This window comes from Chitinophaga sp., from assembly GCF_039596455.1.
Lineage (GTDB): Bacteria > Bacteroidota > Bacteroidia > Chitinophagales > Chitinophagaceae > Chitinophaga.
Map to the genome: position 1 here is coordinate 461,373 of NZ_JBCNJR010000002.1, position 350,120 is coordinate 811,492.

266 protein-coding genes and 4 tRNA genes (1 of these 270 only partly in view) are annotated in these 350,120 nt (G+C 53.7%); 166 read left to right on the forward strand and 104 right to left on the reverse strand.

Annotated features, from left to right (window positions below):
* Positions 1–744 carry the 3' portion of a PhoPQ-activated protein PqaA family protein gene (locus ABDW36_RS11630; protein WP_343702070.1) on the forward strand. The gene continues 612 nt to the left of window position 1, outside the view, so 744 of the gene's 1,356 nt are visible here — the last part of the coding sequence; its start codon lies off the left edge, out of view; it ends in the stop codon at positions 742–744.
* 41 nt (positions 745–785) lie between these two features.
* Here the strand turns inward: ABDW36_RS11630 and ABDW36_RS11635 are convergent, their stop codons facing one another.
* Together ABDW36_RS11635 and ABDW36_RS11640 are read right to left on the reverse strand one after the other, a co-directional pair.
* Positions 786–1,670 (reverse strand): LysR substrate-binding domain-containing protein, encoded by an 885-nt coding sequence (locus ABDW36_RS11635; RefSeq protein ID WP_343702071.1) that lies wholly within the window; start codon positions 1,668–1,670, stop codon positions 786–788.
* 62 nt (positions 1,671–1,732) lie between these two features.
* On the reverse strand, positions 1,733–4,237 hold the full coding sequence (locus ABDW36_RS11640) for a phospholipase C, phosphocholine-specific (protein WP_343702072.1): 2,505 nt from the start codon (positions 4,235–4,237) through the stop codon (positions 1,733–1,735).
* A 174-nt stretch (positions 4,238–4,411) separates the two neighbouring features.
* On the opposite strand from ABDW36_RS11640, the gene ABDW36_RS11645 reads away from it, so the two are divergent.
* From ABDW36_RS11645 to ABDW36_RS11670, 6 genes are all read left to right on the forward strand, one after another.
* Positions 4,412–6,787, forward strand: a complete 2,376-nt coding sequence (locus ABDW36_RS11645) for a BNR-4 repeat-containing protein (protein WP_343702073.1) — start codon at positions 4,412–4,414, stop codon at positions 6,785–6,787.
* A gap of 66 nt (positions 6,788–6,853) precedes the next feature.
* The gene (locus ABDW36_RS11650; protein ID WP_343702074.1) at positions 6,854–8,050 is read left to right on the forward strand and encodes a FecR domain-containing protein; all 1,197 of its coding nucleotides are present in this window, start codon (positions 6,854–6,856) and stop codon (positions 8,048–8,050) included.
* Between the two features lie 102 nt (positions 8,051–8,152).
* Positions 8,153–11,533 carry a TonB-dependent receptor gene (locus ABDW36_RS11655; RefSeq protein ID WP_343702075.1) on the forward strand — a complete coding sequence of 1,127 codons (3,381 nt, stop codon included), beginning with the start codon at positions 8,153–8,155 and terminating at the stop codon, positions 11,531–11,533.
* Between the two features lie 25 nt (positions 11,534–11,558).
* Complete coding sequence (locus ABDW36_RS11660) at positions 11,559–13,121, forward strand: RagB/SusD family nutrient uptake outer membrane protein (protein WP_343702076.1); 1,563 nt, start codon at positions 11,559–11,561, stop codon at positions 13,119–13,121.
* Positions 13,122–13,132: 11 nt separating this feature from the next.
* Complete coding sequence (locus ABDW36_RS11665) at positions 13,133–14,053, forward strand: DUF5017 domain-containing protein (protein ID WP_343702077.1); 921 nt, start codon at positions 13,133–13,135, stop codon at positions 14,051–14,053.
* Positions 14,054–14,150: 97 nt separating this feature from the next.
* Positions 14,151–14,651 carry an RNA polymerase sigma-70 factor gene (locus ABDW36_RS11670; RefSeq protein ID WP_343702078.1) on the forward strand — a complete coding sequence of 167 codons (501 nt, stop codon included), beginning with the start codon at positions 14,151–14,153 and terminating at the stop codon, positions 14,649–14,651.
* A gap of 550 nt (positions 14,652–15,201) precedes the next feature.
* Here the strand turns inward: ABDW36_RS11670 and ABDW36_RS11675 are convergent.
* The 5 genes from ABDW36_RS11675 to ABDW36_RS11695 form a co-directional block, all read right to left on the reverse strand.
* Complete coding sequence (locus ABDW36_RS11675; protein WP_343702079.1) at positions 15,202–17,580, reverse strand: TonB-dependent receptor; 2,379 nt, start codon at positions 17,578–17,580, stop codon at positions 15,202–15,204.
* A gap of 105 nt (positions 17,581–17,685) precedes the next feature.
* Complete coding sequence (locus ABDW36_RS11680; protein ID WP_343702080.1) at positions 17,686–18,618, reverse strand: nucleotidyl transferase AbiEii/AbiGii toxin family protein; 933 nt, start codon at positions 18,616–18,618, stop codon at positions 17,686–17,688.
* On the reverse strand, positions 18,599–19,015 hold the full coding sequence (locus ABDW36_RS11685) for a DUF6088 family protein (protein ID WP_343702081.1): 417 nt from the start codon (positions 19,013–19,015) through the stop codon (positions 18,599–18,601). The genes ABDW36_RS11680 and ABDW36_RS11685 overlap by 20 nt, the downstream gene beginning before the upstream one ends.
* 189 nt (positions 19,016–19,204) lie before the next feature.
* A complete protein-coding gene (locus ABDW36_RS11690) occupies positions 19,205–20,233 on the reverse strand; it encodes an adenylate/guanylate cyclase domain-containing protein (protein WP_343702082.1) in 1,029 nt (342 codons plus the stop codon).
* Positions 20,234–20,347: 114 nt separating this feature from the next.
* The gene (locus tag ABDW36_RS11695; RefSeq protein ID WP_343702083.1) at positions 20,348–20,959 is read right to left on the reverse strand and encodes a sterol desaturase family protein; all 612 of its coding nucleotides are present in this window, start codon (positions 20,957–20,959) and stop codon (positions 20,348–20,350) included.
* Between the two features lie 151 nt (positions 20,960–21,110).
* Here ABDW36_RS11695 and ABDW36_RS11700 point away from each other — a divergent pair, with 151 nt between their 5' ends.
* The 9 genes from ABDW36_RS11700 (at position 21,111) to ABDW36_RS11740 (ending at position 37,578) form a co-directional block, all read left to right on the forward strand.
* Positions 21,111–22,823, forward strand: coding sequence for an IlvD/Edd family dehydratase (locus ABDW36_RS11700; protein ID WP_343702084.1), 1,713 nt, complete (start codon positions 21,111–21,113; stop codon positions 22,821–22,823).
* Positions 22,824–22,838: 15 nt separating this feature from the next.
* Positions 22,839–23,606, forward strand: a complete 768-nt coding sequence (locus tag ABDW36_RS11705; protein WP_343702085.1) for an SDR family oxidoreductase — start codon at positions 22,839–22,841, stop codon at positions 23,604–23,606.
* Between the two features lie 117 nt (positions 23,607–23,723).
* Positions 23,724–26,555 (forward strand): FAD-binding and (Fe-S)-binding domain-containing protein, encoded by a 2,832-nt coding sequence (locus ABDW36_RS11710; RefSeq protein WP_343702086.1) that lies wholly within the window; start codon positions 23,724–23,726, stop codon positions 26,553–26,555.
* Positions 26,556–26,589: 34 nt separating this feature from the next.
* Positions 26,590–27,156, forward strand: coding sequence for an RNA polymerase sigma-70 factor (locus ABDW36_RS11715; protein ID WP_343702087.1), 567 nt, complete (start codon positions 26,590–26,592; stop codon positions 27,154–27,156).
* A 65-nt stretch (positions 27,157–27,221) separates the two neighbouring features.
* Positions 27,222–28,376: a FecR domain-containing protein gene (locus tag ABDW36_RS11720; protein ID WP_343702088.1), complete on the forward strand. Its 1,155-nt coding sequence runs from the start codon at positions 27,222–27,224 to the stop codon at positions 28,374–28,376.
* Between the two features lie 186 nt (positions 28,377–28,562).
* Positions 28,563–31,802 carry a TonB-dependent receptor gene (locus ABDW36_RS11725; RefSeq protein WP_343702089.1) on the forward strand — a complete coding sequence of 1,080 codons (3,240 nt, stop codon included), beginning with the start codon at positions 28,563–28,565 and terminating at the stop codon, positions 31,800–31,802.
* Positions 31,803–31,827: 25 nt separating this feature from the next.
* Positions 31,828–33,285 (forward strand): RagB/SusD family nutrient uptake outer membrane protein, encoded by a 1,458-nt coding sequence (locus tag ABDW36_RS11730; RefSeq protein ID WP_343702090.1) that lies wholly within the window; start codon positions 31,828–31,830, stop codon positions 33,283–33,285.
* 11 nt (positions 33,286–33,296) lie between these two features.
* A complete protein-coding gene (locus ABDW36_RS11735) occupies positions 33,297–35,336 on the forward strand; it encodes a beta-galactosidase (protein ID WP_343702091.1) in 2,040 nt (679 codons plus the stop codon).
* Positions 35,337–35,355: 19 nt separating this feature from the next.
* Positions 35,356–37,578, forward strand: coding sequence for a DUF6259 domain-containing protein (locus ABDW36_RS11740; RefSeq protein WP_343702092.1), 2,223 nt, complete (start codon positions 35,356–35,358; stop codon positions 37,576–37,578).
* A gap of 63 nt (positions 37,579–37,641) precedes the next feature.
* Here ABDW36_RS11740 and ABDW36_RS11745 read toward each other — a convergent pair whose 3' ends face one another.
* Positions 37,642–38,001, reverse strand: coding sequence for a GreA/GreB family elongation factor (locus ABDW36_RS11745; RefSeq protein WP_343702093.1), 360 nt, complete (start codon positions 37,999–38,001; stop codon positions 37,642–37,644).
* Positions 38,002–38,434: 433 nt separating this feature from the next.
* Between ABDW36_RS11745 and ABDW36_RS11750 the strand changes: the two genes are divergently transcribed.
* From ABDW36_RS11750 to ABDW36_RS11765, 4 genes are all read left to right on the forward strand, one after another.
* Positions 38,435–39,646, forward strand: coding sequence for a Gfo/Idh/MocA family oxidoreductase (locus ABDW36_RS11750; RefSeq protein WP_343702094.1), 1,212 nt, complete (start codon positions 38,435–38,437; stop codon positions 39,644–39,646).
* An 833-nt stretch (positions 39,647–40,479) separates the two neighbouring features.
* Entirely contained in the window at positions 40,480–43,734 is a 3,255-nt protein-coding gene (locus ABDW36_RS11755) for a SusC/RagA family TonB-linked outer membrane protein (RefSeq protein ID WP_343702095.1), read from the forward strand.
* A gap of 11 nt (positions 43,735–43,745) precedes the next feature.
* Positions 43,746–45,260 carry a SusD/RagB family nutrient-binding outer membrane lipoprotein gene (locus ABDW36_RS11760; RefSeq protein ID WP_343702096.1) on the forward strand — a complete coding sequence of 505 codons (1,515 nt, stop codon included), beginning with the start codon at positions 43,746–43,748 and terminating at the stop codon, positions 45,258–45,260.
* A 29-nt stretch (positions 45,261–45,289) separates the two neighbouring features.
* Positions 45,290–46,828: a DUF5689 domain-containing protein gene (locus ABDW36_RS11765; RefSeq protein ID WP_343702097.1), complete on the forward strand. Its 1,539-nt coding sequence runs from the start codon at positions 45,290–45,292 to the stop codon at positions 46,826–46,828.
* A 58-nt stretch (positions 46,829–46,886) separates the two neighbouring features.
* Here ABDW36_RS11765 and ABDW36_RS11770 read toward each other — a convergent pair whose 3' ends face one another.
* Positions 46,887–47,786: a LysR family transcriptional regulator gene (locus tag ABDW36_RS11770; RefSeq protein WP_343702098.1), complete on the reverse strand. Its 900-nt coding sequence runs from the start codon at positions 47,784–47,786 to the stop codon at positions 46,887–46,889.
* A gap of 113 nt (positions 47,787–47,899) precedes the next feature.
* Here ABDW36_RS11770 and ABDW36_RS11775 point away from each other — a divergent pair, with 113 nt between their 5' ends.
* The 10 genes from ABDW36_RS11775 (at position 47,900) to ABDW36_RS11820 (ending at position 60,496) form a co-directional block, all read left to right on the forward strand.
* Positions 47,900–48,988: an alkene reductase gene (locus tag ABDW36_RS11775; protein ID WP_343702099.1), complete on the forward strand. Its 1,089-nt coding sequence runs from the start codon at positions 47,900–47,902 to the stop codon at positions 48,986–48,988.
* Positions 48,989–49,130: 142 nt separating this feature from the next.
* Positions 49,131–50,558: a Gfo/Idh/MocA family oxidoreductase gene (locus ABDW36_RS11780; protein WP_343702100.1), complete on the forward strand. Its 1,428-nt coding sequence runs from the start codon at positions 49,131–49,133 to the stop codon at positions 50,556–50,558.
* 144 nt (positions 50,559–50,702) lie between these two features.
* Entirely contained in the window at positions 50,703–51,317 is a 615-nt protein-coding gene (locus ABDW36_RS11785) for a sigma-70 family RNA polymerase sigma factor (protein WP_343702101.1), read from the forward strand.
* A gap of 15 nt (positions 51,318–51,332) precedes the next feature.
* Complete coding sequence (locus ABDW36_RS11790) at positions 51,333–52,589, forward strand: FecR domain-containing protein (protein WP_343702102.1); 1,257 nt, start codon at positions 51,333–51,335, stop codon at positions 52,587–52,589.
* Positions 52,590–52,798: 209 nt separating this feature from the next.
* Positions 52,799–56,179 carry a TonB-dependent receptor gene (locus ABDW36_RS11795; protein WP_343702103.1) on the forward strand — a complete coding sequence of 1,127 codons (3,381 nt, stop codon included), beginning with the start codon at positions 52,799–52,801 and terminating at the stop codon, positions 56,177–56,179.
* A 10-nt stretch (positions 56,180–56,189) separates the two neighbouring features.
* Complete coding sequence (locus tag ABDW36_RS11800) at positions 56,190–57,914, forward strand: RagB/SusD family nutrient uptake outer membrane protein (protein WP_343702104.1); 1,725 nt, start codon at positions 56,190–56,192, stop codon at positions 57,912–57,914.
* A gap of 4 nt (positions 57,915–57,918) precedes the next feature.
* A complete protein-coding gene (locus ABDW36_RS11805; protein WP_343702105.1) occupies positions 57,919–58,608 on the forward strand; it encodes a carbohydrate-binding family 9-like protein in 690 nt (229 codons plus the stop codon).
* Between the two features lie 31 nt (positions 58,609–58,639).
* Positions 58,640–59,752 (forward strand): DUF4838 domain-containing protein, encoded by a 1,113-nt coding sequence (locus ABDW36_RS11810; RefSeq protein ID WP_343702106.1) that lies wholly within the window; start codon positions 58,640–58,642, stop codon positions 59,750–59,752.
* A gap of 76 nt (positions 59,753–59,828) precedes the next feature.
* Positions 59,829–60,080 carry a DUF6364 family protein gene (locus ABDW36_RS11815; RefSeq protein ID WP_343702107.1) on the forward strand — a complete coding sequence of 84 codons (252 nt, stop codon included), beginning with the start codon at positions 59,829–59,831 and terminating at the stop codon, positions 60,078–60,080.
* Positions 60,077–60,496, forward strand: coding sequence for a PIN domain-containing protein (locus tag ABDW36_RS11820; protein WP_343702108.1), 420 nt, complete (start codon positions 60,077–60,079; stop codon positions 60,494–60,496). The genes ABDW36_RS11815 and ABDW36_RS11820 overlap by 4 nt, the downstream gene beginning before the upstream one ends.
* Before the next feature lie 105 nt (positions 60,497–60,601).
* On the opposite strand, the gene ABDW36_RS11825 is transcribed toward ABDW36_RS11820, so the two are convergent.
* Positions 60,602–61,501, reverse strand: a complete 900-nt coding sequence (locus ABDW36_RS11825) for a DMT family transporter (protein ID WP_343702109.1) — start codon at positions 61,499–61,501, stop codon at positions 60,602–60,604.
* Between the two features lie 77 nt (positions 61,502–61,578).
* On the opposite strand from ABDW36_RS11825, the gene ABDW36_RS11830 reads away from it, so the two are divergent.
* From ABDW36_RS11830 to ABDW36_RS11885, 12 genes are all read left to right on the forward strand, one after another.
* Complete coding sequence (locus tag ABDW36_RS11830) at positions 61,579–62,433, forward strand: NAD(P)-dependent oxidoreductase (RefSeq protein WP_343702110.1); 855 nt, start codon at positions 61,579–61,581, stop codon at positions 62,431–62,433.
* Between the two features lie 160 nt (positions 62,434–62,593).
* Positions 62,594–64,300: an HAD hydrolase family protein gene (locus tag ABDW36_RS11835; RefSeq protein ID WP_343702111.1), complete on the forward strand. Its 1,707-nt coding sequence runs from the start codon at positions 62,594–62,596 to the stop codon at positions 64,298–64,300.
* A 65-nt stretch (positions 64,301–64,365) separates the two neighbouring features.
* Complete coding sequence (locus tag ABDW36_RS11840; protein ID WP_343702112.1) at positions 64,366–64,962, forward strand: sigma-70 family RNA polymerase sigma factor; 597 nt, start codon at positions 64,366–64,368, stop codon at positions 64,960–64,962.
* Between the two features lie 86 nt (positions 64,963–65,048).
* Positions 65,049–66,203: a FecR domain-containing protein gene (locus tag ABDW36_RS11845; RefSeq protein ID WP_343702113.1), complete on the forward strand. Its 1,155-nt coding sequence runs from the start codon at positions 65,049–65,051 to the stop codon at positions 66,201–66,203.
* 252 nt (positions 66,204–66,455) lie between these two features.
* Positions 66,456–69,713 carry a TonB-dependent receptor gene (locus tag ABDW36_RS11850; RefSeq protein ID WP_343702114.1) on the forward strand — a complete coding sequence of 1,086 codons (3,258 nt, stop codon included), beginning with the start codon at positions 66,456–66,458 and terminating at the stop codon, positions 69,711–69,713.
* 29 nt (positions 69,714–69,742) lie between these two features.
* Positions 69,743–71,191 (forward strand): RagB/SusD family nutrient uptake outer membrane protein, encoded by a 1,449-nt coding sequence (locus ABDW36_RS11855; RefSeq protein WP_343702115.1) that lies wholly within the window; start codon positions 69,743–69,745, stop codon positions 71,189–71,191.
* Positions 71,192–71,203: 12 nt separating this feature from the next.
* Positions 71,204–73,180, forward strand: coding sequence for an FAD-dependent oxidoreductase (locus tag ABDW36_RS11860; protein ID WP_343702116.1), 1,977 nt, complete (start codon positions 71,204–71,206; stop codon positions 73,178–73,180).
* 233 nt (positions 73,181–73,413) lie between these two features.
* Positions 73,414–73,662, forward strand: a complete 249-nt coding sequence (locus ABDW36_RS11865; protein ID WP_343702117.1) for a cysteine-rich CWC family protein — start codon at positions 73,414–73,416, stop codon at positions 73,660–73,662.
* A 45-nt stretch (positions 73,663–73,707) separates the two neighbouring features.
* The gene (locus ABDW36_RS11870; protein WP_343702118.1) at positions 73,708–74,550 is read left to right on the forward strand and encodes a phosphatase PAP2 family protein; all 843 of its coding nucleotides are present in this window, start codon (positions 73,708–73,710) and stop codon (positions 74,548–74,550) included.
* Between the two features lie 150 nt (positions 74,551–74,700).
* Entirely contained in the window at positions 74,701–77,670 is a 2,970-nt protein-coding gene (locus tag ABDW36_RS11875; protein ID WP_343702119.1) for a PVC-type heme-binding CxxCH protein, read from the forward strand.
* 108 nt (positions 77,671–77,778) lie between these two features.
* On the forward strand, positions 77,779–78,843 hold the full coding sequence (locus tag ABDW36_RS11880) for a ThuA domain-containing protein (protein ID WP_343702120.1): 1,065 nt from the start codon (positions 77,779–77,781) through the stop codon (positions 78,841–78,843).
* Between the two features lies 1 nt (position 78,844).
* Entirely contained in the window at positions 78,845–79,699 is an 855-nt protein-coding gene (locus tag ABDW36_RS11885; RefSeq protein ID WP_343702121.1) for a sugar phosphate isomerase/epimerase family protein, read from the forward strand.
* A 123-nt stretch (positions 79,700–79,822) separates the two neighbouring features.
* Here ABDW36_RS11885 and ABDW36_RS11890 read toward each other — a convergent pair whose 3' ends face one another.
* The gene (locus tag ABDW36_RS11890; protein ID WP_343702122.1) at positions 79,823–81,058 is read right to left on the reverse strand and encodes an MFS transporter; all 1,236 of its coding nucleotides are present in this window, start codon (positions 81,056–81,058) and stop codon (positions 79,823–79,825) included.
* A 183-nt stretch (positions 81,059–81,241) separates the two neighbouring features.
* Between ABDW36_RS11890 and ABDW36_RS11895 the strand changes: the two genes are divergently transcribed.
* The gene (locus tag ABDW36_RS11895) at positions 81,242–81,694 is read left to right on the forward strand and encodes a hypothetical protein (RefSeq protein ID WP_343702123.1); all 453 of its coding nucleotides are present in this window, start codon (positions 81,242–81,244) and stop codon (positions 81,692–81,694) included.
* A gap of 16 nt (positions 81,695–81,710) precedes the next feature.
* Here the strand turns inward: ABDW36_RS11895 and ABDW36_RS11900 are convergent, their stop codons facing one another.
* Both ABDW36_RS11900 and ABDW36_RS11905 read right to left on the reverse strand, forming a co-directional pair.
* Entirely contained in the window at positions 81,711–81,902 is a 192-nt protein-coding gene (locus tag ABDW36_RS11900; RefSeq protein WP_343702124.1) for a hypothetical protein, read from the reverse strand.
* The gene (locus tag ABDW36_RS11905) at positions 81,892–83,037 is read right to left on the reverse strand and encodes a PepSY-associated TM helix domain-containing protein (protein WP_343702125.1); all 1,146 of its coding nucleotides are present in this window, start codon (positions 83,035–83,037) and stop codon (positions 81,892–81,894) included. The genes ABDW36_RS11900 and ABDW36_RS11905 overlap by 11 nt, the downstream gene beginning before the upstream one ends.
* Positions 83,038–83,215: 178 nt before the next feature.
* Here ABDW36_RS11905 and ABDW36_RS11910 point away from each other — a divergent pair, with 178 nt between their 5' ends.
* The 4 genes from ABDW36_RS11910 to ABDW36_RS11925 all read left to right on the forward strand — a co-directional run bounded on the left by ABDW36_RS11910 (position 83,216) and on the right by ABDW36_RS11925 (position 90,621).
* On the forward strand, positions 83,216–84,604 hold the full coding sequence (locus ABDW36_RS11910; protein ID WP_343702126.1) for a glycoside hydrolase family 140 protein: 1,389 nt from the start codon (positions 83,216–83,218) through the stop codon (positions 84,602–84,604).
* A 150-nt stretch (positions 84,605–84,754) separates the two neighbouring features.
* Complete coding sequence (locus tag ABDW36_RS11915; RefSeq protein ID WP_343702127.1) at positions 84,755–85,438, forward strand: hypothetical protein; 684 nt, start codon at positions 84,755–84,757, stop codon at positions 85,436–85,438.
* A 565-nt stretch (positions 85,439–86,003) separates the two neighbouring features.
* A complete protein-coding gene (locus ABDW36_RS11920; RefSeq protein WP_343702128.1) occupies positions 86,004–89,090 on the forward strand; it encodes a TonB-dependent receptor in 3,087 nt (1,028 codons plus the stop codon).
* Positions 89,091–89,118: 28 nt separating this feature from the next.
* Positions 89,119–90,621 (forward strand): RagB/SusD family nutrient uptake outer membrane protein, encoded by a 1,503-nt coding sequence (locus ABDW36_RS11925; RefSeq protein ID WP_343702129.1) that lies wholly within the window; start codon positions 89,119–89,121, stop codon positions 90,619–90,621.
* 50 nt (positions 90,622–90,671) lie between these two features.
* Here the strand turns inward: ABDW36_RS11925 and ABDW36_RS11930 are convergent, their stop codons facing one another.
* Positions 90,672–91,544 (reverse strand): AraC family transcriptional regulator, encoded by an 873-nt coding sequence (locus ABDW36_RS11930; protein ID WP_343702130.1) that lies wholly within the window; start codon positions 91,542–91,544, stop codon positions 90,672–90,674.
* A gap of 322 nt (positions 91,545–91,866) precedes the next feature.
* Here ABDW36_RS11930 and ABDW36_RS11935 point away from each other — a divergent pair, with 322 nt between their 5' ends.
* From ABDW36_RS11935 to ABDW36_RS11995, 13 genes are read left to right on the forward strand one after another with little or no spacing between them, the layout of a single operon-like run.
* On the forward strand, positions 91,867–94,905 hold the full coding sequence (locus tag ABDW36_RS11935; RefSeq protein WP_343702330.1) for a TonB-dependent receptor: 3,039 nt from the start codon (positions 91,867–91,869) through the stop codon (positions 94,903–94,905).
* 19 nt (positions 94,906–94,924) lie between these two features.
* A complete protein-coding gene (locus tag ABDW36_RS11940) occupies positions 94,925–96,421 on the forward strand; it encodes a RagB/SusD family nutrient uptake outer membrane protein (RefSeq protein ID WP_343702131.1) in 1,497 nt (498 codons plus the stop codon).
* 30 nt (positions 96,422–96,451) lie between these two features.
* A complete protein-coding gene (locus ABDW36_RS11945) occupies positions 96,452–98,926 on the forward strand; it encodes a glycoside hydrolase N-terminal domain-containing protein (RefSeq protein ID WP_343702132.1) in 2,475 nt (824 codons plus the stop codon).
* A 32-nt stretch (positions 98,927–98,958) separates the two neighbouring features.
* Positions 98,959–100,095 carry a CaiB/BaiF CoA-transferase family protein gene (locus ABDW36_RS11950; protein ID WP_343702133.1) on the forward strand — a complete coding sequence of 379 codons (1,137 nt, stop codon included), beginning with the start codon at positions 98,959–98,961 and terminating at the stop codon, positions 100,093–100,095.
* A gap of 6 nt (positions 100,096–100,101) precedes the next feature.
* Entirely contained in the window at positions 100,102–101,247 is a 1,146-nt protein-coding gene (locus ABDW36_RS11955) for a CoA transferase (RefSeq protein ID WP_343702134.1), read from the forward strand.
* A gap of 17 nt (positions 101,248–101,264) precedes the next feature.
* Complete coding sequence (locus ABDW36_RS11960) at positions 101,265–103,499, forward strand: DUF5703 domain-containing protein (RefSeq protein ID WP_343702135.1); 2,235 nt, start codon at positions 101,265–101,267, stop codon at positions 103,497–103,499.
* Between the two features lie 6 nt (positions 103,500–103,505).
* Positions 103,506–104,015, forward strand: coding sequence for a MaoC family dehydratase (locus ABDW36_RS11965; RefSeq protein ID WP_343702136.1), 510 nt, complete (start codon positions 103,506–103,508; stop codon positions 104,013–104,015).
* 3 nt (positions 104,016–104,018) lie between these two features.
* Positions 104,019–104,459: a MaoC/PaaZ C-terminal domain-containing protein gene (locus tag ABDW36_RS11970; RefSeq protein ID WP_343702137.1), complete on the forward strand. Its 441-nt coding sequence runs from the start codon at positions 104,019–104,021 to the stop codon at positions 104,457–104,459.
* 3 nt (positions 104,460–104,462) lie between these two features.
* Positions 104,463–105,608, forward strand: a complete 1,146-nt coding sequence (locus tag ABDW36_RS11975; protein WP_343702138.1) for an extracellular solute-binding protein — start codon at positions 104,463–104,465, stop codon at positions 105,606–105,608.
* A gap of 21 nt (positions 105,609–105,629) precedes the next feature.
* Complete coding sequence (locus tag ABDW36_RS11980; RefSeq protein ID WP_343702139.1) at positions 105,630–106,505, forward strand: amidohydrolase family protein; 876 nt, start codon at positions 105,630–105,632, stop codon at positions 106,503–106,505.
* Between the two features lie 11 nt (positions 106,506–106,516).
* Entirely contained in the window at positions 106,517–107,557 is a 1,041-nt protein-coding gene (locus tag ABDW36_RS11985) for an L-rhamnose/proton symporter RhaT (RefSeq protein WP_343702140.1), read from the forward strand.
* A 6-nt stretch (positions 107,558–107,563) separates the two neighbouring features.
* Positions 107,564–108,610, forward strand: coding sequence for a Gfo/Idh/MocA family oxidoreductase (locus tag ABDW36_RS11990; protein ID WP_343702141.1), 1,047 nt, complete (start codon positions 107,564–107,566; stop codon positions 108,608–108,610).
* Positions 108,611–108,653: 43 nt separating this feature from the next.
* Complete coding sequence (locus ABDW36_RS11995) at positions 108,654–110,072, forward strand: sulfatase (RefSeq protein WP_343702142.1); 1,419 nt, start codon at positions 108,654–108,656, stop codon at positions 110,070–110,072.
* A gap of 871 nt (positions 110,073–110,943) precedes the next feature.
* Here the strand turns inward: ABDW36_RS11995 and ABDW36_RS12000 are convergent.
* Positions 110,944–112,116 carry an FN3 domain-containing metallophosphoesterase family protein gene (locus tag ABDW36_RS12000; RefSeq protein ID WP_343702143.1) on the reverse strand — a complete coding sequence of 391 codons (1,173 nt, stop codon included), beginning with the start codon at positions 112,114–112,116 and terminating at the stop codon, positions 110,944–110,946.
* 170 nt (positions 112,117–112,286) lie between these two features.
* On the opposite strand from ABDW36_RS12000, the gene ABDW36_RS12005 reads away from it, so the two are divergent.
* Genes ABDW36_RS12005 through ABDW36_RS12040 form a run of 8 tightly spaced genes read left to right on the forward strand, consistent with a single transcriptional unit; the run spans position 112,287 to position 125,003 of the window.
* Entirely contained in the window at positions 112,287–115,304 is a 3,018-nt protein-coding gene (locus ABDW36_RS12005; RefSeq protein WP_343702144.1) for a TonB-dependent receptor, read from the forward strand.
* A 27-nt stretch (positions 115,305–115,331) separates the two neighbouring features.
* Positions 115,332–116,780 carry a RagB/SusD family nutrient uptake outer membrane protein gene (locus ABDW36_RS12010; protein ID WP_343702145.1) on the forward strand — a complete coding sequence of 483 codons (1,449 nt, stop codon included), beginning with the start codon at positions 115,332–115,334 and terminating at the stop codon, positions 116,778–116,780.
* A gap of 1 nt (position 116,781) precedes the next feature.
* Complete coding sequence (locus tag ABDW36_RS12015) at positions 116,782–118,101, forward strand: endo-1,4-beta-xylanase (protein WP_343702146.1); 1,320 nt, start codon at positions 116,782–116,784, stop codon at positions 118,099–118,101.
* Between the two features lie 15 nt (positions 118,102–118,116).
* Complete coding sequence (locus ABDW36_RS12020) at positions 118,117–119,307, forward strand: enolase C-terminal domain-like protein (protein WP_343702147.1); 1,191 nt, start codon at positions 118,117–118,119, stop codon at positions 119,305–119,307.
* Between the two features lie 12 nt (positions 119,308–119,319).
* A complete protein-coding gene (locus ABDW36_RS12025) occupies positions 119,320–120,120 on the forward strand; it encodes an SDR family oxidoreductase (protein WP_343702148.1) in 801 nt (266 codons plus the stop codon).
* The gene (locus tag ABDW36_RS12030) at positions 120,117–122,960 is read left to right on the forward strand and encodes a sugar-binding domain-containing protein (protein WP_343702149.1); all 2,844 of its coding nucleotides are present in this window, start codon (positions 120,117–120,119) and stop codon (positions 122,958–122,960) included. The genes ABDW36_RS12025 and ABDW36_RS12030 overlap by 4 nt, the downstream gene beginning before the upstream one ends.
* A gap of 3 nt (positions 122,961–122,963) precedes the next feature.
* Complete coding sequence (locus ABDW36_RS12035; protein WP_343702150.1) at positions 122,964–124,247, forward strand: MFS transporter; 1,284 nt, start codon at positions 122,964–122,966, stop codon at positions 124,245–124,247.
* A gap of 12 nt (positions 124,248–124,259) precedes the next feature.
* Positions 124,260–125,003, forward strand: coding sequence for an RraA family protein (locus ABDW36_RS12040; protein ID WP_343702151.1), 744 nt, complete (start codon positions 124,260–124,262; stop codon positions 125,001–125,003).
* Positions 125,004–125,151: 148 nt separating this feature from the next.
* On the opposite strand, the gene ABDW36_RS12045 is transcribed toward ABDW36_RS12040, so the two are convergent.
* The 5 genes from ABDW36_RS12045 to ABDW36_RS12065 are packed head-to-tail and all read right to left on the reverse strand — an operon-like array spanning position 125,152 to position 133,672.
* A complete protein-coding gene (locus ABDW36_RS12045; RefSeq protein WP_343702152.1) occupies positions 125,152–128,550 on the reverse strand; it encodes a hypothetical protein in 3,399 nt (1,132 codons plus the stop codon).
* A 33-nt stretch (positions 128,551–128,583) separates the two neighbouring features.
* On the reverse strand, positions 128,584–129,780 hold the full coding sequence (locus ABDW36_RS12050; protein WP_343702153.1) for a hypothetical protein: 1,197 nt from the start codon (positions 129,778–129,780) through the stop codon (positions 128,584–128,586).
* Between the two features lie 19 nt (positions 129,781–129,799).
* Complete coding sequence (locus ABDW36_RS12055) at positions 129,800–130,003, reverse strand: hypothetical protein (protein ID WP_343702154.1); 204 nt, start codon at positions 130,001–130,003, stop codon at positions 129,800–129,802.
* A gap of 20 nt (positions 130,004–130,023) precedes the next feature.
* Positions 130,024–131,286 carry a hypothetical protein gene (locus ABDW36_RS12060; protein WP_343702155.1) on the reverse strand — a complete coding sequence of 421 codons (1,263 nt, stop codon included), beginning with the start codon at positions 131,284–131,286 and terminating at the stop codon, positions 130,024–130,026.
* Entirely contained in the window at positions 131,261–133,672 is a 2,412-nt protein-coding gene (locus ABDW36_RS12065) for a hypothetical protein (RefSeq protein ID WP_343702156.1), read from the reverse strand. The genes ABDW36_RS12060 and ABDW36_RS12065 overlap by 26 nt, the downstream gene beginning before the upstream one ends.
* Positions 133,673–134,015: 343 nt before the next feature.
* Between ABDW36_RS12065 and ABDW36_RS12070 the strand changes: the two genes are divergently transcribed.
* Positions 134,016–137,108 (forward strand): histidine kinase, encoded by a 3,093-nt coding sequence (locus ABDW36_RS12070; RefSeq protein WP_343702157.1) that lies wholly within the window; start codon positions 134,016–134,018, stop codon positions 137,106–137,108.
* Positions 137,105–137,866 (forward strand): LytTR family DNA-binding domain-containing protein, encoded by a 762-nt coding sequence (locus tag ABDW36_RS12075; RefSeq protein ID WP_343702158.1) that lies wholly within the window; start codon positions 137,105–137,107, stop codon positions 137,864–137,866. Before ABDW36_RS12070 ends, ABDW36_RS12075 begins: the two co-directional genes overlap by 4 nt.
* Positions 137,867–137,881: 15 nt before the next feature.
* On the opposite strand, the gene ABDW36_RS12080 is transcribed toward ABDW36_RS12075, so the two are convergent.
* Positions 137,882–138,259: a DoxX family membrane protein gene (locus ABDW36_RS12080; protein ID WP_343702159.1), complete on the reverse strand. Its 378-nt coding sequence runs from the start codon at positions 138,257–138,259 to the stop codon at positions 137,882–137,884.
* Between the two features lie 116 nt (positions 138,260–138,375).
* On the opposite strand from ABDW36_RS12080, the gene ABDW36_RS12085 reads away from it, so the two are divergent.
* Positions 138,376–139,002 (forward strand): RNA polymerase sigma factor, encoded by a 627-nt coding sequence (locus ABDW36_RS12085; protein ID WP_343702160.1) that lies wholly within the window; start codon positions 138,376–138,378, stop codon positions 139,000–139,002.
* Between the two features lie 10 nt (positions 139,003–139,012).
* On the opposite strand, the gene ABDW36_RS12090 is transcribed toward ABDW36_RS12085, so the two are convergent.
* Complete coding sequence (locus tag ABDW36_RS12090; RefSeq protein ID WP_343702161.1) at positions 139,013–139,669, reverse strand: hypothetical protein; 657 nt, start codon at positions 139,667–139,669, stop codon at positions 139,013–139,015.
* A 236-nt stretch (positions 139,670–139,905) separates the two neighbouring features.
* On the opposite strand from ABDW36_RS12090, the gene ABDW36_RS12095 reads away from it, so the two are divergent.
* The 13 genes from ABDW36_RS12095 (at position 139,906) to ABDW36_RS12155 (ending at position 162,039) form a co-directional block, all read left to right on the forward strand.
* Positions 139,906–140,472, forward strand: a complete 567-nt coding sequence (locus ABDW36_RS12095; RefSeq protein ID WP_343702162.1) for a hypothetical protein — start codon at positions 139,906–139,908, stop codon at positions 140,470–140,472.
* Positions 140,473–140,478: 6 nt separating this feature from the next.
* Entirely contained in the window at positions 140,479–142,599 is a 2,121-nt protein-coding gene (locus tag ABDW36_RS12100; protein WP_343702163.1) for a cation:proton antiporter, read from the forward strand.
* Positions 142,600–142,733: 134 nt separating this feature from the next.
* Positions 142,734–143,309 carry a sigma-70 family RNA polymerase sigma factor gene (locus tag ABDW36_RS12105; RefSeq protein ID WP_343702164.1) on the forward strand — a complete coding sequence of 192 codons (576 nt, stop codon included), beginning with the start codon at positions 142,734–142,736 and terminating at the stop codon, positions 143,307–143,309.
* A gap of 61 nt (positions 143,310–143,370) precedes the next feature.
* Positions 143,371–144,549 (forward strand): FecR domain-containing protein, encoded by a 1,179-nt coding sequence (locus ABDW36_RS12110; protein ID WP_343702165.1) that lies wholly within the window; start codon positions 143,371–143,373, stop codon positions 144,547–144,549.
* A 142-nt stretch (positions 144,550–144,691) separates the two neighbouring features.
* Complete coding sequence (locus ABDW36_RS12115; RefSeq protein WP_343702166.1) at positions 144,692–148,057, forward strand: TonB-dependent receptor; 3,366 nt, start codon at positions 144,692–144,694, stop codon at positions 148,055–148,057.
* 12 nt (positions 148,058–148,069) lie between these two features.
* Positions 148,070–149,611 (forward strand): RagB/SusD family nutrient uptake outer membrane protein, encoded by a 1,542-nt coding sequence (locus tag ABDW36_RS12120; RefSeq protein WP_343702167.1) that lies wholly within the window; start codon positions 148,070–148,072, stop codon positions 149,609–149,611.
* Between the two features lie 40 nt (positions 149,612–149,651).
* Positions 149,652–151,568 carry a sulfatase-like hydrolase/transferase gene (locus tag ABDW36_RS12125; RefSeq protein ID WP_343702168.1) on the forward strand — a complete coding sequence of 639 codons (1,917 nt, stop codon included), beginning with the start codon at positions 149,652–149,654 and terminating at the stop codon, positions 151,566–151,568.
* Positions 151,569–151,611: 43 nt separating this feature from the next.
* Positions 151,612–155,418: a carboxylesterase family protein gene (locus ABDW36_RS12130; RefSeq protein ID WP_343702169.1), complete on the forward strand. Its 3,807-nt coding sequence runs from the start codon at positions 151,612–151,614 to the stop codon at positions 155,416–155,418.
* Positions 155,419–155,497: 79 nt separating this feature from the next.
* Positions 155,498–156,307 (forward strand): helix-turn-helix transcriptional regulator, encoded by an 810-nt coding sequence (locus ABDW36_RS12135; protein ID WP_343702170.1) that lies wholly within the window; start codon positions 155,498–155,500, stop codon positions 156,305–156,307.
* A gap of 79 nt (positions 156,308–156,386) precedes the next feature.
* Positions 156,387–158,852 (forward strand): TonB-dependent receptor, encoded by a 2,466-nt coding sequence (locus tag ABDW36_RS12140; protein ID WP_343702171.1) that lies wholly within the window; start codon positions 156,387–156,389, stop codon positions 158,850–158,852.
* Positions 158,853–158,982: 130 nt separating this feature from the next.
* Complete coding sequence (locus tag ABDW36_RS12145) at positions 158,983–159,828, forward strand: alpha/beta hydrolase (protein ID WP_343702172.1); 846 nt, start codon at positions 158,983–158,985, stop codon at positions 159,826–159,828.
* Positions 159,829–159,836: 8 nt separating this feature from the next.
* Complete coding sequence (locus ABDW36_RS12150) at positions 159,837–160,475, forward strand: hypothetical protein (protein WP_343702173.1); 639 nt, start codon at positions 159,837–159,839, stop codon at positions 160,473–160,475.
* 4 nt (positions 160,476–160,479) lie between these two features.
* Positions 160,480–162,039, forward strand: a complete 1,560-nt coding sequence (locus ABDW36_RS12155) for a right-handed parallel beta-helix repeat-containing protein (protein ID WP_343702174.1) — start codon at positions 160,480–160,482, stop codon at positions 162,037–162,039.
* A 15-nt stretch (positions 162,040–162,054) separates the two neighbouring features.
* Here ABDW36_RS12155 and ABDW36_RS12160 read toward each other — a convergent pair whose 3' ends face one another.
* On the reverse strand, positions 162,055–163,455 hold the full coding sequence (locus ABDW36_RS12160) for a sialate O-acetylesterase (RefSeq protein WP_343702175.1): 1,401 nt from the start codon (positions 163,453–163,455) through the stop codon (positions 162,055–162,057).
* Positions 163,456–163,599: 144 nt separating this feature from the next.
* Between ABDW36_RS12160 and ABDW36_RS12165 the strand changes: the two genes are divergently transcribed.
* The 4 genes from ABDW36_RS12165 to ABDW36_RS12180 all read left to right on the forward strand — a co-directional run bounded on the left by ABDW36_RS12165 (position 163,600) and on the right by ABDW36_RS12180 (position 167,526).
* Positions 163,600–165,069 carry a sulfatase gene (locus ABDW36_RS12165; protein WP_343702176.1) on the forward strand — a complete coding sequence of 490 codons (1,470 nt, stop codon included), beginning with the start codon at positions 163,600–163,602 and terminating at the stop codon, positions 165,067–165,069.
* A 34-nt stretch (positions 165,070–165,103) separates the two neighbouring features.
* A complete protein-coding gene (locus tag ABDW36_RS12170; RefSeq protein ID WP_343702177.1) occupies positions 165,104–166,219 on the forward strand; it encodes an acyltransferase in 1,116 nt (371 codons plus the stop codon).
* Between the two features lie 29 nt (positions 166,220–166,248).
* Positions 166,249–167,058 carry a helix-turn-helix domain-containing protein gene (locus ABDW36_RS12175; RefSeq protein WP_343702178.1) on the forward strand — a complete coding sequence of 270 codons (810 nt, stop codon included), beginning with the start codon at positions 166,249–166,251 and terminating at the stop codon, positions 167,056–167,058.
* Positions 167,059–167,121: 63 nt separating this feature from the next.
* Positions 167,122–167,526 carry a DUF6223 family protein gene (locus tag ABDW36_RS12180; protein WP_343702179.1) on the forward strand — a complete coding sequence of 135 codons (405 nt, stop codon included), beginning with the start codon at positions 167,122–167,124 and terminating at the stop codon, positions 167,524–167,526.
* A gap of 76 nt (positions 167,527–167,602) precedes the next feature.
* On the opposite strand, the gene ABDW36_RS12185 is transcribed toward ABDW36_RS12180, so the two are convergent.
* A complete protein-coding gene (locus tag ABDW36_RS12185; RefSeq protein ID WP_343702180.1) occupies positions 167,603–168,010 on the reverse strand; it encodes a DoxX family membrane protein in 408 nt (135 codons plus the stop codon).
* A gap of 130 nt (positions 168,011–168,140) precedes the next feature.
* On the opposite strand from ABDW36_RS12185, the gene ABDW36_RS12190 reads away from it, so the two are divergent.
* Positions 168,141–168,716, forward strand: a complete 576-nt coding sequence (locus ABDW36_RS12190) for a Crp/Fnr family transcriptional regulator (RefSeq protein WP_343702181.1) — start codon at positions 168,141–168,143, stop codon at positions 168,714–168,716.
* A 60-nt stretch (positions 168,717–168,776) separates the two neighbouring features.
* The gene (locus ABDW36_RS12195) at positions 168,777–169,226 is read left to right on the forward strand and encodes a carboxymuconolactone decarboxylase family protein (protein ID WP_343702182.1); all 450 of its coding nucleotides are present in this window, start codon (positions 168,777–168,779) and stop codon (positions 169,224–169,226) included.
* Positions 169,227–169,252: 26 nt separating this feature from the next.
* On the opposite strand, the gene ABDW36_RS12200 is transcribed toward ABDW36_RS12195, so the two are convergent.
* The gene (locus ABDW36_RS12200; RefSeq protein WP_343702183.1) at positions 169,253–170,452 is read right to left on the reverse strand and encodes a cytochrome-c peroxidase; all 1,200 of its coding nucleotides are present in this window, start codon (positions 170,450–170,452) and stop codon (positions 169,253–169,255) included.
* Between the two features lie 422 nt (positions 170,453–170,874).
* Between ABDW36_RS12200 and ABDW36_RS12205 the strand changes: the two genes are divergently transcribed.
* Positions 170,875–171,105: a helix-turn-helix transcriptional regulator gene (locus ABDW36_RS12205; RefSeq protein WP_343702184.1), complete on the forward strand. Its 231-nt coding sequence runs from the start codon at positions 170,875–170,877 to the stop codon at positions 171,103–171,105.
* A 151-nt stretch (positions 171,106–171,256) separates the two neighbouring features.
* Positions 171,257–172,186: a hypothetical protein gene (locus ABDW36_RS12210; RefSeq protein ID WP_343702185.1), complete on the forward strand. Its 930-nt coding sequence runs from the start codon at positions 171,257–171,259 to the stop codon at positions 172,184–172,186.
* Between the two features lie 7 nt (positions 172,187–172,193).
* On the opposite strand, the gene ABDW36_RS12215 is transcribed toward ABDW36_RS12210, so the two are convergent.
* Entirely contained in the window at positions 172,194–173,210 is a 1,017-nt protein-coding gene (locus ABDW36_RS12215; protein ID WP_343702186.1) for an endo-1,4-beta-xylanase, read from the reverse strand.
* A gap of 308 nt (positions 173,211–173,518) precedes the next feature.
* On the opposite strand from ABDW36_RS12215, the gene ABDW36_RS12220 reads away from it, so the two are divergent.
* The gene (locus tag ABDW36_RS12220) at positions 173,519–173,953 is read left to right on the forward strand and encodes a VOC family protein (RefSeq protein ID WP_343702187.1); all 435 of its coding nucleotides are present in this window, start codon (positions 173,519–173,521) and stop codon (positions 173,951–173,953) included.
* A 156-nt stretch (positions 173,954–174,109) separates the two neighbouring features.
* On the opposite strand, the gene ABDW36_RS12225 is transcribed toward ABDW36_RS12220, so the two are convergent.
* The 3 genes from ABDW36_RS12225 to ABDW36_RS12235 all read right to left on the reverse strand — a co-directional run bounded on the left by ABDW36_RS12225 (position 174,110) and on the right by ABDW36_RS12235 (position 175,268).
* Positions 174,110–174,195, reverse strand: a tRNA-Leu gene (locus tag ABDW36_RS12225).
* Positions 174,196–174,280: 85 nt separating this feature from the next.
* A tRNA-Gly gene (locus tag ABDW36_RS12230) sits at positions 174,281–174,356 on the reverse strand.
* A 75-nt stretch (positions 174,357–174,431) separates the two neighbouring features.
* Positions 174,432–175,268 (reverse strand): hypothetical protein, encoded by an 837-nt coding sequence (locus ABDW36_RS12235; RefSeq protein WP_343702188.1) that lies wholly within the window; start codon positions 175,266–175,268, stop codon positions 174,432–174,434.
* Positions 175,269–175,372: 104 nt separating this feature from the next.
* Between ABDW36_RS12235 and ABDW36_RS12240 the strand changes: the two genes are divergently transcribed.
* From ABDW36_RS12240 to ABDW36_RS12255, 4 genes are read left to right on the forward strand one after another with little or no spacing between them, the layout of a single operon-like run.
* A complete protein-coding gene (locus ABDW36_RS12240; RefSeq protein ID WP_343702189.1) occupies positions 175,373–176,401 on the forward strand; it encodes a DUF3667 domain-containing protein in 1,029 nt (342 codons plus the stop codon).
* A gap of 9 nt (positions 176,402–176,410) precedes the next feature.
* On the forward strand, positions 176,411–177,190 hold the full coding sequence (locus ABDW36_RS12245; RefSeq protein ID WP_343702190.1) for an enoyl-CoA hydratase-related protein: 780 nt from the start codon (positions 176,411–176,413) through the stop codon (positions 177,188–177,190).
* A gap of 9 nt (positions 177,191–177,199) precedes the next feature.
* The gene (locus ABDW36_RS12250; protein WP_343702191.1) at positions 177,200–177,835 is read left to right on the forward strand and encodes a carbonic anhydrase; all 636 of its coding nucleotides are present in this window, start codon (positions 177,200–177,202) and stop codon (positions 177,833–177,835) included.
* A complete protein-coding gene (locus ABDW36_RS12255; RefSeq protein WP_343702192.1) occupies positions 177,832–178,350 on the forward strand; it encodes a hypothetical protein in 519 nt (172 codons plus the stop codon). Before ABDW36_RS12250 ends, ABDW36_RS12255 begins: the two co-directional genes overlap by 4 nt.
* Before the next feature lie 85 nt (positions 178,351–178,435).
* Here the strand turns inward: ABDW36_RS12255 and ABDW36_RS12260 are convergent, their stop codons facing one another.
* Both ABDW36_RS12260 and ABDW36_RS12265 read right to left on the reverse strand, forming a co-directional pair.
* A complete protein-coding gene (locus tag ABDW36_RS12260) occupies positions 178,436–179,086 on the reverse strand; it encodes a dihydrofolate reductase family protein (RefSeq protein ID WP_343702193.1) in 651 nt (216 codons plus the stop codon).
* Positions 179,087–179,317: 231 nt separating this feature from the next.
* A complete protein-coding gene (locus ABDW36_RS12265) occupies positions 179,318–181,561 on the reverse strand; it encodes a Tex family protein (RefSeq protein WP_343702194.1) in 2,244 nt (747 codons plus the stop codon).
* Between the two features lie 166 nt (positions 181,562–181,727).
* Between ABDW36_RS12265 and mazG the strand changes: the two genes are divergently transcribed.
* A complete protein-coding gene (gene mazG, locus ABDW36_RS12270) occupies positions 181,728–182,495 on the forward strand; it encodes a nucleoside triphosphate pyrophosphohydrolase (protein ID WP_343702195.1) in 768 nt (255 codons plus the stop codon).
* A gap of 4 nt (positions 182,496–182,499) precedes the next feature.
* Positions 182,500–186,252: a HAMP domain-containing sensor histidine kinase gene (locus ABDW36_RS12275; RefSeq protein ID WP_343702196.1), complete on the forward strand. Its 3,753-nt coding sequence runs from the start codon at positions 182,500–182,502 to the stop codon at positions 186,250–186,252.
* Positions 186,253–186,641: 389 nt separating this feature from the next.
* Here the strand turns inward: ABDW36_RS12275 and plsX are convergent, their stop codons facing one another.
* Genes plsX through ABDW36_RS12290 form a run of 3 tightly spaced genes read right to left on the reverse strand, consistent with a single transcriptional unit; the run spans position 186,642 to position 188,408 of the window.
* The gene (gene plsX, locus ABDW36_RS12280) at positions 186,642–187,598 is read right to left on the reverse strand and encodes a phosphate acyltransferase PlsX (RefSeq protein ID WP_343702197.1); all 957 of its coding nucleotides are present in this window, start codon (positions 187,596–187,598) and stop codon (positions 186,642–186,644) included.
* A gap of 46 nt (positions 187,599–187,644) precedes the next feature.
* Positions 187,645–187,839: a 50S ribosomal protein L32 gene (gene rpmF, locus ABDW36_RS12285; RefSeq protein WP_119079258.1), complete on the reverse strand. Its 195-nt coding sequence runs from the start codon at positions 187,837–187,839 to the stop codon at positions 187,645–187,647.
* A 32-nt stretch (positions 187,840–187,871) separates the two neighbouring features.
* A complete protein-coding gene (locus tag ABDW36_RS12290) occupies positions 187,872–188,408 on the reverse strand; it encodes a DUF177 domain-containing protein (RefSeq protein WP_343702198.1) in 537 nt (178 codons plus the stop codon).
* Between the two features lie 230 nt (positions 188,409–188,638).
* Here ABDW36_RS12290 and ABDW36_RS12295 point away from each other — a divergent pair, with 230 nt between their 5' ends.
* On the forward strand, positions 188,639–191,074 hold the full coding sequence (locus ABDW36_RS12295; RefSeq protein ID WP_343702199.1) for a PAS domain S-box protein: 2,436 nt from the start codon (positions 188,639–188,641) through the stop codon (positions 191,072–191,074).
* A gap of 11 nt (positions 191,075–191,085) precedes the next feature.
* On the opposite strand, the gene ABDW36_RS12300 is transcribed toward ABDW36_RS12295, so the two are convergent.
* Entirely contained in the window at positions 191,086–191,967 is an 882-nt protein-coding gene (locus tag ABDW36_RS12300) for a fructosamine kinase family protein (protein ID WP_343702200.1), read from the reverse strand.
* Positions 191,968–191,983: 16 nt separating this feature from the next.
* Between ABDW36_RS12300 and ABDW36_RS12305 the strand changes: the two genes are divergently transcribed.
* Complete coding sequence (locus ABDW36_RS12305) at positions 191,984–193,051, forward strand: DUF3810 domain-containing protein (protein WP_343702331.1); 1,068 nt, start codon at positions 191,984–191,986, stop codon at positions 193,049–193,051.
* Here the strand turns inward: ABDW36_RS12305 and ABDW36_RS12310 are convergent.
* Positions 193,048–193,995: an arginase gene (locus ABDW36_RS12310; protein ID WP_343702201.1), complete on the reverse strand. Its 948-nt coding sequence runs from the start codon at positions 193,993–193,995 to the stop codon at positions 193,048–193,050. The genes ABDW36_RS12305 and ABDW36_RS12310 overlap by 4 nt on opposite strands.
* Positions 193,996–194,052: 57 nt before the next feature.
* Positions 194,053–195,195: an acyl-CoA dehydrogenase gene (locus ABDW36_RS12315; RefSeq protein ID WP_343702202.1), complete on the reverse strand. Its 1,143-nt coding sequence runs from the start codon at positions 195,193–195,195 to the stop codon at positions 194,053–194,055.
* Positions 195,196–195,390: 195 nt separating this feature from the next.
* On the opposite strand from ABDW36_RS12315, the gene ABDW36_RS12320 reads away from it, so the two are divergent.
* The 3 genes from ABDW36_RS12320 to ABDW36_RS12330 all read left to right on the forward strand — a co-directional run bounded on the left by ABDW36_RS12320 (position 195,391) and on the right by ABDW36_RS12330 (position 199,117).
* Positions 195,391–196,062: a YggS family pyridoxal phosphate-dependent enzyme gene (locus ABDW36_RS12320; protein WP_343702203.1), complete on the forward strand. Its 672-nt coding sequence runs from the start codon at positions 195,391–195,393 to the stop codon at positions 196,060–196,062.
* A 1-nt stretch (position 196,063) separates the two neighbouring features.
* A complete protein-coding gene (locus ABDW36_RS12325) occupies positions 196,064–197,296 on the forward strand; it encodes a TlpA disulfide reductase family protein (RefSeq protein ID WP_343702204.1) in 1,233 nt (410 codons plus the stop codon).
* A gap of 579 nt (positions 197,297–197,875) precedes the next feature.
* The gene (locus tag ABDW36_RS12330) at positions 197,876–199,117 is read left to right on the forward strand and encodes a serine hydrolase domain-containing protein (RefSeq protein ID WP_343702205.1); all 1,242 of its coding nucleotides are present in this window, start codon (positions 197,876–197,878) and stop codon (positions 199,115–199,117) included.
* A 102-nt stretch (positions 199,118–199,219) separates the two neighbouring features.
* On the opposite strand, the gene dcd is transcribed toward ABDW36_RS12330, so the two are convergent.
* Positions 199,220–199,756 (reverse strand): dCTP deaminase, encoded by a 537-nt coding sequence (gene dcd, locus ABDW36_RS12335; protein ID WP_343702206.1) that lies wholly within the window; start codon positions 199,754–199,756, stop codon positions 199,220–199,222.
* Between the two features lie 67 nt (positions 199,757–199,823).
* On the opposite strand from dcd, the gene ABDW36_RS12340 reads away from it, so the two are divergent.
* The 9 genes from ABDW36_RS12340 to ABDW36_RS12380 all read left to right on the forward strand — a co-directional run bounded on the left by ABDW36_RS12340 (position 199,824) and on the right by ABDW36_RS12380 (position 209,437).
* A complete protein-coding gene (locus ABDW36_RS12340; RefSeq protein ID WP_343702207.1) occupies positions 199,824–200,453 on the forward strand; it encodes a 4'-phosphopantetheinyl transferase superfamily protein in 630 nt (209 codons plus the stop codon).
* Positions 200,454–200,497: 44 nt separating this feature from the next.
* Positions 200,498–200,728 (forward strand): hypothetical protein, encoded by a 231-nt coding sequence (locus ABDW36_RS12345; protein ID WP_343702208.1) that lies wholly within the window; start codon positions 200,498–200,500, stop codon positions 200,726–200,728.
* A complete protein-coding gene (locus ABDW36_RS12350; RefSeq protein WP_343702209.1) occupies positions 200,722–201,027 on the forward strand; it encodes a type II toxin-antitoxin system RelE/ParE family toxin in 306 nt (101 codons plus the stop codon). The genes ABDW36_RS12345 and ABDW36_RS12350 overlap by 7 nt, the downstream gene beginning before the upstream one ends.
* 71 nt (positions 201,028–201,098) lie before the next feature.
* Complete coding sequence (locus ABDW36_RS12355; RefSeq protein WP_343702210.1) at positions 201,099–201,605, forward strand: shikimate kinase; 507 nt, start codon at positions 201,099–201,101, stop codon at positions 201,603–201,605.
* A complete protein-coding gene (locus ABDW36_RS12360; RefSeq protein WP_343702211.1) occupies positions 201,598–201,984 on the forward strand; it encodes a DUF423 domain-containing protein in 387 nt (128 codons plus the stop codon). The genes ABDW36_RS12355 and ABDW36_RS12360 overlap by 8 nt, the downstream gene beginning before the upstream one ends.
* A gap of 87 nt (positions 201,985–202,071) precedes the next feature.
* A complete protein-coding gene (locus tag ABDW36_RS12365; RefSeq protein ID WP_343702212.1) occupies positions 202,072–204,669 on the forward strand; it encodes a DNA translocase FtsK 4TM domain-containing protein in 2,598 nt (865 codons plus the stop codon).
* A gap of 131 nt (positions 204,670–204,800) precedes the next feature.
* The gene (locus tag ABDW36_RS12370; RefSeq protein ID WP_343702213.1) at positions 204,801–205,475 is read left to right on the forward strand and encodes an outer membrane lipoprotein carrier protein LolA; all 675 of its coding nucleotides are present in this window, start codon (positions 204,801–204,803) and stop codon (positions 205,473–205,475) included.
* Positions 205,476–205,642: 167 nt separating this feature from the next.
* Complete coding sequence (gene lpdA / locus ABDW36_RS12375) at positions 205,643–207,049, forward strand: dihydrolipoyl dehydrogenase (protein WP_343702214.1); 1,407 nt, start codon at positions 205,643–205,645, stop codon at positions 207,047–207,049.
* Between the two features lie 207 nt (positions 207,050–207,256).
* Positions 207,257–209,437, forward strand: a complete 2,181-nt coding sequence (locus ABDW36_RS12380; protein WP_343702215.1) for a S46 family peptidase — start codon at positions 207,257–207,259, stop codon at positions 209,435–209,437.
* 53 nt (positions 209,438–209,490) lie between these two features.
* Here the strand turns inward: ABDW36_RS12380 and ABDW36_RS12385 are convergent, their stop codons facing one another.
* Positions 209,491–210,387, reverse strand: coding sequence for a class I SAM-dependent methyltransferase (locus ABDW36_RS12385; protein WP_343702216.1), 897 nt, complete (start codon positions 210,385–210,387; stop codon positions 209,491–209,493).
* Between the two features lie 36 nt (positions 210,388–210,423).
* Complete coding sequence (locus tag ABDW36_RS12390; protein ID WP_343702217.1) at positions 210,424–211,977, reverse strand: methylmalonyl-CoA mutase family protein; 1,554 nt, start codon at positions 211,975–211,977, stop codon at positions 210,424–210,426.
* 54 nt (positions 211,978–212,031) lie between these two features.
* On the opposite strand from ABDW36_RS12390, the gene ABDW36_RS12395 reads away from it, so the two are divergent.
* A complete protein-coding gene (locus ABDW36_RS12395; RefSeq protein ID WP_343702218.1) occupies positions 212,032–212,934 on the forward strand; it encodes a M23 family metallopeptidase in 903 nt (300 codons plus the stop codon).
* On the opposite strand, the gene ABDW36_RS12400 is transcribed toward ABDW36_RS12395, so the two are convergent.
* The 11 genes from ABDW36_RS12400 to ABDW36_RS12450 all read right to left on the reverse strand — a co-directional run bounded on the left by ABDW36_RS12400 (position 212,931) and on the right by ABDW36_RS12450 (position 225,550).
* Complete coding sequence (locus tag ABDW36_RS12400; protein ID WP_343702219.1) at positions 212,931–213,479, reverse strand: hypothetical protein; 549 nt, start codon at positions 213,477–213,479, stop codon at positions 212,931–212,933. The genes ABDW36_RS12395 and ABDW36_RS12400 overlap by 4 nt on opposite strands.
* A 263-nt stretch (positions 213,480–213,742) precedes the next feature.
* A complete protein-coding gene (locus ABDW36_RS12405) occupies positions 213,743–213,940 on the reverse strand; it encodes a hypothetical protein (RefSeq protein WP_343702220.1) in 198 nt (65 codons plus the stop codon).
* A gap of 82 nt (positions 213,941–214,022) precedes the next feature.
* The gene (locus tag ABDW36_RS12410) at positions 214,023–215,450 is read right to left on the reverse strand and encodes an L-serine ammonia-lyase (protein ID WP_343702221.1); all 1,428 of its coding nucleotides are present in this window, start codon (positions 215,448–215,450) and stop codon (positions 214,023–214,025) included.
* 118 nt (positions 215,451–215,568) lie between these two features.
* Complete coding sequence (locus ABDW36_RS12415; RefSeq protein WP_343702222.1) at positions 215,569–216,963, reverse strand: SusD/RagB family nutrient-binding outer membrane lipoprotein; 1,395 nt, start codon at positions 216,961–216,963, stop codon at positions 215,569–215,571.
* 10 nt (positions 216,964–216,973) lie between these two features.
* Entirely contained in the window at positions 216,974–220,498 is a 3,525-nt protein-coding gene (locus ABDW36_RS12420; protein WP_343702223.1) for a SusC/RagA family TonB-linked outer membrane protein, read from the reverse strand.
* Between the two features lie 223 nt (positions 220,499–220,721).
* Entirely contained in the window at positions 220,722–221,648 is a 927-nt protein-coding gene (locus tag ABDW36_RS12425; protein WP_343702224.1) for a FecR domain-containing protein, read from the reverse strand.
* Positions 221,649–221,729: 81 nt separating this feature from the next.
* Positions 221,730–222,314, reverse strand: coding sequence for an RNA polymerase sigma-70 factor (locus tag ABDW36_RS12430; protein WP_343702225.1), 585 nt, complete (start codon positions 222,312–222,314; stop codon positions 221,730–221,732).
* A gap of 125 nt (positions 222,315–222,439) precedes the next feature.
* Positions 222,440–222,934, reverse strand: a complete 495-nt coding sequence (locus tag ABDW36_RS12435; RefSeq protein ID WP_343702226.1) for an FKBP-type peptidyl-prolyl cis-trans isomerase — start codon at positions 222,932–222,934, stop codon at positions 222,440–222,442.
* Between the two features lie 12 nt (positions 222,935–222,946).
* Positions 222,947–223,459: an FKBP-type peptidyl-prolyl cis-trans isomerase gene (locus ABDW36_RS12440; RefSeq protein ID WP_343702227.1), complete on the reverse strand. Its 513-nt coding sequence runs from the start codon at positions 223,457–223,459 to the stop codon at positions 222,947–222,949.
* A gap of 128 nt (positions 223,460–223,587) precedes the next feature.
* The gene (gene groL, locus ABDW36_RS12445; RefSeq protein WP_343702228.1) at positions 223,588–225,222 is read right to left on the reverse strand and encodes a chaperonin GroEL; all 1,635 of its coding nucleotides are present in this window, start codon (positions 225,220–225,222) and stop codon (positions 223,588–223,590) included.
* Between the two features lie 46 nt (positions 225,223–225,268).
* Entirely contained in the window at positions 225,269–225,550 is a 282-nt protein-coding gene (locus tag ABDW36_RS12450) for a co-chaperone GroES (RefSeq protein ID WP_119079287.1), read from the reverse strand.
* A 307-nt stretch (positions 225,551–225,857) separates the two neighbouring features.
* Between ABDW36_RS12450 and nusB the strand changes: the two genes are divergently transcribed.
* From nusB to coaE, 4 genes are all read left to right on the forward strand, one after another.
* Positions 225,858–226,754, forward strand: coding sequence for a transcription antitermination factor NusB (gene nusB, locus ABDW36_RS12455; protein ID WP_343702229.1), 897 nt, complete (start codon positions 225,858–225,860; stop codon positions 226,752–226,754).
* A gap of 12 nt (positions 226,755–226,766) precedes the next feature.
* On the forward strand, positions 226,767–227,204 hold the full coding sequence (locus ABDW36_RS12460; RefSeq protein WP_343702230.1) for a DUF1573 domain-containing protein: 438 nt from the start codon (positions 226,767–226,769) through the stop codon (positions 227,202–227,204).
* Between the two features lie 36 nt (positions 227,205–227,240).
* Positions 227,241–227,591, forward strand: coding sequence for a preprotein translocase subunit YajC (yajC, locus tag ABDW36_RS12465; protein ID WP_343702231.1), 351 nt, complete (start codon positions 227,241–227,243; stop codon positions 227,589–227,591).
* Between the two features lie 191 nt (positions 227,592–227,782).
* On the forward strand, positions 227,783–228,388 hold the full coding sequence (coaE, locus tag ABDW36_RS12470; RefSeq protein WP_343702232.1) for a dephospho-CoA kinase: 606 nt from the start codon (positions 227,783–227,785) through the stop codon (positions 228,386–228,388).
* A gap of 7 nt (positions 228,389–228,395) precedes the next feature.
* On the opposite strand, the gene ABDW36_RS12475 is transcribed toward coaE, so the two are convergent.
* From ABDW36_RS12475 to ABDW36_RS12485, 3 genes are all read right to left on the reverse strand, one after another.
* On the reverse strand, positions 228,396–229,586 hold the full coding sequence (locus ABDW36_RS12475) for a pyridoxal phosphate-dependent aminotransferase (protein ID WP_343702233.1): 1,191 nt from the start codon (positions 229,584–229,586) through the stop codon (positions 228,396–228,398).
* Between the two features lie 277 nt (positions 229,587–229,863).
* The gene (locus tag ABDW36_RS12480) at positions 229,864–230,571 is read right to left on the reverse strand and encodes a hypothetical protein (RefSeq protein ID WP_343702234.1); all 708 of its coding nucleotides are present in this window, start codon (positions 230,569–230,571) and stop codon (positions 229,864–229,866) included.
* Positions 230,572–230,602: 31 nt separating this feature from the next.
* Positions 230,603–231,799, reverse strand: a complete 1,197-nt coding sequence (locus ABDW36_RS12485; RefSeq protein ID WP_343702235.1) for a serine hydrolase — start codon at positions 231,797–231,799, stop codon at positions 230,603–230,605.
* Between the two features lie 228 nt (positions 231,800–232,027).
* Here ABDW36_RS12485 and secDF point away from each other — a divergent pair, with 228 nt between their 5' ends.
* Positions 232,028–235,183 carry a protein translocase subunit SecDF gene (secDF, locus tag ABDW36_RS12490; protein WP_343702236.1) on the forward strand — a complete coding sequence of 1,052 codons (3,156 nt, stop codon included), beginning with the start codon at positions 232,028–232,030 and terminating at the stop codon, positions 235,181–235,183.
* Between the two features lie 160 nt (positions 235,184–235,343).
* On the opposite strand, the gene ABDW36_RS12495 is transcribed toward secDF, so the two are convergent.
* Positions 235,344–235,688: an iron-sulfur cluster assembly accessory protein gene (locus ABDW36_RS12495; protein WP_343702237.1), complete on the reverse strand. Its 345-nt coding sequence runs from the start codon at positions 235,686–235,688 to the stop codon at positions 235,344–235,346.
* A 129-nt stretch (positions 235,689–235,817) separates the two neighbouring features.
* On the opposite strand from ABDW36_RS12495, the gene ABDW36_RS12500 reads away from it, so the two are divergent.
* Entirely contained in the window at positions 235,818–238,607 is a 2,790-nt protein-coding gene (locus ABDW36_RS12500; protein WP_343702238.1) for a hypothetical protein, read from the forward strand.
* 10 nt (positions 238,608–238,617) lie between these two features.
* Positions 238,618–239,670, forward strand: a complete 1,053-nt coding sequence (locus ABDW36_RS12505; protein ID WP_343702239.1) for an AI-2E family transporter — start codon at positions 238,618–238,620, stop codon at positions 239,668–239,670.
* On the opposite strand, the gene ABDW36_RS12510 is transcribed toward ABDW36_RS12505, so the two are convergent.
* A complete protein-coding gene (locus ABDW36_RS12510; protein WP_343702240.1) occupies positions 239,671–240,153 on the reverse strand; it encodes a hypothetical protein in 483 nt (160 codons plus the stop codon).
* Positions 240,154–240,203: 50 nt separating this feature from the next.
* The gene (locus ABDW36_RS12515; RefSeq protein WP_343702241.1) at positions 240,204–242,840 is read right to left on the reverse strand and encodes a valine--tRNA ligase; all 2,637 of its coding nucleotides are present in this window, start codon (positions 242,838–242,840) and stop codon (positions 240,204–240,206) included.
* A 408-nt stretch (positions 242,841–243,248) separates the two neighbouring features.
* Here ABDW36_RS12515 and ABDW36_RS12520 point away from each other — a divergent pair, with 408 nt between their 5' ends.
* Both ABDW36_RS12520 and ABDW36_RS12525 read left to right on the forward strand, forming a co-directional pair.
* Complete coding sequence (locus ABDW36_RS12520; RefSeq protein ID WP_343702242.1) at positions 243,249–243,803, forward strand: hypothetical protein; 555 nt, start codon at positions 243,249–243,251, stop codon at positions 243,801–243,803.
* A 265-nt stretch (positions 243,804–244,068) separates the two neighbouring features.
* Positions 244,069–244,701: a hypothetical protein gene (locus ABDW36_RS12525; RefSeq protein ID WP_343702243.1), complete on the forward strand. Its 633-nt coding sequence runs from the start codon at positions 244,069–244,071 to the stop codon at positions 244,699–244,701.
* A gap of 149 nt (positions 244,702–244,850) precedes the next feature.
* Here ABDW36_RS12525 and ABDW36_RS12530 read toward each other — a convergent pair whose 3' ends face one another.
* Positions 244,851–245,867, reverse strand: coding sequence for a GntG family PLP-dependent aldolase (locus ABDW36_RS12530; RefSeq protein WP_343702244.1), 1,017 nt, complete (start codon positions 245,865–245,867; stop codon positions 244,851–244,853).
* Positions 245,868–246,259: 392 nt separating this feature from the next.
* Here ABDW36_RS12530 and ABDW36_RS12535 point away from each other — a divergent pair, with 392 nt between their 5' ends.
* The 5 genes from ABDW36_RS12535 to ABDW36_RS12555 all read left to right on the forward strand — a co-directional run bounded on the left by ABDW36_RS12535 (position 246,260) and on the right by ABDW36_RS12555 (position 250,373).
* Positions 246,260–247,117: an RNA polymerase sigma factor RpoD/SigA gene (locus ABDW36_RS12535; protein WP_109698810.1), complete on the forward strand. Its 858-nt coding sequence runs from the start codon at positions 246,260–246,262 to the stop codon at positions 247,115–247,117.
* Positions 247,118–247,282: 165 nt separating this feature from the next.
* Positions 247,283–248,167: a DUF4249 domain-containing protein gene (locus ABDW36_RS12540; protein WP_343702245.1), complete on the forward strand. Its 885-nt coding sequence runs from the start codon at positions 247,283–247,285 to the stop codon at positions 248,165–248,167.
* A 35-nt stretch (positions 248,168–248,202) separates the two neighbouring features.
* Positions 248,203–249,150 (forward strand): thioredoxin-disulfide reductase, encoded by a 948-nt coding sequence (gene trxB, locus ABDW36_RS12545; RefSeq protein ID WP_343702246.1) that lies wholly within the window; start codon positions 248,203–248,205, stop codon positions 249,148–249,150.
* A gap of 68 nt (positions 249,151–249,218) precedes the next feature.
* Positions 249,219–249,575, forward strand: a complete 357-nt coding sequence (locus ABDW36_RS12550; protein ID WP_343702247.1) for a dihydroneopterin aldolase — start codon at positions 249,219–249,221, stop codon at positions 249,573–249,575.
* 42 nt (positions 249,576–249,617) lie between these two features.
* Positions 249,618–250,373 (forward strand): hypothetical protein, encoded by a 756-nt coding sequence (locus ABDW36_RS12555; protein WP_343702248.1) that lies wholly within the window; start codon positions 249,618–249,620, stop codon positions 250,371–250,373.
* 90 nt (positions 250,374–250,463) lie between these two features.
* On the opposite strand, the gene ABDW36_RS12560 is transcribed toward ABDW36_RS12555, so the two are convergent.
* Positions 250,464–251,798 (reverse strand): MATE family efflux transporter, encoded by a 1,335-nt coding sequence (locus ABDW36_RS12560; protein WP_343702249.1) that lies wholly within the window; start codon positions 251,796–251,798, stop codon positions 250,464–250,466.
* A 100-nt stretch (positions 251,799–251,898) separates the two neighbouring features.
* On the opposite strand from ABDW36_RS12560, the gene ABDW36_RS12565 reads away from it, so the two are divergent.
* Genes ABDW36_RS12565 through ABDW36_RS12580 form a run of 4 tightly spaced genes read left to right on the forward strand, consistent with a single transcriptional unit; the run spans position 251,899 to position 254,276 of the window.
* Positions 251,899–252,777, forward strand: coding sequence for a DUF3822 family protein (locus tag ABDW36_RS12565; protein WP_343702250.1), 879 nt, complete (start codon positions 251,899–251,901; stop codon positions 252,775–252,777).
* Complete coding sequence (locus ABDW36_RS12570; protein WP_343702251.1) at positions 252,765–253,331, forward strand: RsmD family RNA methyltransferase; 567 nt, start codon at positions 252,765–252,767, stop codon at positions 253,329–253,331. Before ABDW36_RS12565 ends, ABDW36_RS12570 begins: the two co-directional genes overlap by 13 nt.
* Positions 253,332–253,344: 13 nt before the next feature.
* Positions 253,345–253,827: a pantetheine-phosphate adenylyltransferase gene (gene coaD, locus ABDW36_RS12575; protein ID WP_343702252.1), complete on the forward strand. Its 483-nt coding sequence runs from the start codon at positions 253,345–253,347 to the stop codon at positions 253,825–253,827.
* Positions 253,828–253,838: 11 nt separating this feature from the next.
* Positions 253,839–254,276 carry a hotdog fold thioesterase gene (locus tag ABDW36_RS12580; RefSeq protein WP_343702253.1) on the forward strand — a complete coding sequence of 146 codons (438 nt, stop codon included), beginning with the start codon at positions 253,839–253,841 and terminating at the stop codon, positions 254,274–254,276.
* On the opposite strand, the gene ABDW36_RS12585 is transcribed toward ABDW36_RS12580, so the two are convergent.
* Positions 254,260–254,988, reverse strand: coding sequence for a class I SAM-dependent methyltransferase (locus ABDW36_RS12585; RefSeq protein WP_343702254.1), 729 nt, complete (start codon positions 254,986–254,988; stop codon positions 254,260–254,262). The two genes, ABDW36_RS12580 and ABDW36_RS12585, sit on opposite strands and share 17 nt — an antisense overlap.
* A 3-nt stretch (positions 254,989–254,991) precedes the next feature.
* A complete protein-coding gene (locus ABDW36_RS12590) occupies positions 254,992–255,576 on the reverse strand; it encodes an NUDIX domain-containing protein (protein ID WP_343702255.1) in 585 nt (194 codons plus the stop codon).
* A gap of 89 nt (positions 255,577–255,665) precedes the next feature.
* On the opposite strand from ABDW36_RS12590, the gene pyrE reads away from it, so the two are divergent.
* Complete coding sequence (gene pyrE / locus ABDW36_RS12595; protein WP_343702256.1) at positions 255,666–256,301, forward strand: orotate phosphoribosyltransferase; 636 nt, start codon at positions 255,666–255,668, stop codon at positions 256,299–256,301.
* 54 nt (positions 256,302–256,355) lie between these two features.
* A complete protein-coding gene (locus ABDW36_RS12600) occupies positions 256,356–256,733 on the forward strand; it encodes a cation transporter (RefSeq protein ID WP_343702257.1) in 378 nt (125 codons plus the stop codon).
* 162 nt (positions 256,734–256,895) lie between these two features.
* On the opposite strand, the gene ABDW36_RS12605 is transcribed toward ABDW36_RS12600, so the two are convergent.
* Positions 256,896–257,351, reverse strand: coding sequence for an LEA type 2 family protein (locus ABDW36_RS12605; RefSeq protein ID WP_343702258.1), 456 nt, complete (start codon positions 257,349–257,351; stop codon positions 256,896–256,898).
* Positions 257,352–257,693: 342 nt separating this feature from the next.
* Between ABDW36_RS12605 and ABDW36_RS12610 the strand changes: the two genes are divergently transcribed.
* The 3 genes from ABDW36_RS12610 to ABDW36_RS12620 all read left to right on the forward strand — a co-directional run bounded on the left by ABDW36_RS12610 (position 257,694) and on the right by ABDW36_RS12620 (position 260,918).
* A complete protein-coding gene (locus ABDW36_RS12610) occupies positions 257,694–258,326 on the forward strand; it encodes a WbqC family protein (RefSeq protein ID WP_343702259.1) in 633 nt (210 codons plus the stop codon).
* A gap of 303 nt (positions 258,327–258,629) precedes the next feature.
* Entirely contained in the window at positions 258,630–260,027 is a 1,398-nt protein-coding gene (locus ABDW36_RS12615; protein ID WP_343702260.1) for an arginine decarboxylase, read from the forward strand.
* Positions 260,028–260,456: 429 nt separating this feature from the next.
* Positions 260,457–260,918: a nuclear transport factor 2 family protein gene (locus ABDW36_RS12620; protein ID WP_343702261.1), complete on the forward strand. Its 462-nt coding sequence runs from the start codon at positions 260,457–260,459 to the stop codon at positions 260,916–260,918.
* Between the two features lie 2 nt (positions 260,919–260,920).
* Here ABDW36_RS12620 and ABDW36_RS12625 read toward each other — a convergent pair whose 3' ends face one another.
* Complete coding sequence (locus tag ABDW36_RS12625; RefSeq protein ID WP_343702262.1) at positions 260,921–261,763, reverse strand: hypothetical protein; 843 nt, start codon at positions 261,761–261,763, stop codon at positions 260,921–260,923.
* A gap of 126 nt (positions 261,764–261,889) precedes the next feature.
* Positions 261,890–262,327 (reverse strand): Hsp20/alpha crystallin family protein, encoded by a 438-nt coding sequence (locus ABDW36_RS12630; protein ID WP_343702263.1) that lies wholly within the window; start codon positions 262,325–262,327, stop codon positions 261,890–261,892.
* Between the two features lie 220 nt (positions 262,328–262,547).
* On the opposite strand from ABDW36_RS12630, the gene ABDW36_RS12635 reads away from it, so the two are divergent.
* The 10 genes from ABDW36_RS12635 to ABDW36_RS12680 all read left to right on the forward strand — a co-directional run bounded on the left by ABDW36_RS12635 (position 262,548) and on the right by ABDW36_RS12680 (position 274,457).
* Entirely contained in the window at positions 262,548–262,961 is a 414-nt protein-coding gene (locus tag ABDW36_RS12635) for a BrxA/BrxB family bacilliredoxin (protein WP_343702264.1), read from the forward strand.
* A gap of 201 nt (positions 262,962–263,162) precedes the next feature.
* The gene (locus tag ABDW36_RS12640) at positions 263,163–264,392 is read left to right on the forward strand and encodes a prolipoprotein diacylglyceryl transferase family protein (RefSeq protein WP_343702265.1); all 1,230 of its coding nucleotides are present in this window, start codon (positions 263,163–263,165) and stop codon (positions 264,390–264,392) included.
* Positions 264,392–264,817, forward strand: a complete 426-nt coding sequence (locus tag ABDW36_RS12645; protein WP_343702266.1) for a hemerythrin domain-containing protein — start codon at positions 264,392–264,394, stop codon at positions 264,815–264,817. The genes ABDW36_RS12640 and ABDW36_RS12645 overlap by 1 nt, the downstream gene beginning before the upstream one ends.
* A 385-nt stretch (positions 264,818–265,202) precedes the next feature.
* The gene (locus tag ABDW36_RS12650) at positions 265,203–267,671 is read left to right on the forward strand and encodes a TonB-dependent receptor (RefSeq protein WP_343702267.1); all 2,469 of its coding nucleotides are present in this window, start codon (positions 265,203–265,205) and stop codon (positions 267,669–267,671) included.
* Between the two features lie 186 nt (positions 267,672–267,857).
* Positions 267,858–268,394: an RNA polymerase sigma factor gene (locus ABDW36_RS12655; RefSeq protein ID WP_343702268.1), complete on the forward strand. Its 537-nt coding sequence runs from the start codon at positions 267,858–267,860 to the stop codon at positions 268,392–268,394.
* Between the two features lie 4 nt (positions 268,395–268,398).
* Entirely contained in the window at positions 268,399–268,929 is a 531-nt protein-coding gene (locus ABDW36_RS12660; RefSeq protein ID WP_343702269.1) for a hypothetical protein, read from the forward strand.
* 10 nt (positions 268,930–268,939) lie between these two features.
* Positions 268,940–269,992, forward strand: a complete 1,053-nt coding sequence (locus tag ABDW36_RS12665) for a hypothetical protein (protein WP_343702270.1) — start codon at positions 268,940–268,942, stop codon at positions 269,990–269,992.
* Between the two features lie 24 nt (positions 269,993–270,016).
* Entirely contained in the window at positions 270,017–270,763 is a 747-nt protein-coding gene (locus ABDW36_RS12670; protein ID WP_343702271.1) for a head GIN domain-containing protein, read from the forward strand.
* A gap of 33 nt (positions 270,764–270,796) precedes the next feature.
* On the forward strand, positions 270,797–271,945 hold the full coding sequence (locus ABDW36_RS12675; protein ID WP_343702272.1) for a C1 family peptidase: 1,149 nt from the start codon (positions 270,797–270,799) through the stop codon (positions 271,943–271,945).
* 151 nt (positions 271,946–272,096) lie between these two features.
* Entirely contained in the window at positions 272,097–274,457 is a 2,361-nt protein-coding gene (locus tag ABDW36_RS12680) for an ABC transporter permease (protein WP_343702273.1), read from the forward strand.
* 19 nt (positions 274,458–274,476) lie between these two features.
* On the opposite strand, the gene ABDW36_RS12685 is transcribed toward ABDW36_RS12680, so the two are convergent.
* The 14 genes from ABDW36_RS12685 to ABDW36_RS12750 form a co-directional block, all read right to left on the reverse strand.
* Positions 274,477–274,749 (reverse strand): acylphosphatase, encoded by a 273-nt coding sequence (locus ABDW36_RS12685; RefSeq protein ID WP_343702274.1) that lies wholly within the window; start codon positions 274,747–274,749, stop codon positions 274,477–274,479.
* 55 nt (positions 274,750–274,804) lie between these two features.
* Positions 274,805–275,185: a hypothetical protein gene (locus ABDW36_RS12690; RefSeq protein WP_343702275.1), complete on the reverse strand. Its 381-nt coding sequence runs from the start codon at positions 275,183–275,185 to the stop codon at positions 274,805–274,807.
* Between the two features lie 225 nt (positions 275,186–275,410).
* Positions 275,411–275,989 (reverse strand): 2'-5' RNA ligase family protein, encoded by a 579-nt coding sequence (locus ABDW36_RS12695; protein ID WP_343702276.1) that lies wholly within the window; start codon positions 275,987–275,989, stop codon positions 275,411–275,413.
* Positions 275,990–276,178: 189 nt separating this feature from the next.
* Positions 276,179–276,937, reverse strand: coding sequence for a triose-phosphate isomerase (gene tpiA / locus ABDW36_RS12700; protein ID WP_343702277.1), 759 nt, complete (start codon positions 276,935–276,937; stop codon positions 276,179–276,181).
* 43 nt (positions 276,938–276,980) lie between these two features.
* Entirely contained in the window at positions 276,981–278,153 is a 1,173-nt protein-coding gene (locus ABDW36_RS12705) for a putative sugar nucleotidyl transferase (RefSeq protein ID WP_343702278.1), read from the reverse strand.
* A gap of 66 nt (positions 278,154–278,219) precedes the next feature.
* On the reverse strand, positions 278,220–278,474 hold the full coding sequence (locus ABDW36_RS12710; RefSeq protein WP_209143709.1) for a type B 50S ribosomal protein L31: 255 nt from the start codon (positions 278,472–278,474) through the stop codon (positions 278,220–278,222).
* Between the two features lie 64 nt (positions 278,475–278,538).
* Positions 278,539–279,030, reverse strand: coding sequence for a YajQ family cyclic di-GMP-binding protein (locus tag ABDW36_RS12715; protein ID WP_343702279.1), 492 nt, complete (start codon positions 279,028–279,030; stop codon positions 278,539–278,541).
* A gap of 98 nt (positions 279,031–279,128) precedes the next feature.
* A complete protein-coding gene (locus ABDW36_RS12720; protein WP_343702280.1) occupies positions 279,129–281,594 on the reverse strand; it encodes a M56 family metallopeptidase in 2,466 nt (821 codons plus the stop codon).
* Positions 281,595–281,604: 10 nt separating this feature from the next.
* On the reverse strand, positions 281,605–281,988 hold the full coding sequence (locus tag ABDW36_RS12725) for a BlaI/MecI/CopY family transcriptional regulator (protein WP_343702281.1): 384 nt from the start codon (positions 281,986–281,988) through the stop codon (positions 281,605–281,607).
* A gap of 163 nt (positions 281,989–282,151) precedes the next feature.
* Entirely contained in the window at positions 282,152–283,039 is an 888-nt protein-coding gene (locus ABDW36_RS12730; RefSeq protein ID WP_343702282.1) for a sterol desaturase family protein, read from the reverse strand.
* Positions 283,040–283,138: 99 nt separating this feature from the next.
* On the reverse strand, positions 283,139–283,762 hold the full coding sequence (locus ABDW36_RS12735; protein ID WP_343702283.1) for a hypothetical protein: 624 nt from the start codon (positions 283,760–283,762) through the stop codon (positions 283,139–283,141).
* 21 nt (positions 283,763–283,783) lie between these two features.
* A complete protein-coding gene (locus ABDW36_RS12740; protein ID WP_343702284.1) occupies positions 283,784–284,653 on the reverse strand; it encodes a DUF4249 domain-containing protein in 870 nt (289 codons plus the stop codon).
* Positions 284,654–284,659: 6 nt separating this feature from the next.
* Positions 284,660–287,032 (reverse strand): TonB-dependent receptor, encoded by a 2,373-nt coding sequence (locus ABDW36_RS12745; RefSeq protein ID WP_343702285.1) that lies wholly within the window; start codon positions 287,030–287,032, stop codon positions 284,660–284,662.
* A 178-nt stretch (positions 287,033–287,210) separates the two neighbouring features.
* Positions 287,211–287,420: a hypothetical protein gene (locus ABDW36_RS12750; protein WP_343702286.1), complete on the reverse strand. Its 210-nt coding sequence runs from the start codon at positions 287,418–287,420 to the stop codon at positions 287,211–287,213.
* Positions 287,421–287,513: 93 nt separating this feature from the next.
* On the opposite strand from ABDW36_RS12750, the gene ABDW36_RS12755 reads away from it, so the two are divergent.
* The gene (locus ABDW36_RS12755; RefSeq protein ID WP_343702287.1) at positions 287,514–288,512 is read left to right on the forward strand and encodes an AraC family transcriptional regulator; all 999 of its coding nucleotides are present in this window, start codon (positions 287,514–287,516) and stop codon (positions 288,510–288,512) included.
* Between the two features lie 484 nt (positions 288,513–288,996).
* Here the strand turns inward: ABDW36_RS12755 and ABDW36_RS12760 are convergent, their stop codons facing one another.
* From ABDW36_RS12760 to ABDW36_RS12795, 8 genes are all read right to left on the reverse strand, one after another.
* Positions 288,997–291,213 (reverse strand): sodium-translocating pyrophosphatase, encoded by a 2,217-nt coding sequence (locus ABDW36_RS12760; protein WP_343702288.1) that lies wholly within the window; start codon positions 291,211–291,213, stop codon positions 288,997–288,999.
* 85 nt (positions 291,214–291,298) lie between these two features.
* Positions 291,299–292,813 carry an NAD(P)H-hydrate dehydratase gene (locus tag ABDW36_RS12765; RefSeq protein WP_343702289.1) on the reverse strand — a complete coding sequence of 505 codons (1,515 nt, stop codon included), beginning with the start codon at positions 292,811–292,813 and terminating at the stop codon, positions 291,299–291,301.
* A 141-nt stretch (positions 292,814–292,954) separates the two neighbouring features.
* Positions 292,955–293,488 (reverse strand): hypothetical protein, encoded by a 534-nt coding sequence (locus tag ABDW36_RS12770; protein ID WP_343702290.1) that lies wholly within the window; start codon positions 293,486–293,488, stop codon positions 292,955–292,957.
* Between the two features lie 35 nt (positions 293,489–293,523).
* The gene (locus ABDW36_RS12775; protein ID WP_343702291.1) at positions 293,524–293,991 is read right to left on the reverse strand and encodes a hypothetical protein; all 468 of its coding nucleotides are present in this window, start codon (positions 293,989–293,991) and stop codon (positions 293,524–293,526) included.
* 78 nt (positions 293,992–294,069) lie between these two features.
* A complete protein-coding gene (gene nhaA / locus ABDW36_RS12780; protein ID WP_343702292.1) occupies positions 294,070–295,263 on the reverse strand; it encodes a Na+/H+ antiporter NhaA in 1,194 nt (397 codons plus the stop codon).
* 24 nt (positions 295,264–295,287) lie between these two features.
* Positions 295,288–297,159 carry an OstA-like protein gene (locus ABDW36_RS12785; RefSeq protein ID WP_343702293.1) on the reverse strand — a complete coding sequence of 624 codons (1,872 nt, stop codon included), beginning with the start codon at positions 297,157–297,159 and terminating at the stop codon, positions 295,288–295,290.
* Between the two features lie 5 nt (positions 297,160–297,164).
* Positions 297,165–298,157 carry an MlaD family protein gene (locus tag ABDW36_RS12790; RefSeq protein ID WP_343702294.1) on the reverse strand — a complete coding sequence of 331 codons (993 nt, stop codon included), beginning with the start codon at positions 298,155–298,157 and terminating at the stop codon, positions 297,165–297,167.
* A gap of 95 nt (positions 298,158–298,252) precedes the next feature.
* Positions 298,253–299,494, reverse strand: a complete 1,242-nt coding sequence (locus tag ABDW36_RS12795) for an N-acetylmuramoyl-L-alanine amidase (RefSeq protein ID WP_343702295.1) — start codon at positions 299,492–299,494, stop codon at positions 298,253–298,255.
* Positions 299,495–299,756: 262 nt separating this feature from the next.
* Here ABDW36_RS12795 and ABDW36_RS12800 point away from each other — a divergent pair, with 262 nt between their 5' ends.
* The 3 genes from ABDW36_RS12800 to ABDW36_RS12810 all read left to right on the forward strand — a co-directional run bounded on the left by ABDW36_RS12800 (position 299,757) and on the right by ABDW36_RS12810 (position 304,586).
* A complete protein-coding gene (locus ABDW36_RS12800; protein ID WP_343702296.1) occupies positions 299,757–302,504 on the forward strand; it encodes a putative LPS assembly protein LptD in 2,748 nt (915 codons plus the stop codon).
* Positions 302,505–302,654: 150 nt separating this feature from the next.
* On the forward strand, positions 302,655–303,074 hold the full coding sequence (locus ABDW36_RS12805; RefSeq protein ID WP_343702297.1) for a phage holin family protein: 420 nt from the start codon (positions 302,655–302,657) through the stop codon (positions 303,072–303,074).
* 63 nt (positions 303,075–303,137) lie between these two features.
* A complete protein-coding gene (locus ABDW36_RS12810) occupies positions 303,138–304,586 on the forward strand; it encodes a hypothetical protein (RefSeq protein WP_343702298.1) in 1,449 nt (482 codons plus the stop codon).
* Here ABDW36_RS12810 and ABDW36_RS12815 read toward each other — a convergent pair.
* Complete coding sequence (locus tag ABDW36_RS12815; protein ID WP_343702299.1) at positions 304,555–305,535, reverse strand: hypothetical protein; 981 nt, start codon at positions 305,533–305,535, stop codon at positions 304,555–304,557. The two genes, ABDW36_RS12810 and ABDW36_RS12815, sit on opposite strands and share 32 nt — an antisense overlap.
* Before the next feature lie 36 nt (positions 305,536–305,571).
* Positions 305,572–305,946: a YccF domain-containing protein gene (locus tag ABDW36_RS12820; RefSeq protein WP_343702300.1), complete on the reverse strand. Its 375-nt coding sequence runs from the start codon at positions 305,944–305,946 to the stop codon at positions 305,572–305,574.
* A 90-nt stretch (positions 305,947–306,036) separates the two neighbouring features.
* Between ABDW36_RS12820 and ABDW36_RS12825 the strand changes: the two genes are divergently transcribed.
* Positions 306,037–308,382: an ATP-binding protein gene (locus ABDW36_RS12825; protein ID WP_343702301.1), complete on the forward strand. Its 2,346-nt coding sequence runs from the start codon at positions 306,037–306,039 to the stop codon at positions 308,380–308,382.
* A 21-nt stretch (positions 308,383–308,403) separates the two neighbouring features.
* Here the strand turns inward: ABDW36_RS12825 and ABDW36_RS12830 are convergent, their stop codons facing one another.
* Complete coding sequence (locus ABDW36_RS12830; RefSeq protein ID WP_343702302.1) at positions 308,404–312,174, reverse strand: glycosyltransferase; 3,771 nt, start codon at positions 312,172–312,174, stop codon at positions 308,404–308,406.
* A complete protein-coding gene (locus tag ABDW36_RS12835) occupies positions 312,171–313,487 on the reverse strand; it encodes a glycoside hydrolase family 2 TIM barrel-domain containing protein (protein ID WP_343702303.1) in 1,317 nt (438 codons plus the stop codon). Before ABDW36_RS12835 ends, ABDW36_RS12830 begins: the two co-directional genes overlap by 4 nt.
* A 214-nt stretch (positions 313,488–313,701) precedes the next feature.
* Here ABDW36_RS12835 and ABDW36_RS12840 point away from each other — a divergent pair, with 214 nt between their 5' ends.
* The gene (locus ABDW36_RS12840; protein ID WP_343702304.1) at positions 313,702–315,687 is read left to right on the forward strand and encodes a tetratricopeptide repeat-containing sensor histidine kinase; all 1,986 of its coding nucleotides are present in this window, start codon (positions 313,702–313,704) and stop codon (positions 315,685–315,687) included.
* Between the two features lie 8 nt (positions 315,688–315,695).
* Here ABDW36_RS12840 and ABDW36_RS12845 read toward each other — a convergent pair whose 3' ends face one another.
* The 4 genes from ABDW36_RS12845 to ABDW36_RS12860 form a co-directional block, all read right to left on the reverse strand.
* A complete protein-coding gene (locus ABDW36_RS12845; protein WP_343702305.1) occupies positions 315,696–317,117 on the reverse strand; it encodes a hypothetical protein in 1,422 nt (473 codons plus the stop codon).
* Positions 317,118–317,178: 61 nt separating this feature from the next.
* Positions 317,179–317,955 carry an alpha/beta hydrolase gene (locus tag ABDW36_RS12850; RefSeq protein ID WP_343702306.1) on the reverse strand — a complete coding sequence of 259 codons (777 nt, stop codon included), beginning with the start codon at positions 317,953–317,955 and terminating at the stop codon, positions 317,179–317,181.
* A gap of 12 nt (positions 317,956–317,967) precedes the next feature.
* Complete coding sequence (locus ABDW36_RS12855) at positions 317,968–318,783, reverse strand: LuxR C-terminal-related transcriptional regulator (protein ID WP_343702307.1); 816 nt, start codon at positions 318,781–318,783, stop codon at positions 317,968–317,970.
* Positions 318,784–318,861: 78 nt separating this feature from the next.
* Positions 318,862–319,614 (reverse strand): helix-turn-helix transcriptional regulator, encoded by a 753-nt coding sequence (locus tag ABDW36_RS12860; protein WP_343702308.1) that lies wholly within the window; start codon positions 319,612–319,614, stop codon positions 318,862–318,864.
* Between the two features lie 196 nt (positions 319,615–319,810).
* On the opposite strand from ABDW36_RS12860, the gene ABDW36_RS12865 reads away from it, so the two are divergent.
* Positions 319,811–321,556 carry a fasciclin domain-containing protein gene (locus tag ABDW36_RS12865; protein WP_343702309.1) on the forward strand — a complete coding sequence of 582 codons (1,746 nt, stop codon included), beginning with the start codon at positions 319,811–319,813 and terminating at the stop codon, positions 321,554–321,556.
* Positions 321,557–321,616: 60 nt separating this feature from the next.
* On the opposite strand, the gene ABDW36_RS12870 is transcribed toward ABDW36_RS12865, so the two are convergent.
* On the reverse strand, positions 321,617–322,507 hold the full coding sequence (locus tag ABDW36_RS12870) for an alkaline phosphatase (protein ID WP_343702310.1): 891 nt from the start codon (positions 322,505–322,507) through the stop codon (positions 321,617–321,619).
* 67 nt (positions 322,508–322,574) lie between these two features.
* The gene (locus ABDW36_RS12875) at positions 322,575–323,192 is read right to left on the reverse strand and encodes an XRE family transcriptional regulator (RefSeq protein WP_343702311.1); all 618 of its coding nucleotides are present in this window, start codon (positions 323,190–323,192) and stop codon (positions 322,575–322,577) included.
* Between the two features lie 122 nt (positions 323,193–323,314).
* On the opposite strand from ABDW36_RS12875, the gene ABDW36_RS12880 reads away from it, so the two are divergent.
* Positions 323,315–324,133, forward strand: a complete 819-nt coding sequence (locus ABDW36_RS12880) for a hypothetical protein (protein WP_343702312.1) — start codon at positions 323,315–323,317, stop codon at positions 324,131–324,133.
* Positions 324,134–324,194: 61 nt separating this feature from the next.
* Here the strand turns inward: ABDW36_RS12880 and ABDW36_RS12885 are convergent.
* A tRNA-Arg gene (locus ABDW36_RS12885) sits at positions 324,195–324,268 on the reverse strand.
* A 92-nt stretch (positions 324,269–324,360) separates the two neighbouring features.
* Between ABDW36_RS12885 and ung the strand changes: the two genes are divergently transcribed.
* Positions 324,361–325,032: a uracil-DNA glycosylase gene (gene ung, locus ABDW36_RS12890; RefSeq protein ID WP_343702313.1), complete on the forward strand. Its 672-nt coding sequence runs from the start codon at positions 324,361–324,363 to the stop codon at positions 325,030–325,032.
* A 30-nt stretch (positions 325,033–325,062) separates the two neighbouring features.
* The gene (locus ABDW36_RS12895) at positions 325,063–325,833 is read left to right on the forward strand and encodes a lysophospholipid acyltransferase family protein (RefSeq protein ID WP_343702314.1); all 771 of its coding nucleotides are present in this window, start codon (positions 325,063–325,065) and stop codon (positions 325,831–325,833) included.
* 4 nt (positions 325,834–325,837) lie between these two features.
* Here the strand turns inward: ABDW36_RS12895 and ABDW36_RS12900 are convergent, their stop codons facing one another.
* Together ABDW36_RS12900 and ABDW36_RS12905 are read right to left on the reverse strand one after the other, a co-directional pair.
* The gene (locus ABDW36_RS12900; protein WP_343702315.1) at positions 325,838–326,215 is read right to left on the reverse strand and encodes a VOC family protein; all 378 of its coding nucleotides are present in this window, start codon (positions 326,213–326,215) and stop codon (positions 325,838–325,840) included.
* An 84-nt stretch (positions 326,216–326,299) separates the two neighbouring features.
* On the reverse strand, positions 326,300–327,094 hold the full coding sequence (locus ABDW36_RS12905; protein WP_343702316.1) for a helix-turn-helix transcriptional regulator: 795 nt from the start codon (positions 327,092–327,094) through the stop codon (positions 326,300–326,302).
* Between the two features lie 206 nt (positions 327,095–327,300).
* Here ABDW36_RS12905 and ABDW36_RS12910 point away from each other — a divergent pair, with 206 nt between their 5' ends.
* Positions 327,301–328,581, forward strand: coding sequence for a Gfo/Idh/MocA family oxidoreductase (locus ABDW36_RS12910; RefSeq protein ID WP_343702317.1), 1,281 nt, complete (start codon positions 327,301–327,303; stop codon positions 328,579–328,581).
* A 13-nt stretch (positions 328,582–328,594) separates the two neighbouring features.
* Entirely contained in the window at positions 328,595–331,975 is a 3,381-nt protein-coding gene (locus tag ABDW36_RS12915; protein WP_343702318.1) for a DUF1080 domain-containing protein, read from the forward strand.
* Between the two features lie 86 nt (positions 331,976–332,061).
* Here the strand turns inward: ABDW36_RS12915 and ABDW36_RS12920 are convergent, their stop codons facing one another.
* From ABDW36_RS12920 to ABDW36_RS12935, 4 genes are all read right to left on the reverse strand, one after another.
* A complete protein-coding gene (locus tag ABDW36_RS12920) occupies positions 332,062–333,720 on the reverse strand; it encodes a RagB/SusD family nutrient uptake outer membrane protein (RefSeq protein WP_343702319.1) in 1,659 nt (552 codons plus the stop codon).
* Between the two features lie 24 nt (positions 333,721–333,744).
* On the reverse strand, positions 333,745–336,948 hold the full coding sequence (locus ABDW36_RS12925; RefSeq protein ID WP_343702320.1) for a SusC/RagA family TonB-linked outer membrane protein: 3,204 nt from the start codon (positions 336,946–336,948) through the stop codon (positions 333,745–333,747).
* 338 nt (positions 336,949–337,286) lie between these two features.
* Positions 337,287–338,327 (reverse strand): FecR domain-containing protein, encoded by a 1,041-nt coding sequence (locus ABDW36_RS12930; protein WP_343702321.1) that lies wholly within the window; start codon positions 338,325–338,327, stop codon positions 337,287–337,289.
* A gap of 79 nt (positions 338,328–338,406) precedes the next feature.
* Positions 338,407–338,949 carry a sigma-70 family RNA polymerase sigma factor gene (locus ABDW36_RS12935; RefSeq protein ID WP_343702322.1) on the reverse strand — a complete coding sequence of 181 codons (543 nt, stop codon included), beginning with the start codon at positions 338,947–338,949 and terminating at the stop codon, positions 338,407–338,409.
* Positions 338,950–339,105: 156 nt separating this feature from the next.
* Here ABDW36_RS12935 and ABDW36_RS12940 point away from each other — a divergent pair, with 156 nt between their 5' ends.
* Positions 339,106–339,306, forward strand: coding sequence for a hypothetical protein (locus ABDW36_RS12940; protein ID WP_343702323.1), 201 nt, complete (start codon positions 339,106–339,108; stop codon positions 339,304–339,306).
* A gap of 74 nt (positions 339,307–339,380) precedes the next feature.
* Here the strand turns inward: ABDW36_RS12940 and msrA are convergent, their stop codons facing one another.
* The gene (gene msrA / locus ABDW36_RS12945; RefSeq protein WP_343702332.1) at positions 339,381–339,935 is read right to left on the reverse strand and encodes a peptide-methionine (S)-S-oxide reductase MsrA; all 555 of its coding nucleotides are present in this window, start codon (positions 339,933–339,935) and stop codon (positions 339,381–339,383) included.
* A 317-nt stretch (positions 339,936–340,252) separates the two neighbouring features.
* Between msrA and ABDW36_RS12950 the strand changes: the two genes are divergently transcribed.
* The 6 genes from ABDW36_RS12950 (at position 340,253) to ABDW36_RS12975 (ending at position 349,918) form a co-directional block, all read left to right on the forward strand.
* Positions 340,253–342,358 carry a MutS2/Smr-associated SH3 domain-containing protein gene (locus ABDW36_RS12950; RefSeq protein ID WP_343702324.1) on the forward strand — a complete coding sequence of 702 codons (2,106 nt, stop codon included), beginning with the start codon at positions 340,253–340,255 and terminating at the stop codon, positions 342,356–342,358.
* A gap of 66 nt (positions 342,359–342,424) precedes the next feature.
* Positions 342,425–343,312 (forward strand): helix-turn-helix domain-containing protein, encoded by an 888-nt coding sequence (locus ABDW36_RS12955; protein ID WP_343702325.1) that lies wholly within the window; start codon positions 342,425–342,427, stop codon positions 343,310–343,312.
* Between the two features lie 488 nt (positions 343,313–343,800).
* On the forward strand, positions 343,801–344,841 hold the full coding sequence (locus tag ABDW36_RS12960) for an efflux RND transporter periplasmic adaptor subunit (RefSeq protein ID WP_343702326.1): 1,041 nt from the start codon (positions 343,801–343,803) through the stop codon (positions 344,839–344,841).
* 77 nt (positions 344,842–344,918) lie between these two features.
* Positions 344,919–348,092: an efflux RND transporter permease subunit gene (locus tag ABDW36_RS12965; protein ID WP_343702327.1), complete on the forward strand. Its 3,174-nt coding sequence runs from the start codon at positions 344,919–344,921 to the stop codon at positions 348,090–348,092.
* Between the two features lie 16 nt (positions 348,093–348,108).
* Complete coding sequence (locus tag ABDW36_RS12970) at positions 348,109–349,518, forward strand: efflux transporter outer membrane subunit (protein ID WP_343702328.1); 1,410 nt, start codon at positions 348,109–348,111, stop codon at positions 349,516–349,518.
* 315 nt (positions 349,519–349,833) lie between these two features.
* Positions 349,834–349,918, forward strand: a tRNA-Ser gene (locus tag ABDW36_RS12975).
* Positions 349,919–350,120 lie beyond the last annotated feature (202 nt).

Here is a 350,120-nt window from a genome sequence, read left to right on the forward strand (position 1 = left end):
AAACGCGGCTGGACTACCTGGCTCACCGGCGCTAATGACAACCGCGTGGCAGGCATTGCGCCCATGGTGATAGATATCCTCAACATGCCCGTGAGCCTCGATTACCAGATACAAACCTGGAAAGAGTACAGCATCCAGATAGAAGACTACGTAAAGCTGGGCATTCCGCAGGCCGCCCATACGCCCAGCGGGGAGGCCATCAATACCATGGTAGACCCTTATTCTTACCGGAAGAGCCTCACCATGCCCAAGATGCTGTTTATGGGCACCAATGATGAGTATTGGGTGGTAGACAATGTGAAGAATTACATCAATGACATCCCTGGTAAATATCTCCTGAACTATGTGCCCAATGAAGGCCACAGCATGGGAGACGGCCAGCAGGTGTTCAACGGCCTCAGTTCCTTCTTCGGGATGACCATCAACGGCGGCAACTACCCGCAGTGCAGCTATACCACCAAAACCGGTAAAAAAGGCGTGAACGTTACGGCCAGGGCGTCTGCAGACCGCCTGCAGGATGTGATCGTATGGACGGCCACTTCTTCAGACCTGGATTTCCGGAATGACAAATGGTCTTCCAAAAGCCTGGGCATTGCGCAAAAGTCAAAGGTGAAAGTAACGCAGCCTTTCCCCGCCAGCGGGTACGGCGCTTTTTATGTAGACTTCAAATACCGGGATGAGAACGGGGGCAGCTACACGGTGAGCACCCGCGTATTTCTGACAGATACTAAAAAGGTTTTGTAAAAACGGACAGTGGCCGGCTTTAGAAACCGGCCACTGCTTTTTTATGCATACTGTTTGGCAAACTTCATGAACAATTGCGCCAGCTTGTCTTGCTGGCCCTGCGGGTACACAAACTGGTATTTCCGCAGCAGCCTGAAATCTTTCACCGGTATGATCCTGAAATCTCCTGACTCCAGCTCGTGCTGCACGGCCTGCAGGGAAATGAAAGCCGCGCAGGGCGCATGGTGCAGGTAAGATTTGATGCTTTCCGTGCTGCCCATGTACATAAGCACGTTCAGGTCAGACAGTTTCAGTTTTATTTTCTTCAGCTCGTCCGTGATCACTTCCAGCGTACCGGAGCCATGCTCCCGCACCAGCAGGGGGATCTTTTTCAGCTCTTCCGGGGAGATGCCCTGTTTGTATTGTTTAAAAGCCGCGTTGCTGATCAGCGCAATTTCATCTTTCGCAAATTCCACGTACTTCAGCATGGGGTCTTTGGAGTGGCCCTCCGTAATGCCCAGCTGTATGCTTTTGTTCAGCAGCGCCTGCTGTATCTGCTCGGTATTGCCATAGGTGAGTGAGGTGCGGATGTCTGTGTACTGCTGGTTGAAGCGGGCCAGCAGGGGAGGAATGAAGTATTGCGCCACCGTGGTGCTGGCGCCAATATTGAGCACGCCGCCCTGCTCATGTTTCAGCTGGTTGATGTCAAATTCCAGGTTGCGGTAGCTGGCAAAGATGTTGCCGGTATGGTGCAGCAGTATTTTGCCCGCCTGCGTAACCTGTATCTTGTTGCCGATGCGTTCAAATAGCGCAATGCCCAATTGCTGCTCCAGCTCATGGATGTGTTTGGTAACCGCGGGTTGCGAAATGAAGAGCTCTTCTGCCGCCCGCGTAAAGCTGAGGCGCTTTGCAACCGTATAAAAAACTTTCAGCCTGAAATCGAACATGCGCTAAAGGTACAATTTAAAGAGAATAAGGCCGGCATTTGTGTGCCGGCCTTATCTTATCCTCAACTGCCTATAGCAGGGTCACTCATGCCTTCCCGCCCGTTCTCCGCGCGGCCGGCGTAGCGTTGCTCAAAGCCGGCGTCGCCTTGTACGGTCACGCTGAAGTCGTACCAGTGGTGGCTTTTCTGCAAGGGTAAATGCACTGTTTCCGTGCCGCCCTTTGCCAGCTGGCGGGTGATCTCTTTGTTGCCATACGCATTGTCCCGTATCACTACCGTAATGGGTGCTGCCTGTGTGTTTTCCAGCTTCAGCTCCAGGGAGCCGGAAGGTTTTTTGCTCCTGGCGTCCAGCTGGTCATGGCAGCTTACCTGTAATGCGGGCTGTTTGCCTTTGAACTCCCGGAAGAAACCGTTAGGGCCATGCAGGCGCAGGTGGTACTGCCCGTTGCTGAAGGCGTCGGCCGGCCAGCTATAGCTGAGCCTGTCCCCGCGCTTCACGGCAAAATGCCAGTTACGGCAAACCTCTTCGCCGGTTTTGTCTTTATAGGCCACCGGTGCGTATACGGTGAACGGTGAGCCGGCGCCTTCTTCTCCCAGGTGCAGGGCGGCGCTCATTTCAATGTCAAAGCTTTTGGTGGCCGCGTTCCATTTCCCGTCTGCCGCCAGCTCGTAAGGCAGCGCGGTGGACGGCCGCTGGCCCGGCTCCTGGTGGGTGACCGGTTTCAGCGTGAGCCTGGCCGCTTCTTCGCGGGAGAGTTTTTTATAGCCGGAAGGCGCTTGTTTGAATTTGGCGTTGTAGATGTCTTTCACCATCTGGTCACGGTCAAGGAAGGGAATAGGCGGCGGTTTGGTGCCGTCAAACGGCGTGAAGGCCGCCGTAAGGTCTCCGCAGATGGTGCGGCGCCATTCGCTGATGTTGGCGGAGCGGATGTTCTTGTTGAATTTCCGGTTCACGAACGTTTCCAGGAACTGCAGGGTAGAGGTGTGGTCAAATACCTGGGAGCATACCTTGCCGCCGCGGCTCCAGGGAGAGGCTATCAGCAGCGGCACCCTGAAGCCAAGGCCTACCGCGCCTTCGCGCGCGGCCTTTTTAGGCACGCCCTGTTTCAGCTCGTTCTCCAGCCGCACATGTTCTATCTCCGTGTCTATACCCGCAGACACCTTTCCGGTACCGGGTTTGGACAGGTCAGGGATGGAGAAGGGAGGCACGTGGTCAAAGTAACCGTCGTTCTCATCGTACGTAACAATAAAGATGGTCTTTTTCCATACCTCCGGGTTTTTGGTGAGAATGTCCAGCACTTCAGACACGTACCAGGCGCCATACCAGGGAGCGCTGGGGTGGTCTGAAAAGTTTTGCGGGCTGGCCAGCCAGGATACAGTGGGCAATTTGCCTTCGTTCACGTCTTTCCTGAACTGGTAAAACAGATCGCCGGCGGGTACGGTCACTTCACGGGCTGCCTGGCCGTCTTCATATTTCAGCTGGGTAACGGTGCGGAAATCCGGATCACCTGAATTCACTACAAAAGCGCGCTCGTGCAGGCTCTTTTCTTTCCCGCTCAGTTTTTCAAAGTTCGCCTTGTTCCATTTGGCCAGCTCGGCACGCGCATTGTCAAGCGCTTCCTGTTTTTTGCTGATGTCTGTTTTGATCTTTTTAGCCGCCGCTTCATCAGAAGGCGTGGCTTCCTCCAGCTTGTTGATCTCGCCGGGCAGCGTGTCCACCAGTATTTGCAGGTTCTTCACATAGCGGTCTGTAAACTTCACCTGGTAAGGCTCGAAGAATTCCAGCAGGTTGCAGCCGAAGTTGGCCAGCCAGGATCTTTCTTCGCCTTTGAACCCGCCGCCGCAGCTTACGTCGTTCTGGTAAAACTTCCAGGCCACGCCGCTTTCTTCCAGCAGTTCCGGGAAAGAGCCCCAGTTCAGCTTGCCGTAGCTGTAATCGTTATTACGGATGTGCGCTTTGGGCAGGCCGTTCTCATCATGCATGATCTTGCCCGTCCAGAAAAAGGAGCGGTTGGGCGTGGTGCTGGTCATGGCGGAGCAGAAGTTCTGGTCGCACACCGTGAAAGCGTCTGCCATGGCGTAGTTGAAAGGCAGGTCTTCCCGCGTGTAATACCCCATGGTCAGCGGCATGTCTGCATATTGTTTGTTGCCCGGTTTTTTGGCGGGCAGCCATTTATCATACTTGCCCAGGTTGTTGGCGTCTACCTGGCTGGCGCGGGAGTGGGGCAGGTCTCCCATCCAGGTTACCTTGGTGTCTTTAATATCCAGCCGGAAAGGCCCGTAGGTTTCTCCTTTCTCATTGGTCTGCAGGTACACGGAATTTTTGTTGGGCAAGGTGATAGCCCGTGGGTCGTTCCAGCCGCGCACGCCGCGCAGCGTGCCGAAGCAGTGGTCAAAAGAGCGGTTCTCCTGCATGAGGATCACTATATGCTCCGCGTCCAGGAAGGTGCTGCCGGGCTGCGGGTCAATGGCCAGCGCGCGCTGAATGGAGGCTGGCAGCATGGTTGAAACGCCGGCGGCGCCGGAGAGCAGGATCGATTTCCTGAGAAATTCCCGTCTGGTATCCATATATTTTAAATGGTTTTAAATGTTATGAAACATTTTGAAGGCCAGACAAAATAATAAAATAACCAAGTGTAAGTAAAAAAAAGTGATTAACGGTATGTTACGTTTTGTCACCCCATTCCGGCACGCGCGTGTCTTAGCTGCAGGTTAATGTTCAGACCATTAGCCGGAATGCCTATGGTAACAAATATACTATGCAGGGCAGCTGCAGTACTGCTCATCCTGTCATTTGCAACATCCCGCTCCTTTTCCCAGGAGCTGCTGTTCATGCATAACAAAACCCTGGACGCTGAAGCGCTGGTTTACGCTACGAACGCCTATGGCTACTACCCGGGCATTCAAAGCTTCAGCCAGAGCCACGTTATCACCAGCAACAACTATCAGTATGCGGTGTATTACAACAAAGACCGCCGTGTTTGCCTGGGCAGGCGGGCGTTGCCTTCCGGGGCCTGGGAAAGCCTGGTGTTCACGGATTACCTTTTCACCACGGTAGATTGCCATAATGTGCCGGTACTGGGAATATCGGCGGATGGAAAGATACATCTGTCGTTCGATCATCACGTATCACCGCTCAAGTACCGGGTTTCTATTGCGGGTGTGGCCAACAGCCCGTCCAGCTACACCTGGGATGAATCCCTGTTTGGCGCCATCACTGATACGCTGCCGGGTACCGGCGTTCCCCAGAGCGCTGTTACCTATCCTGCTTTTATGGCCACGCCGTCCGGGAATCTTCAACTCGTGCTAAGATTGGGAAATAGTGGCAATGGCAAGGAGAGGCTGTTTGAATATGATACGGCCACCGGCAACTGGACTGACCTGGGGTTCTTTACCTCATCGGCCGGCACTTACACGGGGCCGGTTACGGATGGTGCGCACCGCAATGCTTACCGGGACGGTATGGGGTATTTTGGCGGCAGCAGGCTTCACTTCCTGTTCACTTGGCGGGAAACGGGAGACGTACAATCTGAGCACGATATTATGTATGCCTATAGCGACGATGAGGGCAGGACCTGGAAGAATAATGCGGGTACTGCTTTTGCCAGTACAGGTACTGATCTGATAGGGCTGGCGGACACCGCGGCCGTCATCTATCCGCTGGGCCAGCAGCACGGGCTCCTGAACCAGGAGTATATGGATGTAGACCGGCAGGGCAGGGTGCACGCGTTCAAAAAACATATGCTTGCCTCCGAGGCCAATGCCGCCAGCTGGACGGATGCCAGCAGCAAATCGAAGACCTATCATCATATGCGGAATACAAGCGGCGTATGGTCTACCCAACTGCTGCCTTTCAACTCCTATCGTGTCAACATGGTGGCAGACAGCAGCGGAACATTGTACGCGGTAACGGGTAATAACCTGGATGTATGGACAGCAACGGCCGCCAGCGGGTATACCGATTGGGCATTGGCGTATCGTCATAACCAGTCCGGGATATATGCGGGAGAAACCATTGCGATAGACCGGGAACGGATGAGAACATCCAATGTACTCTCTGTGCAGGTACAGGAGAAATATACGGCCAGCGGCCAGCCTTCCGCCATCCGCACCATAGAGTTCGGCCTCTCGCCGGAACCTGCCATTACACTGGACAATACCACTGCGGAAATAACAGGCGCCTGGAACGCTTCCGCAGCGGTGCCGGACTATTACGGCGCCAACTATCATGTGAGGGCTTCCGGCGGTTCCGGGGCCAACTATGTGAAGTGGCGGGCCACCATACCGGTGGCCGGCAACTATTCGGTGTACGTCTGGTTGCCGGACGGTCTTCCCAGCCGGGCCACCAACGCAAAATATGTGGTGTATCACAGCGGCCTGAATACAACTTATTATGTAGACCAGACGCAGCCCGGCGGCGGCTGGATATTGCTCGGAACGCATGCCATGACAACCCTTTCAACCGGTAACGGGGTGGTGATGCTGACAGATGAAGGAGACAGCCAATACGTTATTGCAGATGCCGTCCGCTTTGTAAGGCAGCCGGATTCCGCCGGTTTCCGCCAGGCCCAGGCGCCGCCTGCTCCGCTGTTATTGTCCGGCAAAAGACAATTGCAGGGGATCCGGCTGCTGTGGCAGGCGCCACCGGCAGCAGGCAATTCCACTTACCAGCTGTTACGCTCCGGGGATGGAAAGAATTTTGAAGTGATCGGCCACATCCAGGGCACGCCTTCCTCCCTGCCGCAAAATTATACTTACGTGGACGAAAGGCCGTTGCCCGCTGTTAACCACTATCGGCTGCGGCAGACAAACGGAGGGGTGATCATGAAGGAATCCTCCGTGTTATCCCTGGACGGCGCCGGCATTATCCGGTCACTGCAATTGTGGGCAACCAGGAATGGCGAAGTGCATGCCATGTTTGAGGCCCCGGCAGCATCCCAGGCGCATATGAGGATTGTTGACCTGCTGGGCCGGGTGCTGGTAAACAGGGTATTTACGGTCCAGAAAGGCTATAATACTTACGTGCTGCCTTCGGCAGGGCTGCCTGAAGGAGTGCTGGTAGCGGAGCTGCGTATAGGAGCTGAAAGCAGAACGCTCAAGTTCGTCAAATTCCAGTAGCCGGAAAAAAATGCGCGCTTGTCACCCGCTTTTTGCGCTGAGGTGTCTTACGATAAGTTATTCAATATGGAAAATTTAAACCCTTTTGAGAGAGCAGATATGATTTTCAGGTATCTGCAGGATGAGCTGAACGATGAAGAACGTGCCATGGTAGAAGAATGGATGGCGCTGGATGAAGATAACCGGGAGCTGGTGGAGGGGTTCCGGAACAGCGAAGCGGTGGAAGAGGAGCTTGCCTTGCTTTCTTCCGCTGAAAAGGGCAGGGCCTGGGAGCGGATCGCTGATCTGACCGGGAATGAATCCAGGGTGGTCCGTTTGCGGAGAAGGAGGCGCCTTTCATTATCCGTTGCAGCGCTGGCGTTGGTCTGCCTGGCTGGTGGAACATTGTTCTGGCTGGCATCCGGGAACAAGGCTGGAAAAGAGACGGTGCAGGCAGAAAAGAGGGACAGCATATCCCCGGCAGGCACGGGGAAAACAACGCTTACCCTGTCTGACGGCTCCGTTATTGCGCTGAATGAAGTGAGCGACGGTGCGTTGTTTGAAGACAGCACGGCCAGGCTGGTGAAATCAGGCGGGCAGCTGGTGTACCAGGACAAGGCCGCCAACAGCGGTCAGCTTGCCGCTTATAACACCATCAGCACTGCTGTAGGGGGCATGTACCGGGTGGTGCTGCCTGATAAAAGCAAGGTATGGCTGAATGCCGCTTCCTCCCTGCGTTACCCTACCGCTTTTCATGACTCCATCCGGCTGGTGGAGCTGAACGGCGAAGCCTATTTCGAGGTAGCGAAGAACAGCAGCATGCCGTTTGTGGTCAGCGCCGGCGGAACAAAAGTGGAAGTAGTAGGCACACATTTCAATGTCATGGCTTACCGGGATGAAAAAGAAACCAGGACAACCTTGCTGGAAGGTGCAGTGATAGTGAGCGACCATACCGGTAAAAAGCTGATGAAACCCGGTCAGCAGGCCATTGCAAACAATGGTGTCCGGCTTGTGGAAACGGACACAGAGGCGGTTGTAGCATGGAGACAGGGTTTGTTCCATTTCGAGAATGCGGGCATAGAACTGGTGATGCGGCAACTGGCGCGCTGGTACGATATAGAAGTAGTATATGAGAAGGAAGGAACGCCGGAGATCCATTTTACCGGTATTATTTCAAGGCATACATCTTTACCGGAAGCCATCGAAATGGTCAATGTGTCGGGAGATTTGCAACTGGAAATACAAGGAAGAAAAGTCATTGTAAAGGCGGCAAACAAAAAATAACAGCGCCATTTCGCGTTTTTAATATTCCATGTTATGAAATCAATGCTATTATTCTGGAAGGATAGCACTATCAACCAATTATCATTTAAATTATCGCTGCCGATGAAGATGGTGTTTGTACTGCTCACAGTGGTTTGCCTGCTGGCAAGCGGAAAAGTGTCTGCGCAGGATGTAACCATTTCAGGGCAGCAGCTGCCATTGAAAACTGTCTTTAAGGAGATCAACCGGCAGAACGGCTACCTGTTCATATTCAGTGAGGAAATGCTGAAGGGTGCAAAACCCGTGAACATACATGTTGTAAAAGGTTCACTGGAGGAGGTGCTGCGGATCTGCTTTGACGGCCAGCCGCTCACTTACCAGCTGATCGGCAAAACCATCGTTGTAAAACGGGCGGCTGTTGCGCAGGCAGCTCCGCCGGCCGTTGTGAAAGGGAAGATCTTGAATGAAAAAGGCGAGCCTTTGCCGGGCGTCAGCGTCAGGCTCAAGGGCGCCGGTGCCGGAAGTGTCAGTGATGCGGGCGGGAACTACGAAATAAGCCTTCCTGCCGGTCAGGCTACATTGATCTTTGCCAGCCTGGGGTACAAAAGCAGGGAGGTTGTTGTCAGGGCGCCCGGTACCCACCACATCACCCTGGAAGCGGACATAAAGCAGCTGGAAGGAGCCATCGTGATCGGCTATGGGACCGTGCAAAAGAAAGACCTCACCGGCTCCGTCAGCCGCGTGAACGTGGCCGATTTGCAGAAAGCCCCTGTTATTTCATTTACGGAAGCGCTGGCGGGCAGAGTGGCGGGCGTGGTGGTCTCTTCTAACGACGGTCAGCCGGGCAACAGCCAGCAGATCGTGATCCGCGGGGCGGGTTCTTTAACGCAGAGCACAGCTCCCTTGTATGTGATAGATGGATTTCCCGTAGAAGATTTTGACGCGCGTTCATTGAACAACGATGACATTGCAACCATCAACGTGCTCAAAGACGCTTCCGCTACGGCCATTTACGGAGCCAGGGCCGCCAACGGCGTAGTGATCATCGAAACAAAAAAGGGGAAGACGGGCAAACCGGTGATCACATTCAACGGCCTCTACGGGTTCAATGAAACAAGAAAGCAGATGGAGCTGATGAACCCATACGAGTTTGTGCAGCTGCAATATGAAAGAAGCCCGCTCGGCACGGCAGCGCGGTATTTCACAGATGGCAGGACGCTGGAATCTTACCGGGACGTGCAGGGAATTGACTGGGCGGATGAGGTGTTTGGTCCCAGTCCGTACAGCATGTATAACTTTGCGGTCAGGGGCGGATCGGAACAAACAAAGTACTCCATTTCAGGCGCTCTCAACAAAAGCCAGGGCATTATTTCCAATACCGGCACGCGGCGCTACCAGGGGCGTATTGTTGTAGACCAGACCATCAACGCCAAATTGAAGGCCGGCGTGAATGCGAACTACAGCGATAATTCCAATTCGGGCATTGTGGCTGCTTCTTACGCAGGGAGCAATACCACATCCTACCTGTTCTCCAACATCTGGGGATATCGCCCCGTTAACAGCGATCCCAATAAAGACCTGCTGGAAGCGGACTACGACGATCTTGTGGTGAATGCGGACAACGCCCGTTTCAACCCCGTGGTGGTGGTGCAGAACACCAATCGTGAAAGCATCGCCAAGGAGCTGTTGGTCAACGGTTATTTGCACTATGCCATCAACAGGAATTTCGATCTGCGCATCACCGGTACGGTCAATAACCGTTCTTCAGAAAATAAGAATTTCTACAACTCCAAAACCATCCAGGGCTCTCCTTTCAACCCCTTGAACGTGAGAGGCGTGAACGGCAATGTAATGTATGCCGAAACCAACAGCTGGTCTAACGAGAACACCCTCAGCTACCAGAAGACCATTCACGGGAAACACCGCTTCAACGCAGTAGCGGGTTTTTCATTGCAAAGCAGCACCAGCAAACTGCACGGCGTATTTGTTCAGAACATCCCCAACGAAGAGCTGGGCTATTCCGGGTTTGACGAAGGGATCGCTTATTCCAGTCCCGCTACCAGCAGCAAGTTCACGCTGGCTTCCCTGTACGCCCGGCTGAACTACAACTACCGGTCTAAATACCTTTTCACCCTTACCATGCGGGGAGACGGCTCTTCGAAATTTGCCCGCGGCAACAAATGGGGGTATTTCCCTTCCGCCGCAGTGGCATGGAATATGGCGCAGGAACCTTTTTTCAAAAAGCTGCCTTTTGTATCGGAATCAAAGCTCAGGACCAGCTTCGGTTATACCGGCAATAACCGCGTCACTGATTTCGCCTACTTCGCCAGCCTGGGCATGCCGAATACCGCCGCCTACTCCTGGAACAACGCCACGCCGCTAAAAGGGATCGTGCCGCTGGACCTCGGCAATCCCGGCCTGAAGTGGGAGGTGGCGGAGCAGCTGGATATAGGGTATGACCTCGGTTTGTTCAACGGCAGGGTGGAGCTGACCGCCGAAGTGTACCGGAAAACAACGAATGATCTTTTGCTGAATGCGCAACTGCCCGGCACCACCGGGTTTCAGACCGTATTTAAGAATGTCGGCAAGCTCAGGAATGAAGGGCTGGAATTGAGCCTTAGTACCGTGAACATCGATCATGAACATCTGAAATGGAGCAGCAGCTTTAATATCAGCTTTAACCGCAATAAAGTGCTGGCCCTAACAAAAGGGCAGGACAAGCTTTTTTCATTCGTCGGTTTTGAATCCCAGTACAATACCACGCCTTTGTACATTGCGCAGACGGGCCTCCCCGCCGCAATGTTCTATGGCTATATTTTCGATGGCATTTACCAGTACGAAGATTTTGATAATCCCCAACCCGGGGTGTACAAGCTGAAAAGCGGCATACCAACAAACGGCAACGCCAGGGATGTGATTCAGCCCGGTGATATCCGGTACCGCGATCTCAATAACGACGGTACTATTGACAGCTATGACCAGACCGTTATCGGCACCGTGTTCCCGGTGCATACCGGAGGGTTTGGCAATAACGTCAGCTATAAAGGATTTGACCTGCATGTGTTCCTGCAATGGTCTTACGGCAATAACGTCTACAACGCCAACCGGATCTTGTTTGAAGGCAATGCCACCGTGCGGCCGGAGATGAACCAGTTTGCCAGCTATAACAAACGGTGGACGCCCGATAACCCCAGCAACACCCTTTTCAGGGTAGGCGGGCAGGGGCCGCTGGGCCGTTATTCAGACCGGGTGCTGGAAGATGCTTCCTATCTGCGTTTAAAAACAGTTTCGTTAGGGTACAACATTCCGGCTGCTATCCTGCAGAGATGGCGTATGAAAGGGTTGAGATTGACCGCGTCCGCGCAGAACCTGCTTACATGGACGAGCTATTCAGGCATGGACCCGGAAGTATCGTCCCGCCAGTCAACGCTCACCCCCGGATTTGATTTTTCCGCATATCCACATGCGCGTACACTGGTTTTCGGTTTAAATGCCACATTCTAAAACATAATAAACAAGGTGATCAGATATGAAGCGGATTTCTTTGATGTTGCTTGTTCCAATGCTCCTGGCAGGAGGGTCCTGCACCCGTTTCCTGGATACGGTACCTACCGATCAGCTGTCTCCCTCCACGTATTATAAAACCAAAGATCAGCTGACCTCCTCCCTGATAGGTGTGTATGACATGCTGGGCGCCAGGAACCTGTATGCCCGCCATTATACCTGCCGGTTGGGCATGGAGGCCGATGAAGGGTTCTACAATACGGACGCGGTAGTGACCGGCCCGCAGGTCTACAATTTTTCTCCCTCCGATTCTTATGTAGGCGGGTTATGGAACGACCTGTACATCGGCATCAACCGGGCCAATAACCTGCTGGCCAACGTGAACAATAACCCCCAGATAGACGCCTCGTTCAGGGAGCAGGTAAGGGGAGAAGCGCTGTTCCTGCGCGCGTATTTTTATTTTCTCCTGGTGCAGCATTTCGGAGGCGTACCATTGATCCTGACGCCAACAACCGGGAGCGGGGAAATAGAAGTACCCAGGGCATCTGCAAAGGAAGTCTATGAAAAGATCATCCAGGACATGGAGGAGGCGGAAACGCTCGTGGCGCCGCTTCATACACTGGGTTTCGGAGGGAGGGTCAGCAAGTCTGCCGCAAGGGGCATATTGGCGCGTGTATGCCTCTACATGGCCGGGTATCCGCTGAAAGACGCTTCCAAATATGAAAAGGCTGTTTACTGGGCTAAGAAGGTGATAGACGATGCGGAGGAAGGGCATATGCTGAACGCGGACTATGCACAGGTTTTCATCAACTACGCGCAAGACAAGTATGATATCAAGGAGAGCATCTGGGAAGTGGAGTTCTGGGGAAATGTTTCCGGCTCCTATGATGAAACAGGGCAGATCGGTGCGTGGATAGGCATTGCATCTACCAATACCAACCTTATCGGTTATGCTTACGGGTTCATCAATGCAACGGCTAATCTGTACAAGTCTTACGAACCGCAGGACGTGAGGAGAGACCTCGCCATTGCCCCCTATAAATACACCGCCGCCGGGGGGAAAACAAACTACACGTCAACAAAAGACGCTGACCTGTATACCCGCTATGTAGGGAAGTACCGGCGGGAATGGGAGCTGGTGAAACCCGGCTCCGCCAATTCAACGCCCACCAATTTTCCGCTGCTGCGTTTTTCTGATGTGCTTTTGATGTACGCCGAAGCTGAAAATGAGCTTCATGGAGGCCCTACGCCAGATGCGCTGCAGGCGCTGAACCTTGTCAGGGGAAGGGCAAAAGCCTCTTTGTACACCGGCGCCAATACGATCACCGACAAGAATGAGTTTTTTGACAGGATCGTGGATGAACGGTCAAGGGAATTATGTTTCGAAGCATTGAGAAAGCCAGACCTGTTACGTTGGGGTATTTTCATTCCCGTCATGAAAGGCGTGGCCACCGCCATGTCACAGCACGGGGCAACCGGGTTTTATTCCCTGGCATACCGGAACGTGAACGAAAGGCATTTGCTTTTCCCCATCCCTTCTAAAGACCTGAGCCTGAATGCGGCGCTGGAGCAGAATCCTAACTGGTGATTAAAAACGATATGATGAAGCATCTGTATATAATAGCCGCCGGTCTTTTTTTGTTTGCCGGCTGCATGAAGAAACTGGAAGTAAATGAGCCGGTTTTCGATGTGAAGGTGGAAAAGCCCACCTGGCGGGCCGGGGAGGAAGTGAAGTTCCGCCTGGCGGGCAACCCTGACCTTATTTCATTTTATTCCGGAGAACCGCTGCATGACTATGCTTTTGCCGCCGGCAGGATCGTTGAAACGGCGGGCCTCGATCTGTCTTTTAATACCAGTGTGGAGTTTGGAAAACAGGCAGACCAGCTAAGTGTGATGGCTTCTGTAGATTTTAACGGGGGCACGCGGTTTGAAGATATTACAGCCGCTACCTGGACGGATATTACAAGCCGCTTCAAGCTGGCAGGCAGCGCCACGTATACACCTTCCGGGAAGGCAGATATAACGGATCTGAAAACGGCGGGAAAACCGCTTTATCTTGCCTTCCGGTACAGGGTGAAAAATCCGTCCGTGTACGGTACAGGCAATGTATGGAGGGTCCAGAACTTCCTGCTCACCGCTCAAACTTCCATAGGGGCCATTCAACTTGGAAGCATGCTGAATGGCGGGTTCAGGATTTTTGATCAGATGCCGGACATTGCGCCATCCCGGTCTACCATTTCCGCCACCACCCTTCAGCTGATAGCCCCGGCACTGGCAGATTCTACCAGAACGGTAGACACCGAATGCTGGATTGTCACCAAAGGTATGGAAACAGGCGACCTGGATTACGGCCCGGACAGGCCGGCATCTGTTAAAGGGTACGCTGACCCGGCAGTGACGGAGACCGTTTATGTATATCCACGGCCGGGCAAGTACAGGGCCGTGTTCACCGCCTTCAACGCAAATATTGCCGGCAGTAAGGAAATGGTGCGGGAAGTGGAAATTGAGATCGTTCCCTGATGGCACGGGAGGTTGTGAAGAAGTTGATTATATTTATATACGCCATATACGGGCATTGAGCATACAAACATGAATTCCAGTTATAAAAACGTTTGACATGCAGAGAGTTCCATTAGAAGCAATTTTTAATGAATATTACGACCGGCTTGTCTATTTTTCTTTCAAAATAGTGAATGATAAACAAGACGCCGAAGATGCGGTGCAGGAAGCATTTGTCAAATACTGGAACAATAAGGAACGTATCTCCGGCGAGCAGGGCATGATCAAAAGTTACCTCTATACCTCTGTCAGAAATATCAGCCTGAACATTGTACGCCACCGCCGCGTAGTAAAAGACTTTGAACAGCAGCCCGTTTCCCCCACGGAAAAAGAAGAAGAAGGTGTGATCAACAAGATCATCCAGACGGAAGTATTAACAAAGATATGCGCAGTGATGGCTTCTATGCCCGACGGGTGCCGCAAGATATCCTGGATGGGATATATTGACGGAATGAAGAACAGGGAAATTGCCGACGAGCTTGGTGTTTCCATGAATACAGTTAAAACGCAGAAACAACGGGGCGCTAAAATATTGAGGACAAAGCTCATTCCGGAATAAAGCTTTTTTGACATCCGGTGGAAGCATGCCTGATAGGTGCCCTCAATAGGGACAGTCCCGATTTTTGAAAACTTACACAGTTACTGAGATAGTCCCTAATTTACCGGAAAAATGCCGGTCGTACATCGGTCGCCTTTCGGTGTTTCATCGTATATAAGCTGTGTATATACCGTCTATATCTTGTGTTCCAGTTGTGTATATCTTGTCCCTATATAGACACGGCTCATTCATGGCTGAAGAACCATTTTCGTGTAATTCTCCTGCAACAGGAATAGGTTGTTCATTGCTGTTTGGGGGCATGAATGATAAATATGCTCCCACAACTCACAACATGCATCCCGTATTTTAATGTTCAGGAACGATAAACAGGGATTCATGCGCCGAAAAGCACGTTTCACCGCACTTGTGCGGAACGCGTTAGTTCCTGTTCTACATTTGTTGCATGCCAGGCTGGATGCACATATCAATCTTCATTTTGCTCCTCATACTGCAAACAAAAAGCCCGCTCCTCTACAGCAGCGGGCCCTTCTATAAACCTTGCATTAAAACACTAAAACTTATACCCCACACTCACCCGCAAATTCCTCCCCGGTTCCGCCTGCCAGTAATAAAACGTGGCATAAGCCGCGCCGCTGTACAGGTAAGCATCCAGCAGATTGAGCACGTTGGCGTTGATGCTCAGCCGCTCCCGCTCCCAGAAAAGGCCGCCGTCCAGCCGGAAGTAATCCGGGAGGTCTTTCTGGTTTACGGCGCCCCAGGTCCAGGTGCTTCTGTCTCCCATGAAGGAGAAGCCGGCGGAAATGCCGATGCCTTTCAGCGCGCCTTGTTGCAGCCGGTAGTTGAGCCAGGCGTTGGCGGTATGTTTGGCAAAGCCCGGTACGGCGGCGCCTTTTGCCATGCCTTTGGTGGCTTTGGTGATTTTGGAATCGGTAAAAGCGTAGTTGGCAATCACTCCAAGGCCGGGCACTATCTGTCCGCGCAAGTCAAATTCAACGCCTTCCGTTTTGGTTTGGCCCAGCTGCAGGGAAAAGTTTTCGCCGGCCTGGTTGTCGGGGTCGTTGGAGAGCTGGTTGTTTTTCAGGATGCGGTATACGGAGGCGGTGGTGTTCCAGCGGCCACCCAGCCAGTCACGTTTTACGCCTAACTCAATGTTGTTGCCGGTGATGGGCTTCACTTTTTCCCCGCTTCTCAGCAGGCCCGTCTGCGGCACAAAACTCTGGTCATACAAAGCATATACGGACGTGTTGGGGTCAATGGAAGCGCTGATGCCGGCGCGGGGCGTGAATTTCTTTTCAGACACTTTGGTACCGTAAGAAGATTCTTCCACATAGGTGAAGCGGCCGGCCAGGGTGAGGCGGATCCTGTTCTGCCAGACGCCCAGCTCGTCCTGCAGGTATACGCCGGTGTAAGACTGGTTGATGATGTTGCTGCCGGCGCGCTCGCGCAGGCTTTTGCTGCGGTCAAAAGCGGGCAGGCCGTTGGCGGGTTTGCCATACACCGGTTGGTAGATGTTGAAATATGCGCCCGCAGAATCCAGGTTGTGGCCCTGGTTCCAGTCTGCCATATACTCTTTATTGCCCAGGTCAAGCCCGCCCAGTATGCGGTGGCGGATGGCGCCGGTGGTTACGTCTCCGTTTACGAACAGCTGGCCGTATTTGGCTTCGTTGGAGGCGTCCCAGATGCTGACGCGGCGTATCATGGTGCCATCGGCATTCACGGCGCCCGGCCACATGGAGCTGCCGGTTTGCTGGTAGTTGAAATAGGCGGCCTGTGCGGTCAGTTTCCATTGGTCTGAAAAGTTATGCTGCATGTTGACCATCACGCTGTGGTCATTTATCACCGTGGGGTCCAGGTTGGGCTCTGCGGTGGTGAAATCACGGGGGCGTACGGCATAGTCATTGGCGGCAAATACGTAGTAGGTGCCTACGTTAGACATTTTGGCGTGCTGCAGCGCATACTCCAGCGTGAGCGTGGTTTTATCATCTACCTTATAGCTCAGTACGGGCGCAATGCTGTAGCGGTTGGTGTACTCATAGTCACGGAAGGAGTTTTTGGTTTGTCCCATGAGGTTAAAACGGTAGAGTAGGCGGCCGGTTCTTTCCAGCTTGCTGTCCAGGTCAAGCGTGGCGCGGTAGAAATCGTAGCTGCCAAGGGTAATGCCCGCTTCGCCGTGGGTAACGCCGGTGGGCTTTTTGGTCACCACGTTATAGATGCCGCTGGGCTCGCCGTTAGACATCATGAAGCCTGCCGGGCCTTTTACAAATTCTACGCGCTCTACAAAGCTCATGTCTTCCGTCAGCGGCCCCCAGGAAGAGGTAACGTTCATGCCGTTGCGGAAGGCGGAGGCGCGGGAGCCGCGCATGTTCACGCGGGCGTACATATCTCCCCAGTGCTCCAGCCTGGTGGCGCCGCTCACGTTGCGGATGAGGCCGTCGCTCATGCTGGTTACCTGCTGGTCTGCCAGCACTTTGCTGGTCACCACCTGTATGTTTTGCGGCGTTTCTATCAGGGGCGCGGCCAGGCGCAGGGTGGGGGAGTTCAGCAGGTCTTTGTAGGAGCCGCGGTGTTTGGTAATGGTAAACTCCTGCAGGGTGACGCTGGAAATATTCAGTACCAGGTTTACCCGCACCGTTTTATTGGCTGCTACGGTAACGGGTTGTGCGGCGTTTTCCTGCCCCAGGTAAGACACGGCAATTTCATAGTTGCCGGGCTTGATCTCACGGAGCAGGAAACTGCCGTCTTCCTGAGTAACGGCCATTTTGGACGTTCCTTTCAGTATGATGGAAACGGCGGGGGCGGCGTGCCCGTCTGCCGTGGTCACTTTGCCCCGTATATGGCCGTTGCCTTTTTCTTCAGTGGCGTAAAGCGGGTGGCAAAGCACCATGGCTGCCAGCAGGCAGTATAAATAGTGTAGCGATGTGCGGAACATGTTATAGAGGGTTTATTCGCAGCGCAAATTACATGCGCAGGAAGCCCTGCTATTTATCCATTCCGTAAATTGATTTACGAGATCGGGAAAAAGTTCCGGGAATCACTATGTGTCCAGCACATGTTTGACCAATGACTCAAAATCGGAAAGTGCGGAAGCGAAATCAGGCATGTCTTCTAATCCGGCATATGACATGCTTTCAACGAATCTTGTATATTCCTTTGCATACTCCGGGTCTATTTTGAGTGCATTAATTGCATGGGAAAATTTTTGTCGCGGCGTCATGCCCGTCAATTTTTCAGTGCGTCCATCGTCTTGCTGAAGGGTAGTGAGTACTATTTCGCTAAACTTCGGATGAGCCTTTGCAAGGGGGGAAAGCGGGCTTAGATCATGCAAGTGCCGCACAATGGAGGGATCATCGTTTTCGCTACCTCGTACCCTGTCCATCGTTCGCCATACGAAAGCACTAACCTTATCGGCTGCATTTTCAACAGGGTTTACGCAGGTGATGGCCGCTACTTCGGGAGGAGCGCCTGCCACTTCGGAAATCAAGGAGGAAACCGGCAGAACGATGCCTGGCATCATCAGGCTGGCCAAAGTAAATTCAACGAGCAGATGGGGCCTTAATGCATCCGCGTGCCCAAAACGTGTGGGATATTCAAGACTTACTGCAAAAAAACGATTGCCGTTTCGTGCTGTTATGTTTTTTTCCTGCAGATCAGGGAACGCGGTCCTGAGGTGGGCAAATACAGCTCTTTTCAGTTCTGACAACTTTGTTCTTTGCTTATTGGCGTTTAGCTGCTCTAAGCTGGGGCAGATAACCCTAAAATCGATATCTTCGGAAAAACGTTTAAGAATATGATGTGCCTTTGAAAGAGATGTTCCCCCGGTGAATATCATTTGAAAATCTTCAAATGCGAGTTCTGTGATGAGTTTTATAACCTGAGTAACATACCAATCTTTTTCAACAAACGCCGGAACAATTTCAAGTTCGGAGGCAGTATCCTCCATCACTGCTTTAGAAGGTAGTCCGTTCATAATAAATGCGTGCATCGTTGTAGCCGATCTTTCGCGTTATTCGATTTTTTACGCCGATCATCCGTCCTGTAGGTACTTGCGTAGACCGTCCATTTGCGTAGTCTCTTTCGGCTTTGGTTGGGACTGTCTTGATGCCAAGGCGTGTCAATGCCCTTTTTGCCAAAATGGGTAAAGGCTCGGCAGGTAGTATTTTGCCATTGACCTTGGACACCTTGGTCTTTGCATACAAACCATATCCAATCCGCACCAACTTTCCCTTGCAGACCAAATTCATCAGTGCACGCCCTACCTGGTCATATCCGCCAAGGTCGGCAAAGTCCTTGCGCATTACAACCGGCGCTTTCTTTTTAGCGATCCGGGCTGCCATCCGGCCTTCTATGGTTTTACTGTATGTCATCAATAGTCAAATAACACGCTGCTAATTGGAGATTAATATATAATGCAAAAATACGACATTTTGAGTGAAAAATCAGGTGCTGTTGAATAACAGTGATTTCGGTCTAAAATATTGATAATAAAATTTGAATGAATTGTAAATATACACAATATATACAATATAAAAAGTGCCGCTATGCACTTAACTGTTTTAGACCGGCCTGAGCGCAATCAGCTGCATCTCCTTCTCCTTGCCCCGCAGCCTGATAACGCCCAGCGCTTCCGTGCTGTAGCTGCTGTTGAGGCGTAGGCTGGCGGCCAGGTCTGCAGACATGATCACCTCTTCGTTAAATTCCTTGCAAAGGCTTTGTATGCGGGAGGTGGTGTTCAGCACGTCTCCGGAATAGGTAATGTCACGCTTGATCACGCCAATTTCCCCGGCAATAACATGGCCGCAGTGAATGCCCGCCTTGAAGGAGGGCAGCACGCCGTATTGCTGCAGGTATTTTTCTTCTTTCTTTTTCAGGTAGTGTTTGATGTCGAAAAAGCACTGCACGCACTGGCTGTTCTCTATGCCGTTCTCATACCGCCAGGCTATCACCACTTCATCCCCCACGTATTGATAGATCTCGCCTTTACTGTCCAGCACCGGGTTGGTGATGTCCATAAAAAAGTCTTTCAGCAGCGCGTGGTATTTTTTATCGCCCAGCCGTTCGGCAATGGAGGTAGAGGAGTTGATGTCAAGGAACATGAAGATGCGGCGCTCCTGCCGGGGCGTATTGTATTTGCCGCTGATGATGTTCCAGAACGTGCCGGGGCCGAATTTGCTGTTGATCTGCAACAGCAGTTGCGTGGTAGCTACCACCACTGCCCATACCAGCCCGTTCTTGGCCATGCGCATGCTGTCTGGCAGGGAAATAGCACGCAGTATGAGGTTGATGGTGATAATGATGAGGATGAAAGAAACGGTCACTACCAGGATGGTTTGGCCGTAGGGTTTATCGTGATACTTTACGTTGACGAAAAAGATGAGCGTGCCGCCGCCTACCAGCGCGCCGAACAAGCCAATAGCCATGTTAAGCACAATGGATGCGGCCAGCGTATATTGCGGAGCAGGGCCGGCGGAGTTATGGGTATGCAATACAAAATGATCATAAATGGCTATCAGCAGGCCAATGATCAGCCAGGTGACGGTTACTACACCAAGCTGCCGGAGTTTGAACTGTGTTGTACCGTTCATGGGGTGCAATTTTAAGGCTCCAATTACCCTCCGAAAGTAACCAGATAAATCCATTTGCCCAATGAAGGCGCTGATCTTTTTTCACTTTGAAGAAGCTGGCTGCAACAAGTATTGCTACAGTTTGAAAAAAGTGCCGAACACCCTGTCCCACAAAGAAGTGCTCACGCCAAAGCCCTTTTCATCACTTTTGTAGTGATGCAGGTGATGGTTGCGCCACAGCGGCTTCATGAATTTGAACGGCGGGTTCCAGGCATGGATGGCGTAATGCAGGCTGCCGTAAATGAGGTAGCCCAGCAAAAAGCCGGGGAAGAAAATAAAGGCCGCCTCCCCTAGCAGCAGGTACATGGCGCCAAAGAGGAGGGAGGCAATGAGCAGGCTGGGAACGGGCGGCATAAACAGGCGCTGCCTGTCTCGCGGGTACTCGTGATGATTGCCGTGCAGCATATAGGTGAGCCTTCGCAGCCGCGGGTTTTCTGATACCATGTGAAATACGAAACGGTGCATGATGTATTCGAAGAAAGACCAGAACAGCAGCGCACCGGTGAAAATAAGCGTGATGGCCCCGTAAGAGAACTGCAGGGCGGTATGGCTGTGGTACAGCATGCAGCCGATCACCGGCAGGTACATGCCCCATATCACCAGGGGATGGGTTTTGGTCAGCATTTCCAGGTAGCGGTTCTCGAACAGCCGGGCCTGGCCTTTGTTCCTGATCTTTTCAAATTGCATAAGGCAAAAATGCACCTGCGGCCGCTCCGGGCAAACGTTTTTACCATGAGCCGGGGAATTTTACCCTTGAACCGTGGTATGGCCTGGTTGTGCTGTTACCAGATACTTGTATAAAATTGTATTTTGTAAGCACACGTAAACAGCACATCACATGCAAGAATCACTCAGAAGCCGGCAGTGGTTTGGAAGAAAGGGGAAAGACGGGTTTATTTACCGCGCCTGGATGAAGAACCAGGGCATTCCGCCAGACGAGTTCACCAACAAGCCGGTGATCGGCATCTGCAACACCTGGTCTGAGCTGACGCCCTGCAATGCGCATTTCAGGGAGCTGGCGGAGTCCGTAAAGCGGGGCATACTGGAGGCCGGCGGTTTCCCGGTAGAGTTCCCGGTCATGTCTCTCGGAGAAACCTTAATGAAACCAACGGCCATGCTGTACCGCAACCTGGCGAGCATGGACGTGGAAGAGTCCGTGCGCGCCAACCCGGTAGACGGGGTGGTATTGCTCTGCGGGTGCGACAAAACCACGCCATCCCTGGTGATGGGCGCCTGCAGCGTAAACCTGCCGGCCATTGTAGTATCTGGCGGCGCCATGCTCACCGGCAAGTATAACGGGCGGGATATTGGCACCAGCGACATCTGGCGGTTCACGGACGATGTGCGTTCCGGCATCATGTCTGAAGAAGCGCTGAACCTGGCGGAAGCCGGCATGTGCCGCAGCCGCGGCCACTGCGCTGTAATGGGCACGGCTTCTTCCATGGCATGCATGGTGGAAGCCCTGGGCCTGTCCCTGCCGGGCAATGCGGCCATACCCGCTGCGGATGCCAGCCGCAAGGTACTGGCGCAGCTTTCCGGCCGCCGCATTGTAGATATGGTGCGCAGTAACATGAAGCTGTCTGACATACTCACGCGCGAAGCGTTTGAAAATGCCATCCGGGTCAATGCGGCCATCGGCGGCTCCACCAATTTTGTGATCCACCTGCTGGCCATAGCCGGCAGAATCGGGGTGGAGCTGAATATGGACGATTTTGACCGCCTTTCCGCCAACATCCCGCTCATTGTAAACCTGCAGCCTTCCGGCAAATATTTTATGGAAGACCTCTATTACGCCGGCGGGCTGCCTGCTGTAATGAAGGAGCTGCTGCCCTGGCTGCATGCGGATACGGTAACGGCCAACGGCAAAACGGTGCGGCAAAATGTGGAGAAGGCCGTTTCCCTCAACCCGGATGTAATAGCCCCTGTTGACGCGCCTTTCAACCCGCTCTCCGGTGTGGTGGTATTGCGCGGCAACCTTTGCGAAGCAGGCGCGGTATTAAAACCTTCCGCCGCCAGCCCGCAGCTGCTGCAGCATACAGGCAAGGCGGTGGTGTTCGAGAACATTGAAGATTATAAAGCCCGTATAGATGACCCTGACCTGGCGGTAGACGAAAACAGCATCCTGGTGCTCAAGAACGTAGGCCCAAAAGGTTATCCCGGCATGCCGGAGGTAGGCAACATGAGTTTGCCCAAAAAGCTGCTGGCAAAAGGGATTACGGACATGGTGCGTATTTCAGACGGCAGGATGAGCGGCACCGGCTTTGGTACCGTTGTGCTGCATGTATCTCCTGAAGCCGCTGCCGGCGGCACCCTGGCCCTGGTGGAGAACGGTGACCTCATTGCGCTGGACGTGGCCGGCCGCTCCCTCAACCTGCTGGTGGCGGAAGATATACTGGCCCAAAGGAGGACGGCCTGGCAGGCGGCGGAAAGCCCGTTCCGCCGGGGTTACGTGCAATTGTACGTGCAGCACGTGGAGCAGGCGCACCTGGGCGCAGATTTTGATTTTCTAAAAGGAAGCTCCGGCAGCGAAGTGCTGCGGGATTCGCATTAAACCATCAGCACTAAAATGGATACACCATCTTTCAAAGGAAAAGTAGCAATAGTAACGGGAGCAGGGCAGGGCATAGGTTTTGAAATAGCACGGCAATTGGCCGCTGAAGGCGCTGCCGTTATACTGAACGATATTGATGCCGCGCTGGCGGAAAAAGCCGCGCAGCGGATCACCAACGCGGGCGGCGCCTGCATGCCGGTGCCGGGCAATACGGCGGAGCTGCCGGTGATACGCAACATGGTAGCCACCGCGGTCAGCAGCTTTGGCCGGCTGGATATTGCAGTGGCCAATGCGGGCATCACCCTCTTCGGCAACTTCCTCACTTACCCGCCGGAATCCCTGCAGCAGGTGCTGCAGGTGAACCTGGGTGGTACGTTCTTCCTGGCGCAGGAAGCGGCCAAACAGATGATCAGCCAGGGCGGGGGCGGCTCGCTGCTGTTCATGTCTTCCGTTACGGGGCACCAGGCGCATAAAGATCTGGCCGCTTACGGCATGACGAAGGCGGCCCTTGAAATGCTGGCCAAAAACCTGGTGATAGAGCTGTCCGGCCACGGCATCACGGTCAACACCGTGGCCCCCGGCGCCACGCTCACGGAAAGGACGCTGAATGATCCCGGCTATGAAAAGGTGTGGTCTGATATTACGCCCATGGGCCGCCCCGCCACCACTACGGATATTGCCAACGCGGTACTGTTCCTCGTGTCTGGCAAGGCGCGGCATATTACGGGGCAATGTGTGGTGATAGACGGGGGCTGGACCTCCGTGAGCCCGTCTCCCTTCTGATAATGTGGTGCCGTGAGATGATAATTTAGTGCTAAAAACCCGCTGATTTTTTATGATCTTTGGTGCTTGCCGGCAGCGCCCCCTCTAACGGGCTTACAGGCACAAAATGCAATACATATGAATCCAGGGGAAGGGTTAAAACAGATATTACCGGAAGCACGCATTAAAACAAGATTGATAGACAGGGTGGCATACGCGGCAGACGCGGGTTTTTACCACCTTGTGCCGCAGGCCATTGTACAGCCGGTGAGTGAAGAGGAAATAGCCGCATTGTTCCGCTTTTCGCATACGCATGCCATACCCATGGTGTTCCGCACGGGCGGCACCAGTCTTTCAGGCCAGTCTATCACCAACGGTATCCTCGTAGACCTCAGCCAGTACTGGAACCGCATGAACATTGCGGAAGAAGGCCGCCTGGTACGCGTGCAGCCGGGCATTACCGGCGCCATGGTGAATGCTTACCTGAAAAAATACAAACGTAAAATAGGCCCTGATCCCTCCAGCATCAGCGCCGCCATGATGGGAGGCATTCTCTCCAACAACGCCAGCGGCATGTGTTGCGGCGTGCAATACAACTCTTATCACACCACGCGGTATATCCGTTTTATGCTGGCAGACGGGCAGGTGTTTTCTACGGAAGCGCCGGCAGACTATGACCGCTTTCTGCAGGCTTGTCCCGCGCTGGCAGAGGAACTGACCGCTCTGCGCCGGGACGTGTTGCAGAATGATGTGCTGCACCACACCATCCGCCGCAAGTATGAAACCAAAAACACCGTAGGCTATTCCCTCAACGCGCTGATAGACTACGAGCATCCGCTCGATATTTTTGCGCACCTGCTGATTGGCGCGGAAGGCACGTTGGCCTTCATTGCGGAAGCGGTGATGGAAACCATTCCTGACGAGCCTTGCAAAAGCACGGCCCTGCTGTACTTCCCGGATATTTACGCCGCCTGCCAGGCCATTCAGCCGCTCAAAGATGCGGGCGCGCTGATGGTAGAGCTGATGGACAGGGCTTCCCTGCGCGCGGTAGAGCATCTGCCCGGCATGGACCCCTTCGTGAAAACCTTGCCCCCGGCCGCCGCCGCGCTGCTGATAGAGTTCCAGGAATCTACGGTGGAAGAGCTGGAGCTGCGCGTAAACGGCTTCCTGGCGCAAGTGGGCAGCCTTTCCCTGCTCAACGCCCCCGTGTTTACCATAGACCCTGACGAAAGGGAGTTTCTCTGGAAAGTGCGCAAAGGCCTCTTTCCCGCCGTAGGCGCGGTAAGGGCCAGCGGCACCACGGTGATCCTGGAAGACGTGGCTTTCCCGCTTCATACCATGGGAGACGCCATCCTGGAGCTGCAGGACCTCTTTAAAAGATACAGCTACGACAATGCCATCATCTTCGGCCACGCCCGTGACGGCAACATACATTTTGTGGTAACGCAGTCTTTCAACAATGCCACCGAAATAGACCGCTACGACCGTTTTCTGCGCGAAGTGGTGGAGCTGGTGGTAAAGAAATATGACGGCACTCTCAAGGCGGAGCACGGCACCGGCCGCAATATGGCGCCTTTTGTAGAAACGGAATGGGGCGGGGATGCCTACCGCATCATGCAGCGCATCAAAGCCGCGGCAGACAGCCGCAACCTGCTGAACCCCGGCGTTATCATCAACGAAGACAAGGAGGTGCATATCAAAGACCTGAAGCAGCTGCCGGCTGTGGAAGCGGAAGTAGACCGCTGCATAGAATGCGGTTACTGCGAGCCGGTATGTCCCAGCCGCAACCTCACCACCACGCCGCGCCGCCGTATTGTAGTGCGTCGTACGCTGGAAGCCATGAGGCTGGCGCATGCGGAAGCAGACCGCCAGGTGCTGCTGGACCAATACCAGTATGACGTGCTGGACACCTGCGCGGTAGACGGCCTTTGCGCCGGCGCATGCCCGGTAGATATCAATACGGGCGATTTGGTGAAGCGCCTCCGCCGTGAAAATCATTCCCCCTCCGCCAATAAAACGGCGCTGTGGGTAGCCAGGCATTTCAAGGCTACGGAAATAGCCGCCCGCATTGGCCTGAAAGTGGCCACAGGCTTTAGTGCCGTGCTGGGGCATAAAACCATCACCGGCATCACCAAACTGCTGCGCAAAGCCATACCCGCCGTACCGCTGTGGTCAGACCAGTTTGTCAGCCCGCCTTCCCTCAAAGCGCTGAAAGCGGCGCCCACGGAAGGGCCCAACGGTACGGTGGTATACTTCCCGGCTTGTATCTCAAGGCTGCTGGGCGCTTCTCACGGCGGCAAAAAGAATATTATGGAAACCTTCCTCGAAGTGTCTGCCAAGGCGGGCATTGGTGTGAAGGTGATGGAAAATGCGGCAGGCAGCTGCTGCGGGCAGATCTTCCACTCCAAAGGTTTTGGCGATGCTTACCGCCATACGGCCAACCACATCATTGAACAATTGTGGGAAAGCTCGGCCCATGGCCGTTACCCGGTGGTGATAGACGTCAGCTCCTGTGCGTACACGCTGCATGGCCATCGTCCCCATCTTACCCCGGAAAACCAGGCCCGGTTTGACCAGCTGCGTATCATAGACAGCGTGGATTATTTGCATGACATGGTGATAGACGCCTGCCAGCCCGCTGTGAAAAAAGATAATGTAGTGCTGCATCCCGTTTGCTCCCTGAAAAAGATGGGCACGGAAAACAAGTTCCGGAAAATAGCAGAACGTTTTGCGGAGCGTGTAACCATACCTGTACAGGCGGGCTGCTGCGGCATGGCGGGAGACCGCGGTTTTCTCTTCCCGGAGCTGACCGCTTCCGCCACATTCCATGAAGCAAACGAAGTAAAAGCCGGTGAATACAGTGGTTACTACTCCTCCACCAAAACCTGTGAAATGGCCATGACAGAGGCTGTGAACAAAAATTATGAGTCCATTTTGTACATGGTGAACGAATGCACGGTTGGCAGGTAAAAAAAATACTGTTATCTTCAATTACTCCAACGTTATGCACAGGCTCAACCAATATACGGACAATGAGCTGCTTGACCTGCTGGCAAAAGGCAGTGACGCGGCTTTTACCGAAATATACAACCGGTATTGGAAGAAGCTGTTTGCCGTGGCCGCCGCAAAGGTCCAGGACATGGAAGAGGCGGAAGAGATCGTGCAGGAAATATTTGTTTCCCTCTGGAAAAGGCGTGAAAGCCTGCAGATAACCACTGCGCTGGACAGGTACCTGGTGGTTTCCGTCAAATATCGCGTTATCAAAGTATTGGCCCGCCGGCATCACAGCCGCCGGTACCTCGGCAGCCTGCAGGCGCCCGGCCTGGAAGATGACTCCACCCAACAATGGCTGGCCTTTGAAGAGCTGCAGGAGCGCCTGGAAGCCCTGGTAAGCGGCCTCCCCGAAAAATGCCAGCTGGTATACCGGCTGAGCCGCGAAAAAGGGTATTCCCAGCAGCAGATAGCCGAAGCCCTGCAGATATCCGAAAAAACGGTGGAAGCCCACCTGGGTAAGGCACTCAAAACCCTGCGCCACGGGCTCAACCAGTTTTTACTGTCCATTCTCCTGTAAATTTTTTTTGACCCCGCTAAGGGATTCCCTCCGCTCAGGGCACTTGTTAGTAAAGGCCCTGCAAAATGCAATCCTCCCATCAGGAACAACGCTATGAAGAGCTGGCGGCCAAATGGCTGAACGGTACCATTACGCCCGAAGAAGAAAAAGAGTTTGCCGGCTGGTTTAATGCCGGCAACAGCGGTCCCATGCTGGTACCGGAGGAGTTGGGGGCCAGCGAGGAGGAGCACCGGCGGCGTTTGCTGGGCAAGGTGAGGCAGGCTGCGGGCCTGCAGCGCGGCAAAACCGTACGCCTCCGCCGTTGGGCGGTAGCGGCCTCTCTGGCGCTGGTAGCAGGCGCGGCGGCATTCTACCTGAGGAAACCTGCCGCCATTGCTCCGCAGCAGATGGCCGTACAACAGCCCGCCGCTGTGGAAGACGCGGCGCCCGGCGGCAACAAGGCCGTGCTCACGCTGGCCAACGGCTCACAGATAGTGCTGGACAGCGCGGGACAAGGTGTTCTGGCCACACAGGGCGGCACGGCCGTCATCAAATCGCAGCAGGGCCAGCTGGTATACAAGGAAGAAGAACATGCGGAAAATACGGCCGCAGTGGCCATGAACACGCTGCGCACGCCAAGGGGCGGACAATATTCCATTGTGCTGCCGGACGGCACCAGGGTATGGCTCAACTCACAATCGTCCCTGCAGTTCCCCGCCGTGTTCAACGGGAAAGAACGGGTAGTGCAGCTTACGGGAGAAGCCTATTTTGAAGTGGCGCATAACAAACAGAAACCGTTCCGCGTAGAATCTGCCGGGGCGCATATAGAAGTGCTGGGCACTCACTTTAACGTAATGGCCTACGCCAACGAGCCGCAGATGGAAACCACGCTGCTGGAGGGCGCTGTAAGAGTGAGCAAAGGCAACCGCAGCGAAGTGATCAAACCGGGCCGGCAGGTGCGGCTGGCCGGCAGCGAAATGACGGTGCGGAGCGTGGATACTGAAGATGCCATTGCATGGAAAACGGGCCTCTTCCGTTTCAACAACCATTCGCTGAAAAGCATTATGCGGCAGATAGAACGTTGGTACGATGTGCAGATAGACTATGCTTCCATGCCTGACAAGGAGTACAGCGGCATGATGCGCAGAACGTCCAATCTTTCGGAAGTATTAAAAATGCTGGAGGTAGCAGGCCGGGTGAAATTTACCATAGAAGGCCGCACAGTAAAGGCAATTCAATAAAACCAATTATAACGGGCATGAGATGATCACGCGGGCCGCTGGCCGGTGCGGGGAAGCTATGCCTTATTCAACCAAAACTTTAACTTGACATCAGCTATGAATGTTACGGCTATCTGTAAATGGCTCCTCACGCAACGCCATAAGGTAAGGGAGCATTGTACTGTTCACCAAAAACTGTTCCGTGCCATGAAAATGATCACTGTTCTAATGACTGTTATCTGCCTGCAGGTAAGCGCCTCCGCGTTTTCGCAGCAGTACACGCTCACAGAAAAAAACGCTTCCCTGGAAGCTGTGCTGAAAAAGATCAGTGCGCAGAGCGGCTATCTTTTTTTGTTTGATTCCAGGGAAATGAGAATGAGCAAGCCGGTAACGGTGAGCGTGAAAAATGCTTCGCTGGAAACGGCATTGCAGCAATGCCTGGAAGGTCAGCCCTTTACTTACGAGCTGATGAACAAAACCATTGTGATCAAGCTGAAGCCTGCGCCCGCACCCAAACCGGCGCCGGCAGCAGTGGCAGATACCATACGCGGCCTGGTGACCAGCACGGCCGGAGAGCCGCTGCCTGGCGCTTCCGTGGGCATAAAGGGTACCACAAAGGGCACGGTAACGGACGTGCAGGGCCGTTATACGCTGCATGATGTTCCGCCGGGCGCCGTACTGGTGTTCCGCATGATAGGCTTTCAGCCGCTGGAGGTGCCCGCTGTTGCCGGTAAACCGATGAACATTACTTTGCAGGTAGAGCAGTCAAAGCTGGATGAAGTGGTGGTAATAGGTTACGGCACGCAGAAACGCAGTGACCTCACCGGCGCCATTTCTTCCGTTAAAGGCGAGCAGCTGGGCTCACAGGCCATCCGCAACCCTATACAGGCGCTCACGGGCCTGGCGCCGGGCATTCAGGTGCTGCAAAACTCCGGTGAGCCGGGCAGCGCGCTGAGCGTGCGCGTGCGCGGGGGCAACTCGTTGATTGGCGGGAACGAGCCTATGTACGTGATAGATGGTTTCCCGGTAACCGGCTCGCTGGATAATCTCAACCCCAGTGACATTGTGAGCATTGAACTGCTGAAAGATGCCTCCGCCACCGCCGTCTACGGCTCAAGAGGCGCCAACGGCGTAGTGCTGGTAACTACCAAAAAGGGGAAGGCGGGCCGCACGCAGGTGAATTACGACGGCTACTACGGCTTTCAGCAGGTCACCAAAAAAATAGATATGCTGAACGCACAGGAATTTGCCACGCTTGCCAACACCCGCGCCAAAAACGATAATGAAACGCCTTTCTTTACGGATGCGCAGATAGCCGCCTTCGGCAAAGGAACGGACTGGCAGGACGAGATCTTCCAGACGGCGCCCATCCAGAACCATGCCCTGTCTGTTTCCGGCGGGAGTGATAAAACACGCTTCAATCTCTCTGCCAGCTATTTCGACCAGGATGGCGTGATCATCAACTCCTACTACAACCGCGCACAGCTGCGGGCCAACCTGGAACACAATATCAGCGATAACTGGAAGGTATCTTTCAACAACATTCTCAGCAGAACAAAAAACAACTTTCTTTTCAGCAACAATACGGAACGTGGTGCGGGCGTGCTGAGCGGTGCGCTCATAGTGCCGCCCACCTTGCCCGTGTACAATGCAGACGGCAGCTACAGCAATGTGAGGCCGTACGCCTTCAGTCCTGATATTGCAGAAAACCCCGTTGCCATGGCTTTGGAGCGCAAGAACATTACCGCCCGCAACGAGCTGCTGTCTAACCTCTTCCTGGAAGGCACGCTGCTGCCGGGCCTGGTGTTCCGCACTTCCGTTGGCGTGCAATATGCCAACGCCCGTACGGATTTTTATTCTCCCACCATTTTCCAGCCTTCCGCCACCGGCAGTGCCTCCATTACCTACGCGGAGTCTATGAATATTGTGAACGAGAATACGCTGACCTATCACAAAACCTTCAACAAAGATCACGAGCTGACGGTGCTGGGCGGTTTAATGGCGGAGAAGAACAAAAGCCAGAACCTTGCGGCCAGCGCTACCGGGTTTTTGACGAATACGCTGGAAAACAACAGCCTGCAGTCTGGTTCCACGCCAGGCATACCCAACTCAAGCAGCAACGAGTATGCGATACTCTCCGGCCTGGGCCGTGTAAACTATGGTTATAAAGGCAAGTACCTCGTTACGGCCAGCCTCAGGGCAGACGGCTCTTCGCGCTTCGGCAAGGCCAATCGCTGGGGTTATTTCCCTTCCGCGGCACTGGCATGGCGCGTAAGCGAAGAACCTTTCTGGCAGGGTGTGAAAAACGTGGTGAATGATCTGAAGCTGCGCGGCAGCTGGGGTTTGACCGGCAACACGGCCGTATCTCCCTACCAGTCTCTCGCTATTCTGTCAAGCGTGCAAACCGTGCTGAATGAAAGCCTTTACATCGGCTTTGCGCCTGGTACCATCAAACCCAATCCCGAGCTGAAGTGGGAAACCACCCGCCAGGTAGATGCCGGTTTTGATGCAAGCTTCTTCGCCAGCCGCCTGCAGCTCAGTGTAGACCTGTACGCCAAACGTACCAATGACTTGTTGAGCTCTGTACCCGTACATGCTTCCAGCGGCTATTCTACCACCATCCGCAACCTGGGCACGGTGCAGAACAAGGGCATAGACATTTCCCTGCAGTCTGCCATATTCAGCGGCGGGCCTTTCTTCTGGGACCTTGGCCTCAACTTTTCCATGAACCGCAACAAGGTGATCACCCTCAGCGGGGGAACGGACATTTTCGGGGAAACGCTTGGCAATACCTTGCCTGCTATGAGCCTGGTAAGGGAAGGCTACCCCATCGGCGTATTTTACGGCTACCTGGAGAACGGGCTGAATGATAACGGCCAGATCGTTTACCAGGACCTTGACAAAAACGGTTCCATCAACAGTCTTGACCGCACCATCATCGGAGACCCTAATCCCGGTTACATCATAGGCCTCAACTCCCGCATGCGCTACAAACAGTTTGACCTGAACATACTGGTTACGAGTGTGCAGGACGTAGACATCCTGAACTATAATTTGTCTAACGTGGCAGACGGTTTCAGCTTCGGCATCAACCAGATGCGGGACGTGCTGGGGAATTACTGGACGGCGGAAAATCCCGATCCCAATGCCAAATACCCGAAGATCAGCAAAAGCACGCGCTACCTGGGCTCCAACCGGCACATTGAAGACGGGTCTTATGTACGGGTGAAAAACATCCAGCTGTCTTACACGCTGGCTGATGACCACAAGTTCATCCGTTCCGGCTCGCAGGTGTACCTGGCGGTGCAGAACCCTTTCACCTTCACCCGCTATACGTTTTACACACCGGAGATCAACACCCGTGGCGCGGGCATTTCAAAGGGTATAGACCAGTTCGGTTACCCTGATGCACGCTCCCTGATGCTGGGCTTGAAAATCAGGTTATAGTTCACCGCTTCAAATTGTACACATCATGATGAAACCAAACATTCTTTTTATACTGAGCTTTTGTTTCCTTTTTACCGCCTGCAGCAAGTTCCTGGACGAAGTGCCGGAAGACAGGCTGGCCGAAGAGAACTTTTATAAAAATGCGGAAGACGCGCGCTCTGCCGTTAACGCCATATACAATCCGCTGCGGTCAGGCGTTTTCAGGGGGCCATATTTCCTGCAAACGGAGATCATGGCTGATTATGCGGAGGGCAGGGGCTCCACTTCCATCATTGGCGAATACCACGGGCTGGACGTAGTGAATATTACGCGTGTGGCTACGCTCTGGGACGGGCTGTACCGCACCGTCCGTAATGCCAATATTGCGATAGAGAAAATTCCCGGCGTACCCACGATGAGTGACGGGGATAAAAATGCCCTGATAGCCGAAGCCCGTTTCCTGCGCGCCTTCAGCTACTACCACCTGGTAAGGTATTGGGGAAATGTGCCGCTGTACCTCAGCACAGAAACCGCCAGCTCTCCCCGTACACCGGCGGAAGAAGTATATGCCGCTATTGTGGCAGACCTACAGTTTGCGGAAACCAGCCTGCCGCCCAAAGGCGCGCAATACGGCCGCCCCGGCGCCGGCGCTGCCAAAGCGCTGCTGGCGGAGGTATACCTCACCACCGGCAAGTACGAGCAGGCGAGAGACAAGGCGGATGAAGTGATTGGTTCCGGCAGCTTTTCACTCGTGAACATCAGCAAGGCTGAAGATTGGGACAATGTGTTCGGCGCTACGGTAAACGGATCGCCGGAGGAAGTCTTCTATCTCAAGTTCAGCCACCAGGACGGCTGGGAGTGGCCGCACAACCTGCTTTACAGCGAAACCAGCTTTTCCCCTTTCGGCAATTACGTGATCTATTCCACGCTTGACAACAAGTTCCTCAACGCCTGGGACGCGCAGGACACGCGCAAACAATGGGGCGTATTTACCGAATATATCAACCGCAAAAACGGTCAGCTGGAAAAGCTGCCCGTATCTACACCCGTACAGTTCAGCAAATGGAGAGACCCGGCGGCGCCCACTACCACCGGGCATGGTAACGATTATCCCTTCCTCCGTTATGCAGACGTATTGCTCATTTACGCCGAAGCCGCCAATATGGCGGAAGGCGCTCCTTCCGCCAAAGCCCTGGAGCAGCTGAACAAGATACACAGAAGAGCTTACGGGTACCCGTACAATGCGCCTTCTCCCGTAGATTTCCCCGCTGCCGGCTGGACGCAGGAAAGTTTCCGCGATGCGGTATTGCAGGAGCGGGCGTATGAATTGTTCATGGAAGGGAAACGATGGCTTGACCTGAAACGCACCGGCAAGATAAAGGCCGTGATCAAGGCAAACAAGGGCAGGGACGTGCAGGATGTTCACCTGAACTGGCCCATTCCCCAGCAGGAAATTGATACCAATCCAGATATTACCCAGGCAGATCAGAATACCGGGTACTAATGAAGGGCGCTATGATGAAACAGGTAATATTGTTAGCGGTGGTGGTTTTGCAGGGAGGATTTGCTGCTTTGAAGGCGCAATCTTCGGCAGGCGGGAGAACTACCGCGCAGCAGACGGAAATTTCGGGCAAGGCTGCTGATGCATTGCGGCCACAACCCGCCCGCGCGGAAGTGAAAATGCATGCCGGCGTGCCCGCGCTGTATGTGAACGGCCGGCTAACGCCACCGTTCGCGTACATGTCTTACTTCGGGAAACCGCGTTATTACCGGGAGGCGGCAGGCGCAGGTATTCACCTGTACAATGTTCCCGCTTACCTTGGAGACCAGGGCATCAATTCCGCCTCCGGCATCAAACCCTTCAGGGAAGCCATCTGGCAGGGCCCCGGCAAGTTCGGCCTCACGGCGCTGGAAAAAGAAATGGCGGAGCTGCTGGAGGCAGACCCTGCCGCCAAAATCATCATCCGTATTTACCTGGACCCGCCGGTGTGGTGGGAGCGGCAACATCCGGACGGGGTGGCCCTGCAGCCAGACGGTACCAGCTTCCGGCTGAGCTTTTCTTCCGCAAAATGGCGGCAGGATGCGGGAGATGCCCTGCGCACGCTGGTGCAAAAACTGCTGCAGTCGCCCTACGGCCACAGCCTCATTGGCATACACGTAGCAGGCGGTTCTACGGAAGAATGGTTTTATCATTTCAAGTCTTTCTTTCATGATGAAAGTGAGGTACGCAAAGCCGCTTTCCGGCAATGGCTGCGCCAGCGTTACCATCACAACGCGGATGCGCTGAGAAAGGCATGGGGCAATACCACGGCAGATTTTGACAATGCCCTGCCCGCAGACATCAGCGGCGCGGACAAAGGAAAGGAATGGAGCAACGATACGCGGTTCATCAACACGATGGAGTTTCATGGAGAAACCATCACAGACCTGATCGGGTATTTCTGCTGCATCGTAAAAGAGGCCAGCAACGGAACGCTGCTCACCGGCGCGTTTTACGGCTACCATCTTTTTGTGAACGACCCGCGCCGCGGCCACAGCGCCCTGCCGAAGCTGCTGCAATGCAAGGAGCTGGACTACCTTTCCAGTCCCAATGACTACAAACGCGTGGCGGGAGAAGACTGGATGCCCATGGCGGCCATCAAATCACTGCAGCTGCACGGCAAGCTATGGCTGGCGGAAAACGATACCCGTACTTTCAAAACCACCTTGCTGCGCGAGCGCAGGCCCGATGTGGAGCCGCCGGGAGGGGACTGGTATGCCAAAGGCGTTTGGATAGGCCCGGAAAGTCCTGAACTGTCTGCTTCCCTGCTGAAGAAGAACCTGGCGCGCATGCTCGCTTACGGGTATGGCGGCTGGTGGTTCGATATGTGGGGCGGCTGGTTCAGTGATGCGCGGCTGCTGGCCGTGCTGCGGCAGGGGCAAACCTGGTTTACAAAATACCCCGCGGCAGAAAGCCCGCAGATGCGGCCGCAGGTAGCTGTAGTAGCTGATGCGGCCCTGCAGAACAGGGATGCCTCGTTTGGCGCCCTCACCGGGGAAATTACCGGCAACCGCTATGCGCTGGGCAAAGCAGGCGCGCCGTTTGACATTTATCTCCGTAATGACATGGACAGCATTGCTTCCCCTTACAAGCTGGTATGGCTCATGGGCATCATGGATGTAAGTGAGCACGAAAACGGGCTTGTAAAAGCATGGCTGGCCAAAGGTATTGCCGTATTGCATACAGACGGGCGCAACAGTACCTTCTATTTGCCCGGCGGCGGTACGCCGGCGGCTTACCCCGGCAAGGTGAAATGGGACGCCGCGGAACTGGCCGCCTTGTACAACAAGGCAGGCGTACATTGTTACCTGCCGCCCGGAGACGTAGTATATGCCGGCCGCGGATGGCTGGCCGTGCATAGCGGCAGCGGCGGAAAGAAAACAGTGCGGCTGCCGGCCCCGGCCACGGTAACAGATCCTGAAACGAAGCAAGTGCTGGCCCGCAACACCCGTACGTTCACCATCAGCCAGCCGCCCGGCGGCACCGGTTTATTCAGAATAGATTTTATCCGTTAAAACATTAAAGCATAAAAGCATGAGGGCATTCATTTGCGCAGCCGCGTTCATATTGCTGGCCGTTCCGGCATGGTGCGGCAATATCAGGCTGGAAAATAAAAAAGTACGTTTCATATTTGAATCGCGCCATGGCGGCCTTGTCAGCATGGAAGACCTGGGGCAGCGGCGCACCATCAGCAGCGCCGGCGGCGCGCCGGTTTGGGAGATCACCATCGGCGGGCGGAAAGTGACCGGCAACGCCTTCAGCAGCTTCACCCACCGGCAAACTGCGCCGGGCAGGCTGGTGATGACCTGGAAAGGATGGCCTGAAGCAAAGAACAAAGATATTACCGTTACGGTGACCGTGCGCCTGCGGGAGCAGGAGGCCCTGTCTGACTGGCACCTGGCGGTAGAAGGTACAAACGGCGACCAGGTGCCTGGTATTGTATTCCCGCAAATAGGAGGGCTGCAGCATACAACCGGCACCAACCTCGCCGTACCCAACTGGATGGGAGAGCTGCTGGCCAACCCTGGTGAGCAGCTTAAAAAGCCCGGTGCAAAGTTCGAGTGGTTTTACCCCGGCCACTTGTCTATGCAGCTGGTGGCATTGTATGACCAGCGCGGCGGCCTGTATGCCGCAGCAGATGATACCGCCGCCTACCGTAAAAACCTGGGCGTGCAATTGGGGGCAGATAAAAAGCTGGTATACTACATGGTGAACTACCCTGATCAAACGCCTGGCCGGCAAGGGTACAGCATGCCCTACAATGCGGTGGTGGGCGCTTTTACCGGTGACTGGATCAGCGCCGCGGAACTCTACCGCCAATGGGGAGAAAAACAAAGCTGGTGCCGTCAAAGCCGCCTGCACGGCAACAAGGTGGCCGGCTGGCTGAAAAGCACCGCGCTCTGGGTATGGAACAGGGGCACTTCCGCTGAAGTGCTGGAGCCTGCCACAGACCTGCAGCAGCGCCTGGGCCTGCCGGTAAATGTGCTGTGGCACTGGTGGCACGGCTGCTCTTATGACGACGGGTTTCCTGAGTATGTGCCCCCGCGCGAAGGCCGGGAGCCGTTCATGGCGGCAGTGAAAAAAGCGCAGGCGCAGGGCGTGCGTTCTCTCGTGTACATGAACCAGATACAATGGGGCAACTCTACCGCCAGCTGGAAAACACAACACGCGGAGCGCTACAGCGTGAAGAATGCAGACGGCCAGCCCGCCTCGCATGTGTACAATATTTTTACGGGCAAGGCGCTCACCAATATGTGCATCGTCACAGACTTCTGGAAAAATACCTACGCCGGCCTCAGTGATACGGTGCTCAACACCTATGGCGTAGACGGTGTGTATATGGACCAGACCTGTCTTACCCGCATGTGTTACGATCCTTCACATGGCCACCCGCTTGGCGGCGGCAATTACTGGGTGCCCAACTCCGGCCGGTTGTCTGACCAGATACGCGCCAGGGTGCGCAACGGCAAAGAGATCACATTGTCAGGAGAAGGCGTGGGCGAGGCCTGGATGCCCTATGTAGACGCTTTCCTGGCCTTGCAGGTGAGCCGGGAGAGGTATGCCGGCGTACACGGCTGGCAGGCCATTCCGTTCTTCCAGGTGGTGTACCACCCGTATGCGCTGGCTTACGGCAACTATTCTTCCTTGCTGACACCGCCCTATGATGCATTATGGCCCGCGGAGCACCGCCCGGCCAATATGCTGCAGCCGCTGGATACCGCATTCAACCGCCAGTTCCTGCTGGAGCAGGCGCGTTCTTTTGCCTGGGGCATGCAGCCTATGATAGCCAATTACAAACCCCTGCTGGCCACGGAAAGAAAAGAAGAAATAGACTACCTGCTGCAGCTGGCCCGCGTCAGGAACAACAGCCTCAAATACCTGCTCTACGGCACGTACCGCCGGGCCCCGCGCATGGCGGTGCCGGAAGAACGTTTCCCCATGTCGCGCCTCTCCATTTACGCAGGGCAGAAAGACAAGGTGACCGCCTTTGAGCAAACATATCCAACCATCTACCATTCCGCCTGGTCTGCGGCAGACGGTACGCTGGGCATAGCGCTGGCCAGTGTGCAGCAGCGGCCTTATGCGGTTGATATGCAGCTGAAGGCGGCAGATTATGGTTTAGGCAACAGCGGGAAAATTTACCTGGTACATGCTGCCGGGCGGCGGGAGCTGGGCAGCTATGCCGGCGGCACGGTGAAAGTGCGGTTTGAGCTGGCGCCCAGGGAAGTATGCCTGGTAGAAGTTACGCCGGAATAAAAGCAGCGGGCGCCCGGTTGAGGGCGCCCGCTGTAATTTGAAATAAACAACGATCTGCTTCGTTTAGCTGGTAGGGTTAGACACCTCCATTACAATGTAATACTTCTTTCCGTTCCGCTCCTGCAGGCGCACTTCTTCTCCTTTCTGCAAACCCAGTATGGCCATGCCGATGGGCGCTACTACAGACTGGTTGCTGCCCGGCAACGCCATGTGGTAAGTGAAGTTCATACGGGCCATCTTGTCTCTTACCACTACCCTTGAATGCAGGCGCACCACGTCCCGCGGGAACTCGTCTTGCGGTACGATTTTAGCCTGCTCCAGCTTGGTTTTCAGCGGGTCGGTAGCTTCTGTGCCGAGATAAGTGAGAATAATAGCATGATCGTCTTGATGTATGATAGGTTGTGATTTTTGTGTGATGTTCATTACTGAAAATTTTTACGGTGAAAACATGGCAAGGCCTGCCCGGCGCAACGCCTTCAGGAGACGGCGGCGGGAAAAAACGCGCGTGCGGTAAGCGGTACCGCGGCTACAGGCTGCTGCCTGTTAGATCAGTCTTGATGAATAGTATTTCCCCCGGCTGCTGCAGGTACTAACAGGCGGGGGCTAAGCGATAGAAGTCTTTGAAGTTGGAATAGAAGTACGCTTTGCCAGGCAGTAGAAAAACACTGGCAAAGGTCCCCGGGTAATTGGCAAACGAGGCTGCTGTTTGTATGTAGTGAATGTCCAGCATCAAATGCAAATATACGCCTTTTAAAGTTAGGGCTGAAATGCCGGCGCAGCGCTTCCCTGCTAAAATATTATGCTGAATCAAAGAAATTGCCTAATTTTCGGTAACGTACCCGGAAAATACAAAAACATGGAAAAACACACCGCTTTTTCCCGCCGGAAATTTATTGCATCCGGCGGTATACTCTTGACTGGCGCGGCTTTGGGGCTTCCTTCCCTGGCCCGTGCCGCCGCTCCTTCCGCTAAAATAAAACTGGGCCTTATCGGCGCCGGTTCAAGGGGCACCGGGCTGGCAGCTTTACTGAAGGAAATACCTGAAGTGGAGCTGGCCGCCTGTTGCGACCCCATCCCTTCCCACCTGGCCCAGGGCATGAAGCTGGCTGCGCCCGGCGCAAAGTCTTATAACAACTACAAGGCGTTACTGGACAATAAGGAAGTAGACGCGGTGATCATTGCCACGCCTTTGTACACGCATTATGAAATTGCCGTTGCTGCGCTGGATGCCGGCAAGCATGTATACCTGGAGAAGTCCATGACGTACGACATCAGGCAGTCCCTCGCATTGGTGAAAAAGGTAAAGGCCAGCGGAAAGGTGTTCCAGGTGGGTTTCCAGTACCGCTACTACGACCTGTATAAACGTGTAAAACAGGCCATAGATGAGCAATGGCTGGGCACCATCACAGGTTTTGAATGCCAGTACCATCAAAACTCCAACTGGCGCCGGCCCAACAATGACCCTGCGCTGGAAAGGGCCATTAACTGGAGAATGTACCGGGAGTATTGCGGCGGCCCGCTTTCCGAACTTTGCGCGCACCAGATAGACATGGTGCATTACATACTGGGCACGCACCCTGTGAGTGTGGTGGGCGCCGGCAGCATCAATTTCTGGAAAGACGGTCGGGACACCTATGACACCATCCGCACGGTGTACGAATATCCCGGCGGCATCCAGAGCAGCGTGTCTTCCACGTTGTCCAATGCCTACCGGGACTATAACATCCGCATCCTGGGCACCCGCGCCACCATAGATATTTCCCGCAACAAGGCCTTGCTGTACCCCGAGCCGCGGGCCATCAAAAGAGCTATGGTAGACGGTGTAACCAATGCCACGGTGAAAGCGCCGGTAGCGGGAGAGGAGCTGACCTACAGGGCGCCCGGTGAGCCGAATCCCGAGCCTACCATTTATGCGCTGAAAGATTTTGCGGCCTGCATACGTGACGGTAAAAAGCCCGCCTCTAATGAAGAAACGGCCCACATGGCCTCTGTAGCTATTATTATGGGCAATGCGGCAGCAGACGAGCATGTGCAGCAGGTATGGAAAAAAGAATATGACATTGTCTGACAATAGCAAATCAGTTTGCAAAAGCCGGCCCTCCTCAGGCCGGTTTTTTTATGTCCTGCTTCCTGCAGCCCTGCCGCAGGCCCGGGTTTTATATGGAAAAAATGCTATTTCTTTAATGAAACCTTTGAAAGGCCGCTACAGTAAAGGCATTTGAACGGCAGTTTTCCCGAAACTCCTTACCACATTGAATTATAACTGCGTATAGCCGTTTGTATACGGGCCGGATGGAATAGTTTCGGTATATTTCAGTTAGGTTACGATTGTTTACCTTTAATTAAATTTTGTTAAATTTCTTTTTTTCTCTACTTTAGCATTGTTCCATAGGATGATGAGAAACAGATGATACGTTCCACGGTACCCCGGCGCAGGCCAGGTATATCAACCAGCGAGGATTTTCAGGAATAGGGCTATCGGTGTGAGTGCCGGACATCCTTCAATTTTTCAGCCTAAAATAAACAGACCGCCTGGCCAGTGAGGCCGGCCCTCCGTTGCATGCTGCTACGCAACGGGAAGGGCACTGCTTTTTCAAAAAAAACCAAAATCAATAGCTGTTAGCAATAATTAATAACAAAAAGCAACAGAATTTTTCCACGCTTAACATTGAGTTTATATAGCGCGTATACCTTGCGGCCGTTAAAAATCGTCAAGTACAATATTGATGCGCGCCGTAGAACCAGGATCATTATCGTCGCTGAGATTTGTTTTACTAAATGTTACTGAGGTTGCCGTTACCTTAAAAATTGTTGAATGACACCGAGCCTGATACATTTTATCGCACAAGGCCATAACAGTGCGATGTACCATCTGGCCTGTAAAAAATCAAATATTAACAGATGAAACATTTTTTCCTACTTATCACCGGCCTGCATCTGTGTATTGTCGGCATTGCATCCGGCAAGCCTGCAGAAAGGCATCCGCTCATTTCACAACCTGGGAACACCGGCATTGAAGAAGCCGCCCGCTTTGATTCTTCCGTGGTAGTGCGCGGAAAGATAACAGACGAAAAAGGAGAACCGTTGATCGGGGTTACCATCAGGCTAAAGGGTGGTAACCGCGGTACCGCCAGTGACAAAAACGGCAGCTTCCTTATTACGCTGCCCGCGCCGGGCTCTGTGCTTACATTTTCTTTCCTCGGCTATGTAACCCAGGAATTTACCATTCAGAACACACAGATGCTGAACGTAAAGCTGCTGCCAGACCCGAGGATGCTGAATGAGGTGCAGATCACCACTGCGCTGGGCATCAAGCGGGATGAGAAGGCCCTGGGTTATTCCGCTCCCGTAGTGAACGGCGAGCAGTTAACGGAGGCGCTTCCCTCTAACTGGACAGACGCGCTCTCCGGCAAGGTGGCGGGCGTAAACCTGGTGCGCTCCGGCAGCGGCCCTACTGCTTCCAACAAGATCATTCTCCGCGGAGAAAACAACCTCACAGACGATAATGAAGCACTCATAGTGGTAGACGGCGTGGTGATCAACCAGGGCAGCGGCCGCCGTACCGCCGTTGAAGGAGAAACGGCTTACGGCACAGGCAGTGATAACATGCCGGCAGACTATGGCAGTGGCCTGAACGATATCAACCCGGAAGACATTGAAAGCCTCACTATCCTGAAAGGGCCGGGCGCAGCCGCACTATACGGTCAGCGCGGCGCCAACGGGGCCATCATCATCACCACCAAATCAGGCAGCAGCAAAAAGAAGGGCCTGGGCGTCTCCATCAATTCCAACGCTTCTATGGAGCACGTGAACCGCTGGCCGGACCTCCAGTTTGAATATGGCCAGGGGCTTGACGGCGCTGACTATTATTCCTACGGCGCCTCTGTAGACGGCGGCAGCACCAGCGGCACCAGCTCTGCCTACGGCCCGCGTTTTGAAGGCCAGCAGTTTTTCCAATACGACCCCGTTACCCAGAAACAAGGCGCGGAAAGAACGCCCTGGGTGCCTTATAAAAACAAGGTGAATGATTTTTTTGGCAATGGGGAAACCTATACCAACACCATCAGCGTAGATGGCGGTACAGACAAAACCACCGCCCGCTTTTCACTCACCAATGTGAACAACAGCTGGATCATCCCCAACACCGGCTACCAGCGGAATACGGTGTCTATGGCTGTCAACTCTAAGGTGAACGACAAGCTGAGCATTTCATCAAAGATCAACTATACCAACAAAAAGAGTGACAACCTGCCCGGCGCGGGTTACGGCAACCAGTCTATCATGTACTGGTACATCTTCTGGCAGCCCAGTGCCGACCTCGACTGGTTGCGTAATTACTGGGTCAACGGCCAGGAAGACCTGAAAATATCTTTCCCCTACAGCACCTTCCCTGAAAACCCTTATGCCGTGGCTTATGAGTTCATTAACCGTACCAACCGCCACGGGGTAACAGGTAACGTACAAGCCACCTATAATTTTACCAAAGAGCTGAGCCTGCAGGTACGTACTTCTGTAGACTTCGGGTATGAGCAACGCGGGCAGGAGCGGCCCTACGATGCAGGCGCCAAGTTCCAGAAAGGCAGCTACCGTACGCAGAACATCTTTTCACAGGAAGCCAGCTCAGACTTTTTGCTGCGCTATAACAAAAAAGTGAACAACGACTTTGACTTCTCCGTTACCGCGGGCGGCAGCATGTTGCGCAATACCTATAACCGTGACGAAGTGCGGGCAGACTCCCTCACTTACCCCGGCATCTACTCCATGTCTAATGCCGCCGGCCCGCTGGTAACCATGCCCTGGCGCAGCAAATACGCTATTAACAGCTTCTACGGGCTGATTTCAGGCGCATATAAAGGTTACCTGTATATGGACCTCACCGCGCGGCAAGACTGGAACAGCGTGCTGGCCACGCCGGAACGTACTGCCAACTCCGGTTTCTTTTATCCTTCAGTGAGCATGAGCTTTATTCCTTCAGACGCTTTCAGGCTGCCGCAATCCATCAACTTTGCCAAGCTGCGGTTTTCTGTGGCCGGCGTAGGCAGCGGCGGTACGGTACCCTACCGCACCGCTTATAACTATGCTACTGCGGGCAGCTTGTACAGCGGCGGCCTGAGGTTGCCTTCTTCACTGGCTAATCCAGACCTGCGGCCGCTGCGTACCATCACCTACGAGCTGGGCGGCGCTATCAAGATGTTCAAGAACCGCGTGGGAGCGGACATAACCGTATACACGGCCAACACCAAAGACCAGATACTCCAGCGTATCGTAGACCGTGCATCCGGCTATACCAGGGCCTTCATCAACGCAGGCATGGTAAATAACAAAGGCATCGAGATCACCCTGAACGGCTCTCCGCTGAAGAACAAGGAAGGCTTTACCTGGAATACCAACATCGTGTTCTCTGCCAACAAAAACACTATCAAAGAGCTGGCAGACAGCTTTGTAGTGCTGCAAACAGGCCCCGTGGGCGGCGGCCAGATAGTAGCTACGGTAGGCGGCAGCATGGGAGACCTCTACGGAAGGGGCTATGTACGCTCTCCTGACGGCCAGGTGGTGTATGACGAAAGAACAGGCTGGGCCAAAATTTCCGAGGACGTAAAATACCTGGGTAATACTATTCCCAAATGGCGGCTGGGTTTCAGCAACGAGTTCATCTACAAACAATGGCGCCTGAACGTGCTGTTTGACGGCCAGTACGGCGCGGTAGGCCACTCGCTTACCCACTATAAACTGGCTGAACAGGGCAAAACCAAAAACACGCTGCCGGGCCGCTATAACGGCATCATTGGTAACGGTGTAATCATGGACGCAGACGGCAAATACAGGAAGAATGATGTAGTAGCCAGGGATATTGACGAGTACTACCGTTCCCATTTCGGTATAGACAATGCTGAAGGCAGCACCTTCCGTACAGACTTCATCAAGTTCAGGGAAGCGCGGCTGGACTATACGCTGAACCCGAAAGTTGCCGGCCGTTTGGGCATGCAACGCCTCACGGTAGGTGTGTACGGCCGTAACCTGTTCATCTGGTCAGACTGGCCGGCGTTTGATCCCGAATTTGGCACGCTCAGCGGTACTGACATTGTACAGGGTTTCGAGATCGGGCAGTTCCCTTCCACCCGTACATTGGGCGTTAACTTAGTTGTAGGCTTTTAATCCGAATAATCATGAAGAAGATCATATATACCGTCACAAGTGCTGTACTGATGCTGGGCATCGGGCTGTCATCGTGTACAAAGAACTTTACAGACATCAATACAGATCCCAACAATGCGGCAAAGGCCACGCCTGCGCAATTGATGGCGCCGGCGCTGGTAAACACCCTCTCCGCCAACTTGCTGCGCAACCGTAACTTCAACAACGAGCTGATGCAGGTAACCGTAGACGCAACGGATGCGGAAGGCAAGGTGTTCCGGTACGATTTCCGCGCCAACTGGGCGGATAACCTCTACAATAACTGGTACTCGGAGCTGACCAACTTCAAGGAAATGTACAAGATTGCCAGCGAAGAGCTGACCATCAATAACTCGTACAAGGCCATTTCGCTCATCTGCCAGTCATGGATCTATTCCATGCTCACGGATACATACGGAGACGTGCCGTATTTCTATTCCAATATGGCCAAAGACAGCCTGCTGTTTGAGCCGCCCTTTGACGCGCAGAAGGACATTTACCTGGATATTTTCAGCAAGCTGGAACAGGCTAACACCTGGCTGGCCAGCTCACCCGCCATTGTGGCCAACGGTGACCCGGTGTTCTCCGGAGACCTTGCCAAATGGCGCCGCTTCGGCAACTCCCTTTACCTGCGGCTGCTGATGAGAGTATCTGGAAAGGCGGAGGTATCGCAACAGTGCATAGACAAGATCAAACAGATTGTCACTTCTGCTTCCACCTATCCCATTTTTACCAAGAATGAGGAGTCTGCCGTATTGCGGTGGACGGGCAACGGGCCTTATGTATCCCCCCTGCTGGCCGTACGCGAGCAAGACTATCGTGCGCCGGGCATTGCCAGCTTCTTTATAGACAACCTCACCTCCTGGAACGATCCGCGCATAGACATTCCCACGCACGGCTTTGACGGTTTTAACAGGTGGCGCATAGCGCCTTCTTCCGGCGCCTACGTGGGCATTCCCAGCGGGTATGCACCGGGCGCAAACCCTGTGAAACGTTCCTACTTCTATTCTACCAGCTCCAAATACACCATGATGTCTGACCCCATGACAGGCATCCTGATGAACTACGCGGAAGTGCAGTTCATACTGGCGGAAGCAACGGTAAAGGGATGGATCAACACCTTACCTGCGGATACGCTTTATAGCCGTGGTGTTGACGCCAGCATCCGTTACTGGCTGCCAGACTGGAAAGGTAATGTGAAAGATTACCTGGCCGCCGCGGATATGGAATGGGACGAAGCGGCCACGCTGGAGCAGAAGATGCAGCGCATTCATTTGCAGAAGTACTACGCCTTGTTGTTCGTAGACCTGCAGCAGTGGTTCGAGTACCGCCGTACCGGCTATCCCGTGCTGCCCAAAGGGGAAGGCCTGCGGAACAACGGCGTAATGCCCGCCCGCATGACCTACCCGGTATACGTACAGTCTACCAACCCCACCAACTACAAAAAGGCGGTGGCGGCGCAGGGGCCTGACGTGATCTCTACACAGGTTTGGTGGCAGAAGCCGTAACCAATGGTTATACCTATAAAAAAAGAACGATGAAAAATAAAATTATATACCTGCTTTTTTTGCCCGCGGCGCTGTTGCTCTGGGGCTGTGAAAAGACGAATTACCCCGGTGGCGTGATCAGTCCCTACTTCTCCATTTTCGATATCCACAACCTGCATAACCTTGCCAAAGGAGGAGAGGTGACGCTGAACACCACCAATATGTTCGGTTCCAGCCAGATTGCCGGCGTGGTAGTGTCTGACCATACAGAAGGCAACATGCTTCCCGGCATCCTGGTCATACAGGATGCCCGCCGCCTGGGCAAGCTGCGCGGCATTGCCATCCCCCTGGGAGACGCTGCAGCCAATTACGTAGCAGGAGATTCGCTGCATATCAAAGTGGAAGGCAAAGTGGTGAAGAGGGTGAACGGGCAGCTGCAGCTCACCGGCGTTACCACGGAAGACATCACCAAAGTGGCTTCCAACGTTCCCATTCCGCTTAACCGCGTTGCGGCCAACCTGATACTCACTAAGCCGGAAATTTATGAGAATACGCTGGTGGCCATTGTAAAGGGTGGCTTTGACCCGCTGCCCAAGCCGGGAGATGTAATGTCCGGCAACTGGCTGGTGGGAGACGGCTTCGGGGATATGCCCATGTTCACAGAGCCTTCCGCCGCATTTGCGCAGAAACCGCTTACCGTACTGGCCAACTATTTCGGCATCGTAAACGTGTCCAGCGGCCCTGAAGGGCAGCTGATGCCGCAGCTCCGCCTCCGCAAAGCGGAAGATGTGCAGGAGCTCAGCGCTGTGGTGGAGATCACGCCTATTATCATCACCGGTTTTATGAGTGACGTAAAGGGAGGTGATGGCAACTATGAATACATCCAGCTGATGGCTACTCGGGACATTGATTTTGCCCAGACGCCTTTTTCTGTTGTCGTAACCAATAATGCCAACGCGTCTACGCCCACCGGTTACCCCACCAATGGCTGGGGTACCGGTGACATGCGCACCTACAAGTTCAACCTCACTTCCGGTAAAGCCAGTAAAGGCACCTTCTTTTATGTGGGCGGTACCGGTAAAAGGATCAATGGCGCCAACTCAACCAGCATATCAACGTCCAACTGGATCAGGTCTTTCAATTATACCACAACTAACGGGGATGGCTTCGGCACCAAAACCGGCGGCCTCTTTGCCAACAGCGGCAATGCTTCCGGCCTGGCCGTGTTTGAAGGCACTACGGTGAACGCCAATACCAAACCCATAGACGTGATCTTTGTAGCCACCGGCGGCAGTCTCTACACAGCAGGCCCGCCCGCGCTGGGTTACCGCATTACCAATACAGACTGGTACGATGTGAAAAATCCCATTACCGTTGAAGATCAGCCTTTCTACCGCGCCGGCTCCAATACCATGAGCATGGTGTACAACACGGCCGACCTTGGCTACTGGCTCATGCTGGGTGGAGAGTACAACCCCGCCATTGGCCGGTGGACGAAAGCCAGGGTGCAGAACAATGTGCTGCTCACCAAAGAATCCCTGCTGGAAGAAATTGAAGGCGAAGGGTCTACCAAACTCAAGCAACCATAAAACGATCACACTGTTAAAGAACGCCGGGCCGCACCGAAAGGAGTGGCCCGGTTTGTTTTTACAGCATGTGCTGCTCAAAAATATCCTTCACCCGCCCGATCTCTTTTTCGTACATCGTTTTTTTCCTGGTGCCGAAGTACAGCGTGTTCTCCAGCACATGATTGCCCTCCCATGCCAGCAGCAGCCTGCCGGACGCTATTTCTTCCCGGCAAAGAAAGTCAGGCACTACAGAAAAACCTTGGCTGCCGCTGAGGCAGCGTACAATGGAGCTGATGTTGGGCACTATGTAATTCGGCTTGAAATCTATATGGTGCCGGAAGTTGACCTGCCAGAACTTGCGCAGGTGCTCCATGTCTGCAGCGGTGCTGTACCACAGCTGCTGCTTCAGCCAGCTGGCCGCTTCTTCCGTTTTTCCGTTCTTCAGCAGGGTTTTCAACGGTTTGATATTGCTTTTGGAACCGCATACCAGCACAATGCGCTCCTGTGAAAAGGCCTTGTACTCCAGGTTCTTGTCATCGCTGCGCTGCGGTGTAATGATGAGGTCAAGCAAACCTTTATCGAGGTCATGTATCATTTGCGGGTATTCCCCGAATTTGATGATGGCGTTGAAAGGCAGGCTGGAAATATGTTTCTCCAGCGTGAACTGGAACGTTTCAAAACACATCCCTATGCTGATAGTGGCCCTGTCTGCCACCGTGCTGCGGTGAAACAGCTGCTCGGCAGATTCCAGCTTGCTGATGGGTTCCAGCACAAAATTATACAGCACCTTCCCCCTTTCCGTAGGCACCATCTTTTTGGCGGAACGGTCAAAGAGCTTGTAGCCCGTAAAGGCTTCCAGCGAGTTGAGATGCAGGCTCACGCCGGGTTGCGATATATACAGGGCCTGCGCCGCGCCGGTGAGGGTACCATGCTCATAAATGGCTTTGAAGGTGCGGAGCCACTCCAGGTTCAGTAACATGACTATTAGTTTTATGATGCAAATGTAAAACTTAAGTTATTATTATAATAAGGCGCTTTTAGTGAATTTTGTACCTGTTATCAAAAAACAGATCAACTTTTAAAGCGGATACCATGCTTTTCACACCTTACAAAATGGGCATCCATACCTTGCAGAACAGGATAGTAATGCCCCCAATGACCCGCTCAAGGGCCGCGGCCGGAGATGTGGCCACAGACCTGATGGCGGAATATTACGGCCAGCGCGCCGGCGCCGGCCTCATTATCAGCGAAGGCACGCAGATCAGCCGGCAAGGCCAGGGTTACGCCTGCACGCCCGGCATATACACGCCGGAGCAGGTGAAGGCCTGGCAAAAAGTGACGGATGCGGTACATGCCAGGGGCGGAAAAATATTCGCGCAGCTGTGGCACGTAGGCCGCGTGTCCCACACCAGCCTGCAGCCGGACGGTGAAGCGCCCGTAGCCCCTTCCGCCATACAGGCAGAAGGCGTGAAGGTATTTGTGAACGGGCAAATGGTACAGCATTCCATGCCGCGGGAGCTGACCATTCCTGAAATACACCAGATCACCCGAGATTATGCCAAAGCTGCACAAAACGCCATAGCAGCAGGTTTTGACGGAGTGGAGCTGCACGGCGCCAACGGCTACCTCATAGAGCAGTTCATAGACTCACAAACCAACCTCCGCACAGATGAGTATGGCGGCACCCTGCAAAAGCGCCTCCGCTTCCTGGATGAAACAGTGCGCGCCGTGGCTGATGCTATTGGCCCGGAAAGGGTAGGTGTGCGCCAGGCGCCGCTCACCACGCTGATGGGTGCGGTAGACGACCATCCTGAAGAAACGTACATTGCCGCGGCCCGCGTGCTCAACAACATCGGCATTGCCTACATTCATATTGCAGAGGCAGACTGGGACCATGCGCCCGTAATGTCTCCGGCGTTCAAAGAGGCATACCGGCAAGCCTTTTCCGGCTCGCTCATCTACGCCGGCAAATACACCAAAGAAAGGGCGGCCGAAGCGCTGGAGAAAGGATGGGCAGACCTGGTAGGCTTTGGCAGGCCGTTCATAGCCAACCCGGACCTGCCGCACCGGCTGCAGCATAACCTGGCGCTGAACGAGCCTGACAGGAGCAGTTTTTTCGGCGGCCATAGCGCGGGGTATACAGACTACCCGTTTTACAACACGGCCGCTATAGCGGGCTGAAAGACGTGCTGATACGTACACCATCTGAAGGGGCCAGTGAAGCCCCTTTTTCCGTTTTGATCTACCGCTTGTGGAAATCGATTGCAATTCTGGATATAATTTATGTATTTTGGCTGTCCATGTTTTAAATCATTGTACTGTTATGAATAACGAATACTCCAGGAGATCGTTCCTGAAACAAGCTATGCTGGCCTCTGCCGCTGCTGCCACACCAGGCATTCTGATGGCGAAGGGCATGCCGCTGCCCCGCAGGATAGGGGCTAACGAAAAAGTGAACCTGGCCTGCATAGGCATTGGCAACCGCGGAGGGGAAATTACGGCCGAGCTGTATAAAACCGGCCTCGCCAACATTGTAGCGCTGTGTGATGTAGACATGGGCGCGCCGCATACCCAGAAAATACTGAAGATGTTCCCGAACGTGCCGCGCTTCCAGGATTTCCGGCAGATGTTCGACAAGATGGGCAACCAGATAGACGCCGTGTCTGTAGGCGTGCCTGACTTCTCCCACTTCCCCATTACCATGATGGCCATGGGCCTTGGCAAGCACGTATATGTGGAAAAACCGATGGCCCGTACCTTCAATGAAGTGGAGCTGATGATGAAGGCGGCGAAGAAATACCCGAAAGTGGTGACCCAGATGGGCAACCAGGGGCACTCTGAAGCCAACTATTTCCAGTTCAAGGCCTGGGTGGAAGCGGGCATTATTAAAGATGTGACCTCCATTACCGCGCATATGAACTCTCCCCGCCGCTGGCACGGCTGGGATACGCATATCAAGTCTTTCCCGCCGGCAGAAACGGCGCCGTCTACGCTTGACTGGAACGTATGGCAGATGGCTACACAGGGCCACAGCTATAACAAGGATTTTGTGAACGGCCAGTGGCGCTGCTGGTTTGACTTTGGTATGGGCGCGCTGGGAGATTGGGGAGCGCACATTCTTGACACGGCTCACCAGTTCCTCGACATGGGCCTGCCGTCCGAAGTGAGCGCCGTGAAGCTCTCCGGCCATAATAATTTCTTCTATCCCATGTCTTCCACGCTCTCTTTCAAATTCCCGAAGCGCGGCAGCATGCCCCCGGTAGAGGTGATGTGGTACGACGGGGTAGACAACCTGCCGCCTATCCCGAAAGGGTACGGCGTGTCTGGCCTGGACCCGAACATTCCGCCGCCCAGCACCGGCGCCATCAAGCCCGCCAAGCTCAACCCGGGCAAGATCATTTACAGCAAAGACCTCACGTTCAAGGGCGGCTCTCACGGCAGCACCCTGTCTATCATTCCTGAAGAAAAAGCGAAGGAAATGGCTTCCAGGCTGCCTGAAGTGCCCAAGAGCCCGTCCAACCACTACGCCAACTTCCTGAAAGCCTGCAAGGGCGAAGAAGAGACCCGCTCTCCCTTTGCCATTGCCGGGCCGTTGAGCCAGGTGTTCTGCCTGGGGGTACTGGCACAGTGGCTGGATACCAAGCTGGAATTTGACCGTGATAAGAAAGTGATCACCAATAATAAAAAGGCCAATGAGCTGCTGGTGGGCCCGCCGCCGCGCAAAGGCTGGGAACAATATTACAAGGTGTAAGTCTGGTATTCCGGATGCAAGTGAAGAGGCTGCCACAGAGGCGGCCTCTTTTTTATGGTTTGTTCCCGCACTTCTTTATATATTGTACCCAATTGCTGCAGGCGCATCAACCCGCCGTTTTTCTGATTTTTTATTTGTTGCATCTTGTCTGCCATAGGGATAAATAATGAAAGGGAATTGCTGAAGCAGGTAGCGGGGGGCAGTGAAAAGGCTTTCCGGGAGCTGATGGCTGTTTACCAACCTCTGTTGCTTACTTTCGTATTCAGGCTGACGCGTTCAGCCGGTACTGCGGAAGAAATTGTGCAGGACGTATTCCTCAAAATATGGATGGGACGTGAGGCGCTGGCAGATGTACAGCGTTTCAAAAGCTATTTGTTCACCGTATGCCGCAACTATGCGCTGGACCAGCTGCGCAAGCTGATCAGGGAACAGCGGCAGAACGCGGAGTGGGAACAATCGCAAGCCGCAGTGCCCGTAGCAGAAACGCCAGCAGAGGCAGATGCGGCAGCTTATTTCTTTACGCTGCTGGATGAAGCGGTGGCCCACCTGCCGCCGCAGCAGCAGAAAGTGTACATCCTCAGCCGCCGCAACGGCCTCACCCACGCCCAGATCTCGAAACAGACCAGCCTGTCTGTGCTCACCGTAAAAAAATATATGAAGCTGGCCATTGCGGCCGTTACGGCCTTTATCCGCGCCAGGCTGGGCAATGCGCCCCTTGCGCTGGTATGGCTGGCCGTCTCCGCCGGAAATTTTTTCTAAAAAAGTTTGCCACCCATGGCCCCCTGCCGGGTACCTGCTGCGTCTTATATGCAGGGGCACCTGATACGCCCGGCCATTATGCATGAGAATACCATACAGGAACTATTCCACCGTTATCTGCAAGGCACTGCCACGCCGGAAGAAGAGCAGTTGCTCATAAACATGCTCCGTGAGAACCGGGATGATGAGCAGCTTACCGCCCTGTTAAAAGAGGAGTGGGAACAGCTCAGTGAAGCAAACCCGCGTTTTGCCAATTATGACGTAGCGGCATCGTGGCGTGCAATTGTTGACCCGGAAAGCCGTAAACCCGCCAGAATACGCACATTGCGCCGCTGGGGCTGGGCCGCCGCCGCCGCAGTGCTGCTGGCGCTGGCCGGCAGCGCTTATCTTCTCCGGCAATCACCTGACCAGCCGCCTCCCGTCATCACCGCTCACAAGAACGATGTGCCGCCCGGCAGCAGCAAAGCCACGCTGGTGCTGGGAGATGGCTCTGTAGTAAGCCTTGACAGCGCGGGCAACCGCCTCATCAGCCAGGGCCATACCGCCATCCGCCAAACGGGCGGCCAGCTGCAGTACGAGGGGGAGGGCAATGCGGCTGAAGTAACTTATAATACACTGACTACGCCCAACGGCGGACAATTTAAAGTGACGTTGCCGGATGGTACGCAGGTGTGGCTGAACGCCGCCTCATCCATCCGGTACCCCACTGTATTTACCGGGGAAAAACGTGTAGTGGAAATTACCGGTGAGGTATACATGGAGGTAGCCCGGCGCCTGCAAAAAGGAGGGCGCAGCGCCGGGCCCTTTGTTGTAAAGGTGCGCACTGCTTCCGGCAACAGCAGCGAAATAGAAGTGCTCGGCACCCATTTCAACATCAACGCCTATAACGATGAGCCGGCCGTGAACACCACGCTGCTGGAAGGCAGCGTGAAGGTTACTTCCGGCAGCGGCCGCACGTCGGTGCTGAAGCCCGGCCAGCAGTCGCAGGTAAACAGCGGCGGCGCCATTCACATCGTAGAGCAGGTGAATACCGGTGCGGTGATAGCCTGGAAGCAGGGTTATTTCTCTTTTGCGCAAACAGACCTGCGCACGGTAATGCGGCAAATAGGCCGCTGGTACGATGTAGAGATATTGTATGAAGGCAACGTGCCGCAAAAGAAATTCGGAGGGGCCATACCACGTGATAATAATGCATCTGAAGTATTGAAAATACTGGAACTGAGCGGGGTGCATTTCAGGATAGAAGGGAAGAGGATCATTGTAACACCTTAACAGCCATCTTTTTTTAATAGCTGGATAACCAAAATGAAACCGCTCCGGTGTGAGAGTCGGAGCGGCCCCGCTTGCAGCGGCATTCCGGGTTATTCAACAATCTTGTCTGGTACTGTTTTTTCACCCAAAACGTCATCAAAAGTATGCAAATTTTTTATTGCAGGCCCCGGTATTTTATCCGCAGGGCATCAACCAAAATGCTGTTGTGTATGAAGTTAACAGCCCTTTTTTCATTTGTTTTATGCCTCCAGGTCAACGCCTCGGTAAAGGCGCAGAAGGTCACTATTTCGGAGAAAGACGTGTCTATGCAAAAGGTCTTCTCCCTGATCACTGAACAAACGGGCTTTTCTTTTTTCTTTGACGAAACCTGGCTGCAACAGGCCCGTAAAGTGACCGTAGACGTGAGGAACGCGCCGCTGGAAAAGGCGCTGGACATCTGTTTCCTCAACCAGCCGTTCACCTATTCCATCATCCGCCGAACGGTGGTGATCAGGCCCCGCAAAACACTTCCACTGCCGGAAACGGCGCCTGTACAGCAAAGCCGGGAAGTGACGGGCATTGTGGCGGATGAAAAGAACGTGCCGCTCTCCGGCGTGAGCGTAACGGTGAAAGGCACTACGCTGGGCACCGCCACCGGCACGGACGGCCGCTTTACGCTGAAGCTGCCGGGGGAGACGGCTACGCTGGTGTTCTCGTCGGTGGGCTTTGAGCCGCGTGAAGTGCCCACGGGCAAAAGCAGCAACCTGGGCGTGATCATGCTGCTGCGCGCCAACGTTTCATTGAATGACGTGGTGGTAACCGGCTACGCCACGCAAAAGAAAGCGAACCTCACCGGCGCGGTGGAAAGCATCAGCAGCAAAGTAATAGAGTCCCGCCCGCAGGGTAACGTAGGACAGCTGCTGCAAGGCGTTTCTCCGGGCCTCAATATCACCACCAATAATACAGGCGGTGAGCCGGACGCCAGCATGAACTTCAATATCCGCGGCATGGGCTCGCCCTTCTTGCTGGTAGACGGTATGCCCATGAACATCAACCAGCTCAACCCTGGTGACATCGAATCTATCTCCGTGCTGAAAGACGCTTCTTCCGCCGCCATCTACGGCGCCTACGCGCCTTATGGTGTAATACTCGTCACCACTAAAAAAGGCGGCTCCGGAGACGGCAAGCCGCGCCTTACATATAACACCAGCCTGCAATGGGCAACGCCCATCCGCCTGCCCAAACCGGCCAACGGCCTGGAGTTGGCCAACTCCTGGAACGATGCCACCAAAAACTCCGGCATTGCGCCTTTCTTCTCCAACGATGTGATAGAAAAGATCAAACAATATATGAATGACCCTGTTAACACGCCCGGTACCGCGCCAGACCCGCTGGACCCGGGCAAATGGGGGAAACATGAATACGCCAACGCCAGCACCAACTGGTATGATGAGCTGGTGGAAAAATGGAGCTTCCGGCAAAGGCATAACCTCACGGTAGATGGTGGAAAGGAAGGGCTCACCTATTACCTTTCCACCGGCCTGTATGACCATGGCGGGCAAATGCGGTACGGCAACGAAAGTTACAAGCGTTATAACATAGACGCCAAGCTGAATACGAAGATCACGAAATGGGCGCAGGTGAACTTCCTCACCAAATACGCCCGCGCAGTGTCTGACTACCCGAATGACGGTTACGGCCTGGTACGGAGCGTGATGTGGCACGATCTTACGCGCCGCTACGCTACAGACCCGGTGAAGTATCCCAACGGGGAGTACAGCGAAATGTCAAGGATCAATGTGTATGAGAACGGCGGGCGGGACATTTACGTGAACAACGAATTGTGGCTCCGGCTGGAAGGCGCGCTGGAGCCGGTAAAGAACTGGTTCATCAAGGGAGACTATTCCTGGAAGAACGCCAGCATGACTAACACGGCCCATCACTCCCTGGTATATGCTACCGGCCCTACGGGAGACAAGTACGTTGCCTTCGATACCAGAACGCCCAATGACTATGCGCAAACCAGTGATGCGGACAACTACTGGACGTACAACCTCTCCACGTCTTATGAAAGAAAGCTGGGCCATCATAACATGAAAGCGCTGCTGGGCTTCCAGCGGGAATACCAGTATTTCAACAGCCTGTACGGCCTGCGCAACCGCCTCATTACAGACAACGTTCCTTCTATCACCACCGCCACCGGAGATATGAACGTGCGTGACAATATTTACCACTGGGCCACGCAGGGCACTTTCTTCCGCATCAACTATGATTACAAGGAAAAATACCTGCTGGAGCTGAACGCGCGCCGCAATGGTACGTCACGGTTTGAGGAAGGCAAACGCTCCGGCTTTTTTCCTTCCGTTTCCGCCGGTTACCGTATTTCCAGCGAGCCCTTCTGGTCATCGCTCTCGTCTTTCGTAGACTACCTGAAGCTGCGCGGCTCTTACGGTTCACTGGGCAACCAGAACGTAGCCAACTACCTCTACCTGCCCATTATGCCGGTTACGCAGCAGGCCAACTGGGTAATAGGGGAAACACGGCCCATTGGCATAGGCGCACCGGGGCTGGTAAGCGCCGGCCTAACCTGGGAAACGGTGCGCACCATGGACGTGGGCTTTGACGCCAACCTGCTGAAAAGCCGGCTGGAGGTGAACTTCGACTACTTCAGAAGAAGGGTGTACAACATGCTGGGCACTTCTTATCCGCTGCCGGGCGTATTGGGCACCACTGTTCCATTGGAAAACAACGCCGAAAGGCTGAACACCGGCTGGGAAACCTCCCTGGCCTGGAATGACCGGATAGGCGCCGTGAAATACAACCTGCGCGTAACGCTGTCTGACTACCGGGTGAAGATCACGAAGTGGAACAACCCGAATAAAACACTCTCCAGCAACTACGAAGGGCAGTACGAAGGCGATATCTGGGGCCTCCAGTCCAACGGGCTTTTCCAGTCGCAGGACGAAGTGGACAAACACGCCAAACAATCCCTGTTCTACGCCAACTGGCACCCCGGTGATGTGAAGTATGAAGACCTGAACGGAGACGGGGTGATCAATTACGGCAACCGTACCCTGAGTGACCATGGAGACCTCAAGATCATCGGCAACTCCACGCCGCGGTATTCTTACGCCGTATTCATGGGCGCCACCTGGAAAGACCTGGACGTGTCGTTGTTCTGGATGGGCGTAGGCAAGAGGGATGTATGGTTCAACGGCAATGTGTTCTGGGGGCAGCTGGGAGACGTATGGCAGAACAGCACTTTTAAAGAGCACCTGGATTACTGGAGCGAGAGCAACCGCAACGGGTATTATCCGCGCCCGTATTTCAGCGCGGAAGGCGCCAAGAACAGGGAAGTGTCTTCACTCTACCTGCAGAACGCCGCGTACTTAAGGCTGAAATCAGTGCAGGTGGGATACAACCTGCCGGAACACTGGCTGCGCGCCGTTGCCATGAAACGTGCGCGGGTATATTTCACGGGAGAGAACCTGCTGACCTTCTCGAAGATCAAAGGCATGTTTGACCCGGAAGGTATTTTCGGCACCTATGGCCAGGGCAAGATCTATCCGCTGTCCGCCATCCTCTCCTTCGGCCTAACCGTTCAACTTTAAAACTATTATCATGAAGCTGTTTTATCATATTGGTGTAATCATGATGCTGCTGGTTTGTTCCTGTAACGATAATTTCCTGGACAAACGCCCGCTGAACCAGATCTCCCAGCCGGAGTTCTGGAAAACCACGGGAGACCTGGAGGTGTACCTCAACAACCTGTACGGCTCGCTGCCGCAATGGGGCAGTCATGACGCCGGCCCATACTGGGCAGACAATAATAGTGACAACATGGTGCCCGGCCTGTACAATCTGCGCCTGGCGGGTTTATCCGTACTGCCTGTAACAGGCGGCGGCTGGAACTGGGGCAACATCCGCGCGGTGAACCTCTTCCTGGAGCAGGCGCCCGCAGTGCCCGGCGGGGCAGATAAAGACCACTTCCTGGGCGAGGGGTATTTTTTCCGCGCCTGGTTCTATTTTGAATTGCTGCAGCAGTTTGGGGACCTGCCGTGGATAGACAAGCCGCTGGCCACCAATTCACCGGAGCTGTACAACGAACGGCAACCGCGGAACATCATTGCAGATAATATTCTCAAAGACCTTGACCAGGCCATTGCCCTGCTGAAAGACAAGGAGACCGCGCCGCTCTTCCGCGTAAACCGCTCTGTGGTGCTGGCCTTCAAATCGCGCGTGGCCTTGTATGAAGGCACCTGGGAAAAATATCACCAGGGCACGCCTTACGGCGCGCAGGGCGCCAACCCCGCCAAATACCTGGAGCAGGCCGCCGCCGCCGCCAAAACCATGATAGATGAAAAGAAGTTTGCCGTATACAACCAGGGGCATCCTGAAAAAGACTATTCGTTGCTGTTCAACCAGTCAGACCTTTCCGGCAACAGCGAAGTGATTTTCTGGAGAAAGTACAAACTGGGCGTCACCTCTCACAACGGGCAGCGCTACCTTTCCATCCTGGCCGGCAACACCGGTATTTCCGCTTCACTGGTGCAGAGCTATCTCTGTACAGATGGAAAACCCATCAGCCTGAGCCAGCAATACCAGGGAGACAACGGCCTGGCCAACGTAGTGAAAAACCGCGATCCCCGCCTGCATCAGCTGATCTTTGTACCCGGAGACCCCATCACCATCGACTATAGCGGCGGTGGGGACACGCTTTCAAAATTCCAGCGTGCAGCCGTTAACCTCGGTGGAGATTCAAGAGACGTTACCGGCTACCAGATCAAAAAAGGCGCATACCCGGATAAAACGCTGCAGCAGGGAGACTTTATGTCTACCACCGCGCCCATTATTTTCCGGCTGGGAGAAGTGCTGCTCAACTATGCCGAAGCCAAAGCGGAGCTGGGCACGCTCACGCAGGCAGACGTTGATGCAAGCATCAACCAGCTGAGAAGCAGGGCCGGCATGCCGCCGCTGGTGATAGCAGCCATAGAGGCAGACCCCGCCTGGGATTTTCCCGGCCTCAGCGGCATCATCAACGAAGTGAGGCGGGAGAGAAGGGTGGAGCTGGCCTGCGAAGGTTTCCGGCTGCAAGACCTCCTGCGCTGGCGCGCGCATGAATTGCTGGTGAACAAACGCCCTAAAGGTGCTAAATTCATCAGCGCCGACTATCCGCCCGGTACAGACGTACCGCTGGATGCCGCGGGTTACATAGATCCGTACAAGCTGTCTCTCGTTAACGGCTACCAGTTCAAACCAGAGCGGGATTACCTGCTGCCGCTGCCGGCCTACGAATTGTCACTAAACGAAAAGCTGGCCCAGAACCCGGGCTGGCCGAGAAAATAAACATATGGTCAACTGGTTGATTTTACACTGCTGCCTGTGGCTGATGCCCGGCAAAACGGACACCCTGCCGCAATACACCGTCAATTCCCTGCAAGGCAGGCAGATAGATTTTAAACGTCCCGGCCACAAAGCGTGGGACTACTGCCGCGAAATAAAACCGCTGCACGCCCCCTGGGAGCAGCGGAAGGAAGGGGATACCCGTTTCCGCGCAGGGTATGACAGCCAGTATTTTTATTTCAGGTTCCTGGTGAAAGACAAGCTGCTGGTAACGGTAGACAACAGCACCGAAATAGCCGTGGCGAAGGGAGACCGGGTGGAAATGTTCTTTGCCGCAGACACCACCCTGCGGGAATACTTCTGCCTGGAACTGTCTCCCTACGGCAAGGTGCTGGATTACAAGGCCGCTTTTTACCGGAAGTTTGACGACACCTGGGACCTGGAGGGGCTGGAAGTGGCCGCCGCGCCGCACGCCAAAGGATATTATGTGTCCGGCCGCATTCCCCTGCGTTTCTTTAAAACACTGGCCGGCAGGGAAGGGGATATGAAAGGCGCCAGTGTATATGCCGGTGTGTTCAGGGCAGAGAAAAACAGCGAGCAGGCAACGGCCGGGTTCACGTGGTTCTCATGGGTAATGCCCAAGGCGGCCGACCCTGATTTCCACATTCCTTCCGCGTTCGGCATCTTCCGGTTCTGACGCGCATTTTTTAACATCAAACAACATCAACATGGAGTTATATAACAACAAAAAGATCAACAGAAGAACGTTCCTCAACCGTACCGCTCCCGCCATGGGCGCCCTGCTGCTGCCCTCGCTGATCAGCAGGGCCATGGCCGGGCCTGCCGCGTACGAAGGCCTGAAAACAAGAGGCGTGGTATTGGCCACGGAAGACCTGGAAACCCTGAACTGGCCTTTGCTGGCGCGAGATGCCGGCCTTACCACCATTGGCACCCACATCACCCCCTCACAGGTATCCGCCTTTATTCAATCTCCCAAAGGGCAGCAATTCCTGGCAGATTGCAAAAAATACAATATTGAAGTAGAGCATGAACTGCATTCCATGCATGACCTGCTGCCGCGTGACCTGTTCGCTAAAAACCCGGAGATGTTCCGCATGAACGAGCAGGGTACAAGGGTGCCTGACTACAATTGCTGCGTAAGCTCCACCCCCGCGCTGAACGTTATTGCAGAGAACGCCGTGAAATACGCCGCCGTGCTCACGCCTACCACGGGCCGTTATTTTTACTGGATAGATGATGCGGTGCCCATGTGCAAATGCCCGCAGTGCAAAGGCTACTCCGATACAGACCAGGCCCTCATTATTGAGAACGCCATGCTCAGGGCCTTGCGGAAAAAAGACCCGCGGGCTACGCTGGCGCACCTGGCGTATGTCAACACCATGCCGCCGCCGAAGAACGTGAAGCCGGAAGAAGGCATCTTCCTGGAGTTTGCGCCCATTTACCGGCAATGGAACAGGCCGCTGTCTGACGCCGCCGCCGGTGTGGATGCGCCCAAACAGGGCCATGGCGGCCGCCTTACGCATGGGGAAACTATGCAGCTGCTCCATGACAACCTCGCTGTTTTCCCCGTGGCCACCGCACAGGTGCTGGAGTATTGGCTGGACGTATCGCTGCAGAGCAAATGGAAAAAACCGGCCAGGCAGGTAGACTGGCACCCTGCGGTTTGCAGTGCAGACGTGAAGACGTATGCAGATGCCGGCATCCGTCATATCACCACTTTTGCGGTGTACATAGACGGTCAATACAAGGAAACGTACAAAGACCTGGCGTTTGTAAAGGAGTATGGGAAGATATTGAAAGAGTATGGTGTGAGGCAATAGGAGTAAAAGCCAGAAAATGCCGTTTTGCCGGTATGGATTTTACACGTATCTTTACAATAAGAAAAGCACGTGTATTATGACGACAAAACTCACTTTAACTATAGAGGATGAAGTAATCCATCTGGCTAAAAGTTATGCAAATGCTCATAACCAGAGCTTATCCAGTATAGTGGAGAGTTATTTACGGGCGCTTACTGCTTCAGCACAAAGAGGGCCCAAAAAACATGCTCCCCAGGTTGCCAGGTTGAAAGGGGCTGTTCAATTGCCGGAAGATTTCAACGATAAAAAGGCTATGGCAGAGGCGTTGGCAAAAAAATACGGCAAGTGAAACATATTTTTCTGGACACTAACGTTGTTATTGATTTCCTGGCCGGCAGGGAACCTTTTGCTACAGATGCAGCCTACCTGTTTGATGCCGCAGTTGCCGGTACCTGCAAAGTATATATTTGCGCCTTGTCTTTCAACAATATATGGTATGTGTTGAGCCAAACACTGAAAGATACGCGTACTATCGGATTGCTGAAGGAGTTGGAGAAAATGACCTTCATTGCTCCTGTAACGCAAGAAATAATCCGGCAGGCGTTGGAGGGAAAGTTTAAAGATTTTGAGGACGCGATTCAGTACTTCTGCGCATTGGAGTTGGGTATCATTGATGCCCTGGTAACACGTAATGCCAAGGATTTCAAAAGCAGCGAGTTGCCGGTTATGTCCCCTGCCGAGGCTGTGGCCTTTTTGCAGACATGAAAATCAGGCTTGATTAAAGCACGGTTGATATCGTTTGGCGGCCAGTATGACTTTAATTTTTCCAGTAATAAGCCCCTGTGTGTTTCACTACACGCAGGGGCTTCGTCATTCCGCCTGTTCCCGCCGCTGCCGGCTGCTCAGTATAATGCCCGCCAGCACCAGCACCCCGCCCGCCAGCTGCAGCGCGGTCAGTTTATCTTTCAGGAAAATAAAAGCGATCAGCGCTCCTATCACCGGGTTCAGGTTCAGGAAATTGCCCACTTGCGCAGCGGGCAGGCTTTCCAGTGCCTTGTTGTATAAAAAGTAGGCGAGGGCGGAGGCAAATACGCCCAGGTATACAATGCCCGCCCAGGCCTTCGGCGGTATGGGCGGCATGCCGTGCTGGTATACTTCATAAAGCGGAACTGGCAGCGAGAGTGCGGTGCCAATGAAGGTGCTGACCGTGGTGATGAGCACAGTGTCTGTATCTTTCAGGCTGCGTGCCAGCAGCGTGTACACGCTCCACAGGCAAACGGCGCCTATGATCAGGAAACTGCCCAGCAGGGCGTTGGAAGATTTTTCCGGGTTGCCTACAAAACCCACCAGTATAACGCCCGCAACAGACAGCAGAATACCTGCAATGGTGGTTTTGGCCAGGTGCTCTTTGAGTATCAGTGCGGCAGGCACGGCAATGGCTACCGGTACCAGCCCTTCTATCAGTGCGCCGGTAGAGGCGGCCACGTATTTCATGCCCGTGTTGAAGCAGAAGTAATAAAAGGTAGTGCCGGCCAGTCCCATCCACACCAGCTGTTTATACGGAAGAGGCTGTTTCACCTTCCGCCGCCGCGCCAGGTAAAAGGGCAGCAACGCCAGGCAGGCTACCACGTTGCGGATGCCGGCAGACAGTATGGGCGGCACTTCCGTCACCACTATTTTGGTAACGGTAAAGGAGCTGCCCCAGATGAGCATCACGAAAATAATGCTGAGAAGGCCGCCGATGCGGCCGGCGCGGGAGTGTTTTTCCATATGGTAATATGTAATATAACAAATCCCCGCTGCATGCAAATAATCCGATTCATTAACTTTAAAGAAAAAATACAGCCATGATAAAAGCATTTTTGGGTACGGGCCTGCTGGGCGCAAACTTTGTAAAGGCTATGCTGGACAGGGGAGAGCAGGTACAGGTATGGAACCGTAGCGCGGCAAAGGCCGCGGCGCTGGAGGCCTTGGGGGCGCGTGTGTTCAGCGCTGCGGCAGACGCGGTGAAGGGAGCGGACTATGTGCATCTCACCCTGCGGGACGATGACAGTGTGAATGAAGTGCTGGCGGCCGCAGCGCCTGGCCTGCAGCCGGGCGCGGTGATCATTGACCATACCACCACTTCCGCCGCGGGCGCCATACAACGCACCAGAGACTGGAAAGAACGCGGCTTCACCTACCTGCATGCGCCTGTATTCATGGGCCCGGCCAACGCCAGGGAAGGCAGCGGTTTTATGCTGGTATCCGGCAACCAGGAGGTGATCACAGCAGTACAGCCGTTGCTGGACAAAATGACCGGCAAGGTGCTCAACTTCGGCCCGGAAGAAGGTAAGGCGGCGGGCATGAAGCTCATCGGCAACTGCTTCCTCGTGGCCTTCACCGCCGGCCTCTCGGATACTCTTAGCCTGGGCAAGGCGCTCCACATTCCCGTGCAGGACATCAACGCCCTCTTTGAAGCATGGAATCCCGCCAACATGATAGCCGCCCGCCTGCAGCGCATGACCAGCGGAGACTACAGCAAACCCTCCTGGGAGCTGGCCATGGCCCGGAAAGACACACAGCTGTTTATGAACACCGTGCAGGGCAACGGCGCACTCACGGTGATACCGGCCATTGCCGCTGAAATGGACCGCTGGATAGAGAAAGGGTTTGGCAACAGTGACTGGACGGTGATTGCGAAAGATGCAGCAGACAGGTAAAACGGTTTGCGGGGAAGCGCCCCGGGAATTGTAAAGCTTACTATGCGGTTGTTCCGCGGAAGGCTTTGCAGGTAATTGAGGGATGATGGCCTGTGCAATGGCGGCGCCGCCGGCCGCATTTTCCTGATGTTGTTGGTACAATTCGTGCGATACAGCTGGCATGAGATACCGTGTATTAGCCACCGATTATGACGGCACCATCGCCCATCACGGCCTTGTGCCCGATGAAGTGGTGGCCTCCCTGGAAGCGCTCAAGGCCAGCGGCCGTGTGCTGCTGCTGGTTACCGGCCGCGAGCTGGACGAGCTGAAAGCCCTTTTTCCCCAACATATCCTTTTTGACCTGGTGGTTGCGGAGAATGGGGCTTTGTTATATGCCCCCGACACGCTCGAAGAAACCAGGCTGGGAGACCCGCCGCCGCCGGAATTTGTAGAAGAGCTGGCCAGGCGCGGTGTAACCCCGCTCTCCGCCGGGCGGGTGATAGTGGCCACCTGGGAGCCGCACCAGGCAACGGTGCTGGAAGTGATCAGGGAATCAGGCATGGAGCGGCAGATCATTTTTAACAAAGGCGCGGTGATGATATTGCCGCCGGGCATCAATAAATCCAAAGGGCTGGCAACGGCCCTGGACGCGCTGGGCTATTCCGCCCACAACGTGGTGGCGGTGGGAGACGCAGAAAACGATACCGCCCTGCTGCAATCTGCGGAATGCGCGGTCAGTGTGGCCAACGCGCTGCCGGCCTTGCAGGCGATCAGCGACTGGGTGACGCCCGCAGACCATGGCGCGGGCGTTATACAGCTGATAGAGCGCATCCGGGAAGACGATCTGCTGTCGTTAGACGAGCAGCTGCGTCGCCATCATCTCAACCTGGGAGACCGCTTTGACGGTGAGCCCTTTGAGCTGAGCCCTTACGGCAACGGCATTGTGCTGGCAGGCAGCAGCGGGGGCGGAAAAACCACACTTACCGCCGCTTTTATGGAAGTTTTGCTACAACATGGCTACCAGTTCTGCATGGTAGACCCCGAAGGAGATTACCTGGAGCTGGAAGGCGCCGTGGTGATCGGTGATACGCAGCAGCCGCCGGCTATTGAAGCCGTCATGCAATTGCTGGAACAGCCCAGGCAAAGTGTGATAGCCTGTACGCTGGCTTTGTCCATGGCGGAGAAACCAAAGTTCCTGCAGCAACTGTTGGTGAACATCCACGCATTGCAGCAGCGCAAAAGCCGGCCGCACTGGCTGCTGCTGGACGAAGCGCATCATCTGGCGCCGGAAACGGCCAACCCGAATACCTTTGCCACGCTCACCGCGCTCTGCAACTTTGTGGCCATTACCACCCAGCCCAAGCTGCTCCACAAATCGCTGCTTGAACAGACCAGCACCGTTATTGCCGTGGGAGAAGACCCGAAAGAGACGCTGAACAGCTTTGCGGCCATTACCGGTGATGCGCAGCCGTTGATCCCGGACGCAGGCCTGCAGAAAGGAGAAGTGATGGTATGGCCGCGTTCTTTGGGAGAAGCGCCTTTCCTCGTAAGAACACCCGTTCCCAAACAGGTATTGCAGCGGCATAAAAGAAAATACGCCACCGGGGATATGGGGCCGGACAGCTTTATTTTTACCGGCCCGGAAAAAAAGCTGCGGCTGAAGGCGGCCAACCTGCAAAGTTTTATGGAGCTGGCGGAAGGGGTGGACGATGATACCTGGACGTACCACCTGCAAAGAAAGGATTATTCCCGCTGGATGAGGGAGAGCGTAAACGATGAAGCGCTGGCCGAAAGGATAGAGAAGGTGGAAACATCCGAGCAGGACCCCTTGCGGTCACGCTCCGAAATAACCCGGCTGATACAGTTATATTATACCGGGCCCGCGTGATTATTTTTTTTAGTACTTTTAACCTGACAGCGTCACCAAAATCGAAAAAATTCCGTTCTACAGGTATGCAAAAAGTTCCACATAGCGAAAGCGAACTGCTGCGTATGATTGCTTCCGGAGACGAGCAGGCATACCAGGCAGTATTTGAACGCTATTGGGACGCTGTTTATTCCACCGCCCTGCTGCTGACCAAATCACCCACCCTGGCGGAAGACGTAGCGCAAGACGTGTTTACCGTGCTGTGGGAAAAAAAGGCATCGCTGCCTACCGTAGAAAAGCTGGAAGGTTTCCTCTTCATCACCGCCCGTAATATGATCTACACCCGTTTCCGCAAACTGGCCTCCGGCGATGCCTACAAACGGTACATACTGGACTGCTTCAGGGAAGAGGGCGGCCGCCGGGCAGATGAAATAACGGAGGTGAGGGAGCTGGAACAAACTATTCTCCGCGCCATACAGCAATTGCCGCCCCAGCAGCAGAAAGCTTTCAGGCTCAGCCGCTTCGAAGGCATGCGCCATGAAGAAATTGCCGTTACCATGGGCCTTTCCCGCGTTACCATCAAGAGCTACATTGTACAGGCCATTGCCACCCTCCGCAAAACGCTGGCCAATAACCCTTCAGGCGCCCTCATCACTCTCTGGGGCCTGCTTTTGCTGCAATAAAAAATTTTTTTCCAGGCAGCACCTCCTGTTGCCGCGGTTGTACGTCTTTATACTGTTACCGGCATCCCGGCCATTATAAGCACGTTATGGACCAGAAAACATTCTCCGCATTACTGGAAAAATATCTCAGTGAAGATCTGAGCCGGGAAGAGGCTGCCCGCCTGCTGGACTCCCTGGAAAACGAAGGAATGCGGCAGCAATGGGAAGAGGCCGTAGCCTCCCTGCTGGCCAACAGGTCTTTACACGGGCTGTCAGACCCCGCCCGCATGCAGGCCATCCGCCGTTCCATCACCACCTCCAGGGTTTCACGCATCAGGAAAATATTGTCTTACGCCGCCGCTGCCGCAGTGGCCGCACTGGCTATTGCAGGGCTGGCCCACCTGTTCAGGCCCGCCCGCATGAACGCGCCGGTGGCGAAATATACCGTTCCCATACAGGTAGCGCCCGGCGGCAATAAAGCCGTGCTCACACTGGCAGACGGCAGCCAGATAACGCTGGACAGTGCGGGAAACGGCGCTATTGCCAGCCAGGGGAATGTACAGGTACTAAAAACGGGCAGTGGGCAGCTGGCTTACAGCGCCGGCAGCGGCAACGCCGGCGGCGAAGTGAGCTACAATGTGCTCTCCACGCCCAGGGGCGGCCAGTACAAGGTTATTCTGCCGGACGGCACGGAGGTATGGCTGAACGCGGCTTCCACCCTGCGTTTCCCTACGGCATTCACCGGAAAGGAAAGGGTGGTGGAGCTGAACGGCGAAGCCTATTTTGAAGTGGCTAAAAACCGCCAGCTGCCTTTCAGCGTGAAAGTGAAAGACATGGCCGTGCAGGTACTCGGCACCCATTTCAACGTAATGGCCTACCAGGATGAGCGCAGCATTCAGACCACGCTGCTGGAAGGCGCGGTGAACATACAGCACGGCGGGGAGCAGGTGCGGCTGACACCGGGCCAGCAGGCGCAATTGGGCACAGGTGGGAAGGTAACGGTGAGTGACGATGTGGACGTGGAAGAAGTGGTGGCCTGGAAAAACGGGTACTTCCATTTTAACCGGGAATCCCTGGAGGGCGTCATGCGCCAGGTAAGCCGCTGGTACGATGCAGAGGTGACCTATGAGGGCCACGGCCCCCCGCGCGAGTTCGGCGGCAAGATCAGCAGGAGCAGCAGCATTACAGAAGTATTGAAAGTACTGGAATACAGCAAGGTACACTACAGGATAGAAGGCAAAAAAATTATTATCACACAATAGCACTCCGTTATGAAACAAAACAAGCGATTATGAAAAAAACACCTTGCCCTTAAATAGGACCGGACCCGAATAGCAGTCGGGCCCGGCAAATTGGTAAGGGCATTCCATGATGAATTTCGATACACGGTACTCCACGTTCCTGGCCGAAGGCCAGGTGGGATTTTATTACCCTAACAAACCAAATTTATGCTTTTTCGTTCTATTTGTACGCGGTATTTAAAACGGCGATTACTTGCCAAAACGCTGCTGGTTATGAAGCTCTCCGCAATTATCCTACTGGTTACCTGCCTGCAGGTCAGCGCCAGAAGTTACGCACAGAGCGTAACCCTTTCTGAAAAGAACATCTCCCTGGAACAACTGTTCCGATTTATTGAAAAACAGACCGGGTATGTTTTTTTCTTTGATCATAAACTGATAGACAAAGCGCCGAAAGTGTCGGTGAACTTTAGAAAAATGCCGCTGGAGAAGGCGCTTGACGAAAGCCTGAAAAACCAGTCCCTTACCTATTCCCTGGTGGGCAAAAACATTGTCATTAAACAGAAGGAAGTATACCAGCCCATGTCTTTCCTGAGGGGCCTGGTGCAGGATACCATGCTGAACGTCAACGGCCGGGTAACGGATGCCGCGGGCGCGGGGCTGCCCGGCGCTACGGTGGTGATCAAAGGCACTTCCACCGGCGCAGCTACGGACGCCAACGGTTATTTCAAGCTGCGCGCACCCAGGGGCGCCACGCTGGTGGTAACCTACATCGGTTTCAAAAGCGAGGAAGCCGTGGCGCAGAACGAGCAACCACTGAACTTTTCACTGGAAGAGCAGGTGAGCAGCACGGAAGAAATAGTGGTGATCGGCTATGGTTCTATTAAAAAGAGTGACCTCACCGGCTCGCTGAGCCAGGTGAAATCCAAAGATATTACCTCATACCCCTCTACCAACATCATGCAGGCGCTCAACGGCCGCGCGGCCGGCGTACGCGTGATCCAGAATAACGGATCGCCCGGCGGCGGCATCAGCGTGCGCATCAGGGGCACCAACTCCATCAAGGGCGGTAACGAACCGCTGTACGTGATCGATGGGTTCCCTTACAACGGTAATCCTACTTTCCTGCAGAACTCAGACATTGCTTCTATCGAAATATTGAAAGACGCGTCTTCTACCGCCATATACGGCTCCCGCGGCGGTAGCGGCGTGGTGATGATCACTACCAAAAGCGGCCGCAAGCAAAGCTATACTACGGTAGATGTGGATGCCGGTTACACCACGCAAATGGTGTCTAAAAAAATGCCGCTCATGAATGCGCAGCAATACGCGCTCCTGTATAATGAGCAGGCCAAGAATGACGGGCTGGCGCCGTATTTCACCCAGCAGCAGATAGACAGCCTGGGCCAGAACGCCGGTACGGACTGGCAAGACCTGGTGCTGCGCAATGCGCCTATTTACAATATCAGCGCTACGGTGAACGGCGGTTCGGAAAAAACAAAGTTCTCGCTCTCAGGCTCGGCCTTCCTGCAAGACGGTATTGTAAAGGCCAGCGATTATAAACGTTACAATATCCGGGGCAATATTGAGCATGATATCAGCAAGGTGTTCACCGTATCTGTCAACACCATCCTCACCCGCCTCAACAGCGCGCGGCAAAACTCCAGCCTTGGCAACCGTGGCAGTGACCTGATTTCCGCCATGCTGATGGCCCCGCCCTCCCTCACGCCCTACCTGCCGGATGGTACATACAGGAGGTTGAATACCGCCTATCCCTTTATCTCCAACGTAATTATCAACCCGCTGGTGCCTATCAACAACCAGACAGACCTCATCAAGGGAGACCGTGTGCTGACCAATGCAGCTGTTACCATCAAACCGCTGGATGGGCTCAGCATTAAAATATCAGGAGGTATAGATAACCTGAACGACAGGGTAGACAGGTATACTAAAAGGGAGCCCACTACCAACTCCGTGGGCAGCGCAGGTATAGAGACCACACAACAAACCGGCTTGCTGAGCGAGAATGTGATCACCTATATGAAAGAGGTCAACAAACATTCTTTCACGTTGATGGGCGGGTTTACTTACCAGGATAATGTGACCACCACCCTCAACGGTTCCGGCACCGGTTTTCTCTCCGATGTTACCGGCACCGGCGATCTGAACAGTGCCAATACGCCCGGCATTCCCGGCAGCGGGTACTCAAAATGGGTACTGCTCTCTTATCTGGGCAGGCTGAATTATTCTTTTGACGATAAGTACCTCTTTACCGCCAGCATCCGCAGAGACGGGTCATCTCGCTATTCAAAGAAAAATCAGTGGGAGAATTTCCCTTCCGCCGCCTTTGCCTGGAAAGCGTCTAACGAAAACTTCCTGAAGCAGTCCCGCGTAATTTCCGACCTGAAGCTGCGCACCAGCTACGGTCTTTCAGGCAACACCTCTATTGCGCCATTCCAAACGCTGAACCAGCTGGGCTCTTTCAATACTATATTTGGAGATCAGTTGTACGTGGCGTTTGCTCCCGGTACTACGCTGCCTGGTGACCTGAAATGGGAAGTTACCCGCCAGCTGGACGTTGGAGCAGATATCGGTTTCCTGCGGAACGGGCTGCGCCTTACATTGGACTACTACCGGAAAAAGACTGTTAACCTGCTGAATGACGTGCCGTTGCCTGCCTCCCAGGGTTATAACATTACCGTGCAGAACGTGGGAGAAGTAGAAAATAGAGGCTTTGAAATAGGGCTGGATGCAGATATACTGAAACGTGAAGTGAACTGGACGGTGAATGCCAACATTGCCTTCAACCGCAACAAGGTGCTGAAGCTGTACAACGGGCAGGATATAGTGGGTACCGCATTTTACACCGGCTCACTGAACGACTATGTGAACCTGCTGCGCGAAGGCCAGCCGATGGGCATCTTTTACGGGTATAAAGAGACAGGCTATACTGCCACGGGTACCCTGCAGTATGAAGACGTGAATAAGGACGGCATGATCAACGCGGCAGACAAAACTTTCATCGGCAATCCCAATCCTGATTTTATCTATGGCCTCAACTCTGTAGCCAGCTGGAAAGGGCTGGAGCTGACGGTGTTCATACAGGGTTCTCAAGGCAATGACATCTTCAACCTGAACAATGCGGCCGCGCTTGACCTTGGCATGGGCCTCAACCTGCCGCGCGCAGTGTATGAAAGCCACTGGACGCCGGAGAACCCTAACGCCAGGTACCCGAAAATAACACGTACGCTGAACGGCAACATGTCTACCCGCTTTGTGGAAGACGGCTCTTACCTCCGTTTCAAGAACATACAGCTGGCCTATAACCTGCCGGTGCAGCGGTTGAACTGGAAGTGGATCAAATCCGCCCAGGTATATGGTAGCGCCCAGAACATGATCACGTTCACCAAATACTCCTGGTACGATCCGGAAGTGAACGCATATGGCGGTGCCAATTCCATCAACCAGGGCATAGACTATGCCATCTATCCCACCAGCAAATCCGTAACGTTCGGTATCAGGTGCGGTTTCTGATCAAATTTTATTACACTAAGACATTACATATGAAACAGTCTTTTTTGCTCATATTCACTATACTGCTCTTGGCGTCCTGCTCGGATATGCTGGAGGAAAAACCAAAGTCCATTGCAGCAGAAGTTTTTTACAATACGCCCACGGAGGTGGAAGCCGGCCTCAACGCCATTTACGGCCCCATCCGGGAGGGCGGCTTCCTGGGCGCGCTATATCCCTGCCAGCAGGAAATTTATGCAGAATACCTGATCGGCCGTGGCAGCCACGCGCCGCTGAATGACTACAACGGCCTGGACAACACCAACATTACCCGCATTGACGGGATGTGGACGCTGCTCTACCGTTCCATCCGCAATGCCAACATCGTGATAGAGAAAGCGCCGCAAGGTTCTTCCCTGACGCCTGACCAGCTGGACCGTTACCTGGCCGAAGCCCGGTTTATGCGCGGCCTCTGCTATTTTTTCCTGGTACGCAACTGGGCCGGCGTTCCGTTGCGTACGGAAAACAACGCTGATTCTTCCAATGTACGCCGTGCCTCAAAGGATGAGACGTATAACTTCCTGCTGGCAGACCTGGAGTGGGCAGAGCAACACCTCCCGGATGCAGCCCGCCTTAGCGGAGCGCCTTCCAAACTGGCCGCCAAGGCTGTGCTGGTAGATGTGTACATGAACCTGCACCAGTATGACAAGGCACGTGACAAGGCGCTGGAAGTGATCAACTCCGGCAAATTTTCACTGGTGAACGTAACGGTGGCGGAAGATTTTGAAAAGCTGTTCGGGGCGGATATCACCAGCTCACCGGAAGAGATCTTCTACCTGAAATATGCCCGTACGCCCAGCGGGCAAGGGTTTTCATATCCCCACTACTGCCACTATCCCAACTCCGGCTACTACCCGCCGGGCGGCTATTACACGTTCTACAGCGATACCGAGCAGAACAGTTTTGTCAAGAACTGGGATAAGAACGACCTGCGCTATACTTTCAACTGGTACGGGCAAACCTTCGGCCTGGGGCCCAATACCGTTCTCATTAAAAAGTTCAAAGACAGGGCAGCGGTAACGGCAGGCGGTAATGATTACCCCATGTACCGTTATGCAGACATCCTGCTGTTCTACGCGGAAGCGGTAGCACAGGCCGGCGGCGCGCCCACGGCAGATGCTATGGAGAAGCTGAACATGGTACACCGCCGCGCCTATGGCAAAAACCCGCTCACGGCCGACGCTTCGGTAGATTTTTCGCTGGCGGCTTATGGCAGCAAACAGGCTTTCATAGACCTGGTGGTGAAGGAGCGCGGTTATGAAAACTGCGCGGAGGGGAAACGCTGGCTTGACCTGAAGCGCCTGGGCATTGCGGAACAGACCATACTGGCCGTAAAAGGCAAAGCCATGACGCAGCGCCACCTGCTCTGGCCTATTCCCACTATTGAATACAATTACAACACTGCTATAGACCCGGCAAAAGACCAGAATCCCGGCTATTAAAACAACAGCGTAATGATGAGACCTATGTTACTGGTTTGCCTGCTGCTGCTGTCTGCCGCCACCATGGCGCAGACAGTGCGGCAGGTAGACATCTGCGTATATGGCGGGTCTTCCGCGGGCGTAATAGCCGCGTACACCGCCAAAAAAATGAACAAGTCCGTGCTGGTGATAGAGCCCGGCAAAAGACTGGGCGGCCTTACTTCCGGCGGCCTGGGTTATACGGACATTGGTAATAAATATGCCATCAGCGGCCTCTCGCGGGATTTTTACCGCCGCGTGGGCAAACACTACGGCAAATTTGAACAGTGGATATTTGAGCCCGGCGTGGCGGAACGCACCTTTCACCAATACATCCGCGAAGGCGGGGTAGAGGTGTTGTACCAGCACCGCATTACCGCTGCCACAAAAGAGAACGGCCGCGTAACGGAAATACAGCTGGAGCACTCCGCCGGCGGCAGCGCCAAACACACCGCCGTACGCGCCAAAATGTTCATTGACTGTTCTTATGAAGGAGACCTGATGGCCCGTGCCGGTATTTCGTATACGGTAGGCCGTGAGGCCAACGCCCAATACGGGGAAACCTACAACGGCGTGCAGCTGCGTGATAAACACCAGTTCCCTGACGGTATAGACCCGTACAAAATACCCGGCAAGCCGGAGAGCGGGCTGGTATGGGGCATCAGCCCCGCGCCGCTGGAGCCGCAGGGCACGGGAGACAAGAAAGTGCAGGCCTACAATTTCAGGATATGCCTCAGCAACCAGCCCGGCAATATAGTACCCATCACCAAACCGGAAGGTTATGACCCTGCCCGCTATGAATTGCTGGCACGCGTGGTGGAAAAACTGAAGCCGGACAATTTCAAAGGTATCCTGAAGTTTGACAGGATGCCTAACAATAAAACAGACATCAACAACAACGGCCCTATTTCAACAGACATGATCGGGATGAACTATGATTACCCGGAGGCAGACTACGCCACCCGCGAGAAAATAACCCGTGAGCATGAGCTGTACAACAAGGGCCTGCTGTATTTCATTGGTCATGACCCGCGCATGCCGGAAAGCCTGCGCACGGAAATGCTGAAATGGGGATACGCTAAAGATGAATACCCGGAATCAGGCCACTGGTCGCCGCAGATGTACGTACGCGAAGCCCGCAGAATGGTGGGCGCCTACGTAATGACGCAGGCCCACTGCGAAGGCAGGGAAGTAGTGCAGGACGGCGTAGGCATGGCCGCCTATAACATGGACTCTCATAACTGCCAGCGTATAGTGGTAAACGGCATGGTGAAAAATGAGGGGGATGTGCAGATAGGCGGCATCAGCCCGTACCCGATTGCTTACCGCTCCATTATCCCGAAGGCGGAAGACTGCCAGAACGTGCTGGTGCCCGTTTGTTTGTCTGCCACCCATATCGCGTACGGCTCCATCCGCATGGAGCCCGTGTTTATGGTGCTGGGCCAGTCTGCCGCTACCGCCGCCGCCATGGCTATTGACAACAACCAGTCTGTGCAGGAGGTGAACGTGGCCGCGCTGCAGCAGCTGCTGCGCCAGAAACCGCTGGCCACCAACGCCACGGCGGAAATATTGGTAGATAATGATGATGCAGCGCAGGTGACCGTAAAAGGCAGCTGGAAAAAAGAGGCCCGCGGCGCGTACGGCCCTTCGGCATATTTGTCTGACAATGGCGGCAGCGTACGGTTCACGCCGGCCGTGGTGAAAACAGGCAGCTACAGGGTATATACCTATGTGCCCAAACATGCCGGCCTTTCCGCTACTACCCGCATACGGCTCTCCGAAAACGGGCAGTCCGTGAAGGAAACAAGCTATACCGCCGCCTCCGTGCGTGTGGAAGGGCAAACTTCCGGTGAATGGGTAGACCTGGGCGTGATGAAGCTCACCAAAGGAGGCAAAGCCTTTGTGGAAATAACGGCAGAAGGGGCAGACGGCCTGGTGGTGGCGGATGCCGTGCTGTTCATGCCGCAATAAGGCAGATTTTTCCTCCCGGTTTGCCTGTTCAATAAAGAAAATACGTAACTTCAGTATATGCCGGCCCAAAAGTAAGTTTTACGCTTGGGCCGGCATTGTTGTAATAATACTATATTAACAGTTGCCTCAACCGACCCTCAAGCGAACGTGAAGCGAAGGAGAAGCGAAGGAGAAGCCTCGGAAGGAGGTGTTAAAATAGTATCGATTTTGGTCAAAAATGGCCCGTTTTACGCATGTGCGAGCATGAACAGAAATATTGCCCCCGCTGCAGGAATGCATTTGAATGCAAGGTAGGCTCCATCCTGCTTTGCCAGTGCAGCACCGTAGCCCTCAGCCAGGAGCAGCGGGATTATGTGGCGGCGCGTTATGCGGATTGCCTGTGTGCCGCCTGTCTCATCGAAATGAAAGCGGAGCATCACCGGCAATTGTTCAAAGAGAAACTGAACAGCATTTCCACCCTGCATTTCCGGAAGCCGGAGTAAACCGGATAAATCACTTATATTTACCCGCAGAATAACGTTCCGCCTATGTTGTGGCCCAGATGCCTGCAAAAAAACTATATCCTGTTCTTCCTTTTCCTCTGCGCCGGCAAGGCCGCTTGCGCCCAGTCAGATACCGGCAAAATATACAGCGTCAACTGGAAGTATGAGCTGCCCATACCCGTGGCCGCGCTCACGGCATCTTACTTCGGCTTTCAGGCGTTAGACCGTACGTCCGCCTACAAGCCGGAAGACCTCAACGGCCTCAACCCTGACAGGATCAACCGCTTTGACAGGCCCGTGGCCTTCAACAACCCCGCGCTGTTCAAAAGCGCGCAAAAAAGCTCAGACCTGTTCCTCAATATCTCCATTCTCAGTCCCGTGGCGCTGATGCTGGACCGGCGCATCCGGAAAGACTGGCTTGACCTGCTGTCTATGTACCTCGTGTCTCACGCGGTAGACAATGCCATCTATTTTGGCGCTGCTTTCCCCATACGCCGCACCCGCCCGTACGTATACAACCCGCAGGTAGCGGAAGAAGAGAAAGTAGGCATCGCCAAAAGCAATTCCTTTTTCAGCGGCCATGTATCTTTTGCCGCTACGTCTACCTTCTTCCTCGCCAAAGTATACACAGACTATCACCAGATCAAAGGCCTCAAAAGAGTGGCCATCTATTCTGCCGCTGCCGTGCCCCCCGCGCTGGTGGGCTTTTACCGCGTGCGTGCCGGCAAACATTTTAGAACAGACGTGATACTGGGTTTCCTCATCGGCGCCAGCACAGGCATTGTCGTGCCGGAGCTGCACAGGCGCATCAGGAAAAATGAACGTCTTAGCATTTCACCATTTTACGGGCAGGAAGGAAGCGGCCTTTCATTGCATGTGAAAATATAACAAGGTTCAGTTAATTTTCTACATACAGGATGCAACAGGATAGTATTTCGCAAATTTAGCCCTACATTGGTTTGCGAGCTGATGAAGAGCATGGGACGGACATGCTCCCGGTTTGTATGATATCTACCACGTTATATAATGAAACCATTGATGAAACTTATCCACCTGAAATTAAGAAGACGCCTGCTTTGGGGCCTTTGCGCGCCCGTTATGGCCATGTTTGCAGCCTGTTCTCCCTCCGGGAAGTTCGACTTCAAGAAAGGAGACAGAATTGCGCTCATCGGTAACGGCCTGGCAGAGCGCATGCAGTACCACGGTTTCCTGGAAACCTATCTGCAGGCGGCGCAGCCCGGCAAGGAGCTGGTGTTCCGCAACCTGGGTTTTACCGGAGACAAGGTGATGCACCGCCCGCGGGCGCATAAAGCCTATGGTGATGCCAACACGCATCTCACCCGCGTGCAGGCCAACGTGATATTCGCTTTCTTCGGCTACAACGAGTCTTATGACAACAAGCCGGAAAAGTTCGGAGAAGAGCTGACCGCATGGATCGATTCTACCCGGCTGCAAAAGTATGACGGCAAGAACGCACCCCGCATTGTGCTCTTTTCTCCTATTGCCCATGAAAACCTGGAAAGCCCCAACCTGCCGGATGGCAAAGACAATAACAAACGGCTGGAAGCATACACGCGCGCCATGGAAGAAGTGGCCAAGGCGAAAGATGTAGTGTTCGTAGACCTCTTTGCCGCCACGCAAAAAATGTATGCAGCAGAAAAAGAGCCGCTCACCATCAACGGCATACATCTCAATGAAGAAGGCAACCGGCTGGTGGCCCGCTTCATTACCGAGCAGCTGGTTGGCGCCATGCCGCGCACCGGTGAGGAGGAGCTGACCAGGCTGCGGCAGGCCGTGCTCAACAAGAACGGCAACTGGTTCAACCGCTACCGCGCCACTGACGGCAACGATGTATGGGGCGGCAGAAGCGAGCTGCACGGCAACTATGAAACGCTGCAGCGCGAGCTGCAAATGCTGGATACCATCACGGCTAATTGCGACAAACGCATCTGGGCCATTGCCGGCGGCGACAAGAACATTCAACCTGTTACAGATAAAGAAGAACCTTTCTGGGGCGCCTGGGAAGCCTGGTCTGTAGACACAGGCATGGATAACAGCAACGTGCCCGCACCGGTGAAAGTGGAATCGAACTTTAAGCAGGAGGTGGTATATCTCGGCGGGGAAGAAGCCATCAGCAAAATGCATGTGGCTACTGGCCTGGAAGTGAAGCTGTTCGCCTCTGAAGAGAAGTTCCCTGAAATAGCCAACCCCGTTACGGTCAAGAGAGATACCAAAGGCCGGTTGTGGGTGGCCGCCTGGGAAAGCTATCCCAAACGCGAGCCGCTGAAAGAAATGAAAGACCAGCTGGTGATATTGTCAGATACGGATAAGGACGGCGTGGCAGACAAGTCCGTCACCTTTGCAAGAGTGCACAATCCCACCGGCTTCGAGTTCTGGAACAACGGCGTGATCGTGATCTCCGCGCCCAACATCCTGTACCTGAAAGATACTGACGGAGATGACAAGGCAGACGTGCGCATGGTGCTGCTGGGCGGCATAGACGCTGCGGATACGCACCACGCCGCCAATAACCTCTTTTTCGGGCCGGATGGTTATATCTATTACCAGCGCGGCGTGTTTATGCTCTGCAACGTGGAAACGCCCTGGGGCCCTAACCAGGAAAACAAACAGCCCGGCCTCTTCCGCTTCAACCCGCGCACGTACCAGTTCGATTTTGTAGTGGAGAACAGTCCCAACGCCCACGGCATCAGCTTTGACAAATGGGGTAACCAGTTTGTAACAGACGGTACCACCGGCCGCGCTTACCAGGTGTACCTGGACAATGACGGCACCCGCGCGCCCGAGGCCACAGACTTCAAAACCCGCCGCCTGCTGAAACAAACCGTTCGCCCGGTGCCTGCGCACCAGGTGCTCTCCAGCCAGCACTTCCCGCCGGAATATGAAAACAACTTCCTGATCTATAACGTAATCGGTTTCCAGGGCATCAAACGCTACAAGCTGGCGTATGACAGCGGCAAGGTTTGGGGCGAAGAAATAGGGGACATGCTCTATTCAGACGATCCCAATTTCAGGCCCACCTCCGGTGTGGTGGGCGAAGACGGCGCGCTGTACATCAGCGACTGGCAGAACCCGCTCATCGGCCATATGCAGCACAACATCCGCGATCCCAAGCGTGACCATGTTCACGGAAGGGTATACCGCGTGACCGCCAAAGGCCGCCCGCTGTCAGAGCCCGTGGCCATTGCCGGCCAGCCGGTGGAAAAACTGCTGGACCTGCTGAAGCACCCGGTGAACGAAGTGCGCCACCAGGTGCAGATAGAGCTGAGCGGCCGCGAAACAAAAGAAGTAATTGCCAAAGCCAAAGAATGGGCCGCCAAGTATAACGCAGATACAGAAGACGGCGCGCATGCCCTGCTGGAAATACTCTGGCTGCACCAGCGCCACAACGTGGCCAACAAGGAGCTGCTGCAGCAGCTGCAAGGCTCTCCCGTAGAGCATGCGGTGCGCGCGGCAAACCGCGTGGCCTGGTTCTGGAAATACCAGGGTAAAGACATAGGCGGGCCTGCTGCGGGGCATGCCGGGCATGGGCATGGAGCAGACTCCGGCTCCGCTGCCGTAGCCGCCGTGCATAACCCCGGGCCTTCCGGCAAGCGGGTAGACCTCAGCAGCAAAAGTGAAGCGGCGGTAGTGATAGGCACCATCCCCGAAAGGATGCTGTTCGATACCAAAGAGATCATTGTGAAAGCCGGCCAGCCGGTGAAGATGACCTTGAAGAACGTAGACTTCATGCCGCATAACCTGGTAGTGGTAATGCCCGGCACGGCAGATGCCGTGGCCCAGGCTGCCATTGACCTCGGCGCAGAAGGTTTCAAAAAGAAATTTCTGCCAGACAGTAAAAGCATCCTCCATGCCACCGGCCTGCTCAACAATAATGAAACACAGACGCTGGCATTCAAGGCGCCCGCGCAGCCGGGAGACTATCCCTTTTTATGTACCTTCCCCGGCCATGGCCAGCTGATGCGGGGAACATTGAAAGTAGTGAAGTGATTGAATAACCGCGCCCGGCGAGACGGGGCGTTAATACCGGTTGAGAAACGATGTAATACAGGCGGCGCCATGCAACGCGCCAGCCGCAAATGATAAACGATACAAAGCATGAAGAAAAATATCACAAGACTGCTGCTGCTCTGTACACTGGTGCTTACCCAGGTGGCATGCGGCCAGCCCAATGATCCATACGCCGACTACCGCATTGTGTATAAAGGAGACAGCGGGCCGGGTAAAGGTAAGAACATTGTGTTCATTGCCTCAGACCATGAGTACCGCTCGGAAGAAACCCTGCCCGCGCTGGCCCGCATACTGGCCAAACGGTACGGGTTTAACTGCACCGTGGTGTTCGGGCTGGATTCCCAGAAGAACATCCTCCCCGGCAGCTCAGACCTCCGCGGCCTCGACGCGCTGAACAACGCAGACCTCATGGTGATCTTCACCCGCTTTGCAGATTTCCCGGATGAGGAAATGCAGCATATCAATGATTATCTCGAAAAAGGCAAACCCGTGGTGGGCCTGAGAACGGCTACGCATGCGTTCAATAACGCCAAAAACCCGAAATGGGGCCATTACAGCTACCAGTACAACGGCCCCAACACTACCTGGCGAGACGGCTTTGGCGAAACCATCCTGGGAGAGACCTGGGTGGGCCACTACGGCAAAAATCACGCGCAGGCTTCCCGGCTGCTGCTGGAGAAAGGGCAGGAGGGCCACCCCGTGCTGGCCGGCGTGAAAGACGTGTTTGTACAATGCGGCGGCTATAATGCAGAACCGGAACACACTGGTTCTACCGTGCTGGCCCGCGGCCAGGTGCTGAACGGCATGACGCCCGATTCACCCGCAGACACATCCAAAAAAGAGCTGCCCGTAGCCTGGGTACGTAATTACAAGCTGGATAACGGCGCCAGCGGCCGCGTGTTCACCACTACGCACGGCGCTTCCGAAGACCTGCTGAACGAAGGTTTCCGCCGCATGCTGGTGAACGCCTGCTTCTGGACAATGGGCATGGAAAAAGACATCAACCCGCAGGGCAACGTGGAGTTTGTAGGGCCCTATCAACCCACCACGTTCAACTTCGACGGCTACAAGGCCAATGTTAAACCGGCAGACCTGGCCGGCTTTGAGTCACTCATCATGCCGGGGGAAATAGTGAAACCGAAAAAGAAATAAGATGAACAAAATAGGATTTAATGTACTGGCCTGGTCGGCCATTGTGTCTGACCAGCTGAGGCCGGTAATTGAACGGCTGGGCAAAACAGGGTACGATGGCGTGGAATTCCTGATAGGCGCGCCGGATGACAAGGCGTACAAACAGGTAGGGGACTACACCGCTTCCCTGGGCCTGGCAACCACCGCGGTGTTTGTATTGGGGCCTGATGAAAACCCGGTAGACCCGTCTGCCGCTGTAAGGAACAAGGCCCTGGAAAAAATAAAATGGACAATAGACCGTGCGCATGACCTGCGGGCCACCGTGCTCTGCGGCCCCTTCCATTCCGCGTTCACCACTTTCACCAAACGCGCCCCCACGGCAGATGAATACGCCTGGAGCGCGGAGGTGCTGCACCAGGCCGGAGACCACGCCGCGCAGGCAGGCATCCTGCTCACGCCGGAAGCGGTGAACCGTTTTGAATGTTACCTCTGCAATACCATGGAGCAGCTGGCCCGCCTGGTACAGCAAACCGCGCATCCCAATGTGAAGGCCATGTTTGACACGCATCACGCCAACATTGAAGAGAAAAAGCTGGGAGACGCCATTACACAGATAGCGTCTTTGCTGGGCCACGTGCACATCAGTGAAAACGACCGCGGTACGCCCGGCAGCGGCCATGTACCCTGGGATGAAGTGTTTTCCACGCTGGCCCGCGTGAACTACAAAGGCTGGCTGACAATAGAAGGTTTTACCCGTAATGATCCTGACTTTGCCAACTCCATCGGCGTGTGGCGGGAGTTCTCAGAACCCTGGAACATGGCGGAGAACGGGTTGAAGCTGATCAAAGACATGTGCGTGAAGCACGGGCTGGTGTAACCCGGTGGCTTTGCCGCGCGGAAGACAGGCCGTGTGGCAGGCATCATCCGTTACTATAAAAAAAAGTGAGGGAGTATCTGCATGGATACTCCCTCACTTTTTTATGTCAAGCCGGTGCGCTGTTTAATGCGCGGCCGCCACCTGGCCTTGCGCGGCCGGTGTTCTTTTTTGCCAGAAGAAGAAAATGATGAACAGCACAATGAGGATGGCGGGGAACGAAGCCATTTTGGCCAGCGTATCCTGCCCTGCCGCCAGTTCCAGCTGCGCGCCGCTGAGGCCGCTCTGTGCGCTTTCCGCGCGGGCGGAATCTATCCAGCGGCCAATGATGGGCTGGAAGATGGAGCTGGAGAACATCCCTACACCACCGATGATAGACATGCCCAACGCGCCGCTAAGCGGTACCCGCTGTGCTACGGCGCCCACCATGGTAGGCCAGAAGTAACAAACGCCGATGGCGAAGCATACGGCGGCTACGTAAGCCATGGGGCCGGTTACCACGCTGAACAGGTAAATACCGATGGCCGCAAAAATAGCGGAGATCAGCAATACGCCCGTTTGGCCCAGCGCCTGTATAACGGGGCCGGCAAAGAACCTGCCCACGGCCATCAGGCCTGTTACCAGCGCCAGTATCAGCATGGGGCTTGCGCCGCTGCTGCTCATTACCAGGCCTACCCACTGCTGCGGGCCAAATTCACTGATGGCGGTAAGGGCCATGCAGATGAACAGGAAGATATAAGTGGGAGATACCATGGCCTTGAGGTTTTCCGCCAGCGAAGTAGCGCCCTCTACCTTGGGCTCCGGGAATTTTTTGCCGTAGAACAGCACCGCATAAATGATGGTGGGGATCATGATCACCCACATCTGCAGCTGCCAGCTCAGGCCGGCGTCTGTCATGAATTTGGAAATGAGGCTGCCTATTACGATGCCGCCGGGGAACCACATGTGGAAGCGGTTGAGCATCTTGTTCATTTTCACCCCGGAGTAGCTGTCTGCGATCATGGGGTTGCAGGCCGCTTCCGTACACCCGTTGCCGAAGCCGATGAAGAGGGTGGAGATCAGCAGCAGCGTATAGCCGCCGGCGTAAATGGTGAGTATGATACCCAGCGCGTGGGCCACAAAAGCCACCCGCATAATGTTCCGCGGGCCGAAGCTGTGGTACACCAGCCCGCCGATGATCATGGAAATGGGAAAGCCCAGGAACCACATGGAATTGATGAACCCAAGCTGCTCGGCGGTCAGGTTGAACTGTGCGCCCAGCTGGGTCAGGATACCGGCCCTGATGGCAAAGGTGAAAGCGGTGGTAATGAGAGCGAAACAACTACCGTTAAATAATGCGGTCTTGTTAACGTCGGCAGTCATAGACGTGAAATTTTAGAAATTATTGCAATAGTGCTGTCAAGGATAAGGTTTTGAAAACTCATCTGTACAATATAGAAAATATATCTAAAGGATTCACTTCCCGGGCAATTTTTTTTACAAAAAAACAGCCTTGCGGGAGGCATCATTTTTGTGCCATCCACCCCGGAACAAATACGGAATGCCATGTCTTTATCAAAACCCGCCTGCCTGCTGGCAGTGCTGTTTGCAGCCGCCGTAGCCTGCAACAAGAACGACCCCCCGCCGCCCAACGGCGGTTACCGCTTTTTTCAAGTGGCCAAAAAGGTACCGCCGGAAGACTGGCGTGACAGTGCTTTTGTAGTGGCCACCAGGGATTCCGCATTGCTGCGGCAAATAGATACACAGCTGACACTGCCGGTAGCGCAGCGTAAAATTGTGAACGGCGCGCTGGTGGAAGGCGGCGCTACCTACAACAAAAATGCTTCGCATACGTTCAAGTGGCACTTCAAGGAAGATGACTGGGCGCTGGCCGATGTGAGCGCGGAGATATTTGACGGCCGGCCGTATACGGACGTAGACGTAAACCTCCGGTACTGGATAGATACGGTGAAGCGGTTTGCGCCCTGGGGTTTTTACATCCGGCAGGAAGTGAAATAAAAGAACGGGAGGCAGCTTATTGCTCCTCCCGTTGTTCTTTCCGGAAATAATAATGTTTGATGATCAGGTAGAGGGGAATGCTCAGCCCTATCCAGGAAAAAATATCCCAGATGCCGTCTCCCGCCAGCGCCACAATGAGGCCGGCGAGGGAGAGCACGGCCAGCATCAGCGGCATGCCCCAGAGTTTCATGAACGGATTATGCTTCATCGTATTCCTCAATTTTTTCGTTTAACCGGCTCCACTGCATTTTGGCCGCCTTTCTGCGGGCTACCCACAGGTAAAGGCCTGTGATCAGCACTGCAATGGTGGCCAGGTCAAACAGCGCCCATATTATTTTTAACGGCCAGCCGCCATAGTCCCCAAAGTGGAGGGGCTGGGAAACGAACAGCGTGATCACGTACCAGGGCATTCTGCGCGCGTCTGTCAGCGTGCCGTTCTGCGCATCTACCAGTACGGGCATCAGCAGGCGGGAGGTCAGCTCCGTTTTGCCTTTCATAAAAATGCCGTAGTGGTGTTTGCTGGTAAACATGGTGCCGGGGTAGGTGATGATGCTGGCTTTCATGTCTGGCGCGGCTCTTTCCGCTACCAGCAGCGCACTGTCAAGCGAGGCGTATTGGCCTTCAATAGGCGGCTTGCTGGCATACGGCGCCACCATTTCCTTGAGCTGCCCCTGCTGCCAGGCAAACAGCATCACATCATGCAATGCGTTGATGATGCCGGTAATGCCTACTACGGTGGCCCAGGCCAGGGTTACAATGCCAATGAGGTTATGCGTGTCCAGCCAGTGCAGGCGGCGGGATTTGTATTTGCGTACCATCCCGAAATCGAACTTCTTCATGATACGCCCGTACAGCACAACGCCGGTGATGATGGCAATCACGAACACAATGCCCATCAGCCCCAGGAACAGCATGCCCCCGATGCCGAGGAACATGTCACGGTGAAGCCGCAGGATGAAGTTCATCACGCCGTCTGTGGCGGGCTTGTCCAGCACGGCAGCGGTGTAGTCGTTCAGCACCACGTACTTGCTGCTGTCATACGGCGCTTCCGGGCGGGGCGCCACGTCAAACAGCGTTTTGTTAGGCTCTTCTTCGTCCCAGTACACGAACCGCACGCGCTCGCCGGGGTAGAGGGCCTCAGCGGCCGCAGCCAATTCATCAAGGCTCTTTTTTCGCGCGCCCTCAGGCACTTCGGCTATTTTTTCTTCTTCCAGCACGTGCTCCAGCTCGTGATGAAAAATTAATGGCAGCCCCGTGATGCAGAGCATCAATAGAAAAATGGTGCAGATGAGGCTGGTCCACTTATGCCATAAAAACCAGCGTTTGGCCGTTTCAATTTTCATGATATCAGAGATTCAGTTTGATGAAACCGGACACACATTTCTCTTTGATCAAACTTTCTGCAAAGTAGGAGGCTTTCTATACCGCGGGTTTTCAAATCAGGAATATTGTTTACGCAATCGGGAAAAAATTGTCTAAATTAAACAGTGTCCCTTGCAGGGGAGCCCTAAAAAGCAGCTTATGCAACTGTTTATCATTGTTCTATCCGCCATTCTCCTTTCCATCACCGCCACCGCCCAACCCGGCCGCCTCAGGGTAAGCCCGGACGGTCATTACCTGCTGCAGCCCAATGGCCAGGTCTTTTTCTGGCTGGGAGACACGGGCTGGGAGCTGTTTCACCGCCTGAAAGGAGAGGAGGTCCGCTACTACCTGGATAACCGCGCCGCCAAAGGTTTTTCCGTAATACAGGCCGTATTGCTGGCAGAGTTTGACGGCTTGCGGAAGCCTAACCGCTACGGGCATACGCCGTTGCATAACAATAACCCCGCTACGCCTAATGAGGCTTATTTCCAGCTGGTAGACAGCACAGTAGCCTGGGCCGGGCAGCGAGGCCTTTACATGGCGCTGCTGCCTGCCTGGGGAGACAAGGTGGCCGCCTTGTGGGGTGTTGGGCCGGTGGTGTTTGACAGCACCAACGCCTACACGTATGGCAAATGGCTGGGCCGGCGTTACCGCGCTAATAGCAACATTGTATGGATACTCGGGGGAGACCGCCCGGCCGCAAAAGACAGTCTTGACTGGCGCCCCGTCTGGCGGCAAATGGCCCGCGGTATCAGGGAAGGTACGGAAGGGAAAGCGCTGATAGCTTATCATCCCTCCGGCGGCAGTTCCAGCACGCAGTGGCTGCACCGGGAGCCCTGGCTGGATATGAATATGTTCCAGAGCGGCCATGGCAACGGCCACGATGCGCCCAACTGGGAAATGGTAACGCGTGACTGGGCACTGCAACCCGCCAAACCCGTGCTGGACGCGGAACCGAATTATGAAGACCACCCCGTGGACCCCTGGCCCAAATGGGACCCTGACAAGGGTTACTACCGTGCCTATGATGTACGCAAACAATTGTACCGTTCCGTATTTGCCGGCGCATGCGGCGTTACTTACGGCCATCATGCCGTATGGCAGTTCATGAGCGAAAGGGAGGAAGCCATCAATTACCCTGACCGCGGCTGGGTGAACGCGCTTGACAGGCCCGGCGCTTTTCAGGCAGGCCTGCTGGCAGGGCTGATGCAAAAGCAAGGCGCATTCATCAGGATACCTGACAATAGCCTCATTGCCAATAACGGCACTACAAAAGCCACGCATATGGAAGCATGCCGCAACGAAGCGGGCAACACGGCATTGATCTACATGCCGGTGGGAGGAGAGCTGATAGTGAATGCGGCATCATTAAAAGGCAATACTTTTCAATGCCAGTGGTTTGATCCGAAGAACGGGAAATATATTCCTGCGCAGATAGTAAAAACAGCGGAAGGTTTTAAAGCAACGCCGCCTTCAACAGGGGTGGGGAATGATTGGGTGCTGGTAGTAAAAACCGGTGATGAAAAATCAGCTGATCGCAGGCGGTAGATATTTATTTATATTTGAAAAGTCCGGGCGAAACATGTAAAAACAAAAAACCCGGAAGTTTGACGAAAGTCAGGGACAACCGGGAACTATAACACAAATATAAGCATTTCCCGGATTTCATCAAAATTGTTCATGTTAACCAAAACCTGCATGAGGTATTCTGATTTCGAGACCGTTATGTCGCCTCACAGAATGGCGAGATATTTAAACGCAACAGGGGGCGATACAAAAAAAGCAATGACACTTTACAGGCTGAACCTGCGTGCTTCCCAGGAATTATTTACCATTATTTCGTGTTTTGAAGTTGCATTGAGAAATGCAATAGACAGCCATTATCTTCCGATCTGGGGAAACAATTGGCTAAGAGATGCTGCCCGAACGGGCGGAGTGCTGACTAATCCTAAATGCGGCAAAACGCCTGATATCGTCAATAACGCAGTGGAGAAATTAAAACGGAACTACAGCCATCCCGCATTGATTGCCGAAATGGATTTCGGTTTCTGGCGTTATATGTTCGCGCGGCATCAATTCAGTGCATTCCGGAAAACGTTGCTGGCTATTTTTCCCGCTAAGCCAGTAAGCTCACCGGCTGTCAGTTATGACAGCAACTTTGTGTTTACAGGGCTGGAGAAAATTAACGGGATACGCAACAGGATAGCCCACCATGAACCGATATGCTTCCAGAACGGAGCTGCAGCATGCAACACTGCATATGCCCGGCAGCACTATCAATTAATTCTTAACCTGTTTACCTGGCTGGGGATTGATGAATGTGCTTTGTTATATGGCCTGGATCATATCACTGATATACTTGAAAGGATCGATCACATCTGATCCCGCTACCAGCATGTACAAGCATTTTTGGGGTAACAGAAGTTACCCCAATTTTTTCATGAACTTAGTATCAGTTATATAGTTCTTCCAGCAAATTACAACATCGTTCCCATCTAACTGTCCTGTACCTCCCTGCCCGCTACTGGCGGGTATTTGACCGAAAAAATAATCCGGTAATATCATATCAATATTTGATAAAAAGCAGGTAACAGCGGAGCGTTTGCATGTGTATCTTTATCGTCATTGAAATAGTGTATTGCAACCCGTGCATCTGACGTTAATCCGGTAAATCGAGATTCCAGTAAATATTCTTTGTTATGAAAAAACCTAACGATCCACATGACCCGATTCTCGCAACTACATCAGCAAAGGCCAGGTTTTATCTGATACAGTGACAGGCATGAAATAGTTGTTGCATCCATCCGCAGGCGGTACATGCGCAGTGCTGCCCGTTTATGGCTTCTTATTGTTGAAACTTTCCGTTCCTCCGCAAATCTGCATGCCGGGGGTGACCGGCTATGCTATTTCTTAACTCAGGCGGCCTGGCCGCCAACAAATCAGTCATATGCGAACAAAAAAGCTGCATGGGATCATACATGGTGTTGTGTATGCCGTCCTGCTGGTGCTCCCCCTGCTGGTGCGGGCCCAGTCCGTAACTATCAAAGGCACCGTTACCGATGAGCAGGGCGCTCCTGCCATTGGCGCCACCGTAGCCGTAAAAGGAAGTACAACAGGTGCTGTGGCGGACGCGGAAGGCAAATTTACGCTCAAGGTAAACCGGGGCGCCGTGCTGGTGTTTTCAGGCCTGAACTTTGAAAGCCAGGAAGTGACGGTAGATGGCCGCACGGATTACAAGATCATGTTAAAAGCCAAAGCGTCCAGCCTGAATGAAACGGTGATAGTAGGTTACGGCACCCGTAAAAAATCAGACCTCACCGGCGCTGTAGGCACGGTGAGAAGCGAAGCGCTGGCGGAACGCCCGGCTTCTTCCCTCAACCAGGAGCTGTCTGGCAGGGTAACGGGCGTAAACGTATCTTCCAACTCAGGGCGCCCCGGCGGCAGGGCCAACATCCGCATCCGCGGCTTCAGCTCCATCAACATCCAGAACGATCCGCTGTACGTGATAGACGGCGTGATCCTGAACGTGGCGGGGCTGCAGAACGGCAGCTCGCCCATTGACTACCTGAACCCGAATGATATTGCCTCCATAGAAGTGCTGAAAGACGCTTCCTCTACCGCCATTTACGGCGCGCGCGGCGCCAACGGCGTAATACTGGTCACCACCAAACGCGGCACCTCCGGCGGCGGCAGGGTTACTTACGATACGGATTTCAGCGTGGGCGTGCTGCCGAAAAAACTGGGCGTGCTCAATTCAAAAGAGTTCCTGGAGGTGGAGGAAATTGCTTACCAGAACGCGCAGAAGTATGACCCTGTTGGCTGGGCCGGCGGCAAGTATGTAGACCCGAAAACGAAACGCACAGACCCGCGCCTGTTTGACGCGCAGGGCAACCCGCTGTACGATACGGACTGGCAGGATGAGTCTACGCAGAAAGCGCTCACGCAAAACCACCAGCTGGCCTTCACCAATGGTAATGACAAAGGCAGCTACGGCGCGTTCCTCAATTACCGTAACGAGAACGGCATTATCAAAGGCTCCTGGCAGAAAAGGTACGCCGCCCGTTTTGTGTTTGACAGCCAGATCAAAGACTGGCTGAAGGTAGGCGGCACGCTGGGCTATACAGACCAGAACGAGAAGCAGATAGACCAGCTGGGCGGCGGCGGTATTGTTACCATGCGCCAGGTGTTGGAAGCGCTGCCCATCATCCCGGTCAAATTCCCTGACGGTACCTGGGCGGGCAATGATGACTACCCTGGCATGGAGGGCGGCGGCAACCCCGTGCAGGTGCTGGAAGAGCGCCTGTATTACCTGCGTACCCAAACCCTGCTGGGCAACATCTTCGCCAACATCCAGCTGGCCAAAGGCCTGGAGCTGCGCACCACTGTGGGCAGCAACATCATCAACCAGCGGCTGGACTATTACGCCGGCCGTGACCTGAACTATATTTCCCGCTCGCAGAAAGGCGTGGCGCAGGTGACCAACAACCGCTACAACTCCTGGCAGTTCGAGAACTATCTCACCTACAACAAGGAGTTCAACAACATACATTCGCTCAACGCCCTGCTGGGCCTTTCCTGGCAGCATATAGACCAGTTCAGCGCCAACGCGTCTACCCAGGGTTTCAGTGATGACTATTTCAAGTTCTACAACCTGGGCGCCGGCGCCAACCCGCAGGCCCCCAGCTCCAGCGGCACAGCCTACGGCCTCAACTCTTATTTTACGCGGCTGAACTATGGCCTGATGGATAAATACCTGCTCACCTTCACCGGCCGTATGGACGGCTCTTCCAAATTCGGCAGCAACAACCGGTTTGCTTTCTTCCCCTCTGCCGCCGTGGCATGGAGGGTTTCGCAGGAAGACTTTATGAAGGCCGTGCCCGCCATCTCCAACCTGAAGCTGCGCGCCAGCTACGGCGCCACGGGCAACTCGGAGATATCCGCCTACCAGGCCATGGCTGGCATGGGCAACTATGATGTAGTGTTTGACGGCGTGCGCAATCCCGGTACGGGCATCAGCCGCATGGCCAATGACGACCTCAGATGGGAGAAGACCCTGCAAATGGATGCCGGTATTGAACTGGGATTGCTGGACAACCGCATTTCCATGGAATTTGACGTGTACCGCCGTAAAACGGTAGACATGCTGCTGGCCGCCCCGCTGCCCACCACCAGCGGCTACTCCAGCATTACCCGCAACATTGGCAGTATGGAAAATAAGGGGATAGAGTTTTCCGTCAACACCACCAACTTTCAGCGGGAAAACTTTACCTGGACCACGCAGTTCAATATTTCCGTGAACAGGAACAAGGTGCTGGCGCTCACCGGCGGCAGCGACATTTACTCCGGGGCTACCGTGATACGCGTGGGAGAGCCTGTGGGCGTTTTCTTCGGCAGGGTGAACCTGGGCACCTGGAGCACGGCGGAGAAAGATCAGGCTGCCGTATACAACGCGCTGCCGGGAGACATCAAATATCTTGACCTGAACAACGACAAGCAGATCAATGATAAAGACCGCACCATCATCGGCAAGGGCATCCCCGATGGTTTCGGCACCCTGCTGAACACGTTCCGGTACAAAAACTGGTCGCTCACCGTAGACCTGCAGTACATGTACGGCAATGATGTACATGACAGGAGCATCCACTCGCTGGAAGACCGCCAGGGCATCGCCAACAGCTACAAAACCGTGCTCAACGCCTGGACAGAGACCAACCAGCACACGCCCATTGCGCAGCTGCGCCCTGTGCCCGCCGGTTATGATACCAATAACGACAGCCACAAGGTAACAGACGCCTCCTTCATCCGCGGCCGCAACCTGCTGCTGGCGTACGTATTCCCCGCCTCCGCCACTTCCGCCATGAAGCTGAGCCGCCTGCGGGTGTACGCGGCTGTGCAGAACTTTTTTGTAGCCACCAAATACAGCGGTTATGATCCGGAAGTATCCAACTCCGGTTCTCCATTTGACCAGGGGTACGCGTTGTACGACTATCCCCGGCCGCGCACGTTCATGCTGGGCCTGAACGTGGCCCTGTAATTATTATAAACCTTAAACCGGAAGTATCATGAGATCATACATATTAAAATATCAGCTGCTGCTATGGATGGCCGGCGCCGTTATGCTGGCCGGCTGCTCCAAGTTCCTGGATGAAACAGACCCCAGCAACTTCACCGTAGACCAGTATTATAAAACCGCGGAGCATGCGCGCAGCGGCGTGAACAGTATTTACGCCTCCATGCGGGAGCCCATCTCCAGCGGCTTCGGCGGCGGCGCCTGGATGATGACGGAGTTTGCCACCGGCCTGGCCGCTACAGACCTGGGGCAGGCGGTGAACAGCTACTTTGTGAAAGACCTCATCAACACGCCAGACAACGGCTATGGCCGCACCTACTGGGTGAGCTATTACAGGGGCATTGCCAACGCCAACCTGGCCATACAAAAGATACCAGACATCAATATGGACGAAGCGGAGAAGAAGAAGCTGCTGGGCGAAGCGCGTTTTCTGCGGGCATGGTATTACTTCAGCCTGGTGCGCATGTTCGGCAACGTGCCCCTCATCCTGGAACCGGTTACCCTCACTTCTCCTGAGCTGAAGCCCATGCAGGCGCCTGTGGAAGAGGTGTACGCCGCCATTGAGGCAGACCTGAAAGAGGCGGAAGCCGCCGGCCTGGCCTGGACGGACCCCTCCGGCAAAGTGAACATGGGCGCCGTAAAAGCGCTCATGGCGCAGGTGTACATCACCATGGCCGGTTACCCGCTGCAGAAAGGCGCGGCGTACTATGAGCTGGCCGCCAGGAAGGCGGAAGAAGTGATCGACTCCAAACAATATGCGCTGTTTCCCACGTACGCAGACCTGCACAACCCCGGCAAAAAGAACACGGGAGAAAACATTTTCATGATGCAGTTCCGCACGCAGATCATTCCCTCCAGCTGGCAGGTGGCCATTCTGCCGTACAACAAGAATATTTCCGCGTATTCTGATGAAACGGGCGGCATTTATGCCAACGTTGATTTCATCAAGGCGTTTGACGCGGCAGACCTGCGCATCAGGGAGAAGCAGTTCTTCTACACCAAATTCACCTCGGAGTCAGACCGCAGCAAAACGGTAGACCTGGGCGGGTATTACATCTACAAATATTTTGATGAAACCGCCCACGTCTCCACCGCCAACGGTGACCTCAACTGGCCGGTGATCAGGTATGCAGACGTGTTGCTCACTTATGCCGAAGCGGCCAATGAAACAGGCGGCCCCGCCGTCAAAGCTTACAGCGCCGTGAACGAGATCAGGAAACGCGCCGAGCTGCCGGAGCTGGCCGGTCTCAGCCAGGCGCAGTTCAGGGAGGCCGTATGGCGGGAGCGCTGGTTTGAGCTGTGTTACGAGAATACCACCTGGTTTGACATGGTGAGGCTGCGCAAGGCCATGAACTTAACTACCCGGCAGTTTGAGGAATACGTAGGCCACAAGTTCTCCTACGGGCCGGTGGTGTCTGAAAAGGAGTTGCTCTTTCCCATTCCTTCACAGGAAATATTGGACAATTCCAACCTGAAACAGAATAAAGGTTATTGAGAGCAATGGTTGATTTGTTGAGAAGGAGGGTTGCCCTTTGGAGGGCAGCCCTATCTTTTTAATACATTGTCCCGGAACTCCTTCGGCGTTTGTTTGACGATCTGTTTGAAGAAGTTGAAGAAATGCACCGGGTTGTTGTAGCCGCATTCATACCCGATGTCTTTGATGCGGTAGTTCTCGTTCTGCAACAACTTTTTGGCATGCCCCACGCGCAGCTCGTTCAGGAAGTAGGTGAAGGTTTTCTGCGTTTTCTGCTTGAAGAAGCGGCAGAAAGAGCTGGAGGTCATGTTGCAGATGCCGGCTACTTCTTCCAGCATAATATCCCGGTGAAAGTTCTTCAGCAAAAACTGGTACACTTCATTGAACCGCTCAATGTCATTGATATTTAAAGATCTTTTATAACCCACGCTGGCCAGCACCTCATATTCTTCAGACCTGGAGAGGATGTCTATGATCTGCAGGAAAATGCCCAGCTGCTGCAGGCCGTTGGTAGCCACCACCTCTTTCAGTTTGCCGGTTACCACGGCTTTTGTTTTGCCGTAGAACCGCAGGCCTCTTTCCGCTTTCTGCATCAGGTTGTTGTAACGGTGAACGCCCGTGGCATCGTCAGATACCATGCCTGCCAGTTCTGCGGGGAAGTACATGCCATAGGCTTTGGTGAAAAAATTCTTTTTATGCTCGTAGTAGATGGCGTCACACTTCCAGAGGTGCGGCAGTTCAGGGCCGGCCAGGATGATCTCCCCGTCTGCAAAGCCGCCCACATAATCTCCCAGTATCAGCTGGCCGTGGCCTTTGAGTACCCAGGTAAGCTCACATAGTTTATGAAAATGGAAAGGGTGATCGAAATGCGGTTTGTAAACTTTTTTCACCCAAATCTTTTTTTCGCCCAGTATAGGGGCGTCTATGATCAATTCTGGCTTCATGACCCGTGGTATTTTCAATGGCGTGGAATACAGGAATGTCTAATGATGATAACGTGTTGCTGAAGGTACTAAAATTTTAGCTATTTATCTGCCGCATCCGCTCATGTCAGCCTGGTATGCCGGCTTATGGCAAAATACTTTATAAACTCAGCAAAATCCACAACTCCCTCCGGCAGCGCTTTGGTTAAGTTTGTTCAACGGTTTTTTACACGTATCTGATCACCTTAAAATAAATGATATGCTTGCAACCAAAGCGCATCGCAGCAGAAGGGGGCCGCTATGGCTATCTTCTGCAGGAACACTATCCCGCCCCGCCGTATGTATGTTTTTACTCTTTATTGCAACTCTTTTTTCACAGCATGTTTTAGCAAAAGGGGCTTTCTCTGTTAGCCAGGCAAAACGCATTTCCGGTACCGTGCATGATCAGGAAGGACAACCGGTTTTCGGGGCCACTGTAAGGGTGGCCGGCAAAACGGGCGGCACGCAGACCAATGAGGCCGGCCACTTCTCCATCAACGCAGCGGAGAATGACGTGATAGAGATCAGCGCCATCGGTTATGTGACCGGCAAAATAACGGTAGGCGCGCCAACGGAGTACCGGTTGGTGCTGGAGAAAGACATTGCCGAAATGAAACAGGTAGTAGTAGTGGGTTACGGCACCCAGAAAAAAGTGAACCTCACCGGTTCCGTGGCCCACATCGGCGGCGCGGAGCTGATCAAACGGCCCGCCACCAATGTGCAGAACCTGCTGCAGGGCAAGGTGCCCGGCCTGCAGGTAACGCAAGGCTCCGGCAAGCCGGGGGCAGACAATGCAGAGATCCGCATCCGCGGCGTAGGCACTTTCAGCGGCGCCGGCAGTGACCCGCTGGTGCTGATAGACGGCGTACGCGGAGACATGACCAGCCTCAACCCGGATGACATCGAGTCTGTTTCCGTGCTGAAAGACGCGGCCTCCGCCGCTATTTACGGCGCCCGGGCCGCCAATGGCGTTATACTCGTTACCACCAAAAGAGGGAAGGCCAAAGAGCTGACCATCCAGTACCATGGCAACGTGCAGGCCCAGAAGGCCACGCGCCTGCCCAAGCTGCTCACCAATTCGGCAGACTACATGATGTACTGGAACCAGGCCAACCAGCGCAGCGGCATCACGCCCTACTTCAGCCAGGAAACCATAGACGCGTTCAGGAATGGCAACGACCCTATCAAGTACCCCAACTTTGACTGGGTAGACCACATTTTCCGTACCGGCTTTGCGCACAATCACCACCTGAGCGTGAGCGGCGGCAACGAAAAGACCAGCTTCAACCTGGGCCTGGGCTACCTTGACCAGGACGGCATCATGAGCATTTACGGGTTTAAAAAATACAACCTGCTGATGGCGGTAGACACCCGCGTGCGCGACTGGATCACCATTGGCGGCAACATCCAGCTCAGCAAGCGGGACGTTGTGCAGGAAAACTTCGGGGACAATGATTTTGTGATGAGCGCTTATTCAGGCCCCAACTTCCGGCCCACCATGACCTTGCCTGACGGCACCACCGGCTACGTGGCCCGTTACAGCAACAGCATCGGGGAGTGGACGGTGAGAAACCCTGACGCCATTACCGCCAGCGGCTCCCGCAAGATCAACATGTACAGCGTAAGGCCGCAGCTGTATGCAGACGTAAGCCTTGCCAAAGACCTCAAGTGGTACACCAAAGGCGCCATTGGCTTCAACAGCGATTTCAACAAGCGCCACGAAAGCCCCGTGAACAACTACTATTATGACAACGGGGAATTTGCGCACAACAACGCCGTGTGGCAACAGGGCGTGCGTGACCTGATGACGCAGGTGCTCGAAACCACGTTCTACTCCACGCTCAACTATAAAAAGAAACTGGGCGGGCATGAGCTGGACGTACTGGCCGGCTACAACCAGGAGTCTAACTACTACCGGGAACTGAGCGGCTCCCGGCTCACCTTTCCTACCGCCACTATTTCCGAACTGAACGCCGGCGCGGCGCTGGGGCAATCTACCGGCGGCACCGCCAACGAGTGGGCCATCCGTTCCTTCTTCGGGCGTTTGATGTACAACTACAAAGACAAGTATTTGCTGGAGGCCAATGCCCGGTACGATGGTACCTCCCGCATTGCGCCGGAAACACGCTGGGGCTTTTTCCCCTCTGTATCTGCCGCCTGGCGCGTTTCCCAGGAAAGTTTCCTGCAATCCGTTACCTGGATGGACAACCTGAAAGTGAGGGCCTCCTGGGGGCGGCTGGGTAACCAGAACATTGGCCTGTACCCTTACCAGGACATGTTGTCTACCACCTCATATCCTTTTGATGAGCTGAAGCCCGGCGTGTTGCTGACGGCGTTGAGAGACCGCTCCCTCCGCTGGGAAACCACCACCGTTACAGACTTCGGCATAGACTTCAGCATGAAGAACGGTTTGCTGTCCCTCACGGCAGACTGGTTTGACAAGGTGACGGACGATATCCTTTACCAGATACCCGTGCCCGCCAGCGTAGGGCTCTCCGCGCCCACCGTGAACTACGGCAAAATGCGCAACCGCGGCTGGGAGCTGGAGGTAGGGCATCAGAACAAGATAGGGGAGGTCAGCTACAGCGTGAACCTCAACTTCTCCACGTTCAAAAACAAGGTGCTGAACGTAGTGAGTCCCACTTACGGAGACCGCATCATCAAGGAAGGCCTGCCTTTCAACTCCTACTACCTCATACCCTGGGACGGCATTTTCCAGAGCCAGGATGAGATTGACAAATCTGCCGAGCACCAGTACAACCCGCAGCCGGGAGACCTGAAGTACAAAGACGTGAACGGTGACGGGGTGATCAATTCTGATGACCGCGTGGTGGTAGACGGGGCATATGCCAAATTCTACTACGGCGGCAGCCTCAACCTGGCCTGGAAAGGTTTTGACCTCACCGCCTTTTTCCAGGGCGTGGAAGGCACCAAACACTACATAGGCGGCCCGCATATGGGCTGGGGCTATACGCCGTACACACAGGGCTCTCCTCCCACGCTTGACTTTATCAAAAACATGTGGACGCCCACCAACCCTTCCAACACCACGCCGGCCATCTACCACTCGCAGTACCGGCCCAATACCGGCACGGCCTCTACCTACTGGCTGCTGGACGCGTCTTACCTGCGTTTGAAGAACCTGGCCATCGGGTACACGTTTAACGGCCGCGCCGTGCGCGCCATTGGCCTCAGCGGCCTGCGGCTGTACCTGTCAGGAGACAACCTGTTCACCATCACGGACTACCCCGGCGCCGACCCCGAGAGGTCATGCGCGGGCTGCCGCTTCAGTGTATACCCGCAGGTAACTACGTATGCCGTGGGCGTGAAAGCAACACTTTGATCAAGAAACAGCACACAATATGAAAAAGTATATAAAAGTTTTTGTAACCAGCATGCTGCTCACAGGCGCAGCATCCTGCTCCGGCTTTCTTGATAAGGAGCCGCTTGACCAACTGGCCAGCTCCACCTTCTGGAAAAACCAGGCGGAGGTAGACATGGCGCTGGCGGGCGTGTACGCGCGCGTGCTCTCCTCTACTTTCAATCATAATACCATGTTCTGGGACGTCATGGGCGGAGACCTCTGCACCAACCAGGGCAATGCCGTTATTCCGCTGGCGCAGGGCATGGTGGAGCCGAACTCCGGCAGCCTGGTCAGCTCCATCTACAGCGAGTGCTACCAGGGCATCAGCGCCTGCAATTTTTTTCTGGACAATGTAGACCGCTCTCCCATAACAGATGATGTCAAGAACAAATACAAGGGCGAGGTGCTTTTCCTGCGCGCCATGTTCTACTTTACCCTCACGGAATTTTACGGCGCCGTGCCGATGTATACCAAACTGGTATCCATCAATGAGGCCAAGGTGGCCAAAACGGCAAAGGCGGACGTAGTGGCGCAGATACTGACAGACCTGGAAACCGCCATTGCCCAGCTGCCCAACGTGCCCTACAACGGGCATGCCGTAAAAGGCTCCGCGCTGGCGCTGAAGGCCAAGGTGCTGCTGCACAACGAGCGCTGGGAAGAAGCCGCCGCGGCCGCCAACCAGGTGATCACGGACGGTGTGTTCAGCATCTTTAACAACTACAGAACAATGTTCCTCGCTACCGGCCAGAACAACAACCCGGAGATCATGATGTCTGCCCGCTACCTCAACCCTGACAGGTCTTCACAGGGCCCGGACATACAGTTTGCCTGGCATGGCACCATCAACCCGCGCGCGGAGCTGGTAGATGATTATGAATGTACGGACGGGCTGCCCATCAGCACCTCTCCCCGCTACAACCCCGCCAACTGGCGGGAGAACAGGGACCCGCGCCTGCTGTTGACCATCAAAGGCTTTGAAGACAAGGTGCGCAACTCCGCCGGTGTGGAAATGGGCTTCAACTACAATGCCCCCTCCGGTACCGGCTACATGCCGGTGAAAGGCCTCAACTGGGACGCGCTGCCCGTAGACTACAATACCCGCAGCGAGCAGGACTGGGTATTGCTGCGCTACGCGGAAGTGCTGCTCATCTACGCAGAAGCAAAGAATGAGCACACCGGCCCCGATGCGTCCGTATACAGCGCCATCAACACAGTACGTTCCCGGCCGGGCGTAAGCATGCCAGACATTCCAGCGGGTTTGTCTAAAGAGCAGATGCGGCAGCGCATCCGGCATGAGAGAAGGGTGGAGTTTGCATTGGAAGGCAAGCGCTACCTGGACATCAAGCGCTGGAAAACAGCGGAGACCTATATTCCCACGCTGGTAGACCCGGGCGGCGTACGCAGGCAGTTCAACGCGGCCAAACATTACGTTTTCCCTTTCCCGCAAAGCGAAATAGATACGAATGATAAACTGGAGCAGAACCCTAATTATTAGGCAGGCTATTGTTCACCTTAAAAATCTGAAATGAGGAAATTTGTTTTACTGATCATATTGGGAGTATATGGAACGGCATGTAACACCAGCCGGGATAAGGTAACGTTCTCTTCTTTTGAGCAGGCCAAAAAACACGCGCTGCGGTATGACAAACCGGCCGTAGATTTTTTTGAAGGCGCCCTGCTGGGCAACGGCGGGCTGGGAGCGGTAGTCACCACCAGGCCTGACGGCATTATGATCTACTTCGGGCATAACAACGTGTGGGACATCCGCATTGCGGAGAAGAACCGCAAGGAGATCGGTACGTTCAACTATGTTTATAACAAGGTCAGCCAGATACCGGATACGCTTAAAATGCTTACAGACAACGCCTGGTACAAACAATACAGTACCATGGCGGCGGAGAATTACCGGCAGCCCTACCCCCGCCCGTTTCCCTGCGGCTCCGTGCTGCTGGGGTTTGACAGGAGGGAGGCGGAGCTGCTGGGCCACTCCCTCGATATTTCCAACGGGCTTTGCGAGGTATACCTGCTGAACAGCAAAAAAGAAAAGCTGACGCTGCAGGTGTTTACAGACATGCAGGAAGACAAGCTGTGGATGCGCCTGGTAGATGAGGCCGGCAACGAAGTGCCCAACATTTTCAACCGCATGCGGGTAATGCCGGACCCGTCCACGCCGGCGGAGTTCCCGAAGTACACCAGCTCGGAGCTGCTGCAGCAGGGCACGCTGTCTTTCAGGCAGGTGCTGCCTTACCAGGAGCCCGATGTGTATGACACTGCCAAAGGCCATCCTAAAGACAAGGCGCTGCGGCTCACGGCCACCGCCAATATTCCCATGAAAAAAAGCAGCCGCATCAACTGGGACGGCAACCCCGAAGAGATGCAGGCGCTGGAAGCGGCGTTTGAGCCAGGGAAAGGTTTTGTGGCCAGCGTATCCCTGGAAGAAGGCATGAATACCGCCGTGAGCGCTCAGCCAATAAACGCGCAGCCCGCGCCCGGCGGTTTTTCGGAGGCAAGGGCGGCGTCTGACAGCGTGTGGAAGGCCTACTGGGAAAAATCAGGCGTGAGCCTGAGCGATACCTTCCTGGAAGAGACCTGGTACCGCAACCTCTACTTCTTCAACTGCGCGGCCAAAGACGGCGCTACCACGCCGGGGCTCTTTGCCAACTGGAGCTATAACAAGATAGGCACCGCCTGGCATGGAGACTACCACATGAACTACAACACCCAGCAGCCGTTCTGGATGACCTTCTCCAGCAATCACCTGGAAAAGAACCTGCCCTACGTGAACCTGATAGAGTTCCTGATGGATGTGAGCAGGCGCTGGGCCAAAGAATATTACAACCTGCCGGGCGCTTATTTCCCGCACTCCGCCTACCCGGTAGATATGACCATGAACCCGTACCCCGTACCGCACTGGGGCTGGGAGATCTGCGAAACCCCATGGTCTGTGCAGGGCCTCTGGTGGCACTACCTTTATTCCGCAGATACCACGTACCTGCAAAACCGCGCCTACATGCCCATCAAGGAGGCCGTGCAGTTTTTGGTAGCTTACATGAAACGCCCCGAAGCACGCGGCGGGCCAAGGTGGCAGGACGACAAGTATCACATCTTCCCCACCATTCCGCCGGAGCTGTATGCGCTGCGGCCTGGGTTCAAATACAACTATGATTGTAATGTAGATCTTACCCTCACCAAATTTGTGTTCAAGGCGTTTGAAGAAATGGTGGGCATACTGAAAACGGAAGCAACAGATGGTGCGCTGCTGGCAGATGTGAAAGACATCCTGGCCCATTTCCCGGAATACCCAACGGCTGCATCGGAGAAATACGGCAAGGTGCTGGTATCTGTACCCGGGGAGCATGACCAGGTGGTGTACAACGTGCCTTCCCCGCTGATGAACGTATTTCCCGGAGAAGACGATGGCCTGCATTCCGACAGCGCCACGCGCAGGCTGCTGGACAATACCTACTACAACCAGCAGAACGAAGGCGGTAACGACCTGGTGTTCATCAACCTGCAGGCCGCCCGCATAGGCCGGCTGGACATAGACCGGTTCAAACGCCATGTGCAGTATTCCCTGCTGCCCAATGGCACCGCCATGGATAAAGTAATGCAGGTGCACGGCCGCTACCATGACCGTATGCAGTATGATTACATGGGAGCCATGGGCATCTGGTTCGAGAACTTTGCCCTGCCCGTGGTGATCAATGAGTGTCTGATGCAAAGCTACAACGGCATCATCAGGCTGTTCCCCAACTGGGATTTGCAGCAGGATGCGGCGTTCCACAACCTGCGGGCCGTGGGCGCTTTCCTGGTCAGCGCCTCCGTCAAGAATGGCGCCATGCAGGCGTCTATCTACAGCGAGAAGGGCGGCAAGCTGCGCATCTACGCGCCCTGGGGCAAAAGCGGCAGCGTTACGCACAACGGCAAACGCAGCAGCATTGACGCCGATGTAATTGAAATTGATACCAAAGCGGGTGAAACCGTTACACTGGAACCATAGCTTTTACTATTTAAAAAAACATTGTTTAGAAAATGGGTTTACCGTTAGACGGGATGATCGTTCTGGAGTTCAGTCAGTATTTATCCGGCCCCTGCGCAGGCCTCAGGTTGGCAGACCTGGGCGCCCGTGTCATTAAAATAGAGCACCCGGAAAAAGGAGAAGCAGGCAGGAAGCTGGCCATCAAAAACCTGTGGGTAGATAACAGCTCTTTATTGTTCCACACCATCAACAGGAATAAGGAAAGTTTTGCCGCTGACCTGAACAAAGAGGAAGACATGCAGTGGGTGAAGCAGCTGATCGCAAAAGCGCATGTAGTGACGCACAACTTCAGGCCGGGCGTGATGGAGCGGCGGGGGCTGGATTATGAGGCGGTGAGAAGGATCAACCCGTCTATCGTGTACGCCCAGATATCAGGGTATGGAGAAAAGGGCCCCTGGAAGAACAAGCCGGGGCAAGACCTGCTGGTACAATCCCTTTCCGGCCTGGCCTATACCACCGGCAGCTTTCATGATGCGCCCACGCCGCTGGGCCTGGGCATAGGGGATTACCTGTGCGGCAACCAGGCCGTGCAGTTCATCATAGCCGCCCTTGTCAAGGCCAGGAAAACCGGGCGGGGAACATGGCTGCAGCTGAGCCTCATGGAATCGCTGATAGATTTCCAGTTTGAGTTCTTCACCACCTATTTTCAGAGCCGCAAGGTACCGGAGCGGGCGCGGCTCAACAATGCCAACGCATTGCTCAGCGCGCCTTACGGTATTTACAGAACGGCCAACGGCTACCTGGCCATTGCCATGATGCCGGTGCAAACCCTCAACAAGGCCTTGCAATGCGCAGCCCTCAACGCCTATGCGGAAGAGGAGGCCTTTTCAAAAAGAGATGAGATCAAAAGTGTGATAGCCGGACACCTGTTGACCCAAACCAGTGAATACTGGCTGGAGCGAACGGGGGCGCTTGACCTGTGGGTGATGCCGGTGCTCGATTGGGAGCAGATGCGGGCTACTGGCGGCTACCAGGTGCTTGACATGGAGCAGGAAATAGTGCTGAAAAACAACCGGCGGTTCACCACCACCCGTTGCCCCGTTCGTATCAACAACACCTTGCTGAAGTCAGACAGGCCCGCGCCTGCCATCGGTGAGCATAATGACAGTATTAAAAGATCTTTAGCCTGACGCATCATGAATAACCTGTTGGAAGACATATTAGTGCTTGATTTCAGCCAGTTCCTCTCCGGCCCCAGCGCCAGCCTGCGCCTGGCAGACATGGGGGCCAGGGTGATAAAAATTGAAAAACCGGTAACGGGAGACATCTGCCGCATGCTGTACGTATCTGACGTAAAGCTGGAAGGCGGCGAATCTACCATTTTTCATGCCATTAACAGGAACAAGGAAAGTTATTGTGCAGACATCAAAGACAGCGCCTCCCTGGAAGCCGTAAAAAAGCTGATAGCGCAGGCAGACGTGGTGCTGCATAATTTCCGCCCCGGCGTAATGGAGCGGGTAGGGCTGGATTATAGACAGGTAAAACAGCTGAACCCCTCCGTTATTTACGGGGAAATAAGCGGCTACGGGCAGTGTGGCGACTGGAAAGACCTGCCGGGGCAAGACCTCCTGCTGCAAGCCGTATCAGGGCTTACTTACCTCACCGGCAGCCAGGGCCAGCCGCCCGTGCCTATGGGTGTGGCCGCCGCGGACATCATTGCCGGCACGCATTTAACACAAGGCGTGCTGGCCGCATTGCTGCAACGCTTGCAGACCGGGGAAGGCGCATTGATACAGGTCAGCATGCTGGAAAGCCTGCTGGATTTCCAGTTTGAAGTATTGACCTGCCACCTGAACGACGGGTATGAAAAACCCGTACGCAGCGCTGTGAACGGCGCGCATGCCTACATAGCCGCGCCTTACGGCATCTATGAAACGGCAGACGGGTACCTGGCCATTGCCATGGCACCTGTGGCCAGACTGGGAGAGCTGCTGGGCTCCGCGGAATTGGGCGCGTATACAGATGCGGGAGACTGGTTTACCAAAAGAGATGAAATAAAACGTATTTTAAAACAGCTGCTCCTGCAAAAAAAAACGGCGGAGTGGCTGGCCGTGCTGGAACCGGCAGACGTATGGTGTGCCGATGTAAAGCGGTATGACGCGCTGGTGGAAAGCGAAGGGTACCACCTGCTGGATATGGAGCAGTGGGTGGTGTCTGACGGCAAGCGGGTCAAAACCACCCGCTGCCCCGTGAGGGTTGACGGCCAGGTGCTCACGTCGGAAAGAGGGGCGCCGCTATTGGGAGAGCATAACAAACGTATCACCGAAGAATTTAACCTGTAATGAAAATAGTACCGGATATGATCAACAGATGTTTACTGGCCATCTTGCTGGGCGCCGCGCCCCTTTCCCTTGCTGCGCAAAAGGTGTCAGACTTTAACCTGAAGTTTTACGAGCCCGGCAAAAACTCCTGGAGCTCCATGCCGCTGGGCAACGGCGAAACATCTTGCCAGGCCTGGACGGACGCGGACGGGAACATTCAGTGCTACATTGGCGCCAACGGCGCGCGGGATGCTATGGACAACGTGCTGAAAACAGGCAAGCTGACCATTGCATTTGAACCGGCCATTTTCAGGAACGCCACCGGCTACTCCGAAGAGCTGCTGGTGAGCGAAGGCCTGTTCAGGATCAAAAGCAGCGCGGCGGAAGTGCAGCTGAGGGTAGACGCCAACCACCCGCAGATAGTGGTATGGGGCACATCCAAAGTGCCGGTGAAAGTAAAAGTGACCAGCAACATCTGGCGCCGGCAATCACGGCAGCTGGAAAAGGAAGAATATATCAACGACTACGGCAACAAGGGCATTCCCTTCGTGCCTTACGTGGAGGCGGATGAAACGGTGCCGGGGTTGCGCAATGCCGTTATCTGGTACCACCGCAACAAAAGCGAACTGTTCTGGAACGAAATGATGAAAGCCAATGGCCTGCTGAACGAAGGCATTGCCAACCCCTTAAAGAACAGGACGTTTGGCGCCATGGTGAAAGGGAAGGGGATGGAGGCCCTGAATGATACCACCCTGCAATCTGCGCAGGCAGGCAACACTTTCGCTTTTACCACCACGCTGCTCACCAAACAAACAGCAACGGCGGAGCAGTATGTGAACGATATCAAAGATCTGTCCGCCCGGCTGGAACGCCTGCGGGAAAGTGATATGCTGGCCGCGCACAAACGCTGGTGGGCCGGGTATTGGGACCGCAGCTATGTTTATTTCAGCGCGGCAGACAAGGCGCTGAACGATACGCTGGCCCAGCTGAACCGCGGCTATGTATTGCAGCGTTACGTAAACGCGCTGGCCGGCCGCGGTACTTTGCCCATCAAGTTCAACGGCTCCACCCTGGTGCTGGATACCTATCATGACAAAATAGGGCGCGTCAGCGGAAAGTCTGCAGACGAGCGGCTGTGGGGCGGCGCCTTCTGGTGGCAGAACACGCGCCTGATGTATTACCCCATGCTGGCCTCCGGAGACTTTGACCTCATTCAGCCTTTTATCGATTTTTACCTGAAAGACCTGGAGGTGGCAAAACTGCGCGCCCGCAAATTCTACGGCCTGGACGGCGCCCGCTTTGTGGAAACCGTACATTTCTGGGGCGCCTGGCGCGGGCAGGATGTAGGCTGGGACAGAACCGGACTGCCACCCGGCGTTTCCAACAATCCTTACATCAAAGATGTGATCATTGCCGGGCTCGAAATGGGTAACTACCTGCTGGACTATTGCAGTTATACCGGCAACAAGGAAATGCTGGAAAAAAAAGCCCTGCCTTTTATACGGGAAGTGCTGACGTATTATGACCAGCATTACCCCAGGGACGAGCACGGCAAGCTGCATATTGCGCCCGCACAGTCGCTCGAAACTTATATAGAAGCCGAGAACCCCACGCCTGATATTGCTGGGCTGCAATACGTCATTCCCCGCGTGATGCAGCTTGCGAAAGACCCCGCCCTGCTGGCGCTGTGCCGCAAGCTGGAGAAAGCTGCGCCGGCCCTGCCCATGGGCGGGAAGAACGGCCAGCCCATCATACTGCCCGTGCAAGCATACAAGAAGATCATCAATGTAGAATACCCTGAACTGTACCCGGTATTTCCTTTCCGGTTGTACGGCATAGGCAAGCCTGGTATTGAAACCGCCATTCATACCTTCAACGATAAACACAGAACTTATTTCGGCTGGCATCAAACCGGCATACAGGCAGCCTTGCTGGGGCTGACGGATACTGCCGTGAAAGTGATGCAGCACAACGGCCTGGCGTTTGACAAACGTTTCCGCTTTCCCGCTTTCTGGGGGCCCAATTACGATTACACGCCAGACCAGGACCATGCTTCCAACTTTATCAATACCATCCAGACCATGCTGCTGCAGGCGGATGAGAAGCATATTTACCTGTTGCCCGCCTGGCCCGCGCACTGGAACGTAACGTTCAAGCTGCATGCGCCCGGCAACACACAGGTGGCGGCCACGTGGAAGAACGGGCAGTTTACCGACATCCAGACCTGGCCCGCCAGTCGCAAGAAAGATATCAAAACAGCTCACTCAAAATAAACGGAGATGAAGAACCCAAACAGTGATGTAACCAAACACAAAGACATTCCCGTATGGAATGCGGAAGACTGGTATTATGAAGATATCGAGATCGGCAAGCGCATCCGGTCTATCCGCCGCACCATCAGTGAAGGAGAGAGCATGCAGTTCAATGCGCTGGTGCTGGACATGCATCCTTATGTGGCAGATGAAATATTTGCCCGCGAGAGCGGCATCTTCGGCAAAAGGCTGGTGGCCGGCGCTTTTGTATTCAGCGCGGGGCTGGGCCTGGTGGCCACCAATTGCGTGAACGCCTTCAGCTACGGGTATGACAAGCTGCGGTTCATCAAACCCGTATTCATCAACGACACCATTTATACCATCAAAACAGACCTGGACAAACAGCCCAAGTATGAACAGATGGGCCTGTACCGCGCCAGCTATGAAGTGTTCAAGAACGAAGGCGAGCTGGTGCTGTACTGCGAGCATATACAAACGGTAAAATACCGCCACCCTGAACAGTTCAAGCAGGCATAGCGTATGTTGCAGCGGATATATTTTGAAGACTACACCACCGGCGCCTGGCGGGAAACCGCCGGCCGCACCATTACGGAAACAGACATTGTGCTGCATGCCGGCCAAACCGGCGATTTTTTTCCGCACCATATGGACGCAGAGTGGTGCAAGACCCAGCCCTTCCGGCAGCGCATAGCGCACGGCACCCTCATTTTCAGCATTGCCATTGGCCTGACGGCCACCGTGGTGAACGAAGTGGCGTTCAGCTACGGCTATGACCGGCTGCGCTTTCTGCAGCCCGTGTTCATCGGGGATACCATCCGGTCAAAGGTGACCATCAAGGAAAAGCGCCCCTACAAAAAGCCCGGCTCCGGTTTGGTAACAGAGCTGGTGGAAGTATTTAACCAGGCGGGGGCCTGCGTAATGGTATGCGAGCACATATTACTGGCACAGTTAAAAACTTGACAGATGAAAGGAACGATCAGGCTGAAAGGGATCACCTGGGGCCACAGCCGGGGATATACGCCGCTGGTGGCCTGCGCGCAGCGCTATGAAGAGCTGCACCCGGAGGTAAGCATCACCTGGCAGAAAAGAACGCTGCAGGAGTTTGCGGATTTTCCCATTGAGCGGCTGGTGCATGACTATGACCTGCTGATCATTGACCACCCCTGGGCAGGCTGCGCCGCCGCCACGCAATGTGTACTGCCGCTTGACGAGCACCTGCCTGCCGCTTACCTGGCGGAGCAGCGGCAGCACACCACAGGCGCTTCTCATGAAAGTTATTACTACGGCGGCCACCAATGGGCGCTGGCCATTGACGCGGCCACGCCGGTAGCCAGCTACCGGCAAGACCTGCTGGCGGAGCCGCCTGCGGATTGGGAAGCGTTGCTGCAGCTGGCAGAAAAAGGCAAGGTAGCCGTACCGGCCATTCCCATAGACCTGCTGATGAACTTTTATATGTTTTGCATAGCCCTGGGCAACACGCCTTTTACCAGTGAGGAAGAAGTAATAGACAACACCACCGGCGCCGCCGCCCTCAACATGATGGCTGCTTTATGGGGCCGGGTAAACCCGCAGCTGTTTAACTGCAACCCTGTAGCCGTGGCAGAGCTGATGACGGCCACAGATGATTACTGGTATTGCCCCTTTGCCTACGGTTACTCCAACTATGCCCGCAGGGGCTACGCCCGCCACCGGTTGCAGTATGCAGACCTGGTAACGGTAAACGGCAAAAAATTATGCAGTACATTAGGAGGAACGGGGCTGGCGGTTTCCGCTTTTTCAGCCCACCCGCAGCAGGCGGTGCAGTTTGCACAATGGGCGGTGTCCCCGCAGGTGCAAGCTTCCATCTACGTGGAGCATGGCGGGCAGCCGGGCCACCGGCTGGCCTGGGAAGATGAGGAAGCCAACAGGCGCACCAACGGATATTTCAGGAACACGCTGCCCGCGCTGCAAAGAGCGTTTGTGCGGCCACGTTATAACGGATACCTGCATTTCCAGGACCACGCGGGCAACCCGCTGCATCATTACCTGCAATACGGCGGCCATGAAGCAACCGTGCTGAACGAGATGAACAGTCTCTACCGGCAGTCGCGGAAGCTGCTGCATGCATAACACTTCAAACTATACCATGCTGTGAAAAAACAGATCATAGACACGCACGTTCATATCTGGAACTTGCAGAAAGCCCGCTACCAGTGGCTGGAAGGAGATACCAGCATCCTGAACCGCACCTACCAGCTGGAAGAGCTGCTGCCCGAAATGGAGCGCACCCCTGTAGCTGCGGGCGTGTTGGTACAGGCCGCCAATCATATAGCAGATACAGACCTGATGCTGGAAGCCGCCCGCGCGCATGACTGCATTGCGGGCGTGGTAGGCTGGCTGCCGCTGGCAGACCCGGTGCAAACGGCGCAGCTGCTGGAAACGCGTTTCCTCCGGGAGCCGTATTTCAAAGGCGTGCGTCACCTGATACACAATGAGGCAGACCCCGCCTGGCTGTTGCAGCCGGCGGTGCTGGAAAGCCTCCGCATACTGGCGTTGTACAACATCCCGTACGATGTAGTGGGCATTCACGACGAACATCTGCAAACCGCCATCACCGTAGCGGAAAAGATACCTTCGCTCCGCCTGGTGCTGGACCACCTGAACCAGCCGCCCATTAAAGACCGGCAGCGCTTCGGCACATGGGGAGAATTGATGAAACAGGCAGCCGCTAACGGCAACGTATATGCGAAAATCTCAGGCCTGGGCACCGCCTCCGGCCACCCGGAGGCCTGGGCGGCAGATGACATCCTGCCCTATGTGCGGTACGCTCTGGAAACCTTCGGCGCAGACCGCTGTTTCCTGGGCGGGGACTGGCCGGTATCAAAGCTGGCGGGCAGCTACGCCCGGCACTGGGAAATGTATACCGGCATTATCAACGGTTTGCTGCGCGGCCCGGAAGCAGCGCAGGTATTTTATGGCAATGCCGCCCGTTTTTATAACGTGGAGGTGGCTATTGTTCAGCATTAAAACAGGTAAAATTGGAACTGATAGCTGGTGTTTCCCTGCATTTCATTGGCGCGTTTTCCGCCTCCGTCTGTTACACGCCGCAGAAAGGCACGCGGCGCTGGTCATGGCAAACCTACTGGCTGCTGCAGGCCGGCGTGTGCTGGTTGCTGCTGCCGGTAGTGGTGGCCTTCATCAGCATTCCGCACCTGCGGCAGGTGCTGCAGGAAGCCCCGGCAAGCGCCATGAGAAGCGCTTTCCTGCTGGGTGCGGCGTACGGCATAGGCGGTACTGCCTTCGGCATGGCCATCCGGTACGTTGGTTTTTCCCTCACCTATGCCATTTCCGTAGGCATTTCCTGCGTGCTGGGCACCTTGCTGCCGCCTTTGTATGAAGGCAGGCTGTCTGCCATATTGGGCGGCCCCGGCGGCAATGTGATCATAGCCGGCATGCTGGCCGGGGCCGCGGGCATTGCCTTGTGCGGGGCGGCCGGCCGGCTGAAGGAGAAAGATTATGCCGGCCTGCGGCCGGAAGAAAAAAGCAGTTATTCCTTTTCGCTTGGCATTGGTCTTTGTATATTGTCTGGCATCCTCTCTGCCTTGTACGGCTTTTCCCTGGCGCAGGGGCAGCCCATTGCGGACGTGGCCGCCAAATACGGCGCCGGCCATTTGCAGGGGAACGTGATCTATATTTTTTCGAACACCGGCGCGTTCCTCACTACCGGGCTGTATTGTTTGTACTTGCATGCCCGGCATAAAACGCTGCATGAATACGGCGGCACGGCAGACCGGAAATGGCTGGGGAAGAATTACCTGCTGGCCGCGCTCACGGGCGTATTGTGGTACACGCAGTTCTTTTTCTACGGCCTGGGGCATAACCGCATGGGCAACTATAAATTCACCAGCTGGGCCATACACATGATCATGCTGGTACTCATCAGCGCGCTGGTGGGCATTGTGATGAAAGAATGGGCGGGCACCAAAAAGCGCACCACCTCCTTGCTTATACTGGCGCTGGTAGTGCTGATCGCGGCCGTGCTCATCATCACGTACGGCAATTACCTGGGAGGAACATGATGTGATATGCAACAACCGGAACATATTCGTTTTGACATACCCGTCATCGGGGAGCATCACCCCGTGGTGATCGTTGGCGCGGGCGGCATTGTGGAAGGCGCCCACCTGCCCGCGTATGCCATAGCAGGCATACAGGTGGCCGGCATCTATGACCCTGACCAGTCCAAAGCAGCGCGCGTAGCGGCCGCCTTCAACGTGCCGCGTGTGTATGCCAGCATGGAAGCGCTGGTGCAGGAAAACGGCCGCCATGGCATATACGATATAGCCGTGCCCGGCAGCCAGCTGGTGAACGTTATATCCCGGTTGCCGGACAACTGTTTTGTGCTGATGCAGAAGCCCATGGGAGAAAATCTTGAACAGGCGGAGCAGATACTGCAGCTGTGCAGGAGCAAGCGCATCACCGCGGGGGTGAACTTCCAGATGCGCTACGCCCCCTACATTGCCATGGCCCGGCAAATGATGGCCGCCGGCATGCTGGGAGACATCTGCGATGCGGAAATATACCTGAACGTCTACACGCCCTGGCATATGTGGGATTTCCTGAAAACCGCCCCCCGGCTGGAAATACTCTACCATAGCATTCATTACATAGACCTGTTCCGGAACCTCTTCGGAGAGCCCGCCCGCATTTTTGCCAAAACCACCCGCCACCCTGACATGCAGGCGCTGCAGGCCGTGAAGTCGAACATCATCATGGACTATGGCGATTTTCTCCGGGCGCACATATCTACCAACCACGTGCACAAATTCGGGCCGCACCACCAGGATGCCTTTGTGAAGATAGAAGGCACCAAAGGCGCCGTGAAAATAAAGCTGGGCCTGCTCATGAACTACCCGCAGGGAACGGAAGACGTGTTTGAGTATACACTGCCGGACGGACCTCCCGATACATGGCGCCGCCTGCCCGTCAACGGCTCCTGGTTCCCGCATGCTTTTATTGGCAGCATGCATGAGCTGATCAAGGCGCAGCAGGGGCTGGTGGCCGCGCCGGATAATTCTGTGGAAGACTGCGTCCATACCATGCGGCTGGTAGAGCAGGCTTATGCTTCCTGAGCGGGTAGTATGAAGTGATGATTTTTTGTATCTTATTCCCCCGATGAAACCTTTACTTTTTATGACCGCCCTGGCGGTTGCCCTCGCCTGCAGCATGCAGGCATATGCCCAGCAAAAACCTAATATCATCCTGATCATCGCTGACGATGTAAGCTGGAACGATATAGGCTGCTATGGCAATACTTCCGTCCGCACGCCTCATATTGACAAGATGGCAAAGAACGGCATCCGGTTCAGGAATGCGTTCGTTACTTCCAGCTCCTGCAGCCCCAGCCGCAGCAGCATCATCACCGGCCGCTACCCGCACAGTACGGGCGCGGCGGAGCTGCACACGCCGCTGCCCGCGCACATGACCTTTTTCCCGGAGCTGCTGAAGAAGAACGGCTATTATACCGCGCATGCCGGCAAGTGGCACGAAGGGCCCAATGCCAAACGTGCGTATGATACTTCCCTCGTGGCTAACGCCAAAAACTTCGCGGGCGGAGAGGAGAAATGGGTGGAAGTTTTGCGGCAGCGGCCTAAAGACAAACCGTTCTTCTGCTGGTTTGCCGCGCTGGATGCCCACCGCGCCTGGCAGCCGGACGCGGCCCTTCCCCCGCACGATCCCGCAAAGGTAAAAGTGCCGCCCATGCTGGCAGATACAAAAGAAACAAGGGAAGACCTGGCGGCGTATTACGATGAAATTGCGCGCCTGGACCGCTACGTCGGGGAGCTGAATGCCGAGTTGCAACGGCAGGGTATAGCCAGCAATACGCTCGTCATCTTCATGGCTGATAACGGCCGGCCTTTCCCCGGCAGCAAAACGCGCCTCAACGATGCGGGCGTCAGAACGCCTTTCATAGTGCAATGGCCGGGAAAGATCAGGCAGGGAAGCGAGAGTGAAGCACTTATCAGCAGTGTAGATATTGCGCCCACGCTGCTGGAACTGGCCGGGCTGCCCGCTGCGGCCTCCATGCAGGGAAAAAGTTTTACCAGGCTGTTCACGCAGCCGCAACAACCCTTCCGCGAGTATGTGTTCACAGAACATAACTGGCACGACTTTGAAGCCTACGAGCGGGCCGTGCGCACCAAAGATTATTTGTACATCCTCAACAAACGCCCGCAATTTTCCAACCAGGGCCCGCGCGACGCGGTGAACAGTCCATCGTTTGCCGCCCTGCTGGCCGCCAGGGAACGCGGCCCGCTAACGCCGCAGCAGCAAGACATTTTTACAGCGCCCCGGCAGGCGGAAGAGCTGTACGCCGTCACGAAAGATAAAGACCAGATACATAACCTGGCCGGCAATGCACAGTATGCCGCCGCAAAAGAAAAACTGCGGCAGGCGCTGGAAAGCTGGCGGCGTGAAACAGGTGATACAGAACCCGCCGTGCTGACGCATGACTGGTATGAGCGGCTCACCGGGGAGAAGAAGCCCGAACATGGGAAACGAGGCGAAATGCCTGGTAGCGCAACGGAAAAATAAAGGCTGCCTCCGGGTGTTTTTTCCTTATCTTAAAAGTGAAGCACAACTGGCAGATTCCGGGACTATGCCAAAAAATTTTCCGTCCCGTTTCCGGGACAGAAAATTCCCCCGGTAATTTTTACATACCCTTAAAATGACGCACTAAGGAGGCCCCAAATACAAAAAACGGGACTGAAAAACGCCTTAAAAAAATTTTTTTACCGCAAAAACGGCCGGATGCTGCCGGGGCAGGGTAGGGATCATGCAGGCATTCCCGTGAGAGGCCGGCAGCATGACGGAGACCTTTACTGCCCCCTCAACAGGCAGGTAATGCCTCTCCGGCTTCCAATATGCCCGCCGGCAAGGCTCGCAAGGGTGCTTAAGGAAAGAGGCGAAACAAGCCGTATACGGGCCTAAAAACCGTGGGAAAGCGCTTTTCTGCGGTAGTATGGCGGCTACCGGAGCCCGCAAACATGGTAAATGTCACTAAAGTATCGGGAGAAAGACGAAGCTACAACGAACCTTCCCCCGGTGATGAACGAGCCTTCCCCAAAAGTTGCAGGTTCGTTGTAGGTTCGTTGTAGCTTCGTTGTAGGTTCGTCTTTGGCCGGTCGGGAGCAGTAAATTAACACCGCGGAGGGTGTAAAACGACACTATCAGCTACTTTAAGGCCACTGCTGCCTCCAGCCTGCCCCGTGGTTACTCCCAGTCTCCGGCATAGTAACCCGCACCATACTCCCAGTATACTCCCAGGATGGTACGTGGGGAGTGTATGTTTTAGGCATTTTAGGGGGTAGGGAACATCGGGAACAGTCCCTTTTCCGGGACAGTTCAAAAAATGCCGGGTTGCTCAATCCGCGTCCCGGTTCCGGGACTGTGCGGCCGTACTTTTTTACCTCCCCGGTTTGATGGTGACCGCATCAATTTTTTTGCCTTCCAGGTCAAACACCTCTATCTGCAATTGGGAAGCGTCTGCTTTGGCTTTGATGATAGACATATTGGAATTGACGAGAATGGGAAAGTTCCAGGCCCCGGGCTCCGGCGTTTTTTTTACGTTGCGGTGCAGGTGGCCGCACAGCATGATCTGCGCGCCGGCCGCATTCAGCAGCGGAACAAATTTCTCCGCCACTTCCTTTTCGCCATGCCAGCCGCCGAAGGGCGGGATGTGCGCTATCACTACCTTATAAGGCGCTTCTTTATATTCAGGGCGTTGCAGCGCTTCCTTCAGCCAGGCCGCCTGCTGGGTGCGGTACTCGTCAAAGTCTGCTATGCCGCTGTATTCTATATCCGAATCGGGTTTGTCTTCTCCCGTGTCCAGCACTACGAAACAAACTGGCCCGGTGCGTACCAGGTAATACAGTTTGCCGGTTTCCGTAGGGAAATAATTGGCGAAGCGGCTGGCAAATTCACCGCGCGTTTCATGGTTGCCGCGGGCGTAGTACATGGGGATGCGGTTGGCGAACATACTATCTGCCGTATCCATGAAGGAGGTGAAGATCTGCTCTTCGCTGCGCGAATTGTTCTGCATATCCCCGTTAAAGAAAACCAGCTGGTTGTTTTTCCAGTCTACCTGCTGCAGCAGTTTCCGGATGATCTCGTTCCGCTGGTGCATGTCATTGATCACCGCAAAATTGACCTGGGCTGCCTTGCTGTTGAGGGTGGTGAACGTGGGCAGCTCGGCCCTGAACACCTGGCCGGCGTCAATGCTGCCGTATTTCACTACATAACTTTCATGGCTGGCCACTTCCTGCGCGTACACCCTGTACCGGTACGTGGTAGCCGGGCTCAGGCCGCCTATCCTCACATTGTGGAGCGTAGCCTCCGTTTTGATGCCATGCTCCGCCGCAAAATATTTCCGGCGCTCCTGCGCATAGAAGTGAGAGCTGTCTGCCGGCGCCAGCTCTACCCAGCTGATGGCTTTTTTATTGGTGGTGAAAACAATGTTCACGCCTGTTTCTCCCAGGGCCTGCAGGTAGGGGCCGTGCGTGATCTTAAAACTTTCCTGGCAAAACAATAAAAGCGGTGTGAGTAGCAGTGCTCCAAGGAGCGATAGATTTTTTTTCATCAGAATAGGTTTGTTGACCCTGCCTGTAAAAATAGCAGAAATACCGGTAAACAGAAATAACCCGCAAGCAACGCAACGCGTTCCTGGAAAATAAAGTTTTGGAATACTGAAAAAGTATTCTACTTTCGTAATTATAGTAAAATCATATTTTACAATATAAAATTCCAGTTATGGTCAACAGATCCGCAAAAAGACTGTTGCAACTGATATGTGCAGTACTTATGGGCATTACCCTCCCCACCTATGCGCAAGACCCGGCAGTTTCCGGCAGGGTCACCTCACCTGACGGCGCGCCCGTACCTGGTGTATCAGTGCAACTAAAAGGCTCCGCCACGGGAGCCACCACAGATGAAGACGGCAGGTTCCGCCTGCCGGCCGCGCCGGGAAGCGGCACGCTTGTATTCAGTATGCTCGGTTATGCCAGGCAGGAGGTGCCTTACACCGGCTTTGGCCCGGTTACGGTCACGCTACAGTCTGCCGCCTCGCAGGTGGGGGAAGTAGTAGTGATAGGCTACGGCTCCATGCGTAAACGGGACCTCACGGGCGCCGTGTCTCAGGTAAAGGCCAAAGACATCGGCATAGTGGCCACCACCACACCGCTGCAAGCCCTCCAGGGCCGCGCGGCCGGCGTGCAGGTGATGCAGAACTCCGGCTCGCCGGGCGGCAGCATCAGCGTACGCATCCGCGGTACCAACTCCATCCAGGGCAGCAATGAACCGCTTTATGTGGTAGACGGCTTCCCGCTCAACGGCTCATTGTCTTTGCTGAACAATGCGGACATAGAGTCCATGGAGGTGCTGAAAGACGCTTCCGCCGTGGCCATTTACGGCTCCCGCGGCGCAAACGGGGTAGTGATCATCACTACTAAAAAAGGGAAAACAGGCGCGCCGCAGGTAGATGCAGAGTTCGGCTACACGGTGCAAAGCGTTACCAACAAGCTGAACATGATGAACGCCCATCAGTATGCGCAGTTCTACAATGAGCAGGCAAAGAATGACAACGTGGCGCCGTATTTTTCAGACCAGGTGGTAGACAGTCTGGCCGGGGTGCAAGGTACAGACTGGCAAGACGAAGTGTTGCGGAACGCGCCCCAGTACAACACCGTGCTCACCCTGAGCGGCGGCGGCAATAAAGCCCGCTATTCCGTGTCAGGCGGCGTGTTCAGGCAGGGCGGCATCATCCGCGGCAGCGACTACAACCGCTACTCCCTTCGCGGCAATGTAGAGCAGGACGTTAGTCCGAAGCTGTCTGTCAGTTACTCCACCAACCTCACCAGGGTAGAATCTTCCCGCAAAAATTCCGGGCAGGGCAACAGGGGCGGTTCCCTTATTTCCGCCATGGTGTCCGCGCCGCCTACGCTCTCGCCTTTTGTCAACGGCGCGTACAGGAACCTGGCTACTTCGTACCCGTTCATCTCCAACGTGATCATCAACCCGCTGGCCAATATCCGGGAAGCGTCTGACAACGTGCGCGCCAACAAGGTGCTGGCCAATGTGGCGGTTACCTACAAGCCGGTTGACGGCCTGTCTGTTAAGGTATCCGGTGGCATCGAGAATGAAGACAATTTCACGAACGTGTATACCAACGGCTTCACCTCGTCTAACGGTACTGTTTCCAACACCACCACCGGCAGCGGCAGCGTCAGCTCATCTAACGTTACCAGCATCCTGAACGAGAATATTATTAACTATATCAAGGTTTTCGGGGAGCACAGCCTCAGCGCTACCGCCGGTTTTACCTACCAGACCTATAAAACCAACGCGGTGGGCGGCGGCGGCAGCGGCTTTATCAGCAACATTCAAGGCCCGTATGACCTTGAAGCGGCCGGCACGCCGGGGGTGCCTACTTCCTCTTATTCCGCATGGACGCTCATTTCCGGGCTGGGCAGGCTTAACTACAGCTACCGGGACAAATACCTGGCTACGGTCAGCTTCCGCGCAGACGGCTCTTCCCGCTACAGCGAGCAGAACAAATGGGGCTATTTCCCGGCCGCTGCGCTGGCGTGGAGGGTGTCTGAAGAAAGTTTCCTGCAAAACGTACCGTGGATATCCGATATGAAACTCCGTGCCAGCTGGGGCAATACCGGCAGCACGGCCATTTCACCCTACTTCACCCTCAACCAGCTCACCACCGGCCAAACCATTTTCGGAGATGCCATCTTTACCATGTATGCGCCCGGCAGCCGGCTGCCGGCGTCACTCAAATGGGAAACCACGGAGCAGACAGACATCGGGCTTGACCTGGCCCTGCTGGACAACCGGCTGAGAGCGGGTGTGGACTATTATATCAAGAACACGAGAGACCTGCTCAACACCGTGTCTCTGCCGTCTTCCCTGGGGTATACCAATACTATCCGCAACATCGGGGAAATGCAGAACCGCGGGTTTGAGCTGATGCTGGAAGCAGACGTGGTGCGCTCCAAAAGCGTTACCTGGAGCCTGTCTGGCAACCTGGCCATTAACCGGAACAAGATCGTGAAACTGTACAACGGGGAAGACGTACTGGGAGGCAGCATCAACATCACGGTAGTGAATGATTACATTAACCGCCTGCGGGAAGGGGAAGCGCTGGGCAAGTTCTTCGGCTATGTGGAAGACGGGTATGACGCCAACGGCAAGATCAAGTATGTTGACCAGGACAAGAACGGCGTGATCAACGCCGGTGACAAAAAATTCATCGGTGATCCCAATCCAGCTTTTATTTACGGCCTCAACAGCAGCACTACCTGGAAAAACTTTGAGCTGACGGTATTCATACAAGGCTCCCAGGGCAACGACATCTTCAATCTCACCGCCGTGAACCAGACGCTTGATTATGGCTTCGGCCTCAACATGCCGGTAGACGTTTACAACAACCACTGGACGCCTGAAAATCCCAACGCCAAATACCCGAAGATCAGCCGCACCACCTCCGCGCAGATATCTGACCGGTTTGTGGAAGACGGTTCTTATGTACGGCTGAAGAACATCCAGCTGGCTTACAACCTGCCGGTGCAGCAGGCGGTGAAATGGTTCCGCACGGCGCAGCTGTATGTAAGCGGGCAAAACCTGGTCACCATCACCAAATATTCCGGGTACGATCCTGAGATCAACAGTTACGGCGGTTCAAACTCCATCCGCCAGGGCATAGACCACTACAGCTACCCGCCCTTCAAGGCGGTGACGGTGGGCATAAGATGCGGGTTTTGATTTTCATCATGAAAAAAACGGACAACAATGAAAAAACTGATGATAGCCATAATAGCCTGCGCCGCGCTGGCATCCTGCAGCAAGGACCTGAAGGAAGAGCCCAAGTCTGTAGCGGAAGAGCAGTTCTATAATACGGCGGCTGAAGTGGAAACCGCGGTGAACGCCATCTTTGGCCCGCTGCGGAACGAAAGCTGCATGGGCGGCCTCTACCCCGCGCAGCTGGAAACCTACGGCGAATACATTTACGGGAGGGGCAGCTATCAGCCGCTGAATGAATACGCCGGTCTTGACAACACCAATATCACGCGCTCCGGCCAGATCTGGGATCTTTTCTACAGGGCCGTTCGCAACGCCAACCTGGTAATTCTCAATGCGCCCAACGGCAACGCCATCAGTGAGGCGGACATTAAGAAGTACGTGGCGGAAGCAAGGTTCATGCGGGCCTTTACCTACTTCCACCTGGTGAGGAACTGGGGGGCATTGCCTTTGAGAACGGAAAGCAATATGGAAGAGGCCAACCTGGCGCGCAGCCCGGAGGCGGCGGTATACCAGCTCATCAAAGATGATCTGCAGCAGGCAGCAACAGACCTGCCGGATGCGGCCGCTATTGCGGGCAGGCCCACCAAATGGGCGGCCAGGGCCTTGCTGGCGGATGTGCATATTACCCTGAACGAAAACACGGAAGCCATGACCCGGGCAGACGAAGTGATTGCCTCCGGCAAATATGCACTGGTGCCGGTAGCCACTGCGGCAGAGTTTGACAAGATCTATGGCGCGGACGTGGTAACCAGCCCGGAGGAAATATTTTACCTCAAGTTCAGCCGCTCCGGCAGCAGCCAGGGCTGGCAGATGGTGATGTTTGCCCACCACCCCGGCGCAAAGTACCACGGTGCGGGCGGGTTTTACGCGCATTATACAGACACGGTGCAGAACAGCGTCATTAAAAACTGGGACCCTGCCGATCTGCGGAAACCGTTCAATTTATATTCCTATAACATAGGCCTGGGAGCAACTTCCGTGCTTTTCCGTAAGTTTAAGGACCCGGTGGCGGCTACGCAGCTCTCCGCCGGTAATGATTATCCTCTCTACAAATATTCCGATGTGCTGCTGCTCTACGCGGAGGCTGCCTGCAAGGCCAACAGCGGCCCCACCGCGCTGGCCGTGGAGCGCCTCAATATGGTGCGCCGGCGTGCCTACGGGCTCAACCCGCTGGTGGCAGACGCCGGTGACTACAAGCTGGCAGACTATGATGCCGCAGGTTTCCTTAACCTGGTGGTGAAAGAGCGTGGTTATGAAACCGTGTATGAGGCCAAAAGATGGCTGGAGCTGAAACGCATGGGCATTGCCAAAACGGTGGTGCAGCAGGTGAAAGGCAAAACGGTGGCAGACAAACACCTGCTCTGGCCCGTGCCGCTTTCTGAAATGAACTATAACAAAGCATTAGACCCTGTTAAAGATCAAAATCCCGGATATTGAAATGATGAAGAAGATCACCATTCTCTGTTGCCTGTTCCTTCCACTGGCCGCGGCCGCGCAAAGCCGCTATGACTCGCTCTGGAACGACCCTGTAGTGGAGCAGCGCATTCAGCAAGGCATCAAGGCTAACCGCATGGGCGCGTTCACTTTGCTGTTGCCCGCAGGCGGCGCGGAAGAAATAACGGTGCGGCAGGTAAAGCACCAGTACCAGTTCGGCGCCAATATTTTTATGCTGAACGGTTTTGCGGACAAGGAAAAGAACCGCCGGTACGAGCAGGTATTTACATCGCTGTTCAACCTGGCCTGTATGCCTTTTTACTGGAAAACGCTGGAGCCGCAGCAGGGCCAGCTGCGTTATGGCGCCGGCAGCCCCGTTATTTACCGCCGCCCGCCGCCAGACCCCGTGCTGGCCTTTTGCAAGGCTAACGGCATAACGCCAAAGGGGCACACCCTCCTGTGGGACCATACCGTCCATTCCATCCCGGACTGGCTGCCCGCAGATACCGCGGCCATACAACCCCTGGTCACCAAAAGGATCAAAGAGCTGGGAGAAAGGTACGGTACGGCCATCCAGACCTGGGACGTGGTGAATGAAGTGGGGCAAACCCACGCCAATGTACTGCTGCCGGAAAACTATGCGCTGAAGGCTTTCCTGGACGCGCAAAAATATTTTCCTCCTTCCGCCAAGCTGATGATCAACGACGTAACATCCGTATGGCAGCAATACCGGCGGGAGTACAGTCCTTATTACCTGCTGATAGCATCACTGCTCTGCAAGGGAGCCAGGATTGATGCCATCGGCCTGCAGTTCCACTTTTTCAGCGAGCAGGCGCATGCCGGCGCGGCGGCGGGAAAAGCATTCACGCCCGCAGAACTTTTTAACGTGCTGGACCTGTACGGCCGCTTCGGCAAGCCCTTACATATTTCAGAGATCACGCTGCCCACCTTGCCGGCTAATGAAGCGGGCGCGCAGCTGCAGGCAAAAATGACGCGCAACTTTTACCGCCTCTGGTTCAGCCACCCGGCCACGGAAGCCATCATCTGGTGGAACGTGGCAGACGGTACGGCCCTGGCCGGGGAAGACAAATGGCGCGGCGGCTTCCTGAATGAAGACCTGTCTCCCAAACCATCGTACCATGTGCTGGACAGCCTCATCAACAAGGAATGGAAAACCCGTTTCACCGAAAAAACGGCCGGCCGCCAACAGCTGACGTTTGACGGCTTCTTCGGGGAATATGAGATCAGCATCAAAAAAGGGAAGAAGGTAACTACGCGCATCGTACGCCTGGAAAAAGAAAGCGACAGGACCATCCAATTGTGATAATAAATTTTACCGATGAAAATCATAGACATCAGAACAAGATGCGTGGCCATTCCGCTGAATGCGCAGCTGCGGCATAACACCGGCGTGCATCCGGGCTACTTTCTGCGTACCATACTGGAAGTGGTGACGGATGAAGGCATCACCGGCCTGGGAGAAGTAGGCGGGGGAGACCAGCGCGCCGCCCTGCAGAAGCTGAAACCGCGCATTGTCGGCATGGACCCCTTTCATCTTGAAATGATCAAGCTGAAGGTATTGCGGAGCATTTACTACATGTCTAACGCCCGCCTGTACGCCGCCATTGAAATGGCCTGCCTGGACATACAGGGCAAGGCGCTGGGCCGGCCGCTGAGTGACCTGCTGGGCGGCAGCGTACGGCAGGAAATTCCCATGATAGCCTACCTCTTCTGGCGGTACAATCGGCCCGGCGGGGGAGATGATGAAAAGGCGGAAGACCTGGCGGCCCTTTGTACGGAGCTGCATGAAACCCTGGGCGTAAAAGCCATGAAGCTGAAAGCCGGTGTGAAAGACCCTGGGGAAGAAGCCCGCGTGCTGGAGCTGTGCAGGAAAGAGCTGGGTGACGATTTCGGGCTGCGCATAGACCCCAACGGCGTATGGTCTGTTCAAACGGCCGTGCGTATAGGGCAGCGGCTGGAAGCGCTGAACATAGAATATTTTGAAGACCCGGCCTGGGGCCTGCAAGGCAATGCCGCCGTGAAGAAGCAGATCAGGATACCCATTGCCACCAATATGTACCCCGCCCGTTTTGAAGACCTGGCGCCGGCCATACGTATGGACGCGGTAGACATTGTGCTGACAGATATTCACTACTGGGAAGGCCCGCGCGGCGTGAAAGACCTGGTAGCCGTTTGCAACACCTTCAACCTGGGCATAGCCATGCACAGCGGCGCGGAGTTCGGCATTGAGCTGGCCGCCATGCTGCACACGGCCTCCACCATTCCTACCATGAACTTTGCAGGAGACGCGCACTATCACTACCTCACAGATGATATTATTCAGGGCGGGCTCATGCCGTACCGCAACGGCTGCATCAAAGTGCCGGAAGGGCCGGGGCTGGGCGTTGCGCTGGATGAAGAGAAAATGAAGTTCTACGAAAAATATTACGAAGAAAAAGGGGACTACTACGCCCGGTTCCATCAAGACCCGCGGCGGCCTGACTGGTTCCCCACTGTTGGCGGACTGTAAAAGCGTACTCTCATGACGGAAGCAAGAAAAACGGCGCTGGTTACCGGCGCGTCACGCGGAATAGGCAAAGCCATTGCATTGCAGCTGGCCACGCAAGGGCTGAACGTTATTGTGCACTACAAGCGCGAAGCCGCTGAAGCGGAAGCGGTAGTGCAGGCCATACGGCAGCACGGCGTAGAGGCGGCGGCGTTACAGGCAGACCTGTCCGTCCCCGAAGCCGCCATAGCCCTCGGCCACGCCGCCTGGGGCGTTTGGGGCGGCATTGATGTGCTGGTCAATAACGCGGGCGTGTCTTACAAAAAACATTTCCTGGACAATACGCCGGAAGATGTAGACGGGTTCATGAACGTCAATTACAAAGGCGCTTTGTTCCTGATGCAGACCATTGCCCGGCACATGGTGGAGGAAGGCCGCGGCGGCAGCATAGCCTGCATCACGTCTGTAAACGGCATCCGCCCCGGTATTGGCCTTTCTGCCTACGGCGCTTCCAAGGCGGCGCTGGAGTCTATGGTCAAAAGCGCCGCCATGGAGCTGGCGCCGCATAACATCCGGGTCAATTCATTTGCAGTGGGCGCGGTGGAAACAGACATCAACGCCGGCGTACGCCAGCAGCCGGAGCTGCTGCAAGAGGTGAACGCCGGCATACCTATGGGCCGCTTCGGCCTGCCGGAAGAAGTAGCCGCCGTGGTGAGCAGCATGCTGCTGAACGACCGGTATATGACCGGCAGCACCATTACGGTAGACGGCGGCCTGTTGCTGATGAGAGGCTACGGCAAAGCCGCGCCTTACACCACTAAAGATCAAAACACATGATGAAGCAATTAATAATATTCAGCATCAGCCTGGCCATTACCGCCGCGGTATGGGCGCAAGACACGGTAAAGCCGCTCTGGCAGCCGTTCCGCATTACACCGCGCGAAGGCGCGCAGCATGTAACGCTTTCCGGCAGCTGGGAGCTGTCTTATATGGACAAGCCCATCACCTCCCTGCAGGAGCTGGCCGCAAGGAAAGAACCGTTCACAACGGCCGTGCCTTCTTCCGTACACTGGTCTTTTTTCAGGGCTGGCAAATTGCCGCACCCGTACTACAACATGAACGCCAACCTGTACAAGTGGCTGGACGAAAAAGTGTGGTACTACCAGCGGGAATTCCAGGCGCCGGCCGCAAACCCCGGAGACCTGGTGTTCCTCTGCTTTGACGGCATCGATTATTTTGCCAAAGTGTGGGTGAACGACAGCCTGGCCGGTACGCATGAAGGCATGTTTGCCGGGCCGGACGCGGAGATCGGCAAATGGCTCAAGCCCGGCAAAAACAAGATCACGGTAGAAGTAAGAGCAGGCAATTGGGGCCAGAAGGCCACCGATGCAGATAACCTGCCCAGGAACGCCACGGGAGAAAAAGACTACAGCAAACGCACCGGCTACAACCCCAGGGCCAGCGGCCGCATCATCAAACCCTGGATCATTTCCGGCGGCTCCGGGGCGGAAGCGTTTTTCTCTGTGGGCATGTGGCGCGGCGTGCGGCTGGAAGTAGTGCCGCCCTACCACCTGGAGCGCCCCTTCCTCACTACGCGGCAGCTGACGCCATCAAAAGCCTCCCTGCATCTTTCCATGGAAGTGCTGGCCAACGCGCATTCCCTGCAGCAACGGCTGCACCCCTGGAACAACACGCAGATATTGCATTGGGACACCAAAGTGCCGCCCGTAGTGCCGGTGAAAGAAGCGTTGCAGGTAACGGTGGAGCTGGTTGATAAAAATGGGAAGGTAGCGGCGGTAAAAGAAATACCCTTGCATATTAACGAAGGCCGCAACTGGCTGGAAGAAGATATTACCGTAAATACCCCTGCCATCTGGCAGCCCGCGGGCATGGGAGAGCAGCCGCTCTACAACGTGCGCATTGCCCTCAAAAAGGGAGCGCAGGTGATAGACCGCCTGTCTTTCGAATACGGCATCCGCACCATTGAGCAAGTGCCCTCCGCCGGCCCGCGCACCGCAGACCGCTGGCAGAACTGGCAGTTTGTGGTGAATGGCCGCAAAATTTTTGTGAAAGGCATGAACTGGACGCCCGCAGACGTACTGCTGGACCTTTCCCCGGAGCGTTACCGCTGGGCGCTGGAAGCGGCCAGGGACATGGGCGTGCAGCTGATACGCGTATGGGGTGGCGGCCTGCTGGAAACAGATGATTTCTACAGGATCTGCAATGAGCTGGGCATTATGGTGTGGCAGGATTTTCCTATCGGCAACCAGGATACGCCCGGCTACCCGCAGGATATCTGGGAGGCGCAGGTAGTGCAGAACATATTCAGGCTGCGCAACCACCCCAGCCTGGCGGTATGGTGCGGCGGCAACGAGTTCAATCCGTACTCCTACGGCAACGCCGCCACCATCGGCATCCTGGAAAGAAGCCTGCATACCTTCGATGATACCCGCCTGTTTGTGCGCACCACGCCGGATGCCGGCAGCATGCATTCCTATCCTGACATGGACCCCGTATGGTACAAACCCAATTTCCGGTATATACCCTGGATGTCTGAAACAGGCATGCACAGCATGCCGGAGGCCGGTTTGCTGCGGGAGCTGGTATCTGACAAAGAGTTCTTTGACCTGGGCAAGATGTGGGATAAAAGTTTTGCGGCGGGCCACCAGGAGCTGATCCATCACTTTGCGGAGTACGGCCCCGGCCGCGTGCCGCGCATGCTGAGCCGCGCCTCCCATATCACAGATATGTCTAACCCCACCATTGAAGCCATAGCAGAGGCTACACAAATCGGCGCCGGAGAATTTTACCAGGTGATGTCGGAGAAGGTGCAGGGCAATTACCCGGTCACCACCGGCCTGATGCCCTGGGTGTTCAAACGCCACTGGCCGGTGATAGCCATCCAGCTGATGGACTGGTTCGGGCAGCCCGGCGCGCCTTATTATTTCCTGAAACGCACGTATGAGCCTACGCATGTGGCCATCGATATTCCCCGCCTGCTCTGGAAAGCAGGGGAGCGCATCACGCTGCGCACAAAGATCACGCACGCCCTGCCGCAGGCCATACCCGGCGCAGGCATCACCATTCGCGTATATGACGATGCTTTCCGGCAACTGGCTGCCTATGAGCAACCGGTCAGCATTGCGGCAGGCACTTCCGTGACGGATACGGCGATAGACAGCTTTTTGATACCGTCCACGTATAAAGACCGCTTCCTGTTCCTGCTGGCCGAACTGAAAGACGCCAGCGGCAAGCTGGTATCCCGTTCGTTCTACTACCCCCGCGTATTAAGCCAGATGGAAGATGCTTCTTTCTATGAGGCCTACCTGCGGGAATCCAACCCCTGGCCCACGCTGGAGAAAGGCCCCTGGTTGCGGCCCACCGTGGGCAAAACGCGCACCTCGCTGCAGCTGGCCGTTGTACAACACAACCGGCTGAACAATGAAGCCGCCGTTATACGGGCCGTGGTCACCAACAACGGAAAGATACCTGCCTTTATGACCACGCTTGATGTAACAGGCGCCAAACGCGCCTTTACGGCCACGGATAATTTTTACTGGCTGATGCCCGGAGAAAAACGGGAGATCACGCTGAAGGTGCACTGGCGGGAAAAGAAAGCAGGGAACATGATTACGGCAGAGGCCTGGAACGCGCCGCCGGTAAAAGCAAAATTATAAATGATGACGGCAAACCCGAACATTCAAGATAAAACGCTTGCTCCTGACGTGCAGGTGAAACAAGCCGGCGGCTACCGCTGGGAGCTGCTGGTGCTGCTATGGCTGGCCTTCTTCCTGAACCAGGCAGACCGGCAGATATTCAGCGTGGTGCTGCCCCTCATCAAGGCGGAGCTGGCCCTGTCAGACGCAGACCTGGGCCTGATAGCCTCCGCGCTGGTGTGGACGTACGGGCTGCTGGTGCCCGTAGCCGGCTTTACAGGAGACCGGATCTCCCGCAAAAGCATCATCGGCTTCAGCCTGCTTTTCTGGAGCTTTTCCACGCTGGCTACCGGGCTGTGCTCCACGCTCATCCAGTTCCTGGTGCTGAGAGGTTTTGCCACCGGGGGAGGAGAAGCTTTCTACGCTCCTTCCGCCAATGCCATGCTCAGCGAGCGTTACGCCGGCAACCGCTCTACCGCCCTGGCCCTGCATCAAACGGCCGTGTATGCCGGCATCATCCTGAGCGGCCTCATTGCCGGGTACATCGGTGAGCACTACGGCTGGCGCAACGCCTTCTTTGTGTTCGGCGCCTTCGGCATTGTGCTCGCCTTCGTGATCTTCTTCCGGCTTAGCAAAGACCGGCCGGTAGTGGCGGAGCAGGGCGTCAGCATTGCGGCCACGGCCAAAGTGATCTTGCGCAAGCCCACCTTCCTGCTGCTCACCGGCGCCTTTGCCTGCATGGTATTTGTGAATGTAGGCTACCTCACCTGGATGCCTTCGTTCCTCGTGGAAAAGTTCGGGCTGAGCCTGACGGATGCCGGCTTTTCATCCATGTTTTACCATCATGCCGGGGCCTTCCTGGGCGTATTGGCCGGCGGGAAAATAGCGGACGCCACGGCAAAGATCAACCGCCGCAACCGGCTGCTGGTGCAATGTGCAGGCCTGCTGCTGGGCGCGCCCTTCATTTACTGGATGGCGGCGGGCCACACGCTGGTTGTCATCTACACGGCGCTGTTCCTGTTCGGCGTTTTCAGAGGGGTGTATGACTCCAACATCTTCGCGTCACTGTATGAAATAGCGCCGCATAACATGCGCTCTTCCTCTTCCGGCATTATGCTGATGGGAGCGTTCCTGGCCGGCGCTTTTGCGCCGCTGATACTGGGCATATTAAAACCCACACTGGGCCTGGAGGCAAGCCTGGCCTGGCTTTCTGCCAGCTACGTGCTGGGGGCTGCGCTGCTGGGCCTGGCAGCGTACGTCTTCTTCGGGAAAGACAAGGCTTATGAAAAAAGCATTTCACTAAACTAAATATCTATTATTATGAGTGTTGACCAATATAAGAAAGAAGTGGGCATGATGAACCTGGAAAAACTGATCGAGAGCCGGCAAACTATTCCTGCCAATACTTTCCCCATTCCCGACAAAGAGCTGCTGCAGCGGTTTGAGCAATTGTACACCGGCGCGGTCAATGACGTGCTGCGGGAACATTGTTTGTTAAACCAGGCCTTGCCCAATCACATTGTTCCCCTGCGTGAATACAGAACGGTAGCAGGTTTTGCCTTTACCGTAAAAAGCGCCCCCAATGCCATGATCAGCGGCGAAATGGAGTTCAGGGTGAAGATGCTGGACGAGATCAGGGAAGACGCTTTTGTGGTCTGGGATACCAGCAAAGACGAAAAGGCCACGCTGTGGGGCGGCGTGATGACGGCCACGGCCAAAGGGAAAAAAGTAAAGGCCGCCTGCATAGACGGCGGCATCAGGGATACGCACCAGATACTGGCGGCAGAGTTCCCGGTGTTCTACAAATACAGGATATCCAACGGCAGCCTGGGCCGCTGCCTCATTACCCACTACCAAACCCCGCTGGTGATAGGAGACGTGCTGGTGCGCCCCGGAGATGTGGTGCTGGGCGATATTGACGGCGTGCTGATAGTGCCGAGAGACATTGCCTACAACGTACTGCTGCGTGCGGAAGAGATCAGGGAAAACGAGCAGCTGATTTTCGGCTGGGTGAAAGAAGGGCAATCTGTCAAAGACATTTCAGACAAAGGCGGGTACTTTTAAAAGCGCCCGCTCAGGCGGCATCACCTGGTGATGCCGCTTTTTTGTTTTAATGCGCGGTTGAGACCTGGAAGAGCATCACTGCCGTAAAAGAAAAAGAGCATCCCGGAAGAATCCGGGATGCCTCTTCTTGGGGTTACCTGAAGCAGCATTAAACTAAAGCAAGATATTTGGCAGCGGCCTCTTTCCGTTTTTTACTGATATAGGCATTCTTGGCAGCTTCAATTTTGGCGCCCACGCCCGTAGTGCGCATATCGAAGTGCATCATATCTCCATAACGCCCGCCCCAGTCAAAGCCGGCCTTCACCATGCCTTCTACAAACTCGCGCGAGAGGGCCAGGAAACCGCCTTTGCGGAAAATAGCTTCGGGGTTGCTGCGGGTGCCTTTCCAGGCCTTGGTCAGGTCTTTCAGGTCTTTTTTGATGACGGCCGTGGCCTGTTGCAGCGTTTTGCCGTACCAGTAGCCGTTTTGAGCGGCATCCAGCCGGGCCTGCAGCGCGGCGGGGCTTTCCAGGTAGCTGAAATACCGTTCCAGGTGTTTGTCCAGCACGGCAAACTGATCATACATACGCATGTAATCTTCCGGTTTGAGGGAGTTGCTGGCCCAGGCTGCCCAGTTCACCACAGGGATGGCGCTGCCGGTATTCAGCAGGCCCACTTTTTTCATGAACTGGTTGAAAGCCGCGTGGGCGCCGGGCTGGATGTACGGGTTGCCGTTGTAATTGATGTCCAGCGCCAGGCCGAACATGTGATAGGAATACGTGGCCGTGGAAGAGGTGCCCCTGGAGGCGGCCATTCCTTCCTGCGTAAGGCCCAGCGCATCACCAATGGCGGTGGCGCTTTTGCCGGGGTATTGCTCCATGAACTTCGCTTCCGTTTGCTGCAGCAGCCGGGCCAGCGAAATATGCACGTACTGGCCGGGCTTCAGCTCCCTGCCCAGGAAAGACACGCGCGTAAAGCTGGAAAACCACTTGTCAGGGTCTTGCCCCGCGGCTTTTACAATGGCCTTCAGGTAAACGGAAGGCGCTTCGTTCAGCTCCGCCAGCTTCGCTTTTTTATCAGCCTTCACAATAGTGATGGGGCCCGTGTACAGCGGCAGCTTCACCAGCTTGAGCGCGGCCGGGGCCTCGTTTTCCTGTTGTTGCTGTGGCGAGCTGTCAAACCAGGGGCGCTGGTTGATCTCGTTCTTCCACGCGTAGGCAATGATGTTCTGATGGTTTGTGCGCGCCTTGGGCGCAATGTTGCGCATGTTGGGATGCTTTTTCTGCAGGGCATCTCCGTTGATGGCGGGGCGGCTTTTGGCGCCCTTGCTGTTATGCGCCCAGTAATGATAGAGGATGTGCTTCTGCCGGTCTTTTTGCAGCCAGCCGTCAAAGTAATACCCGTACAGGCAATCAAAACCCCAGCATTCGGAAATGTTGGCCAGCAGCTTGTTGCGCGCGTGCAGGATGCCGCTCATAGGCTTGCCGCCGGCGGAGTGGCCCGCAATGATGATGCTGCCCGGCGTTGCCTCCTGCGGCAGCAGGTTTTTGGCTTTGAGCGCGGTGAGGCAGGCCTGTATGTATTTGTCAAAGAAGCCTGCGCTGCTGAACATCACAAGGCTGCTTTGCGGGTTGCTGCCCAGGGTAGGGGCCAGCAGGATGGCATTTTTGCCGCTGCTGTAAAACAGCTCCGGGATGTTGGCATAGTGTTTCCAGTAGGCGGCAATGCCATTGGTTTCATCTCCCCGTTGGTAGAGGCCATGCAGGTATACCAGTATGTTGACGGTGGCGGAGGGTTTGAACGTGTCCGGCAGGAATGCGCCGGTTTTCCGTTTGTGGCCTCTGACGGCGCTTACATCCAGGTAAACGGTGGTGCCTTTGACGGCAGCAGTAGTTTCATGCTCCGGTCCGGGGAAAAGGAATTCATCGTCTTCAAACTCATCGTCCGTAAACTCGCCGTCCTCTTCAAATTCGCTCTCCATCAGTTCTTCATCATCTTCAAATTCTTCCTCCCCTTCCAATTCAGCAAGCAGGTACTCCTCTTCATCCTCTTCGTTTTCCACTACGTCCGAGGTCAGGTATTCCGCCTCTTCATCATCCATGGCCTCAAATTCATCCGCGTCAGCATCTTCATATTCCATTTCGCTGTCGTCATAGTTTTCATCTTCCTGTTCAGGGTCATATTCGTTTTCTTCGTGGCCTTCTTCATCATCCATTTCACCTGCAAAGACATCGTCTTGTTCTTCAAATTCGCTTTCCGCCAATTCAAATTCATCGTCTTCTTCAAATTCCAGCTCTTTCACGGGCTGCGGGTTGCTGAGCTGTACGGTAGCGCCTTTGGCGGTTTCTTTCACCAGCCGTTCCCAGCCTTTGCTTTCCAGGACGCTCTTGTATTTTTCCAGCCAGGCGGTGGCGCCGGGATGGGTGGTGGCGAACTTGGTGACCGCTTCCGCCACGGCGTTCACGGAGCGGGCGGGGTTGTTGTTGAAGCTTTCCTGGAACAGGCCGCGGATGTAGGCGTTCTGCTGGTAATAGTTGTTATAGAAGATGTTGTAGATGGTAGTGTAAGAGGCGGGCAGCTTTGCTTTCAGCCGGCGTTTCAGCCCGGCCAGCTGCGTGTCAAGGTACTTGATGGCGTACTTCACCTGCGCTTCAATAATGTCCGGGTCGAAGCCGGCGTAATAGAACCTTTCCGCCCAGCCGTTCCACCGCAGCTGTGAGCGGTTGGCGTTGCTCACGCCTCCAATGGCAGGGTGTTTCCCGTTGGCGCCGAAGGTGTATTTGGCAGAGGGGTCCAGCGCAATGCCGTATTTTTTGAACGCATCCGGCGCCATCTGGATGAGGGCTTGCAGCTTGCCTACATGCAGGGTGAGCTGCAGGAAACCGAAGCTTACCAGGCCGCCGTCATAGGCGTTGAGCACCTGTATGCGCCCGCCAGATTCAACGTTGGCCATCCGCTGTATGATGTCCAGCTGATCTTGCGTGAGTGGGAAGCGGCGGCTGGCGTGCAGGCGGGCAATGGCCTTGTCTGCCCGTTCTGCCTGCAGCAGTTTGCTGCTGCTGCCCGCGCCGGTGTAAGAGCCATAGGTGCCTTTCACAAAGCCGAAAGGCAGATCTTCCTTGCCGCTCAGCGCTGGAATAAAACCGCCGGTGATGAGCGCTTTGCGGGCATCGAGCAGTTTTCTGCGGATGCGCTCCCACATGGCGGTGAAGGCGCTTTTTTCCGCCTTGCTCATGACAGATGTAGCTTTGGCGCCCAGCCTGGGCAATGCTGCGTAAGTGAGCTTTTCAATATGCGCGGCCATCTGCTGGCGCGTGCCCCACTGCCGTACCACACCGTCTGGTATGGCTGGCAGGGCGGCTGTGGCGGAAGAAGAGGGCGCTTCCGGTTCCATGACGGTTTCGGCGGCTGTTGCCAGCTCCGGGAACAGGAAGGGGGAATCCAGCTCCATTTCGCTGCCGTCTTCCCGCCGGAGCCACACCCTGCGGTGCTGGCGCCGGCGGAACCGGTTGTACGGGGAAAAATCTTCCTGGTCCAGGATAGAGTCTTCCGGCCTATGGTTATCCATAAACAATGTTTTGTTCAGTGATGAAATGAGGTGTCAGGAAAGCAGCGCGGGCTGCCCGTTGCCTACCGCTATACCGTTCCCTTTCGGCAGCGGCATGCTTTCGTACGTTTTTACGGCCCTTGCCTTCAGGTTGTTGCCAGACACATGTGAGTAGTTGAAGATGATCTGTTTCATCACGGCGGAAATGGGCGAGGTGTTGCTGTACAGCTGCGGTACATTGGCCTCGTCATTGAAAATGCCGCTTTCTACCATGGTGAGCAGGATGCTCATGTTGTCTGACAGGCGGAACAGGTTCTCGCTGAGCCCGTTGGCGGGTACGCCCACAATGTTGGCCAGGGCAAAGAGGCGCTGGGCGGGACTTTGCTCGTTGATACCAAAGGCCCTCACAATGGGGCTGTTGTATTCCAGCGAAAGGTGGAACCATGACATCATAGACACAAAGAAAAATTCCTGCTTGGTGATGTCTCCATTGTTGCGCTGGGAGAGGAAGTTCTTCTGCATCTCGTACGCGCTGAAGGCAATGGCCGCATCATCTATAGGCCGTCTGCCGGTGGTGTTCACTTCGTTCTCGATGCCGATCCACACTTCTTCCGCAAAACGCTCAAAAGAACGGCGGTAGTTGAGGTGGGATGATTTGGCCTTGTAATAAGGCAGCTGCTCATCTCCCGGCAGGGGGAAGCCGAAGAAGCGGTAGTAAAGGCCGCAGCGGGTGAGGTACATGTCTGACCGCAGGTGGCTCACCATGTTGAAAGAAGAGAGCACCGGCGGGTCTGCAAACCAGAGGGTTTCCGTGTTGTGCAGCCACTGCAGCACCTCCTGCGTGAGGTTGATCTCGAAATCGCCCTTGGCATAATTCTCCACCAGCTTGCGGAACACTTTGTACACCTGGGTAGACTCTATTACGTAGGCATAGATCAGGTGGTCCCAGAGGGAATGGCCGGTACACACGCCATTGGGCTGTGTTACAAAAAGGCTGCTGTTGAGCCAGGAAGTGTCAAACAATGCAGTGATGCTGTCTGGCAGGCCGCGCAGGCCGGTTTTGTTTTCCGGGTGGCCGGAGGGGAAGTTGCCGCGTACGCGGAAAGACCAGGCAGCCTCCAGCAGGGCGTACACCTCGGAAGGGTGCAGGTTGAACAGGCGGTCTGCCCGGTCTGTAACGGCCTTGGAAGGGTCGCTGATGAGTGCGTTGGTGAACGAGTTTTCTGCGGTATAAACAATTCTTCTGAACATGATCTTGTGTTTTATGGGGTTAGAGAATAACGCCGGGCTGGCAGCGGGCCAGCTCAAGGTTAAAGTAATTCCAGACCTTCTCCGGTTCTCCTTTCAGGAGTTTCACATAACGGCCGAACAGGAGTACGGCGGGCGGAATGGGGTCTGCTGCGAGCGTTGTAAGGGCGGTAGCTTTAGGATCGGTCAGTACCGGCACTTCAGGAGTTGTTTTTTCTTTTGACATGATATTTTATTTGAAAGGGGTTATTGAATCGAGTTTCCCAGCAGCAGCATCCAGGCTTGTTGCTGCTGCAGGTAGAAAGGCGCCCTGGCGGGTGCTGCAATGATCTGGTAGCCGTTCCAGGCCAGCCTGGCCATGGGCCCGCGCAGCAGCAGCGGGGCGGAGGTGTAGAATGCCTCTCCGCTGGCGGCGGCCGTACGTTGCAGCGCTTCAGGGTGCGCAGCGCCGGCGTCTATACATTGGGTAATGCTTTTGCTGCCGAAGCCGCGGAAAGGGTATTGAAGCAGCAGCCGCACAATTTCCGGCAGCCGCGGCAGTGAGGCGCTGACCAGCTGCGCCGTGGAAGGCCTGGCCGCGGTAAGCGGGTGTTTTTTCTTCCATTGCCTTTCCATCTGGTCCCACATGCCGGTGCCGTAACACTGGCGGCAGCACTCCGTGCCTATCAGCACGCGGAGGAAGCTGATGGGGTGCGGGTCTCCGGCGGCATAGCGGAACACCTCGCGGGAGGCGCCGTCTACCACATCGTGCAGGGCGGCTACTGAAGCAAAACCGGCATGTACGAACGCGAAGATGTCTGCCGCTATTTCTGAGGCCCAGGCGGCCCAGCTGTTGGCAAACTGCAGGCCGTATTTTTTGAGGCCGATGCGCAGGGCGGCGGCCAGCTCGGCATTCCAGCCGGTGAGGTGCGCCACCTGGTGGCCGGCTTCATGAATGAGCGCCGTGGGCCGCAGCAGGTTATGCCGCGTTACCTTGATAGCTGCCACGGGGCTTTCCAGGTTATCCCACAGGGGCATGCCTGCCTTGAAGATGGAGGCGCCGATGCCGCTGTCAAGATAGGTGATAACGGCGGGCGTGGGAATGCCCAGCGGCTGCAGCAGCGCCCGCATGCTGTGGCCGGCCATATAGTCGCAGGCCTTGAGCATGGCGGTGGTTTCAGGCGTAGTGCGTGTTACCAGTGCGTCTGCGTAAAAATCGAGCAGCTGCTCCACCTGGCAATAGGTGCGTTTGAACTGTTCTATGGCTGCTGTACGGTGATGATAAGGCAGCGTGGTATCCTGCACATTGGCCATCATGGCATCACCCTTCTTCACCAGTCTTTCCACGGTGCCCTGCAGCTCCCGCCGGAGGCCGGGCTGCACGTACAGCTCCAGTCCCTTCCAGGAGGAGGGGCCGGCCAGCGCATCCAGGTTGAGGAGCCGCCGCGCCGCTTCCAGCCAGTGATTGGCCTGTATCAGCGATGCGCGGTAACGGGGCGGCGTATCAATGCTGGTAACCTGCGCTTGCATGTATCACGGTTTGGGAAGGCTGGCTGGAAAACAGTTGTTCGCGGAGGCCGGAGAGGTTGCCGGCAAAGGCTTCTTTCAGCACCTCCATATCCGGCGGCTGAATGAAAGCGATGCGGAGGCTTACGCCGTCTGCATGGTCTTCCGCGGCGCTGATGAACTGCGCCGCCTGCTCGCGGAGGAAGGTGATGAGGCCTTTGCCCGCCCAGTCTGTTGCCGCGTTGCTGAAGGCTTGCAGGATGACCGGCGGCACCTGGTCTGCCGCCCCGCCGGAGCGGCTGCCCGGTATCACCTTCGGGTGAACAACGCGCAGGTAGTCAGACTTGCCGTAGGAGAAAAGATGTTTCAGACCGTTGCGCAGCGCCATCATGAGCATGATATGCGCGGCTTCGGGCTGGTTCTTTTTCCGCAGGCAGGCGGCAATGGCCTGCGCATCGTGCTCGCTGAGGTACAGTGTCAGCGCCGCTTCGCTGGCCGGGAAGTTGAGCAGTGCACGCAGCTGCGTGTGCCGGCGCAATACCTGCTTGCCTGTCAGCGGCTGGAAGTACTGCGGCCTGGCGCCGTCTATTTCAAGATAGTAGTACCGGTGGCCGCGGCCGCTCTTGCGCTGCTGCAGGCATTGTTTCTTTTTGCAGCCCAGGCCCGGCTCACGCATCAGCAGGCCGGCGGCTACAGAGGTGAGGGGGTGCAGCTGCATCCAGGCGCTGCGCGCGCCGCTGCCCAGGCCGCGTACGCCTTTGGCCTTTTGCGCTATCTGGTACAGGTCACGCCGCGGAGCGGACTCAAAGAGATGCACCCGCACGGGAATGGTGGAGGTAACGTTGACGCCCAGCTTGTCTCGCAGGAACACGCTGAGGGGAATGCCGCCAAAGGTGCGGATCTCGGCGGCCGTATATGGGGTCAGCTCGGTGTCTATCACTTCACTCAATATCTTGTTGCCATCAGGCTCCTCCGATTCTTCATTCTTCCACATCACGGAGTGTTCATTAGACTCGCGGAGGGCGGGCTGCGCCTGGTAAGCCTGTTCCGGTAACACGTCCGGCAGGTAGGCGGCGGCAGATTGCTCAAAGGCGTTCACCACGTAGCGCTCAAACAGCTGCCGGTCTTCCAGCACATACTGCGGGAATTCCGGTATCTGGCGGAGGGTGTTTTCCACCACTTCCGCCACGGCGCCGTTGGCGCCCGCAGTGCCGCCTGTTTCCAAATTGAGCATGGTAAAGCCTTTATCTACCAGCAGGCGGGAGAGCGCTGTTGCATTTTGTGTTCCTACCAGCGGGCCTATCAGTTTGCTGATGAGCGAAACGGCCCATCCCTTCAGCCTTTCGCGGCCCACCAGCGGCATGGCGAATTTCAGCGCGGTGGTAACGGCCGCTACAAAGTTCTCTACGGCAGGGGCGGGGCTTTCTCCGTCTTCCAGCTCGCCCAGCGCAGTGACGAATGTTTCCCGCGCGCCGGCGGAAGGGTCATACGCGGAATCGCCACGGTCTGCCAGCAGGTTGTCCAGGTCTGCCTCCATCGTTTTCCATTCCACTTCATTGTCTGCCATCAGCAGCTGCGCGGTGGCGGCGTTCATGCCGTCTTGTATATTCTCCGCCGTATCCAGCGTGGTGTCAGGGTCTGGCGCCGCTGTGGGAGCCATGGCGGTGTTGGGCACGGTGGGCGCCGGGGCAGGTACTACGGGGCGCAGGGCGGGCGGCAGTACTTTACCGGCCAAAGTTTGGGCAATGCCGCGGTATTGCGCCGGTATCAGGTGCATGCCTTTCTGCAGCATACCCATGAGGAACTTTTTCATGACGCCTTTGATGCGGTTGAAGATAGGGCCCAGCGCCAGGTTGGCGGCTACCTTGCCCACTTTCACAATGCCTTTTTTGATCTTGCCTACAGCCCCTACGGCTTTTTTGGCCAGCTTTTTCAGGCCGCCCAGGAACTGTTCCTGCACTTCGGTGAGGTCTGTGGTGTTGAACTCGTAGCTGGTGAGGGATTCCTCTACCTCGTCGAGCGTTTTGGAGGAGCTGTCTGCTTCGTAGCCTTCCCTCGCCATGGTGTCAAGGAAGGCGTCTACTTCCCGTACCAGCGGCTGGTAGTAGGTTTGCGTGAGCTGGCGCGTGTAATGTTCATTATTCATGTATTGCTCGCGGGAGAGATAACGTTCCTGGAAGTCTTTTACTTCGTTCAGCAGGTCTTCCAGCTGTTCGTTAAACTCGTCATCGTGCAGTTCATTCATGATGGAAACAAAACTTTCGGCCTTCTGGTCGCTGCCGGCGGTTTTCCCGTTCAGCTTGCTTACGTGTAGGAAAGGGCTTTCGGCATAGCCGTTGAGATTGTCGGGGATGGGTTCCCGGGTTGTTTCCCGCTCAAGATTGGGGAATAACAGGAAAGGTGTGTCCATATTAAAATTATTTTGGGGTGTAAACACTCAGTGTTCAATTCATCCACGCCTGTTCGGTCTGGAGCTTCCGTGTTGATTTGCTGCATGCATGGGTGCTGCGGAATTTTTGGGGTGGCAGCAGTGCATTGTGTCTCGTTGTCCTGAATAGCTGCTTCGGCGTATCAATGCTGTACGCCTGCCGTACGAAAGTAGAGACAATAAACTGTTTGCGGCGGCGGAAAACTGTTAACGGCAGATTTTGGCTGAAACCGGGCAAGTGCCGCTTGTAAAGGGTTTCGGCGGATTATTTTACGGCCGTATGTGATAAATGTTGTAGCTTTAAGGTACTTGTTTTTGATACCCCATGAAAAGATCTGCCCGGCATATTCTCCTGATCTGCCTTCTCCTGCCTTATGGTGAGGTTTCCATAGCACAACCGGCCGCTGCCGCCTTTGAGCGGTATACCATCCGGCAGGGACTGTCTGACAATAATGTGTCCTGCATTACGCAGGACGGGATGGGCTACATCTGGCTGGGCACGGAGAACGGCCTGAACCGCTTTGACGGCAACACCTTTGCCAGCTATTTTCACGATACCTCCGGCCGCAGCATTCCCGGCAACCATATTATAGACCTGAAGCGTACTGCGTCCGGCCTTTTGCTGGTGCTGACGCAGAAAGGCCTGCACCAGCTCAATACCCTCAGCATGCAGGGCCGCAACTACCTGTTGCCCGCGTCTGAGCGCAGCCACACCAGCCAGAACAGGCTGGTAGACGTGCTGCCGCTGCATAATGGCGCCATGGCCTTAAGCTCTTCACTCGGTTTTTATGTGATGAACGCAGACACCGGTTTTGCCTTCCGCTTCAACCGCCTCCGGGCCGGCGGCGAAAGCGGCGCTTCCGTGGCCAATTACGGGCAGAACATGTTTCAGCTGGGAGACGGGAACGTGCTGCTGTTCACCAGGCAGGAAGGCATTTCGTTGTACATTCCCGCTACCCGCCGCTTCATCCGTTACCTTACCGCTTTGCCGCCCGGCCTGCGGGCATTCTGCCGCCCCTGGCTGGTGCGCTGCCAGCTGGGAGAAGGCCTGTTCATGTTCGTTCACCAGGCAAAAGACAGCCTTACCGTATATAACGCAAATGAACAAACGAAAATAACAGCGTCCATTCCTGCTTTTGCCCAGGAAGAGCTGACGGCGGAAAGCCGCATCTTCTCCATGCCCGGCCGGCGCTTTGCCATTACGCTGGCCCGTTCCGGCCTTTGTGTGTTCCGCCTTCAGGAGCCCGGTGAGGTACAGTTTGAAGTAGCGAAACAATTGCCGGAATACAAATGCAATTACGTGTTTACCGACCGCGACAACGGCTTATGGGTAGGCACGTCCATGGGCTTGCTGCGAGAGCGGAAAGAGCAGCCGTTCTTTACCGCCTGGAACCTCAACCCGGCGCCGGACGACGGCTACTCCCGGTTCTACGCCGTGTTGCGCCATGGCGGCCGCCTGTACCTGACCGGCAGCAATCCTGAAGCAACTATTACCGTAGTAGACACGGCCACCATGTCTGTTATCCGCACCATCAAACTGGCGCCAGGCAGCAAAGAAGGGGCGCAGCTGGCCACCATTCAGCGTTACCATCCTGACACCCTCTGGATAGGCACCAACAAGGGCGTTATGTGGCTGGATACACGGCATTACAACGTTGGCCGCGTAGCCATGCCGCCGGAGCTGGAAGGGCTGCGGGTGCATCTGGGGCCTCCCCTCAAAAACGGGGAGGCCTGGCTGGTAGCCATGTGGGGCGGCGCCGTGGCGCGTTACAACATTCAGCGCCGCAGCTTCACCTGTTACACGGGTAAAACCAATCCCGCCCTGCCGTTTGACCGGGTGAAGCAGGCCGTGTGCGACGCTTACGGAGACATCTGGATCTCCGGCCATGGCCTTGCCCGCTGGCGGTATAGCACCGGGCGGTTTGATGATACGGTGATCACCCGTTACAACGGTATCAATAAAGAAGAAGATAACATACTGGCCATTTGTGCGGACGCCCGCGGTTCCCTCTGGCTGCACAGCTTCGAGAACGGCCTGCAGGAATACCGCATCCGCGAGAACCGCTTTATCAGCCATAGCTGGACGGACGGTTTTTCATCTACCGCGCTCGTGAACATCAGCAACTGTGAAGTGCTGGGGAAAATATGGTTTTCCACCCCCGGCAACCAGGTAGGCAATATAGACCTGGATACCCGCAAGTTCAACCTCTACGGCGCCGGAGACGGCCTGCCGGAAGAGCGCCCCAGTTCCCGCAGTATTTTTTATGACGATGAAACAGGCCGCTGTTACGCCCTCACGGCTAACCACCTGGTACGTTTTTCTCCCGGTGACGAGCCCGCCACCCCCAACACCAGCCCCATTTTGATTGAACAGGTAACAGCGCCGGACGGGCCCATCTATTACCCCGGAGACACCGTGCGTTTCCCTCACCAGCACAACAACGTAGGCGTTCGCTTCACCATTGTGAGCTACGGCAACAATGCAGACAACCAGTTCTTCTACCGCATCAATACGGCCAAAACATGGGTGCCGCTGCGCAACCAGCGCAACGTTAACATGAACGGTCTTTCTCCCGGCACTTATGATCTGTGGATCAAGGCCGTAGGCCGTCATGGGGATGAGCAGCTCCGCCGCCTGGCCGTGATCATAGACCCGCCTTTCTGGGAAACCTGGTGGTTCCTGGCCCTTGCCGCCATGACGGCGGGCGGCGTGGGCTACATGGCCATGCGGTGGCGGGAGCGGATGCAGCAGAAAAAGCTGGAGCTGGCGCTGCTCAACCAGCAGCTCACCGAAATGGAAATGAAAGCGCTTCATGCGCAGATGAACCCGCATTTTATTTTCAACTGCCTCAACAGCATCCTGGGCATGATCATTTACCGCCGCAATGAAGAGGCATACCGGTATCTCAACCGCTTTGCCCGCCTCATCCGCGAAAACTTCGACCATAGCCGCCGCACCTTCATCACCCTGCAGCAAAATATAGACTACCTGCACAACTACCTGAAAATGGAACAGCTGCGGTTCACGAATTTTGAATATGATATGAAGGTAGACGAAGGCCTGAACACCGCCGAGATCATGATTGCCCCCATGCTGATACAGCCGCTGGCCGAAAATGCCATCTGGCACGGGCTGCAGGCCGTGGAAGACAAAAAGCAGCTGTGGATATCCTTTTCCCGCAAACGGGATTACCTGGTATGTGAAATTGAGGATAACGGCATCGGCATCAACCGTGCCACGGCAGACCGCAGCCATACGCAGCGCCACCTTTCCATCGGTATAGACAACATCAGGAAACGGATAGTGCTGCTGCAGCGGAAGTACAACACAGACTGCATCATCCGCTTTATGGACAAGAGCGAGCGGGGCACCGGCGAAAGCGGCACTATTGTAACCCTTACATGGAAAATAATATGATCAAAGCCATTATAACAGACGATGAAGTACGCAGCGTGGAAACGCTGCGGAGGCTGCTGGAGCTGTATTGCCCATCCGTACAGGTGGTAGCGGAATGTTACAACGTGGAGTCTACCCGCCGCCAGCTTTCCATTCACCGGCCAGACCTGCTGTTCCTGGACATTGCCATGCCCGGCAAAAGCGGTTTTGACCTGCTGCGGGAGCTGGGAGACATTCCCTTCGAGATCATTTTCATTACCGCCTTCAGCGAGTACATGATGCAGGCTTTTCGCTTCAGCGCTATTGATTATCTGCTCAAACCGGTGGATGAAGAGCTGCTGGTGAATGCGGTGAACAGGGTAGAGAAGCGCCTGCAGAGCGCAGGGGCGCCCACATCTATGGAAGCGCTGCGGTATAATCTTGAGAAGCTGCAGCGGCCGCAGGAGATGAAAATATGCATCCCCCATTCCAAGGGGTTTGTATTGGTACACCTCTCGGATATCATCTATTGCGAGGCAGATAATACCTATACTACATTTTTTCTCACTACAGGCAAACCCTTCGTGTCTTCCAAATCCATCATAGATTTTGAGCTGCTGCTGCAAGACACGTCATTCTGCCGCATCCATAAATCCTTTCTGGTGAACATGCTGCACATCAAGGAGTATGTGAAAGGGGAGGGCGGCAGCGTGATACTCAGCAACAATGCGGAGCTGGAAGTATCACGCCGCAAAAAAGACCATTTTCTGGCAAGGGTGAAGGAGTACTACAAGTTTTAAACCACGATGCCTTCTTTATACCTTGCCGGCCGCAGGGTCCCTGGAAAGCTGCGCCAGGGTGTATGCGCCCACGGCCATTACCAGGTCCCGCACGGCCACATCCAGATAATGGCCGCCCATTACCAGCTGCAAGGCAATGCAGATCAGCCATGCCATTACAACATAGGCCCCTATCCGCGGCCGTATCAGCACAAGTATGCCCGCTACTATCTCGATGACGCCCACTACTTTCATGAATGCTGCCGGTTCAAGAGGGAGCATATTCACCATAAAACCGCTTAAATAATCCGCCCAGTTGGCGAGCAGGTTCGTAAATTTGTCCAGTCCCGCTACTATCGGCACCAGGCCGAAAGTGAACTTCAACGTTTGCTGCAATTGCTGTATAGATGCCATATTCAACATATTTGGTACCTATATTGGATGTGGCATGGCAAAAAACGTTACAAAACTTTCCGGGATTTTTTTGGATCACTGCTGTAACCTTTTATGGCCGATCTCATCTAATGCATATGATAGCTACACCAGACCAGGTATCTGACCAGGAACTTGTTGCGCGGGTACTGGCAGGAGAAAAGGGGTTGTTCGAAACAATTATCCGCCGTTATAACCAGCGGTTGTACCGCATTGGCATGTCTGTGCTCAACAGTGACACCGATGCGGAAGATGCCATGCAAAACGCCTATATAAAGGCATATGAGCACCTGGCCGGCTTTGAGCACCGCGCCGCCTTCAGCACCTGGCTGACCCGCATTATGCTGAACCAGTGTTATGAGCAAAAGAGAAAGAACAGGCATATAGCGGCCCCGCTTCCCTCAACAGACAATTTTATGCATATGGATACGCCGGCAAATGATTTGGTGAACAAAGAACTGGGCAACGTGCTGGAACGGGCCGTTGCGCAACTGCCGGAAAAGTACCGGCTGGTGTTCGTTTTACGGGAAATTGAAGACCTGTCTGTCAGGGACACGTCTGAAACCCTCGAAATTGAGGAAAGCAACGTAAAGGTCCGGTTGAACCGGGCAAAAGTGATGCTCAGGAAAAGCCTGTCCGGTTATGTGAAAGACCATGTGTATGGCTTCCACCTGAGCCGGTGCAACAGGATAGTGAGCAATGTGATGGGGAAGCTGCGGCGGTAGGGGGCTGTCCTCAATTCATAGCCCGGTAATACTCCTGTATCTTCTGCCGGTTCTTCCAGCCCTCCAGCAGCTGCACGTTCCTTTCCTGCAGCGCCCGGAAAGCTTCCATGGTAGCCGTCACCTTTGAAAGGTATTCCCTGCCATCGTCACTCAGCATGCCGGGAGAAAAACTTTTCTTTTTGCCTACCTGCTCTTTCAGCGCCCCGTTGAGCGTATCAGCGTTGCGTACAAACTGGCGTACCATGTCCTGCATTTGCATGTTGCTTTCCATGTCTATGCCCTGGTACTGGTCGGCCAGCCTGGCCGCAAAGGGCTGCAGCGCCCTTTTGTTGTAGGACGCCAGCAGATTGTACAGCTTCACGATGCATCCGTACATGTGCCTTGCGGCTGCGGTTTGCGCAGTACGCCAGTTGCCGGCTTCCTGCAGTACCTTCAACAGCTCCGCGGCCGCGGGAATGTCGGTGTTCTTCAGTTTTTTTGTGATCTTGACAATGTAGTGGCTACAGTCATGTTCCCTGCTATGCCATTCCAGCAACTTTTTCAGGTTGTCTTTCCCGGTATAACATTTATAGATCAATGTGTCATGCTGCTCAAGTGATTGAAAAGGAAAAAATGTAAACCCTTCGCAGAATTTCTTTTGCAGTTCGGTGTCGGTAAATGAAGGCATAGTCTCTCTTTTGTTACAATGATCAGTTTCGCGTTTACGGTACGGGTTTTTCGCGGATAGTAAGTGTATGCAACCAAAGATATGCCACTGCCGGGGTATGCAGCTAACCCTAAAGTAGTACAATGGCGGTAAACAACAATACGGGGCGTTGTATCTTAGTGTTATTTGGCGGGAGTGGCACCCGCCGCCCCGTTCCCCTTGTTTTTCGTATATTGATATACTAAATGTTTTGATGTATGGGCTGGCAACACATGATGACAGGCATTTTTCTACTTGGTTTAACGGCATCTTGTGCCGATGGCCGGCGGGAACAGCAGCTGACCTGGCGGGAACGGGTATTGGCGGAAAAGGAGCGCCAGTTTGCGCTGAAAGAAGCGGACTACCAGCTGCTGCTCCGCATGAGAGACAGCCTGCTGGCCGCCGCAGACACCCTGCAGCAGCAGGCCTGGCCGGAAGAGATACTGGGCCGGTGGAACAGCAAGACCATCTGCCAGGAATCTACCTGCACGGAGTACGTGGTGGGAGACCAGCGTTCCGCTACCTGGGAGTTTGCCGGAGATTCCACGGGCATGTTCACGAAGGTGCTGGACCGGAACATGGTAACGCGCGCCTTTTCCGGTTCTTTTGACAGCAGCACCGTGCGTCTGCATTTCCAGTCAGATTCTGCCGCTCATAAAAAAATGCAGATAAGCGTAGAGCTGAGCCGGGTGAGCCCTGGTTTGATGAAAGGCAGCCAGTTGCTCCGTATAGACAACAACTGCGCCGCCAGATTTTCTGTGGAACTAGTTCGTGCATCAAACTAATTGCGTATGTCATTGCTGAGCATAGGGCACCTGAGCCTCCCCATTGAGGACCCCTTGTTGAAATTCCTGCTTGAACTGATCATTATTCTTTGCGCGCCGCTGCTGCTGAACAAGATCAAGGTGCCGCACCTGCTGGGCCTGATCATTGCCGGCGCGCTGATAGGCCCGAACGGGTTCAACGTGCTCTCGCGCGATAGCAGCGTGGTGGTGACCGGCACTACCGGCCTGCTCTACATCATGTTCCTGGCGGGCCTCGAAATAGACATGGGAGATTTCAAGAAGAACAAATGGAAGAGCATCACCTTTGCAGTCTACACATTTGCCGTGCCTTTCATATTGGGCTATCTGGGCGGCTACTATATACTGGGTTTTAATGTGCTCACCTCCATACTTTTCGCCAGCCTGTTTTCCTCCCACACGCTGATCGTATACCCCTACATCAGTAAAATGGGTATTTCAAAGAACCTCTCCGTCAACATCACGCTGGGCGGCACCATGATCACAGACGTGCTGTCATTGCTGGTATTGGCGGTAGTGGTAGGCATGACGCAGGGGGACGTGGGCGCCGGTTTCTGGGCGAAATTGTCCATATCCATGGTGGTGTTCGTGGTGGTGGTGCTGGTAGTATTCCCGTTGATGGGCAGGTGGTTCTTCAAAGAAGTGCAAGACAAAATATCCCAGTACATCTTTGTGCTGGTGATGATATACCTGGCGGCGCTGCTGGCGGAAATAGCCGGTGTGGAAGCCATCATCGGCGCATTTTTTGCCGGCCTTGCCCTTAACAGGCTCATTCCCCGCACGTCAACGCTCATGAACCGGGTGGAGTTTGTGGGCAACGCCATTTTTATTCCTTTCTTCCTTATCAGCGTAGGCATGCTGATAGATTTCAAGGTGTTCTTCAAAGGCTGGGAAACGCTGGGGGTGGCTGCGGTAATGCTGGTGGCGTCTATCGGCGGCAAGTACCTGGCGGCCATAGCTACGCAGAAAACATTCCGGCTCACGAAGGACGAAGGCCGTCTCATTTTCGGGATGAGCGCCGCATCGGCCGCGGCCACGCTGGCATCTGTAATGGTAGGCTATAATATCATCCTGTACGAAACAGCGGCGGGCGAGCCGGTGAGGCTGCTGAACGAGCATGTGCTCAACGGCAGTATTTTGCTGATCCTCATTTCCTGCTCTATTTCGTCTTTCTTGTCTATGTCCGCCGGGCAGCGCATTGCGGAGGCAGACAATGAGGACACCGTGTCCGGCAACACGCAGGAGCGGGAGCATATACTGATGGCCATGAACCATGAAGAGACCATAGAGCGCATGGTCAACCTGGCTTTGCTGATCAGGGGCAAGGGAGGCACTAACCGGCTTTTTGCCCTGAACGTGATCAACGATGACAAGAACGAGTCTTCCGTAAAGAACGCGGAAAAGATACTGCATCAGGCGGTAGACACGGGCGCGGCGGCAGACGTGGAAATAACCCCGCTGACCCGGTATGATAGTGACGTGATAGCCGGCATCGGCAACGTGATCAAGGAACAGAAGATCACAGACCTGCTGATTGCCCTGGAAGGCGATAAAGGATTTGCGCCTTCTTTTGCCTATAACCTGTACAACGGGTACCTGCAGAACGATCATGTGAACGTGCTGGTATACAGGGCCCGGCAGCCGCTTTCCACCATCAGGAAATACACGGTGGTGATCCCGCCGAACGCGGAGAAGGAGCCCGGTTTTTTCCATGCCCTGTTGCGGGTGTGGAATATTGGGAGAAACACCGGCGCGCAGATGATCTTTTACAGCAGTGAAGCCACTACCCGCATATTGAACCGGATACTTGCCAAAGCGGGCATAGAAGCAGAAATGCGGACAATGGGCCATTGGCGGGAAGTAGAGGAGATAGCTGCAAAGCTGGCGGAAGATGAAGGCCTGATAGCCATGATGGCCAAACGGGGCATGGTTTCCTACACGCCGGAAATGCGCCTGATGCCTGACTTTCTCAATCTTCACCTGCCCAGGCATAACTACCTGCTGATATTTCCTTTTTCTGAAGAAGAGGGAATGGTGGAGAAGAGGTCTGTCAGCAACCACCGGGATTTTATGGAGATCGGGAATGTGATCAGCAGGCTGTTTAAATAACCCCTGTAGTAACTATCTCCATCAATAAAAAAGGAATGTCTATTTTTTTTAAACGAAAAGTTCACTTACTTAGAAGTAATTTTATCCGCCACGCAGGCCCGTTTTGCGGGAACCAATCATAAATTACACTGGCTTTGATCAACCAAGAATTGCATGCAGACGAGGGGGCGCTTTTTAAACAGATTGCGCTGGGAGACGAAGAGGCGTTTGAAACGCTTTTTCGCGGTTTCCTGCCAAGGCTTACGCCTTTTGCACTGCGGCTCACCGGCAATCAGGAAGTGGCGCGGGAAATTGTGCAGGAAGCATTTATGCAGCTGTGGCTGGGGCGTGACAAGCTGGAAGATGTAAAGAACCCCGCCGGCTGGATCTTTACGGTCACCGCCAGGCTCTGCTACAAGTTTCTCCGGCGCAAGGTGCTCGAAGAGGCGCCGCGCCCCGGGCTGGGCGGGGAAGAGGCCAGCCATGACCAATATGCCTTCCGCGAACTGAAAACATTGATACACCAGGCCGTACAAAACCTCTCCGGCCAGCGCAAAACCATCTTTCTGCTCAGCCGTGAAGAGGGTCTTTCCATCCCTGAAATTGCCAGCCAGCTGAACCTCTCCAGCAGCACGGTCAAGAATACGCTGGTGAGCGCCCTGAAACAGATCAGGGAGCATCTGAGGGCACATGGCTACCTGATGCCTTGTGTCATGCTCCTATGGCTGTAAAAATTTTTTTACCGGGCATTAGTCCTGAATGGCTGGTTGCGGTACATACCTGTATATCATCATGAAGAATAAAGAGCAGATAAAGGAACTGTTGCGCCGGTATATGGACGGAACGGCCGGAGACGCGGGGCAAGCGGCATTAAAGGAGGTTTTGGCCGATGACGGCACGGAGGAAATGGTAGTAGCCGCCTTGCAGGAGCTGGCCGCGGAAACGGGCAGTGATGCGGCAGCGGTGCCGGAGGAATGGTACGGCATGCACAAGGCCATTACCAGTGTAGACAAGCCCTTTTCTCCGCGCACAAAACGCCTGCCGCTCTTTAAAGGATGGGGATGGGCCGCTGCGGCCGCGGTATTGCTGGCTGTTGCCACTGTTCTGTGGACCGGAACGGACAGGAAAACATTGCCCGTTGCAGCACTTGAGCCGGCGCAGGATACCGCCGTGGCTGCTCCCGGTGCGTACGGGGCCGTCTTAACCCTGGCAGACGGCAGCACCGTGGCGCTGGACAGCTTGGGAGAAGGCACTATTGCCGCGCAGGCAGGGGCATCTGTAAGGCTGACCGGGGGCCAGCTGGCTTATGATGCTGCGGGCGCCGCCGGCGAAGTGGCCTGGAACATGATGACAACCGCCAGGGGTAAACAGTTCCGGTTAGTGCTGCCAGACGGGTCACGGATATGGCTGAATGCAGCTTCTTCTATCCGATATCCCACAACCTTCGCCACCGGAGACCGTGTGGTGGAGCTGAAAGGAGAGGCGTACTTTGAAATAGCCGCCAATCCTCAGCAGCCCTTCCGCGTGATCCTCGATCCTGAAACAGAAGTGCAGGTGCTGGGCACGGCGTTCAACGCCAGCAATTATGCGGACGGCGCCGGGATAACCCGCACCACGCTGGTGGAAGGCGCGGTCAGGATCAGATCTTTCAACCATTCGCAAACACTTAAACCCGGCCAGCAGGCATTGACGGCACCGGGGAAAATACAGCTCATCAGCGGGGTAGATACCGGGCAGGTGCTGGCATGGAAAAACGGGCTGTTCAACTTCAACGGCGTAGGTATTAAGGAAGTGATGCAGGAGCTGGAACGCTGGTATGACATAGATGTAAAGTACGAAGGCGCCATTACCGCAGAGAAGTTCAGGGGCGGCATGCAACGCAGCCTGCAGCTTTCAGAGGTACTGGAAAGTTTAAAATATATGGGTGTAAAATGCCGGCTGGAGGGCCGCACGCTCATTGTAGCGCAATAAAATAACTCTCTGATAACTATACCATCCACGTTAGGATACGAATGCCGTACCGGGAAGGCTTTCACGGGCCTTGCAGGCTACCGGTGCATTCAACCAGGCATACATTAGAGCCTTTATTCTTATCACCAAATGATTGCACATTATGCAAAAATTCCACTTTCTGCAGCGGCAGCGCCATGCATGCAGGCGCCGTACCAGCCGTGTTCTTTCCAGGGCTCACCTGACGCTGGTATTGCTGCTGTTCTTCTTTCTACAGTCGGCCGCAAGCGGCTATTCACAAGTAATCCGTTTTTCAGGCAGGGAGGTGCCCGTTGAAGAGGTATTCCTCGCCGTAAAAAAACAGACAGGTTATGTGTTCTTCTACAAGGAATCTGTTGTAAAACAGGCAAAGCCGGTTACCATTACGGCGCAGGATATGCCGCTGGAAGCATTCCTGCAGGAAGTATTCAAAAACCAGCCGCTCACCTATATTATCCGGAACAAAACAGTGACCGTAAAAGAACGGGAAACAGCACCTGCCCCACAGGCCCCGGCAGCACCGCAGGGCCCTGTGAAGGGACGGGTGACAGACAGCAACGGCGCGGCGGTACCTGGTGTAACGGTGATGGTGAAAGGTACCCGAAAAGGCACGGCAACAGACCAGGATGGCCGCTTTGCCATTGACGTGCCGGAGCATGGAGTGCTGGTATTTTCCAGCATCGGGTTTAAGCCCCTGGAGCTGCCGGTTGCAGCTGGCAACAACGCCCTGCAGGTAACCCTGGAAGCCAGCGTAGGCGCCATGGAAGAAATGGTGGTAGTAGGGTATGGCGCACAGAAACGGGCCAACGTAACGGGCGCCGTGGCCAGCCTTGATTTTGACGAGCTGAAAAACGTTCCGCAATCCAATACCATGAACATGCTTTCAGGCCGGTTGCCCGGTGTTGCCGTGGTGCAGCCCGGCGGCCAGCCGGGAGCGGATGAAGGAGAAGTGCTGGTGCGGGGCACGGGCACGCTCAACGACGCGTCTCCACTGGTCATCATTGACGGGGTGATGGCCACCACGCGAGACCTGGGAAACCTTACGCCGCAGGAGATAGAGACCGTCAGCGTGTTGAAAGACGCCTCTTCCGCCGCCATCTATGGCGCCAGGGGCGCCAACGGTGTGATACTGGTCACTACCAAACAGCCGGGCGTCAAAAAGCTGCGGGTGGGATACGACTTTTATTACGGCCTGCAAACGGCTACTTACCTTCCCCGGTTCGTAGAATCCTGGCAGTGGATGACGCTGAACAATATTGCTACCAGAGCTACCAACTATGCGCCCCGCGTTATTGAAGACGTGAAGAACGGCATACTGACAGACTCTTTTCACAACGTGCAATGGTTTGACCATGTTTTCAGAACGGCGCCCATGACCAACCATTCCATCTCCCTTTCCGGGGGCAACCAGATGGCGTCTTTCCAGGCCAATGTGGGTTACCTGGACCAGCAGGGCATTATGCACGGTACATCCGCCAAAAGGTATACCTACCGTGTAAATGTAAAGGCCAATATTTCCCCGGTGCTTAGCGTAGGCTTGAACACCTGGGGCTATTTGCAGCGGCAGCATGAGCCGGGCACAACGCCCACCGCCATCATGAACTATACCAATATGGCGCTGCCCATTACCCCGGTGTATTTCTCCAGCGGCAAATGGGGCGTGTACCACCCGGCTCACCCCGGCGGTAACGACCCTGCGCGGGTAGTGAACAACCCGTTGCTGTTCACCACCATTGGGAGAAATGATGTAAACGATAACAAATACAACCTGCAGGGGCATATTGAACTGAAACCGCTTGCAGGGCTGAGGGCGAAGACCATGATCGTTTACTCCAGCAATAGCCGGTTCGGGGAGGCATTTATGCCCACCTACTCCTACAGTGCGTTCACTGACCAGCCGGTACTGTTCAACAACCGCGCTAACCTCCAGAACAGGCAGGATGATATTTCACAGCTGCAGGTACAGACAACCCTGCATTACGCTAAAACGCTGCGCAGGGTGCATGACCTCAACCTGCTGCTGGGGCATGAGTACAATGCATATGATTCCAGGTACTTCCTGGCCAGGGGATATGACCTGCCTGACAACGAATTGCAGGTGCTGGACAGGGCCGTTACCGATTACAATATTGCCGGCAGCAAACAGGCCTGGCGGCTGCAGTCTTTCTTCGGCCGTGTGAACTATGCGTTTGACCAGAAGTATCTTTTTGAGGCCAACCTGCGTATTGACGGGTCTTCCCGTTTTTCTGAAGGGAACAGGTACGGTTTTTTTCCTTCTTTTTCCGCAGGCTGGGTGCTTTCCAGGGAATCTTTCATGCAGGGGCTGCGCAACGCGGGTGTTGACCTTCTGAAGCTGCGCGGCGGCTGGGGCCGCGTGGGGAATGACAGGATCGGGAACTATGCTTCTTCGCAATACCTCAGTCTTGATAACATGTATACCATTGGCGGGCAGGTACAGGCGGGGGCGGCCATTACCGCCTTCGGCAATGAAATGCTGCAATGGGAATCCACCACCACTACCAACATCGGTGTAGACCTGGCGCTGCTGAAAAACCGGCTGTTTGTGAATGCGGACGTGTTTGACAGGCTCACCAGCAATATTCTCTATAACCTGCCGGTACCGCCTTCTTTCGGCAACGTAACCCCCAGCGTGCAGAACGTGGCCTCCGTATCAAACAAGGGCTGGGAGCTGGGCGTAACCTACCGCACCACGGTCGGAAAAGTCAACATCAATGCCGGCGTGAACGTAGGTTTTGTCAGGAACCGGGTGGAAAGCCTGAATACCCGCGAAGCCGTCAGCGGCAAGTTCATCTTGCGCGAAGGGGAGCCTATCAATTCTTTCTTTGGCTATGTGTATGAAGGTTTGTTCCGAGACTCCGCAGACCTGCAGGCATATCCCAAATATTCCCTGAGCGGCCCCAAAATAGGCGCCATGCGGTTCAGGGATGTGAACAAAGACGGCGCCATCTCGGAAGCAGACCGTACCGTGCTGGGATCTGCCAATACGCCTTACACCTATGGTATAACCGGCAGCCTCTCATATAAAGGCATTGATTTCAGCTTTCTCCTGCAGGGAGTACAGGGAAAGGACATGTATATCTACGACAACGGCAACCGGCCGGGCAACGCTGGCAACTCCAACTACTGGAAAGAATGGTGGGACAACCGGTATGATCCCGCAGAGAACCCCGGCGGCAACTGGCCCGCCATGATCAGGAACTCTTCGGAGCCGGCCGCTACTTCTTCTTTCTGGATACAGGATGCATCTTACCTGCGCGTAAAGAACCTGGAGCTGGGTTATTCCCTGCCCGCATCCATATTGAAGAGGGTGAAGCTGTCTGCCTTCCGGCTGTACGTTTCCGGTCAAAACCTGTTCACGTTCTCAAAACTGATCAAGCAGCTGGACCCGGAGCGGAACAACACCGTGGTGGTCAATACCGCCTACCCGCAAACCAAAATACTGAGCTTCGGCCTGAATGCTTCACTTTAAACTGCTTCTATCATGACGTTACATATAAACCGGCTATTTGTGAGCATCTTCCTGCTATCCGCAGTGCTGGGAGGATGGGGATGTTCAAAGAATATAGAAATATCCAACCCCAACCAGTTAACAGAACGGAATTTCTGGCGGGATGAAAAAGATGCGCTGATGGGCCTGAACGGGGTGCTGGACGCATTCCAGCATAACCAGTTTGCCGGCAAGTTCTACCGGGAATTTGATAACCTGACAGATAATGCCATCACCATTTCCGGCGCAAACTGGGCGGAGATAGAGTCCAGCTTCCACACGTCCGCCACCGCGCGCGTATTGAACGCATGGACGGCGTATTACACCGTGATCAACCGGGCCAACCTGCTGATAGCACGGGTGAAAGACATGCCGGAAGAGGGTATCAGCAGTGAAGCGCGTGCGCGCATCATTGCAGAAGCGTCTTTCCTGCGGGCGTATGCCTACCTTGACCTGACTACGCTCTGGGGCAACGTACCGTTTTACCTGGAGCCGCTCAATGCATTTGACGAAGGCGGCCAGGCTGCGGAAAAAACAGCGATAGTGGCTGCCATGGAAAAAGACCTGGAAGACAACATCCCTCACCTGCCGGTCAATATCCCCGGTGCGGAAAAGGGAAGGATAGGGCGCGGTGCGGCTGTGGCCTTGCTGGGCAAATACTATCTTTTTAACAACGAACCGGCAAAAGCCGCCGCAACGCTCAAGCCGCTGATGTCCGCGCCCTACGCCTACAGTCTCTTTCCCAGGTTTGATGCACTCTTCACGCTGGACGGGGAGTTCTCCGCAGAAAGCCTGTTCGAGATCAACTTTGTGTCTGGCGGCATAGACAACGGCGAGAGTTTTTCCATCAGGATAGATACGATGCTCACACCGCTGGTGCCCCAGGCCAACTGGCGGCCCACGCCCAACCTGGTCAATTCTTTTTTATGCACAGACGGCAAGCCTATACAAACCTCTGCCTTGTACGGCCCGGCGTCACCCACGTTTAGCGCCGCAAAGCCGTATGAGGGCCGGGACCTCCGCCTGCGCGCCTCCGTGCTCACCAATGCAGACATAACGCCCGGCGGCAAAAAGATATGGGCGTTCACCAACAACATACCGTTTGCACCCAGGAAGTATTTTATGCTTACCTCCACGCAATACAATGGCGGGCCGCAAAACTATTACATGATCCGCTATGCGGAAGTGTTGCTGATGTATGCAGAGGCTGAGAACGAGGCCGCAGGTGCCAATACTGCCGTGTACACCGCTGTGAACGAGATACGCCGGCGGGCGGGTGTGGCTGCCTGCCCTGCGGGTCTCACCCAGGAACAGATGCGCCAGTACATCCGCAACGAACGCCGCTGGGAGTTTGCGTTCGAGCATCAGCGGTACTTTGACCTGCTCCGCTGGCGGATAGCAGAATATGTTATTCCGCCCATAGGCGGCGTAAAAGTTTTCACGGCGCCGAAAGATTACCTGTGGCCCTATCCGCAGAACGAGATGGACAATAACCCGGCCCTGAAAGCACAGGGGCAGAATGAAGGATGGGAATAGGCCGGGGGCACTCACAAACAAGAGATTTAATTAACAGGATATGCATAGAATCAACATAACCGGTATTTTTTTGCTGGCGCTGCTTTTGGGGAGCTATACGGTCAGCGCACAAAACAAAAGACCCAATATACTATGGCTGGTGATTGAAGACACCTCCCCGCAGTTCATTGGCTGCTATGGGAACAGCCAGGCTAAAACACCTAATATTGATGCCCTGGCCAAACAGGGCATCCGGTTCAGCAACGCGTTCTCAACCGGAACCGTGTGCTCACCCAGCCGTTCCGCCATTATAACCGGTGTCAGAACATATGAGCTGGGCACCGGCAATCACCGCAGCAACTACCCCTTGCCCGATTTCATTAAAGGGTTTCCCTATTACCTGCGGCAGGCGGGGTATTATACCAGCAACAATAAAAAAACAGATTACAATACTTCTTCCGCCGGCAGAATTACCCGGGAAGCCTGGCATGAAAGCTCCGGCCAGGCGGGATGGTGGAACCGGGAGCCCGGCCAGCCCTTCTTTGCGGTGTTCAACTTTGAAGATTCCCACCAGTCCCGCACCATGACCAACCCTTATTACCTGTATGAAAAGCAGGTGCTGGAGCAGTTGCCGGCAGAAAAACAGGTGGCCGCCAAAGACATTGCGGTGCCGCCTTTCTTCCGGGATTCAGACTCCATGCGCAAACAGCTGGCCAGGATCTACAATGGCATTGGCCTCGCAGATCACCGCATCGGCAAGGTGCTGGACAGTTTGCGGAAGGATAACCTGCTGGACAGCACCATCATCTTTTTTTATGCAGACCACGGAGAAGGCATGCCCCGCGCCAAAACCAACGGCATAGACCTGGGCCACCGGGTGCCCTTCATCATCTGGTTCCCGGAAATGTACAAACACCTGTCTCCCTGGGGCGCGGGCGGAACCGCAAGTGCAGACCTGCTGTGTTTTACAGACCTGGCGCCCACGTTGCTGCAGCTGGCCGGCGCCAAAGTGCCCGGTTATATGAAAGGAAGAGCGCTGCTGGGCAAAGGCGCGGCCCCGGCGCCGGGCAGCATGCTGCTTTCCAGTGATGGTTCCGAAGGCGTGTCTGAGCTGTGCCGTACCGTTACCAACGGGCGTTATTCCTATACGCGGGTATTCATGCCGTTTATGCCTGAGCTGTTTTACAAGAAGTATTTCGATTACAGTGACATTATGCAGCTGATGCGCGCAGACCTGAAGAACAACCTGCTGGTGAAGGAACAGAAAGCGCCGTTTAAGCAACGCAGCCCGGAGTATCTTTTTGACATCAGCAAAGACCCCTGGCAGATGCACAACCTGGCGGAAGACCCGGCTTACCGGGAAGTGGTGGCGCAGATGCGTGCGGAAATGAATGCAGGCATTCTGCGAGACAAGGATGTGCTGTTCCTGCCGGAATATGAGCTGGCGCGTATTTCAGCAGAAAGCACACCATACGTGTTCAGGGAAGACAGCGCCCGTTACCCGGTACGCCAGGTACTGGAAGCAGCCTCTCTCTCCGGTTGGCGCAGCCAGGATGCGCTGAAACGGCAGGTTGCGCTGCTGGGCTCGCCGCAGCCGTACGTGCGTTACTGGGCCGCCATAGGGCTCAAGAGCCAGGGTGGGGCGGCAAAGGCATACGCCCGCCAGTTGAAGGCAGCGCTGAAAGATGAGTACCCGCCCGCGCAGGTGGTGCTGGCATCTGTATGTTACGACCTCCTGAAAGACGCTGAAGCCGAAGCTATTCTCAACCATGCCATCGGGGATAACAACATGCACCTGTCAAGGCTGGCCGTCCAGATGGTTCAGTACCAGCAGCACCGCCAGGCATTTGTGCCAGCCGTTACCAGGCTGATAGCGGAAGTGGAGCAGAAGAAGAGGAAGCCGGGCGCCAGGGAGGCGGCGGAGATGTTCCTTTATAGCGTAAAGGGAGCGCCGCTGCATTATAATGCCTTCTGGTAAATATTATCCTGAATCCATATCACCTAAAACACCATCCACGACCATGAAAAAACTCTACATGATGTTAGCTGCCTGGGCAAGCGGTACACTGGCTTACGGGCAATCATTTAAAGAAACCATCGGCAACGTGGCCGTTACGCCTACCGCTATTGCCACGCACGCCGCGGCCAACGGCTTTGCCAATAACTGGCTGTCTTTTTCAGGTACGGCAGACCTCCGGCAAACCAATGTTTCTTCCGGCTATGCGCAGGCATCCGGCCAGGGCAATGTATATCTCTCCAAGCTGTCTGTCAACTTCACGATAGGGAACATCAATACCACCGGTATTGCCATGCCTGCGCTGGCCTTCGGCATGCGGAAAGCGGGTGATGCAGACAATGGTGCAGAAGTGATAGTGGAATATTCTGTTAACGGCGGCAGCAGCTGGACGGCGCTGTCCCTGCCGCCGCTCCCCACCGGCACAGCTACGGCAGGCTGGCACTACAGGGTGGCGGGCGGCTTGCCGCAAGCCGCCGGGCTGATGCTCCGTTTCAGGAAAAACGCTTCGGATAATTTCTATTTCCTGGACGATTTTTCAGTGAATAACAAAACAGTCCTGATGAACGACGTAGCCTATCAGACCTATACCTATAAAACCGTTGATACCACTACGCTGCAGCTAGACGTGTTCATGCCGCCGGGGCGCGTCAGCCTGGACAGCCTGGCGCCCGTTATGGTGCTGTTTCACGGCGGCAGCTGGCAAGGCGGCAACAAAGAGATGCTGCACCCGCAATGCCAGTACTTTGCCAAGCGGGGCATGGTAACCGTTACGGCTAACTACCGCTTCAGGAACAGCAGCGGCACCGGCATGGAAACCACCGAAGAGATCTGCATCCGTGATGCTAAGAGCGCCGTAAGGTGGGTGAAGCAGCAGGCCGCCGTACTGGGCATTGATACCACCAGGATAGTGCTGGCCGGCGGCTCCGCAGGCGGGCACCTCGCTACCATGACGTCCGTTAACCAGCAAGACAATAACGATTCAACAGATAACCTGTCTGTTTCCACCCGTGCCAATGCGCTGGTGCTTTTCAACCCCGCTTACCGGCATTTTACGGCGGCCAGCCTGCTGCCGTATAACTATATTCATAACGAGGGAACACCTGCCATATTTCTATATGGCGGTTTAGATAACTGGAAGCCCGCCGGTGACATGTTGTACAAGGCTTTCAATTTTCACGGCGCGGACGCGGAAATGTGGGTGGCAGATGAAGCAGGCCACGGTTTTTTTAACAGCGCCTTCTGGCGGCTGCCCTGCAACCTGCTGGCAGATAACTTTTTGACCGGCCTGGGCCTGCTGGATGATGAAGGGTACAGCTTTCCCCTTCCTGTAGACGATACCCTGCACTTGCAGGCGCCTTATGCCTTCCAGCCCGCGCCATTCCGTGAAACGTTCGGGCAAACCACCACCGCCGTTACGAACATGATGCAGCACCAGGTAACGCAGGGGTATGATAACGACGGGCTTTATTTCTCCGGCGTAGCAGACGTCAGGAATACGCTCACCTCTTCCGGGTACGGCAATGCCTCCGGCGGCGCCAATGTTTTTCTTTCAAGGCCCGATGCTGCTTTGCGGATAAGCGGGATCAATACCTCCGCCCTGGCCGCTCCTGTACTGGCCTTCGGCATCTATAAAGGAGAAGACAACAACAACGGTTCCGCCCTTGCCGTAGAATACACCACAGACGGTGCCACCTGGGCGCCGCTCTCCATGCAGCCATTGCCTGACGGGGCAGGCAGCGCAGGCTGGTACTACCGCGTGGTGAAGGGACTGCCCGCAGCGCCTCAGCTGAGCATCCGTTTCAGGAACAGCGCCAGCGCACACTACTTCTTCCTGGACGATGTGACGGTAGAAGACAGCACCGCCCTTGCCCCGCTCGGCATCCGCGGTGTGAAATGGCGGCAGGCCGGGGATGAGGAATTTTTACAGACTACCGTTAACTGGTGGCTGGCAAAGCCTGCCGGCTCCACCAAGCCGGGCGTATTGGCTGCAGTGGCCACCAAGGCAAACGCCATTGTGCTGCGGGTGGATCGCGCAGACCGCTTCAAGCCGGATACAACAGTCAACTTCAACAAGGCAATGGATGAAATTGTAGACGCCATCGTAAAAGCAAAAACCAACAACGTGCCGCTGGACATCTACCTGTGGGCAAGAATATGGCTGGAGCGGGACGGCGCGCCCAACTACGGCACGGCAGACGCCGGCGCGGCGGCGGTACGGGACTGGTTCACGCCTGTGCTGAACAAGGCCCTGGCCGCCGGCGTGCTGGACAGGATCAAGGGCATTGCCCTGATAGAGACCAACTGTGACAGAACGCAGGACGTTAAAGACTACGCGCTGCGCATTGCAGATAAATTCAACGGGGTCGCCGCCTGGCAGGATGCCACCGGCCGGCCTTTCTTCCATACCCGTACCCTGATGGTGCCCGGTGCGGCCTTCGGCATGGACTTCCGTAACATCGGCAACGGCGGCGGTACATTTTTTGACAGCATCAGCGCCAAATGCCGCAACTTCTCGTTCATCTACAAACTGATGCAGGGTACCCATGAAACGGTTACCGGGCCTGAATATGACAGTGTACTGGTGAACGGCACCTACCGGTCATGGGCAAACGATATGGAAGAGAACGATGCATCTTTTTCTGTAACAGACCGGAAGGCTTACCTGAATTATTTCGGGATTGGCGAGCTGACAGCGTATGTGAACACTTACAAGGAATCGCATCCAACGGCTGCCAATATCGTGTTCTGGGGAGACAAGTGGGACGGTATCAGCCAAACGCGGCCCATGACCAGGCAGGCATTGCACAGCCTGCTGGTGCGGAATGGGGGAGAAGAGCCCATAGCCACCAACACCAGCTACTTTTTTACGCTCGCCGCCAATCACACTTCCAACACGTCCGCCGCAAAATTCTACCTGCTGGATACCACGCTGGCGCCTAACCAGGTACCCGGCTGGACGGGTATATCCGCCTCTGCGGAATGGGATAGCTGGCCGCTGGCCAACCGGGGCACCATGCCGTTTTCAGAAACCGGCGGCACCGTGCCCGGCAGTCTCACCACTGTGCAAATCAACGGCCTGTTTGACAGTAAAGCCCTGCTGCTGAACTTCGGCGGCACGGCAGACCTCAGGAATACCACGCCTTCCACGGGTTACCCGCTGGCCTCCGGGGGCAATGCCTTTTTCCTGAAAAAGCCCGGCGCCTACCTGCAGATCAACGAATTGAACACGGCGCTGCTTCCCCAGGCCAGCGTTGCCTTCGGGGTATACAAGGATGACAGTACGGCCACCGGCAGTGACCTGAAAGTGGAGTATTCCACAGACGGCAACACCTGGTCTCCGGCATCATTCAGCGCGCTTCCCGCAGGTGGCGGAACAGCAGGCTGGTACTACCGCGTGGCGGACGGCTTGCCGCTTGTTACCGCGTTGCACCTGCGGTTCGTGAAAGACAGTTCCGCCAACTTTTACCTGGTAGATGATATTTTGATACATGATACAGACTCGGTTAGCGAAGGGCCACTGATGGCGCCCGGCATGCTCAGTGCCATAAAACATCCCGGCCAGGCGCATTCGGCCGCTGTAACGTTGTATCCTAATCCTGTACATGACGAGCTGTACGTCACCTATCCGTCAACGGATGCAGAGGTCATATTGACCGTAGGCGGTATGGACGGCAAGCTCCATTACCGCAACAAACTGCTGCCTAACAGCACGTCATGCAAAGTGTCCCTGGCAGGGCTGCCGCCGGGCATATACTGGCTGTCCATCCAGGGAAAGGGGGCGCCCGTGGTGCGCAAGGTGGTGAAATACTGACAAGCCCCTGGGGATGAGGTACGGCAGGGCTTGAATCTCATCCCCAGGATGCTTATCTTGACGGTAATTATCAGAAGAGATGAACGAGATCCCGATCAAATCTAAAATTACCGGGGAGAGCCTGTTCAAGATCAGCATGATGAAAACGGTCATCAAGCCTACAAGGCCCCACCGTCATGCGGACTATCATGAGTTTATTTTCCTGGATGAAGGTTCGGGCTTCCATGATATAGATGACAGGAGCTTTGAGGTTACACCGCCGGCGTTTTTCTACATAAGGCCGGGGCAAACGCATTGCTGGAACTTTTCGGCGTTGCCCAAAGGGTACGTACTGCTGTTCCGGGAAGACCTGCTGCTGAAAGAGGATATTGATACTTTATTCGGCCTGCCCGCTCATATTCACCTGGGCGGGCAGGTTCGTTTGTTCCGCCTGTTGTCAGACCTGCGGGAAGAATATGAGAACGGCGCGCCCGGCCATGCGGTATACGGCGCATACCTTCATTTGCTGATAACGAAGATCAAGGAGCTAGCCGGAACGGAAAATAATGTACTGACGTTTTCTGACGGCCTTTTCCAGCAATACAAACGGCTGGTAAACGATCATTTTCTGGACAGCAGGCAATTAAATTTCTACGTCACCCAGCTGAACACCACCTCGGGAACATTGAACGATGTCTGTAAAAGATCTTCGGGTAAAACCGCCTCTGCCGTCATTAACGAACGCGTTTTGCTGGAGGCCAAAATGTTGTTGTCCGCTACAGTGAAGCCTATTAAGGACATTGCGGCAGTTCTACGGTTTTCTGACGCCCCGCATTTTGTCAAGTTTTTCAGGACTTACACCAACCTGACCCCCGGAAAGTACCGGGAAATGGCGCTTGCCAAAAAATAATTGTACAACAATTGCCCTGAATGGTACAACCACGTCTTCCCGGGAGAGGCTATATTTGCATGATTTTTCAGACCATCCGATGAATATCAGACTGCTTATCATTTCCGTTTTCCTGGGCGCCGCCCAGCTGGCCTTCGGGCAAAAAGCCGCTGTTACAGGCACTATCATTGACGAAAAAGACGGCCAGCCGCTGGAATATGCCAGCGTTGCCGCGTTCAGGACCAGTGATTCTTCCCTGGTAACCGGCGCGGTAACCGATGCAAAGGGCGGGTTTACGCTGGGAAAGCTGAAACACGGCAGCTACCACCTGCGGGTGTTGTTTATGGGGTATGGAACGAAGTATGTGAACAATATAACCTTGTCAGACGGTCAGACGCTTAACCTGGGCAAGATCGTTCTCAACCGGGGAAGCGCGCAGCTGAACGAAGTGAACGTAACCGGCAAGGCGGCAGATGCTTCAAACAAGATCGACAAACAGTCGTTCCGCGCCGGGCAGTTCGAATCCGCAAAAGGAGGCAGCGCCATTGACGTGCTGAAAAACCTTCCTTCCGTATCTGTGAACGGAGAAGGCAGCATCAGCGTGCGCGGCTCTACAGGCTTCCTGGTACTGGTGAACGGGAAACCGGTGATCACGGACGCACAGACCGTTTTAAGCCAGCTGCCGGCAAACGCTATTGAGAACATTGAGCTGATTACCTCACCCTCTGCCAAATATGATCCTGACGGCAAGGGCGGTATCATCAACATCATCACCAAAAAAGGCGCTACAGACGGGTTCAGCATTGCAGCCAATGTGATGGGAGGCCTGCCAAGCACCACAGACCATGGCAACAAGGAACAACCGAAGCGCTTTGGCGGAGATGTGACCATCAACTTCAAAAAGAATAAATGGGACGTTTCCGTGAGCGGCAATTACACCAGGAATGACAATGCCGGCTACCGGGAAGGGGATGTTTACACTAAAAACTTCACTACAGACATCATGACCCGGTTTCCCTCCAACGGTGAAAGGAGCTTTGACAAATACAATTACGCCGGCCGCGCATCTGCGACGTTTACGCCGGATACGAACAATACCGTTTCCGCCGGTTTTTTCATCGGTAAAAGGTACCAGGCCAGGCTGGCAGACATCCTTTACAACAATTCCGCCTCCAATCTCACCACCGGAGAGCTGATCAGGAGCACCACCTATTTTAATTCCAACCTGCAAACCAGGCAGGGCAACTTTTACCTGGGCAACCTGGACTATACCCACCGCTTCCGGAACAGATCCACTCTTACCGCTTCCGCCCTGTTTGAAAGCGCACGGCTGTTTGGCAATACCAGTAACAAAAACGTGGGCTTCCCGGAAACCTCCCACCTGCTGCAGGAGGTATACAACCCGTACGAAAACCCTATTGACGGCTACCGCCTCAAGCTGGACTATGTGGTCAACATCGGGAAGGGGAAGCTGGAAAGCGGTTACCAGTTCAGGCATGACACGCAGAACGGCAAGTTCGATTACTTTGTAACGCCCGCCACCTCCCAGCCGGATGCAGACCGGTTCAGAGGCTCCGCCAACACCAGGAACCAGATCAATGCCGTTTACACCCAGTATTCCGCCAGCTGGAAAAAACTGGAATACATAGCGGGCCTGCGGTACGAATACGCTGCCAGAACGGTAAAGCTGTCTTACGACCCTGTTCCTCACAAGCTGGATCTCTCCAATTTATTCCCCTCCGCCAACCTGCTGTACACTATCAGCAACGGGTGGAAAGCAAAGGCAGGGTATAGCAAAAGGATTCAGCGCACCAACAACTTCGAACTGAACCCCATACCCGAACGGGAGCACTCTGAAACGCTGGAACAGGGAGACCCTGACCTGCTGCCTTCTTTCATAGACCTGGCAGAGCTGGGGGCCATCCAGACTTTCAATAAAGGTTCATTCTTTGCCACGGCATACTACCAGCATATCAAAAATCCCATACAACGCGTCAACAGCGTGTATGCAGATACCATCCTGAACCGCGTGTTCACCAATGCGGAAGCCGCCCGTACATTTGGCCTGGAGGCCGGCACCAACCTGCAGCCGACTACCTGGTGGACATTGTACGTTGGGGGCAACGTTTACAATTACAAGATCAAGGGTAACCTGAACATCCTGGGTGTCCACTCAACGGTTAATAACAGCGCCTGGGTATATTCCATCAATGCCAATACCAATTTCAAGCTGGGCGCAACATGGAGCCTGCAGGCAAACGTTAACTACCTTTCCGCCAGGCCCACTGCACAGGGAGAAGACTCCCGTTTCCTGGTGCCCAATACTTCCCTGAAAAAAACGTTCATGGACGGTTTGCTTACCGCCACGCTGCAATGGCAGAACATGGACCTTGGCATGCGGCAAACGCAGCGCCAGCGCATCACCACCAGCGGGCCCGACTTTTATACCACCACCAACTACATCTACGAAACAGACGTGTTCCTGATCAACCTGGGCTTTAACCTGAACAAGCTGAGCGGAAAATCCAGGCTCCCCAACAGCGAATTCGGGGACAAGGAGTTCTAGGAAGGCAATTTCCGGTAACGTACACGGAAAATCAGGAAAAGATAATTATCTTGGCCTCATATCAACTAAAATCCACACTATGGGGCAATTGATCTTATCCACAAAACGGTTGCTTTCCGTTTGGGGGGCTATGACACGTATTTGTTTCCTGGGCGGACTGGCCTTGCTTCCCACGGGGCAGGCAGCTGCGGGGCCACTTCCGGCAGACAGTGCGTACACCGTACAAGTGATCCGGAACATCCGCTACGCGCCGCAGCCTGATTCCATGAAAACGGATACTTCCTCAGACCGCTTGCTTGACCTCTACCTTCCTGCCGCAAAAGGTAAACTGCCCGTGCTCGTTTTTGTTCATGGCGGAGGGTTCAGCGGGGGAGATAAACGCCAGGTAACCGCTCTGTGCACAAAGATCGCCTCCAAAGGCATTGCGGTGCTCTCGGTCAACTATCGCCTTTACCTGAAGCACCATAAAGTGCCCGGCGCCAGCGCCAGTGCCAACATGGCTGCAGGGCTGCCGCCAACAGGTACGTTCAACCCCGCCTTGCAGCATGCCGTGGAAGTGGCTTCAGAAGACGCGCAGCTGGTGTTCAGCTGGATTGGCAGCCACGCGCGGGAATATGCTTTCAACAAACGGAAGGTGGCTATATCCGGCGGATCTGCCGGCGCCATGACTTCATTGTACACCGCTTATGCATCCCGGCAGAAAGTGCTGCCCGTAGGCGCGGTGGTGAACTTCTGGGGCGGGCTGGCCGATGTTGGGGTAATTGAAAAGAATGCGCCTCCCTTGCTCACCTTCCATGGAGACAAGGACAAGCTGATCAATGTTGCATATGCGTATGCGCTGGACGAGCAGATGAAGCAGCTGGGGAATATTTCCGAACTGCATGTGATGGAAGGGAAGGGGCATGCGGCCTATAAGGAGATCGAATCGCGATATGTGCCGGAGGTGGCCGCATTTGTAATGAAACACCTGAAATGATTTTTTTCATGATAAACAAACTGAAAGCCCTGCCGCTGGTACTGTTCAGCGTGCTATGGGTCACTGCTTCCATGGGCCAGAAAGCCGGGCAGACGGTGGGGTTTATTGAAGGGCTGCCTGTTACGGCTACGGAAGTAAAAAGAGAAATGCTGAACGCCAGGTGGCAGCAGGCAGACGGAAATATGCAAGCTGTGCGTCAGCTGGCAGTAGAAGCGCTGGTACGCTTGAAAGTACAGGAAAAGCTGCTGCAAGGCGAAAACCTGTGGCCGTTCAAAACGTATGCGGCGCTGCTGGATGAGCTGCACAACACCAATGCCGCCAGAAAGGCAAAGGGGGCTGTATATGTGGGCCCGCAAACATTCACGGAAGATGATTTTTACCAGTATTGCCTGAACAATGCCGTGATCGTTCTCAAGGATAAAATGCTGGAAGACAAACGTATTGTGGTGAGCCGTGCCGACCTGGAAGCGCAGTTCCTGGAAATGAAAAAAACGGTATACAAAGCTGAAAAATATACGCTGGAACTGTACCAGCGGCAGGTACACGATGCTTGTGTGGAAAAGGCATACGCTGACATCATCAATCAACGCATGTCTGAAGCGGTTAAACAGATCGATGCCGCAAAATTGGCAAAGGTCCAATTGTAACACTATGAATCGTAACACATACGCATACTGCCTGGCGGCGCTGCTGCTGCTTTCCGCCATGGCTGCGCAAGGGGCCGGCATCATTACCGGAACGGTTTACGTAGATGCCCGGTCAGGTAACGACGCCAACAGCGGGCGCTCCCCGAAAGCGGCCTGGAAGAGCCTGGAAAAGCTCAATGCCACTACGTTCGGCCCCGGCGCTACGATCCTTTTAAGGGCCGGCAGCCGGTGGACGGGCAGCCTGCATCCCAAAGGTTCCGGTTCCCCCGCTGCCGTGATCAAACTGGACATGTACGGCAAAGGGCCCAAACCTTTAATTGACGGCGGCGGCCTGGTGGGCAAGGGGGTATTCTGCCTGTATAACCAGGAGTATTGGGAGATCAGCAACCTGGAGCTGGTGAATTTTTCCCCTGAGCCGGGAGACCGACGGGGAGTGGAGATCAACGCGGCAGACTACGGCACGGTTAATCATATTTACCTCAGGGGCCTTGACATTCATCATATCAGCGGCATAGTGGGGCATGGGGATAAGGAGAAGCGCACGGCCGGTATCCATATCAATACCCTGAAAGATAAAATAAAAGCCACCCGCTTTAACGACATCCTGATAGAAGGCTGCCACATCCATCACATAGAGAACCAGGGAATTGCTACCAATAACGATGTGTCGGTATCAAACTATCCAGGTACGCCGGAGTGGGAGGCAAGAAAGCTGACCAACCTGGTGATCCGCAACAACGTGATCCATCATATTTCAAAGAACGCCATGATCATCCGTTTGACCGAAGGTGGTGTAGTAGAAAATAATCTTTGTTATGAGACGGCCATTGCCATCACGGGGAATACCATCTTTTCCCGCACGGTGAAAGGCACGGTGTTCCAGTACAACGAAGGTTTCCTGAACCGCTCGCCGGATGCGGACGGCAGCTTGTATGACCCTGATATCAATAGCCCGGGTACCATCTGGCAATACAGCTACAGTCATGATAATGCTCACGGGCTGGTATGGTTCTGTACAGATAAAAAAGATGACAGTATTGTAGTGCGGTATAACCTGAGCGTTAACGACAAGGGTGCGCTGGTGTATTTTAATTATCCGTTCCGTGGCGCCGCCGTATACAACAACGTTTTTTACATTGGCCGCCACCGGGCGCCGGTGATCATCCGGGAAAGAAGCACCGCCAGCCATACCTATAGCTTTGAGAATAACATTATTTACAACCTGGGCGAAAAGGCGGTATATAACCTGGCGGTTGATGGTAAAGGCAAGCAGGAGCGGCACTTCAGCCACAACATATTTTTCGGGCTGCGCCCGGAGAACGAACCGGGCGGAACGAAGCTGATGACAGACCCGATGTTTGTGAACCCCGGCAGCCTGTTCCCTGACATCAAAGGTTATGAAGGGTACCGCCTCAAAGCAGGCTCGCCTGCGCTGGGAGCGGGGAAACCAATAGTGAATGATGGCGGCCGTGACTTTTATAATAACAAACTTCCGGCAGGCAATGCCCGGTCTGTCGGTATTTACGACGGGCCGGGCATCGCCGTTCCGGAAGCAAAGCCTTGATGAGACGGGTGCTAATTACCAGTTGTCAGTACGAAAAGAAGAAGCCGGCAAACCTTCGGTATTAAACAGCTCTCCTGTAAACCAGTCTTTAAAAGCATAACGGACTGCCACCGGGTTTTTTACCTGCTCAGACCGTACACGAATACCTGCTCCGGTTATTTGGGCCGTTGCGGGGTGAAACACCTTATCCTCACCCGCTACCTCAAACAAGGTCAGTTCTTTCCCGCCTGCGTAGAGGCCGTTTTGAGCGTTGTCAAAGGTGAGGTCAATGGTGTCTTTATTAACTTTCATAGACTTGTAAACCGGCCCCTGGTACGGCAGCCCGCTGATGCCGTAATCACGCGCCAGCGCGCAGTAAGCCAGGCGTTTTGCAACGGTCATTTTATCCGGCGGATGGATGGATTGTTCCTTCCCGATGTCAGCCGTTACCGCCATGGCGGAATTCGGTATTATTTTCAGCGCTTGCAGCTGTGCCTCCCGGAGATAGGGCGAGTGGTTATCGTTATCGTATTTGTAGGGCGCAATCTGCACATAATAGAACGGCCATTCCCCGCAATTCCAGTGCTTGCGCCAGTCGCTCACCATAGACAGCATCTGCTGGGCATACGGCTGCGCGTTTTTCCTGTTCGCTTCTCCCTGGTACCATAACGCTCCTTTGATGCTAAAGCCGGCTATAGGGTTGATCATGGCATTATACAGCACAGTAGGGCTGTTCTGGTTCAATTTTGTACCATCTCCGGGAGCCGGCACCTTCACGGAAGGAAACTGCTGCAGGCTGGAGGCGCTCATCCAGGCTTCAATACGGGTCCCGCCCCAGGACGTGTGAATGATACCTACCGGTACATCCAGCCGCTCCTGGATGATCCTGGCAAAGAGATAACCTACAGCGCTCATCTCGTTCACGCTCTCTACGTCCGCTTCTTCCCAACGGCGTACATTGGCGTCGAACTGCGCCTTGTCAGACAGCTGGCGGTTAACCTGGAACAGCCTGATTTTGGGATTCTTCGCGTTGATCAGCACGTCGTTAGAACCTTCTATGGGCTGGTTGCGGAAACCCTTTATCGGCATGGACATATTAGACTGGCCTGAGCAAACCCATACTTCCCCGATGAGAATGTTCTTCAGCACCAGTTTTTCACCATCATCGAAGGTGATGTTGAAGGGGCCGCCTGCTGCAGGTGTGCTTACCGAAACGCGCCAGAGGCTGTCGCTTCCGGCCTGAACGGTATAAGATTTCCCGTTCCAGCTGGTGGTGATCTTTATTTTCGCCGCCGGGCGCGCTTTCCCCCACAACGCGGCGTCCGTTTTTTGCTGAAGCACCATGTTATGATCGATGACGGAGGGAAGAATGACCTTGGCGCTGGCGGCCATGTTCATCAGCAGGAACAGGCCGATACATGATTTGATTCTTTTCATACGTGTTATTGATAAGGATATTTTTGGTAGCGTATCGCCAAAATACTCAATATATTTGTTTTGTACAAATGTCCTACATATACTTGCAGGGTATTTCCCAAAGTACACTTTCCACTGCATATGAAAAATCAAAAACTTGGTCACATGGCGTTTTGCACCGGTAAGCGCAGTTTTATAGCCATTTCTATCATGGCGCTGATGATGAGCGGCTGCCGGATAAATAAAGGATTCAGCCAGCAGAAACAGCCGCCCAACATCCTTTTTATTGCGATAGACGATCTGCGGCCGCAACTGGGGTGTTATGGAGACAAAATTGTGCAAAGCCCCAATATAGACAAACTGGCAAAGGCTGGTGTCTTATTCAACCGCGCGTACTGCCAGCAAGCGGTATGTTCCCCGTCACGCACCTCCCTGATGACGGGGAGAAGACCAAATACTTCAAAGGTCTGGGATTTAAAGACGCATTTCCGCACTACTATTCCGGATGTGGTCACATTGCCGCAGTATTTCAAGCATCACGGTTATCATACCCAATGTATTGGCAAGATCTATCACGACCCTGCCAGTGCGCAGGATGCCCCTTCCTGGTCTGCACCGGAAATATTGGCGGTAACGGACAAGAAGGGCAAATACGTACTGCCTGCAAACCTTGAGATAAAATCAGCAAAAGCAGCGGCAACAGAGGAGGCAGACGTGCCTGATGATGCCTATATTGACGGGCAGGTAGCCAACCAGGCGCTGGAAGTTTTAAGGAAGATCAAAGACAAGCCTTTTTTTCTGGCGGTAGGCTTCCGCCGCCCGCATTTGCCGTTCAGCGCGCCTAAAAAGTACTGGGACTTATACGACCGGGAAAAAATTCCCCTGCCCGCACAGAATACTCCGGAGAACGTGCCCGCCTATGCCATGCATAAAAGCGAGGAGCTGAGAGGATATAGTGACATAGGATTTAACAAGGAGATAGCTGACGCAAAGCAGCGGGAATTGCTGCATGGTTATTATGCCGCCATTAGCTATACGGATGCCCAGATAGGGAAGGTGCTGGCGGAACTGGACAGGCTGGACCTAACCCGGAACACCATCATTGTGTTGTGGAGCGATCATGGGTTCCATTTAGGCGAGAAAGCAATGTGGACAAAAACGACCAACTACGAGCTGGATACCAGGGTGCCTTTGATCATTGCGGCGCCGGGGAAGCGGAAAGGCGTTACATCCGATGGCCTGGCAGAGCTGGTAGACATATATCCTACTTTAGCGGAGCTGGGCGGCCTGCCCGTTCCCGAAGGCGTGGAGGGCACCTCTCTGGCGCCATTGCTCACCAGGCCTGACCAGCCCTGGAAAAGCGCAGCGTTCAGCCAGTTTCCCCGGCCCTGGCAATACAGGGGAGAACCGCAAACAATGGGGTATGCCATCAGAACAGATCGTTATCGTTACGTGGAATGGCGGAACTTTAAAACAGATGAGGTGAAGGCAAGGGAATTGTATGATCATCAAAGCGACCCGGCCGAAATGAACAACATAGCCAATATTCCGGCTAATGCTGCTTTGGTTGGAGCGCTGCAGCAACAGCTGCGTGACGGGTGGCAGAAGGCCCGGCCAAAGTCTAGAATATTTTAGATAACTTGGCAACGGCTAATCAGGATACAAATAAATGGATAAGAACACAACCGCTGCCACCATTCTGCAAACAAAACAGCATTTCCAGATTCTTGACGGGTTAAGGGGCATAGCCGCCCTGGCCGTTGTAGTGTTTCATTTTATGGAATGGGTGTACCCGGACCTGAGCAAGAACTTCATCGGGCACGGATTTTTGGCGGTTGATTTTTTCTTCTGCCTGTCAGGATTTGTGATCGGGTATGCCTATGATGACCGTATGGCAAAAATGGGCGTGCTGGAGTTCTTTAAATCCAGGACCATCAGGCTGCACCCGCTGGTGATAGCCGGCTCGGTATTAGGCTTGCTGGCATTTTTGTTCGACCCGTTTGGCGGCCAGCCCGAACTGTACAGCATCGGCAAGGTCATCCTCATATTTTTATGCTCGCTACTATTAATTCCGTTTCCTGTAATGGAAGACCGCGGGTTTAACCTGTTCGGCCTCAATGCACCGTCCTGGTCATTGTTCTGGGAATATATCGCCAATATCGTTTACGCACTTGTACTTTGCAGGCTCAAACGCGGCTACCTGGTACTGTTAACCATCATTTCAGCCGCGGCTATTTGCTGGGTATGCTACCGTTCCGGCAATTTATTAGGTGGATGGAGCGGCCCTACCTTCTGGGATGGCGGTGCACGTATATCGTATTCTTTCCTGGCGGGCTTGCTAATTTACCGCTCCAATTGGATCATCAAAAACAGGCTGGGGTTTGTGGGCCTGAGCATATTACTGCTCCTGGCCTTTATCATGCCGTTTTCGGCATGGAACTGGTTGTCTGAAACGTTGATAGTATTGGTTTACTTCCCCCTGCTGGTAGCTTTAGGGGCAGGAAGTACCCTTTCGCCCGGTTTAAAAAAGATCTGCGTATTTTCGGGGAAGATCTCTTACCCGTTATACATGACGCATTATGCCGTGTTATGGATGTTCGGCAATTATTATACCGCGCATAAACCCGGCAATGTAGAACTGGCTTTCATCGTTATAGCGGGGGTGATAACGCTGGTTGGAGCAGCGTACCTGGTGATGGTGCTTTACGACATCCCCGTCAGGAAATATTTGAACGATAAACGGAAAGAAAGACTGGCCAGACAAAATGCCCGCGGTGTTTCATAATTGCCTGAGCGGCTTTTAAAGATTGCCATATGAACTACGGTGTTATACAACCGCCTGAACAGCTTGCCGACTATGTACGCTTTTTCTGGTTCGTAGAAGGGAATCAGCCGTACATTCATCACGCTTTTGCCTATCCTTGCCCAGAGCTTATCTTTTGCTATAAAGGATATTTCAGGTACGGCATCCGGCACAATGAAGACAGGGCGATGAGTGCCGGTGTTTTCGGGCAGACGGAAACCTTCAGCCGGGTCACATTAAGCAATAATGACTTTGGCATTTTGGGCGCTTACCTGTATCCCCACGCCTTCCCGCAGTTGTTTCGTTTGCCGGCCGCTGAAATCACCAACCAGGCTTTGGATATGAAAACCCTTTGCGGCAAAGATGGCGAGATGCTTGAAGAAAAGATCATGCTGGCTGCCAACAACGGCCAGCGGGTGAAACTGATCTGTGACTTTTTAAAGCTCCGGTTGAAAAACATCCGGAGTGAATATAGCGGCATATGTTCGGTTATTAAAGCAGTTTCAAAACTGTACACGGAAACTTCAGTATTGTCCTTGGCAGAAAATAATTTTTTGTCCCTTCGGCAATTTGAACGGCGGTTTAAAGAGCTTTCGGGTTTCAGGCCAAAACTATTTCTGCAGATCGCGAGGTTTAATTCATTGCTCAACAAACCTTTTCAGGAAAAATCACTAACGGAGCTTGCCTACCAGCATGGTTACTATGACCCGGCACATTTTACGCATGATTTCAGGCGGTTTTCCAACCGCAACCCGAAGGAGTATTTCAACGAACAGACAATAACGGCCATGAACAGGGGAACGGTCGAGTTCGGAAAGTAGAATGTCGTTTTTATACAAATTTATTGCGGATGCTACCGGTAACTTTGCGTCAAAATTGTGACAATGAAACATATTTTGTTCATGTTATTTACCGTACTAGCGGTAGTAATGGAGGCCTCCGGAAATGAGTTCACTTTGGCCCAGGACTCAAAACTTTTCAATGAAACCGGTTATGTAAAAGGCATCACTACTGCACGGCTCATTGGGATAGTTGAATTGCTGCTGGGTTTAGCAAGCGTAATCTTTGCTATCCGGTCTAAAAAACGTCTCTCCGTCAAAAATGCGAAAATTGCGTTGGTCCTGGGCTTGCTCGCCATCGTCTTCAGCACGGTACATTTCATCACTGCGGCCGGGGCTGTTTTTGGTTCCGGGAGCGGAAAGGCAGGGGCAATTCTGGCTTTTGTACTGGGCGTAGCCGGCGTGGTGCTGAGCAGATCGGCGCTGCGCCGGCAGAAGTTGCATTCTTAGCAATAATTGTGCTGCCGCTGTACGGCGGCGCAATGGGCAAATGGCATTTTTGCAACTGGTGTCCACGCATGTCCGGTCAAGGCCCGGCCTGTTTTTTTTGAACTGCCAGTAAAAATGCAGCCGCGCTGCCCACCCAAACTGAATAATCTAAAGGCGCCTTTATTCCCAAAGCAACCGTCATTGAAAGGGCAAATACCAGCAGCAGAATGCCGGTAGCAATGGCCGTCCATTTTAATTGAAAGCCCGCGAGGAGCAGCAGCGACAAAACGATTTCCAGGAAAGTAGCTGCATAAGCCGAAAATCTGCTCAAAATTGACGGCAGGAAAAAAGTAAGCTCCCGGGTGTATTTTTCAAAATTCTGCCAGTTGCCCCAGGCTGCATTGGCGCCCCAAAGGCCGAATCTGTCTGCCACTGCCGAGAGCATTGTACAAGCAATGGCAACCCTTAAAAACACGGCCGGTAATTGTGCTGACTTAATAGCCATTTTTCCATTTTTAGGTGAAAACTGCAAAGTTAGGTACTGGAAAACGGATGAAAGTTAAGCTGGTTTAAGAAATACAATTTGGGCATCTTTACAAACCTAATGGAATTTTGTATATTAAGAGGATAGTTTGATGATACAACCGCTACTGAATCATATCGAAAATTATTGTTCCATTCAACCGGATAGATCTGGTTTGATCGGGTCTTTTTTTGAACAAAGAACATACAGGAGAAAAGAACACCTGTTAGTGGAGGGACAGCGGTGTTTTGAAAAATTCTTTGTAATCAAAGGCTGCGTGCAGCTATGTTACCTGAAACAGAACGGGACCGACCAAACCATAGACTTTGCAATAGAGAACTGGTGGATATCGGATTTTATGGCGTTCCCCAACGCCGGCATCGCAAAGTTTTCCATTCGCGCCGTAGAGCAGACGGAAGTACTGTCTATCACTGCGGACAGTCAACGGCAATTGCTTGAACAGGTCCCGGAAATGGAAGCATATTTCCATGTTATGTTTCAGCGGTCATATGCAGCATCTCAAATGAGATTAAGATATCTGTATGAATTGTCCAAAGAGGAATTATACCTGAATTTTCTCCGGCAATTCCCGGCTTTTACGCAGCGTGTTCCGCAATACCTGCTGGCGTCTTTCCTGGGCTTTACACCTGAATACCTGAGCGAACTAAGGAAGAAATTCCTTTCTTAAACCAGTTTAAGCAGGCTTGGATTCATGTTTTTTACTTTTGTGGAACAAAAAACAAAAGACATGAACAAGGTCATAAAACATCGTTTGGACATATGGGCGGAAGAGCCCCTGTACTGGAATATGATAGCGGGAATTGATAAACGCCTGTATGAATCCACCATACCTGGAAGCCTGATTGAGCTGATCAAGATCAGGGTTTCGCAAATTAATAAATGCGCGTATTGTATAGATTATCATACGAACGATGCATTAAGGAAAGGAGAGAGTGCCCGCCGCATATTCGCTTTATCTGCCTGGCGGGAAAGCCCCCTGTTTACTGACGTTGAGCGGGCTGTTTTTGAGGTAGCCGATGAAATGACGCTTATTTTTAATCATGGTGTTTCAGATCAAGCCTATGAAAAGCTTACATCGTTCTTTACGAAGAAAGAAATAGCGGACATTATGGTTTGCATCTGCCACATGAACTTTTTGAACCGGGTGGGCATATCTACTAAAACGGAGGCTTTGTAAAAAAGCCTTTTTACCCCGGCTGTTACTTACCTGATATACCCGCCTACAGGCAGGCCGCTCGGCACGGAAGCAGGCACTTTTTTGTCGTAGTCGGCATCGTTCAGCGTGTTAAGGAATTCCACAATAGCACTGATGTCTTTAAACTCCACGCGCACCGCGGCGGCCAGGGGATCGAGCTGGGTGCGGTCAACATTGGGGTTGCGCAGCGGTTTGCCATGCAGGTCTTCATAAAAGAACAGCACTTCGTTGAGGCTTTGTATTTTGCCGCTGTGCATGTAGGGCCTGGTGAAACGAAGGTTCCGGAGCGTGGGGGTACGGAAGCTGTAACTGCGCTCGATGCCGGAATCGGACACAGGCAATTTTTCGTTATCAGGAGCGCCCAGCACGTGAGATTTAAAATCTGACAACATGGGCCCGCTATGGCAACGTGCGCAGCCGGACTGGATAAAAAGCTGCATACCTTCCCGCTCCCTTTCTGTAAGGGCGGAGCGGTCTCCCCGCATAAACTGGTCAAACCGGGAATTCACGGCCGTGAGCGAACGCTGGAACGCGCCGAGGGCTTTGGTGATGTCGGTGAGCGTGATGGTACTGCTTTCCGGGAACACCGTTTTGAAAAGTTGCCGGTATTGGGCTATTCCGTTCACGCGTTTCACCACTTCTTCCGTAATATGCTCTTCGCTGAAGCCGTGCCCGCGCATTTCTTCGAAAGTTTTTATCGGCATGGCGGCCTGTTCTTCCAGCCCTTTGGCGCGGAGGTCCCAAAACATGGGGGCCTCTTCCGGCATATATTGCCCGTCTGTACCAATGCCATTGAAGGCGGTATTGAGGAGTGATTGTGAATTGCGTTTGGTGAAAGGGATGTTGTTGCCCTGGTTGAAGCGCCGCTTCTCGCCCAGGCCTATGCCGTTTACACCGATAGACAGGTCGATGTTCTCCGCGTAACCGAAATCAGGGTGATGGCAGGTAGCGCAGGCTACGTCTTTTCCGCCGGACAGAATGGGGTCATAAAACAACAGCCTGCCCAGTTCCACTTTTTCCGGTGTAGTGGGGTTGTCTGCGGGAGAGCGGTAGGTGCGCGGCAATGCATCTATAGACCCTAGGCCCGGCAATTCTTCTTTTTCGGCAACGGTGGCCTGGTTGGCCGGCTTGTTGGGCGAGTGGCAGGCATGCACGGCTACAATGCCGGCCAGCAGGAGTAGTACGGCATGAGTAATTCCCGGGCGCATAGGTTTGCTTATCATTGATTCCTGTCAAGATAATAAATAACGAGTAATTTGTCTTTTATTTTTGGCGGGTTTGTCAGGAAGATCAGGGAATGTCAGCACCATGGCAGTCAGTTTGCAATTTTCCGCCGAAGATCGTTGGCTAGTTCCCAACCAATAGCCCTCATTTTTATTATCTCGTCCTCGGAGAATTCATTTTCTTTTCTCTTCTTTCGAAATTGATGTTTAGTCCATGAAAACTCGCTACAAATTCTCCTTTGGAAGGTTTCATGCAGCCTTTTCAGCCGCTTAGTAATTCTGCTCAACTGTTTTTTGTTTTTCATTGCCATCTTGTTAGGTTTTAGATTAAAAGCCTGAATACTTTCCTATAGGTGATTGTGTGCAACAAAGGTTTGGCGGACTTTTATACCAACCTATAGGTGATTATGAAAAGTAGTATCGATAATTACGTAGTCAATAAAGTAAAAGAAAAGCGCCTTGAAAAAAAGCTTTCCCAGGCGGAACTGGCTTATGAGCTAAACGTGTCGGTTGGGTTCATTGGGAAGGTGGAGAGTGCAAACTATCCGTCCCATTACAACATCAAGCATCTCAATGAGTTAGCCAAAATACTTGATTGTAGCCCGCAAGACTTCTTGCCTAAAAAGCCCTTAGCTTGAATCATTTCAAAGATAAGAGAAATTATTGAATACTTACCTATAGGCGATTGACTTAATTTCTATATCCCCGCCTTTATACAAGTCGTAGGTAATTTTATATCCTAACATTATGGAAAATGCCTTCAAATGGCATCCACTATAAAATTTTTATATGATTAGGATACTACTGACCCTATCCTTTTTTATGCCAAGTTTGGCAATTGCACAACTTTTCAATGTCAAAATCACAAAAATTGACACAGACACTACTGTAATGGCAGTCGCAGATTTTGGGCAACATTTCTTTTGTCTCCAAGAGGATAGAACGTTATTGAAAGTTGATACTGCTACTATGAAAGTGCTTAGGCAGCCGCTAACAATTCAAACATTGACCGATCTTTATAGCGAAAGTGATACGTTATTCGGTGTAACTCATCAGGATTCTTTGTACTACTTTGATGGCCATGATTTTCGGTTTGCCGGCAGAAAAGCGGAAGCAAATCTATTATACAAAGACGCGGAGTATAAGGTAATAGGGAGTTGTAGTGGAGAATGGGGAGGAACTGTCTATTTTGTTAACAGGCAAACCGGAAAAACGTTTGTCTGTAATGCAACTTGCCCTATTATGGTAAACAAGTTAAATACAGGTTACATTGTTACCGCTTCATTGGCCCATTTAACCGGTTCAACAGAAATCCTGGAAATATCATCCCCCGATCAAATGAAGGTGCACAATTTTAAACCTCCGAAACGAAAGGTCATCAATGTGGGTGATAACGAAAGCCGTTCAAAGCAAGGTGTAAAAGTGCTGGTCGATTCTGTTGGCATTTTTACAATCGGGTCTTTTCTCATAGAAGGGGAGATGCTGCATATTGTGACGAATCAGAATCAGACGTTTATTTGCCGTATAGTGAATCGGTCATTCGAAATCATTCAGCAGATATCGGACAAGAGCCTTTGGTCATACCGTCCCGCGTGTTGGTATGGTAAAGATGGTACAGGATTTAGTTTCTTTCAGAATCATGAAAGCAACGGTTTAATGCGCATAGCTGGCAGGGATGTTCTTATATATTTATTCCGGAATAAAAGTGTTTCGGAATGATGGTGAGTTAAAATTCAACCACCTTCCAGTACGCCTTTTTAGGCTGCAGCTTTTCATCGAATAACAGTGGATAGTTTTTCCTGCCCCTCACCGGAAAATTGTCCAGCCAGGTTGACCGGTCTGAAAGGTTCCAGAAAGTAACGCCGGTGATGACCTGGCGGTATTTCCTGAATGTATCGAAAAGCATCATGTATTGTTGTTCCTGCAGGCGTTCCTGTTCCGCAGTAAAATGACGTTGTTCCGGAATTTTATCATCTGTGAAAACAGATACGTCCAGTTCGGTAATTTGTACTTTAATGCCAAGCGATGCATACTTTTCGATGGCAGACGCAAGCAATTCCCTGGACGGGTCTTTCACAGACCAGTGGCCCTGCAGGCCAATGGCGTGAACCGGTACATTTGCGTCCAGCAGCTTCTTAAGCAAGCGGTAGATCTTGTCCCGCTTCCATGGATTTTCTGTGTTGTAATCATTGTAGAATAAAACGGCATCCGGGTCTGCTTCGTGCGCATACCGGAATGCGTGCTCAATAAAGTCTTCGCCACAGATCTGATACCAGAGGGAATTGCGAAGAAACTCGTCCTGCCGGTCTGAAATGGCTTCATTTACAACGTCCCATGCATAGATGCGGCCTTTGTAGCGGCCTACCACATCGTGGATGTGTTTACGCAATCTGTTCAGCAGCGTGTCTTTTCCCACCAGTTGGCCAGCCGCATCATAAAACATCCATTTCGGCGCCTGCTTATGCCAGCAGAGGGTATGGCCCCTGACCTTCAGCCCGTTTCCCGTTGCAAAATGAACGATAGCATCGGCGCCGCCCCAATTATACCGGTCTTCCTCCGGATGTATGGGTTCCATTTTCATCACGTTTTCTGCGGTGAGGCTATTGAAATGTTTGCGGATGAATGCGCTGGTGGAGGAGTCTTGCAAATGGCGGGGCGTGATGGCTACGCCGACCGGGAAGAGGTTTTTGTAATGGTCTTTCAGCCCTTTCCCGGCATCTTGAGCGTTGACTGTGACAGCCACACATAAAAGGATAACTGCAACGGACAGGTGTTTTGGTCTTGTCATACGGTTTCTAAAATACGAATCCGGACTGCTTTTTGCAATACTTTTCCGGTAGTCCAAATAGCAGCTTGTCACACTTCGCCCTTAAATTGTCGCTTTTACCCCGCGTACAATCATCTAATGCTGCCGACATTTGTTCGTAGTTGGGTCATTGAGACAGTAGTACCCACGGCAATGGCTAAGGTTATCATACACAACCACCTTGCCTATAGAATTGTTGAAACCGCATGCGCGACCAGAAAAGCTACCATTCAAAATAAAAAATTATGAAAGCTATCAACCCCTGGATCAACTTCAATGGCAATGCCGAAGAAGCATTCGCTTTTTACCAATCAGTTTTCGGCGGAGAGTTCAAAAAAATTGTTCGTTTTAAGGACTTGGCGAGCGCTGAATTTCCAGTACCGGAGAACGAGGAGAATAAAATAATGCACATAGCCCTGCCCATTGGTAGAAACAATGTGTTAATAGCGAATGATGTCCCCGAGTTTATGGGACGGGTAAACGAACGCGAAAACCGGTCGAAAATAGCAGTTAGCGCAGAAAGCAAGGAAGAAGCAGATAGGATATTTAACGGCCTGTCAGCAGGGGGAGATATTGAGGGGCCTATCGGAGACGGGCCATGGGGCACATATGCGGGGATGTTCAGAGACAAGTATGGGATTGAATGGATTGTGGAATTTGATCCAAATTACAATGAGTAAATCAACAGGAATGCTATCAGATCCAGGGATTTCAAAGGGGATAGGGAGCAGTCATAGACACCCTGGATTCCGTTTTCCGCCAGCCAGGACTTAATTTGTGCGCAAATTCCCCAAAACTATAAAGGCCTCCTTATGGAAGCCTTTATAATTACATCGTACCCGGGACGGGAGTCGAACCCGTACGGGCCTTGCAGCCCACAGGATTTTAAGTCCGGCGTGTCTACCAATTCCACCACCCGGGTATCCTGCCTTGTAAATGTAACCATTCACAAAGAACTTTAAACAAAAATTCCAAACCACCAGCGGCAGTTTGGAATGATCTGTTTTTGGAGCGGAAGACCGGGCTCGAACCGGCCACCCCGACCTTGGCAAGGTCGTGCTCTACCAAATGAGCTACTTCCGCAGATATGTAAGAACTTTTTTCGTTGGGATTGCAAAGATAGCAATTGTTTTAATTCTGCCAAGTATTTTTTACCGTCTATTGAAAATAATCATACGTATACCGTATCATTCCCAATAGTTCCTGGCCTTTGCCGTAGCACTCCTCCCGCACCGGCAGCCCCTTCGCGTCGTAACTGTATTTCCAGATCAGGTAGTCGCCTTTGTCTATGTTCACCACCGTCATCTGTGCCAGCTTGCCGTCTGCTCCGTACTCAAAACTGTAGTCTGGCAGCATCCGTTTGCGGCTGGGGTGGTAGCGGAGCACGTCCGTCAGGCGGCCCTGGGCATCATAGTTATAGTAAAAGCGGGCGCGGCCGGGGGCGGCTTCTTCGGTTACCCTGCCTGCTGTATCTGTCTTGAACTGTACCACGGTAGAGTCAAGCCCGCTTTTTTTAATGATCAGGCGCTGCAGGCGGCCCAGGGTGTCATAAACGTACTGGCGGTGCTCCGTCATCCGGAACTTGTCTTCCCGCCCCCGGGAAAGGGTCTGGATGCCCTCCAGCAGGCCGGCGCCATTGTACTGGTACTGCACGGTGCCAATGCTGTTCTCCGTACTGTCTACCGTTTTGGTGAGCCGGCCGGCATTGTTAAAGGAAGATACCAGCACGGAGCGGCCACTCACACGGCTTTGCGTAACAGCCCGCATCTGGCGGTAGCTCTGGTTCATACCGCGTAGGCAAACAAAATCATTGTCTGTTTGCTGGTTGGCGTCAAGGCTCCGTACATGCTGAAAGCTCACTTTGTTGGCTTTGAAACCGGCCATGGTGGCAGCGGTTTGCTGGGTGCTGTAAATGTCCTGGTAGTAGTATTGCGCCCTGGCCCCGGTTACCAGCAGCAACAGGGCGGCACACAATAACATTGTCGGTTTATTCATATAAAACATCGGCTGTTGGCAAAAGTACTAACGTTCAGGGCAAATCAAAACGTATATTCTCATAAATCTATATCTTTAGCCGTCCAAAATCAGCAAACCCGCTCGTGAAAACACAACATCTCAGGAAAGACAAAACATGCCTTAACTGCGGCGCCGAAGTGCCTGAACGTTTCTGCTCCCACTGCGGGCAGGAAAATGTGGAGACCAAGGAGTCCTTCGGGCACCTGGTAAGCCATTTTTTCCAGGACATCACCCATTACGATTCCAAGCTGCTCCTTACCTTAAAATACCTCTTTTTCTACCCGGGCCTGCTCACCAAGAAGTATGTGCAGGGGCACCGGGCAGATTATGTGAACCCCATCCGCCTGTACGTGTTCACCTCTTTCATATTTTTTCTGCTGCTGGGCTCCGTGAATCACGGGGAAAACCCGTACCTGCGGAAAAAGCCACATGAGAAGAGCGCGGCGGCACAGGAAAACGAAAGGGCGGTAGTTGCTTTCAGCAGCGCGGAAAAACGGATGAAAGACTCACTGGCCACCGCCAAGCCTGAAGATACTGCAGAGTATAAAGTTGCCGCCAATGCTCTGGAAAGTTTTTCCATGCTCCAGCATGACACTACCGGCCGTGCGGCCATCATGTATGATTCCCTGCAGCAACTGAAGCCGGAACATGAACGGGACGGCTTCTTTATACGCAACCTCCAGCGCCGCCACTTTGAGATGCGTGACAAATATGGAGATAATGAAGGTACCGTGCTGAGAGAAAACATGATGCACCATTACCCCAAACTGATGTTCCTCCTGTTACCGTTCTTTGCCCTGTTGCTGAAAATGGTGTTCGGGCGGAAAGACCTGTATTATGCAGACCATGCTATTTTTGCCATACATATCCACACCTTCGTTTTTATGATCTATATGGTAGGCATTTTGCTGAACCTGCTGATCCATAATGACGATGTTTATGCCTGGTTCATACTGCCGCTGTTCCTGTATTTTGTGATGGCGGCGCGCAATATGTATAACCGCAGCTGGATAGGGGCGCTCTGCCGTTCCCTGCTGGTAGTATTTTTGTACGCAGCGGGAACATTAATAGTGGCGCTGCTGTTTATTATCCTGATGTTTGCCATCACCTAAAACAGTCATATGACGCCTGAATACATCCTCATACATCAACAGGTACGGCCGCACATAGCCCATGTGCAGCTCAACCGCCCGAAGGAGCTGAACGCCCTCAACCTCCAGCTCATGCGGGAACTGCGGGACGCATTGAAAATGCTGGATGAAGACGAAAGTACCCGCGTAATTGTGCTCAGCGGCAATGAAAAGGCATTTGCCGCAGGGGCAGACATCAAGCAGATGGCGGGGCAAACGGCCATAGACATGTTCAATACAGACCAGTTCAGCACCTGGGACGCTATCAAGAAAACAAAAAAGCCCGTTATAGCGGCCGTAAGCGGCTTTGCGCTGGGCGGCGGCTGTGAGCTGGCCATGTTGTGTGATATGATAGTGGTGAGCGAAACGGCCCGCTTTGGCCAGCCGGAAATAAAAATAGGAGTGATGCCCGGCGCGGGCGGCACCCAGCGCCTCACCCGCGCGGTAGGAAAAGCTCTGGCCATGGAAATGGTGCTCACAGGCCGCTTCATTACAGCAGAGGAAGCGCTGCAGGCCGGCCTCATTAACCACGTAGTGCCGCAGGAGCTGTACCTGGAAGAAGCCTTCCGCCTGGCGGCCACTGTGGCGGAAATGAGCCCGCTGGCGGTAAAGATGGCCAAAGAAGCAGTATTGCGGGCGTTTGACAGCACGCTGGAAGAAGGGCTGCACTTTGAAAGAAAAAACTTTTACCTGCTCTTTGCTTCGGAAGACCAGAAGGAGGGCATGCAGGCATTCATAGAAAAAAGAACACCGGTATTCACTGGAAAATAATAAATGTATATGAACCCGTTTGAACAATTACTGGCAAATAACAAGGTATGGGCCGCTGCAAAAGTGGCGCAAGACAAGGATTTTTTTAAGCGGCTGCAAGACCAGCAGGCGCCCAAGTTCCTGTGGATAGGCTGCTCGGACAGTCGCGTACCGGCCAACGAGATTACCGACACCCAGCCCGGCGAGATCTTTGTACACCGCAACGTGGCCAATATGGTGGTGCATACGGACATGAACCTGCTCACCGTGCTGGAATACGCCATCAAGGTGCTGAAGGTGGAGCACATCCTGGTAGTGGGCCACTATGGCTGCGGCGGGGTGAGAGCGGCTATGACCAATGAAAACTATGGCATCATCAACCCCTGGCTCAAACACATCAAAGACGTGTACCGTTTTCACCGGGATGAGGTGGATGCGCTGGAAACGCATGAGCAGCAAGTAGACCGCCTCACTGAGCTGAACGTGAAGGAACAGGTGATGAACCTGGCCAAAACCAATACCATCCAGGAGGCCTGGCGCCGGGAAGAGCGCCCCCACCTGCACGGCTGGGTATACGGCCTCAGCAACGGCCTTATCAACCCGGTGTTCCACATGCCGCCTAACACGCACATAGACCCTATTTACGAATACGATATCAAGCCATGAAAAACTACATTGCCTGTATATGCCTGGCCCTGGCCGCCTGCAACGCGCCGGCGGGCAACAAGCAGGAAAAAAGATTGCCTGACTCGCTGACCATGATCCCGGCAGATACCATGATACATACCACAGACACTACCATTACGCCCGCGCTGGTGGAATCATGGAAATCTTATGAGCAATACAACGGCAAGTATGCGCAAGACGTGAACCTGGTGGGCCAGAACCCCCTGCGCCAGCGCCTCAAACAGTTACTGGGCACTGATGAAGCGGAGTTCCTGAAACGGTACAAGGTAATGCCGCCCATTGAAGTGGAAAACGGCATCCTGTTCAATGAAGGCTGCAAGCCGCATGATTGTACAGTGGAAGAGGCGGCTATTGCCATAGACATGAAGCGGGACGTGATCTACATCGGCATTGCCCGCAACAGGGCCGTGAAGCTTTACGGAGAAAAGGAAGACACCTCTTACCCGGAGAAGCTGCTGAAGTGGATGATGAAGTTTGAAGAGAAACAGAACTAACCTTATTAAAGGGGCGGCCAAACTGAATGGCCGCCCCTTTTTTGTGCAGGCGCCGTTTGGCGCCATGCTGTATGCCAGTCTCCGTTTATCCCTTGCTTTTCCTTTGCTCGATTTCCGCTGCGGTGGCTTCTTCCTCTTCAAACTCGCCAGTAACTATTTCACCCGCGGGTTTGTACTGCGCAATGATCACACCGGTGCCGGAAACAACATGATCGGTAAGCTGCAGGCTGCCGGGGGCGGCGTTCCCTTCAAAAAGGCGTTTGCCTTTGCCCAGCAGCAGCGGGTACGTCATGATGATCAGCTCGTCCACCAGTTTTTCAGCGAATAGCGTTTGCAGGAAGTTGGCGCTCCCCCATACCAGCAGGTCAATGCCCTCTTGCGCTTTCAGTTCCCTGACCTGTTGCAGGGTGTTTTTGTTGAGCAGCACGGTGCCGTTCCAGGTAGTGCTCTGCAACGTGTTGGTGGCTACGTATTTGGTGGCTTTGTTGATCTTTTCGGCCATAGGGCCGCCTTTGAAAGGCCAGTAGCCGGCAAATATATCGTAGGTTTTCCTGCCCAGCAGCAGGTCATGCGGCTGCCCGGTGGCCTTGTCGAGATATTGGCCCATGGTTTCGTCTCCATAGTTAACAGACCAGCCGCCGAATTTGAAATTGCCGGAGGGATCTTCCTCCGGGCCGCCGGGAGCTTGTATTACGCCGTCAAGCGACGAAAAGGTAATGACTTTGATCTTTCTCATTTTTCTTACAGTTGATAGGTGAAGAATGATTTGTTGATACAAAAGTAGGGGCGGGGACTGAGAGCGGGGGTGGGGGAATCCGACTTCGTAGCGGTGGAATGCGACAATTTTTAAGAGGGCTTGACGGGGAACAAGGGCTAAATGGCGGCACCCAGCCCGGAATAATGAGGGCTGACCTGAAAGGCCAGCCCCGTAATGATGCTGCGGTTGAGCATGAGTGTCAACCGTCGATTATTTGAACTTCGATTTCAATGCCTGCAGCTTTGCCTGGAAGTCGTTCAGCGGCGCTTCCTTGGCCGGTTTCTGATCCCTGCGTTCCCTGCGCTGGCCGCCACCGCCGCCGGAAGGTTCGTTGGTTTTCATAGAAAGCGAGATGCGTTTGCGCGCAACGTCTACTTCCAGCACGGTTACCATTACCTTCTGGTTGAGCTTTACGGCTTCGTTAGGGTTGCTCACAAATTTGTTGGAAAGGTGGGAGATGTGCACCAGCCCGTCCTGCTTCACGCCAATGTCTACGAACGCGCCAAAGGCGGTGATGTTGGTCACTACGCCGGGCAGCGTCATGCCGGGCTTCACGTCTTCCATGCTCTTGATGCCTTCGGCATATTCGAAGATGGCTATCTCGTCACGCGGGTCGCGGCTGGGTTTGGCCAGTTCCTTGAGAATGTCTTCGATGGTAAGCTGGCCGGCTTCTTCCGTAATAAATTCCTTGATATTCACCTGTTTGCGGAGGTCTTCCTTGCCAATGAGGTCTGCCACGGTGCATTGCTGTTTGGCGGCAATGGCTTCCACCAGCGGGTAGCGCTCAGGGTGTACGGCCGAATTGTCAAGCGGGTTGTCACCATTCTCAATGCGGAGGAAGCCCGCGCATTGTTCAAATGCTTTATCGCCCAGGCGGGTCACTTTTTTCAGCTCTTTCCTGTTCCTGAACGCGCCGTTCTCTTTGCGGTACTTCACAATGTTTTCCGCCAGGGAAGGGCCCAGGCCTGATACGTAGGCCAGCAGGTGTTTGGAGGCGGTGTTCAGGTTTACGCCCACGTTGTTCACGCAGCTCACCACCACGCGGTCAAGGCTCTGTTTCAGATGGCTCTGGTTCACATCGTGCTGGTACTGGCCTACACCGATGGCTTTGGGGTCTATTTTTACCAGTTCGGCCAGCGGGTCAATGAGGCGGCGGCCGATGGATACGGAGCCGCGCACGGTTACGTCTTCATTCGGGAACTCTTCCCGCGCTACTTCAGAAGCGGAATACACGGAGGCGCCGCTTTCGTTTACCATGAACACGTTCACCTTGCGGCCGAAGTCTATCTTTTTCACGAACTCTTCCGTTTCGCGGCCTGCGGTACCATTACCTACGGCAATGGCGGAGGTTTCATATTTGTTCACCCAGTTGCGCAGCAGGTTTTCCGCATCCTGGGCCTTGTAGTTCTTTTCGAGGGGGAAAATCACATCGTGCGCCAGCATATTGCCCTGGTTGTCCAAAGCCACGGTTTTACAACCGGTACGGTAACCGGGGTCTATGGCTATCACCGGCTTGGGGCCCAGCGGCGCGGCCAGCAGCAGCTGGCGCAGGTTTTCGGCAAACACCTCAATGGCTTCCGTATCTGCCCGTTCTTTGGCCGTAGCGCGGAACTCGTTTTCCAGGGAAGGGCGCAGCAGGCGCTTGTACGCATCCGCGGCGGCCTTGCTCACCTGCTCTGCGGCAAAGCCTTTGCCTTTCACAAATTGTTTGTGAATGATCTCGGAAGCGTCTTCCTCTGCCGGCGCTATGTTGCCGAAGAGAATGCCTTCGCTCTCCGCGCGCAGAATGGCCAGCACCCTGTGAGAAGGAATGCTGTGCAGCGGCTCGCTGAAATCAAAATAATCTTTGTACTTCACGCCTTCGGCCTCTTTGCCCTCAATCACCTTGGAGGTAAATACGCCGGTATTGGTAAAGAGCTTGCGCAGCTTGTCACGCAGCTCTGCATTTTCGTTGATCCATTCCGCAATGATGTCACGCGCGCCTTTGAGGGCCTCGTCCGTGCTGGCTACCTGCTCGTTGATGAAACCTTCCGCGGCGGTTTCCGCGCCTTCGTCTTCCTGCTCGAATATCAGTTTGGCCAGCGGTTCCAGGCCTTTCTCAATGGCCACGGTAGCGCGGGTTTTACGCTTGGGTTTGTAGGGGAGGTACATGTCTTCCAGCTCCGCCAGCACCCAGCTGCTTTCCAGCTTCTCCAGCAGCTCAGGGGTCATTTTCTCCTGCTCCGTGATGGTTTTGATGATGAAGGCACGGCGGTCGTCCACCTCCTGGTAGCGCTTTGACAGATCTTCCACTTTGCCGATCTGTACCTCGTCCAGGCTGCCGGTCTGCTCCTTGCGGTACCGGCTGATGAACGGTACGGTAGAGCCTTCGGCCAGCAGGCCCATGGTACTCTCTGCCTGCTTCATGGAGATGCCCAGTTCGGCGGATATGAGCGCCACGTGTTTCGGATTCATATGCGTTTCTTTTGTGATTTTACTAAGGCCGCAAAGCTAATTAAATTGGCCTTTCTGCCAAGAAAAAGAAATTAACACCGCGCACCGGAAAGGTACGGAATCGGGGATATCCCGGATTTGCATTATTTTTCCGTTTCTTAGCACCGGAACTTTAATATTTAATGTTATGCAGCAGCCAGCACAAGCTTTTAACAGGTTACTGGAGATTATGGACGATTTGCGGGAAAAGTGCCCGTGGGACAGGAAGCAGACCCTCCAGAGCCTGCGGCAGCAAACCATAGAGGAACTGTACGAGCTGACGGACGCCATCACGGAAGAAGACTACAAAAGCATCCGGGAAGAGCTGGGTGACCTGATGCTGCACATCGTGTTCTATGCCAAAATAGGCGCCGAAAAAGGGGAGTTTACCATTACAGACGTGCTCACCGGGATCTGTGACAAGCTGGTAGCCCGCCATCCGCATATTTATGGTGATGTGAAGGTGGAAAATGAAGAAGAGGTGAAGCAGAACTGGGAAAAGCTGAAGCTGAAAGAAGGGAAGGAGTCTGTGCTGAGCGGCGTGCCCGTATCCCTGCCGGCGCTGGTGAAGGCCATGCGCCTGCAAACAAAGGCCAAAACAGTGGGTTTTGAATGGGATACCACCAGCCAGGTGCTGGACAAGGTGAAAGAAGAGACCCGCGAGCTGGAAGAGGCGGTAGAGCAGGGTGACCAGGATGAAATAGAGGCCGAATTTGGCGACCTGCTGTTTGCCCTGGTCAACTACAGCCGTTTCCTGAAAGTAGACGCGGAAAATGCCCTAGAACGCACCAACAAGAAGTTCATCCGCCGCTTCAAAGCCATGGAAGCCCTGGCCGCTGAAACGGGCAAAACGCTGGACGAAATGAGCCTGCAGGAAATGGACGGGCTCTGGAACAGGATCAAACAGGGCGAATAAAATTATGCTGGACATCAAGGAAATAAGACTGTTCTTTCTCCGCAACGGCTACCTGCTGATAGTGGCGGCGTGGCTGTTCACCTTCGCGTTCCTGTTCAACAACTACTGGAGTTATTATTCATCTCCCCACGGCGTGCAGCGCAGCCTGGAGAGTGACATTCGCAGCCGCGAGAACGCCTTTAATAACCTGGCCGCAGATACGGCTACCGTCAAAAAGCTGTTCAACGGCAGTTATACGGAAGGCCAGCTGAAAGACATTTACAAACGTGATTATTTCCTCTTTGCTTTTGATACCACGGAGCAGGGCCACAAAATGGTGTTCTGGAGCACCAACGCCGTGCAGCCCCCAGCTCTGGAAGGGCTGCGCCCCGGCACCAGCTTCCGCAGGCTGCTGAACGGCTATTATGTGATGAAGGTGCATGCGTACCCTTCCGGCCGCTACCTGCTCGGCCTCATCCCGGTAAAGCAGGAGTACGGCATCTCCAACGAGTACCTGCCTTCCCGCTTTTACGGCCGCCCCGCCATAGGCCGGGAATATACCATCAGCAACCGCCCGCCGGGGCTGCCGGTGGTGAACAGCGAAAGCACCATTCTCTTTTATCTGCACTATGACCCCGCCAAGTCTGAAGCGTCTCCCAGCCTGATGAGCGTGCTGCTGCTCACGCTGGGCTGCATCTGCGTGTTCATTTTCATCAACCTCTTTGCCACCCTCATTGCCCGGAAGCTCTCACCCCTGAAAGGGTTCCTCTTCCTGCTGGCCGTGGTGCTCATTTTCAGGGTGCTCAGCTACCTGTACGCCTTCCCGATAGACCTGGGCTCCCTCAACCTCTTCCAGCCTACTATCTATGCCAAGGACGATGTGTTCCGCTCTCTCGGGGATCTCATGCTGAACGTGCTGCTCACCTTCTGGCTCATTCTCTTTTTCCGCCAGCATGTGCGCACCATCCACCCGCCAGTGGTGCGTAAAAAATGGCAGAGCCGCCTCATCATCGGCGCGGCCGGACTGGTGATGTTCATTGCCGGCCAGTTCCTGCTGGACCTCATCCGGAGCCTGGTAATAGACTCAAAAATATCTTACGACGTTACCAACTTTTTCAGCCTCAATGAATACAGCGTAATAGGCAGCATGTGCCTGGGCTTCATTGCCATCAGCTTCCTGTTCTTCTCCCAGATAGTGAACTACCTGCTCAACCAGCTTACGGATTTCCAGTACCGCAGCAAGTACATTGCGCTGGCAGTGGTAGGACTGGTATGGCTGGCCTTCCGCTTCAACCAGGCAGACTTCAGCGCTTCCGTAGTGCTCATGATCTGGCTGCTGGCATACGTGGTGATACTGGACCTGCTGGAGCTGCGCTTCAGCCAGGGCTCTGCTTCCCTGCCGTTCATTATGTGGATGCTGATGATGACGGTTACTACCTCCGCCGTGCTCATCTACTACAACAACCAGAAAGAGCTGTATACCCGCCTCAACGTGGCGCAGAACCTCTCCAAACAACGTGACCCTTACCTGGAAACGCTGCTGACGGACGTGGGAGACCGTATTGCGCAAGACCCCGCCATCCGCCAGTTTTTCATACAGCCCAGCCGGGAAGGCAAACGCGGCCTGGAAAGAATGCTGGAAGAAAAGTATTTCTCGCGCTACCTCAACCGCTTCAACATCTCCTTCCACACCTTTGACGCAGAAGGCCAGCCGCTCTACAACCGTACGCTGGATACGTTAGAGCAGTTCAACGCCCGCATCATGACGGGCAGCACGCTGCCGCATGTGCTGGGGAGAGACCTGTATTATGACGAGCGCAGCTTTAACGACTACAGCTACATCGGAAAAAAAGAATTTACCGGCTATAACGATTTTATATCTGGCTACCTTTTTTATGAAGTGCGCTCGGAGCCGGAAATAGCGCGGGCAGACCGGCTATACCCGGAGCTGCTGATAGAAAGCGGCATGCAGAACCCCGATGCGGAGTATGCAGACCGGTACTCCAGCGCGGTGTATGACAAGGGCGTACTGGTGCTCAACCACAATAGCTACCCCTTCAAAACCTATCTCACCCCGCGGGAAATACCGGCGGCAGACGTGGTGTACGAGGAAGAGAACGGCTATTCCATATTGTACTACAAAGGCTCGAAAGACAAGCTGGTGATGGTGGCCAAACCCACCCGCAACTTCCTGGAGTTCATCACGCTCTTTGCCTACATGTTCTGCCTGTTCCTGCTGATCATTGGCCTATACGTGCTGTTTGACCTGCTCATCAAGGCCCGGATGCGCCTGGCTAACCTGCGTAACATTGTAAAGCCCAGCATCCGCACCAAGGTACAGGGCACCATTATATTTGCCGTTACTTTCGCCTTCCTGGCGCTGGGCATCACCACCATCCTCTTTTTTATTGGCCGCTACCGGGAAGAGAATGCGGAAAAACTGAGCACCACCGTACACGGCATAGCCCGCGAAATAGAAGGCGCCTTCCACACCCAGCGGGAGTTTGACGAAATGGAAATGATATTCGATTCCATTTTTGTGAAAGACCTTTCCGCCGCCATTGGTGAAATAGCCACGGAGCACAACGTAGACATCAATATCTATAACACCCAGGGCCAGCTGGAGCTGTCTGCCCAGCCGCTCATGATAGAAAAGGGCTTGCTGTCTGAAGCCATGAACCCGCTGGCCTATTACCAGCTGTCAAGGCTCAACGAGATCCAGTTCATACAGGAGGAGCGGATAGGCGTTATGAAGTTCATCAGCGGCTACATTCCCCTCCGCAACAAAGGCAACGTATTTGCATACCTCAATGTGCCGTACTTTGCCACCCAAACGGAGCTGAACCAGCAGATATCCACCTTCCTGGTGGCGCTCATTACCATCAATGCCTTCATATTCCTGCTGGCAGGCCTGCTGGTGCTGCTGATCTCCAATACCATCACCAAATCTTTCTCCCTCATTACGGACAAGCTCCGGAATGTGAACCTGGGGCAGCACAATGAGCAGATAGAATGGGATAAAGACGATGAAATAGGCCTGCTGGTGAAGGAATACAACAAGATGGTGCAAAAGCTGGAAGTAAGTGCGGAAATGCTGGCCAAAAGCGAAAGGGAGGGTGCATGGCGCGAAATGGCGCGGCAGGTGGCGCATGAGATCAAGAACCCCCTCACGCCCATGAAGCTCAGCATCCAGTACCTGCAGCGGGCCATTGCAAATGACTCGCCCGATGTAAAAGTGCTGTCTGTCAACGTGGCCAGCACGCTGGTGGAGCAGATAGAGCACCTCTCCAATATTGCGTCGGATTTTGCCGCCTTTGCGTATATCAGTAAAGGCCACAGCGAAGTATTCTCCCTGGGGGAAGTGCTGCAGTCTGTTACCTCCCTGTACATGAGCAGCCCTGAATACCATATTTATTTTGAACGGCAGCAAAAGCCATACCTCATTGCGGCAGACAAAACGCAGATCAACCGCCTGTTCACCAACCTGCTGCAAAACGCCATACAGGCCATCCCCGAAGGCAGGGAGGGGCATATTGCCATTTCCGTCAAGGATGACGGGGAACATGTAGTGGTGGAGGTAATTGACAACGGCGCCGGCATTCCCCCTGAAGTAGAACCCAAAATATTTGTGCCCAATTTTACTACCAAGTCTTCCGGCACCGGCCTGGGCCTGGCTATGTGCAAGAACATAGTGGAACAGGCAGGCGGGGAGATATGGTTCAAAACCTCCCCCGGTATAGGTACCACCTTCTTTGTGAAACTTCCCCTTGTAAAGTAACCGGCTTCCCAATGCTATGGATGGCGGCCCCGCAGGCCGCCAGGGGGCGCTTTATTGCCATCCTGTATGCGAACGTATGGGCGTAGTTGATACTCGCCGGCAATTACCTGAATGTAAGGCCATATTCCGCCAGTTATATGCCGGCCCTTTATAAGGCCGGCATATATCCGGCTTAATACCGGCTTATATCCGGCGTATATCCGGCTAACCTATTAGAACGCCTTGAGAGCCAATACTTTCTGGCCACAGGCTGCAACACGTCTGCCACCAGGGCGCCAAACTGAAAGCTGTTGATAATCAGTTTATTCTGCCAATGAGAGGGAGTTTTGCAAAAGAAAAGGGGCTCACCTGTTAAGGTAAGCCCCATAGTACTTTAACCGGATGGGAGGTCAGTCTTCTTTTACCGCTACAAAGCTTTCCCGGATCTTATCCAGCAGCTTGCTTTCTATCATTCTTTGCGCCAGCGCTATCATGTTGGAGAAGGCGCGGCCCCCGGAGATGCCATGGCCGATGATGACCGGTTCAGACACGCCCAGTACCGGCGTACCGCCGTATTGTTCAAAGTCGAACTTATCCATGTACTCATCCTTGATATTACGGCGGACCATAATATCATGGAACGATTCCGCCATTTTCAGCACCACATTGCCCGTAAAACCTTCACAAACAATTACGTCTGCCGTGTCTTTAAACACGTCCCGGCCTTCAACGTTGCCCACAAAATTCAGCTGCCTGGTCTCTTTCAGGAGGGGGTAGGTGGCTTGCGCCAGCAGGTTGCCTTTGCCTTCTTCTTCCCCGATGTTGAGCAGGCCTACTCTTGGGGAAGCGTTGCCCATGATGTATTGGGAGTAGAGAGAGCCCAGCAGGGCAAACTGCACCAGGTTTTCCGGCTTGCAGTCTGCATTGATGCCAACATCCAGCAGCAGGCCGGGGTTACCGGTTTCCCTGGGTAAAATGGTGGAGATGGTGGGGCGTTGTACGCCCTCAATGAGCTTAATTGAATAAATAGCGCCTACCATCATGGCCCCGGTGTTACCGGCGCTGATGAAAGCACCTATTTTTTTGTTTTGCAGGAGATGAAAGCCGATAGAAATGGAAGATTGCGGCTTTTCCTTGAGCGCTTTGGTAGGATGTTCATTCATCCCGATGAGCTGGGATGAATGAACAACTGAATATCTTGATTGGTCAAGCTGTGCATCGGCCAGCAAAGGCGCCAGGGCTTGCTCGTCGCCGATCAGTACCAGATGCACATCTGTTGCAACACTGCTGTCTAAAAATAATTTAACTCCTTTTACTGCTTCTGCGGGGGCGTAGTCGCCGCCCATCATATCAAGCCCGATTCTCATGAACTGTGTTTGTCTTTTTGCTCGGGTGTAAAATTAGTAAAAATTATTATTTAACGGCGGCTTGTTTTTCCAAAACAACTTTTCCTTTATAGAACAGTTTGTTCTCTACCCAATGAGCACGGTGTCTCAGGTGCACTTCGCCGGTAGCGCTGTCTGTGCTTAACGTTTCAGCAAAAGCCTTGTAGTGCGTTCTTCTCTTTGCTGATCTTTGCTGCGAATGTCTACGTTTAGGATTCGGCATCTTATTTGAATTTTAATTGTACTTGTTTAAAATCAATTGTCTCTGAACTTCTCCAATCCTTTCCAGATCGGATTAGTGGTGTCTTCGCCCTGTTTGTTCATTTTTTCCAGCATCTCAAGCACTTTCGGGTCGCAGCCGCTTTTGCCGTTGGCATCATCCGGGTGTATCCGCTGCATGGGGATACTCAGGTTGATGAACTCATAGATAAAATCGGCTACATTCAGGTGCGATTCCGTCCTGGAAATGTAGGTAATGTCCGGATCTTCGTCGCCGCTCAGCTCTGCAGGGTCTTCCACCAGCTTTACCACCTGGTTGAAATCGTCCCACAGCTGCATCTCGAACGGCTGCCCGCAGCGGTCGCAGGTAACGGTAACCGTACCCCCGATCTCGAATTTTAACAGGAAAAGGTTATTTTTCTTGTCAAATTGTAACTTTACGGTGGCGTTACAGTTCGAGAAATCCTGCTGTCCGTAGTTTTCAAAGAAACTATCTGTGACCTGGTATTGGAATGTATGCACTCCGGGCGTCAGACCTACAAAAGCTATGTCAAATTCGCGGAGTTGCTTCATATCAAAAACCTCACTTTTAGAGGGATGCAAAGGTACACAAATATTTGCAAAAGCAAAAATTTCCTACATTTGCTGATTCTCACCTGATTTTTATATATAAAAATTTATAAAAATATCAGATATTTACAGATAGACACTTATACCAAAATAACGTAACTTCATGCTCCATTAAACAAATTGCTCCGCGATGCCTTATGAAATCCTATAAAGCCCCCTATTCTGCAAATAACATGACACCCAAAGGACGAATAGGACGGACAAAAAAAAGCACACTGAAGTCACCTGCAACCCCGCTAACAGAAGGGTTACCACATATTTTTGCCCTTCCCATTGCCGTTTATCTCCAGAATACCAACGCCGGCGTGCTCGTATCTGACGAACGCCACCGCTTCATCTGGGGGAACGACGTGTTTATGGGCTATTTCAACGCCGGCCGGGCGTATAAAGGCAATATGATCGACAAAACCTTCCGGTCCATGATCGAGTATTGCGCCCCCTACCTCCAGGACCCCGTAAGCTTTGAGTTGAAAATGAAGGAGTTGCGGAAACGGAAGAAGCCTTTTTTCGGCTGGGAGCTGATCTTTAAAACAGGCGAGATCCGCGAGATCAGCTATATACCCGTATTTGACGGCGCCCATTTTGCCGGCAGCATCTGGCAGATCATAGACGTGACCCGCCACCGCCTCTGGCAGGAGGAACTGCGCCGTACAGATGAAAAATACCGCGTGATCCTGGACAATCTCAACGCCGCCCTCTGCGAAACGGACCTGGAAGGTAATATTGTAAAGGTGTACGACAGCTTTTGCCGCCTTTCCGGCTATACGGAAGAAGAGCTGCTGGGCCGCAACATTACAGACGTTTTTGTACCGGAAGAGAACCGGGAATATGCCCGTAACCTGCGGCGCTACCGCGTGGAGAAAAAGGTGGCCCTGCTGTACGATATGGAGATAGTGCTGAAAGACGGCACCCGCAAGTGGGTGCTGGCCAGCTCAGGCAATATTTATGACCGTGACGGTATACCCGTTGGCGGTGTGGGCATCCATATGGACATTACCCCCCAGAAGGCGCTGCAAAAGGAGCTGGAAACGGCCAAACAGGCTGCCGAAGAGGCCCAGCGCACCCAGAAGGAGTTCCTGGCCAACATGAGCCACGAGATCCGCACCCCGCTCAATGCCATCATAGGCATGGCCCACCTGCTGGATGAAACGGCCCTGAGCGCGGAACAAAAAGAATACATCAAGATACTCAAACACTCCTCCGGCATCTTGCACGGGCTTATTACGGACATTTTGGACATTTCAAAGATAGAGGCCGGCAAACAGGAGATCAACGCCCGCGAGTTTGACCTGCGTGAGCTGATACAGCGCATGAAACACACCTTTCAGCTCAAGCTGGGGCAGCGGCCGGTAAAAGTGACCCTGGAGCTGGACAAACGGATTGATACCCTGCTGGTGGGAGACGACATGATCCTGAACCAGATACTGATGAATTTGCTGGGAAATGCAGAAAAATTCACGAAAGAGGGCGAAATTGCGATCAGGGTTTACCTGGACAACATACAGGGCAACACCCTGTGGCTGAAGTTCCAGGTGTGCGATACGGGCATTGGTATTGAAAAAGACAAGCTGGAACTGGTGTTCCAGAACTACAAGCAGGCGGAAAAAGACATCCGCGAGCGGTATGGCGGTACGGGCCTGGGCCTGGCCATTGCCAAACAGCTGGTAGAGCTGCAGGGAGGGCAGATCAGCGTGGAAGAAGGGCCGGAGTTCCGTACCTGTTTCAGTTTCAACCTGCCTTTTATAGACACCCGCAAGCCATTGGCCGGCGCGGTGGAGGCAGACCTGGAAAACAACAAGTACTCCCGGATAGACTTCGGGCAGTCAAGGGTACTGGTGGTGGAAGACAACCCCATGAACCTGAAGTATATCATCAGCCTGCTTGAAAAGTACAAGATAGACTACCAGCTGGCCACCAATGGACCTGACGCACTGTACTTCCTGGAATCCAGGCAGTATGACCTGGTGCTGATGGACATACGCATACCCGGTATGGACGGGTTTGAACTGGCCAGGAAGATCAGGGAGGATGAAAGCCGGCCCAACGTGGCTACCCCGGTGATAGCCACCACGGCAGCGGCCATGCCAAGCACCATTACACTGGCGCGCACCATTGGCATTACAGACATCCTCACAAAGCCCTATACACCTGATCAGCTATTGCAGGTGTTGAATAAATACCTCAATGAAGACGAAACAGAAATTATTATGGAAGTGCAAAATATTAGTGGATACGAATTCCATCCCGGCCTGGATGTGAGATACCTGAATACCCTGTATGAAAGTAATATCGGTTACGCCATAGACCTGTTCGAGATCTTTGTCATGACCATACAGGAAGAGATGGGCAAGCTGGAGACGGTAGCCCGGGAAAATGACTGGGAGAAGCTGAAATTCCAGGTGCATAAGATCAAACCTAACTTTTCCATGGTGGGCCTCACCTGGATCACCGCCCGCATGGAACAGCTGGAGGCGCACCTGCGCAAGGCGGAGGAGCTGGATATGATACCCGGCATGCTGCAGGAAATTTCAACCGAAGTCAACAAACTGTTCCCGACCATTGAAAGCGAGCTGCAGAAAATGCAGGCTTTTGCGAAAGGTAAAGAATAAGAGCTGCGCCGTCAGTTCAGCACGGCAAGAATTTCCTTGATGTCATTATAATAGCTGCCGCCAAACAGGCTCAGGTGTACCAGCAGCGGGTATAGCTGGCATAGCCCTATGCGCTGCTGCCAGCCGCTTTCCAGGGGGCGAATGGCCTGGTAGGTGTAGTAGAAACGGGTGTCAAAACCGCCGAACAGGCGCGTCATGGCCATATCCATTTCACGGTGGCCATAGTATACGGCGGGGTCGAAAATACAGGCCTTCCCGTTAGTGCCTACCAGGAAGTTGCCGCTCCACAGGTCTCCGTGCAGCAGGGCCGGCGGCTCGTCAGGGAAGAGGGCGGGCAGGCGCCGGCAAAGCTGTTCCATTTGCCGCAGTACGCTTTGTTCCATCTTATGCTGGTCATACGCCATGCGCGCCAGTGGCATCAGCCGGTTAAACGCGTAGAACACGGGCCAGCTGCTATAAGGAGTATTGTATTGTTTGAGGGAGCCGATGTAGTTGGCGGCCTGCAGGCCGTAATAGGGCTGTGTTTGCTGGTGCAGCCGCGCCATGCCGGCGGCAAAGCTTTCCCAGAAATCAGGGGCGGCGGCGCCTTTTTCCACATATTCCGTTACCAGGAAACCCCGGTTGCCGGCAACGCCTGTGCAGAGAGGGCGGGGTACGGCCAGGGCGCCGGCTTGCCGCAGTTCCTCCAGCCCGTCAAGCTCCCGGTTGAACATGCCGGGGTATTTACGGGCATCGTTCATTTTGAGGAACCAGCGGCCCTCATTTGTTTCCAGCCGGAACGTATCGTTAATATCCCCGCCATGTACCCGCTCTGCGCTATTAATCTGTATTTTCACCGATAATTGTGCGGATAGGGCCCGGGCCAATTCCCTTTTTGTAATTTCATCTATCATGTTCCGTCAAGTTAAAATGGAAACGAACAACCTGGTCAGAAAACAGCTAACAGGTATAGTGATCAGCGTACTGGGCATTCTTGCATTGAATGCGGTATTTGCAGCGGGTGGGTGGCTGGCTGATCTATATTTTCATAGGTGGTACGTTTTCATTAGTACAGTCTTAAGAAAAGTTTTAGGAAAAATACCCTTCAGTATTGGCGACGTAATATACGGCGTCTGGGTAATAATGTTTGTAGTATTTTTATTAAGAATGTGCTGGAGCCTGGTGTTTGGCCGCTGGCGGGAGCTGCTGTACCTTTTCCTGCGCGGCGTGAGATGGCTGCTGACCGTATACTTTATTTTCCTGCTGTTCTGGGGCGGCCATTACCGCCGCACCACGCCGGTGGCAGACCTGGGGTTTGACGTAAAAAAATACACCACGGCAGACCTCTACCTGCTGGCGGATACACTGGTGCAGCTTACCAACCGTGACAAAGCGGCGCTTCACCCGCAGCCCGACACGCAGTACAGCGTTACCTTCAAAACGGCTGCGGAAAACTACCGCCAGGCCACCCGCATATGGCCGGAGCTGGCCTATACGCCCGTTTCCCTCAAACCTTCCTTATACAGCAAATACCTCAACTACCTGGGCGTAACCGGTTACCTTAACCCCTTTACCAACGAAGCGCAGGTGAACACGGCCATCCCCGCATTTCTGCAACCTTTCACTACCTGCCATGAAATTGCGCATCAGCTGGGCTATGCGCCGGAAGAAGATGCCAACTTCATTGGCTACATCACGGCCTGCCGCTCCGCAGACCCGCGTTTCCGTTATGCCGCCAATTTTGAGATGCTGCTGTATACGCTGCACCAGCTGGGCCGCCGCAACGGTTATATGGCCCGTTTGATATGGAACCGTGCAGACATTGCCGTGCGTGAAGACGTGCGCGCCATGATACTCTTTTACCGGCAGTTTGAAGGCCCGCTGGACGATTATTCCGCCGTGCTGTATGACCAGTACCTGAAAGCCAACCGGCAGGAGCAGGGCATCCGCAGCTATAGTGAAGTAGTAGGCTGGCTCATGTCTTATTACAAGCTTTAGTTCATCATCAGCACGTTCACGCTGCGCTGCAGGATGTTGAAGGCTATTTCCGCCATGAGGTTCTCGCGATCAAGGGTGGGGTTCACTTCCGTGATCTCGAAGCAGCATATTTTGCGGTGCTGCATGAATTTGGAGATAAGGTCTTCTGCCTCCCTTTCCCGCAGGCCGTTGCTGACGGGCGTGCCGGTGCCGCGGGAAATAGAAGCGTCCAGGCTGTCTACGTCAAAAGACACGTAGATGTACTCACAGTCGCTCAGGTAACGGAATATGCTGCGGGCCACGTTTTCAGCGCCCTTGCGGCGTACCTCGCTGGTGGTGATCACCTTCATGCCATGTTTTTTGATCAGGTGCTCTTCTTCCTTTTCATAATCCCGCAGGGAAATGAACACAATATCTTCCGGCAGTACCTTGGGCGCTATTTTGCCCATGTTCTTGAGCTGGTTCCACATCTTCACGGTATTCTCGTCCACCTCATGCACCATATGCTCTTTATTGTCTTCCGCAATGCTCACCGCCAGCGGCATGCCGTGCATGTTGCCGGAGGGAGTGGTGAAGGGGGTGTGGAGGTCTGCGTGCGCGTCTATCCAGATCACGCCCAGCTTGGCCTTGGGACGGGCCATCTTCAGGCCCGCTATGGTGGCGCCTGCGGTGCTGTGGTCTCCCGAAAGCACTACCGGAAACCAGTTGGCCTTGATGGTATCGCACACGCTCTTGCTGACCCTTTCGTACATGGCGTAGGTGCCTTTGATGCGTTTGGCATAAGGGCTTTCTATGGGCTCGAACAGGAGTTTGTTTTCCGTTTCTATTTCTTCAGTGGGAAAGTGTACAAAGAAGTTGCTCATAAAATCCAGCGCGGCTATTTTGATAGCGTCTACGCCCAGGCTGGCGCCACGGGTGCCTGCCCCGATCTCGGACTTCACTTCGATGATCTTGATGTTCTTCATATTGTTTTGGTGTTGTGCCGCCAATACGGATAGGGCGCCGTTTGGCGGGCTTTGTCTTTACTGGCCCAGTATGCTGCGGCCAATCACGATGCGCTGCACTTCGGAGGTGCCTTCGTATATCTGTGTGATCTTGGCATCACGCATCAGCCTTTCCACGTGGTATTCTTTCACATACCCGTAGCCGCCATGTACCTGTACGGCCTCTGTGGCTACCCACATGGCGGTCTCTGATGCAAACACCTTGGCCATGGAACCGCTCAGCGTATAGTCAAGATGGTTATCTTTCTCCCATGCCGCGCGCAGGCAGAGCAGCCGCGCCGCTTCTATGCGGGTGGCCATGTCTGCCAGCTTGAACTGGATGGCCTGGTGCTGGCTGATCTCCTTGCCAAAGGCTTTGCGCTCCTTCGAATATTTCAGGGCCAGCTCATACGCGCCGCTGGCTATGCCCAGGGCCTGTGAGGCAATGCCGATGCGGCCGCCGCCCAGGGTTTTCATGGCAAACTTGAAACCGAAACCGTCTTCCCCGATGCGGTTTTCCTTCGGCACCTTCACGTCCTGGAACATCACGCTGTGCGTATCGCTGCCGCGGATGCCCAGCTTGTTTTCCTTGGCGCCGATGGTGATGCCCGGCGTGTTCTTTTCTACAATGAGGGCGTTGATGCCCTTGCTGCCCAGTTCAGGATGGGTTTGCACCATGACCAGGTACACGCTGGCGGAGTTGCCGTTGGTGATCCAGTTCTTGGTGCCGTTCACCAGGTAATGGTCTCCCTTGTCTTCCCCGATGGTGCGTTGCGAAGTGGCGTCAGAACCGGCTTCCGGCTCACTGAGCAGGAAAGCCCCGATGATCTCGCCCTTGGCCAGGGGCACCAGGTATTTCTGCTTCTGTTCTTCCGTGCCGAAAGTTTCCAGTCCCCAGCATACCAGGGAGTTGTTCACGCTCATCACTACGGAAGCAGAGGCGTCTATTTTCGAGATCTCCTCCATGGCCAGTACATATGAAATAGTGTCCAGTCCGGAACCTCCGTATTTCGGATCTACCATCATGCCTAAAAAGCCCAGTTCGCCCAGTTTTTTAACCTGCTCCGCGGGGAATTTCTGCTGTTCGTCACGCTCAATAACGCCCGGCAACAGTTCATTCACCGCAAAATCCCGTGCAGCTTTTTGGATCATAAGGTGTTCTTCCGTTAACTGAAAATGCATATGTATATGGTTTTAAAAAAGATTGTTGGTGTGTACAAACCTATTTTAAAAAGAGGATGTAAAAAAATAATTTGACATCATCAAGCATTTTGCACGTATTCTTGAATAATTTGCACGAATGTGGCACCTAATATGTGTTAATTCACAAAGCAGGACTGCTCAGAAATGGTAAAAGTCTATTAATTTTGTAGGATTATGGCAGTGAATTTAACGAACTACCGGCAGGTGCTGGCCAACATAGGACCGTACCACGCCCGGCTGGTAGCTGTATCAAAAACCAAACCGGTGGAAGATATACAGGCGCTGTACGATGCAGGCCAGCGCATCTTCGGGGAAAACTATGTGCAGGAGCTGGCAGACAAGGCCGGCCGGCTGCCGCAAGACATTCAGTGGCATTTCATTGGCCACCTGCAAAGCAACAAGGTAAAATATATTGCCCCCTTTGTGAGCATGATACATGGTGTAGACAGCGGCAAGCTGCTGCAGGAGATCAACAAGCAGGCCGCCCGCAACAACCGGGTGATCAGCTGCCTGCTGCAGTTGTTCATTGCCACGGAAGAGACCAAGTTCGGTCTCAGCGAAGCGGAGGTGCATGAAGTGCTGGAACAGGCCAAAGCATTGCCCCATGTGCGCATTGCAGGTTTGATGGGCATGGCGAGTAATACGGACGATGAGGAACGTATACGGCAGGAGTTCCGCGGCCTGAAAGCATTGCACAACGAGGTGCGCGCCCGTTACTTTAGCGGGGAAGAAAGTTTTAATGAACTATCTACCGGGATGAGCGGTGATTATAAAATAGCGCTGGAAGAAGGCAGTACGCTGGTGCGTATAGGCAGCCTGCTTTTTGGCGCAAGAAACTATGCATAAAATGAGAAGACTGTTATTTTTTGGTGCGGCCCTGGCCCTGGCGGCCTGCGGCGCACAACAACCGAAACACCTGGCCGAAGGCCCCTGGCAGGGCCAGCTGCTGCGCGAAGACGGCGGCAAGATCGTATTCAATTTTGAAGTGCAGGACAGCGCCGGTAAAAAAACGATTTACATCCTCAACGCCGGGGAACGGATGCTGGTAGACGATGTGCGGCAGGAGGGCGACTCCGTTTTCATCCGCATGCCTTTCTATGATTCCGAATTCCGTACCGCCCTGCAGGCAGACGGCAGCCTGGAAGGCCGCTGGATCAGGCACCTGGCAGATAAAGACCAGAGCATTACCTTCAAAGGCCTGCCGGGCATTGCTGAACGTTTTCCCGCCACCGAGCCGCCGAAGTTCAACATCACCGGCCGCTGGCCCACTTGCTTCCGGTATCCCGGCAGGGAAGACAGCAGCATGGCCATTGGCGAGTTTGTACAGGAAGGCAGCAACGTACGCGGTACCTATCTCACCACCACCGGAGATTACCGCTACCTGCAAGGCGTAGTAAGCGGAGACACCCTGAAAGTATCTACCTTCGATGGTTCCTTTGCCTACGTGTTCACCGCCAAAATAGAGAACGACTCTACGCTCGGCAATGGCAAGTTTTTGCAGGGCATCACCAACAAGGCAACCTTTACCGCCAGGAAAGACAGCAGCGCCCGCTTGCAGGACGCTACCACCATTGCCACTGTAAAAGCGCCTGACACGAAGCTGGATTTCACCTTCCCTGATCTTAACGGGCAAAAGGTATCCATCAACGATGAACGTTTCAAGAACAAGGCCGTGGTAATACAGATCTCCGGTTCCTGGTGCCCGAATTGTATGGATGAGACGAAGTACCTGAGCGAGTGGTACAAGCAGAATAAAGACCGTGGCGCCGAGATCATCATGCTCAGCTACGAGCGCACTACTGACTTTGAAAAATCGAAGAAGGCGCTGGCCAGCTTTGTAGACCGGTTCAACGTAACATACCCTGTGCTCATTACCGGCGTAACGCCCGCAGACCCGCAGAAGGCGGAGAAAACATTGCCGCAGCTGACGGCTATCAAAGGTTTTCCTACTACTATTTACCTGGACAGGCAGGGAATTGTGCGGAAGGTGCATACAGGGTTCAACGGCCCTGGCACCGGGGAGCATTATGAGGAATATAAAAGAGAGTTTAACGGGTTGATGGATGAGTTGTTGAAGTAGGGAGATGTGTTGATCAATGTTATTGAAAGCGGCGGATGCGGTGAATCGCATCCGCCGCTTTTTTAGCGGTTGCAGTATTTTTTTCTGCATTGTTCCGAAAAAGTTCTGTTTTATGAAACCATTTGCTATGGCTGGTTTTAGCTGTGAAGTGACAAGCGCGGTCTCATTGTGCATGCAGGGTGATCACAAATAGGAAAGCGTTGATTTTTTTTGTCCGAATAATGAACTAATTTGAATCGGTGCAGCAGGATCATTTCTTCTGAAACATACTGCATGGATTCACGCGGAAAGTGGGCTGAGTAAAAAACAGTCCATTGTATGTGTATGAAGAAGTGCACAAAAAAACCATCCAGGTTTAAAGTTTTCCTGGATGGTCTTGCTCGCGTAGTAAGTTTGGTTAAAAAACTCAAGGACCTTTTTGATTCGTTTCATTAAGGCCCCGGCCTGGAGTCTCGTACACTCCGGGCCCTTTTGTAAAAGTAAGGTTTATTTTGAATAAAGCGGGAGTGAGGGGAGGCTGGGAAACTTTTCATTGCAGGTATTATGATTTGTGCCTCGTGACCTGTAATTTTCATACCTATGAAAAAAATTCCACTGTATCTACTAGTCCTTACGTCTTCCGCCGCCCTTGCCCAGCAGCAGCTCAAACCCGCTGCCAATGTTGGTGCCGCCGGCTTTTCCCCGGAGCGCCTGTCGCGCATAGACAGTTTTTTTAACGCGGCCGTTAAAAACGGGTATGCCCCCAATGCCGTCACCTTCATTGCCCGCAACGGGCAGATAGTGCACCACAAAGCTTTCGGTTTCAGCAACATTGAGCAGCGTACCCCTGCCCGCACAGACAATATTTTCAGGATTGCCTCACAAACCAAGTTGGTAACCACTATTGCCCTGATGATGTTGTACGAAGAAGGCCGCCTGTTCCTGGAAGACCCGGTGGAGAAATACCTGCCGGAGTTCAAAGGCATACAGGTATTGGTTGACCCGGCCAAAAGCAAAACGGAAACGCGGCCTCCCAAAACGGCGCTTACCATCCGCCACCTGCTTTCACATTCTGCCGGCATCCCTTATCAGCACCCTGCAGACACCACCGGCCTGGAAGGGCTGGCCTCCCTGGAAGGCCTTACTACGGAGGAACTGGTGAAAAAAGTAGCCAAACGCCCGTTGTTGCACGACCCGGGCGCCCAGTTCACTTACGGTTTCAACACAGACGTGGTGGGCCGCATTGTAGAGGTGATCTCCGGCAAACGGCTGGACGAGTTTTTCCGCGAGCGCATCTTTACGCCCCTGGGCATGCACGATACCTATTTCTACCTGCCCGCTGCCAAAGCCGGCCGGCTGGTGGAATTATACGCCAAACCTAAAATGGAGAGTCCGATCACCCTCAGCACGAATGAAGCTATCCGCCGCTTCCCCGTGGCGGGCAAACAAACCCTTTTCCTGGGCGGAGCCGGACTTGTAAGCACGGCGGCAGATTATGCGAAGATCTGCCAGTTAGTGCTTAACGGCGGGGAGTTCAACAACGTACGCCTGTTGTCACGCAAAACGGTAGACCTGATGGCGCGCAACCAGATAGGAGAGGCCAACGTGTGGGACCGGCAAGACAAGTTCGGGCTGGGCCTCCAGATCATCACTGCCGGCAGCCGTTATGGAGGCCAGGCCACACCCGGTTCCCTGACCTGGGGAGGGGCGTATTGTTCAGAATACACGATAGACCCGGCTGAAAAGCTGATTATGCTGGTATTTACGAATGTAACGCCGTACGCCTGGTATGGGGAGTTTGTGCGGAAGTTCAGGATATTGACGTACGGGGCGCTGAAGTAATGTCCGCGTCTTTATGCCCGCCATAAAAAACAACAGGGCCGGCCGTTATATTCCGGCCAGCCCTGCTGTTTGTATCGTAAGCGCATAACCGCGCCTGTATCATTAAAACTCGTTCTTCCACATCATGCTCTCCACGGGCCGCACCGTTCTGCCGTTGTATTTGGCGTTTCCTTTCTTGTTGTAGAAGGTCTCGATATCTCCTTCCACCGCAAAATAGATCAGCTGGCCAATGGGCATGCCGGCGTAGATCTTCACCGGCTGGGCGCAGGATATTTCCAGCGTCCAGGTATTGCAGAACCCAACGTCTCCCTTACCCGCCGTGGCATGAATGTCTATGCCCAGGCGCCCGGTGCTCGACTTGCCCTCCAGGAAAGGCACATGGGCGTGCGTTTCCGTATATTCCAGCGTTACGCCCAGGTACAGGGTATTAGGCTGCAGCACATATCCTTCTTCCGGTATCTCAAAGTGCACTATCTCGTTGTGTTTGCGCGCGTCCAGCACCCGGTCCGCATAAGTGGCCAGGTATTTGCCCAGGTGCACGTCGTACGAGTTGGTACCCAGGTATTTGCGGTCATAAGGGCTGATCACGATAGTGCCCTTTTCAATTTCCTCGAGTATCCGTTTATCAGACAGGATCATGATGTGTTCGTTTAGGTTAGGCCAGTTGGGTATTTCCCGTTAAATTCGCGTTTAATGCGGCGAATTTATGGCATTAATACGTACAATTCAAATAGATCAGGATACGAAACTGGGAGTGTGGAAAATTGGTGAAGAAGAAGCCTTTTTCAGGAAAACCGTAGCCATAGAGCCGGAGGTGCACCACCCTCACAAACGCCTCCAGCATTTCGCGGGCCGCTACCTGCTGGTGCAGCTCTTCCCGGAGCTGCCGGTGAACGAGATCCGCATCATGGACAGCCGCAAGCCCTACATCCCCGGCAACCCTTATTACTTTTCCATTTCCCATTGCGGAGACTTTGCCGCCGCCATTGTCAGCAAACGGGAGCACGTAGGCATAGACATCGAGATGGTACAGCCCAAAATAGGCAGGGTGGCCCACAAGTTCCTGGCCCTGCGGGAGGCGCAGTTCATTGCAAAAGAGCACAAGCTCCGCCACCAGACCGTTTGCTGGTCTGCCAAGGAGGCCGTATATAAATGGTATGGCCTCGGCGGACTGGATTTCCGGGCCAATATGCAGCTGCAGGCCTTCCCCTACGGCCATACCGGCTTCATCACCTGCGATTTCCTGAAAGACGACCGCATGGCCTGCCTGGACCTGCAGTACATGTTTGACGGGGACCTTTGCCTGGTGTGGGTGGCGGGGGAGAGGAGAGGGTAAGGCAGTTTGACGGGAAAACCTTAAATTTGTATAAAATGAATGTTATGGGTAAAGCCCTTGATCAGGAAATGTATGAACACTTCTCACGGCTGGACGATACGCAGAAAAAAAGCGTGATCCAGTTGCTGAAGAGTTTTCTGAAAGGCCAGAAAACTGCTGCCGGCCGTCATTCCCTGCAAGACTATAACCAGGAACTGGACGATGCCATGGCGCGAGCCACCAACGGCGGGTTTACCACATTGGAGGAGCTGGAAAAGGAGATGCGTGCATGGTGAAAGGGCCGTTGAAGGTAGTTATTGAAAACACGGCCCGGCAAAGTCTGCTGGAAGCATACCATTATATCCGGAAAGATTCCCCCAAAAATGCTGAAAAAGTAAAGGCAAAACTCCTGGCCTCCATGCAGGCCCTTTCGAAAAACCCGGAAATGCACCCTCCGGACAAGTATCGCCAAAACAATGACGGAGCCTACCGCGCTTACGAAATTTACAAATACCGCATCACTTACCATGTTTCAGACAGCCAGATCACCATTCTCCGGGTCAGGCATACTAAAATGAATCCCCGCTCGTATTAATTTTTCCCATTTTCCCCTCTCATTTCGTACTTTTAATAAATTTAGCTTTAACATCAATAAACTGTTATATATTGAAAATATTCTTACTCGGTTTTATGGGAGCCGGTAAATCCTATTGGGGCAAACAGCTGGCAACGCATTGGAACCTGCCGTATTTCGATCTGGACGAAGTGATAGCCGAACTGGAAGACATGCCGGTGGCGGATATCTTCAACACCAAAGGAGAAGACTATTTCCGCAGCAAGGAAGCCGAAACACTGCGCGCGCTGGCAGACGCCCATGAGTCTTTCCTGATCTCCTGCGGCGGCGGTACGCCCTGCTTTTCGGATACGATGGATTTTATGAACAACGCCGGCATCACGGTGTGGCTCAATCCCTCCATTCCGGTAATGGTAGAGCGTTTGCAGCGGAAGCAGTACAAGCGCCCTCTCATCCAGGACCTTGGTACGGAGGAGCTGATAGCCTTTACAGAAAAGAAACTGGCGGAGCGGAAGCCGTTTTATGAGCAAAGTCAGGTGATCATCAGTGAAGATGAAATAACTTTGGACACTTTTGACAAACTGATCAGCCATGCATAAATCATTTCTCGTATGGGCGGCACTGTTAGGCGCCCTGGCCGTTATACTGGGCGCTTTTGGGGCACATAAGCTGAAAGAACTGGTGCCCCCGGAAACCGTGAGCACTTTCCAGACCGGGGTTACTTACCAGTTTTACCACGTATTTGCCCTGCTGGCCGTGGGCATCCTGTATGCGCATATTCCAGCGCCGCAGCTGGTATGGGCCGGGCGGTTCTTCCTGTTCGGCATTTTGCTGTTTTCCGGCTCGCTGTACGTGCTGACCCTGCTGAAAGCCACGGAAACCGTGGGCCTGCGCGGCATCGGCGCCATTACGCCCGTTGGCGGCCTGCTGTTCATTGCCGGCTGGATAAGCCTGCTATTGGGCATCCTGAAAAAGTAAAGGCCGCTCCCGCCCCGGGAGAAACAGCCGGCGCCGCGAAATAATTTTCCGCGATTGCCCCGGCAATAGTTAATTTTGATTTCGATTATGGCTGGTAACAAACTGAAATCAGAAAAGAAAGAACCTAAAAAGAAAAAGGAACAACAACCTAATCCGGATGTACTGAAGCCCGACAAGGAAGCGGAGGTAAAAGTGAAGGAACTGGTGAGGGACGAGCGCACCCATAAGGTGCTGGGGGCCTTTTTCATCCTGCTTTCCCTTTACTGTTTTATTGCCTTTACATCTTACCTGTTCACCTGGCAGGAAGACCAGGATAAAGTGTTCCGCTACTCCTCCAAAGTGCTGTTCATGCACGAAATTGAGGTAGACAACCTGCTGGGCCGCCTGGGGGCTTACACTTCCCACTGGTTCTTTTACAAAGGTTTCGGGCTGGCCTCTTACCTGTTCTGTTATTTCTTCTTCATCATCGGTATCAATTTCATTGTAGGCCGCCGCGTGTTCCGCTTCTGGCGCAATGTAAAATACATCCTCTTTGGCCTGCTGTTCATCAGCATGAGCCTGTCTTTCCTCACCGGCCAATCAGATTTCCCCTGGGGCGGCGCGCTGGGCAATGCTATGGACAAATGGACGGGCGGCTTCCTGGGTAAAACAGGGGAGGGCCTGCTGCTGTTGCTGGCAGGGCTGGCCTGGGCCATCTGGAAATTCAACGTGGATTTCAAATGGCCGGAGAAAAAACCGAAAAAGGTAAAAACGCCGCTCCCTGCTACGGAAGAGGAAAATGAGACGGAAGATGAAGAGGAGGAAATGATGGCCCCGGCCGCTGCGGCCGCCCTTAACCGCTACAACAGCGCGGAGGGCGGTGTAACAGTGATCCCGGTCATGGAAGAGGAAGCGTTTGACGCGGGCCTGCAGCTGATTGAGAAAGAAGACACCACGCCCAACGTGGCCTACATTCCCCCGCAGCCGCCCCCCATGGTGAAAATACCGGAGCCCGAACCTGAGCCTGAACCAGAGCCAACTCCCATGCCGGAACCTGAACCGGAACCGGTGCGGGAAGTAACGCCGCCGAAAAAGAGCACCGCCGCCACCGAAGTGGCCTTTGAAATAAAACCGGTGTACGAAGACCCGGCCGAAGACGAAATTGAAGAAACGGAGATAGTGCGGGAACCTGTGCTGGCAGATCCTTACGAGCCTACGCTAGACCTGCGGGACTATAAATACCCGGCGCTTGACCTGCTGGAAAACCACGGCTCTGATAAAATTGTGCAAGACGCGTCAGAGCTGGAAAAGAACAAGAACCAGATCATAGACACGCTGAAGAACTACGATATCACCATCCAGAAGATCAGCGCTACGGTAGGCCCTACGGTGACGCTCTATGAGATAGTGCCGTCTGCCGGGGTGCGCATTTCCCGCATCAAGAACCTGGAAGATGACATTGCCCTCAGCCTCTCCGCGCTGGGCATCCGCATTATTGCCCCCATTCCCGGCAGGGGTACCATCGGTATCGAGGTGCCCAACGTGAAAAAGACCATCGTGTCCCTGCGTAACATACTGGCATCAGACAAGTTCCAGCACAGCACCATGGACCTGCCGATTGCCATCGGTAAAAAGATAGATAACGAGAACTTCATTGTAGACCTGGCCAAAATGCCGCACCTGCTGATGGCAGGGGCCACCGGCCAGGGTAAGTCCGTAGGTATCAACACCCTGCTGGTATCTTTACTCTACAAGAAGCACCCCTCGCAATTGAAGTTTGTACTGGTAGACCCCAAAAAGGTAGAGCTGTCCCTGTACAAGCTGATAGAGAAACACTTCCTGGCCAAGCTGCCGGGAGAGGAGGACGCTATCATCACAGACACTAAAAAGGTGGTGCATACCCTCAATGCGCTGTGTATTGAAATGGACCTGCGGTACGACCTGCTGAAGGAAGCCGGTACCCGCAACATCCGGGAGTACAATGGCAAGTTCACCCAGCGCCGCCTCAACCCGCAGAAAGGGCACCGCTACCTGCCGTTCATTGTGCTGGTGGTAGACGAGTTTGCAGACCTGATCATGACGGCCGGCAAGGAAGTGGAAATGCCCATTGCCCGCCTGGCCCAACTGGCCCGTGCGGTAGGCATACACCTTATTATTGCCACGCAGCGCCCTTCCGTAAACATCATTACCGGTACCATCAAGGCCAATTTCCCGGCGCGTATTGCGTTTAAAGTATCTTCTAAAATAGACTCCCGCACCATTCTTGATACCGGCGGAGCAGAACAGCTGATCGGCCAGGGTGATATGCTCATTTCCTACAACGGTGAAGTGGTGCGCCTGCAGTGCGCCTTTGTAGACACGCCTGAAGTGGAAGGTGTTGCCGAGTTCATAGGCGGGCAGCGGGGCTACCCGGATGCCTTCCTGCTGCCGGAATACATCGATGAAAAAGACATGGAAGGAAAGGATTTCAGCCTGACCGACCGCGACCCGCTGTTTGAGGAAGCCGCCCGTGTAATTGTACAGAACCAGCAAGGCTCCACCTCACTGCTCCAGAGAAGGATGAAGCTGGGCTACAACCGCGCCGGCAGGCTGATGGACCAGCTGGAGGCCGCAGGCATTGTAGGCCCCAATATGGGCAGCAAGGCCAGGGACGTGATGGTGAAAACGGAAGCAGACCTGGAGGAAATTCTTAACAGTATGTTATAATTTTGCGCGCGTTTAAGACAAACATTGCACCTTTTGTAATAAATGACGAATTTTGCAAATCTTTAACAGGGCGGGTTAAACGGCCCGGCACAACATTTGTCTAAATACCTGTAACTGTAACACTAAAAATTATGATGATGAAGAAAACGGTATGGATGGGTTTGATCTTGTGTGGACTGGCATTCAGCGCAACGGCTCAAAGCCGCGGCTCCCTGGGGCAGAGTGATCCCAAAGCCAAGGCAGTACTGGATAACGTTAGCAAAAAGTTTAAATCCCTCAAATCTGTCATAGCCAATTTTATTCTGAAAATAGAAGGCGCCAACAACAGCCTGACAGACTCCAAGAAAGGGGCTGTATACCTGAAAGGGGCCAAGTATAAGGTGGTAATGGGAGACCAGGAAATTATCAGCGATAATAAAACCTCCTGGACGTACGCCAAAGATGTGAACGAAGTGACCATCAACAACGTAGACCAGAGCGGCAACGCCATGACGCCCGCCAAGATATTCACCAACTTCTACGATAAAGACTTTCTCTACCGCCTCAACGGTGAAACCACCGAAAAAGGCAAGGTGCTGCAGAACATTGAGCTGACGCCTACAGACAAGTCGAAAACCTTCTTCAAGGTGCTGGTAGACGTAGATAAAAAAAGCCAGACGCTGGCCCGTATGAAGGTGTTTGAAAAGAACGGCAACCGCTACACTTACGAGATCAGCAGCTTTACGCCCAATGGCGCCGTAACGGACGATATGTTCACCTTTGACGCCAAAAAATATCCCGGTGTGGAAGTGGTAGATTTACGATAACTACATATTCATCAAGCATAAAAGGAGATGGCCAAACCGGTCATCTCCTTTTTTTTAACTTTTAACTGGGTAAAAATCAACCCTATACGCAGCATTCTTTTTACTTTTTACGTTTTGCTTCTTACTTTTATTACATTTGCCAAGTTTTATTCTAAAAATCAAGCAATATGGCATACGACGTAATCGTAATTGGTAGTGGCCCCGGTGGATACGTGGCGGCTATCCGGGCTTCTCAACTGGGATTTAAAACAGCTATAGTAGAAAGAGAGAGTTTGGGCGGTATCTGTTTGAACTGGGGCTGTATCCCGACCAAGGCATTGTTAAAATCAGCACAGGTAATGGAATACATACAGCATTCCAAAGATTACGGTGTAACGGTGGGTGATGCCAAAGCAGATTTTCCCGCAGTGATCAAACGTAGCCGCGGCGCTGCTGATAAAATGAGCAAGGGCGTTCAGTTCCTCATGAAGAAGAACAAGATAGACGTGATCCTGGGCAATGGCAAGCTGAAAGCCAAAGACCAGGTGGAAGTGACCGATAAAGACGGGAAAACGGCCGTACATGAGGCTAAACATATCATTCTGGCCACCGGCGCCCGCTCCCGCGAGTTGCCCAACCTGAAGATAGACGGCAAGAACGTAATAGGCTACCGTGAGGCCATGAACCTGCCCACCCAGCCCAAAAGCATGATAGTGGTAGGCTCCGGCGCCATCGGCGTTGAATTTGCCTATTTCTACGCTACCATGGGCACCAAGGTCACCATCGTAGAGTTCATGCCGCGCATTGTGCCCGTTGAAGATGAAGACATCTCCAAAGAGCTGGAAAAGATCTACAAGAAGAAAGGCATTGAAGTAATGACCAACGCCAGCGTGGAAGCGGTAGAAGCTGCCAAGAACGGCGTGAAGGCGAAAGTGAAGACAGCATCCGGTGAAGTAGTGCTGGAAGCAGACGTGGTACTGAGCGCTGTAGGCATTGCTGCCAACATCGAAAACATTGGCCTGGAAACCCTGGGCGTGAAAACAGATAAAGGCAAGGTACTGGTAGACAAGTTCTACGCCACCAACGTAGCCGGCGTTTACGCCATTGGTGACATTGTTCCCGGCCAGGCCCTGGCGCACGTAGCTTCCAAAGAAGCCATTGTTTGCGTGGAAGCCATTGCTTACAACGAAAAGAAATTCAATCACAAACCCACCCCCATCGACTACAACAATGTTCCCGGCTGTACCTACTGCTCACCGGAAGTTGCGTCTGTTGGTTACACCGAGAAGCAGGCCAAAGAAGCCGGTTACGAAGTGAAAGTGGGCAAGTTCCCCTTCTCCGCTTCCGGCAAGGCCGTGGGCGCAGGAGCTACGGAAGGTTTCGTGAAAGTGATCTTCGACGCCAAGTACGGAGAATGGCTGGGCACCCACATGATCGGCATGAACGTGACCGAAGCCATTGTACAGACCGTAACGGCCCGTACGTTGGAAACCACCTACCTGGAAGTGCTCAACAGCATTCACCCGCACCCGACCATGAGCGAAGCGGTGAAAGATGCTATTGAAGTGGCTTACGGGGAAGCGATACATCTGTAAGAACTTAATGGACAATTTTGAAAAAGGGCTGCTTGAGAAAGCGGCCCTTTTTGTTGGCTGAACTGTCCGGAATTTCCGGATAATTCAGTTATTCGAATTTTTCGAATAACCGGTCACCCGCTAAAAAGCGATGCAGCCTCTTTTCATTGCCAACCCCTCCAAATTCGCTAAATTGCCCCTTTCTAGTCACCAAAGCATAACTTACTTATGAGGAAGTATTTTTTGATGGCAGTGCTGCTGGCCGGCCACCTGTCCGTGTACGCTACGGAAGGGATGTGGCTGCCGCAACTGCTCACCAAACTGAACGAAAAGGAAATGAAGGGCATGGGCATGAAGATCAGTGCCGCAGACATCTACAACCTGAACAAAGGCAGCCTGAAAGATGCCATTGTGAGCTTCGGCGGTTTCTGCACCGGGGAGATCATTTCTTCACAAGGCCTGCTGCTTACCAACCACCACTGCGGATACTCCGCCATTCAAAGCCATTCTTCGGTACAAAATAACTACCTCGACAATGGTTTCTGGGCCCGCAATAAAGCGGAAGAGCTGCCCAACGCCGGCCTCACCGCCACTTTTATTGTACGCATAGAAGATGTGACGGTAGAAGCCCTGCAGGGCGTAGCGGGCAACCTCAGTGAAAGCGCCCGGCAGAGCGCTATTGACAAAAACCTGAACAACATCAAGGCATCCGCTAAAAAAGAAAGTTACCAGGATGTGCTGATCAAACCTTTCTTTGAAGGCAACCAGTATTTCCTGTTCATCACCGAAACGTATAAAGACGTACGCCTGGTAGGCGCACCGCCTTCCTCCATCGGCAAATTCGGCGCGGATACCGATAACTGGGTGTGGCCCCGCCATACCGGCGACTTCTCCATTTTCAGGATATACGCCGGTAAAGACAACCTGCCCGCGGAATATTCCAAAGACAATGTGCCGCTGAAACCCAAACATTTCCTCCCCATCTCGCTGGACGGGGTAGCGGAGAACGACTTCACCATGGTGTTCGGCTTTCCCGGTCGTACCAACGAGTACCTGCCCTCTGAAGCCGTAAAGCTGACCGTGGAAGGGCAAGATCCTGCCCGCGTGCAAATGCGTGACGCGGCGCTGAAAGTGATAGACGGGTTTATGCGGAAAGACGAACAGATCAAGATCCAATACGCCGCCAAGTTTGCCAGCACGGCCAATGCCTGGAAAAAATGGATAGGGGAGATGCAGGGCGTGAAACAAACCAACGGCATACAGCGCAAGCTGGATTTTGAAAAACGTTTCCAGCAGCTGGCGCAAGCCCATCCCCAATACCGCGGCTTGCTGGATTCCCTGAACAATCTGTACAAAGCGCAGGGGCCGTACGCCATCAGCCGTGATTATTACAGCGAGCTGGTCCGCAATGTAGAGATGCTCACTTTTGCCAACAATGTCATTTCTGCCCTGCAGGAAACCCGCCTGAAAGGGGAGGCGCATTGGGAAACGGCGCGCGCGCAATTGCTGGACAAACTGAAAACGCAGTATAAAAACTATAACAACGATGTAGACCGGGAAGTAGCCGTTGCGCTGCTGGATATCTTCTTTAAGGAAGTGCCTTCCAATCGCATCGGCGGGGAAGCTTACCAGATCTGGATGGAAACCAATAAAGACGGTCGCACAACGGCCAACAAAATGTACAGCCAGAGCGCGCTTACGTCTTACGACAAACTGGCCGCCTTCCTCAACCAGCCCTTCCGCAAAGTGTCTGAAGCCGTATGGAAAGACCCCGCTACCCGTCTGGCCATTGGCCTGCGGAACGGGTATACGGATTTCATCAACAAACCTTACGATGAACTGCAGCCGGAGATCAACCGCCTGCAGCGCCGCTATATGCAGGCGCAAATGGACCTGGTGAAAGACAAACGTTTTTACCCGGATGCCAACAGCACGCTGCGCCTCACCTATGGCAAGGTAAACGGCTACCGGCCCCGTGATGCGGTAGAGTATGATTTTGTGACTACGTTAGACGGCGTGATGGAAAAATACAAGCCGGGAGATTACGAATTTGACGTACCTGAAAAGCTGCGGGATCTGTACGCCCGCAAAGACTATGGCCCGTACGGGGTAGCGGGCAAAATGCCGGTATGTTTTATTGCCTCCAACCATACTACGGGCGGTAACTCCGGCAGTCCCGCGCTGGATGCGTACGGCAACCTCATCGGTCTCAACTTTGACCGCACCTGGGAGGGCACCATGAGCGATATTAATTATGATGCGTCCATTTGCCGGAACATCATGGTAGACATCCGGTACGTGCTCTTCATTGTAGACAAATTTGCCGGGGCCAAACACCTGGTAGATGAAATGAAACTGGTGCGGCCGAAGAAGGTGAAGGCGCCCACGGTGAAGAAGAAAGCAGCCTGATGAATGTATGCATAACAAAAGAGCGTGCCCGTTTTCCGGGCACGCTCTTTTGTTTATGATAATTTGCATTCATACACAATAGAACTACACTTGTCTACATGCCGCCAGGCTTTCCAGTAGGAGCGCAGTCCCCTGAAGCCACCTGCCAGCAGGCCGCTTTTGCCGGTTTTATATTTTTCGCTTAGCAGGCTTACATAAAAGGCATCGAACACCATGGGGTGTTTGGCCACGATGTTGAAGCGGTGTTGCTGCATCAGCATGTCCATAGCCACGGGTGAGAAGTGATAGAGGTGGCGGGGTACGTCATACGCTGCCCAGTGGCTGTCGTAGATACGGGCATCTGTAGATTTGTAGTTGGGAACGGCCACCAGGAGGGCGCCGCCGGGTTTGAGCAGGGTATGTATCTGGTCAAGGTAGCCGTGGAGGTCATGCACATGCTCCAGTACGTGCCACATGGTGATACAGTCGTATTGACCAGGTGCCAGCTGGAAGAGGTCTTCTATGGAGCGGCTTTCTATTTTGTGGTGTTTGAGCGCGTTCTCGCGGGCGGTGGCATCCGGCTCAAGGCCGGTTACGTCCCAGCCCAGCTGTTTCATGTGGGCCAGGAAGGCGCCGGTACCGCTGCCAATGTCCAGCAGCTTGCCGGTTTTAACGCCTGCGGCTGTTTTTACCCAGTTCTGCTTGGAGCGCATGGTGATCTTGCGCACGCTGTGATACAGGCGGTTGATGAGGCCCTCACGGGTTTCTGAGTGGGAAATATATTCGGCAGACTGGTAGTAGCGGCCTATGTCATTCAGCGCAGGCACATCCTGGGTGAAGCGGCCGGTGCAGGTGGCGCACTCCCAGATGTCAAAAGTTTCCTGTGATACGGTATGGTCTTTCGCCGTCAGTTTTTTGCTGATCTTTTCAGATCCGCAAAGCGGGCATTGCTGGTAATGAATCGAACTCATGTTGTAGTTAAAGCTGTTGCAAGATAAGCATCCATTTTAAATACCATTGTACTCTCCCCATACTTTGCGCAGTGTATCCGCAATTTCTCCCAGGGTGCAATAACATTCCACGGCTTCCACCACCAGGGGCATCAGGTTGGCGGAAGTGCCGGCGGCGGCTTCCAGGGCGGCCAGGGCGGCGGCTGCTTTTTCGGCGTTGCGGCGGCTGCGGAGCGCCTGCAGTTTTTCGGCCTGCAGCTTGCGGATGCTGTCGTCTATCCTGAACACGTCTGCATGCGCTTCTTCTTCCACCACAAACTTGTTGACGCCTACAATCACCTTTTCGCCGGTTTCTATTTCCTGCTGGTAGCGGTAGGCGCTGCGGGCTATTTCGTCCTGTATGAAACCCTGTTCCACTGCGGCTACGGAGCCGCCCATGGCGTCTATTTTTTCGATCAGCTCCCAGGCTTTGGCCTCTACTTCGCGGGTGAGGGCTTCAACATAGTAGGAGCCGCCCAGCGGGTCTACCGTATCGGCAATGCCGCTCTCGTAGCCAATGATCTGCTGGGTGCGCAGGGCAATGCGGGCGGCGGCTTCTGTGGGCAGGGAAATGGCTTCGTCAAAGCCGTTGGTGTGCAGGCTTTGCGTACCGCCCAGGGTGGCGGCCAGCGTTTGTACGGCCACGCGTACAATATTGTTGTGCGGCTGCTGCGCCGTGAGGGTGCTGCCGCCTGTTTGGGTGTGGAAGCGCAGCATCTGGGCCTTGGGGTCTGTAGCGCCCAGGCTTTTGGTGATGTGCGCCCACATATTGCGGGCCGCGCGGAACTTGGCCACTTCCTCAAAAAGATGGTTGTGGGCGTTGAAGAAAAAGCTCAGCCGTTTGGCAAACACGTTGATGTCAAGCCCTTTTTCCATCGCCGCTTTCAGGTAGGCCTTGCCGTTAGCGAGCGTAAAGGCCAGCTCCTGTACGGCGTTGGCGCCCGCTTCGCGGATGTGGTAGCCGCTGATGGAAATGGTGTTCCATTTAGGCACCTCACGGCTGCAATAATCGAAAATGTCTGTGATGAGCCGCATGGAAGGTTGGGGAGGATAAATAAAAGTGCCCCGTGCGGCGTATTCTTTCAGGATGTCGTTCTGGATGGTGCCGGAGATCTTTTTCAGGTCTGCCCCCTGGTTTTTGGCCAGCGCAATGTAAAGGGCCAGCAGGATATAGGCGGTGGCGTTAATGGTCATGGAGGTGGATACCTTCTCCAGGTCTATGCCGGAAAAGAGCACTTCCATGTCTTCCAGGGAGTCTATGGCCACGCCCACCTTGCCTACTTCGCCTTCTGCCATGGGGTGGTCTGAATCATACCCGATCTGCGTGGGCAGGTCAAAGGCCACGCTCAAGCCCATTACGCCCTGGCTGAGCAGGTAATGGTACCGTTTGTTGGATGCTTCTGCCGTGCTGAAGCCGGCGTACTGCCGCATGGTCCACAGCTTGTCACGGTACATGGAGGCATGGATGCCCCGCGTGAAGGGGAAGCTGCCCGGCACTTCTTCCATCGGTACGGGGTTGGCATACAAAGGCTGTATCTCAATACCCGAATCAGTCCTGATCTTCTTTTCCATATTCACAATGTTACTTTAAAAACGATAAATTGTGATAAATTTTGTTGCCTGGTTATGATTACGTACCTGTTGCTGCTGCTGACGATTGGCATTGGACTATGGAGCATATACCTGTTTTTTCGCGCCACGCGCAAACCCATGCCGGACGCGCTGCTTACCGCTGCGCTGTCTGCAGCCATGGCCCTGTTCATTTACCTTTACGGCACCTGGGTATTCCTGACCATTTACGCCAAATATGTTTTCGGCTGCGCGTACCTGCTGCTGGCGCTGCTCTTCCTGCTGCGGCGTAAAACCACCGGCCGCAACCGCGGTATTGCGGTGAAGCTGTTCTTTACCCTTTTACTGGCCCTTGGCTGCGTGCTGTACTTTACGGGCACTACCGGCCGGCCGGACACCGTTGAGCTCGATTTTCCGCTTAAAAAGGGGCGTTATTTCGTTTTACAGGGCGGGAAGGGACTGCCCACCAACCTGTTCCATTTCAGCCTCCGGGGCGCTATTTATGCTATGGACATTGTGAAGCTGGACCCCCTGGGCCGCCGCGCCAACAAGATATTCTCCCGCCGGCTGGAAGATTATGCCATTTTCGGGGATACTATTTACAGCCCCTGTGACGGTATTGTAACGCGGGCCTACGGCGGGAACCCCGACAATATTCCCCCCAATATGGACCGCGGCCCCAAAAACACTAACCTGGTGCTGATAGAAACGCCGGACTATTACGTGTTCATGGGCCATCTCAAAAACGGGAGCGTGTTTGTGCAGGAAGGGGATACGGTAAAAACAGGTTTCCCGCTGGGCAGGGTGGGCAATTCCGGCTTCAGCTCCGAGCCGCACCTGCACATACAGGTGCATGCCAAAGAAGCGGGGAAGGCCTGGTACGCTTCCACACCGCTGTACATTCACTTTAACGGGAAGGGCTACCTGCTGAACGAAATGATCCGGAAAAAAGACCTTTAGGCAGAGGCCTGCCGCATCAGCTGCCTGGCCGCTGCATTGATGATCTCCGCGGCAATGTCAGAAGGAGATTCTTTCTGGTGCATGAAAAGTTCCAGTATCTGTTTGTTCAGCTCAATTGAAGGCGCGTCTGGCGGCAGTTTAAGTGCTATCTGGTTAATGATGGAAATGGTCTGTTCCTTCACTGTTTTCACGGCTTCCCAGGCTTCGGGCGCTACATAGATCTGCTGGGAAACATTATGGTCAAACTCTGATTTAATGCTGGATACCATGCCTATCTGCATGTCAAGCACGGAAAAACCAGGCTGGTTCACGCGGCTGATCAGGCTTTGCGGGCTGATCCTTTCTACAAACAACACCAGCCGCTCATAGGCCTGCAGCTGCAGCGGCAACACCACGTCCTGCTGCGGGCGCTTTCCTGGCTCTGCAGCGGGTTTGTCCCCACCCGTTTTGCCGGGTTTCTTCAGCGTATCTTTCAGCGTCCAGATAACGAGCACTACGGCGCCTGCAATGATCAGTATAAACAACAATTCCTGGCTGGAGGGCATAATTCAGTGTGGTTTAGAAGTACAAATATAATAGTATTTTTATATTTGTAACGGTTGTTGTGGAAATTTTGTTGACAGGAGGGGGAGAGCCGGGGAAGGCGGCTCTGTGATCGAGAAAGTTTGTACTAGTTGTTTCAGATGGCGCTGGCGCTGTAAAGCTAGTCTGAGAGAAATAGCAGGAACAAAAAGCAGGCTCAGCATAAAAGCCCCGATAGCTAAATTCATAACAGGTTAACATTTATTTAAACAATGGAGGTAAGCGATTAATCGAACTCAGGTGCAGGAGATCTGACAACTGATATCCGCAACGCAGGGCGGCTGGCAGTAGCTGGAACATCTACTATTATTTCCTGCCGCATTGCAACCGCATCAGGATTGTTCAGGATGGCCGTAACCACGGCATCCAAAGCCAGATCGTCTTTCATGAGTTGTTTTCCGCGTTCGCTGATTGCAGGTCTCATAAGTGGTTGGTTTTAATACCACTCAAATTACCCCAAATCCATTTTTCCGCCAAAAGATTTTCCCACACTCAACCTGCAAAAATCAGCACTCCGGTAAACTGATAGGAATGTTCACGGCCAGTCCTCCATCGGAGGTTTCCTTGTATTTGGAGTTCATGTCAAGCGCTGTGTCCCACATGGTTTTTACCACTGCGTCCAATGATACTTTGGCCAGCTCGGGGTTGCTTTGCAAGGCCAGTTGTGAGGCGGTGATGGCTTTAATGGCGCCCATGGTGTTCCTTTCAATGCAGGGCACCTGCACCAGCCCGCCAATAGGATCGCAGGTGAGGCCGAGGTGATGTTCCATGGCTATTTCAGCAGCCATCAGCACCTGCCTTTGCGAGCCGCCCAGGCATTCCGTAAGCGCTGCCGCGGCCATGGCGGAAGACACGCCTATTTCAGCCTGGCAGCCGCCCATGGCCGCGGAGATGGTTGCGCGTTTTTTGAAGATGCTGCCTATTTCGGAAGCGGTGAGTATGAACTGTAATATCTTTTCCGGCTGCAGGCCGTTGCAGAAGGTGATGTAGTACTGCAACACGGCGGGTATCACGCCTGCGGCGCCATTGGTGGGCGCGGTTACCACGCGGCCAAAGGAGGCGTTCTCTTCGTTCACGGCCAGGGCAAAGCAGCTCACCCAGTCCAGCGTATAGGAAAAATGGCTGCCGCCGGCGCGAATGACTTCTACCCACGAGTTATAATCTGTGTACGTTCTTCCCTGCAATAATTTTTTGTTGAGCGCAGCGGCCCTGCGGCCTACCTTGAGGCCACCGGGCAGTTCTCCGGTGGTGCGGCAACCGCGGTAAATGCATTCCTGCATCACCTGCCATATCTTCATCACGCCTTCCCGCGTTTCCGCTTCACTTCTCCATGCATGCTCGTTTTCCATTACCAGTTCGGAAATGGAGTATCCTGTTTTCATGCACCATTGCAGCAATTGCCGCGCGGTGTCAATGGGGAAGGGAAGGTCTACGCCGGCGCCACCGCCGCCGGTCTCGCCTTCTTTCACCACAAAGCCGCCGCCAATAGAGTAATAGGTGGCCGCCAGCTGATCGCCATCTGCCAGCGTTACCAGGAAAGTGAGGGCGTTGGGATGGAAGGGGAGAGACTCTTCAAAGAGGAACTCAATATCCTCCACCGGGTCAAAAGTAACCGTATGTGTGCCGTTCAGCAGCAAGGTGCGGTAGCGGCGGATATGATCTATTTTGGAATGGATCTGGCTGACATCAAAAGTAACGGGGTCATCTCCGGAAAGGCCCAGCTGTACGGCAATGTCTGTACCGTGGCCATGGCCCGTTTTGGCCAGCGAGCCGTACAACAGCACCTTTACCTGCAGCACCTGCGCCAGCTTGCCGGCGGCCTGCAATTCATTGCAAAAGCGCATGGCGGCGCGCCAGGGGCCAAGGGTGTGGGAGCTGGAGGGGCCTACGCCTATCTTGAAAATGTCAAATACAGAAATGCATTCGTTTGGCACAATTGATACAGTTTAATTTTCAAAGGTAAGCGTTCCTCGGCAGATGCAAAAAACAAGGGCCGGCGCAAAGGCCGGCCCAGGTATAAGGAAGGGTGTTTCAATAATCGGGCTTTGACGGTTAAGGTTTGTCCCACCATAATTTGCCGTACAGCCCGTCTCCCGCGCCGCCGAACTGCCGGGTTACGGCTTCGTTGTAATTGTCGCGGTTGTTGAATACTTCGTCTGACGGGTAGCCCTGGCGGGTGGGGATATCTTTGCCCTGGGGTTTGTGGAGTGCGGGGAAGCCGGTTCTTCTCCACTCCGCCCAGGCCTCATAGCCGTGCATAAAAAGGTGCACCCAGCGCTGGGTGGCAATCTGCTCCATGCCGCTGGCGGGCACATAGGCAATGCCGGGTTTGGCAATGAAAGCGGCGTAGGTGGTGGAGTCTCCCGTCCACTGATAAATGGATTCCCTGACAGCGGCCTTGTAGTTGGCTTCTGCTTCGGCCTCGCCGCCGCTGGTCCAGCCGCGTTTGGCGGCTTCTGCTTTGGCAAAGAGCGCCTGCGCGTAGGTAACCAGGTACACCTTGGCGTCTTGCCGGCGTATTTCGGCGCCCAGCAGGGAGAAGGCGGTGGTGCTCAGCCCGTCCAGCTTGCCGAATTCCAGCCCTACGTAGTTGCCGTCTGAATTTTTATCGCCGTATACGGGCAGGCGCGGGTCATCTACGGGTTTCATTTTATCTACCAGGGTAAGGCTCAGGGCCCACCATTTGCGGTTCTGGTCCGTCACCTGGTCGTACCAGTAACTTTCATTGGCCTGTTCTGCCAGGTGCTGGAAGGTGAGGTTGTCTGCCGTGCTGGTCATGATGCCGGCGGCCAGGGCGGCGTTAAATTCTGTTTTGGCCTTTTCGGGCGCCACTTCGGAGAGGCGGAGCGCCATCAGCAGGCGGATGGTGTTGCCCAGCTTTTTCCATTTGGTGATGTTGCCTTTGTAAATGATGTCGTTGCTGATGTTACCGGCCACTATCATGTCATTAGCCGCAGCCAGCTCGGTAAACAGGCCGTTGTAGATCTGCTCCTGCGTGTCATACGCAGGTGTGAAATCATTCTTTCCCTGCAGCGCGGCGGAGTAGGGCACATCTCCCCAGCGGTCTGTAATATGCCAGAAATAATAGGCCTTCAGAATTTTGGCCACGGCCTGCTGGTTGGCGCCGGGCCCTTCTGCGGGATTGTACACTTTTGCGCGCAGCACAGAGTCAAGGTTCATGAGCGGGCCCTGGTAAATGCCGTAAAAGCTGGCGCTCACCTGGTTGAAGAGTGACAGGTTGGGGTATTGCGTTTCAGACAGGTACTGCCCGAAATATATCCCCTGCGGTGATTCTGCCAATACCGGCAGGTACAATTGCGAGTTGGCTATCAGTTGTGTGTTGGAGGCCTGCGAGGGCAGGTTCGGGTTCACGTTCAGATCACCGAATTTATTACAGGCCCCAAGTACCATACAAGCTGCTGCTATTATTATTGAGGATCTTTTCATGGCAGTAGTTTTAGAAGTTGACAGTAAGGTTTGCGCCAAATGAACGGACAGTGTTGGACTGGCCTGACTCAAACCAGCTGATGCCCTGGCTGCCGCTGGACAGCTCCGTGGGGTCAAGCCCCTTGGGCGCTTTCTGCCACAGCATAGCGGGGTTGCGGGCAATGAGGGCAATGTTGATGCGGGAGAAAGGCAGCTTGCCCAGGCTCGCTTTATCCAGCGTATAACCCAGCCGCACTTCACGCAGCTTGATGTAATCCGCATCATACAGCCATTCTTCGTATACATGGGTGCCCAGTATATTGCGGTAGTAGTTGCGGGCTTCCACGTAGGCGGTTACCGGTTGTTTGTTCACGGAAGAAATACCGGTCACCTTTACGCCGCCGCCGTCTGCCACAGGGTCTCGCACGTTCTTGCCGTTCTCGTTGACGGCAGCGGTTATGGCGGCCATGCCTGTTTTAACGGCCAGCATCTGGGAGCGGCTGAAGAACATGCCGCCAAACTGGTAGTCTATCATCACGCCCAGGTCAAACTTGCCGAACTGGAACATGTTCTGGAAGCCGCCGGTTACATCGGGCAGCACGCTGCCGAAGTTGTGTGTTTCAGACGTGTAGAGGGGCAGGTTATTGGCGCCCAGCAATATTTGCCCGGTAGCGGAATCACGCTGGTAGGCCTTGCCGATGAGGCTGCCGAAGGGCTGCCCTTTGTAAGCGTTCAGGTAAGACGTTACGCCGCTGTAAGTGGTGGAATACAGCGGGTATACATCCTGCCCGGGGCCCAGCTCCACTACCATGCTGCGGTTCCTGTTCAGGTTGAAAATGGTGTTCCAGGTAAAGTTGTTAGTACGTATGGGCGTTGCCGTTAGTGTAACCTCTATCCCTTTGTTCTCTATGAGCCCCGCATTGATGGTAGTGCGGGAATAGCCGCTGGTGCCTGAGAGGCCGAGGGGAATGATCTGGTTCTTGTTTTTCTGCATGTAATAGGTGAACTCCGCGCCCAACCTGCCGTCAAAGAACTTCAGGTCTATACCGGCCTCATAGGAGTGGGCAAAGGAGGGCTTGATCTCCTGGTTCACGAGGTCATCCAGCACAAAAAGAGAATTTGTTTGCGTGTTGCCGTCTTTATAAAACCCGCCCACGCCGTAGTTGAGAGATGTTTCGTACACGCCCAGGTCAGAGCCGGCCTGTGCATAGCTGAGGCGCAGCTTGCCGTAAGAGAGCGGTTTCCATTTCATTACTTCGCTGAAAATAAAGCTGCCTGAAACGGAGGGGTACCAGTAGGAGTTGTTTTCCGGCGGAAGGGCGGAAGAGTTGTCGTTGCGTAAAGACGCGTCAACAAAATAGGTGTTCTTATACCCGAATGAGGCCATGCCATAGCCGCTCCTGATCTGCTTGCGCAAGAGGTAGGAGTTGAGCACGGGCCTGTCTATGGAGGCGGCGAGGTTGTAGTAACCGGGACTGGAAAGCCCGCCCTGGGTGGCGCCGCTCACAAAGGTATAGTGGCGGCTGTAGATGTTGCCGCCCAGGTTGGCGTTGAATGAAAAATCGTCCCAGTTCTTGTTGTACTGCGCCAGGAACTCGTAGTTCATTTCCCGGTTCTGGTACTTGGCCGTGGCGTACTGCGGTACGCGCCGGCCGCCGTAGGCAATGCGGCTTTCGATGTTCTGGGTATACATATCGCCACGTACAAATCCGCTCAGTTTCAGTTCCGGCAATATCTTCCAGGTGAGGCCCACGTCTCCGAAGAAGCGGTCCCGGCTGTCATTACTGGTATTTTCAAACGCGTCAAAATAGGGGTTGTCCCAGTAGAGCGCGCTTAAATCTGTCAGCACGCCGCTGCTGCCGGAGGCGGGCGGGTCCAGGTTCCAGTGTTTGACGGTACCGTCTGCATATTTGTAGTCGCGCATGCGCTTCATATCCAGGTTGCGCTGGAACCATTGCACAATATAGCGGGCGCCCCATTCAGAGCCCTGGGAGGGCCGCTGGGCGTTGTTGTTGGCGTAGTTGATGTTGGTGGCCACCGTCCATTTGGGCGAGAGGTCCAGCGCGGCGCTTACGCCCAGGTTGTTCCTTTTCAGCCAGGTATTGGGTTCTATGCCGCCAATGCTGGTATTGTTATAGCTGACGCGGAAGGTGGAGTTTTCGCCGCCGCCGGCCACGGTAATGCCGTTGTTGAAGTTATGCCCGGTCTGGTAAAAGTCTTTGATGTTGTCGGGATGGGGTACAAAGGGTGTTTCCTTGCCGTACTCAGGGTCTTGCGGGTAAAAGCTGAACACCTGGCGCACGGGCGTGCCGTCCATTTTAGGGCCCCAGCTTTCATCGTAGTCCAGCTGCACAAATTTCTGGCCGTTGGAAAGCGTGCGCCATACCTGGGTAGAACCGGCCCCGTAGAGGTTTTGCAGCTCCATAAAATTGCCGGCCTTTTCAACGGAGTAGGCGCTGTTAAGCTGTACGTCTACTTTTTTGGCGCCGCGTTTGCCTTTTTTGGTGGTGATCATGATCACCCCGTATTGCCCGCGGATGCCGTAGAGGGCGGAGGCGGCGGGGCCTTTGAGCACGTTGATGGTCTCAATGTCTTCCGGGTTCACGTCTTGCCCCAGGTTGCCGAAGTCTGCCCGGTCGCTGCCGGCAAAGTTGGCGTTTGAAATGGGAGTGCCGTCTACCACTATCAGGGGCTGGTCTCCCCCGGCAATGGAATTGACGCCGCGTATCTTTATTTTCTGGGTGCCGCCCATGCTGGAGCCGGAGGAGCCTACCACCTGTACCCCGGCTATTTTGCCGGCCAGGGAGCCCAGCACGTTCTGTTCTTTGGTGAGGGTGAGGTTGCGGCCGTCTACCTGTTGCGTGGCGTAACCAAGGGAGCGCTGGTTGCGGTTGATGCCCAGGGCGGTTACCACCACTTCGCTAAGGTCTTTGCCGCCTTCCGCCAGCTCAAAGTTGAGGGTGGCGGTGGCATTGTTCTGTATTTCAACGGTCTGTACCATCGTGGCAAAGCCTACTGCGGAGGCCTGCAGCTGGTGGCTGCCGGCTGTGAGGCCGGTGAGGGTAAACTCCCCGTCTGCGTTGGCTACCGTGCCTTTGGTGGTGCCTGCCACGGTAATGGTGGCAAAGGGAACGGGAGCGCCGGTACGGTCTCTTACCACGCCTTTTACGCCGCCTTCATATACCGCCGCGCCGCTGAAGCCGGGCGCCGGGCGCGGGGCGGCAGCGGGAGAGGGGGCGCTGCTGAAGGTCTTTTTGATAATAATGTTGGTTTCTACCTGCTCATACCGCAGGTCTGTAGACCGCAGCAGGTCATCCAGCACCATGGCCAGCGGTTTCTCCACCGCCTGGTAGGTGATGTTGGCGTAAGCGGCCACGTCTGCCGTTTTATATGTAAACGACAATTTGCCGATGTTCTCTATTTTGCGGAGGGCCTGCTTCAGGCTGGCGTTCTTAAGCTCTATGGACACGGGTTTGCGAAGGTCCTGGCCGGTCCCGTTTGCGGCCATTAAAAGCCCGTTGATCGTTAGCAATGCGGCCAGAATGGATATTCTCATAAATAACCGTTTGGTTTTGCAGCATAGCAGCGGATAGCCATGCAGTTTTGCATACAAATTCATAGCTTTGATAAGTTTTAATGATTCTGAAACAGGGATTATTAATTACAAACAGAGCCGCAACCTGCTGCAACAGGAAGCGGCTCTTTCACAACCCTTTATCCGTAAGCGGATTTTCGGTATGTATTCATAAAAAAGATTTTGGTTGAAGGTTCGATTGCTACTATTGAATAATGTATATGCCTTCCTGCCGGAGCAGGTGCTTGTCTGTTAACCTGCAAAGCACTTCCAGCGCTTTTTCCGCACCCACGTCCCGACGGAAGGAGGTGGATATCTTGATCTGTTCCATGCCGGGCTCCGTGATCCGGATGTTCACATTGTACACCCTTTCCAGGTCTTTCACAATATCTTCCAGGGTTTCATTGTCATAAGCCAGGTTGCCCAGTTTCCAGGGGGCGGCTTCGGTAATGGCCGTTTTCACGGCGGCGGGGGCGGTTGCTTCGGCCTGGTCCACTTTCAGCCGTTGCCCGCCGGTGAGGGTGGCGGCCTGTTTGCCGTAATTCACGCTTACTTTTCCCCTGTTCACAGACACAATAATGTTTTTCAGGCCCGGGTACGCCTTGATGTTGAAAGCCGTGCCCAGCACGGTGGTAGACACGCTGCCGGTATGTATCACAAAGGGCGCCTGCTCTGCACGCCGCACGTCAAAATAGGCCTCGCCGGAGAGGTACACCTCCCGCTTGCTGCCGCTGAACTGCGCCGGGTACTCCAGCGTGCTGGCGGCGTTGAGCCATACCTGCGTACTATCCGGCAGCAGCAGGTATTTAAATTCCGACCGGGCGGTATGGTTGCGGGTGAGCTGCGGCCCGGGTTCCCACCAGAGCGCTACGCCCACCAGCAGCACCGCGGCGGCAGCCATGGCCCAGCGCAGGCCGCGCTTCGTTTTGCGCAGTACCAGCGCGCCGTTGCCGTCTACATAGGGCGGGGCGGCGGGCTCCTGCCCGGCTGCGGCGTACAGCTCCTGTATCATGCCGCGGAGGGCGGCGTCATCCGCAGACTGGCGTACATATGCAAAGAACTCTTCGTACTCCTTCCTGGAGCATTTGCCGGTAGTATACTGCCGGAACAGGTATTTGATCCGCTCTTCCATTTCGGGGTGCTTGTATTGGTGTACGTGGATTAGAAAAGTTGTAACCTTCAAAAGGGGAGACGAAGCAAAAAGGAGATGTTCCTATTCGCCGGCAAAATATTTCAGAAAAAAGAGGGAAAGGGGGCCGGAAGTTTTGAGAATGAAGCTCCGGATAGACTGGAGGGCGGTAGAGAGCTGGTTTTTGACGGTATGCCGGGAAATTTGCAGCTCTTCCGCTATCTGCTGGTAGTTAAGGCCTTTTTCCCGGTTGAGCTGGTAAATGAGCCGGCGCTGAGGCGGGAGGTGGGCAATGGCCTTTTGCAGCATATGGTGGTACTCCCGGGTGGTTACCAGGCTTTCCGTGGCCTGGGCGTTGGGGGAAATGGAATGCCAGATGGCCTCCCGCAGGCGCTCGTCTGCCGCGGCCTTGCGCAGGAAATCGATCACCTTGTTCTCCGTGAGCCGGTACAGCCAGGCTTCCATATTGTCAATGTCACCAAGCTGGGCGCGTTGCTCCCAGAGTTTCATGAACACTTCCTGTATCACGTCTCCGGCAAAAAGGTCTGATCTGGTGAGTTTATGGGCCAGGGCGTACAAACGGCTTTCGTGCTGCCTGAAGATGTCTACAAAGAGCTGTTCAAGCGCTTTTTCGCTATTGGCGGTAATATGTTGGGTACGCTCTCTCATTTTTTGGTTGACGTCAGCATAAATCGTTTCGGGGCAATTTAAAAATAACCAAAAAAAACATCTTTGCCGCATAAAAAATGCCCGCCTTTTTGGAAGACGGGCATTTTTTTAAATAATATCAGCGGTCAATAATAAAAGTTATGCAGGGTGATCTCGAAAACCAGCACGGAGTTGGGCGGTATGCTGCCCATGTTCGCGTTCTTATAGCCCAGGCCGGAGGGTACGATCAGCTGCACCTTGCCGCCTTTGGAGATCTTGCGCAGGCCTATTTTCCAGCCGTCTATCAGGTTTTCCAGGCGGTAGTCTCCCAGTGTGGTCTTTTCTCCCGCGTCAAACTGGGTGCCGTTCAGCAGGGTGCCTACGTAGGTGATGTTCATACGGTCGTCCAGCGCAATGGTATCTCCGGGTGTGCCATGCTGCAGTATCTTGTAGTGCAGCCCGCTGGCGTCGTCTTTCAGCATGCCGGTAATGCTGTTTTTGGTGATGTACTCCTGTATCAGCTGTTCATCAATGATAGCCTGCTGCACCGGGTCGTACGGCGGCGGGTTGTCTTTTTTCTTGCAGGCCGCAAATATGGAAATGGCCAGGAGGCTTAACAGCCAGAAGTAGTGTCTCTTCATATGCAGTTTGAATTATTTAATGTCCACAAGGGTTACGTCACAAATCAGGATGGCATTGGGCGGGATGATGTTCTGCACGCCCTGCGGGCCAAAGGCCAGGGCGGACGGGATGTACATGATAATTCTGCCGCCTTTGGTGATCTGGGGCAGGCCTATCTGCCAGCCGGCAATATGGTCTTTGAGCTTGCGCCCGTCAAAGGAGGTGGGCAGGTCAAGGGATGATTCTATCAGCCTTTCGGTGGCCAGGAGGTAGCGCTTGAAGATCACTACCGGCACGTTCTCGCGGTTAATGGAATCACGGCCGTTGCCCTCCTTCATGATCTTGTAACACATACCGCTGGGGTGTATGACCAGGCCGGAATCCAGCTGTTTGGCGCGGAGGTACTGGCGGATGATGGCATTATCCTGGTAAATGGACTCTACCGGGTTATCTAAAGGCCCTTCGCTCTGGTCCTTCATGCAGGAAGAGAATACCACGGTGGTACAGGCAGTCAGCAGTAAACAATATAGCAGTCTCTTTATCATTTTGTTGCCGGAATCACAAAAGTTCGTCAAAAATACAACAGTTAAACGGCCGGGAGGGAAATAATGTTACAAAAAATCCCGCCCGGGAGTGCCGGGCGGGACGGGAATATCGGATAACCGGTGGTGGATTAGTAGTCCATGCCCATACCGTGGCCGCCCGGCATAGCGGGAGCAGCGGATTTGGGTTCCGGTTTATCTGCAATCACGCACTCGGTGGTCAGCAGCATACCGGCAATGGATGCAGCGTTTTCCAGGGCAATGCGTGTTACTTTGGTCGGGTCAATTACACCGGCGGCCAGCATGTTCTCGTAAGTTTCGGTGCGGGCGTTGAAACCGTAGTCGGCTTTGCCTTCCTTCACTTTCTGAACAACGATGGAACCTTCGATGCCTGCGTTTTCGGTGATCTGGCGCAGCGGCTCTTCGATAGCGCGTTTTACGATAGCGATACCGGTCTGCTCGTCTTCGTTCTCGCCTTTCAGTTTTTCCAGGCTTTCGATAGCGCGGATGAAGGCTACACCGCCACCGGCAACAATACCTTCTTCAACGGCAGCGCGGGTAGCGTGCAGGGCATCGTCTACGCGGTCTTTCTTTTCTTTCATTTCCACTTCAGTAGCAGCACCAACGTACAGTACGGCAACACCGCCGCTCAGTTTGGCCAGGCGCTCCTGGAGTTTCTCACGGTCGTAGTCGGAAGTGGTCACTTCGATCTGTGACTTGATCTGGCCGATGCGGGACTGGATGTCTTCTTTCGCGCCCTGACCGCCTACGATGGTGGTATTGTCTTTATCAATGGTCACTGATTCTGCACGGCCCAGGTAAGTAAGGTCTGCATTTTCCAGTTTGAAACCTTGTTCTTCGCTGATCACTACGCCTGCGGTGAGGGTAGCAATGTCCTGCAGCATTTCCTTCCTTCTGTCTCCAAAGCCGGGGGCTTTCACAGCGGCAATTTTCAGGGTGCCGCGCAGTTTGTTCACTACCAGGGTAGCCAGTGCTTCACCTTCCAGGTCTTCAGCAATGATCAGGAGGGGTGCGCCCTGCTGGGCTACTTTTTCCAGGATGTGCAGGATGTCCTTCATGGTGCTGATCTTTTTGTCGTAGATCAGGATGTAGGGGTTCTGCAGCTCAGCCTGCATTTTTTCGCTGTTGGTGATGAAGTAGGGGGAGAGGTAACCGCGGTCGAACTGCATACCTTCTACCACTTCTACTGTGGTTTCGGTGCCTTTGGCTTCTTCTACGGTGATTACGCCGTCTTTGGTCACTTTCTGCATGGCTTCAGCGATCAGTTTACCGATCTCGGCGTCGTTATTGGCGGAGATAGCGGCCACCTGTTCAATTTTCTTGGTGTCGCTGCCTACTTTTTCGGATTGTTTCTGCAGGTTCTCCACAACGGCTTTCACCGCTTTGTCGATACCGCGTTTCAGGTCCATCGGGTTAGCGCCGGCGGCCACGTTCTTAAGGCCTTCGCCGATGATGGACTGGGCCAGCACGGTGGCGGTGGTAGTACCGTCACCTGCAATGTCTGCGGTTTTGGAGGCTACTTCTTTCACCATTTGTGCGCCCATGTTCTCGATGGGGTCTTCCAGTTCAATTTCTTTCGCTACACTCACACCGTCTTTTGTTACGCCGGGGGCGCCGAATTTCTTTTCGATCACCACGTTGCGGCCTTTGGGGCCCAGGGTCACTTTCACAGCGTTAGCCAGGGTGTCTACGCCCTTTTTCATTTTATTGCGGGCGTCGGTATTGAAGAATATTTGCTTTGCCATAGTACTTAGTTTTTCTTTGGTCGTTTTGAGAAAAGGTGGGTGAGGCTTAGAGTACAGCCAGAATGTCTGATTCGCGCATGATCAGGTAATCGTCTCCTTCCAGGCTGATTTCGGTGCCGGAGTATTTGCCATACAATACGGTATCGCCTACTTTCACGCTAACGGGTTCGTCTTTTTTACCAGGGCCAGCCGCTACTACGGTGCCGCGTTGAGGTTTTTCCTTAGCCGTGTCCGGGATGATGATGCCGCCTGCGGTTTTTTCTTCTGCTGCTGCGGGTTTTACGATCACCCTGTCTGCGAGAGGTTTAATACTTAATTGTTTTGCCATTGTCAATCTATTTTTAAAGACTTGTTTATAAGGAGATAATTTGACGGAATTTCCCTTTACGAAGATTATGCCAACCGGCTATTCGGGTCAAATTTTCAGGAACCAAAGATAATCAAATTGGTGAGGGACTGCCAAGAAATGCCATTTTTTCATTTTTGCCTGTCAAAAGCCCTGTTCATGGCAGTTTTATTGCCGGCCGGGGAGCGGCAGGGGAAGTATTTTTTTAAAAGTCCCTGTAAAACAGTAAATTTGCCGCCATTTTCCTAAGCGTACAATGATCAGTAGAAGAAACATCCGGGTAAAAGTTATGCAAACGCTGTATGCCATGGACACCATGGAGCAGGGCGCCGTGAAACCGGGCACTGCCACAAGTTTGCTGAATGAGAAATTGGACCAGACCTGCCAGATTTTCACTTATTTGCTGTATACCATAGCCCGAGTGGCCCAGTATGCGGAAACAGACGCACAGGCCAGGGCCTCCAAGCACCTGCCCAGCGCGGAAGACCTGTCTGTCAACACCAAAATTGCCGGGAACGACTTTGTGTTCCAGGTATTGGGAGACAAGGGGTTCCAGGTGAACCTGGATACCTGGAAGCTGCGGCGGTTTGAAGATGCGGAGCTGATACGCAAGCTGTATAACCAGCTGACAGACAGTGAGGTATATAAGAACTACATTGCAGCGCCTTCCCGGGAAAAAGCTTCCGAAAAACAGATTGTTGAATATATTTACAAGGAAGTGCTTGACAAGAGCGAGCTGTTCCGCCAGCATATGGAAGACAGCTTCCTGCACTGGGGGGACGATGAGGAGATGATGGGCATACTGGTAGGCAACTACCTCTCCAAGCCCCAGCTGTTCAACTTCCTGCAGCTCATCAGCCGTGAAAAGCTGGAGTACGCGAGGGAACTGCTCAGCACCGCCATCAACAAGAAGGAGTACTGCCTGGAGCTGATCAAACCCAAGCTGCAGAACTGGGACCCGGAGCGGATTGCGGCGGTAGACATGCTGCTGATGGAAATGGGGGTGTGCGAGTTCCTGTATTTCCCCACTATTCCCACCAAAGTGACCATCAATGAGTATATTGACCTGGCCAAAGCTTACAGCACGCCGCAGAGCGGGCAGTTCGTGAACGGCATACTGGACAATATCCTGAAAGACCTGCAGCAGGCCAACCTGGTGCAGAAAGTAGACCGTACCAAAAAATAACGCATATTACGTATGAAACTATTCTTATACCCATTGGTAGCCGCCGGTTTGCTGCTGGCTGCCTGCAACGGCCAGGAGAGCGGCAAGCAGCCGGCATCTTCCACCAATGCCGGAGACACCGGCAAGGTGGCTGTTATGACGTTTGAGAAGCAGGTGCATGACTTTGGTAACGTTACGCAGGGCGAAGTGGTGGAATATTCGTTTAAATTTACCAACACCGGCAATAAAGACCTGCTGATACAAAAGGCGGAGGCCAGCTGCGGCTGCACCGTACCGGAATGGCCGAAAGAGCCCATCAAACCGGGGGAAAGCAGCTACATGAAGGTGAAATTCGACAGCAAGGGCCGGCCGGAAGGGTATACGGAGAAAGAACTGTTCATCCAGGCTAACACCAATCCGCCGCTGGTAACCGGTCCCAGAATTCAATGCGTGATCGTTGCAAAGAAATAGTAACTTTACAAGCTTCAAATCAACAAACTACATACGATGTACAACTTATTAAATGTTTTATTGATGACGCCGCCCCAGGGTGGTGGTCAGGGCGGTTTTGGCGGCATGGGCTCCCTGCTGTTCTTCGGTGGTATGATCCTGGTGATGTGGCTGTTCATGATCCGTCCCCAAACCAAAAAAGCCAAACAGCAGAAGCAGTTTATCGACAACCTGAAAGAAGGAGATAAAGTGGTGACCATTGCAGGCATCCACGGCAAAGTAAAAAAGATCAACGATAACAATACTTTGCAGCTGGAAGTGAGCGCCGGTACCTATTTCACCATTGAGCGCTCTGCGGTAAGCATGGAGTATACCTCTGCGCTGAACAAAGCTGCTGAAACCAAGTAAGCCGTTTTAAACTGACTGAATAAAAAAAAGCGTTCCGGTTTTCCGGAGCGCTTTTTTTGTGACCTCCCGTTAATATTTTCCGTTTTGCGCAGCATTTTTTCTGATCGCGCTGTAACAGTTTCCCCATCTGTGAGAACTTAGCAAAAACGAATACGTTTTTATTTTCTATATTTAGTTTTTTAACGTTAGACATGCTTATTATTGGTATCACAGGCGGCATTGGTTCGGGAAAAACCACTGTGGCCAAACTGTTTACTTTGCTTGGCATCCCTGTTTATTCGGCAGATGATGCCGCCAAAGAGATCATGACCAAAGATGCGCTGCTGGTACAGCAGATCAAAGACCACTTTGGCCCGGAGGCTTATTGTGCCGACGGCAGCCTGAACCGCAAGCACATAGCCGGCATTGTTTTTAATGACAAGGACCAGCTGGAAAAACTCAACGCTCTTGTACACCCCGCTACTATCCGGGATTCAAAGACCTGGGCGGAGCAGCAGACTGCGCCGTACGTGATCAAGGAAGCCGCGCTGATGTTCGAAACGGAATCATTCCATCATGTAGACAAGGTGATTATGGTATACGCCCCGCAGGCATTGCGCATACACCGCGTGATGCAGCGTGACGGTGTAGACAGGAACGCCGTGCTGGCACGCATGCACAAGCAGCTGGACGAGAAGATCAAGCTGAAGCTGGCGGACTATGTGATCTATAACGATGAGCAGCAGATGGTGATACCGCAGGTGCTGGCGCTGCATGAGCAATTGCTGGCGCTGGCCGGAACAACGCCCGGCCTTTAGCATCGTTTTATTGCAGCTTGCCCAGCCACTCCTTCATTCTTTTCATACCTTCTTCTATACGCGGCATACCGGTAGCGTAAGATATCCGTATGCACTCCGGCTGGCGGAAGGCTGCGCCTGATACCACGGTTACATTGGCCTTGTGCAGCAGGTACATGCAAAGATCGTCCGCATTGTTCACCGTTTCGCCGTCATAAGACTTGCCGAAAAAGGCGCTCACATTGGGGAACATATAAAAAGCCCCGTCAGGCTGGTTCACCTGCAGGCCGGGCATATTTTTCAGCGCATTGTAAATGAAAGCTCTGCGCTCGCGGAAAGCGGCCACCATTTCCAGGGCGGTGTCCAGCTCGCCGCGCAGGGCCGTAATGGCGCAGCGCTGGGTGATGGAACAGGTGGCGGAGGTGAACTGGCTTTGTACCATGTCTGCCGCTTTGGCTATTTCCAGCGGCGCGGCCAGGTAACCCAGGCGCCAGCCCGTCATGGCAAAACCTTTGCTCAGGCCGTTGATGATCACCGTCCGGTTTTTCAGGGTGCCCATGGAAGCAATGCTGGTATGCCCGCCTACGTAGTTGATGTATTCATAGATCTCATCGGAAATGATGAATACCTGCGGGTGTTTTTCAAACACTGCCGCCAGGCCTTCCAGTTCTTCCCGGGAGTATACGGAGCCCGTAGGGTTGCAGGGGGAAGAGAACATGAACAGCCGGGTTTTGGGCGTGATGGCGGCTTCCAGCTGCGCCGGCGTGATCTTGTAATTATTTTCAATGCCGCAGGTCACGAATTTTATCTCGCCCTGGCACAGCTTCACCAGCTCCGAATAGGTAACCCAGTAGGGGGTGGGGATGATCACCTCGTCTCCCGGGTTGACCAGGCTCAGTACGGCGTTGGCAATGCTTTGTTTGGCGCCGGTAGATACTACAATTTCTTCAGGACTGTAATCAAGCCCGTTGTCTCTTTTCAGTTTATAGGCCACGGCCTGCTTGAGGTCAAGATACCCCGCCACCGGCGTGTAGTGGGTATACCCCTCGTCAATCGCTTTTTTAGCGGCCTCCCGGATGTGGGCGGGCGTATCAAAGTCCGGCTCCCCGATGCTGAGGTCTACAATGTCTATTCCCTGTGCTTTCAGCTCGCGGCTGAGCTTTGCCATTCTGATGGTCTGCGGTACGGATATCCGTGTTAATCTTTCTGCTAACTGCATGCTTGATAGAGTTTTTTTTGGATTGACCGCGGCAAACCTACGAATTTTAATGCGATACTGGCACAGCCCCGGGTGGATGAGCAGACCCGCCTATATCCTTAATGATGGTATTATATTAACTACCCCCCTGACCGACCCTCAAGCGAACGTGAAGCGAAGGTGAAGCGAAGGAGAAGCGAAGGAGAGCAGTGTTAAAATAGTATTACTTTCAATGGGAAGGCCCGGCCAATTACCTGGCCGGGCCTTCCCGTTGAATATACTTGTATTACATCGTGAGTTAGTACCTGTAACCTACGATAGCAGGTTTCCTGTCTCCGGTATTACCTTCTTCGCCGGCGTAGAAGATGGAGTATACTCCGCCCGTAACACCAAGATCTACCGTTTTCCTGGTCAGTTCGGTACCGTCAGCTTTTTTTACGATGATCTCCGCGGAAGAAGACGGTTCTACTGCCATAAAGCTGTCATAATAACCACCCATAAAGTCTTCATACATGCGGCTGGAGCTGATCTTGGTCTCGCCAATCCAGAAATCGACCGGTTCTGAATCTGCCACCATGTTATAAAAGCGGATGTTGGCCTTGGAGGTAGAGAGGTCTGAAAAATCTTCCCGAATGGTGTGCATTTTAATGCCATGGGTTTGCGTACCATGAATAAAGAAGCTGACGAAACGGAGCGTATCCAGTGTAATATTGGTGCTGGTCAGCAGCGTATCTGAGCCAAGGCGTTTGATGTCGATCTTGGCCGGGCCCGGGTTAACGGCGCCGGCGGATTGCCTGGTAAATTCCAGTCCTTCACCTCTCAGCAGATCCGTGTTATCGCGCCAGAGTGTCACTTTGTAAGAAGGTGTTGCCAGGTTAGCAAAAAATGCATAACCATTAATGTCCGGCTGAACATTTGAATTGTTTTTCAAACAGGAAGTGAGGCCTGTTACTACGGCCACGGTCATCAGCACTGCGAGAATTCGGTTCTTGTTTGCTAGGATCATGCTCTCTTTTTTTATGAATTTAAATGTTGAGTTACTTCGGTTGTTGTTGCTTGTCATATGTTGCTTTATAACGTTGCAGATCTGGTTTATGCTTTTTCTTCCGCAGCAGCTCCAGCTCGTATATCATCCACCCCAGCTCTTTCAGGAATGGTTTGCCTGCTGATTCAAAGTCGTATTTATTATCGCCTATCACGCCGTCTTTATTGGCATACAGGGTGGCAGACAGCATAAATTCCACGCCTGTATCAAAATCCGCAAAATATGCCACGTCCGTCAAAAAGCCATACGCCCAGCCCGGTTTATTAAAAATACGCAGGCCGGGAGGAAGTTCCGTGGCCGCATCAGCGCCGCCCATCAGGTATTTCACGTAGTTGCGGTGAAATTCTGTTGTATCATATGCCGGGTGGCTGGTTTCCGTTGGCAGTTGTGACATATACCGGTATAAAAACCGGTAATCGTCTTCCTTTAAACGAAATGCCTGGCCGGATGTTACACTTTCCGGAAAAATTATGCTTCTCAGTACCTGGTGAAGGTCTTTGAGCAGCAGCCGGTTTTTGGCGGAAAAGTCGAACGGGCCCTCCACCAGCTGGTTATTGGCATAATGGGCGCGGCCCACAGTGTCGTGCCGGGGGGCAAATTCCAGCCGGCTGGTTACGTCCGGCTGGCGGTAAACAACCGTACCGTTCTGCTCAAAATGCACGGCGTTGGTGTGGCGGTTGGCCTCCTGCGGCAAAGCAATGTCAAGCCGGTGGCGGATTTGTGCGGCCGTATAGCCCTTTTCCCAGAGGCCGCGGTTAAACCCTTCCTGCCCCAGGAACTCGTACAGCCGGTTAAATGCGTCATTATCGCTGACCAGGAATATTTTTTTAATATAATGCGCCACGGAAGGCCGCCCGCCAGGCGCAGTGCTGTCTGCCGTTACCGCAGGGGTGATGCCGGCCAGGCTGTCTGTATACATGGGCGTAAATTTGTCCAGCCCCAGCCGGTCCATTTTTTCCAGCGCCAGCAGGGCGGCGGGCATTTTAACCGTAGAGGCGGGGTAGAAGTACTCTTCCGGGCGGCTGCGGTAGTAATAATCCGTGAAAACCGGGCGGTTGCGGGCATCCCGGTCTATCTGCGTGTAGATCACCTGCAGGCGGCATCCCTCCGGATCAGCCATAACAGGCCCCAGCCGGGCGGCATGGGCGTGGAGCAGGGAATCCAGCAGGCCTGGATTTTTTTTGTCCATTGCAACAGAATTTATGGTCCGGGATGTTTGGCAGTTCGCAAAAAAAACCAATATTGCACCTGCCATTAAAAAGCGTTGCATCATAGAAGGAATTTTTTAAGGCCAAAATCCTGCTCAAAACCAATCACATATTGGATTTTTAGTTGTTTTAAACCGGGCTTTAATATATCAATTTAAATTCTATCTTTGCAACTCTTAAAAAATTTATATTCATAATCCGTAAAGAAAATGCAACTAAAAGGACTGGTTAGATTTTTTGCTGTCGCACTGATCCTTATCTCTTTGTATCAATTGTCCTTCACGTTTGTGGTGCAGAACTATGAGAAAAAGACTAAGAGCAAGGCTGAAGAGTTTGTGGCCAAGCAATATCCCTCTGCCCAACAGAAGTACCCCGGTAACAAAGAGTTACAATCTTTCTACCAGGACACGCTGAACGACTTTGTGAAAGCAAGGATGGAAGAGTTACTGGACAGCGCCAGTGGCAAACAGATTGCCGGATTCCCCTGGTTTACCACCTATACCAAAGCAAAGGAAAAACAGCTGAACCTGGGCCTGGACCTCCAGGGCGGTATGAACGTTGTGCTGGAAGTGAGCGTGGAAGATGTGGTGCGCAACCTGGCCGGGCAATCCAAAGACCCTGCTTTCAACAAAGCCATTGAAAAAGCAAGAGAACGCAAGAAAAACAGCCAGTCTGATTTTGTTACGCTTTTCGGGGAGGCTTATAAAGAAGAAGCCCCTAACGGAAAACTCTCTACCATTTTTGCGAGCGCTTCCCAGAAAGACATCACCTTCAATTCCTCCAACGAGCAGGTGCTGACGGTGATCCGCAATGAAGCGAGGGCCGCCATCAGGAATACTTACAAGGTACTGCAGAACCGTATTGACAAATTCGGGGTAGCGTCTCCCTCCATCAACCTGGACGAGAACCGCGGCATCATTTCCGTGGAACTGGCCGGTGTAGACGACGCAGAACGTGTACGCAAGTACCTGCAGGCCAGCGCCAACCTGGAGTTCCGCGAAACCTACAAAAGCAGCGAAGAATTTTATGTAACGGTGCTGCAGCCCATGAACGAGGCTATCAAAGCTGCGCAGGGCAACGCACCGAAAGCAGATACCACTCAAAAGAAAGACAGCGCCGCCACGGCCGCCGCAGCACCCGCTGCCGCAGACTCTACGGCCAGCCTGAGCAGCCTGCTGGCTAAAGATTCCGGTAAAGGCACCCTGGCCGCCGCCGGTGATTCCGCCAAGCTGCTGGAAGCACAGGCTGCCCGGGAAAACCCGCTGTTCACCATCTTCATGCCCAACGCCACCCAGCAGGGCATTGTACCCAGCTCCACGCTTGGTTACATGGCCCCCAGGGACACCGCCACTTTCCGCAAATACCTGGAAATGCCGGCCGTCAAAGCCGTTATGCCGAAAGACCTGGTGTTTGTATACGGCCCCTCCAACAAGGAAGACCGCAACCAGCCCCTGCAGGTATATGGTATCAAGGTGAACCCTGCCAACCCGAAAGCCCGCATCACCGGTGAAAGGGTGGTAAGGGCCAAGGCCGACTTCGGGCAAGACAACCAGGTGGAAGTATCCATGAGCATGGACCCCACCGGTACGCGTGACTGGAGGAACCTGACCCGCGCGCTGAAACCCACCAACCCCAATGACCCGCGTACCTTCAACTACGTGGCCATTGTGCTGGACAACGTGGTATACACCGCCCCCTCCATCAACACCGAAATTCCCAACGGCAACTCCTCCATCAGCGGTAACTTCACCACTGAAGAGGCAGATGACCTTGCCAATATCCTGATGTCAGGCAGAATGCCCGCCCCCGCCAAAATTGTGCAGGAGCAGGTAGTAGGGCCTACCCTGGGGCAAGAGTCTATCGAAGCCGGTGCAAAATCTTTCATCATCTCTTTCGCGGTGATCTTCATCCTGATGCTGGTGTACTTCAACACCGGCGGCTGGGTGGCCAACATTGCGCTGATCCTCAACCTGCTGTTTACCGTAGGCATCCTGGCTTCCCTGGGCGCTACGCTTACCATGCCCGGTATTGCCGGCCTGGTGCTCACCATCGGTATGGCAGTGGATACGAACGTAATTATATTTGAAAGGATCAAGGATGAGCTGAGCCGCGGTAAAACCTACCAGCAGGCCGTGGAAGACGGCTACAGGCGCTCCTACGCGCCCGTGCTGGACGGTCACATCACCTCCCTGCTCACCGCCTGCATCCTGTTCTACTTCGGCCTCGGCCCCGTACTGGGCTTTGCCACTACCCAGATCATAGGCCTGTTGCTCTCCCTGTTCTGCGGTATCCTGGTATCCCGCATGATCACTGACTGGTGGACCAACAAAAAACGCCACCTGGAGTACTTCACGCCGCTGAGCCGCCGTATTTTCAAACATGCCAACTACGACTTTGTAGGCATGCGCAAATACACCTATATTATCTCCGCCATTGTACTGGTGCTGGGTATCGGTTCTTTCTTCAACGGCTTTGACCGTGGAGTAGACTTCAGCGGCGGCCGCAGCTACACCGTGCGTTTTGACAAACCGGTAAACCGCGAAGCCGTGCATGAAGCGCTGAACAAGGAGTTTGAATCAGAAACCTTTGTAAAGACCATCGGTGACAATAACCAGCTGAACATCACTACTTCTTATAAAGTAGAAGAAAATACAGACGAAGCAGCGGCAGAAGTGCTGGGCAAACTGCATAAAGGGCTGAAACCCTTCTACGGCGGTGATGTTGACCAGCAGGCTTTCGTAAGCAGGTTCCTGGTAGGCTCGCAAACGGTGGCGCCCACCATTTCTGACGACCTTCGGCAGGGCGCTATCAAAGCCACCATCCTGTCACTGCTGGTAGTGTTCCTGTACATTTTGCTGCGCTTCAACAAATGGCAGTACTCTATCGGTACCATTTTCTCCCTGCTGCATGACGTACTGGTAACACTGGCCGTGTTCTCGTTCTGCCGCAACTGGGTGCCGTTTGCGCTGGAAATTGACCAGCACTTCATTGCGGCCATCCTGACGGTGATCGGTTTCTCCATGAACGATACGGTGATCGTATTTGACAGGATCCGCGAGAACTTCCGCCTCACCAAGAATACCGATACCAAGTTTGTGATCAACCGCGCTATCAACGAAACGCTGAGCCGTACCATCATGACCTCCGTAACGGTGTTCCTCACCATTCTCATCCTCTTCATCTTCGGCGGTGAAGTAACCCGCGGCTTTGCGTTCGCCATGCTGATCGGTGTACTGACCGGCGCCTACTCTTCCATTTTTGTAGCGGCCCCCATCCTGGTGGACTTCGACAAAAAGAACACGCTTTCACAGGAAAAAGAGGCCGTGAAGATCGAGAAGGCCCCGCCTTTAGTGAGAGGGAAATAATCAGATCACAGCTTTGTAAAATAGAAGGGCCGCCTTGCAAAAGGCGGCCCTTTTTTATGGGATATCTTCATCCGCCCCATACCTGAACAGGCCTCTTCACCGATGCCCATAAAAAAAGCCCTCCCGCGTACGGAAGGGCTTTTCCAAAAGATTCTCAATATTACACCGCGAAAGAAGTGCCACATCCGCAACTGGATGTAGCGTTCGGATTTGTAAACGTAAAACCGCGGGCATTCAGGCCCTGGGCAAAGTCTATTTCCATGCCCAGGAGGTAAATGCCATGGGCCTTTTTCATGACAACGGGGATGCCTTCGATCTCGTACACCTCATCATCCTCCATTTTGGCATCAAAGCCCAGTACATAAGAAAGCCCGGAGCAACCGCCGCCTTTCACGCCAATACGCAGGTACTGGGATTGGTCAAAGCCATCCTCCGAACGGAGGCGCTGCAGCTCCTGTATGGCGCCGGTGGTCAATTTTATAGGTAATTGTGCTATTGTTTCCATGGTAAAAAGCATTTATATCCTTACAAAAATACGAAAAAATTACGGATGCATGTTGCCACGGCTATGCCCCTCCCGGCAACATGAAATTTAATGGGCATACTTCAAAAATGTATGTAATTTGTTACGCATATGCGAAAAGTTCTATGCCTCGTATTGGCGGCAGGCCTCACGCAACAGGCTGCTGCCCAGCAATTTGGCGGCAACCCGCCCTCCCTGAAATGGCAGCAGATCAATACAGATACGGTACGCGTAATTTTTCCCCGCGGCATGGAAGCGTACGGCCGGCGGGTGGCAGATATTACCGGCCATGTCAGCCGGTACCACCGCGCTTCCATTGGCCCGCTGCAGCAAAAGGTGAGCATAGTGCTGCAAAACCAGACCCTGCAGTCTAACGGCTACGTGCAGCTGGGGCCTTTCCGCTCCGAATTTTTTATGACTCCCCCGCCATCCAGCAACGATGTAGGCTCTCTCAACTGGGCAGACCAGCTGGCCCTGCATGAATACCGCCATGTATTGCAGAACGCCAACTTCCGCAAAGGCGTCAGCAAGGTGCTGTATTACCTCTCCGGGGAGCTGGGCCAGGCGGCCATTACGAATATTGCCGTACCCAACTGGTTCTGGGAAGGAGATGCCGTGGTAACGGAAACGGCTCTCAGCCAGCAGGGCAGGGGGCGCCTGCCGGCGTTTTTCAACGGCTTCAGGGCCTTGCACCTGGCGGGGAAAGACTATTCCTACATGCAGGTGCGCAACGGCTCCTACCGCCGCTTTATGCCTGACCATTATGCCACCGGTTACCTGATGACCAGCTACGGCCGGCTGCAGTACGGCCCTGATTTCTGGAACGGGGTAACAGACGATGCGGTGCGCTACCGCCGCCTGTTCTATCCTTTCTCGCAAAGCCTCAGGCACCGCACCGGCAAAAACGCGGCGGCGTTCTTCAAAGCGGCGCTGAACAGCTACACGCAGCACTGGCCGGCCGGCGCGCCGCAGCCGGCAGACACGCTCACGCCGGCCACCCATACCTATACCGACTACCGCTACGTATACGCCGCCGGCAATGGCGGCCTCATTGTATCCAAACGCTCTTTCAAAACCATCCCGGCCTTTTATGAAATAGGGGCCAACGGGGAAGAGACCCGCATTACAGCGCCCGGTCTTGGTTTTGACGATTATTTCAGCTACCGCAACGGCCACCTGCTGTGGACGGAAAGCCGCTACAGCGCCCGCTGGGGCTGGAAAGACTATTCCCTGGTACGGGTGCACGACCGGGCTACCGGCCAAACCCGCACCCTGCGGCATGAACGCCGCTGCTTTTCTCCAGACCTTTCATTTGACGGCCGGAAAGTAGCCGTGGCGGCGGTTACCGAAAACCAGCAGTACCGCGTTGAGATACTGGACGCGGAAAGCGGCGCCATCTTACATACGCTCCCCAACCCGCAGAACTGGTATTACACCTACCCGAAGTTTACGCCGGGAGACAGCCTGATCATCAGCGCCGTGCGTGACCGGCAGGGCCATATGGCGCTCATCAGCCAGTCCATAGCCACCGGGGAAACCCATATACTCTCGCCTTTCCGCGTGCAAACCATCGGCATTGCCGCGGTGGAAGGGGAGCAGGTGTACTTCACGGCCGCCTTCGGAGATGCGGACAATGTATACCGCCTCTCTCTTGGCAACCCCGCCATAGAACAGGTGACCCACCGCCCCAACGGCGTGCAGCACATGGCCCTTACGGGCGGCGGCATTGTATACAGCGAGTTTACGGCAGACGGCTACAAGCTGCTGAAAAGCCCCCTCCAGCCGCAGCCCCTCCGGGAACAGGGCCACAGCGCCTGGTTAAAGCCTGATTTCGGGGAGGGAGGGGATATCCTGGATAAAGTACCCGCCCGGGAATATGAGGTGCGTAAATACCTTAAAACACACCGTATTTTCAATTTCCATAGCTGGCTGCCCCGTATAGATGACCCTGATTACGGACTTTACCTTTACGGGGAGAACGTGCTGAGCACCTTGCAGTCTACCGCCGGGGTGTCTTACAACATCAACGAGAACAGCCCTGAGCTGAGCGCGGCGCTGCTGTACGGGGGCTGGTTCCCTTACCTGCGCACGGGGGTGGACTACCGCATGCAGCGGAAGCTGCAGGTGAGCGACAGTATTAGCCTGGAATGGAACGAACTGGACTGGTACGGCGGCCTGAACATTCCGCTCAACCTTAGCGCCGGGAAGTATTACCGCTCCCTCAGCTTCGGGGGCAATTACCACTACCTGAGCCGTGCCCGCACCGCCAGCTCCAAATACCGCTTCCGTGATGACAAGGTGCAGTACATAGATGCCTCCCTTACCTTCAGCAACCAGCGCATCAGGGCCCTGCAGAACATCTACTCGCATTTTGCGCAGGTGCTGCAGCTGCGGTACAACAAGGCCGTGAACAATGTGCCCGCGGAGCAGCTGTATGGCCGCCTCGATCTTTTCCTGCCGGGCCTTTCCGCCAATCACAGCCTTGTATTGCAGGGCATGTACCAGCAGCGTGATACCATGCTGCGGTACAGTTTCACAGATCACTTCGTGTACGCAAGAGGATATGAAAAACCTTTCTACGAACATATCTATAAAGCAGCGGCCAACTATCATTTCCCCATCTGTTACCCTGACTGGGGCTTTGCCAACCTGCTGTACTTCATGCGCCTGCGCGGCAACCTGTTTTACGACCACAGCGTGGCATACAACTTTCGGAGCAGGCAGCATGTTACTTATGCATCTGCGGGGGGAGAGCTTTTTTTTGACACCAAGCTGGGGAATGTGCTGCCTTTTACGTTCGGTATGCGGTACAGCCACCTCCTGCATACAGACCCTGTAGACCCATTGCGGAAAAACCGCTTTGAGGTGATAGTGCCCCTGCAGCAATTATTTTCTTATTAAACCAACAGCCATGAAACCAGTAAGCAACAAACCGCCTTTTTATATCAAACTCAGCCACGTGCTGCTGAGCCTGGTATTGATAGTGGTGATACTCCGTACCACCAAGGATATACTGGCGCCGGTGGCGTTCGGGTTCATATTTGCCATATTGCTGCTGCCGGTGGCGCAGGGGCTTGAAAAGCTGCGCTGCTCCCGCGGGCTGGCCGCCACGCTGGCCGTGCTGCTGTTCATTCTCTGCATGTTCGGGCTGATCTATTTTATTTCCTGGCAGATGTCTTCCTTCCTGACAGACCTGCCGCAGCTGGAGAAAAGGTTGATGATGCAGGCCAACAACCTGACCCTGTGGATAGATGAAAAGTTCCAGGTGGATTCAGAGCAGCAGATTGCGTGGATCAATGAAACGGCGGCCAAGAGTATTGCCACCGTATCCCAGTTTGTGGTGAACGCGGTATCTTCCGTTTCTTCCGTGCTCATCTTCTTGGTGTTCATTCCCTTGTATACTTTCTTTTTGCTGTTTTACCGCCGGCTGCTGGTGAAGTTCTTGCTGCGGCTCTTCCGCCGGGAAGATGCGGAGAACGTACATGCGGTAATTGCCCATGGGCGCGTGGTGATCAAGAGTTATGTGGTGGGCCTGTTCATTGAAATGGTGGTAGTGGCGGTGCTGAACGTAACGGCCTTGCTGTTGCTGGGCGTGCAGTACGCGGTGCTGCTGGGTACATTGGGCGCTATTTTTAATGTTATTCCTTACCTGGGCATGGTGGTGACCATCATCATCACCCTGCTGGTAACCCTTACCACGGCTACGCCGGTGCTGGCCTTCTGGGCCGTGGTAGCGCTCTTTGCCATTCACCTGCTGGACGCCAACATCCTGCTGCCGCGTATTGTAGGCTCAAAGGTGTCCATCAACGCCATGATCACGCTGCTGGGCGTATTTGTAGGCAGTATGATATGGGGCATTGCGGGCATGTTCATCTCCATTCCCGCCATGGCGTTGCTTAAGATAATATTTGACCGTATACCGAATATGAAACCCTGGGGCATCCTGATGGGCTCAGGGGAATGATCAGCGGATGGTGATCTTCAGCTCCGGCACACGGTAAAACTTGTCGCCCGGGTAGCTGATAATGATGTTGTTGAAGAGCAGCACATCGCCTTTGGCCAGGTCTTCTTTCAGCCGTTTCACCCAGGCGGCAGACAGCCGGTCAGATTTGAAGGAATCTCCCGTAAGGTCTCGTGCTATCTGTACTTCGCGGGTGGTGTCATTGATATAGGGCTCCAGCTTTTCATAGGTAAAATCAAAGGACACCACGGGCACGCGGTTTTTGTTGTTATCTCTCACTACCAGCGCGGAGTCCAGTATTTTCAATATTTCCGGCCGGGGAATGGAGTCGCTGAGGAAAATGTGCCAGGAGGTGGTAAAACGAAGGGGCTTTTTCTGTTCCGTAGCCTGTTTGGCGGGCGCCGGCTTCTTTACCGCCTTGTTTTGCGCCATGGCGGCCGAAGTGCAGCAGAGCAGGAATACCAGATATAAGCTTTTTGTAGTCATAGGCGATAAAAAAGATCGTCCGGTTATTGAACGCCGGACGATCTTTAAAATTATAAAGTTTTTAAACTTTCTTCAAGTGCCTGTATTTTGGCCAGGCAATCCGACTGCTTGCGCCGTTCAGCCTCCACCACCTCCGGTTTGGCATTCTGCACAAAACGTTCATTGGCCAGCTTCTTCTCTACAGACTGGAGGAAACCTCTCTGGTACTCCAGGTCTTTTAGCAGCTGCTCTTTCTGCGCAGCGGTATCTACCTCGCGGTCTGTTACCAGGTAAAACTTGTCCTTCTGCACTACCAGCGCAATAGCGCCGTTCACCGGCTCTTTCGTGTATGCTACGGCGTTGGCGTTCACCTGTTTGGCAATAATGCTTTCAATCCGTTCAAAGGCATTCTGGTGACGGGTTTCAATATGAAGGCCAATAGTGTCTTTGGGTTTCACCTGGTTCTTATTGCGCGCATCGCGGATGCTGCTGATCACTTCCTTGGCCAGCGCCCCCTCTGTCAGTATGGCGGCGTGCGTGGCGGCAGGGGCAGTGAACTGGCGTACCACCAGGTCATCTCCGGCCTTGCGCTCGCGCAGCAGGTGGTACAGCTCTTCCGTAACAAACGGCATGAAGGGGTGCAGCAGCTGCACCAGGCGCTCAAAGAAGCTGATGGTCTTTTCATACACGCCTGCGTCAATGGGTTGTTCAAAGCCGGGTTTGATCCACTCCAGGTACCAGCTGCAGAAATCGTCCCAGATGAGGCTGTAAATGGCTTTCAGGGCTTCGCTCAGGCGGAAGTCCTTGAACAGTTTTTCCACCTCCGCATGTACTTCATTGAGGCGGTTCTCAAACCATTCCACGGCAAACTCCGGAGCGGGGGCGCCGGTATTCTCTACCGGTTTCCACATTTTTACCAGCTTCAGCGCGTTCCACATTTTATTGTTGAAATTGCGGCCCTGCTCGCAGCTGGCTTCATCAAACAGCAGGTCGTTACCGGCGGGGGAGGAGATCATGATGCCGAAACGCACGGCGTCTGCGCCGAAACGCTCTATCAGCTCCAGCAGGTCCGGGGAGTTGCCCAGCTGCTTGCTCATTTTGCGGCCCAGCTTGTCACGCACCATGCCGGTGAAGTATACGTCGCTGAAAGGCTTTTCCTGCTTGTATTCCAGGCCGGCCATGATCATGCGGGCCACCCAGAAGAAAATAATGTCCTGGCCGGTTACCAGTACGGAAGTAGGGTAGTAATAATTGATGTCTGCATTGCCGGGCTGGCTCACGCCGTGGAACACTTCTATGGGCCAGAGCCAGGAAGAGAACCAGGTGTCAAGACAATCTTCATCCTGCCGGAGAGATGCCCTGCTGCTGCCGTACTGCTGCGCATAGAGGCGCAGGGCCTCTTCATGCGTTTCGGCTACCACAAACTGCCCGCTTTCATCGTACCAGGCGGGAATTTGCTGGCCCCACCAGAGCTGGCGGGAAATACACCAGTCTTTCACGTTCTCCATCCAGTATTTGTAGGTGGCCATGAAGCGGTCTCCGGGGTGGATCTTCACATCTCCGCTCACTACCGCTTCCAGCGCGGGTTGCGCCAGGTCTGCCATTTTCACGAACCACTGTGTGGAGATGCGCGGTTCTACTACCGTATCAGGGTTGCGCTGGCTGTAGCCCAGGCGGGTGGCATACTCCTGCTCTTTTACCAGCAGTCCCTGCTCCTGCAGGGCGGCCACTACCTTTTTACGGGCGCGGAAACGGTCTTCTCCCACAAACACCACGGCCGCGGCGCTGAGGGTGCCGTCTTCATTCAGCGTGTCTACCACTTCCAGGTTGTGCTTCAGGCCCAGGTTGTAGTCGTTGATATCATGCGCCGGCGTTACTTTCAGCGCGCCGGTACCAAATTCCTTGTCTACATATTCGTCGAATATTACCGGCACTTTGCGGTTTACCAGCGGTACTACGGCGTAGTGGCCTTTGAGGTGCGTATACCGTTCATCTTCGGGGTTTACGCAAATGGCGGTATCTCCCATGATGGTTTCAGGGCGCTGGGTGGCAATGGTGATGAACTCGCCGGTGGCTTCGCCGGCAGCGTTTACCACGGCATATTTGACATGGTACAGCTTGCCGTTCAGCTCTTTGTATTCCACTTCTTCATCACTGAGCGCGGTTTTGGCCTTCGGGTCCCAGTTGATCATGCGGGCGCCGCGGTAGATGAGGCCTTTGTTGTACAGGTCTACAAACACTTTGATCACCGCTTTGTAATAGTGATCGTCCATGGTGAAGTTAACCCGTTCCCAGTCTACAGAGCAGCCCAGCTTTTTGATCTGGTGGTAAATGATGCCACCGTATTTTTCTTTCCACTCATGCGCGTATTTCAGGAACTCTTCGCGCGTGAGCTGGCTTTTTTCTATTCCTTTTTCTTCTTTCAGCATGTTTACCACCTTGGTTTCGGTGGCAATGGAAGCATGGTCTGAGCCGGGCACCCAGCAGGCGTTGAAGCCGCTCATGCGGGCGTGGCGCACCAGGATGTCCTGCACGGTCTCATTCAGGGTATGCCCCATGTGGAGCACGCCCGTCACGTTTGGCGGAGGTATCACAATGGTGAACGGAGGCCGCCCGTCGGGAACGGAGCGGAAATATTGTTTGTCCATCCAGTACTGGTACCATTTGTCTTCTGCCGTGGCAGGGATATAATTCTTCGAAAGTTCCATGCTGTATATTAATATATGCGATTTCTTTACAGGATTGCAAAAATATTGAATCTGGCCAGTATTTCCACTACCAGCCCCGAAATGGCCGCCTGGCGGCGTTTTTTGCAGGCTGGCGGTGATGTTTTGAGGCCGGAGGGCGAGTCCATGCCCCTGCGCTGGCAGATATTCCGGAGGGCTGCGGCCCGGCCGTCCGGGACGTGTTTATACCCGTGCGCCGGAAGTTATTCGCCGCTATTACACAAAGTCAGGGCAGTGCCGGTTAAACCAGATTCCCCATCGGTTAACGAAAACCCCTTATCCGATCATTTGCCGGAAAGGCCTGCTGCATGCGCTGCTATCTTCGCCCCCGATATTTTATTCATCACATTTCAAACAAATCAAAAAAAGTTCATGAAAAAGTTAATTCCAATGCTGTTTGTTGTACTCCTTGCTTCAGCTTGTTCCAAAGAAGGCCCCATTGGCCCCCAGGGCCCTGCCGGTACAGACGGCACTAATGGTACCAATGGCGCACCGGGCGCTCAGGGCTCGCAAGGCCCCGCTGGTCCCCAGGGCCCGCAAGGCAATACCGGTACGGCCAATGTGATCTATTCCGGATGGACGAAAAAAACAAATGCCAACTGGGTGAATGTGAACACTACTGCTTCTACTACTACCCTTGAAGCGCCTGCGTTGACCGCAGACCTGCTCAGTAGCGGCACCGTGCTGGTGTATATCCGTTACAACCTCGTAGTGTACCCGCTGGCCCACACTTTCAACGCCAATATTGGTACAATAGATTTTTCCATAGTGCCCGGCGTGATCACTATCCGCAATTATATAGATTTCGTGAAGCTGGTGAAACCCCTTGGTGACGCGGATTTCCGTTATGTATTGATACCCGGCGGCACGCAGGCCCGCGCAGCAGCGCCGGTTGATTACAAGAATTACGAAGCTGTAAAAGCGTATTATAACCTGCCCGAGTAAACCTTCAACTGTTACACTGTACATCCCTGCCGTTGTGAGCGGCAGGGATTTTTTTATGCAGGGGAAATCTGCCATGAGCGTTGCTTTGCCGTGCTCTTCAGCACCGGGTGCGGATGTTTTTTTGCTGTGCGGATCTCTGTCAGCTTACAGCCGCAGCAGCCTTTCATTAATTCATATCCCTGAAAGGTTAAACCGCGCGTTGCCGGCGGCAGCCGTGCAGTAGCTTTAACCCCGTAAAAATATGATCACGCTTAACCTCAAACACATGAAACGTTTACAACACCTTTTTTATCTCGCAGGTTTATCTGTCATTCTTTTAACAGCCGCATGTTCCAAAGAAGGGCCTGCTGGCCCGGCCGGTGCGGAAGGCCCGCAGGGCAATACCGGTCTTCCCGGCCCGCAGGGCCCACAGGGGCCGGGTGGTGCAACAGGCCCGCAAGGTCCCGCCGGCCCACAAGGCCCCACCGGCCAGCAGGGCGCGCCAGGCAACGCAAATGTGACCTTGTACACCTTCAAGGATGTGAAAGTAAAGATCGGCTACCAGCTGCACCTTACCAACCTGCCGAAAACGCGGATGGACTCCAGCATGGTGCTGGCCTATTATAGTCCCGCCGGCGAGTTCTCAAGCACCTGGTATCCCATACCGGGTCCCGGGCCGGGTAATGTGTACTGGACTACCTATAATCTTGTACAGGTGGGCGGCAATATGGGCCTGTACGGCTTTAACCTCAAGCTGCAGAAGCCGGATGGCACTGCCTACAATACGGAAGTAACTTTGAACATCGTACGCATCTTCGTAGTGCCGGCGTCAGCTATCATACCGCTGGGGAAACAGGCGCCGGAAGTAGATGTGAGTGATTGCCAGGCCGTGCTGAAGTACTACAATTTCCAGGAATAACCGAGAAGTATCGTAGCAGGAATAATTGAGCCGTGTTGAAGTATTGAAATAACGGCGGAGCAGTACGGGAGAAATCGCAGGGGCCGGTCAATAATTGCCGGCCCCTGCCTGTTGGGTTTTATGCTAAAAAAGATGGGAGGCAACCCGCCTCATGACATCGTCCGTATCACTTCCACCGTTTTGTCTACCATTTCCGGCGTAACGCCCAGGTGTGTCACCATGCGCACCTGTGTTGGCGAGATCGCCATTACACGAATGCCTTCCTTGGCCAGGTAATCCCGGAAAGTAACCGGGCTCCAGGGTGATCTGATCTCGAAAATGAGGATGTTGGTTTCCACCGGCAGCATGTGGCCGGTGAACTCCCGCTCCAGCAGGGCGCGGGCAATTCTTTTGGCATGGGCATGGTCTTCCGCCAGCCGGTCTACGTGATGGTCCAGGGCGTATAAGCCGGTGGCTGCCATGTACCCGGCCTGCCGCATGCCGCCGCCCAGTTTTTTGCGTACGCGGCGCGCTTCGCGGATGAACGCCTGGCTGCCCAGCAGCACGGAGCCGATGGGGCAGCCCAGTCCTTTATTGAGGCAAACGGAGATGCTGTCAAACACTTCACCGAACTGACGGGCGGTTTGGCCGGTGGCCAGCAGGGCGTTGAAGAGGCGGGCGCCATCCAGATGCAGCTGCAGGCCATGGTTGTTGCATACTTGGCGGACCTGCTGTATTTCCTCAAAGTTGTAACAGCAGCCACCGCCCCGGTTGGAGGTATTCTCCAGGCATACCAGTGACGTGCGGGCCTTGTGAACATCGTCAGGGTTGTTGATGGCCGCTTCCACATCCGCCGCGGTGATCATGCCCCGGTCTCCTTCCAGCGGCCGCACCTGTGCGCCGGCGTTAAACGCAATGCCGCCGCCTTCGTAAATGTACACGTGCGCCAGGGAGCTGCAGATCACTTCGTCTCCCGGCCGGGTGTGTACTTTAATGGCTATCTGGTTGCTCATTGTGCCGGAAGGGCAGTAAAGGGCTGCCTCCATGCCAAAAAGTGCTGACATGATGGCTTCCAGTTTGTTCACGGTGGGATCTTCCCCAAAAACATCGTCTCCCGTATCTGCCTGCAGCATGGCTTCCAGCATGGGCTGGGTGGGTTTCGTAAAGGTGTCGCTTCTGTAGTCCATTAAATATTTTGCAATAACGGGTGAAATAAATTAGAGAAGATTTTAATCCGAATATGATTATTTTTCAATTGTTAAAATTTATATAAAGCGCCGGAAATACTGACGAAAACGCTATAAAAATCCGTTTATATAGAGTACTTTGTTTAAGGAAGTCAGGCATCGAGACTGGCTTTTCAAAGTGCGCAACCATTGATAGTGAACGAGTAACGCGCGTCTTACCCCGGTCGGTCGTAACCCAATCTGCAGCCATGTTATCATATTTGGAAGAGTGGGGGATTAGCACGATCTTTGCAGGCTAATTTCGCAACCGTGTAAGATATACCATTTTAATGTTACAACAAAATTATCTTTCGGCTGTTAGTATAATATTCGTAAACCAATACTTTTAAAATATGAGGCAACTTAAAATTGCCACCCAGATCACCAATCGTGATTCGCAGGCGGTAGAAAAATACCTGCAGGAAATCTCGAAGATCCCTTTGTTAACTCCAGAGGAAGAGACCATACTGGCTCAGCGCATCAAGATGGGCGACCAGCGGGCTCTCGAAAGATTAACTACAGGAAACCTTCGTTTCGTTGTTTCCGTGGCCAAACAGTATCAGCACCAGGGCTTAAGCCTCAGCGACCTCATCAACGAGGGCAATTTAGGGTTGATCAAGGCTGCACAGCGTTTCGATGAAACCAAAGGTTTTAAATTCATCTCTTACGCAGTATGGTGGATCCGTCAGTCCATCCTGCAGGCGTTGGCAGAGCAGGGCCGCCTTGTCCGCCTGCCGCAAAACAAAATTGGCACTTACAATAAAGCGAATAAAGCTTACATGGCATTTGAGCAGGAAAACGAGCGTGAGCCTTCTACCGAGGAGCTGGCAGAGATCCTGGAAATGTCTGAGTCGGAAATCAACAACATTTTCCAGAGCAATACCCGCCATATGTCTCTTGATGCACCTGTGCATGAAGCGGAAGACGTGGCCATGGGAGACCTGCTGGAAGGTGGGGATGTAACCGATGACGATGTCATGCAAGATTCCCTTCGTGAAGAGATCCGCCGCGTGCTCAAGTCCCTGAGCCCCCGCGAAGCGGAAATAGTGAACGCGTACTTTGGTCTGGATGGTGAAAACGGCGCAACAATTGAACAAATAGGACAGAAATACGATTTGACGAAAGAACGTATCCGCCAAATCAAGGAAAGGGCCATCAAAAGGCTGCAGAAAGCCCGCTATAGCGGTGCATTGAAATCCTATCTGGGATAATTGGTTTAAATTTTAATTCTTTCGAATCTGGGATAAAAGCATCCCGCCCTATGAACAGGCGGGATGCTTTTTTTTATGCCTATAGGTAATGTCTATAACTATATAGACGCCTTTCATCATACCTTATTCGAATTTCTCCTCCCAACCCTTTATTTTTGCAATCCTATGCAAAAGGCATACATTCCGCTGATGCTGGTTATCCTGGCCGGCACAGCCTGTGAAAAAGAAGTGACGGTAGACCTTCAGAGCAAGGAAGACCGCCTGGTGGTGGAAGGTATTATCGAGAACGGCCGGTTTCCTATGGTCACCATCAGCCGCAGCCTCAATTATTTTTCCCGGATCACCCCGGAGCAATTGCTGGAATCTTTTGTGCACGATGCGGTAGTGACCGTATCTAGCGGCGCGCAGACCCACCAGCTGCGGGAGTACCGCATGGATACCACCAACGGCATCGCGCTGTACTACTATACGGTAGATACCGCACAGCTTCACAGCGCCTTTGCCGGCAGGCCCGGCAACAGCTACACGCTGAAAATAGAAGCGGAAGGGCATACGCTGAGCGCCATCACCACCATTCCGGACGCCGGCCTCAGGCTGGATTCCATGTGGTGGATGCAGTCAGGCAGCAACAACCTGGGAGAAAAAGCCCGCGTGCTGGTGAAAGTGACAGACCCGCCGGAAAGAGGCAACTACGTCAGGTACTTCACCTCCCGCAACGGGGAGCGCTTTCTGCCGGGCCTCAACTCCGTGTTTGATGATCATGTGGTGAACGGCACCACTTTTGACGTGCCGCTTGACGCCGGGGTTGACAAAAACCAGAAGATCGATTTTGACACGTACGGATATTTCAGGAAGGGTGATACCGTTACCCTCAAATTCTGTAACGTAGACCATAATACTTATGATTTCTGGAGAACGGCAGATTTTGCCTATACCGCTACCGGCAATCCCTTCGCCACACCTACCCGCACCCTGGGCAACATTCCCGGCGCGCTGGGGTACTGGGGCGGATATAATGTAACATACAAGACCATTACTATACCAAAATAATCAGAAACCAAACCAACAACAGTTTAAACAACAGCATGGAAAACAACACATCACCCGAACATGTACACGTATTAATCATCGGATCGGGCCCGGCAGGGTATACGGCAGCCATCTACGCCGCCCGCGCCAACCTGAAGCCTGTACTATACCAGGGCATACAGCCCGGCGGCCAGCTTACCATCACTACAGAAGTGGAAAACTACCCCGGCTATCCCGAAGGCATCCAGGGCCCGGAAATGATGGTGGATTTTGAAAAACAGGCCAGCAGAATGGGAGCGGATATCCGCTACGGCATGGCCACCAAGGTAGATTTTTCGTCTCAGCCTTATAAAGTGGAAATAGATGAAGAAAAGACCCTCACCGCAGACGCTATCATTATTGCCACCGGCGCTTCCGCCAAATGGCTGGGGCTGCCCTCCGAGCAACGCCTGAACGGCAGCGGCGTATCGGCCTGCGCCGTGTGTGACGGCTTTTTCTTCCGCGGTAAAGAGGCCGCTATTGTTGGCGCGGGAGACACCGCCGCCGAAGAAGCGCTCTACCTCTCCAAGATCTGCTCCAACGTGCACATGCTGGTACGCCGGCATGAAATGAGAGCCTCCAAGGTTATGCAGGACCGCGTGCTGAAAACATCCAATATTATGGTGTACTGGAACACGGAAACCCTGGAAGTGGTGGGCGAAAATAAAGTGGAAGGCGTACGCGTGCTGAACACACAGACCAAAGAAGAAAAAGTGATACCGGTGAACGCTTTCTTCGTAGCCATCGGCCACCAGCCTAACTCCGGCATCTTCAACGGCCAGCTGGACATGGACGAGCAGGGATACATCAAAACCATTCCCGGCACCACCAAAACCAGCGTGGAAGGTGTTTTTGCCTGTGGAGACGTGCAGGATAAAATATACCGCCAGGCCGTTACCGCCGCCGGCAGCGGATGTATGGCCGCGCTGGACGCGGAAAGGTACCTCTCCGCAAAAGGACATTGATCATAAAAATGGGGGAGGGCATCTTCCCCCATTTTGTTTTATATAGTTCGTACCAATCCATTTCTCTCATGCTCCACATTGCACTGGAAGGCATCCGGTTTTACGCCTATCACGGTTTCTACAAGGAAGAACAGGTGATCGGCAATCATTTTGTGCTGGACGTGAAGGTAAGCATCCCTGAGCCGGAGCATCCTTCTTCCCTGGAGGAATCTGTTAACTATGAAGGGCTGTATGCCATTGCCCAACAGGTGATGCAGGTGCCGCAGGCGCTGCTGGAACAGGTAGTGCATGATATTACGGCAGCCATCAAAACACAATACCCCGGCGTGCAGGCCTCTGTGGTAACCCTCCGGAAACAGTCGCCCCCCTTTGGCGGGGAGGTAGACTTCTCCGTGGTGTCGCTGGAAAAACAATATGTGATATAAATAAATATGACTTATTTTTGGATCACCCAACAAATTCGTCCTATGCTTAAGAAAACCACCCTGCTTATGCTGGCCTGCTGGGCCTCACTTTTTGCCCGGGCCCAAACCGTAGAGGAAATCATTGCCCAGGCGCAGCAGCTGGAAAAACAGATGAAAGAAAGTGAATCGCTGGAGAAATACAAGGAGGCCTTGCAGGTATCTCCCGGCCACGTGCTGGCATTCACACAGGCCAGTCTGCTGGCAGGCAGGGAAGGGGCGCGGCTGAAAGACAAGGCTGCCAGGCAGGAATATTTCAACAACGCCAAAATATATGCTTACGAGGCCCTGAAGGTAGAGCCCGAGAACGCGGAGGCCAATTACGCCATGGCATTGGCCTGGGCCCGCATCGGGCAGATCTCTGGCGCCAAGGAAAAAGTGGCGGCGGCCAAGGAGGTGAAGAAGTATGCAGACCTGGCCCTGAAGTTCAAGCCTGATTACGGGGAGGCGTGGCACCTGGTAGGCAAATGGAACTTTGACCTCTACAACCTGAGCTCCATTGAGAAGGCCGCGGCCAAGGTGCTGTTTGGCGGCGTACCGCCCGGTACCATGGAAGACGCCATTGCCGCGTATGAAAAATGCCTGAAGCTGAAACCCTCCTTCATATTGAATTACTACGACCTGGCGCTGGCCTACCGCCAAAACAACCAGGAAACACAGGCTATGGAAGTGCTGAACAAAGGGGTGAGGATGCGGCCTATTTACCAGGATGACCCGGGGTACAAGGCAGAAATGAAAAAATTGCTGGATGCCATGCAGTAAGGGCTAAGCCATGTTTTTATGGTTGGTGTAGCCTTTCAGGAGTAGCGGACCTGCGGCAAACCACGCAGCAGATTTATTCGAACTTGCCTGCTATTGCAGCACCTTCCCCTTCCACCGGCCGCTCCGGAGGTACCACAACGCCAGGCCGCCCATAATGATCCAGTATACAAACTCGGCGCCCCAGGCCCAGTGCAGCGGGCTGCGCCAGCGCTCCACCACCAGCACGCAATAAACCAGGTATATTATTACGGCAGAGACCTCTATCAGCATGTTCACCCGGGTACGCCCGGTGCCGGTTACGCCGTTGAACGTAACGGCAGTCACGGACGAAAGCAGGGTAACGGCGGTGCACACACGAATGGAAGGGATGGCAGTCGTGATCAGCGATTTGTCTGCCGTGTACATCCGCAGCAGCTGGTAAGGCAGCAGGTTGATGAGCAGGCACACGGCCGCGGCGCAGATAAAAGCAAAACCCGCAATTTTCCTTACGGCCTTCAACACATCTTCCTCCCGGCCCTGGCCAATGAGGTTGCTCACCATGGTGTTGCAAGTGGCGGCCAGCGCCCAGGTAAAAATGCCGAACAGCCCGAAAATGCTGCGCATCATGTTAGATACGGCCAGCGGCCTTTGCCCGAGGTGCTCAATAAATATGAAGAACACCAGCCAGCTGCCGATGCCGAAAAGGAACTGCACAATGAGCGGCGCCGAAACGGTGAGAATGTTGCGCATGGCCGCAAAGTCAGGTTTGAGGCGGGCAAAGAGATGGTATTTGACCGGGAACTTGAGCCCGGTAAGTATAAGATAGGCTACCACAAAACCCACGGCTTCCGCAATGATAGACGCTACGGCCGCGCCGTTGAGGCCCATCGCCGGCAGGCCCAGCTTCCCGAATATCAGCCCGTAGTCCAGCACAATATTGGTCACCTCCTGGAAAAGGGAGGTGATGGCCAGCAGGCGCGTATGCCCGGTACCGATGTAAAAGGCATTGCAAAGGCCCATCAGCATCAGGAAGGGCAGCCCCCAGATGCGGATGCGGATAAAAGATACCGCGGCCTCCCTGATCTGCGGGTCGTGCAGGCTGCCGCCAAAGAAAAGCGGGGCCAGGGTATAAGTGATGGCAATGGCGAACAGCGAGAAAAGCAGCGCCAGCACAAAGCCGTTGGAAAAGTACCGCCCCATGCCCGCGTAGTTCCTTTCTCCCGCCCGGCGGGCAAAAAGCACCTGCAGCCCGTTGTTCAGGCCGTAGGCTATCATGTGCATCACCAGGTAGTAAATGCCCGCAATGCCGTTCACGGCAAAGGGGAACTCCCCCAGGTGCCCCAGGAAGGCCGCATTGGTCATATGATTGATCTGCGGCAGCACCAGCGAAAGGCTGATGGGCGCGGCAATGGCAATAACCTGTTTGTTCGTTAGACTGACCTGCATATGAAAAGGGTGCGCAAAAATACGAAAATCCCGCTGCCCGCCCCTTCGCGCCCAAACTCAACAATTTTAATTATTATTGTGCTTTACAATACTGAAACACATGCCCGTGGCATATACCATACAACCCACATACGCAATAGATGACGCCACCCTGCTGGAAACGGACCTTACCACCTGCACCCTGCTGGTGCTGGTAGGCAGCGGCACTTTCAGTTATGCCGTATTGTCCCCCCTGCAGCGTAAGTTCCTGGCGCTGAAAAGCTATAGCTACCAGCCTAAAACGCTGGCTATGGCCGATCTGGAGATGATAGAAGAGATCTTTGACGCGGACAAGCTGTTGTTCACCGCCTTCAAGCAGGTGCTGCTGGCCTTTGACTCGCCGGAAAGCACCCTGGTGCCGGAGCCGCTTTTCCAGCCGCAGCTGAAAAGAGACTACCTGCACGTGGCGCAGCTGGAGAAGCTGCAGGAAGCCGTGCTGTTCGATACCGTGCCGGAGCTGGGCCTGGTGAACGTATATGCCATAGATAAAGACATACTGGGCTTTCTGCGGAAGGAGTTCTCTTCAGACACCGTGGTGCATGCCTATACCGGCCTGCTGAAGGCCTACCGGAAAGACAACGAGATACAGTTTTCTGACGGGGTGGTATACGTGGAAGTGCAGCCCATGCAGTTTGCCCTCACCATTTTTGCCGGCGGCAAATTATTGCTGCAGCAGCAGTTGGGCTACCGCAGCGGGCTGGACATTGTGTATTACATTGTCAACTCCCTGCGCCAGCTGGGCCTCAGCGAGCTGCAGGCACAGGTGAAGCTGGGAGGCGCCCTCACGCAAGACTCGCAGGTATACCACGAGCTGCACCGCTTTCTGCCCCGGCTGGACTGGGTGCATAAACCGGACGGCTACCTGTATATTCCCCGCATGAATGAAGTGCCCGCGCATCATTTTCATAATTTATATGCACTGGCCTTATGCGTATCATAGGAGGCTCCATGAGCGGCAGGCGCATCAACCCGCCCGCCAACATGCCGCACACACGCCCTACTACAGATATTGCCAAAGGCGGGCTGTTCAACATCATCGAAAATAACCTGGATATTTCCACCCTCAAAACCCTGGATATTTTCGGCGGCACCGGCAGCATCAGTTACGAACTGGCGTCTCGCGGGGCCACAGACCAGACCATTGTAGAAAAAGACCCCGCCATGGCGGACTTTATCAGCAAAACTGCTGCAATGCTGGGCGTACAATTGAAGCTGGTGCGGATGGACGTGTTCAGGTACCTGCAGCAATGCACGGAGCAGTTCGACTTTATATTTGCCGGCCCGCCTTACGCATTGGGTACTATAGACGAGCTGCCCAAAATAGTGTTTGACAGGCAGTTGCTGAAGCCGGAGGGATGGTTTGTACTGGAACATACGCCGCGTAATAATTACAAGGAGTTCAGCTACTACCGTTCGGAACGCAACTACGGTACCACTATATTTTCCATATTCATTAACCGGGAAGAACTGAGGAAACCCTCAGCCGGTAAATAATACTTATACCATCATGCACAGCATCTGCTTATTTCCCGGTACGTTCGATCCTGTAACCCTGGGGCATACCGATATTATAGACCGCGCCCTGCCGCTGTTTGACGAGCTGATCATCGGTATCGGCATCAACTCCGGCAAAGTACCCATGTACTCTGTGGAGCAGCGGGTGGAGTGGATCAGGGAGATCTATAAAGACGAGCCCAAGATAAAGGTCACCTCTTACGAAGGCCTCACCGTTACCTTCTGCAAGCAGGTGAACGCCCGGTTTATACTGAGGGGCATCCGGTACGTGGCAGATTTTGAGTACGAAAAGGCCATTGCGGACATCAACCGGAAAATGGACCCCGATGTGGAAACCATCTTCCTCACCTGCTCGCCAGAATTTTCTACCATTGCCTCCACGCTGGTAAGAGACGTGATCAGGAACGGGGGAGATGCCGCCCAGTTTCTGCCCGGCGTAGTGGCCAAAAGCATACAACAGCAAAAGAAGAGTTAAAACGCAATATCATGAAGGCAATCTGGTTTTCGCTGGATATTTCTCTTGACCAGCTCAATGAAAATGCGCAAAATACCATGGGCAGCTACCTGGGCATGGAGTTCACGGAGATAGGCCCAGACTACCTGCGGGCCATGATGCCGGTAGATCACCGTACCGTTCAGCCCTATGGCCTGCTGCACGGCGGCGCTTCCGCAGCACTGGCGGAAACCGTGGGCAGCGTGGCCTCAGCCCTCATCATTGACCCGGAAAAACAAATTTGCGTAGGCCTGGAGATCAATGCCAACCACCTGCGCGGCGTGCGGGAAGGGTATGTGCATGCCGTAGCCAGGCCGCTGCACATCGGCTCCGGCACCCATGTGTGGGACATCCGCATTACAAATGACGATAACAAGCTAATTTGTGTAAGCCGCCTCACCGTAGCCATTCTGGCTAAACGCCAGGCTTAGCCGCCACCAGGTAGTGCATGCGCATGATCACCTCATGGTCTTGCACCGTAAAGCCCGCCGCTGTCAGCATCATTTTCAGCTGCTCAATGCCCAGGCGCAGTTTCCTGTAGCTGCTCACTTTCTGTATCCACTGGCCCTGCTGCTTTTCCAGTAAAATATCAAATACGCTGACGTACCCCGGGAAATATTCCAGGAAGCAGGTGTGGATGCGCTCATCTTCCGCGCGTACCGGCACAAACCTTTCCTCTTGCTCCAGCGGCTGGGTGAGGTCTCGGAAGGAGAGTACCAGCTTGCCTTTGGGGCTGAGCATACGGTACCATTCCCCGATGAGGGTGGTTACCTGCTCTACGCTTTCCAGGTGGGTGAGCGTGTCTCCCATACAAACTATCAGCTCCGCGTCCATACTGTACTGCCCCGTATTGGCCAGGTTGGCCAGGATGGTGCGTACCGGCAGGCCCTTGGTACGGGCGTTCAGCTCAGACAGCAGGTGCTGGTTAAAGTCTACCGCAAACACGGAAAACCCCAGGTTGGCAAGAGACACGGTTTGCAGGCCGTGCCCCGCGCCCAGGTCAAGGGCCACGCCGTTACCGGCAGGGGCAATGTGTTTACTGGTGAAGTAGGCTTCCTGTTCTTTCTGTTTGGTGTCAAAGTTGCCGCTCATCCAGGCGTAGAAGGCGGCCAGGTGATTGTCGTAATGGGCTTTTGCGTTCATAGGTCATAGTTTATATCCCGCTTTCAGGAACACCTCCCGGATGTTTTCATAGGAATAGGCCATGTATTTGCCAAGGTGTTCAGGGCGTATCCATTGAATGTCCAGGATGTCTTCCTCTATCTGCGGAACGGTGAGCTCGGTACCGGTGAAAAACATGCGGTACCAGTGGCTCTGTTTCAGGATTTTTTTGTCTTTCAGGGGGTAATAATGAAAGGTTTCCGTGATCTTTCCATCAATATTGACGTGCTGCAGGCCGGTTTCTTCCTGCACCTCGCGCAGCGCACAGGCTTCCAGGGTTTCCCCTTCGTCCAGCTTCCCTTTGGGCAGGTCCCATTTGCCCCGGCGGAACATCAGCAGTATCTCCCCCGCCTCATTGGTAATGAGGCCACCTGCCGCTTCGTATACTGTAAAATGCCCTTTTACCGTTTCAAATAGAGCAGGCACGTTCTGATGGCGGAGCACTGCCATGGGCAGCTCGTTCTTTTCCAGCAGGGCAAGCGTTTGCGCTATTTCCGTATCTGCAGGTGAAAAGAGGGTGACCGCTTCCTCAAAACCAGGCGGCAGCAGGTGCTTTTCTCCCGTAAGCAATAAAGGTCTTTCATTTATATATATAATAAGTGGCATTTCCATCCTGCAAAAATAATCGTTTGCATTATTCATCGTACTTTTGCGCCGTTATGAACAATGTCAGCGAAAAACAGGTAGCAGAGAAGCTGCTCCAGGTACAGGCCGTAAAACTGAGCCCGGCCAAGCCCTTCACCTGGGCTTCCGGATGGAAATCTCCCATTTATTGCGATAACCGCAAGGTATTGTCTTTTCCGTACGTACGTGATTTTATCAAGTCGGAACTGAGCAACCTGATATTTGAAACCTTCCCTGACGCGGCGGTAATAGCCGGCGTGGCTACGGCGGGCATCCCTCACGGGGCGCTGGTGGCAGACCAGCTGAAGCTGCCGTTCATATATGTAAGGTCTAAACCCAAAGAGCACGGCATGGGTAATATGATAGAGGGCGTATTGCAGCCCGGCCAGCCCGTGGTAGTGGTGGAAGACCTGATCTCTACCGGTAAAAGCAGCCTGGAGGCCGTGCAGGCCATCCGCGCCGCCGGCGGGGAGGTGATAGGCATGGTGTCTATCTTTAATTACGGGTTTGATGTGGCTGTGAAGGCTTTTGAAGCGGCCGGCGTGCCCTTCAGATCCCTGAGCAACTACAGCGCCCTGATAGAGCTGGCGCTTGAAAAAGGACAGGTATCCGCCGAAGAGCAGAGCACTTTGCAGGCCTGGCGCGCTGCCCCGGATGTATGGGGAAAATAGCGAACATATTTAATTTTATAATAGTATATTGTGTTGGTTTAAAAAAGACTTGCTATGCGTACAATCCAATTAATGCTGTTGCTGTTGCTCGCCGGGGCAGGGGTAACAATGGGCCAGGCAAAGAAGGGCACACTGGCCACTGCCAAGATCAAGGTGCCTACCGTGCAGTGCAACATGTGTAAAGACCGCATTCAGCGTTATTTTCTCCGGGAAGAGGGGGTAAAATCCATGGTGGTAGATGTGAAAAAGAAAGAGGCAACGGTGAAATATTATACTGACCGCACCAATGTTGAGAATATCAAAACCGCCATTGCCAATGTAGGATATGACGCGGATGACGTAACGGCGAATGAGGATTCTTACAAGGAATTGCCTAAATGCTGCCAGAAACCGGAAGACGGTGGAGGGCCACAACCCAAGAAAAAGGGATAGGTTTTTCAGAAGATTTTGACCGCTCCGGGTGTTCCCGGGGCGGTTTTTTTATGTGCTTTAGCGAGATCCAGTGGCATCCAAAAATCAGAAAGCCGGTTCTTCCCGCAGGGAAAAAACCGGCTTTTATTCCTTCCAGACCCGCATACCGGGCCTGCTCTTTTCTCAGAAAAAATCGAGCTTTTGCTTTGTTTCGCACCTGATCGGGAAGGGCAGGTATACCCCTTTTTTGCCCACTTTGCAATTCCCGGCGGCCTTAATGGTGACCTCTTTATTGGTCAGTGCGCCCAGCACATTCTTGAAAACATTGCCCATTTCCACCTCCAGCTTCACCGGAAAATAAAACGTATCCCTGGCCGGGATCTCTATCAGGGTATCCTGCAGGGAATGCCCCACTTTGGTGTCGTCCAGGAAAATATCGAACTCGGCATCTTTCAGGCGGAGGGAAAAATTGTTGGGGTTGAAATAGGCCAGCTCCATTTTAACGGTGCTTTTTGAAAAGCTCAGGTTGTCAAAATCGAAGCTTGCCACCCGGAGAAACTCCAGGTCTTTCATCTTGTCGCAGGAGCTGAGGGTACCCCACAGCAGGAACACCAGAATGCCCCAAGTATACCTTTTCATGAACGGCGGTTTTTTAAAATTTCCCCAAACCTACAAAACTCAAACTAAACAAGAAGTTAAAGATTACCATCCGGAAGGCTGGGAGACACCCTTCTATTTGAAATTTCACTTTAAGTGAAAACGACCTAAAATCAACCATTTTTAGAACTAATAACTTTAGTATTTTTGTTAACTTTTAATATTCCGGTTAAAACGTTTTTTTGCTAAAGCAAATAGCATATTTTAAACCATTCTATGAACTGTTTTTCAATGGATTAATGTGTTATAACTGTAGCTTAATATTTAATTTTAACCAGGCGCTTTTCAATGATTTCGCAGACTTTTTACTTTAATTATGACGATATGACAGAAGGATACAAGAACAGAATTTTACTTATTGAATCTCAATACTTTCCATCAATTTCATTCTATAAAACTTTAATTGAGGTCGATATATTAAAAATTGAAAGATATGAACACTACCAGAAGGTGAGTTTTCGCAACCGTTGTTACGTGGCCGGGCCGAACGGAACTATTCTTTTAAGCGTTCCCCTATCGAAAGGAAAAAATCAGCGGACCATCATGAAAGATGTTCGCATCAGCAACCAGGAAAACTGGCAGGCCCTTCACTGGAAAACCCTTACTTCCGCATACCGCCGTTCCCCCTGGTTCGAGTACTTCGAAAATGAACTGGAAGATCTCTACACCCGCAGGTTCGATTTTTTGCTTGACTGGAACATGGCCTGCCTCCAATGGGCCAACCAGGTGCTGGGCATTTCCCCGGAAATCAGCCTTACAGACCGCTTTGAGAAAACCTATGACCCCGCCACGGGCGTGCTGGACAGGAGAGACCACCTGCAGCCGGGCCAGCCGGCGCCGGAAGGCGTGCCGGTATATGCCCAGGTTTTTGGGGAACGGACCGGCTTTTTCCCGAACCTTAGCATCCTTGACTTGTTATTCTGTGAAGGGAAAAGGGCGGTAGAACTATTGAAGTGATTATGAAGGGGTTGTAAAACAGGGCTTCCGGGAGAAGATACCCTGGCGTGATTGAAATTTCAACTATAGTTAAATGTAGTTAAGTTGCTGTAATACAGTTGTTTAAGTAAACTTTCCTCCTTCCATAAAAAAGATGGAAATTTTTTGGAAATGCATTGGAACAAAATAGTAGATTTGCAACCGATTTTGCTGGTCAAACGACTTACGTAGGTGTGTTGTTATCAACTTAAAACCAGAAGTTACCAGCTCATTTATACTGTAGTTTAAGTTTTTACTAACTCTAAAATTCATTCACAGCGTTAAATGAACAACACCTACACGGACCTCGTTAACCAAACCTTCGAGTTCCCCCAGGAGGGTTTCGAAGTGAAGGATAACAACCTTATTTTTAACGGGTTGGATATCCGGGCGCTGATCGACAAGTATGGAACGCCTTTCAAGCTCACTTATCTGCCCAAAATAGGGATGCAGATCAACCGGGCCAAAAAGATGTTCCAGGACGCGATCAAGAAAAACAGGTATGATGGCAATTATTATTATTGCTACTGTACCAAAAGTTCGCACTTCTCCTTTATAATGGAGGAGACGCTGAAACACAATGTGCACATTGAAACGTCTTTTGCGTACGATATAGATATTATCCATAAGCTGTACGAACGCAAAAAGATCACCAAAGATACCTTCATCATCTGCAACGGGTATAAGACAAAAACCTATACCCGTAGTATAGCCAAGCTGATCAACAGCGGCTTTACGAACGTGTTGCCGGTGCTGGACAATAAGGAGGAGCTGGAAGACTATTCCAAATTCATCCGCGCCAAGGGCCCGGTAAAGCTGGGTATCCGCATTGCCGCGGAGGAGGAGCCTACCTTCGACTTTTATACCTCCCGTCTGGGCATTGCCTCCCGAGACATCCTGGAGTTCTATGTAGACAAGCTGAAAGGCAACCCGAAGTTTGAGCTGAAAATGCTCCACTTCTTCATGAACAAAGGGATCAAGGACGACATTTTCTACTGGAGCCAGTTTAACAAGGTGCTGAACCTTTACTGCCAGCTGAAAAAGATCTGTCCGGAATTGGAAAGCATTAACCTGGGCGGCGGCTTCCCCATCAAACACTCCCTTGGGTTTGATTACGACTACGCTTATATCGTGAACGAGATCGTAGCCAACATCAAGAGCGTGTGCAAGAAGAACAAGGTACCCGTACCGGATATCTATACGGAATTCGGTTCGTTTACCGTAGGGGAGAGCGGCGCTGTGATCTACAGCGTGCTGGGGGAAAAAATGCAGAACGACCGGGAGAACTGGTATATGATAGACAGCTCTTTCATTACCACCCTGCCTGATACCTGGGGCATCGGAGAAAAGTTCCTGATGCTGCCCATCAACAAGTGGGACCAGGAATACCAGGAGGTGCATCTGGGAGGGCTTACCTGTGACGGGTACGACTTCTACACGTCTGAAGAGCATATCAACGCCGTGTTCCTGCCCAAGCTCACCAACGGGGAACCCCTCTACATCGGGTTTTTCCATACCGGGGCCTACCAGGACCAGCTGAGCGGTTACGGCGGCATCAAACACTGCCTGATACCTTCCCCCAAACATGTGATTGTGGGGTACGACAAAAACGGACAATTAAAAGACTGGCTATACGCTAAGGAGCAAACCTCCCAAAGCATGCTGAAAATTTTGGGTTATTAAAAAAATGGGTTAGTAATCCACTTAAAAACCCCTTGGTTCTCCAAGGGGTTTCTTTTTTTACCGTCTGTCATATTAATAATATCGTTCAAATAAAATAAGGCCCCCCGTTTCTGGAGAGCCCATAATTTCATAGGATAGACGGATCCAACATTCATGGCAAGGGAATTACACATTTATGGAACGGGTCCATAAATGTAATTTCAAGGCATAAGGTAAAAGGAAATTTCAAGGCATAAGGAAAAAGGCATTGTGATTCGGTATAGGTGGCAATAGGTTACGATAATAATTTGCTCAGTGTAAAAGTAGTGGTATAGCCCTCCCCGGCAAATACCAATTAGTTGTATCTTTTTGCAATTTTCTAATGAAAATTACGCTGCAAGTGCGCGCTATATATTAAATAGATTTAATAATTACAACCCCTTCTACTATATGAAAAAGGCCTGCTTTATTCCTTTGTTATTATTACTCATATGTTCTAACCGTGCAGCAGCGCAGTCTTCCGAAGAAGAGGCCGTGAAAAGCGCCATCCGTCAACTGTTTGACGGCATGAAGAAGGGGGATAGCGCTATGGTAAAGGATGTGTTCGATGAAAAGGCTATCATGCAAACAGTTATAACGCCTCCGAACAAAGGTGTTATAGTGCGCAGCGCCAGTATTCAGCAATTCATTACCGCCGTTGGCACCCCTCACACGGACGTGTGGGACGAGCGGATCACATTTGACAAGATTATGATTGACGGACCTCTCGCTTCCGTATGGACGCCATACAGTTTTTACCTCGGCAGCCGCTTCAGCCATTGCGGGGTCAACTCCTTCCAGCTATGCAAATCGGCAAAAGGTTGGAAAATCATATACCTGGTGGATACACGCAGAAAGGAGAGCTGTCTGTAAGCTCATTTGCCGGCAGTGGCGCCGGTGTTGTCCAGGAAGTTGATAGCTGAATCACACTGCTTCTCTATTTCAGAAAAGCAGGCATCCATCATTTCCAGGTTGCCTTCCATGAACTCATTTTTGCCCGAGCGGGAAAGGCCTTTCAGCAGCAGGAACTGTTTGGTGAGGTTCTGGTTGATGAGCGCGGAGAACTGCTGCTGCTTCTGCAGGGTTTGCTGCTGCTCCAGCCGGGTAATGTTGCGGTAGTATACGCCCCATACCCGCAGGAACACTACCAGGTAGCCCGCCATCAGGAAGGGGGTAACCAGGTATTTGTCCAGCGAGGAATAAGCGGGAGCCAGGAATACGGGCAGGTGGTGTATTTTCATATATGCTACCAGGCCCAGGTAGAGGAACAGCAGCAAGCCAAGGGAAAGCGCCGTTCTGAGGTTTACCGCAAAGTAGCCCAGCATGCAGGCCATCATCCAGGGCATGGCATATATGGGGGATACGTCCAGGTCATTGGTGAAAGAAGATATCATGGGCACCAGCAGGGTGTTCAGTGCAGCAACCGTACCGGTAACCGCGGTGCTTACGCCCAGGCTCATCAGGAAGGCGCATAGCACAAACACGCCGGCAAACACGGCGGTGATGCCGAGGTTCAGATAATCATGCAGGTAGAGCAATGTCACCAGCATAGGCAGCAGGGTGAGCGTATAAAAAAAGAGAAAATCGAACAGCATCTTGATACGTGCCTGCTCAAATGCGCATGCGTGCCTGCGGATGAGTTTGGCTGTTACCGTTTTTTCGGTGTGCTGGTATAGGTATATGGATAAGTTCTTTAATATTTTGTTGGCCCGGCTCATCCTGGTAATAATAAGATATGTGAAAGCAAGGTACTATCCTGCGCGCTGCCTGCCATTCAACGTTAGTGGTAATTTGGGGCATAAAAAAGGGCCGCCCCAGATGGAGCGGCCCTGCTATCCTAACCCTTATGCAACTGTAATTTCTTTTGCAGTGTCCTGTTTTGCCTCTTTTTTAGGCAGGGTCACTTTCAGCACACCGTTTTCGTATTTCGCGTTGATGTTATCTGCGTCAATGTTCTCGTTCACGGTAAATGAGCGGGAGAAAGAGCGGAAGCTGAACTCGCGGCGGATCTGTTTGTCGCCTTCTTCAATATTTTCCGTTTTCTTCTCAGAGCTGATGGTCAGCGTTTGCCCTTCCAGGTTGATCTTGAAGTCACCTTTCTCCAGGCCGGGCGCTACCACGTCCAGTATATAGGCCTCTTTGGTTTCCTTGATGTTCACCGGGGCCTGCTGGCCGAAGAAATCGGAAAAACCGAAATCGCGGTTGAGCTTGCCGTTGAAAATTTCGTCTACAAAGCCGCTGAGGGTCCGGGCCGGTTGATGATTAAATTTTACGAGTGTCATAGTGTTTATAATTTTTTGTGTTAAACCATTTAGTTTTTCGGTTACACCCGGTGTCGATCAAACCGGATACCAATGCCACATTCCGGAAATTTCGCCAGCAAAAGGAGGGATGCGCAAGACAAATAGGCAGTTTGTTGTGAATCAATAAGACATAATGTCTGATTTACTTTATTTATTCAAGTATGTCGATATATTATTAACTTTGCAAAAAAGAAATATTATGTACCCTGCGGAACTCGTGATGCCGATGAAGGCAGAACTTACAGATAATGGTTTTGAAGAATTGCTCACCCCTGGAAAGGTGGATGAGGTGCTGGCCAAGGAAGGCACTACCCTGGTAGTGATCAATTCCGTATGCGGCTGTTCGGCCGGTACTGCCCGTCCGGGCGTACTGATGGCGGTAGCTACCAGCGAGAAAAAGCCTGACCGTTTAACAACCAGCTTTGCCGGTTTTGATTCAGACGCGGTAAAACAGATCCGTACGCATCTGATGCCTTACCCGCCGTCTTCTCCCTCCATTGCCCTGTTCAAAGACGGGCAACTGGTGCACTTTATAGAACGCCACATGATTGAAGGCCGTTCTGCACAGCTGATCGCAACCAACCTGTTGGCTGCTTTCGATGAATATTGCTAAGATCAATTACGGATTACGGGCAGAATAATCTTTGATTTAAAACCCGTAATTCGTAATTGTAATGTAACTTGGTGGTTTGATTTTCCTTTTGATATAATTCGGCTTTGTTCATAGGAAAACTCAGATCACCATTTTTTTTCGCCTATGTATCCTAATTTATATTACGCATTCAAGGATCTGTTTGGAGTAGAGATACCTTTTTTGAAGATTGTACAAACGTTTGGTTTTTTTGTGGCCATTGCCTTTCTGGCGGCGGCTTATGTATTGACCTCGGAGCTGCGGCGGCGGGAAAAGCTGGGATGGCTGGCCCCCGTGCAGGAAACCATCGTAACCGGCAAACCGGCCTCCCTGGGAGACATGCTGGTGAGCGCGGTGATCGGGTTCATCATCGGGTTCAAGATACTCGGAATGTTTGGCGCAGGCACGGAAGACCTGCGTTCTTATTTTCTCTCCGGCCAGGGCAGCGTAATTGGCGGCATCCTGGTAGCGGCCGCCATGGCTTACTGGAAGTACTATACGAAAAAGAAGGCCGCCCTTCCCAAGCCTAAAGAAGAAAAAGTAAATGTATGGCCGCACCAGCGGGTGCCTGATTTTACCATCATGGCGGCAGTGGCCGGCCTGATAGGGGCCAAGATATTCCACAACCTGGAAAACTGGGGCGAGTTTGTAGCAGACCCCTGGGGCTCCCTTTTTTCCGCCAGCGGCCTCACCTTTTACGGCGGCCTCATTGTAGCCGCCTACGTCATTATCCGCTATGCCCACAAAAAGCAGATCAACTGGAAACACCTGGTAGACAGCGCGGCGCCGGCCCTGATGCTGGCTTATGCGGTAGGCCGCATGGGCTGCCAGTTTTCAGGAGATGGTGACTGGGGCATTAATAACAGCGCCTACGGCACCAACCCCACCGGCAAGGTGGAGGTCATTTCCGAAGCGCAGTACCAGGATGTGCTGCACCGGGACTCTGCCTATTTCACCCGGCACTTCGGCAGCCTGGAGCAGGTGCCCCACAAACGTTTTGAAAAGCCGGCTTCACTCAGCTTCCTGCCAGACTTCTTCTTTGCCTACAGCTACCCGCATAATGTGGTGAACGATGGTATGCCGCTGCAGGGCTGCGAAGGGGAGTACTGCAATGCATTGCCTGTTGGCGTGTACCCCACGCCGTTATACGAGATCATAGTTTGCGGCCTGTTCTTTATTGTACTGATGGCCATCCGCTCCAGGGTGACCATACCCGGCGTGATCTTCGGCATTTACCTGATACTCAACGGCATTGAACGTTTCTTTGTGGAGAAGATAAGGGTTAACACGAAGTACGATATTTTCGGCTTTCACCCCACGCAGGCGGAAATCATTGCCACCCTGCTGGTAATAGGCGGCGCCGGCCTTATCTGGTACGCCCGTAAAACGAAACCCGTACAAAAAACAGCCTGATGCAGCGCCATCCGAACCTGGTACCGCTTTCCCACGAGCATAAAACCCTGCTCTTCGTATGCAGGTACCTGAAAAAAGACGCGGCCCCTTATGAGGGCTACCCCCTGGACGCCGATTCCAAAATGGCCTACATGGTCAAAGTATTCCAGGAGATCATGGTGCCGCACATCCAGAAAGAAGATTACCTGTTTGAACAATGCCGCGGCCACCGGGCGGATATAGACGCCCTGCTGGACGAGCTGATAGCAGAGCACCGCGTTATTTCCGGCATGTACAGCGCGCTGGTAGATAACCCCAACCCTGTAGAGGCCATGGACCAGCTGGCCCGCAGCCTGGAGGCCCATATCCGGAAAGAGGAGCGCGTGGCGTTTGAGAAAATGCAGGAGGAGTTGCCGGAAGTGATTGCGGCATTAAAGTTTGAGTAGTATATATTATTACTATAGGAGCGGGGCCAGCCGGTAAGGTGGCCCCGTTCCTGTCTGCATCCCGCTTCCCCGATTCGTCATTTTAGTCACAAGATCAACCCGGTTCATCCCTTTTCCCCTCAGCATTCACCCGCTTCCACCTAGTTTTGCCACAGGTTTTGTAACAATCACCGCCGCCGGCCGTCTTCCTTGCACAAAGCGGCCATAACGCCGGCAAGCTGAAGTTTCACTCAAACCACTTTTTACCAATCATCACCAGATAATGACCACTTGTGTATAATTATGTACTATGTAAAACATACTACCTACCTTTACACTGTAGTAGTTAAAGAAAGGAACTATAGCACAACAACCTAACTAGTCCAAATCTAAACATCCGCCTTATATGAAATCGATATTTAAATTGTTGACCCTGAGCGCCTTACTGGTCAGTACCGGCAACATGGCTCAGGCCCAGAGCGGGAACGGCACCCCCGGTCTTAAAGGGAAAATAAACGGCCAGGTGCACCGCACAGACAATAAACCGGTAGAATTTGCCACTGTAACCCTCCTGAAAGCAAAAGACTCTTCCCTGGTAAAAGGGGCTATAGCCGGGGTAGACGGCAAATACGAGTTTGAGGGTATCCGCGAAGGGCGTTACCTGGTGGCCGCCGTGAACATGGGCATGAAAAAAGGCTACAGCCAGCCCTTCACCGTGAACGGCAGCCCCGTAAAAGTACCGGCCATCACCCTGGAAGAAACCTCCCGCAACCTGAAAGAAGTAAACGTAACGGCTAAACGCCCCTTCATAGAACAAAAAGCTGATAAAATGGTGGTGAACGTGGAAAACAGTATTGTAGCGGCAGGCGGCACTGCCCTGGAGGTACTGCAACAGTCACCCGGAATACAGGTAGATAAAGATGACAATATATCCATGCGTGGCAAGAACGGTGTGATCATTATGATCGACGGCAAAGTCACGAACATGTCTCCCCAGGACGTTGCCATGCTGCTGAAAAATATGCCCAGCTCTAACATAGACCAGATAGAGCTGATCGCCAATCCTTCCGCCAAATACGACGCAGCTGGCAACGCCGGGATTATCAACATCAAGCTGAAAAAGAACTCCAATTACGGCGCCAACGGCAGCGTGAACGCAGGTTTTATACAGGGCAAGCTGCCGAAGGCAAACGGGGGGCTCAATCTCAACTACCGCAATAAAAAGGTAAATGTGTACGGTTCCTACAATTACAATTACAACCGGAACTTTGAAGACCTGAGCATTTACCGTGACAACCTGGAGAAATCAGGCCGCATCACTTTTGACCAGAACACCTACATAGACAAAAAGAACCAGTATCACGGCGGCAAGTTCGGGGCAGATTATTTCATCAACAACAACCACACCCTGGGCGTCATGGTGAACCTGGCCACCAGCAGCTGGAAGGGCGCCGGCAACAGCACTACCTGGATAGGGAGCGGGGAGGCCATAGACTCCAGCCTGCATACGGTGTCAGATAATTATAATACGTGGGACCGCCAGTCTTACAACGTCAACTACAAAGGCAAGCTGGACACTGCCGGCAAGGAGCTGAACATAGACCTGGACTATTCCCGCAACTCCGAAGACCAGGGCAGCCGCCTTTACTCCGCCTATATGGATGCCACCGGCAAGCAATACTGGGGGGGAGACACCACCCGCAGCCTGCAGCCATCGGTGATCAATATCAAAACGGTGAAGATCGATTATACGCACCCCCTGAAGAAGGAAGCGAAAATTGAAGCGGGCATCAAACTGAGCTTTGTAGACTCGGACAACAACTCCCGCTTTGACTCCCTCAAACGCTCACAATGGGAGTATGACGCCAACCGTTCCAATTACTTTATATATAAGGAGAACGTGAACGCCGCTTACATCAACTTTTCCAAACAGTTCAAAAAGATCGGTGTGCAGGCCGGTCTCCGTGCGGAGCATACCAACGTGGAGGGCAACTCCGTTACCCTCAAACAGGTGAATGACACCAGCTATCTCAACTTTTTCCCCAGCGTGTTTTTCAGCTACGCGGCCAACAAGAACAACCAGTGGGGCATTTCCTACAGCCGCCGGCTGCAGCGCCCCAGCTACGATGACCTGAACCCCTTCGAGTTTTTCCTTGACCGGTATACCAAGGCGGGGGGCAACCCCAACCTGCGCCCGCAGTATTCCCACAACTTTGACCTGACGCATACGTTCAAGTCTTTCCTGACCACGGCCATCGGCTACAGCCGCACCAGCGATATGCTGTCACGCATCCTGGAGCCGGGCGTAGACCCCGTCACCGGAGATACCACCATTATTGTATATAAATACATGAACGTGGCCAAAAAAGACAACATCAACCTGAACGTATCCGCCCCGGTACCCGTTACCAAATGGTGGAGAACGTTCACCACGGTATCCGTGTTCTACAACGCCTTTGAGACCACGGTAAACGGGGAGCTGATCAAACGCGCCTCCGGCGGCTTCTTCGGGCAAACGCAGCACACTTTTACCTTTAAAAAGGGGTATTCCGCAGAAGCGTCTTTCTTCTTCGTATCCCCGCAGATCTCACAGGAGGGCCTGTTCCGCATGAACGCCATGTATGCCTTCAACCTGGGCCTGCAAAAGCAGGTGCTGGACAAGAAGGGCACCATACGCCTGAACGTGAACGATCTCTTCAATACCCAGCGCTTCAGCGGCACCTATAATGTCAACAACCGCCAGGTACGCCTGGGCACCCGTTGGGACAGCCGCCAGCTCCGGTTATCCTTCACCTACCGCTTCGGAAATTCAAATGTGAAAGAGGCCCGCAACCGTAAAACCGGGCTGGAAGATGAGCAGAGCAGGGTGAAGTAGCACAAGCACGTACCTAATCATGTTTTAGGTATATAAGGATGGAAGGAACGCGGCCACTTGCTGGCCGCGTTCTGTTTTTCTATCTCTATGATTTTCAGTAAATTCAAAATAAATGGTGAACAGATGCAACCATTTTTACCCCCCGCCGTCTTTAATATGAGTTTATACCCTAACGCTTTGGAAAAAATGCCTGTAACAGATCAGATCGTGGTACGCTGCCGCAAGGGCGACGTCCGGGCATTCCATGAGCTGTATGAGGCATACGCCAGGGCCATGTACAACATTTGCCTGCGGATGACGGGGCATGCCGCCGATGCGGAAGACGTGTTGCAGGAGGCATTCTTGCAGGTGTTCAAAAACCTGGATAAGCTCAGTTCAGACAGCAGCATCACCGCGTGGATCAAAAGGATAGTGGTGAACCACTGCCTGAGCTACCTGCGGAAAAAGAAAGTATACTTTGAAGAAGTGGGAGAGACGGACGCGGCAGAGGAAGCGGCGGTAGACGAAGGGGCTTATGCCCTTACCGTTTCCGCGGTGAAAGAGGCCATCGGCCAGCTGCCGCATGGTTACCGCACGGTGCTGAACCTCTACATCTTTGAAGAGTACTCCCACCGCGAGATAGCGGAAATGCTGGGCATTACGGAATCTACCGTCAAAACCCAGTTCATGCGGGCCAAAGAAAAGGTGCGGCAGCTGGTAAAACTTAAAACGAAAGAAGTATAACAATATGGAGCTGGAAGATTTCATACAACAAAACCGCAGTGCGTTTGAAGAGGAGGGCCCCGGCCCGCGCGTTTGGGCGGCTTTGGAAAAAGAGCTGCCGGTGAAACAACGGGCAAGGGTGGTGCAGCTGATGGCGCGCCACTGGTGGAAAGCGGCCATCATCGTAGCCCTGGTGGCAAACGCCGGGCTGCTGGTGAAGTTCCTGAATGCCAAGCAGGAAGTGGCCTACGTGCTGCCTGAAATGGAAGAAATGCAGCTCTACTACACCTCCAGGATAGAGCAGAAGCTGGATGAGCTGGAGCAATACCCGGAAGACCAGCTGGGCCTTGACAGCACCGCCCGCGAAGAGCTGAAGCTGCGCAACGATACTTACCTGCTGCTGGAAAAAGAGCTGATGAGCAACCCCGGCAATGAACGCATCCGCGCCGCCATGGTGCGCTATTACCAGATGAAGCTGGAGCTGCTGGACAAGATCCTTGCCGAACAGGAAAAATACCATGACAACTCACCTTTAAATAAAAAAGATGCACTCTAAATCTACATTATTGTTCTTATTGTTATGGCCCTTCGCCGCCCTTGCCACAAAGGGAGATGAAGAGCACAAGATCCGCGTGGTGAAAGAGTTCAGGGCCGGCTCCGGCTCTACGCTGGCGGTGCTGAACAAGTACGGCAAAATTGTGGTCAACGTGTGGGACAAACCCATGGTGCGGGCGGAAATAGAGATCATCGGGTTCGGGAAGAGCGGGGACCAGGCCCGCAGCATGGCGGAAATGGTAGACATACAAGGCTCTGAATCCGGCAGCAACATCCGCATAGAAACAAAATACAATACCGGCAGCGGCAAATGGTTCTCTTTCGGTAAAAAAGACTCTCGGGAGTACGTGAACATCAACTACGTGGTGAACATTCCCCGCAACATGCGGTCTGTGGCGCTAGACAACCAGTTTGGCGATATACTGGCCAGGGAGCTGCCCTTTGACACGCGCATCAGCGTTAACTACGGTTTTTTCGACATCGGCAACGCGGAGAAACTGAAGGTGAACATGAACTATACAGACAAGGCGCGGATTGCGCAGGTGGAGCAGCTGGAGCTGAACGCCAACTATTCCTCCCTCCGCTGCGGCAGCACGCGGGAGCTGAAGGTCAACTCCAACAACAGCAGCTATACTTTCGGAGAAACCGGCAACATGCGGCTCAACTCCAACTATGACGAGTACCGGCTGGCTGCCGTGAGCGACCTGTCTCTCACCGGCAATTACTCCAACTTGCGGGCCGAAACGCTTAAAAAGAACGCGGTGTTCAATGTGAACTATACAGACCTGAACATCCGCCGCGTAGACCCTTCTTTCACCTCCATTACCGCCCATCTCCGTTATTCAGACCTGAAGCTGGGCCTGGCAGGCAAATCCGCTTTCAGGATCACTGCCAACCTTCACCATGGAGACCTGAAAACCGGTGATTTTGAATGGAAGAACGTGACCAACATCCGCAAAAACAATAACCTCTCCTTTTCCGCCATAACGTCCAATGGTACAGACGCATCCGGCCTGATCAAAATAGACGGCTCTTACTGCGATGTAAAATTGGCAGGAGAATAATCTAAAACCAAAAATGAATTGAGCATGAAAACAAGCTTTAAAGCACTCAATGCTATTGCTTCCTTTGCCTTTGCCGCCCTGCTGCTGGCCCCGTTTGCGGGCCAGGCGCAGCGGCAGGAGCAGATTACCGGCAACGGTAAAATGAAAAAAGAAAAGCGGGAGGCCAGCGCCGCTATAGATGAAATTTCCACCTCCGGCAAGTTCAAGGTGTATATCACCCAGGGCAGCACGCCTTCCATTGAGCTGGAAGCAGACGAGAACCTGCTCCCGTACATTGAAGCAAGAATAGATGGTGATGAGCTGCACCTGGGCCCCAAAAAAGGCTACAATCTGAAAACCAGCAGCGATATTATTGCAAGGATCACGGTGGTGAAGCTGGAAAGTCTTGCCGGCAGCGGTACCTCCGGTTTCTATACCGAGGGCGTAGTGAAAGGGGACAAGCTCGAAGTGGCGCTCAGCGGCCGTGGAGACGCAGACCTGAACCTGCAGTACCGGAAGCTGGAAGTAGGCATTTCCGGTAACGGTAAAGTAAAGCTGCAGGGCAGGGCAGACGATGCTGAAATAGGCATCTCCGGCAGCGGCGCGGTAACGGCGCCAGACCTGCAAACGCAGCAAATGGAACTGGGCATTTCCGGCAGCGGGGAAGCCTATGTAAATGCCAGCAAAAAACTGGACGTGTCCGTATCAGGCAGCGGTTCCGTCAAATACAGGGGCGCCGCCAGCGTTAACCAGGCCATCTCCGGCAAGGGCAGGATAGAGCACGAAAATTAACCTATATTGCAGCATAATATCATTATACTGCTTATGAGAAAAAATATTGTGGCGGTTGCATGCGTACTGCTAAGCCTGCAGGCCGCAGCCCAGGAGAAACCGGTAATGATCCGCGCCGCCGCCGGTGATGGCATCACTATCCTGAAGAATAACGCTGCTACCGCCGTCAAGAGCCAGGGCAGAACCGGCACCTGCTGGTGCTTTTCCACCACTTCACTGATAGAAAGCCAATGCATGCGCCAGGGCATGGCCCAGCCAGACCTTTCTGAAATGTACACCGTACGCAATGTATACCTGCTGAAAGCCCGCAACTACCTGCTGCGGCAGGGCAAAGCGCAGTTTGACGAAGGCGGCCTCGGCCACGATGTGCTGAAAGCCGCCTCCCTGTTTGGCCTGATGCCGGAATCTGCCTACAGCGGACTGAAAGCAGGGCAGGAGCAGTTTGACCATGGCCTGATGGTGAAAGCGCTGCGTGCCTACCTGGACACCATCCTGAAAAAACGCCCCGCACCCGCCAATTGGGAGCAGCAATACGCCGGTATCATGGACGAATACATGGGCGGCGCGCCGCCGGCCAGTTTTGACTATAACGGTAAAACCTACACGCCGCAGGAGTTTGCGAAGCAAGTGGTGAAGTTTAAGGAATCTGATTATGTAAGCCTTACTTCTTTCACCCATCATCCCTACTACAGCAGTTTTGTGCTGGAGCTGCCGGATAACCACGCCAACGGCGCTTTTTACAACGTTACGCTCGATGAATTGATTGGCGCCACCAGAACGGCCGTGAACAAAGGTTATACCGTGATGTGGGACGCAGATGTGAGCAACAGGGGCTTCGTTTCCAAATACGGTTACGCTTTTTCACCGGTACATGATACAGTGCCGAACAAAACACAGCCCAACCCCGACCTGGAAGAAGTAAAGGTAACGGCCGCCTACCGCCAGGGCCTCTTTGAACAGCTGGTTACGCAAGATGACCACCTGATGCACATCACCGGCGTTGGCAAAAGCAAAGAAGGCAAACCGTTCTTTATTGTGAAAAATTCCTGGGGCACTACCTCTTCCCCGTTTGAAGGATATGTATATGTGTCTGAGCCGTACTTTGCGGTGAACACCATTAACGTGATAGTGCCCAAAGCCTCGCTTGACAAGGCGCTGCTGAAAAAATTACAGATCAACTAGTTTCCATCTTCTCAAGCTTCCTGTCCGGAAACGGACGTTCCCCGTTCACATCCGGACAGCCGGCATATGCCATTCCCGCCGCAAGGCCCGCCAGCAGGGCGCGGCAGGAATGGCAATATAATTGCGGCACGTATGGCCTAACCTTTCAGCCATGTTCAGGAACTACTTCAAAACGGCCTGGAGAAACCTGGTCAAACATAAGTTCTACTCCGCCATCAACGTAGCCGGGCTCACCATTGGCCTCACCGTGGGCATCCTCATTTTACTCTGGGTGAGAAATGAGCTGACGTACGACCGGTTCCATAAAAACGCAGACAATATTTACCGCGCCTTTGCCAATATGGGGCCTAAGGAGAGCCGCCAGGTATGGACCAGCATGCACGCGCCGCTGGCCGTTTTTGCCAAGGAGGAAGTGCCTGAAGTAACAGCAGCCGTACGCATCAGGCACAATTGGAATTTCTCTCTCTTTGAGTATCGCGGCAAGCGTTTTACGAACGATAAAAAGGCCTACGTTGACCCCTCTTTTTTTACGATGTTCGACTTCCCGCTGCTGGAAGGCAACCCGCAGCAGCCCTTCCAGGGAGATTATTCCGTGGTCCTTACGGAAGCCGCGGCGCAACGGTATTTCGGCACTGCAGAGGCGGTGGGCAAAGTATTGCGGGCAGACGGCAAGCAGTATTTCATAGTGGCCGGCGTAATGGCCAACTTCCCGGAAAATTCCAGCATCCAATATGACATGCTGTTCCCCATGAGCCTCTGCGCCAAATTGTTCAGGGGCAACGGCGAATGGAAGACCATTGATACAGACATCGGCAACTTCGACTATCATGTCTACCTGCAATTGAAACCGGGCGTTTCTCCCGCAGTGGCCGAGAAGAAGCTGGCCGCCAGCCTCTTCAAACGGCGCAAGCTGGAGTATGACGACCCGTACCGCCTGATGCCGCTGCGGGACATGCATCTTTATAAAGCAGACGGCAGTGAAGGGCAGATACAGACCGTGCGTATTTTCCTCATCATCGGCATCCTCATCCTGCTCATTGCCTGCATCAATTACGTGAACCTTTCCACGGCGCGGGCCATGCTGCGGGCCAGGGAGGTGAGCGTGCGCAAGGTCATGGGCGCGGCGCGCCGGCAGCTCTTCTTCCAGTTCGTAACAGAAACCGCGCTGGTATTTGCCTTTGCCATGGCGGCCGCCATGGTGCTCACCTATGTGCTCATGCCGGTGTACAATAATATTTCCGGCCGCAACATTGCGTTCAGTTTTACCGATGGCGGCGTGTGGGCGCTGGCAGGCGCAGCGGTGCTGGTTTCCCTCTTGCTGTCAAGCATTTACCCGGCTTTGCTCCTTTCCTCTTTTGAACCGCTGAAAGCCTTGCAGGGCAAGCTGCGCGGTGGTATGAGCACCACCTTTTTCCGGAAGGCGCTGGTTACCACCCAGTTCGTTTTTTCCGTAGCGCTCATTACCGGCACGCTGGTGATTGCCGGCCAGCTCACCTATATCAATGAAAAAGAACTGGGCTACGATAAAGAACATGTGTTCACCTTTGTGCTGCGCAACATGCGGGCCCACCTCCCGGCCGTGCGTGCGGAGCTGATGCAGGAGCCTGCCATCACCGGCCTGAGCACTGCTAACGACCAGATACTGCAGATCGGCAATACCACCAGTGATACGGATTGGGACGGTAAACAGCCCAACAGTGAGTTCTTTATTCATGGCATGTACATTGACTCCAACTTTTTATCACTGATGAAGCTTCCCATTGTGGAGGGAGAGGGTTTCAAAGGCATTGCATCTGATTCAGCGCATTACATCCTGAATGAAACGGCGGTAAGAGAAGCCGGTATCACCAACCCCATCGGGAAGAAGTTTGTGCTGCATGACGAGCCGGGCACCATCATAGGCGTGGTAAAGGATTTTCACTTTGCTTCACTGCGCACGAAAATAGAGCCGGCCATTTTTGTGTACCGGCCATCGGGAGACGGCATGTATGTGCGCACCACCGGGGGAAACGCCTCAAAGGCAGCTGCCGCGGTAGAAAAGCTGTGGAAAAAATACAACCCCGACTTCCCGTTTGAATACACCTTCCTCGATCAGCAATACGACAACATGTACAAGTCTGAACAGCGCACAGCCAGCCTCTTCAGCATCTTTGCCACCGTGGCCGTGCTCATTTCCTGCCTGGGCCTGCTGGGATTGGCGGCTTACACGGCGCAGGTGAAAACCAAGGAAATAGGCATCCGCAAGGTGCTGGGCGCCAGCGTGGCCAGTATTCTGCAACTGCTGGGGAAAGACTTTATGCTGCTGGTAGTGATTGCCATTGTTATTGCCACGCCATTGGCCTGGTACGGCATGAGCCTGTGGCTGCAAGATTTTGCGTACCGCGTTACCCTCAGCTGGTGGATGTTTGCAGTGGCGGGCCTGGCCGCTATCAGCATTGCATTGCTGACGGTGAGCGTACAGTCTGTGAAGGCCGCGCTCACCAACCCGGTGAAAAGTTTGCGGTCAGAATAGGGGATACAACCGCTACGTGTTAGCCATGAAGGATCTCAAAACCTTCGTAATGCCGCGGCGTGCCTTCTTCAATATCAAGCGAGGTAACGCTGGCGCCGATAGGGCCAACGCGGCACCAGTCAATAAATTCTTCCATGGCCGCTTCCTGGCCTGCGGCAACGATCCGTACACTGCCGTCTGGCAGGTTTTTAACAGTGCCTTTCAGGCCCAGCTTAACGGCTACAGACCGGGCGGTGGCCCTGAAAAAAACGCCTTGTACTTTCCCTTTTACGGTTATTTCCCTGTGAATCATAATGACGCTAAATGAAGATCGGTAAAGATATAACAAAATGCAGGCCGCGGGTGTTTCACCCGGCGGCGAAGCACAGCCGAAGTTGGTCGAGTCCTTCTGCATATGCTGTGCTGCCTCCGGGGTAAAATATAAAGAATCTGGGCGGGTGATGGGGCGCTTCGTTCACCTCATGCACCTGTATATGTAAACCTGGATGAAAGTAGAAGTATTCTATGGCCTCCGGGGCCACGTTCCTCCGCACCTGCTCCAGCTGGAAACCGGCTTTGGTGAGCAGGGAAAACACCGGCTGGGCCGGGTCTTGTTGTATGATGCCATCGTTGTAAGTCGGTTTGATAGATACCCATTCCATAATAGTCGTTTTTACCTGGTGCGCAGGTGTGGTGCCGAGGCGCAGCATCCTCCGGCAGCCATGTGCTAATGCATGCCTGTTCAGCATTCAATGAATGTTACCGGGTTAACCGGCTGAATTTACGGGTAGGTAAGTAGCGGGGGTAAGTAAGAGATCAAGGGGCCGGGCGACGAACGCCCGACCCGGAAAGTTCAAGTGATATTTGATACTGACTCTTGAAAAGGCTTGTGAAAATACAGGATAAGGGTTGACCTGCATGGGCCGTTTTCCTGCAACGGCCATGCCGGTAGCGCAACCACCTGTCAGGCCGCATCAGGCCGCATGGTTGAACAGCGGATGCTCTGAAGCATTGTCCCTGCCGAAGCGGAACTCCCTCACCAGCTCATACCGCTGCCCGCCCGCCGGCTTCCTCACCAGGCTGAAGCTGTGGCAGTGGAAACTGCGCACAAACATCTTGTTGGCGAAGTAGGGGGCCAGCCGGTTGAACTGCTGTGTATTGACAGACCGCACCAGGGCCATATGCGGCTTGAAGGTGCCGGGCTTCAGCTCAAAGGTGCGCAGTATTTTCCTGTGCAGCTCTTCCACCGGTTTAGGGTTGGCCACGTTCACATAGAACATGTGGCGCTCTCCCTGTTTGCTATGGTCTATCCGTGAAGTATAAATGGTAAAGGCAGATTGCTCCTGCACCATTTCCTCCAGCATACCCGTGAAATCCGCCTCATATTTTTCAGGAAACTCCGACCGGAATAAAGCTATATGCGCCTGTGAAAAAGCAGCCTGGTCCATGCCCAGCTCCTCCGAAATCAGATGCCGGAATATGCTCACATCCTGCAAGGTTTGCGCATCCGGATGTATCACCAGCATGTAATCATACATTACTTCGTTTTCCATGTCTTTTTGATTAAAGCAACCATCAAATTGAAACGATCATTATCATTTACAGCACTAACAATAACGATCCCTTCTTTCACAACACGAATATACTAACATTTTTGGAATTACTAATAAAATTAGCAAAAAATACTAAAAAAAATGGCCGGGACGTACCACGGCCATTTCTCGTATGGGTAATAACGTTTATCAGAAGCTTTGCACAATAGCGGTAAAGTCTGCCGCCATCAGGGAAGCGCCGCCGATCAGCCCGCCGTCTACGTCTGCGCAGGCAAACAGTTCTTTGGCATTGGAAGGTTTGGCGCTGCCGCCGTAGAGGATGGTAAGCCCCAGCGCGGCTTCGCGGCCGTATTTATCCGCAATGCGGGCGCGGATGAAGGCATGCATGTCTTGCGCCTGCTGTGCGCTGGCGGTCAGGCCGGTGCCAATGGCCCAGATGGGCTCATAAGCTATCACGATGTTTTTCAGCGCGGCCGCGTCCAGGTGGAAGAGGCTTTCTTCCAGTTGTTTGGCCACGTAATCGTTCTGTGTTTCGGCTTTGCGCACTTCCAGCGGCTCACCGCAGCAGAAGATGGGTTTGAGGCCGTTGGCCAGCGCCTGGTCTATTTTCTTTGCCAGCTGCGCGTTGGTTTCGGAAAAGTATTCCCTGCGTTCGGAGTGGCCCAGTATTACATAATCCACGCCGACAGACTGCAGCATTTCGGCAGATACTTCGCCGGTATAGGCGCCTGATTTTTCGCTGGCGCAGTTTTGTGCGGCCACATAAATGCCGGGATAGTTGCGTACCAGCTGTTTTACCTTGAGCAGGTAGGGGAAGGGGGGAGCAATCACTACTTCCTGCCCTTCGGGCAGTTTGATGCCGGCGCCAAGAATATCGTTCACCAGTTGTTCGCCCTGGGCAAGCGTAAGGTTCATTTTCCAGTTGGCGGCTACAATCTTTTTTCTCATATATGTATATACTGTTTTTGAAAGAGGGCCGAAAAATACACAATTACCCGTGAAAAATACGGGTTAATATCTGCTGGTCTGCTTCGGTCAGCGCCTGTCCCTTCAGCTGCATCCAGGCGCCGGCGTCACGCAGGGCCTCCGTAAGGCGGTATTTTTCGCCGGCATGCTGCTGGCCGCCCCAGCTGAAGGAGGGCAGGTATTTGGGCGGAAAATCGCCCCCGAACACGTTGCAGCTAACGCCTATTACCGTGCCGGTATTGAACATGGTATTGATGCCGCAGCGGCTGTAGTCTCCCATCAGCACGCCGCATTTCAGGCCCGCGCTCCAGGCTTCGTTTTTAGCTTCCATCCACACCCTTACCTCGCGGGCGTTGTTTTTCAGGTTGGAGCAGGTGGTGCCTGCGCCCAGGTTGCACCATTCGCCTATGACGGCATCTCCCAGGTACCCGTCGTGCGCCTTGTTGGAATAGTTGAAGAACACGCTGTTCTTCACTTCTCCGCCTACCACGCAACGCTCTCCGAGGGAGGTTGCGCCGTACACCCGCGTGCCCATTTTCAGCACGGCGCCGGTGGCCATGCCAAAGGGGCCGCGTATGGTGCAGCCTTCCATCACTTCGGCGTCTTTGCCAATGTAGATGGGGCCGGTTTCGGCATTCAGGATGCTGCAGCTTACCCGTGCCCCCGGCTCAATGAATATCTGTTTAGGGTTCAGCAGCGTGTTCCCCGCTGCGGCGGGGGCGGATTTGCGGCCACGGGTCAGGAGCGCAAAATCGTCCCGGAGCGCGGCATCGTTATACTGCGCAATATGCCAGGGCTGGTCTATGCGTATGATATCGTCTTCAAAATCAATGCGGGCCTGGTCTGCGGGCAGGAAAAAATCATCCCCGCTGACGGCCTTGGCCAGCAGCCGCCCGTTCTTGTACAGCTCCTGGCCGGGCTGCAGGGCGCGGATGGTTTTCACCACGGCCGCGGAGGGCAGCAGGTGGCCGTTTACCAGTATGGTGACGGTGTTCTGCGGAGCTTTGATGAGGGGGAACTTCGGCTGCAGGTAATCCATCGTAAAGTACCCGATAGGAGACACTTTCAGCCATTTTTCCCATTTTTCGCGGATGGTAAGCAGGCCTATACGGCAGGCTGCCACGGGGCGGGTATGGGTGAAAGGGTATAACTGGTCACGCTCAGGCGTGTCAAACAGGATGTAGTGCGGGTTCTTCATGACGGGCGAAAATAAAGAAATCCCGCCGATTAATACCGGCGGGATTCCCAAATATTTGCAGACGGCTTATTTAGCGTCTTTTTTGTAACGTTTGTTGAACTTGTCGATACGGCCTGCGGTATCTACCAGTACGTTCTTACCAGTGTAGAACGGGTGAGAGGTGTTGGAGATCTCAAGCTTGATCAACGGATACTCGTTACCATCTTCCCATTTCACGGTTTCGCGGGAGGGGGTAGTGGAACGGCTCAGAAAGCTATGCCCGTTAGACATATCTTTAAACACTACGAATCTATAATTTTCCGGATGAATTCCCTGTTTCATATCAATAAGTTAATAAATACAGAGCGCAAAGGTAACAGATATTTTTAAATCGGCCAAGAAAAATCTAGCTTTTCATATTCTGGTACTGCAGGGGCAGGCCCAGGTTGGCGCCTTTGCACAGCTGTATAACTTCCTGTAAATCATCTATTTTCTTGCCTGTAACGCGTATAATATCGTCCATAATGGCGGCTTGCACCTTCAGGCCGGCGTCTTTGATCAGCTTGACGATCTTCTTGGCGTCTTCCTGTTTGATACCGTTGCGCACGGGAATGTCTTTTTTATACACCTTGCCGCTCTGGTAGGGCTCCTTGCTCATGTCATACACAGAGGCTTCCATGCCTTTGCGCATGGTTTGGCTGATGAGCACGTCTACCACCTGGCCCAGCTTCATATCGGTTTCCACTTCCAGCTTCAGCACCAGCTCTTTTTTATCCAGCTCAATATTTACGTGGCTCCCTTTAAAATCATACCGGTTGGTGATTTCTTTCTTGACAGTATTGATGGCGTTATCCAGGGTTTGCAGGTCTACTTTGCTGACAATGTCGAAAGAGGGCATAAACGGGTTTTTAATGGTGAATTAAGAGCAGCAAAGATAATAAAAAACCGCTACCCGGTCAGGTAAGCGGTTTTAGTTGATAGAATGGCGGCTAAAAATTACTGGTTGTCCCGGGCATGCACGTTCAGACTGTTTTTGCTGCCCTTAATATTAACATTCTCGTTTTTGAGATATTGTTGATATTTCTTTTTCACGTCATCGGGCTGTTTCTGGCCGTTGATGTAGAGATCGTCCCCTTTCTTGTTGATCTCGAAGTTGTTGCGGTCTATCAGCTTGTCTGCCTCCATCTTGTCAAGCAGCTCATTGTAGACCTTGTTCTGCTCCTGGGCTTCCCTGGCGTGCTCACGTGCCCTGGCCGCGTGCTCCCGGGCTACCTGCTGGTGCTCTTCGGCCCGCTGGCGGGCTTCCGCGGCGGCTTCCCTGGCGTGCTCCCGTGCGTCCCGCTGGGCTTTCTCCGCCTGTGCCAGGGCAACACGGTGCTGTTCCCGTGCGTCCCGCTGGGCCCGGGCTGCCTGTTCACGGGCCTTCTCAACGGCTACCCGGTGCTGCTTTTCGGCTTCCCGGCGTGCTTCCTGCCCCTGGCGTTCTGCTTCCAGGCGGGCTCTCTGGCTTTCACGCAAAGCTTCCTGCCTGGCCCGAAGGGCCTGCGCCCTTCCTTCCCGCGCAGCGGCCAGGGCCTGTTCACGATGGGCGGCATCCTGCCAGGAGGAGGGATTGTTTTTGATATCTTCTTCTATCTTTTTCCAGTCTATTTTATCCATTTTCTCCTTGATCTCTTTTTCGATCTTCTCCCAGTCGGTTTTCTGGAGACTGTTCTTTATCTGGTCGGAGATCTTTTCCCACTGTATGTTCTTGATGCTCTTGTTCACGTCCGCGCCGATCTTTTCCCAGTCAACGTCTTTCATACCGTCGGCAATTTCCTTGTTCGCTTTTTTCATCGCCTCCCGGATGTCATTGTTCATCTTGCTCCAGTCAATTTTTTGCATGCTTTCCTGGATGTCTTTGTTCATCTTGCTCCAGTCTATGTCTTTGACGGCATCCTGGGCCACCTTCATTTTGGCAGACAGCTGGTTGAGCGCCTGCTTTTTTTCCTGCAGGCGGAGGTATTTCTCCCGGTCTTCCGGCGTCATGTCATCCAGGCTGTTATAGGTGCGGGTACCTTGATCGTCTTTGATCACAATTTTACGCGGCACGGTATCCAGCGGCGGCATGGGCGCCAATGGAGCCATTGGAGACATGGGCGTCATCGGAGCCATTGGCGCCATTGGTGTCATCGGAGCCACCGGCGCTACTGACGCCATTGGTGTCAGAGGGGCCAATGGTGCAGGAGGGAGGGCCTGTGCCCATACGCCAGGCGCGGGGGCAGGCGCGGGCGCCCGCATGACATCCACTCCCGGCACAGGGGCAGGGGTGGGCGCTGCCGGCTGCACAACTGCCATGGCGGGCGCAGGTGCAGCAGGCGGCATGGGAATAGTATCGCAGATAACCGTTTCAGCGGCGGCGTTGTCCGTACAGTTCTCTTTCTTGTCAGACTTGCCGGGGCTGAGCCAGGCAATAGACACCAGGCCGGTAACGATGATCAGTAAAGCAAGTAAGCGTTGGCTATAGTTGAGATTTTTGGTCTTCATTTCCATGATGCGTTTGATGCGATGAAATAAATGGTGTTTATCATCTGCCGCAGCCATGGCCATCGGGTTCACTGTAAGGCGGTATTCTTCCAGCGCAACCAGGGCCCTGGCGTAATGCAGCGGCTGTACGGTACCTGCTATCACCAGGTCGTCACAGCAATGTTCCCTTTCCAGGCGGATGTTCTTGCTGATCCACCACACAAAAGGATTAAAGAACAGGATGGTTTCTACAATGGACTGGAAGATATTCAACAGGTAATCATTTCTCCTGATATGGGCCAGCTCATGCAGCAGGATGGCTTCCAGCTGCTCCGGGCTCAGGTTGTTGACCATGGCCACGGGCAGCAGTATGACGGGGCGGAGAAAGCCTATCATCACAGGCACCTGCAGATGCCGGGATATAAAAAGCTGCACCTTGCGGTCAATACCCATGCGCCCTGCCAGCACCTTCACATATTTTTCCCATTCCGGGCCGGGGGAGCTGACGCCCTGCCGGCGCAACTGCCGCAGCTGGCTCAGGTCAAAGCTCAGCTTGAGGGTCATGATCACCACACCGGCTGCGTAAATGGCCACCAGGAAGGGGAAGTAGGCTTCCATACCCGGCATCACGGTTTGCAACCCGTCTGCATGCTGCTGCGGTACCTGCTGCAGCGCTGCCTGTATGGTAGCGGCATCCATCCGGGCGGCCAATGTCCTGATCTGCTGTTCTTCCTTTATAATAGACAGCTGCCTGAAAAACGTGGCGCCAAACCAGCCTGCAATGCCGGCCAGGGAGAGGCAAGACAAATGGTATTTGATGGCGGAACTGGCCATGGGCCATATTTTCAGCACTATGCGCAGGCAGGCGTAAATACAGAAGCCTTGCCAGAAAGAGTGCAACAGCGTCCAGCCGAACGCGCGGATGAGGTCTGTGGTTAAAGGAAGCAACGAGGTCATGGTAGTGATTTTATGACTGCTTTTTTTCCATTTCGTTCAGGTACCGGCGGATCTGCTCCAGCTCTGCAGGGGAGGAGCGGTGATGCCCCAGGGCCTGCATTACCAGCTGCGTGGCAGAGCCATTATACACGGTATCAATCATCTTGTTCAATAATTGCTGCTGTGTATTTTCACGAGACACGGCGGCCTCATAAATATGCGTTTTGGCACTGGCGTCCCTGGTGAGCAATCCCTTTTCATGCATGATCTGCATCAGCTTCAAAGTAGTGGTGTAACCTGCCTCTTTGCTCTGCTCCAGTATTTCATGCACTTCCCTGACCGTACTGGCGCCTTTCTCCCAAAGGATGCCGAGTATTTCCAGTTCACTTTCCGTGGGCTTGATGTGCTTGTTCATGTGTGTGCTTTATAATGATTCCCTGTTGTACGAATATCTTCGTAAACAAATGTACGATAGTTTTCGTAAATGCAATATCATGATCAGAAAAAAAGGATGAACGGACATTAGGATGTACGAACTGCTGCTGGAAATTACGGGGCGGGGGAGGATGATATGCCTGTTACAGCATGCCTTGTTCCGCCCGCGTTACGGCTGCATCCCGCAGCTCCCGCGTGGTTTTGCGGCTGCCGTCGTGGCTCCAGCCGGGCGGGCCGAACAGGTAGCGGAGCATGTGGCCCCAGCGGCGGCTTTTCCGGAGGTCCGCGGCTATGGCGCCCCACTCGTGCGTGGCTATACGTAAAGGATTATAAGTGTGGATGTTGCTGGTAAGGCCGTAGGTGGGCCTTTCTTTTTCGGGCTCAAAGGTGCCGAACATCCGGTCCCAGATGATCAGCACGCCGGCGTGGTTCCTGTCAAGGTACTGCAGGTCAGACGCATGGTGTACGCGGTGGTGGGAGGGGGTGTTGAAGATGAACTCCAGCGGCCGCGGCAGCTTGTGCACGGCTTCGGTATGTATCCAGAACTGGTAAATGAGGCTGATGGCCTGCATGCTCATCACCATGGCGGGGTGAAAGCCCAGCAGCGGCATCCAGCCCCAGAAGAGGAAGGTGCCGGAAAGGTTGCCCGTCCAGGTCTGGCGCAGGGCGGTAGAGAGGTTATATTTTCGGGAGGAATGGTGCACAACATGGGAGGCCCAGAAATGACGCACGTTGTGGCTGATGCGGTGAAACCAGTAATAAGTGAGATCGTCCGCAAAAAAGCAGGCTACCCACACCCACCATACGCCGGCATCCAGGGTGAAGAGGCGGAAGCGGTAGATAAAATCATATACTATATAAATCAGGCCTTTTGTGACCAGCCCTATGGCCACGTTGCCCAGCCCCATGGCAATGCTGCTGGCGGCGTCTTTTGTTTCATAAAGGCCGCGCTTGTCCCAGGCGGAGAAGATCACTTCTGCCAGCAGCAGCAGTACAAAGCCGGGAATTGCGTAGTGAATGAGGTCTGGCATAAAAAAGATCAGGAATTACGGATAACGGATGACGGGTGCTGATATTCCCTTTGCCAAAAGTTACTGAATTTTCAGACATCATCCGTTATCCGCCGTTCCTTAAAACCTTCCTGCCTTGATGGTAAAATGCGCCGCGGGGCCGCTCAGCCGGTCGTCAGTAATACCGGGCGTACCGGAGCCCTGTACAAAGCGGTAAGAGCCGCCAATGGCCACCCGCAGGTAGGAGGTGATGTTCATTTCAAAGTTCACGTGCGGCTCTCCTACAAAGAAGCTGCTATAGTCCTGCGGGTCATTGTCATCCCAGCCGTGGTGATACCTTTCGTTCTTCATCACACCGCCGCCGCCGATCAGCGCGCCTACGGCTACGTGAAAGAGTTTGTTGCCCCTGATGGTATACTCGGGCACAAAGCCGGTGTACCACATGTTCCAGTACAGGGTAGGGTCTGCGGGGTTGGCGCGGGGCGCTTCTATATTGTTCACCAGGCCGTATGCGCCTGCGCCCAGCATCAGCTGGCTGTTGAGCATCACGCCGGCGTAGCCGCCCAGCAGCAGGCCCAGCTCTTTGTTGAACGTAGTGAACTTCACCGTGGGCGCGCCGAAGCCGCCAACCCTGATCTTGCCTTTGCCGTTGCCTGCCAGGCTCTCAATGCCTGCATTCTGTGCAAAGCTGTACTGGGCCAGCAGCAGCGTTGCTGCCAGCAAACATAATTTACCGATTTTCATACCGTTTTTTTTAAGATGTACCTATTCCACTTTTTTCTCCTTAAACTTCACGGAGGAAGCGCCGAACCAGCCCAGCACGCGTTCCGGGCTGCCGGTGTTGGTGTTGAGGATATTGCTTTTTACGTTTTCCAATATTTTGGCAAACAGCCCGCCGTTGTTCAGCTGGTTGTTCACATGCACCAAAAAGGCGTGGCTGGGCTTGCTCACCGAGGCCAGCCGCACAATAATGGTCTCATGCAGCTGAAAAGGTTTGTCCCAGCGGGTGATGCTTTCGCTGATGGGCACAATGAAGATGGAGCTGTCAGACACGTCTTCCGAGAAAGACCCGTCTACCGCAAAGCCGTCTGCCACGCGGTTATCCCTGGTGTTGCGGTAGCTGCGTACCCAGTAGTAGTCTGTTGCGCCGGCCAGGTCCCGGCCGTGGAAGCGGGCGTAATAGCCTTCTTCCCCGCTGCCTGAATCTTCCGCCTTTTTGAACTCGTAGGTGATGGAATCTATTTCGGGCACGCGTTTAATGGTGTCTATCGCTTCATATACCTGCTCCTTCAGCTGTACGCGCAGTTTGTACACGTGGCCCAGCTTGCCGATGCTTATGCCGGCGCCGGGGTTGTGGGTGTACTTTCCGTCCGCAAAAGCGAAGTTGTAGGTTTTGTTTTCCGTGAGGTCTGTTATCGTCACCACCGCATCACTGATAATAGGGGCGGGCGCCTGGCTGGTGTAGGGCGCGGTTTCCGTGATGCGCACGCTCTGCGCGCCGGGCTCGTCCGTCAGCCATGCGTCTACCACCGGCATCACCTTTCCTTTAGGCACTTCCACGTCTATCACATCTTCGCAGGCGGTGAAAGCCGCGGCTGTGGCAAGTATGGTCAATGTGCTGAATATCCTGTTCATCTGTTGCTAGAATTTGAAGTTGTAAGTAATACCGGGAATGATAGAGCCGATGATGGAGAGGCGCACGGCCTCTTTCTTGCTGGCATCGTCCGGGTTTTGCCGGAAGTACACCGTGTAGGCGTTCCTGCGGGCGTACACGTTGTAGAGGGAGAATACCCATTCGCCTTTCCAGCGTTTCAGTTGTTTGCCTTTGTAGGTGAAAGAGAGGTCAAGCCGGTGGAAGGGTTTCAACCGGTAGTTGTTCCTTCTTTCCGTGGTGTTGTAGGGAATGTCCCAGTCCTGGTACTCCAGCCGGCTGTCTGCAAAGGTAGCGGGCGTGCCGGAGGCAAATACCCAGTTGGCGCCCAGGCTGGCGCGTTTGGAGAACTCGTGGCTGACCACGATGTTCACGTTATGCGGCCTGTCATACCGGTTCAGGAACCATTCGTTCTGGCTGAGGCCGGGCGTTTGCCTTTCCGTACGGGAAAGGGTGTAGCTGACCCAGCCGGTGGTATTGCCCACGTCTTTTTTAACGTACAGCTCCAGCCCGTAGGCGCGGCCTTTGGCGGCGAGCAGGTCTGCCTCAATGAACTCGTTGAGGTCAAGGTCTGCATCGTCTATATAGTCCAGCTGGTCTTTCATGGTTTTGTAGAACACCTCTGCGGATACTTCAAACTTGTCTCCCGGCGCGTTGTAGAAATACCCGGCGGTGAACTGGTCTGTAAGCTGCGGTTTCACGTTGTTGGTTACGGGCGTCCAGATATCTACCGGGGTGGGAGAGGCGGTGTTGCTGAGCTGGTGCATGTACTGCGCGGAGCGGCTGTAGGCCACCTTCACGGCAGAGGTGCTGTTCAGCGAATATTTGGCGGAGAGGCGCGGTTCCAGGAAGTAATAGTCTGCAATGTTTTTGCCGGCGGCAAATTCCTGCGCGCCGGTGAGGCGTTTGCGGATGCCGGCGGTAGTGTCTGCATAATAATACGCGGTGCTTTTGCCGCGGAACTGGAAGCCGGAGAGGCGCACGCCGTACTGGATGCCGAACTTGCCTGTTTTCCATTCATGGTCCAGATAAGCAGCGGTTTCCAGGCCGTGTTTGTCTTTCACCACTACTTCCGAATAACGGTCATCTTCCTGGGAAGTGCCCTTGCCGGGCTTGAAGGTGTAGTAAGTGCCCTGCAGGCCGAAATGCAGCGTGTTGCTGGTGTTGATGTAATAGGTGAAGGCCGGTTTCACGCCGTAGTTGATGATGTTGGACGTCCATTTGAACTGTTGTTTCACGGTTTCGTCCGCATCGCTCTTGAAGGCCAGGCTATAATCGTACTTGGTGTAATAGGTGGTGAGGTTGAGGAACAGGCGGCTGTTGAAAATGTGGTTCCAGCGGATGGAGCCGGTGGTGTTGCCCCAGTTGAGATCTGCCTGGTTGCCGAAGCCGAACACGTCCCGCCCCAGGTAGCCGCTTACAAAGAGGCTGTTGTTCTTGTTGAGATTGAAATTCACTTTGGCCGTAAGGTCGTAGAAGTACAGCTTGGTATCTTTCATATCGCCCTTCAGGAAAGGTTTCATCAGAATGTCCATGTAAGAGCGGCGGCCGGCAATGATGAAAGAGGATTTATCTTTTTTCAGCGGGCCTTCTACCGCCAGGCGGCTGAAAATATTACCGATGCCGCCGGTGAGGCCGAGGCGCTGGTTGTTACCGTCTTTCATGCGTATGTCCAGCACAGAGGCCGTTCTGCCGCCGTACTCCGCCGGGAAGCCGCCTTTGATGAGGTTGATGTTCTTCACCGCGTCAGGGTTGAACACGGAGAAGAAACCCAGCATGTGGGTGGAGTTGTATACGGGCGCTTCGTCCAGCAGAATGAGGTTCTCGTCCCCGTTGCCGCCGCGCACGTTGAAGCTGGCCGCGCCTTCGCCCACGGTGTTCACGCCGGGCAGGGTCTGGATGGTGCGCAATACGTCTACCTCACCCATGAGGGTAGGCAGTTTCCTGATCTCCGCAATGTCCAGCTTGTTGAGGCTGGTGCTGAGGGTGTTGATGTTTTTTTCCTGGTGTTTGCCGGTTACCACCACTTCATTCAGCTGGCGGTCTGCCTGTTCCAGCTTGATGTCGATCCGCTGGTTGCTGTTGAGGTTCACCGTCATTTTGGTAGGGGCGTAGCCTATGTAGGAGTACTGCAGCTCATGGGAGCCGGCCGGCAGCGTAAGGGAGTAGAAGCCGTATTCATTGGTAACGGTGCCAATGCTGGTGCCGGGCTTGCCTATGGAAATGCCTATCAGTGATTCGCCTGACTGTGCGTCTTTCACATAGCCGCTTACGGTATAACGCTGTTGCTGCTGCGCGGAGGCCCCCAGGGCGCCCAGCATCAGCAAACAGATGCACATAAGCGTTGTTGCTGTTGATTTCATATTGGATTTCATTTGCCTTTGTGTGTTTCCGGGAATATGACGTGCAAAGTAGGAGTTACCCCTATGAAGGAGTAATAAATCATGATTAATAAATATAAAAAGTGGAAATGAGGGGTTACCTGATGAATATCATGTTTTATCAGTGAAAAAGGGCGCAATTTCAATGTGGCGCTGCGTTTTAGTCCAGCATGGCGCATTGGTAGCCCAGGCTGCGCACAAAGGCAATCACCTGGTTCTCTTCCAGTTGCTGGCTAACCACCCGGAGCACTTTGTCACAGTCTTCCAGGTCTATAGTGCAGGCGGAGGTACGAAAATGGCCGGCAATGGCGTTTACAACCGTATTCTTATCCTGCAGGGTACTGATGTTAGTTTTGAAGATGCCGATCATGTGCCTGAATTGAATAATTTTATGCAAAATTCGTATGCGCCGGCGAGTACGGCTTATATTAAACGGATTATTATTTACACTTAACGGATTTTTATGCCGGTAACTATCAGGAACGATCACAAGGAAGTGCTTTACCAGTTTGACGAGCCATATCTCCAGGAGCACTTCAACACGCCCCAGCTTGTGGAAACGGACCATCATATAGACATTTCCTGCGGGCAGGCCCGGTTCAGGGAAATGCACTTCGACGGCTTTATTCTGGGCTTTGGCAGCATGGAGGTGAAGCAGCGGCTGCACGTGCAGAGCAACGATGCCCTGCGCCTGATAGGCCTGCATTTCATGCTGCAGGGAGAGATCACTTCCAGCCTGGAAGGGGTGGCCAGCAACCTGGTTACCTCCAGCCTGCAGCACAACATCGTCTACAATCCCTTTTCGGAAGAACATCTGAGAATAGAGCAGCAGCCGGACATGAAAGTGTTCGGCCTGAGCTTCTGCACAGACAAGTTTATAGAGCTGGCTGCCAACAACGGCCCCGTGCTTGACAAGTATGCGGAGCAGGTGGAAAAGCAGCAGCCGGTGTACCTGAAGCAGGGCCACCGCATTACGCCCCGCATGATGCAGGTGATAGACGAGGTCAGCCACTGCCATTTCACCGGCGGGCTCAAGAAGCTCTTCCTGCAATCCAAAGCCATAGAGCTGCTGGCCCTGCAATGCGAGCAGATAGAGCAGGAGAGCCTGCGCGGTACCACCGGGCCCGGCAAGGTGAGCAGAACAGATGAAGAAAGGATCTACCACGCGCGTGACCTGCTGCTGGCCAATGCGCAGGCCCCCCTCTCACTCAGCGAGCTGGCGCGCAAGGCCGGCATCAACGAGTTCAAGCTGAAAACCGGCTTCAAGAAGGTATTTGATAATACGGTATTCGGCTACCTGAGCGATTACCGGCTGGAGCAGGCACGGCAGCTCATCCGGGAAGGCAGGTTGTCTTTCACGGAAATTGCCGGGGAACTGGGGTATTCTTCCCTGCAGCATTTCAGCCATGCGTTCCGGAAAAAGTTCGGGATCAGCCCCAGCGAGGTGAAACGCGTCATCTAAAAAGACCGGTGGCGCCCGCCGCTGGAAAAATAGGTACAACTAACATGTTGATTTAAAGCAGGTTATAAGCCTTAGTGCGTCATTTTAAGGGTCATTTCTGCTAAAATAGCCCGGAAGTAATTGAAAATGTGTTGATTGTAAAATCTCCAAAATGGTGTTTTTGCCAAAAACATACACTCCCCATGCACCATCCTGGGAGTATACTGGGAGTAAGGTGGGCGTTACTACGGAGTAACTATGGAGTAACTACGGAGTAACTACGGAGTTGTCTTATCCTGATATAGGTTTACACCTGACCTATACCTATGTCAGACCTATATCCTACCTATATTAGACCTATGTCAGACCTATATCCTACCTATATCAGACCTATATTAGACCTATGTTAGACCTATATCACACCTAGTTCCGACCTAAATACGCCTGAAAAATAAAAGGCCGCCCTCAACCGGGGCGGCCTTTTAGCATTATCGTCAAAATAAGCCTATTTCAGCGCAATAACGGCCTTTTCTGCCGCGGGGGCAGTGGTGGCCACCTTTTTCGTTTCAGGCGCTATTTTCTGCGCGGAAGCCCCGTTTCCGTGCATTTCGGCAAGGGTAGGCGCAATTACCAGTGAAACGATAGACATCAGCTTGATGAGGATGTTCATGGAAGGGCCGGAGGTATCCTTGAAGGGGTCACCTACGGTATCGCCCGTTACGGAAGCCTTGTGGGGCTCTGACTTTTTGTAGTACACCTCGCCGTTGATCTCCACACCTTTTTCGAAAGACTTCTTGGCATTGTCCCAGGCGCCGCCGGCGTTGTTCTGGAACATGCCCATCAGCACGCCGCTAACGGTAGCGCCGGCCAGGAAGCCGCCCAGCACTTCGGGCCCGAAAATGAAGCCGATGAGCAGGGGAGAGATGATGGCAATACCGCCGGGCAGCAGCATTTTCCTGATGGAGGCCTCTGTGGAGATGGCCACGCATTTATCGTATTCCGGTTTGCCGGTACCGTCCATGATACCGGGAATGGTGCGGAACTGGCGGCGTACTTCCTCTACCATGCTCATGGCCGCTTCACCCACGGCGCGGATGGCCAGGGAAGAGAAAATGAAGGGGATCATGGCGCCTACGAAGAGGCCGGCCAGCACGTCTGCTTTATAAATATTGATGGCATCCTGCAGGTCGTACCCGTTGGCCTTTACCACGCCTACGTAAGCAGCAAACAGCGCCAGGGCGGTGAGTGCGGCGGAGGCAATGGCAAAGCCCTTGCCGGTGGCGGCGGTGGTGTTGCCTACTGCGTCAAGGATGTCTGTTTTTTCACGTACCTCTTTCGGCAGCTCGCTCATTTCGGCAATACCGCCGGCATTGTCCGCAATAGGGCCGAAGGCGTCAATAGCCAGCTGCATGGCCGTGGTGGCCATCATGCCCGCTGCCGCAATAGCCACGCCGTAAAGGCCTGCAAATGCATAAGAGCCGTAAATGCCGCCGGCCAGCACCAGGATGGGGAGCATGGTAGATTCCATGCCCACGGCCAGGCCGCCTATGATGTTGGTGGCGTGGCCGGTGGAAGACTGGCGGATGATGGATTTCACCGGGCGTTTGCCCATGGCGGTGAAATATTCCGTGATGATGCTCATGAGCGTACCTACTACCAGGCCCACAATGATGGCGCCGAATACGCCGCCTTTGGTGAACTCGTGGCCGCGCAGGTTCATGGTGTCAGGCAGCATCCAGTTCACGGCAAAGTAGCATACAATGGCAGTGAGAATGATGGAGCCCCAGTTGCCCATGTTCAGCGCGCGTTGTACCGCGCCGGTGTTGAGCCCGGTGCCTTCGCTTATTCTTACAAAGAAAGTACCGATGATAGACAGTATGATACCGATGCCTGCAATGAACATCGGCAGCAGGATGGGGGCTATGCCGCCAAAGTTGTCTACAGAAGATGTTTCAACGCCCAGTACCATGGTAGCCAGTACGGTGGCCACGTAAGAACCGAAGAGGTCTGCGCCCATACCGGCCACGTCACCTACGTTGTCTCCCACGTTATCCGCAATGGTAGCGGGGTTGCGGGGATCGTCTTCCGGGATGCCGGCTTCTACTTTACCTACCAGGTCTGCGCCCACGTCTGCTGCCTTGGTATAAATACCGCCGCCTACGCGTGCGAACAGGGCAATGCTTTCCGCGCCCAGGGAGAAGCCGGTGAGCACTTCAATGGTCTTGATCATTTCAACGGAATTGGCTTCCGCGCCAAAGTAGGCTTTGAGAATGATGAAGAGAGCGCCAAGGCCCAGTACGGCCAGGCCGGCAACGCCCATGCCCATTACAGACCCGCCGGTGAAAGATACCTTCAGCGCGCGGGAAAGGCTGGTGCGGGCTGCCTGCGCAGTGCGCACATTGGCTTTGGTGGCTATTTTCATACCTATAAAACCTGCCGTGGCAGAGAATATGGCGCCAATGATAAAGGCCAGCGCAATGGTCCAGTCGGAGCTGGAGTGGGAATACCCCATGTAGCCCAATAACAGGGCGGCTATGATCACAAAATAGGTGAGGATCTTGTACTCTGCCTTCAGGAAGGCCATGGCGCCTTCGGCAATATGTTTGGCAATTTCAGTCATCCTTTCATTACCGGAATCCTGGCGTGATACCCAGGCGCTTTGGATGGCTGTAAATAACAGTGCTATCAGTCCGAACAGTGGAACAATGTAAACTATACTCATACTTGGTGTTTGGCCTTTTTAATTTGTTACAAGGTTGACGAAGATAATGTATTAGAATTTATTTTACTAGTGCTATTGCATTCAATTATTTTTGAATGTGTAGCCAGGCCTGGCCAAGATAATAAACAATGTCTTCCGCTACCATGGCTTCTTCGGAGATATCTGCGGCGGCCAGGTCTCCCGCCTGGCCATGCAGCCAGGCGCCCAGCAGCAGCGCGGCCTTGGGGGCGTAGCCCTGGCTGAGCAGGCCGGCCAGTATGCCGGTGAGCACATCCCCGCTGCCGCCGGTAGCCATGCCGGGGTTGCCGGTTGGGTTGAAATACACGGAGCCGTCAGGGCAGGCCATGGCGCTGTAGCGGCCTTTGAGCAGGATGTACAGGCCCAGCGCTGCGGCTTTGGCGGAGAGCAGCTCCAGGCGTTCAAAATGGTTGGCGGTGGGGCCAAACAGGCGTTCAAATTCTTTGGGGTGAGGGGTGAGTATGGACCCTGCGGGTATTTTTTCCAGCAGGGCGGGGTAGGTGCTGATGATGTTGAGTGCGTCCGCATCCAGCACCATGGGCTTGTGGTACAATTGCAGCAGTTTTTCCAGCGCGCCTGCGGTGGCAGTGTGCGTGCCGATGCCGGGCCCTATGCCGATGGCCGCGTAATCAGGCGCCCGGTGCAGCCGGAACGCTTCATGGAACTGGCTGCTGTACTTTATTTCTTCGTCTGTTTCACACATGGCCTCCGGCACGGTGGTTTGCATGATGTTGTAGCCGCATTGCGGCACATGCGCCGTTACCAGCCCCGCGCCTGCCCGCAGGCAGGCTTTCACGGCCAGTATGGCCGCGCCCATTTTACCGTAGCTGCCGGCAATGACGAGCGCATGGCCGTAGGTGCCTTTGTGCGCAAAAGGGGCGCGCGGCTGGTAAATGGTGCCTATGATGCGGGCATCCGTAAGGTGGTATTTTGTTTGCGCCGCCGCGGTGTACGCGGGGTGCAGGCCAATGTGGAGCACTTCCACCTGCCCCGTGCGCGCGGCGTTTTCCGGCAGCATGAACGCCAGCTTGTAAAACTCGAAGCTGAGGGTATAACGGGCATGTACACACGGCGCATGCATGTTGCTGCTGTCTGCCATCAGCCCGGAGGGCATGTCTATAGATACAATGGTATGCCTGGCGGCGGCATCATTGATCTTGTGCAGGATGCCGGCTACCCAGCCTTCTACGGGGCGGGAGAGGCCGGTGCCGAAAATGGCGTCTACAATAATGCCGGGCGCTTCCATCTCCGGGAACTCCGTGAGCGCATGAACGTGCTGTATGTTCTCTACTGTTTCCTGGTTGGCGGCATTGTCTGCGGAAGGTTTCTCCGCATGATGTATCATATAGGCCTGTACGTTATAGCCGTTGGCCCGCAGCAGCCGGGTAATGACCAGCCCGTCCCCGCCGTTGTTGCCCATGCCGCAGAAAACATAATAGGGGAGGGTTTCGCCAAAGGTATGCGCCAGCCACCCGGCACATTCCGCCGCGGCCCTTTCCATCAGTTGCAGGCTGCTCACCGGCTCGTGCGCAATGGTGTAGGCGTCTGCTTCCCGGATCTGTTTGGCTGACAGTATTTTCATGGGAACAGTATTGGTTGTTGCGGGAATGGCCCGGATGTTAAATATAAGTGTTTCCGCGGATTTGGGGGGTGCCGTGCATGGCCAAAAAAAAAGCGCGCCTTCAGCAGGCGCGCCATCATTACATAAAAAAGTGTGCTTGGCTTATTTGAAGGTATACCTTACAGAGAACCCACCGATCTGTTCACCGATGAAATCGTTATAGCCGTTGAAGTTGAAGTAAGGTTTCAGGTCTGCACTAAGGTTCAGGGGAATGTTCTTGAACGTGTATTCCACGCCGAAGATGCCGTCCAAACCTCCTACTACCTGGGTATCATGGCGTCTGCGGCCGTCTCCGTCCCAGTAACGGTTATTCCAGAAACCCAGGTGGGCGCCGCCGCCGGCGTACATGTTCCACTCTGATCTGCCGAACACGTTCCAGTGGTATTCGTACAGGCCTGTGAAGGTAACGTTAGACTCGTCGTTGCCATTCTCGAAATAGTGATGTACAATACCTTCAATAGCGTGTGGCCCGTTCAGGAAGTGCTTTACGGTAAAACCAGCCAGCCAGGGGTTCACCCTGAGACCCAGCGCCGTTTTGTAATCGCCGGGGTTGCCGCCGCCACTGGTCCTTCGTTGTGCGTTTGCCTGGAAGGCCATCAAAGAAAGTACTCCGAAGAGCAACAGGATCCTTTTCATATTGTTTGTTTATTTAGAAAAAATATTGATCGTACTTATTTTTTTCTTCCGAACACATACCGTGCTGAAATGCCGAACTCCGCCAGTTCGGAAGCGGTGGTGAAATGAATGGCGGGCTTCCAGTCAAGGCTGAGGTTCAGGGGTATTTTCTCAAACACATAATTCACGCCTGCAATGGCATCTATACCGGCCAGGAATTCATTGCTGCCGTCTATTCTCCGTGTACCCAGGTGCGCTCCGCCGCCTGCGTACCAGCCTACTCCCGGCGCGGTCAGTTCAGACAGGTCCCAATGGTACTGGTACAATGCTGTTAACGACGCCGTTTTGTTATACAAGCCTACTATACCTTCTGCCGCGGAATGTTCCGTAAAAAAATATCTTCCTGTAACGCCCAGCGGCAGGCCCACTCTAACCCCGGCTTCCAGTTGCCCGGCTGCCTGCTGTGCTCTGGCAGTCCCGGTAAAACATAATGTCAGCATAGCAGCAATGATGCAGTATTTCATGTGATTTAACATTTGCAATAACAATGCCAAAGGCATGTGGTGAGAACAGTGCAAGGGTAAAGGTTGTAAGAGAAACGGCTATAAGGCTGTTTTATTTTGCCGGTTGCTCAAAGCTTTTAAAAAAATGAAGCCGGCCAGCGCCGCGATCAGTGACGCCGTGATCACAGACATGATGGATACCACCTGTGTTTCCGCATCACCAAAAGCCAGGGTGGCAATAAAAATGCTCATGGTAAAACCTACGCCGGCAATCATGCCCACGCCCAGCAGCTGCTTCCAGCCGGTGCCGGATGGGAGGCTGGCCAGCCGTAGCTTTACCGCTATAAAACAAAGCAGGAAAATGCCCAGCGGCTTTCCTATCACCAGCCCTGCTATAACGCCGAAGCTTACACTGTGGGCAAAGGCCTGCAGCACATCCGGCGGAAAATGGATGGCCGTATTGGCCAGCGCAAAGATGGGCATGATGATGAAGTTCACCGGGTCATGCAGGGTATGCTCCAGTGCATTGATCTTATCTAGCGGGATGCAGAATGCCAGCAGCACGCCGGCAATGGTGGCATGAATACCGGAGTTGAAAACGCAGTACCATAATATGATGCCGGGAATAAAGTAGCAAAACAGGTTTTTGACCTTCAGCAGGTTGAGTACCAGCAGCAGCGCCAGTATGCCCGCGCCCCAGTACAGGTATACCAAATGCAGTTCTTCGGTGTAAAAAATCGCAATGGCCAGTATGGCGCCAAGGTCGTCAATAATGGCCAGGGCGGTGAGGAATATCTTGAGGCTCAGCGGCACGCGGTTGCCCAGCAGGGACAGGATGCCCAGCGAAAAAGCAATGTCTGTGGCCATGGGAATGCCCCAGCCATGGCTGAACGGCGTACCGGCATTGAAAATACTGTAAATAAGGGCAGGGGCCAGCATGCCGCCTACGGCGGCCAATACGGGCAGGAGGGATTTGCGGATGGATTTCAGCTCGCCTACGGTCAGCTCGCGTTTAATTTCCATGCCTACCAGGAAAAAGAAGAGCACCATGAACCCGTCATTGATCCACAGCAGCCAGGAGTTGGGCAGGTGCAGGCCCTTGAGATCGTAATGATGCCCGCCGGCGGGGTCAAAGAGGGTATTGAAGAAGCCGGTGTAGGCTGCTTCCCAGGGTGAATTGGCAATGATGATGGAGATAACGGTGCAGGAGATCAGGATAATGCCAACAGCGCGGCTGTCACTCAGAAATTGAAAAATAGGCGATAACAGTTTGTTGACGGTCCTTCCGATCATTCCATACAGGTTTAGGTGAAAAAATTATTGTCCAAGCAGTTCGTACTTTGACTTTGGTTTACGGTGTATTTCCCAGCGGAAGCCCTGCAGGCGTTTCTGGTCTTCCGGCATTTGCGTGAACGGGAACATGGTGGCCTCCGGCTCCTTCACAAACACCACCCGCTCCAGCTCCCCGTTCTGGAAATAGACGCGGGTATTGGCAGATAGCAGCCGGTTTATGGAAACAAAGGCGCTGTCATCGTCCTGCACGTAGTATATATTCTCGGCGTTGCCGTTCACGTGCATGGAATCCAGCTTTTCATCCCCGAAATAACCCATCACGGTGTTGCCTTTGATCTGGTTATACATGTCAGGCCCCACCTCATTTATAATGAGCGCGTTCTGGTCCAGCAGCAGGCGGTCTGCCTTCTGGTTTTTGGTGAACAGGAAAATAGTATCGCCCAGCAGCTGGTTGTCATTAGCCCAGAGCACGGGGTTGCGGAAGAGGCGGAAAATGGAGTCTACGCTGGAGTAGTAGATGCTGTCTGCCACGCCCTGCAGTGAATCTGAATAGATCTTCACATCGTGGTAGGCTATGATGAACCTTTTTTCTGTAGTGTCCCTGGGGGGCGGGGCGGCCGTTACCGCCGGGCTGATGATGCGCGCGGTGTCTGGCGGGGCGGCGGCCAGGGCGGCAGTGTCTGGCACTATGGCGGCGGCGCTGCGGATGGCGGCCAGGCCGGTAGTGTCAGGTTGTGTTTTAGCGGCCACCATATTGCTGGTGTCTTTAGCGTCCGTAGCCCCGTCCAGCAGCTTTTTAAAGGCTGCCTGGCCGGCGGTGTCTCCGATAGCGGGTTTCTGCACGGCGGTTATGACGGGCCTTTCCGCAATGGGCTGCACGGTGGCCACGGCGGCGCTGTCTGTTTTGGGCGCCACCGAGTCTTTTTTGATGATGCCGGAAAACAGGGTGTCTGCCGCAATGAACAGGGTGTCTGTTTTACCTTCCAGCAGCATTACCGGCTTTTGCGTGGCCAGTACGGTTTTGAGGTTTTGGTTCACAATGCCGTAATTGGCCAGCACGGCCACCTTCTGCGCAGTGTCTCTCCATATCATGTTACCGTTGGCAATGGAAATGCCGGTGCTTTTATCTGTCTGTATCTCGTTGGCGGTGAAGGTATTGGTGCTGTCTTCTATCACCGGCCGCTGGCCAAAGCTGCCATACCCGTTGTCTGTATTGTAAAACCCGGAGGTGACGTACATGGTGGCCTTACCGTCGTTAATAGTGGTAGGGGCCAGTATGGTGGCTATTTTGGTGTGGGAGTTGTAGAGCAGGGTATCTGTGCCCAGGGTGAAGCCGGGGTCTACTATCTCCACGTTCTTTTTGAAATACACGTCTTTTGTTTCCGCGTAATAAAGTCCTTCCTGGCTGGTGAGCACAGATTCTCCGTTGACCAGTTTGCCGCCTTTGTCATAGGTACCTATTTTGGTATTCATGTCATACACCAGCTGCGGGCTGGTGAGCACTATCTTGCTGTCTGTCAGCCTGGCGTTGCCGGTGAGGGTGGCAATGCGGGTATCGCCCACATAGACCAGCTGGTCTGAGTAGGTGTGAATGCTGTCATCCTGGTTGATGTGCACATGCCCCCAGGCTTCCACAATGTTCTGCCGGGCTTTGAGCACGGCGCTGTCACAATAGAGCAGGCTGGTGCCTTGCCGGAAGATCACGTCGCCCCGGAAGCGCCGCTCGTCTACCGTATCCGTGGTAACGTTGATCACGGATTTGGCCTGCAGCAGGTAGATCCTTTTGGTGGTATCCTGCTGCAGCGGTTGTGCGGGCAAAGTGGCGGCGTGCCGGCTGTTGGCGGCCAGCAACCCGGTTGCGCCCAAACCTGCCAGCAGAATGAAAGTTCTTAGCATTGTCTCTATTGTAACTGCACCGAATCTGAAGGGATCGGCACTACTTTATTTTTTCTTCCGAATACGCTCAGGTGCACATACCGCCAGGGGTTGTACCGGAGGTCTTCCAGCAGCTTGTTGAGGCTGCCCAGCGAGTGCTGGAGGTTGTTGTACACCTTTTTATCATTCATCAGCAGGCCCAGTGAACCGTCTGTGCTGTTTATTTTGGTCACCACGCCGTTCAGCTGCTCTACGGTACCGCGCAGCTGCGAGAGGGCCGTATCCAGCTCCCCGTTGGCCAGCGTGCCGGAGGCCTTGTCGAAATTGCCGAGTATGTTGGAGATCTTTTCGTTATTGTTTTTCAGGTTGGCAGACACGGCCTCAAAATTACTGAAGGTGCCGCCAATGGAGCCGTTCTCCGCCAGCATACCGTTGATGGAGTGGGTGGCTCTTGACAGGTGCTGCATGGTGCCGTTAAGGCCGGCCACGGCCGTGCGCAGGTTACTTTTGGTGGTAGTGTCGAATACGGAATTAACAGTGATGAGCAGGGTGTCTACCGCGCCAAGCGTGGTTTCCAGCTTTTTAACGAGGGGGCTCAGCTGCTCTTTCAGGGCGTCTGTGATGGAATTGTCTACCGCTGCGTAGATGGTGTCTTTATTTTTCAGCACTTCGCTGGTGTTGCCGAAATCGATCTCCACCTTGCGGGTGCCCAGCAGATCTGAGCTGATGCGGGCCACGGAGTTTTTGGGAATGTCAATGTCTTTATTGATCTGCAGGGTTACCAGGATGCGGCCCGCCTGCCTGTCCATTACCTCCAGGCTTAAAACATTGCCAACGGTTAACCCGTTTACCGTTACGGCATTGGACGGCGCCAGCCCGTTCACCTGCCCGTATACGGCATATATCGTTTTTTTGTTTGAAAAGAGGCTTCTGCCTTTCAGGATGTTGAACCCTAATACCAGCAACACAATGGCGACTGCGGATAGAATGCCTATTTTCGATTCGTTGGATATCTTCATCAGGTTAAATTAATGTCCGTGCAAAAATAGTTAAAAAACAACGGTGCGCAGTCGTAGGAAAACATAAATCAGCAAAAGGCGGGCCGGAAAACGGGTCAGTCTACCCGTTCCCCGTTGCGGTAGGTGACCACAAACGCATCTTTAAAACCGTTCTGGCGGGCTTTATATACAGCGGCGTTTGCTTCGGCCTCCGTGCGGAAGCTGCCCCAGATGTATTTGTGCAGTTTCTGGGAGCCCTGCTTCACATCTTCACGCTCAATGGTGCCGTTGAGCTTGCTGAACAGGGAAGAGCCGCGGGCATGTACTTTTTCGGTGGTCATCAGCTGTACTTTGTAATGGGTATCTCCGTCTGCCGCCTGCGGCCCTGATGCGGGCAGTTCGGTTTTGGTACTAACGGTAGCGGGTATATTTTGCGCCGGCTGCGGGGCAGGGGCCTGGGCATGGGTGGCTGCGGCCTGCTCATGCGCCGCACGGCGTACGGCTTCGGCGTTGTTGTATACTTTTTCCAGCTGGTCTTTATACCGCTTCACCGCGCGGTAGATACACTGGGCCATCTCGTCCTGCCCGTTTTTGGAGTTCAGGTAATCTTCCTCCTCCGGGTTGCTGATGAAGCCCAGTTCCACCAGCACGCTGGGCATGGCGGTGGCATGCAGCACCAGGATGCCTTTTTCATTACGCTGGCGCGCGCCGCGGCTGATGCGGCCTACTTTGGTGAATTCGTCCTCTACCAGGCCGGAAAGGCGCAGGCTCTGGTCAAAGTATACGTTTTTGAGGGTGTTGAGCATAATGAGCGTCTCCGGGTCTGTAGCGTTCATGAGCTGCTGCGTTTCTTCGGAGTTGGCGTCAAACACTATCACGGAGCTGTTGCGCAGGGCTTCCGCCTTGGCGTTGTTCTTGGCGGTGGCCCATATATAGGTTTCCGTACCCTTGGCCGGGTTCGGTATCTTTTCATAAATAGGTACGCGCTTGGTGTACTTCTTGCCTTTTTTGTTCCGGTAAGTTCTTGTTGTATGGCCCACCACGCGGGAAAGGGGAGCGGCGGAATTACAATGTATGGAAATAAAAAGATCGCCCTCCGCTTCATTGGCAATGGCGGCCTTGCGCCTTACATCGTCAAAACGGTCTGTTTTACGGGTATATACCACCTTCACATCGGGCATGGCGTCTTCCACTATTTTACCCAGCTTCAGGGCTACGGCCAGGGCTATGTCTTTTTCCACGGAATATTTGCCTCTTGCCCCGGGGTCGCTCCCCCCGTGGCCTGCATCAATTACAATGGTACGTATAGGTTTGTCTTGTACAGGGAAATCCGGTGTAGTTTTTGCATATACGAACAAAGTATAGAGTAATCCTATACCCAGTCCAGAAAATAAAACTCTTTTCCAGCGCATGTCAACGTTTAATTTTAAATGGGTTGTGTCCAATCCGGGAGGGTCTGCATTAGCTGAATACTACAGATTTACACCACATTACAGGCACAAAGCATTAGCTTTCTGTGTAATAAATTGTATAAAATCATGTAGGTTTGTGCCCGCTTAACACATGGACCCTCACTGCAAAAATAATTATAAAAACTTTTTAAGGCGGCTGTTCCTGCCTTTGATTCTTCTTTTATTACTGGTAGCCGCCCTGTTAAAAGACGAAATAGCGCACGCATCAGTACTTCCGGGCATTTACTTTAACAAAATTTTCACAGATACAGTGCCCGTTCCGCGGCCGGATACCAGCCGCCCCGCGTTCAAAAGGGTGAAAGACAGCATACCGGTGAAGGCGGTAGATACCATTACCCTGCCAGACAGCCTCCGCCGCCGGGCAGACAGTACCGGCCTCCCGCAGACGGACAGCACCGGCCGGCGCCTGGCAGATACCACCGTCAAACCCGTCCGCATCTCGAAAGACAGCCTGACGGCCCCCGTATATTACAAGGCGCAGGACTCCATTGTGATGTTCGTAAAAAAGAAGGAGTTCCACCTGTATAACAAGGCAGACGTAAAGTATGAACAGACGCAACTGACCGGCAATACCATGGATTTCAACCAGGCCACCGGCATTCTCACTTCCCGCATGGGGATCGATACGGCCGGGAAACCTTTTGAAAAGGCGGTGCTGAATGACGGCAGCACCAGCTCCGAGATGGACTCCGTACAATACAATTTCAACTCCGGCAAGGCCATGATCTACCAGACCAGGGCCCAGTACGGGGAGGGGTATGTTAACAGCCGCAAGGTGAAAAAACAGCCTGATAACACCGTTTTCGGCTTCCGCAACGGTTATACCACCTGTAACCTGGATACGCCGCACTTTGCCTTCAGGGCCAGGAAAATCAAGGTGATACCCGACAAGCTGATCGTTTCAGGCCCCGCCAACCTGGAAATAGAGGGTATTCCCACCCCCTTGTTCATCCCCTTCGCCATTTTCCCCATCAGCCACGGCCAGCGCACCGGCCTGCTGCCCCCGCAATACGTGGTGAACCAGCAAAAAGGTATAGGCCTGGAAAACGGCGGTTATTATTTCGGGCTGGGGGAGTACCTTGACCTGACGGTGCGGGGAGACGTATACTCCTACGGCAGCTGGGGGCTGACCCTGAGCCCTACTTACCGGAAGCGGTACAAGTATAACGGGGGCATGAACATTGCGTTTGCCAACAGCAAGTTTGGCGGGGACCCGCAGATCAAGGACGAGTTTACCACCTCCAAAGACTTCCGGGTATCCTGGAGCCACAGTATGGACGGCAAGGCCCGCCCCGGTACCAACTTCAGCGCCAGCGTAAATTTCGGTACCACCTCCTATAACCAGTACAATGTGACAGACGCGGCCACCAGGCTCAATAATAATATGAGCTCTTCCATCAACTATTCCAAAAGCTGGGTGGGCAAACCTTATAACCTGACCCTGGCGGCGGGCCATAACCAGAACAACTCCACCCGGAAAATGAACATCAACTTTCCGGACGCGTCTTTCAACGTGAACACGCTGTACCCTTTCCAGAAAAAGGAAATGGTGGGCAGCCCCAAGTGGTACGAAAAAATAGGCATCAGCTATAACGGCCTGCTGCGGAACAACGTAAGTTTTGTAGACAGCACCTTCGGCACTCCCGCCATGTTTGACAACCTGCAGGCCGGCGTGCAGCACCAGATACCCATCACCCTGTCTATCCCCGTTATGCGGAACCTCACCCTTTCCCCCAGCATCAACTATACGGAGAAATGGTACATCCGCCAGCAGGTGCTGACCTGGGACCCGAAGAACCGCAACTACGATACTACCTATAATAACGGATTTTTCCGCAGCAGCGCCGCCAGCACTGGCGCCTCCCTGGCTACGGCCATTTACGGCATGTACACCTTCAAGAACAAGAACTCGAAGGTGGCGGCGGTACGCCACGTCATGCGGCCCAACATCGGCATCAGCTATTCTCCTGACCTGGCCAGCAAGGACTATTATATGGTACAGAGCGATACCCTGGGCCGCATGTCCCGCTTTTCGTACTACGACGGCGCGCCCTTCGGCCCCTCTGCCGCTCAAACCTTTGCCGGCCTCACATTCGGGATAGACAACAACCTGGAAATGAAAGTGCGGTCAGACAAAGATACCTCCGGCTTCAGGAAGATCAAGCTGCTGGACGGCTTCGGCATCACCAGCAGCTACAACCTGGTGGCAGACTCCTTCAACCTGGCGCCGTTTTCCCTCAACGCCCGTACCAACCTGTTCGACAAGGTGAACATCTCCTTTGGCGGTACCATTGACCCCTACCAGGTAGACCAGTACGGTTACCGCATTGACAAATACGCCTGGAAAGGGGAGAAATTCAGCATTGGCCGCCTCACCAATGCCAACATTGCCTTGAGCACATCTTTCCAGAGCCAGGATAAAAAAAGCAAGGAGAAGCAGAAAATGAAAGACGAGCTGGCGGAAGAAGAGCAAACGCCCGATGCCATGCTGCAGGAGCAGCAGCGGCAGGCGCAGATGATGCGCGCCAACCCCGGAGACTATGTAGACTTTGACATTCCCTGGCGGCTGGACCTTTCCTACAGCCTCAACTATACCCGCGGCCGCACCGCAGACCGCCTGCGGGATACCACCATCTTCAACCAGTACTTGGGCTTCAGCGGAGACTTCAGCCTGACGCCCAAATGGAAGATCATCATGACGAGCGGTTTCGACTTCCGGCTGATGCAGATCTCTTACACCAACCTCACTATTTCGCGAGACCTGCACTGCTGGCAAATGAGCATCAACCTGGTGCCCTTCGGCAGCTACCGCCAGTTCAGCATCACCATTAACCCCAAGGCCGGCATTCTGCGAGACCTGCGGGTGAACCGAACGCGGCAATTCTTCGACTTCTAGCGGGCGGCGCACCATACCGCCACCATACGCAGCTGATCTGCGTAAAAGAAAATCTTTATCCACAGTGCATATTTTTTCAATACGCAGATTGAGCAGGGTAGTGGCCCGCTACTTTTGAACTGCGATTGTGTAAATGAAAAAAAGACTGTTATGAAAACTTTATTCACCGGAGATTTTTCCATTGTGTTCCACCCCAGCTTCAACCTGCTGATCTGGGTATTTATTGCCATGATGCTTGATTTGTTCACAGGCATCGTCAAAGCCCTCATGCATCACACCGCCCGTACTTCTTCCGGCTACCGGAAAACCGCCCGCAAGTTCACGCAGTACATCGGCGCCATACTGGTATCTGTTATACTGATGAACACTTTCCGGCAAGAGCATCCCGTGGTGCAGTATATGAATGACGGGCTGCTGATATTGCTCATTTATATAGAGACCACCTCTATTTTCGAGAACCTGTACGCCATTGACAGCAGCAGCATGTTTGCACGGTATTTCATTGCGCCGGTGCTGCGGCTGCTTACCTTGTACATGAAAAAACTGCAGCGCGGCGAAACAGACGCTTGACGCCGCTGTGGCTGTTTTTCGGGTATGGAGTTTGTGCTCCCGTTTTAAATAAACCAATGTGTTATGGGTAAAGACAGAGAGGGAAGGTTCATTCCCCCGAAGGGGAAACCTTCCGGCAGCGGACGCGAAAGCAAACTGGGCCTGCGGCCCGGAATGGCCCCGGAAGACCTGGAAAAAGACCAGTCCATTACAGACAAATACACCAGCGGCGAAGACGAACCGGCCCCCAAAGTGCGGATGCGGCACCCCAACCGTAATGTGCACAAAGGCGACGAAGAAGAAATTGCCGCTAACAACAAAACGCAGAACAGCTACAAGAACCGGTATAATAGTGCACCGGACGGCGCCGCCCCCAGGCCGGAACCGCTGGAGGAAGATATGTCAAAAGACGATCTTGCCGCGCTGGCCGGTTATACGGCTGACTGCTGCATAACGCTTGTGATGCCCACCCACCGCGCGGGCATGGAAGTGAATGAGCAGCAGGACGGTATTGCGTTTAAAACCATCTTGCAAAGCGTGCAGCAGCAGCTGTTGCAGCAGGGAATGCGAACGGACGAAGTGGAGCCGCTGCTGATGCACGCCTTTGCCCTGGCTAATGACGAAACCTTCTGGCGCAGGCAGCTGAACGGCCTCGCCGTGTTCATAGCGCCGGACGTTTTCAAATACATGAAGCTGCCCTACGCAGCAGAGCAACAGCAATACATTCAGCAAACCTTTGATGTAAGCCCGCTGCTGCCGCTGTTTACGGCACATGAAGCGTTTTTTGTGCTGGTGCTGAACAAGCGGAAGGCGGAGCTATTCGAGGCAAACATCTTCGGCATGAAGAAAATACGCGTAAAAGAGTTTGCCATGGGCATAGACGATATGGTACGGTCTGAAGGAGCGCTGCAAGACAATATGGACAACACGGAAGGCACAGCTTTTCACGGCGAGGGCACGGGCAAACCCACAGACCGTTCCAACATTTCCATGTATATGGATGAAGCAGACCAGCTGATGTGGAACGAAGCGCTCTCCACCCGGCAGGCCCCGCTGCTGCTGGCAGGCGTGGAAAGCCTGCTGCCCGTGTACCACCACCGCTCACGGTACCAGCATATAGCAGATACTTACCTGCCCGGTAACTTTGAAGAAGAAAATATACAAAGCCTCTGCACCGAGGCCAGGAAAAAGCTGCAGCCCTACCTGGAAGTACGCCTGCAGAAAGCGCTTGACCGCTACAACAACAGCATTGCCACGCGCCTCACGTCTTCCATGCCCGAAACAGTGATACCCGCCTGCTTTTATGCACGCGCAGAAGTGCTCTTTGTGCAGAAGGGTTACCACCTCTGGGGCCATTTTAACGCCATGGACAACCAGCTGGCCCTGCGTGATGTGGCGGAAGAGGGAGATGTGTGCATGGTGAATGCCGCGGCGGTGAACGCCTATTTGAACGGCGCGGAAGTGTTCCTGCTTGACAAGGAGCGCATGCCCAACGGGGCGGCTATTGCGGCGTTGATGCGGTATGAGGCGTAGAGGTGCCGTTTTCTAATGCTGTAAGGCTGTTTGCCAGTTTTTTTAAACGGTTGTCTTGTTCAGCTACCAGTCTTTTTAACGCATCAAGATTTTTATTTTGCGCTATGATGTACAGGGTTAGCTCTTCAATCTTTTGAAGAAGTTTGGCCTGGGTTTCGCCCAGGTCAAGCCCGTTTTGCGCTACTTCTTTCGCAGTAGGGATTGCAGGCAGATGCTGGTGTTTTTTTATAAAGGTTTCCAGTTCGTAAAGTGAAGGAAGGGCGTAGTTTGGATCAAACACGAAATCTGCCCACACGTTCTGCTTAACTTTCACTTTTACAGCCGCTACAGGGCCATTGACTGTTAATGCGGAGGTTTGCGTTTGTGTGCCGATTTCCACATGGCCATCGTTATGAATGCTCATTTGCCGGCCATTGATGCCGCTTGCGGACAGATATAGACTGCCTTGCGTTGTGAACAATTCAACTGTATTGGTTACAGGTAACCGCCTCATTCCATGATTGGCGTTTCCCAGGTAAAATGCTCCTTCCGTTGGAGATGGGGCACTGAGGATATGTCCCGTCACGTCCAGTTTTTGCTGTGGGCTTGTGGTGCCGATACCGATAAGTCCCGTATGGCTGATACGCAGGGCTTCGTTTAACTCGCTGCCGGTCCATACGTGAAATTTCATGGCGCTTTTCCTTCCCTCGGGTACAATTCGTTCCGTCTCAATCCGTCCAACCTCAGTACCGGCCAAATTAAAGCGAATAGTTCCCACCGGGCCTAAAACGTCCCAGTAATTCGTGAACTGTGCCACGGCAGGGCCATTTTCTGCAATTTCCAGTTTCTCTGCGGGGGTGACAGTGCCAATGCCGGCTCTACCAGTGTCTCGAAGAATATTCGTGCTTTGGCTAAAAGTTTTCTGTAAAAAAAAGATGAATAACAGCAGAACGAAGAGTAAACGTTTCATAAGTATATAATTTGGATAAAAGAGACAGGTTAACTGCTAATCCCGGTACAGCTCCTTGCCGAACGGCGTAAACGTAAGCGCCAGCAATTTGAAATGCTGCCGCGCAAAGGGAATGCCGATGATGGTGATGGTCAGCAAAAGGCCGAACAGCAGGTGCCCCAGCGCTACCCAGATGCCGCCCAGCAATATCCAGAGAATGTTCATGACGGTAGCCAGGCAGCCCGTGCCGCCCGGTACCTCCCGCACCTTTGTGCCGAAGGGCCAGAGCGTAAGAATGCCTATCTTGAAAAGTTGCAGGCCAAAGGGAATGCCTATAATGGTAAGGCAAAGGCCCAAACCGCCTATCATATACCCCACAAAAGAGTAAAAACCGCCGAATATAAGCCAGATAATGTTGCCGATCAGGTTCATAGGTATAAATGTAGGAAACAACTGTTGATTTTAAATAAATTGCTATATTGTTGTGAATCACCTATCTATGACTGATCTTAAACCTTGCTGATGAGCAATTACCCAAAAGGCGGGGAGGAAACTCACATTCAGAAGGCTTTGCAGCTTGCGCCGATAGGCGCTTTCATGTCAGACCTGCAGGGGAACTGTTTTTTTGTGAATGATGAATGGGTAAAGATGGCGGGGCTGAGCTTTGATGAATCGATGGGAAAGGGCTGGACGAAGTTCATCCTGCAGGAAGATATCCCCAGCATGCGGGATGGACTGCAGGCGGCCCTGCAAACCCCGGACGAGCCTTACATCTGTTCTTACCGCATACAGCACCCTGTGAACGGGCTGCGTTACCTCAAAGCCGATTTGCGCGCCGTAAAGGGCCTGACAGGCAAGGCCGGTTGCCTGGTGGGGTACGTGCAGGACGTGACCCCTGAAAAAGAAGCGGAGCACCGCCAGGCGGAGCTGACGGCGCATTTGCATGCCCTGCTCGTTTCCCTGGAAGATATCACTTTTGAGATCAATGGCCACCAGGTGTTCAGGAACGTATGGGTGCATGATGACGGCCAGTTGTTCATGCCCCGCCAGCAGTTCCTGGGCAAAACGGTGCAGGAAGTGTTCGGCCCGCAGGCCGCCATTTTTGTAAATGCCATCAATGCCGTGCTGGAAACAGGCGCCGCGCAGGAAGTGGAGTACAAACATTTTTACGAAGAGATCAACCAGTGGTTCCGCGCCAGCATCAAACCGGTGTATATGATGGAAGACCCGACGGATACCGTGATGGTGATCAGCATACAGGACATCACGGCAAGAAAGCTGGTGGAGCTGCGGCTGGAGGAAACCAGGAACAGCCTGGAGCTCAGCAACCAGTTGCTGGACGTGAGCCAGCAGCTCAGCAACACCGGCGGCTGGGAATACAACCTGGAAACAGGCCAGGTGTTCTGGACGCGGCATACCTACCTGATATACGAGATGGAAGAAGACTTTGTGCCGGACTTTGACAGCAGCGTTCAGTTCTTCGTGGAAGAAGACCGGCCGGTTATTGTCAGGCAGGTGGAAGATGTGATACTGGAGCAGAAACCTTATGATATAGAGCTGCGGATCATTACCCGCAACAATACGGCCAAATGGCTGCGTGTGATAGGCACGCCTGTTGTAAAAGAGGGCCGTGTGGTCATGATCAGGGGCGCGGTGATGGACATCACCCAAAAGAAAAAGGACGAGCTGGAGCTGATCAGCGCCAAAGAAATGGCGGAAGACGCGGCAAAGGCCAAGTCAGACTTTCTCTCTATCATGAGCCATGAGATCAGAACGCCGCTCAACGGCATCATTGGCATTGCCAACCTGCTCAAGCTCAACTACACGAAGGAGCAGGAGGAATACATCAGCAACCTCCTTTTCTCTGCAGACCACCTGCTGCAGCTCATCAATGATATACTGGACCTTAACAAGATAGAACGCCAGCAGTTTGAGCTGCATCCTTCCCCGGTAAACCTGCATGAGCTGGTGCGCAACATCCGCAACCAGTTCGCATCACTGGCGGAAGCCAAAGGCATTGCGCTGGAAACCGTGGTAGACAAGGCCATCCCGAAGAAGGTGATGGCGGACGTAATTCGCCTGAGCCAGATACTGAACAACCTGGTGAGCAATGCTGTCAAGTATACGGAACAGGGAACGGTGCGCCTGTCTGTTTCAGTGGTGGAGCAGCAAACGAAGAACATCACCTTGCACTTTTCCGTGAAAGACACCGGCATCGGCATTCCGCCGGAACATCATAACATGGTGTTTGAAAGCTTCCGGCAGGTGCAGCAAGGCGCCGTGCGCAAACAATCCGGCACCGGCCTGGGCCTGACCATCACGCAAAAACTGATAGCCCTTCATAACAGCCACATCTCCCTTGAAAGCGAGCCGGGAAAAGGCAGCGAATTTAGTTTCGACATCGTGTTTGAACTGCCCGCCAAAAAAGGGCAGCTGACCCCGCGCCCGCAGGTTTCAGAACTTTCCGCTTATGCCAATAAATTCAAAAGCATGCAGCTGCTGTTCGTGGAAGACAACCCCATCAACGTAATGGTGGCCCGGCGGCAGCTGGAATACTTCGGTATTCAACCTGACTGCGCCAGCAACGGCCAAAGCGCTCTCGATCTGCTGAAAGAAAAAGGCAGCCTGTACGATGTGGCTTTCATAGACCTGCACATGCCGGAAATGGACGGCTATGCGCTGGCAGAGATCATACGGCAGGAGTACCCTGAAATACACATCGTCATCTTCACGGCAGACATTATGCCGGAAGTAAGACGGAAGTTTGCCAGGAAAGGTATATTCGATATCCTGAACAAACCTTTCTTCCCCCGGGAAATGCTTTCCACGCTGCTGAAGATTGCGCAGGTGCGGAGGATGAAGATATGAGCGTGGGTGGTGTAAAAATGCCTAATTCACCACCAGCGGCGTATTAAGCGTACTCTGCGCAGTAGTAACATCATTCCCTTTCACCGCCTCTACATACAACCGGTAGTACGCCGGGTTTTCAGGTATGGTTACGGTAATGGAAGCGCCTTTCCCCAGTTCCTTCAGGAATATGGTGTTGCCATACCCGTCTGTTTTCAGCAGGTACCATTCAAATTCCGGTGGTGACGGCACGCTGTCTGCCAGCATCCATTCCCCGTTTTGCGAAAGCAGGGCGTGATAGGTAAGCGGTGTGCCAGGGAGGGTGGTCCTGGCCGGTTTCAAGATGCGTACGCGCGGTAGTTGCGGCGCGGACAGGGGCGCCTGCCAGTACCGGCCAAGCTGGTAGAAGCCGGGCTTGTAGCGGCCCTGGCGGTCTGTGAGCCCGTTGAAGGTCACAAAGTCACGCGTATGCAGGTCTTGCCAGGCGGCGATGAATGCCGGGTGGCCGGGAGGTAATTTCGTGTACGCCTGTACGGGCACCTGGCTGATGAAAGTGGGTGTGCTTTTTATCTCTGCACCATGAAGCCCGGTGGTATCTGCAGAAGTTACCAGGCCAAAGGCATCCACAAAAGGTAGTTCCTGCGTGAAAAGCTGCAGGGTAGCAGCTATGCCGCTTTCCAGCTGAACATCCAGCGTGAGCGGCCGGGTTGGGTCTGTTGCCTTTATGCGGCGGGTCATGTTTTTCAGCCAGTCCATCCACATCTTTTGCTGGTAGAGCAGGGCAGGTTTGTCATAGAAGCTGTTCAGCTGCTGCCAGGCGTTGTTACCAATGTTCCAGGCTTTGATGCGCGGGTTGTGCTGCAGGCGTTCAATGGTGCTGATGATGGATTGCTCCAGCCGGGCCAGCGTGGCGGCCTGCTTGTTCATGTCCGTAATGTTGGGCACCCAGAAGCCGTAGTGGATGTCTATGCCTTCTTCAGTGGCCACGGCTAGAATATTCCTGTCGTATACACCAGGGCCGTACCGTTTGATAGTGTTAATGCCCAGCGTTTTCATGGTGCTGACGTCTTTGCTTACTTCCCGCCGGGTGAGGGAGTGCAGATTCCTGAACCAGTTGTCTCCCTTGCGGTAATTGACACCGCGTATGGTATCCGGCAGGGTCAGCCTTGCGGTGATGCGGCGGCTGGTATCTGTTTCTATGAGCGGCTCCGTTTGCAACGCCGGCAAGGGCCTGATGCGGCGGTCTTTTTGCTGTGCGGCAAAGAATTGGGCCGGTTGCTGCAGCTGCCAGTTGAGCACCTGGCCGGGCGCGGGGCGGGGCAGGTTTTGGTCATGATCACTGTTGAACAGGATGGCGGCGTGAATTTCAGGGAACCGGGTGTTGATAGCGCTGAAGGCATTGGTGAGCCAGGCGGCCTGGTTGCCGGCAGCGGCGAGGGAACCCATTTCGGCTACCATTACCGGCAGACCTGTTCTGAAAACCTGCTGCCGGTGAAAGGGCGTATACAGCTCCGCAAAAGAGCGGGAGCGTGCATCCGCATATTGCGGGCCATAGTTGAGACAGGTAACGCCTATCCAGTCTACATACGCTTTGCCGGGAAAATAGGCATCCACGGCTTGAGGGCTCCAGGGGTTCCATACCCAGATCACATTATGTACATGGCGGCGCGCAAAGAAGCTATGCACGTATTGCCAGGCAGCTTTAAATTCTTCCGGGGTATTGTTGCCCGCCGGTGACCAGGGGTAGGCCGGGTTGTCTGCTTCATGCGCAAAGCGCAGGTATACCGGGCGGTTAAGGGCTTTAACCTGCTGCGCAAATGTTTGCAGGTAGCCGTCATATACGCCGGCGCTGATGCGTGACAGCATTTTCTGTTCACTATTGGCATCACGGAAAAGTGCGGCCCAGGGCTCCCAGGTGATCATGGGGAGGGAGCCGTTGCGGTAAATGGCCTGTACCAGCGTATCAGGTACATAACAGTGCGGCGCTTCGCCCCAGGGAACATACAGGGAGATGATGTTGAAACGGGCCTGGTATTGCTGCTGGTACCGGCGTACGTTATGCAAGTCCGTTAACCCGTTGGAGGCGCCGGGTTCGTAAATGCCGGTATAAAATACGTTTTGTTTATGCGCTGGCCGGCCGGTGGCAGTGACGGATGGCTCTTCACTCATGCTCATCACGTAAAGCGTAATGCCTACGGCCGCCAGCAGCAGGGGCAGCCCCAGCTTGCGGAACACTACGTACAGCCGCAGGTGCCTGAACAACCAGAACTGCTTTTTTAACAGCAGGGGATATACGAGCGCGGCCCTTACCCAGCTGAAGCGCGCCTGCAGGCGTTGCGGCCGCAGGCTGGCAATGATGTTGAAGATCATGATCAGGCAGTTGATGCCTGCAATGCCCGCCATTACCAGGGAGTAAGGGTTCAGATCGTACGAAAGCCCGTAAACGATAGCCCCGGCAGAGGCCAGCAATACAATGATGTTGGGAATGTTGAGCCGCCAGTTGTCTGGCCCGGAGTCATCTTTAGGCGTGGGGATGTACGGCACCTTTTTACGCAGCAGCGTGTAAACCAGCCCCAGGATGTGCACCCACCAGGTGCCAATAAAGAGCAGCCCGCCTACTATATGAAAGCCGCGTTCCGTTTCTTCCATCACCCAGCGCTGTACAAAATGCCGTACCAATATTACGGAGGCTATTACCGGCAGGCCCAGCAACGCAAAGTCTACCATGTCCATCCGGAAGGGAATAAGCCCGGTGACGAGAGAAAGTATGGGGATGAGGAAGTTGATAAAAAATACCACACCGGAAAAATAATGGAAGGGGATGGTGCCGTAATGCAGCCGCTGCCGCCAGGTGAAGCGGCTGAACAGCTTCGGGTAGGTGGTTACAAATAATTCAAAAACGCCGCGTGACCATTTTAGTTGCTGGGCATAATAGGCGGAAAGGGTGGAAGGCACCAGCCCGCGGGTCAGCACGGCCGGCACATAAACAGACTTCCATTGTTTGGCGTGCAGCTGCATGGCCGTGTGCATGTCTTCCGCCAGCCCCGGCGCATGGCCGCCTATAGAGTTGAGCGCCGCTCTGCGGAAGGTGCAGTTGGCGCCAATGGCCAGCACGGTGCCGTAGCTGTTCATGGTGGCCATAATGGGGCCATAAAACTGGAAGGTTTGCTGCGCGGCGCCTTTGGCCACCAGGCTGTCTCCCATGTTGCTGTAGGCCTGTACCACCTGCACAAAACCAACTTCCGGGTTATTGAAATGATGAACAATGTGGTCCAGGAAATCAGGGGCCGGCACATGGTCAGGGTCAAGCACCACGCAAAGCTCGCCTTTGGCGTATTGCAGGGCGTTGTTGATGTTGCCTGCCTTGGCGTTTATTTTGTTGGTGCGGGTTACATGTACAACGCCCAGTTGCCGGCAAACTTCCGCCAGGTAAGGGTCATTGGCCTCATCACAAAGGTAGGTGGTATGCGGGTAGCGGATGGCCTGAATGGCGGTAAGTGTTTCCACGATCATGGCATGCGGCTCTCCCGCGCAGAAGGTGGTAAAGATGTCTACCGTAAAGGCATGCTGCGGCGGGGGAGTGCCAGGTATGGAAATGGAAAAATAGTGATACCATTCATGCAGCAGCCGCAGGCAGTTGAAGGTAATACCTGCCATCAGCACCCAGTAAAACGGGGCATAACCCACCTGGGAGTGCCGGAACAGGCACAGCAGCAGGTAGCCGGTGCTGCAAACACCCAGCAAAATCATTAACCGTAAAGTAAACCGTTCCATCCGCGAAGGCGGAGCAACCGGCTCCAGTGTTTTGATCATGGGCCTACTACGTAAAAAGGTGTATTGGCGGAAGCGTATTGCCCCCTGTTATCAAACACGGTTACGAATATCCGGTAAGGGCCTTCCTTTTCCGGCGCCCTGAACGTGGTGGCATACCCCTTGGCTGATAGCTGCAAGCCTCTCAGGGGGGCCGGTTTGCGGGTATTGGGCGTGTATTTGTCTTTCATGTACCAGTCTTCCGGTAATATTTCCCAATGTAAGCGCAGGGAATCTGCGGGTGGTGTTTCGAACAATATTTCCGCCTTTTGCGGGGCGCCGGGTTTGAGCAGGATGTTGTTTCTTGCGCCCTTGCCGTTCACCAGCATGTATTTGAGCGCCGGCGCCTGTTGGGCGGGCCATTGCCCCGTCCAGAGATACTGCAGCGTGTTCACCGTTTGGGAAATGGCGCCGGTACTACTGAAGGTGCTGAACCAGGTATGTGTTACTTCCTGCTTGCTGCCCCAGAAAAACACGCAGGCCCCCAGGAAACGGGGATGGTTCACCGGCATATGCTGCTCATAGAGCTCACGGTACTGCTCCGCTTTCCTGGTGCTGGTATTTTCTATGGGAGAGCCCCAGGCTGTGAACTCGGATTCCCAGGGCCCGTTTACGCCCCATTCGGTGATGAGAAAGGGGCCGTTCCATGCCCAGGAAACCTTGCCGAGGTCTTGCTCAAGGCTTCGCAGCTGGTTGAAGATGTTGATAGACAGGAGGTCCAGGCCATGCACTTTCCAGCGCAGGTTGTAAATGCTGTTCTTGTCCAGGTTGATAATGGCCGTGGTAACCGGGTGGTCAGGGTCTTCCGTACGTACCATGTTCACCAGGCTGTTGTAGGCCTTATAGAAAGGTTTGAACATGGGGCGGTAGGGGAAGTTCAGCTCGTTGCCCAGGCACCACATCAGTAACGCCGGATGTGACTTGTAGCGGTTCACCACGGCACGGAAGGCGGTGTATTGGGCCGCTGTTTTAGTGGTGTCTTCATAATAGGCAAGAAAGCCGCTGGCGGGCATGGGAAAGCCGGCAATCACCGCTATGTTGTGGGCCTGCGCTTCGTCCAGGATGCGGCCTAGATGAAGCGTATCCCATACGCGGATGGTGTTGCCGCCCGCTTCCTGTAATTTCCTGAGATGCGTGAAGCCTGCCGCCCCTTTGATGATGAAAGGCGTATCGTTACGGAAGAGCATATATTTACCATTCTCCCTGCCAATATGTACCCGCGGCTTGTAATCCGGCGGGGAAGCCGGTTTACAGCCTGCAAAAAAGGCAAGGGCGGTTATGGTCACTATTCCGTATATGGATATGGCTTTCTGCATGAGCTATCGCCGTTAAATATAGGATATTCTTCACATTGCACGGGCGGGTAATATACCGTGCATTTCCGGATAAAGAAAATCCTTATATTTAATTTATAATAGTTCCCATATCCATTGGAGAATGAGTGAATGTTTTTTGTCTAAGTCCCGTTATACGGCAGCACGGCGAATTATTCTGCTAGTAATAGTATTTGTTAACGCTTGTGCACCTGCCGTGCAGGAAACGTATGAACATCCTGCCTATTTCAACAAGGTTTTCTCCATAGCAGACAGTATCGGAAATTTCGATGCGGAAGCGTCATACCAATACCTTCAAAAAGCATATGCGGCATTTCCCGCTCCCGGAAAAATTGACCTGTACAACAAATATGCCCGCATACACTTGTACCATATCGCTAAAACCCTTGATCTGCCCCGCGCCATGGTGTATGCAGACAGTGCGCTGCAGGTATTTGACAACAGGCATATACGGGAAAGGTACCCGCTTTATTACGCCCGTGCGCTTTTTTCAAAAGGAGATGTGCTCCGTGAGCGAAAGAAATATGATGAGGCCTACGTTTATTTTTACCGCGGCCGTGAAGTATTGCTGGAAACAAAGGATACCTGCCAATATCACGAATATGCCAGCAGGTTGGCGCTGGTATATTACCGCCAGGAAAAATACAAGGAAGCCGTGCCTTACTTTCTGGAAACGTTTGAGCGGCTGGGCAACTGCGATACGTTGCGCTTTAATATCTTCTATTACCGGCAAGGTATGCTTGACAATGCAGCACTCAGCTATGACAAGGTCGGGGATGACAGCACGGCGCTGGCGTTGTATGACAGTACCCTTCGTTTTATTGAAAACAGGGGTGCAAAGTTCCGCCATATTCCCACGCACAACAGCAGTATGCAAGCCGCCATTGCAGTAGTATACGGCAACAAGGGAAAAGTGCTGCTGCGCAGGGGAGATACGCTGGCCGCAGAAAAGCTTTACCGGCAAAGCATAGATATCAACATCAGGGGCAGGGATGAAAAAAGGGACGCGCTGATCACCATGGGCAAGCTGGTTGAACTGTACCTGGCAGGAAACCGCTTCCAAAATGCAAAAGCGGTGCTGGAAGAAATGCAGGCTTCCCTGGAAGTATTTCCGGTGGCGGAGCTCAGGCAGCAATGGCTGCGCCTGCAATGGCAATACTATGAAAAAACCGGTAGGCCAGATGAAGGGTACGCCGCGCTCAGGGCTTATACGCAGCTCAACGACTCTCTGCGGGCGGTTGCAGCCAAGCCGGCGGTGGCTGATATCAACAAGGAGTTTGTGCGCATGGAGGGAGAGCACCGGCTGGAGATGCTGCAAAAGAACAATGAGTTGCAGATCGCTTACCTGTTTATCCTTATATTCCTGTGCCTTACCGTCATGGCCGTTGCATGGATGATCTGGCAGAACTGGCGGAAGTCACGCCGCCACGTGGCCGCGCTCCAGCATTTGAACCAGGAGGTTACGGCACAGCACGATAACATCCGCAAGAGCCTTGCGGCGCTTGAACAAAGTCAGCTGAGCCATTACCGCATGATGAAGATAGTGGCCCATGACCTGCGCAACCCCGTAGGCGCCATCCACACCTTGTCGGAATTATTGCTGATGGACCCGACGCAGGAAAAGAGAAACAAAGAAATGGTGGAGCTGATCAAAACGTCCAGCACCAGCGCGCTAAGCCTTATATCCGACCTCCTGGAGCTGGATACCTCACTGGCAAACATGGAAAAGGAACTGGTAGAGGTACATGTGGCCTTGCGGTATTGTGTAGACCTGCTGCAGACAAAAGCGATGGAAAAGCAGCAGCACATTCTGCTGGACGCGGAGCCCGTAAAAGTGCTGGCCTGCCGCGAGAAGATCTGGCGGGTGTTCAGCAACCTCATCAACAACGCCATCAAATTCAGTCCTGACGGCTCCAGCATACAGGTGGCGCTGAAGCAGCAGAACGGTACCGCGGTGATTACCGTAAAAGACCCAGGCATCGGCATTCCGGAAGCGCTGCAAGGCAAGCTCTTCAGCCAGGCCAGGGAAGCAAAAAGAAAAGGCACCCGTGGAGAGGAGTCTTTCGGCTTTGGCCTGAGCATTTCCAAACAGATCATTGAAGCGCACAACGGCAAGATCTGGTTTGAAACAGAAGAAGGCAAGGGTACTACGTTTTATATTGAGTTGAAGGCTGCCAGTTAGTAAATTGGTCAGGGCTGCTTTTTTACGGCGGCTGTGTTCTCCAGCAATGTTTTAAGCGTTTCCAGCGCTTTGGCCTGCTCTGCAATGAGGGCCTGCTGGCCTGCTAATTTTTTATGCAGGTCAATGACGTACAAGGTCAGCTCTTCTATTTTCTGCATTTGTTTTTGCTGCATATCCCCCAGGTCAAGCCCTTGTTGGGCTAATTCCGCGGCGGAGGGGATGCCTGGGAGGTGGCGCTTTTCACGGATGTGGGATTCAACGGTTTCGAGGGTGGGCAGGGGGTAGGCGGGGTCAAAAACGAAGTCTGCCCAGTTCGTCCGTAATTTCACTGTTACTTTTTCAGCGATCATTCCTCCGGCCACAGAGAGTTTGTAGCCATATGAATAGGGTGTGCCAATAGAAATATTGCCATGTTGGTCAATACGCATTCTTTCTTCCGGCACCGAATTGTCAGCAGTGGAGAAACTCATGAACCCGTCAATGGCGGCGCTACCCCGGTGGAAATTTATACTTGCCTTTGGCAGGCCATACCAGTTATAGACCAGTTTGGAGGTAGGCTGATTAATAGGATTAACATTCGTGTTGACCTGTTGAATACTGACTGATGATTGTTCTGAACCTGTGGAGGTGGAAACTTCAAATTTACCTGAAGGATCGGACGTGCCGATGCCAATATTCCCTGATGCCAGATCTATTGTTAACATTTCACGTTGAAGGGCCGTGCCACCCGGTGTACTGCCGGAATTACCCATTATTTTAAATCGGTTGTTTATTTTACATAGCCATGCAGACGAAGCATGCTGTGCTATCCATCCCCCGTTCCACAACGCGTCAAATGATAATTGAATATTGTCCTCGCTGTAGGAGAGCATGCCGAATATTCCCACGTTGTCTTTGCTAAGTTTGAACTGGCTGGCGGAATTTTCGGACGATCTTATCTCAAGTTTATGACCCGGCGAAGTAGTACCGATGCCAACATACCCATTACCCGCAATATTGAAAAAGGGCGTAAGTGGCGTGCCGCTAGCCGCATTACGCCCGCCCCAGATGGAAAAATTGTTATGGTGGTCGCCGCTGCCGAAGGTAAGCGCCCAAGACTGTTGATAAGCAAGAGTAGGCTGGTTGTTCCGGGATGCGGGTTTGCCGTCATTGTCGAGAAGAGGGTTAATGTTGGTGCCTAATATGCCGGTAAACACACCTGTTACTTCTTTTTCTATCTGCTCATGAGAGCCGATGGTAAACCAGTCATAATCCGGGCCGGTACCGAATTGTTTTCTGATCAGCAGGTTGCCATTGTAGAGCGTGAGTTTTTCACTGGGGGAAAGCGTGCCAATGCCAACATTGCCGGTGGCTTCGAGCTTGTTCTGGGCTTGTGCTGCATTGGCAGCCAGGAATATCGCCAAAAGGAGAAGGAGAGATTTCAAAGGCATAGGTTTGGGTTTTTTATTGTTTGCAGTTAACACGAAACTAATAAAAAACCTGTATGAAACCTTACCCCATGAACGCCCTGTCTGCAAAATCACGCAACATCCTGTTGAAAGCCGCCGGCTGGTCAATATTGGCCAGATGTCCTGCGCCTGCAATAAATTGCACATGCCGATGCAGCGGCGTTGCGTTGGTATAACCGGCGTCTATCACCTTTTCTTCCGCTCCAAATACGAGCGCTACAGGCATGCCGGAGCCGGCAACACAGGCAATTTCGTCATTCCATTCGCCGCGGCCTAATGATGTGGCCATACCACTTCTGAAGGCGGCGTCTGTACGGCGGTAGTCTGCGGCCATGCCGGCAATTACCGCTTTATTCCCCACGGCCGTCAGTGCACTGAGATAGGCGCGCAACGCGGTTTCCGGGGGATCTTCTGTGAACAGCACGGCGCCATGCTCCATGGGTTGCATGACGTTTGCAGGGGTTACCGTTCCGCCAACCAGTCCCGCGCCGGTGAGGAAAAGCCCCTTGCAACCGCGCAGCTGCGGGGCTATTTCGGCAATAAAATTGCAGCTGATGGAAAGCGCGGCCAGCACGTATGGAGCGTTGCCGGTAATGGCATGGATGTTGGCCTGCAGAGCTGCGGCCATGGCGGGCAGGGAATAACTCTCCATCTGCGGCGCGCTGCCGTGACCGGGCATGTCAAGACAAATGAGCCGGTGTGCCTGCAGTTCCGGGGCCGTAACCTGGTGCTGCCACACGGCAGATGAGCCTGAGCTTTGATGAATGAAAATGATCATTTTTCCTGAGGTGCCTTCTCCTTCGTAGGTAATGTGCTGCATGACTGGTATTGTTTAGATGAGCTGAATAGAACAGGCAAAGGCAATCAGCTCTGCCACGTTGCGGGTGTTGGTTTTCCTGAGCATGTTTTTACGGTGATTGGCTACAGTGTTTTCGCTGATCTTCAGCTTGTCTGCTATCTGCTTGCTGCTGCTGCCGCCCGCCAGCATTTCCAGGATGTGTTTTTCATGCCGGGAGAGCAGGCTGTCTTCTTCGTAAGGATAAAAGAAGTTGTTTTGCATGGCGCGTTTTACAATGCATTCCCCGCTTTCTTCCGTTTTCTCGATAGCGTGGTAGATCATGCGGTCTTTCTTGACAAGACTGATGTCTGTCACAATGCCCAGGCTGTACAACGGCAGTCCGGTGAGTTTGGAAGTGATGTAGGCGCCATGCTGCAGCACCGGCACATAATGACCGTTACGGTGCCGCACCCTGAAGTTATAGCTGAAGATGAACTGGCTGTGCTCTTCCTGCGGGAGCGATTGCAGAAACTGCATGTTGGCCGGGAACACCTTGTGGTTATACACCCTGAAATCATCCGGCTGGTAAATGTCCATCAGGAAGGGAATGCCGCCTTCTAGGAACTCCCGCGGGTCGTAACCCGTAATCATCCGGCTGGCGTCACTCATGGCCAGGTAGCGGGAGCTGGTATAGTCAACTACATAGAGGAGAGGGCCTGCCTGCCGGAGCTGGCTGCCTGATTCCCTGAACTTTGACAGGAGTTGTTTTACATCTTGTTCGTCCACATGATCTGCCGCGAAATACAGGTCTTGCAAATGCCGTTCAAATGTAAGATCGTTCTTACGTTGCACGCGTCCGATTTTCTTCATGGCAAGGGTTGAATAGCTGGCCAAATTTGGCGAAACGCCGGTACTCCGGCAATACCCACTAGTGGGTAGCCTGCCTTGTCAGAAGAATATCTTGTACATCATCAGCTCCGCCATATTCCTGCATCCAAGTTTGCGAAGCATGTTTTTCCGGTGGGTTTTGGCCGTATCGCACGTTATGGCAAGCCTGTCTGCTATCTGTTTGTTGCCATGGCCTTTGAGGAGGAGGGACAGCACCAGCCTTTCCCTGGCGGTCAGCTGCAGGAAGCGGGTATAATTTTCCATGTGGAACTTTCTGCTCCGCAGTATTTGTTTAAAGTCAAGCAGGTATTGGGGCAGGTCATTGAGGTCTATGTCTATGGTGATGCGTGCCTTCCCTTCTTCGGGGAAGCGGTTTACCGTCCACTCCGGCTTGCCGGAAGCGGGCGGGAGTGAGGGGGCGCCGGATTCCATCCAGTTCAGGGCGGCATGCTCGTGAGAAAAAAAGCGGGGAGTGAAAGACGTTTTACCATCTGTATACATTTCCATGATGGAAACCGAGGCCAATACATCAGGGCCTACAATATGCGCTACCTTATAATCTATGCCCTTGTCTCCTGCGGGTTTGTCCAGGAACTCATACGTCCATTGCTGCAGGTCTGGCGGAATAGTAAAAGAAAATCCTGTTTCGTCCCATACTATCTTTTCCGGTACCGTTTTCTCAAATACTTCCTTGTAGGTTTTGATGCCCTCAATAAAGGTCTCGGCAGTATCACAAGCCTTCCATGTTCCCTGGAAGAGGTTGAGGCTTTCATTATACCGGAGCAGCAGATGGTCGGACTGGTATAGTTCCATAAGGTAAGGATTTGCAGGGGTGAAAGTGCGCTTCAAATATAGTGGTATCCTTGATAACTATTTATTAATTAACAAATAGCGATATGCAATAATGCTTGCGCTACAAAGGTATTTATGTGATTCAATAGCCAGAAATGGCTATTGGCTGACCTGCACCGCCGGGCTAATTTCACGGCAGAAAATGAAACCATTTGCCATGAAAACATGTAGCACCTTCCTTTTGTCCCTTGCCTTGCTGGCGACAGCCTGCAAAAAGGACAAAGAAACGCCGGAAGAGAAACCAAAACCGGCGGCCGAACTCACCACATCCCTCAATGCCAGGATCTCATCTATTGACACGCTCAGCAAATTTGCCGCTATTCTGAAAGACCTGGAAGTATCTGACGCAGACGCCACGGCAGGCGTAACGGTATTTGCCCCTTCTAACGCCGCGTTTACCAATGCCGGTGGCCGGCGGGCGCCAGACTTCAGCGGGGAGCTGCGTGAAAAACTGGCTGATTCCTCAGAGCTGGAAGACTATATCATCAAAGGAAAGCTGGCTGCCGCAGACCTGACAGACGGCAAAACGTTGACCGCCATCAACGGCAAAACCCTGGTGGTACATGTGCAGAACGGCCAGCTGTACATCAATGCCGCTCCTGTTTCTGCAACAGGCGTGGGCATAGGGGAGCGGTATATCATGCACGCGCTTTCCGCGCTCCTTAACCAGGACCAATTGCCCGCTATCACCGCCCTGTCTGACGAAAAAACCTTTCCCGGCTGGCTGCTTACTATTGAAGGCAAAAACTTCAGCACCGTGCCTGCGGAAAATGAAGTGAGGATCAATAACCTCAACGCCCAGGTGCATACGGCAAGGGCAGACAAGCTGGTAGTAACCGTACCGTTCGGCGCCACCGCAGGTAAAGTAACGGTGTCCATTAACGGTAGAACGGTGAGCAGCGCCGCCAGCGTTGCCATTATGCAGGCAAAGGTGAGCACCATTACAGCACTCAACGGCCTTGGGGTAACGAACGTCCAGGGCATTGCGGTAGACAATAAAGACAATCTTTATTATACGGATTACGAAGGCCAGCGTGTGATACAGTACACTCCCGGCGGCCAGGTTTCCGTTATACAACCCACCGTTCAGTCCACGATAGATGTGAACCAGGACGGCATTATCAATGGCTACGACAGGGTAGCGGTGCTTGAAGACCCCTGGGGTATTGCAGTAGACGCCCAGCGCAACCTCTATGTCAACACCAGGAGGTCAGGCGTAAGCGCTATTTACCGGGTCAATACAACCACCAACGCGGTTGAACTGTGGGTTGGCGGTAACAGCGCGGGGCCGGCTACCGGGCCCAAAAACATTGTCAGCATGAGTTACCCTGCTTTCGTGAAATTTGCGCCAAACGGCCTGCTGTATTATACCGTTGCCACTCCTGACGGTGGCCTGCTGGTGAATATACCGGCCAGCGGGAATGTGACCGCGCTACACAATGCCAATGCTTTCATGTCCGTTGATCCCGCTGCGCGTCCACAAAGCTTCACTGGCATGGCTTTCGGTGCAGACAACAGCGTTTACCTTGCTGATGAAAGCAATTTCCGCATCTGGAGCACCGGCCCCGGCGGTATCAGGATGGTAGCGGGCAATGGCAAGAATGAGGCGAAAGACGGGGTAGGGGTATCAGCGCAATTCGGCGCGCCCATGGATATTGCGGTAGACCAGAAAGGCAACCTGTACGTTTGCGACAACGATTACACGCACAACCGTTTTGTGATCCGTATGATCAACCCGCAGGGCGTGGTGACTACCATTGCCGGCGGGAATGGCGCCAGCCAGGTGGATGGCCCCGGCGAAACGGCCAGGTTTGAAGGGGTGAACTGTATTGCCGCAGATAGTAAAGGTGTGTTCTACATCGGTTCCGATAATGGCAGCATACGTAAACTGAGCATTGAGTAGTTGCCTGCGGGCAGCTACATCTGAAAAAGCCGCGCTTTCAAAAGGAGCGCGGCTTTTTCGTTACTTAAATATCTCAGCAATAGCTTTGCCGATCCATACCTGCGGCGGCGTGAGGCCAAACAGCCGGGCTATGGTGGCGGCCGTGTCAAAGGTCATTACGCTGCCCTGCACTTCATGGTTTTGCAGAATGCCGGGGCCTTTCACGATCCAGGGAATTTCCATTTCATTCATGGAAATTGACCCATGGCCTTTGTTGATGCCGCCATGGTCTGCCGTGAAAATTACCACGGTGTTTTGCTCTATGCCGGCTTCTTTTACCGCTTGCAGCATTTCACCTACATGCGCATCTGTACGCTCAATGGCGGCATAATACTCCGGTGTGCCATGGCCTACCTTGTGGCCCACACTGTCTACATCATGCAGATGCACAAACAGGAAAGACGGCTTTTTTGACTTGATGTAGGCACAGGCGGCGGCAGCTACCGCTACATCGCCATCACAGTTTTGATTTTTATTGACAGCGGCTTTCGGGAAGAGGTAGCCTATGCCTTCCCATTCGTAGATGACGCCTATTTCACTTTGTGGTTTTGCTTTCCGGAGCAGGGAGTATATGGAGGGGAACATGTTATACTCGTCCAGTACCCGTGCCGGCAGGTCCGGCTGCTTGCTGCCCCAGGTGGTGTAACCATGCAGTTCCGGGCCGGCGCCCATCACCATAGAGGCCCAGTTAGGCGCGCTGGATGAGGGGAGCACCGTTCTGGCGTGCAGCGTCCAGGAGCCCTGCTGCATCATGGCCCGCAAATTAGGCACCCTGGCCTGCTGAAAGGCATACGCGCCAAACCCGTCTGACCCGATGAGGATGACGTGTTCCGGCGCAGACTGGGCCATGGATGGCCGGGCGCAGATCAGTAGCAGGCAGCAAAGGAACCGGATAGGCTTGGAAAAGATCATACAGGTTTTTGCCTGACAAGATAGGGAATATTTCTTTTCAGGAAAATAAATTTCCATTGAATAAACTCTAGCGGCTCAATTCTCCAAAGAAATACATCACCAACAGGCGCACGGTGGTGTTTTGGTGATGGATAGGCACGTGGTTGATATTGCCGTCAAAAAACAGCGAATCGCCTTCATACAGGTCAAATACCTTGTCTTCCAGCTGGTATTGCAGGTTGCCGTTCAGCACATATACAAATTCATAGGCCGCAGTGGAGACCTGTTGCCGCTTTGCGCCGGGGCGCAGCGTAAGCAAAGAGATCTGGAAAGCGCCGCCTTCAAAATTGTTTTCCAAAATAGACTGGTACTCAAAGCCGGTGGCGCCTTCTTCTTTTTCGTAGTAGGCATAACTGTCATGACGCAGCAGCAGGTAACCGGGAAAGCTGTTTTCCGCGCTCAGTTCGGAAAAAAACGTTTCCGGTTTGATGCCCAGTTTCCGGATAATGGTAAAAAGTGTGGGAATGGTAGGCAGCATCCGGCCGTTCTCTATTTTTGAAAGCATGGCGGATTTGATGCCGGTAAGACCGGAAAGGTCCAGCAGCTTCAAGCCCTTTTCTTTGCGGTACCTGCGTATAAGCCCGCCTATCTTGTGATAGACCAGATGTCCGCTATTGACTGCATCCTCTTGTGGTTCCTGGTTCATAATGACTTGACGGTGATTTGAAAATCGGAATACGAATGTAATGAATCGTTTCATGAAACATATATGCCGCCCGTAGCGCCTTCAGATTTCCCTATATTTGTATCAACCTTTAACTAAACCATATGAAAAAACTATTTGCCTGCCTGACCCTGCTGGTTGTTACCCTCCATGCAATTGCGCAGAAAGCTTTCAACAACGATGTTATCCTGAAGATGAACGGCGAAGAGCTGACCGGTAAAGTGGTAAAGATCAATGACGGCGATCTTGATTTTGTATATGCCAATGAGACGCTGGTGTACAATATTAAAAAAGCGGACATCATGAAGATCACCTTCGGCAGCGGCCGTATAGAGGTCTTTAATAAACCGCCGCAGTCTTCCGCCGGCAACCAGCCCGCGCAGGGCGGCCCGGGCCTTGAAGAGCACCATAACAAGGTAGCAGTTCTTCCTTTTGCTTTTGTACGTGACGGGCAGGTGGCAGATGAATCAGTAGGTGAGGAGGTGCAAAATGAATGTTATTCCTACATGAGCAAACATGCCGGCGTATTTACCATCCTGAACCCCCGCACTACCAACGCCATGCTGATCAAGGCAGGTGTAACCAAAGAGAACATCAAGGGATATACAATGGAAGACCTGTGCGGCATACTGGGAGTGGAGTATGTGGTCAACGGCCTGGTAACCATGAACAAAACCACACAAACTACTTATCAGTCCAATTCCGGTTCTTCATCCAAAACCGATGATAAAGACCGGCGGTACAATTCCTCTTCCTATGGTACCGCTACGCAAAACTATCAGACAAAACTGAACCTGGCTGTTTACAATGACAAGGGTGACAGTGTGTACGAGCAAGACAGAACATCTTTCTGGAATACACAGGACGCGTATAAGAGCACGCTGGAGTACCTGCTGAAGCGTTCTCCGCTTTATGCCAAATAGCTGTTATTTCACATGCCGGCACAAAAAAAGGCGATCTATTTCAACAGACCGCCCTGCAAAGTGAACCGGATTGGATTCGAACCAATGACCTGCTGCTTAGAAGGCAGCTGCTCTATCCAGCTGAGCTACCGGTCCGGTACACTATAAATTTTTTTTTACTGGGAGTGCAAATTTATATAATTTCCCGTTAATTAATCAAAATATTCCTCTGATTCAAAATTATAGCCATGGACGTAAAGATTGAAAGTAGCTGGAAAGAAGTGTTGAAAGATGAATTTCAGAAAGCCTATTTTGAACAGATAGTCATGTTCCTGAAACATGAAAAAGCCCTTGGTAAAACTATTTATCCGCCCGGAAGCCTGATCTTTAATGCTTTTGACAAAACGCCTTTTGACCGTGTGAAGGTGGTGATCCTCGGGCAAGACCCTTACCATGGCCCCGGGCAGGCGCACGGTCTTTGTTTCAGCGTGCAGAAAGGTGTGAAACCGCCGCCCTCTCTCGTAAATATCTATAAAGAACTGAATAAGGATATTGGCCTTTCCATCCCGGAAACGGGAGACCTCACCCCCTGGGCGGAAAGCGGTGTGCTACTGCTCAACGCTATGCTGACCGTGCGTGACGGCGAGCCGGCCTCTCACAGTAAAATAGGGTGGGAGAGCTTTACAGACGCAGTGATACGCAAAGTATCCGAACTGAAAGAAGGGGTGGTATTCATGCTCTGGGGAAAGTTTGCGCAGGACAAGCAGGTGCTGATTGACGGCACCAGGCACCACATCCTGAAAGCGGCGCATCCTTCTCCCTTCAGCGCAGATAAAGGTTTTTTCGGTTGCCGGCACTTTTCCCGTGCTAATGAGCTGTTGATCAGGCAGGGCAAGGAGCCGGTGAACTGGCAGTTATAACAACGATATTCTCAGATTGATCCCTTTTAGATGAATTGGCTTAGAAATATAGCAGGACGAGTGTTTGCCGTATACGGTCTATTACTGTTCGCAGCTACTTTGCTGATTGTGCTGATCCCTATCTGGATCGTTTCCTTTCTCCCCGATCCGCATAAAACCCGCTGGTTCCTCATCATAGGCAGGGGCTGGATGAAGGTGTACATGAACCTTATCTTCTGCCCGGTATACCGCAAGGGCCTGGAATATTTTGAAAAAGGAAAGGTGTACGTGGTGGTATGCAACCACAACTCTTTTATGGATGTGCCCGTTACCACGCCGGGCGTGCCAGGTGTGAACAAGACCCTGGCCAAAGCTGAAATGGCCAGGATCCCGCTGTTTGGTATGATGTACAAGATTGGCGGCATTATGGTAGACCGGAAGAACGACGCCAGCCGCCGGCAAAGCTTTGAACATATGCGGCAGGCGCTGGAAATGGGGATGCACATGGTGCTGTTCCCGGAAGGCACCCGCAACCGCACCGGCTACCCGTTGAAAAGCTTTTACGACGGTGCTTTTATACTGGCCATAGATACACAAACACCCATCATTCCTTCACTGCTTTTTCACACGCGGGATATTCTGCTGCCCGGCAAGTTCTTTGCCCTGCCGCACCGTATAGACTTCCATTTTCTGCCGCCGGTGCCCACCGCCGGCCTTACACGGGCAGACCTGCCGGTGCTGAAAGAAAAAGTGTTCATCACCATGTGGGATTATTACCTCTCCAACGGCGGCTCCGGAGAACAGCATTTTACGGAAAGCTGAACTGCTACACCGCCGTGATCCACCAGCTGTTGCCGAACGGGTCAAAGATGCCGGCCGCACGGCCATAGTCTTTATTATCCGGCTCCTGTCGGGAAGTGGCGCCCGCAGCCAGCGCTTTTTTATAAGTGGCGTCCGTATCGGATACAAACATGAAAACGGCGCCCGTTTCCGGCGGGAAAGCATCGGTGCTGTTGCCGAACATAATAACGCTGTCGTCGATACGCACTTCTGCATGCATTACGCGCCCGTCATCACCTTTATGCACCATTATTTCTTCCGCGTCAAAAGCCGCTTTTACGAATTCCAGGAATTTGAGGGCGTCTGACACCAGGAAGTACGGGCATACGGCCGGATAGCCTTCGGGTTTATTTGTTTTTGCCATGTTGATGAATGTTTTGAGTCCGGTACAAAGATAGGAGCGCTGTATGGGGCGAAATTGGATAAATACGACAAGTTGCGCCGGTATCTACTCCCGGTACTCAATGCCTTCGGGGCGCCCGGCAAAATACTGGCGGGGGTGGTAACCTGAAAATTCCCTGAACTCGCGGATGAAATGCGACTGGTCGTAATACCCGCATGCATAGCCTATATCAGTGAGGCTCCGCTCTTCTCCGTAAGCGGCCAGCGCGTGCTGGAAACGGATGATGCGCGTATACAGTTTCGGGGAAAAACCGCAATACTCCTTGAACCGGCGTTCAAACTGACGGGTGGAAAGGCAGGTTTCCGCGGCCAGCTGCTCTACGTTCAATTGCCCTTTCTGATGGAGGATGTGGCGCAGCGCAAGATGTGCGGCGGTAGGGTGTTGTTCATTCTTCCGCAGCCGCGCCTCCAGAAAGGCGCTGAGTATTTTTACCCTTTCGAAATGATCTGCGGCGGTCATCACGCGCTCTTCCAGCAGGCGGCCTTCCGTTCCCAGTACGGCTTCCAGGCCGGGCATCTGGTTGCTGAAATCCGTAGCGGGGAGGCCGAACAGCCGGGGCAACGCGGTGGGGTAGAGGTAAGCCCCGAAAATGCCGAAGCTGCCGTGCGTGAGGAAGCGGCGGTAGTGGCTGCTTTGCGCATGCACCACGGCGGGGTGGTAAATGTCATTGGGCCGTGCGGGCTCTGTGAACATGCCTTTGTAGTGGAAAACCATTTCCACGCAGCCGTCTGCCATGGAACGGTATATGTACGGCTCTCCTTCGGCCACTTCGTGCTCGAATACCCAGAACATGCGTACATGGGCCACCAGAGCGGGTGGAGGAGGAAATGTACGGTACATACACAAAAATTTCATTAAAGTTACCGCATATATATCTATTTCCCAAGGTGAACCCGCCCGAAAGCCAGCATGCGCGGGCAATAATGCGAAAAAAATCCGGCCTGTAAAGGATTTGGGCGGAATTTATTTCGAAAAACCATCACTAAACAAAAGATCTAATTTGTATTTTGTTCCGCAAACTATCACGTTTACACTTAAACAAAACCATGGCAAAGAAAGAAAACCAAACTTCCAGGCGGGAATTTGTCCGTAACTCACTGGGAGCGCTGGCTGCATTCACCATTGTGCCTCGTCACGTACTGGGGCGCGGTTACCTGGCCCCCAGCGATCAACTCACCAAGGCCGTAGTAGGCACCGGCGGCATGGGCCGCGGCCATTTCAAGTACGCCGGTACCCGCGTGGTGGCCATTTGTGATGTGGACAAAACCCACATCCAGAAAGCCCTTGACATATTGCCCAACCAGGGGAAGGGCGTTAAAACCTTTGCAGACTACCGGGAGCTGATACAACTGCCGGAAGTAGACATTGTGCACGTGGCCACGCCGCCGCACTGGCACGGCATCATTGCTGCAGATGCTGCCCGCGCAGGCAAAGACGTATGGTGCGAAAAGCCCATGACGGCCACTATTGGTGAAGGCAAACGCCTGGTAGAAGCCGTGCAGCAGCACGGCCGTATTTTCAGGCTGAACACCTGGTTCCGCTTTGATGCCAACTTCTATGGCATGGGCACTACCGTGAAACCCATCAAAAAGCTGGTGGAAAGCGGTTTGCTGGGATGGCCGCTGAAAGTAACAGTAAGCCGCCATACCGGTTTTGACTGGAAATTCTTCTGGGTTGGTAAAACCAACGTGGCGCCGCAAGCCGTTCCCAAAGAGCTGGACTACGACATGTGGCTGGGCCCCGCGCCGTACAAACCCTACCACCCGCACCGTGTGCACAGCACCTTCCGCGGGTATTGGGACTATGATGGCGGCGGCCTCGGAGACATGGGCCAGCACTACCTGGACCCCATCCAGTATTTCCTGGGTAAAGATGATACCAGCCCCGTAAAAGTGGAAATAGACGCGCCGCAGCAGCATACAGATGCAGTGGGTACCTGGCGCAAGATCACCTACACTTATGCAGATGGCTGCCAGATAATATTAGACGGTGCAGGTACCGAAACCAAGGCAGCTTATATTGAAGGGCCGAAAGGCAAGCTGTACCAGGGCTTCAAGTCAGACATCCCGGACCTCGAAAAGAAACTCGCAGAATTCCCTGACCCTGCCCCGCAGGTAACAGACTTTGTGGAAGCGGTTAAAAAACGCCAGAAGTTTGCGCTCAATGAAGAGAACGGGCACCGTTCCTGCACCATTGTGAACATCGGTAAAATTGCCCTGCAACTGGGCCGCAACCTGGAGTTTGACCCGGTAAAACAGGAGTTTATCAACGATGAAGGCGCCAACAGGCTGATATTCCAGCCCATGCGCGGACCGTGGACCATCTAATCAAAACACTACAATGAAAAAGATACTTTTGATAGCTGCATGTTGCCTGGCGCAGATGGCCGTAATGGCACAACCCAAGCAGGACAACCGTGCAGCGCATACAAAAATCGCAGACCTGCTGGCACAGCAGCCTGCCAATGATGCAAAACAGCTGGACGCCAATATGAAGGCGCTGGCGGAACTGGGAGAGGAAGGCATTACCGGAATGGCTGCCATGCTGTCTCCCGCCGGAAAAGGAGATAACAGCGCGGTGCAATATGCACTGGGCGGTTATGCCTTTTATGTAACCCAGCCGGGCAAGGAAAAAGAACGTGCCGCTGCTGTAGATGCCTTCTGCAAGGCCCTGAAGCAGGTGAGCGACAAAGAGAACAAGGCATTCCTCATCACCATGCTGCAGCACATCGGTTCTGATGCGGCCGTAAGCAGCCTGCAACCTTACCTGGCAGACGAGCGCCTGTGTGATCCCGCTGCCCGCACACTGGTGAAGATCAACTCTCCCGCCGCCCAAAAAGCCTTGCTGGAAGCATTGCCCAAAACAAGCGGCCGCAACCAGCAGATACTGGCAGAAGTGATAGGAGACAGCCGCATGGCCGGTGCTACCAGCGCCCTGTTGCCGCTGGCCGCTTCTTCTGATAAAATGCTGGCTAAAACAGCGCTCTACGCCCTGGCCCATATTGCCGAGCCGCAGGCGGAAAACGTGCTGAAAGCCGCTGCCGTCAAAGCCGGTTACAAGTATGACGAAAGCAATGCTACCGCATCTTACCTGCTCTATGCGCAGCAGATAGCGGCAAAAGGCAAAACGAAAGAAGCAACGGACATTGCTAATTCCGTAATGTCTGCCGCCGGCCGTGCCGGTCAGCAGCAAGTGCGCACCGCCGCACTCTACCTGCTGCACCAGCTGCAGGGCGAAAAAAGCCTGCCCGTACTGCTGGCAGCCGTAAACGACCCCTCCGCTGAATACCGCGACGCAGCGCTGAAATTTGCCGGCCAGAACCTGACGCCTGCTTCTACCGCGGCCTGGATCAAGGCCCTGGCAAAAGCCAACGGCGGCGGCAAGGCGGCCGTTATTTCCATGCTGGGCAATAACAAGGTGGATGCGGCTGCGCCTATTGCCATCCGCTCCCTGACTGATAAGGATGCCAATGTAAGATTGGCCGCCATTACAGCTGCCGGTCAAACCGGTGGCGCGCAGGCCATCACCCCGCTGCTGGCCCTCATGAAAAAAGGAGATGCCAAAGAAATAGCCGCTATTGCAGGTGTGCTGAAAACCGTAAAGGGTAATGAAGTAATAACGCAGGCCGGCGCCGCGCTGGGCACCATGCCTCCCGCCGCGCAGGTGGCATTGATAGACGTGCTGGCCAGCCGCAAGGCAGACAGCCAGGTGCAGAACGTGCTGGCCCTTACCCGCTCTCCCCAGGAAAGCGTGCGCAATGCCGCTTTTGCCGGGCTGCAAGATGTGGTAACGGCTGAAAACCTGCCTTCTCTGTTCACCCTGCTTTCCAAAGCTACTGCGCCCGCTGACGTGAAAGCGCTGCAGGCTGCCGTGGTAGCCGGCGCCGGTTCACTGTCAAACCCTGCAGAGCCGGTAATTGCACAAATGAAAAAGGAAAATGCCGCAGGGCAGGAGCGTTATTACGCTGTGCTGGCCGGTATTGGCGGCGCTGCTGCTAAAAAAGTAGTGAGTGATGCCTTTGCCAGCGGCAACGCGTCCCAGAAAGCCGCAGCCGTAGCTGCCCTGGTCAACTGGAAAGATGCCAGTGCTGCTGCTGACCTCATCAATATTGCCCGTAACAGCGCAGACTACCGTAAAACCGCCCTGCAAGGCTACGTACGCCTGGCCAAAACAGCGGGTACGGGAGAGCAGCGTTTGCTGATGCTTTCAGACGCTATGGAGCTGACGGATGATGCAGGCCTGAAAAAGAACATCCTGCAGCAGGCGGAGCAATGCAAAACATTCCCCGCCCTGGTGTTTGCCGGTCAGTACCTGGACGATGCGGCTGTACAGGCACAGGCTGCTGAGGCCGTAATGGGCATTGCCCTGGCGGATAAAACCTACAGCGGCGCCCTGGTGCGCAACCTGCTGGAGAAAGCTTCCAACGCCCTCAAAGGTGGTGACGCCGACTATCAGCGCCAGGCCATCCGCAAATACCTGGACGAAATGCCCGCCGGCGAAGGGTTTGTGCCCATGTTCAACGGCAAAGACCTGAGCGGCTGGAAAGGCCTGGTGGCAGACCCCATCAAACGCGCCAAAATGGACGCGGCTACGCTGAAGAAAGAACAGGAGAAAGCGGATGCCGTAATGCGGGAAGGATGGAGCGTGAAAGACGGCCTGCTGGTGTTTAACGGCCATGGCAGCAACCTCTGCACAGATAAAAAGTACGGCGACTTTGAAATGTTCGTTGACTGGAAGATCACCAAAGACGGAGATGCCGGCATTTACCTGCGCGGCACGCCGCAAGTGCAGATATGGGACACTGCCCGCCGTGACGTAGGCGCGGAAGTAGGCTCAGGCGGCCTGTACAACAACAAGGCCAACCCCAGCAAACCCTCCGTACTGGCAGATAACGCCATTGGCGAGTGGAACAACTTCCGCATCATCATGAAAGGAGACCGCGTAACGGTGTACCTCAACGGTAAACTGGTAGTAGATAACGTGATACTGGAAAACTACTGGGACCGCAAGCTGCCCATCTTTCCCGAAGAGCAGCTGGAGCTGCAGGCGCACGGTACTTACGTGGCTTACCGCAACCTTTACATCCGCGAGTTTGAACAGCCCAAACCCTATGAGCTGAGCGCGGAAGAAAAGAAAGAAGGGTACAAGGTCCTTTTTGACGGTACCAACATGCACCAGTGGGAAGGTAACACCACCAGCTATGTGATGGACAATGGCAACATTCTCTGTTCTCCGAAAGGCTCAGGCGGTGGTAACCTCTACACCAAAGAAGAGTTTGCAGATTTTGTGTTCCGTTTCGAGTTCCAGCTCACGCCCGGCGCCAACAACGGCCTGGGCATCCGCATGCCGCCCGGCGGCGATGCGGCTTACAAAGGCATGGAGCTGCAGATACTGGACAATGAGGCCGACATCTACAAAAACCTCCACGTGTACCAGTACCATGGTTCCGTGTACGGGGTAATTCCCGCCAAACGCGGTTTCCTCAAACCTACAGGGGAGTGGAACTACCAGCAGGTAACGGTGAAGGGCACACGTATTACCGTAGAACTGAACGGCACTGTTATCCTTGACGGTGACATTGCTGAAGCAAGAGATAAAGGCACGCTTGACAAAAAAGATCATCCGGGCCTGAAAAACACCACCGGCCGCATCGGCTTCCTGGGCCATGGCTCCGTGGTGCGCTTCCGCAACATCCGCGTAAAAGACCTGACCAAGAAATAGCGCGGTACGTCCGCATGCAAGAAAAAGGGCTGTCAAATTTGACAGCCCTTTTTGTATGGATAAGAGTAGCCTCTAACGGCATATGATCACTGGTAACCGGGGTTATTCGGGTTCAGCTTGGGGTTCTTGTCAATGTCTGACTGCGGTACGGGCATCAGGTACAGCTTATTGTCCCACTTGCGGGTCTGCACCAGGCCATTTTCCAGGTCATACAGGCTGGTCATCACATTGGGTGCAATTTGCCAGCGGCGGATGTCTCTGAAGCGGTGGCCTTCCAGCACCAGTTCAATGCGCCGCTCCTGCCTGATGGCTTCGCGGAGCAGGGTTTGCGAGCCCAGCGCTGCGCGGTTGAGCAGGGGCATGCCGGCGCGTGTGCGCAGCTGGTCTATGGCATCGTACACAGTGGCATCCGGGCCAGACAGTTCGTTTTTGGCCTCCGCATAGATCAACAGTATTTCTGCGTAGCGGATGATGATGTGATTGGCATGATTGTCTATCCTTGCACCCCAGGCCACGGGGTCTACATACTTGCGGAAGTTGTAGCCGGTTTTGGAGCAGTTGTTGCCGCCTTTCACCCAGGTAAAGGAATAGCCTTCTTCAATGCTGTTCCAGGGCGCTTCATCAAACAGTATGCTGGCATAGAAGCGCGGGTCTCTGTTACGGTATTCTGCGTAGAAAGCGGGGTCTATGGCACGGGCCTTATAACGGGCGGCCCGCTCTGCTGCGCTCAGCGGTGTAATGGCTTCTCCTGTCTTGAAGCTCTGGTAAGCGTCTACCAGGCTCTGCGTGGGTGCAATGGAGCTCCAGCCGCCCAGGTCGTCAGAGAGCAGGAGGGTGTTGATGAACTTGGCATCTTTTTCGGGAATATGCTGCCTGTCCAGTATCACTTCCTTGTTCCCTTCATATTGCTGCCAGAAGAGTTTTTCATAGCTGCGCAGCCCCAGCCTGAAGCGGGTGGCTTCATCCGCATCGGCAAAATCTACCCAGCGGGCATAATCGTCTGCCGCGTCTTTGGCATCTTCACTGGTTACCCTGAACAGCTCATAGCCCATGCCCATTACCTGTTCCGCAGCTTCTACCGCCTGCTGCCACTGGCCGCTGTAGAGGTGTACACGGGCTTTCAGCGCCAGCACGGCGCCCTTGGTAATGCGGCCCTTTTCATTGTTTTTGCCGCCGGCGTAAGAGGGTGGCAATATGGCGGCAATAGCGGTCAGCTCGTCCGTAATGAATTTCAGTACTTCTGCCTTGGGTGTGCGCGCTACGTAAGATTCTTCTACGGTGAGGGTTTTGGTGATCAGCGGCACGTCCCCGAAGTTGGCCAGCATATTGGCATAACGGAAGGCGCGCATGAAACGGGCCTCTGCCTTGTACCTTTCCTTCAGGGTATTGTCCATTGGCGCCTTGTCTACATTTTCGAGGAAGTAGTTCACCCGGCGGATGGCCTCAAAGTTCCAGCCTTCATTCATGGAAGTGGTGACGTCTCCCAGGGAAATGGTGGTGGCATTGCTTTCCCAGGGGTACTGGGCATGCGCGTTGTCTGTAGAACCGTCTTCGTAGGCATTGCCGTCACTGCCGTCTATCTGCTGGTAAATGGCGTTCAGCGCAGCGGTAGCGTCTTTCTCGCTGGTCCAGAAGGTGCCTTCGGAGAGCTGGTTTTGCGGCGGCCTTTCCAGGAAGTCCTTGTTGCAGGAAAACAGCAGGCAGGAGGCCGTGAGTGCTGCTATATGGAATGTATATCTTGTCATTGCTTTTTTCTGTTTAGATCATCATTAAAAACGCACGTTCATACCAATGGCCCAGGTTTTAATACCGGGATAACCGCCGCGCCCGGAGCCAACCTCAGGGTCATAGTCCGTGAGGCGTTTGTCCATCATGAAAGTGAACGGATTGTTGGAAGTGACGAAGAGCCTGGCCTGCTGCATGCCTGCTTTTTTCACCAGCCTTGCGGGGAAGGTATACCCGAAGTTGAGGGAGCGGATGCGCAGGTAGGAGGCGTTGAACAGCCAGAAAGACGAGCGGTTGTCATAATTATGCTTGCCGTCTGCGCTGATCAGGATGCGGGGGTACGCGGCGTTAGGATCAGGGTTGGCCGTGGTCCAGCGCTGGAGGTGATAGCTCTTTACGCTGGCGCCGTTGAAGAAAGAGAAAGCAGCTTCCCCGTCCAGGTAGGTTTTTACTCCGGCCGCGCCGTACACCAGCACTTCCACGCTCAGCCCTTTCCAGGAAGCGCCAATGCTGCCGCCGTAGTTCACCCACGGCACGTCGTTACCCAGTATTACCCTGTCATTAGCGTCTATCTGCCCGTTACCGTCCTGGTCTTTATACTTGATGTCTCCCGGTTTGGTGGAGGCGGATTGTGTAGCATGATCATCTACATCTTTCTGGTCTTTGAAAAGGCCCATGGCTTCCCAGCCGTAGAAGGAACCAACGGACTCGCCTACACGTTCAATCCAGCGGTCGCTGAGCCTTTCGGTAACGCCGGGGCCCAGGTCTACAATGGTGTTGCGGATGTGGGAGATGTTGGCGCTTACATGGTATTCAAAGTTTTTGCCCACGCGGTGGGTATGGCTGAGCATCAGTTCCAGGCCTTTGTTTCGGGTAGCGCCTGCGTTTACGGTAGCAGGGTCAAGCGCGTAGGTGGCGGGCACGCTTTGTGTGAGCAGGATGCCGTCTGTTTGTTTGATGTAATAGTCTGCCGTTACGTCCAGCAGGCCGTTAAAGAGCGTGAAGTCAAGCCCTACGTCCGTCATGGTCACTTCTTCCCAGCTGGCCAGTTTGTTGGTGCCGGCTTTTTGCCATACGCCGTCTACCGGGTTGCCTTCAAAGTTGTAGGAGTAGCCGGTGTTGAGGCGGTCAAAGTAGTTGCCCAGGGCCACATTGTCCTGGTTGCCCAAAATGCCCCAGGAGGCGCGCAGCTTCAGGTTGTTGAGCCATTGTATGTTTTTCATGAAAGGCTCTTCCGAAATGCGCCAGCCGGCTGAGAGGGAGGGGAATTTGGCCAGCCGGTAATCCGGGTGGAAGCGGGATGAAAGGTCCAGGCGGAGGTTGGCCTCAAACAGGTATTTATCGCGATAGTTATAGTTGGCGCGGCCGAAGAAGGAGCGGATGGCCCATTCTTCCGCAGTGGAGCGGTTGGCGGCGCCGTTATCGTCTTCGCTGATGTTTTCAGAGCCGCCGCCGCCCAGGCCTACGGTATTGGCCGTGTTGTTGGGGAAGCGTTTGCGGCCTACAAAGGCCTGGCGCAGCTCGTTGCTTTCCTGTGAGGCGCCTATCATCAGCTTGGTGTTGTGCCTGCCGAAGCTTTTTTCATATTCCGCATAGGCCTGCAGCAGCAGCTCCTGGCGGCGTGTCCAGTACTCTTCCATTTCGTTGGGGGTAACGGCGGTGGAAGCAATGGGTTGTTTGGTGATGAAGTTGATCAGCGGCGGCAGCTCGTTCCAGAAGCGGTTACTAATGTCGTTATTGTATTTGATGGAGCCGAGGCCTTTGATGCTGAGGCCGGGCAGGGGAGTGAGCGTGGCGTTGAGCGCGGTTTGTGTAACCTGGTTGCGCGTCCAGCCGCGGCCGCCTTCCGCCATGTTGCGCAGTACGTTGTCTTTGGCCAGCGTAGCGTCTACCTTGCCGCCGTTAATGGTGCCCCAGCTGCCGTCAGACTGCCGCGCCGCCATGGTGGGGCCCAGCCGGTTCAGGCTCACCCAGTTCATTTCACCGCCTTTGGTATCCAGGTCTTGCTTCAGGAAAGACATGTTGGCGCCTACGTTCAGGATGGGCAGCACCTGGGAGTTCACGTTGAGGCGAACGGTGTAGCGGTTCATGCCTTTGTTCTGCACCAGCGATTGCTGACCCAGGTAGCCGGCGCCCAGGTAGTATTGCGTTTTATTGCTGCTGCCGGTTACGCCCAGCTGCAGGTCTTTATAAGCGGGGCGCTGGGCCAGCGCTTCATCATACCAGTCTGTGTTGGGGTACAGGTCACGGTCACTGCCGGAGGCAAATTTGGAGATCTCTTCTTCCGTGTAGCGCGGCTGTTTGCCGGCGTTGGTCATGGCCTCATTGTAAAGGCGCGCAAAGTCTGCCGAGCCCAGGTAGTCAGGCAGGCGGGTGGGAGATTGCCAGCCATAGCTGGCGTTCAGGTCTACAGACATCTTCCCTTCCTTGCCGCGTTTGGTGGTGATCAGCAATACGCCGTTGGCCGCCCGCGCGCCGTAAATGGCGGCGGAAGAAGCGTCTTTCAGCACGCTCATGCTTTCCACGTCTGAAGGGTTGAGAGAGGCCAGCTCCCGGTTGGAGGCCGGTATACCGTCTATGATGATGAGCGGCCCGGGTGCGCCCAGGTTGGTCCTGCCGCGGATGGTCATGGTACCCACATCACTGCCCACATCTCCGGGGCGGTTCAGTACGGTAAGGCCCGGCACCAGTCCCTGAAGAGCGTTCTGGATAGAAGTAACGGGGCGTTGGGTGATCTGCGCGGGACTGATAGACGCCACGGCGCCCGTCATGCTGGCGCGTTTTTGTGTACCGTAGCCTACCACCACCACTTCGTTCAGGCCTTTGGTATCTTCCTGCAGCCGGATGTTCAGCGTGGCATTATTGCTTATTTCCACCCGCTGCGGCAAATAGCCCAGGAGGCTGAAAATGAGCGCCGCTGTGGCGGGGGCTTTTATTTCGTAAGCGCCTTCCGCATTGGTGAGCGTACCGCGGGTAGTGTTTTCCACCCGTACCGCTACGCCGGGCAAGGGGTTGCCGGTACTGTCGGTTACCGTTCCCTTCACCGTGATATCTGCCAGCTGGGCATGAGAGGGCGCAATGGCCACCAGGTTGTTGGAGAGCACTTTAAAATTGAGGCCGGTATCATCCAGCAAAGTTTTCATCACTTCATCAAAAGGCGTTTCTTCTGCAGTGAGCGTGATCTTTTTTTCGGCAGGAAGAACATCGTTGCTGTAAACAAACCTGTAGCTGGTTTTTTTCTCGATCAATTTTAGTATCCGTGCTAGTTGAACCTTTTCCGCCTTGAACGTGAGCTTTGTCTGAGAATAAACTTTGGCTGATACCTGCATACATGTAATAAGTACTATTACAAAACATACTTTCATAAAGAGCAGGACTTTTAAAATGGGCACGGGTAGTGGCAATAAGACACCCGGAAGTCTGATTTTTTTCATACTTTTAAGTGGATTTAGGTCAATAAAATGCAGACAGGCCTCCGGTTCCAACTGAGAACCTGTCTTGTAAAGTCTAAATTCTTCCAGGGAAATGTTAGCCGCATTTCCCTGATTCATTTAGTAACGTGGCTGCTTACATCATAGGCAATATTTTAACGTGTGATATAAATGGTCTTCTGGTCTATCCGGAAGCTGAACGGCGCTGTGTATTGCAAGGCTTCCAGCGTTTCGCGGACGTTCTCGTTCTCGAAAGTGGCGGTAAAGCGCAGGGCCGGGGCCAGGCTGTCTGTGAACACGATCTTCATCTCAAATTTCCTTTCCAGGCGCAGCGCTATATCTTCAAATCTTTCATTCATAAAGGCCAGGCGGTTGCTGACCCAGGCGGTTTCCGCCACAGACTGGTCTGCCGGGTTTACAGACACGGCAGCCAGCGCATAGCCGTCACGCTGCAGGGCCTTGAAGCTTTCTTCCGGCAGCATGCCCGGACTGGTTTTCAGCGGCAGGTTGGGCAGCACTATTTTCTCGTTGGGCTTCAGCACTACTTTCTTCTCCGGCCTGCTGAGCGGGCTTACTTCAATGGCGCCGCGGATGAGGGAGGCTTCGTGTGTCTGATCGTCCGGGTAAGCCTTTACGTTGAAGGCCGTGCCCAGCACGCGGATGTTCATCTTGCCCGTGTGTATCACAAAAGGTTTTTCAGCATTTTTTTCTACGTCAAAAAAAGCCTCACCGGTGAGGGTCACTTCCCTTTGGCTTTCCCCGAAACCGGGGCCATACGTCAGGCTGCTGCCCGCGTTGAGCCATACTTCCGTACCGTCTGGCAGGGTAGCCTGCCGGGTAGCGCCGTAAGGCGTTGTGATGGCCTGTGCGGCACTGGCGGTAGCTATGGCAGCGGGGGCCGGGGAGGGCGTTTTCTTCAGCAGCAACCAGGCGCCCGCGACCAGCGGCAGAGCTATGGCCGCCACCCTGGCCCATACGGGCAGGCGGAAGCTGCGGGCGGGCCGCCGGGCATGGCCGATCTGCTGCCACAGCTCTTCCTTTACAGCCAGCTCAGCGGCCTCATCCGGGAAGGGCAGCGGGCTGCTGGCGCCAAGGGAGGCATACCAGCTTTCCAGCTCCGCCAGCTCTTCCGGCGTGCACTGCTGCCTGCCGTATTTGTGCAGTAATGAATGGATGCGTTGTTGTTCAGGCGACATGGGCGTAAGTTTAGTGTAGAATGGCTGGGGTTATAGTCGGCAGAAAAAGGGAGTTGTACCAGAGGGGAGGAAAATTTTTTTACCGGCTGTTGCGGTACCGCTCCACCGCTTCCCTGACGCGGTGAATAGCCGTGCTGATCTGGTTCCTCACGGTCTGATCGGAGAGGGAGAGCTTGCGGGCAATTTCGGCGGAGGGCAGGCCCCCGTCACGGTTGAGGATGAATATTTCCCGCATGCGGCTGGGCATGCGTTCTACCGCGGCGCGGATAATGCCGTTCAGCTCCTTGGTTTCATAGTCAGGGGCGGAGAGGGCGCCGCCGGGCAGTATGTTCTCGTAGTACAGCCCGCGCTGTGCGCGGAGGCGGTAAAGGTCAATGATCTTGTGGCGGAGGGCGGCGTGGAGGTAAGTGGCCAGCTGTGCTTCCAGCTGCAGGGTGCCGCGTTTTTTCCACAGGTAGAGGAAAATTTCCTGCACCAGGTCTCCCGCATCTTCCGGGCTGGTTTTGCGGAAGGCAGTTTCGTACAAACTCTTCCAGTGCCGGTCATAAATTTCCCGGAATGCCTGTTCACTGTTTTCTTTCAATAGGCCAACCAACGTGGCGTCTGAATAGTTTTTCAACAAAAAAGAGAAATTATCCCGCTGGCAAGTTAATAACTATCACGGGATAATAAAATATTTTCAGGGGGCTGTAAACTTTCGCAAAACTGGCACGTTATAGGAAGGAGATATGTGGACAGATGAACAGTAACCTATTGCATTAACCCAAATATACCTTTCATGAAAACAATTACGCTCATTGGCGGCATTACCGGCGTTTTGATGGCCGTGTTTGCCTACTTTGCGGAGCTGTACAGCTGGATGAGCATTGAGGCGGTGGTAACCCTTGGATTTGCAGGATATGTGTTGATAATCACCGCAATAGCTTATTTTTTACTCTCCTGGCTCACCAAGGGGGTAAAAGAACTGGAGGTGTTGTAACAGCAATAGTATATACATCAAAAAAGGCCGGCCCGCATAGCGGGTCTGCCTTTTTTTCGCTTTAAGCCAACACGTTATTTCTTCAGTTTGTCTGCAAAAGCCTTTTTGAACTTCTCCAGCTTGGGCCGTATCACGTAATGGCAGTAAGGCGCCGAGCCGTTCTGGTTATAGTAGTTCTGGTGGTAGTTCTCCGCCTTGTAATACTCCTTCAGCGGCGAAATTTCGGTTACAATAGGCTTGTCATACGCGCCAGACTCCTGCAGCTTCTTTTTGTAGTATTCCGCCTCTTTCCGCTCTTCCTCGTTGCCGTAGAAGATCACGGAGCGGTACTGCGTGCCCACGTCGTTCCCCTGGCGGTTGAGGGTGGTAGGGTCATGGCTTTCCCAGAAGGCCTCTAGCAGGGTGGCATAGTTGATCTTTGCCGGGTCGTAGGTGATTTTGATCACCTCCGCATGGCCTGTGGTACCGGTACATACCTCCTCATACGTGGGGTTGGGCGTGGTACCGCCGGAGTAGCCCGATTCCACTTTCAGTACTCCTTCCAGTTGCTGGAAAATGGCTTCTGTGCACCAGAAGCAGCCGTTCCCAAATACGGCCTCCGCCGTTTTCTGATCTTTTTGAATGGTCATATCACCGGGTTCATTTACTTTTTTCCTGCCCTGTGCACAGGAAGCCAGGCTGCCCATCAGCAGGCACAGGAGCGTCACATGTTTCAGGTATTGCATATATCAAATTACGACATTTGCCGTGCTTTGGATCAACAAGTTAACTAACTTTAACATTCTTTTCCGGAAAGTGGCGGATGACGAACTGCATTTGTCATTCGCGGCTGCCGGTTGATCAAACATTTTTTATCAATTCGGGTGGATCGGCCAATTTTGCGGTACGAAAAAAGGAAAAAAGGCTGCAATTGGGCCGGTAGCCGAATAATTAAATTGACAAGAAGGTGAAATATTTTCCGGAGTCGGCGCTGGTGCAACTGGAATTTGACAAGGTAAAAACGCTCCTGCAGGAGCATTGTAAAACGGAGCTGGGCAAGCAGATGGCAGGAGAACTGCGTCTGCATACCCATATAGATTACGTAAAGTCTGCGCTGCAACAGGCGCATGAATATAAGCAGCTGGTGCTGCTGCAACAGCATTTTCCCAATGACTACGTGCTTAACCTGCGGCAGGAGCTGCGGTTGCTGGAAATACAGGGTGCCGTGCTGAGCGGGGAGCAGTTCATGCAGCTCCGCAAGCTGGCCGAGAGCATGCACAGCATTGTAAGGTTCTTTGACGCTGACAGAAAGGTGACATACGCCGGTTTGTACGACGTTATTGCCGGTACCTATTATGAGAAGAAGATAGTGGCGCTGATAGACGGGGTGCTGGATGAGGCGGGGCAGGTGAGGGATAATGCCACCCCTGAGCTGGCCAAGATCAGGATGGCGCTGTTCCGTAAACGCGGGGAGCTGCGGCGGGTGTTTGACCGCATCCTGTCCAAGCTGCAGAAGCAGGGCTACCTGGCAGATATTGAGGAAAGTTTCCTGAACGGCCGCCGGGTGCTGGCCGTGTTTGCAGAGCAGAAACGCATGGTGAAGGGCATTTTGCACGGGGAGTCAGATACCCGCAGAACGGCCTTCCTGGAGCCGGAAGAAACCATCCAGCTCAACAATGAGGTGTTTTCCCTGGAAAGGGACGAACAGCGGGAAGTGTATAAGATCCTCCGCACCCTCACCGCAGATCTGGCCAAACACCATGGCCTGCTGCAGGGCTATCATGATATACTGGGCATATTTGACTTTATACGGGCAAAAGCCCGGCTGGCCCTGGACATCAACGGTAATTACCCCATGCTGCTGCCGCATGCGCAGGTGCATCTTGTAGAGGCTTATCATCCGTTGTTGCTGCTGTATAACCGCAAGCAGGGCAAACCTACCATCCCCGTCAGCCTGACGCTGAACAAAGATCACCATATACTGGTGATCAGCGGGCCCAACGCGGGTGGTAAAACAGTGACGCTCAAAACAGTGGGGCTCATACAGCTCATGCTGCAGGCGGGCCTGCTGGTGCCGGTACATCCTGCCAGCCAGATGGGCATCTTCCGCAACCTGATGATCCACATCGGGGATACGCAGAGCCTGGAGTTTGAGCTGAGCACCTACAGTTCTCACCTGAAGAACATGAAGTACTTCATGGAGAACGCCAACGGTAAAACGCTCTTTTTTATAGACGAGCTGGGCAGCGGTTCCGACCCTAACCTGGGCGGGGCCTTTGCGGAAGTGATCATGGAAGAGCTGGCACGCAAACATGCCTACGGCATTGTGACCACGCACTACCTTAACCTGAAGATCATGGCCGGCAAGGTGAAGGGCATTATTAATGCGGCCATGGGTTTTGACGAAGAAAACCTGCAGCCGATGTACAAGCTGCTGGTAGGCAAGCCCGGCAGCTCGTACACCTTCTCCATTGCCCAGCGTATAGGGCTTGATCCAGCCCTCATCAACCGGGCGCGCAAGCTGGTAGATGAAGGCCATTTCAGGCTGGACAAGCTGCTGAACAAGGCAGAGCAAGACCTGCAGAAGGTAGAAAACCGGGAGCGGGAGCTGCAGAAGCTGCTGAAAGAGAACGAGAAGCTGAAGAAGGAGTATGAAGTGCTGTCTGACAAGGAACGTACACAGCAGCAATACACCATATTAAAGCTGCAGAACAAGATCAGGGAGGAGGAGATACAGTACCTCAAAGACATGGAACGCAAGCTGAAGCAGATAGTGGTAGAATGGAAACGGACGGATGACAAGCAGAAGGTGATCAAACAGGCGGAAGCGCTGCTGTTCCGGAAAAAAGAAAAGGCCATTAACGAAAAGCTGCAGAAGAAGGTACAGGATAAATTTGAAGAGGTGAAGGGAGAAGTGAAAGTGGGAGACCGGGTGAAGATACGCACCAATAACCAGGTAGGGAAGGTGAACGAGCTGCGGGCCAAAACCGCCGTGGTACAGATCGGGAACATTCCCATACAGGTAAAGCTGAGTGATCTGGTGCTGGTGCAGGAACGGGCAAAAGCGGAATAACCGTATCTTTGCCTGCCGGCCTTTCCGGTGGGGCCTGACATTAACCTAACACAAAAACACAGTCCCATGCAACTCACCAAGATGCATCATATACCCCTTATCAGCTTCCAGGAGCCATCCGCCCGGGAAGAAGGTTCCCAGTTCATGATACAACTGGCCAACCTCCGGGATATTGACTGGGAGGGGTTTGACATTCCGCACCGGCATGACGGGTATACGATTGATATACTCCTCAAAGGCAGCATCACACAATACATCGATTTCGAGAAACATACCATACACGCCCCCGCTGTGATCATGCTTGACCCGGAGCAGATACACCAGCATGACCGCAGCTCGGATGCGGAAATACTGGCGCTATATTTCACGCGGGACTTCCTGATCACGGAAACGCTGGGCGTGCTGAGCTGCTGGCAATGCGTGTTCAAAGACAACGTGGTGCCGCTGGAAGAAAGCCAGCTGCAGGAGCTGCTGGCCTTTGCCCGCATCCTGCTCACGGAGTTCAGGAGTGACAGGCCCCGCAAGGAGGCTATTATCCGCAACGTGCTCAGCGCCTTTATCATTGCCTGCGGCCGCATTGCCCGCCCTGATACGGCGCAGCTCTACCGGCCGGACAATAGTTTCAACAGCCTGGGCATCCAGTTCAAAATACTGGTAGACGAGCATTTCAGGGAAAAGGTGCAAGTGTCTGAATACGCGGAAATGCTGCATGTAACGCCCGGCCATCTGAACGATACGGTAAAAAGCACCATGGGCCGCAGCGCCAAGCAGATCATAGACGCCAAGCGCATCATGGAGGCCAAACGGCTGCTGTTCTGGCAAAAGCACTCTGTAAAGCAGATTGCGGGAGAATTGAACTTTGACGATGACGCTTATTTCTCCCGTTTCTTTAAAAAACATACGGGGCAGACACCGGCGCTGTTTCAAAAAACCATCCGCGAAAAGTACAATTAATACCGCGATTCGGAATGTACAACTTACGCATGGACTTTATACATTTGCATTGTCAATTGCAACGCATCAATATCAGCGAACGATGAAATTTATGTAACCTAACTGTAACAGCTCTGTTGAAGATATAACAGCAATATCGGGAACAGGGATTACTAGTTTCAGTTATACTGCAAGCCCAGGCAGTATTACAGTCTTCCTTTTTTTCACACCATGTTTTGAATGCACCGGCATTATCATGCCCTGGTTGCTTTATTGTATTGTCTTCCGTTTACGGGATACAGCGTGGATGTGAACGTTCTAAATTTTTTTCTATAAACAACCGAAGTATGAAATCAGTATTAAAATCCGACAATCCATTACACGAAAAAATGATCGCACATCAGCCGCTTGTCTACTCACTTGGCATCCTGATGTTGGCTGTATCATTATATAGCTGCTCATCTCCCCAGGCAGGCCCGGTCCACCAAGGGCCCCCGCAATTGCCTGTGATGGCGGTTGTATCAGGGCCGGCTACCACTTACCTGGAATTTCCCGCTTCACTGGAAGGAAAGGTGAATGTAGACGTGCGCCCGCAGGTATCCGGCTATCTTGAAAAGATATTTGTGGATGAAGGCGCTTATGTAAAAGCAGGGCAGCCTTTGTTTAAAATAGATCCGAAAGTATATGCCGAACAATTGAACAGCGCCACTTCGAACCAGCTTGCTGCGCAAGCTAACGTTGAAAAGGCGCAGGTTGAGGTGGACCGCCTGTCTCCCCTGGTTGCCAGCAACGTGATCTCTGACGTGCAGCTGAAAACGGCAAAAGCGAACTATGAGGCCGCAAAGGCAGCTTTGGCCCAGGCCAAGGCGGCGGCAGGCAGCGCGCGGATCAATGTAGGCTATACCCTGGTTACTGCTCCCGTGAGCGGTTACATAGGGAGGATACCTTATAAAGTAGGCGCCCTTGTAAGCAACGCCGATGCCCAGCCCCTCACCGTGCTTTCCGAAGTAAATGAAATGTACGCTTACTTTTCAATGAGCGAAACGGACTTTATCACTTTCCAGAACAACTTTCCGGGAAAGACGCTTGAAGAAAAGCTGAAGAGCGCCCCTCCTGTAGAGCTGATACTGGCAGATAACAGTACGTTCTCCGAAAAAGGGAAGATAGGAACAATAGAGGGACAATTCGATAAAACCACCGGCGCTATTACTTTCCGTGCTACGTTCCCCAACCCCGATGGTGTGCTGCGCACGGGCAATACAGGCAAAGTAAGGTTTGCACAGGAGGTCCCTGCCGCCATTACGATACCGCAGGAAGCTACATTTGAGATCCAGGACAAAGTGCTGGTATATACGGTGGCCGATAGCAATAAAGTGGCCAGCAGGCCCATCCGGATTTCCGGAAAGACAGCCAACCTCTATTTTGTCAGCGAAGGACTGAAAGCAGGGGAGAAGATCGTTTTGTCCGGAACGGGGAATTTAAGGGACGGAGCTGTCATCACACCACAGCCGGTACCGGCAGACAGTGTGCTTAAGTCAAAACCATTGTAAGTAAGAGGCCATGCTTTCATTGCCATGCATGACATGCAAAACCGATTTGTACTTACGATCTAAAAAGTGAATTCATCATGTTAAGAAGATTTATATTAAGGCCGGTGCTTTCTACGGTGGTGTCCATAATACTGCTATTATTGGGCATTATATCCTACTTCGCCCTGCCTGTTACGTTGTTTCCGGACATTGCGCCGCCCAGTGTTACGGTGACGGCTGTTTACCCCGGTGCTAACGCCGAAGTAGTGGCCCGCTCCGTGGCTAACCCGATAGAGGAAGCCGTGAACGGCGTGGAGAACATGACCTACATGACCTCCAACTCCAATAACGACGGTAGTATGGTGCTGACGGTCTTTTTCAAGCAGGGAACCGATCCCGATATTGCTGCCGTAAACGTGCAGAACAGGGTATCCAAAGCCACCAGCCAGTTGCCCGCAGAAGTGGTAACGGCGGGCATCAGCACGCAGAAAGTGCAGAACGGGTTCATCATGTTCATGGGGTTGTATAGTGAAAACCCCAAGGAGTACGATGAAAAGTTTCTCCAGAACTATATCAAGATCAACCTGATCCCGCAGATACAGCGTGTACCCGGCGTAGCCCAGGCGCAGATTTTTGGCGCCAAAGATTATTCCATGCGTATCTGGTTAAAGCCGGACCGTCTGGCAGCCAATAATCTGGCACCGCAGGATGTACTGAACGCGATCAGGGACCAGAACATTGAATCGGCTCCTGGCCGTTTAGGCGAAAACAGCACTGAAACCTTTGAATTTGTATTGAAATACAAGGGTAAGCTGAGCCTGGACGAGGACTATGAGAATATCATCGTAAAAGCCAACAGCGATGGGTCTATGCTTCGTCTGAAAGACGTGGCCCGTATAGAGTTCGGCTCTCTCAACTATGGAGCGAACAACCTGCTGGACGGCAAACCGGCTGCTGGTTTCGCCATTATTCAAACGGCAGGCTCCAATGCCAATGAGATATTGGACAACATTGAGCGGCTGCTGGTGGATTTCAGAGCCACTCTTCCTACCGGTGTGAAAACGGAGGTGATGTACAACGCCAAGGACTTCCTGGACGCCTCCATACACCAGGTCCGTGAAACGCTCGTGATCGCGTTTTTGCTGGTATTCCTGGTGGTATACATTTTCCTGCAGGATTTCCGCTCTACGCTGATTCCTGCTATTGCAGTACCGGTGGCCATTTTGGGCACATTTTTCTTCCTGCAGCTGTTTGGTTTCAGCATCAACCTGCTAACCTTGTTCGCCCTGGTGCTGGCAATCGGCATTGTGGTGGATGATGCGATAGTGGTGGTGGAAGCGGTGCACGCCAAAATGGAGCATACCCGGTGGCCGGCGAGAAAGGCTACCCTGAAGTCGATGGATGAAATATCAGGGGCCGTAATTTCCATTACCCTGGTGATGATGGCCGTATTTATTCCCGTTGGCTTCATGCAGGGCCCTGCAGGCGTATTCTACAGGCAATTTGCATTTACGCTCGCCATCGCGATCATGATCTCTGCGGTCAACGCATTGACCTTGAGCCCTGCGCTGTGTGCCTTGTTCCTGAAACCTGAAGAAGGGGAGCATGGCAGGAAGACGGGCTTTGGAAGCCGCTTCTTTAATGCTTTTAACGCCGGTTTCCGCTCCATGACAAACCGGTACGTTAAGAGCCTTAATTTCCTGATCCGCCGCAAGGCAATTGCCATCGGCCTCCTGGTGGTAGTAACCATCGGGGCGTTTATACTGGCCTTGAGAACACCTACCGGGTTTATTCCTACAGAAGACCAGAGCTTCGTATTATATGCCCTGAACACTCCTCCGGGCAGTTCTCTGGACAGAACGCACAAGTCTACGCAAAAAATAGACGAGGCGCTTCGCCAATTCCCGGCGGTAAAGCATACGTGGACGGTGGATGGCTTTAACTTCATCAGCAATGCCGCTGCATCTCCTTACGCCGCAGGGTTCGTTCGCCTGAAAGACAGAGGGGAAAGAGGCGAGGTAGAGAATATTGACCAGATTACCGGAATGATGTATGGGCCGGCAAGCCAGCTGAAAGATGCAAACGCTTTCTTCTTTACCTTCCCCACAGTGCAGGGTTTTGGTAACGTGAGTGGCTTTGAGTTCATGCTGCAGGATAAGCTGGGGCGCCCGCTGGACCAGCTGGGCACTAACGCCTGGGCCTTTATCGGGGCTTTGATGCAAAGAAAGGAGATTGGCGCGGCCTTCACTACCTTCTCTGCCGGCAACCCCCAATACAAGGTAGAAGTGGATAATTTCAAAGCCAAACAATTAGGCGTATCCATCAATGACCTGATGCAGACCCTGCAGATATATTACGGTAGCAGTTATGTTTCGGATTTTAACCGTTTCGGAAAATACTATCGTGTTGTAGCGCAGGCTGACGTGCCTTACCGGAACGATATCCACTCGCTGGATGGCATTTACGTGAAGAATAACCAGAACGAAATGGTACCGGTAAAATCAATGGTATCACTCAAACGTGTATACGGCCCTGAAACCGTGACGCGCAACAACATGTTCAATGCCGTGACCATCAATGGTACGCCCAAACCGGGTTACAGTACCGGCGATGCCATCAAGGCCATTGAAGAGACCGCAAAAGAGGCACTGCCCAATGGATATGGTTACGAATGGACCGGCGCAACCCGCGAAGAGATCAGCGCCGGCAGCCAGCAGATCTACATCTTCCTGCTCAGCATCCTGTTCGTATACTTCCTGCTGGCGGCGCAATACGAAAGTTATGTATTGCCGCTGGCAGTTATCCTCACCATTCCTACAGGTATCCTGGGTGTATTCGCCTTCATCGGTTTTGCCGGTCTGGACAATAACATATATGTACAGATTGGTATGATCATGTTGATAGGCTTGCTGGCGAAGAATGCCATCCTGATCGTGGAATTTGCCGTACAGCGGCGGCGTAACGGGATGGGCCTGCTTGAATCGGCGCTGGCCGGGGCAAGGGCCAGGCTTCGTCCTATCCTGATGACTTCATTCGCCTTTATTGTAGGGTTGATCCCCCTGGTATTTGTGCAGAAAGGCTCCGCGGTTGGTAACCATTCCATTGGTTACAGCGCCATTGGCGGTATGTTGACGGGCGTAATACTGGGCGTATTTATTATTCCTGTACTGTATGTGATATTCCAGTTCCTGCAGGAAAAAATAACCGGCCGTCCTGGCTTGAGGGTTTATGAAGAAGAGATGGAGATGGAAATGGAAGAAGCAACAGTATAAGTAAAATCAAAGGTATATGACGCAATACTCAAAATATATAATAGCTATACTAACGGCAGCTTCGTTTGCCGCCTGTAAGGTCGGAAAAGACTACAGGCGGCCCGAAGTGGCCCTGCCGGAGCAGTTTGTAAGAACGCCGGCAACAGACAGTACCATTGCCAAAGCATCATGGCGGCAGTTTTTCCCTGACGCCACGCTGCAGCAGCTCATTACAGACGCGCTGGTGAACAACTTTGACCTGCAGGTGGCGCTGAAGCGCATTGAAGCCGCCTCCGCCTACGTAAAGCAGGCCAAGGCCGCCCTGCTGCCGTCTGTAACGGCCAATGCCACGGCCAATACCAGCATTCCGTCCAAGAACAGCCTGAACGGCCTGAGCCTGCAAAACTTCCTCAAAACGAACCATATTGAGGATTTCACGCTGGGCGTAGGCATTAGCTGGGAAATAGACATCTGGGGAAAGATACGCCGGCAGAAAGAGGCCGCCCTGGCCAGCTATCTGCAGTCTTTTGAAGCGGCCAAAGCCATACAAACCGGCTTGGTGGCCAACGTGGCCAACAGCTATTTCAACCTGCTAATGCTGGACGAGCAGCTTCGTATAGCCCGCAGCAATGTCTCCCTGAGCGATACCATTGTACAAATGATCCGCATGCAGAAAACAGCGGGTGATGTAACGGAGCTGGCGGTACAGCAGGCTGTAGCGCAGCAGCAAGCCGCAGAGTTGCTGGTGCCGCAGCTGGAGCAGGCCGCTGCCATCCAGGAAAACGCCATCCGCATACTGATGGGCCAGATGCCCGGCGCCGTGCCGCGCAATACCACACTGGCCGATCTTAAAGTATGGGACGAGCTGGCCACCGGTCTACCCGCCGCCGTGATCAGCAACCGCCCGGACGTGAAAGCGTCCGAGCTGGGCCTGAAAGCGGCCAACGCCAATGTAGGCGTGGCGCAGGGCAGCATGTACCCCGCGCTCAGCCTCACTGCCAACGGCGGCCTCAATGCATACGAAATAGGCAAGTGGTTTTCCATTCCCAACTCCCTGTTCGGCACCGTGGCGGGCAATATAGCCCAGCCCGTGTTCCAGCAGCGGCGCCTGAAAACGCAGCTGGAGGTAGCCAAAGTAGAGCGGGACCAGGCCGTGATCCTCTTCCGGCAGTCGGTTACCAGCGCCGTACGCGAAGTATCTGACGCCCTGGTGCAGCTGGAAAAACTGAAAGAACAGGAAACCATTGCCACCAGCCGCCTGGAAACCACGCAGCAGGCCGTATCTAACGCCCGCCTGCTCTTCCGCAGCGGCCTGGCCAACTACCTGGAGGTGATTGCGGCGCAAAGCAGCAGCCTGCAGGCGGAACTGACACAGGCAGATATCAGTCGCCAGCGGCTGACCGCCATGGTAGACCTTTACCGCTCCCTCGGGGGCGGCTATCAATAAAACCCGGTGTTCTTTGCAGGGGAGAGGTGACCACTTTTTTGCTGCAGACGGAGCGGGAAGCGTTGACAGGTGATGGTTGTATTTCCGGATCAACAGACAGGTTAAAAGGAAGAATGCAAAAGGCAACTATCATCTGTCAACGTTACACCGCTCTTCATGAACATCAGGTTGTACCGGTAAACTTAGCTAAGGGAACGGCGGTTTACCGGTTTTTTTATTGACTGAAAGGCTTGTCTGCAGTGAGTTTTAGGCGTTTAGGGGTGCCGTGCGCGAAAAAAATTTTTTTAAATTCATCCGGATTTATACTTTTGCGCCGGAGGAATGGCAGAGCGGTCGATTGCGGCAGTCTTGAAAACTGTTGACTGTAACAGGTCCGGGGGTTCGAATCCCTCTTCCTCCGCTCACTTTTGAATGTCTCGCAGGTTGCGGGGCATTGGTGTTTTAGGGGAGTGTGGCAATCTTTGCAACAACGATTTTGACTGTAACAGGTCCGGGGGTTCGAATCCCTCTTCCTCCGCTCACTTTTGAATGTCTCGCAGGTTGCGGGGCATTGGTGTTTTAGGGGAGTGTGGCAATCTTTGCAACAACGATTTTGACTGTAA

What these genes read in the sequence shown, in the direction of transcription:
- ABDW36_RS11635 (WP_343702071.1), bottom strand. Translation starts at nt 1,670, where the DNA reads ATGTTCGATTTCAGGCTGAAAGTTTTTTATACGGTTGCAAAGCGCCTC.
- ABDW36_RS11640 (WP_343702072.1), bottom strand. Translation starts at nt 4,237, where the DNA reads ATGGATACCAGACGGGAATTTCTCAGGAAATCGATCCTGCTCTCCGGC.
- ABDW36_RS11645 (WP_343702073.1), top strand. Translation starts at nt 4,412, where the DNA reads ATGGTAACAAATATACTATGCAGGGCAGCTGCAGTACTGCTCATCCTG.
- ABDW36_RS11650 (WP_343702074.1), top strand. Translation starts at nt 6,854, where the DNA reads ATGGAAAATTTAAACCCTTTTGAGAGAGCAGATATGATTTTCAGGTAT.
- ABDW36_RS11655 (WP_343702075.1), top strand. Translation starts at nt 8,153, where the DNA reads ATGAAGATGGTGTTTGTACTGCTCACAGTGGTTTGCCTGCTGGCAAGC.
- ABDW36_RS11660 (WP_343702076.1), top strand. Translation starts at nt 11,559, where the DNA reads ATGAAGCGGATTTCTTTGATGTTGCTTGTTCCAATGCTCCTGGCAGGA.
- ABDW36_RS11665 (WP_343702077.1), top strand. Translation starts at nt 13,133, where the DNA reads ATGATGAAGCATCTGTATATAATAGCCGCCGGTCTTTTTTTGTTTGCC.
- ABDW36_RS11670 (WP_343702078.1), top strand. Translation starts at nt 14,151, where the DNA reads ATGCAGAGAGTTCCATTAGAAGCAATTTTTAATGAATATTACGACCGG.
- ABDW36_RS11675 (WP_343702079.1), bottom strand. Translation starts at nt 17,580, where the DNA reads ATGTTCCGCACATCGCTACACTATTTATACTGCCTGCTGGCAGCCATG.
- ABDW36_RS11680 (WP_343702080.1), bottom strand. Translation starts at nt 18,618, where the DNA reads ATGAACGGACTACCTTCTAAAGCAGTGATGGAGGATACTGCCTCCGAA.
- ABDW36_RS11685 (WP_343702081.1), bottom strand. Translation starts at nt 19,015, where the DNA reads ATGACATACAGTAAAACCATAGAAGGCCGGATGGCAGCCCGGATCGCT.
- ABDW36_RS11690 (WP_343702082.1), bottom strand. Translation starts at nt 20,233, where the DNA reads ATGAACGGTACAACACAGTTCAAACTCCGGCAGCTTGGTGTAGTAACC.
- ABDW36_RS11695 (WP_343702083.1), bottom strand. Translation starts at nt 20,959, where the DNA reads ATGCAATTTGAAAAGATCAGGAACAAAGGCCAGGCCCGGCTGTTCGAG.
- ABDW36_RS11700 (WP_343702084.1), top strand. Translation starts at nt 21,111, where the DNA reads ATGCAAGAATCACTCAGAAGCCGGCAGTGGTTTGGAAGAAAGGGGAAA.
- ABDW36_RS11705 (WP_343702085.1), top strand. Translation starts at nt 22,839, where the DNA reads ATGGATACACCATCTTTCAAAGGAAAAGTAGCAATAGTAACGGGAGCA.
- ABDW36_RS11710 (WP_343702086.1), top strand. Translation starts at nt 23,724, where the DNA reads ATGAATCCAGGGGAAGGGTTAAAACAGATATTACCGGAAGCACGCATT.
- ABDW36_RS11715 (WP_343702087.1), top strand. Translation starts at nt 26,590, where the DNA reads ATGCACAGGCTCAACCAATATACGGACAATGAGCTGCTTGACCTGCTG.
- ABDW36_RS11720 (WP_343702088.1), top strand. Translation starts at nt 27,222, where the DNA reads ATGCAATCCTCCCATCAGGAACAACGCTATGAAGAGCTGGCGGCCAAA.
- ABDW36_RS11725 (WP_343702089.1), top strand. Translation starts at nt 28,563, where the DNA reads ATGAAAATGATCACTGTTCTAATGACTGTTATCTGCCTGCAGGTAAGC.
- ABDW36_RS11730 (WP_343702090.1), top strand. Translation starts at nt 31,828, where the DNA reads ATGATGAAACCAAACATTCTTTTTATACTGAGCTTTTGTTTCCTTTTT.
- ABDW36_RS11735 (WP_343702091.1), top strand. Translation starts at nt 33,297, where the DNA reads ATGATGAAACAGGTAATATTGTTAGCGGTGGTGGTTTTGCAGGGAGGA.
- ABDW36_RS11740 (WP_343702092.1), top strand. Translation starts at nt 35,356, where the DNA reads ATGAGGGCATTCATTTGCGCAGCCGCGTTCATATTGCTGGCCGTTCCG.
- ABDW36_RS11745 (WP_343702093.1), bottom strand. Translation starts at nt 38,001, where the DNA reads ATGAACATCACACAAAAATCACAACCTATCATACATCAAGACGATCAT.
- ABDW36_RS11750 (WP_343702094.1), top strand. Translation starts at nt 38,435, where the DNA reads ATGGAAAAACACACCGCTTTTTCCCGCCGGAAATTTATTGCATCCGGC.
- ABDW36_RS11755 (WP_343702095.1), top strand. Translation starts at nt 40,480, where the DNA reads ATGAAACATTTTTTCCTACTTATCACCGGCCTGCATCTGTGTATTGTC.
- ABDW36_RS11760 (WP_343702096.1), top strand. Translation starts at nt 43,746, where the DNA reads ATGAAGAAGATCATATATACCGTCACAAGTGCTGTACTGATGCTGGGC.
- ABDW36_RS11765 (WP_343702097.1), top strand. Translation starts at nt 45,290, where the DNA reads ATGAAAAATAAAATTATATACCTGCTTTTTTTGCCCGCGGCGCTGTTG.
- ABDW36_RS11770 (WP_343702098.1), bottom strand. Translation starts at nt 47,786, where the DNA reads ATGTTACTGAACCTGGAGTGGCTCCGCACCTTCAAAGCCATTTATGAG.
- ABDW36_RS11775 (WP_343702099.1), top strand. Translation starts at nt 47,900, where the DNA reads ATGCTTTTCACACCTTACAAAATGGGCATCCATACCTTGCAGAACAGG.
- ABDW36_RS11780 (WP_343702100.1), top strand. Translation starts at nt 49,131, where the DNA reads ATGAATAACGAATACTCCAGGAGATCGTTCCTGAAACAAGCTATGCTG.
- ABDW36_RS11790 (WP_343702102.1), top strand. Translation starts at nt 51,333, where the DNA reads ATGGCCCCCTGCCGGGTACCTGCTGCGTCTTATATGCAGGGGCACCTG.
- ABDW36_RS11795 (WP_343702103.1), top strand. Translation starts at nt 52,799, where the DNA reads ATGAAGTTAACAGCCCTTTTTTCATTTGTTTTATGCCTCCAGGTCAAC.
- ABDW36_RS11800 (WP_343702104.1), top strand. Translation starts at nt 56,190, where the DNA reads ATGAAGCTGTTTTATCATATTGGTGTAATCATGATGCTGCTGGTTTGT.
- ABDW36_RS11805 (WP_343702105.1), top strand. Translation starts at nt 57,919, where the DNA reads ATGGTCAACTGGTTGATTTTACACTGCTGCCTGTGGCTGATGCCCGGC.
- ABDW36_RS11810 (WP_343702106.1), top strand. Translation starts at nt 58,640, where the DNA reads ATGGAGTTATATAACAACAAAAAGATCAACAGAAGAACGTTCCTCAAC.
- ABDW36_RS11815 (WP_343702107.1), top strand. Translation starts at nt 59,829, where the DNA reads ATGACGACAAAACTCACTTTAACTATAGAGGATGAAGTAATCCATCTG.
- ABDW36_RS11825 (WP_343702109.1), bottom strand. Translation starts at nt 61,501, where the DNA reads ATGGAAAAACACTCCCGCGCCGGCCGCATCGGCGGCCTTCTCAGCATT.
- ABDW36_RS11830 (WP_343702110.1), top strand. Translation starts at nt 61,579, where the DNA reads ATGATAAAAGCATTTTTGGGTACGGGCCTGCTGGGCGCAAACTTTGTA.
- ABDW36_RS11835 (WP_343702111.1), top strand. Translation starts at nt 62,594, where the DNA reads ATGAGATACCGTGTATTAGCCACCGATTATGACGGCACCATCGCCCAT.
- ABDW36_RS11840 (WP_343702112.1), top strand. Translation starts at nt 64,366, where the DNA reads ATGCAAAAAGTTCCACATAGCGAAAGCGAACTGCTGCGTATGATTGCT.
- ABDW36_RS11845 (WP_343702113.1), top strand. Translation starts at nt 65,049, where the DNA reads ATGGACCAGAAAACATTCTCCGCATTACTGGAAAAATATCTCAGTGAA.
- ABDW36_RS11850 (WP_343702114.1), top strand. Translation starts at nt 66,456, where the DNA reads ATGAAGCTCTCCGCAATTATCCTACTGGTTACCTGCCTGCAGGTCAGC.
- ABDW36_RS11855 (WP_343702115.1), top strand. Translation starts at nt 69,743, where the DNA reads ATGAAACAGTCTTTTTTGCTCATATTCACTATACTGCTCTTGGCGTCC.
- ABDW36_RS11860 (WP_343702116.1), top strand. Translation starts at nt 71,204, where the DNA reads ATGATGAGACCTATGTTACTGGTTTGCCTGCTGCTGCTGTCTGCCGCC.
- ABDW36_RS11865 (WP_343702117.1), top strand. Translation starts at nt 73,414, where the DNA reads ATGTGCGAGCATGAACAGAAATATTGCCCCCGCTGCAGGAATGCATTT.
- ABDW36_RS11870 (WP_343702118.1), top strand. Translation starts at nt 73,708, where the DNA reads ATGTTGTGGCCCAGATGCCTGCAAAAAAACTATATCCTGTTCTTCCTT.
- ABDW36_RS11875 (WP_343702119.1), top strand. Translation starts at nt 74,701, where the DNA reads ATGAAACTTATCCACCTGAAATTAAGAAGACGCCTGCTTTGGGGCCTT.
- ABDW36_RS11880 (WP_343702120.1), top strand. Translation starts at nt 77,779, where the DNA reads ATGAAGAAAAATATCACAAGACTGCTGCTGCTCTGTACACTGGTGCTT.
- ABDW36_RS11885 (WP_343702121.1), top strand. Translation starts at nt 78,845, where the DNA reads ATGAACAAAATAGGATTTAATGTACTGGCCTGGTCGGCCATTGTGTCT.
- ABDW36_RS11890 (WP_343702122.1), bottom strand. Translation starts at nt 81,058, where the DNA reads ATGACTGCCGACGTTAACAAGACCGCATTATTTAACGGTAGTTGTTTC.
- ABDW36_RS11895 (WP_343702123.1), top strand. Translation starts at nt 81,242, where the DNA reads ATGTCTTTATCAAAACCCGCCTGCCTGCTGGCAGTGCTGTTTGCAGCC.
- ABDW36_RS11900 (WP_343702124.1), bottom strand. Translation starts at nt 81,902, where the DNA reads ATGAAGCATAATCCGTTCATGAAACTCTGGGGCATGCCGCTGATGCTG.
- ABDW36_RS11905 (WP_343702125.1), bottom strand. Translation starts at nt 83,037, where the DNA reads ATGAAAATTGAAACGGCCAAACGCTGGTTTTTATGGCATAAGTGGACC.
- ABDW36_RS11910 (WP_343702126.1), top strand. Translation starts at nt 83,216, where the DNA reads ATGCAACTGTTTATCATTGTTCTATCCGCCATTCTCCTTTCCATCACC.
- ABDW36_RS11915 (WP_343702127.1), top strand. Translation starts at nt 84,755, where the DNA reads ATGAGGTATTCTGATTTCGAGACCGTTATGTCGCCTCACAGAATGGCG.
- ABDW36_RS11920 (WP_343702128.1), top strand. Translation starts at nt 86,004, where the DNA reads ATGCGAACAAAAAAGCTGCATGGGATCATACATGGTGTTGTGTATGCC.
- ABDW36_RS11925 (WP_343702129.1), top strand. Translation starts at nt 89,119, where the DNA reads ATGAGATCATACATATTAAAATATCAGCTGCTGCTATGGATGGCCGGC.
- ABDW36_RS11930 (WP_343702130.1), bottom strand. Translation starts at nt 91,544, where the DNA reads ATGAAGCCAGAATTGATCATAGACGCCCCTATACTGGGCGAAAAAAAG.
- ABDW36_RS11935 (WP_343702330.1), top strand. Translation starts at nt 91,867, where the DNA reads ATGTTTTTACTCTTTATTGCAACTCTTTTTTCACAGCATGTTTTAGCA.
- ABDW36_RS11940 (WP_343702131.1), top strand. Translation starts at nt 94,925, where the DNA reads ATGAAAAAGTATATAAAAGTTTTTGTAACCAGCATGCTGCTCACAGGC.
- ABDW36_RS11945 (WP_343702132.1), top strand. Translation starts at nt 96,452, where the DNA reads ATGAGGAAATTTGTTTTACTGATCATATTGGGAGTATATGGAACGGCA.
- ABDW36_RS11950 (WP_343702133.1), top strand. Translation starts at nt 98,959, where the DNA reads ATGGGTTTACCGTTAGACGGGATGATCGTTCTGGAGTTCAGTCAGTAT.
- ABDW36_RS11955 (WP_343702134.1), top strand. Translation starts at nt 100,102, where the DNA reads ATGAATAACCTGTTGGAAGACATATTAGTGCTTGATTTCAGCCAGTTC.
- ABDW36_RS11960 (WP_343702135.1), top strand. Translation starts at nt 101,265, where the DNA reads ATGATCAACAGATGTTTACTGGCCATCTTGCTGGGCGCCGCGCCCCTT.
- ABDW36_RS11965 (WP_343702136.1), top strand. Translation starts at nt 103,506, where the DNA reads ATGAAGAACCCAAACAGTGATGTAACCAAACACAAAGACATTCCCGTA.
- ABDW36_RS11970 (WP_343702137.1), top strand. Translation starts at nt 104,019, where the DNA reads ATGTTGCAGCGGATATATTTTGAAGACTACACCACCGGCGCCTGGCGG.
- ABDW36_RS11975 (WP_343702138.1), top strand. Translation starts at nt 104,463, where the DNA reads ATGAAAGGAACGATCAGGCTGAAAGGGATCACCTGGGGCCACAGCCGG.
- ABDW36_RS11990 (WP_343702141.1), top strand. Translation starts at nt 107,564, where the DNA reads ATGCAACAACCGGAACATATTCGTTTTGACATACCCGTCATCGGGGAG.
- ABDW36_RS11995 (WP_343702142.1), top strand. Translation starts at nt 108,654, where the DNA reads ATGAAACCTTTACTTTTTATGACCGCCCTGGCGGTTGCCCTCGCCTGC.
- ABDW36_RS12000 (WP_343702143.1), bottom strand. Translation starts at nt 112,116, where the DNA reads ATGAAAAAAAATCTATCGCTCCTTGGAGCACTGCTACTCACACCGCTT.
- ABDW36_RS12005 (WP_343702144.1), top strand. Translation starts at nt 112,287, where the DNA reads ATGGTCAACAGATCCGCAAAAAGACTGTTGCAACTGATATGTGCAGTA.
- ABDW36_RS12010 (WP_343702145.1), top strand. Translation starts at nt 115,332, where the DNA reads ATGAAAAAACTGATGATAGCCATAATAGCCTGCGCCGCGCTGGCATCC.
- ABDW36_RS12015 (WP_343702146.1), top strand. Translation starts at nt 116,782, where the DNA reads ATGATGAAGAAGATCACCATTCTCTGTTGCCTGTTCCTTCCACTGGCC.
- ABDW36_RS12020 (WP_343702147.1), top strand. Translation starts at nt 118,117, where the DNA reads ATGAAAATCATAGACATCAGAACAAGATGCGTGGCCATTCCGCTGAAT.
- ABDW36_RS12025 (WP_343702148.1), top strand. Translation starts at nt 119,320, where the DNA reads ATGACGGAAGCAAGAAAAACGGCGCTGGTTACCGGCGCGTCACGCGGA.
- ABDW36_RS12030 (WP_343702149.1), top strand. Translation starts at nt 120,117, where the DNA reads ATGATGAAGCAATTAATAATATTCAGCATCAGCCTGGCCATTACCGCC.
- ABDW36_RS12035 (WP_343702150.1), top strand. Translation starts at nt 122,964, where the DNA reads ATGACGGCAAACCCGAACATTCAAGATAAAACGCTTGCTCCTGACGTG.
- ABDW36_RS12040 (WP_343702151.1), top strand. Translation starts at nt 124,260, where the DNA reads ATGAGTGTTGACCAATATAAGAAAGAAGTGGGCATGATGAACCTGGAA.
- ABDW36_RS12045 (WP_343702152.1), bottom strand. Translation starts at nt 128,550, where the DNA reads ATGGATAACCATAGGCCGGAAGACTCTATCCTGGACCAGGAAGATTTT.
- ABDW36_RS12050 (WP_343702153.1), bottom strand. Translation starts at nt 129,780, where the DNA reads ATGTTCAGAAGAATTGTTTATACCGCAGAAAACTCGTTCACCAACGCA.
- ABDW36_RS12055 (WP_343702154.1), bottom strand. Translation starts at nt 130,003, where the DNA reads ATGTCAAAAGAAAAAACAACTCCTGAAGTGCCGGTACTGACCGATCCT.
- ABDW36_RS12060 (WP_343702155.1), bottom strand. Translation starts at nt 131,286, where the DNA reads ATGCAAGCGCAGGTTACCAGCATTGATACGCCGCCCCGTTACCGCGCA.
- ABDW36_RS12065 (WP_343702156.1), bottom strand. Translation starts at nt 133,672, where the DNA reads ATGGACACACCTTTCCTGTTATTCCCCAATCTTGAGCGGGAAACAACC.
- ABDW36_RS12070 (WP_343702157.1), top strand. Translation starts at nt 134,016, where the DNA reads ATGAAAAGATCTGCCCGGCATATTCTCCTGATCTGCCTTCTCCTGCCT.
- ABDW36_RS12075 (WP_343702158.1), top strand. Translation starts at nt 137,105, where the DNA reads ATGATCAAAGCCATTATAACAGACGATGAAGTACGCAGCGTGGAAACG.
- ABDW36_RS12080 (WP_343702159.1), bottom strand. Translation starts at nt 138,259, where the DNA reads ATGGCATCTATACAGCAATTGCAGCAAACGTTGAAGTTCACTTTCGGC.
- ABDW36_RS12085 (WP_343702160.1), top strand. Translation starts at nt 138,376, where the DNA reads ATGATAGCTACACCAGACCAGGTATCTGACCAGGAACTTGTTGCGCGG.
- ABDW36_RS12090 (WP_343702161.1), bottom strand. Translation starts at nt 139,669, where the DNA reads ATGCCTTCATTTACCGACACCGAACTGCAAAAGAAATTCTGCGAAGGG.
- ABDW36_RS12095 (WP_343702162.1), top strand. Translation starts at nt 139,906, where the DNA reads ATGGGCTGGCAACACATGATGACAGGCATTTTTCTACTTGGTTTAACG.
- ABDW36_RS12100 (WP_343702163.1), top strand. Translation starts at nt 140,479, where the DNA reads ATGTCATTGCTGAGCATAGGGCACCTGAGCCTCCCCATTGAGGACCCC.
- ABDW36_RS12110 (WP_343702165.1), top strand. Translation starts at nt 143,371, where the DNA reads ATGAAGAATAAAGAGCAGATAAAGGAACTGTTGCGCCGGTATATGGAC.
- ABDW36_RS12115 (WP_343702166.1), top strand. Translation starts at nt 144,692, where the DNA reads ATGCAAAAATTCCACTTTCTGCAGCGGCAGCGCCATGCATGCAGGCGC.
- ABDW36_RS12120 (WP_343702167.1), top strand. Translation starts at nt 148,070, where the DNA reads ATGACGTTACATATAAACCGGCTATTTGTGAGCATCTTCCTGCTATCC.
- ABDW36_RS12125 (WP_343702168.1), top strand. Translation starts at nt 149,652, where the DNA reads ATGCATAGAATCAACATAACCGGTATTTTTTTGCTGGCGCTGCTTTTG.
- ABDW36_RS12130 (WP_343702169.1), top strand. Translation starts at nt 151,612, where the DNA reads ATGAAAAAACTCTACATGATGTTAGCTGCCTGGGCAAGCGGTACACTG.
- ABDW36_RS12135 (WP_343702170.1), top strand. Translation starts at nt 155,498, where the DNA reads ATGAACGAGATCCCGATCAAATCTAAAATTACCGGGGAGAGCCTGTTC.
- ABDW36_RS12140 (WP_343702171.1), top strand. Translation starts at nt 156,387, where the DNA reads ATGAATATCAGACTGCTTATCATTTCCGTTTTCCTGGGCGCCGCCCAG.
- ABDW36_RS12145 (WP_343702172.1), top strand. Translation starts at nt 158,983, where the DNA reads ATGACACGTATTTGTTTCCTGGGCGGACTGGCCTTGCTTCCCACGGGG.
- ABDW36_RS12150 (WP_343702173.1), top strand. Translation starts at nt 159,837, where the DNA reads ATGATAAACAAACTGAAAGCCCTGCCGCTGGTACTGTTCAGCGTGCTA.
- ABDW36_RS12155 (WP_343702174.1), top strand. Translation starts at nt 160,480, where the DNA reads ATGAATCGTAACACATACGCATACTGCCTGGCGGCGCTGCTGCTGCTT.
- ABDW36_RS12160 (WP_343702175.1), bottom strand. Translation starts at nt 163,455, where the DNA reads ATGAAAAGAATCAAATCATGTATCGGCCTGTTCCTGCTGATGAACATG.
- ABDW36_RS12165 (WP_343702176.1), top strand. Translation starts at nt 163,600, where the DNA reads ATGGCGTTTTGCACCGGTAAGCGCAGTTTTATAGCCATTTCTATCATG.
- ABDW36_RS12170 (WP_343702177.1), top strand. Translation starts at nt 165,104, where the DNA reads ATGGATAAGAACACAACCGCTGCCACCATTCTGCAAACAAAACAGCAT.
- ABDW36_RS12175 (WP_343702178.1), top strand. Translation starts at nt 166,249, where the DNA reads ATGAACTACGGTGTTATACAACCGCCTGAACAGCTTGCCGACTATGTA.
- ABDW36_RS12180 (WP_343702179.1), top strand. Translation starts at nt 167,122, where the DNA reads ATGAAACATATTTTGTTCATGTTATTTACCGTACTAGCGGTAGTAATG.
- ABDW36_RS12185 (WP_343702180.1), bottom strand. Translation starts at nt 168,010, where the DNA reads ATGGCTATTAAGTCAGCACAATTACCGGCCGTGTTTTTAAGGGTTGCC.
- ABDW36_RS12190 (WP_343702181.1), top strand. Translation starts at nt 168,141, where the DNA reads ATGATACAACCGCTACTGAATCATATCGAAAATTATTGTTCCATTCAA.
- ABDW36_RS12195 (WP_343702182.1), top strand. Translation starts at nt 168,777, where the DNA reads ATGAACAAGGTCATAAAACATCGTTTGGACATATGGGCGGAAGAGCCC.
- ABDW36_RS12200 (WP_343702183.1), bottom strand. Translation starts at nt 170,452, where the DNA reads ATGCGCCCGGGAATTACTCATGCCGTACTACTCCTGCTGGCCGGCATT.
- ABDW36_RS12205 (WP_343702184.1), top strand. Translation starts at nt 170,875, where the DNA reads ATGAAAAGTAGTATCGATAATTACGTAGTCAATAAAGTAAAAGAAAAG.
- ABDW36_RS12210 (WP_343702185.1), top strand. Translation starts at nt 171,257, where the DNA reads ATGATTAGGATACTACTGACCCTATCCTTTTTTATGCCAAGTTTGGCA.
- ABDW36_RS12220 (WP_343702187.1), top strand. Translation starts at nt 173,519, where the DNA reads ATGAAAGCTATCAACCCCTGGATCAACTTCAATGGCAATGCCGAAGAA.
- ABDW36_RS12235 (WP_343702188.1), bottom strand. Translation starts at nt 175,268, where the DNA reads ATGAATAAACCGACAATGTTATTGTGTGCCGCCCTGTTGCTGCTGGTA.
- ABDW36_RS12245 (WP_343702190.1), top strand. Translation starts at nt 176,411, where the DNA reads ATGACGCCTGAATACATCCTCATACATCAACAGGTACGGCCGCACATA.
- ABDW36_RS12250 (WP_343702191.1), top strand. Translation starts at nt 177,200, where the DNA reads ATGAACCCGTTTGAACAATTACTGGCAAATAACAAGGTATGGGCCGCT.
- ABDW36_RS12255 (WP_343702192.1), top strand. Translation starts at nt 177,832, where the DNA reads ATGAAAAACTACATTGCCTGTATATGCCTGGCCCTGGCCGCCTGCAAC.
- ABDW36_RS12260 (WP_343702193.1), bottom strand. Translation starts at nt 179,086, where the DNA reads ATGAGAAAGATCAAAGTCATTACCTTTTCGTCGCTTGACGGCGTAATA.
- ABDW36_RS12265 (WP_343702194.1), bottom strand. Translation starts at nt 181,561, where the DNA reads ATGAATCCGAAACACGTGGCGCTCATATCCGCCGAACTGGGCATCTCC.
- mazG (WP_343702195.1), top strand. Translation starts at nt 181,728, where the DNA reads ATGCAGCAGCCAGCACAAGCTTTTAACAGGTTACTGGAGATTATGGAC.
- ABDW36_RS12275 (WP_343702196.1), top strand. Translation starts at nt 182,500, where the DNA reads ATGCTGGACATCAAGGAAATAAGACTGTTCTTTCTCCGCAACGGCTAC.
- plsX (WP_343702197.1), bottom strand. Translation starts at nt 187,598, where the DNA reads ATGAGAATCGGGCTTGATATGATGGGCGGCGACTACGCCCCCGCAGAA.
- rpmF (WP_119079258.1), bottom strand. Translation starts at nt 187,839, where the DNA reads ATGCCGAATCCTAAACGTAGACATTCGCAGCAAAGATCAGCAAAGAGA.
- ABDW36_RS12290 (WP_343702198.1), bottom strand. Translation starts at nt 188,408, where the DNA reads ATGAAGCAACTCCGCGAATTTGACATAGCTTTTGTAGGTCTGACGCCC.
- ABDW36_RS12295 (WP_343702199.1), top strand. Translation starts at nt 188,639, where the DNA reads ATGACACCCAAAGGACGAATAGGACGGACAAAAAAAAGCACACTGAAG.
- ABDW36_RS12300 (WP_343702200.1), bottom strand. Translation starts at nt 191,967, where the DNA reads ATGATAGATGAAATTACAAAAAGGGAATTGGCCCGGGCCCTATCCGCA.
- ABDW36_RS12305 (WP_343702331.1), top strand. Translation starts at nt 191,984, where the DNA reads ATGGAAACGAACAACCTGGTCAGAAAACAGCTAACAGGTATAGTGATC.
- ABDW36_RS12310 (WP_343702201.1), bottom strand. Translation starts at nt 193,995, where the DNA reads ATGAAGAACATCAAGATCATCGAAGTGAAGTCCGAGATCGGGGCAGGC.
- ABDW36_RS12315 (WP_343702202.1), bottom strand. Translation starts at nt 195,195, where the DNA reads ATGCATTTTCAGTTAACGGAAGAACACCTTATGATCCAAAAAGCTGCA.
- ABDW36_RS12320 (WP_343702203.1), top strand. Translation starts at nt 195,391, where the DNA reads ATGGCAGTGAATTTAACGAACTACCGGCAGGTGCTGGCCAACATAGGA.
- ABDW36_RS12325 (WP_343702204.1), top strand. Translation starts at nt 196,064, where the DNA reads ATGAGAAGACTGTTATTTTTTGGTGCGGCCCTGGCCCTGGCGGCCTGC.
- ABDW36_RS12330 (WP_343702205.1), top strand. Translation starts at nt 197,876, where the DNA reads ATGAAAAAAATTCCACTGTATCTACTAGTCCTTACGTCTTCCGCCGCC.
- dcd (WP_343702206.1), bottom strand. Translation starts at nt 199,756, where the DNA reads ATGATCCTGTCTGATAAACGGATACTCGAGGAAATTGAAAAGGGCACT.
- ABDW36_RS12340 (WP_343702207.1), top strand. Translation starts at nt 199,824, where the DNA reads ATGGCATTAATACGTACAATTCAAATAGATCAGGATACGAAACTGGGA.
- ABDW36_RS12345 (WP_343702208.1), top strand. Translation starts at nt 200,498, where the DNA reads ATGGGTAAAGCCCTTGATCAGGAAATGTATGAACACTTCTCACGGCTG.
- ABDW36_RS12350 (WP_343702209.1), top strand. Translation starts at nt 200,722, where the DNA reads ATGGTGAAAGGGCCGTTGAAGGTAGTTATTGAAAACACGGCCCGGCAA.
- ABDW36_RS12360 (WP_343702211.1), top strand. Translation starts at nt 201,598, where the DNA reads ATGCATAAATCATTTCTCGTATGGGCGGCACTGTTAGGCGCCCTGGCC.
- ABDW36_RS12365 (WP_343702212.1), top strand. Translation starts at nt 202,072, where the DNA reads ATGGCTGGTAACAAACTGAAATCAGAAAAGAAAGAACCTAAAAAGAAA.
- ABDW36_RS12370 (WP_343702213.1), top strand. Translation starts at nt 204,801, where the DNA reads ATGATGATGAAGAAAACGGTATGGATGGGTTTGATCTTGTGTGGACTG.
- lpdA (WP_343702214.1), top strand. Translation starts at nt 205,643, where the DNA reads ATGGCATACGACGTAATCGTAATTGGTAGTGGCCCCGGTGGATACGTG.
- ABDW36_RS12380 (WP_343702215.1), top strand. Translation starts at nt 207,257, where the DNA reads ATGAGGAAGTATTTTTTGATGGCAGTGCTGCTGGCCGGCCACCTGTCC.
- ABDW36_RS12385 (WP_343702216.1), bottom strand. Translation starts at nt 210,387, where the DNA reads ATGAGTTCGATTCATTACCAGCAATGCCCGCTTTGCGGATCTGAAAAG.
- ABDW36_RS12390 (WP_343702217.1), bottom strand. Translation starts at nt 211,977, where the DNA reads ATGGAAAAGAAGATCAGGACTGATTCGGGTATTGAGATACAGCCTTTG.
- ABDW36_RS12395 (WP_343702218.1), top strand. Translation starts at nt 212,032, where the DNA reads ATGATTACGTACCTGTTGCTGCTGCTGACGATTGGCATTGGACTATGG.
- ABDW36_RS12400 (WP_343702219.1), bottom strand. Translation starts at nt 213,479, where the DNA reads ATGCCCTCCAGCCAGGAATTGTTGTTTATACTGATCATTGCAGGCGCC.
- ABDW36_RS12405 (WP_343702220.1), bottom strand. Translation starts at nt 213,940, where the DNA reads ATGAGACCTGCAATCAGCGAACGCGGAAAACAACTCATGAAAGACGAT.
- ABDW36_RS12415 (WP_343702222.1), bottom strand. Translation starts at nt 216,963, where the DNA reads ATGAAAAGATCCTCAATAATAATAGCAGCAGCTTGTATGGTACTTGGG.
- ABDW36_RS12420 (WP_343702223.1), bottom strand. Translation starts at nt 220,498, where the DNA reads ATGAGAATATCCATTCTGGCCGCATTGCTAACGATCAACGGGCTTTTA.
- ABDW36_RS12425 (WP_343702224.1), bottom strand. Translation starts at nt 221,648, where the DNA reads ATGGAAGAGCGGATCAAATACCTGTTCCGGCAGTATACTACCGGCAAA.
- ABDW36_RS12430 (WP_343702225.1), bottom strand. Translation starts at nt 222,314, where the DNA reads ATGAGAGAGCGTACCCAACATATTACCGCCAATAGCGAAAAAGCGCTT.
- ABDW36_RS12435 (WP_343702226.1), bottom strand. Translation starts at nt 222,934, where the DNA reads ATGAAGAGACACTACTTCTGGCTGTTAAGCCTCCTGGCCATTTCCATA.
- ABDW36_RS12440 (WP_343702227.1), bottom strand. Translation starts at nt 223,459, where the DNA reads ATGATAAAGAGACTGCTATATTGTTTACTGCTGACTGCCTGTACCACC.
- groL (WP_343702228.1), bottom strand. Translation starts at nt 225,222, where the DNA reads ATGGCAAAGCAAATATTCTTCAATACCGACGCCCGCAATAAAATGAAA.
- ABDW36_RS12450 (WP_119079287.1), bottom strand. Translation starts at nt 225,550, where the DNA reads ATGGCAAAACAATTAAGTATTAAACCTCTCGCAGACAGGGTGATCGTA.
- nusB (WP_343702229.1), top strand. Translation starts at nt 225,858, where the DNA reads ATGCAAACGCTGTATGCCATGGACACCATGGAGCAGGGCGCCGTGAAA.
- ABDW36_RS12460 (WP_343702230.1), top strand. Translation starts at nt 226,767, where the DNA reads ATGAAACTATTCTTATACCCATTGGTAGCCGCCGGTTTGCTGCTGGCT.
- yajC (WP_343702231.1), top strand. Translation starts at nt 227,241, where the DNA reads ATGTACAACTTATTAAATGTTTTATTGATGACGCCGCCCCAGGGTGGT.
- coaE (WP_343702232.1), top strand. Translation starts at nt 227,783, where the DNA reads ATGCTTATTATTGGTATCACAGGCGGCATTGGTTCGGGAAAAACCACT.
- ABDW36_RS12475 (WP_343702233.1), bottom strand. Translation starts at nt 229,586, where the DNA reads ATGCAGTTAGCAGAAAGATTAACACGGATATCCGTACCGCAGACCATC.
- ABDW36_RS12480 (WP_343702234.1), bottom strand. Translation starts at nt 230,571, where the DNA reads ATGATCCTAGCAAACAAGAACCGAATTCTCGCAGTGCTGATGACCGTG.
- ABDW36_RS12485 (WP_343702235.1), bottom strand. Translation starts at nt 231,799, where the DNA reads ATGGACAAAAAAAATCCAGGCCTGCTGGATTCCCTGCTCCACGCCCAT.
- secDF (WP_343702236.1), top strand. Translation starts at nt 232,028, where the DNA reads ATGCAACTAAAAGGACTGGTTAGATTTTTTGCTGTCGCACTGATCCTT.
- ABDW36_RS12495 (WP_343702237.1), bottom strand. Translation starts at nt 235,688, where the DNA reads ATGGAAACAATAGCACAATTACCTATAAAATTGACCACCGGCGCCATA.
- ABDW36_RS12500 (WP_343702238.1), top strand. Translation starts at nt 235,818, where the DNA reads ATGCGAAAAGTTCTATGCCTCGTATTGGCGGCAGGCCTCACGCAACAG.
- ABDW36_RS12505 (WP_343702239.1), top strand. Translation starts at nt 238,618, where the DNA reads ATGAAACCAGTAAGCAACAAACCGCCTTTTTATATCAAACTCAGCCAC.
- ABDW36_RS12510 (WP_343702240.1), bottom strand. Translation starts at nt 240,153, where the DNA reads ATGACTACAAAAAGCTTATATCTGGTATTCCTGCTCTGCTGCACTTCG.
- ABDW36_RS12515 (WP_343702241.1), bottom strand. Translation starts at nt 242,840, where the DNA reads ATGGAACTTTCGAAGAATTATATCCCTGCCACGGCAGAAGACAAATGG.
- ABDW36_RS12520 (WP_343702242.1), top strand. Translation starts at nt 243,249, where the DNA reads ATGCTGTTTGTTGTACTCCTTGCTTCAGCTTGTTCCAAAGAAGGCCCC.
- ABDW36_RS12525 (WP_343702243.1), top strand. Translation starts at nt 244,069, where the DNA reads ATGAAACGTTTACAACACCTTTTTTATCTCGCAGGTTTATCTGTCATT.
- ABDW36_RS12530 (WP_343702244.1), bottom strand. Translation starts at nt 245,867, where the DNA reads ATGGACTACAGAAGCGACACCTTTACGAAACCCACCCAGCCCATGCTG.
- ABDW36_RS12535 (WP_109698810.1), top strand. Translation starts at nt 246,260, where the DNA reads ATGAGGCAACTTAAAATTGCCACCCAGATCACCAATCGTGATTCGCAG.
- ABDW36_RS12540 (WP_343702245.1), top strand. Translation starts at nt 247,283, where the DNA reads ATGCAAAAGGCATACATTCCGCTGATGCTGGTTATCCTGGCCGGCACA.
- trxB (WP_343702246.1), top strand. Translation starts at nt 248,203, where the DNA reads ATGGAAAACAACACATCACCCGAACATGTACACGTATTAATCATCGGA.
- ABDW36_RS12550 (WP_343702247.1), top strand. Translation starts at nt 249,219, where the DNA reads ATGCTCCACATTGCACTGGAAGGCATCCGGTTTTACGCCTATCACGGT.
- ABDW36_RS12555 (WP_343702248.1), top strand. Translation starts at nt 249,618, where the DNA reads ATGCTTAAGAAAACCACCCTGCTTATGCTGGCCTGCTGGGCCTCACTT.
- ABDW36_RS12560 (WP_343702249.1), bottom strand. Translation starts at nt 251,798, where the DNA reads ATGCAGGTCAGTCTAACGAACAAACAGGTTATTGCCATTGCCGCGCCC.
- ABDW36_RS12565 (WP_343702250.1), top strand. Translation starts at nt 251,899, where the DNA reads ATGCCCGTGGCATATACCATACAACCCACATACGCAATAGATGACGCC.
- ABDW36_RS12570 (WP_343702251.1), top strand. Translation starts at nt 252,765, where the DNA reads ATGCGTATCATAGGAGGCTCCATGAGCGGCAGGCGCATCAACCCGCCC.
- coaD (WP_343702252.1), top strand. Translation starts at nt 253,345, where the DNA reads ATGCACAGCATCTGCTTATTTCCCGGTACGTTCGATCCTGTAACCCTG.
- ABDW36_RS12580 (WP_343702253.1), top strand. Translation starts at nt 253,839, where the DNA reads ATGAAGGCAATCTGGTTTTCGCTGGATATTTCTCTTGACCAGCTCAAT.
- ABDW36_RS12585 (WP_343702254.1), bottom strand. Translation starts at nt 254,988, where the DNA reads ATGAACGCAAAAGCCCATTACGACAATCACCTGGCCGCCTTCTACGCC.
- pyrE (WP_343702256.1), top strand. Translation starts at nt 255,666, where the DNA reads ATGAACAATGTCAGCGAAAAACAGGTAGCAGAGAAGCTGCTCCAGGTA.
- ABDW36_RS12600 (WP_343702257.1), top strand. Translation starts at nt 256,356, where the DNA reads ATGCGTACAATCCAATTAATGCTGTTGCTGTTGCTCGCCGGGGCAGGG.
- ABDW36_RS12605 (WP_343702258.1), bottom strand. Translation starts at nt 257,351, where the DNA reads ATGAAAAGGTATACTTGGGGCATTCTGGTGTTCCTGCTGTGGGGTACC.
- ABDW36_RS12610 (WP_343702259.1), top strand. Translation starts at nt 257,694, where the DNA reads ATGACAGAAGGATACAAGAACAGAATTTTACTTATTGAATCTCAATAC.
- ABDW36_RS12615 (WP_343702260.1), top strand. Translation starts at nt 258,630, where the DNA reads ATGAACAACACCTACACGGACCTCGTTAACCAAACCTTCGAGTTCCCC.
- ABDW36_RS12620 (WP_343702261.1), top strand. Translation starts at nt 260,457, where the DNA reads ATGAAAAAGGCCTGCTTTATTCCTTTGTTATTATTACTCATATGTTCT.
- ABDW36_RS12625 (WP_343702262.1), bottom strand. Translation starts at nt 261,763, where the DNA reads ATGAGCCGGGCCAACAAAATATTAAAGAACTTATCCATATACCTATAC.
- ABDW36_RS12630 (WP_343702263.1), bottom strand. Translation starts at nt 262,327, where the DNA reads ATGACACTCGTAAAATTTAATCATCAACCGGCCCGGACCCTCAGCGGC.
- ABDW36_RS12635 (WP_343702264.1), top strand. Translation starts at nt 262,548, where the DNA reads ATGTACCCTGCGGAACTCGTGATGCCGATGAAGGCAGAACTTACAGAT.
- ABDW36_RS12645 (WP_343702266.1), top strand. Translation starts at nt 264,392, where the DNA reads ATGCAGCGCCATCCGAACCTGGTACCGCTTTCCCACGAGCATAAAACC.
- ABDW36_RS12650 (WP_343702267.1), top strand. Translation starts at nt 265,203, where the DNA reads ATGAAATCGATATTTAAATTGTTGACCCTGAGCGCCTTACTGGTCAGT.
- ABDW36_RS12655 (WP_343702268.1), top strand. Translation starts at nt 267,858, where the DNA reads ATGCCTGTAACAGATCAGATCGTGGTACGCTGCCGCAAGGGCGACGTC.
- ABDW36_RS12660 (WP_343702269.1), top strand. Translation starts at nt 268,399, where the DNA reads ATGGAGCTGGAAGATTTCATACAACAAAACCGCAGTGCGTTTGAAGAG.
- ABDW36_RS12670 (WP_343702271.1), top strand. Translation starts at nt 270,017, where the DNA reads ATGAAAACAAGCTTTAAAGCACTCAATGCTATTGCTTCCTTTGCCTTT.
- ABDW36_RS12675 (WP_343702272.1), top strand. Translation starts at nt 270,797, where the DNA reads ATGAGAAAAAATATTGTGGCGGTTGCATGCGTACTGCTAAGCCTGCAG.
- ABDW36_RS12680 (WP_343702273.1), top strand. Translation starts at nt 272,097, where the DNA reads ATGTTCAGGAACTACTTCAAAACGGCCTGGAGAAACCTGGTCAAACAT.
- ABDW36_RS12685 (WP_343702274.1), bottom strand. Translation starts at nt 274,749, where the DNA reads ATGATTCACAGGGAAATAACCGTAAAAGGGAAAGTACAAGGCGTTTTT.
- ABDW36_RS12690 (WP_343702275.1), bottom strand. Translation starts at nt 275,185, where the DNA reads ATGCTGAACAGGCATGCATTAGCACATGGCTGCCGGAGGATGCTGCGC.
- ABDW36_RS12695 (WP_343702276.1), bottom strand. Translation starts at nt 275,989, where the DNA reads ATGGAAAACGAAGTAATGTATGATTACATGCTGGTGATACATCCGGAT.
- tpiA (WP_343702277.1), bottom strand. Translation starts at nt 276,937, where the DNA reads ATGAGAAAAAAGATTGTAGCCGCCAACTGGAAAATGAACCTTACGCTT.
- ABDW36_RS12705 (WP_343702278.1), bottom strand. Translation starts at nt 278,153, where the DNA reads ATGAAGAACCCGCACTACATCCTGTTTGACACGCCTGAGCGTGACCAG.
- ABDW36_RS12710 (WP_209143709.1), bottom strand. Translation starts at nt 278,474, where the DNA reads ATGAAACAGGGAATTCATCCGGAAAATTATAGATTCGTAGTGTTTAAA.
- ABDW36_RS12715 (WP_343702279.1), bottom strand. Translation starts at nt 279,030, where the DNA reads ATGCCCTCTTTCGACATTGTCAGCAAAGTAGACCTGCAAACCCTGGAT.
- ABDW36_RS12720 (WP_343702280.1), bottom strand. Translation starts at nt 281,594, where the DNA reads ATGACCTCGTTGCTTCCTTTAACCACAGACCTCATCCGCGCGTTCGGC.
- ABDW36_RS12725 (WP_343702281.1), bottom strand. Translation starts at nt 281,988, where the DNA reads ATGAACAAGCACATCAAGCCCACGGAAAGTGAACTGGAAATACTCGGC.
- ABDW36_RS12730 (WP_343702282.1), bottom strand. Translation starts at nt 283,039, where the DNA reads ATGCCAGACCTCATTCACTACGCAATTCCCGGCTTTGTACTGCTGCTG.
- ABDW36_RS12735 (WP_343702283.1), bottom strand. Translation starts at nt 283,762, where the DNA reads ATGAAAATCGGTAAATTATGTTTGCTGGCAGCAACGCTGCTGCTGGCC.
- ABDW36_RS12740 (WP_343702284.1), bottom strand. Translation starts at nt 284,653, where the DNA reads ATGAACAGGATATTCAGCACATTGACCATACTTGCCACAGCCGCGGCT.
- ABDW36_RS12745 (WP_343702285.1), bottom strand. Translation starts at nt 287,032, where the DNA reads ATGAAATCAACAGCAACAACGCTTATGTGCATCTGTTTGCTGATGCTG.
- ABDW36_RS12750 (WP_343702286.1), bottom strand. Translation starts at nt 287,420, where the DNA reads ATGATCGGCATCTTCAAAACTAACATCAGTACCCTGCAGGATAAGAAT.
- ABDW36_RS12755 (WP_343702287.1), top strand. Translation starts at nt 287,514, where the DNA reads ATGCCGGTAACTATCAGGAACGATCACAAGGAAGTGCTTTACCAGTTT.
- ABDW36_RS12760 (WP_343702288.1), bottom strand. Translation starts at nt 291,213, where the DNA reads ATGAGTATAGTTTACATTGTTCCACTGTTCGGACTGATAGCACTGTTA.
- ABDW36_RS12765 (WP_343702289.1), bottom strand. Translation starts at nt 292,813, where the DNA reads ATGAAAATACTGTCAGCCAAACAGATCCGGGAAGCAGACGCCTACACC.
- ABDW36_RS12770 (WP_343702290.1), bottom strand. Translation starts at nt 293,488, where the DNA reads ATGAAAAGGATCCTGTTGCTCTTCGGAGTACTTTCTTTGATGGCCTTC.
- ABDW36_RS12775 (WP_343702291.1), bottom strand. Translation starts at nt 293,991, where the DNA reads ATGAAATACTGCATCATTGCTGCTATGCTGACATTATGTTTTACCGGG.
- nhaA (WP_343702292.1), bottom strand. Translation starts at nt 295,263, where the DNA reads ATGATCGGAAGGACCGTCAACAAACTGTTATCGCCTATTTTTCAATTT.
- ABDW36_RS12785 (WP_343702293.1), bottom strand. Translation starts at nt 297,159, where the DNA reads ATGCTAAGAACTTTCATTCTGCTGGCAGGTTTGGGCGCAACCGGGTTG.
- ABDW36_RS12790 (WP_343702294.1), bottom strand. Translation starts at nt 298,157, where the DNA reads ATGAAGATATCCAACGAATCGAAAATAGGCATTCTATCCGCAGTCGCC.
- ABDW36_RS12805 (WP_343702297.1), top strand. Translation starts at nt 302,655, where the DNA reads ATGAAAACTTTATTCACCGGAGATTTTTCCATTGTGTTCCACCCCAGC.
- ABDW36_RS12810 (WP_343702298.1), top strand. Translation starts at nt 303,138, where the DNA reads ATGGGTAAAGACAGAGAGGGAAGGTTCATTCCCCCGAAGGGGAAACCT.
- ABDW36_RS12815 (WP_343702299.1), bottom strand. Translation starts at nt 305,535, where the DNA reads ATGAAACGTTTACTCTTCGTTCTGCTGTTATTCATCTTTTTTTTACAG.
- ABDW36_RS12820 (WP_343702300.1), bottom strand. Translation starts at nt 305,946, where the DNA reads ATGAACCTGATCGGCAACATTATCTGGCTTATATTCGGCGGTTTTTAC.
- ABDW36_RS12825 (WP_343702301.1), top strand. Translation starts at nt 306,037, where the DNA reads ATGAGCAATTACCCAAAAGGCGGGGAGGAAACTCACATTCAGAAGGCT.
- ABDW36_RS12830 (WP_343702302.1), bottom strand. Translation starts at nt 312,174, where the DNA reads ATGATCAAAACACTGGAGCCGGTTGCTCCGCCTTCGCGGATGGAACGG.
- ABDW36_RS12835 (WP_343702303.1), bottom strand. Translation starts at nt 313,487, where the DNA reads ATGCAGAAAGCCATATCCATATACGGAATAGTGACCATAACCGCCCTT.
- ABDW36_RS12845 (WP_343702305.1), bottom strand. Translation starts at nt 317,117, where the DNA reads ATGCCTTTGAAATCTCTCCTTCTCCTTTTGGCGATATTCCTGGCTGCC.
- ABDW36_RS12850 (WP_343702306.1), bottom strand. Translation starts at nt 317,955, where the DNA reads ATGCAGCACATTACCTACGAAGGAGAAGGCACCTCAGGAAAAATGATC.
- ABDW36_RS12855 (WP_343702307.1), bottom strand. Translation starts at nt 318,783, where the DNA reads ATGAAGAAAATCGGACGCGTGCAACGTAAGAACGATCTTACATTTGAA.
- ABDW36_RS12860 (WP_343702308.1), bottom strand. Translation starts at nt 319,614, where the DNA reads ATGGAACTATACCAGTCCGACCATCTGCTGCTCCGGTATAATGAAAGC.
- ABDW36_RS12865 (WP_343702309.1), top strand. Translation starts at nt 319,811, where the DNA reads ATGAAAACATGTAGCACCTTCCTTTTGTCCCTTGCCTTGCTGGCGACA.
- ABDW36_RS12870 (WP_343702310.1), bottom strand. Translation starts at nt 322,507, where the DNA reads ATGATCTTTTCCAAGCCTATCCGGTTCCTTTGCTGCCTGCTACTGATC.
- ABDW36_RS12875 (WP_343702311.1), bottom strand. Translation starts at nt 323,192, where the DNA reads ATGAACCAGGAACCACAAGAGGATGCAGTCAATAGCGGACATCTGGTC.
- ABDW36_RS12880 (WP_343702312.1), top strand. Translation starts at nt 323,315, where the DNA reads ATGAAAAAACTATTTGCCTGCCTGACCCTGCTGGTTGTTACCCTCCAT.
- ung (WP_343702313.1), top strand. Translation starts at nt 324,361, where the DNA reads ATGGACGTAAAGATTGAAAGTAGCTGGAAAGAAGTGTTGAAAGATGAA.
- ABDW36_RS12895 (WP_343702314.1), top strand. Translation starts at nt 325,063, where the DNA reads ATGAATTGGCTTAGAAATATAGCAGGACGAGTGTTTGCCGTATACGGT.
- ABDW36_RS12900 (WP_343702315.1), bottom strand. Translation starts at nt 326,215, where the DNA reads ATGGCAAAAACAAATAAACCCGAAGGCTATCCGGCCGTATGCCCGTAC.
- ABDW36_RS12905 (WP_343702316.1), bottom strand. Translation starts at nt 327,094, where the DNA reads ATGTACCGTACATTTCCTCCTCCACCCGCTCTGGTGGCCCATGTACGC.
- ABDW36_RS12910 (WP_343702317.1), top strand. Translation starts at nt 327,301, where the DNA reads ATGGCAAAGAAAGAAAACCAAACTTCCAGGCGGGAATTTGTCCGTAAC.
- ABDW36_RS12915 (WP_343702318.1), top strand. Translation starts at nt 328,595, where the DNA reads ATGAAAAAGATACTTTTGATAGCTGCATGTTGCCTGGCGCAGATGGCC.
- ABDW36_RS12920 (WP_343702319.1), bottom strand. Translation starts at nt 333,720, where the DNA reads ATGACAAGATATACATTCCATATAGCAGCACTCACGGCCTCCTGCCTG.
- ABDW36_RS12930 (WP_343702321.1), bottom strand. Translation starts at nt 338,327, where the DNA reads ATGTCGCCTGAACAACAACGCATCCATTCATTACTGCACAAATACGGC.
- ABDW36_RS12940 (WP_343702323.1), top strand. Translation starts at nt 339,106, where the DNA reads ATGAAAACAATTACGCTCATTGGCGGCATTACCGGCGTTTTGATGGCC.
- msrA (WP_343702332.1), bottom strand. Translation starts at nt 339,935, where the DNA reads ATGACCATTCAAAAAGATCAGAAAACGGCGGAGGCCGTATTTGGGAAC.
- ABDW36_RS12955 (WP_343702325.1), top strand. Translation starts at nt 342,425, where the DNA reads ATGCAACTCACCAAGATGCATCATATACCCCTTATCAGCTTCCAGGAG.
- ABDW36_RS12960 (WP_343702326.1), top strand. Translation starts at nt 343,801, where the DNA reads ATGGCGGTTGTATCAGGGCCGGCTACCACTTACCTGGAATTTCCCGCT.
- ABDW36_RS12965 (WP_343702327.1), top strand. Translation starts at nt 344,919, where the DNA reads ATGTTAAGAAGATTTATATTAAGGCCGGTGCTTTCTACGGTGGTGTCC.
- ABDW36_RS12970 (WP_343702328.1), top strand. Translation starts at nt 348,109, where the DNA reads ATGACGCAATACTCAAAATATATAATAGCTATACTAACGGCAGCTTCG.